374 protein-coding genes, 1 tRNA gene, 1 other RNA gene, 4 pseudogenes and 2 riboswitches are annotated in these 404,165 nt (G+C 62.9%); of the genes and pseudogenes, 163 read left to right on the forward strand and 217 right to left on the reverse strand.

The window, feature by feature from the left end; all coding sequences use genetic code 11:
• The 8 genes and pseudogenes from R3F42_07860 to R3F42_07895 all read right to left on the reverse strand — a co-directional run.
• The coding region (locus R3F42_07860) for a succinylglutamate desuccinylase/aspartoacylase family protein (GenBank protein ID MEZ5541944.1) at positions 1 to 354 on the reverse strand (354 nt) is incomplete at its 3' end.
• Between the two features lie 115 nt (positions 355 to 469).
• Positions 470 to 1,906 (reverse strand): glutamate-cysteine ligase family protein, encoded by a 1,437-nt coding sequence (locus tag R3F42_07865; protein ID MEZ5541945.1) that lies wholly within the window; start codon positions 1,904 to 1,906, stop codon positions 470 to 472.
• Positions 1,907 to 1,943: 37 nt separating this feature from the next.
• A complete protein-coding gene (locus R3F42_07870) occupies positions 1,944 to 2,627 on the reverse strand; it encodes a nucleotidyltransferase family protein (GenBank protein MEZ5541946.1) in 684 nt (227 codons plus the stop codon).
• A gap of 11 nt (positions 2,628 to 2,638) precedes the next feature.
• Positions 2,639 to 3,637, reverse strand: a pseudogene (gene hemH / locus R3F42_07875) (ferrochelatase).
• A gap of 7 nt (positions 3,638 to 3,644) precedes the next feature.
• Positions 3,645 to 4,031 (reverse strand): hypothetical protein, encoded by a 387-nt coding sequence (locus R3F42_07880; protein ID MEZ5541947.1) that lies wholly within the window; start codon positions 4,029 to 4,031, stop codon positions 3,645 to 3,647.
• Between the two features lie 92 nt (positions 4,032 to 4,123).
• Positions 4,124 to 4,423 carry a hypothetical protein gene (locus R3F42_07885; GenBank protein MEZ5541948.1) on the reverse strand — a complete coding sequence of 100 codons (300 nt, stop codon included), beginning with the start codon at positions 4,421 to 4,423 and terminating at the stop codon, positions 4,124 to 4,126.
• Complete coding sequence (locus R3F42_07890; protein MEZ5541949.1) at positions 4,416 to 5,027, reverse strand: DUF2238 domain-containing protein; 612 nt, start codon at positions 5,025 to 5,027, stop codon at positions 4,416 to 4,418. The genes R3F42_07885 and R3F42_07890 overlap by 8 nt, the downstream gene beginning before the upstream one ends.
• Before the next feature lie 71 nt (positions 5,028 to 5,098).
• The gene (locus tag R3F42_07895; GenBank protein ID MEZ5541950.1) at positions 5,099 to 5,743 is read right to left on the reverse strand and encodes an alkylmercury lyase family protein; all 645 of its coding nucleotides are present in this window, start codon (positions 5,741 to 5,743) and stop codon (positions 5,099 to 5,101) included.
• Between the two features lie 364 nt (positions 5,744 to 6,107).
• Between R3F42_07895 and R3F42_07900 the strand changes: the two genes are divergently transcribed.
• Positions 6,108 to 6,362: a hypothetical protein gene (locus R3F42_07900; GenBank protein ID MEZ5541951.1), complete on the forward strand. Its 255-nt coding sequence runs from the start codon at positions 6,108 to 6,110 to the stop codon at positions 6,360 to 6,362.
• A gap of 123 nt (positions 6,363 to 6,485) precedes the next feature.
• On the opposite strand, the gene R3F42_07905 is transcribed toward R3F42_07900, so the two are convergent.
• From R3F42_07905 to R3F42_07990, 18 genes are all read right to left on the reverse strand, one after another.
• A complete protein-coding gene (locus tag R3F42_07905; protein MEZ5541952.1) occupies positions 6,486 to 7,229 on the reverse strand; it encodes a SprT family zinc-dependent metalloprotease in 744 nt (247 codons plus the stop codon).
• Between the two features lie 5 nt (positions 7,230 to 7,234).
• Positions 7,235 to 7,765 (reverse strand): hypothetical protein, encoded by a 531-nt coding sequence (locus tag R3F42_07910; protein MEZ5541953.1) that lies wholly within the window; start codon positions 7,763 to 7,765, stop codon positions 7,235 to 7,237.
• A gap of 164 nt (positions 7,766 to 7,929) precedes the next feature.
• Positions 7,930 to 9,111, reverse strand: a complete 1,182-nt coding sequence (gene nhaA / locus R3F42_07915) for a Na+/H+ antiporter NhaA (GenBank protein MEZ5541954.1) — start codon at positions 9,109 to 9,111, stop codon at positions 7,930 to 7,932.
• Between the two features lie 105 nt (positions 9,112 to 9,216).
• On the reverse strand, positions 9,217 to 9,798 hold the full coding sequence (locus tag R3F42_07920; GenBank protein MEZ5541955.1) for a hypothetical protein: 582 nt from the start codon (positions 9,796 to 9,798) through the stop codon (positions 9,217 to 9,219).
• A 50-nt stretch (positions 9,799 to 9,848) separates the two neighbouring features.
• Positions 9,849 to 10,220 (reverse strand): DUF202 domain-containing protein, encoded by a 372-nt coding sequence (locus R3F42_07925; GenBank protein MEZ5541956.1) that lies wholly within the window; start codon positions 10,218 to 10,220, stop codon positions 9,849 to 9,851.
• A 156-nt stretch (positions 10,221 to 10,376) separates the two neighbouring features.
• Positions 10,377 to 10,781 (reverse strand): hypothetical protein, encoded by a 405-nt coding sequence (locus R3F42_07930; protein ID MEZ5541957.1) that lies wholly within the window; start codon positions 10,779 to 10,781, stop codon positions 10,377 to 10,379.
• 597 nt (positions 10,782 to 11,378) lie between these two features.
• Positions 11,379 to 11,723: a cupin domain-containing protein gene (locus R3F42_07935; GenBank protein MEZ5541958.1), complete on the reverse strand. Its 345-nt coding sequence runs from the start codon at positions 11,721 to 11,723 to the stop codon at positions 11,379 to 11,381.
• A gap of 71 nt (positions 11,724 to 11,794) precedes the next feature.
• Positions 11,795 to 12,454 carry a hypothetical protein gene (locus tag R3F42_07940; GenBank protein ID MEZ5541959.1) on the reverse strand — a complete coding sequence of 220 codons (660 nt, stop codon included), beginning with the start codon at positions 12,452 to 12,454 and terminating at the stop codon, positions 11,795 to 11,797.
• A gap of 52 nt (positions 12,455 to 12,506) precedes the next feature.
• Complete coding sequence (locus R3F42_07945) at positions 12,507 to 12,905, reverse strand: hypothetical protein (GenBank protein ID MEZ5541960.1); 399 nt, start codon at positions 12,903 to 12,905, stop codon at positions 12,507 to 12,509.
• 42 nt (positions 12,906 to 12,947) lie between these two features.
• Entirely contained in the window at positions 12,948 to 13,586 is a 639-nt protein-coding gene (locus R3F42_07950) for a dihydrofolate reductase family protein (protein MEZ5541961.1), read from the reverse strand.
• Positions 13,587 to 13,686: 100 nt separating this feature from the next.
• On the reverse strand, positions 13,687 to 14,106 hold the full coding sequence (locus R3F42_07955; GenBank protein MEZ5541962.1) for an ester cyclase: 420 nt from the start codon (positions 14,104 to 14,106) through the stop codon (positions 13,687 to 13,689).
• A gap of 107 nt (positions 14,107 to 14,213) precedes the next feature.
• Positions 14,214 to 14,576 carry an EthD domain-containing protein gene (locus R3F42_07960; protein MEZ5541963.1) on the reverse strand — a complete coding sequence of 121 codons (363 nt, stop codon included), beginning with the start codon at positions 14,574 to 14,576 and terminating at the stop codon, positions 14,214 to 14,216.
• Positions 14,577 to 14,774: 198 nt separating this feature from the next.
• Positions 14,775 to 15,308 carry a sterol desaturase family protein gene (locus tag R3F42_07965; GenBank protein MEZ5541964.1) on the reverse strand — a complete coding sequence of 178 codons (534 nt, stop codon included), beginning with the start codon at positions 15,306 to 15,308 and terminating at the stop codon, positions 14,775 to 14,777.
• 287 nt (positions 15,309 to 15,595) lie between these two features.
• Positions 15,596 to 15,907 (reverse strand): hypothetical protein, encoded by a 312-nt coding sequence (locus tag R3F42_07970; protein ID MEZ5541965.1) that lies wholly within the window; start codon positions 15,905 to 15,907, stop codon positions 15,596 to 15,598.
• Positions 15,908 to 16,281: 374 nt separating this feature from the next.
• Positions 16,282 to 16,551 (reverse strand): hypothetical protein, encoded by a 270-nt coding sequence (locus R3F42_07975; GenBank protein MEZ5541966.1) that lies wholly within the window; start codon positions 16,549 to 16,551, stop codon positions 16,282 to 16,284.
• A gap of 114 nt (positions 16,552 to 16,665) precedes the next feature.
• Positions 16,666 to 17,664, reverse strand: a complete 999-nt coding sequence (locus R3F42_07980) for a phosphotransferase (GenBank protein ID MEZ5541967.1) — start codon at positions 17,662 to 17,664, stop codon at positions 16,666 to 16,668.
• Positions 17,665 to 18,110: 446 nt separating this feature from the next.
• Positions 18,111 to 21,263, reverse strand: a complete 3,153-nt coding sequence (locus R3F42_07985; GenBank protein MEZ5541968.1) for an efflux RND transporter permease subunit — start codon at positions 21,261 to 21,263, stop codon at positions 18,111 to 18,113.
• Between the two features lie 16 nt (positions 21,264 to 21,279).
• Entirely contained in the window at positions 21,280 to 22,437 is a 1,158-nt protein-coding gene (locus R3F42_07990; protein MEZ5541969.1) for an efflux RND transporter periplasmic adaptor subunit, read from the reverse strand.
• 182 nt (positions 22,438 to 22,619) lie between these two features.
• On the opposite strand from R3F42_07990, the gene lptD reads away from it, so the two are divergent.
• Genes lptD through dmeF form a run of 4 tightly spaced genes read left to right on the forward strand, consistent with a single transcriptional unit; the run spans position 22,620 to position 28,465 of the window.
• On the forward strand, positions 22,620 to 25,091 hold the full coding sequence (lptD, locus tag R3F42_07995; GenBank protein MEZ5541970.1) for an LPS assembly protein LptD: 2,472 nt from the start codon (positions 22,620 to 22,622) through the stop codon (positions 25,089 to 25,091).
• 23 nt (positions 25,092 to 25,114) lie between these two features.
• Positions 25,115 to 26,437 (forward strand): peptidylprolyl isomerase, encoded by a 1,323-nt coding sequence (locus R3F42_08000; GenBank protein MEZ5541971.1) that lies wholly within the window; start codon positions 25,115 to 25,117, stop codon positions 26,435 to 26,437.
• Positions 26,438 to 26,448: 11 nt separating this feature from the next.
• Complete coding sequence (gene pdxA / locus R3F42_08005; GenBank protein MEZ5541972.1) at positions 26,449 to 27,468, forward strand: 4-hydroxythreonine-4-phosphate dehydrogenase PdxA; 1,020 nt, start codon at positions 26,449 to 26,451, stop codon at positions 27,466 to 27,468.
• A 22-nt stretch (positions 27,469 to 27,490) separates the two neighbouring features.
• Positions 27,491 to 28,465, forward strand: coding sequence for a CDF family Co(II)/Ni(II) efflux transporter DmeF (dmeF, locus tag R3F42_08010; protein MEZ5541973.1), 975 nt, complete (start codon positions 27,491 to 27,493; stop codon positions 28,463 to 28,465).
• A 19-nt stretch (positions 28,466 to 28,484) separates the two neighbouring features.
• On the opposite strand, the gene R3F42_08015 is transcribed toward dmeF, so the two are convergent.
• A complete protein-coding gene (locus tag R3F42_08015; protein ID MEZ5541974.1) occupies positions 28,485 to 28,904 on the reverse strand; it encodes a hypothetical protein in 420 nt (139 codons plus the stop codon).
• 117 nt (positions 28,905 to 29,021) lie between these two features.
• Entirely contained in the window at positions 29,022 to 31,358 is a 2,337-nt protein-coding gene (locus R3F42_08020; GenBank protein ID MEZ5541975.1) for a response regulator, read from the reverse strand.
• A gap of 925 nt (positions 31,359 to 32,283) precedes the next feature.
• Here R3F42_08020 and R3F42_08025 point away from each other — a divergent pair.
• Positions 32,284 to 35,163: a PAS domain S-box protein gene (locus R3F42_08025; protein MEZ5541976.1), complete on the forward strand. Its 2,880-nt coding sequence runs from the start codon at positions 32,284 to 32,286 to the stop codon at positions 35,161 to 35,163.
• Positions 35,164 to 35,253: 90 nt separating this feature from the next.
• On the opposite strand, the gene R3F42_08030 is transcribed toward R3F42_08025, so the two are convergent.
• Together R3F42_08030 and R3F42_08035 are read right to left on the reverse strand one after the other, a co-directional pair.
• Positions 35,254 to 35,691, reverse strand: coding sequence for a secondary thiamine-phosphate synthase enzyme YjbQ (locus R3F42_08030; protein MEZ5541977.1), 438 nt, complete (start codon positions 35,689 to 35,691; stop codon positions 35,254 to 35,256).
• Between the two features lie 97 nt (positions 35,692 to 35,788).
• Positions 35,789 to 36,964: a ketose-bisphosphate aldolase gene (locus R3F42_08035; GenBank protein MEZ5541978.1), complete on the reverse strand. Its 1,176-nt coding sequence runs from the start codon at positions 36,962 to 36,964 to the stop codon at positions 35,789 to 35,791.
• A gap of 426 nt (positions 36,965 to 37,390) precedes the next feature.
• On the opposite strand from R3F42_08035, the gene rsmA reads away from it, so the two are divergent.
• Positions 37,391 to 38,173 (forward strand): 16S rRNA (adenine(1518)-N(6)/adenine(1519)-N(6))-dimethyltransferase RsmA, encoded by a 783-nt coding sequence (gene rsmA, locus R3F42_08040; GenBank protein MEZ5541979.1) that lies wholly within the window; start codon positions 37,391 to 37,393, stop codon positions 38,171 to 38,173.
• 39 nt (positions 38,174 to 38,212) lie between these two features.
• Here rsmA and R3F42_08045 read toward each other — a convergent pair whose 3' ends face one another.
• Entirely contained in the window at positions 38,213 to 38,527 is a 315-nt protein-coding gene (locus R3F42_08045; protein MEZ5541980.1) for a hypothetical protein, read from the reverse strand.
• A gap of 395 nt (positions 38,528 to 38,922) precedes the next feature.
• Between R3F42_08045 and apaG the strand changes: the two genes are divergently transcribed.
• Both apaG and R3F42_08055 read left to right on the forward strand, forming a co-directional pair.
• Positions 38,923 to 39,306 (forward strand): Co2+/Mg2+ efflux protein ApaG, encoded by a 384-nt coding sequence (gene apaG / locus R3F42_08050; protein ID MEZ5541981.1) that lies wholly within the window; start codon positions 38,923 to 38,925, stop codon positions 39,304 to 39,306.
• Between the two features lie 8 nt (positions 39,307 to 39,314).
• Complete coding sequence (locus R3F42_08055) at positions 39,315 to 40,139, forward strand: symmetrical bis(5'-nucleosyl)-tetraphosphatase (protein ID MEZ5541982.1); 825 nt, start codon at positions 39,315 to 39,317, stop codon at positions 40,137 to 40,139.
• A gap of 30 nt (positions 40,140 to 40,169) precedes the next feature.
• Here R3F42_08055 and folA read toward each other — a convergent pair whose 3' ends face one another.
• From folA to R3F42_08080, 5 genes are all read right to left on the reverse strand, one after another.
• Positions 40,170 to 40,661 (reverse strand): type 3 dihydrofolate reductase, encoded by a 492-nt coding sequence (folA, locus tag R3F42_08060; GenBank protein MEZ5541983.1) that lies wholly within the window; start codon positions 40,659 to 40,661, stop codon positions 40,170 to 40,172.
• 14 nt (positions 40,662 to 40,675) lie between these two features.
• A complete protein-coding gene (locus tag R3F42_08065; protein ID MEZ5541984.1) occupies positions 40,676 to 41,470 on the reverse strand; it encodes a thymidylate synthase in 795 nt (264 codons plus the stop codon).
• A gap of 79 nt (positions 41,471 to 41,549) precedes the next feature.
• On the reverse strand, positions 41,550 to 42,347 hold the full coding sequence (gene lgt / locus R3F42_08070; protein MEZ5541985.1) for a prolipoprotein diacylglyceryl transferase: 798 nt from the start codon (positions 42,345 to 42,347) through the stop codon (positions 41,550 to 41,552).
• Positions 42,348 to 42,370: 23 nt separating this feature from the next.
• Positions 42,371 to 43,567 (reverse strand): class I SAM-dependent rRNA methyltransferase, encoded by a 1,197-nt coding sequence (locus R3F42_08075; protein MEZ5541986.1) that lies wholly within the window; start codon positions 43,565 to 43,567, stop codon positions 42,371 to 42,373.
• 32 nt (positions 43,568 to 43,599) lie between these two features.
• A complete protein-coding gene (locus R3F42_08080) occupies positions 43,600 to 45,237 on the reverse strand; it encodes a glycosyltransferase family 39 protein (GenBank protein MEZ5541987.1) in 1,638 nt (545 codons plus the stop codon).
• Between the two features lie 396 nt (positions 45,238 to 45,633).
• Between R3F42_08080 and R3F42_08085 the strand changes: the two genes are divergently transcribed.
• From R3F42_08085 to R3F42_08110, 6 genes are all read left to right on the forward strand, one after another.
• Positions 45,634 to 47,724 (forward strand): thioredoxin domain-containing protein, encoded by a 2,091-nt coding sequence (locus R3F42_08085; protein MEZ5541988.1) that lies wholly within the window; start codon positions 45,634 to 45,636, stop codon positions 47,722 to 47,724.
• A 77-nt stretch (positions 47,725 to 47,801) separates the two neighbouring features.
• Positions 47,802 to 48,227, forward strand: a complete 426-nt coding sequence (locus R3F42_08090; GenBank protein ID MEZ5541989.1) for a hypothetical protein — start codon at positions 47,802 to 47,804, stop codon at positions 48,225 to 48,227.
• 448 nt (positions 48,228 to 48,675) lie between these two features.
• A complete protein-coding gene (locus R3F42_08095; GenBank protein ID MEZ5541990.1) occupies positions 48,676 to 49,344 on the forward strand; it encodes a response regulator transcription factor in 669 nt (222 codons plus the stop codon).
• A gap of 125 nt (positions 49,345 to 49,469) precedes the next feature.
• Positions 49,470 to 51,566, forward strand: a complete 2,097-nt coding sequence (locus R3F42_08100; GenBank protein MEZ5541991.1) for a TonB-dependent receptor — start codon at positions 49,470 to 49,472, stop codon at positions 51,564 to 51,566.
• A 22-nt stretch (positions 51,567 to 51,588) separates the two neighbouring features.
• Positions 51,589 to 52,569, forward strand: a complete 981-nt coding sequence (locus R3F42_08105) for an ABC transporter substrate binding protein (GenBank protein MEZ5541992.1) — start codon at positions 51,589 to 51,591, stop codon at positions 52,567 to 52,569.
• Positions 52,566 to 55,328: an ATP-binding protein gene (locus R3F42_08110; GenBank protein ID MEZ5541993.1), complete on the forward strand. Its 2,763-nt coding sequence runs from the start codon at positions 52,566 to 52,568 to the stop codon at positions 55,326 to 55,328. The genes R3F42_08105 and R3F42_08110 overlap by 4 nt, the downstream gene beginning before the upstream one ends.
• 337 nt (positions 55,329 to 55,665) lie before the next feature.
• Here the strand turns inward: R3F42_08110 and R3F42_08115 are convergent, their stop codons facing one another.
• The 10 genes from R3F42_08115 to R3F42_08160 all read right to left on the reverse strand — a co-directional run bounded on the left by R3F42_08115 (position 55,666) and on the right by R3F42_08160 (position 66,714).
• Positions 55,666 to 56,604 carry a carbohydrate kinase family protein gene (locus R3F42_08115; protein MEZ5541994.1) on the reverse strand — a complete coding sequence of 313 codons (939 nt, stop codon included), beginning with the start codon at positions 56,602 to 56,604 and terminating at the stop codon, positions 55,666 to 55,668.
• Between the two features lie 274 nt (positions 56,605 to 56,878).
• Positions 56,879 to 58,351 (reverse strand): aminomethyl-transferring glycine dehydrogenase subunit GcvPB, encoded by a 1,473-nt coding sequence (gene gcvPB / locus R3F42_08120; GenBank protein MEZ5541995.1) that lies wholly within the window; start codon positions 58,349 to 58,351, stop codon positions 56,879 to 56,881.
• Between the two features lie 82 nt (positions 58,352 to 58,433).
• The gene (tpx, locus tag R3F42_08125; protein ID MEZ5541996.1) at positions 58,434 to 58,934 is read right to left on the reverse strand and encodes a thiol peroxidase; all 501 of its coding nucleotides are present in this window, start codon (positions 58,932 to 58,934) and stop codon (positions 58,434 to 58,436) included.
• Positions 58,935 to 58,979: 45 nt separating this feature from the next.
• Positions 58,980 to 60,380, reverse strand: coding sequence for an aminomethyl-transferring glycine dehydrogenase subunit GcvPA (gcvPA, locus tag R3F42_08130; GenBank protein ID MEZ5541997.1), 1,401 nt, complete (start codon positions 60,378 to 60,380; stop codon positions 58,980 to 58,982).
• A 53-nt stretch (positions 60,381 to 60,433) separates the two neighbouring features.
• Positions 60,434 to 60,829, reverse strand: a complete 396-nt coding sequence (gene gcvH / locus R3F42_08135) for a glycine cleavage system protein GcvH (protein MEZ5541998.1) — start codon at positions 60,827 to 60,829, stop codon at positions 60,434 to 60,436.
• A gap of 44 nt (positions 60,830 to 60,873) precedes the next feature.
• Complete coding sequence (gene gcvT, locus R3F42_08140) at positions 60,874 to 61,962, reverse strand: glycine cleavage system aminomethyltransferase GcvT (GenBank protein MEZ5541999.1); 1,089 nt, start codon at positions 61,960 to 61,962, stop codon at positions 60,874 to 60,876.
• Positions 61,963 to 62,036: 74 nt separating this feature from the next.
• A riboswitch (glycine riboswitch) is annotated at positions 62,037 to 62,128 on the reverse strand.
• 3 nt (positions 62,129 to 62,131) lie between these two features.
• Positions 62,132 to 62,227, reverse strand: a riboswitch (glycine riboswitch).
• A gap of 108 nt (positions 62,228 to 62,335) precedes the next feature.
• Complete coding sequence (locus tag R3F42_08145) at positions 62,336 to 63,574, reverse strand: UbiH/UbiF/VisC/COQ6 family ubiquinone biosynthesis hydroxylase (GenBank protein MEZ5542000.1); 1,239 nt, start codon at positions 63,572 to 63,574, stop codon at positions 62,336 to 62,338.
• Positions 63,571 to 64,788 (reverse strand): 2-octaprenyl-6-methoxyphenyl hydroxylase, encoded by a 1,218-nt coding sequence (gene ubiH / locus R3F42_08150; protein MEZ5542001.1) that lies wholly within the window; start codon positions 64,786 to 64,788, stop codon positions 63,571 to 63,573. Before ubiH ends, R3F42_08145 begins: the two co-directional genes overlap by 4 nt.
• Before the next feature lie 21 nt (positions 64,789 to 64,809).
• Positions 64,810 to 66,135 carry a Xaa-Pro aminopeptidase gene (gene pepP / locus R3F42_08155; GenBank protein ID MEZ5542002.1) on the reverse strand — a complete coding sequence of 442 codons (1,326 nt, stop codon included), beginning with the start codon at positions 66,133 to 66,135 and terminating at the stop codon, positions 64,810 to 64,812.
• A gap of 12 nt (positions 66,136 to 66,147) precedes the next feature.
• Positions 66,148 to 66,714 (reverse strand): UPF0149 family protein, encoded by a 567-nt coding sequence (locus R3F42_08160; GenBank protein ID MEZ5542003.1) that lies wholly within the window; start codon positions 66,712 to 66,714, stop codon positions 66,148 to 66,150.
• 140 nt (positions 66,715 to 66,854) lie between these two features.
• Here R3F42_08160 and R3F42_08165 point away from each other — a divergent pair, with 140 nt between their 5' ends.
• The 6 genes from R3F42_08165 to R3F42_08190 all read left to right on the forward strand — a co-directional run bounded on the left by R3F42_08165 (position 66,855) and on the right by R3F42_08190 (position 69,714).
• Complete coding sequence (locus tag R3F42_08165; protein MEZ5542004.1) at positions 66,855 to 67,088, forward strand: TIGR02449 family protein; 234 nt, start codon at positions 66,855 to 66,857, stop codon at positions 67,086 to 67,088.
• Positions 67,085 to 67,396: a cell division protein ZapA gene (locus tag R3F42_08170; protein MEZ5542005.1), complete on the forward strand. Its 312-nt coding sequence runs from the start codon at positions 67,085 to 67,087 to the stop codon at positions 67,394 to 67,396. The genes R3F42_08165 and R3F42_08170 overlap by 4 nt, the downstream gene beginning before the upstream one ends.
• Before the next feature lie 32 nt (positions 67,397 to 67,428).
• A non-coding RNA gene (gene ssrS, locus R3F42_08175) (6S RNA) lies at positions 67,429 to 67,609 on the forward strand.
• Positions 67,610 to 67,661: 52 nt separating this feature from the next.
• Positions 67,662 to 68,249 (forward strand): 5-formyltetrahydrofolate cyclo-ligase, encoded by a 588-nt coding sequence (locus R3F42_08180; GenBank protein ID MEZ5542006.1) that lies wholly within the window; start codon positions 67,662 to 67,664, stop codon positions 68,247 to 68,249.
• Between the two features lie 67 nt (positions 68,250 to 68,316).
• Positions 68,317 to 68,784, forward strand: coding sequence for an EVE domain-containing protein (locus R3F42_08185; GenBank protein ID MEZ5542007.1), 468 nt, complete (start codon positions 68,317 to 68,319; stop codon positions 68,782 to 68,784).
• A 639-nt stretch (positions 68,785 to 69,423) separates the two neighbouring features.
• Positions 69,424 to 69,714, forward strand: a complete 291-nt coding sequence (locus R3F42_08190) for a hypothetical protein (GenBank protein MEZ5542008.1) — start codon at positions 69,424 to 69,426, stop codon at positions 69,712 to 69,714.
• Positions 69,715 to 70,085: 371 nt separating this feature from the next.
• Here the strand turns inward: R3F42_08190 and ilvA are convergent, their stop codons facing one another.
• Complete coding sequence (gene ilvA, locus R3F42_08195) at positions 70,086 to 71,804, reverse strand: threonine ammonia-lyase, biosynthetic (protein ID MEZ5542009.1); 1,719 nt, start codon at positions 71,802 to 71,804, stop codon at positions 70,086 to 70,088.
• Between ilvA and rpiA the strand changes: the two genes are divergently transcribed.
• Positions 71,728 to 72,381 carry a ribose-5-phosphate isomerase RpiA gene (gene rpiA / locus R3F42_08200; GenBank protein ID MEZ5542010.1) on the forward strand — a complete coding sequence of 218 codons (654 nt, stop codon included), beginning with the start codon at positions 71,728 to 71,730 and terminating at the stop codon, positions 72,379 to 72,381. The two genes, ilvA and rpiA, sit on opposite strands and share 77 nt — an antisense overlap.
• Positions 72,382 to 72,655: 274 nt before the next feature.
• Here the strand turns inward: rpiA and R3F42_08205 are convergent, their stop codons facing one another.
• The 6 genes from R3F42_08205 to R3F42_08230 all read right to left on the reverse strand — a co-directional run bounded on the left by R3F42_08205 (position 72,656) and on the right by R3F42_08230 (position 77,395).
• Entirely contained in the window at positions 72,656 to 73,693 is a 1,038-nt protein-coding gene (locus tag R3F42_08205; GenBank protein ID MEZ5542011.1) for a porin, read from the reverse strand.
• 301 nt (positions 73,694 to 73,994) lie between these two features.
• Positions 73,995 to 75,038, reverse strand: coding sequence for a porin (locus R3F42_08210; protein MEZ5542012.1), 1,044 nt, complete (start codon positions 75,036 to 75,038; stop codon positions 73,995 to 73,997).
• A gap of 697 nt (positions 75,039 to 75,735) precedes the next feature.
• Positions 75,736 to 75,809, reverse strand: a tRNA-Gln gene (locus R3F42_08215).
• 15 nt (positions 75,810 to 75,824) lie between these two features.
• The gene (gene rpsI, locus R3F42_08220) at positions 75,825 to 76,214 is read right to left on the reverse strand and encodes a 30S ribosomal protein S9 (GenBank protein ID MEZ5542013.1); all 390 of its coding nucleotides are present in this window, start codon (positions 76,212 to 76,214) and stop codon (positions 75,825 to 75,827) included.
• Between the two features lie 57 nt (positions 76,215 to 76,271).
• The gene (gene rplM, locus R3F42_08225; protein MEZ5542014.1) at positions 76,272 to 76,700 is read right to left on the reverse strand and encodes a 50S ribosomal protein L13; all 429 of its coding nucleotides are present in this window, start codon (positions 76,698 to 76,700) and stop codon (positions 76,272 to 76,274) included.
• A 386-nt stretch (positions 76,701 to 77,086) separates the two neighbouring features.
• A complete protein-coding gene (locus R3F42_08230; protein MEZ5542015.1) occupies positions 77,087 to 77,395 on the reverse strand; it encodes a (2Fe-2S) ferredoxin domain-containing protein in 309 nt (102 codons plus the stop codon).
• 84 nt (positions 77,396 to 77,479) lie between these two features.
• Between R3F42_08230 and coq7 the strand changes: the two genes are divergently transcribed.
• Positions 77,480 to 78,124: a 2-polyprenyl-3-methyl-6-methoxy-1,4-benzoquinone monooxygenase gene (gene coq7, locus R3F42_08235; GenBank protein ID MEZ5542016.1), complete on the forward strand. Its 645-nt coding sequence runs from the start codon at positions 77,480 to 77,482 to the stop codon at positions 78,122 to 78,124.
• A gap of 44 nt (positions 78,125 to 78,168) precedes the next feature.
• On the opposite strand, the gene speD is transcribed toward coq7, so the two are convergent.
• On the reverse strand, positions 78,169 to 78,969 hold the full coding sequence (gene speD, locus R3F42_08240; GenBank protein ID MEZ5542017.1) for an adenosylmethionine decarboxylase: 801 nt from the start codon (positions 78,967 to 78,969) through the stop codon (positions 78,169 to 78,171).
• Between the two features lie 226 nt (positions 78,970 to 79,195).
• Positions 79,196 to 79,621 (reverse strand): OsmC family protein, encoded by a 426-nt coding sequence (locus R3F42_08245; protein ID MEZ5542018.1) that lies wholly within the window; start codon positions 79,619 to 79,621, stop codon positions 79,196 to 79,198.
• A 106-nt stretch (positions 79,622 to 79,727) separates the two neighbouring features.
• Between R3F42_08245 and crp the strand changes: the two genes are divergently transcribed.
• Positions 79,728 to 80,393: a cAMP-activated global transcriptional regulator CRP gene (crp, locus tag R3F42_08250; protein MEZ5542019.1), complete on the forward strand. Its 666-nt coding sequence runs from the start codon at positions 79,728 to 79,730 to the stop codon at positions 80,391 to 80,393.
• Between the two features lie 191 nt (positions 80,394 to 80,584).
• Here crp and trpC read toward each other — a convergent pair whose 3' ends face one another.
• The 6 genes from trpC to rpe form a co-directional block, all read right to left on the reverse strand.
• Positions 80,585 to 81,385 carry an indole-3-glycerol phosphate synthase TrpC gene (gene trpC / locus R3F42_08255; protein MEZ5542020.1) on the reverse strand — a complete coding sequence of 267 codons (801 nt, stop codon included), beginning with the start codon at positions 81,383 to 81,385 and terminating at the stop codon, positions 80,585 to 80,587.
• Between the two features lie 2 nt (positions 81,386 to 81,387).
• On the reverse strand, positions 81,388 to 82,404 hold the full coding sequence (gene trpD, locus R3F42_08260) for an anthranilate phosphoribosyltransferase (GenBank protein ID MEZ5542021.1): 1,017 nt from the start codon (positions 82,402 to 82,404) through the stop codon (positions 81,388 to 81,390).
• A 29-nt stretch (positions 82,405 to 82,433) separates the two neighbouring features.
• Positions 82,434 to 83,012 (reverse strand): aminodeoxychorismate/anthranilate synthase component II, encoded by a 579-nt coding sequence (locus R3F42_08265; protein ID MEZ5542022.1) that lies wholly within the window; start codon positions 83,010 to 83,012, stop codon positions 82,434 to 82,436.
• 80 nt (positions 83,013 to 83,092) lie between these two features.
• Positions 83,093 to 84,580, reverse strand: a complete 1,488-nt coding sequence (gene trpE, locus R3F42_08270) for an anthranilate synthase component I (GenBank protein ID MEZ5542023.1) — start codon at positions 84,578 to 84,580, stop codon at positions 83,093 to 83,095.
• A gap of 118 nt (positions 84,581 to 84,698) precedes the next feature.
• Entirely contained in the window at positions 84,699 to 85,373 is a 675-nt protein-coding gene (locus tag R3F42_08275) for a phosphoglycolate phosphatase (GenBank protein ID MEZ5542024.1), read from the reverse strand.
• Between the two features lie 12 nt (positions 85,374 to 85,385).
• Positions 85,386 to 86,060: a ribulose-phosphate 3-epimerase gene (gene rpe, locus R3F42_08280; protein ID MEZ5542025.1), complete on the reverse strand. Its 675-nt coding sequence runs from the start codon at positions 86,058 to 86,060 to the stop codon at positions 85,386 to 85,388.
• Positions 86,061 to 86,576: 516 nt separating this feature from the next.
• Between rpe and R3F42_08285 the strand changes: the two genes are divergently transcribed.
• Both R3F42_08285 and R3F42_08290 read left to right on the forward strand, forming a co-directional pair.
• Entirely contained in the window at positions 86,577 to 86,858 is a 282-nt protein-coding gene (locus R3F42_08285) for a DUF6763 family protein (protein ID MEZ5542026.1), read from the forward strand.
• Between the two features lie 79 nt (positions 86,859 to 86,937).
• The gene (locus R3F42_08290) at positions 86,938 to 87,132 is read left to right on the forward strand and encodes a hypothetical protein (protein MEZ5542027.1); all 195 of its coding nucleotides are present in this window, start codon (positions 86,938 to 86,940) and stop codon (positions 87,130 to 87,132) included.
• Positions 87,133 to 87,141: 9 nt separating this feature from the next.
• Here the strand turns inward: R3F42_08290 and R3F42_08295 are convergent, their stop codons facing one another.
• From R3F42_08295 to R3F42_08310, 4 genes are all read right to left on the reverse strand, one after another.
• A complete protein-coding gene (locus tag R3F42_08295; GenBank protein MEZ5542028.1) occupies positions 87,142 to 88,044 on the reverse strand; it encodes a bile acid:sodium symporter family protein in 903 nt (300 codons plus the stop codon).
• The gene (locus tag R3F42_08300; GenBank protein MEZ5542029.1) at positions 88,041 to 88,358 is read right to left on the reverse strand and encodes a Rieske 2Fe-2S domain-containing protein; all 318 of its coding nucleotides are present in this window, start codon (positions 88,356 to 88,358) and stop codon (positions 88,041 to 88,043) included. The genes R3F42_08295 and R3F42_08300 overlap by 4 nt, the downstream gene beginning before the upstream one ends.
• 129 nt (positions 88,359 to 88,487) lie before the next feature.
• Positions 88,488 to 91,298, reverse strand: coding sequence for an SUMF1/EgtB/PvdO family nonheme iron enzyme (locus tag R3F42_08305; GenBank protein MEZ5542030.1), 2,811 nt, complete (start codon positions 91,296 to 91,298; stop codon positions 88,488 to 88,490).
• Positions 91,279 to 93,075, reverse strand: a complete 1,797-nt coding sequence (locus R3F42_08310; protein MEZ5542031.1) for a cyclic nucleotide-binding domain-containing protein — start codon at positions 93,073 to 93,075, stop codon at positions 91,279 to 91,281. The genes R3F42_08305 and R3F42_08310 overlap by 20 nt, the downstream gene beginning before the upstream one ends.
• Positions 93,076 to 93,704: 629 nt before the next feature.
• On the opposite strand from R3F42_08310, the gene R3F42_08315 reads away from it, so the two are divergent.
• Positions 93,705 to 94,055 (forward strand): HU family DNA-binding protein, encoded by a 351-nt coding sequence (locus R3F42_08315; GenBank protein MEZ5542032.1) that lies wholly within the window; start codon positions 93,705 to 93,707, stop codon positions 94,053 to 94,055.
• A 58-nt stretch (positions 94,056 to 94,113) separates the two neighbouring features.
• On the opposite strand, the gene R3F42_08320 is transcribed toward R3F42_08315, so the two are convergent.
• Together R3F42_08320 and hspQ are read right to left on the reverse strand one after the other, a co-directional pair.
• Positions 94,114 to 94,566: a TerB family tellurite resistance protein gene (locus R3F42_08320; GenBank protein MEZ5542033.1), complete on the reverse strand. Its 453-nt coding sequence runs from the start codon at positions 94,564 to 94,566 to the stop codon at positions 94,114 to 94,116.
• Between the two features lie 60 nt (positions 94,567 to 94,626).
• A complete protein-coding gene (gene hspQ / locus R3F42_08325; protein ID MEZ5542034.1) occupies positions 94,627 to 94,938 on the reverse strand; it encodes a heat shock protein HspQ in 312 nt (103 codons plus the stop codon).
• A 121-nt stretch (positions 94,939 to 95,059) separates the two neighbouring features.
• Here hspQ and R3F42_08330 point away from each other — a divergent pair, with 121 nt between their 5' ends.
• A complete protein-coding gene (locus tag R3F42_08330) occupies positions 95,060 to 95,545 on the forward strand; it encodes an FKBP-type peptidyl-prolyl cis-trans isomerase (protein ID MEZ5542035.1) in 486 nt (161 codons plus the stop codon).
• Here the strand turns inward: R3F42_08330 and R3F42_08335 are convergent.
• The 3 genes from R3F42_08335 to R3F42_08345 all read right to left on the reverse strand — a co-directional run bounded on the left by R3F42_08335 (position 95,542) and on the right by R3F42_08345 (position 97,948).
• Positions 95,542 to 96,234, reverse strand: a complete 693-nt coding sequence (locus R3F42_08335) for a general secretion pathway protein GspB (GenBank protein ID MEZ5542036.1) — start codon at positions 96,232 to 96,234, stop codon at positions 95,542 to 95,544. The genes R3F42_08330 and R3F42_08335 overlap by 4 nt on opposite strands.
• Before the next feature lie 2 nt (positions 96,235 to 96,236).
• The gene (locus R3F42_08340) at positions 96,237 to 96,848 is read right to left on the reverse strand and encodes a peptidoglycan-binding domain-containing protein (GenBank protein MEZ5542037.1); all 612 of its coding nucleotides are present in this window, start codon (positions 96,846 to 96,848) and stop codon (positions 96,237 to 96,239) included.
• A 140-nt stretch (positions 96,849 to 96,988) separates the two neighbouring features.
• On the reverse strand, positions 96,989 to 97,948 hold the full coding sequence (locus R3F42_08345) for an AAA family ATPase (protein MEZ5542038.1): 960 nt from the start codon (positions 97,946 to 97,948) through the stop codon (positions 96,989 to 96,991).
• Positions 97,949 to 98,712: 764 nt separating this feature from the next.
• Between R3F42_08345 and R3F42_08350 the strand changes: the two genes are divergently transcribed.
• The 7 genes from R3F42_08350 to R3F42_08380 all read left to right on the forward strand — a co-directional run bounded on the left by R3F42_08350 (position 98,713) and on the right by R3F42_08380 (position 105,187).
• Positions 98,713 to 99,261 (forward strand): GspH/FimT family pseudopilin, encoded by a 549-nt coding sequence (locus tag R3F42_08350; GenBank protein ID MEZ5542039.1) that lies wholly within the window; start codon positions 98,713 to 98,715, stop codon positions 99,259 to 99,261.
• 8 nt (positions 99,262 to 99,269) lie between these two features.
• On the forward strand, positions 99,270 to 99,758 hold the full coding sequence (pilV, locus tag R3F42_08355) for a type IV pilus modification protein PilV (protein MEZ5542040.1): 489 nt from the start codon (positions 99,270 to 99,272) through the stop codon (positions 99,756 to 99,758).
• Positions 99,759 to 99,770: 12 nt separating this feature from the next.
• The gene (locus R3F42_08360) at positions 99,771 to 100,487 is read left to right on the forward strand and encodes a PilW family protein (protein MEZ5542041.1); all 717 of its coding nucleotides are present in this window, start codon (positions 99,771 to 99,773) and stop codon (positions 100,485 to 100,487) included.
• A 5-nt stretch (positions 100,488 to 100,492) separates the two neighbouring features.
• A complete protein-coding gene (locus tag R3F42_08365) occupies positions 100,493 to 100,984 on the forward strand; it encodes a PilX N-terminal domain-containing pilus assembly protein (protein MEZ5542042.1) in 492 nt (163 codons plus the stop codon).
• 99 nt (positions 100,985 to 101,083) lie between these two features.
• Positions 101,084 to 101,422, forward strand: coding sequence for a hypothetical protein (locus R3F42_08370; protein MEZ5542043.1), 339 nt, complete (start codon positions 101,084 to 101,086; stop codon positions 101,420 to 101,422).
• A 17-nt stretch (positions 101,423 to 101,439) separates the two neighbouring features.
• A complete protein-coding gene (locus R3F42_08375; GenBank protein ID MEZ5542044.1) occupies positions 101,440 to 104,766 on the forward strand; it encodes a PilC/PilY family type IV pilus protein in 3,327 nt (1,108 codons plus the stop codon).
• A 16-nt stretch (positions 104,767 to 104,782) separates the two neighbouring features.
• On the forward strand, positions 104,783 to 105,187 hold the full coding sequence (locus R3F42_08380) for a type IV pilin protein (GenBank protein ID MEZ5542045.1): 405 nt from the start codon (positions 104,783 to 104,785) through the stop codon (positions 105,185 to 105,187).
• 62 nt (positions 105,188 to 105,249) lie between these two features.
• Here the strand turns inward: R3F42_08380 and R3F42_08385 are convergent, their stop codons facing one another.
• The 12 genes from R3F42_08385 to R3F42_08440 form a co-directional block, all read right to left on the reverse strand.
• Entirely contained in the window at positions 105,250 to 105,480 is a 231-nt protein-coding gene (locus R3F42_08385; GenBank protein ID MEZ5542046.1) for a hypothetical protein, read from the reverse strand.
• Between the two features lie 287 nt (positions 105,481 to 105,767).
• The gene (locus tag R3F42_08390) at positions 105,768 to 106,469 is read right to left on the reverse strand and encodes an NrdJb (protein ID MEZ5542047.1); all 702 of its coding nucleotides are present in this window, start codon (positions 106,467 to 106,469) and stop codon (positions 105,768 to 105,770) included.
• 59 nt (positions 106,470 to 106,528) lie between these two features.
• Positions 106,529 to 108,682 carry an adenosylcobalamin-dependent ribonucleoside-diphosphate reductase gene (locus R3F42_08395; GenBank protein MEZ5542048.1) on the reverse strand — a complete coding sequence of 718 codons (2,154 nt, stop codon included), beginning with the start codon at positions 108,680 to 108,682 and terminating at the stop codon, positions 106,529 to 106,531.
• 349 nt (positions 108,683 to 109,031) lie between these two features.
• Positions 109,032 to 109,775, reverse strand: a complete 744-nt coding sequence (locus tag R3F42_08400; GenBank protein MEZ5542049.1) for a sulfite exporter TauE/SafE family protein — start codon at positions 109,773 to 109,775, stop codon at positions 109,032 to 109,034.
• A 213-nt stretch (positions 109,776 to 109,988) separates the two neighbouring features.
• Entirely contained in the window at positions 109,989 to 110,498 is a 510-nt protein-coding gene (locus tag R3F42_08405; GenBank protein MEZ5542050.1) for a FixH family protein, read from the reverse strand.
• 5 nt (positions 110,499 to 110,503) lie between these two features.
• Positions 110,504 to 111,919, reverse strand: coding sequence for a cytochrome c oxidase accessory protein CcoG (ccoG, locus tag R3F42_08410; protein MEZ5542051.1), 1,416 nt, complete (start codon positions 111,917 to 111,919; stop codon positions 110,504 to 110,506).
• A gap of 9 nt (positions 111,920 to 111,928) precedes the next feature.
• The gene (locus tag R3F42_08415; GenBank protein MEZ5542052.1) at positions 111,929 to 112,201 is read right to left on the reverse strand and encodes a hypothetical protein; all 273 of its coding nucleotides are present in this window, start codon (positions 112,199 to 112,201) and stop codon (positions 111,929 to 111,931) included.
• Positions 112,202 to 112,238: 37 nt separating this feature from the next.
• Positions 112,239 to 113,150 carry a cytochrome-c oxidase, cbb3-type subunit III gene (ccoP, locus tag R3F42_08420; protein ID MEZ5542053.1) on the reverse strand — a complete coding sequence of 304 codons (912 nt, stop codon included), beginning with the start codon at positions 113,148 to 113,150 and terminating at the stop codon, positions 112,239 to 112,241.
• On the reverse strand, positions 113,143 to 113,328 hold the full coding sequence (locus R3F42_08425) for a cbb3-type cytochrome c oxidase subunit 3 (protein MEZ5542054.1): 186 nt from the start codon (positions 113,326 to 113,328) through the stop codon (positions 113,143 to 113,145). Before R3F42_08425 ends, ccoP begins: the two co-directional genes overlap by 8 nt.
• A gap of 5 nt (positions 113,329 to 113,333) precedes the next feature.
• Positions 113,334 to 113,948 (reverse strand): cytochrome-c oxidase, cbb3-type subunit II, encoded by a 615-nt coding sequence (gene ccoO / locus R3F42_08430; protein MEZ5542055.1) that lies wholly within the window; start codon positions 113,946 to 113,948, stop codon positions 113,334 to 113,336.
• A gap of 10 nt (positions 113,949 to 113,958) precedes the next feature.
• Positions 113,959 to 115,380 (reverse strand): cytochrome-c oxidase, cbb3-type subunit I, encoded by a 1,422-nt coding sequence (ccoN, locus tag R3F42_08435; protein MEZ5542056.1) that lies wholly within the window; start codon positions 115,378 to 115,380, stop codon positions 113,959 to 113,961.
• A 348-nt stretch (positions 115,381 to 115,728) separates the two neighbouring features.
• Positions 115,729 to 116,382: an OmpW family outer membrane protein gene (locus tag R3F42_08440; GenBank protein MEZ5542057.1), complete on the reverse strand. Its 654-nt coding sequence runs from the start codon at positions 116,380 to 116,382 to the stop codon at positions 115,729 to 115,731.
• Positions 116,383 to 116,607: 225 nt separating this feature from the next.
• Here R3F42_08440 and R3F42_08445 point away from each other — a divergent pair, with 225 nt between their 5' ends.
• Together R3F42_08445 and ccoS are read left to right on the forward strand one after the other, a co-directional pair.
• Positions 116,608 to 119,100, forward strand: coding sequence for a heavy metal translocating P-type ATPase (locus tag R3F42_08445; protein MEZ5542058.1), 2,493 nt, complete (start codon positions 116,608 to 116,610; stop codon positions 119,098 to 119,100).
• A gap of 3 nt (positions 119,101 to 119,103) precedes the next feature.
• Positions 119,104 to 119,319, forward strand: a complete 216-nt coding sequence (ccoS, locus tag R3F42_08450; GenBank protein MEZ5542059.1) for a cbb3-type cytochrome oxidase assembly protein CcoS — start codon at positions 119,104 to 119,106, stop codon at positions 119,317 to 119,319.
• A gap of 462 nt (positions 119,320 to 119,781) precedes the next feature.
• Here ccoS and R3F42_08455 read toward each other — a convergent pair whose 3' ends face one another.
• From R3F42_08455 to R3F42_08465, 3 genes are all read right to left on the reverse strand, one after another.
• Positions 119,782 to 120,099: a rhodanese-like domain-containing protein gene (locus R3F42_08455; GenBank protein MEZ5542060.1), complete on the reverse strand. Its 318-nt coding sequence runs from the start codon at positions 120,097 to 120,099 to the stop codon at positions 119,782 to 119,784.
• On the reverse strand, positions 120,096 to 120,275 hold the full coding sequence (locus R3F42_08460) for a hypothetical protein (protein ID MEZ5542061.1): 180 nt from the start codon (positions 120,273 to 120,275) through the stop codon (positions 120,096 to 120,098). The genes R3F42_08455 and R3F42_08460 overlap by 4 nt, the downstream gene beginning before the upstream one ends.
• 254 nt (positions 120,276 to 120,529) lie before the next feature.
• Positions 120,530 to 120,670: a hypothetical protein gene (locus R3F42_08465; protein MEZ5542062.1), complete on the reverse strand. Its 141-nt coding sequence runs from the start codon at positions 120,668 to 120,670 to the stop codon at positions 120,530 to 120,532.
• Positions 120,671 to 120,996: 326 nt separating this feature from the next.
• On the opposite strand from R3F42_08465, the gene R3F42_08470 reads away from it, so the two are divergent.
• The 4 genes from R3F42_08470 to R3F42_08485 all read left to right on the forward strand — a co-directional run bounded on the left by R3F42_08470 (position 120,997) and on the right by R3F42_08485 (position 125,770).
• Positions 120,997 to 121,833 carry a hypothetical protein gene (locus R3F42_08470; GenBank protein MEZ5542063.1) on the forward strand — a complete coding sequence of 279 codons (837 nt, stop codon included), beginning with the start codon at positions 120,997 to 120,999 and terminating at the stop codon, positions 121,831 to 121,833.
• A 16-nt stretch (positions 121,834 to 121,849) separates the two neighbouring features.
• A complete protein-coding gene (locus R3F42_08475) occupies positions 121,850 to 122,692 on the forward strand; it encodes a CBS domain-containing protein (GenBank protein MEZ5542064.1) in 843 nt (280 codons plus the stop codon).
• Positions 122,689 to 123,996 carry a magnesium transporter gene (gene mgtE / locus R3F42_08480; GenBank protein ID MEZ5542065.1) on the forward strand — a complete coding sequence of 436 codons (1,308 nt, stop codon included), beginning with the start codon at positions 122,689 to 122,691 and terminating at the stop codon, positions 123,994 to 123,996. The genes R3F42_08475 and mgtE overlap by 4 nt, the downstream gene beginning before the upstream one ends.
• A gap of 73 nt (positions 123,997 to 124,069) precedes the next feature.
• A complete protein-coding gene (locus R3F42_08485; protein MEZ5542066.1) occupies positions 124,070 to 125,770 on the forward strand; it encodes a hypothetical protein in 1,701 nt (566 codons plus the stop codon).
• A 66-nt stretch (positions 125,771 to 125,836) separates the two neighbouring features.
• Here the strand turns inward: R3F42_08485 and R3F42_08490 are convergent, their stop codons facing one another.
• Positions 125,837 to 128,842, reverse strand: coding sequence for a hypothetical protein (locus R3F42_08490; protein MEZ5542067.1), 3,006 nt, complete (start codon positions 128,840 to 128,842; stop codon positions 125,837 to 125,839).
• Between the two features lie 448 nt (positions 128,843 to 129,290).
• On the opposite strand from R3F42_08490, the gene R3F42_08495 reads away from it, so the two are divergent.
• A complete protein-coding gene (locus R3F42_08495) occupies positions 129,291 to 130,016 on the forward strand; it encodes a hypothetical protein (protein MEZ5542068.1) in 726 nt (241 codons plus the stop codon).
• A gap of 113 nt (positions 130,017 to 130,129) precedes the next feature.
• Here R3F42_08495 and R3F42_08500 read toward each other — a convergent pair whose 3' ends face one another.
• Entirely contained in the window at positions 130,130 to 130,453 is a 324-nt protein-coding gene (locus tag R3F42_08500) for a DUF2892 domain-containing protein (protein MEZ5542069.1), read from the reverse strand.
• Positions 130,454 to 130,470: 17 nt separating this feature from the next.
• Here R3F42_08500 and R3F42_08505 point away from each other — a divergent pair, with 17 nt between their 5' ends.
• Positions 130,471 to 131,979 carry a glycosyltransferase family 39 protein gene (locus R3F42_08505; GenBank protein MEZ5542070.1) on the forward strand — a complete coding sequence of 503 codons (1,509 nt, stop codon included), beginning with the start codon at positions 130,471 to 130,473 and terminating at the stop codon, positions 131,977 to 131,979.
• A 14-nt stretch (positions 131,980 to 131,993) separates the two neighbouring features.
• Here the strand turns inward: R3F42_08505 and R3F42_08510 are convergent, their stop codons facing one another.
• The 4 genes from R3F42_08510 to R3F42_08525 all read right to left on the reverse strand — a co-directional run bounded on the left by R3F42_08510 (position 131,994) and on the right by R3F42_08525 (position 135,632).
• Positions 131,994 to 132,644 carry an SPOR domain-containing protein gene (locus tag R3F42_08510; protein ID MEZ5542071.1) on the reverse strand — a complete coding sequence of 217 codons (651 nt, stop codon included), beginning with the start codon at positions 132,642 to 132,644 and terminating at the stop codon, positions 131,994 to 131,996.
• Positions 132,641 to 133,939, reverse strand: a complete 1,299-nt coding sequence (locus R3F42_08515) for an SEL1-like repeat protein (GenBank protein ID MEZ5542072.1) — start codon at positions 133,937 to 133,939, stop codon at positions 132,641 to 132,643. The genes R3F42_08510 and R3F42_08515 overlap by 4 nt, the downstream gene beginning before the upstream one ends.
• Positions 133,940 to 134,074: 135 nt before the next feature.
• Positions 134,075 to 134,383: a hypothetical protein gene (locus R3F42_08520; protein ID MEZ5542073.1), complete on the reverse strand. Its 309-nt coding sequence runs from the start codon at positions 134,381 to 134,383 to the stop codon at positions 134,075 to 134,077.
• Between the two features lie 385 nt (positions 134,384 to 134,768).
• Entirely contained in the window at positions 134,769 to 135,632 is an 864-nt protein-coding gene (locus R3F42_08525) for a hypothetical protein (protein ID MEZ5542074.1), read from the reverse strand.
• A 611-nt stretch (positions 135,633 to 136,243) separates the two neighbouring features.
• On the opposite strand from R3F42_08525, the gene R3F42_08530 reads away from it, so the two are divergent.
• From R3F42_08530 to R3F42_08540, 3 genes are all read left to right on the forward strand, one after another.
• The gene (locus R3F42_08530; GenBank protein MEZ5542075.1) at positions 136,244 to 136,702 is read left to right on the forward strand and encodes a hypothetical protein; all 459 of its coding nucleotides are present in this window, start codon (positions 136,244 to 136,246) and stop codon (positions 136,700 to 136,702) included.
• Positions 136,703 to 136,759: 57 nt separating this feature from the next.
• Positions 136,760 to 137,596, forward strand: a complete 837-nt coding sequence (locus R3F42_08535) for a CpsD/CapB family tyrosine-protein kinase (protein MEZ5542076.1) — start codon at positions 136,760 to 136,762, stop codon at positions 137,594 to 137,596.
• Between the two features lie 904 nt (positions 137,597 to 138,500).
• Positions 138,501 to 138,833 carry a hypothetical protein gene (locus tag R3F42_08540; GenBank protein ID MEZ5542077.1) on the forward strand — a complete coding sequence of 111 codons (333 nt, stop codon included), beginning with the start codon at positions 138,501 to 138,503 and terminating at the stop codon, positions 138,831 to 138,833.
• Positions 138,834 to 139,866: 1,033 nt separating this feature from the next.
• On the opposite strand, the gene R3F42_08545 is transcribed toward R3F42_08540, so the two are convergent.
• From R3F42_08545 to R3F42_08555, 3 genes are all read right to left on the reverse strand, one after another.
• On the reverse strand, positions 139,867 to 140,001 hold the full coding sequence (locus R3F42_08545; protein MEZ5542078.1) for a DUF2238 domain-containing protein: 135 nt from the start codon (positions 139,999 to 140,001) through the stop codon (positions 139,867 to 139,869).
• The gene (locus R3F42_08550) at positions 139,998 to 140,426 is read right to left on the reverse strand and encodes a DUF2238 domain-containing protein (protein MEZ5542079.1); all 429 of its coding nucleotides are present in this window, start codon (positions 140,424 to 140,426) and stop codon (positions 139,998 to 140,000) included. The genes R3F42_08545 and R3F42_08550 overlap by 4 nt, the downstream gene beginning before the upstream one ends.
• A gap of 450 nt (positions 140,427 to 140,876) precedes the next feature.
• A complete protein-coding gene (locus tag R3F42_08555) occupies positions 140,877 to 142,769 on the reverse strand; it encodes an ATP-binding protein (protein ID MEZ5542080.1) in 1,893 nt (630 codons plus the stop codon).
• 458 nt (positions 142,770 to 143,227) lie between these two features.
• Here R3F42_08555 and R3F42_08560 point away from each other — a divergent pair, with 458 nt between their 5' ends.
• From R3F42_08560 to R3F42_08570, 3 genes are all read left to right on the forward strand, one after another.
• The gene (locus R3F42_08560; protein ID MEZ5542081.1) at positions 143,228 to 143,539 is read left to right on the forward strand and encodes a hypothetical protein; all 312 of its coding nucleotides are present in this window, start codon (positions 143,228 to 143,230) and stop codon (positions 143,537 to 143,539) included.
• Between the two features lie 220 nt (positions 143,540 to 143,759).
• The gene (locus R3F42_08565; GenBank protein MEZ5542082.1) at positions 143,760 to 144,179 is read left to right on the forward strand and encodes a hypothetical protein; all 420 of its coding nucleotides are present in this window, start codon (positions 143,760 to 143,762) and stop codon (positions 144,177 to 144,179) included.
• Positions 144,180 to 144,284: 105 nt separating this feature from the next.
• Entirely contained in the window at positions 144,285 to 145,031 is a 747-nt protein-coding gene (locus R3F42_08570) for a hypothetical protein (GenBank protein ID MEZ5542083.1), read from the forward strand.
• A gap of 51 nt (positions 145,032 to 145,082) precedes the next feature.
• On the opposite strand, the gene R3F42_08575 is transcribed toward R3F42_08570, so the two are convergent.
• Positions 145,083 to 145,799 (reverse strand): SIMPL domain-containing protein, encoded by a 717-nt coding sequence (locus tag R3F42_08575; protein MEZ5542084.1) that lies wholly within the window; start codon positions 145,797 to 145,799, stop codon positions 145,083 to 145,085.
• Positions 145,800 to 145,877: 78 nt separating this feature from the next.
• On the opposite strand from R3F42_08575, the gene R3F42_08580 reads away from it, so the two are divergent.
• Positions 145,878 to 146,672 (forward strand): DUF2189 domain-containing protein, encoded by a 795-nt coding sequence (locus tag R3F42_08580; GenBank protein ID MEZ5542085.1) that lies wholly within the window; start codon positions 145,878 to 145,880, stop codon positions 146,670 to 146,672.
• A gap of 41 nt (positions 146,673 to 146,713) precedes the next feature.
• Here the strand turns inward: R3F42_08580 and R3F42_08585 are convergent, their stop codons facing one another.
• Positions 146,714 to 146,998: a hypothetical protein gene (locus tag R3F42_08585; protein ID MEZ5542086.1), complete on the reverse strand. Its 285-nt coding sequence runs from the start codon at positions 146,996 to 146,998 to the stop codon at positions 146,714 to 146,716.
• A 137-nt stretch (positions 146,999 to 147,135) separates the two neighbouring features.
• Here R3F42_08585 and R3F42_08590 point away from each other — a divergent pair, with 137 nt between their 5' ends.
• Both R3F42_08590 and R3F42_08595 read left to right on the forward strand, forming a co-directional pair.
• Positions 147,136 to 148,020, forward strand: a complete 885-nt coding sequence (locus R3F42_08590; GenBank protein ID MEZ5542087.1) for an SPFH domain-containing protein — start codon at positions 147,136 to 147,138, stop codon at positions 148,018 to 148,020.
• Between the two features lie 560 nt (positions 148,021 to 148,580).
• A complete protein-coding gene (locus R3F42_08595) occupies positions 148,581 to 149,498 on the forward strand; it encodes a crotonase/enoyl-CoA hydratase family protein (GenBank protein MEZ5542088.1) in 918 nt (305 codons plus the stop codon).
• A 180-nt stretch (positions 149,499 to 149,678) separates the two neighbouring features.
• On the opposite strand, the gene R3F42_08600 is transcribed toward R3F42_08595, so the two are convergent.
• A complete protein-coding gene (locus tag R3F42_08600) occupies positions 149,679 to 152,171 on the reverse strand; it encodes a response regulator (GenBank protein ID MEZ5542089.1) in 2,493 nt (830 codons plus the stop codon).
• A 445-nt stretch (positions 152,172 to 152,616) separates the two neighbouring features.
• Between R3F42_08600 and R3F42_08605 the strand changes: the two genes are divergently transcribed.
• From R3F42_08605 to R3F42_08620, 4 genes are all read left to right on the forward strand, one after another.
• A complete protein-coding gene (locus tag R3F42_08605; protein ID MEZ5542090.1) occupies positions 152,617 to 152,871 on the forward strand; it encodes a hypothetical protein in 255 nt (84 codons plus the stop codon).
• A gap of 658 nt (positions 152,872 to 153,529) precedes the next feature.
• Positions 153,530 to 155,008: a YdiU family protein gene (locus R3F42_08610; protein ID MEZ5542091.1), complete on the forward strand. Its 1,479-nt coding sequence runs from the start codon at positions 153,530 to 153,532 to the stop codon at positions 155,006 to 155,008.
• A 109-nt stretch (positions 155,009 to 155,117) separates the two neighbouring features.
• Positions 155,118 to 155,516, forward strand: coding sequence for a hypothetical protein (locus R3F42_08615; GenBank protein ID MEZ5542092.1), 399 nt, complete (start codon positions 155,118 to 155,120; stop codon positions 155,514 to 155,516).
• A gap of 211 nt (positions 155,517 to 155,727) precedes the next feature.
• Positions 155,728 to 156,390, forward strand: a complete 663-nt coding sequence (locus R3F42_08620; GenBank protein MEZ5542093.1) for a class I SAM-dependent methyltransferase — start codon at positions 155,728 to 155,730, stop codon at positions 156,388 to 156,390.
• 40 nt (positions 156,391 to 156,430) lie between these two features.
• On the opposite strand, the gene R3F42_08625 is transcribed toward R3F42_08620, so the two are convergent.
• Positions 156,431 to 156,553, reverse strand: coding sequence for a hypothetical protein (locus tag R3F42_08625; protein MEZ5542094.1), 123 nt, complete (start codon positions 156,551 to 156,553; stop codon positions 156,431 to 156,433).
• Positions 156,554 to 156,756: 203 nt separating this feature from the next.
• Between R3F42_08625 and R3F42_08630 the strand changes: the two genes are divergently transcribed.
• Complete coding sequence (locus R3F42_08630) at positions 156,757 to 157,197, forward strand: VOC family protein (protein ID MEZ5542095.1); 441 nt, start codon at positions 156,757 to 156,759, stop codon at positions 157,195 to 157,197.
• Positions 157,198 to 157,675: 478 nt separating this feature from the next.
• Here the strand turns inward: R3F42_08630 and R3F42_08635 are convergent, their stop codons facing one another.
• A complete protein-coding gene (locus tag R3F42_08635; protein MEZ5542096.1) occupies positions 157,676 to 158,089 on the reverse strand; it encodes an MAPEG family protein in 414 nt (137 codons plus the stop codon).
• 38 nt (positions 158,090 to 158,127) lie between these two features.
• Positions 158,128 to 158,733 carry a glutathione S-transferase family protein gene (locus R3F42_08640; GenBank protein ID MEZ5542097.1) on the reverse strand — a complete coding sequence of 202 codons (606 nt, stop codon included), beginning with the start codon at positions 158,731 to 158,733 and terminating at the stop codon, positions 158,128 to 158,130.
• 111 nt (positions 158,734 to 158,844) lie between these two features.
• Between R3F42_08640 and R3F42_08645 the strand changes: the two genes are divergently transcribed.
• From R3F42_08645 to R3F42_08660, 4 genes are all read left to right on the forward strand, one after another.
• Positions 158,845 to 159,219, forward strand: a complete 375-nt coding sequence (locus R3F42_08645; protein MEZ5542098.1) for a helix-turn-helix domain-containing protein — start codon at positions 158,845 to 158,847, stop codon at positions 159,217 to 159,219.
• A 97-nt stretch (positions 159,220 to 159,316) separates the two neighbouring features.
• Complete coding sequence (locus R3F42_08650; protein MEZ5542099.1) at positions 159,317 to 159,964, forward strand: hypothetical protein; 648 nt, start codon at positions 159,317 to 159,319, stop codon at positions 159,962 to 159,964.
• Positions 159,965 to 160,030: 66 nt separating this feature from the next.
• Positions 160,031 to 160,534: a hypothetical protein gene (locus tag R3F42_08655; GenBank protein ID MEZ5542100.1), complete on the forward strand. Its 504-nt coding sequence runs from the start codon at positions 160,031 to 160,033 to the stop codon at positions 160,532 to 160,534.
• A 22-nt stretch (positions 160,535 to 160,556) separates the two neighbouring features.
• Positions 160,557 to 161,243 carry a transglycosylase SLT domain-containing protein gene (locus tag R3F42_08660; protein MEZ5542101.1) on the forward strand — a complete coding sequence of 229 codons (687 nt, stop codon included), beginning with the start codon at positions 160,557 to 160,559 and terminating at the stop codon, positions 161,241 to 161,243.
• 87 nt (positions 161,244 to 161,330) lie between these two features.
• On the opposite strand, the gene R3F42_08665 is transcribed toward R3F42_08660, so the two are convergent.
• Positions 161,331 to 162,119 (reverse strand): zinc-dependent peptidase, encoded by a 789-nt coding sequence (locus R3F42_08665; protein ID MEZ5542102.1) that lies wholly within the window; start codon positions 162,117 to 162,119, stop codon positions 161,331 to 161,333.
• A 515-nt stretch (positions 162,120 to 162,634) separates the two neighbouring features.
• Entirely contained in the window at positions 162,635 to 163,732 is a 1,098-nt protein-coding gene (locus R3F42_08670) for a PA0069 family radical SAM protein (GenBank protein MEZ5542103.1), read from the reverse strand.
• Between the two features lie 146 nt (positions 163,733 to 163,878).
• On the opposite strand from R3F42_08670, the gene R3F42_08675 reads away from it, so the two are divergent.
• The gene (locus tag R3F42_08675; GenBank protein MEZ5542104.1) at positions 163,879 to 164,199 is read left to right on the forward strand and encodes a hypothetical protein; all 321 of its coding nucleotides are present in this window, start codon (positions 163,879 to 163,881) and stop codon (positions 164,197 to 164,199) included.
• 19 nt (positions 164,200 to 164,218) lie between these two features.
• On the opposite strand, the gene R3F42_08680 is transcribed toward R3F42_08675, so the two are convergent.
• Both R3F42_08680 and R3F42_08685 read right to left on the reverse strand, forming a co-directional pair.
• Positions 164,219 to 166,072 carry a hybrid sensor histidine kinase/response regulator gene (locus tag R3F42_08680; protein ID MEZ5542105.1) on the reverse strand — a complete coding sequence of 618 codons (1,854 nt, stop codon included), beginning with the start codon at positions 166,070 to 166,072 and terminating at the stop codon, positions 164,219 to 164,221.
• 249 nt (positions 166,073 to 166,321) lie between these two features.
• Entirely contained in the window at positions 166,322 to 166,792 is a 471-nt protein-coding gene (locus R3F42_08685) for an OsmC family protein (GenBank protein MEZ5542106.1), read from the reverse strand.
• A gap of 393 nt (positions 166,793 to 167,185) precedes the next feature.
• On the opposite strand from R3F42_08685, the gene R3F42_08690 reads away from it, so the two are divergent.
• Both R3F42_08690 and R3F42_08695 read left to right on the forward strand, forming a co-directional pair.
• Entirely contained in the window at positions 167,186 to 168,316 is a 1,131-nt protein-coding gene (locus R3F42_08690; GenBank protein MEZ5542107.1) for an ATP-dependent 6-phosphofructokinase, read from the forward strand.
• A 492-nt stretch (positions 168,317 to 168,808) separates the two neighbouring features.
• Positions 168,809 to 170,089 (forward strand): DEAD/DEAH box helicase, encoded by a 1,281-nt coding sequence (locus tag R3F42_08695; GenBank protein ID MEZ5542108.1) that lies wholly within the window; start codon positions 168,809 to 168,811, stop codon positions 170,087 to 170,089.
• Positions 170,090 to 170,219: 130 nt separating this feature from the next.
• On the opposite strand, the gene R3F42_08700 is transcribed toward R3F42_08695, so the two are convergent.
• The 3 genes from R3F42_08700 to R3F42_08710 all read right to left on the reverse strand — a co-directional run bounded on the left by R3F42_08700 (position 170,220) and on the right by R3F42_08710 (position 172,760).
• The gene (locus R3F42_08700; GenBank protein ID MEZ5542109.1) at positions 170,220 to 170,747 is read right to left on the reverse strand and encodes a ferritin; all 528 of its coding nucleotides are present in this window, start codon (positions 170,745 to 170,747) and stop codon (positions 170,220 to 170,222) included.
• A gap of 265 nt (positions 170,748 to 171,012) precedes the next feature.
• Entirely contained in the window at positions 171,013 to 171,918 is a 906-nt protein-coding gene (locus tag R3F42_08705; protein ID MEZ5542110.1) for a polysaccharide deacetylase family protein, read from the reverse strand.
• A complete protein-coding gene (locus R3F42_08710; protein MEZ5542111.1) occupies positions 171,918 to 172,760 on the reverse strand; it encodes a GNAT family N-acetyltransferase in 843 nt (280 codons plus the stop codon). Before R3F42_08710 ends, R3F42_08705 begins: the two co-directional genes overlap by 1 nt.
• 569 nt (positions 172,761 to 173,329) lie before the next feature.
• On the opposite strand from R3F42_08710, the gene R3F42_08715 reads away from it, so the two are divergent.
• Both R3F42_08715 and R3F42_08720 read left to right on the forward strand, forming a co-directional pair.
• Positions 173,330 to 173,803, forward strand: a complete 474-nt coding sequence (locus tag R3F42_08715; GenBank protein MEZ5542112.1) for a ribulose bisphosphate carboxylase small subunit — start codon at positions 173,330 to 173,332, stop codon at positions 173,801 to 173,803.
• 325 nt (positions 173,804 to 174,128) lie between these two features.
• On the forward strand, positions 174,129 to 174,860 hold the full coding sequence (locus tag R3F42_08720; protein ID MEZ5542113.1) for a glutamine amidotransferase: 732 nt from the start codon (positions 174,129 to 174,131) through the stop codon (positions 174,858 to 174,860).
• Positions 174,861 to 175,063: 203 nt separating this feature from the next.
• Here R3F42_08720 and R3F42_08725 read toward each other — a convergent pair whose 3' ends face one another.
• Genes R3F42_08725 through R3F42_08735 form a run of 3 tightly spaced genes read right to left on the reverse strand, consistent with a single transcriptional unit; the run spans position 175,064 to position 178,162 of the window.
• Positions 175,064 to 175,597 carry a ferritin family protein gene (locus R3F42_08725; GenBank protein MEZ5542114.1) on the reverse strand — a complete coding sequence of 178 codons (534 nt, stop codon included), beginning with the start codon at positions 175,595 to 175,597 and terminating at the stop codon, positions 175,064 to 175,066.
• The gene (locus tag R3F42_08730; protein ID MEZ5542115.1) at positions 175,594 to 176,433 is read right to left on the reverse strand and encodes a 2-oxoacid:ferredoxin oxidoreductase subunit beta; all 840 of its coding nucleotides are present in this window, start codon (positions 176,431 to 176,433) and stop codon (positions 175,594 to 175,596) included. The genes R3F42_08725 and R3F42_08730 overlap by 4 nt, the downstream gene beginning before the upstream one ends.
• 1 nt (position 176,434) lies before the next feature.
• Positions 176,435 to 178,162, reverse strand: a complete 1,728-nt coding sequence (locus R3F42_08735) for a 2-oxoacid:acceptor oxidoreductase subunit alpha (GenBank protein MEZ5542116.1) — start codon at positions 178,160 to 178,162, stop codon at positions 176,435 to 176,437.
• A gap of 207 nt (positions 178,163 to 178,369) precedes the next feature.
• Here R3F42_08735 and R3F42_08740 point away from each other — a divergent pair, with 207 nt between their 5' ends.
• Together R3F42_08740 and R3F42_08745 are read left to right on the forward strand one after the other, a co-directional pair.
• Positions 178,370 to 179,065 (forward strand): hypothetical protein, encoded by a 696-nt coding sequence (locus R3F42_08740; GenBank protein MEZ5542117.1) that lies wholly within the window; start codon positions 178,370 to 178,372, stop codon positions 179,063 to 179,065.
• 340 nt (positions 179,066 to 179,405) lie between these two features.
• Positions 179,406 to 181,139 (forward strand): ATP-binding protein, encoded by a 1,734-nt coding sequence (locus tag R3F42_08745; GenBank protein ID MEZ5542118.1) that lies wholly within the window; start codon positions 179,406 to 179,408, stop codon positions 181,137 to 181,139.
• Between the two features lie 260 nt (positions 181,140 to 181,399).
• Here R3F42_08745 and R3F42_08750 read toward each other — a convergent pair whose 3' ends face one another.
• Together R3F42_08750 and R3F42_08755 are read right to left on the reverse strand one after the other, a co-directional pair.
• Positions 181,400 to 181,795: a hypothetical protein gene (locus tag R3F42_08750; protein MEZ5542119.1), complete on the reverse strand. Its 396-nt coding sequence runs from the start codon at positions 181,793 to 181,795 to the stop codon at positions 181,400 to 181,402.
• Positions 181,796 to 182,016: 221 nt separating this feature from the next.
• A complete protein-coding gene (locus R3F42_08755; GenBank protein ID MEZ5542120.1) occupies positions 182,017 to 182,784 on the reverse strand; it encodes an isoprenylcysteine carboxylmethyltransferase family protein in 768 nt (255 codons plus the stop codon).
• A gap of 161 nt (positions 182,785 to 182,945) precedes the next feature.
• On the opposite strand from R3F42_08755, the gene R3F42_08760 reads away from it, so the two are divergent.
• The 4 genes from R3F42_08760 (at position 182,946) to R3F42_08775 (ending at position 187,706) form a co-directional block, all read left to right on the forward strand.
• On the forward strand, positions 182,946 to 183,629 hold the full coding sequence (locus R3F42_08760; protein ID MEZ5542121.1) for a helix-turn-helix domain-containing protein: 684 nt from the start codon (positions 182,946 to 182,948) through the stop codon (positions 183,627 to 183,629).
• Between the two features lie 82 nt (positions 183,630 to 183,711).
• On the forward strand, positions 183,712 to 184,599 hold the full coding sequence (locus tag R3F42_08765; protein ID MEZ5542122.1) for an EamA family transporter: 888 nt from the start codon (positions 183,712 to 183,714) through the stop codon (positions 184,597 to 184,599).
• A gap of 341 nt (positions 184,600 to 184,940) precedes the next feature.
• Positions 184,941 to 187,169, forward strand: coding sequence for a catalase/peroxidase HPI (gene katG / locus R3F42_08770; GenBank protein MEZ5542123.1), 2,229 nt, complete (start codon positions 184,941 to 184,943; stop codon positions 187,167 to 187,169).
• 258 nt (positions 187,170 to 187,427) lie between these two features.
• Entirely contained in the window at positions 187,428 to 187,706 is a 279-nt protein-coding gene (locus R3F42_08775; GenBank protein ID MEZ5542124.1) for a hypothetical protein, read from the forward strand.
• 137 nt (positions 187,707 to 187,843) lie between these two features.
• On the opposite strand, the gene R3F42_08780 is transcribed toward R3F42_08775, so the two are convergent.
• Entirely contained in the window at positions 187,844 to 189,259 is a 1,416-nt protein-coding gene (locus R3F42_08780; protein ID MEZ5542125.1) for a hypothetical protein, read from the reverse strand.
• A 538-nt stretch (positions 189,260 to 189,797) separates the two neighbouring features.
• Between R3F42_08780 and R3F42_08785 the strand changes: the two genes are divergently transcribed.
• Entirely contained in the window at positions 189,798 to 190,718 is a 921-nt protein-coding gene (locus R3F42_08785; protein ID MEZ5542126.1) for a tetratricopeptide repeat protein, read from the forward strand.
• A 4-nt stretch (positions 190,719 to 190,722) separates the two neighbouring features.
• Here the strand turns inward: R3F42_08785 and R3F42_08790 are convergent, their stop codons facing one another.
• The gene (locus tag R3F42_08790; GenBank protein ID MEZ5542127.1) at positions 190,723 to 191,391 is read right to left on the reverse strand and encodes a DUF599 domain-containing protein; all 669 of its coding nucleotides are present in this window, start codon (positions 191,389 to 191,391) and stop codon (positions 190,723 to 190,725) included.
• 330 nt (positions 191,392 to 191,721) lie between these two features.
• Here R3F42_08790 and R3F42_08795 point away from each other — a divergent pair, with 330 nt between their 5' ends.
• Positions 191,722 to 192,369, forward strand: coding sequence for a glutathione S-transferase (locus R3F42_08795; protein ID MEZ5542128.1), 648 nt, complete (start codon positions 191,722 to 191,724; stop codon positions 192,367 to 192,369).
• Between the two features lie 531 nt (positions 192,370 to 192,900).
• Here R3F42_08795 and R3F42_08800 read toward each other — a convergent pair.
• Genes R3F42_08800 through R3F42_08810 form a run of 3 tightly spaced genes read right to left on the reverse strand, consistent with a single transcriptional unit; the run spans position 192,901 to position 196,081 of the window.
• The gene (locus R3F42_08800) at positions 192,901 to 194,607 is read right to left on the reverse strand and encodes a metallophosphoesterase (GenBank protein MEZ5542129.1); all 1,707 of its coding nucleotides are present in this window, start codon (positions 194,605 to 194,607) and stop codon (positions 192,901 to 192,903) included.
• Complete coding sequence (locus R3F42_08805; protein ID MEZ5542130.1) at positions 194,508 to 195,230, reverse strand: hypothetical protein; 723 nt, start codon at positions 195,228 to 195,230, stop codon at positions 194,508 to 194,510. The genes R3F42_08800 and R3F42_08805 overlap by 100 nt, the downstream gene beginning before the upstream one ends.
• A complete protein-coding gene (locus R3F42_08810) occupies positions 195,227 to 196,081 on the reverse strand; it encodes a tetratricopeptide repeat protein (protein ID MEZ5542131.1) in 855 nt (284 codons plus the stop codon). The genes R3F42_08805 and R3F42_08810 overlap by 4 nt, the downstream gene beginning before the upstream one ends.
• 60 nt (positions 196,082 to 196,141) lie before the next feature.
• On the opposite strand from R3F42_08810, the gene hrpB reads away from it, so the two are divergent.
• Together hrpB and R3F42_08820 are read left to right on the forward strand one after the other, a co-directional pair.
• Positions 196,142 to 198,730 carry an ATP-dependent helicase HrpB gene (hrpB, locus tag R3F42_08815; protein ID MEZ5542132.1) on the forward strand — a complete coding sequence of 863 codons (2,589 nt, stop codon included), beginning with the start codon at positions 196,142 to 196,144 and terminating at the stop codon, positions 198,728 to 198,730.
• Between the two features lie 444 nt (positions 198,731 to 199,174).
• The gene (locus tag R3F42_08820) at positions 199,175 to 200,188 is read left to right on the forward strand and encodes a glutamine synthetase beta-grasp domain-containing protein (GenBank protein ID MEZ5542133.1); all 1,014 of its coding nucleotides are present in this window, start codon (positions 199,175 to 199,177) and stop codon (positions 200,186 to 200,188) included.
• A gap of 82 nt (positions 200,189 to 200,270) precedes the next feature.
• Here R3F42_08820 and R3F42_08825 read toward each other — a convergent pair whose 3' ends face one another.
• Positions 200,271 to 201,245 (reverse strand): serine/threonine-protein kinase, encoded by a 975-nt coding sequence (locus tag R3F42_08825; protein ID MEZ5542134.1) that lies wholly within the window; start codon positions 201,243 to 201,245, stop codon positions 200,271 to 200,273.
• 605 nt (positions 201,246 to 201,850) lie between these two features.
• On the opposite strand from R3F42_08825, the gene R3F42_08830 reads away from it, so the two are divergent.
• Positions 201,851 to 202,945: a peptidase M42 gene (locus tag R3F42_08830; GenBank protein MEZ5542135.1), complete on the forward strand. Its 1,095-nt coding sequence runs from the start codon at positions 201,851 to 201,853 to the stop codon at positions 202,943 to 202,945.
• A 263-nt stretch (positions 202,946 to 203,208) separates the two neighbouring features.
• Positions 203,209 to 203,808, forward strand: coding sequence for a hypothetical protein (locus tag R3F42_08835; GenBank protein ID MEZ5542136.1), 600 nt, complete (start codon positions 203,209 to 203,211; stop codon positions 203,806 to 203,808).
• Between the two features lie 64 nt (positions 203,809 to 203,872).
• Here the strand turns inward: R3F42_08835 and R3F42_08840 are convergent, their stop codons facing one another.
• From R3F42_08840 to R3F42_08865, 6 genes are all read right to left on the reverse strand, one after another.
• The gene (locus R3F42_08840) at positions 203,873 to 204,232 is read right to left on the reverse strand and encodes a hypothetical protein (protein MEZ5542137.1); all 360 of its coding nucleotides are present in this window, start codon (positions 204,230 to 204,232) and stop codon (positions 203,873 to 203,875) included.
• Positions 204,233 to 204,269: 37 nt separating this feature from the next.
• On the reverse strand, positions 204,270 to 204,521 hold the full coding sequence (locus tag R3F42_08845) for a hypothetical protein (protein MEZ5542138.1): 252 nt from the start codon (positions 204,519 to 204,521) through the stop codon (positions 204,270 to 204,272).
• Positions 204,522 to 204,553: 32 nt separating this feature from the next.
• Positions 204,554 to 204,676, reverse strand: a complete 123-nt coding sequence (locus tag R3F42_08850) for a hypothetical protein (GenBank protein MEZ5542139.1) — start codon at positions 204,674 to 204,676, stop codon at positions 204,554 to 204,556.
• Positions 204,677 to 205,014: 338 nt separating this feature from the next.
• Positions 205,015 to 205,335: a hypothetical protein gene (locus tag R3F42_08855; protein ID MEZ5542140.1), complete on the reverse strand. Its 321-nt coding sequence runs from the start codon at positions 205,333 to 205,335 to the stop codon at positions 205,015 to 205,017.
• Positions 205,336 to 205,698: 363 nt separating this feature from the next.
• Positions 205,699 to 207,576, reverse strand: a complete 1,878-nt coding sequence (locus R3F42_08860) for a potassium transporter Kup (protein ID MEZ5542141.1) — start codon at positions 207,574 to 207,576, stop codon at positions 205,699 to 205,701.
• A gap of 58 nt (positions 207,577 to 207,634) precedes the next feature.
• Positions 207,635 to 208,093 (reverse strand): YaiI/YqxD family protein, encoded by a 459-nt coding sequence (locus R3F42_08865; protein MEZ5542142.1) that lies wholly within the window; start codon positions 208,091 to 208,093, stop codon positions 207,635 to 207,637.
• Positions 208,094 to 208,442: 349 nt separating this feature from the next.
• Here R3F42_08865 and R3F42_08870 point away from each other — a divergent pair, with 349 nt between their 5' ends.
• Positions 208,443 to 208,994, forward strand: a complete 552-nt coding sequence (locus R3F42_08870; protein MEZ5542143.1) for a glycine zipper 2TM domain-containing protein — start codon at positions 208,443 to 208,445, stop codon at positions 208,992 to 208,994.
• Positions 208,995 to 209,095: 101 nt separating this feature from the next.
• Here the strand turns inward: R3F42_08870 and R3F42_08875 are convergent, their stop codons facing one another.
• Both R3F42_08875 and R3F42_08880 read right to left on the reverse strand, forming a co-directional pair.
• Entirely contained in the window at positions 209,096 to 209,629 is a 534-nt protein-coding gene (locus tag R3F42_08875) for a hypothetical protein (protein MEZ5542144.1), read from the reverse strand.
• Between the two features lie 731 nt (positions 209,630 to 210,360).
• On the reverse strand, positions 210,361 to 211,257 hold the full coding sequence (locus R3F42_08880) for a serine hydrolase (GenBank protein MEZ5542145.1): 897 nt from the start codon (positions 211,255 to 211,257) through the stop codon (positions 210,361 to 210,363).
• Positions 211,258 to 211,668: 411 nt separating this feature from the next.
• On the opposite strand from R3F42_08880, the gene glgC reads away from it, so the two are divergent.
• Together glgC and R3F42_08890 are read left to right on the forward strand one after the other, a co-directional pair.
• Positions 211,669 to 212,943 (forward strand): glucose-1-phosphate adenylyltransferase, encoded by a 1,275-nt coding sequence (gene glgC / locus R3F42_08885; GenBank protein MEZ5542146.1) that lies wholly within the window; start codon positions 211,669 to 211,671, stop codon positions 212,941 to 212,943.
• Positions 212,944 to 213,182: 239 nt separating this feature from the next.
• Positions 213,183 to 214,730, forward strand: coding sequence for a cation:proton antiporter family protein (locus R3F42_08890; protein MEZ5542147.1), 1,548 nt, complete (start codon positions 213,183 to 213,185; stop codon positions 214,728 to 214,730).
• Between the two features lie 80 nt (positions 214,731 to 214,810).
• On the opposite strand, the gene R3F42_08895 is transcribed toward R3F42_08890, so the two are convergent.
• The 3 genes from R3F42_08895 to R3F42_08905 form a co-directional block, all read right to left on the reverse strand.
• Positions 214,811 to 215,254, reverse strand: a complete 444-nt coding sequence (locus R3F42_08895; protein ID MEZ5542148.1) for a hypothetical protein — start codon at positions 215,252 to 215,254, stop codon at positions 214,811 to 214,813.
• A 183-nt stretch (positions 215,255 to 215,437) separates the two neighbouring features.
• Entirely contained in the window at positions 215,438 to 217,336 is a 1,899-nt protein-coding gene (locus tag R3F42_08900) for an ATP-binding cassette domain-containing protein (GenBank protein ID MEZ5542149.1), read from the reverse strand.
• A 34-nt stretch (positions 217,337 to 217,370) separates the two neighbouring features.
• The gene (locus R3F42_08905) at positions 217,371 to 218,693 is read right to left on the reverse strand and encodes a hypothetical protein (protein ID MEZ5542150.1); all 1,323 of its coding nucleotides are present in this window, start codon (positions 218,691 to 218,693) and stop codon (positions 217,371 to 217,373) included.
• Between the two features lie 629 nt (positions 218,694 to 219,322).
• On the opposite strand from R3F42_08905, the gene R3F42_08910 reads away from it, so the two are divergent.
• Positions 219,323 to 221,407: a SulP family inorganic anion transporter gene (locus R3F42_08910; protein MEZ5542151.1), complete on the forward strand. Its 2,085-nt coding sequence runs from the start codon at positions 219,323 to 219,325 to the stop codon at positions 221,405 to 221,407.
• A gap of 54 nt (positions 221,408 to 221,461) precedes the next feature.
• Here the strand turns inward: R3F42_08910 and R3F42_08915 are convergent, their stop codons facing one another.
• The gene (locus tag R3F42_08915) at positions 221,462 to 222,340 is read right to left on the reverse strand and encodes an EcsC family protein (GenBank protein ID MEZ5542152.1); all 879 of its coding nucleotides are present in this window, start codon (positions 222,338 to 222,340) and stop codon (positions 221,462 to 221,464) included.
• A 107-nt stretch (positions 222,341 to 222,447) separates the two neighbouring features.
• Here R3F42_08915 and R3F42_08920 point away from each other — a divergent pair, with 107 nt between their 5' ends.
• Both R3F42_08920 and R3F42_08925 read left to right on the forward strand, forming a co-directional pair.
• Complete coding sequence (locus R3F42_08920; GenBank protein MEZ5542153.1) at positions 222,448 to 224,253, forward strand: DEAD/DEAH box helicase; 1,806 nt, start codon at positions 222,448 to 222,450, stop codon at positions 224,251 to 224,253.
• Between the two features lie 104 nt (positions 224,254 to 224,357).
• Entirely contained in the window at positions 224,358 to 224,480 is a 123-nt protein-coding gene (locus tag R3F42_08925) for a hypothetical protein (protein MEZ5542154.1), read from the forward strand.
• Here the strand turns inward: R3F42_08925 and R3F42_08930 are convergent.
• Positions 224,467 to 226,596 (reverse strand): hypothetical protein, encoded by a 2,130-nt coding sequence (locus tag R3F42_08930; GenBank protein MEZ5542155.1) that lies wholly within the window; start codon positions 226,594 to 226,596, stop codon positions 224,467 to 224,469. The genes R3F42_08925 and R3F42_08930 overlap by 14 nt on opposite strands.
• Positions 226,597 to 227,367: 771 nt before the next feature.
• Between R3F42_08930 and R3F42_08935 the strand changes: the two genes are divergently transcribed.
• Positions 227,368 to 227,880: a YqgE/AlgH family protein gene (locus R3F42_08935; GenBank protein MEZ5542156.1), complete on the forward strand. Its 513-nt coding sequence runs from the start codon at positions 227,368 to 227,370 to the stop codon at positions 227,878 to 227,880.
• A gap of 83 nt (positions 227,881 to 227,963) precedes the next feature.
• Here R3F42_08935 and R3F42_08940 read toward each other — a convergent pair whose 3' ends face one another.
• From R3F42_08940 to R3F42_08955, 4 genes are all read right to left on the reverse strand, one after another.
• A complete protein-coding gene (locus tag R3F42_08940) occupies positions 227,964 to 229,079 on the reverse strand; it encodes a hypothetical protein (GenBank protein ID MEZ5542157.1) in 1,116 nt (371 codons plus the stop codon).
• 184 nt (positions 229,080 to 229,263) lie between these two features.
• Entirely contained in the window at positions 229,264 to 229,932 is a 669-nt protein-coding gene (locus tag R3F42_08945) for a PDZ domain-containing protein (GenBank protein ID MEZ5542158.1), read from the reverse strand.
• Between the two features lie 57 nt (positions 229,933 to 229,989).
• Positions 229,990 to 230,511 carry a hypothetical protein gene (locus R3F42_08950; GenBank protein ID MEZ5542159.1) on the reverse strand — a complete coding sequence of 174 codons (522 nt, stop codon included), beginning with the start codon at positions 230,509 to 230,511 and terminating at the stop codon, positions 229,990 to 229,992.
• A gap of 58 nt (positions 230,512 to 230,569) precedes the next feature.
• The gene (locus R3F42_08955; GenBank protein MEZ5542160.1) at positions 230,570 to 231,292 is read right to left on the reverse strand and encodes a transposase; all 723 of its coding nucleotides are present in this window, start codon (positions 231,290 to 231,292) and stop codon (positions 230,570 to 230,572) included.
• A 279-nt stretch (positions 231,293 to 231,571) separates the two neighbouring features.
• Here R3F42_08955 and R3F42_08960 point away from each other — a divergent pair, with 279 nt between their 5' ends.
• The gene (locus R3F42_08960) at positions 231,572 to 232,570 is read left to right on the forward strand and encodes a hypothetical protein (protein MEZ5542161.1); all 999 of its coding nucleotides are present in this window, start codon (positions 231,572 to 231,574) and stop codon (positions 232,568 to 232,570) included.
• A gap of 642 nt (positions 232,571 to 233,212) precedes the next feature.
• On the opposite strand, the gene R3F42_08965 is transcribed toward R3F42_08960, so the two are convergent.
• The 4 genes from R3F42_08965 to R3F42_08980 all read right to left on the reverse strand — a co-directional run bounded on the left by R3F42_08965 (position 233,213) and on the right by R3F42_08980 (position 234,907).
• On the reverse strand, positions 233,213 to 233,848 hold the full coding sequence (locus tag R3F42_08965; protein ID MEZ5542162.1) for a trimeric intracellular cation channel family protein: 636 nt from the start codon (positions 233,846 to 233,848) through the stop codon (positions 233,213 to 233,215).
• 80 nt (positions 233,849 to 233,928) lie between these two features.
• Positions 233,929 to 234,270 carry a zinc ribbon domain-containing protein YjdM gene (locus R3F42_08970; protein MEZ5542163.1) on the reverse strand — a complete coding sequence of 114 codons (342 nt, stop codon included), beginning with the start codon at positions 234,268 to 234,270 and terminating at the stop codon, positions 233,929 to 233,931.
• A 62-nt stretch (positions 234,271 to 234,332) separates the two neighbouring features.
• On the reverse strand, positions 234,333 to 234,662 hold the full coding sequence (locus R3F42_08975) for a TraR/DksA family transcriptional regulator (protein MEZ5542164.1): 330 nt from the start codon (positions 234,660 to 234,662) through the stop codon (positions 234,333 to 234,335).
• A gap of 2 nt (positions 234,663 to 234,664) precedes the next feature.
• The gene (locus R3F42_08980) at positions 234,665 to 234,907 is read right to left on the reverse strand and encodes a DUF465 domain-containing protein (GenBank protein MEZ5542165.1); all 243 of its coding nucleotides are present in this window, start codon (positions 234,905 to 234,907) and stop codon (positions 234,665 to 234,667) included.
• Positions 234,908 to 235,115: 208 nt separating this feature from the next.
• Between R3F42_08980 and R3F42_08985 the strand changes: the two genes are divergently transcribed.
• Entirely contained in the window at positions 235,116 to 235,787 is a 672-nt protein-coding gene (locus R3F42_08985; protein MEZ5542166.1) for a hypothetical protein, read from the forward strand.
• A 128-nt stretch (positions 235,788 to 235,915) separates the two neighbouring features.
• Here the strand turns inward: R3F42_08985 and R3F42_08990 are convergent, their stop codons facing one another.
• The 7 genes from R3F42_08990 to R3F42_09020 form a co-directional block, all read right to left on the reverse strand.
• The gene (locus R3F42_08990; GenBank protein ID MEZ5542167.1) at positions 235,916 to 236,473 is read right to left on the reverse strand and encodes a heme-binding protein; all 558 of its coding nucleotides are present in this window, start codon (positions 236,471 to 236,473) and stop codon (positions 235,916 to 235,918) included.
• 322 nt (positions 236,474 to 236,795) lie between these two features.
• The gene (locus R3F42_08995; GenBank protein MEZ5542168.1) at positions 236,796 to 237,407 is read right to left on the reverse strand and encodes a hypothetical protein; all 612 of its coding nucleotides are present in this window, start codon (positions 237,405 to 237,407) and stop codon (positions 236,796 to 236,798) included.
• 788 nt (positions 237,408 to 238,195) lie between these two features.
• Positions 238,196 to 238,843 (reverse strand): hypothetical protein, encoded by a 648-nt coding sequence (locus R3F42_09000; protein ID MEZ5542169.1) that lies wholly within the window; start codon positions 238,841 to 238,843, stop codon positions 238,196 to 238,198.
• Between the two features lie 195 nt (positions 238,844 to 239,038).
• Positions 239,039 to 239,611 carry a hypothetical protein gene (locus tag R3F42_09005; GenBank protein MEZ5542170.1) on the reverse strand — a complete coding sequence of 191 codons (573 nt, stop codon included), beginning with the start codon at positions 239,609 to 239,611 and terminating at the stop codon, positions 239,039 to 239,041.
• 157 nt (positions 239,612 to 239,768) lie between these two features.
• Complete coding sequence (locus R3F42_09010) at positions 239,769 to 240,548, reverse strand: hypothetical protein (GenBank protein ID MEZ5542171.1); 780 nt, start codon at positions 240,546 to 240,548, stop codon at positions 239,769 to 239,771.
• Positions 240,499 to 241,851, reverse strand: coding sequence for a hypothetical protein (locus tag R3F42_09015; protein ID MEZ5542172.1), 1,353 nt, complete (start codon positions 241,849 to 241,851; stop codon positions 240,499 to 240,501). The genes R3F42_09010 and R3F42_09015 overlap by 50 nt, the downstream gene beginning before the upstream one ends.
• Positions 241,852 to 241,970: 119 nt before the next feature.
• Positions 241,971 to 242,783: a CbbQ/NirQ/NorQ/GpvN family protein gene (locus tag R3F42_09020; protein MEZ5542173.1), complete on the reverse strand. Its 813-nt coding sequence runs from the start codon at positions 242,781 to 242,783 to the stop codon at positions 241,971 to 241,973.
• Between the two features lie 695 nt (positions 242,784 to 243,478).
• Between R3F42_09020 and R3F42_09025 the strand changes: the two genes are divergently transcribed.
• From R3F42_09025 to R3F42_09055, 7 genes are all read left to right on the forward strand, one after another.
• Positions 243,479 to 244,765, forward strand: coding sequence for an FAD-dependent oxidoreductase (locus tag R3F42_09025; GenBank protein ID MEZ5542174.1), 1,287 nt, complete (start codon positions 243,479 to 243,481; stop codon positions 244,763 to 244,765).
• Between the two features lie 2 nt (positions 244,766 to 244,767).
• Positions 244,768 to 246,987, forward strand: coding sequence for a hydrogenase iron-sulfur subunit (locus R3F42_09030; protein MEZ5542175.1), 2,220 nt, complete (start codon positions 244,768 to 244,770; stop codon positions 246,985 to 246,987).
• A gap of 188 nt (positions 246,988 to 247,175) precedes the next feature.
• Positions 247,176 to 247,802 (forward strand): 4Fe-4S dicluster domain-containing protein, encoded by a 627-nt coding sequence (locus R3F42_09035; GenBank protein MEZ5542176.1) that lies wholly within the window; start codon positions 247,176 to 247,178, stop codon positions 247,800 to 247,802.
• A gap of 11 nt (positions 247,803 to 247,813) precedes the next feature.
• Positions 247,814 to 248,713 carry a CoB--CoM heterodisulfide reductase iron-sulfur subunit B family protein gene (locus R3F42_09040; protein MEZ5542177.1) on the forward strand — a complete coding sequence of 300 codons (900 nt, stop codon included), beginning with the start codon at positions 247,814 to 247,816 and terminating at the stop codon, positions 248,711 to 248,713.
• 183 nt (positions 248,714 to 248,896) lie between these two features.
• Positions 248,897 to 249,358 (forward strand): DUF4124 domain-containing protein, encoded by a 462-nt coding sequence (locus tag R3F42_09045; GenBank protein ID MEZ5542178.1) that lies wholly within the window; start codon positions 248,897 to 248,899, stop codon positions 249,356 to 249,358.
• 195 nt (positions 249,359 to 249,553) lie between these two features.
• Positions 249,554 to 249,787: a DUF350 domain-containing protein gene (locus R3F42_09050; protein MEZ5542179.1), complete on the forward strand. Its 234-nt coding sequence runs from the start codon at positions 249,554 to 249,556 to the stop codon at positions 249,785 to 249,787.
• Positions 249,788 to 249,789: 2 nt separating this feature from the next.
• Complete coding sequence (locus R3F42_09055; GenBank protein ID MEZ5542180.1) at positions 249,790 to 250,338, forward strand: transglycosylase SLT domain-containing protein; 549 nt, start codon at positions 249,790 to 249,792, stop codon at positions 250,336 to 250,338.
• Positions 250,339 to 250,363: 25 nt separating this feature from the next.
• Here R3F42_09055 and R3F42_09060 read toward each other — a convergent pair whose 3' ends face one another.
• On the reverse strand, positions 250,364 to 251,068 hold the full coding sequence (locus R3F42_09060) for a DUF3108 domain-containing protein (GenBank protein ID MEZ5542181.1): 705 nt from the start codon (positions 251,066 to 251,068) through the stop codon (positions 250,364 to 250,366).
• Between the two features lie 278 nt (positions 251,069 to 251,346).
• Here R3F42_09060 and R3F42_09065 point away from each other — a divergent pair, with 278 nt between their 5' ends.
• From R3F42_09065 to R3F42_09075, 3 genes are all read left to right on the forward strand, one after another.
• Positions 251,347 to 251,556 (forward strand): hypothetical protein, encoded by a 210-nt coding sequence (locus tag R3F42_09065; GenBank protein MEZ5542182.1) that lies wholly within the window; start codon positions 251,347 to 251,349, stop codon positions 251,554 to 251,556.
• Positions 251,557 to 251,661: 105 nt separating this feature from the next.
• Complete coding sequence (locus R3F42_09070) at positions 251,662 to 252,540, forward strand: HDOD domain-containing protein (protein ID MEZ5542183.1); 879 nt, start codon at positions 251,662 to 251,664, stop codon at positions 252,538 to 252,540.
• A gap of 110 nt (positions 252,541 to 252,650) precedes the next feature.
• The gene (locus R3F42_09075; GenBank protein ID MEZ5542184.1) at positions 252,651 to 253,706 is read left to right on the forward strand and encodes a 3-deoxy-7-phosphoheptulonate synthase; all 1,056 of its coding nucleotides are present in this window, start codon (positions 252,651 to 252,653) and stop codon (positions 253,704 to 253,706) included.
• A 486-nt stretch (positions 253,707 to 254,192) separates the two neighbouring features.
• Here the strand turns inward: R3F42_09075 and R3F42_09080 are convergent, their stop codons facing one another.
• From R3F42_09080 to R3F42_09090, 3 genes are all read right to left on the reverse strand, one after another.
• Complete coding sequence (locus tag R3F42_09080) at positions 254,193 to 255,530, reverse strand: serine hydrolase (GenBank protein MEZ5542185.1); 1,338 nt, start codon at positions 255,528 to 255,530, stop codon at positions 254,193 to 254,195.
• A gap of 468 nt (positions 255,531 to 255,998) precedes the next feature.
• Positions 255,999 to 256,679, reverse strand: coding sequence for a MalM family protein (locus tag R3F42_09085; GenBank protein ID MEZ5542186.1), 681 nt, complete (start codon positions 256,677 to 256,679; stop codon positions 255,999 to 256,001).
• 390 nt (positions 256,680 to 257,069) lie between these two features.
• Positions 257,070 to 258,446, reverse strand: coding sequence for an L-serine ammonia-lyase (locus tag R3F42_09090; GenBank protein ID MEZ5542187.1), 1,377 nt, complete (start codon positions 258,444 to 258,446; stop codon positions 257,070 to 257,072).
• Positions 258,447 to 258,509: 63 nt separating this feature from the next.
• Between R3F42_09090 and mtgA the strand changes: the two genes are divergently transcribed.
• From mtgA to R3F42_09130, 8 genes are all read left to right on the forward strand, one after another.
• The gene (mtgA, locus tag R3F42_09095) at positions 258,510 to 259,289 is read left to right on the forward strand and encodes a monofunctional biosynthetic peptidoglycan transglycosylase (GenBank protein ID MEZ5542188.1); all 780 of its coding nucleotides are present in this window, start codon (positions 258,510 to 258,512) and stop codon (positions 259,287 to 259,289) included.
• A gap of 120 nt (positions 259,290 to 259,409) precedes the next feature.
• The gene (locus R3F42_09100; protein ID MEZ5542189.1) at positions 259,410 to 260,336 is read left to right on the forward strand and encodes an SPFH domain-containing protein; all 927 of its coding nucleotides are present in this window, start codon (positions 259,410 to 259,412) and stop codon (positions 260,334 to 260,336) included.
• Complete coding sequence (locus tag R3F42_09105; protein MEZ5542190.1) at positions 260,336 to 260,788, forward strand: NfeD family protein; 453 nt, start codon at positions 260,336 to 260,338, stop codon at positions 260,786 to 260,788. Before R3F42_09100 ends, R3F42_09105 begins: the two co-directional genes overlap by 1 nt.
• Positions 260,789 to 260,921: 133 nt before the next feature.
• Positions 260,922 to 262,352 carry a cyclic nucleotide-binding domain-containing protein gene (locus R3F42_09110; protein ID MEZ5542191.1) on the forward strand — a complete coding sequence of 477 codons (1,431 nt, stop codon included), beginning with the start codon at positions 260,922 to 260,924 and terminating at the stop codon, positions 262,350 to 262,352.
• A 123-nt stretch (positions 262,353 to 262,475) separates the two neighbouring features.
• Complete coding sequence (locus R3F42_09115; GenBank protein ID MEZ5542192.1) at positions 262,476 to 262,874, forward strand: hypothetical protein; 399 nt, start codon at positions 262,476 to 262,478, stop codon at positions 262,872 to 262,874.
• Positions 262,875 to 262,928: 54 nt separating this feature from the next.
• On the forward strand, positions 262,929 to 263,708 hold the full coding sequence (djlA, locus tag R3F42_09120) for a co-chaperone DjlA (protein MEZ5542193.1): 780 nt from the start codon (positions 262,929 to 262,931) through the stop codon (positions 263,706 to 263,708).
• Positions 263,709 to 263,779: 71 nt separating this feature from the next.
• Positions 263,780 to 264,799, forward strand: a complete 1,020-nt coding sequence (locus R3F42_09125) for a serine/threonine protein kinase (GenBank protein ID MEZ5542194.1) — start codon at positions 263,780 to 263,782, stop codon at positions 264,797 to 264,799.
• 19 nt (positions 264,800 to 264,818) lie between these two features.
• On the forward strand, positions 264,819 to 265,181 hold the full coding sequence (locus R3F42_09130) for a DUF1304 domain-containing protein (protein MEZ5542195.1): 363 nt from the start codon (positions 264,819 to 264,821) through the stop codon (positions 265,179 to 265,181).
• Positions 265,182 to 265,199: 18 nt separating this feature from the next.
• On the opposite strand, the gene R3F42_09135 is transcribed toward R3F42_09130, so the two are convergent.
• From R3F42_09135 to R3F42_09170, 8 genes are all read right to left on the reverse strand, one after another.
• Positions 265,200 to 268,019 carry an EAL domain-containing protein gene (locus tag R3F42_09135; protein MEZ5542196.1) on the reverse strand — a complete coding sequence of 940 codons (2,820 nt, stop codon included), beginning with the start codon at positions 268,017 to 268,019 and terminating at the stop codon, positions 265,200 to 265,202.
• A 257-nt stretch (positions 268,020 to 268,276) separates the two neighbouring features.
• Positions 268,277 to 268,936, reverse strand: coding sequence for a hypothetical protein (locus tag R3F42_09140; GenBank protein MEZ5542197.1), 660 nt, complete (start codon positions 268,934 to 268,936; stop codon positions 268,277 to 268,279).
• A gap of 138 nt (positions 268,937 to 269,074) precedes the next feature.
• Positions 269,075 to 270,139 carry a class II fructose-bisphosphate aldolase gene (gene fba, locus R3F42_09145; GenBank protein ID MEZ5542198.1) on the reverse strand — a complete coding sequence of 355 codons (1,065 nt, stop codon included), beginning with the start codon at positions 270,137 to 270,139 and terminating at the stop codon, positions 269,075 to 269,077.
• A 107-nt stretch (positions 270,140 to 270,246) separates the two neighbouring features.
• Positions 270,247 to 271,692: a pyruvate kinase gene (pyk, locus tag R3F42_09150; GenBank protein MEZ5542199.1), complete on the reverse strand. Its 1,446-nt coding sequence runs from the start codon at positions 271,690 to 271,692 to the stop codon at positions 270,247 to 270,249.
• A 39-nt stretch (positions 271,693 to 271,731) separates the two neighbouring features.
• The gene (locus R3F42_09155; protein ID MEZ5542200.1) at positions 271,732 to 272,916 is read right to left on the reverse strand and encodes a phosphoglycerate kinase; all 1,185 of its coding nucleotides are present in this window, start codon (positions 272,914 to 272,916) and stop codon (positions 271,732 to 271,734) included.
• A 117-nt stretch (positions 272,917 to 273,033) separates the two neighbouring features.
• On the reverse strand, positions 273,034 to 274,035 hold the full coding sequence (gene gap / locus R3F42_09160; protein ID MEZ5542201.1) for a type I glyceraldehyde-3-phosphate dehydrogenase: 1,002 nt from the start codon (positions 274,033 to 274,035) through the stop codon (positions 273,034 to 273,036).
• Between the two features lie 66 nt (positions 274,036 to 274,101).
• Positions 274,102 to 276,090: a transketolase gene (tkt, locus tag R3F42_09165; protein ID MEZ5542202.1), complete on the reverse strand. Its 1,989-nt coding sequence runs from the start codon at positions 276,088 to 276,090 to the stop codon at positions 274,102 to 274,104.
• A gap of 328 nt (positions 276,091 to 276,418) precedes the next feature.
• Positions 276,419 to 276,991: a thioredoxin family protein gene (locus tag R3F42_09170; GenBank protein ID MEZ5542203.1), complete on the reverse strand. Its 573-nt coding sequence runs from the start codon at positions 276,989 to 276,991 to the stop codon at positions 276,419 to 276,421.
• 114 nt (positions 276,992 to 277,105) lie between these two features.
• Between R3F42_09170 and metK the strand changes: the two genes are divergently transcribed.
• The 3 genes from metK (at position 277,106) to metF (ending at position 280,658) form a co-directional block, all read left to right on the forward strand.
• Positions 277,106 to 278,272 (forward strand): methionine adenosyltransferase, encoded by a 1,167-nt coding sequence (gene metK, locus R3F42_09175; protein ID MEZ5542204.1) that lies wholly within the window; start codon positions 277,106 to 277,108, stop codon positions 278,270 to 278,272.
• Positions 278,273 to 278,297: 25 nt separating this feature from the next.
• Complete coding sequence (ahcY, locus tag R3F42_09180; protein ID MEZ5542205.1) at positions 278,298 to 279,716, forward strand: adenosylhomocysteinase; 1,419 nt, start codon at positions 278,298 to 278,300, stop codon at positions 279,714 to 279,716.
• Positions 279,717 to 279,809: 93 nt separating this feature from the next.
• Positions 279,810 to 280,658, forward strand: a complete 849-nt coding sequence (metF, locus tag R3F42_09185; protein MEZ5542206.1) for a methylenetetrahydrofolate reductase [NAD(P)H] — start codon at positions 279,810 to 279,812, stop codon at positions 280,656 to 280,658.
• Between the two features lie 96 nt (positions 280,659 to 280,754).
• Here the strand turns inward: metF and R3F42_09190 are convergent, their stop codons facing one another.
• The gene (locus tag R3F42_09190) at positions 280,755 to 281,072 is read right to left on the reverse strand and encodes a hypothetical protein (GenBank protein ID MEZ5542207.1); all 318 of its coding nucleotides are present in this window, start codon (positions 281,070 to 281,072) and stop codon (positions 280,755 to 280,757) included.
• A 322-nt stretch (positions 281,073 to 281,394) separates the two neighbouring features.
• Here R3F42_09190 and R3F42_09195 point away from each other — a divergent pair, with 322 nt between their 5' ends.
• From R3F42_09195 to R3F42_09205, 3 genes are all read left to right on the forward strand, one after another.
• Positions 281,395 to 282,165 carry a hypothetical protein gene (locus R3F42_09195; protein MEZ5542208.1) on the forward strand — a complete coding sequence of 257 codons (771 nt, stop codon included), beginning with the start codon at positions 281,395 to 281,397 and terminating at the stop codon, positions 282,163 to 282,165.
• Positions 282,166 to 282,347: 182 nt separating this feature from the next.
• On the forward strand, positions 282,348 to 283,697 hold the full coding sequence (locus R3F42_09200) for an adenosylmethionine--8-amino-7-oxononanoate transaminase (GenBank protein ID MEZ5542209.1): 1,350 nt from the start codon (positions 282,348 to 282,350) through the stop codon (positions 283,695 to 283,697).
• Between the two features lie 3 nt (positions 283,698 to 283,700).
• Positions 283,701 to 284,435 carry a 16S rRNA (uracil(1498)-N(3))-methyltransferase gene (locus tag R3F42_09205; GenBank protein ID MEZ5542210.1) on the forward strand — a complete coding sequence of 245 codons (735 nt, stop codon included), beginning with the start codon at positions 283,701 to 283,703 and terminating at the stop codon, positions 284,433 to 284,435.
• On the opposite strand, the gene R3F42_09210 is transcribed toward R3F42_09205, so the two are convergent.
• From R3F42_09210 to R3F42_09235, 6 genes are all read right to left on the reverse strand, one after another.
• Positions 284,436 to 284,900, reverse strand: coding sequence for a chemotaxis protein CheW (locus R3F42_09210; GenBank protein MEZ5542211.1), 465 nt, complete (start codon positions 284,898 to 284,900; stop codon positions 284,436 to 284,438).
• 23 nt (positions 284,901 to 284,923) lie between these two features.
• A complete protein-coding gene (locus R3F42_09215; protein ID MEZ5542212.1) occupies positions 284,924 to 291,307 on the reverse strand; it encodes an Hpt domain-containing protein in 6,384 nt (2,127 codons plus the stop codon).
• 132 nt (positions 291,308 to 291,439) lie between these two features.
• Positions 291,440 to 293,452: a methyl-accepting chemotaxis protein gene (locus tag R3F42_09220; protein ID MEZ5542213.1), complete on the reverse strand. Its 2,013-nt coding sequence runs from the start codon at positions 293,450 to 293,452 to the stop codon at positions 291,440 to 291,442.
• Between the two features lie 69 nt (positions 293,453 to 293,521).
• Positions 293,522 to 294,070 carry a chemotaxis protein CheW gene (locus tag R3F42_09225; GenBank protein MEZ5542214.1) on the reverse strand — a complete coding sequence of 183 codons (549 nt, stop codon included), beginning with the start codon at positions 294,068 to 294,070 and terminating at the stop codon, positions 293,522 to 293,524.
• 2 nt (positions 294,071 to 294,072) lie between these two features.
• Positions 294,073 to 294,438, reverse strand: a complete 366-nt coding sequence (locus R3F42_09230; GenBank protein ID MEZ5542215.1) for a response regulator — start codon at positions 294,436 to 294,438, stop codon at positions 294,073 to 294,075.
• Between the two features lie 42 nt (positions 294,439 to 294,480).
• The gene (locus R3F42_09235; GenBank protein MEZ5542216.1) at positions 294,481 to 294,909 is read right to left on the reverse strand and encodes a response regulator; all 429 of its coding nucleotides are present in this window, start codon (positions 294,907 to 294,909) and stop codon (positions 294,481 to 294,483) included.
• 250 nt (positions 294,910 to 295,159) lie between these two features.
• Between R3F42_09235 and gshB the strand changes: the two genes are divergently transcribed.
• From gshB to R3F42_09250, 3 genes are read left to right on the forward strand one after another with little or no spacing between them, the layout of a single operon-like run.
• A complete protein-coding gene (gene gshB, locus R3F42_09240) occupies positions 295,160 to 296,116 on the forward strand; it encodes a glutathione synthase (GenBank protein MEZ5542217.1) in 957 nt (318 codons plus the stop codon).
• Complete coding sequence (locus R3F42_09245; protein MEZ5542218.1) at positions 296,113 to 297,144, forward strand: FAD:protein FMN transferase; 1,032 nt, start codon at positions 296,113 to 296,115, stop codon at positions 297,142 to 297,144. Before gshB ends, R3F42_09245 begins: the two co-directional genes overlap by 4 nt.
• A 60-nt stretch (positions 297,145 to 297,204) precedes the next feature.
• Complete coding sequence (locus R3F42_09250) at positions 297,205 to 298,131, forward strand: patatin-like phospholipase family protein (GenBank protein ID MEZ5542219.1); 927 nt, start codon at positions 297,205 to 297,207, stop codon at positions 298,129 to 298,131.
• 68 nt (positions 298,132 to 298,199) lie between these two features.
• Here the strand turns inward: R3F42_09250 and R3F42_09255 are convergent, their stop codons facing one another.
• Together R3F42_09255 and R3F42_09260 are read right to left on the reverse strand one after the other, a co-directional pair.
• Positions 298,200 to 298,946 (reverse strand): rhodanese-like domain-containing protein, encoded by a 747-nt coding sequence (locus R3F42_09255; protein MEZ5542220.1) that lies wholly within the window; start codon positions 298,944 to 298,946, stop codon positions 298,200 to 298,202.
• 43 nt (positions 298,947 to 298,989) lie between these two features.
• Positions 298,990 to 299,385 (reverse strand): hypothetical protein, encoded by a 396-nt coding sequence (locus R3F42_09260; protein ID MEZ5542221.1) that lies wholly within the window; start codon positions 299,383 to 299,385, stop codon positions 298,990 to 298,992.
• Between the two features lie 275 nt (positions 299,386 to 299,660).
• Here R3F42_09260 and R3F42_09265 point away from each other — a divergent pair, with 275 nt between their 5' ends.
• The 10 genes from R3F42_09265 to R3F42_09310 all read left to right on the forward strand — a co-directional run bounded on the left by R3F42_09265 (position 299,661) and on the right by R3F42_09310 (position 308,121).
• Positions 299,661 to 300,047 carry a DUF4124 domain-containing protein gene (locus R3F42_09265; GenBank protein ID MEZ5542222.1) on the forward strand — a complete coding sequence of 129 codons (387 nt, stop codon included), beginning with the start codon at positions 299,661 to 299,663 and terminating at the stop codon, positions 300,045 to 300,047.
• Between the two features lie 113 nt (positions 300,048 to 300,160).
• Positions 300,161 to 301,015, forward strand: a complete 855-nt coding sequence (locus R3F42_09270) for an energy transducer TonB (GenBank protein MEZ5542223.1) — start codon at positions 300,161 to 300,163, stop codon at positions 301,013 to 301,015.
• A 72-nt stretch (positions 301,016 to 301,087) separates the two neighbouring features.
• Positions 301,088 to 301,651, forward strand: a complete 564-nt coding sequence (locus R3F42_09275; GenBank protein MEZ5542224.1) for a YqgE/AlgH family protein — start codon at positions 301,088 to 301,090, stop codon at positions 301,649 to 301,651.
• Positions 301,644 to 302,108 (forward strand): Holliday junction resolvase RuvX, encoded by a 465-nt coding sequence (gene ruvX / locus R3F42_09280; protein ID MEZ5542225.1) that lies wholly within the window; start codon positions 301,644 to 301,646, stop codon positions 302,106 to 302,108. The genes R3F42_09275 and ruvX overlap by 8 nt, the downstream gene beginning before the upstream one ends.
• Positions 302,105 to 302,611, forward strand: coding sequence for a bifunctional pyr operon transcriptional regulator/uracil phosphoribosyltransferase PyrR (gene pyrR, locus R3F42_09285; protein ID MEZ5542226.1), 507 nt, complete (start codon positions 302,105 to 302,107; stop codon positions 302,609 to 302,611). The genes ruvX and pyrR overlap by 4 nt, the downstream gene beginning before the upstream one ends.
• The gene (locus R3F42_09290) at positions 302,608 to 303,582 is read left to right on the forward strand and encodes an aspartate carbamoyltransferase catalytic subunit (protein ID MEZ5542227.1); all 975 of its coding nucleotides are present in this window, start codon (positions 302,608 to 302,610) and stop codon (positions 303,580 to 303,582) included. The genes pyrR and R3F42_09290 overlap by 4 nt, the downstream gene beginning before the upstream one ends.
• Positions 303,575 to 304,891 (forward strand): dihydroorotase, encoded by a 1,317-nt coding sequence (locus R3F42_09295; protein MEZ5542228.1) that lies wholly within the window; start codon positions 303,575 to 303,577, stop codon positions 304,889 to 304,891. The genes R3F42_09290 and R3F42_09295 overlap by 8 nt, the downstream gene beginning before the upstream one ends.
• A gap of 130 nt (positions 304,892 to 305,021) precedes the next feature.
• Complete coding sequence (locus R3F42_09300) at positions 305,022 to 306,224, forward strand: efflux RND transporter periplasmic adaptor subunit (GenBank protein ID MEZ5542229.1); 1,203 nt, start codon at positions 305,022 to 305,024, stop codon at positions 306,222 to 306,224.
• Positions 306,225 to 306,248: 24 nt separating this feature from the next.
• Positions 306,249 to 306,905, forward strand: coding sequence for an ABC transporter ATP-binding protein (locus R3F42_09305; GenBank protein MEZ5542230.1), 657 nt, complete (start codon positions 306,249 to 306,251; stop codon positions 306,903 to 306,905).
• Between the two features lies 1 nt (position 306,906).
• Positions 306,907 to 308,121 (forward strand): ABC transporter permease, encoded by a 1,215-nt coding sequence (locus R3F42_09310; protein ID MEZ5542231.1) that lies wholly within the window; start codon positions 306,907 to 306,909, stop codon positions 308,119 to 308,121.
• A gap of 32 nt (positions 308,122 to 308,153) precedes the next feature.
• Here R3F42_09310 and R3F42_09315 read toward each other — a convergent pair whose 3' ends face one another.
• The 5 genes from R3F42_09315 to R3F42_09335 all read right to left on the reverse strand — a co-directional run bounded on the left by R3F42_09315 (position 308,154) and on the right by R3F42_09335 (position 312,895).
• A complete protein-coding gene (locus tag R3F42_09315) occupies positions 308,154 to 308,363 on the reverse strand; it encodes a hypothetical protein (GenBank protein ID MEZ5542232.1) in 210 nt (69 codons plus the stop codon).
• Positions 308,364 to 308,684: 321 nt separating this feature from the next.
• On the reverse strand, positions 308,685 to 309,263 hold the full coding sequence (gene rsmD, locus R3F42_09320) for a 16S rRNA (guanine(966)-N(2))-methyltransferase RsmD (protein ID MEZ5542233.1): 579 nt from the start codon (positions 309,261 to 309,263) through the stop codon (positions 308,685 to 308,687).
• Positions 309,264 to 309,353: 90 nt separating this feature from the next.
• Positions 309,354 to 310,004: a hypothetical protein gene (locus R3F42_09325; GenBank protein ID MEZ5542234.1), complete on the reverse strand. Its 651-nt coding sequence runs from the start codon at positions 310,002 to 310,004 to the stop codon at positions 309,354 to 309,356.
• 190 nt (positions 310,005 to 310,194) lie between these two features.
• Positions 310,195 to 311,538, reverse strand: coding sequence for a pitrilysin family protein (locus tag R3F42_09330; GenBank protein MEZ5542235.1), 1,344 nt, complete (start codon positions 311,536 to 311,538; stop codon positions 310,195 to 310,197).
• Positions 311,528 to 312,895 carry a pitrilysin family protein gene (locus R3F42_09335; GenBank protein ID MEZ5542236.1) on the reverse strand — a complete coding sequence of 456 codons (1,368 nt, stop codon included), beginning with the start codon at positions 312,893 to 312,895 and terminating at the stop codon, positions 311,528 to 311,530. Before R3F42_09335 ends, R3F42_09330 begins: the two co-directional genes overlap by 11 nt.
• Positions 312,896 to 312,991: 96 nt before the next feature.
• On the opposite strand from R3F42_09335, the gene ftsY reads away from it, so the two are divergent.
• From ftsY to R3F42_09370, 7 genes are all read left to right on the forward strand, one after another.
• A complete protein-coding gene (ftsY, locus tag R3F42_09340; protein ID MEZ5542237.1) occupies positions 312,992 to 313,972 on the forward strand; it encodes a signal recognition particle-docking protein FtsY in 981 nt (326 codons plus the stop codon).
• Positions 313,973 to 313,999: 27 nt separating this feature from the next.
• Entirely contained in the window at positions 314,000 to 314,671 is a 672-nt protein-coding gene (gene ftsE / locus R3F42_09345) for a cell division ATP-binding protein FtsE (GenBank protein ID MEZ5542238.1), read from the forward strand.
• Positions 314,668 to 315,651, forward strand: coding sequence for a permease-like cell division protein FtsX (gene ftsX, locus R3F42_09350; protein ID MEZ5542239.1), 984 nt, complete (start codon positions 314,668 to 314,670; stop codon positions 315,649 to 315,651). Before ftsE ends, ftsX begins: the two co-directional genes overlap by 4 nt.
• 141 nt (positions 315,652 to 315,792) lie before the next feature.
• Positions 315,793 to 316,659 (forward strand): RNA polymerase sigma factor RpoH, encoded by an 867-nt coding sequence (rpoH, locus tag R3F42_09355; protein MEZ5542240.1) that lies wholly within the window; start codon positions 315,793 to 315,795, stop codon positions 316,657 to 316,659.
• Between the two features lie 119 nt (positions 316,660 to 316,778).
• The gene (locus R3F42_09360; GenBank protein ID MEZ5542241.1) at positions 316,779 to 318,380 is read left to right on the forward strand and encodes a phosphoethanolamine--lipid A transferase; all 1,602 of its coding nucleotides are present in this window, start codon (positions 316,779 to 316,781) and stop codon (positions 318,378 to 318,380) included.
• Between the two features lie 91 nt (positions 318,381 to 318,471).
• Positions 318,472 to 319,896 carry a deoxyribodipyrimidine photo-lyase gene (locus tag R3F42_09365; GenBank protein ID MEZ5542242.1) on the forward strand — a complete coding sequence of 475 codons (1,425 nt, stop codon included), beginning with the start codon at positions 318,472 to 318,474 and terminating at the stop codon, positions 319,894 to 319,896.
• Between the two features lie 77 nt (positions 319,897 to 319,973).
• On the forward strand, positions 319,974 to 320,924 hold the full coding sequence (locus R3F42_09370; GenBank protein MEZ5542243.1) for a DUF523 and DUF1722 domain-containing protein: 951 nt from the start codon (positions 319,974 to 319,976) through the stop codon (positions 320,922 to 320,924).
• Here R3F42_09370 and R3F42_09375 read toward each other — a convergent pair.
• The 10 genes from R3F42_09375 to R3F42_09420 form a co-directional block, all read right to left on the reverse strand.
• Positions 320,921 to 321,562: a hypothetical protein gene (locus tag R3F42_09375; protein ID MEZ5542244.1), complete on the reverse strand. Its 642-nt coding sequence runs from the start codon at positions 321,560 to 321,562 to the stop codon at positions 320,921 to 320,923. The two genes, R3F42_09370 and R3F42_09375, sit on opposite strands and share 4 nt — an antisense overlap.
• 2 nt (positions 321,563 to 321,564) lie before the next feature.
• Positions 321,565 to 322,002 (reverse strand): hypothetical protein, encoded by a 438-nt coding sequence (locus R3F42_09380; protein MEZ5542245.1) that lies wholly within the window; start codon positions 322,000 to 322,002, stop codon positions 321,565 to 321,567.
• A 262-nt stretch (positions 322,003 to 322,264) separates the two neighbouring features.
• Positions 322,265 to 322,414, reverse strand: a complete 150-nt coding sequence (locus tag R3F42_09385; protein ID MEZ5542246.1) for a hypothetical protein — start codon at positions 322,412 to 322,414, stop codon at positions 322,265 to 322,267.
• Positions 322,415 to 322,701: 287 nt separating this feature from the next.
• Positions 322,702 to 323,583 (reverse strand): hypothetical protein, encoded by an 882-nt coding sequence (locus R3F42_09390; protein ID MEZ5542247.1) that lies wholly within the window; start codon positions 323,581 to 323,583, stop codon positions 322,702 to 322,704.
• Between the two features lie 83 nt (positions 323,584 to 323,666).
• Positions 323,667 to 324,050: a c-type cytochrome domain-containing protein gene (locus R3F42_09395; GenBank protein MEZ5542248.1), complete on the reverse strand. Its 384-nt coding sequence runs from the start codon at positions 324,048 to 324,050 to the stop codon at positions 323,667 to 323,669.
• Positions 324,051 to 324,145: 95 nt separating this feature from the next.
• The gene (locus R3F42_09400) at positions 324,146 to 324,568 is read right to left on the reverse strand and encodes a GFA family protein (GenBank protein MEZ5542249.1); all 423 of its coding nucleotides are present in this window, start codon (positions 324,566 to 324,568) and stop codon (positions 324,146 to 324,148) included.
• A gap of 52 nt (positions 324,569 to 324,620) precedes the next feature.
• The gene (gene corA / locus R3F42_09405; protein ID MEZ5542250.1) at positions 324,621 to 325,685 is read right to left on the reverse strand and encodes a magnesium/cobalt transporter CorA; all 1,065 of its coding nucleotides are present in this window, start codon (positions 325,683 to 325,685) and stop codon (positions 324,621 to 324,623) included.
• Positions 325,686 to 325,838: 153 nt separating this feature from the next.
• Positions 325,839 to 326,711 carry a heme o synthase gene (gene cyoE, locus R3F42_09410; protein ID MEZ5542251.1) on the reverse strand — a complete coding sequence of 291 codons (873 nt, stop codon included), beginning with the start codon at positions 326,709 to 326,711 and terminating at the stop codon, positions 325,839 to 325,841.
• Positions 326,712 to 326,720: 9 nt separating this feature from the next.
• Entirely contained in the window at positions 326,721 to 327,377 is a 657-nt protein-coding gene (locus R3F42_09415) for a hypothetical protein (GenBank protein MEZ5542252.1), read from the reverse strand.
• Positions 327,361 to 328,119 (reverse strand): SURF1 family protein, encoded by a 759-nt coding sequence (locus R3F42_09420; protein MEZ5542253.1) that lies wholly within the window; start codon positions 328,117 to 328,119, stop codon positions 327,361 to 327,363. Before R3F42_09420 ends, R3F42_09415 begins: the two co-directional genes overlap by 17 nt.
• A gap of 56 nt (positions 328,120 to 328,175) precedes the next feature.
• On the opposite strand from R3F42_09420, the gene R3F42_09425 reads away from it, so the two are divergent.
• On the forward strand, positions 328,176 to 328,391 hold the full coding sequence (locus tag R3F42_09425) for a twin transmembrane helix small protein (protein MEZ5542254.1): 216 nt from the start codon (positions 328,176 to 328,178) through the stop codon (positions 328,389 to 328,391).
• A gap of 203 nt (positions 328,392 to 328,594) precedes the next feature.
• Here R3F42_09425 and R3F42_09430 read toward each other — a convergent pair whose 3' ends face one another.
• The 10 genes and pseudogenes from R3F42_09430 to bioB form a co-directional block, all read right to left on the reverse strand.
• Complete coding sequence (locus tag R3F42_09430; protein MEZ5542255.1) at positions 328,595 to 329,458, reverse strand: cytochrome c oxidase subunit 3; 864 nt, start codon at positions 329,456 to 329,458, stop codon at positions 328,595 to 328,597.
• 110 nt (positions 329,459 to 329,568) lie between these two features.
• Positions 329,569 to 330,156, reverse strand: coding sequence for a cytochrome c oxidase assembly protein (locus tag R3F42_09435; protein MEZ5542256.1), 588 nt, complete (start codon positions 330,154 to 330,156; stop codon positions 329,569 to 329,571).
• 184 nt (positions 330,157 to 330,340) lie between these two features.
• Positions 330,341 to 331,915: a cytochrome c oxidase subunit I gene (gene ctaD / locus R3F42_09440; protein MEZ5542257.1), complete on the reverse strand. Its 1,575-nt coding sequence runs from the start codon at positions 331,913 to 331,915 to the stop codon at positions 330,341 to 330,343.
• Positions 331,916 to 331,949: 34 nt separating this feature from the next.
• A pseudogene (gene coxB / locus R3F42_09445) lies at positions 331,950 to 333,079 on the reverse strand (cytochrome c oxidase subunit II).
• 60 nt (positions 333,080 to 333,139) lie between these two features.
• Complete coding sequence (locus R3F42_09450) at positions 333,140 to 333,634, reverse strand: DUF2244 domain-containing protein (protein ID MEZ5542258.1); 495 nt, start codon at positions 333,632 to 333,634, stop codon at positions 333,140 to 333,142.
• A gap of 157 nt (positions 333,635 to 333,791) precedes the next feature.
• Positions 333,792 to 334,472, reverse strand: coding sequence for a dethiobiotin synthase (gene bioD, locus R3F42_09455; protein ID MEZ5542259.1), 681 nt, complete (start codon positions 334,470 to 334,472; stop codon positions 333,792 to 333,794).
• The gene (gene bioC / locus R3F42_09460) at positions 334,465 to 335,355 is read right to left on the reverse strand and encodes a malonyl-ACP O-methyltransferase BioC (GenBank protein MEZ5542260.1); all 891 of its coding nucleotides are present in this window, start codon (positions 335,353 to 335,355) and stop codon (positions 334,465 to 334,467) included. The genes bioD and bioC overlap by 8 nt, the downstream gene beginning before the upstream one ends.
• On the reverse strand, positions 335,348 to 336,139 hold the full coding sequence (gene bioH, locus R3F42_09465; GenBank protein MEZ5542261.1) for a pimeloyl-ACP methyl ester esterase BioH: 792 nt from the start codon (positions 336,137 to 336,139) through the stop codon (positions 335,348 to 335,350). Before bioH ends, bioC begins: the two co-directional genes overlap by 8 nt.
• Positions 336,136 to 337,311, reverse strand: a complete 1,176-nt coding sequence (bioF, locus tag R3F42_09470) for an 8-amino-7-oxononanoate synthase (protein MEZ5542262.1) — start codon at positions 337,309 to 337,311, stop codon at positions 336,136 to 336,138. Before bioF ends, bioH begins: the two co-directional genes overlap by 4 nt.
• A gap of 367 nt (positions 337,312 to 337,678) precedes the next feature.
• Positions 337,679 to 338,677, reverse strand: coding sequence for a biotin synthase BioB (gene bioB / locus R3F42_09475; GenBank protein MEZ5542263.1), 999 nt, complete (start codon positions 338,675 to 338,677; stop codon positions 337,679 to 337,681).
• 76 nt (positions 338,678 to 338,753) lie between these two features.
• Here bioB and R3F42_09480 point away from each other — a divergent pair, with 76 nt between their 5' ends.
• Positions 338,754 to 339,467 (forward strand): ComF family protein, encoded by a 714-nt coding sequence (locus R3F42_09480; GenBank protein MEZ5542264.1) that lies wholly within the window; start codon positions 338,754 to 338,756, stop codon positions 339,465 to 339,467.
• On the opposite strand, the gene ubiA is transcribed toward R3F42_09480, so the two are convergent.
• From ubiA to R3F42_09525, 9 genes are all read right to left on the reverse strand, one after another.
• A complete protein-coding gene (gene ubiA / locus R3F42_09485; protein ID MEZ5542265.1) occupies positions 339,452 to 340,309 on the reverse strand; it encodes a 4-hydroxybenzoate octaprenyltransferase in 858 nt (285 codons plus the stop codon). The two genes, R3F42_09480 and ubiA, sit on opposite strands and share 16 nt — an antisense overlap.
• Before the next feature lie 29 nt (positions 340,310 to 340,338).
• Complete coding sequence (locus R3F42_09490; GenBank protein MEZ5542266.1) at positions 340,339 to 340,914, reverse strand: chorismate lyase; 576 nt, start codon at positions 340,912 to 340,914, stop codon at positions 340,339 to 340,341.
• A gap of 305 nt (positions 340,915 to 341,219) precedes the next feature.
• A complete protein-coding gene (recG, locus tag R3F42_09495) occupies positions 341,220 to 343,331 on the reverse strand; it encodes an ATP-dependent DNA helicase RecG (GenBank protein ID MEZ5542267.1) in 2,112 nt (703 codons plus the stop codon).
• Between the two features lie 38 nt (positions 343,332 to 343,369).
• Entirely contained in the window at positions 343,370 to 343,783 is a 414-nt protein-coding gene (locus R3F42_09500) for a RidA family protein (GenBank protein ID MEZ5542268.1), read from the reverse strand.
• A gap of 327 nt (positions 343,784 to 344,110) precedes the next feature.
• On the reverse strand, positions 344,111 to 346,270 hold the full coding sequence (spoT, locus tag R3F42_09505) for a bifunctional GTP diphosphokinase/guanosine-3',5'-bis pyrophosphate 3'-pyrophosphohydrolase (protein ID MEZ5542269.1): 2,160 nt from the start codon (positions 346,268 to 346,270) through the stop codon (positions 344,111 to 344,113).
• A gap of 164 nt (positions 346,271 to 346,434) precedes the next feature.
• A complete protein-coding gene (rpoZ, locus tag R3F42_09510) occupies positions 346,435 to 346,752 on the reverse strand; it encodes a DNA-directed RNA polymerase subunit omega (GenBank protein MEZ5542270.1) in 318 nt (105 codons plus the stop codon).
• 57 nt (positions 346,753 to 346,809) lie between these two features.
• Positions 346,810 to 347,448, reverse strand: a complete 639-nt coding sequence (gene gmk, locus R3F42_09515; GenBank protein MEZ5542271.1) for a guanylate kinase — start codon at positions 347,446 to 347,448, stop codon at positions 346,810 to 346,812.
• 5 nt (positions 347,449 to 347,453) lie between these two features.
• Positions 347,454 to 348,308 carry a YicC/YloC family endoribonuclease gene (locus R3F42_09520; GenBank protein MEZ5542272.1) on the reverse strand — a complete coding sequence of 285 codons (855 nt, stop codon included), beginning with the start codon at positions 348,306 to 348,308 and terminating at the stop codon, positions 347,454 to 347,456.
• A gap of 156 nt (positions 348,309 to 348,464) precedes the next feature.
• Positions 348,465 to 348,773 carry a hypothetical protein gene (locus R3F42_09525; protein ID MEZ5542273.1) on the reverse strand — a complete coding sequence of 103 codons (309 nt, stop codon included), beginning with the start codon at positions 348,771 to 348,773 and terminating at the stop codon, positions 348,465 to 348,467.
• A gap of 310 nt (positions 348,774 to 349,083) precedes the next feature.
• Here R3F42_09525 and rph point away from each other — a divergent pair, with 310 nt between their 5' ends.
• From rph to R3F42_09580, 11 genes are all read left to right on the forward strand, one after another.
• Positions 349,084 to 349,803: a ribonuclease PH gene (gene rph, locus R3F42_09530; protein ID MEZ5542274.1), complete on the forward strand. Its 720-nt coding sequence runs from the start codon at positions 349,084 to 349,086 to the stop codon at positions 349,801 to 349,803.
• A gap of 46 nt (positions 349,804 to 349,849) precedes the next feature.
• Positions 349,850 to 350,446, forward strand: coding sequence for an XTP/dITP diphosphatase (locus R3F42_09535; GenBank protein MEZ5542275.1), 597 nt, complete (start codon positions 349,850 to 349,852; stop codon positions 350,444 to 350,446).
• A 335-nt stretch (positions 350,447 to 350,781) separates the two neighbouring features.
• The gene (gene hemW / locus R3F42_09540; protein MEZ5542276.1) at positions 350,782 to 351,966 is read left to right on the forward strand and encodes a radical SAM family heme chaperone HemW; all 1,185 of its coding nucleotides are present in this window, start codon (positions 350,782 to 350,784) and stop codon (positions 351,964 to 351,966) included.
• Positions 351,950 to 352,132 (forward strand): CPXCG motif-containing cysteine-rich protein, encoded by a 183-nt coding sequence (locus tag R3F42_09545; protein MEZ5542277.1) that lies wholly within the window; start codon positions 351,950 to 351,952, stop codon positions 352,130 to 352,132. The genes hemW and R3F42_09545 overlap by 17 nt, the downstream gene beginning before the upstream one ends.
• Positions 352,125 to 352,373 (forward strand): transcriptional antiterminator, Rof, encoded by a 249-nt coding sequence (locus tag R3F42_09550; protein ID MEZ5542278.1) that lies wholly within the window; start codon positions 352,125 to 352,127, stop codon positions 352,371 to 352,373. The genes R3F42_09545 and R3F42_09550 overlap by 8 nt, the downstream gene beginning before the upstream one ends.
• A 45-nt stretch (positions 352,374 to 352,418) precedes the next feature.
• A complete protein-coding gene (locus R3F42_09555; protein MEZ5542279.1) occupies positions 352,419 to 353,891 on the forward strand; it encodes an AAA family ATPase in 1,473 nt (490 codons plus the stop codon).
• Between the two features lie 233 nt (positions 353,892 to 354,124).
• Positions 354,125 to 354,481 (forward strand): DUF3135 domain-containing protein, encoded by a 357-nt coding sequence (locus tag R3F42_09560; GenBank protein ID MEZ5542280.1) that lies wholly within the window; start codon positions 354,125 to 354,127, stop codon positions 354,479 to 354,481.
• A 72-nt stretch (positions 354,482 to 354,553) separates the two neighbouring features.
• On the forward strand, positions 354,554 to 354,757 hold the full coding sequence (rpmE, locus tag R3F42_09565) for a 50S ribosomal protein L31 (GenBank protein ID MEZ5542281.1): 204 nt from the start codon (positions 354,554 to 354,556) through the stop codon (positions 354,755 to 354,757).
• Positions 354,758 to 354,882: 125 nt separating this feature from the next.
• Entirely contained in the window at positions 354,883 to 355,587 is a 705-nt protein-coding gene (locus R3F42_09570) for a thermonuclease family protein (GenBank protein MEZ5542282.1), read from the forward strand.
• The gene (locus tag R3F42_09575) at positions 355,577 to 357,061 is read left to right on the forward strand and encodes a M48 family metalloprotease (GenBank protein ID MEZ5542283.1); all 1,485 of its coding nucleotides are present in this window, start codon (positions 355,577 to 355,579) and stop codon (positions 357,059 to 357,061) included. Before R3F42_09570 ends, R3F42_09575 begins: the two co-directional genes overlap by 11 nt.
• A 77-nt stretch (positions 357,062 to 357,138) precedes the next feature.
• On the forward strand, positions 357,139 to 358,059 hold the full coding sequence (locus R3F42_09580) for a malate dehydrogenase (GenBank protein ID MEZ5542284.1): 921 nt from the start codon (positions 357,139 to 357,141) through the stop codon (positions 358,057 to 358,059).
• Positions 358,060 to 358,093: 34 nt separating this feature from the next.
• On the opposite strand, the gene R3F42_09585 is transcribed toward R3F42_09580, so the two are convergent.
• Positions 358,094 to 360,490: a penicillin-binding protein 1A gene (locus R3F42_09585; protein MEZ5542285.1), complete on the reverse strand. Its 2,397-nt coding sequence runs from the start codon at positions 360,488 to 360,490 to the stop codon at positions 358,094 to 358,096.
• 303 nt (positions 360,491 to 360,793) lie between these two features.
• Between R3F42_09585 and R3F42_09590 the strand changes: the two genes are divergently transcribed.
• The 12 genes from R3F42_09590 (at position 360,794) to hemE (ending at position 376,897) form a co-directional block, all read left to right on the forward strand.
• Positions 360,794 to 361,864 carry a pilus assembly protein PilM gene (locus R3F42_09590; protein MEZ5542286.1) on the forward strand — a complete coding sequence of 357 codons (1,071 nt, stop codon included), beginning with the start codon at positions 360,794 to 360,796 and terminating at the stop codon, positions 361,862 to 361,864.
• Position 361,865: 1 nt separating this feature from the next.
• Positions 361,866 to 362,450 carry a PilN domain-containing protein gene (locus R3F42_09595; GenBank protein MEZ5542287.1) on the forward strand — a complete coding sequence of 195 codons (585 nt, stop codon included), beginning with the start codon at positions 361,866 to 361,868 and terminating at the stop codon, positions 362,448 to 362,450.
• Between the two features lie 6 nt (positions 362,451 to 362,456).
• On the forward strand, positions 362,457 to 363,095 hold the full coding sequence (pilO, locus tag R3F42_09600; GenBank protein ID MEZ5542288.1) for a type 4a pilus biogenesis protein PilO: 639 nt from the start codon (positions 362,457 to 362,459) through the stop codon (positions 363,093 to 363,095).
• Positions 363,092 to 363,637, forward strand: coding sequence for a pilus assembly protein PilP (locus R3F42_09605; GenBank protein MEZ5542289.1), 546 nt, complete (start codon positions 363,092 to 363,094; stop codon positions 363,635 to 363,637). The genes pilO and R3F42_09605 overlap by 4 nt, the downstream gene beginning before the upstream one ends.
• Before the next feature lie 111 nt (positions 363,638 to 363,748).
• Complete coding sequence (gene pilQ, locus R3F42_09610; GenBank protein ID MEZ5542290.1) at positions 363,749 to 365,794, forward strand: type IV pilus secretin PilQ; 2,046 nt, start codon at positions 363,749 to 363,751, stop codon at positions 365,792 to 365,794.
• A 57-nt stretch (positions 365,795 to 365,851) separates the two neighbouring features.
• Positions 365,852 to 366,364 carry a shikimate kinase AroK gene (gene aroK / locus R3F42_09615; protein ID MEZ5542291.1) on the forward strand — a complete coding sequence of 171 codons (513 nt, stop codon included), beginning with the start codon at positions 365,852 to 365,854 and terminating at the stop codon, positions 366,362 to 366,364.
• Positions 366,365 to 366,433: 69 nt separating this feature from the next.
• On the forward strand, positions 366,434 to 367,513 hold the full coding sequence (gene aroB / locus R3F42_09620; protein MEZ5542292.1) for a 3-dehydroquinate synthase: 1,080 nt from the start codon (positions 366,434 to 366,436) through the stop codon (positions 367,511 to 367,513).
• A gap of 6 nt (positions 367,514 to 367,519) precedes the next feature.
• Positions 367,520 to 368,686, forward strand: coding sequence for a deoxyguanosinetriphosphate triphosphohydrolase (locus R3F42_09625; GenBank protein ID MEZ5542293.1), 1,167 nt, complete (start codon positions 367,520 to 367,522; stop codon positions 368,684 to 368,686).
• Positions 368,687 to 368,854: 168 nt separating this feature from the next.
• On the forward strand, positions 368,855 to 369,115 hold the full coding sequence (locus R3F42_09630) for a WGR domain-containing protein (GenBank protein MEZ5542294.1): 261 nt from the start codon (positions 368,855 to 368,857) through the stop codon (positions 369,113 to 369,115).
• A gap of 168 nt (positions 369,116 to 369,283) precedes the next feature.
• Positions 369,284 to 373,924, forward strand: a complete 4,641-nt coding sequence (gene gltB / locus R3F42_09635; protein MEZ5542295.1) for a glutamate synthase large subunit — start codon at positions 369,284 to 369,286, stop codon at positions 373,922 to 373,924.
• A 2-nt stretch (positions 373,925 to 373,926) separates the two neighbouring features.
• Positions 373,927 to 375,378, forward strand: coding sequence for a glutamate synthase subunit beta (locus tag R3F42_09640; protein MEZ5542296.1), 1,452 nt, complete (start codon positions 373,927 to 373,929; stop codon positions 375,376 to 375,378).
• Between the two features lie 454 nt (positions 375,379 to 375,832).
• On the forward strand, positions 375,833 to 376,897 hold the full coding sequence (gene hemE / locus R3F42_09645; GenBank protein MEZ5542297.1) for a uroporphyrinogen decarboxylase: 1,065 nt from the start codon (positions 375,833 to 375,835) through the stop codon (positions 376,895 to 376,897).
• Between the two features lie 34 nt (positions 376,898 to 376,931).
• Here the strand turns inward: hemE and R3F42_09650 are convergent, their stop codons facing one another.
• Both R3F42_09650 and R3F42_09655 read right to left on the reverse strand, forming a co-directional pair.
• Positions 376,932 to 377,630 carry a response regulator gene (locus R3F42_09650; GenBank protein ID MEZ5542298.1) on the reverse strand — a complete coding sequence of 233 codons (699 nt, stop codon included), beginning with the start codon at positions 377,628 to 377,630 and terminating at the stop codon, positions 376,932 to 376,934.
• Positions 377,627 to 379,099, reverse strand: a complete 1,473-nt coding sequence (locus tag R3F42_09655) for a DUF4118 domain-containing protein (protein ID MEZ5542299.1) — start codon at positions 379,097 to 379,099, stop codon at positions 377,627 to 377,629. The genes R3F42_09650 and R3F42_09655 overlap by 4 nt, the downstream gene beginning before the upstream one ends.
• A 319-nt stretch (positions 379,100 to 379,418) precedes the next feature.
• Here R3F42_09655 and R3F42_09660 point away from each other — a divergent pair, with 319 nt between their 5' ends.
• A complete protein-coding gene (locus R3F42_09660; protein MEZ5542300.1) occupies positions 379,419 to 380,864 on the forward strand; it encodes a TrkH family potassium uptake protein in 1,446 nt (481 codons plus the stop codon).
• Between the two features lie 25 nt (positions 380,865 to 380,889).
• Positions 380,890 to 382,263, forward strand: coding sequence for a Trk system potassium transporter TrkA (gene trkA, locus R3F42_09665; GenBank protein MEZ5542301.1), 1,374 nt, complete (start codon positions 380,890 to 380,892; stop codon positions 382,261 to 382,263).
• Between the two features lie 90 nt (positions 382,264 to 382,353).
• Here the strand turns inward: trkA and R3F42_09670 are convergent, their stop codons facing one another.
• From R3F42_09670 to R3F42_09680, 3 genes are all read right to left on the reverse strand, one after another.
• A complete protein-coding gene (locus R3F42_09670) occupies positions 382,354 to 384,225 on the reverse strand; it encodes a potassium transporter Kup (GenBank protein ID MEZ5542302.1) in 1,872 nt (623 codons plus the stop codon).
• Between the two features lie 243 nt (positions 384,226 to 384,468).
• The gene (locus R3F42_09675; GenBank protein ID MEZ5542303.1) at positions 384,469 to 385,617 is read right to left on the reverse strand and encodes a M20/M25/M40 family metallo-hydrolase; all 1,149 of its coding nucleotides are present in this window, start codon (positions 385,615 to 385,617) and stop codon (positions 384,469 to 384,471) included.
• Positions 385,610 to 386,143, reverse strand: a complete 534-nt coding sequence (locus R3F42_09680) for a GNAT family N-acetyltransferase (protein ID MEZ5542304.1) — start codon at positions 386,141 to 386,143, stop codon at positions 385,610 to 385,612. The genes R3F42_09675 and R3F42_09680 overlap by 8 nt, the downstream gene beginning before the upstream one ends.
• 121 nt (positions 386,144 to 386,264) lie before the next feature.
• On the opposite strand from R3F42_09680, the gene R3F42_09685 reads away from it, so the two are divergent.
• Complete coding sequence (locus tag R3F42_09685; GenBank protein ID MEZ5542305.1) at positions 386,265 to 388,061, forward strand: LTA synthase family protein; 1,797 nt, start codon at positions 386,265 to 386,267, stop codon at positions 388,059 to 388,061.
• A 34-nt stretch (positions 388,062 to 388,095) separates the two neighbouring features.
• On the opposite strand, the gene R3F42_09690 is transcribed toward R3F42_09685, so the two are convergent.
• Positions 388,096 to 388,413 carry a sel1 repeat family protein gene (locus tag R3F42_09690; GenBank protein ID MEZ5542306.1) on the reverse strand — a complete coding sequence of 106 codons (318 nt, stop codon included), beginning with the start codon at positions 388,411 to 388,413 and terminating at the stop codon, positions 388,096 to 388,098.
• 68 nt (positions 388,414 to 388,481) lie between these two features.
• Entirely contained in the window at positions 388,482 to 389,705 is a 1,224-nt protein-coding gene (locus R3F42_09695) for an Npt1/Npt2 family nucleotide transporter (protein MEZ5542307.1), read from the reverse strand.
• A 105-nt stretch (positions 389,706 to 389,810) separates the two neighbouring features.
• On the opposite strand from R3F42_09695, the gene R3F42_09700 reads away from it, so the two are divergent.
• Entirely contained in the window at positions 389,811 to 390,728 is a 918-nt protein-coding gene (locus R3F42_09700; protein MEZ5542308.1) for a serine hydrolase, read from the forward strand.
• On the opposite strand, the gene R3F42_09705 is transcribed toward R3F42_09700, so the two are convergent.
• The 8 genes and pseudogenes from R3F42_09705 to R3F42_09740 form a co-directional block, all read right to left on the reverse strand.
• Positions 390,670 to 391,950 (reverse strand): serine hydrolase, encoded by a 1,281-nt coding sequence (locus R3F42_09705; GenBank protein MEZ5542309.1) that lies wholly within the window; start codon positions 391,948 to 391,950, stop codon positions 390,670 to 390,672. The genes R3F42_09700 and R3F42_09705 overlap by 59 nt on opposite strands.
• A gap of 28 nt (positions 391,951 to 391,978) precedes the next feature.
• Positions 391,979 to 394,963, reverse strand: a complete 2,985-nt coding sequence (locus R3F42_09710) for a PEP/pyruvate-binding domain-containing protein (protein MEZ5542310.1) — start codon at positions 394,961 to 394,963, stop codon at positions 391,979 to 391,981.
• Positions 394,964 to 395,222: 259 nt separating this feature from the next.
• Positions 395,223 to 395,996: a DUF2007 domain-containing protein gene (locus R3F42_09715; GenBank protein ID MEZ5542311.1), complete on the reverse strand. Its 774-nt coding sequence runs from the start codon at positions 395,994 to 395,996 to the stop codon at positions 395,223 to 395,225.
• A gap of 22 nt (positions 395,997 to 396,018) precedes the next feature.
• Positions 396,019 to 397,596 carry a GNAT family N-acetyltransferase gene (locus R3F42_09720; protein ID MEZ5542312.1) on the reverse strand — a complete coding sequence of 526 codons (1,578 nt, stop codon included), beginning with the start codon at positions 397,594 to 397,596 and terminating at the stop codon, positions 396,019 to 396,021.
• Positions 397,597 to 397,736: 140 nt separating this feature from the next.
• The gene (locus tag R3F42_09725; GenBank protein ID MEZ5542313.1) at positions 397,737 to 398,615 is read right to left on the reverse strand and encodes a fructosamine kinase family protein; all 879 of its coding nucleotides are present in this window, start codon (positions 398,613 to 398,615) and stop codon (positions 397,737 to 397,739) included.
• Between the two features lie 207 nt (positions 398,616 to 398,822).
• Positions 398,823 to 399,125 carry a hypothetical protein gene (locus R3F42_09730; protein ID MEZ5542314.1) on the reverse strand — a complete coding sequence of 101 codons (303 nt, stop codon included), beginning with the start codon at positions 399,123 to 399,125 and terminating at the stop codon, positions 398,823 to 398,825.
• Between the two features lie 208 nt (positions 399,126 to 399,333).
• Positions 399,334 to 399,717, reverse strand: a pseudogene (locus R3F42_09735) (hypothetical protein).
• Between the two features lie 5 nt (positions 399,718 to 399,722).
• Positions 399,723 to 400,321: pseudogene (locus tag R3F42_09740) on the reverse strand (HNH endonuclease).
• 205 nt (positions 400,322 to 400,526) lie between these two features.
• Here R3F42_09740 and R3F42_09745 point away from each other — a divergent pair.
• The 3 genes from R3F42_09745 to R3F42_09755 all read left to right on the forward strand — a co-directional run.
• The gene (locus tag R3F42_09745) at positions 400,527 to 402,452 is read left to right on the forward strand and encodes an NAD(P)-binding protein (protein MEZ5542315.1); all 1,926 of its coding nucleotides are present in this window, start codon (positions 400,527 to 400,529) and stop codon (positions 402,450 to 402,452) included.
• A gap of 378 nt (positions 402,453 to 402,830) precedes the next feature.
• On the forward strand, positions 402,831 to 403,964 hold the full coding sequence (locus R3F42_09750) for a Re/Si-specific NAD(P)(+) transhydrogenase subunit alpha (protein ID MEZ5542316.1): 1,134 nt from the start codon (positions 402,831 to 402,833) through the stop codon (positions 403,962 to 403,964).
• Positions 403,961 to 404,165 (forward strand): proton-translocating transhydrogenase family protein (locus R3F42_09755; GenBank protein ID MEZ5542317.1); only part of this gene is annotated, 205 nt, incomplete at its 3' end. The genes R3F42_09750 and R3F42_09755, both read left to right, overlap by 4 nt.

Raw genomic sequence — 404,165 nt, forward strand, 5'->3', positions numbered from 1 at the left:
GACCACCTGCTGCATCATCACCGCCTCCGGCACCTCCGGCGTGAGCGTACCGGGCCAGACACGGTTGTAGTCGGGCTGGCCATCGAGCCGGCGCAGGCCCTGACTGGCGGCCGCGACATTGCCGATGAACAGCGACAGTGCGCGCGGCAGCCCGCCGGCGGCGTATTTCTGCAGCAGCGACTGCACCGCGTAGAAACCGGTGCTCTCGTTGCCGTGCAGCAGGACGCTGACGAACAGCGGTTCGGGATGCCGCCCGGGCAGGTGCAGCAGGGTCGGCGCGCCGAGCAGCGCCTGCAGCCCCTCGACCCGGGCCTCCAGCAGGCCGGCAGGCAGGGCCTGGATTTCGTTCAGCATGTGGTGATTCCGATGTTGCGCGGTGAACGTCAATTGCAGCAGCAATCGGCGCCTGCCGCAACCCTGCCCGGTTTACTCCCCGCCCCCCCGCGCCCGGGATGTCACGGGACAGCCGCTAGACGTCGGGCCATTCATGCACCGCGTTGCCGCTGTCCTGGTGCGCCCGGTAGGCCTGGGTCATGGCCTGCAGGTCGCGCCCGCAGCGCTCGGCACTGGCGCGCTGCCAGGCGGCACCGGTGCGGCCGCTCGCCACGCGCGCCGCGATGATACCCAGGTACCGCTCGATCTCGGCAGCGTCGATCTCGAGCCGCTGCAGGCCGGCGCGCGCCATGGGCAGCAACTCCCCGCTGACCAGCGCCTGCAGCGAGCCGCGGGCACCGTCGAACCACTGCACCTGCGCCTCCAGACCGCGCTGGGCGGCGGCGTAGAAATTGTCGCGCGCGAGCGCGAACGGCAGTCGCTGCTCGGGCGGTGTTGCCGCCGTCAGCAGCGTCTGCATGAGACCGTTGAAGAATGCCGCGTTGGCGATCATGTCGACGATGGTCGGGCCGGCCGGTATCACGCGGTGCTCGATCCGCAGATGCGGCATGCCGTCGTAGTCGAAGCCGATCAGGGGCCGGTTCCAGCGCCAGATGGTACCGTTGTGCAGGCGCACATGCGCCATCTGTTCGAGTCCGTCCCGGTAGTGTATCGGCAGCATGACCGGGTAGTGCTGCGCGTTCTCGCTGAAGCATTCCATGAGCGATTCGCGCGCGTAACCGGATCCGAAGGTCACGCGCCGCAGCGGGCCGTGGCTGGCCCCGGCCAGTCCGCCGACCGCCACCGACTGTTCGAACAGTGGCACGCGGGTTTCCTCCCAGAGCGCGTGGCCGAACAGGAACGGCGAGTTCGCGCACACCGCCACCAGCGGCGCCGCAGCGATGATACTCGCGTTGTAGGCGCGCACCGCGTGCTGCGGACGCACCTTCAGGTGCAGCTGGAACGAGGTGGTCGCGGCCTCCATCATCACGCTGTGATGCACGGCCTTCAGGTGCTCGCGGCCGTTGATGTCGAGGCGCAGCGGTTCGCCCCCGCGCAGGCGCAGCACCTGCTCGTTGAGGGCGCGGTAGCGCTTGAGGTCGGACATGTTCTCCGGGCACAGCTCGCTTTCCTGCACCGTCGGCAGGATGCCGATCATGACCAGGCCGGCGCCGAGTTCCTGCGCGACGCGCCGGCACTGCTGCCAGGTCGCGCCGAGACTGGCCTCGAAACGGCTGAACGCGGCGCCCCACAAATGCTGCGGATGGTCGTTGAGCTCGACGTTGAAGCGCGCCAGTTCGGGCACCACCATGGGATTGCCGAGACGCTTGAGAAAGACCTCGTTGACCGGTGCGGGCCGGCCGCCGGCGTCGACCAGCCAGGCCTCGAGCTCGAAGCCGCCCATGCGGTCGCGCGCGGAGAAGTTGCCCGCGCGGAACCACTCGGCGAGCAGCGCCGTCTCCGCCTGCAGGCGTTCGTCGAATGCCGCGAAATCCGCGGCATCGAACTGGATGACCTCGATCTCCTGACCCATGTGCGGTTAGCGGCGCCGGGCGGAGCCGGCTTGATCGTCACTCATGCGCCGTCGACTGGCGCCGGCCGACCAGCGCGTTGAGGGTCTCGAGCCGCTGCGGGGTCCCGATGTCGTACCACTGGCCGCTGTAGTGTTCGCCCGTGACCAGGCCCGCGTCCATGGCCCGGCGCAGCAGCGGAGCCAGCGGGAAGGCGCCCGGCGTGCAGTCCTCGAACAGCGCCGGCCGGTAGACACCGATGCCGCTGAAGGTCAGCATGGCGCTACCGTGCTGCCCGATGCGACCGTCTGCGAGCGCGAAGTCCCCGGCCGGGTGCTGCGGCGGGTTGTCCACCAGGACCAGGTGCGCGAGCCCGGTTAGCCCGTGCGGCAGGCGCGCGAAATCGAAGTCGGTCCAGACATCGGCGTTGACCACCACGAACGGCGCCGGCCCCAGCAGCGGCAGCGCCTTGAATATCCCGCCGCCGGTTTCCAGCGCCCCACCGGTCTCGGCCGAGTACGTGATGCCGACGCCGTAGCGGCTGCCGTCGCCCAGCGCCGCCAGGATCTGCGCGCCGAGGTGGGCGTGGTTGACCACCAGCTCGACGATACCGGCGCGCGCCAGGGCGCGGATGTGATGCTCGATCAGGGACTGCCCGCCGACACGCAGCAGCGCCTTGGGCGTGGCGTCGGTCAGCGGCCGCATGCGCTCGCCGCGGCCGGCCGCGAGGATCATCGCCTTCATGGCCTGGCTCAGGGCAGCCAGCCCTGCAGGTGCTGTCCGACCAGTTGCGCCAGGAAGTCGATGTGCGCGGGGCGGTCGTTGAGGCAGGGGATGTAACGGTATTCGGCGCCGCCGGCCTCCAGGAAGACGTCGCGGTTTTCCAGCGCGATCTCCTCCAGCGTCTCCAGGCAGTCGGCACTGAAGCCGGGGCACAGCACCTGCACGCGCTTCACGCCCTGCTTGCCCAGCATCTCCAGCGTCTGGTCGGTGTAGGGCTTGAGCCAGTCCTTCGGCCCGAGCCGCGACTGGAAGCTGAACTGCCACTGTCCCGATTCGAGCCCCAGCGCCTGCGCCAGCCGCAGCGCGGTCAGCTCGCACTGGCAGGGGTAGGGATCCCCCTTGTCGGCGTATTCCTGCGGAATGCCGTGGAACGACAGCAGCAGCTTGTCCGGCACGCCGTGCTCGGCCTGGAACTCGCGCACGCTCCCGGCCAGGGCCGCGATGTAGGCGGGGTGCGCATGGTAGTCGCCGATGAAGCGCAGTTCCGGTACCGCGCGCCAGCGCTGCAGTTCCTTGGTCACGGCATCGAAGATCGCCGCCCCCGAGGTCGCCGAGTACTGCGGATAGAGCGGCAGCACCAGCACGCGCCGCACGCCCGCCGCGCGCAGTTCGGCCAGGCCGGCGGGGATCGAGGGATTGCCGTAGCACATGGCGAGCGCGACCCGGACCGGCACGCCCAGGCGCGCGTCCAGCGCCTGTTGCAGCGCCGCATGCTGACGGCGCGAGATCACCAGCAGCGGCGAACCCGCGTCGGTCCAGACCTTCGCGTAGGCGCGCGCAGAGCGCCGCGGCCGGGTGTTGAGGATGATCAGGTTCAGCACCGCCCACCACAGCGGCCGGGGCAGCTCGACCACGCGCGGATCCCACAGGAACTGCTTCAGGTAGCGGCGCACGTCGCGCGGCGCCGGCGAGTCGGGGGTGCCGAGGTTGGCCAGCAGTACGCCGAGCTCGGCCTGGTCCGGGTTCTGCATGCGCGAATCACTCCTGCCTGTTCAGTGCCTGTTCCAGCGTGGCCGCCGTGACCGGCAGCGGCAGCACGGCATGCAGCGGGAACAATGCCGCCAGCCGCTCCACGTACTGCAGTTCGTTGCGCGCCACCAGCACGATGATACGGGCATCCGGTGAATATTTCTGCAGGCTGTACAGGAACACGTCGAGAGTGCTGACGTTCACCCCGGCGTAGTTGTTGCCGGAGCCGTACATGAATTCCGCCACCACCACCGCCGGCGCCGTCGCCTTGAGCGCGCCGATGGCCTTGCGCATGGAACCGAAGCGCAGCTCGCTGTAGCCCAGGCGGGCGTACAGTGCCGACCAGTCGCGGTGCGCGGGCGATTCGATGATCGAGTACAGGACCGGCGCTGCCATGGCGGGGAGTATATCCGACTCCCGCGCACCGGATCCCCGCGCCGGTGCGGCCACCGGCGCCGCCGGCCCGGATGTGCGGACGCGGTCCGCTGCTACAGCGCCGCGCCCGCCGGCCAGATCTGCATGCCGAGCCAGAGGAAACCGCACGCCAGCACGCCGCAGCCGAGCACCGACAGCAGCAGCACCGGCTGCATGCCATGCGCGAGCAGCCGGTTGATGCCGACACCGGCACCGATCGCGGTCAGGAAGAAGCCGAATTCGGCGACGATCAGCAGCGTCAGCACCGGAAAGCGGTAGGCCTCGGCGGGGCCCAGCGCCCCGGCACCGATCAGGCCGAACGCGACCAGCAGCCCCAGGCCCAGGGCCAGCCAGGGAAACGGCAGCTCAGTCATACGCCGCGCCCCGCGCGAAGACACGCAACTGGCGATCGTGGAAGCGGCCCAGCGTCAGCAGGGAGAGCAGCGCGCCGGTCAGCGCCCAGGCCATGTCGGACTGCGTGTCCCAGACGTAGCCCTGGGTCCCGAGGAACGACTCCGCCGCCTCCGCCGACAGCAGCGCGACCCACCACTCGACCAGTTCGTAGAACGCGCTGAATGCCAGGCAGAAGCAGACCACCAGGAAATTCAGCCAGGCGCGGCCGCGCACCACGTCCTTGCGCAGCAGGATCTCGCGTGCGAGCAGCGCCGGCACGAAACCCTGGGCGAAATGGCCGAGCTTGTCGTAATTGTTGCGGCCGAGTTCGAATACCGTGCTGATCCAGTCGAACAGCGGCACCTTCGCGTAGGTGTAATGGCCGCCCGCCATGAGAATGACGCAGTGCCCGAGAATCAGCGCGTAGGCCAGCCCGGTCAGCGGGAAGCGGCGCCGGGTCAGCAGCAGGATACCGACGCCGATCAGCGCGGGGACGACTTCCAGGAACCAGGTGTAGTAATCCGCCGGCCGGATGGCCGACCAGACCAGCACCAGGGTGTAGACGGAAAGCCAGGGTAGCGACATGACGGGACGGACGTGGGGTGACGCCGCAACTGTAAGCCAGCACACCGGCGGCTGACAAGCCGCCGGTGTGCCTATCCCAGCAGGGGACGGAAGAACGCCGCGCCGAACGCCACCGCATCGGGCAGGTCGAAGATGCTGATGTGATCCGGATCCTCCGCGCGCCAGGCCGCGGCCGTCGCACCATCCCGCAGGAACACCATCTCCAGGCACAGGCTTTGCGCCGCGCAGCCGGAGGTGGCCTGCCAGCGAATCCCGAGCCAGGGCGCGGGCGGCTGCGCCGTCAGCACGTCCGCGCCGCGCATGTGGATCGCGATAGCCTGGCCGCTGACGTGGCAGCGCGAGTCGATACGGGTCTCGACCCCGAACATGGGCGCGACCGAGAGCGCATCCAGCGCGCACATGGCATGCACGGTATGCCCCCCGACCTGCACCCGGTGCACGCGCGCCTCGGTTGTGAACGGATAGGCGCCCGTGACCCCGCCGCCCGCCGTGTCCAGCACGACGAGATCGTCCCCGGCCAGGCGCGCGAGCGCGGCATCCACGTCCCCGATGTCGGGCCGGGCCGCGATCTCGGCGCGTGTGGGCGGCAACCCGCGTTCGGCGAACCCGCGCAGGATGTCCCGGTGCAGGGACTGCAGCGCCGGCGCGAGCGCGGTCTGGTGTGCCGCCAGCGGCAGCAGGCTGTTCAGTTGTGCGAGTGCGGTGGTCACGCTCATGGCTACGCCTGCCGGTGGTTGACGGGATGGAAGCGGCAGAATACAGCAGCGTTACACAATATGCTAATTAGCTAATAATTCAATTCATACAGAATGATAGGTGACCGATAAGGGCGTGTCGGCCAAGGCGTCACCGATAGGAGACAGCGGCGCGCAGGCAGATGCCGGCAAATCCCGGCGCAGCGGACCCGGGCTGTCACCTGGCTACGACAGGGGTCTCGCCAGCAACATCGCAACCGGCGCGGTCGCTGTGGAAGTTTTACAGGCATCTCACGCAGTTAACATACTGCGGCGCAGTTGGCCCGGTCCTTGCTTTTACCCGGACGCGCACCCAGCGAGATCACGACCGTCACAGGAGCCAGGCATGAATCGACACGCCATCGCCGCGGCCTGCATCGCCTGGACCAGCTGCGCCGGCAGTGGCCACGCGCTCGGTGCGCTGCGTTTCAGCGATCTGGACGTGAACCGCGACAATGCCCTGACCCGGGCCGAGGCCGGCCTGCTGCCCGAGGTTACCGCGCGCTGGGACCAGTTGGATCGCGACGGTGACGGCCGGCTCAATCGCGGCGAGTACGCCGCCTGCAGTAGGCCCGCGCCGGCCGCGGGCCAGCGGGACTGAGCCGTCGGATTTACCTCCCTACCATTGAACATGGACTCAATGGCGCGTGCTTCCCCTGCACGCATTCCAACACGGAGGTCCTCGGGGTGACGGTCGTTGACAGCCGTCACCCCTTTTTTTTGCTCACCCCCGCTGCGGCAGACGATCGAGCAGCGCCCGCCGCGTGCGCCAGTCGGGCAGGAAGCGGTCCATCAGGGCATGGAAGCGCGCGTTGTGCAGCCGCTCCAGCAGGTGCATCAGCTCGTGCACCACGACATATTCCAGGCATGCGGGCGCGGCCCTGGCCAGTTCCAGGTTCAGCCAGATGCGACGCGCGCGCGGATTGCAGCTGCCCCAGCGCGTCCGCATGCGCTTCACGCCGAATGCCTGCACCTGCACGCCCAGCCGCGCCTGGTGCCGGTCGATCAGGTCCGGCAACGCCGCCTTGAGATAGCCGCGATACCAGTCCTCGAGGACGGCGCGGCGTTCGTCGCGGGTACTGCCCGCGCGCATGTGCAGCACCAGGGCGTCGGCGTCGCATTCGACCCGCTCCGGCCCGTTCGCCTCCGCGACCCCGAGGCGGTAGGGCCGTCCCGCGAACCAGTGGTGTTCTCCGGTCTGGTAGTCGCTGGCGGGCACGTCGTGCGCGAGGGTCAGCCGGGCCCGGTGCCGGCGGATCCACGCCAGCCGCTCGTTCAGGAATGCCTGGATCGCCGCCGGCGCCAGCAGCACGGGCGCCGCCAGCCTGACCCGGCCATGCGGCGGCCGGACACTGAGCCGCAGCGTCCGGATGTCCTTGCGGACCAGCTCGACCTCGATATCGTCCGCCAGCAGCAGGCGGGTGGGCTGTGCCGCGCGGCCACCCCGAGTGCGCTGCGGTGCCGGCACCGCCCTCAGTCCTGCGGCGCCTTCAGCTTGCAGTCCGGAAACAGGCCGGGATCGCTGTCGACACCCTGGCAGCGGCTGCTGGTATAGGTGGTCAGGCTGCGGCTGCTGCTGTCTTCGCGCTCCTGCGCCTCCATCTGCAGCAGCTGCCGGGCGAGGTCGCAGGGTTCCGTATTGGCACACTCGTCCTTGCGCCCGCAGACGCGGCGCACCAGCTTCTCGCAGGGCGAAAAGCCGACGATTTGCTCGACCTGCCAGTGCTCCCCTTCCTCGGCAGCGGGCGCCTGCCGCGCGCCCAGCTCGGTTACGTTGGGGACGACCACACCCTGGCGGATGATGAGGATGGAGCCGTCGTCCATGCGGTGGGTCCCGTCCCAGAGCGGGGCCGAGACGCCGTTGCGGGTGACGGTGGCGCGGTTGGTGCCCGGATCCACGGTCACCGTCCCCCCGCCCGGCATGCCGTAGGTGCCGTCGGCGGCGTGCACGGCGGCGGTTGGCAGGAACGAAAGGAGCGCGAACAGCAGTGTGAGGTATTTCATGGGCGTGTGAACCATGCAGGAATGATCAGACATGACTATAGTCGGCCCGGCGCCGTCCCGGTACCCCGCCGACCGCATGGCGGCACCATCGCATGATCTGCCCGCTCCGCCCATGATCCGGGTCAAGCCGGCGCCGGAATCCCCTGCCGGCATCCAGGCGCCGGTCAGCCCTGCCCGGGCGCCGCGGGCGGGGCATAGCGCAGGATCGCGTAACCGACCAGCGCCGAGATCACCGAGCCGGCCAGGATGCCGAGCCGGTCGTCGACGGCGATGCCCGTGCCGCCCTGCTCGAACGCCAGCGAGCTGATGAACAGGCTCATGGTGAACCCGATGCCGCACAGCGCCGCCACCCCGTACAGCTGCAGCCAGCCGGCGCCCGCCGGCAGCCGGGCGATACCGGCCCTGATGGCCAGCCAGGACAGGCCGAAGACGCCGAGCTGCTTGCCGAGGAAGAGGCCGGCCGTGATGCCGAGCGGCACCGGGTGCAGCAGCGCGTCCAGCGTCAGCATCTCGAACGAGATCCCCGCGTTCGCGAACGCGAACAGCGGCAGGATGCCGTACACCACGGTCGGGTGCAGGTCGTGCTCCAGCTGCTGCAGCTGGGTGTGCTGCGCGCCGGCCTCGCGCGCATTGGGTATGAACAGCGCGGTCAGGACACCGGCCAGGGTCGCATGCACCCCCGACTTGAGTACGGCCGCCCACAGCACCAGGCCGACCAGGAGATAGGGAACCAGCGCGAGCACCCCGCGGCGGTTGAGCAGGAACAGCACGGCCAGCGCCGCCACGGCGACCAGCAGCGAGCTCACCGACAGGTTGTCGGTGTAGAACAGCGCGATGATCACGATGGCGCCGAGGTCGTCGACGATGGCCAGCGTCATCAGGAACAGCTTGAGCGTGCGCGGCACGCGCGAGCCGAGCACCGCGAGCACCCCGAGCGCGAAGGCGATATCGGTGGCCGCCGGGATGGCCCAGCCCTTCATGGCCGCCGCATCGCCCCAGTTCATCGCCGCGTAGATGGCGGCGGGCACGGCCATGCCGCCGACCGCCGCGATCATGGGCAGCACCACGCGGGCGGGCTCGGACAGCTCGCCGTCGAGGATCTCGCGCTTCACTTCCAGGCAGATCAGGAAGAAGAAGATCGCCCGCAGGCCGTCGTTGATCCACAGCAGCAGCGGCTTGGCGATCTCGAAGGCGCCGACGCGGATCTCCACCGGGGTGTTCAGCAGGGCGTCGTAGAGTGAGCTGGCCGGTGAATTCACCACCACCATGGCCAGTATCGCGGCCAGCAGCAGCAGGATGCCGCTGGCGGCCTCGAGCCGGAGAAACTCGGTCAGTGCCTTGAGCATGAGGATGTTCCCGATCCTGTGGGTTGCCGGAGTGCAGGCACCGATGATAGAGGATCCACGCGCGCGAGGCGAACCGCGGGCACGGTGCAGGCCGTGCGCATACTGCTAGCGGCCGCCCGCCATCCGCCGCCAGGCGGTCAGCGCGATCAGCAGCAGGCAGGCCACCCCGATGACGGCCGGATACAGCACCGTCGTCAGCGAGTAGCGTTCCAGCGCCAGGATGACGAGGCCGTTGCGGAGCGCGAACAGCGCGAAGAAGGTGAGCGACTCACTGCCGGGCTGAACGTAGGCCTTGCGCACCGTCGGCCCGAAGCCGAGCACATCGACCAGCGTGAGCACGGCGACGGCCCAGAGCGGATCGGCGGTCAGGTACCACAGCGGCAGGGCCGCGAGCGCCGCGCCGAAGAACAGCCGGTCGGCCACGGTGATCGTGACATCGGCGCGCCTGATCCAGGCCAGCAGCGCGATCTGCAGCGTGACGATGCCCGACACCCCGATCGGCCAGACGCCGATACCCCCGCCGCCCGCCAGTTGCGCGAGAAAGACCAGACACGTGGTGATGCCCCAGATGAGCCACGAGAACACATGCGGCCGGGTCGTGCCCGCGAGGATCGAGCGGATGTAGGGGAAGAACGCGATCAGGGTCAGCGCGATGGCGACGGCACTGAGCGTTCCCCGGACTGACACGGTCGCGCCGCCGTCAGCGCGGCGTCCGGCCGGCCCGCAGCGGGCGGCGCTCAGACAAAACCGCGGACCAGGTAGATGCCCAGCACGATCCCCAGGACCCCGACCAGCAGGTTCACGATCATGCCGACCCTGAGCTGGTACCCCGCCGGGATCTCGGCCGGCCGCAGCGTCTGCAGCACCTTGCGGTGCTGCCAGGAGGAAAACAGCGCGATGACCGCGGCCAGCAGCACGAATGCCACCCCGACGAAAAAGGAGAAGTGGCGCTGGAACTGCCGGATGTCCTCGTGCCCGAGGATGACGAGAAACAGGCCGAAGCGCTCGACCAGGAATCCGAACGCCATCAACGAGACACTGGTCCGGTTCCATGCCAGCAGCGTCCGCTCCGCCGCGAACAGCACCCTGGGATCATTCAGGCTCGACATACCGTGTATTCCTGCGCCCGGCGCGAACCGACCGCACCGCGCCATCAACCTGCCTGTCGGCAGCGACGCCTCGGGATGCCGGCGACCTGCCACCTCGGCACACCCTAACACGGCAGCACCGGATGATACATGCCCGCCCGGCCCCGGCGAGCTGCTTCAAACGCAGCCGCGCAGTCGTGCCGCCAGCCCCGGGGAAAGGAACGTGGTGACCAGCACGGCGGGCCAGAGATTGCAGCCCCGGAAGATGTATGCGCCGAGCAGATCCGCCCACGTCCTGTGCAGCACGAGATACCCGAAGCCGATCTCGAACGCCAGCGTCAGCAACAGCCAGAACAGACCGACCCGCAACCATTGGGCGGCGCTCAACGCGCCGTACCCGGGCGCGGCAAGCCACGCCACGAGGAATATGCCGACCCCGAGCATGACCCCGCTGCCGACCAGGCCGGCGCAAGCGCCGAGGACCGGCACGAGCAGTCGCTCCCTGAGCAGGCCGTTCAGGATGGCCAGCACGAGGATGGCCAGCCACAGCGACGCGGCCCTTGCCCAGACCGATGGCTTCATATCAGGCCCGCCCTCGTATGGGCTGGAGCGTGTTCATTGCCCGAGCTACGGCAGCCGTCACCGTGGCTGGCACCGCCGACAGGGATCTGGCAGCCGATGACCGGCCCTGGATGGCGCGCATGTGCGCAGCGCAGCCGCAGGCCCGGCTGGGCGTGCCGCCGGGTGAGACGTCTGTGAATACTCCACCGGCTAGAGCCGGTGGCTTCAGGTTTCGGCTGAAAGCCGGATCGATCGGCCACCCGGCCGATTGCCCCGACATACAACTCCGCTGGCATTCCACGCTCCCCGTGCACCGCACTTGCCCATACGCCTGTATGAAGGTCCCGTCATTGCGGCGCAGGCCGCAATCCAGATCTCCTCATGGAGCAGTCTCTCTGGCTGCCGGCATACGCCGGCATGACGATTTGCCGCCTGAAGGCGGGGGGGTTACTGATCCCCTATTAGAGACGCTAAACGCAGCGGCTGCAGTGAGGGGCGACGTGCGCACAACCGTGTCCATGGCATGCGCAGCTGGCCGCGGCACACCCGGCGCCCGGATGGGCGCAGCGAACGGCCTGCGCATTGCTCGCCTGATTGCGCCGCATTCCGGGCTTGGGCTTACGCTTGCCTGACGATGTCCACCGAGATCTCCACCGCTGGCACGTCGCCCCTGTTCTCAAGCCAGTGCACGGTGTTCCTGTCCTCGGGCCAACCCACGCCCGGCCCGTAATCCGTAGCGACGCCATTGCGATGATCGGTGATCGTGCCTTGCAGTATGTAAACGACACCCGGCCTGTCAACATGATCGTGCAGCGGGCCGAAGACACCGCCAGGCTCGATGGTGACCAGCCGCATCCGGAGTTGGCGCCCTGCCATGCCCTCGATCTCCGGTCCGAGATCAACCGTTTCAAGCAATTTCACCGTAACACCTTGCGTTTCAGGCACCGGTTGCTCGTTTTGCATAGTGATCACCTCTCCATCGTTCCAGGGCCTGACGTGACCGCAAACCGGCGCGATGCTGGCGGCGCGTCTTGTCAGTGCGCGTCATTGAGCATTCTTACGGAATCTGCCGCTTCCTGAAGCGGCGCCAGGGCGTTGTCGCTGAAGCCCAGCAACGGGCGCCATGGCCCGCCAGTCGGACCGATATTGACAATGGTCGTGCCGCCCTTGCTGGTCAGGTAAGTCGTGCAGCGACGCAGGTTTTCCGACTCCTCCTTGCTGACGTCCGGCCAACGGCTCATTTCCGAATACTCGCCATTCTGCGCGAGACGGAAATAGCGGGCCTCCTGACAATTCTGATTCTCTGCCGGGCATCCCCGCAGCATGAAAATCAGGTCATCGTCGGCCAACAAGCGCGGAGAAATGGCAAACCGGGTCGTGTCTTCCTCCCATCTGCTTGGCGCCGGCATGGAGACGATGCGCTGCAGCGCGCCGGTATCGGTCCAGTACAAATAGATCTCTCCCACCATGTCTTGGACTTTGGGCACGCCGCGGCCCCAGCCGCCCATCCCTGCCAGCCAGGGATAGCGCAGCTGATATCGGGTTACGCCAATCGCCACCCGATCACATTCCGGCCCTGCGCTATCCCCGGTGATGCGGGTATTCAGCTCGCCCGACGGCGCGCATCCCGCCACCTGGAGCGACAGAACAAGCAGCAAGGCCAAATGCCTATTCAAATGCATGGCATCCGCCATAAGCACATGCGCGCCTGCTGACCAGCCGACTCCTGATGGCATTTTGTATGTCTCATTGCCCAGTCCTCCTCACGATGCTTGCGATTTCGGCCGGGATATCCCTCCCGTAACCGTACCTCCAGTCCGGCAGGGGCGCGAGCAAGAGCGCAAGCCAACCCTGCATAGAGGTTACCGTGAATACCGTCAAACGCCTTGATGTATCCGCCGCCATTGAGTCAGGTATCGCAACCACATAGGTATCAACACAGTGCGCCGGGATGATGCCGATGCTCAACACATAAAGCATCGGTTCGAAACACTGAAATCCTTCCGGAGAGTCGTTTTCCCTTGTCACGACAATGGCGACATCCGGACCAGGGGGATCGTAACCCGCATCGTCCCCGGGCGCGATCCGATACGTGGCGCATCCCGCCAAAACCGCAATCATCAAAATTGCAAGCAGCGCTTTCACAAGGAACGATCCCGCCCGTTGCAACCGGTCGTCAGGCCGCGCTTACGCACGCACGTAGCGCAAGTGTGTAGCATCTGGAGTATTGATCACCCTGTCGATTCGGAACTGCGGCAAGGCCTCGTGCAGGTTCTCGAACAACCGCCTGCCACTGCCAAAGACCACTGGAGCCAGGGCCATTTCCAGCTCGTCGACGACGCCCCCGTTCAAATACTGCTGTATCACATCCGCACCGCCCGAGATGCGAATGTCGCGGCCGCCGGCAGACTCCCGCGCCGACTCAAGGGCACGCTCAGCGCCGTCGTTGCAGAAGTAAAACGTCGTCCCACCCGGACGCACCCATGGCACGCGCTGCTCATGGGTGAGCACGTACACAGGCGTGTGAAACGGGGCTTCCTCTGGCCAACTACGCTCGCCTTGCTCGAACATTCGCTTGCCCATGATGCAGGCACCGCTACGTTCCATGGTGGCACGGAGCATATCGTTGACCGGACCGGTCTCTCCGCCCGCGCCAAACCCGAGGTTCTCGCGGAAGTATTGCTGTTTAAGGATCCAGCTCATCAGCGCACCCCATTTGGCACCCCAGTTTTTATACTCGGGCCTATCCCAATTCTCGATGGTCATTCCATCCGGTGCCATGCAGCCGTCAAGACTAAGCCCGATGTTCACGAATACCTTGCTCATGATTCCATTCTCACGAATCCGGATATCAGCCTAAAGTTGAAGCTGTGCGGTACAAATAAAGCGTAGCGTAGTTTGCGCCCGAGCTCACGCGGCGCCGGAGTCACACATTCGGCGGCGGAACCGCTCCCAACTGCATCATGAGTCCCAGCGTGTCCATAATGATGCGGGTATCCTTGATTTTCCCGCCTTGGAAGCGGTCAATCACCATACCCCAGACCGCGACAGGGCGATCCGTGGCAGGCACGCCGAGAAACGCCCCACGATGTGTTCCTGTCCACTCGAACCGTGACAGGACCTTGTCACCTTCGGCAATCTGCTCGTGGACCGTCCAATGCATGTCGGGAAACGCGGCTCTCAGTCCCCGCACCACGTCCTTCAACCCCTCCAGGCCCGGACCCTGGCCAGGAAACGGAACCTGCTCCACCATGTCCTCCCAGAAGAACTGCCCAGCCGCATCGACATTCCCCTGGTTCAGAACTTCTTCTATGAATCGGCGGACCACGTTGCTGTTACTCTGCATGTTATCTGCCTTCTACTGGATCGTTCAGTGATGAGTATTAGCCGTCTAACCTGAAAGCCAGGCGCACCTGCGAAGCAGGCGTCAGCCAAGGTTTATTTGTTGGCTACTTAAAACTCACGCTCTTCAACAATAAATGCTGAGGATTTTGAATGATCTATAAAATTACCCTCGTCTTCCAATAATGCGGCGCCGAATTTCTGTCCTTCAGGAGAGCTCATACCTTCCATAAGCGTCTCTTCTGACTCAAACCACACCTCAGCAACACCATCATATTCAGGCTGCATCCCTCTGGACGTTCTGAGTCCTTCATTCAATGGAGTATCCAATGTGTGTGACTGAACATACTTTTTTGCGCCCATCGCGCCGGCAATGCTCATAAAGAATGGGCCATGCTTATTCATCCAGTAATCTTTGAATTCCGCGCGAGTCATATTTGGATGTCGTGTTATGCACATGATGAATTTAATCACTTTCTACCCCCTCTTCATTCTACTTACTTTGGGTAACTCGGGTGTCTCACGTATCGCTGCTTGTTGGCGAGCGTATAGCGGTCATAGTTCCGTTTCTTTGTCTGCCCCATTCCCTATACCCTCCAGTTGAACGGTTTTCCACTGTCCACTGAAGTGGTGCCAGCTCAGTCCGCCTGGGGCGATTTGTCATACGCAGCATTACTCATAAACATCTTTAAAGAGCAGCATCTCCGCCAACCGCTCCTCATTCCTACCAGGAAATCCACAACGCGGAGAAAAATCGGTTGTGTCCTTGTAAGTTCCAAATATTCGATCCCAGACAGGAATATCACTGAAATTATATTTATGAACGTCTAATTGGTGATGTATTGAGTGTAATTCGGGCGTCTGGACAAAATAACGAAGCCATTTAGGTGACTTGTAATTACCGTGATAGAAGAATTCACCTGTTGCCGCAAAAAAGTTGTACCAGAAGCTGGCCATTAATGAGCAGCCGAGTAACGGGAATATTATTGCAGCACTTAAAAATGCCCCGGTCGCTATTTCAACAGGATGCTTATAAAAAGAGGTAAGGATTTCGATCCTAGACGCTGAATGGTGTATTTGATGGAAAATTTGCCAGAATCCGTTGGCGTGCCTCAGCCTATGCCACCAGTAGAATACAAATGTGCCGACAAACCATGCCACGAAACCTTCAAGAAATGGATTATTCCATACCGCGAAATTGAACACCGACTCTGTACCATAGATGTCATGCCACAGCCGGCCCAAGCCCAGAGTTATTCCAAGCTGGATTATGTTTATTAGGATAGAACGCTTGTACCAGCCCCTAGATCTCGGTAGTTTTCGACCGGGCCTCGCTCTTTCCAATAAAAAAAATGCAGCAGTTGCGCCTGCCGTCATGAACGTCGGAAGTGTGATTGTGCTCAAACCCATAAGCTACGCATTACGTTTGAACTCTGCCGCCGCCGACGGAGCGCCAGCGACGGAGGTGGTCGGCAGGAGTGAAGTGTTAGGCCTCATTCCACAGTTGAGTTAGTAAAACTCACGCCTTCTGTTTCAGGTTGTGGCGGCCCCGCCAATCCACTTGGCTTAAAAATACGCAAGACTACCAACCCAATAAGAATGGCCACCATTGAATAAATAAGTAGCTTGATAATATCGCCTCTGATCTCAGATTCTAATCCACCAGTACCAGTTGCTAAAAAGACCAATGAAAGCCCAAAGAAAATCAAAATTACAACTGCTGCACCAAAAATAGTTTGAATTTCGTCTGTCATTATTTTAACAGCAGAGGCCCACCCAGTAGGTGTTGTCGGAGCATCAGACATTATTCTGTGCCTCCTGACCCTTTTGCACGTCATGAGCAGAAGGCTGCTTCGCTTGACCGATCAACCCCAGCACTAAGCTTCTTATATTCTGGGCCTCCCCCCCAAACTCAAATGCACAACTGTCAAAACTACTGTCCTTTAGCAGGAAATTACCTCGCGTTACCACTATTCGACATCTAAAGAATTTGCATCTGACGTATTCGTTACCATCGAGAACGACCGTCGTGCCCTCGAAATTACAATCTTGAAAATGTGCCATATTTTTTCTCTATGAGGCCTAACTACTATTTGACGGAGTGGGTAAACCTGCCAACAATTGGCAGATCTGTATGTCTAATTTCTGTATATAGCATTCTTGTATGCATATCCAGAAACTAGAAAGCAAAATCCTCGTCCAGGATCCGTTGCTCCAGACCCAGCTCCAGCACCTTGCCATAGGGCAGGTTCCAGGCCATCCGTTCCGGATTCCAGTAGCCACCGGCCTGCTTGACCAGGTCCCGCAGCTCGCGCTCGCCGCAGCCGAGACGGAAATAGACCCGGCGTTGCGCGGGTATCCGCACCCCGGGCAGCCAGTCCTTTTCCTCGACAATGAGTTCGATGGTCTTGTAACGCTTGCAGCGCGCCTTGTCGTAGCGGTAGCGCACGCACACCAGCTGCTCGCCTATTCCCGCAGCAGCTGCCGGGTACCGTTCATGCCGGGTTTCAGCGTTGCCTTGACCTCCATGTTACCGGCACGCCCTCCCTGTGCGGCCTTCCTGCTAGCCGGCGGCTGCCGGCAGTCGCGCCAGCACCTCGTTTTCGACGAATGCGCACAGCGGCACAAGCTCGGGATAGCGGCTGCCCGTGTCGGTGATATACCCGAGCGTGCGCGGGATATCGCCGAGATAGCCCGGCTTGCCGTCGCGGTGGTAGAGGCGCGCGAAAATGCCGCTGGCCTTGAGATGGCGTTGCACGCCCATGAGATCGAACCAGCGCAGGAACTGCGCCGGGTCTTCGTGTTCCTCGCGCAGGATGCCGGTCTGCAGCGCCAGCGCCTGGTAGCCCAGCGCCCACTCCTCCACCCGCGCCCGCGGCCAGGCGATGTAGCAGTCACGCAGCAGCGACACCAGGTCGTAGGTGACCGGCCCGCAGACCGCGTCCTGGAAATCGAGGATGCCGGGGTTGTTGCGCGCCGTCACCATCAGGTTGCGCGAGTGGTAGTCGCGGTGCACGAACACCTGCGGCTGCGCCAGCGCGTTCTCGACCAGCAGCGCAAAGGCGGCATCGAGCAGCGCGTGCTGCGCCGCGTCCAGTTCGATGCCGAGATGCCGGCCCGCCAGCCAGTCGCGGAACAGCTCCATCTCGCGCAGCAGCAGCGCGCGGTCGTAGGGTGGGAGGTTGCCGCAGGCGCAGGTCTGCAGGGTGGCCAGCGCACCGAGGGCGTCGCCGTACAGGCGCTCCACGCTGGCCTCGCCGAGCGCCCCCAGGTATGGCCTGCTGCCCAGGTCCGACAGCAGCAGGAAGCCCTGCGCCAGATCCTCGTCCAGCACCTCGGGCGCGTTCAGGCCGGCATCGACCAGCTGCCGCGCCACCTGGATGAACGGCCGCGAGTCTTCCTTGTCCGGCGGTGCGTCCATGACGATGAAGCTCGCGCCGTCGTGCAGCACGCGGAAATAGCGCCGGAAGCTGGCGTCGCTGGAGGCCGGCGCCAGGGTGTAGTCGGTGAATTCGAGTTCGTTTTCCAGCCAGCGTTTCAGCGCTTCGAGGCGTTGGGGCACGGGTTACCTGCCTGTATAGGGGTGATTTTGCGGCAAAAGATACCGCGTATTTGGCAATGGCGCCACGCTCACCGTGACCGTCATTCCCGCGAAGGCGGAAATGACATGGAATGTAAATTGGCACTGGCAATGCATCACGCCTGTCAGGCATTTCATACGGCGGCCGTGAGACAAACCGGAATCAGGCTTGCGCCGTATATAAAGCTGGCGGACGCAGTCTGCTGCTGCAGCGTTTCCAATGCCATGGACCAACCAGCAATACCCAGTGCCGTCTGCGCCCTCTGTGCTCTCTGTGGCAGTCTTTTGCTTTCTTCGCGCCTTTGCGTCTTTCGGCAACCGCTCCCTGCGTTGCTCTCGGCTCGGGCATCCTGCTTCGCTCTCACGGGCCCATCCATGGACCCGTACCGCCTACATCCCTGTAGTCGTGCGCGAGACCGGGTTTCCTGTTACGCCTCGGTCTTCGGGAACAGCGCCCGGTAGCGCGCGCAGCTCCAGTCGCGCAGGTCGTCGACGATCAGGTAGAAGCTGGGGATGGCGATCAGCACCACGGCGGTGGCGCACAACAGGCCGAAGCCGAGGCTCACGGCCATGGGCGAGAGAAAGGCAGTCTGGCCGGTGGCGAAGAAGATCAGCGGCGAGATCCCGAGGAAGGTGGTGATGCTGGTGAGCAGGATCGGGCGGATGCGCACGCGGCCGGCCTGCACCATGGCCTCGATCCGGTCCAGGCCTTCCGCGCGCAGGCGCTTGGCGAAGTCGATCAGGATGAGCGAGTCGTTCACCACGATGCCGGTCAGCGCGAGGAAGCCGATCGCGGACAGGAACTGCGTGTTGTAACCGAACAGCAGGTGGCCGAGCACGACGCCGATGGCGCCGAAGGGAATGGCGATCATCACCACCAGCGGATCGAGCAGCGAGCGGAACAGCGCGGCGAGGATGAAGAAGATGATGGCCGCCGAGATCAGCAGCGCATCCTTCATGCCGCTGAACGATTCGCTGGCGTCCTTCTTCTCGCCCAGGAACAGCAGCTCGTAGCCGGGCAGGCGCCGGTCGATGTCGCCGAATGCCTTGCGGACCAGCTCGGTGACCTCCAGCGGCGTGGTCACGCTGTCGTCGACGTCGGCGGTGACGATGCCGAGGCGGCGCGTGTCGCGCCGGCTGATGGTGTTCATGCCCCGCCCCGTGCCGATGTCGGCGACGTCGCCCAGGTACACCAGCCGGCCGTCGGCCAGCACCAGCGGCAGCTCGGCCAGGTCGCTGGCATGGCGGATGGCCTCCGGATAGATCACGCGCACCGGCACGCGCTGGTTGCCGCGCGTGACGTGCACGGCCTCGACGCCGAGGAAGCCGGTGCGCACGGCATCGGCCAGGTCGCTCTGCTTCAGGCCCAGCTCGCGGCCGCGCGCGTTGAGCGAGTAGCGGTATTCCAGCTTGCCGGTCTCCAGGTTCTGGCGCACGTCGTGCACCCCGGGCAGACGCTCCAGGTAGTCGACCATGCGCGTGGCCTCGTCGCGCAGCACGCGCACGTCGCGCCCGGCCACGCCGACCTCGATGTCGGCGCCGGCGGGGCCGCCCTGCGGGCGCTGGATGGACATGCGCTGGATGCCGGCCACCGTCGCGAGTTTGTCGCGCAGCTCGTTGATGATCGCCTCGGTCGGACGCGCGCGGCTGCCCGACGCCGAGAAGTCGAGGCTGACCAGCGGCGAGATGTAGCGCTCGATGACGCCCTCGGGCTTGGCCTTCTGCAGGTCCACCACCAGCTGGATGTAGTGACTGCCGATCTGGAAGCGGTTGAAGTCGATGAAGCTGACGCCGACGTTGGTCAGCAGCGTCTTGAGATCCCGTTCGTCCAGCGTGGTCAGGATCACCTGCTCCATGCGGCTCGCCAGCCGCGCGGTGTCCTCCAGGCTGTAGGTCTGCGGCGCCTCGGCGTTGATGAAGAACTGGCCGACGTCGACGTCGTCGAACAACTGGAACGGGATGCGCGTGGCCGCGAAAATGAGCGTCACGACCAGCAGTCCGCTGCTGAACAGGGCGACGAAATAGCGGTTGTCCAGCGTCCAGCGCAGCCAGCCGATGTAGCGCTCCAGCAGCTGGCTCCAGTCGACGACGCGCTCGCCGGACTGGCGCGCCCGCCTGCCCGCGTGCAGCAGCTCGGCGGCGTGCGAGGGCAGCACCCCGAACGCCTCCCACAGCGAGCCGAGCAGCGCCGCACTGACCACCACCGGGATCACCGCGATGAACTCACCCATCACCCCCTTGATGGAGAACATGGGCATGAACGCGGCCACGGTGGTGGCGGTGCTGGCGATCACCGGCCACAGCACCTCGCCGGCCCCCACCCGCGCGGCCTCGTGCGCCGGCCTGCCCTGCTCCATGTGCCGGTACATGTTCTCGGTCACGATGATGGCGTCGTCGACGATCAGCCCGAGCGCGATCAGGAACGCGAACAGCGACACCATGTTGATGGTGTAGCCGAGGTAATACAGCGCCACCACGGCGACCAGGAACGACACCGGGATGCCCATGGCGGTGATCAGCGCCACACGGAAGTTCAGGAACAGGTACAGCGACAGCAGCACCAGCACCAGGCCGACCAGCCCGGAGGACTTGACCAGGTTGAGACGGTTCTTGACGTACACCGAGAGATCGTTGAACAGGCCGACCTGGATGGTCGGCGGCAGCTCGCCGCGCAGCGTGTCGGCGAACGCGTACACGGCATCGGCCACGTCGATGGTGGAGGCGTCGACCGTCTTGGTCACGGTGAGATTGACCGAGGGACGCCCGTTGAAGCGGCCGAGCGTGCGCGCCTCTTCCAGGCGCAGCCGGATGCCCGCGATCTCGCCGAGCCGCAGCTGGCCGCCGCTGGCGTTGCTGCGCACCGCGATGGCACCGATCTCCTCCGGCTGCGGCGCCACGCCCTTGCCGCGCAGCAGGATATCGCCTTCGCGCGCCTTCAGCGAACCGCCCGGCAGGTCGCGCAGGTTGCCGCGCACCGCGGCCAGCACCTCGGCGAGCGCGACCCCGCGCGCGGCGAGCTCGAAGGGATTCACCTCCACCCAGATCTCCCACTCGCGGTCCCCGGCGGCGCCGACGCTGGCGACACCGGGCAGTTTCGCCATGCGCTCCTGCACGCGCTCGGCCTGTTCGTACAGATAGCCGCGCGACACGTCGCCGTACAGGCTCAGACTGATCACCGGGAAGCGCGCCTTCACCCGCACCAGTTCCGGTTCCTCCGCCTCTGCCGGCAGGTCGGTCACCTGGTCGAGCGCGGTCTGCGCGTCGCGCATGTACTGGTCGACGTCGGTGCCGGACTTGAGCTTGATCAGGATCGCGGCCGCCCCCTCGCTGCTGGTCGAGGTGAGTTCGTCGATCTCGGGCATGCCCTCGAACTCCTCCTCGATGGGGATGGTGACCTGCCGTTCCACCTCTTCCGGCGAGGCGCCCTCGAACACGACGCTGATACTGACCGCGTCGAGTTCCACGGTCGGGAACATCTCCTGCGGCATGGCGCGCCAGGCCAGCACCCCGAGGATCACCACGATGCCGAGCAGCAGGTTGGTGACCAGCGGGTTGTTGATGGAATACCGGATCAGCGACATCGCGGCGCTGCGTGCCTCAGGACGCCGTGCGCGGCTGGCGCTCGACGCTCACGCGCTGGCCGTCGCTGAGCGCCGCGACGTCGCGCACCACGATCAGCGCATCCCGGTCGATGCCGCGCCGGATCTCCTGCCAGGCGCCGACCCGGTGACCGGGCACGACCGCGACCCGCTCCAGGGTGTCGCCATTGAGCCGGAACACGAAGCTCTGTCCTTCGTCGTACAGCACGGCCGTGGCCGGCACCGCCACCACCTGCTGCAGGGGCTGCAACGGCAGCCGCACCTGCGCGACCTGTCCGGGGCGGGCGGGTCCGGCGGCGAGGCGCACGCGCAGTGCGTGCGTGAACGTGACCGGGTCCGGGTCCAGCTGCAGGGAATGCACCGTGCCGGGCAGGGTCGCGCCGTCGACCTGCACCTCGACCGGCTGCCCCTGGCCGAGCGCGGCCGCCACCTCGCCGCGCACCTCGACATACAGGTCGAGGCTGGCGGCATCGACCAGGTCGACGACCGCCTGGCTCGGGGTGACGTAGTCGCCGGCCTGGGCCTCGACCCGGTTCACGGTCCCGGCGAACGGCGCCCGCAGCTCGGTGCGCGCCAGGTTGCGGGCGGCACGATTGCGCGCCGCCTCCTTCAGGGCGAGCCGGGCATCCGCTGTGGCCGTGCTGGCCTTGAGCTGGGCGACCTCGGATTCCAGCCGGATCAGCTGGATGCGCACCTCGTCCAGGTGCGATTTGGAGACCAGCGCATCCGCGCCGAGCTGTTCCAGCCGCTTGAGATCGTTGTCCTGCAGCGCCTGGTTACGGCGCGCCAGCACCAGCAGCTCGCGGTCGCGCTCGATGTGGCGGCGCTCCTGCGCGAGCTGGGCCTCGGCCTCGGCCAGTGCGTCCGCGTAGTCGCCCGCCGTCAGGGCCAGCAGCAGCTCACCCGCCGTCACCGCCTGGCCGGGCTCGACCGCGCGCGCGGCCACCTGTCCCGCCAGCTCGAAGTGCAGCGCCGCCTGCCGCGCGGGCTCCAGCCGCCCGCTCACCGTCGCCACGGGCTGCAGGTCGTGCAGACCGACCGCAGCGACGGACACGCGCGTGGGCAAGGCCTCGCGCAGCTCGGCCTCCTGTTCCGGCGCGGTCAGCAGGAGCAGGGCGGCGAGCGCGGCCAGGCCCAGCAAAAGCATGCGCTGCATGGGTGACTTGATTGCTAACACACTGATTATAAATTAATTGAAAGTAACGCCATTCTATGCGATTTTACCTCGCGTCTGCCATCCGGCCGGCCGCCGATTCCAGGATCACGTTAGCTCTGTTCAATGCGCCCCAGCCCGTCGCGATTCCGCCCTTCCTGCCCGACCGCCCGGATACCCGCCGCATGAACCGGCTGCCCGCACTCTCCCTGCTCACGCTCACGCTGCTGACAGCACAGCAATCGCCGGCGGCGACAGGCTGGGACTGCCGGCAGCAGGCGGACGGCACCTGGGATTGCGACGCCGGCACGACCCCGCCGGCGGCAGCGGACGCACAAACCGCGCCGGAGCGCAGCGATGCGCCGGTGGCAGCGGACGCACAAACCGCACCGGAACGCAGCAGCGCGCCGGTGACGGCGCCGGCCGAAACGGCAGCCGCTGCCGACGCCCAGGCAACGGCCCCGGCACCCGTGGCAACCCCAGCCGCGCCGGCGGCGGCCGCCGCAACGGGCGGCAAACCGGACCGCTGGGCATTGTGTCCGCCGATCATGCCGGAAGCCTGGACGGGCGTCAGTCCGACCGCCGCCACGACCGGAATTGTCGACCTGGAAGCGGACACCGCGGCCGCGAGTGCCGACCGCGTGATCACCCTGAGCGGCGACGCGGTGATCCGCTACGACGATCGCCAGCTGCAGGCCAGCGACATCATCTACCGGCAGGATGCCGGCGAGGTCGAGGCCAGCGGCGGCATCCGCTACGCGGGGCCCGACCTGGTGGCGAGCGGCGAGTCCGCGCTGCTGCAGACCGGCGCCCAGCGCGGCACCCTGCGCGGGATCACCTACGCCCTGCCGCGGCAGCACGCGCGCGGCGGCGCCAGCCTGCTCACCCTGGAGGGTGCCGGGCGGCTGCGCCTGGAGCAGGCCTCCTACACCACCTGCGCCCCCGGCAACCGCGACTGGCTGCTGTCGGCCGGCGAGGTCGACATCGATCACAATGAGGGGACCGTGACCGCCCGCAACGCGCGGCTGACGTTCAAGCAGGTGCCGATCCTGTACACCCCCTATATCAGTTACCCGCTGGACGACCGGCGCAAGAGCGGGCTGCTGTTCCCCAAGATCGGCACGACCGACCAGACCGGCATCGACATCAGCGTGCCCTGGTACTGGAACATCGCGCCGGATCGCGACGCCACCATCACCCCGCGCATCATGAGCAACCGCGGCACCATGCTGGCCGGCGAATTCCGCTTCCTCACCCCGCACAGCAACGGCACCCTGAACGCGGAATACCTGCCCTCGGACAGCCAGTTCAACAATGAAGACCGGCGTTACGTCAGCCTCTACCACTACGCCAATCCGCAGCCGCGGCTGGAGACCTTCATCCAGGCCGGCGATGTCTCCGACCCGTTCTACTTCGGCGACCTCGGCAGCACCCTGGTGGCCTCCAGCCAGACCAGCCTGGAGCGCACCGCGCACGCCATCTGGCACGGCAGCGGCTGGAACCTGGGGCTGACCGTGCAGGACTTCCAGAACCTGGACACCACGCTGGCATCGGTCGACCAGCCCTACCGGCAACTGCCGCAGATCGTCTACGAACTGGTCCCCGCCCGGCGCTTCCTGGGCCTGCGCAGCTCGGTGCTGGCGGAACTCAACTACTTCACCCACAGCGACGAGACCCTGGTCAACGGGACCCGGCTCGATATCCAGCCGCGCCTGAGCCTGCCGCTGCGCCGCGCCGGCTGGTACGTGGAACCGGCGCTGAGCGTGCGCCACACCCGCTACGCCCTGGACAACGTCGGCCCCGGTCTGGACGACAGCCCGACCCGCACCACGCCGGTCTACAGCCTGGACGCCGGCAGCTTTTTCGAGCGCAACGGCAGCTGGGGCGACAAACCCTACATCCAGACGCTGGAGCCGCGCCTGTATTACCTCTACGTCCCGGAGCGCAGCCAGAACGACCTGCCGGTGTTCGACACCGGCAACTACGATTTCAATTTCTGGACCCTGTTCCGCGACAACCGCTTCAACGGACCGGACCGCATGGGCGATGCCAACCAGCTGGCGCTGGCGCTGACCTCGCGCTTCCTCGATCCGGCCAGCGGCCGGCAGCTGCTCGGCATGAGCCTGGGTTCGCTGTTCTATTTCCGCGACCGTACCGTGACCCTGCCGGGCGACACCGCCGACCTGACCTCGAGTTCGGACATCATCGGCGAGCTGTCGCTGGCGTTGACCCGCCACTGGACGGCCCGTGGCGAGGTGCTCTGGAATCCGCACGAATCCCGCACCGAGCGCAGCAACTACCACCTGCAGTACCGTCTCGACCAGCGCCGGCTCATCAACCTGGGCTACCGCTTCCGCGATGCCATCCAGGAACAGACCGACGTTTCCTTCCTCTGGCCGCTCGGGCAGTCCTGGCACCTGGTCGGCCGCTGGTACTACGATCTCACGGCGAGTGAAACTATCGAGACGCTCGGCGGTCTGGGTTACGAGCGCTGCTGCTGGGGTGTGCAGCTGCTGGCCCGCAACTACATCAACAACGACGGCAGCACGCGCACCAACGCCGTGTTCCTGCAGCTGGAATTCAAGGGGCTGGGCAAGCTCGGCACCAGCGTCGATGACGCGCTCGAACGTGGTATTCTTGGCTACCAGGCCGACTGAACGCAGCACCCGAACCGACACCTATGAAACATCACCTCATCACGGCGCTCCTGCTGTCGCTCGCCCTCGGCAGCGCCGGCCTGCACGCCGCCGACAGCACCGAACCGACGCCCGGCGCCGGCGAGTCCCTGCTGAACCGCATCGTCGCCGTCGTCAACGACGGCATCATCGTCTCCAGCGAGCTGGACCAGGCCATGGCGAACGTCAGCGCCCAGCTGCAGGGCAAGGGCACCCCGCTGCCGCCCCGCGACGTGCTGGAGAAGCAGGTGCTGGAACGGCTGGTGGTTGAAAAGCTGCAACTGCAGCTGGCCGAGACCAACGGCATGACCATCGACGACAGCGCGCTGAACAACGAGGTGCAGGATCTCGCCCGCCGCAACGGCATCTCGGTGGCCGAATTCCGCGCCGTGCTCGAACGTGACGGTTTCAGCTACGCCGCCTTCCGCGAGGATCTGCGCCGCCAGCTGCTCATCCAGGAACTGCGCCGGCAGATGGTCGGCAACCGCATCCGCGTGACGGACCAGGAGATCGACAACCTGCTGGCCGCGCTCAAGGCCAGCGGCACGGGCGATGTGGAGTACCATCTGGCGCACATCCTCGTCGCGATTCCGGAGGCCGCCAGCCCGGAGCAGGTGCAGGCCGCGGAACGCAAGGCCACGGACATCCTCGGGCGCCTGCGCGCGGGTGCCGATTTCACGCAGACCGCCATCGCCGAGTCGGACGCCCAGACCGCGCTGGAAGGCGGCGATATCGGCTGGCGCAGTCTCGGCCAGATGCCGGAACTGTTCATCGAGCCGCTCAAGGACATGCACACGGGAGACATCTCGACCCTGATCCGCAGCCCCGGCGGTTTCCATATCATCAAGCTGCTCGAGAAGCGCGGCGACGAACGCCACATCATGCGCCAGACCCACGTCCGCCAGATCCTGCTCAAGGAAGACGACCTGCACAGCGACACGGACAACGCAGACCGCATCCGGCAGCTGGAGCTGCGTCTGCGCGGCGGCGAGGATTTCGCGACGCTGGCGCGCTCCCATTCGCAGGACACGCTCACGGCGGCCAAGGGTGGCGATCTCGGCTGGCTCGGACCGGGCGACACCATCCCGGAGTTCGAGAGCGTCATGAACGGGCTCGCGCCGGGCGAGATCAGCGCGCCGCTCCATACCCGTTACGGCTGGCACCTGATCCAGGTACTGGAATACCGCGACCGCGATGACACGGTAGAGTTCGAGCGCAACCGCGCAAAGAACCTGATCCGCTCGCGCAAGTACGACGAGGAACTGGTGCTCTGGCTGCGGCGCCTGCGCGACGAGGCCTACGTGGAGTTCCGCCTCACCGAGAGCTGACGCCCCTCCCCTTGTCCGGCACCGTCCTCCGCATTGCTGTCACGCCCGGCGAACCGGCCGGCATCGGCGCCGACCTGTGCCTGCTGGCGCAGCCGCACCTGCCCGCGGACATCGAGCCGGTCTATATCTGCGATCCCGCGCTGCTCGAGGACCGCGCCGCCCGGCTCGGGCTGCCGGCGCGCATCCACCGTTTCGACCCGGCAGCGGCCCCGCGCCCGGCCACCCCCGGCACGTTCTGCGTGGCCGAGGTCGCCCTGCACGCGCCCGTGAGCTGCGGGGTCGCCGCTCCCGGCAATGCCCGCTACGTGCTCGACACGCTGGATCGCGCGGTGGCCGGCTGCCGGGACGGGCAGTTCGCCGCCCTGGTGACGGGGCCGGTGCACAAGGCCGTGATCAACGACGCCGGCATCCCCTTCAGCGGCCACACCGAGTATCTCGCGGCACGGACCGGGTGCGCGGAGGTCGTCATGCTGCTCACCGCCGGCAGTCTGCGCGTGGCCCTGGTGACCACCCATGTGCCGCTGGCGGCGGTCAGCGGCCTGATCACCCGCGCGCGGCTGCGGCGGGCGCTGCACATCCTGCACCACGACCTGCGCACGCGCTTCGGCATCGCGCGGCCGCGCATCCGGGTATGCGGGCTCAACCCGCACGCCGGCGAGGGCGGCCATCTCGGCCGCGAGGAGATCGAGACCATCATCCCGGTCATGGACGAACTGCGCGCCGCGGGCATGGACCTGGCCGGCCCGCTGCCCGCCGACACGGCGTTCACGCCGGCGGGCATCGCGGCCGGTGACGCCTTCCTGACCATGTACCATGACCAGGGGCTGCCGGTGCTCAAGCACGTCGGCTTCGGCCGCGCGGTCAACATCACGCTGGGACTGCCGCTCATCCGCACCTCGGTCGATCACGGTACCGCGCTGGAGCTGGCCGGCACCGGCCACGCCGATACCGGCAGCCTGCTGGCCGCCGTGCGCTGCGCGGCGGACATGGCCCGCCGCGCGGCCGGCGCAACGGATGCGGACGATGCCTGAGCACGGCCAGCCGCCGCGGGAACTGCACGGCCACACGCTGCAGCAGCTGCAGCACCGGCACGATTTCTCGGTGCACGACAGCCGGGCCGAGCGGCGCACCTACCTGGTGTTGCTGCTCACCGCGCTGACCATGGTGGTCGAGATCGCCGCCGGCAGCCTGTTCGGCTCGATGGCGCTGCTGGCGGACGGCTGGCACATGGGCACACACGTCGCCGCCTTCATGATCACCGTGTTCGCCTACCGCCACGCGCGCCGGCACGCCGACAATCCCGACTACTCCTTCGGCACCGGCAAGGTCAGCGTCCTGGGCGGCTACACCAGCGCGATCGTGCTGGTGGTGGTGGCGCTGCTCATGCTGCTGGAATCGGTACAGCGCCTGTTCCTGCCGCAGGCCATCCACTTCAACGAGGCCATCATGGTCGCCGCGATCGGTCTGCTGGTGAACGTCGTCAGCGCCCTGCTGCTGAAGGACGGCCATACCCATGCGCCCGCGGCGGAGCCCGACCACGAGCACGAGCACGCGCACCGGCATCATCACGACCACAACCTGCGTGCCGCCTACCTGCACGTGCTGGCCGACGCGCTGACCTCCGTGCTGGCGATCACGGCCCTGCTCTGCGGCAAGTATCTTGACTGGAACTGGCTGGATCCGGTGATGGGCGCGGTGGGTGCGTGCATCATCGCACGCTGGTCATACGGTCTGCTGGCGCAGACCGGTCCGATCCTGCTCGATGCCAGCATCGACAGCGGGCGCCAGCAGGCCATTCGCAGCGCCATCGAACACGACGCCGACAACCGGATCGCCGACATGCACGTGTGGAAGGTCGGCGCCAACGACTACGCGGCGATCATCGCGCTGGTGACGCACGTTCCACGCCCGGCGGAACATTACCGGCAGCTGCTCGCCGGTTTCGCGTGGCTGTCCCATGTCACCATCGAGGTCAACGCGTGCGTGGACGCGCCGTGCGCGCTCCCCGGTCCCGGTCCGCACACCTGAGGGCGCAGCGCGCGGGCGCTCAGTAACTGCCGGGAACGATGCCGTGGCGGCTCAGCCAGTCGCTGTCCAGCTGCCAGCGCACCTGGCCGGCCTTGCCCGTCTCCAGCACCCGAGCGCGGGCGCGCTCCTGCAGGCGCGCCATTTCCAGCTGTGCCTGCTGCAGCGCGGGATCGTCATCCGCCAGCGGCGCCAGCGCCGGGAACAGCAGACCCAGCGCCCGCACGGCAGGAAACTCGGCGCTGCGCGGCGTACCCATGACGGCGACGCCGTGCTCGAGCGCCAGCACCCGGAAGCGGTAGGGATAGGCGGCCAGCGCGGGGTCTGCCTCGAGCACCGCGTTCAGCGCCGCCACCTCCGGGTTCTCGTAGAGGACCCAGCACAGCAGCGCCAGTACCACGGCACCGAGCAAGAGACTGTAGTTGCGCGTGAACCTGTCCATGGGAGCCCCTGTCCGCCGTTGCCGCGACCGGGAGCGGTCGTGGGCACGGCATTGCGCATTGTCCCGGTGTTCCCCGGCTGCTGTCCAGCGGCCGGAACCGGCTCGCGGCGGTGCGCATCAGCCCTGCGCGCGCCGGGCGTCGGCGCGATCCCCGAGCCAGCGCGCGAGGACGGCATACAGGTCTTCCGTACCGAAGGGCTTGCTCAGGTAATCGTCCATGCCGGCATCCTGGCACTGATCCTGGATCCCCTTCTGCACGTCCGCCGTGAGTGCGATGATCGGCGTACGCGCACGGCCGGATGCCGCCTCCCGCGCACGGATCGCGCCAGCCGCATCGAAACCGTCCATGACCGGCATGTGGCAGTCCATCAGGATCATGCTGTAGTCGGTCGCGGCTTCGTGTGCGAGCGCCTCCTGCCCGTTCATGGCCACATCGACCGTGAAACCGAGCACCTCCAGCATGGAAATCGCGACGGTCTGGTTGACGAGATTGTCCTCGGCCAGCAGGATGCGCCGGCCCTGGCCCAATTCCGCCGCCCCCCCGGCCGCTGCCGGGGCGTCCAGTCCGGCCGCCAGCGCAAGCAGCCGCTCCTGCAGCTGCGCGAACGGCGCGGGCTTGCTCAGATAGGCATCGATACCCGCCGCACGCAGGGCCGCATCCTCCCTGTCCTCGGGGTGCGCGGAAAACATGAGCAGGCGAATCGCCGCGATGCGCGCATCGGCGCGGATGGCGCGTGCCAGCGCGAAACCGTCCATTCCCGGCAGCTTGCGGTCGATGATCGCCAACGCGAAGGGCCGGCCGCTGGCGCCGGCCGCCTGCAGCAGCTGCAGGGCCATGGCGGCACTGCCCGCAGCGTCTGCTTCCATCCCCCACTCCGACAGCTTGCGCAGCAGCAGGCTGCGGGTCGGTGCGTTGTCGTCAACCACCAGGACGCGCAACCCGGCGAGCCCGGTCATGTCCGCCTGCCGCTCCGACGCGGCGAGATCACGTGCCAGGCGCACGGTAAAGTGGAAGGTCGAACCCAGCCCCGGCTGACTCTGCACGCCGATCTCACCGCCCATCAGCTCCACCAGCTGGCTGCTGATCGCCAGCCCCAGCCCGGTGCCGCCGTATCTGCGGGTATTCGAACCGTCCACCTGGGTGAAGGCATCGAAGATGCGCGCCTGCAGGGCCGGATCGATCCCCACGCCGGTATCCTGCACCTCGAATCGCAGCAACACACCGGCAGCGTTCTCCTCCTGCACCCGGACCCGCACCGTGATGCTGCCCTGTTCGGTGAATTTGACGGCGTTGCCGACCAGGTTCAGCAGCACCTGGCGCAGGCGCAGCTCGTCGCCGATCAGCCGCAGTTGCCGCGCCGCAGGGAGATCCGCGAGTAGCGCCACCTGCTGTGCGCGCGCCTGCTCCGCGACCACCTGCAGCACGCTCTCGATGATCTCGTCGAGTAGGAACGCGGCACGCTCCAGCTTCAGCTTGTTCGCCTCGATGCGGGAAAAATCCAGGATGTTGTTGATCACGCCCAGCAGGATCTGGCCGGAACTGTGCGCGGTCTGGGCATACTGCCGCTGCCGCTGCGACAGCTCGGTGCCGAGCAGCAACTCGGTCATTCCCAGCACACCGTTCATCGGGGTACGGATCTCGTGGCTCATGGTGGCCAGGAACTCGCTCTTGGCACGGTTCCCCGCCTCGGCTGCGAGCTTGGCATGGTTCAGCTCGGCGGTGCGCGCCTGCACCTCGGCCTCCAGGTTCTGCCGGTGCCGCTCCAGTGCCTGCTGCGCCTGCCTGCGCTCGGCCACCTCGTGTTCCAGGCTCGCATTCAGGTGTTCGGCCTTGCGCTTCTCTTCGGTGAGATTGACGGCCAGTTCCTGGTTCTCGAACTGCAGCTCGAGGCTCTTCACCAGGGTATCGTGCAGATTTTGCACCGCGCGCAGCATGAGCAGGGTGTAGATACCCAGACCGAGGCCGAGCAGCATGTGCTTGCTGTCGCCCTGCAGCACCATCAGGCCGATGAGCACCCCCATGGGCGGCAGGCTGTACAGCCGCATCGCGACCGGGAAGGAGATCATCACCGGTACCGATCCCGAAATGACACCGACCACCAGCAGGACTATCAGCATGCGGATCCAGATATCCTCGCTGAACCCGATGACGACCAGGAACGTCCAGCCCACGCCCAGCAGCACGGTGGCCGCGATGTAGTACCGCGCCCAGAACCGCGCGCGCTGGTTAGCGTCCAGACTCCTGCCATGCCAGGCCAGCAAGCCCGCGCGCAGTGCCACCACCGACACCATGTAGCCATACCAGCCGATCACCTGCCAGGGCGGTATCGCGCCCCAGAGGATGAAGAACGAGACGCTGCAGGCGACCACTATCGTCACGTTGGACAGCGCGCCGTTCGCATACAGCAGTTGCGTGCGTCTGATGTCAACCTGGTGCTGTATGTTGCTGTTCATGCTTATAACCCTAAGGCCGTTCACTGCGCCGCCCCAAGCCCGGAGAGGAGACAGGCCTGCAGCGCAGCGCGGTCTTGTGCCTGCCGGTTTCACCGCGGTGGCATGGATGGCGCCGCGTAGCCGTACCGGCAGTCAGCCGTGACGCGGCGTTCTGTACCGGTACGATCCGGTTGGGAAGTAACTCATGAACTGCCTGCCGCGCGGCCTGCACGGAACGCCGGGAACCGGCAACCGCCTGCAAAGAGGCCTGCCGCGCAATGCGAGCCAGAGCGGGCCGGCGCCCTGTTCCAGGCAGCCTGATCATCTGGGCAACTTCCATTTCACCCGGGAGTGTCTGCAACCATTGATTGATCGTCACCTGCGCCTAACTTCTTGAACGGGAATCACATCCACGTCTGCATACCGGCGTGGACAGGGGCCTGCGCGCACCGGCCGCCGCCATATATTGCCCGCGAACGGGCAGCTAATATGGCGTAATAGCTCAAGATTACTCGCAGCAGGTCCGATGCCAGTCTGCCGAGCCAGGCGACAGCGAATCAGGGATGACCGCATGCATGCGATCGACACGCCCCTGGGCATGAGAGCAATACAACCGCAGCACATGCCAATCAGGGTGGCGGCTGTGGCCCGGCGCTCGACCTTGCGCCCTGCCGGCGAATTACCCAGTGCGGGCGCGGGATTGCGCGGCCGCAGGAAAATATCCGGCACTGCGCGGTACACTTCCCTTGCGGCACCCAGGCACCGGCGCGAACGGAATCGCCTGGCGCCCGACCGCCCTGCATGCAGACGGTTAGTTGCCGCGTGTCATGCGCGACCGACGTCGTCCGCGCCAAGGGTGCCTGTGTCCGGTTGCTGCATTCGGCAGCTGCAGCCGGCCTGTGACCCGTGACGCCACCCTGACATGGATACCGAGGGGGAGAACCTGATGGAACGCGAACATGTGCTGTCAGTGCTGTATGACCTGGCCCTGACGATCGGCGGAGAAACCCGGATCGACGCACTGTTCGGCAAGGCGCTGCAACGCCTCCTCTATCACACCGCGTTCCCGGCCGGCCTGGTCCTCACTGACATACAGCACACCGGCGCTGCCGCCTGCGGCCGCATCGTGAGCGTGAGCGGCGATCATCGGCTGAAGCAGCGTGTTGGACAGGTGATCGCACTCGACCCGGTGCTTGCCGGCGACACGATCGAGCTACTCGATGCGGACACGTTGTCCGCCGACCTCAACGACAATGGGCAGTATCGCCACGGCCTGAAACTCCCGGTTGACGGGGCCACCCTCATCCTGCTGCTGGCGGTGCAGCCGACCGCGCACAGCCTGCCTCTGGCACAGACCTTCAGACCGGTACTGGAAAATCTTTCCAGGTCCATCATGCTCTGCCGCAGCGGCGGACTGCACACCCGCGCGCCGGAGCAAGATCGGGACCGGGCGCGCTCGGAGCTGGCCGCCGAACTCGCGCATTCCGAGCATGCCAGGACCCTGCTACGCAGCCTGAACGATACCATTCCCGATCTGGTATGGTTGAAGGATCCGGACGGCATCTATCTCGCCTGCAACCGCGCATTCGAAGGACTCTACGGCGTCCCGGAAACAAGCCTGCTCGGACACAGCGACTATGACTTCGTCAGCCGGGAACTTGCTGATTTCTTTCGCGCGAACGACCGCGCCGCGCTCGCGGCCGGCAGCCCGAGCGTGAACGAGGAATGGCTCACCTTCGCAGCCACCGGCTACCGCGGCCTGTTCGAAACCATCAAGACACCGCTCAAGACGGAGGCAGGCAAGGTGCTCGGCGTCCTCGGCATCGCCCGCGACATTACCGCGCGCAAGGCTGCAGAGGACGCCCTGCGTGCGAGCGAGGAACGCTTCGAGCTGGCTATGCGCGCGGCCAATGACGGGCTGTGGGACTGGGACATGCAGTCAGGTGCCGTGTATTACTCACCGCGCTGGAAATCCATGCTCGGCTATGCCGATGACGAACTGGAAAACGCATTCAGCACATGGGAGCGGCTGGTCGATGCCGATGACCGGCAGCGGACACTGGCAATGATCGAGCACTGCATCGCCAGCATATCCGAGGGGTTCGTCACCGAATTCCGCATGCGCCACAGGCAGGGACACTGGGTACACATACTGTCACGCGCAATCATGGTGCGCGATTCCGCGGGCAAGCCGCTGCGTATGGTCGGTACCCACGTGGATATCTCCGAACGCAAGGCAGCGGAACAGGCCGTGGTAGAGAAGGAGAAGGCCGAGGCGGCAGACCAGGCCAAGAGCCAGTTCCTTGCCAACATGAGCCATGAAATTCGCACGCCACTCAATGGGGTACTCGGCTTGGCGAAAATGGGCGAGCGCGGGGTCACTCCGGAAATGGCGCTCGAACTGTTCCGCAAGATCGGCATCGCCGGCAAGCACCTGCTGCATGTCGTCAACGACATACTCGACTTCTCCAAGATCGATGCGGGCAAACTCACCGTGGAAAAGCACCCCTTCCTCCTGGTGAACTCGGTGCACAATGCAGCGAACCTGGTGCGGAATCAGGCGGAGGACAAGCATCTGTCGCTGGCGCTGCACCTGGAAGACGGGCTGCCGGAGTGGGTTGAAGGCGATGCCCTGCGCCTGGAGCAGATCCTGGCCAACCTGCTCTCCAATGCCGTGAAATTCACCAACCATGGAAGGATCACCCTGGCGGTGAGTACCGCGCATGAGCGCCTGCTGTTCCGGGTCACCGACACGGGTATCGGCATGACGGAATCACAGCTGAGCCGTCTGTTCAAACCGTTCGAACAGGCGGATAACTCCACCTCCAGACGTTTCGGCGGCAGCGGTCTGGGCCTTGCCATCAGTTACAGTCTGGCCAGACTCATGGGCGGCGCTCTGCAGGCCGGCAGCCAGCCTGGCGCAGGCAGCGAATTCACCCTGTCCCTGCCGCTGATACCCACACACGGGGTTGTCGAACAGGACAGCCCCATCCACGTTCATGCAGGCGCCCGCCTGCAGGGATTGCGCCTGCTGGCTGCCGAGGATGTCGAAATCAACCGGCTGGTGCTGGCGGAAATGCTGGAGCGCGAAGGTGCGTCGGTAAGTTTCGCCGAGAACGGCTGCAAGGCATTGGCTGCGCTCAAGGACCGTGGCGCATCCGGCTTCGACGCCATCCTGATGGACGTGCAGATGCCGGATATGGATGGCTACGAGGCAACCCGGCAGATACGGTTGCTGGCGCCGGCACTGCCGGTGATCGGACTGACTGCACATGCCCTGGCAGAAGAGCGCGAGAAATGCTTTGCCTCGGGCATGGCCGACCACGTAAGCAAGCCGTTCGACGAGGATCAGCTTATCGCCACCCTGCTGCGGCACGTGCCACGCCCGTCCGCCAGCGGCAGCGGCGTCGCAGATCAGAATGCCGCTTGCGACCTGCCACCCCCGTTCTCGCCGGTCACCATGATCGACTGGGAAACACTGGCGCTACGGTTCAACAACAACCATGCCATGCTCGACAAGATCATCGCAGCCGCATGCAGGACGCTGGCGGGCTCCCCGCAGGAGCTGCGGCAGGCCGCCTGCGCGCGCGACCCCGCCGCGCTCAGCCGGATTGCCCATGGGTTGAAGAGCGTGACGGGAAACCTTGCGGCCATGCACCTCTCCGAACTGGCCGCGCAGATTGAGATCAGCGCACGCGATCGCAGTGATGACGCCGGCGTGCTGGCTGACACGCTAGCCGATCAGATCGAGCTGCTCCTCGGCGAGCTGACACGGCGGCAGCAGGCGGCCACGGGCCAGCCGTCCCGCAACAGCGGCAGTTCATGATGCCATGCAGGTGACAAGCGTGGATGCCGCCCGCCGGCCGTTCATTCCGCCGCGGGATCAGGAAAGTGTACGCCGCCCCCGGGTACGCGCCTAGGCGCCATAGACCGACACGCGCACCTGGCGCTGGCGCGGCCCGTCCAGCTCGTACAGCAGCACCGACTGATAGCGGCCCAGCACGAGTTCACCGGCTGCGAGCGCTATGACCTCCGAGCTTCCCAGCAGCATGGCCGCCAGGTGCGAGTGGGCATTCTCCGGTTCATCGGGCGGGCAGTCACGCAGCGCAATATCGTTATGCAGATACTTGTCGGCAGGCGGAATCAACCGGCCGAGGAAGGCCTTCACATCCTCCAGCAGGCGTGCTTCGTACTCATTGATACCGATGGCGGTGGTGCTGTGCTGGGACGTGACGGTTACAAAGCCGTCCTGTATGCCCGAGGCGCGCACCGCCGCCCGCAGGTCGGGCATGAGATCGTGCACGGCAATGCCCGCCCCGCTGGCAACCTCGATGGTACTGGCATGAATTTTCATAGCGCACATCCACGTTGACTGCGCAGGCCGCAGCGCAAGGCTGCTGACCGCGGGATTCGGCGGCATCGTAGCCGCCGGCAACGCCGTGAAGCGCCGCTCAATACTCCAGATAATCGATACTGATCCGGTCGCCCGCAACGGGTCGGAACAGACGGTTGGCGAAGTCCGCATGATCGGGGTGTTCGCGATAGCTGTCGATCACCTTTTCATGCACGAATTCGATCAGCCAGCTGAAGCGGTATTTTGCATCATTCCGAACCGCCTTGCCGGTTATGACCCGGCGCACGCCCGGTATTCGGCTCAACACCCGCTTGCCTTCTTGCATCATGGCCGCAATTTCGGCTTCGTCCCCGCCATCCACGTTGTAGATGATGACGTGATGCACCGGCCGCCAGGCTGCGGCAACGGCAAGTACCGCATCGGCCTGGCCTGCCGAACCCCACAGATCCATGCAGCGTTCGATCTCGGCACGCATGGCGTCCTGGATACCGTCGACGATCCCCGTATAGCCACGGCGTGCGTCAGCAGCCGCATTGTCACGCATGCGCGCGCCGGCGGCATCGGCCAGCGCGGTGTAATAGTTGATCTTGCTGACACCGTTCGCGATCAGCTGCCGGAACTGATCATCCGACAGTCCCGTGCCGCCATGGATGACCAGCGGGATCTGCAAGCGTTCGTTGATCGCGCGCAGGCGTTCAAAATCGAGCACCGGCACACCCTGCATGCGGCCGTGCACGGTCCCAATCGAAACAGCGAGAAAGTCCACACCGGTCTCCTGCACATAGGCAGCCGCCTCTTCCACCGAGGTGTAAACCACAGCACCGGGATGCTTCTCTGCATCCTCACCCTCCACACCGGCCACGTAGCCCAGCTCACCCTCGACCGGCACGCCGCAGGCATGCGCCATGTTCACGATCTGTCGCGTGCGGCTGACATTCATGGCAAAGGCCTCGTGGGAGGCGTCCACCATGACGCCGGTGCAGCCGAGATTTATCGCCCGCACCGCCGAGTCGAGGGAGGCGCCGTGATCCAGGTGAATGGCCACGGGTATCCTGCTGCGCCTGGCCGCCGCCTCGCACGCCGCCATGGCCAACTCGAAGTCGTAGTACTCGAAATGCGATTCCGCCAGCGAGAGGATTACCGGTGCGCGCCGGGACTCGGCGGCCGCGATGATCGCCTCGAGGAAATCCAGGCTTACCAGGTCGAAACCTCCCACGGCATAACCGTTTCGGTAAGCGTGTTGCAGCATATCGCGCATAGTTACCAGCGGCATAAGCGATTACCCTTTGCTATGGAACCGGGAAGATGCAGGTAACCCGAAGGATAGGGATTCCGGCGGCCATGTAAATGAATGAGGTATCGTCAGCATGAAATCGGTGTATCCAGCCGCGGCACCGGGCAGCCGTGCCGGCAGTAACACGGCAGCGTGGCTGCAGCATGGCGCCCGGGCGCCCGGCAACTGCCGGATTTCCACGGCGAAACAATGACAAGTAGCCGATCCGGCAGCATCGGTCAAATCAGGACACCGCGCCGGTTGATGACATGCAACGGCAACAGCTTGCCCGGAAACATCACCGATGCGATCCTCGCTGCAAGCCGGGATCGTACCCTGCACGCCACTGCAGCGGATCTGCCCGGATCATCGCATCCAAATCCTGCGCAAACAAATCGTAAGTACTGATAAATAGTGGACAAACCCTTGACCCACCGTCCCCGGAAACGCTTTGGCCAGAATTTCCTGCACGATCCCGGCATCATCGCAAAGATCCTCACGGCAATCGCCCCGCAGCCGGGCGAGCGGCTGGTAGAGATCGGGCCGGGACAGGGCGCGATCACCCTGCCCCTGCTCCAGGCCGCCGGCAGTCTCACGGTCATCGAAATCGATCGCGACCTGATCGAACCGCTCCGTACGCGCTGCCGCACGGCAGGCGAACTCACGATTCACAACACGGATGCGCTGCGCTTTGACTTCTGCAGCCTGGCCGACGCTGCCGGCCTGAGGATAATCGGCAATCTGCCCTACAACATCTCCACGCCGCTGCTGTTTCATCTGCTTGACCAGAGCCGCTGCATCCATGACATGCATTTCATGCTGCAGCGGGAAGTCGTGGAGCGCATGGCCGCCAGTCCCGGCAGTGGCCAGTACGGCCGTTTGAGCGTGATGCTGCAGTATCGTTGCCAGGTCTGTCCGCTGTTCACCATCGGTCCCGGCGCCTTCACACCGGCGCCGAAGGTGGAGTCGGCCTTCGTGCGGCTGCTGCCCTACGCGCAGGCACCGGTGGCGGTCAGCGATCCAGCGCTGTTCGCCAGGCTGGTGCAGCAGGCCTTCGCCCAGCGCCGCAAGACCCTGCGCAATACCCTGCGCGGACTGCTCGAGGCGGAGGCGATTCGTGCGGTGGGTATCGATCCCGCCGCGCGTGCGGAAACGCTGGATCTGAGCGACTTTGCGGCACTGGCGAACCGTGCCGCAGAGGAAACGTGAGCGGGGTCGGAACGGCCGGCGCAAGGCACCGGCCCGGTATCATTTCAGCGGCAGACGCACCGACAGGTGTATCCCGCTGTTGCTGCCATCCGGCCGGTCGGCATGCACCGCAGTGTAGGCATCCGCGGTGTTGGTCGGCGCCAGGAAGGTCATATGCAGATCGGCCCGGTTACCAATCGGGGCCAGCCGGATGTCGCCATCGAGCAACTGGGAAAAGTAACCCTTCTCGGTGCGACCGTCCGCTCCCCGGGCGATGCCCGGCAGCGCAACCACCGGCAGCAAGGACACCAGAAGCAGAATATTTTTCATGCGGAACATGTGGTTACGGTTCATCATGGCTGCCTCTGTGCTCATCGGTGGTACCCGGGTCGGGAGCAGGCCCCGCGCACCGGACAACCTCATAATGACCAAACCGTGACCGCCAAAACGTGATGTGTTTCACAAATTTCGCCCATGTGTCGCAGACCGGCGACGGATGCGCCTGCGGACGTTTTTTTCTCTATATTTTACATATGGTTATATGCGCATATCCGGAGAGTCGTATTTTTGACGTATCATCCCGTCTTGCCGCGCGGTCGCGGTGGTGACCGCTGCTGCCGGCGGGCAAACCGATACTTCTCCTGGCGGGCGCGCCGATATATATATGTGTGAAGCTGAACGATCGGACAGGCTGTCAAATCAGCAGACGGTTTTTTGTCACACAGGACGCGGATGCGTATCCTAACGCCATTCACACGGGACGGCAGACCATGAGCAGCGAGCAACCTCACAACATCACGATTGAAGTCGAGACGGATTACATCGAAGGCCAGTCCGAGCCGGAGAAGGATCGCTACGTGTTCTCCTATACCATCACGATCCGTAACGAGGGCGAGGTACCGGCACAACTGCTCTCGCGGCACTGGATCATCACCGACGCCAACGGCAACACCCAGGAAGTCCGCGGCGAAGGCGTGGTCGGCGAGCAGCCGCACCTGAACCCGGGCGAAGGTTTCCAGTACACCAGCGGCACCATGATCTCCACCCCCGTGGGCAGCATGCGCGGTGAGTACCAGATGGTCGCCGAGAACGGCGACGAGTTTGATGCGATCATTCCGCCATTCACCCTGGCGATACCGCGCACCCTGCACTGACGCTTGTCGTGGCCGTCTATGCCGTAGGTGACATCCAGGGCTGTTTCGACGAATTGCAGGCGCTGCTCGAGCAGCTGCATTTCGATCCGGCCGCCGATCAGCTCTGGCTGGTCGGCGACTTGGTGAACCGCGGCCCGAAATCCCTGGAAACGCTGCGTTTCGTGCGCGCACTCGGAGCGGCCGCCATCTGCGTGCTCGGCAATCACGATCTGCACCTGATCGCGGCGAGTCACGGCCGCCCGCTGGGCCGGGGTGGCCACACGCTGGATGCCGTGCTTGCAGCCCCCGACCGCGACGATCTCGTCGACTGGCTGCGCCGGCGCCCCCTGCTGCATCACGACGCCGCAATCGGATACACCATGGTGCATGCCGGACTGGCACCGCAATGGGACCTTACCCTGGCACAGCGCTGCGCGCGCGAGGTCGAAGCGGCGCTGCAGGGTCCGCAGCTCTTGAAATTCATCGAGCACATGTACGGCAACAGGCCCAGCCGCTGGACGGAGGATCTGCAGGGCTGGGACCGACTGCGCTTCTGTGTGAACTGTTTCACCCGCATGCGCTACTGCGATGCCGGGGGCAAGCTCGATTTCCACGCCAAGGGTCCGCCGGGCAGCCAGCCGGCGGGACTGTTGCCCTGGTTCGACCTTCCCCGCGCCAGCCGCGATCTCAGGGTCGTGTTCGGTCACTGGTCGACGCTGGGCCGGGTCGATGCGCCGGGGGTCTACCCGTTGGACACCGGTTGCCTCTGGGGTGGCGCGATGACGGCACTGCGCCTGGACGGCGAACCGCGCTGGTTCAACCTGAAATGTGCCGGCCAGCGTAAGCCGGGTTGAGGCGGCCGCGATGATGCGGCGCGCCGGAGGTCAAGGCGCGATCCGCTCCAGTGTGATGAAATGCAGACCATGGGCATTCTTGTCGTCCGGTGCATGATCGCTGCGCGCCACCTCGCGCCACTCTGCCGGATCCAGCTCCGGAAACCAGGCATCGCCCGGAAACTCGCCGTCCACCTGCGTGATATAGAGCCGGTCCGCCCGGGGCAGCAGTTGGCGGTACAGTTGCGCCCCCCCGATGAGCATGACCTCTGCATACCCCGCCGCCGCAGCCAGCGCCTCGGATACGGAATGCACGACCACACAACCGGCCGCAGTGAAGGAGCGATCGCGGGTGATGACGATATTGGCCCGTCCCGGCAACGGCCGCCCGATGGATTCCCAGGTCCTGCGCCCCATCACAATCGGCTTGCCCATGGTGATCTCCCTGAAATGCCGCAGATCCGCCGGCAGGTGCCAGGGCAGGCGGTTTTCATGACCGATGACACGGTTGGCATCCATGGCCACGATGATCGACAACTGCATGATCGGGGCCTGCCTCAGACGGCGACCGGTGCCTTGATGTGCGGATGGGGATCGTAATCCTGCAGCTCGAAATCATCGAACGTGAAGGCGAACAGGTCCTGCACAGCGGGATTCAGGCGCATGACCGGGAGCGCGCGCGGGCTGCGCGACAACTGCAAGTCGGCCTGTTCCAGGTGGTTCAGGTAGAGGTGGGCATCGCCAAAGGTATGCACGAAATCACCGGCCTCCAGACCGGTTACCTGCGCCATCATCTGCAGCAGCAGGGCATAGGAGGCGATATTGAACGGGACGCCGAGGAAGATGTCGGCGCTGCGCTGGTAGAGCTGGCATGACAGGCGGCCCGAGGCGACGTAGAACTGGAAGAAGGCGTGACACGGCGGCAGCGCCATGCTGTCGATAGCGGCGACGTTCCAGGCACTGACGATGATACGCCGCGAATCCGGGTTATGCCTGATCTGGTCGATCACCTGGCTGATCTGGTCGATGTGACGACCATCCGCCGTCGGCCAACTGCGCCACTGGTAGCCATAGACGGGACCCAGCTCGCCCGAGGCATCGGCCCACTCGTCCCAGATGGTCACGTTGTTCTCGTGCAGGTAGCGGATGTTGGTGTCTCCCCGCAGAAACCACAGCAGCTCGTGAATAATGGACCGCAGGTGCAGCTTCTTGGTCGTCACCAGCGGGAATCCTGCTGCGAGGTCGAAGCGCATCTGGTAACCGAACACGCTGAGCGTACCGGTGCCGGTGCGGTCTTCCTTGCGCACCCCGTGGTCACGCACGTGGCGCATCAGATCGAGATACTGTTTCATGACAATGCGGGTGTGGTCCGGTTACTCGTGAGCCAATGATACACCGCCGGCCAGGGCAGTGCCCGCGCAGCAGGGCTGCTCACCAGCTGACCTGGCCATCGGTACGGCGCATGGCATACCAGTAGAACGCCAGGCCGATGATGATCATCGGCAGCGAGAGCAGATGCCCCATCGTCACCCAGCCGAACGCCAGGTAGCCGATGTGCGCATCGGGCATGCGCACGAATTCCACCGCGAAGCGGAACGCGCCGTAGCAGATCAGGTAGAGTCCGGAAACAGCCATGGTGGGTCGCGGCTTGCGCGAGTACAGCCAGAGGATCGTGAACAGCAGCACGCCTTCCAGCAGTAGTTCGTAGAGCATCGACGGATGTCGCGGCTGCGCATCGACAAAGGGAAAGACCATGCCCCACGGCAGGTCGGTAGGCCGCCCCCACAACTCGCCGTTGATGAAATTGCCCAGGCGCCCTGCTCCCAGGCCGATCGGCACCAGCGGCGCGATGTAGTCCGTGACCCGGAAAAAGGTACGCCCGGTATGGCGCGCGTACAGCCACATGGCGACGAAAACGCCCAGCATCCCGCCGTGGTAGGACATCCCCCCCTGCCAGATCCGGAACAGCACCAGCGGGTCGGCCAGGAAACCGCTGAAATTGTAGATCAGCGTGTAGCCGATGCGGCCGCCCAGCACGATACCCAGCGCGATATAAAACAGCAGGTCGGCCATCTCCGCGGCGCGCCATTCGGTCCCCGGCCGCCGGGTACGCACGACACCCAGCCACCAGCCGGCGATGAATCCGATCAGGTACATGAGGCCGTACCAGTGCACCTCCAGCGGACCGACGGCGACAGCAACAGGATCGATGTGCGGATATGTCAGCATAAATTGGCCCGTCGCGCGGCCGCTCAGGTCGGCACGCGGCAGAAAAAGGTCTTGAGATAGGCGGTCTCGGCTATCGCCGGGTGCACCGGGTGGTCCATGCACTGAAAGCCGCGCTCCACGATCTGCAGCTGGCGTGACTGGCGTACGGCGGACTGCAGCAGGATACCCTGCAGGCGCTGCTCCGTGAGCAGCATGGAGCAGGAGCATGATATCAGGATGCCGCCCGGGGCCAACAGCTCGAACGCCAGCAGATTCAACCGTGCATAACCCTGTTCGCCGCTGCGGATATCGCGCCGGCGCTTGATGAACGCGGGTGGATCGACGATCACCACATCGAACTGGCGGCGCTCGGCACGCAGTTCCTGCATGATCTCGAAGGCATCGCCCGCCCGGGTCGTGACCCTGTCCTGCAGACCGTTGGCATGTGCGGAATGCGTCAGGGCGGCGAGCGCGGGCTGCGAGGAGTCGACACAGCAGACCTCGGCGGCACCCGCCCTGGCCGCCTGCAGCCCCCAGGCGCCGACATAGCTGAACACGTCGAGCACGCGCTTGCCGCTCGCGTATTTGTGCAGCGCCAGCCGGTTGCTGCGCTGGTCGTAGAACCAGCCGGTCTTCTGGCCGGCACCCAGCGGCACCTCGAAACGCACCCCGCCTTCCTCGACCTGAATCAGGTCCGGCACTTCGCCCAGCACGATGTTATCGCGGCCGAGCCCTTCGAGTTCGCGCACCGGGATGTCATTGCGCAACAGGATGCCGGCAGGCTGGAACATCCGCTGCAGCACTTCGATGATCTCGTCGCGGGCACGCTCCATCCCGGCCGTGGTGATCTGCAACACGAAAATGTCCGCATAGCGGTCGATCACCAGACCCGGCACACCGTCGCTCTCGCCGAAGACGAGTCGGTAGTAGGGTTGGCCGAACAGCGCGGAGCGCAGTTGCAGCGCACTGCGCAGGCGTCGCTCGAGCAAGGCCGCGTTGACGACGGCCCCGGGCCGCCGGCTCAGCAGGCGGGCACAGATCAGCGACTGCGGGTTGACATAGGCGGTGCCCAGCAGCTTGCCCGCTGCGGACTGAACCACGACAGGCTCACCGGCCTCGAAATCCCCGAGCGGGGTCCGCTCGGTATCGACCTCGTTGCTGTAGATCCACAGATGACCGGCGCGCAGACGCCGGTCTTCGTCCTTCTTCAGCACGAGCAGGGGCAACCTGATCTGGTTCATCCGGTGATCATCACACGTTAGGGTTGCTGGCATCAGGGCAGCAGGCCGGGATCCGCGAGCACCTGGCGGCCGGTGTGGATGGCAAGGTACCCGCTTTGATAGGGCTGGGCAAATGGCGCGGCAGGGGCCGTCTCCGGCAGCACCCGCCCGGTACTGACCAGGTAGCCGTCAGGGTGCTGCCGCGCCCAGTCCAGCGCCTGCGCGGACCCGACATATTCGAGGGTCCCGGTGAGGCGACCGTAAAAGCCGAACTGGCCGTGGTAGCGGTCCAGCACCACCACCGGCTGCCCGGCCGCCTGGGCGGCGGCAATGAAGCGGCTCGCCGCTTGCAGGTCATAAGCCGGCGCACCGACCCTGATTACACCGATCTCGATGATCGCCACTGCCAGCACGGACAGCAGCGCCAGCCGCGGCGCTTGCCGCAGCGGCGGTAGCGGCGGCAGGAGCAGCCATACCCCGGCCACGACGACCAGCAGCACGCCCCATAGCGGCTGTATCGCATGCAACCACGCGGCGGTATGGATAAAGCGCGGCAGTAAGGCTACGGCCATGCCCAGCACGGCCAGCAGCACGGCCGGCAACCAGGGCCGCGGCGTCACCGCGTGCGCAGGGAGGCGTACGAGCAGGCGCGACACCAGCAGGGCGAACGCGGGCAGGATCGGCAGCAGGTACTTGACCTGCTTGCCGCTGACCAGACTCAGCAGCAGAAATACCGTAATCAGCCAGGTTGCGCACAGGCGCAGCCCCCTGTCGTTGTGTGACCAGGCCTGCGGCAGCCCCCGCCAGAACCAGGGCAGCAGTATCCACGGAGCGAACAGGAACGCCAGCCACGGCAGATACCACCAGAACGGATGGGCATGGGCGAACGAGGTCACGATCCGGTCCGCTGTCTGCCCCCACAGGATCGCCGCCCGGTACTCGGCGCCACCCGCCGCGGCGGCCGGCAGCGCCCAGGCCAGGGCCATCAGGGCACCGGTCGCCACAGCGGCCAGCACGCCGAGATACCAGGCCGGCCAGCCGCGCGGCGGTCGTGCGGGCATCCATGCCGGCGCCAGCAACGCCACCGGCAGCACGTGCACCAGGATGACCGGACCCTTGGCCAGCACACCCAGGCCGATGCCCAGCCCGGCAAGCAACCAGCCCCCGGCCGGTGCCTCTGCCGCCCGTACGATACCCAGCATGGCCAGCACGGTACACAGCGCCAGCAACACATCCATCTGCACCCAGACGAAGAACCCTGTCAGGAATACGCAGGCGAACAGCACCCACGGTGCCAGCGCGGCGACCTGCCGCTCTTGCGGCCACAGCCGCCGTGCCAGCGCCGCCGCTGCCCCCAGCAGCAACAGCGTGAGCAGGGGGGTAACCAGCCGTACCCACCATTCGCTGACACCGAACAGCCACCAGCCGGCGTGCATGAGCCAAAAGAACAGCGGCGGCTTGTGACTGTACGGCGCACCGTTCAGATACGGCACGAGAAAATCGCCGCGCGCCCACATCTCCCACGCCACCGCGGCGTAACGGGTTTCATCGACGGGTATGAGCGGCCGCGTCAGCAGGCCGGCGAGCGTGGCCAGCAGCCAGAGCAGCAGCAGCGCAGCCCATGACTTGCGCGGATCCAGATACCACGCGCCGGCTGCGCCAGGCTGGCGCACTTCAGCAACGGACGACAAGGAAGCCAACCCGTAATACACCGTCGCGAATGATCTCCGACCGGCAATGACGGCGGAACCTGGTGCGCAGCCGGCTGCCCAGCGGCACGGAGACGAAACGCAGCGCTAGGGCGCTGCGGCGGTACCCGGGTTCCCGCGCTCGGGTGGCGCTGCCGCCGACCGGCGCCGGCATGAGAGCGTTGCCGGCCAGCCCCTGTCTGGTGTGACGCCTCAGCGTCATTGCGGGCCGACCCGGCCACCTGGCGCCGCGCTACTGCGCGCCTCACTGCAGGTGCGATTGTCGGTACTCGGATACACTTGATTTCCTTACAAGATATAGGTGAGGTGGGCAGCTGTCACGCGACACCCGGCGGCGCATCGACTATAGTACAACGCCCCGCTGGTGAATTCAGCCGCATGAGTCAGAGCGCCGACTATACCAACCACCTCGCCGGTGAAACCAGTCCCTACCTGCTGCAACACGCGCGCAATCCGGTCGACTGGCATCCATGGGGCGCGGCGGCGCTCGAAAAGGCGCGTCGCGAACGCAAGCCCATCCTGCTGTCGATCGGTTATTCCGCCTGTCACTGGTGCCACGTCATGGCCCATGAGTCGTTCGAGGATCCGGCAACCGCCGCGCAGATGAACGCACAGTTCGTAAACGTGAAGGTCGACCGCGAGGAACGCCCCGACCTCGACAAGATTTACCAGACGGCCCACTCGCTGCTGAACCGGCGACCCGGCGGCTGGCCGTTGACGGTCTTCCTCACCGCTGACGACCAGACACCCTTCTTCGCCGGCACCTACTTTCCGGCCGCGCCACGTCACGGACTGCCCGCATTCCGCGAGGTGCTGCAGCGTATCACCGATTACCTCGCAACCCATCCCGACCAGATTCAGGCACAGAACCGGTCACTGATCGAGGCGCTGCATGCGCTGCGCGACAGTCCGGTTGCCAGTGACATCCATACCCTGCCGCTGGACAGTGCCCGCCAACTGCTGGAACAGACATTCGACGAACAGCACGGGGGTTTCGGTGCGGCGCCGAAATTCCCGCACCCGACCAGCCTGGAATATCTGCTGCGTCATTGGGCCGGCAGCCGCGGCACAGGGGCGGAACCGGACCGGCGCGCCCTGCACATGGTGACCTTCACCCTGGACCGGATGGCGCAAGGCGGCGTGTTCGACCAGGTGGGCGGCGGCTTCTGCCGCTACTCGGTCGACGGGCAATGGCTGATCCCGCACTTCGAGAAGATGCTCTATGACAACGGCGCACTGCTCGCGCTCTACGCCGAGGCCTGGGCGGCAACGCGCGATCCGCTCTACGAACGGGTCTGCCGGCAGACCGCCGACTGGGTGTTACGCGAGATGCAGGACGCGGCGGGAGGCTATTGCTCCAGCCTCGATGCCGACTCCGAAGGCGAGGAAGGCCGTTACTACGTCTGGACACCGGACGAGGTGCGCACACTGCTGGCAGCCGGCGATTATCAATTGTGCGCACGCCACTTCGGACTGGACGGCGCGGCAAACTTCGCAGGCCGCTGGCACCTGTCCGTCCACCGCACGGTTGCCGAGCTGGCAGCGGAATACAACCGGGATGCGAGCGCGGTTGCAGCCGCCATCGAACAGGCACGCACACGGCTGCTGGAGGCCCGCCGGCACCGCATCGGGCCGGGGCGTGACGATAAGGTGCTCACCGCCTGGAATGGCCTCATGATCCGGGGCATGGCGGTCGCCGCTCGCCACCTGGACGAACCGGCATGGGCCGCGTCGGCGCAGCACGCACTCGATTTCATCAGGACCCGGCTGTGGCACGACGGGCGCCTGCTGGCCACCTGGAAGGACGGTCGCGCCCGGTTCAACGCCTACCTGGATGACTACGTTTACCTGATCGACGCCATCCTGGAACTGCAGCAGGTGCGCTGGCGCGACGGGGAGCTGGACTTCGCCCTGGCACTGGCCGAGGTCGTACTCGCGCGTTTTCGCGATCCCGCCGGCGGCTTTTATTTCACCTCCGATGACCATGAACAGCTCCTCGAGCGCCCGCGTGTCGACCATGACGAGGCCACACCCGCAGGTAACGGCATCGCTGCCAAGGTGTTCGGACGTCTCGGCCGGCTGCTCGCTGAACCACGCTACCTGCAGGCCGCGGAAGACACGCTCAGACACGCCTGGTCCGGCATGGAATCGATGCCGCACGTGCATGCCAGCCTGCTGGTCGCGCTGGAGGAACTGCTGCTGGGACAACAGTGCGTCATCATCCGCGGACAGGGCGCGCCACTGGAGACCTGGCGCAGGCTGGCCGCCAGTGATTACGGTCCGCGCCGCTTGACTCTGGCTCTACCCGATCACGCACAGTCCTTGCCGGATGCGCTGGCAGCGCGCGCGCCGACGCCGGGACAGACGACGGCCTATGTCTGCAGCGGCACTGCCTGCAGCCCGCCGGTCACCGACCGGCAGGCGTTCGCAAATCTGCTGGCGGCACCAGCGGGATTGATGGCCCCGTAACCGCGGACAACAACGGCTGCGCCACGGAGCCATGGCCTGCCTGCACCGAACACGAACCACCGACCGGAGATCACTGCATGAGCGATACCACCAACATACTGCAACTGCCCGGCGCGGCGCTGGCAGCCATCGAACGGGAGGACGACAGTTTCATCCTGCACTTTTCCCGCCTGTACCTGCTACAGGAAATGGAAGGCGCATTCGAAGACTCGTTGTGGACACAGGCGCTCGATATCGTCATCCGCGGCGCCACGCTGGACGGCAGCCTGCCGGATTGCCCCTGCGTGATCCAGGGTGGCGACCTGACCGATAACATCTACACCTACCGTGACCATGCGCCGCTACCGATCAGATGGCGTGGTGCGGTGGGTTGCAGGCTTTTCGTCAGCGGCACCCGGGACGCCTTCGGTCTGCAGGGAACGGCTATGGAGGCGCGGCAGATCGACCATCCGCGTTACATCAAACACATCAAAAAAGACTGGCACATTTCCCAGGAATTATGAGTCCGCTTGGGCAACAACAGCGACACAAGGTGCTGCAGCCGGCGCACCCGATACCGACTTCACACCAGCCGCGTAACTGGCCCTCCCGCATATCCGCCCGCCCCGGCACGGGCTTCCCGCGACAGGCGGCACGTGCACCCTTGCCAGCGCCAGCGCTTGAAGGGACGTCGGCACAAATACCCGCCGCGGACAGCCGCGTAACACCTTGCGCTGTTACCCGCATGCCGGGCAGCGACAATCCGTTACCACGAAAGTATGCGCAGCAGGCCGGCGCATAATACAAGTGTACTAGTACTTTGGTACTGCTTTTGCGCGCGGAGTTGCCGCCACACCCGTGCGTCTTGCGACCAGTCAATAAAGATGCTGATTTATAGGCATAATATATTGCTACTCGCCAAGGACTGGCGATAATCGAACAGAGAAAACAACAGGGACGTCCGGGGAACGCGTGAAAGATAGTCTCAAAATCCTGATTGCCGATGATCACAGCCTGGTGCGCGAAGGGCTCAAGCTCGCCCTCGCCGGGCTGCCGACGCCCTCCGTGCCGGTCGAGGCGGCATCCGCCGCAGAAGTACACACCGCCTTGGCGGCGCACGCTGACGTCGACCTGATCGTGCTGGATTTGCAAATGCCGGACGTCAACGAACTCGATCTGCTGACGGAACTCTGCAATATGCGCCCCGACATCCCGGTCGTGGTCGTATCCGCCAATGAGGACTGCCGCATCATGCAGCGCGCCATCGAACACGGCGCAGCCGGCTTCATCCCCAAGAGCGTCGCCAATGGCGTGCTGGTCAGCGCGCTGCAGCTGGTGCTGTCCGGGGGAGTCTACATACCCTCCGAACTGTTCGGCACAGGTGAAGCGGAATCGGTCCTGCGTACCGGCATCCACACCCCTGGTGCGCCGGTCACGCGCGACACCTTCACGACCCGGCAGCTGGATGTCCTGGAGCTGATGGCTGGCGGACACTCGAACAAATCCATCGCCAACCAGCTCGGACTCTCCGAACATACCATCAAGATCCATATCTCTGCCATACTCAGGATTTTGGACGTCAATAATCGTACCGAGGCGGCCATCGCCTGCAGAAAACTCGGACTGTTTGAGACACGCTGAACAAACAGCCAAACCGACGCGACAAGCTGCAGACCGGACCGCCCCGTGCAAATAACGGGGGATGCGACTGCATCCCTGATAACAGGCATATGCCGACCACAGGGAGCCTACACGTGATCCAAACCATGACTAGCCTGCGCCACGGCACCCTTGCCGCTCTGATGCTGCAGCTGGCCGCCACGCCGGCACTGGCAGCGACCGCCGCCGACAGCGCCCCCCTGGCACTGGCGGCGCTCGAGACAGAGGACGATTTTACCGGCGCCATCGACACGGTCATCTCGGCCACCCGTATACGCCAGCCACTGACCGAGTCGCCCGCCTCGATCACCATCATCGACCGGGAGACCATCATCGCCTCCGGCGCCCTGGAGATCGCGGATGTCCTGCGCCTGGTACCCGGTATCCAGGTGTCCTATCCCCAGGGCAACCAGCTGGCCGTCACCTACCATGGCTTCGGTGATGCCTTCCCGCGCAGCATGCAGGTACTGATCGACGGGCGTTCGATCTACCAGCCCTCGTTCGCGGACGTGGACTGGGTGTTCCTCGGCATCGTGCCGGAAGACATCGAACGCATCGAGGTCATCCGGGGCCCGAACAGCCCGCTGTACGGCGCGAACGCCGTTTCGGGCGTCATCAACATCATCACCCGCATGCCCTGGCAGGACCGGGGCACGACTGCCCGGGTCACGGCCGGCGATCTGAATACCCGCCACGGCATGCTCCGGTATGCAGGGAAGCAGGACAAACTCGATTACCGCGTCACCCTCGACTACCAGGAGGACACCGGTCTGCCGGGCGACCTCAACTCGACCAACGACGGCCGCCGCCTGGGCGGACTTTCGCTGCGCGGGGTATGGAACCCGCGGCCGAGCGACGAATTCGATTTTCAGCTCGGTTACGCCGCCGGCGACCTCGGTGCCGGCGCCGAGCCGCAGAACGAACCGCCGCCGCACGACAAGCAGGTATCCAGCGGCTACGGGCTGGTGAGTTGGCGCCGCGCCACCGCGGACGAAGCCGAACTGCGCTGGCAGTTCTATCACAACAACTACAACTCCGACGACGACTACCGCGACCTGATCTGGCACGCCTACAGTTCGGTGAACCTGCCACTGACAGATGCACAGATACAGGCGCTGCTCGGCACGGGTCCGAACGAATCGGCGGATTTCGGACTGTTCGACTACCGCGGCCAGCGTTACGACACCGAACTGCAGTACACCTCGCCGCAACGGGGCAAACTGCGCGGCATCGTCGGCGCCGGACTCCGGATCAACCGGCTGAAATCCGAGGTACTGACGAACCGGAACGACTGGATCGACGAATGGAGCGAACGCGTGTTCGCCAATGTGAGTTACCGCGCCACCGACCAGCTGTTGCTGAACGCCGGAGCGATGGCGGAAAACAGCGATGAATTCGGCGCCTACCTGTCGCCGCGTATCGCAGCGAACTGGCTGTTCAGCCCGCAACAGTCCGTGCGTCTGAGCTACACCCGCGCCAAGCGCAATCCGTCACTGGTCGAAAGCCATTTCAACAATGTCTACGAACTGGATGACGGCAGACCCTACCTGATCGATTTCATATCCGGCAACCCTGGCGCGGAAACCCTGAGTGCGCTGGAACTCGGCTATACCGGCTACTGGCTGGAGAACCGCCTGCTGGTCGATGCCAAGCTGTTCCGTGAAAAGACCACGGACCGCATCCACTTCGTCTCCGACCCGACCATCCAGCAGCCGATCCCGGCGATTCAGGGTCTGTTCACGGCATCGAGCCTGATCAACGAGGGCTATATCAGTACCGGCGGCGGCGAACTGCAGCTGAAATACCAGACCGGGCCACGCGATTTCATCTCCGCCCAGCTCGCGGTCCTCGACACGGATTTCGTCGAGGCCGAACAGATCAACCCGCCGGTTCAAGGCTTCTTCATCTACGATATCGCTCCGCACTATACGGCGAGCCTGCTGGCGAGCAAGTCGCTGCCGCACGGTTTCGAGGCCAGCATCGCCGGCTACCACCTGTCCCAGCTGATCTGGCTCGGCGACGGCGACCGACTCGAGGATTACAAGCGGGTCGACCTGAGGCTGGCACGGCGCTGGCGCAGCAGCGATGCAAACCTGATGCTGGAGGCAATCGTACAGAATCTCGGCAACGCTTATTACACCTTCCGTGACGAGAACGTTTTCGATACCCGGGCCTTCCTGCGCCTGACGGTCGAATTCAGATAAGCCACTGGCAACGGCGGGTCGCATGGTCAGGGCTTTCCGGTTGGGTCACAGGAGTGCGCACGGCAGCAGCCGGTGGTGCGCGCTGCTGGCCGCTGCCCTGCTGTTCGCAGGGCAGCCCTGCGCCCGCGCCACCGGGGTGCTGGTCGTCGCCAGCAGCAGCGCCGACCTCTACAGCCGCTTCATCGAGCGCTTCACCGCTGACCTCGCCGCGGCGCCAGGCGGCACGCCGGCAATCGATGTCAGCGTCGATTATCTCGACGCGGCAGCGATCACGGACGCGCAGCTCAAGGCCGCGGATATGATCGTCACCATCGGGACGAGCGCGGCGCGGGAGATTGCAGCGCACGCGCACACGGCACCCGTACTTTATACCATCCTGCCGGAAAGCGTTTATCGGACACTGCCGGACGCAGCGGCTGGCTGCGCAAGGCAATCCGCCATCTACATCGATCAGCCACTCGCCCGCCAGGCAGCCCTGGCAAGACTGATGTTCCCCGCGGCTGCCAGCTACGGCTTGCTGCTGGGTCCGACGTCGGATCAGCGCCGGGCCGAAGTCGAGGCACTGACAGCAAACAGCGACCGCAGGATCATCGCCAGATCCACCGGCCCCGAACCGAACATCTCCGTGGCCGCGAACGGATTGCTCCATGAAGCGGACTTGCTGCTCGCGGTCAACGATCCGCTCGTACTCAACCGCGAAAATGCGAAATGGCTGCTGTACTCGGCGTACCAGCGCAGACTGCCGGTGATCGGCTTCTCGCAGGCCTACGTCAAGGCCGGCGCTGCCGGCGCGGTCTACTCGGAACCCGAACAGATGGCCCGGCAGGCCGCCGAGATCGTGCTGGAGCGTGCCGGCAGGCCCGGCAAGTGCATGCCGGCGGCTGCGTTCCCGGCCTACTTCAGCATCGCCGTTAACCAGTCGGTCTGCAGCTCCCTGGGCGGCAGCGTCTGCGACGAGCAGCGCCTGGACGAGCGCATGATCAATGAAGGGTCCCGACCATGATGCGCATGATCAGAAACCTCGGCATCGGGCAGCGCATCCTGCTGTCCTTCACCATTCCCATGCTGCTGGTCATCCTGACGCTCGGGTACCGTATCACCAGCGGTTACATGACGGACGCCAGGAATGCGCTAGAGGCGCGGGGCGCACACATGGCGCGGCAGCTGGCGGCCCTGTGCGAATTCGGGCTGTATGCCCAGGATCCCGCCGAGCTGCAACGACAGCTGGACTCCGTTGCCCGCGAGGAGGACGTGGTGACGGCCAGCGTCAGCGATGCCAACGGCCGAGTCCTGGCCCGATCCGGCACAGCGGAGCTGCCCGACGCTCCTCAGCAGTCCGCGACCTTCAGGGCCATCGTCATGCGAACCGGCGTCAGCATCTCGGATTTCGAGGCTGAAACCGCCGCCGCCACGGTGCACAGCCCGGAGAATCCCGAACTTGGCCAGGTCACGCTGACGCTTTCCACCACCGGGCTGCTGGAGAACCTGCGCAACACCTTCATCTCCGGCAGCATACTCACCTTCACCGGACTGCTGGCCACCTTCCTGCTGGCATATCTCGTCGCCCGCAGCGTCTCCGCACCGATCAGGCATCTCACCGGTATTGTCGGCAAACTGACGGGAGGAGATCTCGCTGCGCGCAGCCGGCAGGGATCGCCGGGCGAACTCGGCAGCCTGGAAGCAGGCATCAACCAGATGGCGAACACGCTGCAGCATGCACAGGGCAAGCTGGCACGGGAGATCGAGGATGCCACCGCCGCGTTGCAACATACGGTGACTGAACTGGAGCACAGGAATATCGAACTCAATCACGCACGCGACGAGGCGGTACGCGCCGCGGCCGCGAAGACCGACTTCCTCGCCCGCATGAGCCACGAGATCCGCACGCCGCTGAGCGCCATCATCGGATTCAACGAGCTGCTTGGCAAGACGCGCCTGACGGAAAACCAGCAGGAGTATTCGCGCACCATCAACCAGGCCGCCGCCCAGTTGCTGCAGGTTATCGAGGACATCCTGGGGTATTCACGCCTCGAGTCGGGGGCGGTAAAGCTGGAACTGTCGAAATTCAACCTGCACGACTGCCTCGAGAATGTCGTCAGCATGCTGAGTGCCACCGCGCACGAGAAACAGCTGGAACTGGTCCTCTACATCCACTCGGATGTGCCCCGCTTCATCATCAGCGACCAGAACCGGATCAGCCAGGTGCTCACCAATCTCGCCGCCAATGCCATCAAGTTCACAGAGACAGGCCATGTCATCGTCGAGATTTCCGTGCCCAACCCGGAACCGGATGACGTAACCATCATGTTCGCCGTCACCGATACCGGCATCGGCATGAACGAAACCCAACTCGGCCAGATTTTTTCGCCATTCTACCAGGCTGATGATACTGCCAGCCGCAGACACGGCGGCACCGGCCTCGGACTCTCGATCAGCAAGCAGCTGGTGGAACAGCTGGGCGGCGCCATCCAGGTCAGCAGTAAGCAGGGTACAGGCTCGGTATTCAGTTTCACATTGAATTCGCCGCGGATCGATCAGGACGGTAACGTGCCGGCGAAGATACTCGCCGGCAAGACGATCTGTGTTTTCGACCGCAACCCGTTTTCGCTGCGTGCCTTGCGCAACCGCTTTTTCACCTGGGGCGCCACTGTTTTCAACACCTCGGATCCCGACCGCTTGCAGGAGATGCTGGCAACACTCGGCACGGGCGCCAACCCCTGCGACCTCGTGGTGGCGGGCATCGGCGGCGCCGAATTCGAGCGCAGCAACTGCGCCGGGCTGTGCCGGACCTACGCGCTGGCGGTACCGGTCCCGCGCCTGTTCCTGGTCAGCGCCGAGCTCGAAGACCCCGCCACGGACAGCAACTGCCGGGAGCACTGCCGCATCCTGTCCAAGCCGGTCAGGAGCGATCTGCTGCTGCGTACGGTCCGGACCCTGATCATGCTGCCCGATGAAGCGGGCACATCCATTATCGGCGCCACGCCCGGCCAGCCGGCCCAGGAAGCCCGGCCGGCCAGTGCAGGTCTGGAAGTCCTGGTGGTCGAGGACAACCACTTCAACCAGGAGCTGTTAAGCCAGATACTGGCTGAACTCGGCGTCAGGGCCACGCTTGCGGCCAACGGCAGCGAAGCCTGTGCGGTAGCCGACGTGCACCGCTTCGATATCATTTTTATGGATATCCATATGCCGGTGATGGGGGGGCTGGAAGCCGCACGCTACATCCGGCAGGGCATCAACCGTGACACGCCGATCATCGCACTCACAGCCGATGTGTTCACCGACCAGAATCATGCCCTCGCCAGCGCCGGCATCGACGACTGCCTGCTCAAACCGGTCTCCGCAACGCGCCTGACCGGGATGCTGGATACGTGGGGCCGACCCGGTGCGCGTGCGGCAGCGTCCGCCGGCACGGCAACCCTGTCGGCCGGCATGGCACAGGCAGCCACAGCGGCTGGCAGCGGCTTACCGCCCGAATTTCACCAGCGTCTGCATCGCGAACTGGTCGCCCGGCTGCAGGCCCTGCGACTGGCGCATGCCGCGGGCGACGAAGCGGCGATACGGGACCACGTGCACCAGCTCAAAGGCATTGTGGATTTCTTCCAGCTCGTAGACTTCCATGAAGCATTCAGACTGCTGCAAACGGCATTGCAGTCCCGTCAGGCGGCAGCCGCCGAGACGGCCATCGACAGGCTACAGGCAGTGCTGGCAGAAACATCACCCGAAACGGGGGAATGGCGACAGGAACGGGAACGCCAGCCGTGACGACCGCCTTTCCGGGCCATTTTCCCTGTCCTTGCCGTGCGACACGGCTCAGGGCCTGCGGCGGCAGGCATGGCGCAAACACCGTCACCCCGGGCGCCCGCGGTAGATGAGAACGCATGGCAAGCGCGCGGCTGATCTGGGCCGCGCGGCGCGCATTGCGGGCAACTGTACGATGCGCGGGTGATTACGAGACCGGCGCTAATACCAATGTACTAGGCTGGCTGTACTATATGCGCGGCACTGCAATCATGCCAAGATAGGGTCATCGTGTGGTGCGATTCAGGAAGACTTATCCGCCAAGGATGGCGGTCTTTTCTCCCACACCCGCCGCTTGTCGCTAGACTCCCAGCTCGAATCCGAAATCGTTGCGGAACCGCTTGCGGAATTCATCCGGCGTGAAGCGATGATTCTGGGTACCGTGCTGCTCGATCTTGATGGCACCCAGCAGCGCCGCGATCCTGCCGGTGGTCTCCCAGTCCAGCTTGCGCATCAGTCCGTACAGGAGACCGCCCCGGAACGCATCGCCACAACCGGTCGGATCCCGCACCTGCCGCGCCTGGGCTGGCGGGATGTCGATACGCTGGTCGCGGGTATAGATGTGCGCACCCTCCGCTCCCAGGGTAACTATCAGCCCATCGACCCGTTCCGCGATCTCGTGAGGCGTCATGCCCGTACGCTCCTGCAGCAGCGATGACTCGTAGTCATTGACGCACACCCAGGTTGCCAGTTCGATGAACCTGCGCAGATCCTCGCCGCCGAACAGCGGCAGTCCCTGCCCGGGATCGAAGATGAAGGGAATGCCGGCCGCGGCGAACTGCTCCGCGTGCTCGATCATGGCCTGGCGGCCATCGGGTGATACCATGCCGATGCTGATGCCACCTGCGGCACCGACCGCGTTGCAGTGCGCCTCGTCCATCGCCCCCGGATGGAACGCCGTGATCTGGTTGTCGTCCATGTCTGTCGTAATGAAGGCCTGCGCCGTGTAAAAGCCTTCCAGGGCGACGACATGCGCCCGGTTGATGCCGTTGAAATCCAGCCACTCGGCGTACGGACCGAAGTCCATTCCCACGGCGCCCATCGGTATCGGCTCGCCGCCGAGCAGCTTCAGGTTATAGGCGATGTTGCCGGCACAGCCACCGAACTCGCGACGCATCTCCGGAACATGGAAGGCAACGTTCAGGATATGTACCTTATCCGGTAGGATGTGATTCCTGAACCTGTCCCTGAACACCATGATCGTGTCGTAGGCAAACGAACCGCAGATCAGAGCTGACATTGCTGTTTCCTGTATCGCTGCATGAAGAATTCGGCTGCTATCAGCCATGCGGGCCGCTGACGAACCTCGCGCAAAGAGGCGCAGGCGCCACACGCCGCTGCACTGGCGGTGTGCAGCACGCGTGTTCCGGAAATCCCGGCGCCGCCCCGCTACCGGTGCTGCGCGTCGAGCGGGCAGCCGCCGCAGACGGCAACCGCGTCTGCCTGCACATTTCTGTAACACCACCGTGCCTGAGCCGCGCGGGCGCGCCGCGGCGGCAGCTCTGGCACCGGCGCTATGCGGTTACCGTCCCCGCTAGCGCTGCCGGACGCCAGGCCAGATCGAGCTGCTTGGCGGCACGGACCTCGTCGAGCCGGCGTACCGGCTGGGTGTGCGGGGCCTCGCGCAGAAGATCCGGGCTGCTCTCCGCCTCCTGCTGGATCCGGATCATCGCATCCACGAAACCGTCCAGTTCCTCCCTGGTCTCGGTCTCGGTCGGTTCGATCAGCAGGCATTCCGGGACCAGCAGCGGGAAATAGGTCGTCGGCGCGTGGAAATTATAGTCAAGCAGGCGCTTGGCGAAGTCCATGGCGCTGATGCCCAGCGTCTTCTCCTGCCGCTTCAGGGTAACGATGAACTCGTGGGTCGCGCGTCGACCGGGGAAGGCGACATCGAAACCGGCCGCAACCAGCCTTGCCATCAGGTAGTTTGCGTTCAGTGTCGCGTAGTCGGCCACCCGATGCATGCCCTCGCGCCCGAGCATGCGCGCGTAGATGAATGCGCGCATCAGCACGCCGGCGTTGCCCATGAACGCAGACAGCCGACCGATGCTCTGCGGGCGGGTCTCTTCGGTGATGAGATAATACTCGTCACCGTCGTAACCCACGACCGGTACCGGCAGGAACGGTTCCAGGCGCTTGCTCACGCCCACCGGTCCGGCGCCCGGCCCGCCACCGCCGTGCGGCGTGGAAAAGGTCTTGTGCAGGTTCATGTGAATGACGTCGAAACCCATGTCCCCCGGCCGCACCTTGCCGAGAATCGCATTCAGATTGGCACCGTCGTAGTACAGCAATCCGCCGGCCTCGTGGATGAGGGTGGCGATTTCCTTGATGCGGCGCTCGAACACACCGAGCGTGGAGGGATTGGTCAGCATGATACCGGCGGTCTGCGGCCCCACCGCGGCGCGCAGCGCCTCCAGGTCGACGTCGCCCTGGCGATCGGTCGGGATCTCGCGCACCTTGTAACCGCACATCACCGCAGTGGCCGGATTGGTACCATGTGCCGCATCGGGCACGAGGATCTCGGTACGCGCGCTGTCGCCGCGTGCGTCGTGATAGGCACGGATCATGGCCACGCCCGCGAACTCGCCCTGGGCACCCGCCGCCGGTGACAGCGATACTGCCGGCATGCCGGTGACTTCCCGCAGCATTTCCTGCAGCTCATGCATGCACGCGAGAAACCCCTGCCCCATCGAATCCGGTGCCAGCGGGTGGCGCGCGAGGAAGCCCGGCAGCATGGCCAGCCGGTTACAGGCACGCGGGTTGTACTTCATGGTGCAGGAACCCAAGGGGTAGAACTGGGTATCAATCGAGAAATTCTTCTGCGACAGGCGCGTATAGTGACGCACCACCTGCATCTCCGAGACTGCCGGCAGCAAAGGCGGCTCCGTGCGCAGCAGGGCGGCCGGAATATCCGCGGCATCGGCAGCCTGATGCGGCGCCTGCGCCAGGGCACGGCGGCCAGGGCGGGAGTGTTCGAATATCAGCATAGCCATTCTTTCCAAAATGTCAGGTGCGGGCACGCCCGCGAAACTTGCAGCCGGCAGTGATCAGCCACCGGCATCCCCGGCGCTAGCGCAGTGCCGCCAGCGCCGCCTCGTAATCCGGCTCGTCGGCGATTTCAGGCACCAGCTGGGTATAGCGCACCACCCCCGCGCCATCCACCACCACGATGGCGCGCGCGGTAATACCGGCCAGCGGTCCGTCGGTGATCAGCACGCCGTAATCGCGGGCAAAGTCACGCGAACGCATCATGGACAGCGGGACCACGTTCTCCAGCCCCTCGGCGCCGCAGAAGCGCCCCTGTGCGAACGGCAGGTCGGAGGATATGATCAGTACCACGGCATCATGATGCACCGCGGCATGGGCGTTGAACTTGATGGTGGATGTGGCACAGGTCGGCGTGTCGAGGCTGGGCACGATATTCATGATAACCATTTTGCCCTTGTAGTCGGCGAGCCGTACATCGTTCAGCTTGCCGTCGACCAGGTGGAAGTTCGGCGCCTTGCTGCCGGTCGCCGGCAGTTCGCCGTTGGTATGACAGGCGTTTCCGTTCAGGGTTACTGTCGCCATGACTTACCTCCGCTGTTCTCGTGTGAATGAACCCGGTGCCGGCGCTCAGGCCAGCTTCGGCTGTACCGGGCACCCGGCCACCGTCTGCGCCGCGATGGCACGGTTCAGGTGATCGGTATAGGTTGCGATGTCGGCTGCGCTGCGCACTTCGGTGGCGCAAACCAGCAGGGCATCGCCCAGTTCCGGATAGTCGCGGGTGAGGACGTAACCGGGCAAGATGTTGTGCGCGTGCAGCGCACGCACGATACCGTCAACTGGCAACGCCAGGCGCAGCGGCACCTCGTGGAAATACGGCCGATCGAACACCGGCTGCACCGCCTCGTTCGCGGTCAGTGCGGCTACCAGCGCACGGGTGTTTTCGTGGCAGGCAAGCGCGACACGGCGCAACCCTTCCGCCCCGAGCAAGGACATGTAGATGGTCGCCGCCGTTACCAGCAGGCCCTGGTTGGTGCAGATGTTCGAGGTCGCCTTGGATCGGCGGATGTGCTGCTCGCGCGCCTGCAAAGTCAGGGTGAAGCCTGCGCGCCCGTCACGGTCGAGCGTGCGACCGACGATGCGTCCCGGCATCTGCCGCACCAGATCCAGTTTGCAGCACATGTAGCCGAAATACGGACCGCCACTCATGAGCGGCACACCCAGCGGCTGGCCTTCACCGCAGGCGATATCCGCGCCTGCGCCACCCCAGCGCCCCGGCGGCTTGAGCAGCGCCAATGACGTCGGGTTGGCCACGCCGACCACCAGCGCACCCTGGGCATGGGCCCAGTCGGTCAGCGCGTCGACATCCTCCAGGATGCCGAAGAAGTTCGGCTGCTGGATGACCAGCGCGGCGATATCCTGACCCGCGTAGGGTTCCAGCGCCTCGAGCAGCGTGTTACCGCCCTGCGGGCAGTACGGCAACTCGACGAGCTCGATGCCCTGGTTCTTCACAATGGTGCGTGCGGTCTTGCGATAGTGGGGATGCACCGTCTTCGGGACCAGCACCCGGTGGGATTTCGATTTGCGGTTGGCGCGGATCGCCATCAGCACCGCTTCGGCCAGGCCCGAGGCGCCATCGTAGAGCGAGGCATTCGACACATCCAGGCCGGTCAGGCCGGTCATCATGGTCTGGTATTCGTAGATCAGCTGCAGCGTGCCCTGGCTGGCCTCAGCCTGATAGGGCGTGTAGGCGCTGTAGAACTCGCCGCGCGTCGTGATCTCCCAGACCGCGGCCGGCACGTGGTGATCGTAGGCTCCCGCACCGAGAAAACACAACGGCCGGCCGTCCCGCTCGGCGCGCTCGAGCATCAGTCGCGATATCTCCTGCTCGTTCATCCCCACCGGGATTCCGGACAGCTTGCCGGTACGCAGGTTGGCGGGGATTTCGTCAAACAGGCTTTCGATGTCGCCGACGCCTATGGCGGCCAGCATGTCCTGCACATCGGATTCGGTATGGGGGATGAAAGGCATGGTCGTATCGGTTCCGGGTATTCTTACGCAACAGGGATTAGCGCCGGCGTCGTTCAGTGCGCCTCCGCCTCGATAAACGCGCTGTAGGCCTCGCTGTCCATCAACAGGTCGAGGTCGGCAGCGTTGGTGGGCCGTATCCGGAACAGCCAGCCAGCGCCGTAGGCGTCCTGGTTGACCGTTTCGGGGCTGTCGGCCAGCGCCCCGTTGGACTCGATGACTTCGCCAGACAGCGGGGCGTAGACATCGGAGGCCGCCTTGACCGACTCGACCACGGCACAGGCATCACCCGCGCATACCGTCTGGCCGGCTTCCGGAACCTCGATGTAGACCATGTCACCGAGCTGGTCCTGGGCATTGTCGGAGATCCCGACGGTCACGCTGCCATCGTCGTTGTGACGCGCCCACTCGTGCGACTTCGTGTACTTCAGTTCAACCGGGATGTTGCTCATGTTCGCCTCGCTGTGCATTCAGGTAGCGTTGAAATGGAATTGGATTACAGCGCGATCTGGGCCTTGCCGTTCCTGACGAAGGGCGGTTTGACGATACGCGCCTGCAGCATTTTGCCCCGCACCTCGACCTGACAGGTGGCACCGGTGTCGCGGGGAACGCGCGCGAAGGCGATGGCACGCTGCAGCGTCGGCGAGAAGCTGCCGCTGGTGATCTCGCCATCGCCCTGGCCGGTTATCACCTTCTGATGATTGCGCAACACGCCCTTGTCTTCCAGCAGCAGTCCGACCAGTTTCTGCTGCACGCCGGCGGCACGCTGCGCCTCAAGCGCCTGGCGCCCGATGAAATCCCGTTCCGCCGGCTCCCAGGCCACGGTCCATGCCAGCGCCGACTCCAGCGGGCTGACCGATTCGTCCATGTCCGAGCCGTACAGGTTCATGCCGGCCTCCAGACGCAGGGTGTCACGGGCACCGAGCCCGGTCGGACGCACGCCGGCGGCACGCAGCCGGCTCCAGAACCCGGCGGCCTCCTCGGCCGGCAGGACTATCTCGAAACCGTCCTCGCCGGTGTAACCGGTACGGGCGATGAACCAGTCGCCGTCGAAGACGCCGAAGAACGGCTGCAGCGCGGCGGCGGCGGCGCGGACCGTTTCGTGCAGCAGCGGCAGGGTCTTGCTCCGGGCATTCGGGCCCTGAATGGCGATCATTGCCAGCTCCGGACGCTCGGTCACCGTCACGCTGAAATCCACCGATTGCTGTTCCAGCCAGGCCAGGTCCTTGGCACGCGTACCGGCGTTGACCACCATGCGGAAAAAGTCGTCGCGGATGAAGTACACAATCAGATCGTCGATCACCCCGCCCTGCTCGTTCAGCATGCAGCTGTACATCGCCTTGCCGCTGTCCTGAAGGCGGTCGACGTTGTTGGCCAGCAGGTAACGCAGGAATTCACGGGTGCGCGGCCCGGTGAGGTCGACCACGGTCATGTGCGATACATCGAACATGCCGGCATCTGCGCGCACGTTGTTGTGCTCCTCGATCTGCGAGCCGTAATTGATCGGCATCTGCCAACCGGCGAAATCGACTATCTTGCCGCCGTCTACGATATGCTCGTCATACAATGGCGTTCGGTTTGGCATAAATGTCTTCCCAACAGTTAACTGGCACCGCGACGAACAAAAAAAAGGCGACGGCAGATTCCTGTCCGTCGCCCCTCTGTCCGGTGACCTGAGAGTGTAGGTGAACCGTGCAGGAACACGCTCACCCGTCCCCTTCGGTGGGTCGTGAGTCGACCGCTCTCCAGAGTCAACTTCTGCTACAGTCCTTTTGCCTGAGCGTTTCCTGGCGTGTTGCGCCTTCGGCGGTGCAGGCCTCTGCGGCCGCACTCTCTCCCGCAGCAGAGTTACGTCGTGGCGCCACTATACTCCTGCCGGAGCCCGAGTTCCAGATTCCCCCCACCCGGAGTGCGCGAGGCAAAACCGGCGCACATACACATATATATAGGAGCATCGTTCAGTTCGGTGTCCGCAAGACGGGCAGTCCCCGCGCCAGCGCCGGCAGGTCCCCCGCCAGCCCCATGGCATGGCGCATGAACAGCTGCCGTACCGGACCGGCATGATTGACGGCATCCAGACCGCGGCTGCGCACCTGACCGAGCATCGGATTGGCGTTACTGAACAGGCGGTTAATGCCATCCATCGCGGCCATCATCAGCTGGTTGTCGGCGCGCCGCCAGCGCTCGAAGCGGCGCAGGGTGTGCAGCGCGCCGGGATCCCGTCCCTGGTGCAGCGCATCCAGAATCACCTCGGCCAGCGCCGCCGCATCCAGCAGACCGAGGTTCACACCCTGCCCGGCCAGTGGGTGGATGGCATGCGCGGCATCGCCGATCAGGGCCGCTCGCCCGATGACATAGCGCTCGGCGTGCTGGCGCCGCAACGGCCATGCCGTGCGCGGCCCCGATTCGATGATATCGCCCAGCCGGTGTTCGAAGGCGGCTGCGAGCTGCGCGTGAAAGTCTACCGGATCGGCCTCGAGCATACGCCCGGTCGCGGCGGCCGACTGCGTCCAGACGATCGAGCACCAGCCGTCGGCCATGGGCAGAAACGCCAGCGGCCCGCCCGGGAGAAAGCGCTGCCACGCGGTATTACGGTGCGCCAGCGCGGTACGCACCGGCGCAACCAGCGCGCTCTGGCGGTAATCGAGAGCGTGCACGCCGATCCCCAGCATGCCGCGCACCGGCGAAGCGGCGCCGTCCGCTGCCACCACGACACTGGCGGCGATCTCACGACCGTCGTCGAGCACTGCCACACCGGCGCTGCTGCCTGCCTGCACGGACTGGCAGGCGGCAGGACAGAAAACGCTGACCGACGGCAGCGCATGCAGCCGTTCCCACAGCGCAGCGACGATATGGTGCGGGGCCAGGATATAGCCCAGACAGGGCTCCGCGAGTTCGGCGCAATCGAAATGCAGGGTACCGTTGCCGACGGCATCCCAGACTTCCATGTCGGTGAAGGCGCAGCATTCATGCGCCGTGATGCCTGCCCAGACCTCCAGGGCGCGGAAGATGCGCTCGGAGGCGCGCGAGACGGCGTACATGCGCGCATCGGAGACCGGTTGCGGCTCCCGCGGCTCGACCACGGCCACACGCACCCCGGCCATGCCCAGCGCGCAGGCCGCGGCACTGCCCACGATGCCTGCGCCAACGACGATGACATCGAACCGCTGCGACCCCGAACCGGCGTCGCGCTTCACAATGGCAACCCGCGCGCCAACCGCGGCACGCGCCCGGAACGTCCCATGGTCAGCCGCGTCAGCAGCCGCTTTGCCGGCGGCAACAGGTCCAGCGCCACCATGCCGGCACTGCGGGCGGCTGCCAGGCCCGGCAGCGGCAAGGTGAACAGGCGCGCCAACCCGTCGGTAAACACGGTGACGCTGGCATGGTCACGACGGCGCCAGTCGGCGTAACGCGCCAGCACCGCGTCCGCGCCCGGGTCGGCACCGGCACGCACGGCATCGACGATCACCTCGGCGAGCACCGCAACATCGCGAGCACCGAGATTGAAGCCCTGCCCGGCGATGGGATGCAGGGTGTGCACCGCATTTCCCACCAGCGCCAGCCGCGCTGCAACCGTTTGCCGCGCACTGAGCAGGCGCAGGGGCCAGGCCTGGCGCGTGCCGACACGCACAAAGCGCCCCAGGCGCTGGCCGAAGCGCGCCTGCAACTGTTCGAGGAATGCGGCATCGTCCAGTGCCAGCACGGCTTCGGTCTGATCGCTTGCCACGGTCCACACCACGGCACAACGACCTTCCGACTGCGGCAGCAGGGCCAGTGGACCGCTGTCCGTGAAACGCTCGTAGGCAATGTTGTCGTGTGGCAGCTGGGCCGTGACATTGGTGATGATCGCGGTCTGACCGTAATCGGTCTGCAGCGCGGCGATGCCGGCCTGCTCGCGCAGCACCGAATCCGCACCGTCAGCCGCCACCAGCAACCGTGCCGCCACCGTCTGCGCACCGTCCGCCCCCTCGATTGCAACGCGGACACGGTCCGTGACCGCTGCCGCGCCGACCACCCGGGCGGGACAGACGCGCTCGACATCGTCCAGGCGTGCAACCGCCCCGGCCAGTACCTGACCGATGACACGTGCAGGCACGACGTAACCGATGGCCGGCAATCCCTCCTCGCCACGGTCCATGCGGACGGCGCCGAAATGACCCCGGTCCGAGACGTGGATGCGGTGAATGGGGGTGGCCGCGGCTTCGATCTCGGCCCATACACCGAGGCCGTCGAAAATACGCCGGGTCCCGTAGGCCAGCGCGATGGCGCGGTCGTCGTAGCCGGGTTCCTCGCGCCGCTCCCGGGGCACGGCCTCCACCGACATGATGCGCAGCCCCTGGCCCGACAGCGCACATGCCAGACATGCGCCGACCATGCCGCCGCCAGCGATGATGATGTCAGCTTCCTGCATCCCGCACCCGACCCGGCCCGTTCACGCCACCGAGCGCGCGGCCAGCATCAGCGCCTCGATGTCGGCCACCTGCTTCGGCGCCGCTGCCGTGAGCACCTCGTGGCCTGCGCGGGTCACCAGCACGTCGTCCTCGATGCGGATGCCGATGTTCCACCACTTCTTCGCCACCCCCTTGCTGCCGGCCGGGATGTACAACCCTGGTTCGACCGTCAGCACCATGCCCGGCTCCAGCACGCGCCACTCGTCGCCCACCTTGTAGTCACCGACATCGTGCACGTCCATGCCCAGCCAGTGACCGGTACGGTGCATATAGAAGCGGCGGTAGGCCTCGGTGCGGATCAGTTCGGACGGCTTGCCCTTGAGGATGCCCAGCCGCACCAGGCCGCGGGTCAGCGCCTTGACCGCGGCTTCATGCGGCGCATTCCAGTGGTTGCCCGGCCGAACCTGCTCGATGGCCGCGAGCTGGGCGGCCAGCACCACTTCATATAGCGCACGCTGCGGCGTGGTGAACCTGCCGTTTACCGGGAAGGTCCGGGTGACATCCGCGGCATAGCAGTCGTATTCGGCACCGGCATCGATCAGCAGCAGATCACCGTCCTGCAGCGCCGCACTGTTGTGCGTGTAGTGCAGGATGCAGCCGTTGGCGCCAGCGCCGACGATGCTGGGATAGGCAGGCACCATACCCGCCTGCCGGAACGCATGCAGCAGTTCCGCCTCGACCTGGTACTCGTACTGGCCCGGGATTGCCGCCTGCATCGCGCGGCGATGGGCGGCGCAGGTGACCTTTGCCGCCGTGCGCATGGCGCGCACCTCGGCCGGGCTCTTGTACAGACGCATGTCGTGCAACAGGTGCTCGAGGGCAATGAACTTGTCCGGCGTGCGCGCGCCGCGGCGGCTGCCCTGCCGGATGCGGTTGACCCATTCCAGCACGCTCTTGTCGAATTCCGGCCGCGATCCCATGGTGTAGAACACCTGTTCGCTGTCCTCGAGCAGGCCGGGCAGGATGTCGTCGATGTCGCCGATCGGAAAGGCATCGTCGGCGCCGTATTCGCTGACCGCCCCTTCGGTGCCGGCCCGGCGTCCGGTCCAGGTCTCGCTTTCGGGATCGCGCTCACGGCAGAACAGCAGGTACTCGCCGTGGCTGCGGCGTGGGACGAGCACGGCTACGGCATCCGGCTCGTTGAATCCGGTCAGGTAATAAAAATCGCTGTCCGCCCGGAACGGGTACTCGACATCCCGATTCCGCACCTGCTCGGAAGAAGTCGGGATGATGGCGATCGAGTCCTTGCCCATCATGCGCATGAGCTGCTTGCGGCGCCTGCTATATTCCTTGCGGGGGATCATCATCGCACTGCCCGCCTACTGGAGTCGCGCCGATGCCGGTAGCGGCTGCTGCAGCTCTCCGTGCAGGAGCAGCACACTGATCCTGACGTACTCTGTGATCTCCGCGTAGGCGATCTCATCATCCTCGTCCAGCGGCTCCGCGCTGAAGCCGGCACGGGATATCTCGTAAAAGTCATGCATCACCTCGCGCACGGTAGCGGGCAACCCGGCGTGCTCCCTGATACCGCCCAGGGCCAACCCATAGAGAAAGCTGCCGCACCAGTCACCCAGCGCCCGGGTCCGCACCGGTAGCGCCACTTCGTCGGACGGCAGCAGCAGGCCGAACCCGAACTCAGTGTCATTCAGCTCACCGAGGACTCCGTTGTGCAACTCGTCAAGCAGCTCGTTACAGGCCTGCGCCGACGCGCTCTGGGTGTTGCCTGCGCCCAGCAGATGGCTACGCCAGCCGCTGTCCTGCGCGCTCCCGCCGGCCACCAGCAGGCCGCAGAGCAGTCCGTGCGCCTCGGCCGCGTTGCTGGGTGCACCGGCCGCCCGCAAACTTCCGTCCAGCTCCGCATAACTGCATGTCGCCGCTTCGTTCACCTGTCGCCTCCGCGCCCACGCTGGGCATTCAACACACTATCGTGCTGATTATCGCACAATTACTGTCACGTCCACGCCCGGCCCGGCTGACGCGGCGGCGCCGTATTGACCATGCCTGGCGGGAGCACTATATTGGCCGCATGAATAGCAAAGCCGATCATCCGAGCATAGAACAGGAACTCGTGCGTCTGGAAGGCCAGGTCGAGCAGTTGCTCGACGTCGTGGAGCGACTGACGCGGGAAAACCGCTCACTGCGCAACCAGCAGGAATCGCTCACCATGGAACGTGCCGGCCTGCTGGAAAAGCATGACCAGGTACGCCACCGCGTCGATGCCATCGTGACCCGGTTGAAATCGTTGGAGACCGGGATATGAGCCGCGAGGCAGTCAAGATCACGATTCTGGACAAGGAGTACATCGTTGCCTGTCCGGATGGCGAAGAGGAAGCGCTGCGGGCATCGGCCAGATACCTGAGCGAGAAGATGAAGGAGATTCGGGCCGGCGGCAAGGTGGTCGGTATCGATCGCATCGCGGTCATGGCCGGACTGAATATCGCCCACGATGCCATCGACCTCGGCATCGACGGGACAGACCTGTCGCGCACGGCCGGCGCCCGCCTCAACAGGCTGAACAACAGAATCGAAGAAGCGCTGGCGAAGTTGCGTCAGCCGGAGCTGAATTAGAACGGCATGGCCGTTGACCCGTTGGTTTCGGGCATCCCCTGCTGTGTTCGATAGTCGCTGAGATCCCCTTGAGCCTAATCACCATCTCAGGGGACTCATGCTGGTGCCGGTGTGCACATCCGCCAAGCGCGGAGAGCCTGAGGCATCACTGCCGTCCCCCTCTTGAACCTTTGGTTCAAGGGCAACAGCGACACCGGCACGAGCGGAGGATGCCCCCCTTATATTATTGCTAGCCTCCCCCACCCCGCGCCCATCCGGGAACACCATGCCTGACTACCGCGCGCTACGACAGGATATCCGCGCCCGACGCAGGTCCATCCCCCCGGCCGAGGCCAGACACCGCGCCGCGCAGTTGGCCCATGCCGTGCGGCGAGACCGGCTGACCCTGACCTGCCGGCACATAGCCGCTTATCTTGCCGCCGACGGCGAACTGGATCCGCATCCCCTGATCGAAAGCCTGTGGTCGCTGGGCAAGCGCGTCTATCTCCCAGTACTCGTGCCATTCACCCGCAACCGGCTCTGGTTTGCACGCTACACACCCGCCAGCCGCCTCGTGCACAACCGCTACGGCATCCCCGAACCCGATCGGGCGGAACTCGTCAGGCCCGCTGCTCTGGACCTGGTGCTGACCCCACTCGTGGCATTCGATGACAGCGGACACCGCATCGGGATGGGCGGCGGGTTCTACGATCGCACCTTCGCATTCCTGCAGGCACGCAGCCACTGGCGCAAACCGCTGCTATTGGGCATCGCCTATGCTTTCCAGCAGCAACCGCACATCACCGCTGCACCCTGGGATGTACCGCTCGACGCAGTCGCGACTGAGACAGGAGTACGGCATTTCCGGCCGTAACGCAGCGATCCGGCAGCCTGTCTTGCAGCAGACTGTATCTTTTTAACAACACCAGGCAGGAGTTCTCATGCACCACTGGCTGATGAAATCAGAACCGGACGTGTTCGGCATCGACGATCTCAAGCGGATGCCGAACCGAACGGACAAATGGGAAGGGGTGCGCAATTATCAGGTACGCAACATGATGCGCGATGACATGCAGCCGGGTGACCTGGCCTTCTTCTATCATTCGAACTGCAAGGAGCCCGGCATCGTCGGCATCATGAAGATCGTCCGCGGCGGCTATCCGGACCACACGGCCTTCGATCCGAGGGCGAAATATTTCGACCCCAAGAGCGATCCCGGCAGCCCGCGCTGGTACATGGTGGACGTGCGGTTCGTGCGGAAGCTCAAGCGCATCATCACGCTCGCGGAGTTGAAAACCCACGCCGCATTGTCCGACCTCCCGCTACTCCGGCGCGGCAATCGATTGTCTGTCATGCCGCTCGATGCAGCGCAGTGGAACTACATCCTCACACTCGAGTCGTCACGGTAAGCGCCGCTTTCAGGCCTCCGTCGGCAGCGTCAGAAAGTGTCGGAATTTTTCACAAACAGGTGTGGAAACAAAAGTCAATAGATCCTATCTTATTGTTTTTACATTTGATATCCAGGGCTCGGCAAGAATCCCGCACGATGCGCGACGATCCTTTCCAGCAACCGAGTGTTAACTATACCGACCGCAGGTGACGCAATGCGTCACCCCGGCGGACCGCCCCGCAGACGCCGCGCGCGCACCCCCGCAAGCACGCCGACAGCACCTTCGCGACGCGCGCAACAACCGCTGCAGCAGCACATGCACATCTGCATCGTGCAGTGCACGCAACGATGACATGCACTGCACGCATGCTCATCGTGACCATGCAAACATCATGAACAAAGTGACGCGCACTGTGCGTGCAAGACACTGCACGATACGACACACAATTGCATCTCGCAGGTCTATACAAGCAAAAAATTCAAGCATGTCGCAAACATGCCGAAACACTTGCTCGATTGAGTTTGTTTTTGAGATGCAGCATCGTTGCATGATGAAACAAGCAACAATCAACGCAACATTTCCAATAACAAAAAACTGGTATTTTGTAATCGTTTGTTTATACTCGGCTTGGGCAATTTAATGTAATGGAGGTTTGTTATGGCTACAAAGAAGAAGGCTGCAACCAAGAAGAAGGTTGCAACGAAGCGTAAGGCTGCACCGAAGCGTAAGGCCGCTCCGAAGCGCAAGGCTGCTACCAAGAAGAAGGCAGCACCGAAGCGGAAGAAGGCCGCTCCGAAGCGCAAGAAGGCAGCCGCGAAGAAGAAGGCTGCTCCGAAGCGGAAGAAGGCCGCTCCGAAGCGCAAGAAGGCAGCTGCGAAGAAGAAGGCTGCTCCGAAGCGGAAGAAGGCCGCTCCGAAGCGCAAGAAGGCCACTCGCAAGAAAGCCTAAGTGCGGCACGTTTGCATGGAACCCGCCTGGCGGGTTCCAGCAAACACCAAAAAGCCCGGGATTCCCGGGCTTTTTTTATTTCGATGCCACGCATGCACACGCGGAGCACAACCTTGACACCAGTCACCCGGACACCAGCGGGCCCTGCATACTGGTAAGTGCAAGACCTGCGGCATCACTCCGGCTTCGTCGCACCCGGGCGCAATGAACGCACGGCAGCCTGCATCACACCGAGGGGGTCACTTGAGATGCATCCTGCAGCGCGAGCCGGATTGACCACCAGCAGGCCGCCATGGAATGTTGCTGCGAGAACAGACAACAGCGCAGCGCGCCTTCCAGCCAGCGCGGCCGAAGGTCGGCCCGCAGCAGGGTCAGTCGTTGCCGAGAAAGAGTTTGTACGCCGGACAGTTCGTCTCTTCCCAGTAAACATAGCCGAGCTTCTCGAGCGAATCCCGGAAATCCTTGCGACTCTCCCTCGGCACCTGTATGCCCACCAGCACCCGACCGTAATCCGCACCGTGATTGCGATAATGGAACAGACTGATGTTCCAGCGCCTGCCCATGGAAGAGAGGAACTGCAACAGGGCACCGGGACGCTCCGGGAACTGAAAGCGAAACAGCAGCTCGTTTTTCAATCCCGGCACACGACCGCCCACCATGTGGCGCACGTGCAGCTTGGCGATTTCGCTGTCGGTCAGGTCCTCAACCGGGTAGCCCTGCGCACGCAGCTCGGCTACCAGGGCATGACGCTCACTATCACCGTCCTGCAGCTGGACCCCCGCAAAGACGTGGGCCTGGCGCGGATCGGCAAAACGGTAGTTGAATTCCGTGATGCCACGCTTACCGATCGCCCGGCAGAAGCGCCGGAAGCTGCCCGGCTGCTCCGGAATCGTGACTGCCAGGAGGGCCTCGCGCTGCTCGCCGATCTGGGCCCGCTCGGCAACGTGCCGCAAACGGTCGAAGTTGATATTGGAACCGCTGTTGATAGCGACCATGGCGACGTCATTGACACCATTGACCTCGATGTACTTCTTGATACCCGCGACCGCGAGCGCCCCGGCCGGCTCGACCACAGCGCGGCAGTCGTCGAAGATGTCCTTCATGGCCGCACAGATCTCGTCGGTAGTCACGGTCATGACCTCGTCCACATACTTGCGCGCAATGCGGAACGGTTCCTTGCCCGCCTGCCGCACCGCGACACCGTCCGCGAAGATGCCGACCTGGGGCAGCTTGATCCTACGACCGTGCTGCAATGCCTGGAACAGGCACGGCGCTTCGTCCGGCTCGACACCGATAATCCGGGTTTCGGGACGCAGCGCCTTGACCGCCAGTGCGATGCCGGCGATCAGGCCGCCACCACCGACCGGCACGAAGACGGCATGCAGCGGGGACTGGTGCTGGCGCAGCACCTCCAGTCCGATGGTTCCCTGTCCCGCGATCACCTCGGGATCGTCATAGGGGTGGATGAAGACCATGCCCTTCTCGCGGGCGTGTTGCGCGGCGAACTGGTAGGCTTCGTCGTAGGTGTCGCCAACCAGCTTGATGTGTGCGCCGTAGTCGCGGACCGATTCCACCTTGATACTCGGCGTGGTGCGGGGCATCACGATCAGCGCCCTGATATCCAGGCGCCGCGCCGCCAGGGCCACGCCCTGGGCATGATTTCCGGCTGAGGCGGCGATCACCCCGCGCGCGCGTTCCGACTCAGGCAACGCGGTGATCTTGTTGTAAGCGCCGCGCAGCTTGAAGGAATGCACCGGCTGCAGCTCCTCGCGCTTCATCCAGATCCGGTTGCCGCAGCGGCGCGAGAGCCGCTCGGCGAACTCCAGCGGGGATTCCACGGCGACGTCGTAGACCCGGGCATTGCGTATCATGTGCAGGTAGCGATCAAGCATGCCGTGTACAGTAGCAGGTCGTTTGCGGCTTGCCCAGAGACCGCCGGATGCCGGGCGGCGCCAATGACATCGTCGCACGGCGCGGGTATTATCAAAGGCAATCCCGATCTGGAGCACCCTCATGACACAGGACGAAATGAAGAAAATGGCGGCCGCAGCGGCGCTCGAGTATGTCGTGCCCGGCACCATCATCGGCATCGGAACCGGCTCGACCGCCAATCACTTTATCGATCACCTCGCCGGCATCAAGCACAAGATCGACGGCACGGTGGCCAGCTCCAAGGCCAGCGCCGAACGGCTCGCCGCACACGGCATTCCGGTTCTGGATCTGAACGCCGCCGGAGAACTATCCATCTACGTTGACGGTGCGGATGAATCCAATCACCACCTGCAACTGATCAAGGGCGGCGGTGGCGCGCTGACACGCGAGAAGATCGTCGCAGCATGTGCCGAGAAATTTGTCTGCATCGCCGACGGCAGCAAGCTGGTCGACGTGCTCGGCTCCTTCCCGCTGCCGGTAGAAGTCATCCCCATGGCACGCAGCATGGTCGCCCGCGAGCTCGTCAAGCGCGGCGGCCAGCCGGTCTGGCGCGAAGGCTTTGTCACCGATAACGGCAACGACATCCTGGATGTGCACAACCTGCGCATCATGGAACCTGCCAGGCTGGAACAGGATCTCAACAATATACCCGGCGTTGTGACCAACGGTCTGTTCGCGCTGCGTCCGGCCGATGTCCTGCTGCTGGGCACGCCGGACGGCATCAAGCAGCTGTAGGGGCGGACTGCTGCCGCGCCTGTTCTGGCCCGGAAGCTCGCGCCGGTACAGCGCGCCGACTACATTCGCTCAACCGACACCCCCTACGCACCTGCGGGTAGCTCTAGGTGCGGACTGACTCCGCGCAAGACGGGCATTCCGGTTCGCGCAAATGAAATGCTCCTGCCACAATGCATCCCGCCTGCAGCAGAGGCGCATATTCAAGTTCGGTTATGCGCAGGCAAAAAAAGGGGCCTTCCGGCCCCTTTTTTTGCTGCAACCGCGGAGGTGGCACTCAGAACTTGTGCTTGATACCGAATGCGGTCATGTCGTCCTCGCCACGTCCGGTCGGCACGCCACTGCAAGCGGAAAGCGCCGCGCCCGCCGTTCCGGCATCGCAATCAACCTGGCTGTGACCGACGTACACCATGGTGTTCTTGCTGAAGTTGTGGCTTACCGCCAGCGTCCAGGCCGTGTAGTCGGCACCGTTGTCGTCGTTGTCACCCTTGCCGTATCCGAGATAGGCGTCGAACCCGAGCAGGCTGACCGTACCGGCCAGATGCCAGATCGTGACATCGTCGTTCCAGGTCGATGAGTCATCAACATGCTCGTATTGCCCCATCACCCCGAACATGCCCATGGTGTACTTGCCGCCGGCCTTCCAGCCGGCCTTCATGGCGGGACCGCTCTGGTCATTATTCTCCCAGTCTGCGAATACCAGCATCCCGCCGTTCTCGTAACTGGCGCCGATACCGTAAGGATTGCTGTCCTCACCGTCGCCCTCGTTCGAGTCCAGGGTATAGTGCGCGACCAGCTTGATACCGCTGTAGTCGGCACTGTCAAAGCGGAAGGTGTTGGTGGCGCGACCCTGCAACTCCTCGCCGGCGCCGCTGTGCAGTGCGGACTGCAGGCCGCGATCACGACCCTGCAGCGCGGTGCGATACAGCGGATCGATCATCGCGCCGTGCGACTTGTAGCCGGTGGAGATGGTACCGACGCGCAGCTTGCCCAGCGCCTCGCTGGACAGACCCACCCACTGGTCGCGATCGAGCAGTGAGTTGGTGCCGGAGCTCGCCTGGTTGCGGTTGAAGATGTCGTACTGCCAGTCCAGCATGAAGATGGCCTTGAGGCCGTTGCCGAGGTCCTCGCTGCCCTTGAAGCCGATGGAGCAGGTGGTGCACCTGAAATTGATGTCATCCGTGCCCCCGTCCTGGTCCAAGCCGAGCACGCTCGCATCGATATGACCAAACAGGGAAACATCAGCCGCAGCCACCGACACGCCGGCAGCCAGCACCACGCCGACCGCAGCCGGCAGCATTCTCTTGTTCATCATGACTCCCCTCCACCGCTGGGCGCAGCAAGCGCCGCTGGTTTGAATGAAATACCTTATGGCCGGGCAATTTATCGCATTCGACCCGGCCAATGCAACATTTTTTCTACAGCTGTTGGATATTTACAACATGGCGCATTCCGGCCGCCAAGGCGCTGTCTTCGTCCGGAATCTTCACCGACAGAATCCCGGCCTGAGCGCATGCCACGCCGCCCGACCCGGCACCGCGCAAGCAACGGCAACCATGCAATCCAAAAAAACGGGGCCCGCAGGCCCCGTTCATTGCTCGGATCGATACCGCCGATCAGAACTTGTGCTTCATGCCAACCGTGAAGTGCTGACGCTCGACACCGGTCGGGTCGTCTTCGTTCTTGTTGACGTAACCGGCGTAGGCCAGCGTGTTCTTGCTCATGCTGTGAACGCCAACCAGCTCCCAGGCGTCATAGCCGGAATCGAACGACGGGTTGTTGTCGTCGTCGCCCTGGCCATAAGCGGCATAGACGGTGTTGCTGCCGAAGGTGGCGGAACCGCCAACCATCCAGACATCGGCGCCGTTAATGGTGTTGTTGGAAACAAAACCATTCTCGGACTGGCTGATCAGACCGCCGTCGGACTCGTACTGGGCGAAGACAGCGAAGTTGTTCATGCTGTACTTGCCGCCGACCTTCCAGGCATCGTCATCGCCGCCGCGGCCGTTGGTGAGGTAGTCAGCGAACACCAGGATGCCGCCGTTCTCGTAGCTACCGCCGACGCCCCAAGGATTGTTGTCTTCGCCGTCACCCTCGTTGGAGTCGACCGTGTACGTGACAACCGCCTTGAAGCCGCTGTAGTCCGGGCTGTCCCAACGGAAGGTGTTGGTGGCACGACCCTGGCCTTCCTCGCCGGCACCGCTGTGCAGGCTGGACTGGATGCCGTGGTCACGCATCTGGGCAACCGTGCGGTAGCCCGGGTCCAGCATGGCACCGTGCGACTTGTAGCCGGTGGAGATGGTGCCGACGCGGACCTTGCCGAAGCCGCCGGCCAGACCGACCCACTGGTCACGATCCAGCACCGAGTTGGTGCCGCTGCTGGCCTGGTTGCGGTTGTTGATGTCGTACTGGAAGTCGAGCGAGAAGATCGCGCTCAGACCGTTGCCCAGGTCCTCGCTGCCCTTGAAACCGATGGAGCAGGTGGTGCAGACCAGGTTGGTGTCCTTGCCGTCAAAGCCCGGGGTAGCAGTGTTCGGGCTGACGTCGGAATACAGCAGGGCCTCGTCGATGTGACCGAAGATGGCAACGTCGGCAGCGGCAGCCGTCATACCACCGGCCAGCGCAGCACCGATCATCGTCGGCAGAATTTTCTTGATCATGATATTCCCCTTAACAAAGTTAAAGTTGAATGGTTAAAAATCGTGGGTGTTGTCATTGCACGGGCGCACTTTACAACAACCAAATGCAGAAATGCAACATGTATTTTCAAAAAAACTACACATGTTGCGATTATGTAGCATGCATGCAACAAACCATGCCCTCTGATACACCACTGAAATCATGCGAATATTTCATTTACGCATGCGGATCCGGCTATCTCTCGGTAGCCGATGCGCATCAAACATGGATATATGTTGTAGAAAGTATACAGGCTATACCATATATATAGGGGTAACAGTCGGATATTGGCCAAGACATGAGCGCCGCCCGACACATCAGGCCGCGGCGGCGGGGTATAACGCCAACGCCACCCTTCCGATGGCATCCGCCCCCTGCCGCTCGCGCGTGCGCCTCGAACGCCACGCAACAACTAAATACAGCGCCCCGCCGCCACGACACTCGCCGCAGGTACACCCAGCAACCGCAATCAGCCGCAGCGCGGACTGCAGACCCCGGTCGCACACGTTGATGAGCGCCACTATCGTTGCCACCATTGCGCACGCATCGAAAACGAGCACGGCTTTCCCGTGACGACACCGACCTGATTGAGGGCCACACCCTGCCCGGCAAGCCTGACACCCATCAAACTGCCGCACCCGGAAAAACGAAAGGACCCTTGCGGGTCCTTTCGTTTTATGGCTGGCGGACTAGGATTCGAACCTAGATTAGAGGAGTCAGAGTCCTCTGTCCTGCCGTTAGACGATCCGCCATCAAGCGGGCACGCGTTAACGCTTGGAGTACTGCGGCGCACGACGCGCCTTGTGCAGACCGACCTTCTTACGCTCGACCTGACGTGCATCGCGCGTAACGAAGCCGGCACGACGCAGCGGCGAACGCAGCTCGTTGTCGTATTCCATCAGGGCACGGGTGATGCCATGCCGGATAGCGCCGGCCTGTCCGCTCATCCCGCCACCCCTGACAGTGACCTGGATGTCGAAGCTGTCGGTCATATTGGTCGTTTCCAGCGGCTGCCGCACGACCATGCGCGCGGTTTCACGACCGAAATACTGGTCGAGCGGACGGTTGTTCACGGTGATACCGCCACTGCCCTTGCGCAGAAACACGCGCGCTGTGGAGGTCTTGCGTCGTCCGGTACTGTAGTAGGTTTCGCTCATGCTGGTATTCCTGTTACGCGGCGGCCACCGGCCACTCTGAAAAAAATCCTGGTTGCGTTAAAAGTCGAGCGCCTTCGGCTGTTGCGCCGCATGCTTGTGGTCGGGTCCGCTGTACACCTTCAGCTTGCGATACATGGCCCGACCCAGCGCGTTCTTCGGCAACATGCCCTTGACGGCAATCTCGATCACACGGCCCGGCGCACGCTCCTGCATCTTGGCAAAACTGGCCGACTTCAGATTACCGATGTAACCGGTATGGTGGTGATACATCTTGTCGGTGAACTTGCGACCGGTGACGTGCACCTGGTCGGCATTCACCACGATGATGTAATCGCCGGTATCGACATGCGGGGTGTAGATGGGCTTATGCTTGCCGCGCAGGCGCCGAGCGACCTCGCTCGCCAAGCGTCCAAGGGTTTTCCCCTTTGCATCAATAACATACCAGTCACGATTCACTTCGTTCGGTTTTGCTGTAAATGTGTTCATGAGTCTTGCTCTGGACCGCGTAAATCAAAGAGCGGGGATGTTACAAAAATCGGCATGAACATACAAGCAAGGCGGACCAGGCACGGGCCGCGCCCTGACAGGCTGTACACAAAAAAAAGCGCGGCTTGGGAGCCGCGCTAGAGAAACCTCCTTGGGGGGAGGTGGAGGAGCGCTGACCGGCCGAAATAGGGGGGGCAGGCCAATCAGCGTGTAAGTATTTTCTAATATACCGTTAAGGCTGTCAAGCGACATTCTGTCGCACCCCCCCGGCGCTGAAAGAAAGCACATAACTGAATGATAGATATTGTTTTTACAGAGCCGGCAGGGGAAGTGCCACACCCTTTGCAGGCTGCCCGCACAGCAGGCGATGCGCGCCAGGCACTGGGCTAGATCAGCAAACGCTCGACAATACGACCGTTGACGAGATGTTCCTGGATGATTTCGTCGATATCCTCGCGGTCCAGGTAGGTGTACCAGACGGCCTCTGGATAGATCACCAGGACCGGGCCCTCGGCGCACCGGTCCAGACATCCCGCAGTATTGATACGCACCCCGCCCGGCCCGGCCAGCCCGAGTTCCTTGCTGCGCTGCTTGGCGTAATCTCGCAGCGCCTGCGCATCGTGCCGCTGACAACAGGCACTGCCGTCCGCGCGGAGGTTGGTGCAGAAAAAGACGTGATAACGATAGTAGGACATGCCACGAACAATACCGTGTCCCTGCCGACACGGGAAGCCATGCCACCCGGGACAGGCGGCGCGCGTCATGCTATGTTGGTGCGCATGATGCAGCGCCGACTCACCCTTGTCGATGAGATCATCCTCCAGGCAGACCAGGCACTACGGACCGTGTTCGGAGAACCGCAGGGTTCCGGACGGGCGGACCCGGCCGAATCGGCCCAGGCGGGGGAACTCACGACGGTGGAACAGGCCGAATGCCTGGGCCTGATGCGTGTGAATCATGCCGGCGAGGTATGCGCCCAGGCGCTGTATCAGGGGCAGGCCCTGACCGCCCGCGGCCGCGCAACGCGCGACCAGCTACAGCAGGCAGCGCTGGAGGAGAACGACCATCTGGCCTGGTGCAGCCGGCGCATCCACGAGCTCGGCGGCCGCACCAGCCTGCTCAATCCCCTGTGGTACGCGGGTTCCCTCGCGATCGGCGCATGCTCCGGACTACTGGGCGACAGGTGGAGCCTGGGTTTTCTGGCGGAAACCGAGCAACAGGTCGTCAGGCATCTCGAAGGTCACCTGCAGCGCCTGCCCGAGCATGATGGAAAGTCACGCGCCATCGTGGAGCAGATGAAAGTCGACGAAGGCAAGCACCGTGACACGGCCATCAGCGCCGGCGGAACCCGCCTGCCGACACCGGTCAAACGTATGATGACGCTGACATCACGGATTATGACGACGCTGGCCTATCGTATTTAGAACCCGGCCAGCTATCCGGGCCGGGCGCGCACCCGCCAACCGCGCTAGCGCCCCCTGCCGCGCACGTTCCTGCCGTAGTAGATCTCGAGCATTTCCTTATTGACGCGGGCCCTGATCTGGCGTTTCTCGGCGGTGCTCAGATCTTCCTTGGCATCGCCGAACAGGTAGTTCTCCAGATCGAAGTCCTTCAGGCGCATCTTGGTATGAAAGATGTTTTCCTGATAGACGTTCACGTCGATCAACTGGTAGCGCTCGAGCGTGTCTTTCGAAAGGTAGTTCTGGATCGAGTCGATCTTGTGGTCAATGAAATGCTTGCGCCCGCGCATGTCGCGGGTGAAACCGCGCACGCGGTAATCGAGAATCACGATATCGGATTCGAAGCTGTGGATCAGGTAATTGAGTGCCTTCAGCGGCGAAATCCGGCCGCAGGTAGAGACATCGATGTCGGCACGAAAGGTACTGATGCCGTTGTCCGGATGACTCTCAGGATAGGTATGCACCGTGATATGGCTCTTGTCGAGATGCGACACCACCGACTCCGGCAGCGGCCCCGGCGACTCGGTATTCGACAGCTGCTCGGAAGTGACCGGCTCTTCCGAGATCAGCATCGTGACACTGGCACCCTGCGGATCGTAGTCCTGGCGTGCGATGTTCAGGATATTGGCACCGATGATATCCGCCACATCCGAGAGTATGTCGGTCAGGCGGTCTGCATTGTAGGCTTCGTCGATGTACTCGATGTATTCACGACGCTGTTTGCGGGTACGTGCGTAACAGATGTCGTAGATGTAGAAACTGAGCGTCTTGCTCAGATTATTAAACCCGTGCAGCTTGAGTTTACGCATTGGTCTGGCTTCGCTTAGGTTTTGGCAAATCAGCGCTCGGCGGGTGTTGGTCGGCCTGGACTAAGAAATGCCGGATGCGACGGCGGTGGTCGCGCACCGGCATGGCGCATCCAGGAAGGGGGCATTATCGCAACATTGCACGGTTTTAGAAACACTCCAGGCCCGGAGCCGGACCGGATCACCGGCGACGGGATCATGCAGGCCAACAGCCACTGTCGGACAGACCTCAGGCTGGCGCTGCCGCACGGACCTCGTAGTCGTGACTGATCTCGGCCACCTTGCCCAGCATGATCGAGGCTGAGCAGTATTTCTCGGCCGACAGCTCGACAGCGCGGGCAACCTGCTTTTCCGGCAACTCGTGACCGGTTACCACGAAGTGCACGTGTATGCGGGTAAATACCTTGGGTTCGCTGGCCGCGCGCTCGGCCTCAAGTTCGACCACGCAGTCCGTTACCGGCTGCCGGGCCTTTTTCAGGATATGCACCACATCGTAGGCCGTACAGCCACCCATGCCGAGCAGCAGCATTTCCATGGGCCGGATGCCCAGATCACGCCCCCCGCCTTCGGGCGGCCCGTCCATGACCACGGCGTGGCCGCTGCCGGATTCCCCTACGAAGGTTGCCGCCTCCACCCATTTAACCCGTGCCTTCATGCCCGCAACCCAGCCTGAAAAATGGGAAGCCTATCACAGAACCCGCCCCGATTATCAGCTGCTGAAAATGCCTAAAGGTGGCGCCGCCCGGCCCGATATAGAGTCCATGCAAACACTTACTCTTCCCTACGTAGACGACGATATCCTCCCCGGCCGGGCAGGCAACCCGTGCGTGGAGCGATTCCTGGAACATTGCCATCGGCGCAAGTACCCGAGCAAGAGCGTAATCATCTACGCCGGGGATCAGCCGGACGTCCTTTACTATATCGTCAAGGGCTCGGTCAGCGTGCTGATCGAGGATGAGGACGGCCACGAAATCGTGCTGGCATACATTAATGCCGGCGGATTCTTCGGGGAAATGGGTCTGTTCGGCGAGCATGTCAACCGCAGCGCCTGGATCAGGACCCGCAGCGAATGCGAAGTGGCCGAAATCAGCTATGCCCGCTTCCGCTCCCTGGCAAGGGAAGATCCGGATATCCTGCTGGAGCTGACTGCCCAGCTGGCTACCCGCCTGCGCAAAACCAGCCGCAAGGTCAGCAACCTGGCATTCCTGGATGTTACCGGCCGCATAGCCCACACCCTGCTGGAACTGTGCAAGGAACCGGATGCCATGACCCATCCCGACGGGATGCAGATCAAGGTGACCCGTCAGGAACTGGGACGTATCGTCGGCTGTTCACGCGAAATGGCCGGACGCGTCCTGAAAGCCCTCAGCGAACAAGGTCATATCTCTGTCAAGGGGAAGACCGTCGTGGTATTCGGCACCCGCTAGTGCCGGCGCCGGCCTCGTAAAACCGCGCTTACCTCGCCGACGTTCGCGCGACACATGGCTGCCTTGTGCGCGCCGCCCTCCACGCACGAACGCATGGCACGCCCGCACTGATTTGCTGCAAAGGCGCGTAGCACTACAGTGCTTGCGCACCCCGTTGGGCAATGCAATTGGGTAAGAGACCGGCCCCGGTCTCACGAACCGAACAGCTCGGCCAGTTTCGCACCCGGATCCGCCGCCTTCATGAAGGCCTCTCCGACCAGGAAGGCATGCACCCCCCTCGAACGCATCAGCGCGACATGGGCCGGCGTGTGGATGCCGCTTTCGGTTACCACGATCCGGTTATCCGTGATCCTGTCCAGGAACCCGAGCGTGACGTCCAGGCTTGTTTCGAATGAACGCAGGTCGCGATTGTTGATGCCGATCATCGGTGCGGGAATGGCAAGCCCCCGTTCCAGCTCTTCCTCGTCGTGCACCTCGATCAGGGCGTCCATACCAAGGTTCACCGCCAACTGGTACAGCTCCTTGAGCATGGCATCATTCAATGCAGCAACGATCAGCAGGATGCAATCTGCACCCAGCACGCGCGCCTCATACACCTGGTAGGGGTCAATCACGAAATCCTTGCGCAGTACCGGCAGGGCGCAGGACGCCCGCGCCTGCTGCAGGTAGCTGTCATCGCCCCTGAAGAAATCGATGTCGGTCAACACGGACAGGCAGGCTGCGCCCGCGCGCGCGTAGCTGCCGGCGATTGCGGTCGGATCGAAATCCTCGCGCAGGATGCCGCGACTGGGGGACGCCTTCTTGATCTCGGCGATGACCGCGGGCCGGCCAGCGGCGATCTTCGCCTGCAGGGCGTTTACGAACCCGCGCGGGGGATCGGCATCGGCGACCCGCGCGCCAAGCTCCTGCAGGCTGACGCTGCGATTGCGGGCATCGACCTCCTCGACCTTGCGGGCAAGAATGCGCTTGAGGATATCCGGGGTATCGCGCATGTTCAGACCGCGTTCGATACCTGCACCAGGGCTTCGAAGGTTTGCTGCGCCTTGCCGCTGTCGATGGTTTCTCCCGCCAGCCTGACACCATCCCCAAGCGTGTCGGCAAGTCCTGCCGCGTAGATCGCGGCACCGGCATTCAACAGCACGATATCGCGCGCCGACCCCAGCTCGCCCGCGAATACACGTCTGATCATGGCCAGGCTTTCCCGGGCATCGCTCACCGCAAGCTCCGACAGATCTGCACACTGCATGCCGAAATCTGCCGGCGACACAGAATAAACGGTGATCTCGTCATCCTTGAGTTCCGCGATCCGCGTCGGCCCGGCGATGCTGATCTCGTCCAGCCCATCCTCCGCATGCACGACCAGCACATGCTCGCTGCCCAGCTGCTTGAGGACGCGAGCAAGCGGCTCGACCCACAACGGGCTGAAAACGCCCAGGACCTGGTTCGGAGCGCCGGCCGGATTGGTCAGCGGGCCCAGCAGGTTGAACAGGGTGCGCACACGCATCTCGCGACGTGGTCCGATCGCGTGCTTCATGGCGCCATGGTGCTGCGGCGCGAACAGAAATCCCACCCCGACCCTGTCGATACACGCCGCCACCTGCTCCGGACCGAGATCGAGCTTGACACCGGCCGCTTCCAGTACGTCCGCGCTACCGGAGCTGCTTGATACTGATCGGTTACCGTGCTTGGCCACGCGCCCGCCCGCGGCAGCCGTCACGATGGCGCTGGCCGTTGAGATGTTGAATGTGCTGGCGCCATCGCCGCCGGTACCGCAGGTGTCGACCAGATGCGGCCCGCCGACATGCACATGGGTCGCCAGTTCGCGCATGACCCTGGCCGCAGCAGCAATCTCGGTGACGGTCTCGCCCTTCATGCGCAGGCCCACCAGGAAGCCGCCGATCTGTGCCGGCGTGGCCTGGCCAGTCATGATCAGGCGCATGACCTCCTCCATCTCCTGGCTGCTGAGATCGCGGTGCTCTATCACGGCGGTAATCGCTTGTGGCAGGTCCATCGTACTGGTCCGTCGGTCAGTTTCGTCGCTTACATGGTCAGGAAGTTACGCAACAGTTCATGACCGCATCCTGTGAGTATCGATTCCGGATGGAACTGCACACCCTCAACAGCCATGGTCTTGTGGCGCACGCCCATGATCTCGTCCATACCCACCTTCGGGTCCTCAGTCCAGGCGGTAATTTCCAGGCAATCCGGTAAAGAAGCCTTTTCTATGACCAGGGAGTGGTAACGCGTTGCCTCGAACGGCTGTGGCAAGCCATGGAAAACACCGACATCGCTATGGTGAATCATGGACGTCTTGCCATGCATGATGGAGCGGGCATGCACTATCCGGCCACCGAATGCCTGCCCGATACTCTGGTGCCCGAGGCATACCCCCAGAATCGGTATCCGCCCGGCAAAGGTTTTGATCGTATCGATGGATATCCCGGCTTCGTTCGGCGTGCACGGTCCGGGCGAGATCACGATCCGTTCCGGCGCAAGCGTCTCGATCTGCTTGATCGAGATCTGGTCATTTCGATGCACGACGACGTCCGCACCCAGTTCACCCAGGTACTGCACCAGGTTATAGGTGAAGGAATCATAATTGTCGATCATGAGGAGCATAGACACATTATCCCTGCTGTGGCAGTACCGGAGCAACACGGCCGCCGCCCCGGCCTGGCACGGCACAAGGGCGGCTCCGGCTATTGGGATCCTGTCAGGCCACCCGAGGCCAGCGCCACCGCCCGGAAGATCGCGCGCCCCTTGTTCATGGTCTCTTCCCATTCGTTCGCCGGCACCGAGTCGGCGACGATACCGGCACCGGCCTGGATATGCAGGGTGCCGGCTTTGATAATGGCCGTTCTTATGGCGATGGCCGTGTCCATATTGCCGGACCAGGACAGGTAACCGACAGCCCCGGCATACACGCCGCGCTTGACCGGTTCCAGCTCGTCGATGATTTCCATGGCGCGGATCTTCGGGGCACCGCTGACCGTGCCGGCCGGAAAAGTGGCACGCAGCACATCCATGGTGTCCAGACCCTCCCGCAGCTGCCCGACGACGTTGGAAACAATATGCATGACATGTGAATAGCGCTCGATCACCATCCGTTCCGTCACTCTCACGCTGCCGACGGCACTGACACGCCCGACGTCATTCCGCCCCAGATCGATAAGCATGAGGTGCTCCGCAAGCTCCTTGGGGTCTTCCAGCAAATCCCGCTCCAGCGTTAGATCCTCAGCCGCATCATCACCGCGCGGACGGGTACCCGCGATCGGCCGCACGGTTACCTGGCCTGCCTCGACGTGCACGAGTATCTCCGGCGAAGAACCCACGATATGGAAATCACCCAGATCCAGGTAGTACATGTAAGGCGAGGGGTTAAGCCTGCGCAGTGCGCGGTAAAGATCGAGCGGCGCCGCACTGAACGGAATCGACATACGCTGAGACAACACCACCTGCATGGCATCACCATCGACGATGTACTCCTTGATCCGTCGAACTGCGGACTCGAAACCATCGCGGGTGAAACCTGAGACGAAATCGCTTTCACTGACACTGGCAGCGGCGGCCGCCCCCGGGCTGTAAGCCGGGGCTGCCTCATGCAGACGAGCAACAAGCGCGTCCAGGCGCGCCTGCCCCGCTGCCAGCGCCTGCGGCTGAGCCGGATCCACATGCACGATCAGCTGCAAGGTGCCGGCCAGATTGTCGAACACCAGCAGTTCGTCTGAAACCATCAGCAGGATATCCGGACAGCCGATCGTATCCGGATTGCTGCAGACCGCCAGGCGCGGCTCTATATAGCGCACCGTGTCATAACCGAAGTAGCCTACGAGCCCACCTGTGAAACGCGGCAGACCCGGCAATTCCGGGACTCGGTATCGTGCACGGAAAGCTGCCAACCACGCCAGGGGATCCGTCGCGGTTGCCGTCTCGGTCACCACGCCATCCTTCAGGACAGTGATGTCGTGGCCGGCCACGCGCAGCACCGTGGAGCATGGCAGCCCGATTATTGAATAGCGCCCCCATTTCTCGCCGCCGTGCACAGACTCGAAAAGATAGGAATACGGTCCACACGCCAGCTTGACGAAGGTACTGAGCGGCGTATCGAGGTCGGCAAGCACCTCGCGCGTAACTGGTATCCGGTTGTATCCCTGGTCGACCAGGGCCTTGAATTGATCAGGCGTCATCACACTCACCTTTGAGATTTTCCGATTGCATATGGTTCCCGCAGCAGGCAGACGCACGCCAGCGCCCGCCGGGGCCATACTGCATCGAAAATATCTCTCCAGTGAAATGCATACCCAATCAGGCTGCCGCCTCGAGCAACGGGCAGATCTCCGTCAGTGAATCGATCACCGCATCCGGGCCGGCTTCCCGGATATCCACACCGTGGTTGTAGCCATAGCTCATGCACACGACCTGGAATCCGGCCGCCCGTGCAGCGGCAACATCGCTGACAGAATCACCGATCATCAATGCATCCCGCGGCCGGCATCCGAAATATGTCGCGGCGTGCAAGAGTGGCTCCGGATCGGGCTTTTTCTTCGTCAGGGTGTCACCGCTGATGACGATAGCAAAATCGCCAAAGACACCCAGATCCTTCAACAGCGGCTCCGTGAACTGTGCCGCCTTATTGGTAACGCAGCCCAGCTTGTAGCCTGCAGACTTGAGCAGGTCGATGCCTTCCCGCACTCCCGGGTAGAGCCGGGAACGCTTCGAGGTGTTTTCCGCATAGAGCTCGAGAAACATGGGATAGGCACTCTGGAATTCGGCTTCATCCGGCTCCCCGTCGAGTTGCCCGACCAGCGCCCGCCGCACCAGACGTTCGACCCCGTTTCCAACCCAGTCGCGCACCCTCGCCTCTCCCCAGGCAGGACGGCCCAGCCGGCCCATCATGGCATCCACGCAGAACGCGAGATCCGGCACGCTGTCGACCAGCGTCCCGTCCACGTCAATCAGGATCATCTTGGGTTTGCGCATCCGGATTCCGAACTAGGCGACTGCTTTTGCAATCTCCGCACGCATCGCGTCGATGGTTGCCTTGTAGTCCGCCGCACCGAAGATAGCGGATCCAGCGACGAACGTATCTGCGCCAGCTGCGGCAATCGCACCGATATTGTCAACCTTCACGCCACCGTCGATTTCCAGCCGGATGTCACATCCGCTCTCGTCGATAATCCGCCGCGCCTCGCGCAGCTTATCGAGCGCCGCCGGGATAAAGCTCTGTCCGCCGAAACCAGGGTTGACTGACATCAGCAGAATCATATCCACCTTGTCGATGACGTACTTGAGGTAATCCAGCGGGGTCGCCGGGTTGAATACCAGACCCGACTTGCAACCGCTGTCACGTATCAGAGACAGCGACCGGTCGACGTGTTCGCTTGCCTCGGGATGAAAGGTGATATAAGTGGCGCCAGCCTTGGCAAAATCGGGAATGATCCTGTCAACCGGCTTGACCATTAGATGGACGTCGATATCCGCGGTGACACCATGCTTGCGCAACGCCTCGCATACCAGCGGACCAATGGTAAGGTTGGGCACGTAGTGGTTATCCATGACATCAAAATGCACGATATCGGCACCGGCATCGAGCACATTGGTCACTTCCTCGCCCAGGCGGGCGAAGTCAGCTGACAGGATGGATGGAGCAATCTTGTAATCGGCCATGCTGTAATCCTCACGAATTTTGCGCCCGAAACCACGGGGTTGCCTGTAAAGCGAACGCGCACTTTACCCCATCAACCGCGTATTTTCAGCACCCGTGCAGCCGCAACGGGACGCGCAAAAACCGCTGCGGCACGCAACATGCCTGTCCCGGCGCGACCACAACAAAACAATTGTTTGATTTTAAATAATATTATAGTGGCCGCAAGCCGCATGGCCGGCCGCAGGCGCAGCATGACGCTATCCCGGGGAAGCGGCGTCCACGGTCCATACTGAGGCAGCCACGCCACATTGCGTCCTGGCGGCATGCGGCAGCAGGACCGCTACCCGCGCAAGAGCGCAAACGGGTAGCTCTGCTACGCGCTGAAACTGCAGATTTTCCGTCACCCGCCATTCCAGCCTGTTGCACTTGCCATTCCGGCTGGCAAGTCTTATAAAGAAAAAAACGACTGCGCATTTCGAGCCTTGATCCAATCTAAAATAACCCGCACAACCGAGATAAAGCTACGAGGTACCGCGATGAGCTTTGAACCACGTATCGGCGACTGGTACCAGGCCATCAACGGCGACAAATTCGAGATCGTCGCCCTGGACGAGGACGAAGCAACACTGGAGATCCAGCACTATGACGGCGCGGTCGAGGAAATCGATTTTGACACCTGGGAAGAGATGGAATTGATCAGCATCGAACCTCCCGAAGACTGGTCCGGATCGTACGATCTGGAGCGCGACGACTACGGTGTAGACCTGGAACTCACAGGCCCCACCGAACACATGAACCCCTTCGACGAACTCGACTGACACTAACCCCCGCCTACTCCCTCAACTGTAACCTGCCCGTGCCGATACCCCTGTTACCTGCAGTAACAGGAGGAACAGCATGGCGATCATTTACGACCTTATCAGCGGCAAGGTCATTTCCGAGCAAGAGGCTGCCGCGGCCAACCGGGATTACCGGCACGAAACTGCAAGCTCTGCCAGCCTGCAGCCCATCGAGAGCCCGCGCTGTCCGGAAGAAGAAAACCCCTGTGACGCCTATATGGTACTGTTGCAGCGGCTGTTGAAGGATCTTTGAACCTGCCTGTCACGGGCTTCGCCGACCCCACCATGCGGCCAATAGTGAGCCACTGAGATTGTGCCAGACGCTGAACAGTGCCCCTGGCAGCGCAGCCGCAGCCGAGAAATACTTGACGGCCAGCGCCACAGCCAGACCCGAATTCTGCATTCCCACCTCGATGGCGAGCGTCCGGCATTCACGCTCATCGCGCCCCAGCCAGCGCGGCAACCAGTAACCTCCCAGCAGCCCAACAGCGTTATGCAATACCACGGCGGCGACTACGCCGCCGTTCAGCTGCGCCAGTTGAGCGTGATTGAGCGCAATGATTATCGCGATGATTAGCACGATCGCGAGGACGGACACCGTTCGAAACAGGTGTTTCAGCAGGGCGAGCTGACGCCGCAGCACATGGTTGCAGAGTACGCCCAGCACCACAGGAACGATGATTATCTGCAGGATACTCAACAGCATTTCGAATACCGGAACAGGAACGCGCTGGCCGGCATACAACAAGGTCAGCAACGGCGTCGCCAGTACGGCCAGCAGCGTGGTCAGCACGGTCAGGGTAATCGAGAGTGCCACGTCGCCATTGGCGAGATAGCATATGACATTCGAAGCCGTGCCTCCGGGGCTACACCCGACCAGCACGACACCAACCAGCAACTGGGGCGGCATGCCCAGACTCAGCGCGAGCACCCAGCCAGTCAACGGCATCAGCAGGAATTGCAGTAGAACCCCGAGTACTACAACTGGTGGGCGCTGCATTACTGTCACAAAACGATGACCGGACAGGGTTATCCCCATGCCGAACATGACCAGTCCGAGCAGCGGCGCTATCGCCGGCTTCAATTGCGCGAACCAGTGCGGCTGGAGCAGTGCCGCCATCGTACCGAGCAGCGCCCACAGCGGGAACAGCGCAGTGACGTTCATGCGCGTCCGGCCAGTTGCAACCGGGCACAAAATTCACGCTGCTGGATAAAGACCGATTCCCCATCCATATATAGCGGCAGCAGCAGCAATGCCTGCCCGACGCATGGGCCGGCGATGCACTGGCCGTCATGCAGATTGAACAACGCCGCATGCATTGAACACTGGATGAGATCGCGGTCCGGGCTCAGAAACTGGTCCGGCATCCAGTCGAGAGGCGCCCCGGTATGGGGGCAACTGTTGAGGTATCCGAACACCCCGGCGACCGAACGCACCAGGAAGACATCGTGCAACCGGCCAGCGCAGGAAACAGACATACCGCGACTGCCCGGCACGTCGATAGCGTCAATTCGGCAAAGGAATATCCGGTCACCTGTATCCTGCATGATCGCAGACTACGACTGCCTGCGCCATTGTCAATAACAGCGGCGCAGTTTGCTGCTGACTCAGTTCTCCCGGACCACCCGGAAGCCGAGGTTGTCCAGCCTGGTGTCCTGGTCCAGTTGTCCCCGCTTCGCACTACGCAGGGTATCCAGCGGGCTGGTGTAGCCCCCGCCACGCACTACACGCTGACTGCAGTGCGGACTCAGCCAGGCAGATCCGTCCTGCGGCGCACCATCGTAGCTTTCGTGGTAACAGTCCTCTACCCATTCCTGCACATTACCTGCCAAATCATGCAGCCCGTAGGCATTGGCCGGGAACTGCCCGACCGGCGCGGTGCTTGCACCGTCCCACTGGCTGCCGCAGTTATGGCAATTCGCCCAAACACCGTCGGTAGCCTCGGCATCTTCCGCCGCCATCCACCAGTACAGCCAGTAACTTCCGCCGCGCGCAGCATATTCCCACTCGGCCTCAGTGGGCAGACGATAGACATGACCGGTCTGATCAGTCAGCCAGTCGGCATAATCCCGGGCGTCACTCCAGGACACATTCACGACCGGCCGCTCGTCCCGCCCCCAGGTCTCGTCGAAAGGCAGCCGCCGCCCTGTAGCCCTGGCAAATCTGTCATACTCTGCGAACGTGACCTCGTACTTGCCGATGGCGAAACCGGGCAACTTCACCAAGTGCCGCGGTCCTTCCTCGAAATTCAGCGAGTTTCCATAACTACCCATGAAATAACCGGCCACCGCCAGCTCCACCATTTCCGGCCCCGCCCCCCCGTTCTTGAGCGCATCGCTGAAATCCCGCAGCACGGCCTGCCGAGCGGGACGAGCGCGCATCTGGGTGTCTGCGTGCTCAATAGAGGACGGGACTGCGTTCCGATCCGCTGGGCTAGCAGCCGTTGCAGCGCGATCCGGCGACGGTCCGGCTGTCACGGCTTGCCGCCCGGATTTCAGCCCGGCATCAGAGACGGACTGCGGTGACATCGACTGCTGCCGTGTATCCGGCGCGACGACAGGCTGAGGCGTGACCTGCACCGGCGGTGTCACCCCCGGCCGCACTGCGCCTGCACCGCCTACGGCGGCAGCCTGATCAGGATGCGGTGTCGCCGGCTGCTGTGCGTGCGTGCTCGAGGCTGTCGTATCCCGGCCCGCCTGCTGGCTACCCAGCAGCCACCAACCCGCGACCACAATCATCACGGCGACAACCGCCCCAATCAGACCACCTAGCCAACCTGAAAATCGTCTTTGACCACGGCCACTGCCCGGCTCGAACACCCGTTCAGTCGCTGGCGCGTCGTAGCCGGCAGGACCGCTCGCCGGCCGCACCTCCCGAGGTAAGGCAATCACTCGATCCGGCGGCGCAGCCACTTCGTCAAGCGCCGGAATATGCAGCGGAGCTTGCATCGCCGAACCGCTCTCGAGCTGAGCCAGCAGTACATCACGCTCACCAAGCAGTCTGTCGCGCGCCGCCTCCGCCTCCGCCCGCAAGCGAACCGCTATTTCTACATTCCTGCGTGCCTCTTCTAGCTGCCTGCGCAGCTGCACCGCATCCTCCACCTGACCGGGCGCGGCGACATTCATCAAACTGCGAGTGACTTCCAGCTCTCCGCGCAGCGTGTTGATCTTTTCATGCAGTACACTCTGTTCTTCCAGCGCATTGTCCCTCTCCCTGGTCAGGCCGCGCAATTGCGACTCGAGTTGCTTGATTGCGGTTTCCGCCTGACGATACTGCTCTTCCAGCAGTTTTATATCAGCCTGATGGCGCTCTCTCTCCTGATGCCTGAACACGACCATCTCGGCATGCGCCTGCTGTAATTCCTGCTGGACCCGGCCAAGCTGTTCCTCGGTAGCCGCATGCGCCTCAAGCACACCCTGCAGTCGGCCGCGCTCCTCAGTACGCACTGCTGACACGGCCTCTTCGATGACGTCGGACTGTTTGCCGAAATTGACCTCGTGCTCGGTCGCCACCGCAGCGAGCTGCTCCTTGAGCTCGCGCTGGCGTGCTGCCATCTGCGCACGCTCTTCCGCCCGCGCCTGACGTTCAGCATGCAGTTCATCGCGCAGGTTATCCAGGTCTCCCTGGGCTCTGGCACGAGATTTCTGATAGTCACGCGAGGTCTGTTCCAGTTGCTTCCGCAACCGGTCAATCTGACCCTGCATTTCCTTTTCTATATCATTCTTGCGCTTGAGATCTTCATGCGACTTCCTGGTCGTGTCCTGGTAGTCACCCTCGATCCCTCTAATGCGCTCCTCGCCCTGCTCGACGAGCTGCTTTAGGCCCGCAATCTGCTGGCGAGACACTTCGAGCTCCTCGCGCAGCACCTCAAGATCAAGATCTTTCTTGCTGCTTTCGATGCGCAGGCCTTCCAGCTGGGTTTCCCGCGCCTGTGATTCAGCCTGGATAACCGCGAGTCGCTCCTGCCCCTGTTCCAGCAAATCCTGCATGGCCGCAACCCGCTGCTCGGCATCCGCATCACGGTCCCGGAGTTGTTGACGCAGCGTCTCGACCACCACTTGATGCTCGCCATCCCCGCCCGGTTCATGCCGGCTGCTGGTGGAATCGGCGTCTTCGTCTACGGCAGTCGCAGCCGGCGACTCGATCACGATGTCCTCGACGGCGCTATCGTTTGCCGTGACTGCCGCCGTCAATGCATGACGCAACTGGGCTACTTCGTCCTGCAGGGACGAGGATATGGTAAGCAGTGAATTTCTCTCTGCCTCAAGGGATTCAAGTTGGTCGGCTTGAATCGAGAGCAGCGACTGCAGCTGTTCTACCTGCTCGTGCGAGGACAGCCCCGCCTCCCCCGTGTCGGGGTCGGAATCGTCTAGCGATCCTGCACCTGCCTGCAATTCACTATTCGAGGCCACCGCCATCCCCCGGTCCTGCATGCGACAGGTTTTCAGCCATCCTGGACATCGAGTCATGCATGGCTTCGAGACTTTGAGTCACGGCCTGCATTTGCATATCGACACCCTGCTTCTCGTTTGCAACGGACAGCAATATTTCACGTAACCGTCTGTTTTCTGATGCCTCGCGAGCCAGCATGATCTGCAGTCGATCCGTAGCTGCGGGTGATGCCCCGGCATCCAGCAGGTCAGGCATTGCAGCACCGGCACGCACATCTGCCGATTCGAATGCCGTAACCCGCGCCAGGGCTTCATCGAGTTGGCTGCGCATCTGCAGGAACTGGACCTCGGATTGCTCCTGCTCGTTGCACAGTTCCTTACGCAGTGACTCACACTCATCTCGCAGCCTGCCGACCGTCTTGCTTAGCCTGTGCGACTGCATCTTCTCCTGTTCGAGTTCTTCCGAAATGGACTGCATCTGTTGCGCATGCTTCTCGCGCAGCGAAACCAGGTGCAGCTCGGACTGCCGCTTGCCTTCCTCCAGCATGGAAATGCGGCTGTACAGATCCGCCAGTTTGCCACCGGATTCCGCCAGTTCCTCACGCGCCAGGTCCAGTTGTTGCTCCACCCGTCGCCTTAGCTCACGCTCCCGCTCGACCTCGGCCTGGAGGACGGCAGCTGCGGCGCCGGCGTACGACTCGTGCGACAACTCTTCCGATTCCCGCCCGTCTGCAACCGCCAGGTCACCCTGCATCGCCTGTTGTCCAGTCATACCACCACTGAGTACGCACACGTCGAAGCCGCGATGACTGAGCACGAATGCGGCCGAATCGCTGCGGCTGCCGGAGTCGCAGCAAATCACGTACTTGGCGTTATAAACCAGTTCCGGCATTTCGCCGCGCAGCAAAGGCAGCGGGATGTTCACGCTATCCTCGAATGCACTGCGTGCGTATTCCTCCGGCGTACGCACATCTAGCCAAACCGCACCCTGATTGACCAGTCGCACTGCCTCGTCGTAGTTTACGTATTTCACCAACTGGGTTTTCAGCAGATCGACAAAATCCTGCTTGGCCAGACACATGAGTATGCCGTCGGTAAGCATCGTGACCGATGCGTTACGCGTACATGCGGATACCAGCGCTTCCTCGCCGAAGGAATCACCGTTTGCCAATTCAGCAAGCTTCTCTTCCGGCGCACCGGGTTCCCTGCGGCGCGTTACCACACAACGCCCCTCATGGATGGTATAGAAGTGCTCACCCTCACTGCCCTGCGCAATAATGACGTCGTCTTTGCAAACCTCGATTTGTTTAAATTTCATCAGGAGTAACTGCAACAGCGAGGGCGGCAACTTAACGAAAGCCTTGGACTGCTGCAGCATCCGCGTCATCCAGTCATTGCTTTCGACAGAACCTATCTCTACCACCTCCGTCATGCTCGACGGATCCCAGGAGAGAAAGACATCCAGCAAACCGGTGTCGATCCTGGCAACAACCGACCGACTCACGGTGCGCGCAGAAAATTGGCGCGGCTGCAGATTGGATATCGGATTCAGACTTTGCTCGGTGCCGGCATGAATCTCTGTCACCACCTTGCGTGCCCCGTCCACCAGACTGACACTACCTTCCAGCAGGTAGAACGTCTGATTGTCCCTGTCACCCTTGCGGAACAGGTACTGTCCGGCCTTTACGGTCTCGATGACGATCTTCTCTGATAATTCTGCGAACCGCTCCTCAGTGAGCGCATTCAACGGCACCAGATCATGCAGTCGTTTCTTGTTCTCAATGATTTTCTCGGCAGCGCGCATATTCACCCGTAGTAAGCAACGTTCGGTTCAGTGTCACCCGACGGAGAGGGTTCTCCACGGCAAGATATTGCATTCACCGTATCGGCGACCGAGGACTGTTATTAAGGAATTCTCCCGGTATTGCGGCTGTTCCCGGCACACCGCAGGTGTGAGTTTGCACAGCACCATCATCCTGGCGAGACTCCGATGCGAAAAGCTTGAAGGCCATCACAGAATGCGGACCTTTCCAGCCGTAGCGAGGCTTTCAGGCACACACAGCAATCGGGAGGATGAGGTGACTCGTGCCACCTTGTTGCACACTATCGAGCCAACGCGAATCCATCGCGGGAGGCGACGCCAGGCCGCGGCAATACCAGATCACAGATCGCTAACCGCCATGCAACCGCCCGACCGGGTGTTGCCGAAAGAGACTTGCAGGCCGGCGAAATCGAGCGCCGAACCGACCCGAAGTCTTGACCTGTAAACATGGATGAGGCCCGCACACTGGAAATCACGGGGCGCCGTGCGTGTACACGCCACCAAGTACTGCAAAAAAAGGCATTTTATGTGACAAAAGTCTTTAACATTTCAGTTATTGTGCTATCTTACGCGTGCTGTTACTTCCATCATCCAACGAGGAGCTACATCGAATGGCAAAAAAGAAAGCGACGGCCAAGAAAAAGACAGCTACCAAGGCTGCTGCAAAGCCAACGACCAAGTCTGAAACGCTTAACTATATTGCTGACAAGACCGGCCTCACCAAGAAGGACGTGGGCGCCGTATTTGATAACCTCGCAGTCCTCATGAAACGCGACCTCAAGCGCGGCCCGGGCATCTACACCGTACCTGGCCTGATGAAGGTCAAGGTAGTGCGCAAGCCGGCCACCAAGGCACGCAAGGGCGTCAACCCGTTCACCGGTGAAGAGATGATGTTCAAGGCAAAGCCGGCAAGGAATGTCGTCAAGGTCCTGCCGCTAAAAAACTTGAAGGAAATGGTATAAAAAACAGGATATTACGGGGCTGCAGCGCAGCCCCGCATCTTTTCCGGGCGCCCCGGCATCAGTCATCCTGAAATCTGATCTTGCCGCGAATGAACTGACTGTGCGGAACATATAGAAGATCAGCCACCTTGCGCACGAGATGTTCTTCGTATTCATGAATTCTGCCGTCGAGGAACGTCAGTTCCCATAGACGGTGCACTATCTCCACCCGGTCCTCCATACTGCATTCGCTGGTGATGAGCCGGGTGAATGGATACAGCGAGGTTGCGCTGCCGGTCTGCCGCTCCGCTTCCAGGTAGATACCGCGAGCCTCCTGCGGGGACACAGCGTAGATCTCCTCAACGATATGCTTGATCCGCCTCCGCTCCGCTTCGGTGACGTCGTCATCTGCTGCCGCCACCTCCAGTAGCAGCGCCGCAGTGGCAATCCGCAGGGCCCGCTCCGCATCCTGATCAGTGTCCCTATTCGACGCGAGGCGCCGCCTGAGCAATGTCTGAATCGAACTGAGCATCAGCTGATTATAGACTCATCGTCACCTGGACCGGTCGTTTCGTTGTTCCGGCATATCCCGCTAGTTGATATGCCGGACGGACTGGTACTGCCCACTCTCGAACCGCTTGAAAAATTCTCCCAGCATGGGGTGATTGATGGGTTCATTACTGTCATCAACCTGGAGATTACGCTCGGCTACGTAGGTTTCGCGCCCCGAATCGTGCACCAGGACCCGGTACCATGGCTCATCCTTGGGCGGCCTGGAATGCGCCATAGCCTGATACCATTCCTCCCGACCGTTGAACTCGGGATCCACATCCACCACTACGCCGCGGTAATCAAACAGGCGGTGATGGATGCATTGTCCGATAGCGTATTTGGCGAGTTTCATCATCTCGGCGATCCTGTATCCACCCTCTCCCGTTGCGACAGCCGCGTCACAGGCAAGTTCGCCATCTCCCGGGCAGCCCCCCTATAATGAACAGGAGGGCCTCTCGGCAGAAGGATTTTTTGTGGATAATATTCATACTGTTAAGACTGGCATGGTGGTGACCATCCAATACTCTCTGACCAACGCGGACGGCATCGTAATCCGCACGGCAGACGCCCGGCCGATCAGTTACCTGCACGGCAGCGGAACACTGCCCCGCAAGCTGGAACAGCGCCTAGAAACGTGCGGCATAGGCGACGTGATACGTGCCCGCCTGCTCCCCGATGATGCCTTCGGCAAGCGCGACCTCGACCTGGTTTGCGATCTCCCGCTAGATACCTTCCCTCCCGGCGAGGCCATCGAGCCAGGCGGCAAGATCCTCGGCCATGATGAGGACAACAAAGAAATCCTGTTCTCCGTTACCGCGGTCAGGGATGGCAGGGTGTTTCTTGATGGCAATCACCCCCTGGCTGGCCAGACGCTGGTGTTCGAGGTCGAGATCCAGGGAATCCGTAGCGCGACCCAGGATGAGCTGCAGAGCGGCCGGGCGATCGGTACCGAAAGCTAGCGGTCGACCCTGAAGCGCCGGCCCTGAAAGAAGAGCTCGATACTGCCGGGATTGATCTTTTCCAGCACGGCCCCGCTGGCCAGCGTATCGCCTTCCCGGTATTTCGCCAGGTCGATCAACACGAAACGCCGGGCAGGCTCATCCGCGTAGACATGAACATCGATATGCGGCAGGGCGAAACCGCCGCGGAACTCGAGGGGAAGTTCGCTCCACTCGGGCAGAGTGCCATCGCCACCACTGCCGCTGGAAAGCGGTGTTGGTGCCTGGACCACCTGCGGGCTTGGGGCCGGCGCAACCTCCGTTGCCGGAGTCGCGACCTGTGGCTGCGGACGCGCAGCCGGTGCCGGCGCGGGCGGCTTGACCCGAGGCCGCATCTCGCGCGGCGGTTCCCGTTCCGGCCTGGCCAGACGCTGCAGTGGTTCGGTGTCCGACGGGATCGCCGCCACCGGCGGGCGATCCGACGGTGTCATGCTGACCGGAGCGGAATCATCCGCAACCTCGGCGGTATCATGGCTGAACAGATACGCGAGCAGCCCGGCATTCGCCAGCAACAGCGCAGCAGCAAGCCATGGCCAGTAGCCGGTACGGCGGTGGTTCCGCTCCCCCCAGTGCGCCGCATCCAGGTCCGGCACCTCGCCCAGATTGCGCTCGCGATCCGCCTTTTTGAGTGCTTCGAGGATGTATGACATGGCTAATCCGTGTGTGCCGCCATCAGTACCGGCACACCCTCTCTTCCCGCACTGGTATTGAGCTGGATCAGGGTATTCTTGCCGACGATGCCGTCCGCGATAAGTCCCCGACTGCGCTGGAAATCAAGCACCTGCTTCTGCAGTGCAAAATCGAACACATTGACATCGGTGGCCGGTATCTGGACACCCTGCACACGCTCCAGCTGTTCCCGCAGCCATTTCACATCCGGACCCATATCACCCATCCTGAGATAAAGCCTGCCTCCGGGTGTCGCCTGCAGGAGCAGGGAATAATCCCCATACCAGTAAGGCTCTACCTGCGTGATAGAGGTTCGGTACAGTGCCTCGCCCAACACCAGTTCCAGTCGTGAACCTTCCATATGCCGGAGGTATACCGGCACCCGGCTGCCATCCGGAGCAACCAGCCGCAACACTGCCGGACGATTGAACTTGCGCAGGCTGTTCCAGTTGCCCTGCTCCTCGAGACAGAGTAGACCGTACTGTAGCGCATAATCGCAGAAATCCGGCTTCACGTTCTCGGGCAGGTCCACAGCCCAGGCTGCGAACAGCTCTTTCCAGGCTGCCCGGTACCAGGTACCGTCCGCTGCTGCCAACAGGGTAGCCAGGGTTGCCGCCGGCGCAGACGAGTCACTTACCGCGCCATTTGTATCCGTCGCTAGCGATGCTGTATTCCTCTCAGCCGGTTGCAGGTTAGCAATCGCAAGTTGGGACGCCAGTTCGATGCTTTCCGGTGTCATCTCCACCGGTCCGCAGCCGGTGTCAGCGCGGGATCACCCGCATCAGGCCAGGGCAGGTAGCGCCAGAGCGCGACCGCAAGTACCGCCAGCAAGGCTGCGCCGGCCAGGGCAGGCAACCACCGGCGGCCACCTGCCACAGCCCCGGTCTCCTCAGCCAGCACCTCGCGCGCTGCCTTGCGCACAATCCTGGCATCGACTTGCGATTTACCTTCCACATACGCGCCTAGCAATGACCTGTCACACAGGACGTTGATCAGACGGGGAATTCCGCCTGAAAGAGCATGGATTCTGTCGACCGCGCGCTTGTCAAACAGGACACCGGACACACCGCAGATCTGCAGTCGGTGCTGGATGTAGGCTTCCGCCTCGGCGCGCGAGATGGGTTCGAGGTGATAGCGCGCCGTGACACGCTGGGCCAGCTGCCGCATATCCTCGCGAGCCAGCAGCTTGCGTAGCTCGGGTTGCCCGATAAGGATGATCTGCAACAGCTTCTGGGTCGCTGTCTCCAGATTGGTCAGCAGCCGTACTTGCTCCAGCACGTCGGCTGAGAGGTTCTGTGCCTCATCGATGATCAGGACCGTACGCCGCCCACGCGCAAAGGCATCCAGCAGATAGTGATTGAGGATGTCGACGAGCTGCTTGATGCTGTCGCAGTCCGCTGGATAACCGATGCCGAGTTCGTCACAGACCGTGGCGATCAGTTCGAGGGCCGTCACCTTGGGATTCAGCACCATGGCAATATCGACATCATCGGGGACCTGTTCCAGCAGACACCGGCATATCGTGGTCTTACCCGTGCCCACCTCGCCGGTCAGCTGGACGAAACCGCCGCCTTCGCCGAGGCCGTACAACAAGTGCGCGAGCGCTTCGCGATGCCGGGCGCTCATGTAGAGGAAGCGCGGATCGGGCGTTATGGCGAAGGGCCGCTCGCTGAGATCAAAATGCTTGAGATACATGGTTCATAGCGGTCAGGAACGGGAACTACCGACCCGAAGTGCCGTGAGCAACGCGGTCAACAGGCCTTCCGACTGGTGCCGGATCCACCCGGGAGGCATCGCGCACGGCTAAAGTCGATGAAACTCAATAATATCCTCTCTCTGCCATCGCTTGCGACTGTAATCTTGCCCCGCCGCCCTATCCGCATCCCTACCTGTGGCTATATAGCCCGTTCAACCGTTGGACCGCACCGTCCAGTGAATCTCGCCCGCCCGATGCCAGCATCTGCCGTCTCACGGCGTCGATTTCATGACAACCACTGGCACGACACTTCCGCAACGACGATGCGACAGTGTGCGGACACGCGCCGCGTCCCGACATAATCAGACAACCAGCTGAATACTATCGATTTCCGCAGAACCGTGCCGAGCGCGATCGCGCACTGCCCACCAACGTACGAACGATGCTGTGTACGTGATCCACCTGGCAGCTGACGCGCCACTCGGCACGGCTGCTATGGCACGGCTCGTGAGCACAAGAGATCGGCAACCCGCCCAATCACGGCAGCCGCACGGCAGCGCCGGCTAAAGCGCAGGGACAACACTGCCGATACAGCCGGGACGCGGCGCCGGGCAAAGTCTGCGACGGTCCTGCTTTATCATACGTCATTGTTTTATTTATAATTATCATTGACATTTCGCCGACAGGCTGATTTGATTGGGCTACACGGCATATGGCTTGGAAACGGCCGCCGACCGGGGACTGGAGCAGGGACGGAGTAGTTATGCTGCATAGCGGTAACCGCAATCAGGCAGGACTCACCCTCATCGAACTGATGATCACACTGGTCGTCGGATCACTCTTGCTGGTCATCGCCGTACCGAGCTTCATGTCCTTCCAAAAAGACAACCGCCGGATCACGCAGTTGAACGAACTGGTCAGCGGCTTGAATCTGGCCCGCAGCGAGGCAGTAAAGAGCAACGCCGTGGTTGCCCTGTGCCCCAGTTCGGATCAGGTATCCTGCTCCGGCGTTATCTACGACAACGGCTGGGTCGTGTTCCTCAACACCGACGGGGACAGCCCCCCGGTAGTGGACGGCGGGGAGACCATTCTCCGCGCGCATACCGGCACCAGCAGTGGCGCGACCCTGCGCGCCAGTGGCATCACGACCGGTCTCAACTTCCTGGCGACTGGTCGTCCGAATACCGGCGGCGACATCACTTACTGCGATGACCGTGGTGCAGACAAGGCACGCGCCGTCATAGTCAGCATCGCGGGTATTATCAGGACCAGTGAATTACACGCCGACGGATCAGCACTGAGCTGCCCGTGAGATCTGCCATGCACATATCCAGACGACAAAGCGGCTTTTCCCTGCTCGAGGTGCTGATCGCGATCATCGTGCTGTCGATCGGCCTGCTCGGACATTCCAAGATACAGGCGCTTGGAGTACGCGCCGGCACCGATGCCCACCTGCGTACCGAGGCAACCTTTCTTGCCAACGACATGATCGAACGCATGCGGTCCAACCGCCCGTCCGTCGCCAGCAATTACTATGCCGGCATCAACTATGGCAGCATCGACTGCACCGGCGCGCCGGCCAAGATCTGCAGCGAGGGTACCGCCGGTGCGGCGGCCGTCTGCACCTCGGCCGAAATGGCCGACGAAGACGCCTTCAATTGGACCTGCGACGTCACGGCCTCGTTGCCCGGCGGTAGTGTCGCCGTCACCTCGGCCGCCGGCGTCTTTACCGTCGCGGTCAACTGGAACGGTCTCGACGAAGACGGCAACGTGCAGCCAAAAACCGTAACCACAACCCTGATCCCCTAGGACCGGGCAGCCATGACGCGACAGCAAGGATTCACACTGGTAGAGATGATGATCGCGATCGTGATCGGCCTGCTGCTGATCGCCGGGACACTCAGCGTGTTCCTGAGCAGCAAGCAGGGCTATCGCATGGCCAGTGGCCTGTCGCTGATGCAGGCGACCGGCCGCGCCACGCTCGATCTGCTGGCACGGGAGATCATGATATCCGGCTTCCCGCAGGAAGCGGTCATCGACACCTTCGACTCCGACCTGACCTCAGACGGCGGCGGCAGCGCCAGCGACACCTTCACCGTACATTACCGCAGCACGACCGACTGTGTCGGCAATGCCACCCCCGTGTATGCGGATGGCCAGCAATACGCCAAAAACCAGTTTTTCGTGCAGGGCGGCAACCTGATGTGCTGGCCGCGCGCGGAGGATGACACCGCGATCGGCGCCAACGCAAGCACGGTCGTCGCCGGAATCGACAACCTGCAGATTCTGTACGGAGAGGATACCGTTGCGGACGGCGACCCGACGGCGACGCGATACGTGACCGCCGGTAACGTCAGCAACTGGGCGAACGTCGTCAGCGCCCGGATCGGTATCGTGGTGAATTCCCAGGACACTATCGCGACCACCGACGATACCGCCACCTTCTCACTCATCGGCCAGTCCGCCGCTGCTGCGGGCGGCGATCGCCTGCGGCGCCGCGCCTACAGCACGACCGTCGTGATCAGGAACAGGATGTAGTCATCATGAACAGAGCAACCCGTAACGCCGCGCGCCTGCACCCGCCCGCACGCAAATCCCAAACTGGCGCCGCACTGTTCATCGGCCTGGTCATGCTGGTCGTCATCGCAATCATCGGGGTCAGCGGTGTACGTTCGGTCGTCATGGAGAAGAACATGGCGACCAACAGCGAATACCACATGATGGTATTCCAGGCCGCGGAAACCGCCATCGAGGGCACGCTCGCCGACAACTCCGCCTTTGTCGACGCGATCAACACACCAACCAGCGGTACCTGGCCCACGCGCAGCTATAGCATGACACACGGCTACACGGCCCAGTCGGTGACCAGCAGCGCAACCATCGCGGTCGGCACCCCCACCGTACCGATCGGGTACTCAATTGGCCAGTTCGTGACCTATCCCTTCACCATTACCGGAGACGGCGCCATCGCATCCATCAATGCGCGGACACCCATCCAGACCGCGAGCAAGATCGCGCCGTACCTCACACCCTAGGTGACAGCGTAAAACCGTGACGGGAAGCACAATTTCTTCATATTCCGGACAGTAAACTCGATATTGCCTGTGCGCCGCATTGCCGCAAGGAGAATCACCATGAAATTCCAAAAATTATTGAGCCTTGCCACGGCACTGCTATGCAGCCCGGGCCTGTATGCGGAACTGATTCCATTACAGAAATCCATCGAAGCCAGCGATATCAGTATCAAGATGACGAACGGCGGCAACGGTTACGTACTGGCGCGCGAGTGTGATAGCTGTCCGTATCAGCGACTGGACATCGACAGCAAGACAGTCATCAGGATCAACGGCAAACCCGTTCGTCCCACTAAAGCGATCGAGAAACAGTGGCCAGGCGGGACCGTCACCTTCGACCTCAATACCACGCACGCCGCAAAGATTTCGCTCCAGGTCGTGGATCAGCCGCAGAATTAATGAAGAGGGAACCGGTTATGTTTACCTTCACCACCAAGTCTCGGGCATTGCTGCTGACATTTCTACTGGCACAGGCGACCGGACTCCCGCTCAAGGCAGACGATACCGAGGTCTATCTCGGCGACCTGGCGTTCTCGACCAATATCAGGCCGAACGTCCTCTTCATCCTCGACACCTCTGGCAGTATGGGTGATTCACTGACCGTCACGACCGGCACCTATGACCCCGCTACGACCTACAGCGGCTCGTGCAGTTCCAGCCGGGTTTACTGGAATAACAGCGGCAACCCGCCATCATGCTCGACGGACAATTATTTCGATACCACTTCCAATGTCTGCAACGATTCAGCTACCGCCTTGTCCGCCGGCGGTACCGGCATCTACATCGGCCGGCTGGCACGTTACCGCATCAGGGCCAACCGCGAGGACCGCTGGAGTTCGCTGAATAACAACGATCACAGCAGCATCGTGGAATGCGAGGCCGACTACGGCGTACATGGCAACGGTGTCTCGAGCGATGCCTACCCGGCCGACGAGAATGACGGTGGACCTTATAACCCGGCCGCCGCGACTCCGCCGTTCAACTGGAATACGACCGGCGACTCCTACACCCTGTATTCCGCCAATTACCTGAATTGGTACTATTCACCCGGTACCACCACGACCATGACAAAGCTGGAGATCGTCCAGGACGTGCTCGTGAACCTGGTCAATAGCGTATCCGGCATCAACGGTGCTTTGATGCGCTTCGACAACCGGAGCGGCAATTCAAATCAGGGGGGATATTTCCTCCTGCCCATGCAGGCGATCGACAGCAGTTCGAGAGCGACCTTCGAGTCCACGATCAACGCCCTGACAGACGGTGGCAATACCCCGCTGGCAGAGACCCTGTACGAAGCCGCGCGTTACTACCGCGGTGAAGGCGTGAAGTTCGGCAACAGCACCTCGCCGGGCACCAACGTCGCCGGAGTACTCGACCCGGCTGACGCGACCAACTCCACGTACCTGAGTCCGATTGAATATCAATGCCAGCAGAACTTCATCGTGCTGCTGACCGACGGTGAGCCGACATCAGATAACAACGCCGACACGGATATCCAGAACCTGCCTGGACTGACCACCCTCGCGGGCAGCTGCAATTTCAACAGTGGCGACGATTGCTTGGACGAGCTGGCTCACTACCTGCACGGCGTGGACCAGATACCGGATGCGACCATGGACGACGACCAGACCGTGGCCACCTACACCATCGGCTTCACGACCAATCAACAGCTGCTGCAGGATACAGCCACCAAGGGCGGTGGCAAGTACAAGACGGCAGACAGCGCCCAGGAACTGTCCACGGCCTTTAACCAGATCCTGTCGGACATCCTTTCTGTCAACACCACCTTCGTGGCCCCGGCGGTGCCGGTCAATGCATTCAACCGACTCACCCACCGCGATGAGCTGTATTTCGCCCTGTTCCGTCCGGAGAAATTCCCGCAATGGCCGGGCAACCTGAAGCGTTACAAGCTGACGGATACCGGCATCGTGGATTCCACTTCCCCCAATGCCTTACCCGCGGTCGATCCCGCCACCGGATTCTTCGCCAAGGGAACCACGAGTTTCTGGACCTCGGGCGCCGACGCACCGGATGGGGATAATGTGAGCAAGGGCGGTGCTGCCGCGGAGCTGACGCTCACGCGCAATATGTATACCTATACGGGTGCCAGCGCGCCAGCCGATATCGATCTCAGTGCCAGCGATTATGTTTTCAACGAATCGAACGCACTGGTTACCAAGACGATGCTGGGGGATAGTGGCATGTCGGATGCCCATCGCACCGAGCTGATGCAGTGGGCGCGGGGTATCGACGTATTCGATTCTGACGAAGACGGCGACACCACGGATGCCAGGCGGCAGATGGGTGACCCGCTCCACAGCAACCCGGTCGCGGTGAATTACGGTGGCACGAACACCAATCCTGATATCACGATATTCCTGGCGACCAACGAAGGCCTGCTGCATGCCATCGACACCACGGATGGCAGTGAACAGTTTTCCTTTATCCCGCAGGAGCTGTTGCCGAACTTCGAAATCATGTACAGCAACAACGGCGCTGATAGCCACCCTTACGGCCTGGATGGTCCGCTGACCGCCTGGATCAACGACGCCAACAACAACGGGGTCGTGGAAGACAGCAGCGGCAACACGGAAAGCGGTGAATTTGTCTACCTTTACATGGGTATGCGCCGCGGCGGCAACAACTACTACGCGCTCGATGTCACCGACCGTTCTGCACCTGTACTGAAATGGATAATCCAGGGCGGCCAGGGTGACTTTACCCATCTCGCCCAGACCTGGTCGAAGATGGAACTCGCCGCGATCAAGAGCAGCGGCAACAAGCGCCAGGTGCTGATCTTCGGCGGCGGCTATGATGTCAACCAGGATGACAATACCGGCATCGATTCCGAAGGCGATGCCATCTACATGATCGACGCGGACACCGGTGCCAGGCTCTGGTGGGCCGGCAAGAGCGGCTCGGGCGCGAACCTGACCAGTGCCGACATGAAATACGGCATACCGGCTCCGGTCATGACCGGCGATATCAATGCCGACGGCTTTACCGACATCATGTTCGCCGTGGACATGGGTGGCCAGGTCTGGCGCTTCGATTTCAACAACAGCGGCAGCAACACGACCATAGCGGGCGGCGTGGTTGCCAAGCTGGCCGGCAACGGCAGCGACGAACATCGCCGCTTCTACGTCAAGCCTGACGTCTCGCTGATCAAGATCAATGGCGTGGCCTACTATGCCGTGGCTATCGGTTCGGGCTACCGTGCCCATCCCTTGAACACGGCCACCCAGGACCGTTTCCACATGCTGTTCTTCCCCGACGTCTACACGCCGCCGGCGAACTACAACAGCCCGCTCGACGAAGACGACCTGCTCGATGTCACGAGCGACCTGACGCCGGATCTGTCTTCCAGTCATGGCTGGCGCATCGACCTGGATGCCGGAGAAAAGGTCCTGGCGAACTCGCTGACCGTGGACGGTACGGTCTATTTCACGACCTACAAACCGGATGCGAATGTCGCGAATTCCTGCGCTCCCAGCCAGGGCGTCGGGCGCCTGTATATCATCAATGCCTACGATGCCCGGCCGATCAAGAATCTCGACGGCGTAGGCAGTCTTGACAGCCTCACGGTAACGGACCGGTACAAGACGCTGACACGGGGCGGTATCCAGCCCGAGCCGCGTCTGATCTTCACCGATTCCGACTACCCGATCCTGGTCGTCGGACCACAGGTGATCGATGAAATCGACCTGCTGAACCCACTCAAACGCACCTCCTGGACCGACTGACGGGGATGACAGGGAAATGAAGCGACAGCAGGGGTTCACGTTGATCGAGCTGATGGTCGTGTTGGTGGTCCTCGCCATCCTCACGGCCATCGCCTATCCGAGCTACACCAACCAGGTGATCAAGTCGCGCCGCGCCGACGGTATCGCCGCGCTCAATCGTGCTGCAATGATCATGGAATCCTGCCGCTCGGATAATGCGAGCTACGTCGGTTGCGAGGCAGGTGTGGCCGCTAACTCCGAAGACGGTTTCTATGCGATTGCCGCACCGGTTTCAGCGACAGCGACCGCGTACTCGTTCGAGGCGACCCCCCAGGGCGTGCAGGTCAATGATGCGCTGTGCACGAAGCTGACGCTCAACTCGGCGGGCACCCGTGGGTATACTGGCGACGCCCCGGACGCGGACACCTGTTGGGGACAGTAGCAACTGCTCAATAGCGCCGTCGGAGCGTAGGGGTCAGCCACCCCTGCATGGATATCGTGGAACTAGAAATCGCGCGCGGCGCCGCCATGCTGGCGGTCGACCACCGGTGAATGCAGCACCATGTCCATGCCGCGCCAGCTGGCCATATCAACCGACTGCCTTCGGCCGCTGATATCTTCCAGGATGATGCGTGTATGCCGACCCGATGAAAACACGATCGCACGGACCTGAATCAGCTGGCCGGCCAGATTGCTGTACCAGTAACCGGGAATCGGTTTTTGCTGGAGAAACATCCCCGCCTCCTTCGCCCGAAACTGTTCTTGTTCTCGGACTGTTATTGTTCTTGCACCTGCTGGCATTCTACACCCTAACTGCCATGACAATGTTATAGCTGTGAGGGATGCCTGCGGCAATCGGCCTTAGGTACTAACGTCATCCAACACTGCGCACGCAGGCCGTCATTCGCATATTTTCTTTTTAAAACAAAACATTACCCGATTACAGCCGAGCGCGACCCGGCCCCAGACTCGCAGACGTGCCGGCTGCCGGTCCCGCCGGACTACCGGCGTCGAGCATCAGCTTATCCGCACTTCGACTCGCCACAGTTCAGACAGGTCAGGCAGCCGTCGAGCTGGATCGCAGCCTTGGTGTGGCACTTGCCGCACAGCTGCGCACCCTCCGGGAAATCGCCGGCATCGGTGGCTTCTTCCGCACCCTTGGCGGCCTCGTACTGGGCGCGCTTCTCGGCGACCAGCTTCTGCTGATGCTCGTCGAGGCCGTCATCCTTGAGCAGACCGATCATGCGCATGTGGCACTCGATCGCGTCCCCGATCTCGGCCACCAGTGAGGGCATATACTTGCCACCTTTCTTGAAGTAGCCGCCGCGCGGATCGAACACCGAACGCAATTCCTCCACCAGGAAGGTCACGTCCCCGCCCTTGCGGAACACTGCGGAAATAATCCGGGTCAGCGCCACGATCCACTGGAAGTGGTCCATGTTCTTCGAGTTGATGAAGATCTCGAAGGGACGACGCAGTTCGTTATCGGTGCCATGATTGAGCACGATGTCGTTGATGGTGACATACAACGCGTGCTCGGAGAGCGGCGTCTTGACCTTGTAGGTCGAACCGATCAGCATCTCCGGACGTTCCAGCTTCTCGTGCAGGTGCACGATGTTGTCTTCGCGCGGAGCCTCCGCTGCGGCGACCTTTGCCAGCTGCTGCGGCTCGTCACGATCACCGACCTTGTAACCCACAATCTTCTTTTCGATTCGAATAGCCATGCTCTACTCCTGAAACTCTCCGGTTACCGGGTCGCTACGTGGATCATCGATGCCGCCGGCTAGAACTTGCCGTAGTAGCCTTCCTTCAGCGCATCGTACAGATTCGCGGCGGTATGGATCTCGCCGTCGTATTCGACCTCCTCGTTGCCCTTCAGACTGACCTTGCTACCGTCGTCCAGAGTGAATTCGTAGACGGTGTTCTCCAGGTCCTTACCCTTGACCAGCACGCCCTGGAACGCCTCCGGGTTGAAGCGGAAGGTGGTGCAACCCTTCAGGCCCTGCTTGTAGGCATACAGGTAGATGCCCTTGAAATCCTCGTAGGGATAATCGGTCGGGACGTTTGCGGTCTTGGAAATGGAGGAATCCACCCACTTCTGCGCCGCCGCCTGGATGTCCACGTGCTGCTTCGGCGTCACGTTGTCCGCGGCGATGAAATAGTCCGGCAGGGTATCGCCCTCGCCGTCTGACCCGGGATTGGCATTCGGATTCACCAGCTCGCGATAGGCAAGCAGCTCGAAGGAAAACACATCGACCTTTTCCTTGGTCTTGCGTCCTTCACGGATCACGTTGCGGAAATAATGGTGCGCAAAGCTGGGCTCGATACCGTTGCTGGCGTTGTTGGCCAGCGACAGCGAGATGGTACCGGTCGGCGCGATCGAGCTGTGATGGGTAAAGCGCGCACCGGTTTCGGCCAACTGCTCTGCCAGCGCGGGATCCAAGCCGGCAATACGCTGCATATAGCGGCTGTAACGCGCATGCAGGACCTTGCCCTTAACAGTGTCGCCGGGCAGATAACCGTCGCGGCGCATCTCCGGGCGCTTGCGCAGCATCTCCTCGGTGACGGTGAAATCCTCGTCCATGATCGGTGCCGCCCCCTTTTCCAGCGCGAGTTCCAGCGCCACCTGCCAGCCGGTCAGGGCCAGCTCGCGGCTGACGCGCTCGGTGAATTCCACCGAGTCCTTCTCGCCGTATTTCATGCGCAGCATGGTGACAGTGGATCCAAGCCCCAGGAATCCCATCCCGTGGCGGCGCTTGCGATGGATCTCGTCGCGCTGGCCAGCCAGCGGCAGACCGTTGATCTCGACCACGTTGTCGAGCATGCGGGTGAAGACCGCGACCACCTTGCGGAATTCCTTCCAGTCGAATTCGGCGCGCCGGGTAAACGGGTTGCGCACGAACTTGGTCAGGTTGATCGAACCCAGCAGGCAGGAGCCGTACGGCGGCAGCGGCTGCTCGCCACAGGGATTGGTGGCGCGTATGTTCTCGCAAAACCAGTTGTTGTTCATCTCGTTGACCTTGTCGATCAGGATGAAACCCGGCTCGGCAAAATCGTAGGTCGAACTCATGATCATGTCCCACAGCCGCTGCGCCGGGACGGTCCGGTATACCCTGCAGGCCACCAGGCCGGCATTGTTGGTGATGTAGTCACCCTTGTACGGCCATTCGCGCCAGATCACCTGCTCGGGATCGTTCAGGTCGATACCCGCTTCCTGTTCCTTGCGACTGATCGGGAATGCCAGCTTCCAGTCCGCCTCGTTCTGTACCGCGTCCATGAACTCGGTGGTGATGAGCAGGGAGAGGTTGAACTGGCGCAGCCGGCCGTCCTCGCGCTTGGCACGGATGAAATCCAGCACATCCGGGTGCCCGACGTCGAAGGTGGCCATCTGTGCCCCACGCCGCCCGCCGGCCGAGGAGACGGTGAAACACATCTTGTCGTAGATGTCCATGAACGACAGGGGACCGGAGGTATAGGCACCGGCACCGGACACATAGGCACCCCGCGGACGCAGGGTGGAGAACTCGTAACCGATACCGCAACCGGCCTTCAGCGTCAGGCCGGCCTCGTGCACCTTCTCCAGGATATCGTTCATGGAGTCCATCACCGTGCCGGATACCGTGCAGTTGATGGTGGAGGTGGCGGGTTTGTGCTCCTGTGCGCCGGCATTGGAGGTGATGCGGCCGGCGGGAATCGCGCCATGACGCAGCGCCCAGAGGAATTCGCGATACCAGGCCTCGCGTGCTTCGGGCGTGGTCTCGACATCGGCGAGGGCACGGGCGACGCGCTGGTAGGTGGCATCGATAGTCTCGTCGACCGGCATGCCGTCCTTGGTCTTCAGGCAGTATTTCTTTTCCCAGATATCCTGTGATGCCGGCTGCAGCGGGATCTCGGTAACGCCGGTCGGGACTGCTTCGAGGTGTGCCATGGTGGTCATCGGTCCTGTTGTCCTCCCTCTGTTGTTACATTTTTGTACAGGAAAATGCTTCCTGCCGCCTTACTGTCGGCCTTGAGCCGAGACGGGGTTGTGTGCTGCCAACACAATATATTGGGTCGGGAGGGGTGAGATTATTCAGCCTGACACAGCCTGTCAAGGACATTTTGTTTTAGATATTATTATGTTTTATTTCAATTATTTATAGTGAATTTCAGGGCGACGAAATGACGACGCTCCGGGGCGGGATTATTCAACAGCTAAACACAATATATTGTGTTTCTTATATACAGAGACAGAGTCGCCCCGCCCGCCACATGGGCAGTTGCTAACCACATTACGGGACTGCGCGCTATTCGGGATGCAGGTGGTGATGCTGGCCCGCGGGTTCGGCCGGGGGGTGCGAATGATGCCCATGCCTGCCGGGAATAGCAAGCAGCATCACGACCCCCATCAGGATGACCAGGATGCCGGCCGCCTTGCGCACCCGCGCATCCCGCACCCAGCGGCCCAGCGAGCCGAAGGCAATCCCGATGGCCAGCATCGTCGGCAGGGTACCGACTCCGAAGGCAAGCATGATCGCCCCACCCTCTGGGCCAGACCCGCTGGCCAGTGCCAGCGTAAGCACCGAGTAGACCATGCCACAGGGCAGCCATCCCCAGACCAGACCGAGCAACAGTGCCTGACCGGAATGACGCACCGGGATGAAACGGCGGCCGAGCGGTTCGATACGGCGCCAGAGATGCGCGCCCAGACGCTCCGTCCATTGCAGGATCTGCCACCAACCGCCCAGATACAACCCGAGCAGGATCATGATGATGGCGGCGACGACTCCACCTACGGGAAACCCCCCGGTCAGGCCCATCGTCGTGGCTTGCTGCCCCAGGAGGCCGGCCAGCAGACCGGCTACACCGTAGCTGACGACGCGGCCAATGTTATAGGCCAGCTGGGCCGCGAACAGGCGACGCCGCGAGTTGCGCAGGTCACCGGATAGCCCCGAGGTCAGGGCGCCGACTATGCCGCCGCACATCCCGATACAATGCGTGCCGCCGAGCAGGCCAACGAGAGCGGCAGCACCCAGGGTTTCTATGTTCATGCAAATCTTTGCGCGGAAGGAATGGAATTCACGGGTCTGGCGGGATCATCATGGCACGCACGATTACCCGTCACGCGTCATTCTGACCAGCCGGTCGATCCGTGTCGAGGTGCGATTGCGGGACATATTGTCGCAGCTGCGGTCGACGCGGCGTTCTGATAAGCAAAGGCGGGCCGATAGGTCACGCCGCCGACCCTGCCGGCGATGTCTGCGTCAGCCAGCCGGCACCAGCAGCAAGGGCTGGGTCTGCGGGACCTGCAGGGTACCGGACAGGCGCCAGTCATCCGCCTCCAGCTGGATATACCAGTGCCCTTCCGCCGGTGGTTCGATCGTACCCTGGTAACTGCCGGCGCCCGTGTGCCGGAGTCGCACGGCCTGGTCATGGCCGGCACGGGTTGGATGCAACAGCGACAGGCTAACGGTTTCTGGCCAGTTGCCATTGATGGCAGACAACTGCAACCGCAGGGTGTTGCCCTGATACAGCACCAGGTTGGCGCTCAGACCGTAACGCCGCGCCGCATCGTCACGCGCCAGGTCCTGATTGATGGCCTTGCCGCGCTCATAGTAATCATCCACCACCAGCCCGTCACTGGTCGTGACGGCGAGGTAGATGGTGATCATGCCTCCCACCACGGCTGTCAGCGGCAGCGCTATCAGCAACCATACCCAGGGTTCCTGGTACCAACGTCTGCGCCGCCGCTCCTGATCCGCCATGGCGTACATAGCGACTAGCGCGGCCCCAGGAAGCGCGCTGTCTCGGTTGCGGTCAGCGCCGGGGCATCATCTGCCACGAGACTGAACTCGATCACGCTGCTGCGCGCCTTCAGCGCAGCCTCGTCGGCTTGCAACCGTACCGGCAGCTCCAGCACATCGCCCGATGCCACGCGGATTTCCGGCAGGTCCATGCGCAGCTGCAGCCCCGGGATACCGCTGACGCTCAGGGTATAGCGATGCGCGGCACCATCCATGTTAAGCACCTTGAGGGTATAGACGTTCTCGATCAGGCCGGCGCTCGTTTCCCGGTACAGCTGGTTGCGATCCCTGATGACGTCCAGCCCCAGCGAGATGCGTTGACTGAAGGACCAGACGAACAGGCCCATGATGGCAAGCAGTATCATGGCGTAGATGACAATGCGCGGCCGGAGTATATGCGACGCTTTGCCGTGCATGGCATTTTCCGTGGTATAGCGGATCAGGCCCTTTTCGTAGCCCATCTTTTCCATCACGTCATCGCAGGCATCGATACAGGCCGAACAGGCGATGCATTCGTACTGCAGCCCATCGCGGATATCGATACCGGTCGGGCATACCTGCACGCACATGGTGCAGTCGATGCAATCGCCCAGACCCAGCGCCCGCGGATCGGCGCTGCGCTTGCGCGATCCGCGCGGCTCGCCGCGCTCGGGTATGTACGAGACGATCAGGGTGTCCTTGTCGAACATGGCGCTCTGGAAACGCGCGTACGGGCACATGTACTTGCAGACCTGCTCACGCATGAAGCCCGCATTGCCATAGGTCGCGAAGCTGTAAAAGATGACCCAGAACGTTTCCCACGGGCCAAGACTGAACGTCAGCAGCCGCTGCCCGAGCTCGATGATGGGAGTGAAATAACCGACGAAGGTAAAGCCGGTCCAACCGGCAAACAGGATCCATAGTACTTGCTTGGTGGCCTTGATGCGGAACTTGCGGGCGTTCATCGCCTGCGCGTCGAGCTTCTGCTGCCGGGCCCGATCACCTTCGACCTTACGTTCGATCCACAGGAAAGCCTCGGTCCACACTGTCTGCGGGCAGGCGTAACCGCACCATACGCGCCCTGCAATGGCGGTCACGAAGAACAGCGACAGTCCGGCGATGATCAGCAATGCGGCGAGGTAGATGAAATCCTGCGGCCACAGGGTGAGGAAAAAGATGTAAAACTTGCGCGCCGGCAGGTCCAGCAGCAGGGCCTGATGCCCATCCCAGCGCAGCCATGGCGTAACGTAATAGATACCCAGCAGGCTCAGCACGCCAAGCACGCGCAGACGCGCGAACAAACCGTGCACCTCGCGCGGATAGATCTTCGCCGCCTTGGCGTACAGGGATTTTTCGACCTGCTCGTCGGCGCCGCCCGTCGTTACGGGTCTTTTCTGTTCAACCTCAGCCATGGGCTTGGACTACTGACCCCGGTTGTCCTTGTCTTGCCGCATGCAGTTGGTGATTGCGAAATACAGCGTACCGATACCGGAGATGGTCGAGATCAGCCAGAAAAACAGAAAACCGATGGAGTAGATGCCGAGCCTGCTGACCTCGGTATCCTCGCCAAACGGATACAGGTCAGCCGGGTCAAACGCTGAGAAGAACAGCCCCGTGGCCACGATGGCCACGAGGAAGGACGGCCACAGCACAGCAATACACTTCTGGGTTTTGGGTATTTGCTGTTGTGCCATGGCCGTCGCCCTGCCATCCGGATCGTTTGGCTATACGCTATTCAGCAGACTGACCTGCCGACAGGCTGTAGACATAAGCCGCGAGCAGATGCGCTTTCTCCTCGCCCAGGAATTCGCGGTGTGCCGGCATCTGGCCATTGCGACCCTTGGCAATGGTCTCCATTACAGCAGTCTTGCTGCCACCGTACAACCAGACATCGTCTGTGAGATTAGGTGCGCCCAGGGCCTGATTACCCTTGCCGTCCATACCGTGACAGGCTACGCACAGCTGTTGGAACTTCTCCTGGCCTCGACCGGCAGCGGCCGGATCGGCCTCCTTGCCGCTCAGGCTGAACACGTAGGCAGCCACGTCCGCCACGCCAGCCTCGCCGCCCAGCGCCTGTTCCCAGGCCGGCATCACACCGTTGCGACCGTTGAGAATGGAAGCTTCGATGGCTTGCGGCGTACCGCCGTAGAGCCAGTCGTTATCGCGCAGGTTCGGGAAACCGCGTGCACCGCGCGCGTCCGAACCGTGGCATACGGCACAGTAGCTTACGAACATGCGCTCGCCCATGCGGCGTGCCTCGGGATCGGCAGCCACAGCCATCAGGTCCATACCCGCATATTTCTTAAACAAGGGACCGTACTCGGCATCCGCCTTGTCCATCTCGCTCTGGTACTGGCCGGTCGAGGACCAGCCCAGGAAGCCCTTGAAGGAACCGAGGCCGGGATAGAGCGCGAGGTAGCCAATGGCGAAAAAGAGCGTGATGTAGAACAGCATCAGCCACCAGCGCGGCAGCGGGTTGTTCAGCTCCTGCAAGTCCTCGTCCCAGACGTGCCCGGTCGGCTTGCCGATATCTTCGCCAGGCGCGGTGGACAGCCAGCGCACCAGCCAGAAACAGGCCAGAATCGACACGACTGTCAGGATAATGATGTAGATGTTCCAGAAGCCGCTTGTGAAATCAGCCATGGGAATTCTCCTTGGAATATTTATCTGCCGGCGTCATCCCGTCGTCTTCGTCGAACGGGATGTTTGCCGCCTCTTCAAACTGTTTCTTCCGCTTGCCGCTCCAGGCCCAGACGACGATGCCGACGAACACCACCAGCGCCACCACCGTCCAGATCTCATGCAACAGCGTCTGACTCACGAACGTTATCTCCGGGTCTTGACCGCCGTACCCAGGCCCTGCAGGTAGGCGATGATGGCGTCCATCTCGGTCTTACCCTCAAGCGCCTTGGGCGCGCTTGCGATCTGCTCGTCCGTGTACGGAGCGCCCAGCAAGCGCAGCACTTCCATCTTCTTCTGAATGGTAGAGGCGTCGGCAGGATTCTTCTCCAGCCACGGGTAACCCGGCATGATCGATTCCGGCACCACGTCGCGTGGGTTCGTCAGATGCACGCGATGCCAGTCGTCACTGTAACGGCCGCCGACGCGATGCAGATCAGGCCCGGTACGTTTGGATCCCCACTGGAACGGATGGTCGTACACGTATTCACCTGCGACCGAATAGTGGCCATAGCGCTCGGTCTCGGCACGGAACGGCCGGATCATCTGCGAGTGGCAGACGTAGCAGCCTTCCCGGACGTAGATATCGCGACCCGTCAGCCGCAGCGGCGAGTAGGGCTCCAGCCCCGCCACCGCCTCGGTCGTCGATTTCTGGAAGAACAGCGGCACGATCTCGACCAGACCACCCACGGAAACCACCAGGATGATCAGAATCATCATCACGCCGATATTTTTTTCTATCTTGTCATGTCCTGTAGCCATGATCGTCTCCTTAGTGAGCTTCGGCTGGTGCCGGGATGCTGCCAACAGCAGGCTTGGCGCCCGCGATGGTCTTCAGGATATTCCAGGCCATTACCAGCGTACCGAACAGGAACAGCGCACCGCCCAGGAAGCGGACGATGAAGTACGGGTGCATGGCCTGGACCGACTCGACAAAGCTGTAGGTCAGAGTGCCATCCGCGTTGGTCGCACGCCACATCAGTCCCTGCATGATGCCCGCCACCCACATGGAAGCGATGTAGAGCACGATGCCGATGGTCGAGGTCCAGAAGTGCACTTCCACCAGCTTCAGGCTATAGAGCTCACGGTTGAACAGCCGCGGAATCAGGTAGTACAGGCTGCCCATGGACACCAGCGCCACCCAGCCCAGCGCGCCGGAATGCACGTGACCGATGGTCCAGTCGGTATAGTGCGACAGCGCGTTCACCGTCTTGATGGACATCATCGGGCCTTCGAAGGTGGACATGCCGTAGAAGGAAATCGAGACGATCAGCAGTCGCAGTACCGGGTCGGTACGCAGTTTCTCCCATGCGCCCGACAGCGTCATGATGCCATTGATCATACCGCCCCAGCTTGGCGCCAGCAGGATCAGCGACATGAGCATGCCCAGCGACTGCGCCCAGTCCGGCAGCGCCGTGTAGTGCAGGTGATGCGGGCCAGCCCACATGTAGGTGAAGATCAGCGCCCAGAAATGCACCACCGAGAGCCGGTAGGAGTACACCGGCCGCCCCGCCTGCTTGGGCACAAAGTAATACATCATGCCGAGGAAGCCTGCCGTCAGGAAGAAGCCCACGGCGTTGTGTCCGTACCACCACTGCACCATGGCGTCCTGGACGCCGGCGTAGGCCGAGTAGGATTTCGTGAGTGAAACCGGCACGGCGGCGCTGTTGACGATGTGCAGGATCGCGATGGTGATGATGAAGGCACCGTAGAACCAGTTGGCAACGTAGATGTGCTCGACACGGCGCTTAACGATCGTGCCGAAGAACACGATCGCGTAGGCGACCCACACGGCTGCGATCAGCAGATCGATCGGCCACTCGAGTTCAGCATATTCCTTGCTGGTGGTGATGCCGAGCGGCAGGGTTACGGCCGCCAGTACAATGATCAGCTGCCAGCCCCAGAAGGTGAAGGCTGCGAGGCCGTCGCTGATCAGCCGCGCGTGACAGGTGCGCTGTACGACGTAATAGGAGGTGGCAAACAGCGCGGAGCCGCCGAAGGCGAAGATTACGGCATTGGTATGCAACGGCCGCAACCGGCTGAAGGTCAGCCAGGGCAAATCGAAGTTGAGTACCGGCCATGCCAGCTGGGCGGCGATAAACACCCCGACCAGCATACCGACGATGCCCCAGATGATGGCCATGATGGCGAACTGCCTGACCACCGTGTAGTTGTACGTTTGCTGATCGGTCATGCCGACCTCCCTGTTTCAGATTGTTAATACCGTTACCGAATTTTTCAGCCCCGCAAACCGGGACGCTTATCCTGCCGAACCGGCGCTCCGTTACGCCGCATACCGGACTAACCGGAGTGACGGCACAAGGACGTTGGCAGCGACGCCGGGCTACGCGATGCAGACTGTCTGCCGTGCCTTGCTCACCCGCGAAACGAGACCCATTCGCGTTTGCAGCCAGCGCACTGACCCGGGCCCCGTCCCGGCACCGCCATGTCTCCCTTACTTCTTGATTGTGTGCAGCTTTCGCTGCACACAATCGGGGCGTCAGTATCCTTCAGACCGGATGCTGATTCAAGCCGTTTGCTGTCAGAACTTTTTGCCTACGCTGACCATGACCGCCCAAGGATCGATCGATACGGTATGGGTACCATCCAGCGGGGCGCCGGCACCGCTGATCTTCGCATCGGTGTCGATGTCCATGTAGAAGACCTGCGCACCGACCAGCCAGTTGTTCTGCAGCTCGTAGTCAACGCCGAGCTCGCCGGCCAAACCCCAGGAACTGCCCAGGTCGAGATCGGTTCCGGTCAGCGCACCCTTGGTCTTGGTATCGAAGAAGGTCGTGTAATTAACACCGATACCGGCATAGGGATGCAGGTTGGAGCCGGTATCGAAGTGATACTGCAGCGTGACGGTGGGCGGCAGCTGCTTGGTTTCCGCAACCGTACCTGCGGCTGCGAGATCGTCCTTGCCGTTGATATCGTGTTTGAAGGGCCAGGCACCGAGCACGCCCACACCAATATTATTGGTAGCCATGTAGGTCAGGGACACACCGAGACTCCAGGCATCATCGGCTTCAACCTTGCCGGCCGGCGTGGTACCTGCGGCCGGGTATACCGTACCATCACCAGTTGGCATGACACCGGCAGCACCCGCCCGCACCACGACATCACCGGCCTGCCAGGCCTGGGCGGACGTCGCTATCAGGGTGGTCAGCAGCGTTACTGCGAGACGCGTCTTCATCGTTTTTCTCCTGTCATTCAGATTCTGAATCCCCACGCCTGCAGCAGCCGGCGCAAGGTAATAAAACTGGAATGCGGAGGGTATTATTTGTCAGGTCAAAATCAGGCCGCGTTGATCCATATCAACTCATTAGAAAATTATAATAAGGTTTCATACTGAACCGGCCACCGGCTTGTCGATATCCCAGTCATAACGATATAATTATTCTACTTTTCATATAGTTAAATGAATACACAGACAACACGGCCGACACCGGCGCCTGCCGAACCACCACAACCTGCGACAGCTACAGCTGCGACCAGCTGCTTTCACTGCGGCCTGCCGGTAACGCCGGGACTCGGACTAACGGTTCACGTCAACGGCCGCGACGAACCCATGTGCTGCCCCGGCTGCCAGGCCGTGGCACAGGCGATCATCGACGCCGGCCATGCCGATTTTTACCGTCACCGCACACAGGTTTCCAACACCGGCGCAGCGTTGGTGCCGGAGTTCATCCAGCAGACCCGGATCTATGACCATCCCGAGATCCAGAAGACCTTCGTGCGCACGACCGCTGCGCATGAACAGGAGGCGGCACTCATACTCGAAGGCATCGTCTGCGCCGCCTGTGTCTGGCTGAACGAACGTCACGTGAGTCGCCTGCCCGGTGTGCTCGACGTACAGATCAACTACGCCACCCACCGTGCACGCATTCGCTGGAATGATGAGCAAATCAAGCTGAGCGAGATCCTGCAGGCAATCCATAACATCGGCTACACCGCGCACCCCTATGATCCCGCGCAGCAACAGCTCGCGCGCGAGCGCGAACGTCGCAGCCAGCTCAAACGCATTGGCATTGCCGGCGTCCTGGGCATGCAGGTCATGATGCTGTCGATCACGCTATATATCGGCGGCTGGTCGGGCATGGAAGACGAATACAGACGCTTCTTCCGCTGGGTCGGGCTACTGCTGAGCACACCGGTACTGCTGTATTCGGGCGCCCCCTTTCTGCGTGGTGCGTGGCGCGACTTGCGCAATCACAGCGTCGGCATGGATGTGCCGGTCGCGCTCGGCATGCTCGTCGCCTTCGGCGGCAGCATCCACGCCACGCTCAGCGGCCAGGGCGAAGTCTATTTCGACTCGGTCGTGATGTTCATATTCTTCCTGCTGGTCAGCCGCTACTTCGAGCTGATGGCGCGTAAACGCGGCGCAGAGATCGCCGAGAACCTGTCCCAGGCCCTGCCCGCGATGGCCACCCGGCTGCAGGTAACGGATGCCGGCGAAACGCAGGAGATCATTCCGGCCGGCGACCTGCAGCCGGGCGACCGGGTTCTGATCAAGCCGGGTGCAGCGGTCCCGGCGGATGGCACGGTCGAGACGGGCAGCTCCGGTGTCAGCGAGGCCTTGCTCAGCGGCGAGAGCACACCACTGACCAAACATGTCGGCGACCGCCTGATCGGCGGCAGCATCAACATGGAAAGCCCGCTCGTGATGCGCGTGGACAAGACCGGCCTCGATACCGTGCTTGCCGAGATCACCCGACTGCTGGAAAGCGCCCAACAGGAAAAGCCGGCGCTCACCCAGCTGGCCGACCGCGCGGCCGCCTGGTTCGTCGTAGGCGTGCTGCTGCTGGCGGCGGTGACCGGAATCTACTGGTGGCTGCAGGCACCGGCGCACTGGCTGCCGGTACTGGTTGCGGTACTGGTGGTTACCTGTCCGTGCGCGCTTTCGCTCGCCACGCCCACCGCCATCAGTGCCGCCACCGGCACACTGCTTGCGCGCGGCCTGCTGACCACCGGTCGCGCGCGCCTGGAAACCCTCGCGCGCGCGACCCATGTCGTGTTCGACAAGACCGGCACCCTCACTGTCGGCGCGCCGGCCATCGTCGCTATTGAGCGTCATTCCGGGCTCGATGAGGCCGAGCTGCTGCGGATTGCCGCAGCGCTGGAACTTCACTCGGAGCATGCGGCGGCCCGTGCAATCTGCGCCCGTGCCAGCGCGACACCGTATCAGGCGCGCGCCGTCACCAACCACCCCGGCGCCGGCATCAGCGGCGAGGTGCACGGCCGCACCTGGTACATCGGCAACGCGGGATTTATCGCGGAACACTGCGCGGGGGCAGGTGACATGGCGGCGCCGGCCGTAGCGGATGCCACGCATATCCTGCTGGCAGACGCGGAACAGGAGCACGCACGATTCTCACTCCGCGACGAATTGCGCGCCGATGCCGCGAGCGCGATCCGCGAACTGCGACAGGATGGCACCAAGGTTATCCTGATGAGCGGGGACAATGCGGCTTCGGTACAGGCGATTGCCACGGCACTCGGCATCGACAACCATTGCGCCGAAATGAAACCGGCCGACAAGCTGCGTGAGGTCCAGCGATTGCAGCAGCAGGGCGCAGTGGTGGTCATGGTCGGTGACGGCATCAACGATGCTCCAGTACTCGGCGCGGCAGATGTCTCCATCGCCATGCAGGCTGCCGCGCAGCTCAGCCAGGCCAGCGCAGACATGATTCTGCTATCAAACCGGCTGCAAGGCCTGTCCCGGGGGCTGCGACTGGCACGGCGCACGCTGGGCATTATCCGCCAGAACCTGGCCTGGGCGATCGGCTACAATCTGGTCGCCCTGCCTGCGGCAGCCATGGGATATGTCGCGCCATGGATGGCTGCCATCGGCATGTCATCCAGTTCGCTGCTGGTGGTACTCAACGCCCTGCGCCTGACGCGCGGAAGGTAAACCATGGAAATCATCTACCTGCTCATCCCGTTGTCCATCGTCCTGATCGCAGTGATTGCCTGGGTCTTTACCTGGGCCATCCGCTCGGGCCAGTTCGACGATCTTGAGGGTCCGGCACATCGCATCATCATGGACGATGACTCGCCACGGCCGGAATCCGACACAGATCCGGCACACGCCCACGACAAGGAGACAACTGCCTCTCAGGACCAGAAATAACGGATGAGATATACGACGCGCGCGGGACTGCGGTCTGCTCAGCAGCCGCCATGAAAGGTGGCGCTACAGCACCTGCGTGGTGGGGGAATTCCATTGAGTTTCGGCCTCGAGCACACCTGATACCGCTGCGGCAGAGCCCCGCGGCGCGGTTGCTGCCGCCGATTGGTCGCGAAGCCGACGCAACCCGGACCCCGTGCCAGAGTATCGTGATCACGCCCAAACACCCGGCGCCCACATCCCTCGCCGCTCCCGCACTTCCCCGTGCTGCGCGTCACTCGGACATCGTTGGCAATTGCCCCAGCGTTGCCCTACCTCCCGCATCCCTCAGTCGCGTCCCGCGCCGCGGGAGGCAGGTACAGGTGAGACCGCAGCGCGGTCGAGAGACTGGCCTGGGCCATGCCGGGCGCGGCCAGGCACAGCTTTCGCGTAGCTACGCAGTTAGTGCGGGATTATGAGGTCCAGTCAGATGTCCGACTGATCCCGGTCGTCGAGATGATAGATACGGGAAAAACCCTGCCCCGCCAGCAAGCGCGCAGCGCGTACGCAGGCCACTGGTGTCGCGCCGTAGAGAATGACCGGTTCGCGTCTGTTGAGATGACCTGCGTCGTAACCCAAGGCGTCGGCCGGCAGATTCAGCGCCCCGGGCAGCGTACCGCGCCGGAATTCGGCCGGCGGTCGAATGTCCACCAACTGCCCACCTTCCGCCAGCAACTTCCGGGCGGTCTGTACGGGAAGGACTTCACCGCCCGCGAGTATCAACGTGCGCAGTGCGAGTTTCATGATTCGCCTCCCTTGCCGACGGTCGCCGACTCCTCGGCGTCCTGCGCCGCAACCACATGCCGCTGCCACTGCATGGCCGCCACCGTGCAGACCTTTACCATGCAAAAGCGCACGAACACGGCGAGCATGACGATGAACACCACGAATGCAGTAATCGTAAGGCTGTCGATGTGCATGTTAGACCTCCCGCAACCCCGTTAAGAAAAGATAATATTTATATTAGAATTTAATTATATTTTGTCAATATCGGATTTCCGCCGCCCGATCGACAAGAACTTAATCTTCTCTTATTAATCATTATGATAAGAACATTGCGCCCGCTCGGCTGCAGTGGATGCCGGCCATCGAGACAGCGCTCCTTACCCGCTACCGGCGCATCGCGCCGGTAGCGGGTGCCACGCATGCCGGGTGCAGGGTGGCCGCCGCCGTATCAGCACAGTCCGTCCTGTACAGCCGTTTCATCCTCGCGCAACGGTCCGCCACACTGGCCGAACATGCAGAAACGCACGAAGAGGACGAACTCGAACGCAAAGATCACCAGGGCGGTGATCGTCAGGTTGTCGATATACACATCACACCTCCTTTTCCGGAGGTCTTATAGCATATTAGAATTTTATTAAAGTATGATGAATATCAACTTTCCGAATGCTGCACCAACCCGATGCACCATAGACGCCAACCCGTTCGCGGTTGCGGCGACAGAGCAAACTTAACGCCGGATCCCGCGGCAACCATCCCGTTGCCAGCGACGATCGCCCGCAGGTCACCGCACACGTGCGGCCGTTCCGCGCTTGCCTGCCTGCAGCTGAGGACACTGCATAATGGCTGTGAACTTGCTATCAGCCAACCACCGATCCGGTTGCGGCTGGCGTGACTTGCACCCTATGATTGCCCATCATGGAAAATCAGAACACGATCCTGGAACTCCAGGAATGGACCGCCACACTCACCGAGTCCGTCAAGCGTGTAGCCATCCAGATTCTCGATTTTCTGCCCTCCATACTGGGCGCACTCGTGCTCCTGCTCGCCGGCTGGGCGGTGGCACGGCTGCTGCGATACACAACGGAGAAGATCACCGAAAAGACCCTGCTGCGGCTGGCGCATTCCCGACCGCTGGACACGCGCATCAAGCAGCCACAGTCCTACAGCGCCGCACCACGCATCGCCAGCCGCATCGTCTTCTGGGTGGTCATGCTCTTTTTCATACTCGCTGCAGCAGAAGTGCTGGATCTGAAGGTGATCTCGGGCCTGCTCGGGGGTATCACCGCTTATCTGCCACGCCTGCTGGCCGGACTCCTGATCCTATTCATCGGCCTCTGGTTCGGCGAGGCGTCGCGGGCCGTGATAACGCGCAGCAGCAACAGGGCCGGTATCGAGCACGGGGAAACCCTCGGCCGCCTCAGCCAGGCACTCGTTCTGCTGATCGTATTCACCATCGCCGCCGGACAGGTCGGTATCGATAACACGGTACTGATCGCCCTGGTGGCGACCGTATGCGGCATGTTGCTGGCAGCCCTGGCCCTCGCCTTTGCCATCGGCGCCGGAACGACGATCGCCAACATGCTGGCCGCGCAAACGATCGCCCAGACCTACCATACCGGCGACCTGGTCCGGATCGGCGAACTCCAGGGCAAGATAGTGCGTATCACGCGCACCGGCCTCATCCTGAGACGGCGGAGGGACAGGCACTGGTGCCGGCCAAGCAGTTCAGCGAACGGGAGTCGATCAATCTGACCGGTTCCGGCAGCACATGAACCCGTATTCGCGCCTGAGCGCTGCAGCCCTGAAATGGCAGCCCGCAACCGCCGCTCGCGTACTCGAGAAATTCCCCGCCGGCAGCGTCGCGCGCTTTCTCGCTGCCGCAAACACGACCACGGCCGCCACGATCGTGGGACATTTCACCCCGGCGTTCGCTGCGGACTGCCTGGCGACAATCGAGACCCCGCTGGCGGACCGGGTGCTGGAGCGGCTCACGCCCGATTACCAGCTGATGCTGCTGCGCCAGCTGACTCAGGACGACCGGGCGGCCTTGCTGGGCAGGCTGGAACCCGGGCTCGCAGCCACGCTCACGCGCCTGCTGCCCTATCCCGAAGGGACTGCTGGCGCGATCATGGAGGCGCCACTGGCCAGCATCCCCGAGGACATGACGGTGCGGGATGCCATCAAGCGCATCAAGCGCATCCGCCGTGGCACGAAGTCCTATCTCTACGCCACCAGCAGCACGGGACGCCTGACTGGCGTCATGACCCTGCATGAACTGCTCAATTCGCTGCCGACCAGTCCCGTGCGCGACATCATGGACCGGCATGTCGCCTGCATTTCGCCCCTGCTCCCGCTCGAGGCCGTGCTCGACAGCCCGTACTGGCAGGATTATCACGCACTGCCGGTCACGGACACAGACAACATCCTGCTCGGCATCATCCGGCAGAAGCACCTGCGTCGGCTGCAGGAGCAGCTCCAGCATGGAATCAGCCTCGAGGCCGGCATCAATAGCCTGCTGACGCTGGGTGAACTATTCGCCACGACGACGCTGCCGTTGCTATCCGCGCTGATCAGCACGACGAGCGCCACCGACCGGCGCAGAACACCATGACCGATCTGCGCGCTATTTCGCATGCCCTGACGGATGCCTTCATCGACGACTTCCCGCAGGAAGCAACCGAGGTACTGGAAGCGGCGCCTGCGGGTGAAATCGCCCAATTGCTGCAGTCGGTTGCGTCCGAACGCGGCGCCCGCATCCTGGGCCGCATCTCCACAGCACTGGCCGCGACCGTGCTGGAGGAACTGAAGGCAGAGACCGTCAGACGCATATTGGCCGCCATGGATCCGGTCGCGGCAGCCCTGCTGCTCGGCAGCCTCGAGCCTGCGAGCCGCGAGGCGCGACTGGCCGTGCTGGATGCCGGCCTCGCCCGCGAACTGCGCGACCTGATGTCATACCCGCAGGCCAGTGCCGGCAGGCTGATGCAGCCGCGCGCAGCCAGTTTCCCGATGCGCCTGACCGTCAAGCAGGCGCTGCAGCGCTTGCGCAGGTTCGCCGTACGCGACTCCGCCGTACTGGTCGTAACGGACGACAGCGGCAGGCTGGTCGGCCTGGTGGACCTCGTCGACCTCGTGCATGCTGACCCGACCGCGCGACTCGAGAGCATCATACGAATTGACCGGCCGGTATGCGTCAACGCCCTGACTCCGCGCGAGGAGATCGTCGACCTGTTCTCGCGTCACCGGCTCCGGCTGCTGCCGGTCACCGACCTCGATAACCGGCTGCTGGGCATCATCCGGCAATCCACGGTGATCAAGGCCGCGCAGGAGGAAGCCGCCGCCGATCTGCAGGCCATGGTCGGCGTCAGCCGCGACGAGCGCGCCCTGTCACCTCCCCTGCACGCCATGCGCAAGCGCCTGCCCTGGCTCAATATCAACCTGCTCACGGCCTTTCTCGCCGCCGCGGTGGTCGGCCTCTTCGAGGACACCATCGGGCGCTTCACAGCGCTCGCCGTACTGCTGCCAGTCGTCGCCGGGCAGTCCGGCAATACCGGCGCCCAGGCCCTGGCGGTTATCATGCGCGGACTCGCGCTGCGCGAGATTCGGATCACACACTGGCAACGCGTCCTGCTCAAGGAAATGCTGGCCGGACTGCTGAACGGTGTCGCGATCGCCGTGGTAACCGGCCTCGGCGTCCTGCTGTGGAGCCATTCCCCGGGCCTGTCTGCCGTCATCGCCGTGGCCATGGTGATCTCGATGATGCTAGCGGGCCTGTCCGGCGCAGCGATCCCGCTGGTGCTGACCCGGCTCGGCCAGGACCCGGCACAATCGGCCTCGATCATTCTCACGACCCTTACCGACGTCGTCGGTTTTTTCAGTTTTCTCGGCCTGGCTACGCTCTTCTCCAGTTTGTTGTAAAGTAGGCAGCGGTCCCAAACGCACCGGGGCGTGACCCGTGCGCGACCGCCCAATCGAAACCAGCATGAATCACTTGCACAGATCCTTTGTCAGTACCATCACCCGGTGCCTGCTGCTGTGCCTGCTGATCACCGGCCCAGCGCCTGCGCAGCTCGCGCAGGAAGCCCCGTCGCAGACGGTTATCGGCGACAGCAAACAGCAGGCGGCTGTCGACAACCTGGTCACCATTCAGGCATCCATCGATGCCAAGCGCAACACGCTGCGCGACCTCAAAGAACAACTCAAACGGGTCGAGGAAACCGCCGACCGGCAAGACCTCGAGCAGCGTATTGAGCATTTGCGGAACGAGATAGCCGAGCTGCAACAATCCTTCGAGCACATCGCACTCGGCGGCGTCAACCTGTCCCTGCTGGCCGAACAGCCGGAACAGCGGATCGACTGGCGCGAGGAAGTCGAACAGATCAGTCGCCCGTTGCTGTCGACGCTCAAGGAACTGACGGCGAAGCCGCGCCAGATCGACAGCCTCAGCAGAGAGATCGAGCGCCGTGAGAACCAGCTGAAAATCATAGACAAGGCAGTGGAATCCATCCGAACCTTCAGCGCCCATGACCTGCCGGCTGCGGCAGCCGGTCCGTTGCAGCAGTTGCAGACCACCTGGGAGCAGCGCCGGGAAGACACGCAACGCGCTCTGGATATCTCCCGCTTCAAGCTCGACAGCATAAAGACCGAGGGTGTCTCCTGGCGCAGGGCCGTGTGGGAAGCGCTGACGGAATTCCTGCACGGACGCGGTCTGACCCTGGCCCTGGCCGTCACCGTCAGCCTGGTTATCTGGCTGCTCGCCAGGGGTCTGCGCTCACTCTATTTGAAATGGCTGTACCGCAGCCCCCGCGACAGCGGCGTCAAGCGTGCACCGCTGATCCTCTACAGCTACCGGCTGGCAACCGCGGTGCTCATGGTGCTGGCCACGCTGGTGGTCTTTTATGCGCGTGGCGACCTGCTGTTCCTGACACTGGCGATCGTTGCACTGGTCGGCGTCGCCCTCGCCCTGCGCCAGACGCTGCCGCGCTATGCCGCCGAGATACGGTTGCTGCTCGGCGTCGGCCCGGTGCGGGAAAAGGAACGCCTGGTTCTCGATGGCGTCCCGCTGCTGGTCGAATCGCTCAGCGTCTACTCCGTCCTGCGCAACCCGGCCCTAGACGGCGTCGTGCGACTCCCGCTGCACATGATGAACAACTACACCTCTCGACCCGCCGGCCAGGAACCCTGGTTTCCGTGCCAGCCGGGTGATTACATCCAGTTTGCCGGTGGCAGCATCGGCAGGGTACTGCAGCAGAGCATCGAGCTGATCGAGCTCAGCGTGCTGGACAGCCTGGTGCAATATCGCACTGCTGATTTCATCGGCCAGAACGTCCGCAACCTGTCACGCGGCGAATTCGGAATCGCCACGACTTTTGGCATCGACTACCAGCATCAAGCCATCTGCCTCGACATCGTGCCGGAACGCTTCCGCAGCGCAATCGGCGAACGCTTCATTGCGGCCGGACTCGGCACCGAGCTGCGCAGCGTCACGGTCGAATTCAAGGCCGCCGGCGCCAGCTCGCTGGACTACCAGATCTACGTGGTGCTTGCAGGCTCCGCTGCCGGCGCCTACTTCAGGGCGCAGCGCCTGATGCAGCAAGCCTGCGTGGATGCGTGCAACCGCGCGGGCTGGGTGATCCCGTTCCCGCAGCTGACCGTGCACACGGAAGCAACAACGACAGCTCCGTCCGCGTGATCGCGTGCAGGGCAGGTGCTTGGCCACGGCCCGGTGGGCTTTGGCATAGCTCCATCGCCCACCGGTTCAGGTCGTCAACCGACGGTAGATATCGGAGACCTTGAGCGGCAGCTTGCGCACCTCGTCGACCACCGCATAGTTCGCCGCGCCGTACATGTGCGGCAGGTAATCACGCGCTTCGCTGTCGATGGTGATACAGAAGGAATGAATTCCCATGCGCCTGGCCTCGATCAGTGCCTGGCGCGTATCCTCGATACCATAAGCACCGCGGTAGCTGTCGTAGTCATCCGGCTTGCCATCGGACAGCGTGATAAGCAGCTTGGTGCGCGCCTCCACCCGATCGAGCAGCTGGCAGAGGTGACGTATGGTCACGCCCATGCGCGTATAATCCTTGGGGCGGATGCCGCTGATGCGCCCGCGCACCTCGTCGCCGTAGGCCTCGTCGAAACGTTTGACGCGATAAACCTCGCAGCGTTTGCGGGTCATGCCGGAGAAGCCGTAGATAGCGTAACGGTCACCGAGCGTTTCCAGTGCCTCGCACAGCAGTACCAGCGCCTCGCGCTCGGCGTCGTTGATCCAGCCTTTAGTGGAACCGCTCATGTCCACCATGAACATCACCGCGATGTCACGTTCCAGCTTGTGCATCTTGGTGAACAGCCGCTCGCTTAGCTCCATGCCCATGGTGGTGTCGGCATAGGCCTCGACCAGGGCGTCGATGTCTACATTGTCGCCATAGGGCTGCTTCTTGAGCAGCTTGTCCTCGCCGCGCAAAGCCTCGAAGGTGCGGCGGAGGTGCGCAGCCAGTCCGCGGTACTTCACCAGGGTGTCGCGCACGAAGCCGGCATCGGCCGGGCTGACTTCCAGCTCGCGCAGCACCGCCCAGTTCTTGCGGTAGTTCTGGCGCTCGTAATCCCATTCGTTGTAGAGAAACGCGCCTTCCTCGTGGTAGGTCCCCTTCCACACGTCATCGGCGCTTTGCGCCCCGGGCGCTGCAGCTTCATAGGCGCCGTCACCGGCAGCATACAGGTAATCCTCCGGGATCTCGCCGAGATCCTGGAGGATAGAGGCCATCGTGCCCCGCACGTGCTCGGGCGGGGCGATCGGTTTGCCGTCGAGCTGCAATTCGAAGGCAAAGCCGTCTGGATGTTCGCTGGACTCGACTGTTTTCAGCTCGAATGGGAGGCGTCGTGGCTGCCCATCCTGCGCTGCCGGCTCGTCCGCCACTTGCCCCGCGTCCTGCAGTTCCTGCGCCAGGCGCAACAGGTGCAGGCGGAAGGCCTGACGATCGCTGTCAATTCGCGCGCGGCGTACCTGTAAGACCGTATCGGGACACAGCACACCCTGGTACATGACCGGTTCGGGCAACGGTGCATCGAACAGCTGCTGCAACCACTGCAGTGTATCCTCGACCCGCGCCTCCGGCTGATCCAGTGCGGCGGCTGCCGCGTGCCAGTCGGCGGCGAGCCCGGCCATGCTGTCTTCCCGGAAGCGCACGAGCTGCCGATGCTGGCCCGGCAGCATACGGCGGATGCATGCATCCAGACGCAGGGTTTCCAGGAAGTGGAAGCATTGCATGGCCCGCTCGCCGTCGGCATAGCGACCGAACACCTCGGCCAGGTCGATGCGCCAGGTACCGAACCAGGTCTGCGCCCAGAGGTGCACGACATGTGCCTTGTACAGCTGGAAGTTGTCCTCGCGCTCCGGGTATCGCACCATGCTCGCGGTCAGATACAGTGTTTCGGTATCGGTGTAACACCGCTCACCGCACTCGATCTTTAGACGTCGTCCGCTCAGGCCGTGCACGAAATTCTCCAGCACATTCACAACGTCGTCGAATGCCACACCGGTCTTACGTGCACGGTACTCGCGCGCGAAGCGCTCCACATCCCGGAATGCGGCCACCGCCGGATGCAGACCGCGCGTGTCGTAGATATCCATGCATGCCAGCAGCCAGGCCTCAACGCCGGCCAGGTCCAGCAGGCGCAATGCCGGCGCCACATGCGCGACAAAATTCAGTGCCATCCCGGCGCTGGTGCGCGCCACCACACTCACCCAATGCAGCACGAAATCTTGTTGCTCGCGCGTGAATCCGGCCAATGCCCGCGCCGGCTCTTCGGCCGCACCCAGAGAAATCATGTGAATGTCGAGCCGTTCCTCGAGCTGTGCCGCAGTCAGCGGCAGACCGCTGGTCTGCAGGAACTCGGTGGCATCGTACCAGCGTGCAGCAACACCGGCCGGCAGTACGCGTCCGCCCGCGGTCCGGGTACCGAGGTGCAGCGGCTCGATGGTACAGCCGGGGAGCGCCTCACGCAGCAACTGGCCGAGGCCTTCCGCCTTCCAGGTGATGGCGCCGCCGTCGGTCGACAGCCAAACCCCCAATGCCTGTTTCGACAGCAAGCGGGGCAGGTATTTGACCAGCTTTGCCATGTCGACCTCGCGATCCCACATCTGGCCGCGCGGTCCATGGCCGATGGGCGGCACCGGCAGTATCACCATTTCGAAACGCGCCTTGCCGCGCAGCAGATGCTCGACATGGTCCATCACATCGTCGTGCACGTATTCGATATTGCTCGACCCGGCCTGCAGTCGCGCCAGCGCGAGCATATCGGTGCTGGCATCGACATGTACAACACTCGCGCCGGCCGCCAGCGCCTGCGCCGAGACATACCCGTTACCTGCAAACAGGTTAAGCACCCGGATTTCATCGAGGTCGTAGCAGCCCTCGATACGCTGACGCACCCAGCGTGCACAGGAAATGTCGCGCCCATGGAGGCCGATGTGCCCCCTCCGACCCGGTCTGCATATCACTTCGAGGCCGTCGACCCGCGCCGTCCATTCGCGCGGCAGCCCGCCGCGGGTTGGCTGCCAGTGTCCCTGCACACCCAGGTCAGCCACGTAGATCCAGTCTGCATTCCAGTAAGGATCCATGGGTGCACCGGTCGCCAACCGATCAGGGCTGTCCACCAGGAACTCACCCCAGCGTTCAAGCCTGCGGCCGCCGCCGAAGTCGACGAGCTCATAGTCATCGACCGGTGTCGTGGCGAAAGCATCGCGCGTGTCGGATTCCGACACTGTAGGCAGTTGAACCATGAATCAGGATGTTAGCAGATCATCCCGGAGATGGATTAAACTAAGCCGCACACCGACACGAAAACACTGTAAAAACATGGATATCCCATGGACGCGCATGGTTACTGCACAAGGTTGCGGCCATCGTAGATCGCGCATGCCACATGACTTCACCCGCGGCAGGCGCTACGCTATGCCCCATTTGCAGGGATAGCCAGGACACCATCCGATGCGCCCGTACGGAACCCTATTGATGTTGTTGCTTGCCGCAGGTCCGGGCAACGCAGCTGACGCGCAGCCGGGGCAGGCGCCCGAATACCCGAATGCCCTGACCACCGTGCGTGATGCCCGCGATCTGGAACACAGCGCCCTGACACCCCCGCCGGAGGACCTGTACCGTCACGCCATCAGCGGCAGCGCACGTGACAAGGGTCTGTTCCTAGATAATCTCATGCTGGCACTGAACACCTATGGCAAGCCTGGCGCGGAGAATGGCAACTACCTGCAGGACTTCGCTGCGCTGTATACCACCCTGGCGGCCCTACTGCAGGATAGCAACGGATTTGTCGCTGAACCTGCCACCGCAGTGACCAAAGTACTGGCGCTCATGCAGGGTACCGGCGGCATCAAACCGGTGTCCGAATCCGCAGCGGTCAAGGGCGCCCTGGAGAAAATCATCGGCGGCAGCAGTAACGACGTGGTACGTGGCCGCGCCATCGACGCCTGGGTACAGATGTATCCGCCGGATGACGCGATGATGGGCTCTTTGGAGCAGATCCTCCAGGGCGATATGATCCAGTATCCGGCGTCGCACGCTGCAGCATTCCGGGCCTACGGTATTTACCGGCGCCGATACAACTACGAATTGCCGAAATCCACGGCGGCTACCGCCAAACACCTGCTGGAACATCCATCACAGGACGTGCGTGTGAAGGCCGAGTATGCGCTGGCGGAAATAAGTGGCGCCGCGGCTCTTCCGACTCTGATCACGCAACTTGAGCACACGGCTGCCGGCAGCGAAAGCCGGGTGCTGACCGCCTTGATCCTGCGCCTCGACAACAGCCAGGACACACTCGACAAGCTCAACCGTATCGGAACGCAGAACCGGGTATCCGCAGCGCTGCCCGCGAATGACGATCACACTGACTCAAGCAACACAGATCAGCGGCGACACTGACCCCCGGCTGACTACAGCCACAATTGGCATGCTGACCTCTCCGCTCGTCCTGCGCACCGCTCCGGCGGCGGCACGGTGCGGCCGCGCTGGATTATGAGACGGGTTCTAGCCTCTTACTGACGCAGGCTCTCGAGCGCCAGCTCTGCCTCAGTCTTCATACCGAACTTTTTCATCAGCCAGCTTGGAGGACAAAAGCCGGTGAAAGAGCTCTGCAGGCAGTTGAAACCGATGAACAGCGTCACCCAGGTCCAGTAGGGATGATGAAACAAGGCCAGCAGCGAGGTCACCATGACCATGATGCCGCCGAAGGCGAACAAGGTGCGCTCAACAGACATGAATTTCCCTCCATTTCGGTCGCGGCCGCGCGGAATTTCGTGGTGAATTCTAGTATAGTGAGCAATCTGCTCTCGTTCATCGATTTTTTGTTTTGTCGGCACCAGCAACTCATCACACTATGCCGGATTCACCCGGCGATCATGCGCAAGCCGGTCCATCATACGGGCTGGTGCTGGCGCTGCTGATACTGCTCGCGCTCGCCTTCCAGGGCAGCCGCCCGTTGTATGAGCCCGACGAGGGACGTTATACCGATGTGGCACTGCAAATGCTCGACAGCGGTAACTGGTGGCTGCCCAAGCTGCATCCGGAACAGACCCATTTCACCAAGCCGCCGCTGACCTACTGGAGCATCGCCGTCAGCCTGAGGGTGTTCGGGCGCAACGCTTGGGCGGCGCGCCTGCCGCACGCACTGGCATTTATCGGTACGGGGCTACTGGTGTTCGGTATCGCCAGAACACTGCAGCAGCCTGCTCCCGGCATTGCCGCGGCGATGTGGGCAACTTCGTTGGCACCGTTCGTTGCATCCAACCTGGCCACCACGGACACCCTGCTAGTGCTGTTCGAAACCGCAGCAATGGCCGCGTTTCTGCGCGCACTCACCGGCACAACGCCGCGCACTCAACAGCGCTCCCTGGTCCTGATGTGGCTCGCCTTCGGACTTGCCTTCCTGACCAAGGGTCCGCCCGGTCTGCTCCCGCTGCTGGTCATACTGACCTGGACGGTGTGGCAACAGCCATCGCTGCTGCGACGCCTGTTCGTCCCATGGGGTCTGTTGCTGTTCGCGATTACCGGTCTTGGCTGGTATGCGGGGGTCATCATCGGCAACGCCGGCCTGCTAGATTACTTTCTGCGCTACGAATTCGTCGACAGGATATTCACCGACGTCCATGCCCGCAATCCAGCGTGGCACGCGATCATCACCGTATACGGCGCCACGCTGCTTCTAGGCACCCTGCCCTGGCTGCCGCTAACGCTACTGGCCCGGCGCGCACACCGGCCACATCCACCGGTGAGGGCAATGACAAGGCTGCTGTGGCTCTGGCTGTTATTGCCGCTCGGCGTTTTCTGCCTTGCCCAATCCAGGCTGCCACTCTACGTGCTGCCGCTGTTCGTTCCGATCAGTCTGCTCGGCGCACCGGCACTTGCGGGGCTGCTCATGCGCAGGTCCCGGCTGGCCATTGCCGGAACCGGCGTCTGGGTTGCCGGCCTCATCATGCTCAAGGCCGCCGGTAGCTTTATTTCTCCGCCACAGGACGCACTCGCCCTGAGCCATGAGATCCGGCCATTGTTCGCCAGGATGATCACACCGCCCGATGAAATTGCCTTTCTCGGCACCCGGCCTGCCTATGGTCTGCGGTTCTATCTGGGCCTGCCGATCGAGGATGTGGCCCTGCGGGACAGCAATGCCGGCGGCGCCACGCATACCAGGCCCGGCGTCTGCACGGAGACACTCGAGGGCGATCATCCGCTGTGGCTGCTGCCGGCGCGGCTCGTTGCCGAGTTTACTGCCGTCAGTGCAGCGTGCGGCTACCGGGCACGTGACCTGGAACAGCCGATCCGCGACTGGGAGTCATTCGAGCTCATCGCCATACCGAGGTCCCCGCCAGCGGCCGCTGGCCCGCGCTGACGCCAGCAACGGCATCAGCGACGCGTCACCCAGGTCTCGCCCAGGCCCAGTCGGGCACGGAGGTCCCCGGCCTGTTCACTGGCGCTGCGATAGGAATCGAATCCCGAGACGCGCAGGCGATAGACGGTACTGCCGTTGACCTCGGCCGAGACCTGCTCTGCGATCACCCCCTGCGATTTGAATTCAGCCAGTTTACTGGCGGCGTAGCTGCTGCTGTTGTATGAGGCCAGGTTGATGACCCAGGCACCGAGCCCCATGGCCTGCTGTGCCGGTGCCGACGCATGCTGCTGCTCCGGTGTCCACGCTGGCTCTGCCGCAGCCGGCGGTGCCGGCTTCATTGCCTGGGCAGGCGCCAGCTGCCGCGTATATCCCGCCAGCACGATGCCCGGCCTGACCGGTTGGTATCCGGCCGCTGCCGGTTCGGCAGGAAGCGCGGTTACCGTGCCGGATTGCATTGCCTCGATGCGCTGCGCCAGCAGCTGCACGCCCGCCTCAAGCGCCTGCAGGCGCTGCTCGTACGAAGCATTGCTGCCGGCAAGCGGCAGTATCGGCGCGTCCGCATCGGACCTTGCCGGTCCGCCGGTGCTGCAGCCACCCAGCAGCGTTCCGACCAGCATCACCGCGACCGGCACCAAGCCCGGCTGCTCGCCCGTATTCCGCTTCATGGCTCCACCACCCCCTGCGCGACCGTTTCATCACGCCCGAACCAGCGGCCAAACCAGGCATGCATATCGTCTGCCGCCCCCGTCCCGCCCGACGCCTCATCAATCGCCTGTGCTGGCTCGCCATCGCTGCCGAGCAGCACCGGGACAGCGCTTCCTGCCCGCCCTGACCGTGCGTGCGCGCGGTCCCATTGCCGCGCCAGCCGCTGCGCCTCTGCCAGCTGCACGTCGTTGAGCTGTCCTGCGAGCTTGTCACGGTTGCGGACAGCGTTCTCGTTGCCACGGGCGGCTGCCAGGTTGAACCACTTGTGCGCCAACACGAAGTCCTGAGGGACGCCATTGCCGCTGACATAGAGATTGCCAAGATTGTTCTGCGCTCGCGGCTCACCAAGCTCCGCCGCTGCGCGGTACCAGCGCGCCGCCGCGTTATAGTCACGCGCCACACCGAAGCCCTCGCGGTAAATGAGACCCAGGTGGTACTGGGCACGGGGGTGGCCCTGCATGGCTGCAGCCTGCAGCCATCGCAGTGCCTGCACCGGATCCTGCGCGATGCGTTCACCGGTACGGTAGAGCATACCCAGGTAATACTGCGCATCGGCATCGTTCTGCTGCGCCGCCTGCGTCAGCCAGGCTACGGCCTCGCCCGCGTCCGCATCCAGTTCCTTGCCGTTCAGGTACATGAGGCCGAGCTGGCGCTGGGCCGGTGCATGGCCCTGCCCGGCCGCCGCGCGGTACAGCGCTACGGCCTGCCGTACAGATGCCGCATCGCTCTCATCTTGCTGCAGGTAGTGTTCCGCCAGGACAAACTGCGCAGGCGCCAGCCCCTGCCCGGACGCCGCCCGCAGCAGACGCACCATTTCCGCGTCATTTCCAGCGGAGACGCGCCGGGCTCGATAGAGCAGAGCCAGGTTCAACTGGGCTGCAGCATGCCCTGCCGCCGCCGCCATACGGTACCACTCCGCGGCACGCGCATCATCGCGGGGCACATCGCGACCCTGCGCCAGGAGATAACCGAGACAAAACCAGGCATCCGGATTGTTCTGCGCGGCGGCACGCTGCAGCCAGTCACGCGCGGCCGGTGGGTCGCGCAGCCGGCCCTGTCCGTCCAGCAGCATGATTGCCGTGTTGTATTGCGCGGCTGCATCGCCGGCTTCGGCCAGCGCCTGCCACTGCGCCAGGGCAGAGACATAATCACCCTGCTGCCACGCCTGTCCGGCCTGTTCCCAGTCGGAGTATGCGCCGCCGCTACCCAGCAACAACCCGACGCCCGTGATTGTCAGCGCACGCAGCAGATGCATGGCCGCAGCAGTTCCTCCCTGAGTGATGGCCGTATTCTACGCGCACCACCGGGAATTGAAAGTTGCACTAACGGCACAGCCGGCGACTGGCGATCACAGCCGCTGGCACTGCGGGGAACAATCGCGTGACGGGAATTACCAGGCTTTGCGGTATTCGAGCAGGACCATCCGGTCATTGCTGGTGGTGTCACGCAGCACAACCCCGACGGTCTTGTTATCGGTGAGATTGTAACGCTGGTCGGTTGCAGCAAGGGCGACGGCCGCGCCCACCACACTCACCGCCTGGCCATAGGTGCCTGCCGCGCCTGCCAGGCGGTCAGTATAGAGCTCCAGCTGCTGCCTGACGATATCCCGATTACGCTGCACGGTCCGGAAATAGGTATCGGATGGCATCGCTGCGCTGGTTTGCTGCCAGTGCGACGACTCCGTCGCCATTGCATGCATGGACCGCCTGTCCACTTCATCCGCAAACGCGGCCGTAGCACAGAGCAGGGTGCAAAGCGTGCAAACGAAGGTGTTGCGCATCGCCGATCCTCCATTCCGATGAAAACCTGCAGCTGGGCGGATCGTACCATGCCACGCGCTGCGGGTTGACCCCAGCTTAACGCAGCCACGGACCCGAACAATTGAACCTAAGTCGCATATTCGGAAAAAATATTTTAATTATTTGATTTATATGTATTTATTATGCATACGCCCCATGGTCCTGTCGTTTGACAGGGCCTATTGAGCACGGACTGACGGTCAAAAGCGTGCCGGGCGTCTCGCCCGGCAGGCGCCACCGAGCAGCGTACCCGCGCGGCACTCGCTGCCCGGTGGCAGGGGTCGTTCAATCGCTGCCGGAGGAAACCACCTCCCATGAGCCATCTGGATTGCGGCAGGCGGTACCATAAGCCTGTTCACTCCGGCCACCGATTGAAACCTGGTGCTGGAACTCACGGCAATAGCGACCACCGCTGGTTGTCCCTTCCCGGGTGGCGACCACATAGCCCCGTGCACCACCATCCTCCCAGTAAATCCGTTCTCCTATCGGCGCCGTGGTGGCACTGATCTGTGCCGCTTCGTGCTCACGCTGCTGCACCTCGTTCAGGTAATCCAGGAGTCCGAGCGTGATCGCGGTAAATGCCAGCCACTTGTAGGCATCATCGTCACGACGATAATGCGCATAACCCGGATACCAATGGCCGAAAGGACGCACGATCACCACATCACGATACCAGCGCACCCGGTCGTGCGGAATCGCACGCGGCTTGCCCCGGTAGATGATCCGCGGCGGCGACCTGTGATTGTCACGGTCGTAGTGATAATCGCGTTCGTAATGGCGGTCACCGGAACGATACCCGGGCGGATAGAGGTGGTCCCACGGCTTGGGGTCGTAACCCTCACGACTACGCTGCTCGGTGTAACTCCAGCGGTCCCTGTTCTGCTCCCGCTGAACATTACGATCCCGTTGCTCATCACCGCCCCTGGGGCGGCTGCGCTCATCACGGTCACTACGTTCCTCCCGTCCGCGCTTGCTGTCGCGGTCACCGCGGTCGTCGCGCCCGCCCCATTCGCGCCTGTCGCCGTCCCGGTCACCGTACCTGCCGCCTGGCGGATCGGCCAGGACCGGCGCCGACAGCGCGGCGACCAGCACGCTCGCGGCCAGTCCGGTAGTGCAGAGACGTTTTACCCAATTCGGGTTTGTTTTCATATCTGTAACCTCTTGACTGTTTGAAATAAGCCGGCATTGCCCGCCGGGAAAGCTTGCCGTCATTGGCTCCGGCAGATTATAGCCTTGGCCCGGCATCACTGCCTGCTAGCCGTTAACGCCCGACCCCGCCAGTTGGTTAACAGCCTTGCGCGGACTTTTTTGCGCCCCAGTCCGGACAGCACATTCTGTGCCGGGTCACGCCGTCACAGTCACTGCCGCACCGCACACGGATCACTGCAGTCATCGACACCGTGAACAAGATTCGCTCACAGCCGCACGATAGGCGATATAAACATGACAGCAACACCACGAACTCCGCCGTCTCAATGCATTAAGCGAATTCAATCACATTGAACGCACGCGATGCATTAATTGCAACAGGTATCTCATCGCGACAGTGACAACTATCCACGCAGGCAGCAACTCTGCCCGTTACTGTACTTCCCACGCTGGTCGCCATGAGCCGGCCACGCGTTGCGACAGTTACCCGTAGTCATTGGCGCCTGTCGGTACGGATTCGCCACGGCAACAGCAGCAAAGCCTGACGACCCGATACATGAATTGTTGCAACATCAACACCAGGGACAGGCCAACCTGTCAGGAGATATGCGATGAAGGTCAAACACTACATGCAGTTTGTGATCGGTATAACAGTGATTCTGCTGGGCATGTCCGGCGCCAGGGCAGCCAGTGTCGTTTATGAAGACTTCGGTGTGGTAACGGATGATACCGTATTCTCCACGCCGTTCGAGGTCACCACCCCCGGGACTTACCGGGCCGAACTGGTGGACTTCGAATTCTCCGCACCGTTCGACATCCTGGCGCTCGCCGTGACTCAGGGCATTACACCACTCGGCTTCGGCTTTGATACCGGCGCCTTTACCTTCAACGTCTCCACGCCTGGCACCCTGTATGCTCACCTGGCAGCCATACCGCTGGCGGGCCAGATCGGAACCTATGCGCTCCAGATCAAGGCTATCCCGATACCGCCGGCCGGACTGCTGCTGTTCTCGGGACTGATAGGCCTCGCCGTCGTCGGCCGTCGCGACAGTCGCGTGAAATCCGCTTAAGCGTACAACCGTCGCGCCGTTATTGTCAGTCAATGAAGTGATTAAGGAGAGGGACTCGTGCAACTACCGACTCATGCCGCGACTGCACTCTGGCCAGTGGATACGCAAGGGCTGTATGACTCGCCTGCGGAACCACCGCCAGCCTGGCTTTCGCGGCTCGATGTTGGCCATGCTCAGCCAGTCATGCTCGATCCTGGTCTGCTGCAGGAAAACCGCATCCTGCTCGGGAACACGCCTGGGCCGTTTGCGGAATCCTTCCACCTGTTGCGCACCCGGCTGCTGCACACCTTCAGGGAAAACGGCTGGAACAGCCTGGCTGTCACCAGTCCGCGCAGCGGTACGGGCAAGACGCTCACCTCCATCAATCTGGCCATCAGCATGGCCAGGCTCATTGGCCAATCGGTGCTGCTGGTGGATACGAATCTGCGCCAACCCGGGCTCCTGGCGCAACTGGGACTCGAGGAAGGCTGGGGACTGCGCGACTACCTCACCGACGACATGCCGGTGAATAACCTGCTCGTCCGACCAGACCTCTTCGAAGACCTGGCGATACTGCCCAGCGGTGAAGCACTGGAGGATTGTGTCGGGATACTCGGTTCACTGCGCATGCACCAGCTCATGCAGGAACTGAGATCGCGATCCGGCAATCTCGTCGTCATCCTCGATCTACCGCCCATCCTGGAATCCGGTGATGCCATAACGCTTGCGAGCGAGGCCGACGCTGCCCTGCTGGTCGTAGAGGATGGCGTGACATCACAACAGGACGTCACCCAGGCAGTGGAACTCCTACGCGGCACCGAGCTTGCCGGCACCGTACTGAACAAAGCGCCCGGAATCCCACTGGTGGCCGACAAGCGCACGCTGCGCGGCAGACTCTTTCCCAGGGCTGCCTGAAGCGACGGACGGGTAAATTGTTGCGGCCACTGCAGGGAGTAGCAGGCTCCCTGCAGCACGGCTGGCCGAGATGTATCCGCAGCGCTGGCGGCTCGGCAATATCCGGCAACAGAATCCCTCCCGGCTCGGATCCGCAGTAACGGGCCCGCATGTCACGCTGTTCGCGCCATTCTCGGCACGCATCGTAGCAGTGCATACATGATTGCTGCGCACCAATGCCGTGCCTGCTGGCTCCACCCCCCACCCCGCTGCTGCCCCCCAGATCCCAGAAAAATAAAAACTTGGCTGAAACGGCTGGCTGGCATGCAAATTGCCAGATAATAGTTGGCAGACGCACGAGCCGGCACGAGCTCGCCGGATGTGCGCTCCGGGATCAGCCGGACGCCAGCAGTATCCCGCCGCGCAGCGGGAATGCGCCGCGACGGGATGGGTTGCCGACACTACCACCCTGGAGACAGGAGGCCTGTCGATGATACGGACTATCTACTCATCCATCTGTGGGGCATTGATCTTCATAGCCGCCCTGATCCCAGCCGCAATCCTCATACTGGACAAGGCCGGGATCTGATTGCTGCAGGCCGGCAGGGCGACCACGAATCCACGGCTACCCGAGACCGCGCGAAGGGGCACGCGCGGTCGGACTGCCGGTCATTGCCACCAGCGCTGCACTTGCTTAACACCCGGCCGTACACGCACGCAGCGCCGAACGAGGCTGCATGTACCTGCGCCAACCACGCCGGCAGCGGGCCGTGACAGCCAACGATGGCTTGATTGCGGTTTGTCAACACAAGTCGCGCCTGCCGCTGCTAGACTCCCGCAGACGCAACGACGCCCGCCCTGTGGTTGCAATGCCACGCGGCGTCCGAATCCACAACCGCCGTCCACCCTTGCATTTGCCTGCGATATGGAACAGCTGATCACCGCGGCAGTCCGCCTTTTTTGGATCTGGGGTGCATTGTCGATCTGGCCGACACTCAGGTTCGTTGCCCGCATCCCGGGTGGCAAGCTGCGCGTCCTGCACTGGCTATTCTGGTTGCAGCTGTTCTGGCTTGCCGTTTGCCACATCGGCGCCCACCTTGTCTTTCAAACCGCCGGGGCCAGCTGGCTCGACAACTCCCATTACCTTGTCATCATCGGCACGGTATCCTGGCTCGCCGTCATACTCGCTCTGCTGGGCCTGAGCTTCCGCTGCAGGCAGGCTGCTCCCGGCAATCATGGCCGGGATGCCGGCACCTGATCGAATCGTCGCGGCACACCCATACTTTTCCAGGCAAAAAAAACACCCCGCCACGACTGTGTACGAGGTGTGAATGTGGCTTATCGGAAAATCCTTATTATCTGCGCCACTGGACTACCACGGTAACGTGATCCGCACCCTGCGTACATTGTCCCTAGGTACCAGCACATTCGGGAATCTGGTATGAGCCTGTCTCACAATTCCAAGCAAGTGGTATAGCTGATCGAAATCCGGCATTGCACAAGGCGCGAACATTGACCATGAGCGCGGCCGCCCGGAATCTTGATATTGGCTTTGACAACCGCGCAACCGCCCGGCAGTACCTGTATCAACTCACGCAGGGCCCGCGCAGCGCGCAATACGACAGTGCAAATAAAACACCCCGCTGCATCCTTGCGCGGGGTGTGCAGTGGCAATTTCGGAGGAGGAGGAAAGATGTGCCACTGGTAAACAGAGTAGCGCCGCCCGCATTGTGCGCCTATTGTCCTTTGGTACACCCACGCCATGGGCACTGAAATGGGAACGGAAAAGAAAACACCCCGTCACATCCATGCGCGGGGTGCTTAAAGTGGCATTATCGGAGGAGGATTATTATCTGCGCCACTGCCTGAAAACGATAATGTCGACTCGCATCCGCGTAAATCGTCCTTTGGTACCATGATGCATGCAAATCACCCTGGCGCGGTCTAGCGGAATTCACATACCTGGCAAGTCAGCGCCTGCGATTCCGTACAACCGCGACCGCCGCCATCATGCCTGCTGATGTTCTGCAGCAAACGCCGGATGCCTGCAGCTATACCGTAACGCTTTCAGGCCGCGCAGGGGTGTCGTACCGCCCAAAAGAAAACACCCCGTCACATCCATGCGCGGGGTGCTCAAAGTGGCTTTATCGGAGGAGGATTGTTTTATGCGCCACTGATTAACAGCATAGCCTTGGCATGATGCCGGGTATATCGGCCTTTGGTACCAGCAGCCGGCATGGAACCGTTCCCGCGCATAATCAGTACGGCAGAACAGGCCCCATACTCAGCAGCTACCTTTCCGACACGGCCGTCACCAGCATGGCGACGATCGCACCAGCGAACGCGAGAAACGTATCTCGTTGTGCATCCCATTCATCACCCTGAGTACCCAGATAGGCCGCACCGAGATCCGGGCTCACGATCATTGCGACCACACCCTCCATGACTTCATAAATCCACTGAACGCCAGCACCAGGACCACGGTCATGAAGTAAGACCAGCCCGACCTGATGCCGGTGACGCGCAGCAGCCACTCACGCAACGGATAGGCAATGAGCAGACCGAAGGCCAGATGCACGATGCGGTCATAATGATTGCGCGACAGTACCAGCACGTCCTGCAACCAGAACCCGAGCGGCACCTCGGCATAGGTATAGTGCGCACCGATCAGATGTAAACTCATGAAGCACGTGAACAAGAAATAGGATAACGATGAAAACCTGAACCGCCGGTACGTAGCCAGCAGCAATCCGACATAGAAAAACACCAGCAGGTTCTCCAGCAACCAGTCGCGGCGGTTGAAAGGTTCGTACGCCATGGCCAGCCATAGCAGCAGCAACCAGGCCGCCATGACTAAAACCGGGCCATGCCGTGATGGCACATGCTCGGACACAATTCCCCCCGGCAAACTTTGCCTGCTGGCCAGGCATGCAACCTGCGCAGCTCAAGAATATACTATCCATCGGAACCCGGCCGCTGGCAACCACACCGCATCGCGCCGGCCGTTGCGCAGATCAGCGAACACGTGGTCTGCCGCATAACCGGCCAGACCATAGAGCCACGACCGGATCCAGCATCGCAAACCGCTGCGGCTCCGGCCAGAACCGTGTCCGGCGTCCCGTCGTACGCGGCAATCGCACAGCGCGTAACGCACTCGGTGACAGCTCCGCATTATCCGGGTATGCGCGCGCTGCTGTACAGCAAGCTCGGGGAAGGCGCGACACCGCGGCAAGCTATTTGAGGCAGATTCCGGCATGCTGTGCTAGCGGCGACCATCGAGCACCCTCGGCCAACAGCGGGCTTACCTGGCCAGCACGCCCCTGGCCGCGGGTGATGACGCCGCAGCATTGCGGTCGACTGCGGCATACAACTGCTCCGGCAGGATGGGCTTGGTCAAGTAATCATCCATGCCGGCGTTGAAGCACGCCTCCCTGTCGTCGAGCATGGCGTTGGCGGTAAGCGCAACGACTGGCAGATGTCGATGCTGCAAGCGTGCCGCCAGATCACGGGACAGTTGCTCCGGCAGAACGGTCTGCTCCACGACACCACGCTCCGCCGTCCTGATGACATGGCACGCTGTGACGCCATCCATGTCAGGCATTTGTACATCCATCAGTACCAGATCGTAATCCCGGTCCGCGACTGCCCGCAGCGCCTCGATCCCGTTCAGCGCCTCCTCCACGCGATGCTGCCGGTCCTCGAGCAGAGTCCTGATGATGAAGCGGTTGAAATCGTTATCCTCGACCAGCAAAACACGCAATGATCGTGCGCGCCTGGCCGGGGCCTGGACGATCCGCTGCTGCTCCTGCCGCAGGCCGCCGGCCTGCAGCGCAGCCGTGAAATAAAAGGTCGCCCCCTGCCCTTCCGCGCTGCTCAGCCAGATCCTGCCGCCCATGAGCTCGACCAGTTGCCTGCTGATGGCAAGGCCCAGTCCGCTGCCACCGTGCTTCCGCGTGGTCGAGACATCCGCCTGGGTGAAGTGATCGAAAATCAGCGCTTGCTTGTCGGTCGGTATGCCGGCCCCGGTATCGGCCACGGTAAACAGCAGAACCATATCGCCATGCATTGCGGCGGGGGTATCGGTGGCTGCCGTCACCGCGATGCGCACATGACCCTGATCCGTGAACTTGATCGCATTGCTCACCAGATTGAACAACACTTGCCGCAGACGCACCTCATCACCGCTCACGAATTCCGGCAGGTCTGCCGGCACATCCTCCAGACACAGCTCGATCCCCTTTTGCCTGGCCAGGGGTTCCAGGGTTGCCTGGATGGCTTGCAGGAAGCCTGGCAGTTGGAACGAGACACGCTCGAGCCGCAACTGACCAGCCTCGATTTTGGAGAGGTCGAGGATATTGTTCAGCAATGTCAGCAGACTGTCGGCTGCGGCCCGCAATGCCCCGACCAGCTGTGCCTGCCGGCCATCCAGCCGAGTTGCCTGTACCAGGTGGCTGAGTCCGATGATCGCGTTCATCGGCGTGCGAATCTCGTGGCTCATGTTGGCCAGGAAGAATCCCTTCGCCTCGCTCGCCGCCCTTGCCTCCCGGGTCGACCGCGTAAGCCGGGTCACGAGCGCCTCGTTGGTAAAACGCAGGGTGAGGTTGTGCCGCAGGATGCGATGATTTTGCCAACCCGCCCAGAGCATGAAGGCAAGACCGGTCACCATGACGGCACTCAGCTCCTGGGACGGCTCCCCAGGCACGGCTCTCATGTTCCAGGCGATCATCAGCGCAACGGGTAGCGGAGTGACATAACCGATCAGCGCGGCATAGTTCATGACCAGGATATTCACGCCAATCATGACCACACCCATCGCGGTCACGTAGACAACGGACTGGGTATAGGCGCTCGCGAGCGCACCGGGCAACAGCGCCAAGGCGGCCCAGACCAGGCCCAGCAACCAGGTCAGCATGATGTACCACCGCGCGAGAACAGCATGCCCCGAAGCAGGGTCAGCCACCCGGCGATAACGCGCAGCGACGATCAGCCGTGCGCTGGACAGGCACAGCAGCACCACCGCCCAGGCAAGCAGATACGCATGTGGAACGTGCGGCCACAACAGCAATACCAGCAGGGATGCAGCGAGGGGGATGATGATGCCGGTACCCCGGGCGGTCTCGACCAGCAGCCGGTTCAGTTCTGCAGCGACTTTGCCGGCAATCGGCACGTCCTTGTCTGACTCGCTCTCGAACATAACTGAGACTGCCTTTACCTGCGTCCCGCCTGGAGTGCACTGCAACCAGCGCTCGCCTGGCAGGCCTGTATCGTCGACGACCCTCATCTCGGCGCACCACACTACCGGAGCGCTCGGACCCCTGGTACCGCAACCTGCTACCGATGAGATGCTGGCCTTCTAAAACAAGATGTTACTGAATCCCAACCCAGAGCCCCCAAACGTCTCATCCAGGCACACGAGGATCAGAGCCCGTTACTGTACCGCCCGTATACAACTACTACGAATGAACTACTACATCAGTAGACGGTTATGATCGCGACCAGCGCGTCAGAATACTGACATAAACTTTACCGGCTGTACAAGGACGCATCTCCGTATCGGCCACAGATCAAGCGTACTGCGACACGACCGGTCCGACATACGGGAGATACAGATTACGGCTAGAACCAGCAAACCCATCCGCGACAGACAGCGCCGTGACCAGCGGCCGCGCGCTCGCCCCCAGTCTGTTTGCCACCGCCGTTGCGGCCGAACTCGTCACCGACAGCAACCTCGTCATCAACAGAATCGGATCCCATGAGGGCAATATCTTCTATATCACGACCTTCAGCGGATTTTCCCAACCCTGCCAGTATGACACTGCCTACTACGCGACCGACAACCCGGACTGCGGTAACCTCTTCCAGATCGCATTGCTGGCAAAATCCCGTCGCCTGGTTTCGAGAATCGACTACGACTACTATCCGGTAAACTTCCTCTGCAAGATCAAATTGCTCGAGACGAAATAACCCGATGCGACCCGGCCCGTACCCGAACGCGCCGGCCTGAACTATCATCAATTTGGCCCGGGCGATACCATAACCGGCGAGCTGTACATACCCCGCACGGTACGGGCGGTTTGACACAGTCCCAACCCCTCCAGGAATGCGTGATACCCACGCGGGCGGTGCTGCCGTGAAGACATGCGCTATTTTGCTGGCCGGCATTGCGTTGAGCGCGTGCCAGTCTATGGCGACCAACGACCCTGACTCCATCTGGTTCCGCCTGCCATCCGGTACCCGCCTGGTGCTGAACCGGCCACTGACCATCCCCGCGAACAGTGCGCATGTCATGTTACAGCACGGCATCGCGCTCCCGGGGGCAAACAGCACCGAAGTCGCCTGCCGCTTCTCGGTCAGGGAGCTCGGACCACGCACCATCCAGCCGGACACCTTCCTGATCACCGGCTACAGCAGCCAGCAGGAATGGGAGCATTACCCGCACACGAAGCGCTACTACAAGACCATCCGTCTGCGGTCCGAACGCCAGCCCGGCGTACTTCCGCTGGTTTGCGAATACTTCGACTGGCCGCTCTACGGACGTCCGGTCACCCAGACCCAGATCGAGGCGGCACTTGGCGGGTATTTCAGCTTTCTGCCACCGGAATGAGCCTGCAGCCGTCGCGGCAGTTCGAAGCGGCATCCGCGATGCGGTCAACCCGGTGCGCGTTCGGTCGATAACGCTCAGTGCCCTGCGCCCCGAACACTACCCGTCATGCATCGTCCGAACCCGCTCAAGCAAATCAACCGGCTGGTGTTCTATGTCAGCCTGGTCCTGCTGGCGGTCTCCTGCTGGCACCGCAACGACTTCCCCGCGACGCTGACGCCGCTACCGGCCATCCTCGAACCACCGCTCCAGCAGGCCGTTCACGCCCGCCCCTTCCGGGTGACGCATAACGGCGCCGAGTACCGGATCGAGCCGCGCTATCGCTACGACCTCCATGGCCTGGTCGTGTCCTATGCCCACCATGACGGCAACTACAGCCTGCACCGCCTGTGGAACGATCACATCAATATCGCCGATGTCTGCGTGGTCTGGGGCGAGAATACCGATGGCGCGGATCTCAACCGTATCAACTTCTGGAATGGCAAATTCACCTGCAATTTCGAAACCCGCGACACCGGCACCTGGGAACGCTTTCGGCTGGACCAGGTCTCCAACAACCACCTGCTGACAACCGACACCCGGCTGCGGCAACGGGTCGACCGGCTGCGTATCGGCGACCAGATCCACATCCGGGGCTGGCTGGTACGCTACAGCAATGACACGGGCTTCTCCCGCGACACCAGTACCACCCGCACCGACAGCGGCAACGGGGCCTGCGAAACGATTTACCTGGAGGATTTCGAGATCCTGAGATCGCTCGACAATGGCTGGCGCAGCTGGCTCATGCTCGCGTTGACCGGGGTGATTTGCAGCAGCCTGCTGTGGTTGGTCGCCGTGGCACGTGGCCGGTTCTGACAATCCGCGCCGGCAGGCTGGCAGACAGGTCCATCGGCCGCCCCCCGATGGTCAGTCGGACAGGTAATATTCCACCGTGGAGACCACCCGCACCTTCTTAATGTGTGGGTTGTTCTGGTCGCGGTCCGTGATGCTGAACTGGCCCTGGGAGGCGCGCCTGATCTTGCCGAGGGTGCTGTTCGAGTCAGCCGCGAATTTCTCCGCGACCTCGCGCGCCTGACGTGTCGCCTCCTCGATCATGGCCGGCTTGACCGCATTCAGGCCGGTGACCAGGTATTCGGTCTGGGCCTGGTAATTCGCACCGCTGAACACGATACCCTGCTTGCCCAGTTCGGACAGGCGGGTCATTAGCGCACGCGCGGTCGCGATCTTGCCCGAATAGACGGTCACCGTCTGCGCCGCCGTATAACGGAACTCGGGCCTGTTGTCGCCGTACTGCTGCGCCGACTTGTCGGTGATGGTGGGCGCGGCCACGGTAATCTCACCGGCTTCGAAGCCGTTGGCCTCGAGAAACGACCTGATCCGGTCGGTGCTGGTCTCGATGGCATCGTACAGCCCGGCGAGGTCGTTACCGGCCGCGGTGAACTGGATCGGCCAGATCACGATATCGGCGCCCACCTCACGCTCCGACAAACCTTTGACGGTAACGCTGCGTTCATGCGCCTTGAAGTCGGTCAGGGCGTTTCCCAGCAGATATCCCAGCCCCAGCAGACCGGCGACCAGGGACAGTCCGAGGATGAAGGCAGGCGCCGAGTTTCGGTTATGCATGGACAAATCCTCGAGTCCGGGTATGCTTACAGCACATATAACCAGAAAACGTGTTCAGACACCACGCGGATGCGGCACATGAACACCGAAGAATCCATCTCCGGGACCGATGCGGAACAACCACTGCCCTTCGTGGCCAGGTCGCGTACCGTCGCGCCCTCGGCCCCGTGGGTCTGGCTGCGCGCGGGTTATGCGGACATGCGCCGCGCGCCCGGCATTTCGCTGACCTACGGGCTGGCCATGACCGTGCTGAGCGCCCTGATTGCCTATGTCACCTGGAAGTTCGGCACGCTCGGCCTCTACTTCGGCCTGGCGACCGGCTTCCTGCTGGTCGGCCCGGTGCTGGCCCTGGGTCTCTATTCCTTCAGCTGTCAGCTGGAACAGGGCAGGCACCCGGTGCTCGGCTACTGCATGCGCGAAGGCAGTGGCCACATGAAGGACATCCTGATCTTCTCCTTCGTGCTGCTGATCGTGTTTCTGATCTGGGCACGCGCCGCGACGGCGCTCTATATCTTCTTCCCGGAACAGGCCGAACACAGCTTCACGGACCTGGCCATGTTCCTCGGCATCGGTTCCGCGATCGGCGCGGTGTTTTCCACCCTGGTTTTCACCATCAGCGCCTTTTCCCTGCCCATGATCATGGATCGCAAGACCGACGCGATCACGGCCGTGATCACCAGTGTCAATGCAGTACTGCGCAACAAGCTGACCATGCTGGTGTGGGCCTGCATCATCGTCACCTGCGTGGCGCTCGGCTTCGCCACCGGCCTGCTCGGCTTCATCGTACTGCTGCCGCTGATCGGCCACGCCACCTGGCATGCCTACCGCGACACCATCGATGCCAGCGACTGGCCCGAGAACGATAAATACTGATCGCAGCCGGCCGCCGGGCTTCGGGGCCGTGCGGCGGAATGCTATTCGCCAACTATCCGCCTGCCGCTGCTGGACAGCCCGACCAGGCCCAGCACGCCAGCGCTGAACAGCCACAGCGTCGCAGACAGCGGCACTTGCTGGATATAGCAGCGGCGGTCGTCCGAGCAGTCATCGAAGAAATCCGCATACGACAGGAGCAGACCCCGGAACTCCGCGGGATCGAAGGCTGCGAAACCGGCGGCGGCATCGTCGTGCAAGCCCGCCAGATTGAGCCTGACGTTGCAGCCGCACTCGATGCGGGTAAAGACACCGCCCAGTATGGCCATATCGCGCGCTCACCCGGCACCCGTAACGCACTGACTCCCGGCTGGTTCAGAAATTGCGGCGCAGGCCGATCAGCAGTCTTTGACAACGGTATTCGCCGCCCCGACAGCAACGACACAGCGGGGCCCCGGGATCTGACATGAAATCACCAGTTTTCTCACGGGAGGTACGGGTCATGCGTTCCGCAACGACGGTAGTGTTCACCCTGCTGGCACTGGCCCTGCTCGCCTCAACCATCGTCCTGATCGAGTCGGGTAACGTCGGGGTGCGCAAAACCCTGGGCAAGGTCGACCCCGACGAGGTCACGCCCGGCCTGAACTTCCGGTTGCCGCTGGTGACGCAGGTTTCCGAATTCGTCGGCAAGGAGATTGCCATTGATCTTGCCGATCTCACGCCCAAGGCGGCCGACAATCTCTCCCTGCGCGACATGGATGTCACCGTCTTCTACCGTGCGGAGAGCAACCGCATCGCGGACCTGTATATCAAGTACGCCAACGCGCATGTACACGACTGGGAATCCGACAGCTATTTCCCGGCCTACCAGCTGGTATACCGCGAGGCCCGGCGCGCCGCCTATGAAACGGTCGCAGAAATCGATTCCCTCTCCATGCACAAGAAGCGTGACCAGATCGCGGTCTCCATCAAGGAACGCCTGCAGGAAACACTGGACAGCAATGATCCCGGGGTCTTCAAGGTCACCCGCGTGGTCATACGCTCGGTCCTGACCGATCCGTCCATCGAGGAATCCATCCGCGAGGCGGTCGCCAATCAGAAACGGCTCGAGGCGAAGCAGGTGATGGTCGAGATCGAACGCAAGAATGCCGAGATTGAGGCCATCCGCGCCGAAGGCATCGCCAGGGCCAACGACATCATCAACAAGACCCTCACCACCGAGTACCTGCAGCACGAGCTCAACCTGACCCTGCAGAAATTCGCCGAGACCGGCGCCAACACCATCGTGGTGCCGGCGAACATGCAGGGCTTCGACATGATCCTGCCGACCGACAGGCTGTCGCAGCGCTGAACACGACTTGTGCGGGCGGCCTGTCCGGCCGACCTCTCGCTGGCAACACCAGTCATATAACCGCACGAATCCCCGGCACGTACGGGACAGCACCTCCACCAACCCCGCGCATCAGCATACGGCCCGCATTCCGCGCTGCTTGCCGACAGTGCAACAGCGGATCCCACCCGGCGTCGATGCATCGGCACAGACCCGCCTGACGCCGCGGCAGCAGCTGCGGCGACGCCTGCCCTTCGTCTCATATCCCATCGCGCCTGCGCGGCCTGCCAGTATGGCAGTGTGCAGCGGCGGTTGTTCAACCGGATAAACAGGTTACGGAAAACCGAGCCGGTAGCCGCGACGATTGCAGCATTTTTCTGACGCCGTTTTGCCGGTGGCGTCCGCGGCCAGCCGGATTAATATCGCAGTCGTGGTTTCACGCATCACGGAGGAGACACGACAGTGACGGGACCACCGCTCCGAACAGGCGTCCCACCCGGACACTCGGCAGGCATGCTGCGCTGCGCCCAAGGCGGGCGACGCCGTCGGAACCCCAACATCTCGACAAGGAGTAACAGACAATGACAGCCATACAACAAGCCCTACCACAGCTGCAAGACGATATCACCCTTCCCTGTTATTCGACGCTGGAGATCCAGTACGATGGCGAACAGCGCCTCGCCTGGTATCGCATGGACGTGCGGCCGCGCCTGTGCTGCACGCCGACGCTCATCGGCGAGATGCAACAATGGTACGACGCGCTCACCAGCTCAGCGCAGCTTGCAGACGTCAGATATATCGCACTGGCATCCGCAGTACCGGGCGTATTCAACCTCGGCGGCGACCTGAATCTGTTTCTCGATCTCATCCGCAACGGGGACAGGCATGGTCTGCAGTATTATGCGACCTCCTGCATCGACACACTGTACCGGCACTACACACACCTCGACCGGGATATCACCACTATCACACTCGTGCAGGGTGATGCCCTCGGCGGCGGTATGGAGTTCGCGCTCTCGAGCGATGTACTGGTCGCCGAACGCAGCGCGAAGATGGGCATGCCGGAAATTCTGTTCAACCTCTTTCCCGGCATGGGAGCCTACAGCTTTCTCTCGCGCAAGGTCGGTGAAGTCCAGGCCGAGCGGATGATCCTGGGCGGCTGCCTCTACAGCGCCGAGCAACTCTACGAGATGGGGATCGTTCACGTGCTGGCCGAGGATGGCCAGGGCGAACAGGCCGTTCTCGACTATGTTCGCAAGGAGGAACGCGCCGCGAACGGCTACCGCTCGTTCCGGCGCGCCAAAGCGCATTGCAACCCGGTAAGCTATGCAGAACTGGAAGCCATCACCACGGCATGGGTCGATGCAGCCCTGCGCCTGGAAGAACACAACCTGCGCATGATGGAACGTCTCGTCAGCCGTCAATCCGCCAGATCAGGCCGCAACCGGGAACCGACCCGGCTCAGGGGTGTCGTGACGGAACGGCGTCAATTGCAGTGAAACCGCGCCAACGCCGGAAGGCGGCAACGGCGCGGCTGCACCGGGCATGTCGGCGTGGTGGGGATACGGGCAATCTTCCCACCGCGCCGGCCGGACGCAGCCGCGCGGCAGCATGCAACCGGCTGTGCAGTCAACTGCACAGCATGGTCTGCAGTGCCGCGCTCGGCAATGCATCGTGCACTAGTGCCGGGTCTGCTGGAGGTAGAGTTCCAGTTCCTCGCGCGCACCGCGAAACAGTGTCCCGAGGCGTGCCGCATAGTCCGCCATGCGGGTATGATCCAGCACCTGGCGCTGCTGCTCCGCCTCGATGCAGATTTGCGCAATGGCATTCACCCCTACCGTGGCCGCACTGCCCTTGAAGGCGTGCACTATCTTCAGAAACGCGTCCTGGTCGTTGGACGTGGAGACTTCCTGCAGCGCGGCCAGGCGCTTTTCCCCTTCGCCGATGAACTGCCGCAACACACGCTGGAGAAAATCAGGACGTGCGGCATCCCGTTCCAGGTTGGATAACGATAGTGTGTCGATATAACGCCAGGCTGTCCGGGCCGCGGGAAACGGCTGGACTTCAGCCTGACTGCCAACGGGTGCGAGCGCCGGCCGCAGCAGGCGATCGATGGCTTCAACCAGACGCCTGGCATCGACCGGCTTGGTCAGGTAATCGTTGGCACCGGCCTGCCGGCACTCCTCGATCGTACCCGGCAGGGCATTTGCCGAAAGCATGATGACCGGCAGGTTCATCTCGGTATCCATGAAGTGGTAGGCCTTGAGCACGTCCAGGCCGGAGATCTTCGGCATGTTCATATCCAGGATCACGAGGTCGTAATCGGCATCACTGTCGGTGAGTATATCCAGCGCCTCTTCGCCATCCGCCGCGATATCCACCCGGTGCCCGGCACGCTCCAGGATTGCCCTGAGGACACTCTGGTTCACTTCGTTGTCCTCCGCCACGAGGATGCGGGCGCTGTGCGCCTGTTCGCGTTTGCGCAGATAATCCGCCAGCGTGGCGACTCCCTGCGACAGCTGCCGCTCGGCGCAGACCTCGTGCACCGCATTGAACAGGAGTGACTCGTTGAGCGGCGTATACAGCACCGCAGAATAATCCGCTCTGAGCAGCGCGCGCATATCGTCCGACCGGTGCCGCGAGTCGACCAGGATCAGCGACAGTTCGGCGAGCGCGGCATCCTCCCTGATGGAAGCGGCGAATTGCGCAGCATCCATACTCAGCAGTTCGCGCTCGACGATGAGGGAACTGAAGGGCTTGGCCTGTTCGCACGCGGTAACGAGCCGCGAGAATACCTGCGCGGTACCCTTGACCGCCTCGTACTCCACCCGCCATCGCTGCAGATACCTTTCCACGTCCGGGGCAACCGCGTCACCCAGGAACATGAGAACATGCATGTTGGAAAAGCTATCTTGCGCCAGGGTCTCCTTGCAGACCGCGGGCTGGCGCTCAAAAGGTAGATCGAACCAGAACGCCGATCCCTCCCCCGGCGTGCTCTCCAACCCGATGCTGCCACCCATGAGGCTTACGAGCTCCTTGGATATCGCCGTCCCGAGTCCGGTACCGCCGTATTTGCGGGTGACAGAGGCGTCGGCCTGGACAAAACGGCCGAAGATCTTCTGCTGATCCGCCGCCGACAGACCGATACCGGTATCGATCACCTTGAACCGGATCCAGATGCGCTCGTCCCGGGCATGCGCCAGGCGATGCACCAGGACACTGACACTGCCCCGCTCGGTGAACTTGACTGCATTGCTGAGCAGGTTCATGAGCACCTGCTGCAAATGCAACTCGTCGCCCAGCAGCCTAAACGGCAGCTCCGGGTCAATGTGACAGGTAAGCACGAGCTCTTTCTTGCGGGATTGCGACTCGAAGATACCGACGGTGCCGTTGACCAGGGTATGCAGGTCGAACGGGACGGATTCGCTGACCAGCTTGCCGGCCTCGATCTTGGAAATATCGAGGATGTCCTCGATCAGCGCCAGCAGGGTCTGTCCCGAGGTCTGGATAGCGCTGGTGTACTCCTGCTGTTCACTGTTGAGCGGCGTCGTGGTGAGCAGGTCGCTCATGCCGATGATCCCGTTCAGGGGCGTGCGCAACTCATGGCTCATCTTCGCGAGGAAGCGGGACTTGGCATCGTTGGCCTCTTGCGCCACACGGATCGCCTGGTGCAGCCTGCGGGTCAGCGCCGCCATGTACAGCGGCACCAGTGCCAGCGCAATCAGGAGACCGAAGCCGAACCAGAGATGCTGCGACCAGAAGGGTGAGAACACCAGCACGGTGGTCAGACCCGCCGCGGCGAACAGCGTGCTCAGCAGCAGATATCTCTCGCCATAGCGAAATCCATTGCCGACGACGACCCACAGGTACAGGGCAATCAGCGGCGTGCCACCGGCACCCGCCAGGGCAAGGCCGTAGGACGCCCCCGCCATGTCACCGATCATACCCAGCACCCGCCGGGGGACATTCCGGGCCGGTGACAGCAGTATCCAGGTGAAGATGCACGCCGACAGCGCCAGATAAGCGCCGGCAAGCCGCGTAACAGCCTCCAGCGGAGTCGATAGAAAATAGAGGAAGATCAGACTCATAATGACGACTCGGATCAGCGCCTGCTCGTGCTCGCTGTCCGATCGTCCACGCAGACGATTCCGGGCCCATTCGATCCAGTTCATTTGGAAGCCTTTAGGCGTGTTCCTGGAAAAAGTCCAGCAGGATGAGAATAGTAAATGGGCCGGGCACATTTTTCAGTCAGAAAATGTACGTACGCCAGGCAGTGCCTGAATCACGCCATGATTAGAACTATCGAGCTAGTACATTTGTACTATGTATGACCATGCTGCGAACGCATCGCGATCTCCTGACCAGCGGGAACAGCGACACCATACCCAGGTTAAGACGATCCGGCGCCGGCTCACACAACGACCACCCGGAGCACCCGCCCGGACCCGGATCACGACATCGCAGCCGGGTTGCACCAGCCACCGGTCAAAGTGTCATGTACCGATACGCAACGTGGCTACCTAACTCACACGTCTTCGGCCCTGCCAGCAGGATAGTGGCCGGGGACCGGAAGTATTATGATGTTTGCGCCTGCACAGGAATCAGGGACGTCTCACCATGCGCAAAATGTACGCCATCGCATATGCCGGCGCGGCTGTATTGCTCTTTGGCTGCGAACAGCAGCACACACCCGATCTCGACCCCGAGGTGGGCATCGCCTGTTTCGAAGCGCATCGTTTCACGCTGACGCCGGGAACCCAGTACGAGGGCATCGACAGGCTCACCAGCGAGGCTGTCAGGATCAAGATCATGGACGGCGTGCGCGTAGCCACCATAGAGTGCCCGCTGAATCCGGACGGGACATTGCGGTAACGGGCACAGTCCCGGGATCACGGCTGCCCGTGGCAGACGTGCCTGCGCCACGGCAAGCCGAACAGCCCGCACGCGGCGCCTGATCCGGCATGCTACAGTATTCGCAGGTGCGCTTTTGTCCAGTCAGCCCATTGCGATAGCCGATGCCATAGCGACAGCCAAGCACTGGATGATGCGGCCTTCCATGGAGCAATGTTCTTGCCGTGGATTGCTTACGTTCTCGCCGGCATACCACATCTTGTGCCCAAGCTGGAATTGCTGGTATGTATTGGTTCTTTCCGGCCTTTATAGGCGGCTTCATTTCCGGATGGCTGGTCTGGTCAATTCGAGTTCCCAAATGGATGATATGGGCATATCCCCGAATCCAGGACCTAGCGGCGCTCAAGGCAGCAGCGATTGTCGAGCAAATCCTGTGGCCCGACGGTAGCTTGTTCAATCGAACTTTGATCTTATCGCGTTGAGAGCGCGAACAATTGGCCCAAATTGAGCGCGGTGCACTTTGATAGACCAAACGCCTGGCAAGCAGTTTCAGGGGAACATCTGGCCTGCGCAGCAGTCCATATGCCTCTGAACTGCTGCGTTTGGAAGCATGGGGTGTCGCACATGCTCTGCTGCAACCGGGCAATGCAGCGGTGACCGCAACCGGATCCTCGCAAGCGTGAAACCGATCCCCTTCAACAATACCTATCTGGACCTGGGCGAGGATTTCTACGTCCGCTCCCCGCCCACGGCCGTGGCGGATCCTGCGCTGGTCATATTCAACCACGAACTGGGCACCGCGCTCGGACTGACCGGTACCGGCCTGGACACGCCGGAGGGTGCCGCCATCTTCGCCGGCAACCGTATCCCGGCTGGCGCCGCGCCGCTGGCCATGGCCTATGCCGGCCACCAGTTCGGGCAGTTCGTACCGCAACTCGGCGACGGCCGCGCCCTGCTGCTGGGTCAGGTCACGGCACCAGATGGCACGCAGCACGACATCCATTTGAAAGGCACTGGTCGCACGGCGTTTTCGCGCGGCGGCGACGGGCGTGCCGCGCTGGGGCCGGTCCTGCGCGAATACCTGGTCAGCGAGGCCATGGCCAGGCTCGGCGTGCCGACCACGCGCGCGCTGGCCGCGGTGACCACGGGCGAGCAGGTCGCCCGGCAGGAATGGCTGCCCGGCGGCGTCATCACCCGCACCGCCCGCAGCTTCGTGCGTGTCGGCACCTTCGAGTATTTCGCAGCGCGCGACAACCAGAACGCCGTCACCCGGCTCGCCGATTACGTCATCGAGCGGGACTACCCTGACTGCCGCGAGGCGGACAATCCCTATCTCGCCCTGCTGGCAGCCGTCACCCGGCGGCAGGCCGCGCTGATCGCGCGCTGGATGCAGGTCGGCTTCATCCACGGCGTGATGAATACCGACAACATGTCCATCGCCGGCGAGACCATCGACTATGGCCCGTGCGCTTTCATGGACCATTACGCCCATGACCGGGTATACAGTTCGATCGACCGCTTCGGACGCTATGCCTACAACAACCAGCCGAACATCGGCCTGTGGAACCTCACCCGCCTGGCGGAAACGCTGCTGCCGCTGCTGGCCGACAGCCCCGATGCCGCGGTCGAGATGGCACAGGCGACCCTGAACGCCTATGCCGGTCTGTACGCGCACGAGTGGCTGCAGGGCATGCGTGCGAAAATCGGGCTGCGCAGTGCACAGGAGGATGACCGGACACTGATCGAGGATCTGCTCGATTGCATGGCCGGGAACCGGGCGGATTTCACACTCACGTTCCATTACCTGTCGGGACTGCCGCTGGACACGGCGGCGCAGGACACCGATGCACGCGCATTGTTCGCGGAACCGGCGGCCTTCGACCGCTGGGCGCGCGGCTGGCGCGCGCGGCTGCGCGGCGAGGGCAGCGGCGATAGCAGCCGGCAGGTCGCGATGCAGCAGGTCAATCCCGTGTACATCCCCCGCAATCACCGCATCGAGGCAGCCATCCGCGCGGCGGAGGATCGCGGCGATTTCTCCACCTTCAGGGAGCTGCACGCGGTGCTGCAGCAGCCGTACCTGCGACAATCCGGGGCAGACGCCTACCTGCTGCCACCCGCACCTGATGAAGTCGTTACGCAGACGTTCTGCGGGACGTGACCCGCGCCGGCAGCCACGCTGTCCCGCCTCCGCGCCCCGGCGCCGGCTGCTATACTCGTCTGGCAACCGTCGCTGCCATAGCTGACTCAACAAGGTGGAGGATTACAGCATGATCACACGTTCCGGCAGCCAGGCATGCGCGTTCGGGCTCGCGCTGCTGGCCAGTATCGCCGCGTTACCCGCCCGCTCCGCCGCGCCTGTCGAAAGCGAAGTGATCCGCAGCAAACCTGGCCTGCATGAACTGGTCAGGCGCGTGCTGGATGACCCGCACCGGGATTTTTCCAGTGTGCGCGGCCCCGACGACTGCGAGGACGAAGCGCTCTATCTCGGTACCAAGCAGGTGCTGGGTGACTACATAGCGGACCCGTCCGGCCAGCGCCCGATGTTGCGAGAGTACCTGCTTTCCGACAAGGCGCAGTGCAGCTGCACCCGGGCCGTCATCGGCAAGGATTTCGACATCCTGGTCGAGGATGTGGACCTGAACCTGCCGGAGTTACCCTGCTTCTGACCGCACCCGGGTCGGCACCGGCCGCCTAGCCGCCGGCCCACCCGATCCGGACCGTGCCCGGGTAGCTGCTGCCCCGTCTTAAGCCGCGTTGCAGATGAGTACCAGCTAGGCATCCCTGGGTCAGCACAGCCGCGTCAATACCGCGTACGCAGCTGCCCGTGCGTGCGCATGATTGCTTCCCCGACGGGTTTTGCCTAGTCTGGCATACGCCATGTCCAACAAGACCTTCACCCTGCCCGATACCCTGTACCGTTATCTGCTCGACGTCTCGCTGCGTGACGATCCGCTGCGCGAACGGCTGCGCCGGGAGACCGCGACGGACGCAATGGCACAGATGCAGAGCGCGCCGGAACAGGGTCAGTTCATGGCGCTGCTGGTCAGGCTCATCCGGGCGCGCAAGGCGCTGGAGATTGGCGTCTACACCGGCTACAGCGCCCTCTGCGTCGCCAGCGCCCTGCCCGCCGACGGCAGACTGGTGGCCTGCGATATCAATGCGAGCTGGACAGCGGTCGCGCAGCGCTACTGGCAGGAAGCCGGGGTGGACGGCAAGATCGAACTGCGCCTGGCGCCCGCACTGGAAACGCTGGACGCGCTGATCGCAAACGGGGAATCGGGCAGCTTCGATTTCGCGTTCATCGATGCCGACAAGGAGAATTACGCGGGTTACTACGAGCGCGCGCTGACGCTGCTGCGGCCCGGCGGCCTGATTGCCGTCGACAACACGCTCTGGTCCGGCCAGGTTGCCGATCCGGCATTCCAGGATACGGAAACCTGCGCGATCCGTGCATTCAACGAGTCGCTCCACCGCGACGAGCGTGTGGATATCAGCCTGATCCCCATCGCCGACGGACTGACGCTTGCACGGAAACGCTAGCGGGTTCCGCAGCCGTGGCTGCGGTACACTACCGGGATTGTCAGTACAGCAACAGGACCGCCATGGCGGCGATAATGACCAGAACAGCAGCCTCGACGAGTATGCCCCTGGTCGGAATCCGGGCGGGATGTTTGATCTCGTTGCGGGCGGAATCAAGGTTCATCGATGGTCTCCGTGCTGCACAGCCCTGTATATCGACCCCATGCCGGTACGCTTGACTCCGGGCCGGCAGCGCTCCCGCCAGGCGGTCACGACGCGTCCGCGCCTGTCCGCCGGTCAGGAGTGATCGTGACAGCCGGCTCCGGTTAACATCAGTACACCCCGACAAACCGCTGTCCGGCCGGCCGCAGCGCCGGGAGTCATCCGATGGATCCGAGACTACCGCCTTTTCATCTTGCCATCCCGGTACACGACCTGGGTGCCGCGCGCGCCTTCTATGGCGGCCTGCTGGGCTGTCCGGAGGGTCGCAGCGCAGCGCGCTGGGTCGATTTCAATCTCTTTGGACACCAGCTGGTCTGTCACCTCACGGCGGTGCTCAGCGGCAGCGACGTCGGTAAACATCACCACAACCCGGTGGACAGCCATGATGTACCAGTACCGCACTTCGGCGTAGTGCTCGACCGACCTGCCTGGGACGCCCTGGCCGCACGGCTACAGGCCGCCGGTCTGCAGTTCCTGATCGAGCCGCATGTCCGGTTTCGTGGACAGGCGGGCGAACAGGCCACGATGTTCTTGCTCGATCCGAGCGGTAATGCGCTCGAATTCAAGGCCTTCGACGACGTCGCCGCGGGATTGTTCGCGACCTGAGACACGCACGCACAGCGGCCGACCGCCGTCGGCAGCGCACACCGCGCTCTGCAAGCCCGCAGGCGCTATCCATCTACCAGGGCGCACCCGATGACACCCCGCCTCTGCCTGCGCCGCCGTGGCCCGGAGGCATCGTATCAAACACCTACGATGCGACGATCAGGCCGATAATCACGCCGGTGATCAACGCGAAGAAGGCAATCGTCAGTATCCCCAGCAATACACCGTCGCCGTCGCCGTGTTCTTGAGAATGTCTGCTACCCATACCGCAAGCCCCCGCCACACCATCAAGTATAGATGCCATGATGCAGAGAAATGCGCACAAAGCTTGGGCAAATCGGCATGCGCCGCAATCGCCTTGGCAGCAGGCGGATCACTGCACGTCCCGTGCACCCCGGCAGCGGAACCGGAGGCGGCGCCGGCCGGCCGGCAGAGAGACAGACAGACGCGGATGCTACGGGCGGCGCCGGCGCCGTATTCAGACGAGTCCGAGCAGCGCCAGTGCGAGCGTGACCTGTGCCGCCACCCCCGTGGCGAACGTCAGCACGCGCAGCACCGGCAGACCCAGGGTGAACACGATGTAATGTCCCAGCCGCGCGAGAAAATACACCATGCAGGCGACCACCGTTGCCCGGCTGCTGATGCCCGCCACCTGGAGCGCAAGCACCAGGGGCGCGAAGATCACGAGGTTTTCCACGGCATTGAGATGTGCACGCATCATGCGGTCCGCCCAGCGGACGCGGGTGGCGGTTTCACCCTGCGGATCCCACAGGGCGGTCAGCGGGCCCTGCTCCGCCAGGCGGTTGAGGATGTAGGGTAACCACATCAGCCCGGTCATCAGGGTCGTCAGCGTCAGCCAGTACAGTTCAGGGGCAAGCGGATGTGTTTGCATATCGAGGTGCTCCGGGTCGAGGGATGAGCGGGATGGTCTCAGTGCTGCGGTTTGCGCGGATACGCCGGACGCTGCTGCAGGCGTGCAAGGTAGTTGCGCAGCGCGGGGTAAGGCGCCAGCTGCTCGGGAAACCAGGCCAGGATGTAACCGGTCATGATGTCGGCGGCGCTGAAGCGGTCTTCCACCAGGTAATCCCGGCCCTGCAGCGCCTGCTCCAGCACACCCAGTGCCTGGCCGTAGCGCTGCTCCGCAAACGGGATGATCGCCCTGACTGCCAGCCGCTCCGGCAGTATCCTGCCATGCAGCATCATTTCCCAGGCGGGGCCCTCGAGCGTGGTGGCTGCGAAATACATCCACTGGTCGAAGGCGCGCCGACCCGGCCGGTCCGGCGCCGGCGCCAGGTCGCTGCCGGGCCCGGATTCGGCCAGCCATTGCACGATCGCGCCGCTTTCGATCATCACCTCGCCGTCGATCTCCAGTGCCGGCAGCTGCCCCAGCGGATGGATGGCGAGGTAGTCCGGTTGCTGCCCTTCCCCCCGGAACAGATCGATCGTCTGCAGCCGGTAGGGCAAGCCCAGCTCGTCGAGTATCCAGCGGACCCGCTCGGCACGGCTGCCGGACAGGTAATAGAGTGTCAGCTTCATTGCATCCCCCAGTAACTTTTATTTTGAAAGTAACTAGACTAGGACAGTGACTTCATAATTGCAAGTAAGTGTTATACTCATTTCTATCAACCCGATAGCGAATGACACCCGATGAACGACCGCAAGCGTTCAGCCTGCCCAGTGGCCTGTACCCTGGATCTGCTGGGGGACAAATGGACCCTGCTCGTGATACGCGACCTGCTGCTGGGCCGGCATACCTACAAGGAACTGCAGGCGGCACCGGAACGGATCCCCAGCAATATCCTGGCGAACCGGCTCAAGCGGCTGGAGCGCGAAGGCATCCTCAGCAAGACGCTGTACCAGGAACGACCGCCCCGCTACGCCTATCATCTGACCGCCAAGGGGCTGGACCTGGGGCCGGTGTTGCAGGCCATGCTGACCTGGGGCAGCACCCACGTGCCCGGCACCATGAGCAGGGAGGAGGTGCAGGCGCTGTTCGCGCGGCAGGGCCGGGATCTCGCCTGACCGGATTGCGCCGTCGCACCAGGCGACGCCCCGGTGTCTGTACGCAGGCACCATATTTTGTATTATTGCCGGCAGCACAGAGGGGGACTGCCGAATCATGCATGCCAGCGCCAGTTGTCGCTACAGCTTCCTCCGGCTGCTGCTGGCGCACTGCCTGTTCCTGACCGCACTGCCGCTCTGCCACGCTGCCGACACACCCGGCCCGACGCTCGCGGATGTCGACACGATCACCATCCTGCCGGTCGCCTTCCCTGCCGGCCAGACCGCCGCGGACAGGTCGGAAAACCTCGACAGCCTGTACGGCACGCTCGACGACTACATCTACAAGGCACTGCTGCGGAAACTGGCGCTGAAAGGCTACGTGCTCGACCGCCCCAGACAGTGGTCCGTTCCCGCCGACTGGTCGGTAGAAACGCTGCAGCAGCTGACGCCACAGGCACTCGCAGCGCTCGCACCGGCTTCCGCCAGCTATGTCGCATACCTGTTCGTCGAACAGGTCGATTCATCCTACGAAGTGGTGCACTCGGCCGGCTACGCGACGGTCTCGGCCATGATACTGCAGCGCGAGAGCGGCGCCGTCGTCTGGCAGCGCGGCGGCACCGGCTCGCATTCAGAGCACATCCTGCAGATTTTCAATCCGCTCAGCGGGCCCATCGGCATGCTGCTAACACCGGACAAGCATGCCGCCATCGAGGACGCATTCGGAAAACTCTTCGCCGAGCTGCCGGAACATAACTACGACTGACCCACGACTCGACTTTGGGGGGGAATGATGACAGCACGTGGATACCGCCACACGGCCCGTCTTCTGTTGGCAGGAATTGCCATCGCCGTTGCCGCCTGCAGCATCAAGACCGAGGGGCTGATACCCGACCGTCCGGTCGCGGTGACACGCCAGATCGACAAGACCGTCAGAGTGATGGAGGTCGCGGGCGGACACGCCTCGAAGTTCGGCCGCGAGGCCTATATCACCAACACGCAGTACCAGGAGGCGTTGTACCGGACACTGGCCGATTCGCTCCTCTTCTCCCGCGTGGTCGACTCCGGTGACGCGGACTGGAATCTGCACAGCGAAATCATCACCATCACCACGGAGGCCGGCATCAGCCCCACCTACGCGATCGTGGTGCAATACTGGCTCGTCGACCCGCGCACCGGCGAGGAGATCTGGCGTAAGGGCATCAACACGCGCCACCACGTGGAGTGGAACGAAGCCGTGGCCGGCGGTACGCGCGTTATCATGGCGGTCGAGGGCGCAACCAAAAAGAATCTGACGCAACTCGTGCAGGCTCTGGCAAGCGCCAACCTGCCCTAGCCCGCGCAAGGGAGGCCGGAACATGGATGCACGGCAACGGCGAAGACGGCGCAGCGGGACGCGAGCCCGCCGCCTGCGCCGGCGTATCCGCAGATACCGCCTGCTCGGCTTCTCCGTGGCCGCGCTGCTGGCCGGAACCGCCCTCTGGTCCTGCTCCACCAGCCCGCCGCACAACCTGCACGACAGCTGCGATATCTTCGACGACAAGGGTGGCTGGTACAAGGACGCCAAGCGTGCCTACCAGCGCTGGGGTGTACCGATCCACGTGCAACTCGCGATCATCTACCAGGAATCAAAATTCGTGGACGACGCCAAGCCGCCGCGCGACTATCTGCTGTGGGTCATCCCCTGGGGACGCGTGTCCTCCGCCTACGGCTACGCCCAGGCCAAGGACGAAACCTGGAACTGGTACCGGAAGAAATCCGGCAACCGTTTCGCGGACCGTGACGACTTCGCCGATGCCGTCGATTTCATCGCCTGGTACGGCAATATGAGCCACGCCATGCTGGGTATTTCCAAATGGGACGCCTACCACCAGTACCTAGCCTATCACGAGGGTCAGGGCGGCTACAAGCGCAGGACCTACAACAGCAAGCCCTGGCTGCTGCAGGTTGCCCGCCAGGTGGACAGCCGCGCCAAGGAATATCACACCCAGCTGGCACGCTGCGAAGACGATCTCGACAGCAGCTGGAGCCTGTGGCCGTTCTGAGGGCGGAGCAGCGCAGCCAGCGGCTGCCCGCACCTGCGGCAAGGTGCACTGCACTGACCGGTGACAGCGCGTGGCGGTGACTACCGCTCACTCGCGACCGCCCTGATCGCGCAGCAGGCGCGCTGCCGGATCCTGCCGGTAGTACTGCACCAGTTGCGCGTACACGGCCGGATAGGCGGCATGCAGCAGCTGCGGGGCCTCGAAGAAGTATTCACTGAACACGGCGAAGCACTCGGCGGGCGATTCGGCCGCATAGGCGTCGAGCGGCGTATCGAGGTCATGCGCGAGGCGTCGGTGCATATCCTCGTAGGCACGGGTGAAGGCGGCGGTCCAGTCAGCCATCGACATATCGCGATGCAAGGGCGGAAACCCGTTCACCCTGCCGTTGCGCATGTCCAACTTGTGCGCGCACTCGTGGATCACCACGTTGTAGCCTTCCCCGGCGGACTGCGCATGTACGTCGGCCAGCGAGATCACGAGCGGGCCGCGCTCCCATGCCTCCCCCGCGCGCAGGTCGCGCCCGCTGTGCACGAGGCCCGTTTCGTCCTCTTCCTCGAATTCGACGATGAATTCGTCCGGGTAGACGATCACGGTGGCCCATTCGTCGTAGAGCCCGAACCCGAGATTCAGGACCGGCAGGCAGGCACTGACCGCGATGAGCAACCGGTCCGATGGCGCCACCGCGCCGCCAGCGGCCGCCTCGAACACCTTTTCATGCAGGAACAGGGTCACCAGCCGGCGCAGCCGTTCCCGCTCCGCATGGTTCAGGCCACGACAGGCAGGCACGTACCCAAGCATGGCGCCGAAGTCGACTCCGGAAACCAGGTGCTCACCCAGGTAGCGTTCGCGCCGCCAGCGCTTAAACCAGGCGAGCATGGCACCACTTCACGACCCGGCACCACCGGATACACATGAGACAACGCTCCCCCCGCATGACCGAGCCGCAGGGCGGCGGCATAGGTCTGTCATCAGACTACCCCACCCTGTTCAGCACGGTGGCACGGGCTGCGCCACAGTCCGCGCCGCACCATGCCTGCCACGGGCGCAGCTGCCCGGCTGTTGCGCAATCGTCGCAACCGCACTCAAGTCGGCGGACCGCCGGCCGATGATGGCTTGTCTGGAAATGTGGGGGGACATTTCTGTGATCAGGAATATCTGCGCAGGTGTCTGTGCCGGCATGATGCTCATCATGGCGGCAACACCGGTCGTCATACTCTTCGTCGAACACGCCATCTTCTAGGCGAACGGGCGGGTGCATGTCCCGCACGCGCGCGTGGCGCATAGACCTGGAGCACCGCGCGCCGGGGCTGCTCCCTGCGCGCCGCCGCAAGACAGCGGAAAGCGCGCACCACCGGAACGCCTGCCGTGCATCATCCCGGCGCCGGCGCTCCTCAGAACAGCGCCTGCTGCGCTGCTGCGCCAGGCCGCCTGAAGTGCCGGGTCTCGAGCGCCGGCAGCGCTTGGAATCCCAGGCGCTTCCGCGCCAACGCAAAACGCCGGGCCAGCATGTCCGCATAAGCGCCGCCACCGGTCATCCGGGTGCCGAAGCGGGCAGCGTAGAGCTTGCCGCCATGCGCCTCGGACATGCGCCGGAACACGTGCTGCGCCATGCCCGGCCGGTACGCCTCCAGCCACTCCCGGAACAGATCCTTGATTTCATGGGGCATGCGCAACAGTACATAACCGGCATCCTGCGCACCGGCCTCCCGCGCCGTCCCGAGCAGGGTTTCGAGTTCGCCGTCCGTAAGTACCGGGATCAGCGGCGCGACGAGGACGCTGACCGGTACCCCGGCCGCTGCCAGGGTGCGCATGGTCTGCAGGCGACGCTGCGGTGTGGCGGCGCGCGGTTCCATGCTGCGCGCGAGTTCGCCCTGCAGGGTGGTGAGGGAGACGGCAACCTGAACCAGCCCCTTCTGCGCCATCGCCGCCAGGAGCTCGATATCCCGCTCGATCAGGGCCGACTTGGTCACCACCGAGCAGGGATGGTCGCAGTCGTGCAGAACCTGCAGCAGCTGCCGGGTGATCCGCAGCCGTCGCTCGACCGGTTGCCAGCCGTCGGTATTGATGCCGAGCGCGATGGGTCGACAGCGATAGCCGGGGCGCGCCAGTTCCGCCGCCAGCAGTCTGCCGGCGTCGGGCTTGCAGAACAGGCGTGTTTCGAAATCCAGGCCGGGCGACAGTCCCAGCCAGGCATGCGAGGGGCGGGCGAAACAGTAGACACAGCCATGCTCGCAGCCGCGATACGGATTGACCGACAGCTCGAAGGGGACATCCGGCGAGGTATTGCGCGTAATGAGCGTGCGTGCCGTATCCCGGCACACACGCGTGCGGTTCGCTGCGGCGGATTCGGTCTCTTCCGCACGCCACCAGCCGTCATCGACCGGCACCTGCCGGCAGGTTTCGAAGCGCGAGGCGTGATTGCTGAGCGCACCGCGCCCCTTCCCTGCCCGAAACGGTATCTCGTCCTCCACCGCATGCTCCGTGTGCAACAGCCAAGAACCGGTGTACAGTAGCACAGCGCGCCAGGACTGGTATCCCGACGCCGCAGCAAGGAATACGTCAATCAGCGCGCCGCGGCACATCCTCCCGGCTTGCGCCCGGATGAACCGCCGCCGTCAGCACAGGTGAAACCACGATGAGAGCGCAACCGGGACCCGGAGTCGCCGCCCTGTTACTCGCCCTGCTCGGGCATGGCACTCACGCCGCGGGCATCGATCTGGACTGCGAGACCCGGTCACGGCAGACGCTCGAACGTCTGGATGCCGCGGGCCTGCTGAACCGGGACGAACCCGACCGGCAGCGGGCGCTCGCCGTCATCCTGGAACAGTGCCGCGGCACCGAGGCCACGGCCCGGCAGCAGCACGAGACCGGCAAGCAGGAGGCGCTCGACAATTGGTTCTTCGAGCAGCATACCGAGAAGGAAGGGAACAGGCGCCTGCAGCGGCTGAAGCGCTGAGCTCGACCCGCCGGGTCGTTCAACACGCCGACTGGACGGCCTGCGACAGCTGCCTGTTGATCAAGGCCAGCAGTTCGTCCGCGGCAACCGGTTTGCGGATCACCTCGAGGCGATCCTGCCTGGCCTCCTGCTGTATCCGCGGGGAGATATCGCCGGTGAGGATGATGCCGGGGATCGCGGCCTGCGTGAGTTCCCGCACGCCGCGCATCACGTCGATCCCGGACCGGTTCATGGGCAAGCGGTAATCGGCGATAACCAGATCCGGCACGACCGCAAGCGCCTGACACTGCCGGTATGCCTCCTCGATATCCGCCGCGGCATGGACTCGGAAATCGTAGAGTTCCAGCATGTCGCGCATGGCCTCGCGTACTGCCCGCTCATCCTCGACCAGCAGGATAGTCGCTTCCCGGTGGTCGTTACCGACCAGCTTGCCCGCGTTGCCTGCCTGCAGCGCCCGCACCGGCGTGGTACCGCGCGGGACCTCCACGGCAAACAGGGAACCCTTGCCCGGGATGGACCGCACGTCGACATGATGCCCCAGGAACCGGGCCGAACGCGCGACGATCGCGAGCCCCAGCCCCCAGCCCTTGCTGCGGTCCCGGGCGGGATTGTCGAGTTGATAGAATTCCTCGAAGATCCTCTCGATCTGCTCGCGCGGGATACCGATGCCCGTATCCCAGACCTCGATGCGCAAATGCCCGCCCCGACGCCGGCATCCCAGCAGGACTCTGCCGTGTCGCGTATAGCGGATGGCGTTGGCGAGCAGATTGCGGATCATATGCTCCAGCAGTACGGGATCGCTGCGGATAACGGCGCCCGAAGATACCACGCGCAGCTCCAACCCGCTGTTGCTGGCATGGTTCATGAAGTCCAGCCGCAGCCGGTCCAGGAGCTCCGCAATCGGAAATTCCCTGACATCGGGCGCGACTACGCCACTGTCGAGCTTGCTCACATCGAGCAACGCATCCAGCAGGCTTGCCATCACGCTGATCGTGTCGCGCAATTCCTGCACGGCCCTGGCACGGGTCGGTTCCCCGTCGGCCTGCGCGAGCACCGCTGTCAGGAACGAGATCGTCTGCAGGGGCTGACGCAGATCGTGACTCGCGGCGACCAGGAAACGCGACTTGGCCGCGTTCGCCTCGGTAAGATCGGCCGTGCGCTCGGCGACGCGGCGTTCGAGCTGCGCGTTCAGCTTCTCGATGCGCGCCTTTTCGGTATCCAGGTGGGCGATGAGTTCGCTGTTCTGGAACTGCAGCAGCAGGCTGCGCCTGACCGTCGCATGCATCCGCAGCGCGTTCAGTGACAGGAAGGCGAGAAACAGGAACATGGCGCCGGAGATGGTCGCCTCGGTCTTGTTCCCCGCGATCAGCATATAAGAAGCCGCAGGGACCAGCGCGGGAAGCGAGAACGAGAAGAAGGCACCCTTGACGGCGGCGAGGGATGCGACCGATCCGGCGGTCAGGCCGCAAACCCAGAGCACCGCGATCCCGATATGGAGGGTCGAGCCGCGGGGCGCGAGCAAGAGGATTACCGCATCCCAGACGATGCCGGATACCAGCGCACCGGCAATGAACCAGGCCAGCCAGTAACCGGATTGCTGCAGTCTTGCGCGTGACTGCCGGTACCTGTGCACCAGGAGGCCGCGCGAGAGCGTGGTGAGGGTGAGCACTGCGAGCCAGCCGCTCAACACCGGTGCGGGCGTGACCGACCACAGTAAGGTAGCCAGTATCAGCGCGGCGACGACGGATGCGGTCAGCGCAATGGGCAACTGGTCATACAGGACCTCGACCTGCTGCGCGCGCAGCCTGCCCGCCGCGCCAACCGACGCCGGGCGCGGACCATCTTCGCCTGCAGTGACGTGGCTGCTCTGCATCAGCTGATCCTGCATGAATAATCAGGATATTAGCACTGAACGCCGGGGCGCGCCCGCATGGACGCAGGCGCCAGTCGGCACGGCAAACAGCGAGCGCCGACAAACAGTAATACGGCTTCCCCGCTTGTGCATAACCGTGGCAAACGCGCGTTCCGGCAACGGCGACCGCGCGTCCCCGTCACGTCCGGGATACGCGTGAACGGGCGATGCATCGCCCGCAAGGCGCACGGCATGCCTGCAGGTACGCCGTCACGCGTGCCCGTCTTCCACGTGCAGCACCGTGCCTGTCTCGTCCACTACGCGTACGCCGACGGGAATGCCGTCACGCACGGCCTGGGTCACGACGCAGTAGTCCTCGAACAGGCTGAAGCAGCGCGCCAGGCGCGCGCGGTCCGCGGGAAGGCCGGCGAGTGTCAGGTCAACGTCGATACCCATCAGGCGCAGGCGACCCTGTGCGTTGCGGCCGACGCTGCCGGTCACCGTGGCGCTGATTCCGCCCGGCGCCTGGTGACTTTTCTGCAGGCAGAACAGCAGGCTCGCACTCAGGCAATTGGCGACACCGGCGGCGATCAGGCGCGCGGCGTTGGGTCCGGCCTGGCCGCCGAGCGGGGCTGGCTCGTCGAGCAGCAGGTCGGGGACATCGGGCCAGTCGAACCGGACCCTGAACTCGAAGTTCTCCACCTGTTCGAGGTGGAGCGTGAACTGACGGATTTCGGACATGGCGGCAGGTATCCTCGGCTTGATGGAGTCAATGCTGGGTTGCGGCCGATTATAGGGACAATTTCCGGCTGCCGGTGCCGTGCCAACCGGCAGGCAAGGGCCGGGCAGGCGGCCGCGCTCCGGTAAAATGACCGGGACAGGCGCCGAAACAAGCGGTATGCAAGGCTCAAATCCGGCCGATCTAACCGTTTCCGGCGTCCCGAAGCCGGTTCCGGTAGGATATATTGCTGACGTTGCACAGCAGCCACAGTACCGGCCACCGGGCTGCTGCAGCACCGCCCGGGCGTCGATCTACACGCCCTGATCGGGTAGGGTATCAGATTGAAGCCATAGACCCAGCGCTGTCTCCGGCCACTACACCATCCCTTCCCCGGACGACAACGGGAGCAGAACATGAGCAAACATATCGGCATCCTCACCGCGGGCGGCGACAGCCCCGGCCTCAACGCCGCGATCAGGGGCGTCGCCAGGGCGGCCCTGAAGGAATACGACATGCAGGTGATCGGCTTCCGCGACGGTTTCCGCGGCCTGGTGGAGAACCGTACCGTGCGCCTGGAAAGCAATTCGCTGGCCGGTATCCTCACCGTCGGCGGCACCATACTCGGCACCAGCCGCGACAAGCCGCACAAGATGAAGGTGGGCGGGAAGGTACAGGACATGACCGATGTCATCGTCGAGAACTATCACGCCAACCACCTGGATGCGCTGGTCTGTCTCGGCGGCGGCGGCACCCAGAAGAACGCGTTGCAGCTGAAGCAGAAAGGCCTCAACGTGGTCACCCTGCCCAAGACGATCGACAACGATGTCTACGGCACCGACGTCACCTTCGGGTTCGATACCGCGCTGGGCATCGCCACCGACGCCATCGACCGCCTGCACAGCACCGCGCACAGCCACCACCGGATCATCGTGGTCGAGATCATGGGCCACCGCGCCGGCTGGCTCGCACTGGGGGCGGGTATCGCCGGCGGCGCCGACGTGATCCTGCTGCCCGAGATTCCCTACGACATCGACAGCATCGCCGAGGCAGTCCTGCGCCGCCGGAAGAGCGGCAGGAACTTCAGCATTGTCGCCGTCGCCGAGGGCGCGATGTCACTGGAAGAAGCAGGGGAAATGCGCGCCGCCCGGCAGCAACTCGAGGCGGCCGTCGACAGCGACGACAAGAAGTCGCGCAAGTTGGTCAAGGACAAGATCCGCAAGATGGAGGCCGGGCGCGGCGATCATGCCCTGAAGCTGGCTCACCAGCTCGAGAAGCGCACCGGGCTGGAAAGCCGCCCGACCATCCTCGGCTATCTGCAGCGCGGCGGCACGCCGTCGGCGGCCGACCGGCTGTTGGCCACCCGCCTCGGCACCGCCTGTGCCGATATGATCCATGCAGGTATCAGCGGTGTGATGGTGGCCGCCCGCGGCGAAGGTGTCGAGGCCATGCCGCTGGAGGAGGTGGCAGGCCGCAAGAAACTGGTGCCGCTGGATCATCCCTGGTTGGTGAGTGCGCGCCGGGTCGGCACGAGCCTGGGAGACTGACCGCAGGCAACCAACCACCGGCTGTTGCATTCCGCACCGGGACCATCAGGAGGCCGCCACGGCATGCCGGCAGTGCGCACGGCCCATGCCGGCCAACCAGGACTCACCGGTGCAGCCTTGGCGCAGGCACTTCTGTTCGTGCACCCATCCGAATGCACCCATTCCAACGACACCGGCATAGGGGCGCACACGCAGTGCAACCCGTACCGGGTGCGGCTCCTTGTCATGCCCGGTCGAGTCTGCGGCTGTCACCAGACCTGCAGTCGGCACGCAGCGGCCGACCGGACCGCGCCAGGCGCAAGGCCGTGAAATTGTGGCGTACCCCCTATAAATCCGGACTGTTTCCTGTATAGTGTGCCGCATATCCCGTGCACTTCGGTCTGCATGGAGATCCCCGCGGCAACCCATCCGGATCGCCTCGTTCAATTAACCGCATTCTGCCTGGACCGTCCCGTCTCCACAGCCGCAGGCCGATTCAGGAGTCATTCACGCATGTCATTCAATACGCTCGGCCTGTCGGCCGAACTGCTGCGCGCGGTCGCCGACCAGGGCTATCAGGAAGCCACGCCGGTACAATGTGCCGCCATCCCCGTCATCCTGGAGGGTCGCGACATTCTAGCCGGGGCGCAGACCGGGACCGGCAAGACCGCCGGCTTCACGCTGCCGCTGCTGCAGCGCCTCAATGCGAATCCGCAGCGTGGCAGGCAACGCCGGCCGGTGCGCGCGTTGATCCTGGTCCCCACCCGCGAACTGGCTGCGCAGGTGGGCGACAGCGTGAGCACCTACGGCAGATACCTGCCGCTGACTTCAGCCGTCATCTTCGGCGGTGTCGGCATCAATCCCCAGATCCAGATGCTGGCGCGTGGCGTGGATATCGTGGTAGCGACGCCGGGCCGCCTGCTCGATCTCGTGTCGCAACAGGCGCTCGATCTGTCCGCTATCGAGATCCTGGTGCTGGACGAGGCCGACCGCATGCTGGACATGGGTTTCATACGCGATATCCGCAGGATCATCGGCCTGCTGCCGCAGCGGCGCCAGAATCTGCTGTTCTCCGCCACCTACTCCAGCGAGATCCGGAAACTCGCGGACTCGCTGCTGGTCAGCCCCGCGCTGATCGAGGTGGCCCGTCGCAATACGGCGGCCGAACTCGTTTCACAGGTCGTGCATCCGGTGGAACAGCAGCGCAAGCGCGAACTGCTGTCGTTCATGATCGGGTCCCAGAATTGGCGCCAGGTCCTGGTATTCACCCGCACCAAGCACGGCGCCAACCGCCTGTCGAAACAACTGGAGCAGGACGGCATCAGCAGCGCGGCGATACACGGCAACAAGAGCCAGAGCGCACGCACCCGGGCACTGGCGGAATTCAAGCGCGGTGCGGTACGGGTGCTGGTCGCCACCGACATCGCCGCCCGCGGCCTGGACATCGACCTGCTGCCGCACGTGGTGAATTACGAATTGCCACACGTGCCGGAAGACTACGTGCATCGCATCGGTCGTACCGGCCGCGCCGGCAACGAAGGTTGCGCCGTATCGCTGGTATGCCACGAGGAACACCCGCTGCTGGCCGGTATAGAACGCCTGCTCAGGCGCGAGCTGCCGAAGGTGGTGATCCCGGGTTATGAAATCAGCGCCGATCGGCGCGCTGCTCCGACACCGGAGCGCGCCGCCGGCAGGGCCGCGCCGGCCGGCACTGCGCGGCAGGCCCCGCGCCAGCACCGCAACACCGCGGCGGCTGGCGGGGAACGCAAACGCCGGCAGCGTTCACGCACATAACGCCATCGGGCCGGACAGTGCATGACCGCTACGCAGCCGGCCACAGCGCGCTCAGGCGGGAAGCTGGGTTGCGCTTGCGCTGACCCGGGCGGAACGGCATAGGCGGCGTGGACTCACCCGCCACGTCGCGTCACGTCCCGGCAGTGGCAGCCTGCCCCTGCCCCATCTGCCTGGCGAGCGTGGCCAGTTCGTTGTCGATCATCAAGAGGCCCTGGCCCTGGTCGCCGAACAGACGCAGGCGCCCGAGGATGTCGTTCACGGTCGCCTCCTCCTCGATCTGTTCGGTAATGAACCACTGCAGGAACACGCTGGTGGCGTGATCCTTTTCCCGCAGGGCCGCATCCACCAGTTCGTTGATGGCGCCCGTGACCTCGCGTTCGTGCGCCAGTGTCTGCTCGAACATGTGCATGATGCCCGCCGGGCTGGCGGGCGGCGCAGCGATCGCGCTGAAACGGATCTCGGCATCCTGATTGATCAGGTAGCGGTAGATCTTCAGGGCATGGGCCATTTCCTCGCCGTGCTTGGCAAAGAACCAGGCCGCCGCGCCTTTGAGGTTCGCCGTCTCGGCCTGCGCCGACAGGCTCAGGTAGAAATAGGCCGAGTACATCTCACGATTGATCTGGGCGTTGAGACTGGACGCCATGTCCTTGGAAATCACTGCTACCTCCCGCCCTGCGGGCGATTGTTCCGTCCTCGCTGCGCAGGCAAGGTCGATGTGCCCCGTGCCCGCTCGCAACCGGGCCGGATGCACACGCCTCTGCGCCATGCGGAAAGCTTAACCCACACATTCTGCAGTAATCCACCCGGGAACCGGCCGGCGCGTGGGTATGCCCGCGACCGGCGCTACCCTGGACGCCATGGGGATGCCGGAAATCCGCATGTCCGTCGCCACGGCCCACCCGCTTCCCGCCGCTACGGCCGGTTCAGGCCATCCGGACGCAGGGATGTTCCGCGCGCCAGTGTCTGGCGATGTCCTCGCGCCGGCAGATCCACACCGCGTCGTGCGCCAGTATGTGATCGAGAAAGCGCGCGATCGCCCGTGCCCGCGCGGGATGTCCGCTGATGCGGCCATGCAGACCGATGCTCATCATCTTGGGGCTGTGCGCCCCCTCCAGCCATAACTGGTCGAATGCGTCCCTGAGCAGCCGGAAGAAATCCTCCCCGGAGGCGAATCCGTTGGGCAGCAGGTAGCGGGCGTCGTTGTTCACCAGCGTATACGGAATCACCAGGTGTGGCGGCGCGCCCTCCAACCAGTACGGCAGATCGTCGTTGTAGGCGTCCGAGCTGTACAGCAGTCCCGCCTGTGCGCGTACCAGGCGCCGGGTGTTCAGGCTGACCCGCCCCGTGTACCAGCCGACGGGACGCCGGCCGCAGATGCGCTCGATGGCTGCCAGCATCAGCCGGATGTGACGCTGCTCCTCGTCTGCGGACATGCCGTGATGGTCCAGCCAGCGATAGCCATGCCCGGCGATCTCGTGGCCTGCGGCGGCGAGCGCGTGGCCGATTCCGGGCGTGAGTTCCAGCGCCCGACCCGCGGCGAACGCCGTCAACGGCAGGTGGCGCTCGCGAAACAGCTGCAGCAGCCGCCATACCCCGGCGCGCGACCCGTACTCGTACATGCCCTCGACACTCGGATCGCGCTCCCGCTGCCGGGACGGGCGGCCGTAGAGTTCGTGCAGATAGGCCTCCGAGCTATCATCACCGTTCAGGACGCACGCTTCCGCACCCGCCTCTATGTTGAGCACGAACTGAACCGCGATCCGGGCGGCATTCGGCCAGCGCGGATGCGGGGGCTGGCCAGCGTAACCGGTCAGGTCGCGTTCGGACATCAGCCGAGCTCGAAGGTCGTGACGCCGAAGACGCGTTCATGTGCGAGCGCGGGGGCGGAACCAAGGTACATGCGGGCGCAGCCGAAGACCTCGTCCATACCGTGCCGCTGCACCAGCGCCATGGCTGCAGGGTTGTTTTCCGGGGCGTCGAGATACAGCGGCCCACCGGCGGCGAATTCCGCGAGGCGGGCATACAGGGCATCGGCCGCTAGTGCATCATCCGCGAACAGCGGGCCGATCTTGCAGCCTGCGCGGCAACGCCGCACCACGCCGTAGCCCGCAAGCCTGCCCTCGCGCCGGCAGGCCAGCGCCAGCGCAGCGGGCAGCGCGGTCCATGCACGCAGGAAGGCCGGGCGCGCCGCCGGGAAGCAGGTGCGGTCATACGCCGACAGCTGATCGAAGTCCACGGCCGAGAGCGGCACGATCTCCTCGTCTTGCCGTGCGGCCGCGCAATCCCCGGGTATCACGGCCCGGAAGCGCAGGTCACGATGGGAAAAGACGAAGCCGCCCCGGGCGTAGTAGGACTGCATCTCGAACACGCCGTCCAGCCCGATGGTCGCGCCCGGTTGCAGGCGCGCGAGCAGGCGGTCACGGCGGGCATGCCAGAGGGCATTGCCGAAGCCTTGACCACGGTATTCGGGCCTGACGATGAAGAAGCCCATGAAGCCGAAGGCACCTTGATAGGACGTGATGGCGCCACCGCCGATGAGCGCGCCTGCGCGCTCGGCGGCGATGAAGGCAGCGGGATCCGTGGCCCAGAACGCCGCGGCATCGTGCAGGCCGGGATTCCAGCCCTCGCGCGCGGCCCACTCGACCAGCTCATCCACTTCCGGCCTTGCCATTGCGCGTATCAGAAGGTCATCCGGCTCCGGCATCGCAGCGATCCTGCTCCCTGATTGATTGAATATGCGCCAGCTGCGCCCGGGCTGCCCTGCCCCTGGGCGGCCCCGGCGCCCGTGATCGCACGGTTCGCCATTCCATGTATATATAGAACATTTGCAATGAGAATGAAGCGGAATGACGGACAAGTGTTATCCGTAGACCGGATCAATCGAGCCTGGTCTATCGTTTGCCGTGTTCTGCACCGGATTCCGAATAGGTTTGTAGCGTGATCCGGTCCGCGTGCTCTCCGCATCGACATCACTCTATGAGACGCAACCGGGTCTATCACCAGAAACAATGAGTAATCCAGCTCGGCCGTCTGCATAATCGGTGCACTGATGACCCATCCTGCCGACAACCGCAGGGCGGGTTGCTGCAGCAGACAGGGGGATCGTAAACCACTGGCCGACCATTTGGACGCGGATCAGGATCACGCCTGCCACAGGGCCTGACCGGAACGGACACGGCCAGCGGTTTCAGCCAGCGACCGTAAACACAGCGAATGCAGGGATTGGAGAGGACACAACATATGAGCGCAACCGCACAGTCAATTCCACTGCACCTCGACCTGCCTGAACTGGCGAAACTGCGCTCACTCATCGAGAGCGGTTTCACCCATGACTGGCTACTGCGGATCGAGCACGCCGGCCGCTGCAACGCACCTGGCAGCAGCTGGCAGGAATGGGGTCAGCCGGCCTTTGCGATCACCGATGCCACCTCGGTGGTAACAGACGTGGCTGATTGTCATGTGCAGCACCCCACCCATGCCATCCGCTTACGGGCGGAGAAGCTGAATCCCCGGACGCAGATGCTTTACTGCATTTTCGACGCCGCCAAAACCGTGTCTCCCAGATTGCAGGTGGTACCGGCACCCGTTGCCGGCATGGCGCCGGCCAACGACTGGCTGGACACGTTCGCTGCCGGCATGACGGCCATCGGCAGCAGAAGCTGGCTGGTCGCGGCCATCTTAGGCCTACTGCTGTCCTCCGTCCTCATTTACTGACACCGTCATGATCTGACGGCCAGGAAAAATCCGTACCACACCCCGACTCGGATTTTTCCGTAGCGCAGACAGGGGGTGGACCACACATCAGACAAGCTCCGCCCCCGTGGTCTACCCTCTGTTCTTTTAGGTTCACAGCAGCGGCATCGATCCCGACCGAGTTGCGTACGCGCACGCGCTGACCGTGCGCTGCACCGACGCGAACCCCATCGAGCAGGAGTGGGTCAGATACCGGGCGGGCAAGCCGGTGGAATCCACCACGTTCGAACTGCACCGGGTCAAACAGATGTGATACAAAATAGGACCCATGCCCCCCAGAAAACCCGTGCTGATTCTGCAACTGCGGCCGGAGGACATCACGTCCGACAGCGAATACGCCTGCATCCTGAAATACGGCGGTCTGCGGGCCGATGATACCTGCAGGCTGCGCATCGAGCGGCACGGCATTCCCGCCGGCCTGGACCTGGAAGGCTATTGCGCGGTCATCGTGGGCGGCAGTCCGTTCGATATCAGCACGCCGGCCGAACGGAAATCCGCCATCCAGCTCAAGATCGAAGTCGACTTCGACCGGCTGCTGGCACAGGTCGTCAGCCGCGACTTTCCCTTCCTCGGCGCCTGCTCCGGCAACGGCCTGCTCGGCAACCACCTGGGCACCCGCGTCTCCACGCGCTACGGCGAGGCGGTGGGTTGCGTCACCCTCGACGTTACCGAGGCCGGCAAAGAGGACAAGCTGTTGCGCGGCCTTCCCGACCGGATTGACGTTCTGCTCGGCCACAAGGAGGCTGTGGATACCCTGCCCGCGGGCGCGGTGCTACTGATGACCGGCTCCGACTGCCCGGTGCAGATGTTTCGCGTCGGCGCGAACGTGTATGCCACGCAGTTCCACCCGGAAGGGGATGCGGAGGAATTCGTTTTGCGGATCGATACCTACCGCAATCATGGCTACTTCGAACCGCACGAGGCGGAGGAACTGAAGCGGCGGGTCAGCCTGCGGCCCACCCCGTATGCCCAGGAGATTCTCCGGCGCTTTGTCGCAAGCTATTGCCGCACACACTGACCGCGGCAACGATCGTCGGCGCATGGCCGCGGATCTCGACACCGCATGGCTGGCGACGGCCCGGTACCGGGCCAGCTCAACTTCGCGCACGAGCGGAGCCCACAATACCGCAGCAGGGATTACTCAGACCCGCGAACGACAACATGCCCCGAACCGCCGTCAAGCCGTGACCGCAACGAACCGCAGCGCCGGCGGCACCCCGATCATCCCTCCGGCATGTTGGGCGGGTCGAGGTCTTCCAGGGGGGGGTCGTTCGATACCTCGTCACGCTCTATCCAGGCCAGCAGCAGTTCGACGTGGCCCTGCTCCTCGCCGGCCATTGCGGCGGCCAGCCGGCGGACTTCCGCATCGGGTGATTCGCGCGCAATCCAGGCATAGAAGTCCCGGCCACGGATTTCGTTGTGCACCGCGACATCCAGCGCCTGGCGCAACGACATGAGGTAATGGACCATTTCACTGAAGCAGTCCCCGCCCTCGGGGTAATCGGGACAGTTCCAGTTGAATTCCCAGGGCGCGATGTCGGGCAGCGCGAGACCGCTGCACAGCGACCGCACCTCGTCCGCGTGCTTCATGCTGTAATGCATCAGTTTGCGGAACAGCACCGCGACCTCGGCGTTGTGATGCACCTCCATGACATCTGCCAGCATCTCGTAGCGCTCCGCGGACTCGTCTTCCATCGCCTGCGCATGCGCGAGGAACTCCGGCAGCGAGTCGATCATCCTGGTGCCGCCGGTCATACCCTGAAGCCCGCCTCGATGCCGGACAGGTCACCCGTGCCGCCAGGCACCGGCCGCCATACCGGCAGCTGTTCGGCGTAGAGTATGCCGGTACCCTTGCCGTCGTCCTGCTGGATCAGGTGCGCCGCTTCGGCGGCGGTGACGGTCGTTTCGATGCGGCAGGCATGCACCTGCTGCTTCCACGCCTTGTGCTCGGGGCGAAAGGTCGGACAGGGGCTCAGCACATGCAGGAACGAAAACCCCTGGTGCCGGATGGCCTCCACCAGCAGCCGGGTGAGCTCGATGGGATCGCCGGAAAATCCGCGCGCGATGAAGCTCGCGCCCGAGGCCAGCGCGATACCGGCCGGACGGAAGCGCGGCACCCCGGTGCCGTGGGGCGTGAGCTTGCTCCGGGTCCAGTCCGGCGCCGTGGTCGGCGAGGCCTGACCCTTGGTCATGCCGTACACCTCGTTGTCCATCGCGATGTAGGTCATGTCCATGTTGCGCCGGCAGGCATGCAGGAAATGGTTGCCGCCGATGGAGAAGCCGTCGCCATCGCCGCCCGCGACCAGCACGGTAAGGTCGGGCCGCGCCGCCTTCAGGCCCGCAGCCACGGCCAGGGCGCGGCCGTGGACCCCGTGGAAGCCATAACTGTCGACATAGGCCGGCAGGCGCGAGGAGCAACCGATACCCGAGATCAGCGCCACCTCCTCCCGGCGCAGCCGCAGGTAGGCCAACGCCTTGGTGACGGCGGCGAGTACAGCGAAATGTCCGCAGCCCGGACACCATACGGGCTTGAGCGCCGACTTGTAGTCCCTGGCCTTGAGGACGGCAGCTGTTGCTGTGGCAGTGGTCATGTCAGTTCTCCGCGTCGAGGGCTGTGATGATAGCGCCGGGCCGCAGCGGCAGAGGCCCGGCATGACAGTAGCGCCGCGCATGGGCAGGCAGGGCATCGAGTGATTTGAGATAACGGAAGCACTGCCCGCTCTGGTTCTGTTCCACCACCAGCAGGGTTTCGGCGCCGGCAAGCGCGGCGCGCAACGCTTCGACCTGCAGGGGCGCGAGCAGGCGCAGCGCGATCACCCGGGTCGGACGGCCGGCGGCGGTAAGGCGCGCGGCCGCCTCGAACACCGCACCGGCGCTCGACCCCCAGGTCAGCAGGCAGACCGCACCGGTGCCGCGCTGCACTGCCCAGTGCTCGCCGTAATCGAAATCCGTCAGCTTGCGCAGGCGCTTCTCCAGCTGTTCTGCATGGTCGTGTGGCAGACTGGACGGTGTGCCCAGGGCGTTGTGCTCGAGACCGTCGCCGGTGTACATGCCCGCGGGCGTGCCGGGGATCGCCATCGGCGATATGCCATCCGCGGTGATGCGGTAACGCCGGTATGCTGCGCCGGGTGTCCCCGCTGTCACCCGCTGCAGTTCCCCCGCGCAGTGTTCGGGCGGATCGACCACGCCGCGCGCCTGGCCGAGCAACTGGTCGCTGAGCACGATGGCGACCGTCTGCAGGTGCTCGGCTAGCTGCACCGCCCACTGCGTCGTGAACGCGCAGTCGCGGATATCCAGCGCGGCCAGCACCAGGTGCGGGGCGTCGCCGTGGAAGCCGTACAACGCGATATTGAGATCCGCCTGCTCGGACTTGGTCGGTATGCCGGTGGACGGGCCGCCGCGCATCACGTTCACCACCACCACCGGGGTCTCGCTGGCGATGGCCAGTCCCAGGCCTTCGCTCATCAGGCTCAGACCCGGCCCCGACGTGGCCGTCAGCGCGGGCACACCGCCGAAGGACGCGCCGATGATCATGTTCACCGAGGCGAGTTCATCCTCTGCCTGCAGCAGCGCACCGCCGGCCTGCTCCAGCCGTGGCGCCAGCCATTCCAGCATCTCGCTCGCCGGGGTGATGGGATAGGCCGCCACCAAGCGCACGCCGGCGCGGATCGCACCCAGCCCGCTGGCCTCGTTGCCGCTGATGTTCCAGCGTTCCGGCGCGCCGTCGACGCTGTCGGCCGCGGGCAGCACGGTCTCGCCGCCGGCAAAGGCGGCGCGCACGCAGGTCAGTGCGGCCTGCACCACGTCCGCGCCTTTGTGCCGCAGCACCTTGCGCACGGCGGTCTCGATGACAGCCAGCGGCAGACCGGCGACGGCGGCGGTGGCACCGAGCGCCGCCATGTTCACACGCCCGCCAGCGACCGCATCGGCATACTGCCGGAACGGGATCTCGAGTACCCGGGCGCCGCAGGCAGCGAGACCTTCCGGTACCGGCCCGAGCGCGGGATCGGTCAGGATGACGCTGTCCCGGCCCAGCGGAATCTCGTCGAGAAAACGGTTGATGTTGTTCCAGTCCAATCCCACCAGGACATCGAACATGTCACCCATGCAGGTAACCGGCCGCGCGGCATAGCGCAGCATGGCGGCGGATTCGCCGCCGCGGATCTGCGGCCCGGCCGAGCGGGTCATCAGCCCGTAATGCCCGGCTGCCGCCACGGCCGCCAGCAGGATCTGGCCCGCCGTCAACGCACCGCTGCCGCCGGAACCGGTGATCGCGATCGCGCGGGCCTGTCCGCCGCTGTCCGCTATCGATGTTTGCATGGATTTACCGGTCGGTGGATTGGCGTGTTTAGCATTATCACGGGCAGTAACGGCAGGGGAACTGGCCACTGCGTTAGATCCTAGAACATTAGACGCGGCCTGTCCGCAGTTATTCGGGCTGCCGCCCGCCGGCGGCGGCATTGTCTAACTCGCCGGACCTTGTCTGCGTGGTTCAAATCCCGGGCAATCCTTGCCGATACCGCGCGTATGAGCACACTGACTGACCACGGCACCACCCGACCTGCCACGACGCCGGCTTCCCGGACACAGACACTGCCGCTGCCCCTGCGCCTTGCGAATGCGCTGCCCGACGCGGTGACGGCAGGCATTTTTCTTTCCGCCTGGATCGCGCCGTTCGCATGGCGTGCGACCCTGGTGTCGGAGCTGATGCTGGTGATGCTGGTCGAATTCATCCTGATTCATGCCGCCCCGTTCCTGGGTGGTGTCGTACTGGCTGACGGCGAGCCCCTGCGCCAGCGCCTCAGGCTGTTTGCAGGCCTGACCGTCCTCTACAGTGTCTTCATCGCTGGCTTCGCGCTGCCTTTCAAGTCGTGGTGGCCGGTACTCGCGTTCACCTGGCTGGCCGGCGCCAAGCTGGTCCTGCTGCTCGGCGGCAGGCAACACGGCACGCATGACCGGCAACGCATGCGCGGCTATTGGGGTGCATCCGTAGGGTTCTATCTACTGGCGGTACTGGCCACGTTGTTCCTGCCCGTACCGGAATTCGGCATCACCCGGCATGGCGCCGCCTACGGTATCCCGGGCAGCGGCGCATGGGTCAGCCATCCCCATACCGTGATCTCGGCGGGCTGCCTGTACTTCGGACTCCTGGCCCTCACCAAGATGCTGGAACGACCGGCATGGTGGCGCGCCAGCGGACCGGGGACTGCGGAGACGGCCTGAGGGCGGCTCGCTGGCGGGAGCGCCTGCCTGCCGCTGCGGCATCCCCCGTCTCATCCCATGGGCCGGATGCGGGCAAACGCCACACCGCACTGGCGCAGCACTGGCCTTCCGTATCCGGCAGGATCATGCACCGATGCCTCCGGTAGCACTGTTCTGCCGCGCGCCCCGGCACCCTGCGGCAGCACGCCGCCGGATGATTGCACGCCCGCCCGTTTCCGCAGCTGCCGGAGCAGTTGTACACGAACAGCCTTTACCGGATGATTGCCATGACGGCGGCCTGCCGGACCCAGGGAGTCTGACCGCTTTGCTGTCACGGCTACCGTCCGCCACCGGGAGAGTTATGCAGTTCTCAGCGTCCACACAGCAGCAGGTCGACCGCGATCTGAATCACAGAACCCGGCCAGGCATCGTCGTGTATTTCCTGGCGTGGCTGTGTGTCGTCATTCTTTCCGATGTCGCGGAATTCAACCCCGTGCTGGTGTACGCCACGGGTGCGTACCTGTTCGCGCTGGTGTTCATTCGATACGCGCTGTACCGGCTGTTCGACCGCCTGTATGCGGCGAACCCGGCGCGCTGGCGCGCGCTGTTCCTCGCAGGCATCATCCTCACGGCATTGCCCTGGAGTCTGTTCTCCGCCTGGTGCATCGTCCACTTCGGCCACAGCTTCGAGTCCGCCATCATCCTGGTATCTGTCACGATGTTCTGCGCCGGCAGCATTTACGGCTTCGCCCCGAGCCAGTCCCTGCTCAGGCTGTATACCCTGATCGTGGCAGGACCCTCCGTGCTCGTGCTGCTCTGGATGCAGACCACCGCCTCGGTGTCGCTGGCCGTCTTCGACATGATATTCGTCATTGTACTGCTCGGTGTCGGCAGGAATGCATCCCTCGACTACATGACGCACCTGCACGCCGAGGCGCTGGAGCGGGCCACGGCACGCGCCGAACTGGCCAACAAGGTGAAGGGCGAGTTCCTCGCCAACATGAGCCATGAGATCCGCACGCCACTGAACGCGGTGCTGGGCATAGCACGGATTGGGCAGCAGAAGTATCCGGGGCACGAATCGAGGCAACAGTTCGATCAGATCCTGGCATCGGGCAGGTTACTCAGCAGGCTGATCAACGATATTCTCGAGCTGTCCCGGATAGATGCCGGGAAGATCAGTATCGAAAGGCAGCCATTCTCGCTCCACGTCATGCTCGATGCGACCCTGGACATGGTGCGCCAGGCCGCAGGCGACAAGGGCCTCGACCTGCAGCTGGTCAAGTCAGGCAGTCTGCCCGACTGGGTCAACGGCGACGCCCTGCGCCTGCAGCAGGTGCTCGTGAACCTGCTCACGAATGCCATCAAGTTCACCCACCGCGGCGCGGTGACGCTGGAAGTCGCGCCTGGCGACGACGCGATAGCATTCCGGGTCGTCGATACCGGGATCGGCATGACACCGGAGCAGCTTGCCCGCGTGTTCGAGCCGTTCGAGCAGGGCGACAGCTCCACGACACGTCTGTACGGCGGCACCGGGCTGGGCCTGACCATCAGTCGCGGCCTTGTCGAACACATGGGCGGCAAGATGGTCGCGCACAGCAGCCCGGGGAGCGGGAGCACGTTCCTGATCACCGTGCCCCTTGCCGCAACCGCGGCTCCGTGCCGGCCGGAAGCGGTCGTCGTCAGGGCTGACAGCGCGCCGGTCCTGGAAGGCCTGCGCGTGCTCGTTGCCGATGACGACGAGGTCAATCGCATCGTGATCGAGCACCTGCTCGAATCTGAAGGCGCGCAAGTCAGTTTCGCCGAGAACGGCCAGCAGGTCATGGACATCATTACGCGGGACAAAGACTTCGATGTCGTTCTGATGGATATCCAGATGCCGGTGATGGATGGCTATGCGGCCACGCGCCGGGTCAAGCTGATGGAGCCGGGCCTGCCTGTCATCGGGCTGACCGCGCATGCGCTGGCGGAGGACCGGGAAAAATGCCTGGCCGCCGGCATGTCCGACCATGTGACCAAGCCGGTGGACACGGTCCAATTGACCGCGGCGATCCTGGCACAGGTCAGGGCCGGCGCCATGAACGACGACCGATGATTGCCGCGCTGGGCAGCCGCTCCCCGCGCGGTATCGCACGGTGACACCTGCCTTATCCCGGCGGGCTGCACTCATCACCGGTCAAGCCAGGGTGCGGCGACGCACGACCTGGGTCCGGGGCCAGCCATCGGAGCTTCGACGCGCGCAACGCCGACACAACGAATACGGCAACGGACCTGCCGGGGGGGCGGGAACGGGGATGCAGCGCTAGCGCGCCGGATACCCCCGGTACCAGCTAACCGCGCCCCGACCCGGCACCGCTAAAAAGCCACGGAGCGGGTGACCGCCTCGCCGGCCATCTGCAGCGTCAGGTCGATAGAGCCGGTCGGTTGCGGGCTCGTCGTGGCGTCCCGGGTCGCGCTGGCATCCCCCTGTGCATCGGTTACAACGGTAAAGGGAAACAGCCAGGGGTACTGGACCGTCAATTCGGCACCTTCGACGGGCGCCCCGTTGCAGGTGACATTGACGGACACGGTCACGTGCCAGCGAAAAGCCATGCCTTCGATGCCGACGGTCGGGTTCATTACCACATCCTTCGCCTGGCATTCCGCGGCTGCCACGGTTACGGCAGGCGTGGCATCGTCATTGTCGTTGCCGCTACACGCAACGACAACCGGCGACAACATGCAAACGAAACAGAGGGTACGAAGCTTCATGCCAACCTCTCGCACGGCGGTAGAATGGACCTTGCCCGGCAACACACTCCCACATGCTACCAATGACTGCCCGTAATGCAAGAACATCGGCAGCAGACCGCGCCCTGCCGGGACGCACCCGGCAGCTTCCGCAGTTCGCCGGGGGGAAGGCCGGGATCGGATGCCGCCGATCCGTCTGCGTGCTGACGCAGCGATCGGGTCCGACCCCGCCGGATGCGCGGCTATACGCCGGAAGATGCGGTACGCCCTGTGGTGGACCGCCGGGCGGGAAGCCGCGGCAGGAAGCGGCCGGTCTCGCGCCGGTACCGCAGATAGCGCTGTCCGAATGACCGTATCAGATCCTGCTCTTCATGGTAGACACCGACCAGGATATACGCCGACATGCCGAGTGCAAACAGCAGGTGCCCCGCAGTCATCACCGGCGTGAACCAGATACCGACGAACACACCGGTCATGATGGGATGGCGAATATAGCGGTACAGTGCGGCGGTCTTGAACGGCAGGTGCGTGTACTCACGCCCGCGAAAATACAGCCATGCCTGACGCAGGCCGAACAGGTCGAAATGGTTGATCAGGCACGTGGCATACAGCACCAGCACCCAGCCCAGGATACCGCTGCCCAGCAGGATGTTGTGCAATACCGGACTATCGGCCTGCCAGAGCACCGTGGGCAGCGGCTGCCACAACAGGCAGAGCGTGAAGGTCACCACGGCCGTGGCCAGCATGAAGGTGCTGCGTTCGGCGGCCCGCGGCAGCAGGCGGGTGAGCCAGCCCTTGAAACCGGGGCGCGCCATGATGCTGTGCTGCAGACCAAACAGCAGGATCAGCCCCAGATCAGCCACCACGGCTGCGATCGTACTGCCCGCCGCGCCCGAGTCTATCGATACCGGCACGAAGAGATTGAACAGGAATGCAATCAGGTACAGCAGGGCTGCCACACCGAGTGCATAGTTGACCACGCTGTAGACAAGAACGCCGAGTCGTTTCATTTGCATTACCCCCAGATATGTCGTGTTGCAGCGAACCTACGCTGCCTGGGATAAATCTAGCCACCGTCCCGGCGGCCCTCCACTCCGGATGCCGTAGTATCCTGCTACACTTTCTGTAGCAAACCACTACATTGCGTAGCTCGCCCCGGAGGGCCCGGCGCATGGAATACGGACAGTTCTGCCCGATTGCCAAGGCCACTGAAATCCTTGGCGAAAAATGGACCATCCTGATCATCCGGGAACTGTTGATGGGCGGCCGCCGCTTCAACGAGCTGCAGCGCGGTCTGAGCCTGATTTCGCCGACCATCCTGTCGCGCCGGCTGGATGCACTGGTGGACCACGGACTGGTGATCCGGAAGAAGATCCCGGGACAGAAAGGCTTCGAATATTTCCCCACCGATTCCTGCCGGGAGCTGCAGCCGATTATCCTCGCCCTCGGCGAGTGGGGCATGCGCTGGGCGCAGCACAACCTCGGTGAGGACGATTACGATGTGGAACTGCTGATGCTGTACCTCAAGCGCAGCATCGTGCCGGACCGGCTGGTCGGCGACGAAACCGTGGTGCGGTTCCACTTCACGGACGCCGAGCAGTATCCGGACTGGTGGATCGTCGCCAAGGGAACCGACGTCGATCTCTGCATCAAGGATCCCGGCAAGGACATCGATGTCTATTTCACCACGGATATCCGGACCATGGTCGATATCTGGATGGGCAAATCCACCTATCGCGCCGCCGTGCGCGACGGCGCCCTGAAACTGGTCGGCAGCACGGTCCTGACCCGCAATGTCACCCGCTGGATGAGCAACAGCCTGTTCGCCGGTCTGCCTGCCGCCAGCGAGATCTGACCGCTGCAGCGGGCCGCCGGATCGCATGCCCGGATGACGGCAGTAAACTGTTCCCAAAATCCATACTTCACGGACAACCCCATTGCTTCTGGAACCCTGGATCTGGGCTGCACTCGCCAGCATGCTGCTCTACGTGGTCAAGGTGATGAGCGTCAGGATCTACTGCCGCGACCTGGACGCGAACGCACTCGTGTTCTATTCACGCGCCTTTCCCGCCATCGCGCTGGTGCTGCCGGCGTATTACTCGGATTTCGTCATCACCGATCCGGTCCGGTTCTGGGGCGCTGCCGTGCTGGCGACGCTGCTCACGATCGGCGCCAGCACGCTGTACATCAGAGCCCTGCAGCAGGGCATGCTGGCAATAGTCGCGCCGGTGCAGGCCAGCATTCCGGTATTCATGATCCTGACGACGCTGCTGCTGTACCGGGAGGCGCCGGGCCCCGCGGAGTCGGGCCTGATACTGGTCGTCACCGCGTCGGTATCCGCATCGGTCTACCAGGTGTCGCGGCATGCGCCGGCAGCGTACAAGAGCCAGGTGGTGCCGATGCTGTACTCGCTCAGCGCGGCGCTGCTCTATGGAATCTCCACCGTGGTCGACCGGGTGGCGCTGCAGGCGGTGGAGAACGGTACGTTCCTGTATGTACTGGTATGGAATACGCTGACCTTGCTGCTGATCGGCAGCCACCAGGCGCGGGCGGGGAAGCTGCTGACGCCACTGACACATCGGCGGCTGCCCGTGATCGTATTCATGGCGGCGGGCCTCGGCGCAATGATCCTGCAGCAGTATGCGGTAGAATTGTCAGAGCGCATCCCCAACGCGGTGACCTACGTGAAGACGATCGTGCTGATGCACATCGGCATCGCCGCCCTGGCGGGACTGGTGTTACTGCGGGAGCGCCTATCCGTGGTATTGCTGCTCAGCAACCTGGTCACCCTGGGGGCCAGCGTCGCGCTGGTGCTCACGATCTGACGCGCCAGCGGAGGCAACAACACGTTTTCCTAATATTAGGGAACATCTGAATGATTGGGCAATGCGCGCGCAGCGCAGCAATCTCCCCTCATGAAATCAGTCGCTTGGAGATTGCTTTGTCACTGCGTCCCGCGCGAAGACAATTCGATCAGAGGGCCCCTGGGGTAATATCCATCCGCACCGGACGCACGCGTGTTAGCCAAAATCTATCGGCGTCATAGCGAATCCCGAATTGCCCGCTCCCGTCGGCGGAACTACATTCATCCTGTGTGATTTTCAACGGACCTCCGCAGTTGCTGCTGTGACGAGGCACAACATGACAAACAAGGAGTGAAACACCAATGGTCAAACGTACGTTTCCGCTAGTTGCCGCCATGGCTCTGACGTTGTCGACGGTCGCGCAGACCGGCGCCGCGAGTGACATGGGACAAGCCAAATCCAACCAGTTCTGGTGGCCGGACCGGCTGGATCTGAGTCCGCTGCGCGCGCATGACGCCAGGTCGAACCCGCTGGGCGCGGATTTCGATTACGCGAAAGCCTTCGCCAGCGTCGATATCGATGCCCTGAAGAACGACATCGCGAGTGCGATGACCACCTCGCAGGCCTGGTGGCCGGCCGACTGGGGCACCTATGCCGGTCTGTTCATCCGCATGGCATGGCACAGCGCCGGCACCTACCGCGCGGCCGATGGCCGTGGCGGCGCCGACGGCGGCCAGCAGCGTTTCGAGCCGCTGAACAGCTGGCCCGACAATGCCAATCTCGACAAGGCCCGCCGCCTGCTGTGGCCGGTCAAGAAGAAATACGGTCACAACGTGTCCTGGGCCGACCTGATGGTATTGGCCGGCAACGTCGCGCTGGAGAAGGCCGGCTTCAAGACCTTCGGCTTCGCCGGCGGCCGCGCCGACGACTGGGAAGCCGACCTGGTCTACTGGGGCCCGGAAACCAAGTGGCTGGACGACAGCAAGCGCTACAGCGGCAAGCGCGACCTGGAGAACCCGCTGGCCGCCGTGCAGATGGGGCTGATCTACGTCAACCCCGAGGGCCCGACCGGACACAAGGGCGACCCGATCGCCGCCGCGCACGACATCCGCGACACCTTCGGCCGCATGGGCATGAACGACGAAGAGACCGTCGCCCTCATCGCCGGTGGCCACACCCTGGGCAAGACACACGGTGCGCATAACCCCGCCGACTGCGTCGGCCCCGAGCCGGCCGCCGCCGATATCACCGCGCAGGGCCTGGGCTGGGCCAACAAGTGCGGCAAGGGCAACGCCGAAGACACCGTCACCAGCGGCCTCGAAGGTGCCTGGACCCCGACCCCGACCCAGTGGACCGCCGTGTTCCTGCAGAACCTGCTGAATTTCGAGTGGGAGAAGTCCGAGAGCCCGGCCGGCGCCGTCCAGTGGGTGCCCAAGGACAAGTCCCTGCACCAGCTGACACCGGACGCCCACGTCGCAGGCAAGCGCAACCCGGTCGTGATGCTTACCACCGACCTGGCGCTGCGCGAGGATCCGGCCTACCACGAGATCTCCGCGAAATTCGCGCAGGATCCGGATGCCTTCAACGACGCCTTCGCCCGTGCCTGGTTCAAGCTGACCCACCGCGACATGGGCCCGAGTGCCCGCTACGTCGGTGCCGAGGCGCCGCAGGAGTCGCTGATCTGGCAGGACCCGATCCCGGCAGTCGACCACCCGCTGATCGATGCCGGGGATGTCAAGCGCCTGAAGGCGAAGCTGCTGGACTCCGGCCTGACGGTGCCGGAACTGATCCGGACCGCCTGGTCCTCCGCCGCCAGCTTCCGCGGCACCGACATGCGCGGCGGCGCGAACGGCGCCCGCGTCCGCCTGGCACCGCAGAAGGACTGGCCCGCCAATTCGCCCAAGGAACTGGCCAAGGTCCTCAAGCGACTGGAGGGCATCCAGCAGGACTTCAACGGCAAGGCCGCCGGCGGGAAACAGGTGTCGCTGGCTGACCTGATCGTGCTCGGCGGTGCGGCGGCGATCGAGAAGGCGGCGCAGGATGCCGGCCACGCCGTCACGGTGCCGTTCACGCCGGGTCGCATGGACGCGGCACAGGATCAGACCGACGTGGCCTCCTTCGCCCTGCTGGAACCGAAGGCCGATGGCTTCCGCAACTACTACGGCGACGGCAATAGCGCCTCCCCTGCCGCCATGCTGGTCGACCGGGCCAGCATGCTGAACCTGACGGTGCCGGAAATGACCGTACTGGTCGGCGGCCTGCGGGCGTTGAACGCCAACACCGATGGCTCGGCCAACGGCGTGTTCACCGACAACCCCGGCACACTGAGCAACGACTTCTTCGTCAACCTGCTCGACATGTCGACACAGTGGCAGAAGACCGGGAAGGAAGGCATCTACCAGGGCGTGGATCGCGGCACCGGTAAAAAACGCTGGACCGCCACGCCGGTGGACCTGATCTTCGGCTCCAGCTCCGAACTGCGCGCGGTGGCCGAGTTCTATGCCGCGGACGACGCCAAGGCGAAGTTCGTGGATGACTTCGTCGCAGCCTGGACCAAGGTGATGAACCTGGGCCGCTTCGGCGCGAGCTGATCCCGCGCTCCATGCTGGTACAACGGCGGCGTGTTACACGCCGCCGTTTTTTTATATGCGGAACGAAGCAGATATCGACAACTTCTCACTCCTGGCAAATGCTTCACCCGCGTCGAGGCCGCCAGCACCACGGCAGACCAGCGCACGCCGGCCACCGGCTGCCCGGAATCAACCGGGCCTGGGGCCATTGATTTATGCCCGATTCAATTATACTAATAGGCAGTAGTGCTTCATTACCTGCTGTTGCGAGATATCGAGATGCTAAAGAGAACCGTGGTCATCGTTGCCGCCGCGGCATTGCTTGGAGGCGCAGTGCCAACCCAAATCACCCGGGCGGATGACGATATCTGGGATCTGATGGATCCCTCCTGGTGGTACGACGAAATGTTCGATGACGATGATAAAGACGATGAATGGTGGTACCGCCAACACCATCTGTACGGTCCCTACTGGGGTGTGCCCTACAACTGGTATCCGCCGGTGCGCGTGATCGTGAACCCGCCGGACACGAGTCCCGAGGTCCCCCCGCCCGAATAGCGCGTGCCGTGACAGGTATCCCGGTTTGTCACCGGCGCCTGCTACAGACGTAATGCGGCATGTGCAGCGAACGGTGCCGGCGGACATATGGTTGCCGCTGCCCGCAACCCTGCATCAGCACACGATCGGAGAAACTATCACATCAGCCACTGCACGACGGCATAGCGCGCGCGCCCGTTGCCGGGCGTCACCGAGTGATAGGCGGGGTCGCGGAGGAAGTCGAGAACGACCAGTCGATTGTACTCCGGCAGCACCTGGTCGATCAGAAACAGCTCGGCAGGACGGATGGCATCGTAGGTTACCAGGTCGGTAGTCAGAAGATAGCGTTCATTCAGGAACTCAAGACGCCGCTCCTTGTAGTCTTTCCAGTGGTATTCGACCGCGTCCTCCGTCACCGGCTCGGCCCTGCCGGATTCGGCCCAGAGCTGCAGGATCGCGCCATCCTCCTCCTTCCACTGCCTGTTGAGATAGAAGAGCGCCGCAAGCGCCACGGCAGACTTTCTTTTTGTCCTGTCCGTGTGTATCCAGAAGCCCTTGCTGTCCGGGTCGTGCTTGCGCAGCTTGACACTGGTATTACCCGCACCGATCTCGAGGGTGGTCCCGGTATAGGACGCCAGCAGCCTGTGCCAGGGCTCGTGGTAGAACAGTTCGGCGCCCAGCGACTCATCCATTTTGGCCTTGGCCCAGCTGGAATCGTAGGGCAAGCCTGGATCATCCGTCTCGAATTCCAGCTGCAGGTGCTGTTCGAGATAGGCCGCCAGCATGGCTTCATTGAAGAAGTCATCGAGCACGGCAAATTTGAAGAATGGCTTGCTCCTGCTGGCTGCGCGGATACGCTCGATCACAGCCGGATCAAGATAATGCGGATTGACCCATTTTTTCAGGATCGGATCGTCAGCAAAGCGGTCATCGCGCGCAAGGTGATGATTCATGGCTGGGTCGACCGACGCGACTGCAGCATGTATACGTGACTGCGCTGGCCGTGGCGGCGCGGCGCCAGAGCCGTCATCGAAGAATACGAAATCGACGATTTCGGCAACGTGTTTTTGCGGATTCAGGGTCAGGTCATCGTATTTCACCCACAGCACCGCTGGCGCGTACTGCTGCAGAAAGCTGTTGCGTCTCTCGATCAGCCACTCGATACGCCGACGCGTCTCTTCCCTGTCGGCAGCGGGCCATTTCCGCAAGTAACTGCTGACACAGGCCTCTGTATCTCTGTCAGTGCAGATTATCCTGTAGTCCCTGCCGGTCAAGACCGGCGCCGTATCGGCGACCGCCTCCAGGATGGCGGGCTCCTTGATACCCCAGAGACCGTAGTGCGTGAAGCGCTGCTCGATGAACCCATGGATCTGCTGCAACACTGCAGGATCCTGGCGGTAGCGGTACAGCAGCTGGCGGAACTCGGCATCCTCAAAGTGCCCCTTCGGGTTGGCCGCGGTTGCCGGGACCAAACGCTCCCCCATCATGACGCCGAGGTGATGCAGTATCCCGGCTACCGCGCTGGAGCCGCTGCCATAAACACCCAACACTATGATGGAACGTGAATTTTTCATATCGCACTCTGGTCTGGAAGCAACGGGCCTGGATACATTTTCTTACAGGCGATCCGTGAGTCAACCACTACCCTGCCGACTGTCGCCGGTCGAACCCCCAGTACAACGCCCTTGGCGGACACGACACCGCTATCACCCCGCACGACCGCCTGCCGCCGTTGGCGAGGATGGCATCTCACGCGGACCCACCCAGGGGAAGTTACGCAGCGCCCGCCTGCACCAGGCAGACATCGAAAACATCCGCAACAACACCGGCAAACCGGCCGGGAACGACCGGTTCTGGCAAGGGATCGCAGCCACCCTGCCGACCCGGCCGGGCCATGGAAAACGCGGATGGCCAGGCAGGACGGGCGACCTAATGCTGTTTCAGGACGCCTGGAATCCGGCCTGATTCGTATCCGCCCCCCGCCTTTTCGTGCATGCGTATTACGCCGGCGCTGCGTGCAGAACAAACTGAATGATACGGTGTCAATAGCAGTTCCGGGGAACACGTGCCGGCCGCGCAGCGGCATTGATGCCATCACAGGAACTTATCGACATGAGACAATTACCGAATATCGCCCTTGCGGGCATACTGCTCGCGGCACTCGCAACGGCTTCCTACGCGATGACCGCGGAGGAGGCTGGCATGGTGGCGACCGCCGCAGAACGGGGCGACGATGGTTCCCAGGTCCTGCTGGCGCTGATGTATCAGCATGGCGAGGGCGGCTACCGGAAGGATGCAGCGCTGGCGGCGCACTGGTTCGAGCTGGCCGCAACCCAGGGCAATGCCTACGCGCAGAAGATGCTGGGCGATATCTATGCAGCAGGCATGGGCGTGCCCAGGAATCCCAGGCTCGCGGCCGACTGGCGCGAAAAGGCGGCGAAACGCGGCAACGTCGACGCGCAGTGCTTGCTGGGAAAGATGTACCTGTACGGCGAGGGCGTCGACAAGGACCAGGGCAAGGCCGAACAGTGGCTCAACCGGGCCGCCGACGAGGGCAACAGCGAGGCCCAGTACCTGCTCGGCAAACTGCACTACAACTACAGCAGCAGCGCCGAGGAGCGCGCGGTTGCCGGCAACCTGCTGGCAAGATCCGCGACACAGGGGTATGCGGACGCCATCCATTTCCTGCATTTCATGGAAAAGCTTGGATACAACGCGGAAGAAGAATACTTCCACGGTTCACCGCACATCAGGAAACTGGCCGAGGATGGCGACCCGGAGGCGCAATATCAGCTGGCAATTCGCTATGAAAGCGGCGTCGGCGTGAAGCGCGATTACCCGCAGGCGCTGCACTGGTTTACCCTGGCCGCCAACAGCGGTCATCTCATGGCGATGAAAAGCCTTGCCGACATCTACGCCCGCGGTCTCGATGGCGTCGATGCGGACAAGGCGCGCGCTGCGCACTGGAGCGACAGGGTCAGGCAGGCCGAGACAGCCGTGCAGCAGGCATCCCCGGCAACGGCGCCGGAATGAAGCGCTAGCGGGTTGCCCGGTCGAACATGTTGAGCGTGAACAGCAGGCCGAACGTTGCCACGATCATGAAGACGGGTCCGAACAGCCAGAACACCAGCGGCACCAGGGTGTAATAGGCACGCATGCCGACACTGTATAATCTGCCCGCACGGTTGAGATGGTGCGCGACGAATTCCGCGGTCAGTATCGGGTGCTCCACATGCGCCGGCACATACAGCATGAAGCCGACGTGATTGTAGGTGCGTATCGACATCGCGAAGGCAAAGAAGGCGACGAACAGGTCGATCAGGATCGCCAGCAATTTGATTGTCCAGATCTGGGCGTTGACCGCACCGACGAAATTGAGGCTGTGCCAGATCGTACCGAGTTTCTCGCCCTGTTCGCTCAGCGTCAGCACGCCGACGATCAGCAATATCGCGGTAGAGGCCAGGAAGGTCGCGGCCATCGTTGAATTCCGCAGGGTCTGTACCGCCGTGATGACTTCGTGCCGGGCGATAATCTGCTTGACCCATTCGGTACGCGCGATCCGGTTGATCGACTGCACGGAATAGTAGGGGTTGCGCCTGACCCGCAGGTGCAGATAGAGCTGGTAACTCCCCAACAGGAACACGCAGAACGCCAGCGCGGCGAGGTCATTGCCGAGCAGGGATACGATATGGTCCGGAATAGTCATACGCTGCGTTGCATGGATGCTGGTGGATTGCCCGGAAGCGGCTGCAGCTGGGTATTCTAGACCAATCCGGCTGATGGCGCGCAGCAACCCGCGGCAAATATCGGGATATTCCGCAGCAACAGCGGCGCCGACACCAACGCAGCCACACCCTGCCGGCCACCCAGCCCGCCGCTGGCAGACGCATGGCACATAGCCCGGCCGGGTGCGGGCCGGTCCGGGGCATAGGCGCCCGGCACCCGACAATCCGGATGCCGCGACCAGGTACCGCGGCAGGATTCCGGATTATCCACTAGACTTTTCCCTCACCAGCCCCCAGTAGAGGATACCGGCATGCACCCATTCACCTCCCTGCGCCTGCGTTACCTGGAATTCCCCGGCCGGGCCCAGGCGATCCGCGACACGCTGCGCATCGGCCGCATCGACTTCGTCGACGAGCACCTGAGTTATGAACGCTTCTGCGCTTGCCGCGCGGCCGGCGAGTTTCCGTTCGGCGGCATACCCGTGCTGGTGATCGAGACACAGGATGGCACGCAATGCGTGGCGCAAAGCAACGCGATCCTGCGGTTTGCCGGGCGACTGGCCGGCCTGTACCCGCTGGACGACCCGCTTGCCGCACTGAAGGTCGACGAGGCACTGGGTGTGGGCGAGGACATCAATTGCCTGCTGGGACCCAGCCTGCACGAGCAGGATGCGGAGAAAAAAATGGCGCTGCGCAAGGTACTGGCGGAAGAGACCCTGCCATACTGGATGGGTTGCCTGGAACGGTTGCTGCTTGCGAACGGCGGCACCGGCTTCATCGCGGGCGCCACCCTGACCATCGCCGATCTCAAGCTGTACTGGATCATCGACTGGCTGACGCTGGGTATTCTCGACGGCATTCCCAAGACCCTGGTGGACGACCTGATCCAGGTGGGGGACTGGCGCAGGAACATCAACGCGGTGCGCGCAGCGCGCCTGCCTGAAAGTACCGGTCATTGAAATAGCGACCGGGTGACACCGCGGCTGGCGGACGTGCCCCGGTCCGGCGCCATGCGCCACGAATCGACGAGGCAACATCCGCCAGGATCAGGCCGGGTATCCGGATGAATGGCTTGCGCGGACCGGCGGCATCATTCAACCGGACAGGACAATGTGCAACAATGGCCGGGTAATCGCGGCCCAATCCTGTTCTTAACCTGTCTTGCTGATTCACCCCAAAATGAACGAAAACGACGCACAGAAAAAATTCCTCATCGGCATCGCCATCAAGATTCTTATCGTGGTTGGCATCGGGACCGCGATCGCCACATGGCATCTCAGCCAACTCTGACGCCAGCACCGGAGTGCGGACATCGGCACCCGGGAATCAAAGTCATCAAACGCCCTTGCTCCGACACGATATTGGTGGACCCATCGCGTCCGACCCAATCGAATCGCTTAATGTCTGCAGAACCGGGCCGCGGAACTCGCGGCAGGCCGATGTAATCTACCGGCTGCAAATATATCCGGCACCGATATGGCAAACAGCGATCAGAATCCAAGCAGCTGCAGCAGGATCAACAAATCTGACATATCCACCGCACCGTCCGGACTACCGACCGGATAGACGTCGCCGTGCAGCAGTTCGACCGGACCCGGCGCCAGCCCTCCGGAAACCAGCCGCAGCATCACGACCAGATCGCCGGTATTCAGGTTGCCATCCGGTGCGCCCAGGGGCGCGAGATCGCCATCCGCCGCGTTGGGCACGAGCGGTGCCGGATCGATACCGTCATTCAGCCCGTCACCGTCGGTATCGACCGACAACGGATTCAGGTCGCTGCCCGGGGTGTAGGCAGGGTCATTGTCGTAGTTGACCTCGAAGAAATCGGACAGTGAATCCCCGTCCGTGTCGACCAGCAGGGGATCGGTGTTGATGGCCTGCTCGAACGCATCGGTCAGCCCGTCGCCATCGTCGTCGACATCACAGGCATCACCCTCGCCATCGCCATCGGTATCCGTTTGCGCGGGATTGGACAGCAGCGGGCAATTGTCGGGCGCCTTCAGAATGGTGAAGTGATCGCTGACCACGCCATCGTCCCGCAGGAAAGTGGCGTCGAGCCGGTTGCCGTTGACGTCCAGCACCAGCGAACCCAGCTGGTTGAGCGAGGCATGCACCATCACCGGATGGTCGAGCGTGCCGCCGCCGAGCAGGCCGGAGCTGCCGGCGGTGATGTAGACCGCACCCTGGTAGGGGTTGGCCTCGTCGTATACGGCCTTGTAGGCGCCGTCGCCATCGGTGCGGCCGTCGCCGGCATCGATCTGCATGGCGGCAGTCAGGGTATCCGATGTTCCGTAATGGCCTTCCAAGAGAAAGGAACGTTCATAGGAGTGGCTGTGGCCCGACAGCACCAGGTCGACACCCGCCGCCTCCAGGATCGGGAGGGCATTCTCCCGCATCTCGATCAACTGGATCTCGGTATCCGAGTCGTGACTGCCCTTGGTGTAGGGCGGGTGATGCCAGAAGGCGATGATCCAGTCTTGCGCGGTGGCCGCGACGTCCGCCTGCAACCATGACATCATCGCCCCCGTGGGCGCGCGGCTGGTCTCGTGGGATTCCAGCGAGATGAAGTGGATATTGCCGTAATCGAAGGCGTAGTAAGCCTCCGTACCCGAGGCGAGGCCGCCGGCCTCGCCCGCGGTCGGCAAGGTGAAACTGTCGTAGTATGGTCCGGTCTGGGTCGCCGAATCCGCGCTGACGCCGTCGTGGTTGCCGAGGGTGGGCCACAGGACCGACTTGCGCAGCATGTCCGGATAGGTATCGAAGACGGCCGCCTGGTATTCGCGGTCGGTTCCCGCATTGTAGGCATTGTCTCCCAGCATCAGCCAGAGATCGGTGTGCGTGGTACCGGTAAGCGCGTTATAGGCGTCCCTGACCGCGCGCGCATCGGCGTTGGCCGTGCCGGAATCGCCGAGCACCCAGATGCGCGTCGGTTTTGCGGTGCCGGACACGGGTGAGGTGAGGAAGAAGTGATCGGCATCGTCTCCGGCGAGGATGACGGCGGAACTGCCGACGGCGTAGTAATAGGTGGTGTCGGCACTCAGCCCGGTGAGCCGGACCTCATGCTCGGTCGTCAGGGTTGCGTCCGTCACGGTGGCGGTCAGGCTGCCCGGCGCCGTGCCGTAGCTGACCCGGCTGTCGCTGGCGGTGGCCGTGCGCCAGCGGATGACGACGCTGGCGGGCGCCCCATTTGCAGATATGGCCCGCGGGTGACGGCTTCGTTGATGGCGAGGCGGGGCACCACGACCAGATCCGAGGACGTATTGAAGCGGTTGTAGACGCCGATGGCCAGCGTGTTGGTGCCGTCGTGCAACGCGGGCAGCGCGGCGGCGGTAATGTCCTGCAGGGGATGGTAGACCGGTGCTGCGCTGTTGCTGGATTCGTGCGCCGCCGGCACCGTGTTCCAGTCCGGGTCGCCGGGGGGCAGCTCGCCGGAACGGTATACCTCGATTCCGTTGATCCAGGCGACGTAACCGTCATCGTAGTCCGCGCCCAGTGTCACGCTGTTCACCGCCGTGACATCCGCGATGCCGAAAGTCGCGCGCGTATAGATCGACGAGGTACCGACCGGCACGCTGGTCTGCAACAGGCCGGTGACGCCGCCGGTGCCGCTTTCGTAGCCGATGCCATACGCGCCGGTCGACCAGCCGCTGGCATCGAATCCGGCCGCGGTCCAGGCGTTGCCCAGCCCCGGGTCGCTGCCGTTGGCGAGGTAGTTGAGCGCAGCGCCTGCCGCGACGAGCACATCCGCGACCGTGTTGACGGCATGCAGGAACAGCACGACAAAAACGGCACAGGCCGGGACCGTCCGCATGAATTTCATGGCGATACCCGTTGCTCCAGTGTCGCCAGCCGGGTGCGGATGCCCGCTTCCAGGGACTGTACCAGCCGCGAGTGCCGGCGCTGCAGCGGCAGCTCGGCAATCGCGGCTTGCGCGGCGAGCAGGTCGTCACGGGCTGCCGCGAAGCGCTCGGCCTGCAGCAGGATGTCGGCGCGTTTCACCAGCAGCGACTCGCTGCGCTGCGCACTGGCCAGCATGCCGTCCAGGCGGGCAAGGGCGGCGTCGGTCCGGCCGAGCCGCGCCTCCAGCTCTGCGGCATACAGCACCAGCGTCGGCACCGGACCGAGTACGGCGATGCCGTCCTCGAGACCGCGCAAGGCCGCTTCGAGATGCATCTTGCCCGCTGCCTCGTAGCTGCGCGCGCGCTCCAGGTAATACTCGGGCAAGGGTTTGCGTGGCGGCGCGAACTGCAGAATGGCGCGCGTGTAATCCGCCGCGGCCGCCAGCGGCCTGCCGGTCGCGCGCAGGATTCCGGCACGCGCGACCAGGGCGCGCACCGCTCCCGGCCGCAGCGCCAGCGCCTGGTCCAGATGGCGCAGCGCATTGCCGTACTCGCCCTGGTCGGCATAGACACGACCCAGGCCGGTCTCGGCCTGCCCGGCATCCGCCCCCTGTTCCAGCGCGGCATGGAAATCCGCGAGCGCCGCATCCCGGTCGCCGTGGACACGGTAAGCCTCGCCGCGCTGCAGGTAGAGCGATGCGTCAACCGGGTTGGCGCGAATCAGTACGCTGAGCCGGTCGATCTCCTCGTGCAGGCCGGCGTGAGCGAAGGCGCGATACGGCAAGGTCAGCAGCAGCAGAATCAGGCGAGTTTTCGGTGATAACCAGGGCATAATGCAAGTATAACGGTGTCAGAGCACATTTTTTCCTCATAGGGATTCAGCATTTCCGGCATGATCCGTCTCCCGATCGAACAGGTCATCCCCGACATCCGGCAGGCACTCGGGAGCGGCAACCGCCTGGTGCTGGTGGCGCCGCCCGGGGCCGGCAAGACCACGCGGGTGCCACTGGCGCTGCTGGACGAGCCCTGGCTGGCCGGGCGGATGATCATCATGCTCGAGCCGCGCCGCCTCGCCGCCCGCACTGCCGCGGCGCGCATGGCGGCGACGCTCGGCGAAAATACCGGCGCGACCGTGGGTTACCGGATTCGTGCCGAAAGCGCGAGCAGCGCACGCACGCGTATCCTGGTGGTGACTGAGGGTATCCTGACCCGGATGCTGCAGGCCGATCCCGAACTCGCCGCGGCCGCCCTGGTGATCTTCGACGAATTCCACGAACGCAACCTGCATGCCGATCTGGCGCTGGCCTTCTGCCTGCAATCGCAGGAACTGCTGCGCCCGGATCTGAAGCTGCTGGTGATGTCAGCGACCCTCGACGCGGCGGGCGTAGCGCGCCTGCTCGGCGACGCGCCGGTGGTGACCAGCGCGGGGCAAAGCTTTCCGGTCGAGACGGCATTTCTGCCGGACAGGGCGCCCCTGCCCGAACCCGGCCGCATCAGTGCGGCGGTGCTGCACCGGCTCGAACGGGTGCTGGCGGAGGAATCCGGCAGCGTGCTCGTGTTCCTGCCCGGGGTGCGCGAGATCCGGCAGGTCGAGCACGCGCTCGGCGCACTGCAACTCGCACAGACAGATAACGCACCGATCGTGGCACCACTCTACGGCGACCTCTCGCGCGAGCAGCAGGACCGGGCGCTACAACCCTGCGCGACCGGCCGGCGCAAGGTCGTGCTGGCCACCAACATCGCCGAGACCAGCCTGACCATCGAGGGCATTGCCATCGTCATCGACAGCGGCCTCGAACGCCAGGCCCGCTTCGACCCTGGCGCGGGCATGAACCGGCTCGAGACCGTGTTCATCTCCCGGGACTCGGCAGACCAGCGCAGCGGACGCGCGGGCCGGCTGGGACCGGGCAAATGCTACCGCCTCTGGACCCCGGCGCAACAACAGCGCATGGCACGCCACGGCATACCCGAAATCCTGCGCAGCGATCTCGCACCGCTGGCACTGGAACTCGCCAACTGGGGCGTGCGCGAAACCGGTGAACTGCACTGGCTGGACCCGCCCAATGCCGGCGCGCTTGCGCAGGCACGCGAACTGCTGCAGGCACTCGGCGCCATCGACGAGCGGTTCGGCATCAACGTCCACGGCCGGCAACTGCTGGAGACCGGCGCACACCCCCGGCTCGCGCATATGATGATCCGCGCCGCACAGGCCGGTCACGGCTTCGCTGCCTGCCTGCTGGCCGCGTTGTTGACCGAACGGGACATCCTTGCCGCCAGCGGCGCGCGTAGCGCCGACGTCGCGCCCCGGCTCGCCCTGCTGCAAGCGTTCCGGCAGGATGCGGGCGCGGCGACGGCCGCCGGCGTCAACCGCCAGCAATGCCGGCGGGTGTTGCGCGCGGCCGAGGACTTCCACCGCCGCATCCGGCGTCATGAACAGCCAGCCGGCGCGGAGGCGATCACCGCGCACGACCTGCCCGGCGTGCTGCTGGCCTGGGCCTACCCCGAGCGTATCGGCCGTTCCCGTCATGCCGCCGGCAACCGCTACCTGCTGCGCAGTGGCAAGGGCGCCTACCTGGACGAGGGCGAGGCCCTGGCAAGCGCGGAGTTCATCGTCGCCGCCGACCTGGACGGCCGGGCGCGCGAGGCCCGCATCTATCTCGCCGCGGAAATCACGCTGCAGCAGATCGAAGCGCACCTCAACGGCGACATCACCCGGGACACCCATGTCAGCTGGAATGCACAGACCCAAAGCGTCGATGCCGTCACCCGGACCTGCCTCGGCGCCATCGTGCTGGAGCAGCAGCCGGCCGTCGACATCGGCCGCGCCGCCGTGCATGCCGCGCTCATCAAAGGCATCCGCCAGTGCGGCCTCGACTGCCTGCCGTGGGACAAGCGCGCGCAGACGCTGCGTCAGCGGATACAGTTCCTCCGCCTGCAACGGCAATCCGGTGCAATCACCGAGCCGGAACTCGCCACGCTCAACCTGCCCGACCTGTCCGACACGGTGCTGCTGGACCACCTCGAGGACTGGCTGCAGCCGTATCTCGATGCGCACAACAGCATCCGGAAGCTGCAGGCGCTCGACCTGCACGCCATCCTGTCCGGACATTTAAGCCATGCGCAGCAACAGGCACTGGAGCGGCTGGCGCCGACACACGTCGCCGTGCCAAGCGGTTCGCGCATCGCCATCGATTACAGCGACGCGGACCAGCCCGTGCTCGCGGTGCGCCTGCAGGAGCTGTTCGGCCTGCAACAGACGCCCGCCATCATCAACGGCAGGTTCAAACTGCTGCTGCACCTGCTCTCGCCGGGCTACAAGCCGATGCAGGTCACGCAGGACCTGGCCAGCTTCTGGAAGACGGCCTACTTCGAGGTCCGGAAGGAACTGCGCGGCCGCTACAAGAAACACCACTGGCCGGAAGACCCGCTCACGGCACCGGCCACCAGCCGCGCGAAGCGGCGGGGAGAAACTTCAAAGTAAGGGGTCAGCACTGACCTTCCCGCAGCCAGGCGGCAAGCGTCGCGCCGCCCGGCGCGACGGTTTTCATGCAGGTCACCGGGGTCTGACCTTGATTCTCGGTGCTGGGCACAGCTTTTGCATCACTAATGCCAGCCAGCGTGACCTGCTCCCCGAAAATGCAAGCCACGTCAGGCAGTAAGCAAGCAAGGGAATGATAGGCAATCAGCCGGTATGCACCAATAATGTGCGCACAGCGGGTTTTGGACCAAATTGCGCTTCATTATGGTGCATACACGACCCTGGTACCGGCATGTCTGTCCCGGACCAGGCGGCGAGCGGCCCGTCAGACCCCGTGGCGGTACTCGAGTTTGGCCGGACGCCGTGACGTTGTCGTGCGCCCCGAAGCGTTTCGACTGGTTGGGCCCCGGCCTGCAAACAGACCCATAAATTCGGAGCTAAATGCATATGAAGAGTAAGTTGGAATATATCTGGCTCGACGGTTACAAGCCGACCCAGAGCCTGCGCAGTAAAACCATGGTCCGCAAAAATTTCAGTGGCAAGCTCGAAGACTGCCCCATGTGGGTGTTTGACGGCAGCTCCACCGAGCAGGCGGAAGGCAACGCCTCCGACTGCCTGCTGAAACCGACCATGGTCATTCCCGATCCGGGTCGCAAGAACTCCTACCTGGTCATGACCGAGGTGCTCAATGCCGACGGCAGCGCGCACGTCAGCAACGGCCGCGCCACGATCAATGACGATGACGATGATTTCTGGTTCGGTTTCGAGCAGGAGTATTTCCTGTGGGACCCGAAGACCAACCTGCCGCCGGGCTTTCCTCCCGGTGGTTTCCCGCCGCCCCAGGGGCCTTACTACTGCTCGGTCGGCGCACGCAACGCCTACTGCCGCGACCTGATCGAGGAGCACCTGGACATGTGCCTGGAAGCCGGCCTCAACGTGGAAGGCATCAACGCCGAGGTGGCCGCGGGTCAGTGGGAATTCCAGATCTTCGCCAAGAGCGCCGCGCGCGCCGGTGACGAGATCTGGCTGGCACGCTACCTGCTCGAGCGCACCGCCGAGAAGTACGACCTTGCGGTCGACTGGCATCCGAAGCCGCTTGGCGATACCGACTGGAACGGCTCCGGCATGCACGCCAACTTTTCCAACGGCCTCATGCGCGAATCCGGCGACGAAACCGTGTTCACCAAGATCTGCGAGGAGTTCGGCCGCAACATACTCCGCCACATCTCGGTTTACGGCGCGCACAACGAGCAGCGTCTGACCGGCAAGCACGAAACCCAGGCCATCGACCAGTTCAGCTACGGTGTCTCGGACCGCGGCGCCTCCATCCGCATCCCGGTGTCCACCGTGGAAGACGGCTGGAAGGGCCGGCTGGAGGACCGTCGCCCGGCCTCCAACGCGGATCCGTACAAAGTGGCCGCGGCCATCATCAAGACGACCAAGGAAGCACTGGCAAAGTAACGCCGTTTTGCTGTCGGCAACTCAACCGGAGCGGGAACACCGCTCCGGTTTTTTTTGCCTTGCGGCGACCGGATGCAGCGGATCAGCGTCTGCCGCCGAGCAGGTCCTCGGTCCAGTCTTCCTGCAGGATGCGGACGAATTCATCCATGCTCGGCCGCCGCCCCGGGTCCTTGCGCAGGCAGCGCATGACCAGCTCCTCCAGGACCCGCGGCACCGGATACTTGCTGATCCTGGAGGGCTTCGCCGCCCGCTCGTTTTCCACTGCCTCGATGATTTCGTAGGCGTGCTCGCCGCTGAACGGGACCTTGCCGCTCAGCAGCTCGTACAGCACCGTGCCCAGGCTGTAGACATCGGTGGCGAAACTGATGTCGGGGTCGCGCCGGATCTGCTCCGGTGACATGTAGCACAACGTGCCCTGCAGCTTGCCGTGCCCGGTCATGGACTTGTTGGTGCCGGCAGCGCTGCCGCCCATCTCCGCCTCGTCCTCAACCTCGGTGGAGCCGTCCTTGCGCCACACCTTGGCCAGCCCCCAGTCCAGCAACAACACCTCGCCGTAAGGTCCCACCAGGATGTTCTCGGGCTTGATGTCGCGGTGCGCGACGCCATGGGCCTGCGCATAGCTCAGCGCATGACCGATCTGCTCGATGACCTCGACCAGCTGCGTCAGGTCGTAGCGCTCCCGGTAACCCATGATCTCGCGCAGGGTGTAGCCGTGAACCAGTTTCATCGTGAAATAATATTTGCCTTCGCGGTCGCGGCCTATTTCATAGGTGGGCACGGTATTGGGGTGTTGCATCAGGGCCGAGACTCGCGCCTCCCGCAGCAGACGGCGCTGCTCGATCGGGTTGTCGGTGAATTCGGCGCGCAGCGACTTGTATGCGACCACCCGCGACAGGTGCATGTCCTTGACCGACTGGATCAGCGATTTACCGCCCGTGGCGATGGTGGCGAGAAACAGGTAACGCGTATTGGGATTCAGGACCTCCGGCAGAGCACGGTCCGTCTCCTCGAGAAAGATGTCGCTGTAATCCTTGGGGGGCTGCTGGAACGTGAGCATGGCTGGATCTTGTCTTCGGCTCCGTTGCGGTGGAATTAGGGGTCCATTCGGCAGGGGAATGGAGCCGGTCCGTTGCGCAGTCGTCAGCAACGCTGTTGTGGCCCGTCCCGCCGGACCCCTGCTGCCGGGACCGGGCGTGTGCACGGCCCCGTTTGCACCGGGACGCTGCGAATCGATCCACGTAGAGGATAACAGGAGCGGCTGCGGATCACACCAAACGCCCGGGGCGCGCTGTGATGTCTGCATGACGGCAATCACCCGGAACTGCGGCGGCTTGAGGGTGACGGTCCCGCCCTGGTGGAGACGGCAGTCCGCATCTCTTCCGGCCCCGTGCGAGATATAGCGCCATGCCCGCGGCGGGTACAGGCACCAAACGCAGCAGCCGGCGTACCGATCCGGTCCACGGCGCCGGCTGCCCGCACCGCCCTGGTGCAAAAACCGCGGCCGCGGCACAATCCGGGCCGGGCTGATTGCCACCGCCGCCCGCAGCCGCGCGCCCGCCCTGACAAGGCGGTCTTCCCTGCGCGCACATGGAATGCTACTTGCTTGGTTTACCTGCCGGGCCACCCCTCGCGGTGCCGGTTAAACCTGAGGTCCTTGCCGCCATGTCCAGCGAACCCTTCGAACCCGCCCCGGATGCCGGCCTGGCGCATCCGGCCGGCCACGATCGTGGCCTGCACGAGTTTCTCGATATCCTCAAGCCCCTGATCCGGGAACCCTCGGTCGTCGGCAACGAGCAATCCTTCTTCCGTGTCCTGCGCCGCGAGCTGGAGGAAGTGGGCGTCCGCGTGCAGCACTTCCACGGTGTGCTGGTCGCCCAGGGCAAGCAGCCCGACGATCTGTATCTGTCGGCCCATATCGATCGCCATGGCCTGCTGTGTACCGGCCCGAACGAGTTCGAGTACGCCGCCTTCATCGCCGGCAACCAGGGCGAAAACATGGATGACTCGGTCTCGGCCTACATGGTGGGACAGATCAAGAACCGCTTCCAGGGGCAGCGGGTACAGGCCCACCTGCCCTACACGGGCACCTATCTCGGCCAGGGCAGGATCACCGGTTCCTATGTCTGCCCGCGGCGCAAGAACCTGATCTTCGAGGTCGACGGGCTGGACTTCCTGCAGCCGGGCACACCGGTGTCGTTTCTGGACCGGCTGAAGCTGGAGCATGGCCTGATCTCCTGCCAGCTCGACAATGTCGTCAGCGCCGCGCTGATCATCTACCTGTTCCGCAACGGCTACCAGGGAACGGGCCTGTTCACGGCACAGGAGGAATGCGGCCGCAGCTGGCGTTACGCGTTGTCCTGGTTTCAGCGCCAGGAGATCCTCACCCAGCGCCTGGTGGTACTGGACACGAGTCCCTATGCGACACGCGCGGATGCGGATGCGCAGCAGATCACCTTGCGGAAAAAGGACGCCAACGGCGATTTCTCCGTGGCGATGACCCGGGAGCTGGCCGAGCGCTGCGAACGGCTGGGACTGTCCTACAGCTACAAGGACGAATACATCGAACAGCAGAACCGCACCCGCACGCGCCCCTATCCTCTGGGACGCACCGAGCTGGGACGCATCGCCGCCGCCACCGACGGCCGGATCAATGGCTCCACCCTGCAGATTCCGACCACCGACTACCATACCGCGAGCGAGACCGCATCGCTCGCTGCGGTCGCGGCGATGCTCAGGCTGCTGGCGACCTACGTCTGACCGGACGCATAAACGGTGTCAGAGCACAAGAAGCAAGGTGACAGCGCATTCAGACCTGTATTTCTTCAGCGCAGATGTGTGCTGACATCTGTATCGGCAGGCGTCCGATGACCGGACCGGCAATACCACGATAATGATGAGGTAATCGTCAGGTAGTCCCGGCGGGGACGCCTGATGATGTCGCAAACAATCCTGCACCGACAGCGATCGGACAGGTCTATACTCCGTAAAAACAACGACCAACCATCTCGGGGGAATTGTGTATGAACAGAAATATATTCGGTATCGGATCTAGCATGCTGGTCGCCTTTCTGTCCGTCGGCTGCTCTTCAGGTCCATCCGGCGATTACGGTGGTGATGACTGCGGACTGTTTGACAAACTGTCGTTCCGCGACAATGGGAAAGTTTATATCAGCATGAAAATGTTCGGCATGCAGATGGGCGAAACAGCAGGAGACTACACCGTTGATGATGAGAAGGTGCTTGTAACTGCCAACAATCAGACAACCGTCTTTACACTCAACGACGACGGCGATCTCGAGGGCTCGATGCTCGGAGATAAGATCATCTGCCGCAAGGGTGCCAGCGGCGGCGACAACAAGGCAGGCAAGCAGGATGACGGGCAACCGACCTTCCTGACGGCGACTTATGGCGGTATCGCATGCATGCTCGACAGCATGTCCTTCAGCAAGGATGGCAAGGTCGACATGGTGGTGGACAGTGAGCACCAGATGGGCACCTACAACATGCGGGGAGATCAGGTGACGATCAATGGCGAAGGTGGTTCGGTCACATTGACGTTGTCCGGCGATAACCTCGTGGGCACCATCGAAGGTCAGAAAACGCTGTGTTCGCGCATGTAACCGGCGGCAAATTGCCGCTTGACTGACAGACTTGCCGGTGGCTATGGGCCACCGGCCCATATTATCAGCTCTTCCGAAGGCAGCGGATAGCGGCATCGATCACGTAGGCCAGCGACTCACCGCGCAGACTGTCGTATGCAGCCAGCAACAGCGCCGGAAAATCGTCCGGCTTTGCACCTTCGAAGGCAGCGAAGAACGGACGCTGGTCCTTGTTGGACGCGGCCCGGTACAGCTCCAGACCCAGGTCCGTGTAGCCGGCCCTGAAGGCCTGCGTAGCCGCAAGTTCAGCATAATAACCACGATCACGGGATTGGGCACCCTGTGCATCCAGTGCTTCACCTTTGGCAAACAGATCCCGCAGCGCCGGCTCGGCCGCGCTTCTCTCATTGCGCGAGATTGCGGCCCCGGCCTGCAGTTCGACCATACGCAGTTGGCGGGTTGGGTTGCCGAGCAGATGGAACTTATCCGCGAAGGTTTGTGCTGACTTGATATCCCCGGCTGCCGCCGCTGGTGCGAAAACCCTGACTGGCGAACGGCATGAGGCACTCTGCGGTCGGCCTGGCATAGCAGTCTGCGCGTTCCGCCAGCCGGTCAATCTCGCCCTTCATGGCAGTCTGCGACAGGCCGTCGACGGAACGTCCAGCGGCGAGGGCAATGCCGACCTGCGTCTTGTCGAATTTCGTGCCAATGTCGGCAAGATCTTCGAGGGCCACCTGCCAGACCTTCAGGCGCTTCTCCGGATCGGTTACGGCGAGCGCCGAAACCAGTCGGCCTTTACCTCGGTGAGTGCCTTCTGCGCATCCTGCTCGGGATCCGAACAGCCTGCGAGCAGGGTTCCCGCTGCCAAGAGAATGAATAGCACCTTCATGATGCGTTGCCTCCGGGAATCGAACATTACCATTGCAATGAACGGGCGGTAATCGAAGACAACAGGCAGCCTCGTGAACTGAATCTAGCACAGGAACTCCGTGATTCAATGGTGTCAGACTCAGCTGATCGGACGATTTTCGGACAGCACGGCGACCTCTGCCCGCTCCTCTTTGCACCCAGATTCAACTAGATTGAGCATATCCTTCCCGTTAATCTCCGGGGCGACGGGAAGTAACAAGACACTGTTTGTCACACCGCGGGAGGACCCATGGGACGAACGTCAAAAGCCAATGCGAGGGTTTATCAGAGCAGCGTTTGCCCTGAAACGCTCATTGCCTATTTACTGCTGCAGGCTGTCGCCGGTAGGACAGGCGCGATCACGTCGTAGGCTGGTGTAGCGACACCTGTCACCTGCACCTTGGCAGACACCCGCCCGTACTGGCAATCGGTCAGTGACGCGCGGCACTGACCCTGACTGCATGAAGCAATAAATTTTTCACTCTTGTTAATACCACACACGTTGCCGTTGTAACGGCACTGTTTACCCGTCGTGATCCAGTAGCGGACGGTATTGGATGAGTCCTTCCAGGTGATGCCATAGTTGTAGGTCTGCACTCCTGTGTTACACATGGGCGATTCTGCGAGTTTCAACGCCAATGACTTATCCAGCCGATAGCCGCATAGGACGCGGTGACGCTGAGCAGACCAATGAGCAACAACAGGCTGATATTGATATTTCTGATCATGGAACTATCTCCTGAAATCCGATCCAGTCGAGCACCTCTCCATACCCGTGGACTTGCTGGTACGGTCACCTGACACACTCATCATATTCGCTGCTAGAACGCAACCAGAATAGATTCTGACCAAGCAAACTGCAGCAGGCGCTTGATTCCAAGCGCGTGAAAGGTTACGCGGATGTGGTACGTCGCGCCTGTCACCCCGAGGTCGCCTGATTACATCGCGATCACGGCCTGTCCGTACAGAGGCAATCGGTCTTCCGTCCTCTCCGTTTCCGGCTTACAGCCAGACCTGCAGTCCCAGCTCCAGCACACGGCCTTCCGGCAGGTGATAATAAGCAGTGGCACTTCCGGCATTACGAGCGAGCCACACGAACAGTCGCTCTTGCCAATACGGCAAGCCTGGCACATCACGCCGTGCAATCAGCGTTTCACGCGCCAACAGGTAGACAACGGAGTCGATATCGACCTGTATGCCCGTATGATCACAGAGTTTGAGTGCCACTGGAATATTCGGGGGCTGTGAAAATCCGTAGGTCACGCGTATGCGGAATATACCCTGCCCGAGACTTTCGTATTGAAGACGCTCACTAGCCGTCACATGCGGCCGGTCAGCGGTAAGCACGGTAAGCAAGATCACGCGCTCATGCAGTACCTGGGTGCATGCCATATGGTGCAGCAGCGCCGGCGGCACGAAGGCGCCGACATCGCTGGTGAGCACGACCGCCGTACCCGGCACTCGGTATGGCGGCTCGGCTTCGATCTGCGCCAGGAAGTTTTCCTGCGTGGTAGAGCGGTCCGCCAACCGCCACGCCAGCAGTCTGCGCCCGGCACGCCAGGTCTGCATCAATACGAAGATGCATCCGGCAACCAGCAGCGCATACCAGCCGCCGTCCGGGATCTTCGCCAGATTCGCTGCGAGAAACGCACCGTCCACGATCAGGAACAGCAGGCCAAGCCCGGCCAGCACGGCTAGCCGCCAGCCGTAGCGCCGTGCGACTGCGACAGCCAGCAGCGTGGTTATGACCATATCCATCGATACTGCCACACCGTAGGCGGAAGCCAACTCATCGGAGGTGCCAAAACCGACCACTACTGCCAGACAGGCCCCCATCAGCAACCAGTTAACCAACGGCAGGTAAACCTGGCCGGACGACTCAGCCTGAGGGAACAGTACCCGCATGCGCGGCAACTGACCCAGGTGGATGGCCTGCCGGGTCAGCGAGAACGTACCGCTGATCACGGCCTGCGAGGCAATGATCGTCGCGACTGTTGCCAATATCACGAGCGGCACGACCGCCCAGTCCGGCGCCAGATGGAAAAAAGGCGCCTGGATGGTTTCGGGCTGCTGCATCACCAGCGCCGCCTGCCCCAGATAGTTCAGCACCAACGCAGGAAACACGATCATCAGCCAGGCGTAGCGGATTGGCGCAATACCGAAATGACCAAGATCAGCGTACAGGGCCTCACCGCCCGTCACAACGAGAAACACGGCACCCAGTGTCAGGAATGCAGTATCGCCATGATGTTGCAGAAATGTCACGGCATACCAGGGATTGAACGCCACCAGTACGGCGGGTTGCAGCATGATGCCGCGCAGACCGAGCACGGCGAGCACCACGAACCAAACGAGCATCATGGGACCGAATAATCGACCGATTCGGCCGGTACCATAGCGCTGCACGGCAAACAGGCCGACCAAAATGAGCAACGTCAAGGGCACTACATAATGGGACAGCGCTGGCAGCGCCACATGCAGGCCTTCGACCGCACTCAGCACCGATATCGCCGGTGTTATCGTGCCATCACCGTAAAGCAGGCATGCACCGAACAGGCCCAGCAGCATCAGCCTGTAGCGCGCCTCGCGCGGCGTACTGTGCCATGGGTTGAGCAGCGCGACCAGCGCGATAATGCCGCCCTCGCCCTGGTTGTCGGCACGCAGCACGAACATCAGGTACTTGATCGAGATGACCAGCACCAGCGCCCACAGGATCAGCGACAACGTGCCCAGCAGGCTGGCGGCCTCGAGCGCAGGTGAGCCATTGCCGGCAAAGCTTTCGCGCAGCGCGTACAACGGACTGGTACCTATGTCGCCGAACACCACACCGAGTGCACCGATCAGGGCGGGGCGCAGCTGGGAATCCGTCATGTCAGCCATGTCTGCGCTGCTCACCCTTGCTAATATGCAAAACAGGTGTCAGAGCACATCGTCCACTCTAACGCGCCGCATTCGCGTGACGCGTCAGCAGCCGGTCCAGGTGATCGGCAAACTGCTTGCGCTCCGCCTGGCTGAGTGCCGGCGGCCCGCCGCTGTGTATGCCGCTGGCGCGCAGCGTGTCCATGAAATCGCGGATGTTGAGCCGCTCCCGGATGTTGTCGGCACAGTACAGCTCACCACGCGGGCTGAGCGCATGGCCGCCTTTACCGATCACCTCGGCCGCCAGCGGAATGTCGGAGGTGATCACCAGATCCCCACGCTGTACGCGTTTAACGATCTCGTTGTCTGCCACGTCAAAACCGGACGCGACCTGCAGCATCCGGATATTGCGCGCTGGGGGCACCCGAACCGCCTGGTTGGCGACCAGCGTCAGCTGCAGACCGGTACGCTCGGCTGCGCGAAACAGGATGTCCCTGATCATAACGGGACAGGCGTCAGCATCGACCCAGATGTTCATGGCAGAAAATAGGTGTCCGAGCACATGTCCTGCGTATATTAACTCTGACACCTTCTTAATGCCGCGTCTCCGGCCGGAGACAGGCAGAGGCTTTGTCCTTCAGGCGGTTAGCCACTCCCCGGCGGATAGCGTCGTAATCCGGCAACAGGCGGCGCCATTTTTCTGCACCGGAATCCTGCTGACAGCCAGTCGCACGATGGCAAGCCGCTGAAGTTAAAAGACCTAACTGGGCTTGGCAAGGGAATTGCTCGGTCCTGTTGTGAGCCGGAAACGCCCGGCGTCTGCGCATGCGCATGCGCATGCGCAGGACGATTATCTTTCACCCCATTCTGTTGCCAGAGGAAATCCAGTGAACAAATCAACACTCACGGGAGTCGTTGCCGGCGTGATCATCGCGACGGCCGGCGGCACCATCGCCGGTTACAACATGCTCTCCGGCGAGGAGCCGGCATTTGCCGAAGTCCTCGATGTCAAAGAGGTCAAGACGACGGTGCAGGTGCCGCGCGAAGTCTGCGAGGACGTGGCGGTCAACCGGCAAAGGCCGGCACAGGACCAGCATAAGGTGGTGGGCACCGTGGCCGGCGCAGTACTCGGTGGTGTGCTGGGCAATCAGCTCGGCGGCGGCAGCGGCAGGAAACTGGCGACTGTTGCGGGTGCCGTGGCCGGCGGTTATGCCGGCAACAAGGTGCAGGAAAATATGCAGGCGAACAGCACCTACACGACGACCGAAAACCGCTGCCACACCCAGATCGACTACCGGGAGGAAGTGGCCGGCTACGATGTCAGCTACCGGATCGGAGACAAGCTTGGCACCACCCGCATGGACCGCGCGCCCGGCGCGCGTATTCCGGTCGAGGACGGCAAGCTGGTACTGACCGAGAGCGGAGACACCGTCCGCTGACACGCCGGTGTCGATCGACGATCAGGGCCAGAGCGCAATTTCCGCTTTGCTGCTGCACTGCTGCGCTCTGACCCGTCTCGCGCGGGATGCGAGCTGGCCTTTCATTGCTGACGAAACGAGCCGGTGAACTCTGCCACCTCCACGCCATCCGCGCTCACGATGGAACGGATATTCAGGTAACTGGCAGAGGAGAGGTCGAGCACCACGTTTTCAGCCATTTCCTTGCCCTCCTGCTGCCAGTTTAAACTGGCCAGCAGGGTGTCAGGATTTCTCCACTTGACCAGGTGGTCATGCGTTTCCCCGGCGTTGCTCACTGCGTACCAGTGTCCCGTACCGGTAACGGGGTCAACGCCGAACAGGTCGGTCTCGGACAGCACCAGATTACCGCCCTGATCACGTCCGTCCATGCGGCACAGCACGGCCCGACCGTCGGAAACCTTTTCGCACTCCAGACGCAGCGTGAGCGGAGTCTGCCGGCCCTTGTCGCTCGTGCCGCCCTCCCCCAACCAGTTTCCGACCAGGCCGAAAAACGCCGTCGCTGACGGTGTCGGGGAAGCTGCGGCCGTACTCGCCAGAGACAGGCCGACCAGCAGCGCAAGAACGCCAACGGCGAACGGCCGGGAAGCAGGAAACATGGCTCTCTCCGGAGCAATCCGGGGCCGGCGGAATACCGGCCGCGCGGGGCACGGTATTCGTACACCGGCAGCAGCGGCGTGTAAAGAGATTGCGGGGACGGCGGCGGTATTTCATACGACCTTCCCCGCCCCATCCAACCGGGCCGCGCAGGCAACGCGAGTCAGATAGTCGTCGCTGCGCCCGTCGCCCAAAGGCCGTCAGTCAAAACCGCAAACTCAGCCGGGTGGGCAGGATGTTCATCGCCTCCGCCCCTTCGTTCGCGCTGCGCTGGGATTAGGATTTAAAACAGTGCATGTTCCACGATCAGGATGACCGGCGGCGTCAAGGCCGCCACCAGCATCAATACGGCACAAACTGAAATCAATACCGTCCGCACCATGAGTAACCTCCCGGCACGCCAACTTTTGATGACCACAGTGCCAACCACAGTCAGTCTTGCATTGGACGCGGTATGAACAGGTATAGTTCACGGGAGGCCGGATTGCACATGAATAATGCTGCCACGAGGCGATCCTGTAGAATCAGGTGTCGGAACACATTTCCTGCTTATATTAGAACCTATCTCAAAATTGGTATAAGTATTCTTACATCGTCATGCCCGCGCAGGCGGGCATCCAGAAAACCCGCGCAATACTGGATTCCGGCCTGCGCCGGAATGACGAAAAACATGGCCGCCGCAGGATCTTCCAATTTTAAGATAGGTTCTAGTAAGAAATGTGCTCTGACACCCTTACGGATTACTGCCCTCGATCCACTTGCGCAGCCGGTTGGAGTCGCCGAAGGGTGTCAGCTTGCCGAAGGAGTTGAGCAGCACGATGGTGAGCGGCTGATCGTCGATCTCGGCCTGCATCACGAGGCAGCGCCCGGACTCGTTGATGTAACCGGTCTTGCTGAGCTGGATGTCCCAGCTCCCCTTCCTCACCAGCGGATTGGTGTTGTTGAACACGAGATCACCGCGGCCCTTGTAGGGCCGGACCCTGGCCGAACGGGTGGTGGTGGCTTGACGGATCAGCGGGTAGGTCATGGCAGCGCGCACCATCCTGGCCGTGTCGCGGGCGGAGGCCACATTGCCGGGATCGAGTCCGGCCGGATCCTTGAAATGACTGGTCTGCATACCGAGCGCAGCCGCCTTTCTGTTCATGGCCTCGACGAATGCCGCCTTGCCCTCCGGCCATGAGCTGGCAAGGGCGCTGGCAGCCCGGTTTTCGGATGACATCAATGCCAGTTGCAGCAGCTGTTTGCGCGTCAGTACCGCGCCCGACTGCAGCCGCGAACCGGTCAACTGGATCAGATCCCGGTCATCCTTGGTGATGGTGATCTTTTCCTGCAAATCGAGGCCGCTGTCCAGGATGACCATCGCCGTCATCAGCTTGGTGATCGAGGCGATGGGACGCGGTTCGCTCTCGTGCCGGGAATAGACTTCCGCGCCATTCCGATCCAGCACCAGCACCGCGTCCGACTTGAGCTGCAGTTTCTTCGGGTTCAGCGTGCGCCAGCGCGCCGCCGTGGCTGCCTGCGCGCTGCTGCCGGCCTGCAGTTCCGCGAGCTGCACAGTGCCATCCGCTGCCAGCGCCGGCCCCGCGGATATGATCAGTGACAGACAGCCGGATACGAGAAGTCGCTTCATGGTCAACAGGGTCCTCGGCCGAGGGGCGCTTTGAGTGAGGCTGGATTGGGCGCCAATGATACAGGGGGCGGTAGCGGGATTCACCTCCCCTGCGCCACTCCGCCCCCATTCGGGGCAGCAGCGGATGGAGGGTTTAACCGCATTCACTCCAGCCATCACCCGGCACCCGGTTCAGAGTCACAATTTCGTAACCTATCTCAAAATCCCGGTTTGCTTTGCAGCAACATCCGGCGTCATTCCCGCGTAGGCAGTAATCCAGCGTGTACCCGCGTTCCGGCTGCCCGCCCGCGCAGGCATGACGGTCCATAGCAACTCGCCCTGTCATGAGACAGGTTCCAGTCAGTATACTGTCCCCGGCATTCTCCCATGTTGCAACATAGCGAAACCTTCAACGATTAGCGGACTCTGTGCATGTACGACACTAACCCTCAACGTTTCGTCAGCTTGCTGACACGCAAGACACTTGCGTTGGTATTGGCGGGTGGCCGCGGTTCCCGGCTGCATGAGCTGACAGCCTGGCGCGCCAAACCTGCGGTATTTTTTGGCGGGAAGTTTCGCATCATCGATTTTGCACTGTCGAATGCGATCAACTCGGGTATCCGCCGCGTAGGCGTACTGACCCAGTACAAGGCGCACTCGCTCGTCCGGCATATCGGCGAGGGCTGGGGCGGATTCAAGCGGGTACTGCGCGAATTCGTCGAAGTGCTCCCGGCCTCGCAGCGCATCGATACCGACTGGTACCGGGGCACTGCCGACGCAATCTACCAGAACCTGGACATTATCAATACGCATAACCCGGAGTTCGTCCTGATCCTCTCCGGCGATCACGTGTACAAGATGGACTACGGCACCATGCTGGCCTTTCACAGCGAACAACATGCCGATCTCACGATCCTGTGCATCGAACTTCCCATCAGCGAGGCTGCCGGCACCTTCGGAGTTATCGAGGTGGATGAAAGCGGCCGGGTGATCGGTTTCGAGGAAAAACCGGCGCATCCAAAGCCCATACCTGGCCAGCCGGGCAGGTGCATGGCCTCCATGGGCAACTACGTGTTCAATGCCGACATACTGTGCGACCGGTTGATCAGCGATGCCGGCGACAGCGCGTCCAATCACGACTTCGGCCATGACATCATTCCGAAGCTCATCACGACGCACAGGGTGTTTGCATTTCCGTTCCGCGACCCGGCAACCGGCAAGCAGGCCTACTGGCGGGATGTCGGCACCCTGGATGCCTACTGGGAAGCGAACATGGAGCTGCTTGGTATCACGCCCGAACTGGATCTCTATGACAAGGAATGGCCGATACTGACCGACCAGCCCCAGCTGCCGTCGGCCAAGTTCGTACACAACGTCGAAGATCGCCGCGGCATGGCGGTTGATTCGATCGTCTCCGGCGGCTGCATCATATCCGGCGCCAAACTGGATCGGGCGCTGCTGTTTTCCAATGTCAGGGTCCACTCCTATGCCCATGTCGAGCAGACCGTGGTGATGCCCGACGTGAACATCGGACGCAATGCGCACATATACCGCACGATTATCGACCGCGGCTGCGATATCCCGGAAAACGTGACCATCGGCGCAAACCACGACGAGGATCGGCAGCGCGGCTTCCGCGTGACAGACAAGGGGATCGTACTGGTGACACCGGACATGCTGAAGCAATCAACCCATTCGATTCGCTAGCGATGATTGGTGTCAAAGCGCAATTCCCGCTTCTATTATTGAGAATTACATAAATGGTTGACAATATTTGCCGTCATTCCGGCCATGCGAGCTTGGCGAGCGCGAGCCGGAATCCAGAGAATATAGTGCATATCTGGATTCCCGCCTGCGCGGGAATGACGGTAGTAAACAGTTTGACTGTCACTCATATATGCAAGCCTCAATAGCGCGCAACGCGCCCAGACACCGTTGGTGACGCTATGATGACCGTCTCGATCTGGCTGGTATTCGCCTTCTCGCTCGGGCTGTTGATGCGCCTGATCGGCCTGCCGCCGCTGGTGGGCTACCTCGCGGCGGGCTTTGCGCTCAGTTTCAATGGCTACGGTACCAGCCACCTGCTGGAGGAAGTGGCGCATGCGGGCGTGCTGTTGCTGCTGTTCGGTGTCGGACTCAAGCTGCGCCTGAAGAGCATGCTGCGCGCCGAGGTGCTCGCGGGTTCGCTGCTGCACATGGTGATTACCGCGGCTGTGTTCATGTTGCTGCTGCTCCGGTTCAGCGCGCTCGACCTGCATATGATCCTGGTGATCGCACTGGCCCTGTCGTTTTCCAGTACCGTGGTCGCGGCCAAGGTGCTGGAAAGCAAGCGGGAATTGCGCGCCTTCCATGGCCGTGTCGCCATCGGCATCCTGATCATCCAGGACCTGGTGGCGGTGGCGATCCTGAGCGCACTCGGCGGCCATGCCCCCTCACCATGGGCCGCGGCCCTGCTCGGTCTGCTGTTGGTGCGGCCACTGCTGTACAAACTGCTCGACCTGTCGGGTCATGGCGAACTGGTCATTCTCTATGGCCTGATGCTGGCCCTGGTGTTCGGTGGCAAGGCGTTCGAGGTCGTGGGGCTCAGTTCCGAGCTGGGCGCCCTGCTGCTCGGCGTGATCCTTGCCGGGCACGCGCGTGCCAAGCAGCTGGCCAATGCCTTGTGGGGGTTGAAGGAGCTGCTGCTGGTCGGCTTTTTCCTGCAGATCGGGCTGTACGGGACGCCCACCTGGTCGCTGCTGGAGCAGGCCGCGCTGCTGAACCTGGCACTCCCCTTCAAGGCATTGCTGTTCTTCGGCGTGCTGCTGCTGTTCCGCCTGCGTGCACGCAGCGCCTTTCTTGCCGGTATTTCGCTGGCGAGTTTCAGCGAATTCGGCCTGATCGTCGCGAGTCTCGGCGTCAAGCAGGGGATGCTCGGCGAGGAATGGCTGGTGCTGCTGGCCCTTGCCGTCGCACTGTCGTTTGCCCTGTCGGCGCCGCTGAACCGCCATGCGCACGAAATCTACGAGTATTTCGAGTCGTTCCTGCAGCGCTTCGAGACCCGCCGGCGCCATCCCGACGACGAGCCGGTATCGCTGGGCAATTCGCATGTGGTGATCATGGGCATGGGCCGCGTCGGCACCGGTGCATACGACGAGTTCAAGGCGCAGGGGCACCTGACCGTGGGGCTCGACTCCGACCCGGGCAAGGCGGAGAAGCATCGCAAGGCGGGGCGCCGGGTGCTGTACGCCGATGCCGAGGACCCCGGCTTCTGGAGCCACCTCGACCTGCACGGGGTGGAGACCGTGGTGCTGACCATGCCGGAGACGGAGGCCAAGGTGATCGCCACGCGCCAGTTACGCAAGCGCGGATTCACCGGCCTGATCAGCGCGACCGTCTATTACGCCGAGGATGTCGAGCCCTTGAACCGCGCGGGCGCGGACCTGGTGTATGACTATCACGACGGCATCGGCGTCGGCCTCGCGCGGCTTTCACTCGAGCGGCGCGCGAATTAGGGTGTCAGAGCACAGTTTTCCCGGATTATTAAGCAGAAAACGTGCCCTGACACCTTATTAACACGCCATCCCCGTGGCATTCATTTCTGATCTGCCAGCCTCCAGCGGTAGTGCGCCGCCCGCTCGCCACGTATAAAGCGAACGGCATCGACGGTGTCGATGACAATCGAAACCAGATTGGTGATGAACAGCAGGGCGAGCCATTTTGCCATGCCCGGTGCACGCGTGATCGTGTCGATATGCGTCGCCATCCAGGCAAACATCGGCACCCACAGGACATGGGTCGTACCGAGGATGCGCGTGAAGCCAATGTACCGATAGATGAGCGCCTGGGCTGAAACTGCGATCACTGTCACCGCCAGAACGACCTGCGCCTCGATATGCGTGATAAACAGCAGACAAGCAGCATTGACGACCAAGAGCCACATGCCCCACAACCGCGGAACCGGGCGGAATCGCAACAAGACTACACCGAACAACTCCATCATTTGTGTCAGAAAGCGGATCATATTCACCTCCAGCATGGCATGCCAATTCGTACATGCGAGCCTAGCATAGGGCCGGTCCGGCCAACTGGATACTGCGCAACCCGGAGCAATCCACTACGCATTGCGTAGTTGACCAGGCTAGCGCAGCAGGCGCAGGGTAATGCGGGTGACAGAACTCACTTGCCGCTCACATCGGAGAAAAATGTCTTCTGACTCCTATTATTCCGACTGTCGCGCTTCCAGTTCTTCGCTGGCCGCCAGCCAGTCACTCTCCAGGGCTGCAATCTTCCGGTCGACGTCTGTCTTCTCGCGCAGCAGTTCATTCAACCGGGCCTTGTTCTCCACGCTATAGACTGCGGAATCTGCGAGGCACTGCTCGAGTTCATGCTGGCGTGCGTGCAGGCGTGCGAGCGCGACTTCCGCCCGTGTGACTTTTTCGCGCAGCGGCTGCAATAGCCGGCGCTGTTCGGCCTCCTGGCGCTTTTGTTCCTTGCGCGTGACCGCGCTGTTCGGGCCGGCAGTGGTGACGGGCGCAACCCGCTGCTCGCGGTTCTGCGCGATCAGCCATTGCGGGTAATCATCCAGGCTGTCCGGAAATTCCTCCACCCGCCCGGCATGGACCAGCACCAGCCGGTCGCAGGTCACGCGCAGCAGATGGCGGTCGTGCGAGACCAGCATCATGGCACCGGCGAAGTCCTGCAGTGCCGTGGCCAGCGCCTGGCGCATTTCCAGGTCCAGGTGGTTGGTGGGCTCATCGAGCAACAGCAGGTTCGGCCGCTGATAGACCAGCAGCGCCAGCACCAGCCGTGATTTCTCCCCGCCCGAAAACGGACCGGTCGGCGCCAGCGCCTGGTCGGCGGGAAAGCCGAAGCCGCCCAGATAATCGCGCAGATCCTGCTCGCGCGCCTGCGGATCGATGCGCAGCAGGTGCACCAGCGGCGAGGCCTGCGCGTCGAGCTGCTCGACCTGGTGCTGGGCGAAATAGCCGATCCTAAGGTCCTGCGCCGGCTCGCGCGCGCCCTCCTGCGGTTCGATCACGCCGGCCAGCAGCTTGATCAGCGTGGACTTGCCGGCACCGTTCGGCCCCAGCAGGCCGATGCGTTCGCCCGGGGAGAGGCTGAGCTCGACGCCGCCGATGACGGTGGTGTCGCCGTAGCCGGCGACCACCGCGCGCAGGCGCAGCAGGGGATCCGGCAATTTGTGCGGCTCGCGCAGGCTGAAGCGGAACGGCGAGTCCACGTGCGCCGGGGCGATCAGCTCCATGCGCTGCAGGGCCTTCAGGCGGCTCTGGGCCTGGCGCGCCTTGGTGGCCTTGGCACGGAAGCGCTCGACAAAGGCATGCATGTGCGCGATCTCGCGCTGCTGTTTCTCGTATTGCGCCTGCTGGCCGGCCAGCATCTCCGCGCGCCGGCGCTCGAACGCCGAGTAGTTGCCGCTGTAGAGCGTGAGTCGCGCGCGCTCGATGTGGGCAATATGGCCGACCACGCGGTCGAGGAAATCCCGGTCGTGCGAGATCAGCAGCAGCGTGCCCGGATAGGCGCACAGCCAGTTTTCCAGCCAGATGACGGCATCAAGGTCCAGGTGGTTGGTGGGCTCGTCCAGCAGCAGCAGGTCCGAGCGGCACATGAGCGCGCGCGCGAGGTTCAGCCGCATGCGCCAGCCGCCCGAGAATGCGCTGACCGGACGCGCCTCGTCGGCGCTGCTGAAACCCAGGCCGTGCAGCAGCTGCGCGGCGCGGCTGCGTGCCGTGTAGCCGCCGATGGCATCGAACTGCGCGTGCAGCGAGCCGAGCGTCTCGCCATCGTGCCGGGCTTCCGCATCATTGAGCGCGGCCTCGACCGCACGCAGCCCCGCGTCGCCATCGAGCACGTACTCGATGGCCGCACGCGCCCCGGCCGGCATCTCCTGCGCCACGTGGGCGATCACCCAGTCGGCAGGATACCGGCACGCGCCGGCATCGGCATGCAGTTCGTCGCGGATCAGGGCGAACAGGCTCGACTTGCCGGTGCCGTTCGTGCCGGTGACGCCGACCTTCCATCCCGGATGGATCTGCAGGGTGGCGTGTTCGAACAGCAGCCGCGGCCCGCGGCGCAGGGCAAGATCGTCGAATTGCAGCATGGGGTCAGGTGTCAGCGCGCATTTTCTGCTGATATTAACCGGAAATGTGCGCTGACACCCTGTTATCGCGGAAACGCGCGATCAGGCGACCCCGCAGATCGGCCATGTCCATATGGTAGATGTCCTGTGGAAACAGGAACTCCGCCACCCCGGAATCGAAGATGCGCCGCACCTCGTATTCGTCATGCGAGACGCCGTGCCGGTAGTGGTAATCGAGGTACGACTGGTTGGTATGGATGATGAACTCCACCCGCGTATCGCCCAGCCGTGCAAAGAACTTCATCATCGGGGTATCGCGGCTGCTTCCGGCAGACCCGGCGGCGTAGCCGCCGCCGTCCAGGGTGTCGGAGATGTCCTCGAGCGTCATCAGCACCCCGGAGCGCACGGCCGCCTTGGTCAGGTGTTCGACGAAGCGGTTGACCTCGGCGCGCCCGTCCAGCACCGCCATCAGCCCGAGTTCGTCGTCCACCGCGACTGCCGGATTCTTTTCGTTCTTGCGCAACAGTTTCAGCACCTTGGCGGCCGGGACCTTCTTCCGCACCGAGACGTAGACGGGGATATCCTTGGCACCCGGACGGAACAGGCGGCGCTTGACGAAGGTAAGATGCTGATCGGGCCGCAACGTCAATCCGCTGACCTTGTCCATGTCGATCACCTGCACGCCGATGCAACGGTAGTCGGTCGGATCATGCTCGCTGAGCAGATAGGCCGATCGATGCTCCCCGATGCGCAGTTGCGGGCTCCACACATAGTCGTTGAGAAACCGCAGAAAGCCCGAAAAGCGCGATTCGATATCGGTCTCGCGCTCGCGTTGATCGATCGCCCCGGCAAGGTTCATCAGTACCAGCTTGCGTTTGGCCTCGAACCGCACCTTCTTGTGGTAGCGGTCATCGAAGACGATCAGCAGCAGATCGACCGGGTCCATGGTCGTGGCGATTTCGTTGCTGATCTCGAATTGCGGCGCATAGGGCGTGAGCACCTTGTCGCGCAGGTAATCGATGACCTCGTCGGCGGTGGCCGCGAACTCGTGCAGCTTGGTCTGGATCTGGTGGATCTCGACCTCGATATTGAACAGGCGCGCTATCAGCCGGTGTGCCTGCTCGCGGCAGGCCCGTTTCTGCCGCTCATCGGTCAACAGCCGCTGGATCGCGGCGAAATCGCGCACCTGCAGCAGGTTGAAGATCTGGCTGCGAACCGCGCGGTACTTGGTGGTCTGCACCTGGTCGGCCAGCAGGCGCCTGACCCATTCACGGTGCGGCCTGGAAAACGGCCGGTCGAGCGACACGCTCTCTTCCACTGCAAAGGGGCCATCCTGCTTCATGGCGGCAAAAATGGATTGATCGCTGAGTACACTCACGGATACCGCCTCTGCCAAGGGCTACGCGCCAGACAAGATCTTTAAAATGAGGTCAGCGCAGGATATCCGCGAATCGCGGCGACTGCCGTTCTCTGACCCCTGATTTAACGGCTATATTAGAGAAAAATGTGCTCCGACCCCTATTACAGAATAATCCTTACAAATCAGCGCACTGATCGGGAATGACCGGGACCCGCCGGGCAGCACCGGGCAGGTCTGCCGACACGGCGTATCCACCTGCAGATGGCGCAACCCAGTGTTGAGAGCCGGGATGAAGCCTTCCCGATGGAGTGGACTGGCAGCTAGGCGGCACCGGGCTGGTCGGATTCGCCAGCAGGGGACGGAGTCGCAGGCACCGCCCGGGCGGGCACCGACTTGCGCATACAGCAAAACAACGGGGCTGCACATGCCTGCCGTCGGCATGGCCGCCTGACGACCTGTCCGGTCAGCGGGACCTAACCGCAAACAGTCAGCCCCCGCCACCGGAGTCTCCCGATCACCTATCGACAGCCGGTGATAGGTGGCATCGGGATAATCGATTAGTTTTTAGCCATTCTCACCCGCAAACTGCAGGTGGCTATCCATGATGCCGCAATCTGCATGCCGCGGCGCCAGACGATCCACCTGGTATGAATTCATTCTGGACGACACTTTTTCCATTTATCCGATGGTTCCCGCTGACGCGCGCAAGCCTGCGCGCCGACCTCATGGCGGGCATCACCGTTGCGCTGGTGCTGGTGCCGCAAAGCATGGCCTACGCATCACTGGCGGGCCTGCCGGTCGTCTACGGCTTGTACGCTTCATTCGTGCCGGTGATCGTCGCCGCGATGTGGGGCGTATCGAGCCAGTTGCACACCGGTCCGGTCGCCATGCTGTCACTGATGTCTGCCGCCGCCCTGCTTCCGTTTGCAGCACCCGGCTCACCGGCATTTATCGAGCTGTCACTGATGCTCGCCCTGATGGTGGGCGTATTGAGGCTGGCGCTCGGCGTATTCAAGCTCGGCGCGATCGTCAACCTGCTGTCGAGCCCGGTCATCGTCGGCTTTACCAATGCCGCCGCCTTGATCATCGGCCTGTCGCAGCTCAACAAGGTGATCGGGGTACCGTTTCCGCGCTCGGATTCCTACCTTGCCGACCTGTGGCGGGTGATCGAGCAGATAGCGCACCTGCACTGGCCGACGGTGGCGTTTGCTGCCGGTGCCTGGCTGGTCATCGCCGGCTTGCGCCGCATATCGCAAACCCTGCCTGGCGTGCTGATAGCGGTGGCGGTCTCGACCGTGCTCAGCGCACTGATCGGCTATGACGACAAGACCGAACTCGCGGCCAGCCAGGCTCGCGAAGGCCGCTTCCAGGGCGAGATCGAATTTTACCTGCAGAACCAGGCGCGTAGCGCCGATCTGACGAACGAAACAGCCAGGCTCAACCAGAAAATCGGCGAGCTGGAGGCGGCGGGCGGGCTGGAAAACATCAGTACCGCAAACCGGCTGAAGTCGCAGGTTGCCATCAACGAATATCAGCTCCAGATCATCAAGCGCGAGAACAACCGCGAGCAGGTCGCGCTGCATTCGCTTGCCTTCCGCCGGGTCTTGCCGGAAGACGGCAGCGCCGTACTGTACCCGCGCGGGCAGGTGCCGGCAGGTCTGCAGGACGATGGCAAGACCTGGCGCTTCGACAGAATCGCCAACGGCCGGCTGGTGTTCACGGCGGGCGGCGCCGTGGTCGGCTCGATTCCGCAGGGCCTGCCGAGTTTCAATGTGCCGACGATACACTGGGGGCTGATGCTGAGCCTGCTGCCGTCGGCACTGGTGATGGCGCTGATCGGTTTCATGGAGGCCACGTCCATATCGAAGGCGATCGCAACCAATACCGGGCAGCGGGTGGACACCAGCAAGGAACTGATCGGCCAGGGCCTTGGCAATATCGCGGGCAGCTTCTTCGGTTCCTACACGGTGAGCGGTTCATTTTCGCGCTCGGCGGTGGCGGCGCGGTCGGGCGCACAGACCGGACTGTATGCCATCATCAGCGCACTGGCCGTGGTGCTGGTACTGCTCTTCTTCACCGAGTATCTCTATCACCTGCCGCAGGCGGTACTGGCAGTCATCGTCATGATGGCCGTGTTCAGCCTGATCCGCATCGACCCGTTGATTCATGCCTGGCGCATAGACCGCATCGGCGCGCTGACGGGCGTCATCACCTTTTTTGCCACGCTGCTGCTGGCCCCGGCCATAGCCAACGGCATCCTGATCGGGATCTTCCTCACCATCACCCACTTCCTGATCAAGACGATGAAGCCGCGCGCGGAGGTCGTCAGCCGCAAACCCGACGGCACCCTGGGCGGGGTACTGGCCAATCAGCTGCAGCCGATCAGCGAATATTTCGTGCCGGTACGCTTTGACGGCTCGCTCACCTTCGTCAACGTGGCCTATTTCGAAGACATGATCCTCGAGGCGCTGGCCGATTTCCCGAAGTGCAGGACCATCCTGGTGGTGGGCAGCGGCATCAATGATATCGATGCGTCGGGCGAGGAGAAGGTCCGCGATCTGGCCGACCGGTTACGGGCAGTTAACGTATCCCTGGTGTTCAGCGGCCTGAAGAACCAGGTGAAAACCGTCTTCCTGCGCTCCGGACTGCTGCAGGAGCTTGGCGAGACCGCCTTCTACTCGAACAAGGAGCAGGCGCTCGGCGCCCTGATCGAGCAGTACCGAACCGGCTAGGGCACCAGAGCTAATTTTAGGATAAGCAGAAAAAGCTCCTGGCACCTGTTGTACTTATCCAAATCGCTCGGCACTCCATGTCTCCCATACGCGCTGGTATGCAGCACGCAAGGACTCGTTCCCATGCGCGCGTTCAAGGCGTCGTATTGTGAAATGTGCCTTTGCGATGGATTGGAAGTGATCCGTAAACAGGACATTGAGCACTGAGCCACCCACCGCCCCGATCACAGGCATCGATTGCGCGGCAATCTTCTGGGTAAGTGGCGCACCAAACTGTATTGCGATGCGGTCTACTAGTTGCGCGATCGCGGGAGCGCTTTTGTCCGCAATACCACGCGTCGCGATGTAACGCACGGCTTCCGATGAAGAGGTTCGGAGCGCGTCGCGAAGCCTGAAGTAGCGGGAAACACCTGGCATAGGCGCTACATCACCACCGAGCGCCAGCACCTCCAGACAGGCAAGCCGGGCTTCTGTTTGAGTTAAGTCTTCGCCTTCCCGGCTGGCAATCGCGGCGATTGACCGCAGCATGATCGTAATGGATATCGGCAGTTCGGCGAGCAGCGCACCGGCACCAAAAAAACCACCCACCGCACCGCTCAGACCCGCGGCAAACCTGTGGGCGGCGCTCGACAGCGAGCTGGTGCTGGTGACCGCCAGCGACGATATTGCGAGATCGAACGCCACGCTGATTGCCTTGCGGCTCCCTCGATACACCACATCCATCCATGATTCAGGCAGCAAACGCAGGATGGTTTCGATGGGCGCACCCACGAGCGCCGACAGTTTCGCCGCGAAGCTTGTCGTTTCGAGTACGATCATCGCCTCGCGCAAGGCATGCTGGTCAGAGGGCGGCCAAATATCAACGGTGCCTGCGCACATCATTTCCCAATACAGCTTCAGCGGCTTCCTCAAAAAGGAGGAAAACAGTACCATACTAAGTTGTCAGAGCACATTTTCTGTTTACATTCGGGAGCAATGCGCGCTGACACCAATTGCTGGCCCCGGCTTTCCGCACCTTTCCGCATTCCCAGGTACTACACATGACCACCGACACGGTAACCGCGTTCAGGCAACTGGCACTGAGCGCCCCCATTCTCCAGGTACTGGACGAGGTGGGCTATGAAAACCCCACGCCGATCCAGGCGCAGACGATCCCGCTGCTGCTGTCCGGCCGCGACCTGGTGGGCCAGGCACAGACCGGCACCGGCAAGACCGCCGCCTTCGCCCTGCCGGTCCTGAACGGGCTCGACCTGGCGCGGCCGGCACCGCAGGCGCTGGTGCTGGCGCCGACCCGCGAACTGGCCATCCAGGTGGCCGAGGCGTTCCAGAAATATGCCAGTCACATGCCGGGCTTTCACGTCCTGCCGATCTACGGCGGACAGGACTACCGCACCCAGATCCGCGCCCTGCAGCGCGGGGTGCACGTCGTGGTAGGCACACCCGGGCGCGTGATGGACCACATGCGCCGCGGCACCCTCACACTCGACGCACTGCGCACGCTGGTGCTGGACGAAGGCGACGAGATGCTGCGCATGGGGTTCATCGATGACGTGGAATGGATACTCGAACAGACGCCGCCGCAACGGCAGGTCGCCCTGTTCTCGGCCACCATGCCGCAGCAGATCCGCCACATCGCCACACGCCACCTGAAAGATCCCGCGCAGATAACCGTCAAGGTGCTGACCACCACGGCCGAGACCATCCGCCAGCGCTACTGGATGGTCAGCGGCGTGCACAAACTGGACGCGCTCACCCGCATTCTCGAGGCCGAGCCCTTCGATGCCATGCTGGTGTTCGTGCGCACCAAGACAGCGACCGCCGAGCTCGCGGAAAGACTGGAGGCACGCGGCTATGCCGCGGCTGCGCTCAATGGCGACATCCCGCAGGCCCAGCGCGAGCGCACCATCGAGCAGCTGAAGAACGGCAGGCTGGATATCCTCGTCGCGACCGACGTCGCCGCGCGCGGCCTGGACGTGCCGCGCATCAGCCATGTCGTGAACTACGATATTCCCTACGACACCGAGGCCTACGTGCACCGTATCGGGCGCACCGGCCGCGCCGGCCGTGCCGGTGATGCGATCCTGTTCGTCGCGCCGCGCGAAAAGCGCATGCTGGGCGCCATCGAAAAGGCCACCCGCAAGCGGATCGAGCTCATGGAGCTGCCATCAACCGAACGCATCAACGACCAGCGCATCGCCCGCTTCAAGCAGCGCATCACCGACACACTGGCCACCGGGGAGTCTGGACCATTCATAGAGTTGATCGAGCAGTATCAGGAGGAGCACAACATCCCGGCCCTGGAGATTGCCGCCGCCCTCGCCCGCTTGCTGCAGGGCGATAAGCCCCTGCTGCTGCAGGGCAAGCCGGACACCGCCGCGCCCGAGAACACCGCCGATCGCAGGCCGAGCAAGCGCGCTGACACGCGCACGCCGGATCATGCCCCGCAAGAGCGGAAGCCGCGCAGGGAGAAAACCCGCCCTGCAGCACCGCCGGAAGCCGACATGGAACGATTCCGCATCGAGGTGGGCCATGACCACAACGTCAAGCCCGCGAACATCGTGGGCGCGATTGCCGGCGAAACCGGCCTCGACAGCAAGTTCATCGGTCGCATCGACATTCACGCTGACTACAGCCTGGTCGACCTGCCCAAGGGCATGCCCCGGGACATTTTCAACACGCTGAAAAAGGTCTGGGTGTCCGGCCAGCAATTGCGCATCACCCGCATGGACCAGCGCGACCAGCCAGGGTCTCCGAGAGCCAGAGACAGCAAGCCCAGGCCACCCATGAAAGGCGGGAGCAAAAGCAAGGGCAAAAGCAGCGACAGCAGGAAGGCGCGCAAGAAATAGACTGTCAGGCCCTTTTTATTACAAAACAAGCATCAGCTGCGCCCTGGCGCCTGTTGTTGTTCTAGAACCTATCTCAAAATTGGTACAAGCATTCTTACATTGTCATGCCCGCGCAGGCGGGCATCCAGAAAACCCGCAAAACACTGGATTCCGGCCTGCGCCGGAATGACGAGAAAATGGCCGCCGCAGGATTTTCCATTTTTGAGATAGGTTCTAATAAAATGTGATTCTCGATGAGACGCTTTGCTGTCCCATTTCTGTATAGCTATGGTCCAGATCGAACTCAAAGCGCGGATCGACAGTACGAACCTGTACCTGCAAGCGGTCAATACTGGTTTCGATCAGGAAATCACCGAAAATGGAGTCGCTTACATTCACAGCAGTTACGCTGTCATAATAGGTGACAGCATCCGCGGAACTGGCATCATAATTCAGCGTGTAGCCCAGGCCGCCCGCGGTTATGTCAAGCGCGGTATTTACTTTGTTGAATAAGAGGTAATAAATCCCTTCCAGCTCCACCACCAGGTTCCGGTTGTTATCGACATAGAATTCTGCATAGGTGGGCACCGGAAGATCCGGAACGTCAGGGCCAGCTTTCAGGTTCCTGTATGAACCTGCATCAAATCTTACTATCAATCGATCGCCAGCAGCCTCAACGCCCACACATTGAATGCTACCGGCATCGAAATCCGGCGTTATCAGGCCAAAATCATCCCCCCAGAGCGCGCCATCCAGTCTGCGGCCGTCAATGACAGGCGTCATACCCCAGTAGTGACCATCCACAGCACCATCATCACAATCAATCTCGACATGAAGATTGTGGTTGGCGTGTGCAGTGGCGATGTAATTGTTGCCTACCTGAACCTTCTCAAAGCCGGTTTGAACTGGAGGATCGACCGGGGGGATGTAAGCGCACCTGAAGGATTGCCGCTCGCTTCTGTCTATCGTCGTATTCCATCCGTTCATGGCAAATATACCGGTAGCCCCTAAATCCGGATCAAATACACTGCCTCCTCTTGCAATAACTGGGTAGCCGTAGCCACCTGCATCAAGCAACCCCTTCCCAAGGCCACCATAATTTCCCGAGTTCAAACTGGTGTAATCCCCCATCGGCCCGAATTGCGCTTTTGCATTCCTGGCGGCTGCAGTGGTTCCACCCTTCAAGGCATGCGCCATGGCGTGGGAGAGATCCGTTACCTGCGAGAAGAATGCTTCAACCCCAAAATCGGCATCGGGATTGGTATCCCTTACCCATTCCTCTGCATTCCCGGAAAAATCCCATATGACCGCACCGTTTGACAGGGCATGGGTTCGTTTCCGTATGTTCCAGCCCCCTGGGCAACTGTCATCCGCTCCCGGATTCAATGCTTGCCCGGTGCCAACACAGCCCGCACTGTCGTCAGTTGCGGCAGCCAGGGTTTGATTCAGCAGTTGTTCGGAATGCCCCTGGTTGATTTGATTGGCGTCCGTACCGATCGATCCGCTCGATGTTCCTCCGATAACATTTTCCGCCCAGTTCGTGTTCACCATTTCTATATTGCGGGCAATGGTCTGCCATTGGTCGTTTGAGATTAAGTCATAACCGGCACCCAACGACTGACAGGCCTCCAAGGCGCCGGCAGGGCCTGCATTTGCGGCGTCTCCTCGGCTGATATAAGTCCATGGCTGTCCCTGGGCCAGACTTATCGCCTTGAAACTGGACTGGTTGACACCGCCATACTGCGCGCTCCAGTCATGCAGCGCGTTGTTGTCTGCATTGCCATCCAGCTCCAGCACACCGTTGTACAGCAACTTGGCTTCGTATTTCATGACGCAAAAATCTGTGCCGCCATAAGCATGGTCATGCACGACCGGAATATAGCCGATAGGGCAAGTGAGGCTGACGATTGCAGTAGCGCCCCCGGCAAAACCTGCGTCGGCACCAGCCCCATTGGACGCGCTACCGGCGGATATAGCGATTGCGACGGTTCCATCGCCGACACAATGGCTGACGCTCACGATGGGTGAAGCGGTATCACCATTGGTGATGGCGACCGGAGCATCACAGACGACACTTCCGGTCGTAATAATCATTACCTTGTCTTGAGTTAAATGAATACTGTCGGCGCCGGCATAAGTGACAGTAAAGACAAAAGTCGTGTTTTGGTCCCCGGTCGCGACAGCGGGAGCACCGACACTGACCATTGGAACCGCAGGATCCTCAACAGCAGCGATCACTGAATCAACCGCGGGGGGACGTGGGGATGCCTTTTCAACAAACTCGGCATTACAGGCTATCAGCAGCTGGCAAATGGAACAGCTGAGTGAGAACCGTAGAATTCGGTTGATTTTCGTATGGTCCATAATCCACCTCAATCGAACAAGTCAGGAATCCCTGTCTCGACTTGTGGACATACCGGAATACTGCCGACGGACTCTAGCGATCTGAACGGCTTTGGTGGCGTAGCCCCCCTGGCTATGCCTGCATCACAATTCTATGTGTCGACGTGATTGCTGATTGGTGAAGACATCACATGTACGGCAATCGATCCTTACTGATGCTGCGTACTGAGACCTGGTGAATACTGTGGTCTGAATCCCGTTAGCGGAATGCGCGACTGATTCACAGCGCATTCCAGATGCAGGTCACAAAACGGTCGTCCCAGACTCAGCGCAACGCAACGCAATCACGTAAGCAAATAACGGACCAAAAATGAATTTACTTTAGCCACAGGGAGTTGTGAGTTTCCTGGGAGTTGCTGCCGCAGCATGGAATGTTGCTACCTGGCGACAGACATGCGCTGTATCTTCGTTAACCAACTGGTATGACTCGTATGACGCCCGTCGTGAAACGGAAACACCTACCTGTCATTTCCTGTCAACAAATCAGTAAAAACGCAGTAAAGCCCGACAGTGATACGGTGTCAGCGCGCATCTTCAGCTCGTATCGAGGAGCAAATGTGCTTTCACACCTGTTGTTCTAAAATCATTCCCGTGAGGAAGATTTCGCTGCTGCCGGTACTCGCATTCTGCCTTGCACAGCTGCTGGCGGGACTTCCGCTCGCCGGGGCGGCGATATCACCGCCTGCGTTATCGGGCAGGTCACCGCAGCAACACCCCGAACCCGCACCAGGCATGCTCCTCGTTGCAAGGCGCGGATTTACGAGCCCTTTCTTCTATCACACCGTGATATTCCTGTTGCACCACGACGCGGAATCGAGCTTCGGCGTGATCATCAACCAGCCACGCAGGAAGCGCTTATCCGAGGTTGTGGATGGCGTGGAGGGCTCCTGGCTGCAGGACCTGCCCGTGTATCACGGCGGGCCAGTGGATGCCTATAAGATGTTGATCCTGTTGCGCACATCCAAACCGCCACTCCTGACCGAACCGGTAACGGACGACCTTCATTTCTCCAGCTACCCGCTACTGCTGCACGATCTGGCCCTGCGGAAGGAAGCGGGGATCACCCTGCGCTGCTATTCCGGGCTTGCCAGTTGGTCGCCCGGCCAGCTCGAGGACGAGCTCAGGAAGGGTTACTGGCATCTCATGCAGGCGGAACCAGGGATAGTATTCCAGGAGGGAACGGAGAACCTGTGGGAAACACTGATCGACCGGCTAGAAACAGTAGTTCCCATCAAGATCGAATGACTGGCTTGGCAGGTGTCAGAGCACGTTTCCTGCTGATATTAGAGAAGAATGCACCCTGACTCCTGTTGCGTTTCGCCCGATGACTACGGCTGCGAATAGGCCCGCCATAGCTGCAGGTGAAATGCACCGAGTCCGCACACGAACAGCGCAAACATCGCCATTGCGCCGAGTACGGGCACGAGCTGGAGCAGCAGGATGACTGCCAGGGCAATGGCGAACGAGACCGCGCGCAGACCCTTGCCGGCGGCATCAGCCCTGCCCGCCAGCCGCAACCCGGCATCGCCCAGGAAGATCACTCCGCTCAGGAAACCGAGCAACAGCGATATCAGGTAGCCGGCAAGCAGCGGCAGCGCCACCAGCGCTCCGATCACGGTAATGAACAGCAGCAGGATGATAAAGGGCGCGGCGAAGAGTACGGCCACACCGACACCCACCGCCTTGAGCGGCGTACGCCGCAGCACATCGATTCCCCCCAGGCTGAATACCGGGAACATCAGGTTGTAAGCGATCGCCGCCACCAACACGGTGAAAAGGATTACGACGCCCGCGCCCTTCCCTTCCGGTTCCTTGTACGGTAACGGTTTTGAAATCGTATCGCCCGCAATGCGGGCGCCGTCGGCGATAACCGGCTTGCTGTTGCTGCGGTAGACCAGGTCCCCTTCGATCACGGCGCCATCCAGGATCCGGATGTCCTCGGCCATGATCTCCACGTCCTTGCCGACCTTGCCGGAAACGATCACGCTCTGCCCGGCCACCTTGAGCTCACCTGAGACATTGCCGGCCATGTTGACCTCTCGTCCCGCCAGCCATGCCCAGCCGCCGATGGTTGCGGCAGGCGCAATGTCGATGGTCTCTCCCGCCGCCACCACGTGGCCTGCAACCGACCCCGACAGCGTGACGGCGCGCCCTGCGGCACGGATATCATCCCCTACCTGCGCACGAATCGCGACGGTCTCACCCGCCGCAAGGATATCGCCCCCAACCGCCTGGTCGATGCTGACGAACTGCCCGGCCGCGACCACGTCGCCCTGGGCCGCGGCCATCACCTCCACGCGGCGGCCGGCCACATAGAGGTCATCCTCGATGGTGCCGCGCTTGATCACCACCTCGCCCGCCTCCTGCGCAAGCAGCAACGGACCCGCCGTTACCATGCATAGCAGGACAACAACCTTCCAGAGCAACCGGCGAGTGATCTTCACGCTCTCTCCTCGTACATAACTCCATCGCGGGATGTTACAGGTGACGGACTGACTTCAGACAAGGCATACCTGAGCATACAAATAAGTCGTCACAGCACATTTTCCGTTCATATTAGAGAAAATGCGTTGTGACACCCATCGTTCCTGCAGTCAGACAGATGATCAGGGAAACGCGGCCTGCCCCCTATTGTTCCAGCGCAACCGTAACGGACCGGGGCGGCCCCTCCTCCATGGACCAGACTCCCAGTTCGACGTCGTGCCCGACGTTGTGCTGCAGCAAGGCGCTCATCGCGGCGCTGTCCGTCACGGCTTCCCCGTTGAGCCTGAACACGAGGTCACCGGGCCGGATACCGGCGGCAAAAGCGGGACTGTCCGGGACGACGGTCTGAATGATGACGGCGTGTTCTGTTTTCTGCGCCAGCTCAAGCGCCTTGCGCGCCTCTTCCGGCAACTGGTCGGTAAAATAGGCGCCGAACACGAATTGCCGTGGCCGCGCCCAGAGCGTCGCCAGGTAGTAGGGCGGGCTGAAGTAATTCAGCACCACGCTGGCGCCGTACTTGTCTGCAAGCGCCTGCGCCCCGGAGTCGCCGAATGACTGCAGCTGCGGACTGATCATGTTGGAATAGCCGATCATGACATAGCCATTGCGGTACATGTCACGTTCGGCCGCTGCCATGGCCGCGTAACTGTCCAGCCTGCGGTACTCGGGATCGCCCTTGCTGGCCTGGAAGCCCCCGCTGGTCACATCATGCAATGGCGTGTACGCCCAGTTGTAATGGAGTGACTGGTACGATGCACAACCTGTCCACAACGCAGCCAACAGCAGCACGCAGACTCGCTTTGCAGTGATCATGCCATCCCCGCGTCAGACCGGTTCATTAGTCATAGCCGGCATCGGGCTGGGGTACGCCTACTTGGGCACTTTCGAATCAAGACGCCGGTACTCCGAGCGTGCCCAGCCATGACTGAATCTCGTCTGACTGAAAAACAGTTCTCCCACCTCCCTGGCCTGATCCGGTGACGGACTGTAGCCGATGCCATCGACTGGAACCGTCGGTGTTTTGCCGGAAACCGGCATCTGTGGCGTCTGGTCGAGCGCCTCGAGCTCTGCCTGGCGGCGCCCGGATGCCGCGCTCTCCTGTGCCGCACGCTGCGACAGGTAGTAGGCATCCAGCTCGGTCTGCATGGCCATGCGCTGGTTCTGGATATCGGCCTGTGCCTGTACCATCCCCGAGTACGAAGTGACGACACCCTGGGCGGCATTGACAGCCCGGTTCGCCGCGGCCAGGCGCCGCGCGAGGTCGACCGGTGGTTGCGTGGCCCAGGGGGCGATGCTGTACCAGGTCTCCGGCAGCGTGCCGGCAGGCTCGCCGGCCATGACGCCGTGCACAAGCGTAATAGTGGATAACAGGAAAACAGCGACCTGTTTCATAGCCCACCCCCTGACACTGCAGGATAGTCCACAATCAGGGAACAGTAAATCAATGGGGTCAGACTCGATTGATTTTTCGCCACTGCCGGAAGCGAGCGGACTTTCTGTCCCCGCCCCGCAATTTTGGCGCCGCCTGACGCATGAGAAGGTCCTCGATTTCCACCCTGAACCGGTCATCGCCCAGAACCCATGCCTTGTTGGTCGCCTCACGAATGGCAGCTATGGCAACCGCCTCCAGGGCATCCCCGAACAGCCGGCGGTAGGCCCGACACCGCTGCTCCGCTGATTCAGCCAGTTGCAGGTAGAGAGGATGCGGGGTGACCAACACGTCCGGCTCACCCAGTGCGTTGCAGCGATGGCTCGACCAGCGATACGCCTCCGGCCGGTCGACCATGCCGGCCCGTAACGGATTCGATTCGATATAGCGGTAACAGGTCAAAAGATACGGCTCCGTGTCCAGCAAGGCCGCCTTGTAACGGCCTTCCCATAACGTGCCGCTACGACGATAGCGGTAATTGAAATACTGCACATACCGGCGACCCAGCGACTGCATGACCCTGCCGATCCCCGCCTTGCAATCAGGCGTCATCAACAGGTGCACATGGTTGGTCATCAGGACATAGGCATGGACATGACAGGCAAACTGCTCGCATGCATCCCTCAACGTGTCCAGATAAAACCGGCAGTCCGCCGCATCGGCAAATAGGACATGCCGGTTGTTCCCGCGCTGGATCACATGCTGGGGATGTCCAGGCAGATGAAAACGCGGCTGACGCGCCACGGCGCACCTCCTGCACCCGCAAACGACGGGCTACAGCAAGCACGCTAACGTAAGCGGCAAGGAAAATCAGTCAGACGCTGGCCATTTGACGAATCAATCGAGTCTGACCCCATTGATCCTGCACCAGCAAGCAGCACTGCAGCATTTTAGTGCGATCGGTCCATCTGCATATTCAGGGCTGCACTAAAACGATACGTTCCCTGATCCAATAAGTTAGCTTGCTTTCGAATGCGCGAATTCTAAAATGTCCACTCTCTAACAGCAGAACAGGATCGGGCCATGCCCCCACACAGCGTCGAAAATGCATGCATTCACATCAGTGGCAACAGCGGTTATTCAAGGCACGGTGACACTATCTCACTCTATGCCGAGCGTATCGATAACCTGAATAACTCCGGCATTACCAGTGGCAACCTCGCCTTGCAACTCTGGGGATGCCAGGGTCCCTATAACGGTGGCGCCCTGACAGGATGGAAACTGGCCGAGCTGAACCTGGGTACACTGCAAGCGAATCACTTTATCGCACCAGTCCGGTCTGACGTGCCTGCCAACTTTCCTGAACACGGTGATTATGCGATCGCGCTGGTAATAGCAGAGTGGGATGGAGAAGATTTTAACCTTATCCATGATTTTCAGAACTATGCCAATCGCGATGTCTTCCTGCATCCATGCCTTGAAGGCCGGGTGAGTTACCGTGTTACTGCCGACGGTCACCTCGCCGTCGAGGTTGAGCGGATCCACAACCCGCGAGAACCGGAAAATGTGAGCGGCACCCTGTCACTCGAGTTGTGGGCGCTGTCCGAGCCATATCATGGGGGAGTATTTTCCGGTCATGCAGTGGCCGGGATTACCCTTGAGACCCTCCAAGGGGGCACAAGCTGGTCTAACTGCGCGCATAAGCTTGCAATTGCGCCGCCACCGCCTGGCACCTACGCACTGGTACTGATGTTAAGGGAGTGGACCGGCAACGGCTACGTTACACGCGACTATTTCAACTTCAACGGTCGAGAGACGTTTCCACTCGCCATTTCACCCCGCCCTTCAGGTGTAGCCGCGCGCACGAATAGCGTGCCCGAGGTGGCTCGGAAACCCGCATCATCGCAAAAAGCGGTAACTACAGTATCCATCACCGGGAGCAAGCCGCCGTCACAGGCAGGTGCGGAACGGACAGCGACGACACGGAAAGCAGAAGACAGTATGGTAGCTGTGCGAATTGCTGAGCTTATGGGTTATGCCAGGCGGGTATTGGAGAAAATAAGACAGCAGCTATCGTCTTAATCAATGGGGTCAGACTCGATTGATTAGACGTGATATTGACGAATCAATCGAGTCTGACCCCATTGATTCGCAGGTAAAAATAACCGGCAGCAACCAGGCCCGACAGGACGATGACAGCTATCACTTTTCTTGCTACGCGCCTGAACTCGACAGCCGCCGCCGCCTTGAACCGGGCATTGAGCGCGGAGTCCCGGGCAAGTAACCGCTCGACGTGTTCCTTTTGCGTCCTTCAGGCCAAGCCCCGTGTCCTCACGGACATATTTTATCGCGTCGATGAGCCGCCCTCTTTCCAGTGCAAAGAGGGCGAGCGACGAAACCTCGGGAGTAACCGATTTGCTCCAGAACCCGTCACACCTGAACTTTGCCCTGGATTTCTCAGGTAGCCGTCGATCGCGTCCTTCGCCTCTTTCAGCCCGAGCCCGGTCTGCTCCCGGACAACCTTGACCGCCTCGACGATCTCACCACGCCGGGCATGCTCCAGCGCCTGTTCAGGGATGTTTGCTGTGCCCGGCTTCAACAATGTGTTCTCCTAAAAGGGTTCGGATACATATTACACAATCAACAACCAATAGGGTCAGACTCCTTTGATCTGACGCTGCTTTGACGAATCAATCGAGTCTGACCCTATTGAATTTTGTTCTTTCAGGTCTTGAAGCGAAACCGTGGCAGGCAGATGTTGTAGCGGATCGCCAGCAGTCGCGCCATGAAGATGCCAACCCCGGCGACAATCGCCGCAGGCGTGATATCCATGCCGAAGTAAATCAGCGCAATAAAGATCAGGGAGCCGCCCCAGGACACCGTTGCGTACAGCGGACTGAGGAAGACGACCGGAGGCTCGCCGCATAACACATCGCGGAAGATGCCACCCATGATACCCGTCATCACGCCCATGAAACTGGCGATCAGCGGGGGAGCACCCACCATCAGCGATACCAGAGTGCCAGCGATAGCGAAGGTTGCCAGGCCGGCCGCATCGGCGACCAGGAAGAGTTTTGGCGGTACGGTCAGCAGCCGCGCGGTAATGAACATGGCGATGGCACTGCCGAGCGAGACGACGAAAAACATCTGGTCGCGGATCCAGAACACATCGCGATCAAGCAGCATATCGCGCAGCGACCCGCCACCCAGCCCGGTCGCAATGGCGATAATGATGACACCGAACAGGTCGAATTGCATGAAGCCGGCCTTGAGCACACCGGAGGCCGACGAGACAACTACCGCGAGCAGCGTTATCCAGTACAGGGTTTCCAGCATGGCCGGTGTGGGGACGAGCGTCATGGCGGGATTTAGTATACTCCGCCCTAAATCAGAAAGGGGGCGGATCCATTTTATAGAATTTGTATCCGACCCCATTTATTTCAGGACTTCCTCACAAATTCTGACTTCAATTTCATTGCACCAAATCCGTCGATCTTGCAGTCGATATTGTGATCCCCCTCGACCAGGCGGATATTCCTGACCTTCGTCCCGACCTTGAGCACCGAGGATGCTCCCTTGACCTTGAGATCCTTGACGACGGTGACCGTGTCACCATCCTGCAGCTCGTTGCCATTGGCATCACGAACGACAGGTCCGTCGTCTGCGCTTTCCACCAACGCATCCTTTGGCCATTCGTGCGCGCACTCCGGGCAAACGAACAAAGGCCCGTCCTCATAGGTGTACACAGATCCACACTGCGGACACTTCGGCAACTCACTCATACATAAGAAATGGGTCGGATACAATTCATAGGATTTGTATCCGACCCCGCTCTAGTTGACACCTATTGTTCCGCACATGCGATGCAAAGCGTGGAATACGGCACGGCCTCCAAACGACCCGCCGCAATCTCCTCGCCGCAACGCACACAGGAGCCGTAGCTGCCTCCCTCGATGCGTGCGAGCGCGGCATCGATCAGGCCCACCTGCACCCGGGCCTCATCGTCCAGCGCCGCCAGGACCGAGTCGTTCTCTCGCTGGGTGGCCTGTTCGGCAAAGTCCTTCTCGACTGCCTGCTCCCGGTGATGCAGATCGCCGTCCAGCGCCGCGATGCGCCGCGTATAGCCATCGCGCAACGCCAGCAGCTTCTGCCTTGCCTGTTCGGTATCCACCATGATCAGCCCTCACTGACGATCATCTGATAGAGATCGTCCTTGTGCTGCAGCCGCCTGAGCTTGAGCCCCTCCAGGTATTCATCGGAAGGCGTCTCGACACCCTCCTCAATTCGGCGGATCTCGTGGTCGAGGTCGTGGTACTCATTAAACAGGCGAGCAAAATGCTCATCGCTCAGCTTCAGCACATGAATGCGTTCGCGGTGTTCCGGAAATTCGTGGAGCAGATCGTGTTTTTCACCCAGCATGCGGTTTCCTTTTGATAGCCATAACAGAGATAACTACTTAATTTCATACACCTGCAAACGAGGAGAAGTCTTGATGCAGCGCAACAAAATGCGCATCCTGCCCCAATAATCGATGGCAATAATCGATGGGGTCAGACTCGATTGATCTGACACATCCTTGACGAATCAATCGAGTCTGACCCTATTGATTCTGGCATCATCTTCACGCATGAACCCCTGGACGCTACTCGACACCGCCCCCGTGCCCGGCAAGGACGGCACATTGCAGCTGTACCGGCGCAATGACGAGTTCTCGATCAAGCTCTCCGGTGGTGGTGAGCTGATGAACAGCCGTGTACATGGCTCCGAGGATGCGCTCGCGGAACAGACCTGCGCCAGACTGGCGGACCGTGCAGGCGCACGCGTACTGATCGGGGGGCTGGGCATGGGATTCACACTGGCTGCGGCATTGCGCCAGCTGGGTGACCAGGCACAGGTCAGGGTGGCCGAGCTGGTACCGGGCGTGATCGAGTGGAACCGTGGCGAACTCGGCGCCTGCGCCGGTCATCCACTGCGCGATCCCCGCGTCACCATCCTGGGCTGTGACGTGGCCAGAGTGCTGCGCGAGGCAGAAAAGGACTACGATGCCATTCTGCTGGATGTCGACAACGGCCCCGAGGGACTGACCCGCAAGGAGAATGACTGGCTTTACCACATGGACGGGCTGACTGCTGCCTGTGCGGCACTGCGCCCGCAGGGTGTACTGGCGGTGTGGTCAGCCGGGCCGGATACAGACTTTACGCAGCGACTGCGCAAGGCCGGGTTTGCGGTGGAGGAAGTCCGCGTAGCCGCACATGGCAGGAAGGGAGCCCGGCATGTGATCTGGCTTGCCAGTGCCTGAAGGTCCACGAACAATACAGGTTAAGCGCATGCTGAAGATGTAAACAGAAGCTCACCCCAAGGGACGGCCGCGCGCTAAAGACAGCCCCGAATATTAGAGAAAATGTGCTCTGACACCCATTATTTCATTTATCTGCCGATCTCAATCATCACTTCGTTGCGCCGCAGGAACGGCAAGGTCCAGGGCGGATTATAAAACGCATAAATCTGTTCGGAGACAGGCTGGAGTCCATTTTCCCGAATGAACGCCCCCAGCTCTTTGGTCTGCTTTTCAAGCTTCTCTTGCCTTGGAAGCCCGGTAAAACGGATAACCGCAAATCGCTTTCCATCGACCTGTTTAAGGAGAACGTCCGCGTTGTTTGGCTTGGGTAGAGTTTCCAGCGTATAGCTTGAGGGCATAACAAAGCGCACCAGCCAGACCCCATCGCTGCCTTGCTGGGTAACAGGAGCCGTCATGGCGATCATTTCTCCCGGCTCCTGAAGCACAGGCGCGGTCATTGCCACCTTCTGAGACGAGATATTATTGCCGAAAATATAATCCGCTATCATCCGAAAGCCATCCCTGATAGCTGCCGCACGGTCACCGGACACGGTGACTTCGGCAACGATCATTGGTGCATAGTCGCGGATTTCGACGGCTCCATGCCGCTCAATGACATCGTATTTCGCTTGCTCGACGTTACTCACGATTGGCCCCCACGCTACGGCAGCGACCGCCGCAAGCACCACTATTCCTGCCAATAACCATATGATCCGCGTTTTACTCATTGTTATATTAAAACATGGGTTAGAGGGCAATTTTAGAAGTTGGGGGTAGGCGAGGCCTGCTTGATTCTTCGTATGTTATCAAGGAACAACAGGGTCAGACTCCTTTGATTTGACGTTACATTGACGAATCAATAGAGTCTGACCCCATTGATTCCATTGATTCATTACGTCGTAAAATGTATCCGACCCCTTTTATTGCGGATTCCATCGCTTCCATTTTCCTCTCCTCCTGAATTTGTGATTATTTTTTGACCGGTACAAATACAGATAATATTTTCTGCTTGGTATTTATCCGGTCAGCATACACACACGACTCTCCGCAGCTACCAGCCGGGAAAATACGTAGTATCCGCCCGCATCTGCGACTGTAATTTTTATTCTCTGCAAGAATATCGCCTGTTTTCTTTTCGTAATACCAATATCTTGATTGAGATATGCTTAAGATATTCGAGTATGGCTTCCAACCGGTCCGCTCTTTTCCATAATCAGTGAGCACGTCAAGATTTAGCGTCCCATCCACCCTATTTAGCGACGGAATAATTTTAGATTCTGTGAATTTGATAAATCTTGGATCTCCATCCTCATCCCAGTACTCATCGGGTAACTCAACTGTGCGGTATACCTTGAATCCACCCTGTGTACTGCATAAATATTTTAGGTATATCCTTCCCGCAATCTCATCAGCCAATGGCAAAAAGAGCAGGACAAGAAATGCAATCAACCCAGTTAGAAATCTACTACCTCGCCTGGATGACCGCTTTGGTATCGCGAAAGCTATCAGTAGAGCTATCGGCACCCAAAGAAGGAGTAATAATGGCCCCGCCAATACATACAAACCCAGTAACTCATTCATGTGTATGATCCACGATGCTTGTAAAAGTGCTTATACTTTTACGGGAAATCCGACTAAAATAAAATTACCGGGTTGAAAAGGGGTCGGATACATTTTCTGACTGTGTTACCCGGAATCTACCGACAGCCATCCAAACCTCATGACGTCATTGTGATAACTCCTGTATCCGGAGTTGACACATGCCACGTCCCAGGCGCCTGAATATTCCGGACATCCCCCAGCACATAACCCAGCGCGGAAATAACTAATCAATGGGGTCAGACTCCTTTGATTTGACGTTACATTGACGAATCAATCGAGTCTGACCCCATTGATCGCGCTATGGGAAGGGCGCTTCAAATCATCACCGGTCGACACCAACCCAAAAAAGGGGCCGGATACATTTAATAGAGATTGTATCCAACCCCTTTTTGTTTTGAAGGAAGATCGAAAAATCCCTATCGATCAGGCTAGGACAAGGACAACGCGACAGGCCAAGAAAAACCGAAAAATAATACCAACTGGAAATATGCTTCCGACCCCTTTTATTGCCAGTATAAAGGAGACGGAAGGATTAAATTTCAGCGCAGTAAATTTAAATTCACCTTTTTATAAATTTATATACTCCGCCCCCTTTTATTCCGCTATTGATTCCCAGTGATTCCCAGTAAATTCATATTCTCCGTTCCCTTTGTTCCTTGTGTAAGCCAGGGCGATTCATTCCGACCCCTAGCTTCCTGGCGCATCAAGAACGGAGAAACACTCAGACACTGGTCATTTGACGAACCAATCGAGTCTGACCCCATTGCTTATTGATAATGCCCCATAAATTTTAAAAAACGCTCCCACCCACCGAAGGATTTAACAGCCAAATTGAACTCGTCTGCATCCCATACACCCATTTCAAATATGGATGGCGGCCTATTGAGTTCGGTCTTTCTAGCTAAATACTCTTCCATCAGAAGACCCACCGAAAGTTTTTCATCGCCCAATAATTGCGCATGTTTCTTTACTAAATTTTTTTGCTTAGGTTTCTTTGTGATTGGCTTTGGCTCACCGAGCCGCTCAAGGAACGCACGATAACCACCAAATCTCTTATGCCAAATTCGCTGGCCATACTTGCCGTAATTTCCGAGTTCGACAAGTGTAGGCACCCGCCCCAGTTTATCTTTTACTGCAAAATACGAATCTACAAGCTGGGAATCGCGAATTGCCATGACTTTTGATATATAAAATCTTTTTCTAATTATTTTATTACATTCAGAGTCAAGCGACTTGATCTCTTCCTTTGAAAGAAGCTTTCGCAGGGGAGGACCTTCAGAAACGTAGTACTCACTAATTTTTGATTGATATTCAGGATGAAGCAAACAGAATACCCTGTCTTCATACATCCACTCTCGTGTAGTCTCTTCTAGAAATGGCTCGATAGTAGATTTATTTGCCTTCGCAAATCTCATAGTTTCTCTCAAGCAAGAAGCAGATGCTAAAAACCTTGCTGCCGCTAGGCGGCCAGATATATGTATTTCTTGTATAACAACAGTTTTATCCGGGTATAGACCACTTTTTATAATCAATAATCAATGGGGTCAGACTCCTTTGATCTGACGCACCCTTGACGAATCAATCGTGTCTGACCCCATTGATTTCCATAATCAGCATATTCCAGATAGTGTGCGATACTCCCGATTCAACTCACCGTACTCTTTAGCTACTAGTTCTTCAAAACCCTTTGGATACCCATTATCTGTAATTTCATCTGAAGGTTCATTCAGGTGAGTCCACATATTGTGCAAACAATTTCCGTGTGATTCATGATCTAAGAATGCATCAATAATCTCGTTTAGATCCGGCGTTTCAGCATAGTACCTTTTCTGATTAAGAAGCCTTACTACATCAGAATTGATGCGCATAAAGTATTGGGTATGAAAAAAATCCCATATTTTGCTGTGCTCAATACCATTTCTTGTCCTTGAAAATTGGCTTGTGTCCACATGAAGCAAGCCATCTTCGCCTTCCTTGGTTGGTAACTTTTGGCGCGCGATGTCAAAGATTTCTTGTGAATATCTTAGGTAACCCAACAAAGGGCCGTAAAACTCATCAATTTGATTTTTCCTATACTGCGCCATATTGTTCTTGGCTGTTTCTTCTGATGCTCTCTTCCAGCCCAGATAGGTCACGATGGCCGTGAAAAATCCACCGATCAACGCACCGATCAAGCCGTCCATCAACATAGTCCTCGCGAATGAATCATGGAGTCAGACTCCTTTGATGAGACGTGAAATTGACTAATCAATCGAGTCTGACCCTAGTGATTTCTCTCACCGTACATTTTCCCAAATATAACCAGAAAATATGCTCTGACACCTATTGTTGGTCTTTTCTTCATTTTGATTTCTTCTTAGTCTTCTCCACCCCAGAGATATAATTCCTCGTATATGTATCCAACAGGTGATTCAACATTCTGTCAGGTGCATCGTGCTTTTGAGGACTTCTTAATTTTGACAAAACACTACACAGGTGCTTTCCTGACAGCTTTACAATCAACACACCATGGCGATTGTACATCTCTAGCATCCAATCAAGTTCTTTTCCTTTTCTCAAATTTACATCATTATCTCGCGTGATAATGAAGCCTATTCTCCCGTAATCTCCAGTCAGATACGAGAGCATTTGTCTATACTCGTCACCACTCAACCCCTGATAGTTTTTCACTTCAAAAATTACCTGCCGCGCACCATAATCCTCTTGAATACGGCGCCAAGCAGGTGATTCGCTAAGATTCGTAGCAACAACATCGCGACGTTGAGTAGCTTCTTTATTTGGATGTAATTCAATGTTGCGCAACACACCGGCAAAAATTATCTTGACAGCCTTGTGGCACCATTCTTCAAAATCTCTAAACCCATCTTTACCTTCGGGAATAAGAGCCAGATTTGATATTAACTGACCTATACTTTTAATCCTCTGCTCCGGTGTTTCAGATGCAATTTCTATATCGTATTCATCATAAATATCTTCCGCCTCGTCGGGATCTAAACTATTGCGCGTTGCATTTAAGGCCATCCAATAACAAGGATGTATCAATATGCGCCCGGTATCCTCAAATTCTTTGCTAGGATCCCTGCCATCGTGACAAAAATACAAAGTTTGATGTTGCATCATCAAAAACGCCAATTAAGCCTACTCGATACAAATCCCTCAAGACATCGATGGGGCTTTGCATGATTGCTAGCTGCTGCTGAATTTTTTGATCATATGTGTCTTGATTCAATATTTCTCGGAACAACGAAGAGGCCTCCGAGACTTGCATTTCCGGATTCTTGTTCGATAGCGCAGAAACAAATAGCGACAACCCTGGAAATATTGCTGAATATTCTTTTTCTAGGTCATCTAATCTGTTTTTTGAAATACCCTTCGCAGTTGCCTCTATATCGTCTCCGATGATCTGCTCCCTTTCCTGCTTTCCAGCAACGCGAAATGCTTCGTTTAAAAGAATTAGTAGATCACGAGGTCTATACAACGTAAGTCTAAGACAAGTTCTGAATCCTTCTCTTCCTTTCAAATCTCTAGCCGCACAGCTATCCCATATGCGGACTGTATTCTCTTGATCAAGACCAAATGCAACCTTCAATCTATTTGCAACCAAATTGAATAGCCCATACTCATCCCAATGCAGTCGAAGAGTTTGTCCTTCGATATTTCTCGAAAAATCTGGATCAGATTTCGAAACAGCACGAAAAATATTATCTCGAAGGAATACCAAAGTGCGAATATTTTGAAATTTTGTATTCACATCAATAACCGCGTGCACTAATCCATCGATCAAGCCTATACCAGTCTCATCCGGCTCGTATCCCTCATCTAATCGATCAATGAGCACATACAGACGAAAATTAGTTGCATCAAGCACCGATTGAATGGCTTCCTCAACCTCCCCAATCTCAAGATTTCTAGCCAAATCGCTTATACGCTCTTCTGGCGATACTGAAGCATTAACAACTTTACGAAGCTTTTCTTTAAGTTTTGAGCAAAACCCATATCGGTCATTTTTCCAATCAACAAGGTGTTTATCCAGAACCTGAGAACCATCAGCGTTTTGGTATTTATATCGCCGCGATAGAGCTTCCGCGGCTTCTATAAGCAATGCATATCGCCAAGCGATCCGCGAACCAGCCCGAACCAATTTAAATTCTTCGCCAAAAAGCTTGATTAGTGGCCGAATACCAATGATTTGATCTTCATTAGCAGCCAAATTGAGAACTAAAGTCTTTTGCGCCTTCTTCCAATGCGTATCTAATCTAGATGCAAGCGCACTCTTACCAGTGCCACGGCGCCCAACCACAACAGTGCGATCTGCGGACTCGATTAGAGTTCGATAGTCTGGAGTTTCATAGAAAGCAATCTTGAGCATCTCACCATCTGCTTCAGCACGAACATCCCCAAGTATGTTTGCTCTTAAAGCCATCCCTGCACTCCCTCAGATCGAAGCGTGTTTAGTAAAACCTCAATACATGACAATATTTAGTTACAACACGGAAATCATAATTTCCACAATGCAAGAAAAATCAAATAACCAAAATTGCATCAAAAAACCGCCGCCCCCAACTCATGCACCGCAGTCAGCATCTCCGCATCATCCGTCAACGCCTCCGCAATACAACTCCGACACGCAACAACAGGATTCACCCCCGTCGTAATCAGCTTCGCCGCATGCACCAGCAGGCGCGTGCTCGCGCCCTCCTCCAGCCCGCTGCCTTTCAGGTTGCGCGTCATCTGCGCGAACTTGATGAGCTGCTCGGCGGTGTCCTGCCCGATGCCGGTCTCGTTGACCAGGATCTTCGCCTCCAGCTGCGGTGAGGGGTAGTCGAACTCCAGCGCCACGAAGCGCTGGCGGGTGGACTGCTTGAGGTCCTTGAGCACGCTCTGGTAGCCGGGGTTGTAGGAGATGGCCAGGCAGAACTCGGGGCCGGCCTCGATCACCTCGCCGAGTTTTTCCATGGGCAGCACGCGGCGGTCGTCGGCAAGCGGGTGGATGACCACGGTGGTGTCCTTGCGTGCCTCGACGATCTCGTCGAGGTAGCAGATCGCGCCCGAGCGCACGGCGCGGGCCAGCGGCCCGTCCACCCACACGGTCTCGCCGCCGGTGACCAGGTAACGCCCGACCAGGTCGGAGGCGGTCAGGTCGTCGTGGCAGGACACGGTGATCAGCGGGCGCTTCAGGCGCCAGGCCATGTGCTCCATGAAGCGTGTCTTGCCGCAGCCGGTCGGGCCCTTGAGCAGGACGGGGAGCTGGTTCTTGTAGGCGGCGTCGAAGACGGTGATCTCGTCGCCGACCGGCTCGTAGTAGGGTTCCTGCTCGACGAAATATTCTTCGGGTTTGAGGGTACGGACGGTCACTTTGACTCCTCGGGTTTGTTGCTAGCAGCTGTCTGGATGGTGCCACATTCCGCCGGACCGGAACACATTCGAGCACGCCATGAACGCGTTAACTTCATGATTTTGAATTTCTTGCCGGTTTCGCCCCGCCGGGGCGAGGTACTTTTCTTTGCTCCGCCAAAGAAAAGTACCCAAAAGAAAGGCGGCCCCGGAGGCTTGCCTGGATCGTCATCTGCGATGACGATCCACGTTCCCTGCGCTTCTCGCCGGTTCGGGCGCTCGCCGAACTCGCAGCATTTGCTGCGCTTTCGCTAGCAAATCCAGCTCGACATGGCGGCTCGCTCGATCCCGAACCGGCTGCGATGCTCGGCTGCGCCTGACGGGCATAAATCGCCATAATATTGACGATCTGATTTGCCCTGTGTCCTCGGCGCCCACTGTGGCGGTTTATCTTGGCACCTTCGCGCCCTGGCGCGAGCCGGATCTACCCGGCCTATACCTTATATATTGTTTCTATTTCTGCATCGCAAAATTCGATGCAACTCACCACCTTGTATATATGGCGCCGCCCTGGCAGACGCGGTAAGGTTGCAGCCCTGATTTTTCCGCCCCGCTCATCCGCGCGCATCCCAGCGCCCGCCACCGGGACGGACGCAAGATATCTGAAAGAATTCATGTAGTTACTAGCGCCCCGGGCGTTTACTGGAGGGATATCAATGTCGGATGTAATCGCAACCAACCAGACCATTCTGGTGGTGGGAGGCGGCATCAGCGGCGTCACCGCCGCCATCGAGGCCGCCGAGTGCGGCAAGCAGGTGATCCTCGTGGAGAAGAACCCGTCCCTCGGCGGCCGGGTGAGCCAGCTCTACAAGTACTTCCCCAAGCTGTGCTTCCCGTCCTGCGGCATGGAGATCAACCTGCGCCGGACCAAGGCCAACCGCAACCTCACCGTGCTGACCATGACGGAAGTCTCCGCGGTCAGCGGCGCGACCGGCAACTACAGCGTCACGCTGAAGACCCGCCCGCGCTACGTCAACAGCAACTGCACCGCCTGCGGCGAATGCGAGAAGGCGGTCTCCGCCGAGTTCGACAGCGAATACGACTACGGCATGAAGAAGCGCAAGGGCGCCTACCTGCCGTTCAACATGGCCTACCCGCAGCACTACGTGCTCGATCCGCGCATCATCGGCACCGACGACGCGCAGAAGGCGAAGGATGCCTGCAAGTACGGCGCAATCGACCTGGACATGGCCGAGAGCGAGACCACGCTGACCGTCGGCGCCATCATCTGGGCCACCGGCTGGCAGCCGTACGATGCCGACAAGATCCAGCCTTACGGCCACGACCGCTATGACAACGTCATCACCAGCGTGGAGTTCGAGCGCATGCTCGACCCGTTCGGCCCGACCGGCGGCAAGATCGTGCGCCCGTCCGACGGCAAGGAGGCGAAGGACGTCGCCTTCATCCAGTGCGCCGGCTCGCGCGACCGCAACCACCTCAAGCACTGCTCGCGCATCTGCTGCATGGCCACGCTGAAGCAGACCACCTACCTGCGCGAGAAGTACGCCGACGACTTCAAGGCCAGCGTGTACTACATCGACATCCGCGCCATCGACCGCATCGACGACTTCTACCAGAACGTCCAGGCCGATCCGAACGTCACCTTCATCAAGTCCAAGGTCGCCTCGATCACCGAGGACAAGTCCACCGGCAACCCGATCCTCAACGGCGTGAACACCGAGGGCTACCACCGCTACAGCAACCCGCACGACCTGGTCGTGCTGGCGGTCGGCATGGAGCCGAGCGTGGCGAAGGGCGACTTCCCGATCCAGGTCGTGGTGAACGACAACGGCTTCATCGAGGCGGATGAGTCCAACGGCGGCATCTTCGCGGCGGGCTGTTCCAGCGACGCGCTGGATGTGAACCGCGCGGTACAGAGCGCAACGGCAAGTGCATTACGGGCGATCCAGGTCGTGAACCGGGTCGCCAGAGCGGAGGGCTGAACATGGCAGACGAAATCAAGACTGGCGCCTACATCTGCAAGGGCTGCGGCCTGGGCGAGCGGCTCGACTGCAGCCAGCTGGCGCAGATCGCCAAGAGCGAGGGCAAGGCCAACGTCGTGCGCGAGCACGACTTCCTGTGCAACGCCGAAGGCGTGGCCATGATCCAGAACGACATCGACAGCGAGGGCGTCAACAAGGTCGTGATCGCGGCCTGCTCGCGACGCGCCAAGAACGATGCGTTCGGCTTCCAGAACGTCGCCATCAGCCGCGCCAACCTGCGCGAGGGCGTGATCTGGGCCCGCCCGGACACCGACGAGGCGCGTGACCTGACCCAGGAGATGGCCGCGGACTACGTGCGCATGGGTTGCAACGAGGTCAAGTACATGAAGCTCCCGCAGCGCAACGAGGCGGCGGCCAGCAACGACAACCTCCTGGTCGTCGGCGGCGGCGTGGTCGGCATGACCGCGGCCATCGAGGCGGCGAAGGCCGGCTACCCGGTCACCCTCGTCGAGAAGAGCGGCGTACTGGGCGGCGGTGCCCACGATGAATACAAGCGCATCCCCGAGCGCATGCCCTATGCCGACCCGGAAGACACCGGCGTGGCGGCGATGGTCGCGGCGATCGAGGCGGACAGCAACATCACCGTGCACCTGAACAGCACCATCACCAAGACCAGCGGCGCCCCGGGCCGATTCTCGGCGGACATCTCCACCGAAAGCGGTTCCACCAGCACCGGCAACTTCGGCGCCATCATCATGGCCACGGGCGCGCGCAACTATGACGCGAACCAGCTGCCGGAGCTCGGCTACGGCAAGACCCCGGACGTGGTCGACCAGGCCGGCCTGGAGAAGCTGGCGCTGGCGGCCAACGGCGGCCCGATCAAGCGCCCGTCCGACGGCAAGGAAGTACAAAGCGTCGTGTTCGTGCAGTGCGCCGGCCAGCGTTCCACCCAGGAAGGCCACCTGCCCTACTGCTCCGGCCACTGCTGCCTGACCTCGATCAAGCAGGCTATGTACTTCAAGGACCAGAACCCGGCGATCGACACCAACGTCATCTACACGGACCTGCGTACCCCGGGCGCCGGCGGCGAGGATTTCTACCGCAGCGGCCAGCAGAAGGGCGTCACCTTCACCAAGGGCAAGGTAGCCGAGGTCAGCGCCGGTCCGAACGGCCCGACCGTGAAGTTCCAGGACCTGATCCTCAACCAGGAAGTGAACAGCAGCGTCGATCTCGTCGTGCTGGCCACCGGCATGATCCCGAATTCGGGCGTGGACATCGAGCAGGTCCCGCAGGACGAGCCGGGCCAGTTCACGGTCAACGCGGAATCCATCCTCAACATGACCTACCGCCAGGGCAAGGACCTGCCGCACCTGAAGTACGGCTTCAACGACTCGCACTTCATCTGCTTCCCCTACGAGACGCGCCGCACCGGCATCTATTCCGCCGGCCCGGTGCGCCGGCCGATGGACATGCTGCAGGCCAAGGAAGACGCCACCGGCGCCACGCTGAAGGCCATCCAGGCGCTGGAGAACGCCAAGCTCGGCCGCGCCGCGCACCCGCGTTCCGGTGACCTGTCCTTCCCGAGCTTCCGCAAGGAAGGCTGCACGCAGTGCAAGCGCTGCACGGTGGAGTGCCCGTTCGGCGCCATCGACGAGGACGAGAACCGCTACCCGCAGTTCAACGAGGCGCGCTGCCGCCGCTGCGGCACCTGCATGGGCGCCTGCCCGGTGCGCGTGATCAGCTTCGAGAACTACTCGGTCGAGACCGTCGGCCAGCAGCTGAAGAACATAGAGATCCCGGACGAGTTCGAGGAGAAACCGCGCATCCTGGTGCTGGCCTGCGAGAACGACGCCTACCCGGCGCTCGACATGGCCGCACAGAACGGCAACCACTACTCGCCGTTCGCGCGCGTCATCCCGGTGCGCTGCCTGGGCAGCGTCAACACCATCTGGGTGACGGATGCGCTCAACAGCGGCTACGACGGCATCGTGCTGATGGGCTGCCAGAAGGGCGAGAACTACCAGTGCCACTTCGTGAAGGGCTCCGAGATCGCGCACATCCGCATGAGCAAGATCGACGACACGCTGCAGTCGCTCAACCTCGAGAAGGAGCGCGTCGCCACCTACGAGATCGCGATCACCGACATCGAGCGCGCGCCCAGGCTGATCAACGAGATGGCCGAGACCGTCGAGAAGGTCGGCATGAGCCCGTTCAAGTTCTGATTGGTCAAGCGAATGATGACTTTTCTTGAAACCAGCATGGAATATCAGGTTCCCCCGTCATTCCGGCGCCAGCCGGAATCCATGCGGCGGGACATCTGGATCCCGGCCTGCGCCGGGATGACGAACAATTCATCTGTGTCCAGGGTTGCAGGTTTGCACCCTGAATCCAGACTTAAAGGGGTGCCCGCATGAGTGACGTAAACCAGCAAATGGTCGAACAGTACCGCAACAATTTTCTCCGCGAAGTCGAGGAGAACGTCGAGGAAGGCGAATGGGTGAAGATGTGCATGCAGTGCGGCGTGTGCTCCGGCTCCTGCCCGCTCGGCCCGCACTGGGATCATCCGCCGCAGGAGCTGTTCATGATGATCCGCGCCGGCAAGCGCCAGGAAGTGCTGGAGTCCACCTCCATGTGGATGTGCACCTCCTGCTACAACTGCATCGTGCGCTGCCCGCGCGAGCTGCCGATCACGCACATCATGCACGGCCTGGCCCATTACGCGAAGCGCTTAGGGATAGCCCCGAAGAACCAGCCGACCCACAAGTTCGCGCAGAAGTTCTGGAACAACCTGACCAAGACCGGCCGCGTCAACGAGCTCAAGCTGGGCCTGGCCCTGTACTTCATGAACGGCATCGGCGAGGGCATCAAGACCTCGCTGAAGATGAAGGACGTCGGCCTGGGCATGATGATGACCAAGCGGCTCAGCCCGATGGAGCTGATCGGCGGTCACAAGTGCAAGGACACGAGCGGCCTGCACAAGATCCTGAAGAAGGCCGAAGAACTGGAGGCCGCCCGGATTCCCGTGGCCGGCAAGTGAGGTAAAGCGCAATGGCAAAGAAATCCTATTCCTTCTACCCCGGCTGTTCCTCGCAGAAGGCGGCCTCGGCCTCCAACTACATGGTGTCCGTCAACAGCATGTGCGACACGCTGGACATCGAGCTGAACGAGATCCCGGACTGGAACTGCTGTTCCGCCTCCATCGGCTACGCCGGCGGCGGCGAGCTGCCGCGCCTGGCGCTGTCCGCGCGCAACATGGCGATCAGCGAACAGGCCAATCCCGGCCAGGACATCGTCGCCACCTGCGCCGCCTGCTGGCTCGCCACCAAGGAGACCCAGGAGCGCCTGCACAGCGACAGCAAGCTGATGGCGGAGACCAACCAGGCGCTGGCCGAGGCCGGCCTGAACGTGAAGGCCGACCAGAAGGTGCGCCACATGGTCGAGGTGCTGATCGAGGACTTCGGCTACGACGAACTCGGCAAGCACGTGAAGAAGCCGCTGGCAGGCATGAAGATCGCCGGCTACGTCGGCTGCCAGACCAACCGCCCGTTCGGCATCGACGGCGAATCCTACGAGAACCCGAAGTACCTGGACAAGCTGGTCGAGACCATGGGCGCCGAGCCGGTCGAGAAGTATGACAAGAAGGTGTCCTGCTGCGGCGGCGCGCTCGCCTTCTCCGAGCCGGAGAAGAGCCAGGCGCTGATCAAGGACATCATCGAGTCGGCCTACGACGGCGGCGCGGACATGATCGTCACACCCTGCCCGGTGTGCCAGATGAACGTCGAGGTGTACCAGAACCACATCAACCAGAAGTACAAGACCAACTTCAAGATGCCGGTCGTGTACTACTCCACGCTGATGAGCGTCGCCTACGGCAAGAACGGCAAGGAAGCGGGCCTGGACGGCCAGGTGATCAAGGCCAAGAAGCTGGAAGAGATCGCCTCGAAGTAAGCTGACGCATCACGGCTGTTTTGAAAAGCCCCTCGTTGAGGGGCTTTTTTATTTGCAGGTGCGGACCCTGTCCGCGTACCGCCAGCGCGGTTGCGGCATTCGCCCCCCCATCAAGATATGTGACTCCATACCGTTATCCTTGCTCGGAACGAACACGTTTTCATCCAGCACGGAACATCGCCCATGACGTTGCTGCCGAAACCTGCCTGGCCCAGCGCGCTGCTCATGGCGGCGCTGTACCTGCTGATGCTGCCGACACCGCAGGCCGGCGAGATCCAACGCTGGACCGACGCCCAGGGCAACGTGCATTTCGGCGACCGGCCGCCGGCCGATGTGGCCGCGGAAACCGTGCGCCTGCGCGTGAACACCTACGCCGCGCCCGACATCGAGGGGTTGCAGGGCGTGTTCGACAACGGCGACCAGGTCGTGATGTACAGCGCCGCCTGGTGCGGTGTGTGCAAAAAGGCGAAGCGCTATTTCGAGGCCGAGCATATTCCCTTCACGGAGTACGATGTCGAGACCAGCGCCAGGGGGCAACGGGATTTCAAACGGCTCGGCGGGCGCGGCGTACCGATCATCCTGATCGGCGCGCAGCGCCTGAACGGCTTCACCCCGGCCAGCTTCGAGCGCATCTACCGCCGCTAGCGCAACCGCGCCGCGGGGACAGAGTTGAAATCTGTCCATTCGCTACGCCATAGCGGGGACAGACCTAACGTCTGTCCCCGACGCATCCATCACCAGATCAGACGATTCTTAAATAATAATTTCCCTGTTGGTTCCGGGGGCATATTCTGCTTATATTCCGGTAACAACCACGGCAAACACCCGGGAGGTGACGGCATGACGGATGCACTCGATCCGGTCATCATGAATCTCGTCTACGCGGCCATCGGCGGCCTCATGACGCTGGGCTTCATGTGGCTGGGCTGCACGATGTTCAACAAGATCGTCTGCGTCTTCGACATCGGCGAAGAACTGCGCAAGGGCAACCAGGCGGTCGGCCTGATGGTCATGGGCATGTTCATCGGCATCGGCATCGGTATCGGGCTGGTCATCGGCCTGGGACTGAACTGACCATGCACCCCGCAATCGCCCTGCTCCTGCTGGTCCTGGCCACCACGGCCTGGGCCGGCACCACGCAGAAGAAGAAGGTCGCGGACTGGACCGACAAGTACGACGTGCATTTCAAGAAATACACCAAGCACTACTTCGGCCCCGGCTTCGACTGGCGCTGGTTCAAGGCCCAGGCGATCGCGGAATCCGGCCTGAACCCGGGGGCAAAGAGCAAATCCGGCGCGCGCGGCATCATGCAGATCCTGCCGAGCACCTACGAGGAGATTCAGGAGGAAAACCCGCATCTGCAGGACATGGACTCGCCGCGCTGGAACATCGCCGCGGGCATCTACTACGACCGCGCCCTCTACCGCCGCTGGCAATCACCGCCGCCGGGAGACGAGCGGCTGTACTTCGCCTTCGGCAGCTACAACGCCGGCTACTCCCGCATCAGGAGCACCTTCCAGAACATCGACCCGCCGGCCAAGTCCTGGTCGCACCTCGAACCGCACGTCCCCGGCCAGACCCGCCACTACGTCCGGCGCATCCGCCGGCTCATGGAACGGACCTGAGCGCCGCGGGCGGCGCCAGTCACCCTCAGTAGCCGGAGGCCTTGGCGAGCGGACCGCTGAGCGATTCGAGGGTGGCCGTGAAGGCCACGCCATCCTCTTCGTGCACGATCTTCACCGGCAGGTAATGCAGCTTCGGCGCGCACCACATGGTCGTCACCTGGTCGGTCTTGCGCTGGATCACGACCGTGTCCAGCGTACCCAGCGGGGTCTTTACCGTCTCGTCGCCGACGTGGCGGATGTCCCAGGTGCGCAGCCCCTTGCTGCTGGCGATGCTGTAGTCCATGTCGCGCGCACCGCCCGCGAGATCGATCATCAGGCTGACCTGATAACCGCTCGGGTCGTAGGTCACCGCAGGAATCTCGAAGTGATAGACACGCTCGTCGAGCGTGCTGGTCACGCTGTCCTGCTGCCAGTCGTACTGCTGCGATACCCGGCGCGTGCGCTTGCCGTCGCGCCGGTACTCGTACGCCTGCGGCAGCACATGCGCACCGTTCAGGCGCAGGTGCGAGGTCTCGCGGATATGCTCGTTGAGCAGCAGGTTCGCCAGGCCGGTGGTGTCGGAACTGGACTGGAACACGAGCTGCCCGTCCGCGCCGTGTTCCAGCTGGCGCACCGAGCGCCCGAGCAGCATCGGTCCCTTCTTCACGACGTATTCCGCCCGGAACGCCGGCGGCGCCTCGGTCGCGTGCAGCGCATTCGTGCCGGCCATGGCCAGCAGCAGTATCAGCATCCGAATCACGGGTCTCTCCTATAGTGGGCCAGCCGCCGGCAGCGGCCTGCGGCCGCACACACCCGGAGTGGCTGTCGACACTGTATAACTAACGGGCGCGGGTGCAAGGCGTTAACGCCACCCACCGGCCGCGGGGTCTTATCCCGCCGCCCGGAATGGGGTAATATGCCGCAGTCATTCCGGGATTACACCATGAATATCAAGGCATTTTCCCAAAGTCCGCGCGAGACGGCGCACACCTGCCCGGCAGCCGGTTTCGGCCTGCCGCACTGAGGCCCATGCGCTACCGCATCGGCGAAACGGCGGACCTGCCCGCCCCCATGGCCCTGGACCAGGGCGCCTTCAGCAGTATAGCCATGCTCAGCTGCCTGATCGGGATCGGGTTTGTCTTCGCCGGCCTGCGCAGCCGCCACTACTGGCTCTCCCTCTGGGGCGGCGGGCTGGCCCTGTCCAGCATCGGCTACCTCCTCTACGTCCTGCTGCGCTGACGCACCCGGGTTCAGATCGCCACCGGCCCAGCCGATACGGACAGGTATGCCGCAGCTGCGTCCGGGCAGCCAGGGAAGACCAAGCAACCAGGGATCGGTGAAATCATGAACAATCAGAGTGCTGCCTTCGCGTTCGTCAAGACACTGGGCCAGGAACTGTCCCACCAGGAATTCGATATCCCGCCCTTCCCCGACATCGCCATCAAGATCCGCGATGCCATGAGCAACCCCAACGTCAACATCGACATGATCAGCCGCATCATCATGGCCGACCCGGTGCTCACCAGCCGGCTGATCCGCATGGCCAACTCGGCGCTGCTGCGCCGCGGCACCATCGAGATCACCGATCTGAAGACCGCGGTGGGCCGCATCGGCCTGGAGCTGGTCCGCAACACGGTGGTGTCGATGGCGATGGACAACACCTTCAAGGCGCCGGCGGGCAGTATCCTGCATGAGCGCATCGACGAGGTGCGCCGGCACAGCTCGCACGTCGCGGCGCTCGCCTACATCCTCGCCAAGCGCCAGCCCGGATTCGAGAACCCGGACGACGCGATGCTGGCCGGGCTGCTGCACGACATCGGCAAGTTCTACATCCTCAACCGCGTGCAGGACTTCCCGGCGCTGTTCGACGATCCGGAGCAGCTGGAAGAGCTGGTGGCCAGCTGGCACACCGGCGTGGGCCGCGCGATCGTCGAATCCTGGGGCTTTCCGCAGCATATCGCCGAGGCCGTGGACGAGCACGAGGCGCTGGAACGCAATCATTTCACCTCGCCCGATGTGGCCGACGTGGTGCTGGTCGCGAACCTGGTCGAGAACGTGAAGGACCTGCCCGAGGACGCGATGCCCGATTTCGAGGACATCCCGGCCTGCAAGCGCATGCGCATGCGCCACGACACCATGCGCAAGATCCTCGAAGAGTTCGCCGAGGAGATCGCCTCCATGGAGCAGGCCCTGGGGGGCTATAACCCCAGATCTTCTGCCTGATTGCGGGCCGGCCCCCGCCACTTTGCGGCCGCCGGATACGGCCGCGGGCTGCACACTCTGGTATGATCTGCCCGCGAACCGATTCGCCGGCCGCCAGGGCCGGGCAGACCATGACCGACCACCGTATCGAAGACATCAACATCGGCGCCGTCAGGCGGCTGATCACACCGGATGAGCTGAAACGCCGGCTGCCGAACACGGCCGCCGTGGTGGACTCCGTCATCAGCAATCGCGCCGTCGTGCGCGACATCCTCGACCGCAAGGACCCGCGCCAGCTGATCGTGGTGGGACCCTGCTCCATCCACGACCCGGCGGCTGCCCTCGACTACGGCAGGCGGCTGCGGGCACTGGCCGACGCGGTCAGCGAGACTTTGTTCCTGGTCATGCGCGTCTACTTCGAGAAACCGCGCAGCACCATCGGCTGGAAGGGCCTGATCAACGATCCGCACATGAACGGCTCGTTCGAGATCGCGGAAGGCCTGCAGATCGCGCGCGGCCTGCTGCTGGAGCTCGCCGCACTGGGACTGCCGCTGGCGACCGAGGCGCTCGATCCCATCTCGCCGCAGTACATACAAGACCTGATCTCCTGGTCGGCGATCGGCGCCCGTACCACCGAATCGCAGACCCACCGCGTGATGTCCAGCGGCCTGTCCTGCGCGGTCGGTTTCAAGAACGGCACCGACGGCAGCTTCACCGTCGCGATCAATGCCCTGAAGTCGGTGAGCCACCCGCACATCTTTCTCGGCATCGACTCCGGGGGGCACGTGGCCACTGTCGAGACCACCGGCAACGCCTACGGCCACATCGTGCTGCGGGGCGGCAACGGCCAGCCCAATTACGACGAGGACAGCATCGCGCGCTGCGAGCTGGCACTGGCCGCCGCCGGCGTGTGCCCCTACATCATGGTCGACTGCAGCCACGACAACTCGCAGAAGAACGCGGACCTGCAACCCGGCGTGGCCGAGGAGATCACGCGGCAGATCCTCGCCGGCAACCGCTCCATCATCGGCCTGATGATGGAGAGCAACATCAATGCCGGCAACCAGCCCATCCCCGAGGATCATGCCGAGCTCAAGTACGGCGTCTCGGTCACCGACGCCTGCATCGACTGGGACACCACCGAGCGCACCCTGCTGGAAATGCACCGCCGCCTCATGGCCGGCTGAAAATCAGCCTCGCGCCAAGCCGCAGGGCGGATGCCGAATGCATTCGGCCTACACCGCTGTGCGTTTCGTCCTACCTAAGACCTCCAGACGCGGGCATATCGGTGCTTAACCAGAAACGGAGAATCCGCTAGCGGGGTCACCTGTACTGCATGGATCGTCCAACTCAGTCATACCCGCATACGATGTACAAGGATGTACGCGAGCGGCCACTCGGACATCCCTGTTCATCGTCGCGAGAGGGCAGGATGCCCGTAGCGAGCAGGCAATACACTTATCCAAATTTCAGTAGGATCTGAGGCGGCCACATTCGGACCATCACCAAATTCGGATAAATCCGCAGAGCGGAGCTCCTGCACTTCCTAATCCGGCCAGTCCCGGCCATTCACGAACAAGAACATTGGAAAATGCGGAATCTCATCGGCCAAGCCCAGCGGAGGCAATGAAGCGTAGTGGAACAGGCCTTAAGTTAAGCCCTGTGCGCACAGGCTATTGCGCCCGTGACTCTTTCATCAAATATGCAGCCACCGCTTGATAGGCTGGCAGCGAGGTTGGGTCAATCTGCACGTTCCCGGCCGTGGGAAAAGACGCGAACCGCACGATAACCATCTCGGCGGTTGGGTCTACATAAATAGTTTGCCCATGAACGCCACGCGCAGCAAATGCGCCATGCTCATTATGGAATACCCACCACATGCTACGGTAACTGCCGCCTTCTAGAATCTTGTAGCCAGCCCGGGCAAATGCCTGCTTATCACCACCGGCGCGGATATTCACCACAACCTGTTTCGGGAACAACCGCTGCCCATTTATCTCGCCACCGTTAAGCATCAGAAGCCCGATACGCCCGAGGTCGCGCATGCCAGCAGATAGCCCTCCGCCCGCAAAAGGAGCTCCCTTGGCATCCACGGTCATATAGCCATCCTGTTCCGCGCCCATCCTGCTCCAGATACGCTCCGACAACAGCTGCGCAATGTCCTTGCCCGTGACCCGCGATATGATCCAGCCGAGCGCGTCGGAATTGATCGTTCTATAGCCGAACGCCTCGCCATGGTTTCCGTATTGCCTTACGGTTTGCAGGTACTCGAAATAGCCGTTTGGACCTTCATAGCCGGCCGGTTTTGGTAGCGGGCTTGCCGCCCTTGAATATATCCATATGTCAGCATTTGGATCGGAGTAGTCCTCGCTGAAGTCCACAGCTGTAGTCATATCCATGACCTGGCGCACAGTAGCATTACCGAACGCACTATCCTTTAACTCCGGGAGGATCGTGGAGACCTTTGCCTTATCGTCAAGCAGCCCCTCGACCACCAGTATTTCGGCCAGGAGACCCGTGATGGACTTGGTCATCGACATGGCAGCGTGCTTACCCATCTCATCGAGACAGCCCGAATATTTCTCATAGACGACACGACCTTTATGAAGAACCAAAATGCCGTCCGAATAATTCGCAGACAATGATTCTTTCCATGTCATCGGCCTTCCACCACCCAGTGGTGTGAAACTCACCGCGTCGATACCTGCATCAAGCGCGTATTCCAGAGCAGCCGGTGGTCCGATGCCTCTACCCACTTGCTTTGTGGGCATCAGCTCGCGAATATGACAAACCGTCCAGCGCAATTTCGGGAAACTGAAGAAATCAGATTCAGGCTGCATGATCAGCTTCCCAGGCGGCGGGGGAAAACCAAGCATCCATTTCAACAGCCTTGGGTCGGATTCCTCGGCACTCAGGTAGGAACCGGATGACGCATTGGTTTGTGCGGACAGGCCTGCCAGAGCCAGGATAGCGGTAAGCAGAGAGAGTGAATGACAGATTGAGCGCTTCATAATGTCACCCTCATTACGGTTATTGGATTAATCTGTTCCAAATCGCGAACAGTTGCATTAGCGAGCACCCCGCCTGGTTATCCATTTACAGCCAGACCTCGTTATATCACTCGAATTGCCAGCTATTCAACGAGCTTGTTACATATCTGTTGTTTTGCCCATTGAGCAGATCGAGACCTCGCTCATGCATGCCAATTGAGAGAATATTCGGCGGGGAGCGTCCGGCCATCGGTAAAACGCCGAGGGTCCGCTCTGGGTCGTACCCGGAAGTTGCTGCATTTCTCTACCTGAACTCATAGGGGGATCATATACCGGCCTGGTAAACTCATATCCGGTTAATCGGGGAAGACCGGGAACGCCGCAGAAAAGGGAATTCCCTTCTCTCGGCTGGCAGCCCCGAGCACAACCAAAAGAAGACGCTTGTTGCGGTTAGCACAGAAACAGGCAGTTCCGGGTGAAGCCGCCTTACTACTGCTTACACTTTTCTACCGACTCAATCCATATGGTCAGCTTACCAACAGGCGAGTGAGGGATTTGCTTTAACTCTTTACCCGTTGGTATATATCCGAACACGCCAGCGCTCGGAATGACCACTGGCATACCGCTCCATGCCAATTCTGGTGTTTGCAAATGCAGCAGTTCCTCTGTTGTCATGATTACCAGAAATCGCTCATCTCGGTTCTTTTCACACACCTCGATTGAACCCGATAATTTTCTCAAGTATCCCCAGGTCTCTGTCAAGCCCGCCCTGCGTACTGCAAAAAGCCCCTTGCCACTGGATCTAATAATATTATGGCTTTCATCAAGGGTCAGAATATGTGGATAGAATACGTATGACGTGCTTACATTATCCCCTACAAAGAGACTTTCTATGACAATCCGGTAAGGTCCGCTGAAAGGGGGAAGCTCGAATGCGGTAAAGTAACTTTTTCCTGAATCGAAGTTAAACGCGGGGGAAGCAGTATTCAATTCGATTTTCTCCTTGCGTTCAACCGCAAGCATGCGAAATGGCAAATCCGCCATGGATTCGCAGCACGGCTCTGCCGATTCGAATGGTCTTATTGCTTCCTTGTAGGGAGTGGCGCATGCGGCAATTACGAAAGTACTCGCCGCAAGCGCAACCCGGACAAGCCTCTTGCGCCTATTCATTTCCGTAACATCTCCACACAAAGGTAGCATTTAAACATTGTTTCGATTAGCAGTTGTTTATATCGAAAACACCGCAATGACCGGAGTGTTTCGCTCATACCGACTCAGCGGGCGCAAACATATGCGGCGGCTGAAGGATTGGCTTGGGGCAAAATCCCGGCTTTCAGCATGACGCTGTCACGCCCGATCAAATCGGATCATGTGATAAAGCACGGCGGAACCGCTGCGTATTCTGCCCTACGTTCTCTATGCGTGTTGAGAAACAGGGAACCGGCATACGATTGCGGTAAGAAGTTCATGGAATCGTTACCGTGGTCACTCACCCCAAGACATCGCGTCCTCTGCGTATCTCTGCGAACTCGGCGTCTCTGCCCGAGCTGAGTCTTCACCTCAGCACTCGATCACGTTCACCGCGAGTCCGCCGCGGGCGGTTTCCTTGTACTTGGTCTTCATGTCGGCGCCGGTCTCGCGCATGGTCTTGATGACCTTGTCGAGCGAGACGAAGTGCGTGCCGTCGCCGCGCAGGGCCATACGCGAGGCGTTGATCGCCTTTACCGCGCCCATGGCGTTGCGCTCGATGCAGGGCACCTGCACCAGGCCGCCGACAGGGTCGCAGGTCAGGCCGAGGTTGTGTTCCATGGCGATCTCGGCGGCGTTCTCCACCTGCTGCGGCGTGCCGCCGGTGACCTCGGTCAGTGCCGCGGCGGCCATCGAGCAGGCCGAGCCGACCTCGCCCTGGCAGCCGACCTCGGCGCCGGAGATGGAGGCGTTCTCCTTGTACAGGATGCCGATGGCACCGGCCGTGAGCAGGAAGCGCACGACGGCGTCCTCGCTGTAACCGGAACAGAACTTCCAGAAATAATGCAGCACCGCCGGCACGATGCCGGCCGCGCCGTTGGTCGGCGCGGTGACCACGCGGCCGCCGGCGGCGTTTTCCTCGTTCACCGCCAGCGCGAACAGGTTGACCCAGTCCATGGTGCCGAGCGGCACCTGGTGCAGCTGTTCCCGCTCGCCCAGCAGCTGCCGGTGCAGGCGCGCGGCGCGGCGCTTGACCTTGAGCCCGCCGGGCAGCACGCCCTCGGTGCGGCAGCCGCGTTCGACGCAGTTCTGCATCACCGACCAGATATGCAGCAGCCCGGCGCGGATGTCGGCATCGCTGCGCCAGGCGCGTTCGTTGCGGAGCATGATCTCGCTGATGGACACGCCCTGCTCGTCGCAGTGCGCGAGCAGCTCCGCGCCGGTGGTGAACGGAAACGGCAGTACCGTGGCGTCCGCCACGATGCGGTCCTCGCCGGCAGCGGTCTCGTTGACCACGAAACCGCCGCCGACCGAGTAGTAGGTGCGCGCGTACAGGCTGTTGCCTGCCGCGTCATAGGCATGAAACTTCATGCCGTTGGGGTGGAACGGCAGCACCTTCTGCCGGTAGAACTGGAGGTCCTGCTGCACGTCGAATTCCAGCTCCCGCTCACCCGCCAGCCGGAGCCGGCCGGAGGACGCCACCTGCGCCAGGCGCGGGGATGCTGTCGGTGTCGACACGCTCGGGCTCGTCCCCTCCAGCCCGAGGATGACCGCCTTGTCGGTGCCGTGTCCCTTGCCGGTCGCGCCCAGTGAACCGTACAGTTCCACCCTGACCCGCGCCAGATCGGTGCCCGGTTTGCGCTCCAGCAGGCCACGTGCAAACATGCCGGCGGCACGCATGGGGCCGACGGTGTGCGAACTCGAGGGGCCGATACCGACCTTGAACAGGTCAAAGACACTGATTGCCATGAAATTACCCTGGATGCCGGCCGGTCATGCGCAGACGCGCGGCCAGCAGCCGGCCTGACCTGCATGACACAATACCGCAAAACCCGTGGCGCACATAGCGCGCGTGCAGGCAGGCGCGGGCAGCACGGCAAGTCCCGCCGCCGGCAGCCGCGTCAGCGCGGGCGCGGCGAACACCTGCGGCGGATACTGCTGTGGAGCGCGGCCGCGTTCCTGTTGCTCAGCCTCGTACCGGTGCTCGCGCTGCGCTGGCTGCCCCCGCCCACCTCGGCGGTCATGCTGGCCCGCACCCTGAGCGGGGAACGGCAACAGGACTACCGCTGGGTCGACCTCGAGCAAATCTCCGCGGACGCGGCGCTCGCAGTGGTCGCCGCCGAGGACCAGAAGTTTCCCGCGCACTTCGGCTTCGACCTGGACGCCATCCGCACGGCCGTCAACGACCGCGCCCGCGGCGCGCGCCTGCGCGGGGCCAGCACGCTGACCCAGCAGGTGGCGCGCAACCTGTTCCTGTGGCAGGGCCGCAGTTTCGTGCGCAAGGGGCTGGAGGCCTGGCTGACACTGCTGCTGGAGGCGCTCTGGCCCAAGCACCGCATCCTGGAGGTCTATCTCAACATCGCGGAAACCGGCACCGGCCTGTTCGGCATCGAGGCGGCGGCGCAACGCTACTTCGGGATACCCGCATACGCGCTCGGCCCTGCGCAGGCCGCCCTGATCGCGGCCGTGCTGCCGAACCCGCACCGCTTCCACGTCGACCGCCCCTCGGCGTATGTCCTGGAGCGGCGCGATCACATCCTCGGGCAGATGGAACTGCTCGGCGGGACCGGGTATCTGCGCGGCATACTGTGACGGCCGCGGCGCCGGGGTTGTCGGGACGCGGCTCGCTGCGGGGCGCGAAAAATGTATCCGGCCCGGTTTTCCCTTACAATCGCCGCACGCTCTCACTTCGACATTGCCAGGGGACGGGATATGGACGGTTTTTCCAGCTTTACACTAATCATACTGGCCCTGGCCGTGGTCACGGTCATGATGGGGATCAAGACCGTGCCGCAGGGCTATGAGTGGACGGTCGAGCGCTTCGGCCGCTACCGCAAGACGCTGCGCCCGGGACTGAACCTGATCGTCCCCTACATCGACCGCGTCGGACACAAGCTCAACATGATGGAGAGCGTATTCGACATCAACAGCCAGGAGGTGATCACCAAGGACAACGCCATGGTGAAGGCCGATGGCGTGGTGTTCTTCCAGATCCTGGACGCCGCCAAGGCGGCCTACGAAGTGAACGGGCTGGAGCGCGCGATCATGAACCTCACCATGACCAACATCCGTACCGTGATGGGCGGCATGGACCTCGACGAACTGCTCTCGCAGCGCGACAACATCAACGCCAAGCTGCTGCACGTGGTGGATGCCGCCACCACGCCCTGGGGCATCAAGGTCACCCGCATCGAGATCAAGGACATCCAGCCGCCCAAGGACCTGATCGAAGCCATGGCACGCCAGATGAAGGCCGAGCGCGAGAAGCGCGCCGTGATCCTCGAGGCCGAGGGCGAACGGCAATCCGAGATCCTGCGCGCTGAGGGTGAGAAACGCTCCGCGATTCTGGAGGCCGAGGGCCGCCGCGAAGCCGCGTTCCGCGACGCCGAGGCACGCGAGCGCGCGGCCGAAGCGGAAGCCAAGGCCACGGCCATGGTGTCCGAGGCCATCGCCAAGGGCGACATCAACGCCATCAACTACTTCATCGCCCAGAACTACGTCAGCGCACTGAAGGACATCGGCGCGGCACCCAACCAGAAACTGGTGCTGCTGCCGCTGGAGGCCGCCAGCGTCATCGGTTCGCTGGCCGGCATCGCCGAGGTGGCGAAGTCCGCCTTCGCCCGGGAGGGCACGGCGTGATGGAGGACTGGCTGGCGCGGGTGGATTACTGGCACTGGTGGATCCTGGCCGGCATCATGCTGCTGATCGAGGTCCTGGCGCCGAGCTTCTACTTCCTCTGGCTGGCGGTGGCCGCGGCCGTGGTCGGATTCGTCATGCTGCTGGTACCCGATCTGGGCTGGCAATACCAGGTCATCATCTTCTCCAGCCTGTCGGTCGTCAGCATCGCCCTGTTCCGGCGCTATCAGCGCGACAACCCGGCGTACACCGACCAGCCCACGCTGAACCGGCGCGGGGAGCAGTACATCGGCCGCACCTTCACCCTGCAGGAACCGATCAGCAACCGCGTGGGCGTGCTGCGCGTCGACGACACCACCTGGCGCATCAGCGGCGACGACCTGCCGGCCGGCACCCGCGTCGTCGTCACCGGCGTCGACGGGGTGATCCTGAAGGTCGAGCGGCTGGCCGACTGAAACCAGAATAATTTGAACCAGTTCATATAGTTGGGAAATTCCGTCCGCGGTGCAGGGCCGCTGCTCCATATATCAGTGGTCGTGCCGATAAGATCGGTGCAGTCATCCATTCGATCAAACTGGCGGACACCACATGGCATCACCGGACCGGAACAAGAAAAACGTCGGCGGCAAGGAAATCCTGCGCGATCTGATCCCGCTCAACGCACTGACCGAGGAGCGCTTCCGCGAACTCGCCACCAGCCTGACCATCACGGACGTGAATGCCGGCAGCTACCTGTTCGGTGAGGGCGACACCGACAACCGCTCGATCTACCTGCTCGACGGCGTCGTCAACTTCATCGACCGCAGCGGCAAGGTCACCGGCGTGGTCAGCGCCGGCACCGATCCGGCCCGCTACCCGCTGGCCAACCGCCAGCCACGCATCATCACCGCGCGCGCCGCGACCAAATCGGTCATCGCCTCGATCGATTCCACCCTGCTCGACGTCATGCTGACCATCGACCAGTCCACCGAGACCGGCGCGGTCAAGATCAGCGAGCGCAACGAGCAGGACTGGATGTCGCGCATGCTGCAGTCGGAAGCGTTCTCGCGCCTGCCGCCGGCGGAAATCCAGCGCCTCATCCGGGCACTGGAACCGGTCACCTACAATGCCGGCGACAAGGTGATCCGCCAGGGCGACGACGGCGACTATTTCTACATCATCCGCGAGGGCAGCTGCTCGGTGACGCGCCTGGCTTCGGGCAAGGGCTGGGACGTGCCGCTGGCCGAACTCAAGGCCGGCGACAGTTTCGGCGAGGACGCGCTGGTCTCCGATGCCAAGCGCAATGCCACGGTCACCATGCTCTCCGACGGCTGGCTGATGCGGCTGTCGAAGCATTATTTCCTCGACATACTCAAGAAGCAGCTGGTGCATTACGTCAGCTACGACATGGCGCAGGCGGCGATCCAGAGCGGTGATCGCTGGCTGGACGTGCGCCTGCCCGAGGAACACCAGAACAACGCGCTCGCCAACAGCCTGAACATCCCGCTGGCCGCGATCCGCAACAACTATTCCAAGCTGGACAAGGGCAGGAAATACATCGTCTACTGCGATACCGGGCGCCGCAGCGCGGCCGCCGCCTTCCTGCTGAGCCAGCGCGGTTTCGAAGTCTCGGTCCTGGAAGGCGGTCTGAACCAGGGCGTACCCGACCCGGTTCAGGCGGCAGCACCCGCTCCGGCAGCGGCACCCAAACCCGCCGCGACCCAGCGTGCCCCGGCAGCACCGGTTGCGGCAAAACCCGCCGCGTCCGCCCCGCCGGCGCCCGCGAAGAAGGCTGCGGCGACCGCCACCAAGACGGCGGCCGGCCAGTCCGCGCCGGCAGCGTCCGGTGCCGGCACACAGCTGGTCGAAAAGGTGCAGCGGGAACTCGGCATCCTGCGCGGCGAACTCGAGCACTACGCGGCCAGGGCGCGCCAGATGGAACAGGCCTATCTGGAGGAACGCAAGGCCCGCGAGCAGCTCATGAGCCACGTCGATAATCTGCTGGCACGCCTGAAACCGGCGCCCGCCGCCAAGAAGTAACCCGCGGCGCGGCACCACCCGCGCCCCGACACCCGCGGCAGTGACTTGCGCCGCGGGGCACACCGCCCCGGGCAGTCGGCTATAATGCCCCGGTTCGCGGTAACACAGCCGGCGGGTAACCCCATGCGCATACTACTCCTGGTAATCATCGCCGCCCTCGCAGTGGGCGGGTGCTCCAGCATCGACAGCCGGAAGAAATCCTCGACGTTCGAAACCGCCGTGTTCCATTACAGCAAGGCGATTCGCTGGAGCGAATTCGGACTCGCCGACGGCATGCGCCGGCTCGAACCGGGGGCACACGCCGCGCAGTCGCCGGAGCAGCTCGAGCACATCAAGGTCACGTCCTACGAAACGATCAGCACGAACAACGTCAGCGACAACGAGGTCCGGGTGACGGTCAGGATCGTCTACTATCACGATGACGGCATGAAACTGAACACGCTGCTCGACAACCAGATCTGGATATATGACACCGACCGCAGCACGTGGCATATCACGACGCCACTCCCGCTGTTCCGGTAGTCGCAACGCTGCCCGCATGACCGCTGTCACGCCTTCCGCCCGGACGCCGGCCTGATGGCCTGGTGGGGCACACTGCTGGGCGGCACCCTGGGCTTCATGTTCGGCGGCCCGCTGGGTGCGCTGCTGGGTGCGGCACTGGGCCGGAACTTCGACCGGGGGATCATCCATACCGACCGGCATGCCGGACCCGCACCGGGCCAGCAGGAACGCGTGCAGGCAGCCTTCTTCACCGCCACCTTCTCCGTCATGGGGCATATCGCCAAGGCGGACGGCAGGGTGACGCCAGATGAAATCAGCGCGACGGAGTCGATCATGGCCCGGATGCAGCTGAACCCGGCGCAGCGCAAGGCCGCTATCGAGCTGTTCCAGGCCGGCAAGCGCCCCGGCTTCGAGCTGCATGGAATACTGGCCCAGTTCCGCGAGGAGTGCCAGCGCCGCCATAACCTGCTGCAGGTGTTCATGGAGATACAGATCGCGACGGCCATGGCGGACGGCACGATCCATCCGGCCGAACGGCGGATCATCCTGGACATCGGCGCGGCGCTGGGCTTCAGCCGGGCGGAGCTCGAGCACCTGTTCGGCATGGAGCACGGCGCCCGGCCCGGTGCGCCCCGCATCCAGCCTGTCGCCCAGGCCTACGAGGTGCTCGGTATCGGCCAGTCGGCTACGGACGCCGAGGTCAAGCGCGCCTACCGCAGGCTCATGAACCAGCACCATCCCGACAAACTGATCGCCAAGGGGCTGCCCGAGGAAATGATCCGCATCGCGACGGAAAAGACCCAGCAGATCAAGCAGGCCTACGAACGGATCAAGTCCGACCGGGGCATGAGATAGCCCCTCGTCTCCCGCTTCCCCGCGGCGTCTGTCATTGACCGCGGGTTTGCCTGTGCTAGCCTAGCGGCACCATGTCGCATCGTAATCCAGACGGCGCAGCAGCCGACGCCCCGCCCGAGCGCACGGACTACTCCGGCCTTACCCCGGATATCATCCTCAATGCGGTCGACGGTTGCGGTTTTCGCACCGACGGCCGGCTGCTCGCCCTGAACAGCTACGAAAACCGCGTCTACCAGGTAGGCATCGAGGACAGCACGCCGCTGATCGCCAAGTTCTACCGGCCCTGCCGCTGGAGCGACGCGGCCATCCTGGAGGAACACGGCTTCGCCCGCGAGCTGGCCGACGCGGAAATCCCGGCCATCGCCCCGCTGCAGGTTGCCGGCGCGACGCTGCTCGAATACGCCGGCTTCCGGTTCGCGCTCTACCCGCGCCAGGGCGGACACTGGCCGGAGCTCAACAGCAGCGGCGAACGTGCGTGGGTCGGCCGCCTCATCGCCCGCCTGCACGCCGTCGGCGCCACCCGACCCTTCAGGCACCGGCCACGCCTGGATGCCGAGCACTTCGGCCACGCGTCCTGCCGCTTCCTGCTCGAACACGGATTCCTGCCGGCACATGTCGAGACCGCCTACCGCACGCTCACCGAGGACCTGTTGCGGCAGGTCGACCTGATCGAGCGCAACGCCGGCGCGGTCGCCGCGATTCGCCTGCATGGCGACTGCCATCCCGGCAACATCCTCTGGTCGCACCAGGGTCCGCACTTCGTGGATCTCGACGATTGTCGGACCGGGCCGGCCATTCAGGACCTGTGGATGCTGCTGTCCGGCGAGCGGCACGAGATGCAGGGACAGCTGCTCGACATCCTGGAGGGGTATGAACAGTTTCGCGAATTCGATACGCGCGAGCTGTCGCTGATCGAACCGCTGCGCACCCTGCGCATCATCCATTACGCCGCCTGGCTGGCGCAACGCTGGGATGATCCGGCCTTCCCCCGCGCGTTCCCCTGGTTCAACACGCAGCGCTACTGGGAGGAACATGTGCTGGCGCTGCGTGAGCAGGCCGCGGCCATGTCCGAGCCGCCGCTGGTGATTTGAGGCGCGGGCGAGTCGGCGCATGGACAACATGACACGCCTTGCGATCCTGCTGGTCGCCACGCTGCACCTGCTCTTCCTGGTGCTGGAGATGCTGCTCTGGAACACGACGCTGGGCCGCCGCATCTTCCGCATGTCGCGCGCCCGGGCGGAGCAGACGACGGTGCTGGCGGCCAACCAGGGTCTCTACAACGGATTCCTTGCCGCCGGGTTGCTGTGGGGCCTGTCTGATCCCGCCCCGCACCACGATATGATCGTCTTCCTGCTGTGCTGCGTGATCGCCGCCGGCGTCTTCGGCGCGGTCACCGCCAATCGCGCGATACTGTGGATCCAGGCGCTGCCCGGCGTCGTTGCCCTGGGACTGGTGCTGCGCTCCGGCGCCTAGGCGGGATGCGGCACCGGGTCAGGCCGAGTGCCGGCTGCGCTCGGCGAGCTCGGCGAGCGGTACGGGTTTCGCGATCGCATAACCCTGCGCATAGTCGACGCCCATGGCAGTCAGCATCTCGATGATGCGCTCGTTCTCGACGAATTCGGCGATGGTGCGGATACCGATCACGCGGCCCAGCTCGTGGATGGCACTGACCATGGCATGGCTGACTTCGTCGGTATCCATCTCGCGCACGAACTCGCCGTCGATCTTGAGATAGTCGACCGGCAGGTTCTTCAGATATGCGAACGAACTCAAGCCGCTGCCGAAATCGTCCAGCGAGAAGCGGCATCCCAGCTGCTTGAGTTCGCGGATGAAACCCGTCGCCGCGGACAGGTTGGCAACCGCCGCCGTTTCGGTGATCTCGAAGCACAATGCCTCCGGCGGGACCCGGTAGGTCATGATGGCGCCCTTGATGTGACCGAGGAACTTGGCGTCGGAGATCGAGAAGCCGGAGAGATTGATCGACATGGTATCCGGCTGCGGCGTGCCGTTGCTGATCTGCTCCGCGAACCAGGCCAGGCTATTGGTGACGACCCAGCGGTCGATGCTCGTTATCAGGTGATAGCGCTCTGCCGCGGGCATGAACTTGTCGGGCGTGATCAGCTCCCCCGACTCGCCGCGCATCCTGATCAGGATCTCGAAGTGCAGCTCCGAGCCGGCATGCGGCGCGAGCGGGACGATCCGCTGGAAGTACAACTCCAGCCGGTCCGATTCCACGGCCTCCGCGATCTTCGATACCCAGTTCATCTCGTCCTGCCGGCGTCTCAGCTCGGCGTCCTCGGACTGGAAGATGTGGTAACGGTTGCCGCCCCGGTCCTTTGCGGCATGGCAGGCCAGGTCGGCCTCGCTCATGATCGCGGTGGAGCCGCTGCAACCCTGCTTGATCTGCGCCACACCGATGCTGGCGCTGATCTCGAATATGCGCCCGCCGCTGGCGAAGCGCAGCGAGTCGATCGCGACGAGGATGTCTTCCATCAGGCGCGCTGCGCTGACCAGTGAACAGTTGACCAGCAGCACGCCGAACTCGTCGCCGCCGAGCCGGGCAATGATGTCGGATTCGCGCACGCTGCCCTGGAGCAGGGCAGCCAGGCGCTGCAGCAGCTCGTCGCCCGACTCGTGCGAAACGGTGTCGTTGATGATCTTCAGCTGGTCGATGTCGAGGATGCAGACGACATGACTCTCGCGTGAACTGTGCACCCGGACAATGGCGTCCTCCAGATGCGATTCGAAGGCGGCACGATTCCACAGGCCCGTCAGCGCATCATGGGTAGCCTGGTACGACACCGTGTGCTCGAGGTAGCGCGCCTTGGTGACGTCGTGGAACACGAGAATGGCGCCGAGGGCTGTGCCGGGATCGTTGAGGATCGGAGACACGGAGAAGCGGATGGAGAGGCGCTCGCCGTCGCTCCGCACGATGAGGTAGTCGCCTTCTGACTTCACCGTCTGCCCCGTGCGCAAACACAGGCTGACCGGATCCTGCACCGTGTCCCGGTCATCCTCCCGGTACAGCCGGAATACACGCCCCAGGGAGAGCCCGCGCGCAATCGAGCACTCCCAGCCGGTCAGCGTCTCGGCACTCGGATTCAGGTATTCGATCTGGCCATTGAGGTCGGTCGTGATCACTGCATCGGCGATGGAATGCAAGGTGACCTGTGCCCGCTCCTTTTCCTGCTGCAGCTCGAACTCGGAATACTTGCGTTCGGTGATATCCAGCAGATAACCGTAGAAGTGGGTGATCTGCCCCTCGTCGTTGCGCACGGGAATGGTATAGTCGTACACCCAGCGCACCACGCCATCGGCACCGATGATGCGGTAATCCAGCGTCACCGCCTCGTGGCCGTCGCGGCCGGCGAAGATCTCGGACTCCTGGACCCGCATCAGATCCCCGGTATGGATCAGGTCGCGGTAGTTGATACCCTGCTTCATCAGCTCGTCGGCTTCGTAGCCGAACTGGGAAACCGCGTGCGACACGTATTCGATGGGCCAACCCTCGGTAGCCGACCAGCGGAACACCACGACCGGGCCGTTGGTGAACAGCCGCTGCTCGATGAGCAATGACTTCTCCGCGCTCTTGCGTACCGCGACCTCGCGGGACAGGGTGTTGTTGGCTGCCGTCATCTCGTCCAGCAGACTGCTGTTTTCCTGCCGCAACTGCAGCAGGTTGACCGCATTGTGATTGTAGTTCCGCGCGATCATGAGCAGGGCGCCCGCGAACAGCATGAGCATCAGGCCCAGGTTGCTCTGCAGCTTGCTGCTGTAGACCAGCATGGACTGCGCCGGAATGAGGATCGCGGGCACCATGAAGGCGGCATAGATTGACAGGTTCACCGCGTAGGACGAGATGGCCCCGGCCAGAATGCCGGCCAGGCACATCAGGGTCAGGGTCTGGTACTCCACCGGCCAGGTAAAGCTGTAGATCAGCCCGATACAGCCCCAGGTGATGCCGGCGATGAAGGTGCCGGCAAAGAACAGCAGGCTCCAGCGCGATCCCAGCCGGCTTTCCCGGCTCGCCTGCCGATAGCGCATGACCAGCAGCACCCGGAGCACGGTCTGGACTAACTGCGCACCCAGCCACAACAGCAGGTGGGCGTGATGCGCGACCGGCCACAGACTGCCGGTGACCAGCAGGGACAGCATGAAGGCGACCCCGATGGCGACCGGCGCCTGGGTATAGATCAGCTCGAGCTGCTGCGCCTCGATTTCGGTATCGAAGACGTTGATATCGGCGGAGCCGTCGGCATCCACTTCTGCGACATCACCGTCCTGCGCGAGGTGTATATGCCGTTCAGCCATGACGCATGCCGCCCGCCTGCCCGGACATGACTGCGCCGGCAGCGCCGGCCTCGTCCGCTGCAGCCAGGATAATCGCTTGATTTTGCATACATGTTTTATCGGAATCTCGGCCGCGAAGTTGAGCATCCGGCAGGTGCCATCGACCGGCCGCCGCGGCGCCGGGACGGGGCCCGCGATGGCCGCCACAGCAGACTGATTTCAAACGACTTATTGAGCATCGGCTGCCGCAGGCAGCGGGCTGGGATTGGCGGCGGATTTCAGGGTGTGGCGGGAGCGCGGTTGAGACGGCCGGCGACGCGGGTCACCCCGTCCAGCAGTCCGCGCCGCGCCTGGCAGCCGGTGGTGATGTCGATGGTGATGCCGTTGACCTTTCGATCCGCCGCTGCATCGGGGACGTCTCTGACCAACAGCCCCGACTGCCCGCGATAGACGCGGTAGCGCCGGCCCTCGCTCATCGCGGCGTAGACCGAACTGCCGTACAGGGTGTCCACCGGTGAGAATGCGCCGCTGTAGCGGGCGAGCACGGCAGGCAGGTCGACCCGCTCGGCAGCATGCAGCGCGTAGGCCTGATGCTGGCCGGTATTCTCCGCGTCGACCGCCGCATAGCGTCCGCCGAGTCGCTCGATCCGGTACATGGCATCGAAACCGAGCAGGTTGGCCCAGGGCCGCCATTTCAGGAACTGGGCATCGAGCCGCCACTGGTCGCCATACAGCAGGAACTGCTGCGCGTCGCAGAAATCACCCCAGGCGATGCTGGCCTCGAACTGCTGCGGCCCGATCTGCCTGAAACTCAGCTCGGCGATCGGCGCCTCGGCGGTCAGCCGGTGATAGGTATAAAGATTCGAGGCCAGCAGCAAGGCCAGCGCCAGGACGCCGAGCAACAGGCCCGTAAACGGGAGCAGCAGAATTCGCTTCATGACAGGGCCGATTATAACCGGCCCGGGCCCGGGACATGTTAACCGGTTAACATCCCGCGCCTGCCGGGGCGGAAAAACTACGCATCCGCAAAGAAAAAAGGCGGCAACCGCCGCCTTTTTCCGACCACCTGCCGGCGTCTAGTTGACGCGCGGATCCAGCTCGCCCGCAGCGTAACGCTTGTACATGTCTTCCAGGTTGATCACCTTGATACGTGACGCATTGCCGGCAGTGCCGAATGCCTCGTAACGGGCGCGGCAGATCTCCTTCATGGCCTTGGTCGCGGCCTTCAGGTATTTGCGCGGATCGAAGTCTGCCGGATGCTCGTTGAGGTAGCGGCGGATGGCGCCGGTTGAGGCCATGCGCAGATCGGTGTCGATGTTGACCTTGCGCACGCCGTGCTTGATGCCTTCCTGGATTTCCTCGACCGGCACGCCGTAGGTCTCGCCCATGGCACCGCCGTTCTCGTTGATGATCTTCAGCCAGTCCTGCGGCACCGACGAGGAACCGTGCATCACCAGGTGCGTGTCCGGGATACGGGCATGGATCTCCTTGATGCGGTCGATGGCAAGGATGTCGCCGGTCGGCGGGCGGGTGAACTTGTAGGCGCCGTGGCTGGTGCCGATGGCGATGGCCAGCGCGTCCACCTTGGTATCCTCGACGAAGCGCGCGGCCTCTTCGGGGTCGGTCAGCAGCTGCGAGTGGTCCAGCACGCCCTCGGCGCCGGAACCGTCTTCCTCGCCCATCATGCCGGTCTCCAGGGAACCCAGGCAGCCCAGCTCGCCTTCCACGGAAACACCGCAGGCATGCGCCATGGCGACGGTACGCGCGGTAACCTCCGCATTGTACTCATAGCTCATCGGCGTCTTCATGTCCTCGCCCAGCGAGCCGTCCATCATCACCGAGCTGAAACCGAGCTGGATCGAGCGCTGGCATACGGCCGGCGACGCGCCGTGGTCCTGGTGCACGCAAACGGGGATATGCGGCCACTGTTCGACGGCGGCCTGAATCAGGTGGCGCAGGAACGGTGCGCCCGCGTAGGAACGCGCGCCGGCAGAGGCCTGGCAGATCACCGGGCTGTCGGTTTCGTCGGCAGCCTCCATGATGGCATGCATCTGCTCCATGTTGTTTACATTGAAAGCCGGACAGCCGTAGCCGTGTTCGGCAGCGTGGTCCAGCAACTGGCGTAACGAAATAATGGCCATTGTCTTCTCCTCAAACCCACCTGGTTATCTGTCTAGTTGAAAAACATCTGCTGACTGCTTCAGTCAGTCACCGTCATGCCGGAGACGATCAGTGCCGCCGGCGCAAGCTACTGCTCCATGATCTCGTGTTCACCGACCTTGATGATTTTCATCGCATTGGTACCGCCGTGCACACCCATCAGGTCGCCTTTGGTGATGATGACCATGTCGCCATCGCGAACCGCGCCGCGGCGCACCAGTTCGTCGATGGCCTCCTTGTTGACCGTGGCATGATCGGGGGTGGTGACGTCAAAGCTGACCGGGTAGACACCGCGGTACAGCGTCACCTTGCGCCGCGTCTCCACGTGCCGGGTCATGGCGAAGATCGGGATACCGGAGCTGATACGCGACATCCACAACGGCGTGGCACCGGACTCGGTCAGTGCCGCGATCGCCTTCACTCCCAGGCTGTTGGCAGTATACATCGTGGCCTTGGCGATCGCCTCGTCGGCGCGCTTGAAGCGCATGTTCATGCGTCGTTCCGCCGCCGTGGTGATGCGCTGGCGCTCGGCACCGGCGCAGATGCGGTCCATGGCCTCGATCACCTTGGCCGGATATCGGCCGGCGGCCGTCTCGGCCGAGAGCATCACGGCATCGGTACCGTCGATCACCGCATTGGCGACATCGAACACCTCGGCGCGAGTCGGCATCGGGCTTTCCACCATGGACTGCATCATCTGCGTGGCCGTGATAACGACCCGGTCCATGGAACGCGCAACGGAAATGATTCGCTTCTGCACCGCCGGCAGCTCGGCATCACCGATCTCGACCCCGAGATCGCCGCGCGCGATCATCACGACGTCGGCGGCCTTCACGATCTCCTCGAGTGCGTCCAGCGCCTCGGCGCGTTCGATCTTGGCCACGATCCCGCCATGGCCCCCGGCCGCACGCAGTAACTCGCGCGCCTCGTGGATATCGTCGGCGGTGCGGGGAAACGAAACCGCCACGTAATCCGCACCCATCTCCGCGGCGAACCTGATGTCGGCCCGGTCCTTGTCGGTCAGCGACCTGGCGGACAGGCCGCCGCCGAGACGATTGATGCCCTTGCTGTTGCTGAGATAACCGCCGACCACGACGCGGCAGCGCACCTCGGCCTCGACCACATCCTCGACCCACAGCTCGATCATGCCATCGTCCAGCAGCAGGGTATCACCCCGCGCCACGTCCCCCGGCAGACCCTTGTAGGTGACGCCCACACGCTCAGCGCTGCCCGCATCCGCCGGCAGCGCCGCATCGAGGATGAAGCGGTCGTCCTTCTCCAGCAGGATCCGGCCCTCGCTGAACCGCTCGATACGGATCTTCGGGCCCTGCAGGTCGGCAAGCACGCCCACCTGATGGCCATAGGCACGCGCGCGGTTGCGCACCGTTTCCGCGCGGCGCTGGTGTTCCTCGTGGGAACCATGCGAGAAGTTCACCCTGACCACGTCCATGCCCGCACGGATCATGTCGTCGAGGACATTGTCCTTGTCCGTGGCCGGGCCCAGCGTGGCGACAATCTTGGTACGTCTTGGCATATATGCGAGTCCGGAACCTTCTGGCCTGGCAGGTGGCTGCTATTTCTGACTCGCCCGCTCTTCCAGCATGGCGACCGCTGGCAGCGTCTTGCCTTCGAGGTACTCGAGGAAGGCGCCGCCGGCCGTCGAGATATAGGACACCTTGTCATAGATGTTGTATTTCTGGATGGCGGCGATGGTGTCACCGCCACCGGCCAGGCTGAAGCCGTCGGCGTTGGCGATCGCCATGGACACCGTCTTCGTTCCCTCGCCGAACTGGTCGAATTCGAACACGCCGACCGGCCCGTTCCAGATGATGGTGCCGGCCTTGCTGATGATCTCGGCGAGTTCCTGCGCGGACTTGGGACCGATGTCGAAGATCATGTCGTCGTCCTCGACGGCATCCGCGCTCTTCAGCACTGCCGGCTCGTTCTCGTCGAACTGCTTGCCGCAGACCACGTCGACGGCAATCGGGATGTTCGCGCCGCGCGCCTTCATTTTCTCAATCAGCGCCTGTGCGGTGGGAACCAGGTCCGCCTCGCACAGCGACTTGCCCACGTTCTTGCCTACGGCCTTGAGGAAAGTATTGGCGATGCCGCCGCCGACGACCAGCTGGTCGACCTTGTCGGACAGCGCCTCGAGCACGGTCAGCTTGGTGGAAACCTTGGATCCGCCAACGATCGCCACCATGGGACGGGCCGGGTTGGCCAGCGCCTTGGCCAGGGCCTCGAGCTCTTGTGTAAGCAGCAGCCCGGCACAGGCGGTCGGCGCAAATTTGCCGGCGCCATGGGTCGAGGCCTGGGCGCGGTGCGCGGTGCCGAAGGCGTCCATCACGAATACGTCACACAGGGCGGCATATTGCTTCGCCAGTGTCTCGTCGTCTTTCTTCTCGCCGGCGTTGAAGCGCACGTTCTCGAACAGCACGACCTCGCCGTTGGCGACCTGCGGAGCGGTATCGAGGTAGTTCTTGACCAGGCGCACCGGCTTGCCGAGCTTGGCCGACATGTCGTCGGCGATCGGCTGCATCGAGTTCTCCTCGTCGACCTGGCCTTCCACCGGACGGCCGCGATGGGACATCACCATGACCTTGGCGCCTGCCTTCATGCAGTGCTCGATAGTCGGCATGGAGGCCGTGATACGCGCATCGGAAGTCACCTTGCCGTCTTTCACCGGCACGTTCAGATCGGCGCGGATCAGCACGCGCTTGCCTGCCAGAGCGAGGTCGGTCAGCTTGATGAAGGACATGATTGATCTCCTGGTTAACTGTTCTGAAAGATCTCAGGTCAAGGCGGGCCTTGCCTGAAACCGCTCGGTAAGACCGCCAGCCGCCGGCCGTTGCGGCCGGCGGCTGAGGGCTGTCGACTACCCGGCGACGTGCTTCACCATGCGCAGCATGTTGCAGGTGTAGCCGTACTCGTTGTCGTACCAGGCCACGATCTTGACGAAGGTCGGATCCAGCTGGATACCGGCCTCGGCGTCGAAGATGGACGGGGTGCCGCGACCGCGGAAGTCAGTGGAGACCACCTTCTCGTCGGTGTAGGCGAGCACGCCGGCCAGGTCGCCGGACTGCGCGGCGGCCTTCATCGCCGCGCAGATGTCCTCGTACTTGGCGGGCTTGTTCAGTTCGACGGTCAGGTCGACCACGGACACGTCGGAGGTCGGCACGCGGAAGGCCATACCGGTCAGCTTGCCGTTCAGCTCGGGCAGCACCTTGCCCACGGCCTTGGCGGCACCGGTGGAGGACGGGATGATGTTCTCGAGGATACCGCGGCCGCCGCGCCAGTCCTTCATGGAGGGACCGTCGACGGTCTTCTGGGTTGCGGTGGCGGCGTGCACGGTGGTCATCAGGCCGCGCTTGATGCCCCAGTTGTCATGCAGCACCTTGGAAACCGGCGCCAGGCAGTTGGTGGTGCAGGAGGCGGCGGAAACGATGGCCTGTCCGGCGTAGGTCTTGTGATTCACACCGTAGACGAACATCGGCGTGGCGTCCTTGGACGGCGCGCTCTGCACGACCTTCTTGGCACCCGCGGCGATGTGCTTCTGGCAGGTTTCCTCGGTCAGGAAGAAGCCGGTGCACTCGATGACCAGGTCGGCGCCGATCTCGTTCCACTTCAGGTTTGCCGGATCGCGTTCGGCGGTCAGGCGGATCTTCTTGCCCTTGACGATCATGGTATTACCGTCGACGGAGATGTCGCCCGGGAAGTTACCGTGCACGGAGTCGTACTTCAGCATATAGGCCAGGTACTCGGGGTCGAGCAGATCGTTGATGCCGACCACTTCGATTTCCGGAAAGTCCTTCGAGATAGCGCGGAAGGCCATACGGCCGATGCGGCCGAAGCCATTGATACCGACTTTAATCGTCATAATCGTTCTCCTGCGTGTTATTTAAAATTAAGTTCGCCCCAGCGCGGGGCGACGAAAACGTATCCCTCAGAGGACGCTCTTGACGGCATTCACGACATTCTCAACCGTGAAGCCGAACTCCTTGAACAGCACCTTGTCAGGCGCGGATTCGCCGAAGCGGTCGATGCCGACCACCTTGCCGTTCAACCCGACGTACTTGTACCAACCCTGGGTCACGGCGGCCTCGACGGCCACGCGCGCGGTCACCGCGGACGGCAGCACCGATTCGCGGTAGGCGGCGTCCTGCGCGTCGAAGGCGGAGGTCGACGGCATGGACACGACACGGATCTTCCGGTCGGCGAGCTGTTCGGCAGCACCCATGGCCAGCGCCACCTCGGAGCCGGTCGCGATGATGATCGCCTCCGGCGTGCCGGCGCAGTCCTTGAGGATGTAGCCGCCACGGCTGATGGCATCGATCTGATCCTGGGTGCGCTGCTGGAACGGCAGCGCCTGGCGCGAGAAGATCAGACAGCTCGGACCCGTCTTGCGCTCGACGGCCAGTTTCCACGCCACCGCGCTCTCGACCGTGTCGCAGGGACGCCAGAGCGACATGTTGGGAATCATGCGCAGGGTCGGAATCTGCTCGACAGCCTGATGGGTCGGGCCGTCCTCGCCGAGACCGATGGAATCGTGCGAGTAGACGAAGATGCTCGGCACCTTCATGAGCGCTGCCATGCGCAGGGCGTTGCGCGCGTATTCCGAGAACATCAGGAAGGTCGCGCCGAACGGGATGAATCCGCCGTGCAGGGCGATGCCGTTCATGATGGCGGACATGCCGAACTCGCGCACGCCGTAGTTGACGTAATTGGCATCGGGCTTGGCGGCGCGCATCGGCTTGTAACCCGACCACTCGGTCAGGTTGGAACACCCCAGGTCGGCGGAACCGCCGAAGATTTCCGGCAGCAGCGGCGCATAGCCCTCGATGGAATTCAGCGAGGCCTTGCGGGTGGCCACGGTCTCGGCCTTGGCGTTCACTGCGGCAACGAACTCGGCGGATTTCCTGTCCCAGTCCGCCGGCAGCTCGCCGGCCATGCGGCGCGCGTACTCGGCGGCCAGCTCCGGATGCGCGGTCTTGTAGGCGGCGAAGCGTGCATTCCAGTCGGATTCGGCCTGCGCACCTTTGCCTTTCGCATCCCAGGCGGCGTAGACATCCGCGGGCACGACGAACGGCGCGTGATCCCAGCCCAGTTCCTTGCGCGTCAGCGCGATCTCGTCCTCACCCAGCGGTGCACCGTGGCAGTCGTGACTGCCGGCCTTGTTCGGTGAACCGTAGCCGATGATGGTCTTGCAGCAGATCAGCGACGGCTTGCCGGCCTCGGCGCGCGCGGCGTCGATGGCCTTCTGGATCGAAGCCGGATCGTGGCCGTCGACACCCCGAACCACGTGCCAGCCGTAGGACTCGAAGCGCTTCGGCGTATCGTCGGTGAACCAGCCCTCGACGTGACCGTCGATGGAGATGCCGTTGTCGTCCCAGAAGGCGATCAACTTGCCCAGTCCCAGCGTGCCGGCCAGCGAGCAGGCCTCGTGCGAGATGCCTTCCATCATGCAGCCGTCGCCCAGGAACACCCAGGTGTTGTGATTCACGATCTCGTGGCCGTCGCGGTTGAATTCAGCTGCCAGCGCGCGCTCGGCGATGGCCATGCCGACGGCATTGGTGATGCCCTGCCCCAGCGGTCCCGTGGTCGTTTCCACGCCCGGCGCATAGCCGTATTCCGGATGTCCCGGGGTCTTGGAGTGCAGCTGACGGAAATTCTTCAGGTCATCGATGGACATGTCATAACCGGTCAGATGCAGCAGGGAATAGATCAGCATCGACCCATGGCCGTTCGAGAGCACGAAACGGTCGCGGTCGGACCACTTCGGGTTGGACGGGTTGTGCTTCAGGTTGTCGTTCCAGAGCACCTCGGCGATATCCGCCATGCCCATGGGCGCGCCAGGATGACCGGACTTGGCTTTTTGCACGGCATCCATGCTGAGGGCGCGGATGGCGTTGGCAAGGTCTTTACGCTGAGCCATTGTTTTCTCCTGTTCTGAATTGAAATCCTGTCGACGTTGTCGCCGTGTCACTGCCGGTCTCTGTCCGGCGCTGCGCGCCGCGGGCGCGCGTCGGGTTCAGCGACAAAAAAAGCCTCCAGTGCCGGTTCAGTTGCACTGAGGCAATGATTCGTGTCGTTTTCGCAGGCCTTGTCGGATCGAGCTTCCCGCCGGCCGTCGGGCACCTGCCTGTAGGCAAGGCGCGTTATTTTCCCCTAGTTTCTCCGCAACGGCAATAGCAGCACCCGCTGACCGGCGCCGCATAGGACGATTGTTTATCGCTGTATAACAATAACTTATTTGATCCAGATCAACTCCCGGCGGCCTCGTCCTCGCGCCACTTGATCGAGCAGCCCACGCTCGGGACCTGATCCTCTGGACCCTGCCCGGTCTCGGCCACGCGGCGCATGGCCTCGAACAGGTCGCGCCGCACCCCGGGCGGTGCCGGCTGCTTCCCGCTGGCATCGAGCCGCCCCCGGTACTGCAATTTCAACTCGCTGTTATAACCGAAGAAATCCGGAGTACACACGGCACCGTAGGCGCGCGCTACCTGCTGGGTCTCGTCCATCAGATAGGGAAACGGAAAGGCATATTCCGCGGCGACAGCACGCATGTTCTCGAAACTGTCCTCTGGGTACTGCCGCGGGTCATTGGACATGATGGCGACGCTGTGGACGCCCAGGGTACGCAGCTCGCGCGTATCACGCACCAGCCGCTCGCGGACGGCCTGGACAAACGGGCAGTGATTGCAGATAAACATGACCAGCAGCCCACGCGGGCCACGGCATTCAGCCAGCGTCCAGATCTTCCCGTCCGTTCCAGGCAGCGCAAAATCGACGGCTGGCAGACCGAATTCGCAAACCGGTGTTTCCGTACGTGCCAAGGCCCTGTCCTCCTGCTGCCGATTGGCCGTACTCTATGCAACCGGGCGACTGATGAAAATATCACCAACGTAAGGTAAACTTGCCCGTTCCCCGCCCCAGGTAAACATCAAATTATGACTAATTTTCATATATTTACGTCAGAATCTGTGTCCGAGGGACATCCGGACAAGGTTGCCGACCAGATTTCCGATGCCGTTCTGGACGGAATTCTCGAACAGGACCCGCGCGCGCGCGTCGCCGTTGAGACCCTGGTGAAGACCGGTATGGTCCTGATTGCAGGGGAAGTCACCACCTCGGCGTGGGTGGACCTGGAGTCGGTGGTGCGCAACACCGTGCGCAATATCGGCTACAACAGCTCGGATATCGGTTTTGACTGGGAATCCTGCGCGGTGCTGAATGCGATCGGCAAGCAGTCACCCGACATCGCCATGGGCGTGGACGAGACCGACGACCACGAACAGGGTGCCGGCGACCAGGGCCTGATGTTCGGTTACGCCACCAACGAAACGGACGTGCTCATGCCGGCGCCGATCACCTACGCGCACCGCCTGGTGGAGCGCCAGGCCGAAGTGCGCAAGAACGGCACGCTGCCGTGGCTGCGTCCGGACGCCAAGAGCCAGCTGACCTTTCGCTATGAAAACGACCGCCCGGTCGGGGTCGAGGCCGTGGTGCTGTCGACCCAGCACGATCCGGAGATCAGCCTGAAGGCCATCCGCGAGGCGGTCATGGACGAGATCATCAAGCCGGTGATCCCGGCGCAGTGGCTCGACCGCTGCCGGCAGGAGCACATCCATATAAACCCGACCGGCCGTTTCGTCATCGGCGGGCCGATGGGCGACTGCGGCCTGACCGGGCGCAAGATCATCGTCGATACCTATGGCGGCATGGCCCGGCATGGTGGCGGTGCCTTTTCCGGCAAGGACCCGAGCAAGGTGGACCGTTCAGCTGCCTATGCCGCACGCTATGTCGCCAAGAACGTCGTCGCCGCCGGTTTGGCCGAGCGCTGCGAGATCCAGGTATCCTATGCCATCGGTGTCGCCGAACCGACATCCATCAGCGTCAATACCTTCGGCACCGGCAAGGTGGGCGAGGATCGCCTGGTGACTCTGATCCGCGAGCACTTCGACTTGCGCCCCCGCGGGATGGTGAAGATGCTGGACCTGCTCCGCCCCGGCTACCGGCACACCGCCGCCTATGGCCACTTCGGCCGTACGGGCGATCGTTTTACCTGGGAAAACACCGACCTGGCCGACACCCTGCGTGACGCGGCCGGTCGTTAACGCACAGACCTCGAGAGGCACCGAAATGAGCACACAGCCCGCCAGAAAGGACGCACCCGATTTCAAGGTGGCCGATATCGGCCTTGCCGGCTGGGGCCGCAAGGAGATCGCCATTGCGGAAACCGAGATGCCCGGCCTGATGGCACTGCGCGAGAAATACGGCACCGAGAAACCGCTCAAGGGCGCACGTATCGCCGGCAGCCTGCACATGACCATCCAGACCGCCGTGCTGATCGAGACCCTGATCAAGCTGGGCGCCGATGTGCGCTGGGCATCGTGCAATATCTTCTCCACCCAGGATCACGCCGCAGCCGCCATCGCCGAGCGCGGCATACCGGTCTACGCCTTCAAGGGCGAATCGCTCGACGACTACTGGGCGTTCACGCACCGGATTATGGAATGGACCGACGGCGGGACACCGAACATGATCCTTGACGACGGCGGCGACGCCACGCTGCTGGTCATGCTGGGCAGGAAGGCGGAGCAGGACCCGGCCATCCTCGACAAGCCGAGCAGCGAGGAAGAGGTGTCACTGTTCAAGAGCATCAAGTCGCGGCTGGCCAGCCAGCCCGGCTGGTACTCGCGCATCCACGACAACATCCGCGGCGTGACCGAGGAGACCACCACCGGCGTGCATCGCCTCTACCAGATGCAGGACCGTGGCGAGCTGCCCTTCCCCGCCATCAACGTGAACGACTCGGTCACCAAGAGCAAATTCGACAACCTGTACGGCTGCCGCGAATCCCTGGTCGACGGCATCAAGCGCGCAACCGACGTGATGATCGCCGGCAAGATCGCCGTCGTAATCGGATACGGCGACGTGGGCAAGGGTTGCGCACAGTCATTGAAGGGACTCGGCTGCACCGTATGGATCACCGAAATCGACCCGATCTGCGCCCTGCAGGCGGCGATGGAAGGCTATCGCGTGGTCACCATGGAGGAAGCCGCCGACAAGGCCAACATCTTCGTCACGGCAACCGGCAACTATCATGTGATCAACCACGACCACATGCTGAAGATGCGTGATCAGGCTATCGTCTGCAACATCGGACATTTCGACAACGAGATCGACGTCGCCAGCATGAAGAAGTACCCCTGGGACAACATCAAGCCGCAAGTCGACCACATCAGCCTGCCGAGCGGGAATCGCATCATCCTGCTGGCGGAAGGCCGGCTGGTCAATCTCGGCTGTGCCACCGGTCATCCGAGCTTCGTCATGTCGAACAGCTTCACCAACCAGGTGCTCGCACAGATGGAATTGTGGAACCGGGGCGACAGTTACGAAAACCGGGTCTACACGCTGCCCAAGAAACTGGACGAGGAAGTGGCCCGCCTGCACCTGTCGAAGATCGGCGCCAACCTGACCCGGCTTACCCAGCAGCAGGCCGACTACATCGGCGTGCCGATGGATGGGCCCTACAAACCGGAATACTATCGTTACTGACCGTTCCCCGCCGCCGTTCCCGCCGCCGCGGGAACGGCATGCGCGGGAGTTCACGCCGCGGTCCGGCAGTGCAGTGAGCAGTCCATTCACGCCATGGATACCGACAACGCCACGATCAGCTTCGAATTCTTTCCGCCCAAGACCGCGGAGGGGATAGCGAAACTCGAAACCGCCTGCCTGCGGCTCGCCGCGCTTCGCCCGGGCTTTTTCTCGGTCACCTTCGGCGCCGCCGGATCAACCCGCGATCGCACGTACGACACCGTTATCGGCATCCAGGCGAAGTCCGGCGTCGAAACGGCGCCGCATCTGTCCTGCGTCTGTTCGACGCGCGATAATATAAGTGAGATGCTGCAGGGTTACATGGACCGCGGGATCCGGCACATCGTCGCCCTGCGTGGCGACATGCCCTCCGGGATGGTCGAGGCTGGGGAATTCCGCTATGCCAATGAACTGGTCGCGTTTATCCGCACCACTACCGGCGATCACTTCCATATCGAGGTTGCCGCCTATCCGGAGTATCACCCGCAGGCAACCAGCCCCGACCGGGATCTGGCCAACTTCAAGCGCAAGGTGGACGCCGGCGCAGACAGCGCCATCACGCAGTACTTCTACAATGCGGACGCCTATCTGAATTTCGTGGAACGCTGCCGCAATAACGGCATTCAGATCCCGATCGTACCGGGTATCATGCCGATCACGAACTACTTCCAGCTGATCCGCTTTTCCGATGTGTGCGGTGCGGAAATACCGCGCTGGATCCGCAAGCGCCTGGAATGCTACGGCGAGGACCTCGGCTCGATCCGTGCTTTCGGGGAGGAAGTCGTGACCGGACTGTGCGAACGGCTGCTGGCCCACGGTGCCCCGGGGCTGCACTTCTATACCCTCAACCGCGCGGAACCGGCGCTGGCGATCTGCAACAACCTGGGCATCGGCAAGCGCTAGCGCAGCTGCTACCCGCGCGCCTTGCCGGAGTGGCTCTGACAGGAGTGCGCGACGGGAACCGTTCTGCCGCGCTCCCGTCGGTTCAGTTACCTGCGCTTATTCCGGCGCCTTCGGAGCCGGCTTGGAATCGCCGCTCGAGGGATTGACCACGATCGTGCTGGGATGCCCGCCGTAGGGACCCCAACCGCCATATGGTCCGCCCCAGCCGTAGGGGCCGCCACCATAGCCATACGGTCCGCCCCAGCCATAAGGTCCATAACCATAGCCGCCATAGCGCCCGTAATAACGATCATGATCGTCATCGTCGAACCATTTACCCGGGTTCATCATATTGCCGAAATTGAAGGCGTGCGCGGCATTCATTCCCAGGGCAAGGGCCGCAGCGGCGGATAGCATAATTGTTTTGCGCTTCACTGTACCTTTACCTCCATTATCCTTTAAAATCATATAATTAAAATAAACCCGCGGCGAGCGCCGCCGGGCTGGATCACTCAGGCCTGCATCAATAAGAGCATATGTAATTTATGCTTTACCTGACCTATATCAAACCAGCCTTACGGATAATTGGTCATAACATGAAATACGTATACCGCCTTACCCGTCGATTTACAATTATTTACTGTATATATTAACAATTAGGTTCAAATATAACGCCGCCGCCGGCCCAACAGTCTGGCGGAGCGATCGCCGCCGTCCCGCCACGGGATACGGCATCAACCACATAACAGGGGGAACAATGAAAAGGTTGCTTGCGCTGCTGTTGTTAGGCCTGCCGGCACTCGGGTCGGCCGAGGATTACCAGTCCACCTTGCTGGTCCAGACGGGTACGCTGCGTGAGAGCGATCTGATCGTGCGCACCGTCACGGACCTGGAAAGCAACAAGATCTGCCTGGCTTTTTATATCAGGACGATGGGCACCAGCCCGGTCATGAGTTGCTACGATACCCAGGGCGGCTTCCGCTCCCAGGTCAGCCAGACCGGCCACTTCAAGAACGGCAAGCTGGTCGTGCGCAAGATCAAGGACAAGCTCAACAACGTCTCCTGCCTAGTCGCCTACGTCAGCGCCGAGGGTACCTCGCCGGCCATCAACTGCTACCGCAGCAGCCCGAAGGCGAAGGACGAGATCCAGCGCACCGGCCGGCTGCGCGAGGGTGACCTGGAAATCGAGCGCATACTCGACGCCGACAGCACGAAGACCTGCTTGATCGCCTATGTCAGCGTCGGCAGCGCCAATCCGACGCTGACATGCTATGACAGCATCAGCAACGGCAAGGGCGCGATGTCGCAATCAGCTTACCTGCGCGAAGGCGACCTGGTCGTCAGGAAGATCCTGGACGAGGCCAACCGCAAGGAATGTCTGGTGTCCTACGTCAGTACTGAGGGTACTTCGCCGTATATTCACTGCTTCGACCGGCCGCTCGGACTTGATGCACCGGCAGCCGCGGCAGCCCCGGTCGCCAGTCCGCCGCCACCAGCCCGGCCAGCCGGACTCACCCCGCAGCCCTGAGTCATAGACCGCGGCACCGCCCGGGTCCGGGCGGTGCCGCAGGCCGCAACAACCGTACACCGGTGCATACACGCGGCCTGCCGGTGGCAGCCTGCGAGCGGGATATGATCACGCCCGCCGGCACATACCGAATGCACAGTGCCACAATGGCCAATCCCCGCGCTTTTCAGTATCTTCACGGGATGTCGAATGCCGACCTGTCCCGCCGCGACCTTGCCGTACTGTGGCATCCCTGCACGCAGATGAAGGATCACGAATGGCTACCGCTGATCCCGATACGATCCGGACAGGGCGCCTGGCTCGAGGACTTCGACGGCAGGCGCTATCTCGACGCAATCAGTTCCTGGTGGGTCAACCTGTTCGGCCACAGCAACCCCCATATCAACGCCGCGCTCAACACCCAGCTGGAAACACTGGAGCATGTACTGCTGGCAGGCTTCACGCACGAAGCCGTCGTTGAGCTGTCGGAAAAACTAGTAGCGATCGCACCGCCGGGGCTGACGCGCTGCTTTTATGCCGACAACGGTTCCTCGGCCATCGAGGTCGCGCTCAAGATGAGCTTTCACGCGTGGCGCAACCAGGGGCATAGGGGAAAAACCAAGTTCGTCACGCTCAGCAACAGCTATCATGGCGAAACACTGGGCGCACTCGCGGTCGGCAACGTTGAACTGTACAAACATACCTACGCACCGCTGCTGATGGAGACCATCAGCGTAACATCGCCCGATTGCTATCACCGGGCACCGGGAGAAAACTGGCGCGACTACACAATACGTCGATTTGCCGACATGGAAGCGGTACTCGAGCGTCATGCACACGAGGTCTGTGCCGTAATCATCGAGCCGCTGGTACAGTGCGCCGGCAACATGCGCATGCACGACCCGGTCTACCTGGAACTGCTGCGCAGTGCCTGCGATCGCTACGGCGTACACCTCATCGCAGACGAAATCGCCGTGGGCTTCGGCCGTACCGGCACCATGTTCGCCTGTGAACAGGCCGCGATAACACCGGACTTTCTCTGCCTTTCCAAAGGTCTGACGGGCGGATACCTGCCGCTGTCAGTGGTCCTGACGGGCAGCAGCATCTACGAATGCTTCTACGACGACTACAGCAGCTTGTCCGCGTTTCTCCATTCCCACAGCTACACCGGCAACCCACTCGGCTGCCGGGCGGCGCTCGCGACACTCGAGCTGTTTGAATCCGGCAATGCCATCGAACACAACCGACTGCTGGCTGCGGCCATGCGCACGGCCGCGGCCCCGCTCGAGGATCACCCCAATGTCGGCGAAGTGCGGCAAACCGGTATGATCCTCGCCATCGAGATGGTCCGCGACAAAGCCAGCCGGGAACCCTATCCATGGCAGGAACGGCGCGGTCTGCGCGTATACCAGCACGCCCTGCAGCAAGGTGTCCTGCTGAGGCCGCTCGGCAATGTCGTCTACTTCATGCCACCTTATGTGATCACACCGGAGGAAATCGGTCTCATGGCCGAGGTGGCAGGCGCCGGTATCGAAGTGGCCACCCGGTCCTGAGCCATGGGTGATACGCGTCTGCTCGTGCAGCAGCAATTCTCGGACGGAGACAGGATCACCGTCGAGGGGCAACAGGCGCATCACCTGCTGCATGTACTGCGCCTGCGCACGGGTGCCGCGCTCAGGGTGTTCGACGGCTGCGGGCATGAACACCACGCCCGACTCACCGACAGCGGGCGCGCCCGGGTCACGCTGGACATCGGCAAGGCCATTCCTGGCGCGCGCGAGTCGGCCCTGCGCCTAGACCTCGCGCAGGGTATCGCGCGGCATGACCGCATGGACCTGATACTGCAGAAAGCGGTTGAACTTGGGGTAAGCAACATACAGCCGCTCTGGCTGCAACGCAGCCAGTCACGTCTCAGTGGCGAGCGGCTGGAGAAACGGATACTGCACTGGCAAGGAATCATCAACAGCGCATGTGAACAATGCGGGCGCAATATACTGCCGCAACTGCACCCACCGCTCGATCTCGCCCAGTGGCTGCACAGTTCGCCGCAAGCGGCCATGAAGCTTCTGTTACAGCCGGATAGCGCGTCAACACTCACCCAGCTCAGCAGACCGGACGGCGCGATAGTCCTGCTTGCGGGTCCCGAGGGTGGACTGGACGGCGACGAACAGGCGCTCGCGTCTGCTGCCGGCTTTACCGGCATCCGTCTCGGTCCGCGCATACTGCGTACCGAGACAGCGGCGCTGGCCGCGATCGCAGGGTTACAGACGCTGTGGGGTGACTTCCGCTGATCAGGCCGCCCTGGAGAGCTGCTCCTCGAGCAGCGTCTGCAGGTAATCGAGATCCGGTATCACGGCCTCTTCGTTGCCGATCCGGACCAGGCATTTCAGCCCGGCATCTTCCAGCGGGTGGAATTCGCTGGCAGTGTCATTCGCGAACTGGATCAGACCCGGCAAGCCGGCCGTTATGAGCGCATAATTGCGCACTGCGCTCCCCGGGTGCACCGAGTTGAGAATCATCAGCCTGGAGAAGACAGGATTGGACGGCGCCCCGATACCGACCAGGGCTTCCAGCGACATCACGGGGATATCCTGGTCCCGCCAGCGCACTGTACCCAGGTACCAGTCGGGAGTATCGGCAGTGGACCTTGGCGTCCGATAGCTGCCGATCTCGGCAACCGCCACGTTCGGCAGCAGCAGGTTCAGCTTCCGCAACGGGACCCAGAGGCTGCGTATCTTTTCCTGTGTACCTTCCATCGCTATTTCCTCCGGTGGTCCCGTCACCCGCCGACCGCGAGTGTGTTGACACCGATGATCTTGTTGATCGAAGCCAGCAGCTCGGACTCCTGATACGGCTTGCCGAGGTACTCGTTGACGCCTATCTCGAAGGCGCGTTCGCGATGCTTGTCGCCGGTGCGCGAAGTGATCATGATGATCGGCACATGCTTGAGTCGCTCGTCGTTACGCATGTGCGTCGCCAGCTCGAACCCGTCCATACGCGGCATCTCGATATCGAGCAACATCATGTCGGGGACGATCTCCTGCAGCTGCCCCATCGCGTCGACACCGTCCTTCGCCGTGAGGACCCGATAGCCACTGCGCTCCAGCAGGCGGCTGGTGACCTTGCGTACGGTGATAGAATCGTCGACTACCATGATTACCAGGCGGCTATCGTCCTGCGTACCGGCCGGACGCAACGGTTCCTGTTCGCGGACCTTCATGCGCGAGACGGCGAACATATCCAGGATCATGACCACCCGGCCGTCGCCGAGGATGGTTGCACCGGTAATGCCGTCGACCATGCTGAGCTGTGCACCCAACGGCTTTATCACCACTTCCCTGCTGCCGAGCAATGAATCTATCTGGACCCCGATACGCTTTTCACCAACCCTGACCAGCAGTACCGGTATCTGGTTGCCGGCATTTTCCAGGTCGTTGCGATTGATTCCGAGCAGCGAGCCGAGATGCATCAGCTGGTAGCTATGGCCAGCATAGCCGAACTCCTGGGTTGCATCCGCATAGCAGGACTGCAGCTGTTCGGCGCTTGCCGTAACGACGCCCTCGATACTGCTCATCGGCACGCAGAAGATCTGGTCTCCGGCCGTGATCAGCAGCGCCTGATTGATGGCGAGCGTATAGGGTAGGCGAATGGTGAACAGCGATCCCCTGCCAGTCTCGGAATCGATATGCAGTGAACCGCCGAGCTGCTTGACCTCGCTGTTTACGACATCCATGCCAACGCCGCGCCCGGATATCTGGGTCACCTCGCTCGCCGTACTGAATCCCGTTTGCAGCACAAACTGCATGACGTCGCTGTCCGGCAGGTCCACACCCCGATCCATCAGCCCGCGTTCGATGGCACGCTTCCTGATGGCATCGATATCGAGTCCCGCACCGTCATCGCTGATACGCAACACGATTTCGTTGCCTTCACGGCTCAGCTCAATCGTGATACTGCCGGCATCCCGTTTGCCGGCATGCCGGCGCTGCCCGGGACTCTCGATGCCATGGGCTACCGCATTGCGCAGCATATGCTCGAGTGGCGCCACGATGCGCTCGATAACCGCACGGTCCATCTCGCCCTCGGCGCCGCGCAGATGCAGATCGACTTTCTTGTTGAGTTGCCGCGCCGACTGCCGCACGATCCTGCGCAGGCGCGGTGCCAGCCCGGCGAACGGGATCATGCGGGTGCGGATCAGCGCTTCCTGGAGATCGGTGCTGACACGAGACTGCTGCAACAACAGCGTTTCAGAGTCACGCGTGGTCATATCCATCAGCGCCTGCAGGCTGCGCAGGTCACTGATACTTTCTATCAGGGATCGTGACAGCTGCTGCAGTTTCGAGTATCGGTCCAGCTCCAGCGGATCGAAATCCTGGTTAGTGTTCTCCGCTTCCTGCTCGTAACGGAACAGGATCTGCGCCTCGGTTTCAATTTCAAGCTGGCGCAGCTGGTCGCGCAGGCGGCTGATCGTCTGGTCGAGTTCGGTGAGGTTGAAGCGGAAGTTACTGATCTGCTGTTCCATGCGGGCGCGATAGATATTGATCTCGCCCGCGTTGTTGACGAGGTTATCCAGCACTTCTGCCTGCACCCTGACCAATTCACCGCGTGCACGCCCTTCCTTGCGCCGCTCGACAGGCACGGGCTGCGCGGACATGGCCTGCGCCATGTGGCCGGTGTCTGATGTACTATCCGCTTCATCGTCATCATGCTGATCCTGCCAGGCACCATGATCATAGTCTGACCCGGCGTGCTCGGTCTGCACGTGATCGGAAAGTGTATCCTCGAATGCCCGCTCGCCTGCGCGTACAAACCCGGCCGCCGGCGGTCCCTCACGGGATGTCCCGACAGTGCTGTCATTGTCAGGCAATGTCTCCGCCTCGCCGCGCTTGAATGCCTCAAGCCTCGCCTCCAGGTCCGCGGCCGCATCGATGTGGCTGCGGGACCTGACCTTCTCCAGCATCTCCGCGAGTCGGTCGTGCGATTCCTGCAGCAGGCCGAACAGGCCATCGTTGGCCGGCACCACGTTGTCCGCAACGAGCGTTAGCAGGGATTCCAGCGCATGACTCAGATCCCCGATGGCGGTGATATCCACCATGCGGGCGCCACCCTTCAAGGTATGCAGAAGTCGCTGGAAGTCCGCCATTTGTTCGCGGTCATCCGGCGATTCTGACCAGTTGCGCAACGCGGTTTCACTGCTGTCTACGATCTCCGTAGCTTCCTCAACAAAGATCTCGTAGAGCTCCTGGTCCATGTCCGCGTAGATGTCGGCACCCGGCATCTCCACGCTCGTCGCCGCCCGGACATCTTCCTGCACTGCGACGGTTTCGTCACGCGCATCTGCCGCGGTTGCTACCAGCCCATCGCCACCTGCCTCTTCTTCTGTTGCAAGCGGCGCGGCAGCAGCGGACGATTCCTGCATGTCGTCGAAGGCAGCGCTTTCCGTGTGCCCGTCGGATTGCGCCAGATCCAGGTATTCGTCTCCGGCCGCAAGTTCTGGCGCCTGATCCTGGCTTGCCGTGCCGGCAACGGATTCGGCCGCCGGCGCTTCGGGCAACGGCAGCGCCGCCGCGGGTAGCTCCGGTATGTCGTCGAAGGCATCCGCTTCTGCCTCCCCATCGGTGTGCGCCAGAGCCTCGTACTCGATTGCGGCCGCGCGTTCCTCCGCCAGCTCCCGGCCTTCTACATCTGCATCGGCTACTGACGCCGGCGCCTCGGCCACCGGCTGTGCCGCCGCGGGCAGCTCCGGTATGTCGTCGAAGGCAACCGTTTCCACCTGCCCGTCGGTGTCGGTCAGCGCATCGAACTCGGTTGCGGCCGCAAGCTCCAGCGCCAGATCCTCGCCTTCCATGCCGGCAACAGAATCTGCCGCCGGCACTTCGATCGGGAGCCCGGCGATCCGCTCGACCAGTCCGGCGACCACTTCCGCGTCATAGCCCCGATCCGGCAGGCGCAGCAATTGTTCCTGCATTTCCCTGACGCAGTCTTCCAGCACGCAGACGGCTTGCGGTCCAGCCGGACGGTTTTCCTCGTAGAGCGTACCGAAATATTCGTACAGCGCCGCAGCCACCCGCCCTATTCCGGGCACGCTGGCTGACTCACTGATACCGGACAGTGTATGCAAGGCACGATACTGCGCCTCGGCGATCATCCCGCTCGCAGCCGTCTCCGGAATACCCGCAGTCAGCGCATCAAGATGTTCGCGACATTCATTGGTGTAGAGGTCCAGTAGAACGGCATCATCATCTGCTTCGGTATCAGTGGCGGACACGTCTGCCGCCAGGCTCTCGACTACCGGCACGTCGCCTGCCGGTTCCCACGCCGCATGCACGGCAGGCATTGCCGACAGCTCGTCCGCTTTGCGCATCAGTGCATCTATATCAGCATCCGGCGCGATACCGTCCTGTATCTGGCGCAGCAATCCGGCAACGGCCCCCGGCACCTGGGATAACAGCGTATACAGCGATCCGCCCGGACTGACCGTGCCTTCTATCACCTTGTTCAGCATGGTTTCCATCGAACATGCGAATTCACCCGCACGCATGGCACCCGCCATACGCCCGCTACCCTTCAGGGTATGCAGGCTGCGCCTGATATCGGCAAGCAACTCGTCGTCTTCCGGATTCTGGATCCATTCCGGTATCTTCAGCGAGAGCGTGGTGAGTTCCTCGGCGGCCTCTTCCAGGAAGATTTCGACGATCTCCTCGTCTGCGCCCTGCTTCAGCACCGGCAGGGCCGAATCAGCCGCTGCTTCCTCAAACCGTTCTGGGACAGCCGCATCCGGCCAGGCAGCTGCAGGCGCGGCTGCATCCTGCAGCTGCTCCGCCTCCTGTACAGGTGCGGGTGCCGCTGCAATATCTGCCGCGGCCGCCGGCACCGGCCCGGCTGCCTGACTGAGTGCCTTCGCCTTGCGACCCAGGGCATTGATATCGCGCAGCAATATGGTATCGGGATTGCTTACCTGCGCCACAAGGTCCTTGAGTGCCGGAGTCGCCTCTCCGACCAGCTCGAGCACGTCCGCGCTGGTGGGCACCACGCCCTCGAGCAACCTGTTCAGCAGGTTTTCGTACGCCCAGGCCAACTCGCCTGCCGCCATGGCACCGATCATGCGACCACTGCCCTTGATGGTGTGGAAGGCACGGCGGATTTCCGCGAGCATATCCCGGTCATCCGGATTCGCAATCCAGGCAGGTATGTCGACGGTGAGCCTGTCCAGGACCTCGCCGGCTTCCTCTATGAAGATCTCGACGATCTCACTGTCGGCGTCCGGTGCCACCACCTGCAGATTGCCGATGCCGGGCTGGCCATCCATTGCGGTGTGCTCCGGATCCGTCGCGACCGCCAGGGCAGCGGGCTCTGCCGGTGCAGGCTCCGATCCGCCTGCAGACGGTACTGCCGCGTGGTCCGCCGTGACCGGGCGATCATCTTCCTGCACCGTCTCGGCCGCCGACGTTACCGCGGACACATCGGCTGCCTGATCTGCCGACTGCACCTGATCGGTTACCGCGTATCCGAGCCGTTCGAGGCTTTCCATCGCGACGCCGATCGCGCGTTCTCCGTACCTGTGATTCTCGCCAAGTTCCTCGACGCAGTACTCGATGCTGCAGATCGCATCCGCCAGGTTGTCGAGTTCCGGCTCCTGCAGCTGTCGCTGCTTGGTCAGCAACTCACCTGCAATAAACTCGCGAACCCGCCCCGCCGCAGCCGCCAGGCGTTCTTCGCCGACCAGTTCGAGACCACCACAGATCTTGTTCAGTAATACAGGAACCTGCGCCAGCCGGGAGAAATCACCTGATCCTTGCAGAAATTCGTTGATGGCGTCCTTGGCCGCCCCGATATCGGTGATCACGGCATTAATCACAGCCTGCTGGCCCTGGCGCAGGACTGCCTCGCCACGGTCCTCCACCGCATCAGCGCCGGACGAGAGCGCGCCGATATCGGCAAGGGCGTCCTCGACAGCCACCAGGGTGTTGGCCAGGTCCGTGAAATCCGGGCTGTCAGCGTCCCGCCCGTCTTCTACCGCCTGGCGCAGCTGCCGTTCCTCATCCGCCAGCCGTTTGCCCAGCCTGTCCATTCCGATCATGTCAAGGGTGTTGCCGAGTGCATGCAGGCTGTCGGCGACCGTTACCAACGTACCCGCATCATCGTGTGCACCACGCACCAGACCATCGACCTGGTCCTTGATACGATCGACCGATTCGCGCGCGGTCGAAGACACTGTCAGCAGGAGTTCGTCGCCAATATCGGGCAGTTCCGCGGCTGACGGTGACTCACCCGCCTGCGCGGTGATGCCGACCGTGGAACGAATCTCGTTGACGCGCCGCGACTCCGTCGATACTGCTGCCACCTGCAACAGCAGGTTGGTCAGCAGATCCTCGCTCAGGGCATCGCCGAATACCGCTTCTCCGGAATCCATCAGTCGCTTGATCTGCCGGTCGAGCTGGCCGAACAGGCGCTTGACCACGGGGCTGGCCCCGATGGCGCCGTCACGCAGCAGTTCGGCCACGCCAGCAGCCACCCACCACATGCGGGCGGCGGCTTCCGTACGCGATTGCTGCTGCAGGTGTTCCATGACTTCGACCAGCATTTGCAATCCGTGATTCGTGGTACTGTCTCGATACCATTCCAGCAAACCGCTCTGAAAGCGCACACGTGCCGCACGCGCCAGTCCGACCACATCCTGCTCGCCCTGCTGCACGGCGCCAGGATCGAATTCCGCGGCCGGCATGCTGGCCGTCAGGTCCGGCGAGAATACCGCATCCGCTTGCAGCAACGGCTGCCCGCGACTCGTGCGCATACTGTTGATAAGCGGAAACAGCTGGCGCGGATTTTCGCGCCTGCCGGAACGCAGGTTGGAGAGGTATTCCGGCAGCTCGAGAAAGCCCTGCATCAGCTGTTCCAGCAGAGAGTCGCGATCAACGACGGAATCCAGCAACAGGTCGGCTATTGCCTCCTCCATCTCGCACGCCAGCATGTCGGCACCCTTGATGCTGACCATCTGCAGCGGTCCACGCGCTTCGTGTAGATGCGCAGCACAACCCTGCAGCAATTCCTTGCGCTGGTCCCGCTCGGCATACTCCTCGAGTTCCACACGTGCCTGCTTCAGGCTTACACCCACTTCCTGACGGATCCAGCTCAGGGCGTTGTAATCTATTGCTTCACGCATAATTGTTCCTTAGCAAGCCACGTTCAATATCCGCACACGCGCGCAGCCGACTGCGCCGGCCTGCATGCCAGCCTGTGTTCTGCTGCTGCATTGCGGATATCGCCAACAGTCCCGCTTCCGCTCCCGACCGTATTACTGCGGCAGCTTGAAGCCCGCCACCGACTTGTCGAGATCCTGGGCAAGACGCGCCAGGTTGCCGATGGAACGCGACGTCTGCTCAGCACCCGCGGTAGCCTGTGTGGTCAATTCCTGAATGCCGTTCATCGTTGTCGAGAGCTGGACCGCGGCATTTGCCTGCTGCCGCGCCTCTACCGACATTTCCTTAATCAGTCCGGCCAACTGGTCCGACACGCTCTCGATTTCCTCCAGCGCCCCGCCGGCATCCTCGGCGATCTGGGCACCATTGACCACGCCCGAGGTGCTCTTCTCCATAGAAATCACCGCCTCGTTGGTGTCGGCCTGAATCGTCTTGACGAGCGCCTCGATCTGCTTGGTGGCATTCGCAGAACGTTCTGCAAGGCGTTGCACCTCGTCCGCGACCACTGCGAAGCCGCGCCCGGCCTCACCGGCCATTGCTGCCTGAATCGACGCATTCAACGCCAGGATGTTGGTCTGCTCGGCGATATCGTTGATCAGTTCCACGATGTCGCCGATCTCCTGCGAGCTTTCGCCAAGACGCTTGATGCGTTTCGATGTCTCCTGGATATGTTCGCGGATCGTATCCATGCCGGACATCGTCCTTTTCACCGCGTCGCCGCCTTTCTTGGCGATCTCCACAGATCGCATGGCGACCTTGGACGACTCATCGGCATTGCTGGATACCGCCTCCATTGATTCCGACATTTCCCTGATGCTTTTGCTCGCAACGGTGATATCCTGCGACTGCTGCTTGCTGGCCGCGGCCAGCTTGTTGGCGATCTCCTCGGTTTCTGACACCGACGATGACAGCGCAGTGGACGTGTCATTGATGGTCTTGACCAGGCCGCGCAGCGAGTCAATGGTGACATTGATGGAATCCGCGATGGCTCCGGTGAAGTCCTCGGTCACGGTGGTATGCACAGTGAGATCCCCCGACGCCAGGTCGCCCATTTCGTCGAGCAGCTGCATGATTGCCTGCTGGTTGTGGGAATTCTCGTCCTCGATCATGTGACTGCGGGACCGCTGGGTGCGCAGCACCTCGAAGCCCATGAACAGCAGCATGCACAGCGCAACCGCGCCCAGGAAATAGGCCAGCTCGTTGCTGATCAGCCGGTTGCCCTGTACCGATTCGAGCACATCCTTGAGGTTGTAAGAACTGTTGAACAGCGCCTCACTCTGCTTGGAAAAGTCTGCCGCCGCCGTCTGGATGGCAACGAGCTCCTCGGCATTCTCGACGATGGACCCGGCGTTATCGCTGATCCTGCTGAATAGCAGCGCGATCTGTTGCAGCTTGTCCTGCAGGGTCTTGCCGCGCAGCTGGCTGATACCACCGGTTCCGCGCATGAATCCGTCCAGCACGCGGCCGAACTCCTTGGTATCCGCGGCAAACAGCAGTGCCGAAGCCTCCGTATTCTTGCCCGTCATAACCCCGTTGAGACTGTTCATGATGCGCTGCCCGAGTACGGCCTGCTGGCTCGCCAGTCGCACCTGCTCGGCATCCGCACCGCTCTTGACCAGGGTGTCAGCGATGTCCTGCGTATGCTCCATAAGCTGCGGCATGACCTCGTTCATCAGATTGGCGGCTTCTGCCATAGCCATGATGAGGAACTGACCGTCCAGCACGGCGTCGATGCTGTAGCGGAATCCGCTCCAGATGTTGTGCAGATCGGTAAGCGCAACGCTCTCGGGCGCCTCGCTGTCTCCCAGTTTGCCGCCGTAGTCTGCGATCTGATGCTCTATGATTTCCGAGAATCTCTGCTTGGACTTCGACATGTTCTCGAACGCCTGGGTATCACCCGTCGTGGCGGCAAGCGCATACTTGGCGAGACGCTCAGACAGCACCAGCTGTTCGCTGACATCTGCCAGGCGCAGCTGGTCCTGTTCCGCCTGCTTGCCAACCTGAACGAATGTCCAGACCATGGCCCATACCGCAGCGAGCAGCAGCATGGTCAGCACCTTCATTCTGGTACTAGCTCCAAACATTCTCATGTCAAACACCTTTTTCATGGTCCGTCTCCTGACCGGTTAGTCCAGATAGCAAATATGCCCGATACCGTTTTCGTCGCAGTTCCGCCGCTACACAGCGGTCTGCAGGAACTGCGGTGCCTCGGCCAGCGCGAACAGGCTGAATATCGCCCAGATCTGATCGCCCCTGCGATATCCTCTCTGTATATAAGGTCGCAGGTAGTCATCTACACCCGCATCCTCCATGCAGTATTCATCTTCGGTGAAATGCTTGAGGCCAAGCACCTCATCCACGACCAGTCCCGAATACAGACCGTCGTGATCGATAACCAGCACCCGAGTACGGCCGGTAATTTCGGTCACACGGCCGTTCAGGTAGCCGTTCATGTCTATTACAGGCAGCAGGTTGCCGCGCACATTGGCAATGCCGCGTACCCACGGCTGGGTAAGAGGTATAATCGATAACTCCGGGAGCTCCAGGATCTCGACGACCTCCCCCAGCTTCGACACCAGGTAGTTGTCGCCGAGTCGGTAGGCGATACCCGACCATACGATGGCGTTCTCGACCTGCCGCTCCATGCCTGCGGCGCTGGCACGGCACAGCTCCTCGATCTCCCTGAGCAGGGATGCCGGATCGACCGATACCTTGACTGCATCCATGGTCAGGCAACCAGCGCCTGGTTGATCAGGCTCAGCAAGGTGTTTTCCTTGACCGGCTTGGTCAGATAGTCGCGGGCGCCCTGGCGCATCCCCCACACCCGGTCGACCTGCTGGTCCTTGCGGGTCACGATGATGACCGGTATGCCCGAGGTTTCGGGATCAGAGGTAAGCTCACGGGTGGCCTGGAATCCGTTGAGGCCGGGCATTACCACGTCCATAAGAATCAGGTCAGGCTTCTCGCGTCGCGCTACCTCGATACCCTCGTTAGCATCCGTGGCAAGCACCGTGCTGAAGCCGTTTTTCTCAAGCATCTTCTTGAGCACATGGGCATCAGTGGGTGAATCATCAATAATCATTATTCGGGTCATCGATATTGCCTCATGGAAAAATCAACATGAACTGACTGGTTCCTAACCTGTCTTACCGCAATGCTGCTCAATGGCACCCAGCAGTTCTTCGCGTGTGAACGGCTTGGTTATGTAATGATCCGAACCGACCACGCGTCCGCGCGCGCGATCGAACAGTCCGTCCTTGCTGGATAGCATCACCACCGGTGTATGGCGGAAAACCTTGTGGTGCTTGATCAGGGCACAGGTCTGGTAGCCATCCAGGCGCGGCATCATGATGTCGAGGAAAATCAGGTCGGGCTTGTGGTCGGCGACCATGCTGAGCGCCTCGAAACCGTCGGTGGCTACGATCACCTCGAAGCCCTCTTTACGCAGCAGGGTTTCCGCAGTACGGCGGATGGTCTTGCTGTCGTCGATCACCATGATCTTGATACCGCGGGCACTCCCCGCGCCAGGCGCGGCCGAAGGGTCGGTCGCACCGGTTTCGAGCATTTCATCTGCCGGTATGCTACTCATGCATGATGACCTCTATCTGTATGTTTCATATGACGTTTGTTTGATACCCGGCAATCTCGCCGTACCCCATGCCGGCGTTTCCGGCGGGCCAACTGCTCCCGGTACCGCGATTTAATTTAGTATTGGCCTTCGGATACAACGGTTTATCGTCAAGGTACTGGCAAACTTTACGCAGCCGCCAGGCACGTCCGGCAGGGTGCTGCAAGCGTTAGAAAACAGGACATTTATGGCCATAAAACTCGGCGTAGTCATGGATCCGATCGGGACCATCAGCTACAAGAAGGACAGTACGCTGGCAATGCTGCAGGCGGCGCAGCGGCGCGGCTGGGAGCTCCATTACATGGAGCAGGACGACCTGTTTCTGGAGGACAGCCAGTGTCATGCACGCATGACCCGGCTCGAGGTACATGCCGATCCGCGGAACTGGTTCACGCTGGGACCGCCCCGCACCGGCCCCGTCGCAGAGCTGGACGTGGTGCTGATGCGCAAGGACCCCCCGCTCGACATGGAATACCTGTACACCACCTACCTGCTGGAGCGTGCCGAGGCGGATGGCGTACTCCTGGTCAATCGACCGGGTGCCATTCGCGACGCGAATGAAAAGCTGTTCACCGCATGGTTCCCGCAGTGCTGCGCCCCCATGCGGGTCAGCAGGCGGCAACGGGTACTGGAGGAATTCCTGCACCGGCACGAAGACATCATCGTCAAGCCGCTGAACGCCATGGGTGGCAGCATGGTCTTCCGGGTACGCAGCAGCGACCCCAACCGCGGCGTCATCCTGGAAACCATCACCGACAACGGTCGCCGCACCGCGATGGCGCAGCGTTTCATACCCGAGATCGTTGCCGGCGACAAACGCATCCTGCTCATCGACGGAGAACCCTTCCCGCACGCACTGGCACGCATTCCAGCAGCCGGCGAGACCCGCGGAAACCTTGCAGCCGGTGCGACCGGCGTGGGAATCGACCTGAGCGAACGTGACCGCTGGATCTGCAGCCAGGTGGGACCGAACCTGCGCGAGCGTGGCCTGCTGTTCGTCGGTCTCGACGTCATCGGCGATTACCTGACGGAGATCAACGTCACCAGCCCGACCTGCATCCGCGAGCTCGATGCGCAATACGGCAGCAATATCGCGGACCAGTTGCTGGATGCCATCGCACAGCGACTGGGACATGCAGCATGATTAGACTGGCGGCCATCCTGCTGCTGTCGCTGCTGGCTGCGTGCGACAGTACGGAGGAAACCATATATCACGACCAGTTCATCGCATTCGGCACGCTGATCGAGCTATCGATATCAGGGATCAGCACCGAACGCGGTGCCCGCGTTGCCGGCGAGATTGAACGGCAGTTCCAGCGCTGGCACCGGGACTGGCATGCCTGGGAGCCGGGACTGCTGACGCAGACCAACGCCCAACTGGCAACCCTGCAGCCATTCACCCTCGACCCGGCGCTGCGCCCCCTGGTGACGGAGGCGAACCGCCTGTCGCGCCTCAGCGATGGCCTGTTCAACCCCGTGCTCGGCAAGCTCATTGCTATTTGGGGTTTCCAGGGCAATCCTCTGCCCGCCGGGGTACAACCCGATCCTGCGGCCATCAAGCACTGGCTGGCGAACGCGCCGACGGTCGAAGACATCGACATCGAAGGATCGCGCATCGTCAGTCACAACCCCCAGGCTGCATATGACCTGGGCGGCTTTGCCAAGGGCTATGCCGTCGATCGCGTGATCGAACTGCTGCGGGGTCAGGGCATCGAGAATGCCATCATCAATGCGGGCGGCGACTTGCGCGCGATCGGCACGCATGGCAACCGGCCCTGGCGCATCGGCATCCGCCATCCGCGGCGGGAGGGAATACTGGCCAGCATCGACAGCAGCGGCGATACCAGCATCTTCACCTCGGGCGATTACGAACGGTTGTTCGAGGTAGACGGTCAGCGCTTTCACCATATCCTCGACCCCCGCACCGGCTATCCCGCACGCGGGACCAGCGCGGTCACTGTCGTCTACAGCAGCGGCGCTGTCGCCGATGCCGCGGCCACGGCACTGTTCGTGGCCGGACCGCATGACTGGCTGAGGATCGCACGGCAGATGGGCATTGACCGCGCCATGCTGGTCGACAGCGACGGCGCCATACACATGACACCGGCCATGCAGGCGATTACCCGGCTCGCGCCGGATGTCGATGCCGAGGTATTGATCAGCGGCGAATAAGGATAACCGGTGCCGGCCCGCATGCCCTCCGCTGCACGGGCCGCCATCGCGGGAGGCGCGATGCACAAAGCGAATATCAAGGAATCAAAGCCCAGGATCGGCCTGGCACTCGGCAGCGGATCATCGCGCGGCTGGTCACACATCGGCATTATCGATGCATTGGCCGGTCTCGATGTCGCACCCGATATCGTTTGCGGCACATCCATAGGCGCCCTGGTCGGCGCGTCCTACCTCGCCGGCAACCTGTCCAGATTGGACGCATGGGTTCGCTCGCTCACCCGCATCGAAACCGCCAAGTTTCTCGAGATCAGCCCCGGCTTCAATGGCTTTGTCAACACCAAGCGGCTGCACGGATTCCTGAATGAGCACGTAGCCAGGGACGATGCCATGATTGAAGACTTCCACAAGCAGTACGCGGCCGTTTCGACGGATCTGGCATCGGGCAGAGAGGTCTGGTTCACCCGCGGTCCGCTCATCGAAGCCGTATGGGCGTCGATATCACTGCCCGGCCTGTTCCCCGCCATCAACAACGGCGGCAGGTGGCTGGTTGACGGCGGCCTGGTCAACCCGGTGCCGGTTTCGGTCTGCAGGGCGCTGGGGGCTGAGATCGTCATTGCGGTCAACCTCAACGGCGGTATAGCGGGAAAACACTTCGAACATGCCAGGAAGCAGACAGGCCAGAAGAACAAGGTCACCGACATGGTTTCCGATCTGGTCAGGGAATATACCGGCAATCTGTTCAACTCCGACAAGGAGGACGAACAGCCGCCGGGTCTGTTCGATGCCATCGCCGGCTCCGTGAACATCGCCCAGGACCGCATCACCCGCAGCCGCATGGCCGGAGATCCACCCGATATCGTGCTGTCTCCGCGGCTGGCCCACATCGGCCTGCTCGAATTCCATCGCGCCGGCGAAACCATCGAGGAAGGTCAGAACTGCGTCAGACGGATGGAATCGGAGATACGCCATCTGCTCGAGATGACATGAATTCCGACACCCCGAATGCAAGCGGGGGCGCGACTGCGCCCCCGCAAGTCAGGTTCACGATGTCGGTGTCACTTGAGTGCGACCGACTTCTCTGCTTCCGGCACAACCACGGTCAGCCCGAGTATCCGCCACATCTGCATGCCGCCACGGTAGTAGTAAAGCTTCTCCGACGGGAACCCGTGCGCGAGCAGGGCCTTGATTGCCCGCGGTGACTGACCGCACCAGGGCCCATTGCACCACAATACGAGGTCCTTCGCATTGGAGAAATCCCAGGTATCCGACTTGGCATTCGCACCGAACAGACCGAAGGGCGCCATCGCCCGCTCGAACCTGCGTGTCATGGCACCGACTTCTCCACGCCGCACGCCGCCTACCCGTTCCAGGGCAGCAACCGTTTCCGCATCGCCGTCATCGCCTTCGAATACCGTGAACGGAATATTGATCGAGCCTGGTATCGTACCTTTCTCGTGCCAGGAGGGAGTACGCGCATCAATGAGCAAACCGGTGCCCGTCGGCAGCTGGCGTTCCATGAAACGGAATATCTCTGCCTCGCCGACGGTGGTAACGCCCGGCGCAACCTTCATCGGCTGGATGCAGAACGGGGGACACTTGCGCGAGGTCTTGGCAAAGCCGTCGTTGAGCATGTTCTCCTGGTCCTGGATACGCTCGATTCGTACCGACTTGCCCTCGTGCTTGACTTCCAGATACGGCAGGTAATCGGTCAGCATGACATCGACTGCCTGCACAACCCCTGGCAGCAGGACTGCCGCCGAGAGGAGCGCGGTTGCAAACACACCGGCCATTCGCTTCATCATTGTCACCATCCCTCTGTTCATGTCCCGACCCGGACTGCCACCATCAGCGGGTGGATAGCAGCCTGACGATCTGTTCGCGCACATTCGCGGTCCGGTTGTCATCCTGGTAAGCCCGGTATACGGTCTTGCGCTGTTCACCATTCAACTTGTCATACAGGAACCAGGTACCGGAGAAATTGGCATTGAGCTCACGCTCGAACTCCTCGAATCCCATGGCCGGCCTGATAGTCTGGTTGTCCTGGACGCTCCTGACCTTTTTGACACTGCGCGCGGCGGGAACCGCGACATTGGTCGAGTCCGTTTGTCCGCCGGTGTCGTTCGCCTCGGCCTCCAGAATGCTGAGATAATCGTCGGCCGCTCCGGCCGGCACCGCCAGAGACAGCATCATGCCGGCCAGGCAGGCCAGACCTCGTTTGCCAATTCCACTCACTATCAGCATCCCGACCTGCCGGTACAGATCCGGCCGATTTCCGCTTCCCGGCGCGCAGCGGCAGCGTCCGGTGCATGTAGAAATATTGCGTTCTGTGTCGGACTGTTATCGACCACCCAACCCCGTTCTTTACCTGCCGATGCGGTCAAAACCGACGCCGGAAACGGCCCTGGACTGCAGCACGAAACAGCCCCGGGGACTAGGCTGGATTGCGCTTGGAAGGGGGTAGCGACGCGATGACAACAGCACATATAATCATCATTAAATCCGCGTGTTATGGTTGCATGTCGATCTGCGCGGCCCTGTTGGCACTCGGTTGCATGCCGGCCGCGGCAGAAACGATACACCGCTGGACGGATGCCGGTGGCGTCACCCATTACAGCGACAGGCCACCCGACCGGCACGCAGCCGATCACAGCACGCTGCACGCGGCGCCTGCCCCGGAGTCGACAGCGCTCGGGCTGCGCCCGGAAGAACGGGCAGCGCTGCAGCGCATTGATCGGCGGCGCATCCGGCAGCGACATGAGGCAGAGCGCGAGCGCGAGCGCAGTGACCGCGGCATCGCCCAACAGCGTCGCGCCTGCCGGGAGCATCGCGCCCGGCAGGACGGACGCGGTTACCATCCTGCACGCCGGGTCGATGCTATCTTCCTGCGCCGCAATTGCTGGTAACATGGGCGGACGACGCCACCGGCACCCGCCCGGAGCTACCGTGCCCGGGTCCGCACCGGCGGCAGCGCTGCAAGCGGTATAATGGTCCGCGCATCGAACCCACGAAAGTAGACATGACGGACATCGACGCACCCCTCATTACCGAGTCGGCCGTAACCACTACGGACCGTTTCGCGCTCACCCTGTTCTTCGCGCTGGCGATTCACGCCATCATCATCCTGGGCATCACCTTCGGCCTGCATGACGAACCTCCGCCGGCAAACATGCTTCCTACGCTTGATATCACCGTCTCCAACCGCAACACGCCGCCGCCCGAGGAAGCCGACTACCTGGCGCAGACCAGCCAGGACGGCGGTGGCAACGTCAGCGAAAAGATCAAGCCGGTACTGGCCGTGCCGGAACAGGCCCCCGCGGTCAGGCCGCAGCAACCGCAACAGTCCCCGACGCAGGTCGTGACCGCGCCCGCAGCCGACATCCAGGTGCACCAGGACAAAACCGACAGCCCCGCTGAGGAAAAGCCCGACCTCACTGCCACGGAGCTGATCGAACGCAGCATGGAAATGGTCAATCTCAGCGAACAGCTCAGCGAAACCATGCAGGCCTATGCCAAGCGGCCCAAGCAGATATTCGTCTCGGCACGGACCCAGGAGTTCAGATACGCGAATTACATGGCGGAATGGGTCAGTAAGGTCGAGCGGGTGGGAAACCTGAACTACCCCGATGAAGCACGCCGGACCGGGATCTCCGGCAAGCTTATGCTGGACGTGGCACTCAATGCCGATGGAACCGTGCGCGATATCAGGATCCTGCGTCCATCCGGCTATGCCGTAATCGACGAGGCGGCCATCCGGATCGTAAACCTCGCCGCACCGTTCGCGCCGTTCCCGCCGGAGATCCGCAAAAACGCCGATATCCTGCATATCACACGAACCTGGGAGTTCTCGACCGACCGCCTGCAGAGTCACTGAGACCGGGCGCTGATCCCGGCGCCCGGCAGCCAAGGCTTGAAGGCGACCGGTACTCTGCCCGATACTATATACATGACTTATCCAGGCTCATTGAGTAATCACTTCCTGATCGCCATGCCGACGCTGGAAGACCCGAATTTCCATCACACCACGACCTATATCTGCGAACACGACGAGAACGGCGCACTGGGCGTGGTCATCAACCGCCCGCTGGACATCCAGCTGGGCGAGATTCTCCTGCACATGGATATCCACACCGATGACATCGGTGTCGCATCGCAACCGGTGTACATGGGCGGCCCGGTGCAGAGCGATCGCGGTTTCGTGCTGCATCAGCCACCTGGCGACTGGGAGGCAACCCTCAAGGTCACGGACGAAGTCGGCATCACCTCTTCACGCGACATCCTCGCCGCCATCGCCGCGGGCAAGGGGCCGCACAACGCCCTCGTGACCCTCGGCTACGCCGGCTGGGGCGCCGGCCAGCTGGAACAGGAGCTGGCTGCCAATACCTGGCTGAGCGGGCCTGCCAGCATGGACATCGTCTTCCGCACGCCACCCGAACGCCGCTGGCTGGCGGCCGCCGCGCTGATCGGCGTCGATCTGCACCTGCTGAGCAGCGAACCGGGACATGCCTGAGCCGTTGCGCACGAGCAGCCATAACCAGCACCGCGGCGATCGGCTGAAATTGCAGACCCTGCTCGGATTCGACTACGGCCGCCGGCGCATCGGCATCGCGGTTGGCCAGGAGGTCACCCGGACCGCAACCGCGCTGTGCACCGTCCTGTCGAACAACGGCGCGCCGGACTGGGGACGCCTTGCCGAACTGATTGCCGAGTGGCAGCCGCAGGCGCTGGTCGTCGGGTTGCCCTATCACGCCGATGGCAGCGATTCCGAGATGACCAGGGCTGCGCGCAGTTTCGCGCGCCAGCTGGAACAGCGGTTCGAACTCCCTGTGCATACCATGGACGAGCGCCTCAGCTCGCGCAGCGCGGCCGCACTACAGCAGCGCAGCGCACCTGCCGCGGCGGCCGGCAAGGACGCCATCGCCGCCAGGATCATTCTGCAGGATTGGCTGGACACGGAGCAGGCATGACGGATTTCGACGACATACCCGCCATCCTCGACGAAATGGCGACAGCACTCAGGCACCTGATCGAGCAAACCGGACGTGCCGATGTCGCGATAGTAGGCATACACACCGGGGGAGTATGGGTCGCCAATCAGCTGCAGCAACGGCTTGGCCTCACCGGCACACCAGGCAGCCTCGACATCTCGTTCTACCGCGACGATTTCACGCGTATCGGCATGAACCCGGTGGTTAAACCATCGCAGTTGCCGTTCAGCATCGACGACCGTCACATCATCCTGGTCGATGACGTCCTGCACACCGGACGCACGATCCGTGCCGCACTCAACGAGTTGTTCGACTACGGCCGACCGGCATCCATCATACTGGCAACCCTGATCGATCGGGGTGGCCGCGAACTGCCCATTGCCGCGGATGTCGTCGGCCGCCGCGTTACACTCCAGCCCGGCGAGCAAATCAAGCTGACCGGGCCAGCGCCGCTGCAGCTGGTAATCAGACGCAGCGCATGAACACGCGTGACCTGCAAATCGACAGCACGGGCAGGCTGCGCCATTTTCTCACCATCAGCGGTCTGAATAGGCAGCTGCTGACCGAGATTCTGGACACCGCGGAATCATTCGCCGGCGTCACCGAGCAGACCGTCAAGAAGGTTCCGCTGCTGCGCGGCAAGACCATCGTCAACCTGTTCTTCGAGGCCAGCACCCGCACCCGCACCACGTTCGAGCTCGCGGCCAAGCGCCTGTCCGCCGACGTGCTCAACATCAACATCACGCAGTCCAGCGCGGTGAAAGGTGAAACACTGCTCGACACCCTGCGCAACATCGAGGCGATGCACGTCGACATGTTCGTGGTGCGGCACGCCGACAGCGGCGCCGCGCACTTCATTGCCCGCAACGTGGCCCCGCACACCAGCGTCATCAATGCAGGCGACGGCCGGCACTCGCACCCGACCCAGGCCATGCTGGACATGTTCACCATCCGTCGCGTCAAGGGTCCCGACTTCGGTCGGCTGCGCGTCGCCATCGTCGGCGACATCCTGCACTCGCGCGTGGCGCGCTCGCAGATCCACGCCCTGAACCTGCTCAACACCGGCGAAGTGCGCATCGTTGCGCCACGCACGCTGATCCCGGCCCACGCCGAATCGCTGGGGGTACGTGTGTTTCACGACCTGCGCGCGGGCATCCAGGACGTCGACGTGATCATGATGCTGCGCCTGCAGCACGAACGCATGAAGGGTGCGCTCCTGCCCAGCGAGCACGAATACTACGAGCTGTTCGGACTGACCGAGAAAAAGCTGGCAAACGCAAGCCCCGACGTCACGGTGATGCATCCGGGGCCGATCAACCGCGGCGTGGAAATGGACTCCGAGGTCGCCGACGGCCCGCGTTCGGTCATCCTGGAACAGGTCACGCACGGCATTGCCGTGCGCATGGCAGTGATGTCCATGGCCATGCAGCGGCGGCCGGAGGCCCATGCCTGACATGTCGCCCGTCAACCGCAACAAGCAGCTCAGCTTCCACATCCGCGGCGGCCGCGTCATCGACCCGGCAAACGATATCGATGCCGCTGGCGATGTGTTTGTCACACGGGGCAGGATCGCCGGCCTCGGCGAACCGCCCGCCGGCTTTACGGCCGATGTCACGCTCGAGGCCGGCGGCTGCGTCGTGTGCCCGGGCCTGGTCGATCTCAGCGCGCGGATGCGCGAACCCGGCCATGAGCACAAGGCCACCATCGCCACGGAAACCCGGGCCGCGGCCAGTGGCGGCATCACCACGCTGTGCTGCCCGCCCGACACCAATCCGGTCATCGACACGCCGGCCGTCGCGGAGCTGATCCGCCTGCGCGCCAGCGAGAGCGGCAAGGCCCGCATCGTGACGCTGGGAGCGCTGACACGCGGCCTGAGCGGCGAGCAGCTCAGCGAGATGGCCGCCCTGCGCAAGGCCGGCTGCGCGGGCGTCAGTAACGCGCTGCGGCCACTCGCCAACAACCTGGTGCTGCGCCGAGCGCTGGAGTACGCCGCCACCTTCGACCTGACCGTGTTCCTGTACGCCAGCGACCACTGGCTGGCCAACGATGGCTGCGCACACGAAGGCCGCGTGGCGACCCGGCTCGGCCTTCCCGGCATACCCGAGGCCGCAGAGACCGCTGCTGTGGCCCATACGCTGGCACTGATCGTGGAAACCGGTGTGCGCGCGCACTTCTGCCGCCTGACGACGGGCCGGGCCGCCCGCATGATCGCACGCGCGCGCTTCGACGGACTGCCGGTAACCGCCGACGTCGCGATACCCTATCTGTTCCTGTCGGAGAACGATCTCAGCGAATTCGACAGCCAGTGCCATGTCCTGCCGCCGTTGCGCACGGTGGAAGATCGCCAGCAGCTGCGCGACGCGTTGCACAGCGGCACCTTCCAGGCCATCTGCTCGGACCACCAGCCGCACGAGCCGGATGCGAAGATGGGCCCGTTCCCGGCGACCGAGCCGGGCATCTCGGGGCTGGACACACTGCTGCCGCTGGCGCTGCGGCTGGTGGAGGAACGCATTCTCACCCTGCCGCAGCTGATCCAGCGGCTCACCTGCGGACCGGCGCGTATACTCGGCCTGCCGGCCGGCACCTTGACCGTGGGGGCCGCGGCCGATATCTGCATCTTCGATCCCGAGCATACCTGGTTACTGAATGCCCGCAGCATGCGCAGCCAGGGGCACAACACCCCTTTTGCGGGCTGGGAAATGAAGGGACGCACCGTACACACCCTGCTGGGCGGCCGGCTGGTATATTCACTGGCGACCTGATTCCGGACGGCAAGTCCGCGAGCATGACCCGCCAGTCCCGGGGAATACCCGCGCTGAACTTCCGGGGCCGATACCGTTCTGATAACGCGGACCTGCCCGCCACCCCGGGATCGACGAGATTGAAAAATCCATGAATCGTGCCGTAGCGAAGACCCATCAACGCAAGTGGCTGCTGTGGCTACCGCTGTTGCTGCTTGCGGCCGGCGCGGGCTATCTGCTGCTGCCACGGCAGCAGGACGAGGCGCAGCCGGCCTGGAGCACGACACCGGTAACCCGCGGAGACCTGGTGGCCACGGTCTCCGCCACCGGGACGCTCAACCCGCTGATCACCGTACAGGTGGGCAGCCAGGTATCCGGCACCATCCAGTCGCTCGAAGCCGACTTCAACTCCCCGGTACATGCCGGCGACATCATCGCCCGCATCGAGCCCTCGCTGTTCCGGGCCAAGCTGGCGGAGGCCGAGGCCGACCTGAAGAATGCCCAGGCCCTGCGCGACAAGGCGGCGATCGCGGTCAGGGAGAAGCGCCGCAATCTCGAGCGTATCAAGGGTCTGCAGGAACGCAAGCTGGTGTCGGACAGCGATATCGACACGGCTCAGTTCGCGCTCGACAGCGCCGTCGTCGAATTGCGCGAGAAGGAGGCGGCGGTGGCCAAGGCCGACGCCACGCTCGATCACGAACGTTTCAATCTCGACAACACCATCATCCGGGCACCGATCGACGGCGTCGTCATCTCGCGCAGTGTCGACGTTGGCCAGACCGTGGCCGCCAGTCTGCAGGCGCCCACACTGTTCACCATCGCCCGTGACCTGACCCGGATGCAGATAGAAACCGACGTGGACGAGGCCTACATAGGCCAGGTCAAGGCAGGTCAGCCGGTAAACTTCAGCGTGTTCGCCTGGCCTGAGCGGGAATTCCACGGCGAGCTGGTACAGGTACGGCTGGAACCCAAGGTCGAAGCCGGTGTGGTGAAATACAACTGCGTCATCCAGGTCGACAACAAGGATCTCGCGCTCAAGCCCGGCATGACCGCCACCGTGTCGATCGAGGTTGACCGCCGGAGCGATGTCCTCAAGGTCGCGAACGAGGCATTGCGTTTCGTGCCCGAGCTGCCGGCAACCGAACTGGCGCGCCTGCGGCGGGAGCTTGCCAGCGGTGAATCCATGGTGTGGATACCGTCGGCCTCCGGGCTGGAACCCCGCAAGGTCAGCACCGGCTTGGCTGGAGAGAAGGAAACCGAGATCAGCGGCACGGGCATTACCGAGGGCTTGTCCGCGGCCATCCCCGTGCGCAAGGATGCCGGCGGCCGCTTCCGCGGCATCAGCCTGTTCTGAGACATGACCGGCCCCGTTATTCAAATGGCCGGCGTGCACAAGACCTACGCCATGGATGGCGTCCAGGTACACGCGCTGCGCGGCGTCGACCTGGCGGTCGGCGCGGGCGAATATGTCGCCATCATGGGCACCTCCGGCTCCGGCAAGTCGACGCTGATGAACATCATGGGCTGCCTGGATCTACCCGACAGCGGCAGCTACCGACTCAACGGCGAGGATGTCACCCGCCTCGATGCGGACCAGCTCGCGACGATCCGCAACCGGTCCATCGGTTTCGTATTCCAGAACTTCAACCTGCTGGCACGGACCAGCGCCCTGGACAACGTGGAGATGCCGCTGGTCTACGCCGGCATCGACCGGCAGACGCGGCACGCCCGCGCCCGCACCATGCTGGAACGCATGGGGCTGGCCGACCGCACCGGCCACCTGCCAAGCCAGCTTTCCGGCGGCCAGCAGCAACGGGTCGCGCTGGCACGGGCCTTGGTCACGGAACCTGCCCTGCTGCTCGCTGACGAGCCTACCGGCAACCTCGACAGTACGACCAGCAGTGAAATACTCGCCATCCTCGATGCGCTGAATAACCGTGACGGGGTGACCATTGTGCTGATCACGCATGAAGCCGATGTCGCCGCCCGCGCCCGGCGCCAGCTGATCATGCACGACGGCCGGCTGCAGGACTGAGATGATCTGGTCCACGGCATTTTCCCTGGCGCTGCGTTCGCTCTGGCGTAACAAGGTCAGGGCGATGCTCACCGCGCTGGGCGTCATCATCGGCGTGGGCTCGGTAATCGCCATGCTGGCTGTCGGCGCCGGCGCACAGCAGCGCATCGCCAGCCAGCTGGAAAGTATGGGCAGCTCCAGCCTGACGGTGCGCTCGGGCAGTGTGACCCGTGGCGGCGTGCGCACCGGTACCGGCACGACGACCACGCTGACCGCGGCAGACGCGGAGGCCATCGCCGGGCTGCCGAACGTCACCGGCGCTGTCCCAAGCGTGCGTGGCAGCGCCCAGGCACGCTACAGTGGCAGCAACTGGGGCACCGCGATCGAGGGCGTCACGCCTGACTTCGTGACAGTGCGGAACTGGCCGCTGGCCGAGGGTGAATTCTTCAGTGCGCGCCAGTTGCAGGCGGCCGACCACGTGTGCGTGCTCGGGCAGACGGTGGCGCGCGAGCTGTTCGGCCTGGTCAGCCCGGTGGGCAAGACGATTGTCATCAAGGGGCTGGCCTGCCGTGTACTGGGCGTGCTGACAGGGAAAGGCGCGAGTGCGCACGGCACGGATCAGGACGATACCATCGTTGCACCGCTGACTACCGTGCAGCGCAAGCTGCTGGGTATCGACTATGTCCACACCATCGAGATTCAGACGGCAGGCGCGGAAGCAGCCAGCGCGGCCTATACCGAGGTCAAGCGCCTGCTGCGCCTACGACACCGCCTGCAGTCCGGCCAGGACGATGACTTCCGCATCTTCAACCGGGCCGAGCTGGCGCAAACCGCTGCAACCAGCGCCAGCGTGTTCACCTGGCTTCTCGGCTCGATAGCGTCGGTATCCCTGCTGGTGGGCGGCATCGGCATCATGAACATCATGCTGGTCTCGGTCACCGAACGCACCCGCGAGATCGGCATCCGCATGGCGCTGGGCGCACGCCGCCGCGACATACTCTGGCAATTCCTGCTGGAAGCACTGGTACTCAGCGGTGCCGGCGGGCTGCTGGGCGTGCTGTTCGGGGTCGTCACGGCGCTTACCCTGGGCCAGTTGTCTCAGTTTCAGATCGACATCAAACCCTGGTCCGTGATACTGGCCTTTTCCTTCGCTGCCGTCATCGGCATATTCTTCGGACTACACCCGGCACGCAAGGCCTCGCGTCTGCAGCCGATCGAAGCGTTACGCTACGAGTAGCAGCCTCCCGAAGTGCGGTCTGTGAGCGGCGCTCAGTGGCAGCACAGCGGGCAGATATTGATACGCAGCTTTTCCATCCTGCTGCAAACCCGGGCACGGATCCTGTCAAGACAGGCCAGCAGCGTACCGTACAGGAATTGCGCGCGGGCTGCCTGTGCCCGGCGCAGCATCTGATCGTAGGCTGCCCACGGGAACCGTTGCATGTCGCTGTAAGCTGTATCCATGTCGTGGTGATTTTCCATTGCCGGGTTTCCTGATCGTTCGAATGCGATTCTCACACGCGATGCTGCCGGCAGCAACCCGACAGTAACGCAGCCGCTGCTATCAGGCAATGCCAAGGGGGAAAAAGTACACGAAGGTATAGCACAGCACGTGCCACCGTATTCGCTGGCGCAGGAACAGCGATGGTGCATGCGCGCACCGCACAGGTGCGGCTGACAGCATGCCACCGTACACGCTACGGCCAGCCAACCTTACCGCTGCAACAGCACGCCCGCATCACACCGTGCCGCGGCATGTTTGCATGGAAACATGCCGGCATGCAGGCCGGCAGCGCAGCCGGCTCAGGTTGCCGCTGCAGCGCTGCGCCGTATCAACCGGTAACTGACCTGCCCGGCGCAGCGTTCGCGATACGGCAGCCAGTTGGCAGGCAAGTCGGGCTGCGTGTCCTTTGCCGTTTCCAGGTACACCCATGCGTCGTTCGTCAACCAGCCCCGGCTCTCGAGCAGCCGGATGCACTCGGGCAGCAAACCGGCACGGAACGGCGGATCGACGAACACGATATCGAAAGGACGCGGCGCCGCGGCCAACCATAGCAGCGCATCGGCCTCGATCACCTCGATCTGCCCGCCGCCCAGCCGATCGATCTGCTCGCGCAGCATGCGCACGGCGCGCGTATCGCGCTCGATCAGCACGCACCGACCCGCACCGCGTGATGCCGCTTCGATCCCCAGGGCGCCGCTGCCGGCAAACAGGTCGAGACAGGCGGCGCCGTGAATGACCGGCGCCAACCAGTTGAACAGCGTTTCGCGCACGCGGTCGGGGGTCGGACGCAGCCCCGGCAGCGGCACGAATGCCAGCTTGCGCCCACGCCAGCTGCCGCCAATGATCCGGAGCTGGCTGAATGATGACCGTGTCGCCATGTCTGCGATCATCCATGAAGTCGGCAACGGCGTCGAGCGCCGCCGCAGCGGGCGGAGCACGGACCACTGCGCACTCCGCCCGCCACACGCTCAGCTACGGCGCCTGGCTATACCGACAAGACCGGCGCAACCGGACAGAAACAGCGCCAGCGCCGGCGGCACCGGCACGGTGCTGGCCGGTACCAGACCGGGAGTCGGCAGCTCGAGTCCGAAAAAGTCGACACTGTTGTCATTGCTGTCAAGACGCACATCCACCCGCGCCAGGCTCCAGCCGGCAGCCACATCCGGCGCCGCAGCGCCCTCGCCGGCGAAGCTGGCCGCCGTGAAGTCACCGTAACCTAGCGCGTCCACGATACCGTTGACATCGCGCAGCACAATCGAGTCCGGCCCGTTCTGGAACTCGACATCCAGCACGAGATCGACGTTGGCCACCAGGCTGGAGCCGTCACCGCTGTCATCTCCGATCACGAAAACGCCGTCGGCGGGGAATACGCCGCTCAGTTCGGCTGACTTGTAGACACCGCCATCCGTACCGTTCACGCCCTCGAGCGTCAACCCCGTGAGCGGGCTGCCCGGCACGCCGTACAGTTCGACGAAGACATTGCCGCGGTCGGTGCCGGCGGCGTCGTAGAGCACTTCCGAGATGACGGTTGCGGCCGGCGTACCCGCCGCCAGCGTGGACGTTGCTATCGCGATTGCAGCCTGCGCCAGGCGCGGCAGGCCGGTATTGTGCAGTTTCATGAGCCCCTCCAGTGTTTGTCAGATCGAGTGCGTTCCCGCACCGGTTGGCTGCAGGCATCCCTGCCCGGTCCCGTTTCGGATGTTCCGGGTTGCAGCCTAGTGGGCTCGATGTGGCAGTGGCAGCGGGCACACGCAGCACGGCCTGTCAGCAACAACTGACAGGCCGTGTCCGTGAACGGTTAAGGGGGGGTCAGCTTTCGCCGCCGACGATCACCGTGGCCATGGTATCCGGCTGCACGCGGCGCCTGAAGGCATCCATGATCTGTGCACGGGTTACGGCCTCGATCTTCGCGTTGAAGGTATCCAGGTAGTCGAGCGGCAGGTCGTAGAAGCCGATGACCACCAGATAGCTGAGGATCTTGGCATTGCTGTCGATCTGCAGCGGAAAACCGCCGGTGAGATTCTTCTTAGCGTCGACCAGTTCCGCATCGGTCGGGCCTTCTTCGACGAACTTCTGCAGGGTCTCGCGCATGACCTCCAGTGCCGCATCGGTTTGGTCGTTGCGTGTCTGCAGCGACAGCAGGAACGGCCCGTCCTGCTCCATGGGACTGAAATAGCTGCCGACGCTGTAGGACAGGCCGCGCTTCTCGCGCACCTCCTCGCTCAGCCGCGATACCAGGCCGCTGCCACCCAGGATGTGATTGCCGAGATAGAGCGGAAAATAGTCCGGATCGCCACGGTGCATGCCCGGCGCCCCCACCCGCACGGTGGTCTGGACGGATGGATGATAGATGCGCTCGCTGCTGGCCTTTTCCAGGCGCGGCACCGCGGGCAGCTGCGCGGCACGTTCCCCGGCAAGCAGGCGTGCGGCGAGCTGCCCGGCCAGCTGCTCTGCCGCCGCACGGTCGATGTCACCCACAATGGCCAGCACGGCATTGCGGGCGACGTAGTAGCGCGCGTGGAACGCCCGGATATCCGCCAGCGTCAGCGCCTTGATGCTTGCCTCGGTGCCGCTCTCGCGCAGGGCGTACGGATGATCGTGATAGATCGCCTCGAAATGCGCATATTCGGCAACGGTAGCGGGCGATTGTTCGTCCGCACGCAGCGAGACCAGCGTCCGCTCGCGCTCGCGCTCGAAATCGCGCTTGTTGAAATCCGGCTTGCCGAGGATGTCGCCGAGGAGCGCCAGCGCCGGCTGCAGGTACTCCGGATCACTCAGGCTGCGCAGGCTCACCCAGGCCATGTCGCGCGCCGAACCCGTCTCGAGCTCTGCCCCCAGCGCATCGATCCGGCTCGCCAGCTCATCGGCGCTGAGTCCGGCCGCGCCGGTATCCAGCAGGGTGCTGGTCATATGCGCGACGCCGGAATGCGCACCGTCGCGCGCACTGCCCGCGGCGAAAGTGATGTTCAGGTCGATCATCGGCAGTTCCGGCGCATACACGTAATAGACGCGCAGGCCGTTGTCCGTCACCCAGTGCTGGATCGGCGGAATGGCCTGTGCCGGCAGCGCCGGCAGGAGCAGCGCCAGCCACAGCAGACGGCCCAGGAGGCAGCGCGACAGGCCGCCCGTGCGGTATGCGTGTTCAGTGAACATGGCTATCCTCCGGCAGGGCCGCAGCCCGTTTGTGTTCGGCATCCATGGGCAACGGGACCAGTTCAGCCACGGTCAGGTTCCGGTCCACCAGGTATTTGGTGGCCACCGCCCGTACCTGTTCGGCGGTGACCGCCTTGATACGTGCGACGTAGTCGTCCGCCACGCGCCAGTCGAGGCCGACCGCTTCGAGCTGGCCGATCTTCATGGCCTGATAGAAGGCGGAATCCTGCTCGTAGACCGCGCTGGCGACGACCCTGGCCTTGACGCGCGCCAGCTCTGCATCGGACACCGGCTGCTCCTGCAGGCGCTTGACCTGGTCGAGCAGGGCCTGCATCACCTCGGCGACGCTGTGCTTGCCGCCCGGCGTGCCATCGAGCAGGAACAGGTCTTGCTGGCGGCTGTACAGGTCGTAACCGGCGCCGGCGCTGGCGGCGACCTGGCTGCCGCGCACCAGCTCCGTGGACAGGCGTGCACTGTCGCCGCCGTCCAGGATGCTGGACAGTACCTCGAGCGCATAGGGTTCCTGCACGTCCGCCGCCGTCTTCAGCACCGGCACCTTGTAGCCCATGATGACGTACGGGACCTCGGCCGGCGCCTCGACGCGGATCGAGCGGCGCCCCGGCTGATCCGGCTCAACCCGCGGCTTGGACTGCGCGATGGCCTCCGGCTTGAGCGGACCGAAGTACTGCTTGGCCAGGGCGAGCACCGCATCCGGCTGCACGTCACCCACCACCACCACGATGGCGTTGTTGGGTGCATACCAGCTGCGATACCAGCCCTGCAGGTCGGCCAGCGTGAGATTCTCCAGGTCGTTCATCCAGCCGATGGTCGGCGTGCGGTAGGAACTGGCGGTAAACGCCGTTGCCATGAACTGCTCGTGGGTGAGCGCAGTGGGCTTGTCCTCCGTGCGCATCCGCCGCTCTTCCATTACCACGTTGATTTCCTTCTGGAATTCCTTCTCCAGCAGGTGCAGCTTGCGCATCCGGTCCGCCTCCAGCTCGAAACTGACCGGCAGGCGGGTGCGCTCCAGGCGCTGGAAATACGCGGTATAGTCCTGACTGGTGAAGGCGTTCTCCTGGCCGCCGTTGGCGGCGATGATGCGCGAGAACTCCCCGGGCGGGTGGTTGTCGGTGCCCTTGAACATCATGTGTTCCAGCACGTGCGAAACCCCGGTGATCCCGTCGCTCTCGTAACTGGCACCGACGCGGTACCAGACCTGCGACACCACGACCGGGGCGCGGTGATCCTCCTTGACGATGAGTTTCAGCCCGTTGTCGAGCTGGTATTCATGGACGCCGCCACCCGCCGACACCAGCGGACCGAACAGGCCCAGGACGATTGCAAGCACACTGCGCATTCGATTTCTCCCCAATTGCGATGGTTACCCCGGGAGGTACAGGATGATAGGATATCCGGCCGGAGAATACCCGCTTCCTGAAAGACAACAGAACCGATGCCAGGTTTCCTGAAATCCCGAACTTCGAGCGAATCGGAAAAACCTGCCAAGCAGGGCGTATTCGCGCGTCTGCGCGCCGGCCTGTCACGCACGCGCCAGAGCCTGGCCGAGGGCGTCACCGGCCTGGTACGCGGCAGCCGCAAGATCGACCGGGATCTGCTCGAGGAAATCGAGACCACACTGCTGGTCGCGGATGTGGGCATGGAGGCCACGCGCGAGATCATAGACAATCTCACCGATCTCATCGCGCTCGGGCAGGTGACCGACGCCGATTCGCTGATGGCGGCCCTGCGCGACCGCATGCAGGCCATCCTGCAGCCCTGCAGTCTCCCGCTGACGCTCCCGGCCGACCAGCGCCCGTTCGTGATACTGATGGTCGGCATCAACGGCGCCGGCAAGACCACGACTATCGGCAAACTGGCGCACCGTTTCCAGCAGCAGGGCAAGCAGGTGATGCTGGCCGCCGGCGATACCTTCCGTGCCGCCGCGGTGGAGCAGCTGCAGACCTGGGGCGAACGCAACAACGTACCGGTGATCGCCCAGGACCAGGGCGCGGATGCCGCCTCCGTCATCTTCGATGCGCTGCAGTCGGCTCGCGCGCGCAATATTGATGTGCTGATCGCCGACACCGCCGGGCGCCTGCATACCCAGTCGAACCTGATGGAAGAGCTGAAGAAGATCAAGCGCGTGATGGCCAAGCTCGACCCGGCGGCGCCGCAGGAGGTGATGCTGGTGGTCGACGCCGGCACCGGCCAGAACGCGCTCAACCAGGCGCGCGAATTCAACGAGGCGGTCGGCCTCACCGGCATCACGCTCACCAAGCTCGATGGCACCGCCAAGGGCGGCATCATCTTCGCCATCGCACGCAAGACCGGCATCCCGATCCGCTTCGTCGGCGTCGGCGAAGGTATCGAAAACCTGCGCGAATTCGATGCCGCCGAGTTCGTGGAGGCCCTGTTCGCGAGCGGCGCCGACTAGCCGCCGCGGACAGGCGACCGTCAGGGCATGATCCGTTTCACCAACGTCAGCAAACGCTACCCCGGCGGGTTCGAGGCGCTCAGCAACATCAGCTTGCACATGGAACCCGGCTCGATGGCGTTCCTGACCGGCCATTCCGGCGCCGGCAAAAGCACCCTGCTCAAGCTCATCGCGCTGATCGAGCGCGGCACGCGCGGCCAGATCTTCCTGGACGGGGAAAACGTCACCGCTGTCAGCAGTCGCCGCATCCCCTACATCCGCCGCAAGATCGGCTTCATCTTTCAGGACCACCACCTGCTGTTCGACCGCACCGTGTTCGACAACGTCGCGCTGCCGTTGGTCATTGCCGGCTACCGGCACCAGGAGATCGGCCGGCGTGTGCGGGCCGCGCTCGACAAGCTCGGCCTGCTCAGCAAGGAGCGGCTGTACCCGATCACGCTCTCGGGTGGTGAGCAGCAGCGTGTCGGCATCGCGCGTGCGGTGGTCAACAAACCCATGCTGCTGCTGGCCGACGAACCCACCGGCAATCTCGATCCCGACCTGTCGCGCGAGATCATGCAGCTGTTCTGCCTGTTCAACGACGTGGGCGTGACGGTACTGGTCGCCAGCCACGATATTCCGCTGATCCGCTCGCTCGACTACCCGGTCCTGTCGCTGGAGCACGGCCGGCTGGTGCAGCACGCGGAAGCCTGCGCATGATCGGACGCCCCGGTAAGCGGCGCGGCTCCGCCCGGGTCAGCAAACGCCCGCCGCGCATCGTGCACCCGCGCGTCTGGCTGCAGCGGCATGCCCAGGTCGCACTGGAGAGCCTGGGTCGTCTCTACCGCAACCTGCTGCCCGCGGCCATGACGGCAGCGGTGATCGGCATTGCCCTGGCGCTGCCGGCCGGACTCTACCTGCTGCTGGACAACCTGCACCGCCTGAGCGGCAGCTGGGATGGCCAGGCCAGCATTTCGGTGTTTCTCAAGAGCGAGGTGCCGGCAGCGCAGACCGAGGGTCTGGCGACGCGGATTCGGGCCTGGCCGGAGGTCGCCGGTCTCAAATTGATAACGCCGGCGCAGGCACTGGAGGAATTCAGCGCACGCGCCGGCCTGGCCGACGCGCTCGCGACTCTGGACGAGAATCCGCTGCCCGCCGTGCTGGTGGTGACCCCGCGCCGGGAATACACCGCACCGGAGGCAGCCGCATCCCTGCAGCAAAAGCTCCGCAGCCTGCCCGAGGTGGACCTGGCCCAACTCGATCTGGAGTGGGTGCAACGGCTGACCGCGATGATCGACATCGCGCGCCGCGGCATCGTGGTCATCGGCTCCCTGCTGGCACTGGCCGTCCTGCTGGTAATCGGCAATACCATCCGGCTGGAAATCCAGAACCGCCGCGCCGAAATCGTGGTCATCAAGCTGATCGGCGCGACCAATGCCTTCGTGCGCCGCCCGTTCCTGTACAGCGGGCTGTGGTACGGACTGCTCGGCGGACTGCTCGCCTGGCTGCTGGTGACGGGCGGTTTCTGGCTGCTGGCCGGCCCGATCGCGCGGCTGGCAGGCCTCTACCACAGCGACTTCGCGCTCGACACCTTGCCGCTGCTGTCGCTCGGCGCGCTGCTAGCCGGCGGGACCCTGCTTGGCCTGCTGGGTTCCTGGCTGGCCGTCGGACGCCACCTCAGCACCATCGAACCGAGCTGAACCTCCCGGCGGGCCAGATCCGCGGCCGGCTCAAGCACCGGGATATGCAGCCGACGCAATTGCAACTTTTCCGCGAATTGGCACTCTATAGGCAAGAGTGCTAACATCACAAGAGCCATTGCGAGGAACCGGATACAACCCATGACGAACGATTTGGTTGTTAAAAATCAATCACTTGCGATACCGCTACCGACCGGCAGCCTGGATCAATATATTCATGCCGCGATGAGCATCCCCGTGCTCAGCGCCGAGGAAGAGCGTGAACTGGCCGTGCGCCTGCACGACCAGAACGACCTGGAGGCCGCGCGCAGACTCGTGATGTCACACCTGCGTTTCGTCATCAGGATCGCGCGTGGCTACAGCGGCTACGGACTCGCGCTCGGCGACCTGATCCAGGAAGGCAACATCGGCCTGATGAAGGCGGTCAAGCGTTTCGATCCCGCCCAGGGCGTGCGGCTGGTATCCTTTGCCGTGCACTGGATTCGCGCCGAGATGCATGAATTCATCCTGCGCAACTGGCGGATCGTTAAGGTCGCCACCACCAAGGCGCAGCGCAAGCTGTTCTTCAACCTGCGCAGCAAGAAGCAGCGTCTCGGCTGGATGAACCGGGATGAGGTTGCTGCGGTGGCAGCGGACCTCGGCGTCAAGCCGGAAACGGTCCTGGAAATGGAGTCCCGCCTCAGCGGCCAGGACATCGGCTTCGATCCCCTCGGCGGCGACGATGACGATGACGGCTGCTACGCACCCGCGGCCTACCTCGCGAGCCCCGCCAGCGATCCGGCCCTGCTGCTGGAGCATGCGGACTGGAGCGCGACCAAGGCAGACGGCCTGGCCACAGCGCTCGACACGCTCGACGCGCGCAGCCGCGAGATCCTGGAAGCGCGCTGGCTTGCGGAAGACAAGGCCACGCTGCACGAACTCGCCGCGCGTTTCGACGTCTCGGCAGAGCGCATCCGGCAGCTGGAAAAGAATGCCCTGGGCAAGCTGAAACAGGCCCTGCAGGACTGAGCCCCTTTAAGCGGGTGTTAAGCCGCCCCGGCCAACATTTAGCGGACGCCACGGCCCTGCGGGGCCGTTGCCGTTACTGCGATACCTGACGAAGCGAACCGCCACAGGAAGCGGAACACGTGCATACAACATGGCTTAATCTGCTGGTCACCTCATTCCTGGTGCTGTTCACCAATCAAGCGTTTTTCAAAAACGTTGCCGCCGCCTATCCCGACACGCCGCAAACCTTTGTCTTCATTACCTCGCTCGGCATCCTGCTGGCAGGCTTCATTCTGCTCCTGCTGACGCTGCTCTCCTGGCGGCCTATCACCCGGGCGCTGCTGATCGCGGTGCTGCTGCTGGCGTCCGTGACCGCCTACTTCATGGACAGCTACAACGTGGTCATCGACACCGGCATGATACGCAATATCATGCAGACCGATATCCGGGAGAGCCTCGACCTGTTCGATGTCCGACTGCTGGTCTACGTGCTGCTGCTGGGCCTGCTGCCGGCCCTGTTTGTGCTGCGCGCGCCGCTCAAGGTCCGGCCGCTGCGCCATGAACTGCTGGCGAAACTCAAGGTCACCGGGATCGTGGCGCTGATCATCACCTCGCAGCTGCTGCTGTTCGGCAAGGCCTACGCCTCCTTCTTCCGCGAACACAAACCCCTGCGCTATTACAGCAACCCGCTGACCGGCATCTGGTCTACCGGCAAGTACCTCGCGGAAAGCGGCGCTGCAGAACCGCTGGTGGTCGCGGCGCTGGGCACGGACGCGGTCAACCATACCCTGGATGGACAGCGGGAACTGGTCGTGCTCGTGGTGGGCGAGACCGCGCGCGCCGACCGCTTTTCACTGAACGGCTATACCCGCGAGACCAACCCGCTGCTGTCGCGTGAAGACGTAATCAGCCTGCCGAATATGCAGGCATGCGGGACGTCCACCGCGGTATCGGTCCCCTGCCTGTTTTCCGGGCTGGGCCGTGACGGCTATTCGGATGACCGCGCGCGCCGCCGGGAAAATCTGCTCGACGTGCTCGCGCATGCCGGCGTGCACGTGCTCTGGCGTGACAACAATGCCGGCTCGAAAGGGGTCGCGGACCGGGTCGACTACCAGGATTTCAGCAGTCCGGAGTACAACCCGGTCTGTGACGAGGAATGCCGCGACGAGGGCATGCTGGCCGGGTTGCAGGATTACATCGACAGCACCGGGAAGGGTGACGTGTTTATCGTCCTGCACCAGATGGGCAATCACGGCCCGGCCTACTACAAGCGCTATCCACCGGAATTCGAGCACTTCGCGCCGGTATGCCGGACCAACCAGCTGGAAGAATGCAGTCAGGAGGAAATCGACAACGCATACGACAACGCGATCCTCTATACGGACTATTTCCTGTCCGAGGTCATCGACCTGCTGCGCCGGAACGACGGGCATTTCCAGACCGCGCTGATGTATGTCAGCGATCACGGGGAATCGCTCGGCGAGCACGGAATCTACCTGCATGGTCTGCCCTGGCTCATGGCACCGGACAATCAGAAGCAGGTCGCGGCGCTGTTCTGGTTCGGAGCCGATTTCAAGCGCATCGACGTTGCCGCGCTGCGGCGCGCCAGCGCCGCTGACTGGAGCCATGACAACGTGTTCCATACCGTGCTGGGGCTGCTGGATATCGAGACCGCGGTTTACGAGCCCGAACTGGATATCACCCGCACGGCGCAGGCCGAACGCCAGCTGACACGCAACTGACCCCTGCCGCCGCACGCCGCCCTCCGCATTGTGATCGGCCGGCCATGCCCTTAACATCGGCTGCACCTGCAACAGCACGCGGAGACTGCCGGTGACGCAACACCGTGCCATCGTGTGGTTCCGGGAAGACCTGCGTCTGCACGACAACCCGGCCCTGAACCACGCCTGCACCAACTACGACGGGATCATCCCGTGCTATCTGTACCAGCCGGAAGAAGCCGGAGCCTGGCGCGAGGGCGCGGCCAGCCGGTGGTGGCTGCATCACAGCCTGGCGGCACTCGACGCCGGGCTGCGTGCCCGCGGCAGCAACCTGCTCATCCGCCGCGGTGCATCCAGTCTCGACTGCCTGCGCGACCTGGCCCGGGAAACTCGCGCCACGGCGGTGTTCTGGAACCGCCTGTATACCCCGCATGCCACCGCCCGCGACCGCCATATCAAGGCGCGGCTGCGCGAGGCCGGGTTGACGGTCAGCAGTTTCCGGGGCTCGTTGCTGTTCGAGCCACACGAGGTACTCAAGCAGGATGCCTCACCCTACCGTGTATTCACCGCCTGGTGGCGGCGCTGCCAGGCGCTGGGCTTGTACCAACCGGAAGTGACCGCGCCCGCCGTCGTCTCCACGCCGGCGGGACTCACCGGCGCCGCCCTGGAGGCGCTCGACCTGCTGCCGCGCCTGCGCTGGGACACGGGCCTGCACGAGTGCTGGACACCCGGCGAGACCGCAGCGCATGATCGGCTCGACCGTTTCCTGGAGGACGCCGTCGCGGAGTATGCACACCTGCGCGACTACCCGGCAACGGCAGGAACCAGCCGGCTGTCGCCGCACCTGCACTTCGGTGAACTCAGCCCGCGCAGCCTTGTGAACCGGGCACTGCAGCTGACCGCCGATCCCGGCTGTACGGCATTGCGTCCCGCACTCGACCGCCTGCTGACCGAAGTCGGCTGGCGTGATTTCGCCGCGCACGTCCTGCATCACTTCCCGGATACGACCGACACGGCACTGGATCCGCGGTTCCGGCGCTTCCCCTGGCGGCGCGACTATCACGCCGACCTCGGGCGCTGGCAGCAGGGCATGACCGGAATCCCCGTCATCGATGCCGGCATGCGTGAACTCTGGCATTGCGGCTGGATGCACAACCGCGTCCGCATGCTGGTGGCATCGTTCCTGACCAAGAACCTGCTGATCCCCTGGCAGGAAGGCGCGCGCTGGTTCTGGGATACGCTGGTGGACGCCGACCTCGCCAGCAACACGCTGGGCTGGCAGTGGGTTGCCGGCTGCGGCACGGATGCCGCGCCCTACTTCCGCATCTTCAACCCGGTGACCCAGGGCAAAAAGTTCGATCCGGCGGGGGAATACGTGCGCCGCTGGATACCCGAGCTGGTAGCGCTGGATGCCCGGCACATCCACGAACCCTGGCGGGTGGGCGGGGCACCGGAGTATCCGGAACCGATGGCCGATCCCGGACGCACGCGGGCGCGGGCGCTCGATGCGTTCCGGTCGCTCAGCGGCGCGCCCTGACGGGCAAGCGTACACGGCGCCGCAGCGGGCGGAAATATCTCAACCTGCACCACGACGATTCACGTTAAGCTAACCACATGACGGACAAGATCACCAGGATCCCGGTCGGCATCAGCAGCTGCCTGCTCGGCGAGCACGTGCGCTTCGACGGCGGGCACAAATACGACCGTTACATCAACCGGCAACTGTCCGACTTCCTCGAGTTCCGGCCATACTGCCCGGAGGTTGCCATCGGCCTGGGCATACCGCGCGCCCCGATCCGGCTGGTACACACCGGCAGCGGCATCCGCGTCCGGGGGGTGAAGGACGCCACGTTCGATGTCACCGACCGCCTTGCCGCCTGCGGCGTGGCCGCGGCCCGCAACATGGGCGAGCTGTGCGGTTATATCTTCAAGGCGCGCTCGCCCAGCTGCGGCATGGCACGCGTGAAAACGTACCACGAAACCGGCCTGCCCGGCCGCTCGGACGGCACCGGCGTCTTCGCGCAGGCCGTTATGAGCGCTTATCCCAACCTGCCCTGCGAGGAAGAGGGCCGTCTGAACGACCCGGACCTGCGCGACAACTTCATCGAACGCGTGTTCACCCGTTACCGCTGGCTGCAGCTGCAGCGGACCGGCCTCACACCCGCGCGGCTGGTCGAATTCCACACCCGCCAGAAGCTGAGCGTGATGGCGCACAACCAGGCTGCCTACCGGCGGCTCGGCCAGCTGGTGGCCACAGCGGGCCGCAAGGGATTCGGCACCTTGTGCGCGCACTATGAGACTGAGCTGATGTCAGCGCTGCAACGCCTCGCGACGCGCCGGTCGCACAGCAACGTGCTGCAGCATCTGCAGGGATACTTCAGCAAACAGCTCGCGCCGGCCGACCGCGCCGAATTGAGCGAGCTGATCGACCACTACCGGGTCGGGCTCGTGCCACTGGCGGCACCGCTGACTCTGATCCGGCATCACCTGCGTCACCACCCCAACGAGTGGGCGCTGCAACAGACCTATCTTGACCCCTACCCGCGCGAGCTGATGCCGGCCTAGCCCCGGTAACGCGTGATATGGCGCGCGAACAGGAAGAACAGCAGCATGGCCGCTGCCTGGATGAGGTGATACAGCACATTGTGATCCAGCCAGACCGGATGCAGCGTCAGGCCCGACTGCTGCACAGCGGCGGCGGCAACGGCCAGCACCAGACCCGAGATACCGGGAAAGATCCAGAAGTGCCCGGTATCGATGAAACGCCAGAGCAGTAACAGCAGCAGGAACAGGGTGGCGGGCAGGTAATACAGCACGGCGACCAGGAACCGCGTGTCGACAAACAGCACCACGGCAACATACAGCACGAACAGCAGTGACGCCAGCACGGCAATGGCGCGCGTCAGCCAGCTTTCGTCGAGCAGACCGGCGCCGATGAACCACGTTGACAGACCGGTCAGGCCGATGGCCAGCAGAGTGACGGACCAGACCAGTGCATCCAGCGCCGGATGACGGTGCTCCAGGAAGCCATGCGAGATGCCCCCGGCAAGTGCCGCGAGCGCGAGTGACAGGAAGAAGACGACGAACCAGACCTGCAGGTGCGCGAACACGGCGCGTCCGCGCCATAACAGCGCTGCGAATACCGTGCTTTCGATAAACAGGGCAAAGTCGGTCAGGCTGACCGCCGGTTGCGCGATCACCACGCCTAGTCCAGCGCCCTGAGTACCTGCAGGGTCGACTCGCGGGCGCGGTCGATCCCGGAGATGATCACCTCCGCGCCGGACTCGTCGTTGCCCAGATCCTGCCAGTGAGCGCTCCAGGTCGCCAGCAGTTCGTCGGCCATGCCGGTCATCGGCGTGCCGATGACCTGTGCGAGATCACGCACGGTCAGGATGTAGGCCCAGCCGGTGCGCGGATTCCCCTGCTCGGCATCCCGGTCGTAGTGGCTGTGGAACACGAGCCGCTGCAGCTCGCCGAGCTTGAGCAGGACCTCGAACGCAGCCTGGCGCTGGTTGCGGTTGGCTTCAGTCTGCTCGTTGCGCCAGGTGTTGTACCCCAGGCTGGAGAGTGCGACAGCCAGACTGACCAGCGCCACCGCGTTGCGTCGCAACTGCTCGATTATGCCGCCGTGCTCCGTCGCCACCCTGCACTCCCTCCCAAATGGCTTGACCCCGGTCGCGGCGGGCGGATTCCGGCTGCAGATCCCGCCGCCGCAAGCGTCGTGTGCAGCCGATGCTACCCGAGCGGAGCGCAGCAAGACCAGCATCCGTCACACCAAGCGTGACGTTCATGGCGCAAACCGCCCGCACCGGTCCGGGATACTGGGAAGGAGTCCGTACCAGTACGGCCAGCCGGCGCTTGCCGGCAGCGGTACGGATGGCGCAGCAGCAAGGCGTGGCTTCCGCCTAGCTGGGGCCGAGCCGCTTCATCCAGGTCAGGCAGGCCAGCAGCATGAACAGCATGCCGATATTGTAGCTGAGCGAGGAGGCGACATTGCACATCATGCAGAGACCGCCGATGGCATAGAGGAAAGGGAGGACCTTATGCAGGGTCATAGCACCCTCCTGAAACGTATATCCTTGTTATCGTGTGTCTGGTTATTGTTCCAGCGCCCCCGCAAACATCCCTGTCGGCAGGTTTCCTGAAAATCAGTCAGGCAACGCGGCCATCCGCGAACGGCACGCTTCGTACAGCCTGAAAATCACTATATCAAGCAGATGCTACCGGAAACATTGTGGAAAATACGTACACTGCCCGCGACTGCGTCATACCCACGCCTGAAGACGCCCGGGCGCTTCCGGGAGGCGGGGGCCGGGTGTGAACCGGCGTGCATCGACACCGGTTAGGGATGCCGGCTCTCGAGCAGCAGGCCGAGGAGCAAGACGGCCTTTGCCGTGGCATGGAAATCACTGCGCAGGCGCCGATGCACCAGTCCGGCGCTGGTGAATCCGAGCACGCTGTCGTCCGGCAGGCGCAGGACCGGCTGGACATCCCCCCAGCCACCGTCGCTCAGCTGTGCAGCGAGGATGCGCCGGATCCAGGCCGGTCTGACGCGCTCGAACGCGCCGGAGTCGAGCAGCACGAGCACGCGCAGGATATAGGCATCATCGACGCGCGGGTCCCGGCTCAGCCAGGTCACCGTGTCATCCTGCAACTGCCCAAGGAGCGCCGCAGTCCGGTCACGGTCGCCGCAGCCGTTGCGCTGCACCAGCCGCACCCCGAGCAGCTGGAAGGCGTTGCATTGCGGTTCACGGATGGGCGCGCTGCAGAAATCCGGCCGCAGCTGGGCCGTTACCTCCGGCGCTCGCCCCCAGCCGGCATCGCAGGTCAGGCCGTACAGCAGCAGATAATCGTAGGCCGGCAGGCCGGGCAGCCTGCCTGGCGGCGGCAGTTGCACGCTCGCGGTGTCGTCGAACATGCCGGACCAGACCGCGAAGGTGGGCTGGCTGCGCAGGTACGGCGCGTGCAGTCGATAAAAGGCCAGCAGCCGCGGACTACCCGCATGCGCCGCTGCCTGCCTGATCATCCACCACAACTGCGGATGCCGGTAGTCCCCGCCCGGGCTCATGTGAGTCTCGAGCCAGCCGGTCGCCCGCTCGAGGCGCGCCGCGAGCTCGGCCCGTGGCGGCGGCGGGACATCGCGGTTGTTGCGCCACAGCGCCCATGCATAGGCGGCGATGATCGCCACCAGGACCAGTGCCGCCAGCAGCGACAGCCTGCGCATGGTGTTAACTGTATGAATTCACTGAATTCGCGCGCACGCGCCTGCCCCCGAACAGCGGCGCGGGAGTGCGGCCCATGATGGCATCAGTTGTCAGCGGCACCCGCGTCGATCCACTGCCGGATAGTCTCGATCTCCCCGTCAGGGAGCGGCGCCTTGCCGTGCGGCATGGTGACAGTCAGGTGTTCCTTGCCGGTCAGCAGGATATAGAGCGAGCTGGTGCGGGCGGACCCCGGATGTACTACCGGGCCGTAATTGCTGCCCTGCATGACCGATTCATAGGTGTCCACCTGAAATCCGGTGGCCGTGGCGCCCGCACCGCCCGGCAGGTGGCATTCGGCACAATGCTTCTGCAGGATGGGATTCACGTCCGCCGCGAAGGACACATCGCGCGCACCGGCGCCGCCGCAGGCCGCCAGGACCGCCGCCGTGGCGAGCAACAGTACGGGCTTTATGGGGCGTGTATGCATGGTCGTTTCCGTCAGGCTGCCGTCTGCCGGCAGTTTATCACGCCTGTCCAGGAGCGATGCAGCAATTGCCGCGACATCCGCGCAGACAGGCCCGATCACCCCTTGCCGGGGTATTCCGGGTACACCGGCAGGCCGTCCCCGCCGCACGACCAGTGCGCGCGCGAGTCCCAGAAGATGCGCGCCTGCGGCACCATCGGCGGCTCGACGTCCAGCGAGCCCGCGGGCACCAGCACACCGTTGAGTTCGGGCACCACGCGTGGCATCGGACTGCCGCATTGCGGACAGAAACAGTTGCGGAACCGCTCCGCCTCGGGAACCTTGTAGCTGGCCAGCAACTCGCCGCCCGCGCTCCATTCGAGACTGTCTACGGGGCTGACCAGAAGATTACTGGCATGTCCGGTGCCGGTCGCCTTGCGGCAGCGCGAACAGTGACAGTGATAGAAACGCACCGCCTCGCCCCGCAGGGTATAGCGCAGGGTGCCGCACAGACAGCTGCCTTTGGCATCGATACGTGTCATACGTCCGTTATAATCCGTGTGTCCCCAAAAGGGAAGCACGGAGCGGTTGCCGCTACAGCCATTTCCTGCGCCGGAAGAAGGCCAGCAGCAACACGGCAATCACCAGGCACGCCAGCCACAGCAGCGGATACGACCATTTCCAGCCCAGCTCCGGCATGAAGCGGAAGTTCATGCCGTAAATGCCGGTCAGGAATGTCAGCGGTATGAAGATGGTGGCAAACACCGTGAGCACCTTCATGATCTCGTTCATGCGGTTGCTGATGGTGGAATTGTAGATATCGAGCAGGCCGGTCATTATGTCGCGATAGGTATCGATGGCATCGGTCGCACGCAGCACGTGATCCTGGATATCGCGGAAGTAGATATGCGTATCATCTGCGATCAGCTGCGAATCGCTGCGCAGGATGCCGTTGAGCAGTTCGCGCAGCGGCGACGCCGAACGGCGGATGAAGATCAGCTCGCGGCGGATGCGCTGGATGGTCGCCAGCGTCTCGACCCCCGGGTTCGACAGCAGGTCGTTCTCCACGATTTCCACGATGCCATCGAGATAGTCCTGCAGGGCCAGGTAGTGATCGACCACCGCGTCGAGGATGGTGTAGGCCAGATAATCCGCGCCCCGGGCCCTGAAACGACCCTTGTGATTGCGTAGGCGGACCATGATCGGATCGAAGAAATCGTCCTGCTTTTCCTTGAACGTGAAGACGAAATCCTCGAGGATCAGGATACTCACCTGTTCGTAGTTGACCGATACGCCGTCCGCAGCCGGGTAGATCACCTTGAACACTAGGAACAGGTAGTCGTCGTACTGCTCGAATTTGGGCCGCTGCTGGGTGTTCAGGATGTCCTCGAGCACCAGCGGATGGATATCGAATTCCCTGCCGATGGCCTCGATCATCACCACATTGATCAGCCCTTCGACATTGACCCAGGTCACCGAATCGGTGTCGCGGTAGCGCACGATATCCTCGACACGGCGTGCCTCGGTCTCGGTGGTGCGTTCACGGGTGTAGTCGACAACCGTGATCCGGGTCTCGGTGGCCAGCACCTCGCCGACGTGGATCAGCGTGCCTGGCGGCAGGCCGGCCTTGCTGGATATGCTGCCTGCGGATTCGCTCATGGTAGTTCCCCAACTATCGATACCAGGGGACAGACCACGCCTTGCCGCTGCCGGGCTGTGCTGTTATGACAGGCGGGCGTCGCCACGCGGTCGGTTCCTGCAGCAGATTATATTATTGACAGGCCACGGACGTGGCAATTTCAGCTGCGCGCCTCAGCCCAGCAGCGGCAGGTAGTGGTCGACCAGCAGGATGGCGAACATCGCCATCAGATACCAGATGGAATAGCCGAAGGTCTTCATGGCCACATCCCGCCCCTGCATGAGCTGTATGGCATAGCGCAGGAATACGGCGCCCAACAGCAACGCCCCGGCCAGGTAGAAATAGCCACTCATGTGCGTGGCAAAGGGCAGCACGCTGACCACCAGCAACATGATGGTGTAGAGCAGGATCTGCAGGCGGGTGAACGGAATGCCGTGCGTCACAGGCAGCATGGGGATATCGACCTTGGCATACTCGTCGCGCCGGTGGATGGCCAGTGCCCAGAAGTGCGGTGGTGTCCAGACAAAAATGATCAGAAACAGCAACAGTGCATGCGGATCGACCGTATCCGTGAGCGCGGCCCAGCCCAGTACCGGCGGCGCGGCGCCGGCGGCGCCGCCGATGACGATGTTCTGCGGGGTGGCACGCTTGAGGTACATGGTATAGACGATGGCGTAACCGACCAGCGAGACGAAGGTCAGTACCGCGGTCAGGACGTTGATACAGACTGCCAGAATCACCATCGAGAGCATGCCGAGCAAGGCTGCGAACACCAGGGCCTGGCGCTCGCTGACCTCGCCCTGCGGCAGCGGCCGGCGGTGGGTGCGTGCCATCTTCGCGTCCTCGCGCGCATCGAGCACGTGGTTGATCGCCGCGGCCGCCGCCGCGGCCATGCCGATGCCGAGGTTACCCAGCAGCAGGACGTCCCACGGCACCATGCCCGGTGGCACGGTAGCGAGGAACATGCCGACCATCGCGGTGAACACGATCAGTGCCACGACCTTCAGCTTGCATAGGCCCAGGTAACTTTTAAGCCGCTTGATCATCGGCGTGCTTCAGCCTATCCGCGAGTATTTCAGCAGCTTCTGCAGGTCTTTGAGCATGCCCGAGGGATCGGCATCCGGACCGTAGTACATCATGAGATTGCCCAGCGGGTCGATGAAATAGATGCGCTCCGCGCCCTCCATCGTGGCGCCGTCGATGTCGAAGAACGGCGCAATCTGACCGGCCTGCGCGGCGCTGATCGGCGTCACGGCCAGGTCCCGGTAATCCTGCTGCAGCATACCGTCGAGCTGCGGCGGTACCGCGTCGCCCTGCAACAGGTACAGCGTCTGTACCCGTTTCATGTTCTCGTTCTGTGCGATACGGATCTGGCGCATCTTGTACAGGTTGCCGCGGCAGGTCTCGCCGCAGTCGGCGCCACCGATGTAGAGCAGCGTCCACTTGCCCTGCAGGAAATCGTTCAACGGCTGCGCACCTGCCGCCAGCTCCGCCGGCAGCGTCAGCGGGCGCGCTGGATGCACCAGGCTGCCTCTGTTGGTCATGCCTTCCGGACGCCACCCGCCGTCACCGCTGTGGTGCATCACCCAGGCGACGAAGGCCGGCGCCAGGAAAATCAGTCCGAGCACCACGAATGCCTGGCGCGAAGTGAGAAAACCGCGTTGCCACCGCCGCGCACGGGCGACGTGCTTCCTGTCAGCTTGCTGTTTCATTGCCATCCGTACCGTCTTTGTCGATGCGTCGTGTATTCACGCCGATATAGATTGCGGCCAGCACCAGCGCCAGGGTCAGCCATTGCAGGGCATAGGCCCGGTGCTTGTCGGGTGTCACACCATATACCGGCTGCCAGTCACGGCGGAAACCGTGCGCGTCCGCGCTGTCCAGCAGCAGGAACACCGGCTGCAGCGGGTAGCCCAGCAGGCTGGCGCAGTGTGCCAGCTCCGGCTGCTGCACCACCCGGGGCCAGCCCGTCTGTTCCTCCTCGGCGTCCGACAGCCGGAAGATCTTCTCCGGCGGCAGCTTGATCGTGGCATGGACCCGGACTTCAGCGGTGCTGCCCGGCAGCGCCGGCAGCACGCTGCGGTCCGGACTGGCCGGCACCCAGCCGCGGTTAACCAGCACTGCGGCACCGCCGGCAACCGGCTGCAGCGGGGTCAGCACCTCGTAGCCCGGATGCCCCTGCCACATGCGGTTGTCCAGCAGCAGCTGGTGGTCGAGATCATAATGTCCACTGATCACTACTCGCCGGTACTGGTCATCCGGCGCAAACGGCTGCAGCGTTGCCAGCTCCACCGGCGCCAGGGCAGCGCGCGCGGCATTGGCGTCGATCAGACCCTGCTTCCATTCGGCACGCTGCAGCTGCCAGACCCCCAGACCGACCAGCAGCGGCAGGAGCGCCAGCGTGGCCAGCGTCGGCCAGAGACCGGGGCGGAAGCGGTAATGGCCGAATCTCACCGCTGCTCCCGATTTGCTATAATGCCCGGCAGCGTCGTCAATCCCGGATTCCCGCCATGGTTACCAAAATCATCATCGTCCTGTTCCTGTTCACCATTCTGGGCAGCCTGTTCAGCGGTCTGTTCTACCTCGTCAAGGACAAGGGCACCTCCGAACGCACCGTGCGTGCACTCACCGTACGCATCAGCCTGTCGGTACTGCTGTTCGTGCTGCTGATGATCGGCTATGCCACCGGCATCCTGCAACCGCACGGGGTTGTGCCTGCGGGTTGACGGTACCGTTGCATACGCGCATTCCTGCGCCCCCGCACAGCCGGCTGCGATGCAACGCGATATTGCGTTTGCCTCGGTAGCTACGCTGCACCTGCACCCGTAGGGACGGACTCCATCCGCGACCAGCATCCAGTCGCCGCCACAACCCCGCAACAAAAAGGGCGCTGCAAGCAGCGCCCTTTTGCAGGCCCGCTCGCGCGCGCCTAGGCCAGCCAGTACACGAACACGAACAGTCCCAGCCAGACCACGTCGACGAAGTGCCAGTACCAGGCCACCGCTTCGAAGGCGAAGTGATGCTCTGCGCTGAAGTGCCCTTTCATGCTGCGCAACAGGATCACCAGCAGCATCGTCGCGCCCAGCGTGACATGCAGGCCATGGAATCCGGTCAGCATGAAGAAGGTCGTGCCATAGATACCGCTTTTCAGGGTCAGGTTCAGCTCGGAATAGGCATGATGGTATTCATACGCCTGCAGCCCGAGGAACAGGAAGCCGAGTGCAACGGTGGCCATCAGCCCCAGGATCAGCTGGGTGCGATCGTTCTTCTTCAGGCCCCAGTGTGCCCAGGTGACGGTCACGCCTGACGACAGCAGGATCATGGTGTTGATTGCGGGAATGCCCCAGGCATGCATCATCTCGAACGCACCGCCGACGTTGCCGGGACCGTTGGTCGGCCAGGTGGCATCGAATCCCTTCCACAGCAGCTCGTTGGTCATGGCGTTGTTGCCGCCACCGCCAAGCCACGGTATCGCGTACATGCGCGCATAGAACAGTGCGCCGAAGAAGGCCGCGAAGAACATCACCTCGGAGAAGATGAACCAGCCCATGCTCCAGCGGAATGACATGTCGACCTGCGCATTGTATTTCCCGCTGACACTCTCGCCGATTACGGTTCCGAACCAACCGAACAGCATGAGAATAAGCACGGCCGCGCCGGCCGCCATGATCAGCCAGGTTCCGCCATGCAGGAAATTGGCGAATCCGAACAACAGCAGGAACATGCCCACGGAGCCGACGATGGGCCAGTGGCTGGGTTCCGGCAGGTAGTAACCCCCTTTGGTCGCTGACATTGGTAACTCCCTCTCTAGTACAAGTTGTTAACTTTTCTGGTGTCGGGGCGTAACGCCCGGCCCACCTCTGATCTGTACACACGCAACCGGATGGCACAGGCCATCCGCGACTACATGATGGTATCGAGCTTGCCCTGTTCCATCGAAACGGTCTCCGCCGGTTTCGCATCCTGCGCCGGAAAGAAGGTGTACGAGAGTGAAACCCGCACCACCTTGTCCGGCAGCGCCGGATCGACCACGAACCGGATGGGCATCTCCTTCGCCTCGCCTGCCGCGAGCGTCTGCTGAGTGAAGCAGAAACACTCGGTCTTGTTGAAATACTTCGCTGCCTGGCCCGGGGCCAAACTCGGCACCGCCTGGCCGACGATCGCATGGTCGGCGGTATTGCGCGCGAAATAATGCACTTCGGTCACTTCGCCCGGATGCACCTTGACACTGTGCACGAGCGGCCGGAATTCCCATGGCAGGTCGCTGTTCGCACGGCCGAGAAACTCCACCGTCACCAGCCGCCCCGCATCGACTTCCGACGACAGCGAGCGCTCCAGCTCGATCCGACCGGTTTTGCCGTTCAGACCCGTGATGTCGCAGAACACATCGTATAGCGGCACCAGTGCGAAGCCGAAACCGAACATCAGCATGGCAACGATGCCAAGCTTTCTGACGGTGCGGCGGTTGGCCTGGTTGCGGGTGTCTTCCATCACGCGCTCAGTTCGACAAGGCAAAGAAGCTGGCCACGAAAAAACCCAGCGCAATCAGCACGAGCACGATGACGGTTAGCGTCAGGCGTGTATTGGAATGCTGCGTCGTATTGCCTTGCTGCGTCATTTCATTCGCTCTGCAGACAGCGCGGGTGCACGGGGCTGCGCCCGTGCACCCGGCCGGTTACTTGACTTCCGGTGCCGTCTCGAAGGTGTGGTACGGCGCCGGGGACGGTACCGTCCACTCCAGGCCGTGCGCACCTTCCCAGACCTGGCCGGTGGCCTTCGCGCCGCCCTTGATGGTCTTGATCACGATGAACAGGAAGAACACCTGGGCGAGGCCGAAAGCGAACCCGCCGATACTGGAGACCATGTTCCAGTCCGCGAACTGCAGCGAGTAGTCCGGGATGCGGCGCGGCATGCCGGCCAGCCCGATGAAGTGCTGCGGGAAGAACAGCACGTTCACGGAGATCACGGACCACCAGAAGTGGATCTTGCCGAGACGCTCGTCGATCATGTGACCGGTCCATTTCGGCGCCCAGTAGTAGAAGGCGGCGATGATCGCGAACAGCGCGCCGGTCACCAGCACGTAGTGGAAGTGTGCCACGATGAAGTAGGTGTCGTGGTACTGCATGTCGGCCGGCGCCACGCCCATCATCAGGCCGGTGAAACCGCCGATGGTGAACAGGAACACGAACGCGATCGCCCACAGCATCGGGGTCTCGAAGGTCATGGAGCCGCGCCACATGGTAGCGGTCCAGTTGAACACCTTCACCGCGGTCGGCACCGCGATCATGACGGTGGCGTACATGAAGTACAGCTCACCGGCGACCGGCATGCCCGTGGTGAACATGTGGTGTGCGTATACGATGAAGGACAGGAAGGCGATCGAGGCGGTCGCGTACACCATGGAGCTGTAACCGAACAGCTTCTTGCGGGCGAAGGTCGGGATGATCTCGGAGATCACGCCGAACGCCGGCAGGATCATGATGTACACCTCGGGATGGCCGAAGAACCAGAACACGTGCTGGAACAGCACCGGATCACCGCCGCCGGCCGCGCTGAAGAAGCTGGTGCCGAAATTGCGGTCGGTGAGCATCATGGTGACGGCGCCGGCCAGCACCGGCATCACGGCGATCAGCAGGAACGCGGTGATGAACCAGGTCCACACGAACAGCGGCATCTTCATCAGCGTCATGCCCGGGGCGCGCATGTTGAGCACGGCGGCGATGATGTTGATGGAACCCATGATGGAGGAGAAGCCCAGCATGTGCACCGCGAAGATGAAGAAGTCGGTGCTCTTCGGGGCGAAGGTGGTGGACAGCGGCGCGTAGAAGGTCCAGCCGAAGGCCGGACCGCCGCCTTCCATGAACAGCGTGGAAACCAGCATGGTGCCCGCGAACGGCAGGATCCAGAAGCTCCAGTTGTTCATGCGCGGCAGCGCCATGTCGGGAGCGCCGATCATCATCGGGATCTGCCAGTTGGCCAGGCCGACCATGGCCGGCATGATGGCGCCGAACACCATGATCAGTCCATGCATGGTGGTCATGGTGTTGAAGAATTGCGGTTCAACGAACTGCATGCCGGGCTGGAACAGCTCGGCACGGATCACCATGGCCATCGCGCCGCCGATCAGCAGCATGATGAAGGAGAACCACAGGTACAGGGTACCAATGTCCTTGTGGTTGGTGGTGGTGATCCAGCGCATCAGGCCGCTGGGTGCACCGTGGTGATGTGCGTCGTGTGTCGTTGCGCTCATTTGTAATTACCTCTGGTTATATCCCTGAATGCTTTTAGCGTGCAGCCGCGATATCTGACGGCTGGACCATGTCGCCCTTGTTATTGCCAAAGCCATTACGCTCGAACGTGATCACGGCCGCGAGCTCGGCGTCCCCCAGCTGCTGGCCGAAGGCCTGCATGGCGGTACCGGCCTTGCCGTGGATGACGATGTTCATGTGACCGGCGACATCACCGGTGGCGATGGCGCTGCCGGCGATGGCCGGGAACACGCCCGGGCTTGCCGGTGGGCCTGGTGGCAGGCCGCACAGGTGGTGCTGTAGACCTGCTCGCCCTTGGCCATCAGCTCGTCCATGGTCCAGGTCTTGCCGGCTGCCTCGGCCGCAGCGGCCTTGGCACCTTTCTGCTCGGCAACCCAGGCATCGTAATCCTCCTGGGTCTTGGCAACCAGCACGATGGGCATGAAGCCATGATCCTTGCCGCACAGCTCCGCACACTTGCCGCGGTACAGGCCCGGCTCCTTGAGCTCGGTCCAGGCATCGTTGATGAATCCGGGAATCGCATCCTGCTTCCAGCCGAGATCGGGTACCCACCAAGAGTGGATCACGTCGTTGGAGGTGATCAGGAAACGGATCTTCTTGTTGATCGGCACCACGATCGGGTTGTCGACCTCCAGCAGGTAGTGCTCACCCTTGGCGGCGGCGCCCTCGATCTGATCGCGCGGGGTGGTGAGCGTACTGAAAAAGCTGATGTCCTCGTCCAGGTAGTCGTATTTCCACTTCCACTGGTAACCCGTGACCTGGATCGACATATCGGAGTCGCGGGTGTCCTCGAGGGCCAGCAGGGTCTTGGTGGCCGGCACGGCCATGCCGACCAGGATCAGGAACGGGATGGTGGTCCAGATGATCTCCACGGTGGTGCTCTCGTGGAATGTCGCGGGGACGGCGCCCTTGGACTTGCGGTGATTCATGATGGAGTAGATCAGCACGGCGAACACGCCCAGACAGACCACCACGCAGATCCAGAAAATCAGCATGTGCAGGTTGTAGACCTTGTGGCTGATTTCGGTGACCCCTTGCCGGAGATTCAGCGTATCGGAAAAGCCGGCAAAGGCATTGCCCGCCGACAGCAGGATGGCCGCGCCCCAGAGACCGCACAGGGTGCGTCTTAGTGTGTTAGCAAACATGCATTACTCTCCCTAAGACCAAGTTATCGATATTTCTAAAATCACACGCACCGGCAGCGGCTAGTGTTGCCGCCAGCAATCCTCGCGGATCGCGCCCTGCAGCTCCAGCGCCAGGCTTTGCCGGTCCATCTCGTTCAGGAAGCGGCCGATCTCCACCCGGCGCCCCTGGAATGCCACGGACAACCGGCTCGGGTACCAGGCATGCGGTGCACGCTCCATGATCACCCGGGCCCAGGCGCGCGGGCATTCCCAACGCTGCTCGGGCTTGGTACGCCCCTTCTCCACCATCAGCCGTTCATCGCTCAGGGTTACGACCTCGCGTATCTGGCTGCGCGCATGACACAGCCAGAAGGCAGCTCCCAGCACGAGGACTTCCAGCCCCGCGAACGGCAGCACCGGCCAGTAGCCGTGAATTGCGAAAACTATCCCGATTCCGAGCAGGCAGGTGGTGATAACCGCATAGATCCATAACGCCCCGTGCCACGACAGGGACTGGTTCGGCCGAATTACCCAGTGACAGTCTCGACCCGAGGGATCAATAACCCGTTCAACCACTACCGTTTATTTTGTGGAATCGCTGCCGGGATCAACCGGCGCAACCGGCGCCGCGCTTGCCTGCCGCCCGGTCATGCACAATTTCACCTGCAAAAAAGTGAACGCATTTTAGATGAGACCGCGGACGGATTCAATTGACTGAGTCCGACCTGCGTTATCATTTCGGTTGCAGTTCAAGGACGTCAGCCACGCCCCTGGCGTCGGGCACTGCGAGCGGAGGTACCACGCCAAGCAGGGGCACGGCCAACAATGATCTCAAAGTATTGATGTTTTCATCACGGGCATCGGGCAATGGCGGCAGGCAATTGGCCACCCAGCCCGCCAGCGTCAGGCCGTCCCGCCGGATCGCCTCGGCACTGAGCAACGCGTGATTCAGACAACCGAGACGGATGCCCACCACCAGAATGACGTCCAGCCCGAGTTCGGCCGCGAGGTCCGCCACGGTTTCGCGCTCGGTCAAAGGTACCCGCCAGCCGCCCACGCCCTCGACGACGACGCAGTCCGCCCGGACCGCTAATTCGTCAAAGTATTGACAAATTAGCGGTAGCGAGATCGTCACGCCATCGCGCCGGGCAGCGAGATGCGGCGCGATCGGCGCCGCCAGGGCCACCGGATTGACCTGCGCATAGGTCAGCGGCATCGAAGCCTGCTGCTGCAACTGCACGGCATCGGCATTGCGCAACCCCGCAGGCGCACGCTCACAGCCCGAGGCCACCGGCTTCATACCCGCCACCAGGCGCCCGCGGTCCTGCAGATACTGCATCAGACCGAGCGTGACCACGGTCTTGCCCACGCCGGTGTCGGTACCCGTTACGAAGAAGCCGCCTCCCTCAGTCATGCCGGCGCCCACTCCCGGGCACGCCCAGACTGGTCAACGGGACAGCGCTGGCGGCCCCATGCGTGCGCTTGTTCTGCGGCGACCAGGCGTGGCCATAGACCACCTCGTAGCTCGCCGGCAGGACACCGTCGACGCGGAAACGCTCGTAGGCCGCGGCAAAGGCCTGCCAGCGGCGCCGTCCCGTCAGGCCACGCGCGCGTCCCTGTGTCACGTTGTGCGCACCGATCCGCTTCAGATCCTGCAGCAGCTGCGGCAACTCGCGGTATGTGACGGTGATGCGCTCCGCATCCATCACCGGCTCGGCCCACTGTGCGCGCACCAGACTGTCACCGATATCGTGCAGATCGATGAAGCGGTTGACGTGCGTGAAACCGTCGGCTGCTTCCCAGCTCGCGCGCAGCTCCATCAGCGTATCCGGTCCAAAAGTGGTGAACATCAGCAGCCCGCCCGGCGCCAGTACGCGGCGCAGCTCGCCGAAGGTGGACTCCAGGTCCGTGCACCACTGCAGCATCAGATTGGAGAAGATGAAATCGAAACTGTCGTCGGCGAAGGGCAGCCGTTCGCCGTCGGCACACACGCACAGCGGACGACGGCGCCAGCCACCGCGCCCCTGCGCCCTGGCCAGCATCGCCTGCGCGATATCCAGCGCGACCACATGAGCGCCACGGTAACGTTGCAGCAGGGCGGCACTGAAACGGCCGGTGCCGGCCCCGAGATCGAGTACGCGCCGCGGCTGCAGCCGGATGAAGTCCATGCGCTCCAGCAACCGCTCGCCGATCTCGTACTGCAGTTGCGCGGCGCCGTCATAGGTCTCGGCCGCGCCTTCGAACGCGCGCCGCATCTGCTGTTTGTCCGGCAGGATGCGCAGATCCAGATCAGGCATGGCGTTCACCCGCACCCGACCGGGCCGGCAGGAAGGCCCGCAGCGCGTCGGCGACCGTCTCCGGCGCAGCGATGAACGGTGCGTGCCCGGCCGTGTCGATCGTGATCAGTCGCGCCCCCGGCAGCAGCGCTGCCGTGGCCTGCCCGGCCACCGGCGGCACCAGGGTGTCGCGGCCGCCCATCACCAGCAGGGATCGGCAGTGCAGGTGCCGGGCCGCACTGCGCAGGTCCGTACCACGCAGCACAGCCAGACCGGCGCGCAAGCCTTCCGGCCGCGGCCGCCCCCGTGCCAGCAGCGTCGCCCGCAACTGCCTGAGTACCGTGCCGGCGTTCGCGCTGCCGCGCACCTGCAGGGCGAGAAAGCGATTCAGCGTATGCACGTAGTCCCGCTCCAGTTCTGCGGCGAAGCCTTCCAGCAGCTGCGGCAACATCGCGCTTTGCCAGTCCGGCCGCCGCACGAAGCAGGGAGAACTGGCGATACATACCAGCGCCGTCGCACGTGCCGGCTGTGCGAGCGCCGCTCCCAGCGCGACCAGGCCGCCCAGCGACCAGCCGACCCACACGGCGTGCAACGGCGCCGCGGCGAGTACTGACGCGACCATTTCATCCAGGCTCTGCTCGCCCGACCAGGCACTGTGACCGTGCCCGGGCAGATCGATGCGGGTGACGCGAAAGTCTGGTTCCAGCAGCGGTACGAGGCCATCCCACACACCGCTGTGCAGACCCCAGCCATGCAGCAGCACCAGCGCGGGCCCCTGGCCGGAGGTTTCGCTGTGGAGTGTCATTGGATGTTCTCTGTGTACGCTCTGACAGGTATCTGATCCAGCGCGTCCAGCAGCCGGTCCACGTGGTCCTCGGTGTGCGCGGCTGAGAAGGTGATGCGCAGCCGCGCCGTGCCCGCCGGCACCGTCGGCGGACGAATGGCGGTAACCAGGATGTCGCGCGCGCGCAGGTCCGCGCTGAGGTCCAGTGCCGCCGCGGCCGCCCCCACCAGCAGCGGCTGGATCGGGGTCGCCGAGTCCGCCAGGCGCAGGCCGAGTTGCGCGGCGCCGGCCCGGAAACGCGCCACGAGCCGCTGCAACCGCTCACGCCGCCATGCGTCCGCACGGACTCGTACGAGCGCCGCCAGGGTGGCGCAGGCCAGGGCCGGCGGCGGTGCGGTGGTATAAATATAAGTACGCGCCTGCTGGATCAGGGTCTCGACCAGGTCTTCACCGCCGGCCACGAAGGCACCGAAGGTGCCGAATGCCTTGCCGAGTGTCCCCATCAGCACCGGCACCTGCGACAGGTCCAGCCCGGCAGCCTGCAGCGAACCGCGCCCTTCGCTGCCGAGGACGCCGAGCCCGTGCGCGTCATCGACCATGAACCAAGCCCCGTGTGCTGCACTGACGGCGGCCAGTTGCGCCAGCGGCGCGATATCGCCATCCATGCTGAACACACCGTCGGTCGCCACCAGGCGCTCGCCTGGCGGGGCAGCCGCCAGCCGCATCTCGAGATCGCCGGTCTCCGCATGCCGGTAGCGCAGCAGTTTTGCCCCGGCAAGCCGCGCACCGTCCAGCAAGGATGCATGGTTGGCGCGATCCTCGAATGCCCGGTCACCACGACCGAGCAATGCGGTCATCACCCCGAGGTTGGCCATATAGCCGGTCGAGAACAGCAGCGCGCGCGGTCGCCCGGTGAACTCAGCAAGCGCCTCTTCCAGGTGGTGATGGGCACGCGTGTGTCCGCTCACGAGATGTGCGGCACCGCTGCCGGCGCCGTAATCGTCCAGACCGGCGTGAAAGGCCGCCACGACCTCGGGATGATTTGCCAGCCCGAGATAGTCATTGCTGCAAAACGACAACACCCGCCTGCCGGCGATAACGGGTTCCACACCCTGCGCGCCATCGAGCGTCTCACGCCGACGGTAAAGACGGTCTTGCCGACGTTGCGCAAGTTGTACGGCCAGGGATTTCATTGCATCCAGGGACGGCCACCCCGTCGCGGCAGCAACCGGGATATTGGGGTTTGCCTTAACAAGGGGGCCCGGCGGAAGCCGTCAATAAGCTATTGTTAATCATAAAAATTAAATTTCTATAAAATGGAGAGAACTCTAATTATGTGGCTTTGCCCGCCTCATTCACGCAGATCGGCGGTTGGCGGCCGGCGCGCGCCACATCCGGGCAGACAGCCCCAATGACGCCTGGCTGGCTGGGTCCTGCATCGCCCCATCGCCTGCTTGCATGGTCGCTGGCGCCATCAGAGTTGATAACTTCATGATCTGAATATATAAGTTGAGATTCTAAAGTTTTAGTGCCCTGTAAATATAGGCATTTATAAATAATTTATCCGTTTGTGCAACAACCTGCCGGGTGCAGTCCCAGCTGCGCGAACAGGGCATCATCACGCACGGTATCCGGATTGCCGGTGGTGAGCAGTTTCTCGCCGTAGAAGATGGAATTGGCTCCGGCGAAGAAACACAGTGCCTGCAGCTCGTCGCTCATCTCCCCGCGTCCGGCCGAAAGCCGCACATACGAGGCTGGCATGAGGATGCGAGCGACCGCGATCGTGCACACGAATTCCAGCGGCGCGAGGTCCGGCTCCGCGCCCAGCGGCGTGCCTGCCACCTTGACCAGCCGGTTGATCGGCACGCTGCCCGGGTGTTCAGGCAGGTTGGCGAGTTCGCACAGCATGGACACGCGGTCGGCGCGCGTCTCGCCCAGGCCGACGATTCCGCCGCAGCAGACGTTGATACCGGCCGCGCGCACATGCGCCAGCGTCTCCAGCCGGTCATCATAGGTTCGCGTGGTGATGATCTCGCCGTAGAATTCGGGCGAGGTGTCGAGATTGTGATTGTAGTAGTCCAGCCCGGCCTGTTTCAGCGCACCGGCCTGCTCCGCGTCCAGCATGCCAAGCGTGGCGCAGGTTTCCAGTCCTTCGGCACGCACGCGCCCGACCATTTCCAGCACGCGTTCGAAATTCCTGCCCCTCGGGTTGCGCCAGGCCGCCCCCATGCAGAAACGCGACGCGCCCGCCGCCTTTGCCCGTTTCGCGGCCGCCACGACGTCTTCGACGTCCAGCAGGCGCTCGTGCTGCAGGCCGGTCTGATTATGCACGCTCTGTGAACAGTAGCTGCAGTCCTCCGGACAACCGCCGGTCTTGATGCTGAGCAGGGTACTGACCTGGATCGCATTGGCATCGAAGTGCGCGCGGTGCACGCGATGCGCCTGGTACAGCAGGTCGTTGAAGGGCAGCTCGAACAAGGCGGCCACCTCGGCGCGCGACCAGTCATTGCGGACATCGGTAGCGGAATCCTCCGCTCGACAGGCAGTTGGCTTGTGCATAATTTTCAACATGATGCGATTGGAAACGGGGGATGACTATGGATCCGCAGCAAGCACCTGTCAACCGGAAAACGGTATGAAGGTTGACCACTGGGCGGGCCGGTTGCTGGATCTGCTGTTGCCGCCGCGCTGCCGGCTCTGCGGCGATCCGGCCGCGGCTGCAAGCCGTTTGTGTGCGCCCTGCGAACAGGAACTGCCCTGGCTCAACGGCGCTTGCGCGCGCTGCGCGCGACCCGGCCCGGAAACGCTGCGCTGTGGAGTCTGCCAGCGCCGGCCGCCCGCCTTCGATCGCACCACCGCCCTGCTGCAATACCGGCCGCCGGTCGATTACCTGTTGAAACGGCTTAAATTCTCCGGCGAGCTCGCGATCGCCCCGCTACTGGCAGGGCTGTTGGCCGAACGCATCGCAGTCCGTACCGCGCCGCTGCCGGCGCTGCTGATACCGGTACCCCTGCATCGATCCCGCGTGCGTGAACGGGGCTACAACCAGGCTGGCCTGCTGGCGCGTTGTCTGGGACAGCAGCTGGCGCTGCCGGTGGCTGCGCGTCTGTGTGCCCGCCGGCGCGCGACCCGGCCGCAATCCCTGCTCAACCCCGCCGACCGGCAGCGCAACCTGCGCCGCGCCTTCGCCGTCCGCGCTCCGCTACCGGCCACGCATCTGGCCATCGTCGACGACATCATGACCACGGGTCATACGGCCGGTGCGCTGGCGCGGGCACTGAAACGGGCCGGTGCCGGCGAGGTCGAGGTCTGGGTTATCGCACGCGCGGCCGTTCAGACGGCCACGTAGTCGACCAGGATGCCGAGAAATACCATCAGCCCGAACCAGTTGTTGTTCAGAAAGGCACGGAAACAGTCATCGCGTTCGCGAAAACGGATCAGGCGCTGCTGGTAGACGAAGAGCGCGCCGCCGAGTGCGACGCCGCAGTAGTAGATCATGCCCAGGCCGGCCTGAAAACCGATCATGATCAGACAGATCAGCACCATAGCCTGCAGGATGCCGATGATCAAGCGATCGGAATCGCCGAACAGGATGGCGGTGGACTTGAGTCCGAGCGCAATGTCGTCCTGCCGGTCGACCATGGCATACATCGTGTCGTAGACCGTGGCCCACAGCACCGTGGCGGTGAACATCAGCCATCCCACCTGTGGCACGCCGCCCGACTGTGCGGCAAACGCCATCGGCACCGCCCAGCCGAAGGCGGCGCCGAGCACCACCTGCGGCAGGTGCGTCACGCGCTTCATGAAAGGATAGATTATGGCCAGCAGTACACCGCCCAGCGACAGCACGATCGTGAGCGTGTTGAGCATGAGCACCAACCCGAACGCGGTCAGACAGAGTACGCCGAACAGCAGCAGCGCCGCCCGCACGGAGATGCGCCCGGTCGTCAACGGGCGTTCGCTGGTGCGCGACACATAACGGTCGAAGTCGCGGTCTGCATAGTCATTGATGATGCAGCCGGCCGAGCGCATCAACACCACCCCGAGCACGAAGATGACCACGATGTGGATATCGGGCGACCCCCGCCCCGCCACCAGCAGCGCCCACAGCGCTGGCCACAGCAGCAGCAAGATCCCGATCGGCTTATCCAGCCGCATCAGGGCAATGTAGTCGCGCAACCGACCTTGCATCGTCTCCTCTTCGGTCCAGTACGCCGCCGCTAGCGGCTCCGCCAGGTCCGCCGCGCCGCATGCGCTGCCGGGAACGCGGGCAGGAACACCTCGCTCACCAGCAGTGGCTTGCGGGCAATGGTGAACACCGAGCGTCGCCCCCAGATCGCCGCCGGGCGCGTGCGCAGGTGCGCGGTAGCCGCAGTATACAGCGCCTGCCCCGGCTCGATGCAGGCCAACTCGACCACGCCACGATGCATGCCCGGATCGGCGAACAGTACCGCACCCAGCGGGCGCGTGCCGAGATGCGCAAGCCGCTTGAGCCGCCCGCGCAGCGAACGCAGCGGAATCACGGTCCTGGCATAGACCCATGGCTCGCCCCCGCACTGCAGCAGCACCTGGCGGATCAGCGCATGACTGCCGCGGCGCATGCCGAGCGCCTCAACCTCGCTGCGCGCCGGCCGGCCGCGCTGCAGGGCGACCAGGCGCACCTTGAACCGGCCCGGACACAGCTGCTGCAGGCGCAGCGTGAGCGACTCGGGATCGAGCAACCAGGCGCAGAGTGCCTGCGGAATCGCCGCACGGCAATAGCGTTCATGAGGTTGCCAGCGGCTGTCGAGGGTCATGTGCGCGAGGTCCGGGATAGGCCGTGTCGATCACGGCGCGGGATTATCGCACGATTCGTGTTAAATGGTACGGCTGGGGACTCCGGCGGGCGTATAACCCAACTCGCGCAAAGACGCAAAATTAATCCTGCGCGCAGTGATGCAGAGTCCGCCGACAAACGTAAGGCATATTGACGCCCGAGCATGGTTGCGAAGGTCAATCAGCCTATTCCCGCAATAAAGTGGGTTGGAGGCAAAACGATACTCTGCGTAAGACTGGCGTTTGAATAGCTTGGCGAGATTGCGTCTTTGCATGAGACAATTTTTCAGACTTCGCCGAAATCCACCGCCTGCCCCAGCCACCGCCGGATCAGGGGGGTGATGTTCTCCGGGCGCGTGGCATGCAGCGCACCGGCAGCCGCCTCCACCGCCTCCAGCAGCGACTCGTCGCGCAGCAGATCGGCGATATGGAATTGCATCTCTCCGGTCTGACGCGTGCCGAGCACCTCGCCCGGGCCGCGCAGCTCCAGATCACGGCGCGCAATCTCGAAACCGTCGCCGGTCTCGCGCAGCACGATGAGCCGCTCGCGCGCATTTACCGACAGCGGCGCCTGGTACAGCAGCACGCAGCTGCTGTGACGGCTGCCGCGCCCTACGCGTCCGCGCAACTGGTGCAGCTGCGCCAGGCCGAGCCGTTCCGGGTTCTCGATGATCATCAGTGACGCATTCGGGACATCCACGCCGACCTCGATCACGGTAGTGGCCACCAGCAGGTCCACCTCACCGCGCTTGAAGGCACCCATCACCGACTCCTTCTCCAGCGACTTCATACGGCCGTGCACCAGGGCGATGCGCAGTTCCGGCAGGGCCGCGGTCAGCATTGCGTGCGTATTCTCGGCCGCCTGGCACTGCAGCGCTTCGGACTCCTCGATCAGCGTGCACACCCAGTAGGCCTGCTGCCCCTCGCCGCAGGCCTTGCGCACGGAACGGATCACCTCTTCACGGCGGTCCTGGGCGATTGCCACCGTCTTGACCGGTGCCCGCCCGGGGGGCAATGCATCGATGACGGAAGTATCGAGATCGGCGTACACCGTCATCGCCAGTGTGCGCGGAATGGGCGTCGCCGTCATCACCAATTGATGCGGGCGCTGCCCGCCGCTGCGGCCTTTGTCGCGCAGAGCCAGGCGCTGATGCACACCGAAGCGGTGCTGCTCGTCGATGATGACCAGGCCGAGACGCGCGAACTCGACTTCGGCCTGGAACAGTGCATGAGTACCGATCGCCACCGCCGCCCCGCCGCCGGCGATCGCCGCGAGCGCGGTGGCGCGCGCCTTGCCCTTGAGCCTGCCGGCGTGCCAGACGACCTCGAGCCCAAGCGGTGCGAGCCAGTCGTGGAAGCTCCTGAAATGTTGCTCCGCCAGCAGCTCGGTCGGCGCCATCAGCGCGACCTGATAACCGGCCTCGACCGCCGCCAGCGCCGCGCAGGCGGCCACCACGGTCTTGCCGGAACCGACGTCGCCCTGCACCAGCCGCGCCATGGGATGGGCACGCGCCAGGTCGGCATTTATTTCGCCTATGACCCGGTTCTGCGCGGTCGTCAGCGCGAACGGCAGGGCCTCGATAAATCGTTGCACCAGCACCTGCCCACCCGCCATTACCGGCGCGGCTGCACGCTGCGCCCGCTCGCGCAGGCGGCGCAGGCTCAGATGATGGGCCAGCAGCTCCTCGAACGCGAGCCGCTGCTGCGCCGGATGATTGCCGCGCGCCAGCAAGTCGAGATCCGCGTCCGGCGGCGGGCGGTGCACGTAGCGCAGCGCTGCCGGTAAGGTGGTCATGCGAAACTGGCTCACCAGCTCCGCGGGCAGCAGGTCGACCAGGCCACGCGCCGCCCTGCCCTCCAGGTACAGCAACGCCTGCTCCGTGACCGCGCGCAGGGTGAGCTGATGCACGCCCTCGGTGGACGGATAGATCGGCGTGAGATGCCCCGCGCCGTCATAACTTTCGTGCGCGGCAACAAACTGATACTCGGGATGAATCAGCTCCGCCGTCGCCGCGCCGCTGCGCACCTCGCCGAAGCAGCGCACCAGCCGCCCGCGGGCGAAATTCGCCTGCTGCTGCGCGTTAAAATGGAAGAAGCGCAGCGTCATCGCCCCGGTCCCGTCGCTGATGCGCACCAGCAGTGAACGGCGCCGGGCGAATTTCACCTCCGCCAGTTCGACCTCGCCCTGCACCACCACGTGCTCACCGACCCGCACCGCCCCCAGCGGCACGATCCGCGTGCGATCCTCGTAGCGCAGCGGCAGATGAAACAGCACATCCTGCACGGTGCGAATACCGAGGCGGTCGAGCCTGCCCGCTACCCGCGGCCCCACGCCCTTGAGGGCCGTGACCGGCAGGGAAGCGAGCTGGCCCGTGGATGTGTCAGTTGCGAGACTCAAATGCACATATGTCGTGGAATAGCGGGAGACATCCCGTGCTACTGATCCAGGTAATCCTTCCCGTCGAATGTATCCAGCTCCATCACCGCATCCATCTCCACCTGCGCCCCCTTCGGCAACGCGGCCACCCCTACCGCCGCACGAGCGGGATAGGGTTCGCTGAAGTACTCGGCCATGATCTCGTTGACCAGCGCGAAGTGGCCGAGGTCCGGGAGGAAGACATTGAGCTTGGCGACGTCGGCGAGCGTGCCGCCGGCGGCCACGGCCACGGCGGCGAGGTTGTCGAAGACGCGCCGGATCTGCGCGGCCATGTCGCCCTCGACCAGCTGCATGGTGGCGGGGTCAAGCGGGATCTGCCCCGACAGGTAGACGGTGCTGCCGCAGCGGACGGCCTGCGAATAGGTGCCGATGGCCTGCGGCGCACGGTCGGTCTGGATAATCGTTCGGCTCATGGTGGTTCCCTTGTGTTACATGAAGTCTGGATCGGGCTCCCGATACTCGTATTTGCGAGCAAAGCGAAGCGATCTAAAATTGATTATGCGAAGCCGGTGGAGATTGCTTCATCACCCTGTTTCTCGCAACGACCGGTTTCGGTGCGGCGCAGCAATGTCCGCGACTGTCCCCGTGCGCTTGCATGGTCAATACAATCGCGGACGCGGTCCGCTCCTACAGGCAATCCCTGTACCAAGGCACAGCTGAAATCTCTCCGGGTACTCTGCGCCCTCTACGGCCAAGGCTTTACTTTGCGTCCTTGTGCGAGCTGACTGCTCTAGCGACACTCAGTTGCGCGTACGGGTAATGCGCGTCACCGACGGGATGTTGCGCACATTGCGCATCACCCGGGCCAAGTGCTGGCGATTGCGCACCGTGAGTCGGAATTTGAGCACGTTGGTAAGGCCGTCACCTGCCTCGAACTCGACATTTTCGATGTTCGAGTCGGCATCGCCTATCACCTTGGCCACAGTGGCCAGCATGCCGCGCCGATCAGCCACTTCCACGCTCACATCGACCGGAAACTCCTCGTTGATCCCCGGCTCCCACTGCACCTCCAGACAGCTTTCGGCCGGGTACTTGCGCTCGGTAATATTGCGGCAGCTCTGGGTATGGATCATCATGCCGCGCCCGCTCGTGATCACGCCGACGACCGGATCACCCGGGATCGGCCGGCAACATTTCGAGAAGCGCGTCACCATACCCTCGGTGCCGCGAATAACGAGCGGCGGCATGACCGCCATATCGCCACGGGAGGTGCGGCTACGCTCGTCACCCGGCAGCAGGGCGCGCGCCACCAGCACGGAGGGTCGCCTGCCCATACCGATCTCGACCAGCAGATCTTCCGGCAACTTCAGGTGATATTCCTTCAGCAGCGACTGTACGCGTTCCGAGGACACCTCAGCAGCGGATGAACCGAAAACCCCCAGCGCACGATCCAGCATGCGCCTGCCCAGACTGATCGCCTCCTCCCGCTTCAGGTTTTTCTGGTAGTGGCGGATGCTGGAACGCGCCTTGGCGGAAGCCACGAAGCTGAGCCAGGCAGGACTCGGACGGCCGCCCGGCGTGGTAATGATCTCCACCGTCTGGCCGCTGCGCAGGGTGGTGCGCAGCGGGACGTCCTGCCGATCCACCCGGGCGCCGATACAGGTATTGCCGATGTCCGTGTGCACGGCGTAGGCGAAATCCACCACGGTAGCGCCGTGCGGCAGCTTCATGATCTCGCCGGTAGGCGTGAAAACGTAGATCGCGTCGGGGAACAGGTCGAGCTTGACGTTCTCCAGGAATTCCAGCGAGTTGCCGGCATGTTTCTGCATCTCGAGCAGTTCACGCAACCACTCGCGCGCGCCGGCGTGCATCTGGTCGAGGTTCTGGTCGCTGGATTTGTATACCCAGTGTGCCGCCACACCGCTCTCGGCGACCTTGTCCATTTCCTCGGTACGGATCTGGACCTCGATGGGAATGCCGTAGGGTCCGAACAGGATGGTATGCAGCGACTGGTAACCGTTGGCCTTGGGAATGGCGATGTAGTCCTTGAACTTGCCCGGCACCGGTTTGTAGAGATTGTGCACCACGCCGAGCGCACGGTAACAGGTGTCCACCTTGTCCACCACGATGCGGAAGGCGTAAACATCGTAGGTCTCCTCGAACGACAGGGTCTTGTCGCGGATCTTCTTGTATAGGCTGTAGAGGTGCTTCTCACGGCTCAGGATGCGCCCCTCCAGGTCTTCCTGCTGCATGCGCCGCTTGATGGCGGTCTCGATCTTGATCAGCACTTCCTTGCGGTGGCCGCGCGCCGCACGCACGGCCTTTTCCAGCACCTTGTAGCGCAGCGGATAGAGCGCCGCGAAGCCGAGGTCCTCCAGCTCCACGCGCAGGGCGTTGATGCCGAGACGATTGGCGATCGGTGCATAGATATCCAGCGTCTCGCGCGCGATGCGGCGGCGCTTGTCCGGACGCATGACGCCGAGCGTGCGCATGTTGTGCAGCCGGTCCGCGAGCTTTACCAGGATGACACGGATGTCGCGCACCATGGCGAGGATCATCTTGCGGAAGTTTTCCGCCTGCGCCTCGGCCGAACTCTCGAACTCGATCTGGGTCAGCTTGCTCACACCGTCGACCAGTTCGGCGACATCGCTGCCAAATTCGCTGGCGATCTGCTCCTTGGCGGTAGGGGTGTCCTCGATGACGTCGTGGAGGATGGCGGCGATGATGGACTTGTGGTCGAGGCGCAGCTCGGCGAGGATGCGGGCGGCGGCAATGGGGTGGTAGATATAGGGTTCGCCGGAAAGTCGGGTCTGGCCGTCATGCGCCTCCGCGCCAAACAGGTAGGCGCGGTAAACCTCCTGAACCTGCGCCGGTTCCAGGTAGGATTCCAGCATCTTGCACAGGTCGCTGATCAGAAAACGCGATGTCTGATCAGTGAGGGTTTCCGCTCTGCTTGCCATAGGATTACCGGCGGACCGCGCGCCGCACGGCCCGCGAGGGTTGACAGTCAGGCCAACTATAACGCCAATGCGCACACAGGCACATACCGCCGCGGCGACAGCGGCCGGGCTCCGGCAGATTCAGGCTGAGCGCACCCGGCCCGTGCGGGCGGGGCGGCACGGGATTAGAATTCAGTGTCTTCCGCAGGGGGGGCAGCAGGCGGCGGCATCTCGGCACCGGCGGTCGCCTCGGCCAGGATCTCCAGATCCTCGGCGTCGAGCTTTTCTTCGAACAGCGGCTCGGGTTTTTCGTCGAGCAGCGCCGGCCCGATCAGTCCCTCGGCGATCTCGCGCAGCGCGACGATGGTCGGCTTGTCGTTTTCCCACGGCACCAGCGGCATGACGCCGTTCGCCAGCTGGCGGGCCCGTTTGGTGGCCAGCAGTACCAGCTGGAAGCGGTTATCCACTTTGTCGAGACAATCTTCTACCGTAACGCGTGCCATGTTGCTCTCCGTGTCTCCGCCGGACCGCGGCGGGATGGGCGTGGGAGTTTAACCGAATCAGGCATCCGGTGCCAGCAGGGACGCCAGCAATCCGGCATGGCGCCGTGCCTGGGGCGACAGCTGCAGGCGCCGAGCGCGGACGATGGCGGCAAGCTCGTCACGTGCCTGTGCGAAAACATCGTTGATTATGAGGTAGTCATATTCCGCGTAGTGCGACATCTCGCTGACCGCGTCACGCATGCGGCGCGCGATCACCGCATCATCGTCCTGTCCCCGCGCCGCCAGCCTCGACGCCAGCGCGGCGCGCGAGGGCGGCAGGATGAAGATGCTGACCGTACCCGGCACCTGCGAGCGCACCGCACGGGCGCCCTGCCAATCGATCTCGAGGATCACGTCCAGCCCGGCGGCCAGCTGTGACTCCACGGCGCTGCGCGAGGTACCGTAGAAATTGTCGAACACCTGTGCGTGCTCCAGGAAGTCCCCCGCCGCGATCTGCGCCTGGAATCGCGCCACGTCGGTGAAGTGGTACTCGCGCCCGTCCACCTCGCCCGGTCGTGGTGCCCGCGTGGTATGCGAAACCGACAGCGCCAGCCCCGCGCCGGAGGTTTCCAGCAATGCCTTCACCAGGCTCGACTTGCCGGCACCCGAGGGGGCGGAAATGATGTAGAGGGTTCCGGTTACGTGAGCGTCGGCCATTGCGGTTACTCGATGTTCTGGATCTGCTCGCGCATCTGCTCGATCAGCACCTTGAGCTCGACCGAGACATTGGTGGTGGCGACCACGACCGATTTCGATCCGAGGGTGTTGGCCTCGCGGTTCAGCTCCTGCATCAGGAAATCGAGCCGCCGCCCGACCGGCTCGTCGCTGTCCAGCACCCGGCGCACCTCGCCGAGATGGCTGCCCAGCCGGTCCAGCTCCTCGTCCACATCGATCTTCTGCAGCTGCAGCACCAGCTCCTGTTCGAGCCGGCCCGGGTCCACCGGCACCTCCAGTTCGGCCAGGCGCTGCTCCAGCCGGCGGCGCAACCCGGCGCGGATTTCCGGTAACAGCGTGCGTACATGCTCGACCTGGTCCGCCATCGCGCTGCAACGCGCCAGCAGCAGGCCGCGGATCTGCTCACCCTCGCGCGCACGCGCGCTGACGAGTTCCTCCAGGGTTTCTTCCAGCAAAGCCAGGGCGCCGTTGATCAGCGGCGTCGTATCGACAGCCTGTTCACGCACCACGCCCGGCCAGCGCAGCAACTCCAGGGGATGCAACGGCGCGGCTGCCGGCAGGCGCCCGGTAACGGCCCGGCACGCGTCCAGCAGCCGTTCCAGATTGCCGGTATCGATATCGAATGCGATATCGCCACTCACGACAGGCTTGTAACGGCAGATGCAGTCGACCTTGCCGCGGCCGAGCCGGGCGTTGATGCGTTCACGCACCCCCGCTTCCAGCGCCCGCAGCTCTTCCGGCAGGCGCAGGCCGATTTCCAGATAGCGGTGATTGACCGAGCGCAGCTCCCAGCTCACACTTCCCGCGGCGAGTTCGGCCTCGCGGCGGGCGAAGGCTGTCATGCTGCGAATCATGGAATCTCCGGGATGCGGTTGCCTGGAAGGCGCTAATGGTAAGCGATCGGCCCGCGGTTGCAACGTCGGACTGGCGCCGGCCCTGAAACGGCAAAGCCGCCGCAACCCTGCCGGCTGCAGCGGCTCCGGTGTACCTGCCAGCGTTTAGATATCGCCGAGCGGCCTGACGAAGGTGTATTTCACCGGTTTCATGACCAGGTGGTCGGCGGCCTCGCCGACGTTGCCCCCGAGCGCACTGAACGGCAGCGAGACGACAAACGCGGTCACCCCGACCGCCGTGCCGATCAGCATCACCGGACGCAGCATGAACAGATCCGCAAGCATGGCGCCACCGCTGGGTTCGTCGTCAGCGGCAAAAGAACCCGCTGCCGCCGTAGGCACGGACGCCAGCTGGGTGACCGCCAGCAGGGCAGCAAGGACAGCGCCGGCGAGTTTCCTGTTTGAATGATGCATATTCCTGAATCTCCATGTGAGCGATCCGTGCGGGATCCTAAGCAGTACGCGCAGGCGATAGATCGACCGACCGACCGCCAACCTTTATAGTACGGGGACGGCGCCACGCCAAACTGCGATACGCATCCCTCCCGGGGAGACTGCGGCAGCCGCCCTGCGGAACATAATACAAAGGCAACCGCCATTCAACATCAAAGAGTTATAAGCACCACACCCCCTATCGACAGGCACATCCCTCCCGCCCTGACGCTGCGCCAGCGACACGGTATCGCGCTATACTGCGCCCCGGCCTAAAACACAGGATCACGCCATGCGCCCCAGCAGCAGAGCACCGGACGAGATGCGCCACGTCCGCATCACCCGCAACTACACCAAGCATGCCGAAGGATCCGTGCTCGTCGAGTTCGGCGATACGCGCGTGCTGTGCAATGCCACCGTGGAAGACCGCATCCCCGGCTTCCTGCGCGGCAAGGGCGAAGGCTGGGTGACGGCTGAATACGGCATGCTGCCGCGCTCCACCAGCAGCCGCATGGGCCGCGAGGCCGCGCGCGGCCGCCAGGGCGGGCGCACGCTCGAGATACAACGACTGATCGGACGTTCGCTGCGCGCTGTCGTGGACATGAAGGCGCTGGGCGAACGGAGCATCACCATCGACTGCGATGTCATCCAGGCCGACGGCGGCACCCGCACCGCCAGCATCACCGGCGGCTATGTCGCGCTCGCCGATGCGATCAACGGTCTCCTGGCACGGGGCGAACTCGCGCGCAGTCCGCTCACCGGCCGGGTTGCCTCGGTATCGGTCGGCATCTACCAGGGCACCCCCGTGCTCGACCTGGACTATCCGGAAGACTGCAATGCCGAAACCGACATGAACGTGGTCATGAACGATGCCGGCGACTTCATTGAGATCCAGGGTACCGCCGAGGGCCATGCCTTCAGCATGAACGAGCTGAGCACGCTCCTCGCGCTGGCACAGAAAGGCATCAACGAACTGCTGGAGAGCCAGCAGGCCGCGCTCGGACAGCCCTGACATACCTGCTGGCACGATCACGGCAGCGCGAACAGGAACCCGCAAGGTGAAAGAACTCGTACTCGCCAGCAGCAATCCCGGCAAGGTCCGCGAAATCAACCAGTTGCTTTCAGGCATCGACCTCCATGTCCGACCGCAGGGTGAATTCGGCGTCACCGACATCGAGGAAACCGGGCTCACCTTCGTCGAGAACGCCATCCTCAAGGCACGCAATGCCGCAAGCCACACCGGACTGCCGGCAATCGCCGATGACTCGGGTCTGGAGGTCGACGCCCTCAACGGGGCACCCGGCATCTACTCGGCGCGCTATGCCGGACACGGCGCCGGCGACCGGGCCAACATCGAAAAACTGCTCGAGGCCCTGCAGGGTGTTCCGGATGCGCAACGCACGGCACGCTTCCAGTGCCTGATCGTCTATATGCGCCACGCCGGCGACCCCACGCCGCTGATCTGCCAGGGCACCTGGGAGGGGCGCATCCTGCCAGCGCCGCGCGGCGAGCAGGGCTTCGGCTACGATCCGGTGTTCTTCGTACCGACACACGACTGCGCTTCCGCCGAACTGGAACCGGAAGCGAAGAATGCGCTGAGCCACCGTGGGCAGGCCTTGCGGAAGCTGGTGGCTGCGCTGCAGGAACACAGGTAATACAAACCCGTTTCCCAACCTGTCGAACATAGCCTCGAGAATGCATTGTGCTTTCGCCCTGTCGGGCACGGGACTCTCTCGTGCGCGCCCAAGAGAAAGTATCCAATGAGAAGGGCACCCGGCAGCCCAGCGCAGATGACGTACCGGCAAACCTTCGAACCACCTGTCTTTTGATGCTGTATGGGCAGTCCATCCCTGGACTTCGCCCAGCGGGCCAGCCTGCGGCTGTCCCCATTCGCTCCCGGCGAATTGGTCTTTGGCGGCGCAATGAAAAGTACCTCGCCCGACAGGGCGGAGAAGAACTATCATTAGGCTGAGCCATATAAGAAACAGCCGTGTTCAACTTCACCAGTACCCCGCCGCTGTCCCTCTACATCCACATCCCGTGGTGCGTGCGCAAGTGCCCGTACTGCGATTTCAATTCGCACGAGGTACGCGAAGACATCCCGGAACGGGAATACATCGATGCCCTGCTGGCCGATCTCGAGCAGGAGCTGCCGGCGGTCTGGGGCCGGCCGGTGGAGAGCGTGTTCATCGGAGGCGGAACCCCCAGCCTGTTCACACCGGAGGGGATCGACCGGCTGCTAGGCGCAATACGCGCACGGCTGACCCTGCAGCCCAACGCCGAAATCACCCTGGAGGCCAATCCCGGCACCGTCGACCGGGCTCACTTCGACGGATACCGTGCAGCCGGTATCAACCGCCTGTCGATCGGCATCCAGAGTTTCCAGACCGGGCTGCTCGAGGCCATCGGACGCATCCATGACCGGCGCACAGCAATCCGGGCCGCCGAGTCCGCACATGCCGCCGGTTTCGCCAACTTCAATCTCGACCTCATGTTCGGGTTGCCGGGCCAGTCCCTGCAGCAAGCGCTGGCTGACCTGCGCATCGCCATGGATCTCGAACCAACGCACCTCTCCTGGTATGAACTGACGATCGAACCCAACACCCGGTTTTACCGGCATCCGCCGCAATTGCCGGACGAGGAATCACTCTGGGACTGCCAGAGCGCCGGTCTTGCGCTGCTGGCCGGCCGCGGTTTCGATCGCTACGAGATATCCGCCTATGCACGCGGTGACAGACAATGCCGGCACAATCTCAATTACTGGCGCTTCGGCGACTACCTTGGCATAGGTGCCGGCGCGCACGGCAAACTGACGGACCCCGCACACCAGGTCATCCGGCGCAGCGCGAAGCTGCGTCATCCCGAGGGCTATCTGGCTGCGCGTAAGGACGGCAACTTCCGCAGCATGGAGCGCACACTCGCGCCGGTGGATGTCACACTGGAATTCATGATGAACGCATTACGCCTGACGCATGGATTCACTGCGGCGGAATTCACTGCCCGCACCGGACTGCCCAGCGCAAGGCTGGAACCGGGCCTGGGCAGGGCCATCGTGGCAGGCCTGATCGATACAGCGGACGCGTGCTGGACGGCCACGGAAACGGGTCAACGGTACCTCAATGACCTGCTACAGTACTGGCTGGCCGAGGAGAACGCGAATGCTGGTTCCGATTGACTGTCCCTACTGCGGACAGTGCTACACTGCCGTCGTCGAGACCCTCGACGGCTGCCAGGACTACATCGAGGATTGCCCTGTCTGCTGCCGGCCGATCGAGCTGCACGTCGAGACCGGCGACAACGGTGAACTGCTGGCACTGCATGCAAGACGCGACGATGACTGACTACATACCAATAGACTGCGCCATACACAGCGACTATGAACTCGCGATCATGCGTCGACGGCAACTGCGCCTGACCTGGCGTGGCGAGGACAGCGTCATCCATATCAAGACCGTCACGCCAACCGACCTGCGCACCTGCAATCACGAAGAATTCATCGATGTGACCGACGTGGAAGGCACCACCTATAGCATTCGCCTCGACCGTATCCAGAAGCACGAAATCCTGCAGCCCGGCGACTGAATGGACGATAGTAATCCCGACCGGCAACCTGACCGTAGCTGAAGAATGGACGACCCGCACGATCTCGAATTGCTGCTGCACTCGCGCGTGCCGCTGATCACGATCGAAACCCGCGACGAGAAGCGGGTGACGCAGCTGTTTGCCAGCCTCGCGCTGCGCCTGGGCGTGCCGGTCATGGCATGGTCCGCCACCAGCGGCCTGCAGCGCGTGGATCTCGAGCTCGCCCCGCAGCAACATGCCAGTGACCCGCAGCAGGCGCTTGGCCAGATCAAGTCCACCCGCACGCCTACCATCTATCTGCTGCTCGATTTCCATCCCTACCTTGAGGACGCCTATAACGTACGGCTGCTCAAGGAAATCGCGCTCGACTATCACGAGTTGCGCCACACGCTGGTCTTCGTCAGCCACGAGTTCAGGCTGCCGGCAGAACTCGACGGCCTGGCGGCACAGTTTTCCCTGTCGCTGCCGGATCGCGATGAGTTGGAGAGGCTGATCCGCGAAGAGGCCGCACACTGGACCCAGGTCAACCCCGGCCGCCAGGTCAGAACCGACCGCAAGACCCTGGACCTTATCATCGGCCAGCTGCGCGGCCTGACCACCGGCGACGCGCGGCGCATCATCCGCAGCATCATCTTCGATGATGGTGCCATCCGGGAGAACGACCTGGACCGGGTGACGCGCGCCCGCTACCGCCTGATCGAGGCCAACGGCGCGCTCAGCTGCGAATTCGACACGGCGGATTTCGCCGCCGTCGGCGGCCTGCATAACCTCAAGCGCTGGCTGCAACGCCGTCGCGTCGCCTTTCTGGACGGGGCGACCGGTCCGGACCAGCCGCGGGGCATCCTGCTGGTCGGTGTACAGGGCGGCGGCAAGAGCCTTGCCGCCAAGGCGGTGGCCGGCATGTGGTCGCTGCCGCTGCTGCGGCTGGACTTCGGGACGCTATTTAACAAGTACTTTGGTGAAACGGAACGCAACCTGCGCGAGGCGCTGCGCGCGGCGGAAGCCATGGCCCCGTGCGTGCTGTGGATCGACGAAATCGAAAAGGCGCTCGCTGCGGGCGATACCGACAGCGGCACCTCCCGCCGCATCCTGGGCAGCCTGCTGACCTGGATGGCGGAGCGCAAGGCCGCGGTCTTTATCGTAGCCACCGCCAATGCCATCGACGAATTGCCGCCGGAACTGGTACGCAAGGGCCGCCTGGATGAAATCTTCTTCGTGGACCTGCCGGATGCCGCCACGCGCGCCGAGATATTCGCCATTCATCTGCGCAAGCGTGACCACAAACCGCTGGATTTCGACCTCCAGACACTGGCCGGGCTCAGCGATGGCTACTCCGGGGCCGAGATCGAGCAGGCCATCGTGGCGGCAAGCTATCTCGCCCGGGAACAGCGCGCGACCCTGGATACGGCACACATCAGTCACGAACTCCAGCAGACCCGCCCGCTGTCGCAGATCATGACGGAAAAGATCGCCCGGCTGCGGCAGTGGGCCAGAGACCGCACCGTCCCGGCCAACTAGGTTAGCGTTGCGATCAAGCCACAGCTTGGTTGCGCCAAGGATTTGCGTCATCTGGCCTGTTTTATTATCCACCAGCTTATCCACAAGCCGGCGCCAGCTAAGCCACTGATGTTAGCTTGATAAAGCCCCAGTCCCGCCAGTTTTTCGGCACGGCCTGTGGATTTTTATGCTAGGATGGGCTGCACGCCGGAAAAAACAACAAAAGCCGCCCCAGCGGCAGGAAGGAGGCCGTCATGCATGACCTTCCCGACAGCCAGTCATTCGATTTCGATGCCTGGGCAAAACTGTTCGTAAAAGACCCTGAAGAATTCGAAAAACAAAGACTTATCGCCATCGAGCAGCTGATCCAGCAAGCACCGCCACACAAGCAGCAGCGGCTGCGCTGCCTGCAATGGAAACTGGACCAGGTGCGGCGCATCGCGCCCAATCCGCTGGCGGCTAGCCTGCGTATGAACGAGCTGCTGTGGGAGAGTCTAGCCGGCCCGGACGGCCTGATCGAACGCCTGAACCGACCGCGCCCGCAGCGCCAGCCCCCGCGGCGCGCCCGGGTCCTGCCGTTTCCGGCCGGCTTGTCGCAACCACAGGATTAACGTATTATTCCCGGCCTTTTCACGGTCCCGGTCGTCGCTTTCCGGTAGCCGTTACATACGTTCGAGGTAGTCATGAAAACCGAAACCCATCCGGCATACGATGCCGTCAAGGTCACCTGCAGCTGCGGCGAGACCTTCGAAACCCGGTCCACCGCGGGCAACGACCTGAACATCGAAGTCTGCTCCAAGTGCCATCCGTTCTATACCGGCAAGCAGAAGATGGTCGACACCGGCGGCCGGGTAGACAAGTTCCGCCAGCGTTACGGGAACAACTGACCGCAGGGCGAATGCGACCGGGTTCGTATCGCACAGGGGCGCCCGCCTTGGCCGCCCCTGTTTTGTTTATACTGCTCTCAGCCTGCCTGGCGGACACCACGGTGCCCGCGCAGGAATGCCCGGCCGTGCGTATCGACGAACGCGCCCGGGTCAGCTACGTATTCGATGGCGACACGGTCAGACTCGCAGATGGCAGACGCCTGCGGCTGATCGGCATCGATACACCCGAACTCGCCCGCGCCGACGAGACGGATGAGCCGCTGGCGCGGGTAGCGCGCACCCGGCTGCAGGAACTGCTCACCGCCGGCGCAAACGAGCTGCAGCTGCAGTTCGATAGCCAGCGCACCGACCACTACGGCCGGCTGCTGGCACATGCCTATCTCAACAACGGCGACAACGTGGCCGTGCAACTGCTACGGCAGGGCCTGGCCACCGCGCTGGTCGTACCGCCGAACACCCGGGAAGCGGACTGTTACGACGCCATTGAACACGCCGCACGGGCTGAACGCCGGGGACTGTGGGCACTGCCCCGCTACCGCCCCCAGAACAGTACCGAATTGCCACCCGACGCCACGGGATTTCACATTGTGCGCGGACGGATCACCGCCGTGCGCACCCCGTCCGGCAGTACCTGGCTCGACCTGGAAGGGCCGTTAAGCCTGCACATCGGCGGCAGGGATCGCGCGCATTTCGCAGCGGGTTACCTGGAAGGACTGGCTGGACAGGAAGTCGAGGTACGTGGCTGGATCAGAACGGAGCGGAACGGCCTGCGCATGAATATCCGCCACCCCGCAGCCCTGACCGGATTGACGCAAGCCGATGGCGGCTGAGCTGCGCGTGGCCGACTTCCCGGTATTCCGCAGGCTGCTGCCTGTTATCGCGCTGATCGCACAACTGGCAGCCTGCGCCACTAACCCGGTGACCGGGGGATCGGATCTAGTACTGATGTCCGAAGCGCAGGAGATCAGCCTGGGCCGCAAATACAGTGCGGAAATAACCAAGGAAATCCCGGCATACGAAGACCCGGCGCTCGCCCGCCTGGTACAGACGGTCGGTGACAAGGTCGCGGCCAGCAGCCATCGGCCGGACCTGATCTACCGCTTTACCGTTCTGGATACTCCGACGGTGAATGCCTTCGCCCTGCCCGGTGGTTATATCTACATCACTCGCGGCCTGCTCGCCTACCTCAACTCCGAGGCCGAACTCGCTGCGGTACTGGGCCACGAGATCGGCCATGTCACCGCACGTCACAGCGTGCGCCAGCACAGTACGGCGACAGTTGCGGGGATACTCGGCACCGTGGTTGCCGCCGCCACCGGTATCCAGGGCGCAGACACACTCACCAACCTTGCCGGCACCGCCATCGTCCGCGGCTACGGCCGCGAGCATGAACTGGAAGCAGATCGACTGGGCGCGGAGTATCTGGCGAAGAGCGGTTACGATCCCCATGGGATGCTCAATGTTGTGGGTGTTCTCAAGAATCAGGAAGCTTTCGATAAGCTGGTAGCCGAGAAGGAAGGCCGCGAACCCAGCGCCTACCACGGGCTGTTCGCAACCCATCCGGACAACGACACGCGCTTCCAGGAAGTAGTCAGGGCCGCGGCGGGATTGCACAGCGGGGCTGCAGCGACGGCAGACCGCGCAGCCTTCCTGCAGGCCATCGCTGGGCTGACTTTCGGTGAACGAGACGAGGACGGGGTGGTCAGAAAGCAACACTACTACCACAAGACGCTGGATTTCTCCCTGACCTTCCCGGACAACTGGCGTATCGACAACCGGGCGGATCGGGTGCTCGCCCGTTCCGCCGACAATGACGGCCTCATCCAGGTGACGGTGACCGACCTCAACAAGCGCATCACGCCCGCGGCATTCATGTCCGAACGCCTACAGCTGGAAAACATGCAGCACGGCGAATCGTTCCGGGTCGGTGACTACGCTGGCTACACCGCGATTGCCGATGGCGGGACTCCCTACGGTGAACGTCCGGTGCGTTATGTCGTGATATTCCGGGATACCCGCGCGTGGATCATCGCGGGTGCCGCCAAGGAGCGGCGCGAGTCACGCCGCTATGACGCAGACATTTTGGCAACCGCACGCAGTTTTCACGCACTGAGCGCGGCGGAACGGCCGCTGGCCACGGCGCATCATCTTGCGCTTATCCGTACAGCGCCGGGCAGCCGCTATGCAGATCTGGCAAAAGACTCGCCACTGGCGAATTTTCCCGAACAGCAGTTGCGCCTGCTGAACAACCAGTACCCCACCGGCGAGCCGGATGCCGGCAGCCTGCTGAAAATTGTTCGCTAGCAGCGGGGCCTATATACTCCAGTTCCTGCATAAACATACCGATAAACCGGCAAACCGCCGCAAGTTAGGGACACGCGATGAACAAGATCACCATCATTGGCGCCGGCCGCGTGGGAGAATCAACGGCACAGATACTGGCGACACGGGACATGTGTCGTGAGGTGGTACTGCTCGATATACGCGACGGCGCTGCCGCCGGGGCGGCACTGGATATCCGGCAGTCAGCCGCACTGCACCGCTTCGACTGCAGGGTTACCGGTGGCGCCAGTCCTGACCTGATGGCCGGCTCGGACCTGGTCATCATCACGGCCGGATCACCGCGCAAGCCCGGCATGTCACGCAGCGATGTCCTGGAGGTAAATCGCTCTGTTATCAACGATATCCTCGACCAGGTTTTGGAGTTCGCGCCTGACTGCCTGCTGCTCATGGTCACCAACCCCGTCGACGTCCTCACCTGGCATGCCTGGAAACGTACCGGTTGGGAACGGCACCGGGTCTTCGGTCAGGCCGGCGTGCTGGATGCCGCACGCATGGCCAGCTTCATGGCGGAGCAGACTGGTATTTCGGTGCGAGACATACACACCATGGTCATCGGCGGCCATGGTGATGCCATGGTGCCACTGACCCGCTTCAGCACCATCAACGGCCTGCCGGTGCATGCGTTCGTCGACGCCAAGACCATCGAGTACATCAACGAGAAGACCCGGCATGGGGGTGCCGAGGTGCTGGAAATGCGTCAACACAGCAGCGCCTACAATGCCCCGGCAGCGGCTATCGCCACCATGGTGGACGCCATCCGCAGCAACCGCGATCGGCTACTGCCCTGCGTCTGCATACTGGATGGTGAATACGGACACCGCAATATTCCGGCAGGCGTGCCGGCCATATTGGGACGCGAAGGCATCAAGCGCGTGGTAGAGCTGCCACTCGATGAGGAAGAATCCGTCGGCTTCCAGCATTCGGTCGATAGCATCCTCGAGGATTTACAGCACATCTGATGCCGGTGCAGCCGGATGCAGGACCACGCCCGGCCTAGAACAGCTGGTCGGTTATGCTCTCCCCCGCACCTGCGGCACCAGTCGCCATAGACTGACTGGTCTTGGTCGGCACGTTTTCCTCCATGAAGGTTTCGAAAATGGCATCGCGCTGGCCGCTCGCGGCCAGCAGGCCGGTCGCCGGATCGATGCGTACAGTCACCAGCCCCTCCGGTGGCTCCTGCCTGCGCTCTTCGACACCCTGCAGCGCATAGGCCATATAGTCTATCCACATAGGCAATGCAGAACGCCCGCCGGTTTCGCCCCTGCCAAGCGGTTCAAGCCGATCGTAGCCGACCCAGGCCGTTGCGACTACCGCATGATTGAAACCGGAGAACCAGCCATCCATCTGGTCGTTCGTTGTTCCCGTCTTGCCGGCAAGATCGGAGCGACCCAGCACGCGCGCACGGGTGCCGGTGCCACGCTGGATGACATCGCGCATCATCGAGGTCATCAGCCAAACATTGCGCGGCGACAATGTCTGCTGCGCCGGCAGTGGCGGCTCCTCTGCATCCGCCGGGATACCATGATCGTCCGTCGCAAGCTCCGGCTGCTGCGGCTGTGCCGCCTCGCCCGCGGCAGTCAGCGCTTGCTCCGGCTGTTCGCATTCATGGCACACCACCTCGGGACGCGCGCGGAATATCAAGGTGCCGTTGGCATCGCGGATTTCCTTGATGAGGTAAGGTGTCACCAGGTAGCCGCCGTTGGCAAGCACGGCATAGGCCCGAGCCATCTGCAGCGGGGAAACCGAGGCGCTGCCGAGCGCCAGCGTCAGATCACGCGGCAACTGGTCGGCGGAAAATCCGAATCGCTCTGCATACTCCGCGGCATAGGAGGCGCCGATCGCACGCAGGATCCGGATGGAAACCAAGTTCCTGGATCGGTACAGGGCCTCGCGCAATCGCGTTGGACCGTAAAACTGACCGCTGTAGTTTTCCGGACGCCAGGTGGACTCAAGCTTGGGATCATCGAACACCACCGGGGCATCATTGATAATGCTCGCCGGTGTGAAGCCCTTCTCCAGCGCTGCCGAGTAGATGATTGGCTTGAAACTGGACCCGGGCTGCCGCCTGGCCTGGATGACGCGGTTGAACTTGCTGATATTGAAGTCGAAACCACCGACGAGCGCGAGTATGGCGCCATCATCCGGCTGCAGCGCAACGAGCGCGCCCTCGAGACCCGGCAACTGGGACAGTTCGTAGCGCCCCTCATTCACTTCACGCAAGCGGATGACATCCCCCGGCGTCACGACATCAGCAGCCCGCTTCGGTTCCGGCCCCATGCTGTTCGCACTGCGGTAGGCACGCGCCCAGGACAACGCCTCCCAGTCGAGCGTCAGATTTTCGCCGTCCGCCAGCAGCGCGGTGGCCGACTGTTCGCCGACATCCGTTACCAGGGCAGGGCGCAGCCCACCCACGACCGTGTAGTCCTCCAGTAACGCGGGCCAGTCGGTCTGGGGCATGGCGGCCAGATCCAGATGCGCTTCCGGACCGTGATAACCGTGACGCTTGCTGTAATCCAACAGGGCATTCCGCAGCGCCAGGTTGGCGGCCTCCTGGTGCCCGGCATCGATGGTGGTAACCACCTCGAAGCCCGAGGTATACGCCGCCGCATCGAAGCGGTTGACCATTTCGCCACGCACCATTTCCGCGACATACGGGGCGCTGGCCTCCGCGTCCACGGTGTGCAGCGAGGCATTGTCCTCCTCGGCGACGGCCGCCGCATGCGTCGCCCTGTCGATGTAGCCGAGTTGCAGCATCCGCCCCAGGATGTAGTTACGCCGATCGAGCGCGGCGCGCGGATCGGTGATCGGGTTTACCCGTGACGGCGCCTTGGGCAGGGCTGCGATCATGGCCATGCGGGCCAGGCTGAGTTCACCGATACTCTGGCCATAATATACCTGAGCAGCCGCTTCCACGCCGTAAGCGCGGTGACCGAGATAGATCTTGTTGAAGTAGAGCTCGAGTATTTCCTGCTTGCTGAGCGAATCCTCGATCCGGAATGCCAGCAAGATCTCGGTCAGCTTGCGCAGATAGGTCTTCTCGCTGGAGAGGAAGAAGTTGCGTGCCACCTGCATGGTGATGGTACTGCCGCCCTGGCGCTTCTTGCCGGTACGTGCCAGTTCCACGCCTGCGCGCAGCAACCCCGGCAGGTCTACACCCGCATGTTCGAAGAAATGATCGTCTTCAGCCGCCAGAAACGCCTTCACCAGCAGCGGCGGTACGTTGTCAATACTGATCGGCGTTCGGCGTTTCTCGCCGAACTCGGCCAGCAGCTTGTGATCGTGGGTATAGACCCGCAGAGGCTCCTGCAGACGCACATCCTTCAGCGCCTCGATCGAAGGCAGCTGGGGCTCGATCCGAATATAGATGACTGCGGCAACGATCGCCGTCAAAAAAATGCCTGTCAGCAGAAGTGAGAGCAGGTACAGCCCTGCACGGCGAAAGTTCATTTTGCGAGATGGAAACCTGTGATCGGGTTCAAGGATTACACCGGAATGGAATCATAGATTACAAATTATCTGGCGCGCTGCCTATTTTTACTAAACAAAAGCAGTGTGCGTCCGATAAGCAGTCTGGTAAGTAGCTCTGTCGAGCGAATCGTTTAATTACACATTAGTTGACAATCAGTTGGCAATGTCCTCTAATGCGGCGAACTACCTGTGCTGTACAACAGCTGGTAACTAAAGGGAAATATTGTGCTATTCGCGCAACTATTTAAGCGGACCAAACCACCCCTCATCGGTCTGGACATCAGCTCCACTGCGGTCAAACTGCTGGAACTGAGTCGGAGCGGAACCCGCTACCGGGTAGAAAGCTACGCCGTTGAGCCCCTGCCACCCAATTCCGTCGTCGAAAAGAATATTACCGACGTAGATGCCGTTGGTGAAGCAGTGCGTCGCGCCGTCAAGCGCTCCGGCACCCGCACCATGCATGCGGCGGTCGCCATCGCCGGCTCCTCGACCATCACCAAGGTCATTCCGATGCCGGCCGGCCTGAGCGAGGATGACCTGGAGAGCCAGATCAACCTCGAGGCTGACCAGTACGTGCCCTACCCGCTGGAAGAGGTCAACCTCGATTTTGAGGTGCTCGGTCCTTCGGAAAAAAGTCCGGAGATGGTGGATGTACTCCTGGCAGCCTGCCGCAGCGAAAACGTCGACATCCGCAATGCAGCCGTCGAAACCGGTGGCCTGACCACGCAGATCATGGATGTTGAATCATTCGCCAGTGAAAATGCCTTCGCCCTGCTGGCCGATCAGCTACCCGACCAGGGCGTCGGCAAGACGGTTGCCGTCATCGATGTGGGCGCCACCATGACGACGCTCAACGTCATGCATAATCTGAAAAGTGTCTACACCCGGGACACGGTGTTTGGTGGCAAGCAGCTTACCGAGGAAATCATGCGCCGTTACGGCCTCTCCTACGAGGAAGCCGGCATGGCCAAGCGTCAGGGCGGGCTCCCGGAGAGCTATCTGACCGACGTGCTCGAACCGTTCAAGCAGGCCATGACCCAGCAGGCCAGCCGGTCGCTGCAGTTCTTCTATTCGTCCAGCCCGCACAGCAAGGTCGATCACATCGTGCTGGCTGGCGGCAGCGCATCCATACCGGGTATGGACGAAATGATCCAGGAAAAGCTGGGGGTCGAAACGACTATAGCAAACCCGTTCGCATCCATGTCTCTGTCGGCACGGGTGAAACCGCAAGCACTGAGCAATGACGCACCCGCTCTGCTGATCGCCTGCGGCCTGGCACTCAGGAGCTTTGACTGATATGGCACATATCAACCTGCTACCCTGGCGCGAAGAGCGCAACAAGCAGAAGCAGCGTGAATTCGCCTTTATTGCCGGCGGCAGTGTCGTTCTGGCCGCACTGGTGGTGCTGCTTTCCCATATCCATATCGATGGCAAGATCGTCAACCAGAACCAGCGCAATACCTTCCTGAAGAACGAGATCAGCGCACTGGACAAGCGCATCGGCCGCATCAAGGAACTCGAGTCCCTCAAGGAAGACCTGCTGGCACGCATGAACGTCATCCAGGAGCTGCAGAGCAGCCGCCCTGAGAGTGTGCATCTCATGGATGAGCTGGTCAGGACGATACCAGAGGGTGTCTACCTCAATACATTCAACCAGAAATCCCGCAATGTCGAAATGACCGGTGTGGCACAGTCAAATGCCCGAGTCTCTGACTACATGCGCAACATCGACAGCTCCGAATGGCTGGCCGATCCGCGACTCGGTCTGATCAAGACCACCGAGCAGAACCGTCGTCGCGTTGCAAATTTCACCCTCAAAGGCAGCCAGAAGGCCCACAACGCCAACGACCAGCAGGAAGCCGACACTGGCGACGCGGGGTAATCATCTATGGATCTCAACGAACTTGACCTGACCAACGTTGCACGCTGGCCCGCCACGGCACAGGCTGTTGTTATCGCGCTGCTGATGGCATGCGTCATATTCCTGGGGTACTGGTTTCATACCAAGGACCAGCTTGCGATCCTGGCAGATGTCGAAAAGCAGGAGCAGGACCTGAAACAGGTATTCGAGAAGAAGGCTAAGCAGGCGGTCAACCTCGAAGCCTACGAAAAGCAGCTGGAGGAAATGCGCGAATCCTTCGGTGCCATGCTGCGCCAGCTCCCCAATGAAACCGAGGTGGCCGACCTGCTGGTGGATGTCTCCCAGACCGGCCTGGCCAGCGGACTCGAGTTCGAGCTGTTTCAGCCGGGCTCGGAAAATCCGCGCGAATTCTATGCAGAGCTGCCGATCAACATCCGGGTCATCGGCAACTATCATGAATTCGGCGACTTCATCAGTGGCGTGGCAGCACTGCCGCGCATCGTCACCCTGCACAACATCAGCATTTCGCGGCGTGACAGTAACAGCAGCATGCTCGCCATGAATCTGACTGCAAAGACCTATCGTTATCTCGAGGAAAGCGAGCGCGATGATGAGCCGCAGCAGACAGTCAAGAAGAAAGGCAACAAGAAGGGGGCGAAAAAATGAAAGCCGCCTTTAACATCAGCATCAGCCGCATCCTTGCCTTGACCGCTGTGGCTGTCGCCGTCAGCGGCTGTTCGGGCGATCCGACCGCAGACCTGAACGAGTACGCCAAAAAGGTTAAAAGCCAGCAGGTCTCCCGCATCGAGCCGCTGCCGGAATTCAGGCCATACGAGTCGTTTACGTACGCGGCAACCGATCTGCGCGATCCGTTTACAGTTCCGACCTTCACCAACCAGCAGGCGCTGGCGCTGCCTACGGCCACTAACGGCATCAAGCCTGATTTTGACCGTCCGCGCGAACCACTCGAGGAATTTCCGCTCGACAGCCTGCGCATGGTGGGAACACTGGAGCAAAAGGAAACCAACTGGGCCCTGATCAACGACACGGACGGCACCATCCACCGTGTGCAAGCCGGCAACTATGCCGGGCAGAATTACGGCAAGATCACACGCGTAACGGAATTTGAAGTCGAACTGACCGAGATCGTTCCAGACGGGATCGGGGGCTGGATGGAGCGCCAGGCCACGATCGCAATAAGTGAATAAACCCACAGGGTGACAGCAATGATCGGAAATATTTCTAGCCGTTTGCCAACAAGGGAGCTATCAATGGTGCAAACAGGTAAATGCCTGGGTAGGAAGCTATGGCGACGCCTGATGGCTGCTGCATGCCTTGTCCTCGGTGGGATCAGCGCCGTCCATGCGGCGGGCAATACCCTGCAATCCGTCGATTTTGCCAGCCTGCCTGGTAACAAGGCGCAGATCACTCTTAATATGAGCCAGCCGGCAGCGACGCCGCTCAGCTTCACCATAGACAATCCTGCCCGGATCGCCCTGGATTTCGCCGACACCGCCAACGGCCTCGCCAGCCGCACCCAGAATGTCGGTATCGGCATGGTAGACAGCATGACCGTCGTGGAGGCGAAAGGCCGCACCCGCGTGGTAGTGAATCTGATCGACATGGTCCCGTACGAGGCCCATGCCGATGGCAACAAGGTCGTTTTGACCGTACAGAATGCCGGTCGCGAGTTATCCGAGGCCGAATCCGTCGCCGCGCATGCAGTCGGCGGCAGCAGCGGCAACACGATCAGCAACATCGACTTCCGCCGCGGCACCGGCGGCGAGGGACGTGTCATCATTACCTTGTCGGATCCGTCCATCCCGGTCGACATGCGCCAGGAAAGCGGCAACGTGGTCGTGGATTTCTATCGTGCCCAGCTGCCGCACGAGCTGGAGCGCCGTCTCGACGTGCTGGATTTCGCCACTCCGGTCAAGACCATCGATACCTTCACGAAGGGTGATAACGTTCACATGGTGATCACCCCGATGGGTAACTATGACTACATCGCCTATCAGGCAGATGACCAGTTCACCATCGAGGTTCGGCAGCTGACCAAGAAGGAAGTGGAAGAGAAGAAGAAGGACGAGTTCGGTTACTCCGGCGAGCGTCTTTCGCTCAACTTCCAGGACATCGAAGTCCGCTCGGTGCTGCAGCTCATCGCTGATTTCACCGGCATCAACGTCGTGGTCAGCGATACCGTAAATGGCAGCCTGACCCTGCGCCTCAAGAACGTCCCCTGGGACCAGGCGCTGGATATCATCCTCAAGACCAAGGGCCTTGCCATGCGTCAGACCGGCAACGTGATGCTGGTCGCACCGAGCGAGGAAATCGCGGCCCGCGAAAAGCTGGAGCTGGAATCCCAGAAGCAGATCCAGGAACTCGAGCCGCTGTACTCCGAGTATATCCAGATCAACTATGCCAAGGCATCCGACATCACCACCCTGCTCAAGAGCGGTGACACCACACTGATGTCGGATCGCGGTATGGCAACGGTGGACGAACGCACCAATACGCTGCTGGTGCAGGACACGGCTGCGAAGCTGGCCGAGATCCGCAAGCTGATTGCACAGCTGGATATCCCGGTACGCCAGGTACTCATCGAGTCCCGCATCGTGCTGGCCAACAATGACTTCACCAGGGAACTCGGCGTGCAGTTCGGCGTCGCCAAGCGCACAACCTATAACACCGACCACCTGGCGGTCATCGGCGGCACGCAGGAGAACGGCTTCGAGGTGACCGGACCGCAAACCGGATTCAACCCCGGCGACGATACTGAAGGCTTGCTCGTCGACCTGCCGATCTCGACTCCCGGCAGCTCCATCGGCCTGGCCATAGGCAAGCTCGGCAGTCATCTGCTGCAGCTGGAACTGAGCGCACTCGAATCGGAAGGCAAGGGTGAAGTCATTTCCAGCCCGCGCGTGCTGACCTCCAACCAGAAGGCCGCCTTCATCGAAACCGGTACCGAGATTCCGTACCAGGAAGCCTCATCCAGCGGCGCGACCTCCACCTCCTTCAAGAAGGCGGTGCTGCGCCTAGAGGCAACGCCGCAGATCACACCGGATGACCGCATCATCATGGATCTGCTGATCAACAAGGATGCGGTGGGCGAGATCACGGTGAATAACGTGCCGACCATCGACACCAACGAGATCTCCACCCAGGTCCTGGTCGACAATGGCGAGACCCTGGTGCTGGGCGGTATCTACGAAGAGACCAATACCCACGCTGTCACGCGCACCCCCTTCTTCGGCGAACTGCCTGTCATCGACTGGCTGTTCAAGCGCACCATCAAGGAACATGACAAGCAGGAACTGCTGATCTTCGTGACGCCCAAGATCGTCAAGGAAGATTTCCGTCTCTGAAGCCCGGCGGCTGGCAGTGCTTGCCAGCCGCGCGGTTATCTGGCATACCTGCCCGGCATGAAAATGCCGGGCAATTTATTTCTGATCGGGCCCATGGGGGCGGGAAAATCCACCATCGGGCGCCAGCTGTCGAAACAACTCGGCATGCCCTTCCATGACAGCGACCAGGTTATCGAGCAGCGCACCGGTGTCGATATCCCGCTGATTTTCGAACTCGAAGGCGAGGCCGGCTTCCGCAGGCGCGAGCGTGCGGTCATCGACGAACTGACCCGTCTCGACGGCATCATCCTGGCCACCGGCGGCGGTGCCATCCTGGCCTCCGACAACCGCGAGCACCTCGCCAGCCGGGGCAAGGTGATTTACCTGCATGCCTCGGTCAGCCAGCAGCTCAAGCGCACCGGCAAGGACCGTAACCGCCCCCTGCTGCAGACCGCGAATCCCCGCAAAAAACTCGAGGAGCTGATGGCAATCCGCGAGCCGCTGTACCGGGAATGCGCCGATATCGTGATTGATACCGACGGGATGCGGGTTGCTGACGTGGTCAGGCAGATCGTCAAATACCTCGGGTAAACAGTATATTTTTGCGCACTCGCGGCAATTTTCGCTATGCTGGGCGCGTCGTTGAGAAATTGACATACCATGCAAACACTCACTGTCGAGCTCGGAACACGCAGTTATCCCATCCATATCGGCCAGGGACTGCTGGCTGACCCGTCACTGCTGGCGCCGCACATCCCCGGTCGCCAGGTGATGGTAGTCAGCAACGAAACCGTCGCACCCCTGTATCTGGACGCGGTGCGCACACTGCTCGCCGGACATGACACGGCAACCGTCATTCTGCCGGACGGCGAACAGTACAAAACCCTGGACACGCTCAATATCATCTTTACCGGCCTGCTCCAGCATCGATTCAACCGCGGCTGCACCCTGATCGCGCTCGGTGGCGGCGTGGTAGGCGACATCACCGGCTTCGCTGCCGCCAGTTACCAGCGTGGCGTGTCCTTCATCCAGATACCGACCACGCTGCTCGCACAGGTGGATTCGTCGGTCGGTGGCAAGACCGGCGTGAATCACCCGCTGGGCAAGAACATGATCGGCGCGTTTCACCAGCCGCGCTGCGTCCTGATCGACACCAACACGCTGGACACGCTCGATGACCGCCAGTTGAGCGCCGGGCTTGCGGAAGTGATCAAGTACGGATTGATTCACGATGCCGGGTTCTTCAGCTGGCTGGAGCAGAATATCGACCTGCTCCGGTCGCGCGACAAGCAGGCGCTGGCGCATGCCATCCAGCGCTCCTGTGCGATCAAGGCGGAGATCGTCGCCGCCGACGAACGCGAGCGCGGAAACCGGGCCCTGCTGAACCTGGGTCACACCTTCGGCCATGCGATCGAAACCGGCACGGGTTATGGAACATGGCTGCATGGCGAAGCGGTTGCCACGGGCATGCTGATGGCCGCCGATCTCTCGGCGCGCCACGGCTGGCTGGCGCAGTCCGACGTCGAACGTACTGCCATGCTTCTGCGCAGGGCCGGACTGCCGATCGCGCCGCCCGCGGAGATGACCGTACGGCAGTTCCTGGACCTCATGGCCGTCGACAAGAAGGCGGTCGACAGCGGCCTGCGCCTGATCCTGCTCAAGGCCATCGGCAGCGCGGTGGTCAGCGCCGACTACCGACCCGAGCTGCTGAGCGCGACGCTCGGCAGCGCCGCCGCCTGATTCCCGATGAACGCGGCCACCGGCAGGGACCTGCACCTGGCACGCTACGCGGCCACGTCGGAGACCTCCCGCGGACGCCGCTACCAGGAACCCTCCCCGGCCTACCGTAGCGAATACCAGCGCGACCGCGACCGCATCATTCACTCGGCCGCCTTCCGACGCCTCGAATACAAGACCCAGGTATTCGTCAACCATGAGGGCGACCTGTTCCGCACCCGCCTGACCCATTCCATCGAGGTCGCCCAGGTCGCCCGATCCATCGCCCGCGCCCTGCGCCTGAACGAGGACCTCACTGAAGGCATCGCACTGGCCCACGACCTGGGTCATACCCCGTTCGGACATGCTGGACAGGATGCTCTCAACGCCTGCATGCAGGCCTATGGCGGTTTCGAGCATAACCTGCAGTCGCTGCGCGTGGTCGATGAACTCGAGGAGCGCTATGCCGAATTTCCCGGCCTCAATCTGACCTTCGAAACCCGCGAGGGCATACTCAAGCACTGTTCGCGCAAGAATGCGGAGGCACTGGGCGATCTGGGGCAGCGTTTCCTCCAGCGCCGGCAGCCGTCGCTCGAGGCGCAACTGACCAATCTGGCCGACGAAATCGCCTACAACAGCCATGACGTGGATGACGGCCTGCGCTCCGGCCTGATCGATGTCGGGGCGCTCTCGGAAGTTGCCCTGTTCAGCGAGCAGTACGATACCGTACGCAGCCGCTATCCCCGACTCTCCGCGCGCCGCACCATACATGAAGTGGTCCGGCGCCTGATCGGATGTCAGGTGATCGACCTGGTCGAAACCAGCACGGCACGGTTGACCGAGGCAGCACCGGAGGATATCGAGGCGGTGCGCGAACGTGACGAAGCCCTGATCAGCTTCAGCACCGCGATGCAGGAAAAAAATCTCGAACTCAAGCGCTTCCTGCGCACCCGCCTCTACCGGCACTACCGGGTACACCGCATGACGTCCAAGGCTGCCCGGACGCTCACCGCCTTGTTCGAGGCCTTCCTCGAGGACCCGCGCCTGCTGCCCGACGACGCCTTGCGCCATGCGGAATCCCTAGCTGCCGCGAATGGCGAGAACGGGCGGGCCCGCGCGGTGGCGGATTACATCGCCGGCATGACCGATCGCTACGCCATCGCCGAATACGACCGGGTGTTCAACCCGGCGATATAGCATTTACCATCCGCCACAGCGGGCAGCGCGCACAAGCGAACATCACAGCCAGGACACGGCGCGGACGCCTGCAAACAATAATCGCCCTGAGGCCCGAGCAACTACTCAACCATATGAATAGCATAGCTATTTTCTGCATACTCTGTGCCCGCTGCGGCAATTGAGCGAATGCCTAGACACATGCGTATCTACATGCAAATCCCGCCGCAGGACGACAAGCCGCCGCGCTTCTATCACCTGCACCTGCAGGAAGACCTGCTGGAGGGCTGGTCGCTGATCCGGGAATGGGGCTATCAGGGGGCGCGTGGCCGGATGGTGCGGGAGCATTTCCCGGATCGCGCTAGCGCCGAGACCGCACTGCTGCGGGTACGCGATGAGCAGCTCCGGCGCGGCTATCGCGTGGTCTTCATGCAGACCCAGCCGGAATAGCGCGCAGCCCACCACATACCCCTGTTACACAAGGGGAAAAGCAGCCCCCAAATTGAACCACCGGCCCTGCGGCGCTATACTGTTCGGCCTTTTGCGCGGGCGCTTGGCAGCCCGGATGACGCAAGCTCGGCCTTGTTATAAGCTGTTGTTTAAAAAGAAGGTAGATCAATGAAGTACGGCATGCTGCCCCCACGACAAGGACTCTACGACCCGGCCAATGAGCACGACGCCTGTGGCGTCGGATTCGTCGCCAACGTCAAGGGCCGCAAGAGCCATGAGATCATTCGCCAGGGTCTACGCATCCTCGAGAATCTGACTCACCGCGGTGCAGTCGGCGCAGACCCGCTGGCTGGCGATGGCGCCGGTATCTTGATGCAGGTCCCGGACGTGTTCCTGCGCGCGGAATGCAACCGGCTCGGCATCGCCCTGCCGGGCGCCGGTGAATACGGTGTCGGCATGCTGTTCCTGCCACAGCAGGAGGCAACCCGCCGGTACTGCGAAGCGCTGATCGAGCAAACCATCGCCGAAGAAGGCCAGACCCTGCTGGGCTGGCGCGACGTGCCGGTGCACAGCGAGGGTCTGGGTGCCAGCGTCAGGCGCGTCGAGCCGGTAATCCGCCAGGTGTTCATTGGCAGGGGCGCTGCGTCAGCCGACGGTGATGCCTTCGAGCGCAAGCTGTTCATCATCCGCAAGCGTGTCGAAAACACCATCCGTGACTCGGGCCGGGATGGATGCGACTGCTTTTATGTGCCTTCGTTGTCAGCACGCACCCTTTGTTATAAGGGCATGCTGCTAGCCAACCAGGTCGGAACCTATTATGCCGATCTGAACGATGAACGCATGATCTCGGCGCTGGCCCTGGTGCACCAGCGTTTTTCCACCAATACCTTTCCGTCCTGGGATCTGGCACACCCGTTCCGGATGATCGCCCACAACGGCGAAATCAATACCCTGCGCGGGAACATCAACTGGATGAATGCCCGGCGCCACTCCATGGCCTCGGAACTGTTCGGCAATGACCTGCAAAAGCTCTGGCCGTTGATCGCGGAAGGCCAGTCCGATTCCGCCTGCTTCGACAATGCGCTGGAATTGCTGGTCAACGGCGGCTATTCCCTGGCGCACGCCATGATGCTGCTGATCCCGGAGGCATGGGCCGGCAATCCACTGATGGACGAACAACGCCGTGCCTTCTACGAATACCATGCCGCACTGATGGAACCCTGGGACGGACCCGCGGCGGTGGCATTCACCGACGGTCGCCAGATCGGTGCCACGCTGGATCGCAACGGTCTGCGCCCGGCGCGTTATCTGATCACCGACGATGACCTGGTGGTGATGGCCTCGGAGATGGGTGTACTGGACATTCCGCAGGAGCGCATCGTCAAGAAATGGCGCCTGCAACCCGGCAAGATGTTGCTTATCGACCTGGAGCAGGGCCGCATCATAGACGACGCGGAACTCAAGCACACCCTCGCCGGCAACCGCCCCTACCAGGACTGGCTGGACAGGACCCAGATCCGTCTCAGGGATCTGCCCGGCCAGGTCAGCCCCATGACACCCGACCACAGCACCCTGCTCGACCAGCAGCAGGCCTTCGGTTATACCCAGGAAGACGTCAAGTTCCTGATGATGCCGATGGCGGTGACAGGTCAGGAGGCGGTCGGCTCCATGGGGGCCGACAATCCGATCGCCGTGCTGTCCAGCAAGCCGAAACCCCTGGCGAACTACTTCAAGCAGAACTTCGCCCAGGTCACCAACCCGCCGATCGACCCGATCCGCGAGGAACTGGTGATGTCGCTGGTCTCGCTGATCGGTCCGCGTCCGAACCTGCTCGACCTGGCGTCGGCCGGCGAGCACATGCGCCTGGAGGTCAGCCAGCCGATCCTGACAAACACCGACCTGGAACGCATGCGTCACATCGAGGAGCACACGGGTGGGGCCTTCCGCACCCAAACCCTCGACATCTGCTATCCGGCTAGCGCCGGCGCAGCCGGCATGGAAGGCGCGCTGGCGGCCGTCTGCCAGCAGGCAGAGCAGGCGGTGAAAGACGGATACAACATCCTGATCCTGTCCGACCGTCACGTCGACAGCGACCATATCGCGATTCCCGCCCTGCTGGCCACGGCGAGTGTCCATCACCACCTGGTGGACGCCGGCCTGCGTACCGAGGCCGGTCTGGTCTTGGAGACCGGCGCCGCACGCGAGGTGCACCAGTTCGCCACGCTGGCCGGCTATGGCGCCGAGGCCATCAACCCGTACCTGGCGTTCGAGACACTCGAGGCGATGCGCACGCAGCTGCCCGGCAGCCTGGATTCCGAAACGGTCAAGAAGCGCTATATCAAGGCCATCGGCAAGGGCCTGCTCAAGGTCATGTCCAAGATGGGCATATCGACCTACCAGTCCTACTGCGGCGCCCAGATTTTCGATGCGGTGGGACTGAACAGCAGCTTCGTGGAGAAGTATTTCACCGGCACGGCCACCACCATCGAGGGCATCGGCCTGGACGAGGTGGCCGAGGAAGCCGTGCGCTGGCACCGCGATGCCTACGGCGACAACCCGATCTATCGCAACAGTCTGGATGTCGGCGGCGACTACGCCTTCCGCGTGCGCGGCGAGGACCACATGTGGACGCCGGACACCATTGCCAAGTTGCAGCATTCCACGCGCGCCAACGACGCGAAAACCTACCGGGAATTCGCCGACCTGGTCAACGAGCAGAACGAGCGCCTGATGAACCTGCGCGGGCTGTTCGAGCTGAAGTTCTCCGATAGCCCGGTACCGCTGGAAGAAGTCGAGCCGGCAAAGGAAATCGTCAAGCGCTTCGCGACCGGCGCCATGTCGTTCGGTTCGATCTCCTACGAGGCGCACTCGACGCTGGCGATCGCCATGAACCGCATCGGCGGCAAATCCAATACCGGCGAAGGCGGCGAGCTGGCCGAACGCTTCAAACCGCTGCCGAACGGCGACTCCGCGCGTTCCGCCATCAAGCAGGTGGCCTCGGGGCGTTTTGGCGTGACCACCGAGTACCTGGTCAATGCCGATGTCATCCAGATCAAGATGGCGCAGGGCGCGAAGCCCGGCGAGGGCGGGCAGTTGCCCGGCCACAAGGTCGACGCCACCATCGCCAAGGTGCGCCACTCCACCCCGGGCGTCGGCCTGATCTCACCGCCGCCGCACCATGACATCTACTCCATCGAGGATCTGGCGCAACTGATCCACGACCTGAAAAACGCCAACCCGCAGGCTGATATCAGCGTGAAGCTGGTGGCTGAGGTCGGTGTCGGCACGGTCGCTGCCGGTGTGTCCAAGGCACATGCCGACCACGTAACCATCGCCGGCTACGACGGTGGCACCGGTGCCAGCCCGCTGACCTCGATCAAGCATGCCGGCTCGCCCTGGGAAATCGGTCTGGCCGAGACCCATCAGACCCTGGTGCTGAACAACCTGCGCTCGCGCATTGCCGTGCAGGTCGATGGCGGCATGCGCACCGGGCGCGACGTGGTCATCGGCGCGCTGCTCGGTGCCGACGAGTTCGGTTTCGCCACTGCCCCGCTGATCGTCGAGGGCTGTGTCATGATGCGCAAGTGCCATCTCAACACCTGCCCGGTCGGTGTCGCCACCCAGGATCCCGAGTTGCGCCGGCGCTTCACCGGCAAGCCGGAACACGTGGTCAATTACTTCTTCTTCATCGCCGAGGAAATCCGCGGGCTGATGGCAAAACTCGGCTACCGGAAATTCGACGACATGATCGGCCAGTCGCAGCATATCAACATGCGCCGCGCCATCAATCACTGGAAGGCGCGCGGCCTGGACTACTCCCGCATCCTGCACAAACCGGCGGCTGCGCCGGGCGTAGCGGTGTATCACTGCGCAACACAGGATCATGGCCTGGACAAGGCGCTCGATAACCGCCTCATCGAACTGGCCCGGCCGGCGCTGGAGCAGCAGCAACCGGTGCAGATCGAGCTGCCTGTCAGGAACACCAATCGCACGGTCGGTGCCATGCTCTCCGGGGAGGTGGCGAAGCGCTATGGTCACGCCGGGCTGCCGGAGGACACCATCAGCATCACGCTGCGGGGGATTGCCGGTCAGAGCTTCGGCGCTTTCGTGGCGCGCGGCGTGAGTATCACGCTGATCGGTGAAGGCAACGACTATGTCGGCAAGGGCCTGTCCGGCGGGCGGCTGGTGGTGTATCCACCGGCGGAGGCACCGATCGTCGCCGAGGAGAACATCATCGTCGGCAATACCGTGCTGTATGGCGCGATCAGTGGCGAGTGCTATCTCCGCGGCGTGGCCGGCGAGCGCTTCGCAGTGCGCAATTCCGGCGCCATTGCCGTAGTGGAAGGTGTCGGCGATCACGGCTGTGAGTACATGACCGGCGGCATCGTGGTGGTACTGGGTGAATCCGGGCGCAATTTCGCCGCCGGCATGAGCGGCGGCGTCGCCTACGTGCTCGACGAATCCGGCGATTTCGAGCAGCGCTGCAACCTCGCCATGGTCGAGCTCGAACCGATACCGGCCGAGGACGCGGCCCTGGAGACGATCGATCATCAGGGCGGCGACCTCGAGTCGCACGGACTGGTCGAATTCGACCGCGACATGACGCGCTATGACGCGCAGCGCCTGAATCGCCTGATCCAGCGGCACGTGCACTATACCGACAGTGAGCGTGGCCGGCGGATACTGGAACACTGGAATGATTACCTACCGAAATTCATCAAGGTCATGCCGGTCGACTACCGGCGCGCGCTGCAGGAAATGCAGGCTACCCAACAAACCGCCGGCCAGGCAGCCGGCAGGGGTCACTGAACATGGGTAAGCCCACCGGTTTCCTGGAGTACCAGCGCCATGACCGCAGTTACGCACCGGCCGCCGATCGCGTGCAGCATTACCGCGAGTTCGTCATTCCGCTGGCCGACGAGGAACTCAAGGTGCAGGGGGCACGCTGCATGGACTGCGGCATACCGTTCTGCCACCAGGGCTGCCCGGTCAACAACATCATCCCGGACTGGAATGACCTGGTCTACCGCGGCCAGTGGCAGGAAGCGCTCGCCGTCCTGCAGTCGACCAACAACTTTCCCGAATTCACCGGTCGTATCTGTCCGGCACCGTGCGAGGAGGCCTGCACCCTCAACATCGAGGATATCCCGGTCACCATCAAGACCATCGAGTGCGCCATCGTCGACAAGGGCTGGGAGCAGAACTGGATCCAGCCACAGCCGGCCGCGCACCGTACCGGAAAAAAGGTTGCCGTCGTCGGCTCCGGGCCCGCAGGAATGGCCTGCGCCCAGCAGCTGGCACGCGCCGGCCACGGCGTCGAGGTGTTCGAAAAACATGACCGTATCGGCGGCCTGCTGCGATACGGTATCCCGGATTTCAAGCTGGAGAAGCACATCATCGACCGCCGCCTCGCGCAGATGGAGGCGGAAGGCGTCACCTTCCACGTCAACACGCACATCGGCGTAACCACACCGGCCAGCGAACTGCTCGAGCGCTTCGATGCCGTCGCGCTGACCGGCGGTTCGGAGCAACCGCGCGATCTCGAGGTCCCGGGACGCGAACTGGACGGCGTACACTTCGCGATGACCTTCCTGCCCCAGCAGAACAGGCGCAATGCCGGCGATGCCATCGAGCCGGCCGTGGCGCTGAGCGCCAAGGACAAGCATGTCATCGTCATCGGCGGCGGCGATACCGGATCGGACTGCATCGGCACCTCGTTTCGCCAGGGCGCACTGTCCGTGACCCAGCTGGAGATCCTGCCCAGGCCCCCGGAAAGACCCGACAAGGGCCTGACCTGGCCGGAATGGCCCAACAAGCTGCGCACCTCGAGTTCACAAAACGAGGGCGCCGTGCGCGACTGGTCGGTCGCGACCAAGTCCATCGATGGACAGGACGGCAAGGTCAGCGCCATCAACTGTGTCCGCGTGGACTGGACCAAGGACGCTGCCGGACGCTGGCAGATGCAGGAGATCTCCGGCAGCGAATTCCAGCTCAAGGCCGATATGGTCCTGCTGGCCATGGGTTTCGTGCACCCGGTGCACGACGGCATGCTCAAGGAGCTGGGCGTCGAACTTGACCCGCGTGGCAACGTTCAGGGCGGCACCGAAGGCGAGCACGCCTACCGCACCTCAATTGACAAGGTATTCGCCGCCGGCGACATGCGCCGCGGCCAGTCGCTCGTGGTCTGGGCAATCCGCGAGGGACGCCAGTGCGCGCGCGCCATCGATGAATATTTGATGGGCAGTTCGGAGTTACCACGCTAAGCAGCTGCTTCGCCCCTGCCGGGGCGAGGTACTTTCTCTTGCGTGCCCAAGAGAAAGTACCCAAAGAGAAGGGCACCCGCTGCCAGTGCCGGGTTGTACTACAAGGCCGCTACGCTGCCTTGCCCTGCGTTCCTCGCCCGACCGGGGGCGCGCGCAACTCGGAGCCGGGGCGGAATAGCCATCCCGCCCTGGCTTGCCTCGGACAGGGCGCGCGCCTTATACCCGGTCTGGCTGCGGTACTCGGCACGGCCGACGGGGCCCGGGGTTGCCGCAGCAAACCCCGTTAGGCGCCGGCGAGCAGCGCAGGGCACCCGGTATGTCAGCGCAGATGACCTACCGGGCAAGCCTGCGGGGCCGCCTTTCTTTTCGGTACCTTTCTTTGGTGGCGCAAAGAAAAGTACCTTGCCCCGGCAGGGGCGAAAAAACGATCAATGCCATGGGCGAATGAAACAGAATGCAAACTCTTCAAAATGACCGTTTCCTCCGCGCACTGCTGCGCGAGCCCGTCGACGTCACGCCGGTGTGGATGATGCGCCAGGCCGGCCGCTACCTGCCTGAATATCGCAGGGTACGCCAGCAGGCAGGCAGCTTCATGGCGCTGTGCACCAACCCGGAGCTCGCCTGCGAAGTCACCATCCAGCCACTCGATCGCTACCCGCTCGATGCCGCCATCCTGTTCTCCGACATCCTCACCGTCCCGGATGCCATGGGTCTCGGACTGTATTTCGAGGAAGGCGAAGGACCGCGCTTTCACCGGCCGGTACGCAGCGCGGCGGATATCGCGGCACTCGCCCGCCCCGACCCGGAAGACGAACTGCGCTATGTCATGGATGCGGTGCGCCTGATCCGGCGCACACTCGCCGGCCGCGTGCCGCTCATCGGTTTTTCCGGCAGCCCCTGGACCCTGGCAACCTACATGGTCGAGGGCAGCTCCACCAAGACCTATTCGCAGGTCAAGGGCATGCTCTATGGCGCACCGCAGCTGATGCACCGACTGCTCGATACCATCGCCGGCGCCGTCACCGACTACCTCAACGCCCAGATTGCCGCCGGCGCACAGGCAGTCATGATCTTCGATACCTGGGGTGGTGTCCTCACCCCGGATGATTACCGCGACTTCTCGCTGCGCTATATGCAGCAGATCCTGGACGGGCTGACGCGCGAGGCCGATGGCCGCAGGGTACCTGCCATCCTGTTCACCAAGGGTGGCGCCCAATGGCTGGAGGCAATGGCCGCCACCGGTGCGGACGCCCTCGGTCTGGACTGGACTGCAGATATCGCCCGGGCGCGGCAGCAGGTCGGTGATCGCGTGGCGCTGCAGGGCAATCTCGATCCCGCCGTGCTATACGCAGCCCCGGAGGTCATCCGCGACCGTGTCGCCGGCGTGCTCGCCGCATTCGGCCACGGCTCCGGCCACGTGTTCAACCTCGGGCACGGCATCAACCCGGATGTCGACCCGGAGCATGCCGGCGCACTGATCAGCGCCGTGCACGAACTGAGCGCGCAGTACCACCGCTAGTTCCGCCCTACAACAGCGCCTCGCCAGCTACCTTTCAAGCTGCCGGCAAGGCCAGGCGGTATCCCACGCCCTGCACGGTGGCGATGAAACGCGGCTGGCCCGGGTCGTCACCCAGCTTCTGCCGCAACTGGCCGACCAGGACCCGCAGGTAATGGATCTCGTCGCGGTGTGTTTCCCCCCACACCTCGCGCAGTATCTGCTGATGGGTGAGCAGACGACCGCGCGAGGCGACCAGCAGGCGCAGCAAATCGTATTCCTTGCGTGACAGGTGCACACGCTGGCCATCGACCCGCACATCGCGTTGCGCCAGGTCTACCCGCAGCCCCTGCGACTCGAACACGTTCGGCGCAGCGGCCGTCTCCTCGTGACCGCGCAGCACGACACGGATGCGCGCCATCAGCTCGCTGATTCCGAAAGGCTTCGTCACATAGTCATTCGCTCCGGCGTCCAGAGCCTGCACCTTTTCCTCTTCCGCGGCACGCACCGACAGCACGATCACGGGCGTCTGGGACCATTCGCGCAGGCGCTGGATGAACTGCTGCCCATCCATGTCCGGCAGGCCGAGATCGAGAATTACGAGTTGCGGCTGCAGCACAGCACATTGCTCCAGGCCGTCCGCACCGCAGCGCGCCTCGTGCACGCTGTAGCCATGCGCCTCGAGGCTGATGCGCAGGAACTTGCGGATCTGCGCCTCGTCCTCGACCAGGAGGATCGTGCCGCCCGCAGCGCTCATGTCACAGCTTCCGCTTCCGGCCGCACCACCGGCAGCACGATGCGCATGCAGGTACCACGGCCATGCCTGCCGTCATGCGCTGTAACCGTACCGCCGTGTGCAGCCACCATGCCGCGGCAGATTGCCAAACCGAGCCCGGTTCCCTGCAGTTGTCCGCGATCCCCCTGGCGCATGGTGTAGAACATATCAAAGATCCTTTCCCGCTCTTGCGGGGGAATTCCCGGGCCGTCATCGCAGAGCGCGATCTGGATCTGTGTGTCAGTCGCTGTGGCGGTGATCGCGAGGCGGCCCTCCGGTGGAGAGAACCGCGCGGCATTGTCGAGCAGATTGACCAGCGCCTGTTCGATGAGGACACCGTGCACCCACAGCAGGGGTACGCCTTCGTCTATCGTGACATCGACCGGCAGGTCTTTCAGGACATCCCGCAGCCGGGTCACGGCACTGGCGACGATATCGTGCAGGTCCACCCATTCCCGGCGCAGACTCAGGCCGCCATGCCCGAGACGCGTCATGTCGAGCAGGTTCTGGATATGGCGATCCAGGCGCTGCGCCTCCTCCACCACGGTTGCCAGCAATTCCCTGCGATTCTCCTCGCTGAAAGCGGCGCCGTATTCGAGCAGGCTGGTGGTGGAGCCGATGATCGACGCCAGTGGCGTGCGTAGATCGTGCGAAATCGATGACAGCAATGCCGAGCGTAACTGCTCCGTTTCGGAGACCAACCGGATCTGTTCGAGATCCGTCACGAGGCGGGTCCGGTCCAGCGCGACGGCAGCCTGGTCGCATAGGCTGCTGGCCAGCTCGCGCTGCTCGCCATCGAGCACGCCGGCGATGACCACCCTGCCGGCCGGCTCGCGCTGGGTATCCAGGCGCTGGATCTGCCAGGAATCCACCACGCCGGGCCCGGCATCCCGGCCAGCCCAGGCAGCATCGATCACCGCCTGCCGTAACGGCGCTGCGCCACCCGCCCGGGCCGCGACCACCGGCTGCCCCTCGGGATCGGCCACGAGCACCGCGACCGGCAGCTGCAGTGACTGGGCCAGGTGGTCGGCCAGCGCCTCCAGCACACTGGATGCACCCGCCGCAGAGGACATGCGCCGGCCGAACTCGTAGAGGTTCGAGATGCGCCCGAGCGAGGAACGCCGTGACGCCACTTCCTGGTGCATACGCGCCGCGAGGTTCCCGGTAATGGCGGCCATCAGGAGGAAAAACGCCAGCGTCGCCAGATCGCCGTCGCTCGCCACCGTCAGCGTATGATAGGGCGAGGTAAACAGGTAGTTGTACGCGAGAAAACTGAGCAGGCCTGCCAGCAACGCCGGTCCGGGCCCGGTACGCGCCGCCACGATGACCACACCGGTCAGAAACAGCAGTGACAGGCTGGCATGCGGCATGAGACGATGCAGCGGATATGCCAGTGCTATGGTTACAGCCACCACCCCGACCGCGACGGCGTAGGCTAACCGCGGGGGCAACGGGGAAAACCTGTCCTGAATCCGGGTCTTTTGCGGCATGACGATCGATTTCCGGTGCATTTCCCGTGCGAGGGCGCATTATGCCGCCGCGGGAGGGGAGGCGTCGAAAATAAAAAAAGTATAAAGTTTTTATACTCTTTTTATGTGACCCCGATGACCGCGATACCGATAATTTTTCCCGGGCGCCGCGCTGCCCGTCTGCACGCCGTACCGAACCGGCCAGGCCGCCATGCGCCCGGAGGCGAAAGTGCCGGCGATATCCGGGTTAGCGGACTGCCGACCACTGTGACTGTTACCACGCAATGAAGTTTCCTTCCCGATGCACTGGCGCGCAATAACCCGTCTCTTCGGTATCCTGCTCATGCTCTACAGCCTGGGCTTTCTGCCCTCGCTCGTGCTCTCGCTGGTGTATGCCGACGGTCAGTGGACGCTGTTCGGCGCTTCCCTGCTGATCACGATCGCTGCCGGCGCCGCGCTGTGGCTGCCCAACATCGACCAGCACAGTGAACTGTCAGTACGCGATGGTTTCCTGTTCGTCACCCTGTTCTGGGCTTTGCTCGGCGTCGTCGGCTCTCTGCCTTTCATCCTTGGCCTGCATCTCGGCATCACCGATGCCATCTTCGAGTCCATCTCCGGCTTCACCACGACCGGCGCCACCGTCATCGTCGGGCTCGACAGGCTGCCGCCGTCCATCCTGTATCATCGCCAGCAGATCCAGTGGCTGGGCGGCATGGGTATCATCGTTCTCGCCGTCGCGATCCTCCCGCTACTCGGAGTCGGCGGTATGCAGCTGTACCGGGCCGAGGCATCGGGCGTGTCCAAGCAGGAAAAGATCACGCCGCGTATCGCGGAAACGGCGCGTGTGCTGTGGGTAATCTATTTCACGCTGACCCTGGCGTGCGCGCTCGCCTTCTGGATCGCCGGCATGGAACTCTTCGACGCCGTGGGCCATGCCTTCGCCACCGTTTCCACCGGCGGCTTCTCGACGCACGACGCCAGCATCGGCTACTACGACAGCCCGCTCATCGAGTTCATCGCCATCGTGTTCATGCTCGCCGGGGGGGTGAATTTCGCCATCCATTTCCTGGCCTGGCGGCATCTCTCGCTGCGGCCATACGGCACCGACCCCGAGGTGCGCGGCTACGGCTTGATCTTCCTGCTCTCGACGCTGTTCGTGGCCGCAAGCCTGTACTGGGCAGGCGCCTATAACGGCGGCTGGCAGGCCCTGCGCCAGGCTGCCTTCCAGGTTGCATCGATACTCACCAGCACCGGCTTCGGTACCGTCACCTTCGCCGCCTGGCCACTGCATATTCCCCTGATCCTGGTCATTCTTTCATTCACGGGCGGCTGCGCCGGCTCCACCGCCGGCGGCATCAAGATCCTGCGCATCATGCTGCTGGCGAAGCTCGGCCTGCGCCAGCTGTTCCAGTTGGCGCATCCCCAGTCGGTGTCGCTGGTCAAGCTGGGCAATCGCCCGGTATCGGAGGATGTGGTGTTCTCGGTCTGGGGATTCTATGTCCTCTACATTGTCACCGCGCTGCTGCTGACTGTCGCCATGATGGCCGCCGGACTCAATCTCGAATCCGCCTTCGGCGCGGTCGTAGCCACGCTCAACCTGCTCGGCCCCGGCCTGGGAGAGGTCGCCAGCAATTTCGCCTCGGTCAGCCCCGTGATCAAGTGGCTGGGCATCTTCGGCATGCTGGTGGGACGACTGGAAGTCTTCACCCTGCTGATCCTGTTCCTCCCTGCCTTCTGGCGGCACTAGACAACCGGATGTGTAGGTAACACGCATGAAAATCATCATCCTCGGGGCCGGCCAGGTCGGTAGCACCGTAGCCCACGCCCTGGCCGGTGAGGCCAACGACATCACGGTTGTGGACCAACATCCGCACCTGCTCAACGCGCTGCAGGAACGCTGCGACATCCGCACCGTGACGGGCCAGGCCTCGCATCCCGACGTGCTGCGACTTGCCGGAATCGAGGATGCGGACATGGTCCTGGCCGTCACCAACAGCGACGAAATCAACATGATCGCATGCCAGGTCGCGCATTCCCTGTTCCATACCCCGCTGCGGCTGGCGCGGGTACGTTCACGGGAATACCTCAACCACCCGCGCCTGTTCTCGCCGGACGCAGTGCCGATCAACTACATCATCAGCCCCGAGCAGCTGGTGACCACGTTCATCCAGCACCTGATCGATTCACCCGGCGTACTCCAGATCCTGGATTTCGCGGAGGGCAAGGCGCAGCTCGTGGCCGTGCAGGCCCATCACGGCGGCGCGCTGATCGGGCAGGAGCTCAGCAATCTACCGGGCAAGATGCCAGGCGTGGAAACCCGTGTCGTGGCCGTGTTCCGGCACGACCGGCCGATCACCCCGGAGGGCGGCACGGTGATCGAGGACGGCGACGAGATCTTCTTCCTCGCCGCACCGCGCGATATCCCGCGCGTGGTCGCGGCATTCCGCCGCTCGGACCGGCCCAACCGGCGCATCATCATCGCCGGCGGCGGCAACATCGGTTTGCGCCTGGCGCAGACCATCGAGCGCGACTACCACGTCAAGCTCATCGAGTGCGATCCAGCACGCTGCCGCGAACTGGCCGGCGCGTTGCACCGGACCATCGTCCTGCACGGCGACGCGGCGGATCAGGAGCTGATGAAACAGGAGGACATCGAGGACACGGATCTGTTCTGCGCCGTCACCAACGACGACGAGGCGAACATCCTCTCCGCCATGCTGGCCCGGCGGCTCGGGGCGCGCAAGGTCGTGTCCATCATCAACCGCTCGAGCTATGTCGATCTCGCCCAGGGTACGGCCGTGGATATCGCCCTCTCGCCGGCGCAGGTGACCATCGGCGCGCTGCTAGCCCATATCCGGCGCGGTGACGTGGTGGCGGTACACGCGCTGCGCCGCGGTGCCGCCGAGGCCATCGAGGTCATTGCCCACGGCGATCGCGAGACATCCCGCGTCGTCGGTCAGCCGGTCGGCGAGCTGCCGCTCCCGGCAGGCACCATGGTCGGCGCAATCGTGCGGGCCGACCGGCTGCTGTTCCCGCACCGGGATACCGTCATCGAGTCACAGGATCATGTCATCCTGTTCCTCGCCGACAAGCGCAGGATCGGCGAGGTCGAGCGCCTGTTCCAGGTATCGATTACCTTTCTTTGAATGCATACTCATGCCGTGTCGAGGTCGACAGGTCCACCCCTGTCCATGCCGGGCCCTACCGGCAAGTTGCATGCATGATAGCTGACATCGTCAGATCTCTATCTGGGTACCGAGTTCCACTACTCGGTTGGCCGGAATACGGAAATAGGTCATAGGGCTCGCGGCACTGCGCGCCATGGCGACGAAAATGCGTTCACGCCAGATCGCCATGACCTCGCCGCGGCGGGGAATCAGGTTCTCGCGGCTGTAGAAAAAGGTCGTATCCATGATGTCGAAGCTGCCGCCACACTGGCAACTCTCCAGTACGCGGGGGATATCGATGTCGTCCATGAAACCATAATTGACGATGACACGGTAGAATGCCGGTCCGAGATCTTTCACCTCTGTACGCTCGTCTTCGGTGAGGAAGGGGACATCGGTGATGCGCACGTTCAGCACGACCACACGCGCATGTATCACCTTGTTGTGCTTCAGGTTGTGCAGCAAGGCGGGAGGTGTGTTCTGCGGATCCGCGGTCATGAACACGGCCGTGCCCGGTACGCGCATGGGCGGATAGGAGAGCAGGCTGGGCAGAAATCCCACCAGCGGTATTCCGCCCTGCTGCAGGCAGGCCATGACGATCTCGCGCCCGCGTTTCCAGGTGACTAGCAGCGTGAATACCACCGCCGCTACCGCCAGTGGAAACCAGCCGCCCTCCGGAATCTTCACCGCATTGGCAGCGAAAAAAGCCAGATCGATGCTCAGGAATGCCGCCATGCCCAGCAGCGTTACGGGCATGCCCAGTCGCCAGCGTGCGCGTAGCACCACAAAAACGAGGATAGTGTCAATCGCGAATGTACCGGTCACGGCAATGCCATATGCCGCTGCCAGGTTGCTGGAAGCGCGGAAACCCAGCACCAGCAGAGCAATCCCGCCCAATAGCAGCCAGTTCACCATCGGGACATAGATCTGGCCGCGCTCCCGCACGGAAGTATGGCGAATGATCATGCGCGGTGCGTAGCCCATCTGGATGACCTGACGCGTCACCGAAAACGCACCGGTAATAACTGCCTGAGAGGCAATCACGGCGGCCACCGTAGCCAGTGCGATCATGGGATACAGCGCCCACTCGGGTGCCAGCAGATAAAACGGATTCCGCACCGCCGCCGGGTCGGACAGCATCAGCGCGCCCTGCCCGAAATAGTTCAGCAGCAACGCGGGCAGCACATAACAGAACCATATCAGCTGGATAGGTTTGCGGCCGAAATGCCCCATATCGGCGTACAGGGCTTCGGCACCGGTAATGGCGAGCACCACTGCCCCCAGCACCAGGATACCAGCGATACCGTGCGCACTGAAAAATTCAATGGCATACCGCGGATTGATAGCCCATATCACGTAAGGGTGTTCGAGGATACTGAACAGCCCAAGCACGCCCAGCACACCGAACCACACCAGCATCACCGGCCCGAACAGCCGGCCGATTGCGGCCGTTCCATGCTGCTGAAGCAAGAACAGGCCGCCGAGAATCCCGAGTGCCAGCGGTATCACAAACGGGTGCAGGACAGGTGCACCAACCTCCAGACCCTCGATGGCTGACAGCACGGAGATAGCCGGCGTAATAAGGCTATCGCCAAAGAACAGCGCAGCGCCGACAAAGCCCAGGATTATCAGAATTCGGCGCCGTGCCTGGCGAGGAGCCAGCTTTTGCGCCAGCGTCAGGAGAGCCAGGATACCGCCCTCGCCCTTGTTGTCGGCTCGCATCATGATGCCGACATATTTCAGCGAGACGACCAGCATCAGTGACCAGAACACCAGCGAAAGGATACCGAGCACATTGACTTGGCTCAGTACCAAGTGGTGCCCGCCGAACACCTCCTTCATGGTGTAGAGCGGGCTGGTACCGATATCACCGAACACAACTCCTGCTGCGCCAAGTGCTAGGGCCGGGGTCGATGATTTTGTTGTGTCCGCTCGCCGCATGCCGACTGCACCCTAGCCAGTCATTTGCTAGTGCCCGCTACGGTTACAGGATACAACAAAGGCCACGAATCCCGGCACAGCGAAGCACCAGCAGGATACCGGCACAGATAGGCAACATTGACCGCAACACGGATTCAGCAGCCCAAATGCAGGCAAGACTGTCCTGACTGTTCAACTCTGGCAGGCACGGACGACCGCCAAACCCGGCGTGAAAATGTGATTCCTCCCGGTAGGTTACCCTGCTCAGGCCACGCAGGCGGCGTGGATGAGCGCGGCGTAGAGGCGCGCCGCCGCGCCGGTCTCCTGTAGCGAGACGTGCTCGTGGCGTGTGTGCGCCACCTCGAGCCGCCCTGGACCGCAGATGACCGGTACCGATCCCTTCTGGTGAAACAGGCTGCCGTCGGAGTGCGAACGGAACGCCGCCGGCTCCCATGCCAGCCCCGCGGCGTGGAAGGCCCGACGCAGCGGAACGAGCAGCGGATCGTCCGGCGCATTGGCGTAGCCGGTCGCCCAGTACAGGTTCTCGAACTGCAGATCGCAGCGCGGATGCGTTTCCTGCGCGCGTTGCCGGGCCTGCTCGATCAGGCGGTCGATGACCGTGTTGTCGACGCCGGGCGGGGCATGGATGTCGATCGCCGCCTCGCATTCCTGCGCCACCATGAACAGCCCGGCGCCGCCGCGGATCTCGCGCGGGCTGATGGTCAGCCCGTACTCGGCCTCGCCACCGGCCTCCATGATGTGCTGCATCCACGCCAGCATGGCGTGGATGGCGCTGGCGCCCATCTCCGGCAGCGCGGCATGCGCGCGCGCGCCCTGCACGGTCATGCGGCATTCATAGTAGCCGTAGTGATCCACGCACGGCACCAGGCCGGTGGGCTCGCCGATGACGGTAAGCGGCGCGGTGCGCCAATCGAGCAGCGCCTCGGAACCGTCCCCGTATTCCTCCTCGCCGACCACCAGCGCCACAATGAGGCCGCGCCGTAGCTCCGCGCCTGCCTTGACCACCGCGATCACCGCCTCGACGATGGCGGCGCAACCCGATTTCATATCCGCCGTGCCGAGCCCGTGCAGGATATCGCCCTCGCGGTGCAGGCGCTGCTCCTCTTCGTCGATGAGTGGCACGGTATCGACATGACCTACCCACATCAACGCGACAGGCTGCGGCCCGAGCTCGATGATCAGGTTGGCGCGGGTATCGCCGGCCGGACCGCTGCCGGGCGGGAGCGGCTGGCGCATGTAGCGCACCCCGCACTCATTGAGGCGCGCGGCGAACACCTGCATGGCCGCCTCCTCGGCATAGGAGGGGCTGTACTGCTCGACGGCATCGGTCAGCAGCTGCTCGAGCCGGTCGTCGTCGATGCTCGCAAGGATTTGCTGGAGGCCTTCAGTCATCCGTCTTCCTGCTGCGGCGAGTCTGCTTCATCCCACGCAGTCGCTGGTAGTCCGGGTGATAGGTCAGGTTCTTGCTGAGGTAGACATGCCGGTCCTCGTGCAGGAAATCATGCTTGCGGAACAGCTTGATCGCCGGCTTGTTGTCGGCGTCGGTATCCACGATCATCATGCGCGCCCCGGCACGGATGAAGGCCTCGGTAATGGCGTCGATGAGCTGGCTGGCGACACCGCTGCGCTTGAGTCCGGGATCGACCGCCAGCCAGGTGAGATAGCCGTAACTCCAGGCACTGTTGCGCTTGTCGATGAGCGAGCCGAGCGCAAAACCCGCCAGCCGCTCCTCGAACTCCGCGACCAGGCAGAACTCGCCGTCGGAATGGAACAGCCCGGTGGCCTCGTATTCGTCCCAGGTGCGGTACAGGCTGGGCCACTTGTCGGCCGTGAACACGGACTCGCCCAGCGCGTACACCGCCGGCAGGTCCTCCAGCTCCATCTCGCGCACCTCGACGCTCTTGTAGGCAGCATTCATGGCAACTCACGCAGGTGGTTGGTATCGGGAAAGTATACCCGCATTCATGTGGTTACGGCGCAAAAAGCAGCCGCTGGATTCCGCTGAAATGCCTGGGTATCCTATGGGACCTCGATTTCACTTGCCAGCTCCGCCATGCCCGATCGCCGTATCCTGCGCCCACCTGCTGCTGCCAGTCCTGTCGACTGCGCTGTTCTACGCGCTGTTCTACCGTCGCGGCTTTGGGATTCGATGTCCACATCGTGGCCACGTGATCCCGCGCGACTATCTGCTCAATCTGGCGCTGGCCTACGCGCTCAGCGCGCTGTCACGGCGGCTCTGGGTATTTCTCCTGCTGCAGGGTCTGTTGATGGCGCTGCTGTATATCGGCAATGCCGTCAAGATCAGCTTCTTCGGCGGACCGATCATGCCGGACGACCTGTACGCCCTGCGCACGCTGCTGCTGCTGCTGGAAGGCTGGCAGTTCTATCTGGCGGCGCTGCCCCTGGTCGGCATTGTCAGCCTGCTCATCTTCAACTTCAGCCTGCGCAACTGGAACTCGTGGCTGGCGCTGGCCCTGCTGCTCCTGCTCGGTGTCACGCTGGTCTATCAGCCGCGCAATATCATCGCACCGCTCGACCGCTATGTGGGCAACGTGGTATGGGACCAGCGCAGCAACTACCTCCAGCGCGGCGCCATTCTCTATACACTGATGGAAGGCGCGCGCTATTTCGCCGACCGTGTCCCGCCGCCCGACCGCGAGGCGGTACGTGCCGCCAGTGCCCGGCTGCTGGCCGGACTGCCCGAGCACACGGCGCCGGCCGCGGAATTCAGGCAGCGAAACGTGCACATCATCCTGCTCGAGTCGTTCTGGGATCCGTCCGCACTCACGGCTGGACATTATTCGCGCGACCCGCTGCCACGGAATTTCCGCAAGCTCTGGGAGCAGGCGGGCAACAGCCACATCCTGTCGCCGGTGTTCGGCGGCTACACCGCCAACGCCGAGTTCGAGGCCCTGTGCGGGTTCCCGGTACTCAAGGACGCGGTCAAGTTCGAACGCGACCTGAAGAATGACGCCCCCTGCCTGCCGCGCATCCTGGCGGAGCACGGCTACGCCACCATCGCCTCGCATCCCAACGTGCCGGTGTTCTGGAACCGCGTCAACGCCTACCGCCGCCTCGGCTTCGGGACCTATTGGTCGCTGGACGACTTCGAGCAGGTAGACATGGTGCGCAACTTCATGAGCGACGCCTCACTGTATCGCCAGGTCCTGGAGAAGATCGGCCCCTGGCTCGACTCGGGCAAGCCGCTGCTGGATTACATCGTCACCTACTTCGGCCACTGGGATTATCCGCTGCGCGGTGAACGCACGCGCGTTATCGAGGACAGCTCAAAGGTGCCCGAGGTCGGCAGCTACGCCAACACCGCCTACTACAAGGCCAAGGAACTGATAGAGTTCCTCGGGATACTGCGCGCCCGTGACCCGGATGCACTGATCGTGATCTTCGGTGATCACCCGCCCTACCTCGGGCAGAACTTCGCCGGCTATGTCGAATCCGGCGTACTCGCGGACAACCGCAGCAAGTTCACCCCTGCAATGTTCGGCGCCTACAATGCCGCGCCGCTGATCGTCATCGACGGTCAACGCGGTGCGCAGCAACTTGGCACACTGTCACTCTACGAACTGCCGGCGCACCTCCTGCGCCTGCTGCACCTCGACTACACCGGTCCGCTGGAACTGACCGCGCCACGCAGTGCCATGCACGTACGTCCCATTCCCGGGCTGCAGTACCTGGTGAGCGGTGATGGCGGACAGGTCGTCGTCTGCAAGGCACCGCCATGGCAGGATGAATGCGCCGCAAGCGCAGCCTGGCTGCAGGACGTGGTCACCGTCGCCGACGACTTGTTCGTCGGCGCGCAATTCGCCCTGCAGAAATAGTGTCGGCGCCTGGCCGCGGCCGGCGCGGCCAGGCTCAATCGTCCGATTTCACCAGCCGCAGGGCGGCACCGCTGCGCAGGCGCACGGCAGCCTCGTATTCCGCGTCTGTCATCTGGCTGCCGACGATGTTGCGCAGCAGTTCCGCATCCCGGTCGCCCTGTTCCACCGCCCTTGACAGCCAGTAGTGGGCCCGCGCCAGGTCGATGGGTACACCGCGACCTTCCGCATAGATCATGCCGAGCGCATACTGCGCATCCACCTCGCCACGCTCTGCCGCCTCCAGCACCGGCGGCACCTTGGACGGATCGTTGCGCAGCAGGATAAGGTCCTTCAGATAGTTGTTGTCGCTCATGTCTGCAATCAGCCAGGATACTTCCTGCCATGCATTTTACGCCGCACGGCGCGTGCGCGCGAACGCTGCTAAGCAGCTGTTCGCGTGGTCAAAACCCGGGCCAGCACCTGGCGGTACTCGGCCCCGAGACGCAGCAGCGTCAGTAGCCAGACCAGGCACACGGCCACCACCAGCCAGCCGAGCTCACCGGCGCCGATGCGCCATGGCAGCCACTGTGTCAGCAGCAGGATCAGCACCGATCCCAACACCTTGAACAGGCGATAGCCGAACATGTCGATCCAGGCCTTGGCCTGGAAGATGAGCACCGGCTCGATCGGTATGTACAGCAGTTCCTTCGAGGCCCGGTTGATGGAATAGGACAGGCCGCGGTCGGAGATCTTGAGAAACGCGCCGGCCTGGAGTGTGGCCTGCGTCATGTACCAGAAGCTGCCGGCCAGCACAGCCAGCGGTTGGGCGAACAGGCCGCCGAGCGCTCCCAGCCAGCGATGCACCAGCGGCGTGACCAGCAGGTTGATGCCGATGGCGACGGTGCTGAGCACACTGAAGAAGCCGCCCAGGTAAGCGGTTCGCGCCTCGCGGTCGGCGATGCTGTCCTCCACCACTTTCATGAACTGGAACTCCACCAGCGGCTCGACCATCTGCGCCAGCAACAGGATCAGTGCGATCAGAAACAGGTACCGGTGCCTGAGGATGTCACGCCAGTGGCCGCTCGCGAGCCCGCCGTGGTTGCGGACACCGGGATGCTCGGCATACAACCCGAACCGCCCCATCAATAGGGTCAGCGCCGCCAGCACCCCGATGATCGCCGCAGCGACCAGCAACAGGTCGGTCGTGTCGAGCTGCATGCGGGCGATGAACAGATTCGACATGGCGCCACCGGCCACGCCACCCAGCAGCCCGCCGGTAGCGATCAGGCCATACCAGCGTTTGCCGGCACGGGTGTCGTAGATCGTGTTGGTCAGGCTCCAGAACTGCTCGACCAGGATCACGCTCAGCATGTCGACGAAGATATAGAAGGCGAAGGCCTGCACGAATCCGCCCCGGTTGAGTTGCAGATAAAACAGCAGCAGGCAGGTGATGATCACTGCACAGGTACCGAGCACCACGTGGATCCGCGCATGACGCGCCACGAGACGGTGATAGAGACTGATGATCAGGCCCAGTGCGACCGCGGTGGCGATCCAGACGTAGGGCAGCTTGTCACTGCCCAGCGCGGTGATGAACAGCGAGCGGCTGGCCGGTTTGAGGTGATACAGGGCCGCAATAATTAGGAAGAAATTTGTGAACAACATCACAATACGGCCGATATGCTTAGTGCGAGAATCTGGCATGAGCATTGCTTTAAATTTGTGATCGGTTACCATGTAGCAGTTTTGCTTGTGATAGGGAGGACGCCTATGCTGTCGGGCACACTGAAAGCTGTCGCGCTGTCTCTGGGATTAATCTTTACAGTTCAAGCATTTTCAGCACAACTCACCTATCCGACCCTGCGCGAAGCCAAAAGTGCGACGCTGCAGACCCAACTCGAGAAGCGCCTCAAAAGACTGAATCTTGACGCTGCTGTGCGCAAGGGCGATCTCGCCGTTGCCCTCGTCGATGTGACCGATCCCCAGCACCCGCAGCTCGCCCAGGTCAACGGCGATGAAATGATGTATGCCGCGAGTCTGCCGAAGATCGCCATCCTGCTGGCGGCATGCGAGCGTATTCATGAGGGCAAGATGCAGCTCGACGATGAGACCCGTCAGCTCATGACCGACATGATCCGCTATTCCTCGAATAGCGCGGCCACGAGCCTCATCCAGAAGGTGGGGCGCAAGTATATCAATACGGTTCTGCGCTCGCCGAAATATCGTCTTTACGACACCAAGTACAACGGCGGCCTGTGGGTCGGCAAGGAATACGCGCAGGGCGTGGCCTATGAACGCGATCCCCTGCACCATCTTTCGCACGGCGCCACCGCCATCCAGGTCGCGCGCTTCTACTATCTGATGGAGACCGGACGCCTGGTATCCCCGGAACTGTCGCGGGAGATGAAGACCATCATGGGCGAACCCGGCATCAATCACAAATTCGTGAAAGGGCTGCTGAGCAGCTTTCCGGATGCGCAGATCTATCGCAAGTCGGGGAGCTGGCGCAACTGGCATGCCGACAGCGCCATCGTGGAACATGCCGGTCGCACCTACATCGCCGTCGCGCTGGCGGAAAGCCCGCAGGGTGGCGACTGGCTGAAGAATCTGATCTGCGAACTCGACGGCATCATTCTGCACCAGCCGCTGCGGACCGCAAGCCTTGCAACAGCCGGTGCACACGAGTAGCGAAGGTCTGATGCGCCACCGCTGAATTCTTCTTCAGCACGTTTGAAGTCAGCGTGACCATGTAGTAGAGCCGCGGCTCACCCGCAGGCGCCTCGACGATGACCACCGAGTTCATCAGGTTGTCGCGATTGCCCATGTACTTCTTGCACACGAAGCCCTCCTCCGCCTTGCAGCGGTAGAGCGATCCCGACTTGAAGTACAGAGCCGCTTCGTTCAGCGCCGGCGACGAGGCATAGCGGATCCGGCGCTGGGTCATGTAAAGCAGCCGCTTGATCTGCAGGCTCGACCAGGCATCGACCAGTTGCCCCTGCTCCAGCAGCAGTAGGTAGTGCATCAGCTCGCGCGTGGTGCAGATGCTGTTGGTACCCGGCACGCGGCGCTTACCTTCGGCGGTGAAGAAACTGCCCTGGCGCAGGTTCTCGACGTCGAGACCGTTGCGCGTTACCGGTTCCAGCAGGCTCTCCAGCAGCAGCTCGCTCTGCGCCTTGCGCGGGGTGTCGCGCCAGAATGCCTCTTCCTGCTCGGCCGAGACCGGATAGGCGGTCCCGAAGTGGCGCAACAGCAGCAGCTGCTTGATCACCGTGCTTGCGGCCGCATTGGAACTCGCCGACAGCATCCAGTCCAGATAGCTCCACAGATTCGCGGTGTCGCCGACGCGCAACTCCCGCCGCGGCATGCGGTTGAGCTCCGGCTTCCAGAACGGCACGTCGTGATGGTCGGTGCGGATAAAGGCGTCGGCAGTGACCTGGGTCTCCCTCAGCACGCGCTGGCGCGCCGCGAAATCTCCCGGGTAGATATCGGCCAGTGCCTGGAACACCGCCAGCGCCACCATCAGCTTGCCGACACTGCCCGGATTGCGTCGTGCCTGCGCATTGTGTTCGGCGTAGACAGGGTGATCCGGATCGCTGAGGTCGAGCACGCTGACACTGTAATATTTCGCCTCGCTGCCAAGCAGGCCGACGATCTTGCGGGTCAGGTCGGGATCCGGATCGGGCCAGCGGAAGTTCTGGTGTTGCAGCAGACGCAGCTGAACCTGCGCAGTGTCCAGCAACGCGCCCGGCTGCAACCGGTTACCGGCCACCTTGCCCTCCCGCGCGAGCCGGTAGCCCTCGAGCCTGGCGATACCAGTCTCGGGGAAGCCGTCGATGGGATAAGCCGGCACCGCACCCGTAGCAGCGGCCAGCAGCGCCGCGACCAGCCAGCGCCCCGCCCAATTATGCATACGCCGTCCTGTCATCCGTCACCTCCGCTCAAGGCATCCCGTCCGCAGTATCGCGCGCCGGCGTCGGCACTTGCAGCAGATCGACGACGGCCTGCTTGCTGCGCGTGCCGCTACGGTCGATGTCGATCAGATACTGGCTGCGCAGCGCACGCTGGCTCTCCACGAACGGGCGGATCTGGAACAGCGCAAGGTGACCGTCCCGGAAGCCGAACTCGATATCGGCCGGTGGTGCCGCCCCGCCTGGCATGGCGGGCAGCGGGAAGCGCCGCTCGATATCGTCGGCGAGTGTCCGCAGCTGCATCAGCTCGCCCGCCTCCAGCACCTGTGCCCGGCCGCTGGCCGGCACCTTGCGCATGCCGCCTGCGGGCACCGGTTCGGCGCGCAGCGGCGCCGTAGCCTGCGCGAGGAGCCGCACCGCGCCGGTGCTGCGCCGGACCCGCAGTTCCTCGGCCGCCTGCCCTTCCACCGCGCCGCCGACGCCTTCATTGACCGCGATCGACAGCCACTGGCGATCGCCGCTATCCACGTCCGCCGTAACGAGCACACCGGATTTCTCCGAGGCAAAGGTCTTGAGCAGCAGTACGGCGGGATACACATGCTCCGGTTGTTCCATATGCGCCTGGCGCCACGCGTAGGCACGCTCCGTGAATGGCGAGGCCCATACCTTCTGGATCGCGCGCACGACGGCATCGAAACCGACCACGTTGGGCAGGGTGAGGTTGAGGCCGGCGCCGCTGAAGCCTGGCAGGTCCTCGACGTTGGTATCGCTGCGCACGAACACGCCGACGTGGTCGGCATCGCCAAACGCGTTGTCCATTGCCGTGCGCAGCGCGGAGCGGAACTCCGCCCCCGGCTCCGCATCCACCAGCCATTGCCGCAGGCGCTCCAGGACGGCGCCGGTCGCAGCCTGGCGCTGCGTGCCTTCCGGCAGCGTGCGCAGTCGCGCATACTCCGCGCGCAGCCATTCGAAGACCGGGGGACCGCCCGCCTCCAGCGGCTGATCGAGCAGCGCACGGAATACCCCGAACGGAATGACCACGCCGGGATTCACGGCATCGGGATAGTAATGGCGCAGCTCGCCGAGGTTGGCGGCCTTGGGCCCGACGATACGGCCCGAATCGCTGGCGCGGATGTCTTCCAGCGACAGCGGCTGGGTCCGTGCAAGATCGAGCTTCTGCAGATCCGGCCGTATCACCACGCCGGCATCGGGATCGTCGCGTCCGAAAATCCGGTCCCAGTGCGGCCCATCGGCGGTGATCTGCACCGTCCCCTGCGGACTGACCGCAAGGACGATGCGCGCGCCGATGTGCGGTTTGAGCTGCTCGACCACCCGCTCATCCACCACGACGTTGGGAATACCGAGATTGCGCGCCAGCAGCTGCACGTGTGACAGCGAACTGCCCTCGCCGCGGGTGAGGATGCCGGCAATAGGTGGCAGTTCCGGCGTGGTCGACGGCAACAGGTAGATGCCGTCCCGCCGGAAATCCTCGCCCGGACCCGGCGCGGCCAGCAGCGCCCCGCGGCGCAGACCCGGATTGAGCGCACGCAGGCCGCCGCTGAGCCGGCGTTCGAACAGGTACTGCCGCGTCCCTGCCAGCTGCTCTGCATCCTGCAGCAGCACGTCAGCGATTCGGGTATAGGCCAGCAGCGGACTGCCGCGCAACCGGTCCGGCACAAAATGCGCGGCCAGCGGCGTGATATCCAGCCAGTGTTCGATGGTCGGGCCGAACTGGAATTCCAGGGCGCGCTGCGCCCACTGCGGCACGCGCATCAGATACTGCAACGTAGCGTGGTATTCATCGATGTCCTGCTGGTCATCCGCGATCAGCGGTTCGAGCCGCGCATCCGCCGCCTGCCATTCCCGTTCGGAGAGCAGTCCGCTGGCATACAGGGCGCCCAACAGGCTGCGCAGCCAGCTCAGGCGCGTGTGCCGGTCGGCAGCGGCTTGCTGTTCGATCAGCTGATTGGCAACCGCATAGACCTCCTGTTCCAGGGCGATATTCGCCTGCAGCAGGCGCAGCTGGTTGGGCGGACTGAGCTTGTCCCCGTTCCAGATCATGTGCCGCAGTGTCTGGGCGGCGGCGGCGGCACGGTCCAGCCGTGCCTGCAGGTCCGGTGCGCGCTGCAGCTCGGAGATAACATGATCCAGGGTCGCCGCAATCGGCCTGCTGCCCTTTTCTGACCGCAGTGCCTCGAGCTGCAGCATGGCGGTGCGCGGTGCATACAGCGTATCCAGTTCTGCGGCCAGGCGCCGGTACTTGGCCGCCAGCTCGGGCAGGCCGTCCCCTGCCGCATAGTCACGCACGCGCTGCGGGTCGCTGGCATCCGGCAGGCCGTGCAGCTTGACGCGGAGCGACTGGAAACCGGGATCGGCCTCGGCGATCTCGATGGCCAGCTGGCGCACGGTGGCGGCAACCGGCGGCTCCGCGCCCACCGGCAACAGGCGCGCGGCCTCGCGCAGCAGCAGGAATCGCGCCGGATCCTGCCAGTCCGGATCCTGCACCATGGCCAGCAGCAGCAGGCGCGCCGCCGCCCGCTCGTCCTCGACCTGCAGGGCACCGCGGTAAAAGCGCGCCTGGCGGAATACCCAGCCGTCGTCGATGAGTATCAGGAACTGTTCCAGCAACACCTGCCGCAGCTCGTCGAGCTGCGGGTAGGCACCGATGAACTTGAAGGTGTTGAGATCGGTGAGCAGGTTGGCGATGAGATAACCCTGCTCGCGTATGTTGTGCGTTTGCGCATTCCATTCGCCGTGCTGCACCCCGCCACCGTGCTCACTGCAAGCGCCTTCCTTTGGCGGCAGGATAGTGCCATCCAGACAGAACCAGCGGATGCGCGCGAACGGTCCGCGCGCGGCGTTCTTCATCCCGTCGATCCATTCGCGCATCTGCTGCAGGTCGAGCCGGACTGGCTCAGCGCCCGCGAGTGGTGCCGCCAACAGGGACAGCAGCAGCGCGAACAGCGCTGCCTGCGGACGTAAGTGGGGGCGTGATTGCAGCTGCATGTTCGGCATGGTCAGGTTCGCGCCACTGCGGTTGCTGACAGTGGGTGTATCGCGTGGGGAATCGGGTGCTATCGGTCGCTGGAGCGGTCGGGTCTGGTCGGGTTATTGCAGTACGAATAACACTTTAGCGGGTTGTGCCACACTCATGCAAACCGCGCCTGCGCGGCGGACGGCGAGACCCCGCGAGCGTCCGGGACCGCCTCGCGTTCTGCAGGCCAGCCTCATGATTGGCAAGACAATTCCGGCTCTGGCCCGCAGACGCGCCGGGTCACCGCAATTCGCCGAAGTAGTCGTAGACATGGTTCACATCATAGTTGCCATCGCCATCCGCGTCATATTCGGCGGCGACCAGCTTGCCCCGATGAAACAGCTGGCGGGCACCGCGCCGGTCGGCACCCGCGCCGCTGATGACGAGTTCCGCGAGTCTGCCGTAGCGGTAGATGGAGCGGTGATCGACATGTCCGTCCTGGTCGAGATCCGCCTCGCCGGCGGCCAACTCGCCGTCGACGTAGCTGTAGCGCGCCTCGAACACGCCGTCGAAATCGTCATCGTACTCCGCCGCCTTCTCCAGTCCACGGCGGTCGTAGTACTTGATGGCATCGGCGGCGCCATCGAGATTGCGGTCGGATTCCGTCCGGCTCAACCTGTTGTCCCGGTAGAACCGGCGCACGTCCAGCACCCCGTCGCCGTCGGTATCGACGCCGCCCTCGGTCACCGGGCTATGGTATGCCCAGAACATCATGCCGCCGCCGGCAATGCAGCCCAGGAGAAATCCCGTCAGACCGGCTGACGACTTGCGTGCGGGCACCGTTTCGCCCGTTACCTGCGTGGCTTCCCATGCCGCGATGACCTGCCGCGCGCGCACCGCATCCGCATCGTCCACCATGACCCGCACCAGATTGAGCGCCTGCAGCTCCCCCACCGCGCCCGGCAGGTATTCGCCGTCCACTCTCCCGCCGATCCCCTGCTGTTCGAGCAGGTTCAGCACCATGTACGCATCGAGCGCGGTCGGCGCCTCATAGACGCTTTGCATGCCTGCCATCACTGTTCCGGTTCGCCGGCATTCACTCGCCCTTCCAGAACACATGGTAAAGGTCGTGGCGGCGGTCACGCAGGTTTTTTACCGTGCCGCTGTTGCGGGCATCGAGCAGTGTCGCCGGTCGCAGATCGGCGATCGCTACCATTTCCGTGTTCGGCGTGGTATCGGCCGCGACGCCGTCGCGCGCAAACGGCAGGTCGCAGGGCGTAAGTATGCAGCTCTGAGCATACTGGATATCCATGTTCTCCACATTGGGAAGATTGCCGCAGTTGCCGGCCATCACGACGTACACCTGGTTTTCCACCGCGCGCGCCTGACAGCAATAGCGCACGCGCAGGTAGCTCTGGCGCTCGTCGGTACAGAACGGCACGAACAGGATCTGCGCGCCCTGGTCGGTGAGGTGGCGCGCAAGCTCCGGAAATTCCGCGTCGTAGCAGATCAGCACCCCGATCGGTCCGCAATCGGTCTGAATCACGTCCAGCTCGCTGCCGCCCTCGATGTTCCACCACCATGACTCGTTCGGTGTGGGGTGGATCTTGGCCTGGCGGTAGACGGCGCCGTCACGCAGGAACACGTAGGCGATGTTTTCCACGCGACCGTTGGGCATGTGCGTCGGATGCGAACCGCCGATGATGTTGATATTGTAGCGCAGCGCGAGATCGCGCATGGCCTCGGTATATTGCGGTGTATACCGGGTCAGCGCCTCGATGGCCTGCACCGGCGTGAGCTTCTGCGATTCCATGGACAGCAGCTGGAGCGTGAACATCTCGGGAAACACGACGAAGTCGCCCCTGTAGTCGGCGACCACGTCGACGAAGTAGCGCACGATATCAATGAACTCCTCGAACGACTGCACGCGCCGCTGCTTGTACTGCACCGCGCCGACCCGGATACTGTCGGGCAGTCGTTCGCCATAGCGCTTTTCCGGCGCGGCCGTTTCCTGCACCGGCACCTTGGGATTGCGCCACACCATGTGTATGCCGTAACCCAGCGACTGCCGGTCCGCGTCCAGGTAGTGCGGGATGATGCCGATGACCTCGAAGCCGTTGCGCAACTGGAAGGACAGCACCGGGTCGCGCAGTTTCTTGTTGCGGACCGCGTCCACATAGCCTTCGACCGAACCGAAGCGCTTGATGCGCTGCGCCAGCGTGGGCAACCGGCCCGCGAACACGATACCCCTGAGACCGAGGTCCTGCGCCAGCCGCTTGCGGGCGTTGTACAGGCGCTGCCCGATACGGTAGCCACGGAAGTCCGGATCGACACACACCTCCATGCCGTAGAGCCATTCGCCGTGCGGATCGTGCGTTGAGGCATAGCCGTTGCCGGTGATCTCGCCCCAGGTGTGCGGCTTCATGCAGTCCTGCTCGCGTACCCGCAGTGTTGCGCAGTACCCCACGATCCGTTCACCCGCGGAGACCACGAACTGGCCGGTAGGGAAATGGTTTAGCTGGCCGGTCAGCATCGGTTCGGAATGGCCGTACATGCCGGTGTCGCGGTATACGCGCGCGGTCAACGCGGCGATCTGCGGTATGTCCTCACGCCGGGCATTGCGCACCGCGAGCTGCAGTTTCGGATTGGCGAGCGGGTTGTCTTGCTTGCTCATGGTGACACGGTCCTGTGGAAGCGGTTTTCATACGTTAGTGAACCGGTTCGGGCTTTACAAGCGCGGTCTGCACCCGGCGCCGCCAGCAGCCATCTCATGGTTCCGTGCGGTCGCGATCGCCGAGAATCTTGAGATAGGTGCTAGTGCAATACGGCCAGCAGTTGGTCGATCATGCCCTCTGCCTGGCCGCGATAGCCGCCACCGAACAGGTTGAGATGATTGAGTATGTGGTAGAGGTTGTACAGCGTCTTGCGCTCGGCATAGCCAGCATCCAGCGGCCAGGCTGCCTCATAGGCGGTGTAGAACGCGCCGCCGAAACCGCCGAACAGTTCGGTCATCGCGATATCGGTCTCGCGGTCGCCGTAATAAACCGCCGGATCGAAGATCGCCGGTTCGCCGGCCTGCGTGTAGGCATGATTGCCGCCCCAGAGGTCGCCATGCAGCAGCGACGCCACCGGCGTATAGCCGTCGAACAGTGCGTGGAAGCGCGCCAGCAGCAACTCGCCCCGCGCCTGCAGCCGGCCGCCATGCCCGTGCTGTGCCGCCAGCTCGAGCTGGAAACGCAGACGCTGTTCACGCCAGAACGCGACCCAGTCGTCGCCGGGCATATTGCGCTGGGGCGTCGATCCGATGGTATTGTCGCGTTCCCAGCCGTAACGGTCGTGGGTGATGCGATGCATGGCGGCCAGGCCCGCGCCCAGCGCCCGCGCGTCGCCGCGCCCGCCCAGCGGCAGGTATTCCAGCACCAGCCAGGCCGAGCGCGTATCGCTGCCGTGGCAGACCGGCTCCGGGATCCGCAGCGCCCGGCACTGGCGCAGCGCCGCCAGACCCGCCGCCTCGGCGGCGAACATGTGCGCCTGGCGCGCACTGTTGAGCTTCACGAAATAATCGGTCGTGCCGTAGCGGATCCGGCTCGCCGCGTTGATGCAGCCGCCGCCGATGGCGCCCTGCTGCTCGAGCCGCGCCTCGACGCCGGTCGCCGCGGCGATGTCCCGCGCGATGTTCTCCCAAAGCGACATCTATCACTACCCAGCTGAAATCATCCGGAGTAAGAATCATACCGAAATACCTGGCGCGCGCAAGACTCGCGGATGCGGTCCGCTCCTACAGGTGGCGGTCACTCATGCCGCTCGTCACATGGCCGGAGACTGCGGCAACTCCTGCTGCGCTTCCTGCCGGGGGTATGATTCGATTTCCTGGCGCCTTTGCCTCTTTGCGCGACAGCGTCATCCCAGCGTCCGCACCAGCCGTGCCGCGGTCGTGCGGCCGAGGCCGAGCGCCGCGCAAGCCGCCGTGACGGATTCCGCATCCACCCGGCGCCGTGCGACGTCGCCCACGCCGGCCCTGAGCCCGGGGTCGATGGCGACACCGGTCAGCGCGCGCGCCAGCAGCGCCGTGTCGCGGTGTTCCTCCAGCAGGCGCTGCACCCGCGCGGCACCACGCAGCGGCAGTGCCGCGACACGTCCCAGGTTGTCGAAGAGCGCATCCAGCGTACCGAACGCATCGAGCAGCGCGGCGGCGGTCTGCACCGATCCCCGGCACGCCGGGGATGTTGTCCACCGCATCGCCGGTCAGGGCCAGCCAGTCCGCGACCTGTTCCGCATCCACCCCCAGCCAGTCGCGCACGGCAGCGTGAGGATGCCGGCGATCGCGCGCGTAATCCCAGAGCACATCCCCCGGCGCGAGCACCTGGGCGAGATCCTTGTCTGCACTCAGGATGACCGCGGCGAAGCCGCGCGGACGCAGTCGCATTGCCAGCGTGGCGATCAGGTCGTCGGCCTCGAAACGGGCGCTGGAGTACGCCGCGATACCGAGCGCCTCCACCAGCGTGCGGCAGTAGCCGAACTGCTGTTTCAGCTCCGCGGGCGGCGACTCGCGGTTGGCCTTGTAGGGCGGATAGATCTCGTTGCGGAACGAGGTGGTGAGCGATTCATCGAACACCACCGCCAGGTGCTGCGGTGTTGCCTGCTCGAGCACACCGCCGAGGAAACCGGCGAAGCCGTGCAGTGCGTTGATCGGTTCGCCGGCCGCATTGGCCAGCGTGACGGGCAGTGAATGGTAGGCGCGAAAGACGTAGATACTGGCGTCGACCAGGTAGACGCAGCGCCGCTCGCCGGTCACCGCGCTCAGCCGTTGCGTGCCAGACGCTCGTGCAGCGGACTGCTGCGCGGAAAGTGCGCGCGCAGGAACTCCATCTGGTCGGCCAGCACGCGCCGCCCCTGCAGGTAGATGTACTCGGCGTGGGTCGGCGTGAACGGCACGGCCAGCAACTGCAGGCCGGCCTGCTCGGGCGTGCGCCCGGCCTTGTGGTTGTTGCAGCGCCGGCAGGCCGTGACCACGTTGGTCCAGGTATCCTGGCCGCCCTGGATGACCGGCGTCACGTGATCGCGCGACAGGTCGCGCTCGGGGAAGGCCTCGCCGCAGTACAGGCACAGGCTGGAATCGCGCCGGAACAGCGCCGGATTGTTGAGCGGAGGCACGTAGGCCGCGCGCAGCTTGAGCAGCTCGCGGTTGCGGCCGTGGGTGGCAATGATGGAATTGACCTCGATGACGCTCTGCCTGCCGGTGCGGGCCGAAATACCGCCCCTTACCCGGTACAGCAGGGTACCGCAGGTGTAGGCCACCTGTTCGAGGTGATAGAGCCGCACCGCGTCCGGTAGCCGATCCACTCCAGCGGCATCCCGGAGACATCGGTGCGCAGCACCTGATGCGAGAAATCAACCATGCCACTACCCCGCAGACAGTCCGGCAATACCCCCCGGCGCCTGCAAACCCTTGGACTGGTATTTTTTTGACTGGCCGGAAGCCTAGCATGTTCAATCTAACCGCACCAGACTGGGGCGCATGCCACCCGGGATCGGTTTTACTGCACTGGCCGTTCCAGTAATATGACTGCCCGCGAATAATCACTACGGGGGCAGATCACCACCATGGCCGAGAAGCTGACCTTCCGCCGTTTCAACGACGACGACCATACCTGGAAGCGCTGGAGCGAGGACATCTTCAACGAGGATACGTCCTACAAGTGCCCCACCTACGTTCACCGCACCCCGCCCTGCCAGGGCAGCTGCCCCTCCGGCGAGGATATCCGCGGCTGGCTGCAGATCGTGCGCGGCATCGAAAAACCGCCGGCCGGCGTGCCCTGGCAGGAATACGCCTTCCGCCGCTCCACGGATGCCAACCCCTTCCCGGCCATCATGGGCCGGGTCTGTCCGGCACCCTGCCAGGAAGGCTGCAACCGCAACGAGGTGGAGGACTTCGTCGGCATCAACTCGGTCGAGCAGTTCATCGGCGACCACGCCCTGGCCGCGCAGCTGACCTTTGCGCGCCCGGCCCGGGAATCCGGCAAAAAGGTCGCCATCGTCGGCGGCGGCGTGGCCGGGCTGGCGGCCGCCTACCAGTTGCGCCGGCTCGGGCACGGCGCCACCATCTTCGACGAACGCGCCGAGCTGGGTGGCATGACCCGCTACGGCATACCGGGCTACCGCATGCCGCGCGATGTGATGGACGGCGAGATCCGGCGCATCCTCGACATGGGCGTGGCAACGCGCATGAATACCCGCATCGGCCGCGACATCAGTTTCGAGGCACTGGAGGCAGAGTACGACGCCATCCTGCTGGCCATCGGCGCCCAGCAGGGCCGCACCCTCGACATCCCAGGCGGCGAGGCGCCCAACTGCGTGAGCGGCGTGGCCTTCCTGGCCGCGTTCAACGAAGGCCGCATGCAGCACACCGCGAAAAAGGTGGTGGTCATCGGTGGTGGCGACACCGCCATGGACGTCGTCTCGGTGGCGCGCCGCCTCGGCCATATCAAGACCCCGCACGAGAACGACCGTCCGGAGGCCGTGATCCGCAACCATACCGCGCACGACGTCGCCGCCACCGCCAGCCGCGAGGGTTCCGAGGTCCTGCTGATCTACCGCCGTCCGCTCGAGAGCATGCCGGCGGCCGAACACGAACGCATCACGGCGAAAAAGGAAGGTATCGAACTGCGCGGCAACCTGGCACCCAAGGCACTCGTGCTCGGCCCGGACGGGCGCGCCACGGCACTGCGCGTGATCGAGGTCGACTGGAGCAGCGGCAAGATGGTCGAGCAGGAAGGCTCGGAATTTGACATCGAGTGCGACCTGGTCGTACCGGCCGTGGGCCAGTCCGGCGACATGAGCGGACTGGAACGGTTCGACAATGGCCGCGGCCTGATCGATGCCGACGCCTTTTTCCAGTTGCCGGACAAGCCCGGCTACTTTGCCTGCGGCGATATCGTTCGTCCGCACCTGCTGACCACCGCCATCGGCCAGGCCGCCGTGACGGCGGACAGCATCGACCGCTACCTGCGCCACGCCGAAAGCGGCCGCCGCCCCAAGGTTGATGTGCATCACTTCAACCTGCTGGAGAAGCTGCGCGAAACCAGTATGGCGCCGGCGGAATACCCGCACACCCAGGAGTGGGGTACGGACAACGCGGCCTTTGCCGTGCACAACTACGAGGACCGCTCGCAAAGCGAGATCATCTCGCACGAGATGCTCTATCTCGGACACTTCCCCTACACCCCGCGCCACCAGCGGGTCGAGACCGGGGTCGGTGCCGACGAGGTGCTCGGCCACTTCGAGGAACGCTTCCGCGGCCTCGAGGAGCCGCAGGCGCAGGCCGAAGCGGAACGCTGCATGAGCTGCGGCATGTGCTTCGAATGCGACAACTGCGTGATCTACTGCCCGCAGGATGCCGTCCAGCGCACCCCCAGGGAGCACGCCACCATGGGCCGCTACGTCTACACCGACTACAGCCGCTGCATCGGCTGCCACATCTGCGCCGAGGTCTGCCCGACGGGCTACATCAACATGGGCATGGGCGCCTGACCCGGGCATGGCAAAGGGCCGGATACAATTTTCCCGGAGCGCGGTATCCGGCCCCACTGTTGCCGCGCACGCCCGCGTCCGCGGACCCAGGGTTTCCCGCCCGGACGGGATGGGGTCTTAAAGTAATTGCGCCCGGCGTCGATACACTCATCCGCGCGCCCGGTGTAAGTAATCACTTGATATTACTGCAGTCTGCCCGCGCAAACCGGTGCGAAAAATTGTGAAGCAACGCACTTTTCTTTGCGCCATAATTGGGTTAATATTCCCAAATCCTGCCAGGACGACGCCTGAGCGCGACCGCCCGGGCAGGACCTGAACAACCTGACAACCTGTACTTGCCCCGGGCCGTAGGCACGACAAGTCGCATCGGAGATCGCTATGCCGATACGTATTGCCGTGCCCCACGAAATCACTCCCGGTGAGCGCCGCGTCGCGCTCGTCCCCTCCGTCGCCGAACAGCTCGCCAAGCAGGGCGTGCAGATCAGTCTGCAGGCCGGTGCCGGCAGCGCGGCGTATTACCGCGACCATGACTACACCGCGGTGGAGATCGTCCACGACCGGGCCGCCCTGCTCGGCTCTGCCGACATCGTCCTGACGGTCGATCCGCTGGTGCCGGAGGACGTGGCCCTGCTGCGCGAGGGCGCCATGGTTATCGGATTCCTGCATCCGCACGAGTACGACGACCGCATCCGCGCCCTGCGCGACCGCAACATCACCGGCTTTGCGATGGAACTGGTCCCGCGCATCTCGCGCGCCCAGAACATGGACGCGCTGTCCTCGCAGGCCTCGATCGGCGGTTACAAGGCCGCGCTGATGGCGGCGAACCGCACCGCGCGCTTCTTCCCCATGCTGACCACTGCCGCCGGCACCATCCGGCCGGCCAAGGTGCTGATCATCGGCGTCGGCGTGGCCGGCCTGCAGGCGATCGCCACGGCCAAGCGGCTCGGCGCCATGGTCGAGGCCTACGACGTGCGCCCGGAAACGCGCGAGCAGGTCGAATCGCTCGGCGCCAAGTTCGTCGACGTGAAGGTCAGCGCGGTCGGCGCAGGCGGCTACGCCCGCGAACTCACCGCGGAAGAAAAGGCGCAGGAGATGGAGATCCTGGCCGAGCACGTCGCGCAGGCCGATGCCATCATCTCGACCGCCGGCGTACCCGGCCGGCCGGCGCCGAAGATCATCACCACCGCGATGGTCGAGCAGATGAAGCCCGGCGCGGTGATCATCGACCTGGCCGCCTACAGCGGCGGCAACTGCGAACTGACCATTCCGGGCGAATCCTTCGGTCATGAGCTGGTCATGATCTACGGCCCGCTCAATGTGCCCGCGATGATGCCGGTCCATGCCAGCGAAATGTACGCCAAGAACCTCTACAACTTCCTGTCGCTGATTGTCCACGACGGGGAGATCAAGCCTGATTGGGAAGACGAGATCGTCGCGGCCAGCGTGCTGACCCGCGACGGGAAGATCCAGCACGAACTCACCCGGCAGCGGGTCGAAGGAGGCCAGGCATGATCGCCGGAATGACTGCACTCTACATCTTCATGCTCGCGGCCTTCACCGGCTACGAGATCATCAGCCGGGTCCCGGTCATCCTGCACACCCCGCTCATGTCCGGCTCCAACTTCGTGCACGGCATCGTGCTGGTCGGCGCCATGGTCGCCATGGGACACGCCCACACCCCGCTCGAGCAGGTCATCGGCTTTCTCGGCGTGA

The organism is Pseudomonadota bacterium, assembly GCA_041395565.1.
Taxonomy (GTDB): Bacteria; Pseudomonadota; Gammaproteobacteria; order UBA9214; family UBA9214; genus UBA9214.

Excerpts from the sequence above, each read along its gene's own strand:
- R3F42_09580 (MEZ5542284.1), top strand. The coding sequence starts at position 357,139 with ATGAACAAGATCACCATCATTGGCGCCGGCCGCGTGGGAGAATCAACG.
- R3F42_09675 (MEZ5542303.1), bottom strand. The coding sequence starts at position 385,617 with ATGACTGAAGGCCTCCAGCAAATCCTTGCGAGCATCGACGACGACCGG.
- R3F42_08945 (MEZ5542158.1), bottom strand. The coding sequence starts at position 229,932 with ATGATCACTGCAAAGCGAGTCTGCGTGCTGCTGTTGGCTGCGTTGTGG.
- rpiA (MEZ5542010.1), top strand. The coding sequence starts at position 71,728 with ATGACACAGGACGAAATGAAGAAAATGGCGGCCGCAGCGGCGCTCGAG.
- R3F42_08315 (MEZ5542032.1), top strand. The coding sequence starts at position 93,705 with ATGGCAAAAAAGAAAGCGACGGCCAAGAAAAAGACAGCTACCAAGGCT.
- R3F42_08570 (MEZ5542083.1), top strand. The coding sequence starts at position 144,285 with ATGCATCGTCCGAACCCGCTCAAGCAAATCAACCGGCTGGTGTTCTAT.
- R3F42_08595 (MEZ5542088.1), top strand. The coding sequence starts at position 148,581 with ATGACAGCCATACAACAAGCCCTACCACAGCTGCAAGACGATATCACC.
- R3F42_08300 (MEZ5542029.1), bottom strand. The coding sequence starts at position 88,358 with ATGTCTGTTTCCTGCGCTGGCCGGTTGCACGATGTCTTCCTGGTGCGT.
- R3F42_08860 (MEZ5542141.1), bottom strand. The coding sequence starts at position 207,576 with ATGGCTGACATGACGGATTCCCAGCTGCGCCCCGCCCTGATCGGTGCA.
- ccoS (MEZ5542059.1), top strand. The coding sequence starts at position 119,104 with ATGGAAATCATCTACCTGCTCATCCCGTTGTCCATCGTCCTGATCGCA.
- R3F42_08285 (MEZ5542026.1), top strand. The coding sequence starts at position 86,577 with ATGAGCTTTGAACCACGTATCGGCGACTGGTACCAGGCCATCAACGGC.
- ilvA (MEZ5542009.1), bottom strand. The coding sequence starts at position 71,804 with ATGCCGATGATGGTGCCGGGCACGACATACTCGAGCGCCGCTGCGGCC.
- folA (MEZ5541983.1), bottom strand. The coding sequence starts at position 40,661 with ATGCAGTTGTCGATCATCGTGGCCATGGATGCCAACCGTGTCATCGGT.
- R3F42_09575 (MEZ5542283.1), top strand. The coding sequence starts at position 355,577 with ATGGCGGCTGAGCTGCGCGTGGCCGACTTCCCGGTATTCCGCAGGCTG.
- ruvX (MEZ5542225.1), top strand. The coding sequence starts at position 301,644 with ATGCCTGAGCCGTTGCGCACGAGCAGCCATAACCAGCACCGCGGCGAT.
- R3F42_09230 (MEZ5542215.1), bottom strand. The coding sequence starts at position 294,438 with ATGACCCGAATAATGATTATTGATGATTCACCCACTGATGCCCATGTG.
- R3F42_08935 (MEZ5542156.1), top strand. The coding sequence starts at position 227,368 with ATGCTCCTCGTTGCAAGGCGCGGATTTACGAGCCCTTTCTTCTATCAC.
- R3F42_09140 (MEZ5542197.1), bottom strand. The coding sequence starts at position 268,936 with ATGAAGCGAATTCTGCTGCTCCCGTTTACGGGCCTGTTGCTCGGCGTC.
- R3F42_09710 (MEZ5542310.1), bottom strand. The coding sequence starts at position 394,963 with ATGCCGAACATGCAGCTGCAATCACGCCCCCACTTACGTCCGCAGGCA.
- R3F42_09305 (MEZ5542230.1), top strand. The coding sequence starts at position 306,249 with ATGGCCGGCGTGCACAAGACCTACGCCATGGATGGCGTCCAGGTACAC.
- R3F42_08370 (MEZ5542043.1), top strand. The coding sequence starts at position 101,084 with ATGAAATTCCAAAAATTATTGAGCCTTGCCACGGCACTGCTATGCAGC.
- R3F42_08830 (MEZ5542135.1), top strand. The coding sequence starts at position 201,851 with ATGTCCAGCGAACCCTTCGAACCCGCCCCGGATGCCGGCCTGGCGCAT.
- R3F42_08335 (MEZ5542036.1), bottom strand. The coding sequence starts at position 96,234 with ATGTCATACATCCTCGAAGCACTCAAAAAGGCGGATCGCGAGCGCAAT.
- R3F42_08970 (MEZ5542163.1), bottom strand. The coding sequence starts at position 234,270 with ATGAGTGAGTTGCCGAAGTGTCCGCAGTGTGGATCTGTGTACACCTAT.
- R3F42_09125 (MEZ5542194.1), top strand. The coding sequence starts at position 263,780 with ATGTCGCATCGTAATCCAGACGGCGCAGCAGCCGACGCCCCGCCCGAG.
- ubiA (MEZ5542265.1), bottom strand. The coding sequence starts at position 340,309 with ATGCAAGGTCGGTTGCGCGACTACATTGCCCTGATGCGGCTGGATAAG.
- R3F42_08495 (MEZ5542068.1), top strand. The coding sequence starts at position 129,291 with ATGCTGGCACTGAACACCTATGGCAAGCCTGGCGCGGAGAATGGCAAC.
- R3F42_09310 (MEZ5542231.1), top strand. The coding sequence starts at position 306,907 with ATGATCTGGTCCACGGCATTTTCCCTGGCGCTGCGTTCGCTCTGGCGT.
- R3F42_09690 (MEZ5542306.1), bottom strand. The coding sequence starts at position 388,413 with ATGAGCGACAACAACTATCTGAAGGACCTTATCCTGCTGCGCAACGAT.
- R3F42_09210 (MEZ5542211.1), bottom strand. The coding sequence starts at position 284,900 with ATGGAAGGTACACAGGAAAAGATACGCAGCCTCTGGGTCCCGTTGCGG.
- R3F42_08980 (MEZ5542165.1), bottom strand. The coding sequence starts at position 234,907 with ATGCTGGGTGAAAAACACGATCTGCTCCACGAATTTCCGGAACACCGC.
- lptD (MEZ5541970.1), top strand. The coding sequence starts at position 22,620 with ATGAACCGGCTGCCCGCACTCTCCCTGCTCACGCTCACGCTGCTGACA.
- R3F42_09270 (MEZ5542223.1), top strand. The coding sequence starts at position 300,161 with ATGACGGACATCGACGCACCCCTCATTACCGAGTCGGCCGTAACCACT.
- R3F42_09110 (MEZ5542191.1), top strand. The coding sequence starts at position 260,922 with ATGGCATCACCGGACCGGAACAAGAAAAACGTCGGCGGCAAGGAAATC.
- R3F42_09605 (MEZ5542289.1), top strand. The coding sequence starts at position 363,092 with ATGAAAGCCGCCTTTAACATCAGCATCAGCCGCATCCTTGCCTTGACC.
- R3F42_07890 (MEZ5541949.1), bottom strand. The coding sequence starts at position 5,027 with ATGTCGCTACCCTGGCTTTCCGTCTACACCCTGGTGCTGGTCTGGTCG.
- R3F42_08345 (MEZ5542038.1), bottom strand. The coding sequence starts at position 97,948 with ATGTATCTCAAGCATTTTGATCTCAGCGAGCGGCCCTTCGCCATAACG.
- ftsY (MEZ5542237.1), top strand. The coding sequence starts at position 312,992 with ATGCCAGGTTTCCTGAAATCCCGAACTTCGAGCGAATCGGAAAAACCT.
- R3F42_09250 (MEZ5542219.1), top strand. The coding sequence starts at position 297,205 with ATGCACAAAGCGAATATCAAGGAATCAAAGCCCAGGATCGGCCTGGCA.
- R3F42_08550 (MEZ5542079.1), bottom strand. The coding sequence starts at position 140,426 with ATGGCGGCCTGGTTGCTGCTGCTATGGCTGGCCATGGCGTACGAACCT.
- R3F42_09015 (MEZ5542172.1), bottom strand. The coding sequence starts at position 241,851 with ATGGCTTTAAGAGCAAACATACTTGGGGATGTTCGTGCTGAAGCAGAT.
- R3F42_09255 (MEZ5542220.1), bottom strand. The coding sequence starts at position 298,946 with ATGATGAAGCGAATGGCCGGTGTGTTTGCAACCGCGCTCCTCTCGGCG.
- R3F42_09295 (MEZ5542228.1), top strand. The coding sequence starts at position 303,575 with ATGCCTGACATGTCGCCCGTCAACCGCAACAAGCAGCTCAGCTTCCAC.
- R3F42_09335 (MEZ5542236.1), bottom strand. The coding sequence starts at position 312,895 with ATGCGCAGTGTGCTTGCAATCGTCCTGGGCCTGTTCGGTCCGCTGGTG.
- R3F42_07880 (MEZ5541947.1), bottom strand. The coding sequence starts at position 4,031 with ATGGCAGCGCCGGTCCTGTACTCGATCATCGAATCGCCCGCGCACCGC.
- R3F42_08525 (MEZ5542074.1), bottom strand. The coding sequence starts at position 135,632 with ATGAAAACAAACCCGAATTGGGTAAAACGTCTCTGCACTACCGGACTG.
- bioF (MEZ5542262.1), bottom strand. The coding sequence starts at position 337,311 with ATGAAATCCCTGGCCGTACAACTTGCGCAACGTCGGCAAGACCGTCTT.
- R3F42_09105 (MEZ5542190.1), top strand. The coding sequence starts at position 260,336 with ATGGAGGACTGGCTGGCGCGGGTGGATTACTGGCACTGGTGGATCCTG.
- R3F42_09005 (MEZ5542170.1), bottom strand. The coding sequence starts at position 239,611 with ATGGACGGCTTGATCGGTGCGTTGATCGGTGGATTTTTCACGGCCATC.
- R3F42_08890 (MEZ5542147.1), top strand. The coding sequence starts at position 213,183 with ATGATGACCGTCTCGATCTGGCTGGTATTCGCCTTCTCGCTCGGGCTG.
- R3F42_08265 (MEZ5542022.1), bottom strand. The coding sequence starts at position 83,012 with ATGCTCCTCATGATCGACAATTATGATTCCTTCACCTATAACCTGGTG.
- R3F42_08985 (MEZ5542166.1), top strand. The coding sequence starts at position 235,116 with ATGAACCCCTGGACGCTACTCGACACCGCCCCCGTGCCCGGCAAGGAC.
- R3F42_07900 (MEZ5541951.1), top strand. The coding sequence starts at position 6,108 with ATGAATCGACACGCCATCGCCGCGGCCTGCATCGCCTGGACCAGCTGC.
- R3F42_09660 (MEZ5542300.1), top strand. The coding sequence starts at position 379,419 with ATGCACTGGCGCGCAATAACCCGTCTCTTCGGTATCCTGCTCATGCTC.
- R3F42_08785 (MEZ5542126.1), top strand. The coding sequence starts at position 189,798 with ATGAGACAATTACCGAATATCGCCCTTGCGGGCATACTGCTCGCGGCA.
- R3F42_08245 (MEZ5542018.1), bottom strand. The coding sequence starts at position 79,621 with ATGAAGGCACGGGTTAAATGGGTGGAGGCGGCAACCTTCGTAGGGGAA.
- R3F42_08630 (MEZ5542095.1), top strand. The coding sequence starts at position 156,757 with ATGGATCCGAGACTACCGCCTTTTCATCTTGCCATCCCGGTACACGAC.
- R3F42_07940 (MEZ5541959.1), bottom strand. The coding sequence starts at position 12,454 with ATGGCGGATGCCATGCATTTGAATAGGCATTTGGCCTTGCTGCTTGTT.
- R3F42_07895 (MEZ5541950.1), bottom strand. The coding sequence starts at position 5,743 with ATGAGCGTGACCACCGCACTCGCACAACTGAACAGCCTGCTGCCGCTG.
- R3F42_09200 (MEZ5542209.1), top strand. The coding sequence starts at position 282,348 with ATGTCGAATGCCGACCTGTCCCGCCGCGACCTTGCCGTACTGTGGCAT.
- R3F42_08615 (MEZ5542092.1), top strand. The coding sequence starts at position 155,118 with ATGATCACACGTTCCGGCAGCCAGGCATGCGCGTTCGGGCTCGCGCTG.
- trpD (MEZ5542021.1), bottom strand. The coding sequence starts at position 82,404 with ATGGACCTGCCACAAGCGATTACCGCCGTGATAGAGCACCGCGATCTC.
- R3F42_09715 (MEZ5542311.1), bottom strand. The coding sequence starts at position 395,996 with ATGGCAGGCATGCAAAGCGTCTATGAGGCGCCGACCGCGCTCGATGCG.
- R3F42_09330 (MEZ5542235.1), bottom strand. The coding sequence starts at position 311,538 with ATGTTCACTGAACACGCATACCGCACGGGCGGCCTGTCGCGCTGCCTC.
- R3F42_09245 (MEZ5542218.1), top strand. The coding sequence starts at position 296,113 with ATGATTAGACTGGCGGCCATCCTGCTGCTGTCGCTGCTGGCTGCGTGC.
- R3F42_09545 (MEZ5542277.1), top strand. The coding sequence starts at position 351,950 with ATGCTGGTTCCGATTGACTGTCCCTACTGCGGACAGTGCTACACTGCC.
- R3F42_09625 (MEZ5542293.1), top strand. The coding sequence starts at position 367,520 with ATGAACGCGGCCACCGGCAGGGACCTGCACCTGGCACGCTACGCGGCC.
- R3F42_08810 (MEZ5542131.1), bottom strand. The coding sequence starts at position 196,081 with ATGCCCTGGTTATCACCGAAAACTCGCCTGATTCTGCTGCTGCTGACC.
- R3F42_07950 (MEZ5541961.1), bottom strand. The coding sequence starts at position 13,586 with ATGAGCAAGGTATTCGTGAACATCGGGCTTAGTCTTGACGGCTGCATG.
- coq7 (MEZ5542016.1), top strand. The coding sequence starts at position 77,480 with ATGATGCAGCGCCGACTCACCCTTGTCGATGAGATCATCCTCCAGGCA.
- R3F42_09325 (MEZ5542234.1), bottom strand. The coding sequence starts at position 310,004 with ATGAAACTGCACAATACCGGCCTGCCGCGCCTGGCGCAGGCTGCAATC.
- ccoO (MEZ5542055.1), bottom strand. The coding sequence starts at position 113,948 with ATGGCTACAGGACATGACAAGATAGAAAAAAATATCGGCGTGATGATG.
- R3F42_09010 (MEZ5542171.1), bottom strand. The coding sequence starts at position 240,548 with ATGATGCAACATCAAACTTTGTATTTTTGTCACGATGGCAGGGATCCT.
- rpe (MEZ5542025.1), bottom strand. The coding sequence starts at position 86,060 with ATGGCCGATTACAAGATTGCTCCATCCATCCTGTCAGCTGACTTCGCC.
- R3F42_07930 (MEZ5541957.1), bottom strand. The coding sequence starts at position 10,781 with ATGAAGCCATCGGTCTGGGCAAGGGCCGCGTCGCTGTGGCTGGCCATC.
- R3F42_09235 (MEZ5542216.1), bottom strand. The coding sequence starts at position 294,909 with ATGCTCGAAACCGGTGCGACCGACCCTTCGGCCGCGCCTGGCGCGGGG.
- R3F42_08850 (MEZ5542139.1), bottom strand. The coding sequence starts at position 204,676 with ATGAAGGTGCTATTCATTCTCTTGGCAGCGGGAACCCTGCTCGCAGGC.
- R3F42_08755 (MEZ5542120.1), bottom strand. The coding sequence starts at position 182,784 with ATGAAACGACTCGGCGTTCTTGTCTACAGCGTGGTCAACTATGCACTC.
- R3F42_09525 (MEZ5542273.1), bottom strand. The coding sequence starts at position 348,773 with ATGCATCATTCAAACAGGAAACTCGCCGGCGCTGTCCTTGCTGCCCTG.
- R3F42_07910 (MEZ5541953.1), bottom strand. The coding sequence starts at position 7,765 with ATGAAATACCTCACACTGCTGTTCGCGCTCCTTTCGTTCCTGCCAACC.
- R3F42_08635 (MEZ5542096.1), bottom strand. The coding sequence starts at position 158,089 with ATGCAAACACATCCGCTTGCCCCTGAACTGTACTGGCTGACGCTGACG.
- R3F42_08650 (MEZ5542099.1), top strand. The coding sequence starts at position 159,317 with ATGCATGCCAGCGCCAGTTGTCGCTACAGCTTCCTCCGGCTGCTGCTG.
- R3F42_08665 (MEZ5542102.1), bottom strand. The coding sequence starts at position 162,119 with ATGCTCGCCTGGTTTAAGCGCTGGCGGCGCGAACGCTACCTGGGTGAG.
- R3F42_08740 (MEZ5542117.1), top strand. The coding sequence starts at position 178,370 with ATGAGCACACTGACTGACCACGGCACCACCCGACCTGCCACGACGCCG.
- R3F42_08540 (MEZ5542077.1), top strand. The coding sequence starts at position 138,501 with ATGGAACAGCTGATCACCGCGGCAGTCCGCCTTTTTTGGATCTGGGGT.
- R3F42_09370 (MEZ5542243.1), top strand. The coding sequence starts at position 319,974 with ATGACGGACAAGATCACCAGGATCCCGGTCGGCATCAGCAGCTGCCTG.
- gcvT (MEZ5541999.1), bottom strand. The coding sequence starts at position 61,962 with ATGCCAAACCGAACGCCATTGTATGACGAGCATATCGTAGACGGCGGC.
- R3F42_08025 (MEZ5541976.1), top strand. The coding sequence starts at position 32,284 with ATGGAACGCGAACATGTGCTGTCAGTGCTGTATGACCTGGCCCTGACG.
- R3F42_07970 (MEZ5541965.1), bottom strand. The coding sequence starts at position 15,907 with ATGTCTGATGCTCCGACAACACCTACTGGGTGGGCCTCTGCTGTTAAA.
- R3F42_09520 (MEZ5542272.1), bottom strand. The coding sequence starts at position 348,308 with ATGACAGCCTTCGCCCGCCGCGAGGCCGAACTCGCCGCGGGAAGTGTG.
- ahcY (MEZ5542205.1), top strand. The coding sequence starts at position 278,298 with ATGAGCACACAGCCCGCCAGAAAGGACGCACCCGATTTCAAGGTGGCC.
- R3F42_09135 (MEZ5542196.1), bottom strand. The coding sequence starts at position 268,019 with ATGGCTGAACGGCATATACACCTCGCGCAGGACGGTGATGTCGCAGAA.
- R3F42_09745 (MEZ5542315.1), top strand. The coding sequence starts at position 400,527 with ATGGCCGAGAAGCTGACCTTCCGCCGTTTCAACGACGACGACCATACC.
- R3F42_09415 (MEZ5542252.1), bottom strand. The coding sequence starts at position 327,377 with ATGAAACAGCAAGCTGACAGGAAGCACGTCGCCCGTGCGCGGCGGTGG.
- R3F42_07990 (MEZ5541969.1), bottom strand. The coding sequence starts at position 22,437 with ATGCAGCGCATGCTTTTGCTGGGCCTGGCCGCGCTCGCCGCCCTGCTC.
- rph (MEZ5542274.1), top strand. The coding sequence starts at position 349,084 with ATGCGCCCCAGCAGCAGAGCACCGGACGAGATGCGCCACGTCCGCATC.
- R3F42_09555 (MEZ5542279.1), top strand. The coding sequence starts at position 352,419 with ATGGACGACCCGCACGATCTCGAATTGCTGCTGCACTCGCGCGTGCCG.
- R3F42_08290 (MEZ5542027.1), top strand. The coding sequence starts at position 86,938 with ATGGCGATCATTTACGACCTTATCAGCGGCAAGGTCATTTCCGAGCAA.
- R3F42_09315 (MEZ5542232.1), bottom strand. The coding sequence starts at position 308,363 with ATGGAAAATCACCACGACATGGATACAGCTTACAGCGACATGCAACGG.
- R3F42_08660 (MEZ5542101.1), top strand. The coding sequence starts at position 160,557 with ATGGATGCACGGCAACGGCGAAGACGGCGCAGCGGGACGCGAGCCCGC.
- R3F42_08545 (MEZ5542078.1), bottom strand. The coding sequence starts at position 140,001 with ATGATCGTGAGCCCGGATCTCGGTGCGGCCTATCTGGGTACTCAGGGT.
- R3F42_08825 (MEZ5542134.1), bottom strand. The coding sequence starts at position 201,245 with ATGCTCACGTTCCAGCAGCCCCCCAAGGATTACAGCGACATCTTTCTC.
- R3F42_08170 (MEZ5542005.1), top strand. The coding sequence starts at position 67,085 with ATGAGCCGCGAGGCAGTCAAGATCACGATTCTGGACAAGGAGTACATC.
- R3F42_08625 (MEZ5542094.1), bottom strand. The coding sequence starts at position 156,553 with ATGAACCTTGATTCCGCCCGCAACGAGATCAAACATCCCGCCCGGATT.
- R3F42_07955 (MEZ5541962.1), bottom strand. The coding sequence starts at position 14,106 with ATGCAGAGTAACAGCAACGTGGTCCGCCGATTCATAGAAGAAGTTCTG.
- R3F42_09040 (MEZ5542177.1), top strand. The coding sequence starts at position 247,814 with ATGGCAAAGAAATCCTATTCCTTCTACCCCGGCTGTTCCTCGCAGAAG.
- R3F42_08900 (MEZ5542149.1), bottom strand. The coding sequence starts at position 217,336 with ATGCTGCAATTCGACGATCTTGCCCTGCGCCGCGGGCCGCGGCTGCTG.
- R3F42_09130 (MEZ5542195.1), top strand. The coding sequence starts at position 264,819 with ATGGACAACATGACACGCCTTGCGATCCTGCTGGTCGCCACGCTGCAC.
- R3F42_08895 (MEZ5542148.1), bottom strand. The coding sequence starts at position 215,254 with ATGCTGGAGGTGAATATGATCCGCTTTCTGACACAAATGATGGAGTTG.
- R3F42_08875 (MEZ5542144.1), bottom strand. The coding sequence starts at position 209,629 with ATGTTTCCTGCTTCCCGGCCGTTCGCCGTTGGCGTTCTTGCGCTGCTG.
- R3F42_09055 (MEZ5542180.1), top strand. The coding sequence starts at position 249,790 with ATGCACCCCGCAATCGCCCTGCTCCTGCTGGTCCTGGCCACCACGGCC.
- R3F42_08725 (MEZ5542114.1), bottom strand. The coding sequence starts at position 175,597 with ATGACCGGCGGCACCAGGATGATCGACTCGCTGCCGGAGTTCCTCGCG.
- R3F42_07985 (MEZ5541968.1), bottom strand. The coding sequence starts at position 21,263 with ATGTCGCTGATCCGGTATTCCATCAACAACCCGCTGGTCACCAACCTG.
- R3F42_08745 (MEZ5542118.1), top strand. The coding sequence starts at position 179,406 with ATGCAGTTCTCAGCGTCCACACAGCAGCAGGTCGACCGCGATCTGAAT.
- ctaD (MEZ5542257.1), bottom strand. The coding sequence starts at position 331,915 with ATGAGCGCAACGACACACGACGCACATCACCACGGTGCACCCAGCGGC.
- gcvPA (MEZ5541997.1), bottom strand. The coding sequence starts at position 60,380 with ATGCCTTTCATCCCCCATACCGAATCCGATGTGCAGGACATGCTGGCC.
- R3F42_09290 (MEZ5542227.1), top strand. The coding sequence starts at position 302,608 with ATGAACACGCGTGACCTGCAAATCGACAGCACGGGCAGGCTGCGCCAT.
- rpoH (MEZ5542240.1), top strand. The coding sequence starts at position 315,793 with ATGACGAACGATTTGGTTGTTAAAAATCAATCACTTGCGATACCGCTA.
- R3F42_09385 (MEZ5542246.1), bottom strand. The coding sequence starts at position 322,414 with ATGACCCTGCATAAGGTCCTCCCTTTCCTCTATGCCATCGGCGGTCTC.
- R3F42_09670 (MEZ5542302.1), bottom strand. The coding sequence starts at position 384,225 with ATGCGGCGAGCGGACACAACAAAATCATCGACCCCGGCCCTAGCACTT.
- R3F42_09000 (MEZ5542169.1), bottom strand. The coding sequence starts at position 238,843 with ATGAGATTTGCGAAGGCAAATAAATCTACTATCGAGCCATTTCTAGAA.
- spoT (MEZ5542269.1), bottom strand. The coding sequence starts at position 346,270 with ATGGCAAGCAGAGCGGAAACCCTCACTGATCAGACATCGCGTTTTCTG.
- rplM (MEZ5542014.1), bottom strand. The coding sequence starts at position 76,700 with ATGAACACATTTACAGCAAAACCGAACGAAGTGAATCGTGACTGGTAT.
- hrpB (MEZ5542132.1), top strand. The coding sequence starts at position 196,142 with ATGATCCGTCTCCCGATCGAACAGGTCATCCCCGACATCCGGCAGGCA.
- gmk (MEZ5542271.1), bottom strand. The coding sequence starts at position 347,448 with ATGGCCGACGCTCACGTAACCGGAACCCTCTACATCATTTCCGCCCCC.
- lgt (MEZ5541985.1), bottom strand. The coding sequence starts at position 42,347 with ATGCTGACATATCCGCACATCGATCCTGTTGCTGTCGCCGTCGGTCCG.
- R3F42_08190 (MEZ5542008.1), top strand. The coding sequence starts at position 69,424 with ATGGCTACAAAGAAGAAGGCTGCAACCAAGAAGAAGGTTGCAACGAAG.
- R3F42_09700 (MEZ5542308.1), top strand. The coding sequence starts at position 389,811 with ATGCTGTCGGGCACACTGAAAGCTGTCGCGCTGTCTCTGGGATTAATC.
- R3F42_09490 (MEZ5542266.1), bottom strand. The coding sequence starts at position 340,914 with ATGACCCTCGACAGCCGCTGGCAACCTCATGAACGCTATTGCCGTGCG.
- R3F42_07925 (MEZ5541956.1), bottom strand. The coding sequence starts at position 10,220 with ATGTCGAGCCTGAATGATCCCAGGGTGCTGTTCGCGGCGGAGCGGACG.
- R3F42_08805 (MEZ5542130.1), bottom strand. The coding sequence starts at position 195,230 with ATGAAATTCATGCGGACGGTCCCGGCCTGTGCCGTTTTTGTCGTGCTG.
- R3F42_08375 (MEZ5542044.1), top strand. The coding sequence starts at position 101,440 with ATGTTTACCTTCACCACCAAGTCTCGGGCATTGCTGCTGACATTTCTA.
- R3F42_09220 (MEZ5542213.1), bottom strand. The coding sequence starts at position 293,452 with ATGAAAAAGGTGTTTGACATGAGAATGTTTGGAGCTAGTACCAGAATG.
- R3F42_08675 (MEZ5542104.1), top strand. The coding sequence starts at position 163,879 with ATGAGAGCGCAACCGGGACCCGGAGTCGCCGCCCTGTTACTCGCCCTG.
- R3F42_09640 (MEZ5542296.1), top strand. The coding sequence starts at position 373,927 with ATGGGTAAGCCCACCGGTTTCCTGGAGTACCAGCGCCATGACCGCAGT.
- R3F42_08100 (MEZ5541991.1), top strand. The coding sequence starts at position 49,470 with ATGACTAGCCTGCGCCACGGCACCCTTGCCGCTCTGATGCTGCAGCTG.
- R3F42_08090 (MEZ5541989.1), top strand. The coding sequence starts at position 47,802 with ATGAGCGATACCACCAACATACTGCAACTGCCCGGCGCGGCGCTGGCA.
- R3F42_09115 (MEZ5542192.1), top strand. The coding sequence starts at position 262,476 with ATGCGCATACTACTCCTGGTAATCATCGCCGCCCTCGCAGTGGGCGGG.
- corA (MEZ5542250.1), bottom strand. The coding sequence starts at position 325,685 with ATGAGCGAATCCGCAGGCAGCATATCCAGCAAGGCCGGCCTGCCGCCA.
- R3F42_09215 (MEZ5542212.1), bottom strand. The coding sequence starts at position 291,307 with ATGCGTGAAGCAATAGATTACAACGCCCTGAGCTGGATCCGTCAGGAA.
- R3F42_08575 (MEZ5542084.1), bottom strand. The coding sequence starts at position 145,799 with ATGCATAACCGAAACTCGGCGCCTGCCTTCATCCTCGGACTGTCCCTG.
- R3F42_07865 (MEZ5541945.1), bottom strand. The coding sequence starts at position 1,906 with ATGGGTCAGGAGATCGAGGTCATCCAGTTCGATGCCGCGGATTTCGCG.
- rpsI (MEZ5542013.1), bottom strand. The coding sequence starts at position 76,214 with ATGAGCGAAACCTACTACAGTACCGGACGACGCAAGACCTCCACAGCG.
- R3F42_08415 (MEZ5542052.1), bottom strand. The coding sequence starts at position 112,201 with ATGGCACAACAGCAAATACCCAAAACCCAGAAGTGTATTGCTGTGCTG.
- R3F42_09680 (MEZ5542304.1), bottom strand. The coding sequence starts at position 386,143 with ATGAATGCTGCCTACAAGAGCGTCGAGGTGCGCGAGATGGAGCTGGAG.
- R3F42_09725 (MEZ5542313.1), bottom strand. The coding sequence starts at position 398,615 with ATGTCGCTTTGGGAGAACATCGCGCGGGACATCGCCGCGGCGACCGGC.
- R3F42_08440 (MEZ5542057.1), bottom strand. The coding sequence starts at position 116,382 with ATGAAGACGCGTCTCGCAGTAACGCTGCTGACCACCCTGATAGCGACG.
- R3F42_08695 (MEZ5542108.1), top strand. The coding sequence starts at position 168,809 with ATGTCATTCAATACGCTCGGCCTGTCGGCCGAACTGCTGCGCGCGGTC.
- bioH (MEZ5542261.1), bottom strand. The coding sequence starts at position 336,139 with ATGACACTCCACAGCGAAACCTCCGGCCAGGGGCCCGCGCTGGTGCTG.
- R3F42_08930 (MEZ5542155.1), bottom strand. The coding sequence starts at position 226,596 with ATGGACCATACGAAAATCAACCGAATTCTACGGTTCTCACTCAGCTGT.
- R3F42_08710 (MEZ5542111.1), bottom strand. The coding sequence starts at position 172,760 with ATGGCAAGGCCGGAAGTGGATGAGCTGGTCGAGTGGGCCGCGCGCGAG.
- R3F42_08515 (MEZ5542072.1), bottom strand. The coding sequence starts at position 133,939 with ATGCATCTGCTGCGTGCGCTGACAATCACGGGCGTCGGGTTGTTGCTG.
- R3F42_09075 (MEZ5542184.1), top strand. The coding sequence starts at position 252,651 with ATGACCGACCACCGTATCGAAGACATCAACATCGGCGCCGTCAGGCGG.
- R3F42_08605 (MEZ5542090.1), top strand. The coding sequence starts at position 152,617 with ATGCGCAAAATGTACGCCATCGCATATGCCGGCGCGGCTGTATTGCTC.
- R3F42_08475 (MEZ5542064.1), top strand. The coding sequence starts at position 121,850 with ATGAACCCGTATTCGCGCCTGAGCGCTGCAGCCCTGAAATGGCAGCCC.
- gshB (MEZ5542217.1), top strand. The coding sequence starts at position 295,160 with ATGGCCATAAAACTCGGCGTAGTCATGGATCCGATCGGGACCATCAGC.
- R3F42_08790 (MEZ5542127.1), bottom strand. The coding sequence starts at position 191,391 with ATGACTATTCCGGACCATATCGTATCCCTGCTCGGCAATGACCTCGCC.
- katG (MEZ5542123.1), top strand. The coding sequence starts at position 184,941 with ATGGTCAAACGTACGTTTCCGCTAGTTGCCGCCATGGCTCTGACGTTG.
- R3F42_08880 (MEZ5542145.1), bottom strand. The coding sequence starts at position 211,257 with ATGAAGCGACTTCTCGTATCCGGCTGTCTGTCACTGATCATATCCGCG.
- R3F42_08110 (MEZ5541993.1), top strand. The coding sequence starts at position 52,566 with ATGATGCGCATGATCAGAAACCTCGGCATCGGGCAGCGCATCCTGCTG.
- R3F42_07870 (MEZ5541946.1), bottom strand. The coding sequence starts at position 2,627 with ATGAAGGCGATGATCCTCGCGGCCGGCCGCGGCGAGCGCATGCGGCCG.
- rpoZ (MEZ5542270.1), bottom strand. The coding sequence starts at position 346,752 with ATGGCACGCGTTACGGTAGAAGATTGTCTCGACAAAGTGGATAACCGC.
- R3F42_09500 (MEZ5542268.1), bottom strand. The coding sequence starts at position 343,783 with ATGAGCCGAACGATTATCCAGACCGACCGTGCGCCGCAGGCCATCGGC.
- rsmD (MEZ5542233.1), bottom strand. The coding sequence starts at position 309,263 with ATGGCGACACGGTCATCATTCAGCCAGCTCCGGATCATTGGCGGCAGC.
- R3F42_08620 (MEZ5542093.1), top strand. The coding sequence starts at position 155,728 with ATGTCCAACAAGACCTTCACCCTGCCCGATACCCTGTACCGTTATCTG.
- R3F42_09750 (MEZ5542316.1), top strand. The coding sequence starts at position 402,831 with ATGCCGATACGTATTGCCGTGCCCCACGAAATCACTCCCGGTGAGCGC.
- R3F42_08530 (MEZ5542075.1), top strand. The coding sequence starts at position 136,244 with ATGAAGGTCAAACACTACATGCAGTTTGTGATCGGTATAACAGTGATT.
- R3F42_08185 (MEZ5542007.1), top strand. The coding sequence starts at position 68,317 with ATGCACCACTGGCTGATGAAATCAGAACCGGACGTGTTCGGCATCGAC.
- R3F42_08565 (MEZ5542082.1), top strand. The coding sequence starts at position 143,760 with ATGGCGACCAACGACCCTGACTCCATCTGGTTCCGCCTGCCATCCGGT.
- R3F42_08115 (MEZ5541994.1), bottom strand. The coding sequence starts at position 56,604 with ATGTCAGCTCTGATCTGCGGTTCGTTTGCCTACGACACGATCATGGTG.
- pyk (MEZ5542199.1), bottom strand. The coding sequence starts at position 271,692 with ATGCCAAGACGTACCAAGATTGTCGCCACGCTGGGCCCGGCCACGGAC.
- R3F42_08600 (MEZ5542089.1), bottom strand. The coding sequence starts at position 152,171 with ATGAACTGGATCGAATGGGCCCGGAATCGTCTGCGTGGACGATCGGAC.
- R3F42_08230 (MEZ5542015.1), bottom strand. The coding sequence starts at position 77,395 with ATGTCCTACTATCGTTATCACGTCTTTTTCTGCACCAACCTCCGCGCG.
- R3F42_08380 (MEZ5542045.1), top strand. The coding sequence starts at position 104,783 with ATGAAGCGACAGCAGGGGTTCACGTTGATCGAGCTGATGGTCGTGTTG.
- R3F42_08180 (MEZ5542006.1), top strand. The coding sequence starts at position 67,662 with ATGCCTGACTACCGCGCGCTACGACAGGATATCCGCGCCCGACGCAGG.
- R3F42_07935 (MEZ5541958.1), bottom strand. The coding sequence starts at position 11,723 with ATGCAAAACGAGCAACCGGTGCCTGAAACGCAAGGTGTTACGGTGAAA.
- R3F42_09630 (MEZ5542294.1), top strand. The coding sequence starts at position 368,855 with ATGCCTAGACACATGCGTATCTACATGCAAATCCCGCCGCAGGACGAC.
- R3F42_08820 (MEZ5542133.1), top strand. The coding sequence starts at position 199,175 with ATGAAGAGTAAGTTGGAATATATCTGGCTCGACGGTTACAAGCCGACC.
- R3F42_08085 (MEZ5541988.1), top strand. The coding sequence starts at position 45,634 with ATGAGTCAGAGCGCCGACTATACCAACCACCTCGCCGGTGAAACCAGT.
- pyrR (MEZ5542226.1), top strand. The coding sequence starts at position 302,105 with ATGACGGATTTCGACGACATACCCGCCATCCTCGACGAAATGGCGACA.
- R3F42_08960 (MEZ5542161.1), top strand. The coding sequence starts at position 231,572 with ATGCCCCCACACAGCGTCGAAAATGCATGCATTCACATCAGTGGCAAC.
- R3F42_09100 (MEZ5542189.1), top strand. The coding sequence starts at position 259,410 with ATGGACGGTTTTTCCAGCTTTACACTAATCATACTGGCCCTGGCCGTG.
- R3F42_08390 (MEZ5542047.1), bottom strand. The coding sequence starts at position 106,469 with ATGGCTATTCGAATCGAAAAGAAGATTGTGGGTTACAAGGTCGGTGAT.
- R3F42_09400 (MEZ5542249.1), bottom strand. The coding sequence starts at position 324,568 with ATGACACGTATCGATGCCAAAGGCAGCTGTCTGTGCGGCACCCTGCGC.
- R3F42_08295 (MEZ5542028.1), bottom strand. The coding sequence starts at position 88,044 with ATGAACGTCACTGCGCTGTTCCCGCTGTGGGCGCTGCTCGGTACGATG.
- djlA (MEZ5542193.1), top strand. The coding sequence starts at position 262,929 with ATGGCCTGGTGGGGCACACTGCTGGGCGGCACCCTGGGCTTCATGTTC.
- R3F42_08305 (MEZ5542030.1), bottom strand. The coding sequence starts at position 91,298 with ATGGCGGTGGCCTCGAATAGTGAATTGCAGGCAGGTGCAGGATCGCTA.
- R3F42_08835 (MEZ5542136.1), top strand. The coding sequence starts at position 203,209 with ATGAACAGAAATATATTCGGTATCGGATCTAGCATGCTGGTCGCCTTT.
- R3F42_08975 (MEZ5542164.1), bottom strand. The coding sequence starts at position 234,662 with ATGGTGGATACCGAACAGGCAAGGCAGAAGCTGCTGGCGTTGCGCGAT.
- R3F42_09650 (MEZ5542298.1), bottom strand. The coding sequence starts at position 377,630 with ATGAGCGCTGCGGGCGGCACGATCCTCCTGGTCGAGGACGAGGCGCAG.
- R3F42_08405 (MEZ5542050.1), bottom strand. The coding sequence starts at position 110,498 with ATGTACGCCATGGCGGATCAGGAGCGGCGGCGCAGACGTTGGTACCAG.
- rpmE (MEZ5542281.1), top strand. The coding sequence starts at position 354,554 with ATGAAAACCGAAACCCATCCGGCATACGATGCCGTCAAGGTCACCTGC.
- fba (MEZ5542198.1), bottom strand. The coding sequence starts at position 270,139 with ATGGCCATTATTTCGTTACGCCAGTTGCTGGACCACGCTGCCGAACAC.
- R3F42_08275 (MEZ5542024.1), bottom strand. The coding sequence starts at position 85,373 with ATGCGCAAACCCAAGATGATCCTGATTGACGTGGACGGGACGCTGGTC.
- bioB (MEZ5542263.1), bottom strand. The coding sequence starts at position 338,677 with ATGCACAAGCCAACTGCCTGTCGAGCGGAGGATTCCGCTACCGATGTC.
- R3F42_09025 (MEZ5542174.1), top strand. The coding sequence starts at position 243,479 with ATGTCGGATGTAATCGCAACCAACCAGACCATTCTGGTGGTGGGAGGC.
- R3F42_08350 (MEZ5542039.1), top strand. The coding sequence starts at position 98,713 with ATGCTGCATAGCGGTAACCGCAATCAGGCAGGACTCACCCTCATCGAA.
- R3F42_09080 (MEZ5542185.1), bottom strand. The coding sequence starts at position 255,530 with ATGAAGCGCTCAATCTGTCATTCACTCTCTCTGCTTACCGCTATCCTG.
- glgC (MEZ5542146.1), top strand. The coding sequence starts at position 211,669 with ATGTACGACACTAACCCTCAACGTTTCGTCAGCTTGCTGACACGCAAG.
- R3F42_08580 (MEZ5542085.1), top strand. The coding sequence starts at position 145,878 with ATGAACACCGAAGAATCCATCTCCGGGACCGATGCGGAACAACCACTG.
- mgtE (MEZ5542065.1), top strand. The coding sequence starts at position 122,689 with ATGACCGATCTGCGCGCTATTTCGCATGCCCTGACGGATGCCTTCATC.
- R3F42_09265 (MEZ5542222.1), top strand. The coding sequence starts at position 299,661 with ATGTCGATCTGCGCGGCCCTGTTGGCACTCGGTTGCATGCCGGCCGCG.
- R3F42_09195 (MEZ5542208.1), top strand. The coding sequence starts at position 281,395 with ATGAAAAGGTTGCTTGCGCTGCTGTTGTTAGGCCTGCCGGCACTCGGG.
- pepP (MEZ5542002.1), bottom strand. The coding sequence starts at position 66,135 with ATGATGATCCCCCGCAAGGAATATAGCAGGCGCCGCAAGCAGCTCATG.
- R3F42_08760 (MEZ5542121.1), top strand. The coding sequence starts at position 182,946 with ATGGAATACGGACAGTTCTGCCCGATTGCCAAGGCCACTGAAATCCTT.
- tkt (MEZ5542202.1), bottom strand. The coding sequence starts at position 276,090 with ATGGCTCAGCGTAAAGACCTTGCCAACGCCATCCGCGCCCTCAGCATG.
- R3F42_08685 (MEZ5542106.1), bottom strand. The coding sequence starts at position 166,792 with ATGTCCGAAATCCGTCAGTTCACGCTCCACCTCGAACAGGTGGAGAAC.
- nhaA (MEZ5541954.1), bottom strand. The coding sequence starts at position 9,111 with ATGCTCAAGGCACTGACCGAGTTTCTCCGGCTCGAGGCCGCCAGCGGC.
- R3F42_08105 (MEZ5541992.1), top strand. The coding sequence starts at position 51,589 with ATGGTCAGGGCTTTCCGGTTGGGTCACAGGAGTGCGCACGGCAGCAGC.
- crp (MEZ5542019.1), top strand. The coding sequence starts at position 79,728 with ATGCAAACACTTACTCTTCCCTACGTAGACGACGATATCCTCCCCGGC.
- R3F42_08925 (MEZ5542154.1), top strand. The coding sequence starts at position 224,358 with ATGCCCGCGCAGGCGGGCATCCAGAAAACCCGCAAAACACTGGATTCC.
- ccoN (MEZ5542056.1), bottom strand. The coding sequence starts at position 115,380 with ATGACCGATCAGCAAACGTACAACTACACGGTGGTCAGGCAGTTCGCC.
- aroB (MEZ5542292.1), top strand. The coding sequence starts at position 366,434 with ATGCAAACACTCACTGTCGAGCTCGGAACACGCAGTTATCCCATCCAT.
- metF (MEZ5542206.1), top strand. The coding sequence starts at position 279,810 with ATGGATACCGACAACGCCACGATCAGCTTCGAATTCTTTCCGCCCAAG.
- bioC (MEZ5542260.1), bottom strand. The coding sequence starts at position 335,355 with ATGCCTGATCTGGATCTGCGCATCCTGCCGGACAAACAGCAGATGCGG.
- hspQ (MEZ5542034.1), bottom strand. The coding sequence starts at position 94,938 with ATGAAACTCGCCAAATACGCTATCGGACAATGCATCCATCACCGCCTG.
- R3F42_09225 (MEZ5542214.1), bottom strand. The coding sequence starts at position 294,070 with ATGGATGCAGTCAAGGTATCGGTCGATCCGGCATCCCTGCTCAGGGAG.
- ccoP (MEZ5542053.1), bottom strand. The coding sequence starts at position 113,150 with ATGGCTGATTTCACAAGCGGCTTCTGGAACATCTACATCATTATCCTG.
- R3F42_08000 (MEZ5541971.1), top strand. The coding sequence starts at position 25,115 with ATGAAACATCACCTCATCACGGCGCTCCTGCTGTCGCTCGCCCTCGGC.
- R3F42_09085 (MEZ5542186.1), bottom strand. The coding sequence starts at position 256,679 with ATGAATAGGCGCAAGAGGCTTGTCCGGGTTGCGCTTGCGGCGAGTACT.
- R3F42_09275 (MEZ5542224.1), top strand. The coding sequence starts at position 301,088 with ATGACTTATCCAGGCTCATTGAGTAATCACTTCCTGATCGCCATGCCG.
- R3F42_08995 (MEZ5542168.1), bottom strand. The coding sequence starts at position 237,407 with ATGAATGAGTTACTGGGTTTGTATGTATTGGCGGGGCCATTATTACTC.
- R3F42_09560 (MEZ5542280.1), top strand. The coding sequence starts at position 354,125 with ATGCATGACCTTCCCGACAGCCAGTCATTCGATTTCGATGCCTGGGCA.
- R3F42_08505 (MEZ5542070.1), top strand. The coding sequence starts at position 130,471 with ATGCCGGATTCACCCGGCGATCATGCGCAAGCCGGTCCATCATACGGG.
- R3F42_08015 (MEZ5541974.1), bottom strand. The coding sequence starts at position 28,904 with ATGGACAGGTTCACGCGCAACTACAGTCTCTTGCTCGGTGCCGTGGTA.
- R3F42_07885 (MEZ5541948.1), bottom strand. The coding sequence starts at position 4,423 with ATGACTGAGCTGCCGTTTCCCTGGCTGGCCCTGGGCCTGGGGCTGCTG.
- R3F42_08210 (MEZ5542012.1), bottom strand. The coding sequence starts at position 75,038 with ATGATCAAGAAAATTCTGCCGACGATGATCGGTGCTGCGCTGGCCGGT.
- speD (MEZ5542017.1), bottom strand. The coding sequence starts at position 78,969 with ATGCGTAAACTCAAGCTGCACGGGTTTAATAATCTGAGCAAGACGCTC.
- mtgA (MEZ5542188.1), top strand. The coding sequence starts at position 258,510 with ATGACACAATACCGCAAAACCCGTGGCGCACATAGCGCGCGTGCAGGC.
- R3F42_08775 (MEZ5542124.1), top strand. The coding sequence starts at position 187,428 with ATGCTAAAGAGAACCGTGGTCATCGTTGCCGCCGCGGCATTGCTTGGA.
- R3F42_08680 (MEZ5542105.1), bottom strand. The coding sequence starts at position 166,072 with ATGCAGAGCAGCCACGTCACTGCAGGCGAAGATGGTCCGCGCCCGGCG.
- R3F42_08020 (MEZ5541975.1), bottom strand. The coding sequence starts at position 31,358 with ATGAACAGCAACATACAGCACCAGGTTGACATCAGACGCACGCAACTG.
- R3F42_09155 (MEZ5542200.1), bottom strand. The coding sequence starts at position 272,916 with ATGTCCTTCATCAAGCTGACCGACCTCGCTCTGGCAGGCAAGCGCGTG.
- ccoG (MEZ5542051.1), bottom strand. The coding sequence starts at position 111,919 with ATGGCTGAGGTTGAACAGAAAAGACCCGTAACGACGGGCGGCGCCGAC.
- R3F42_09300 (MEZ5542229.1), top strand. The coding sequence starts at position 305,022 with ATGAATCGTGCCGTAGCGAAGACCCATCAACGCAAGTGGCTGCTGTGG.
- trpC (MEZ5542020.1), bottom strand. The coding sequence starts at position 81,385 with ATGCGCGATACCCCGGATATCCTCAAGCGCATTCTTGCCCGCAAGGTC.
- R3F42_09390 (MEZ5542247.1), bottom strand. The coding sequence starts at position 323,583 with ATGCGCAGGCTGTCGCTGCTGGCGGCACTGGTCCTGGTGGCGATCATC.
- R3F42_08750 (MEZ5542119.1), bottom strand. The coding sequence starts at position 181,795 with ATGAAGCTTCGTACCCTCTGTTTCGTTTGCATGTTGTCGCCGGTTGTC.
- R3F42_09705 (MEZ5542309.1), bottom strand. The coding sequence starts at position 391,950 with ATGCATAATTGGGCGGGGCGCTGGCTGGTCGCGGCGCTGCTGGCCGCT.
- R3F42_08640 (MEZ5542097.1), bottom strand. The coding sequence starts at position 158,733 with ATGAAGCTGACACTCTATTACCTGTCCGGCAGCCGTGCCGAGCGGGTC.
- pilV (MEZ5542040.1), top strand. The coding sequence starts at position 99,270 with ATGCACATATCCAGACGACAAAGCGGCTTTTCCCTGCTCGAGGTGCTG.
- R3F42_08705 (MEZ5542110.1), bottom strand. The coding sequence starts at position 171,918 with ATGTCCGAACGCGACCTGACCGGTTACGCTGGCCAGCCCCCGCATCCG.
- R3F42_08590 (MEZ5542087.1), top strand. The coding sequence starts at position 147,136 with ATGAAATCACCAGTTTTCTCACGGGAGGTACGGGTCATGCGTTCCGCA.
- R3F42_08735 (MEZ5542116.1), bottom strand. The coding sequence starts at position 178,162 with ATGCAAACATCGATAGCGGACAGCGGCGGACAGGCCCGCGCGATCGCG.
- metK (MEZ5542204.1), top strand. The coding sequence starts at position 277,106 with ATGACTAATTTTCATATATTTACGTCAGAATCTGTGTCCGAGGGACAT.
- ftsX (MEZ5542239.1), top strand. The coding sequence starts at position 314,668 with ATGATCGGACGCCCCGGTAAGCGGCGCGGCTCCGCCCGGGTCAGCAAA.
- R3F42_08395 (MEZ5542048.1), bottom strand. The coding sequence starts at position 108,682 with ATGACCACCATGGCACACCTCGAAGCAGTCCCGACCGGCGTTACCGAG.
- R3F42_09260 (MEZ5542221.1), bottom strand. The coding sequence starts at position 299,385 with ATGCTGATAGTGAGTGGAATTGGCAAACGAGGTCTGGCCTGCCTGGCC.
- R3F42_09045 (MEZ5542178.1), top strand. The coding sequence starts at position 248,897 with ATGACGTTGCTGCCGAAACCTGCCTGGCCCAGCGCGCTGCTCATGGCG.
- R3F42_09050 (MEZ5542179.1), top strand. The coding sequence starts at position 249,554 with ATGACGGATGCACTCGATCCGGTCATCATGAATCTCGTCTACGCGGCC.
- trpE (MEZ5542023.1), bottom strand. The coding sequence starts at position 84,580 with ATGACGCCTGATCAATTCAAGGCCCTGGTCGACCAGGGATACAACCGG.
- R3F42_08795 (MEZ5542128.1), top strand. The coding sequence starts at position 191,722 with ATGCACCCATTCACCTCCCTGCGCCTGCGTTACCTGGAATTCCCCGGC.
- R3F42_09090 (MEZ5542187.1), bottom strand. The coding sequence starts at position 258,446 with ATGGCAATCAGTGTCTTTGACCTGTTCAAGGTCGGTATCGGCCCCTCG.
- R3F42_08690 (MEZ5542107.1), top strand. The coding sequence starts at position 167,186 with ATGAGCAAACATATCGGCATCCTCACCGCGGGCGGCGACAGCCCCGGC.
- cyoE (MEZ5542251.1), bottom strand. The coding sequence starts at position 326,711 with ATGATCAAGCGGCTTAAAAGTTACCTGGGCCTATGCAAGCTGAAGGTC.
- R3F42_08645 (MEZ5542098.1), top strand. The coding sequence starts at position 158,845 with ATGAACGACCGCAAGCGTTCAGCCTGCCCAGTGGCCTGTACCCTGGAT.
- R3F42_09480 (MEZ5542264.1), top strand. The coding sequence starts at position 338,754 with ATGAAGGTTGACCACTGGGCGGGCCGGTTGCTGGATCTGCTGTTGCCG.
- R3F42_08205 (MEZ5542011.1), bottom strand. The coding sequence starts at position 73,693 with ATGATGAACAAGAGAATGCTGCCGGCTGCGGTCGGCGTGGTGCTGGCT.
- R3F42_09425 (MEZ5542254.1), top strand. The coding sequence starts at position 328,176 with ATGGTTACCAAAATCATCATCGTCCTGTTCCTGTTCACCATTCTGGGC.
- pilQ (MEZ5542290.1), top strand. The coding sequence starts at position 363,749 with ATGGCTGCTGCATGCCTTGTCCTCGGTGGGATCAGCGCCGTCCATGCG.
- R3F42_08045 (MEZ5541980.1), bottom strand. The coding sequence starts at position 38,527 with ATGAGCACAGAGGCAGCCATGATGAACCGTAACCACATGTTCCGCATG.
- R3F42_09550 (MEZ5542278.1), top strand. The coding sequence starts at position 352,125 with ATGACTGACTACATACCAATAGACTGCGCCATACACAGCGACTATGAA.
- R3F42_09695 (MEZ5542307.1), bottom strand. The coding sequence starts at position 389,705 with ATGTTGTTCACAAATTTCTTCCTAATTATTGCGGCCCTGTATCACCTC.
- trkA (MEZ5542301.1), top strand. The coding sequence starts at position 380,890 with ATGAAAATCATCATCCTCGGGGCCGGCCAGGTCGGTAGCACCGTAGCC.
- R3F42_08365 (MEZ5542042.1), top strand. The coding sequence starts at position 100,493 with ATGAACAGAGCAACCCGTAACGCCGCGCGCCTGCACCCGCCCGCACGC.
- R3F42_08865 (MEZ5542142.1), bottom strand. The coding sequence starts at position 208,093 with ATGAACATCTGGGTCGATGCTGACGCCTGTCCCGTTATGATCAGGGAC.
- R3F42_09205 (MEZ5542210.1), top strand. The coding sequence starts at position 283,701 with ATGGGTGATACGCGTCTGCTCGTGCAGCAGCAATTCTCGGACGGAGAC.
- aroK (MEZ5542291.1), top strand. The coding sequence starts at position 365,852 with ATGAAAATGCCGGGCAATTTATTTCTGATCGGGCCCATGGGGGCGGGA.
- R3F42_09395 (MEZ5542248.1), bottom strand. The coding sequence starts at position 324,050 with ATGCATACACGCCCCATAAAGCCCGTACTGTTGCTCGCCACGGCGGCG.
- gltB (MEZ5542295.1), top strand. The coding sequence starts at position 369,284 with ATGAAGTACGGCATGCTGCCCCCACGACAAGGACTCTACGACCCGGCC.
- R3F42_08400 (MEZ5542049.1), bottom strand. The coding sequence starts at position 109,775 with ATGAACATAGAAACCCTGGGTGCTGCCGCTCTCGTTGGCCTGCTCGGC.
- R3F42_08030 (MEZ5541977.1), bottom strand. The coding sequence starts at position 35,691 with ATGAAAATTCATGCCAGTACCATCGAGGTTGCCAGCGGGGCGGGCATT.
- R3F42_08165 (MEZ5542004.1), top strand. The coding sequence starts at position 66,855 with ATGAATAGCAAAGCCGATCATCCGAGCATAGAACAGGAACTCGTGCGT.
- R3F42_08920 (MEZ5542153.1), top strand. The coding sequence starts at position 222,448 with ATGACCACCGACACGGTAACCGCGTTCAGGCAACTGGCACTGAGCGCC.
- gcvPB (MEZ5541995.1), bottom strand. The coding sequence starts at position 58,351 with ATGCTGATATTCGAACACTCCCGCCCTGGCCGCCGTGCCCTGGCGCAG.
- R3F42_08075 (MEZ5541986.1), bottom strand. The coding sequence starts at position 43,567 with ATGAACCAGATCAGGTTGCCCCTGCTCGTGCTGAAGAAGGACGAAGAC.
- R3F42_08320 (MEZ5542033.1), bottom strand. The coding sequence starts at position 94,566 with ATGCTCAGTTCGATTCAGACATTGCTCAGGCGGCGCCTCGCGTCGAAT.
- R3F42_08310 (MEZ5542031.1), bottom strand. The coding sequence starts at position 93,075 with ATGCGCGCTGCCGAGAAAATCATTGAGAACAAGAAACGACTGCATGAT.
- R3F42_08730 (MEZ5542115.1), bottom strand. The coding sequence starts at position 176,433 with ATGACCACTGCCACAGCAACAGCTGCCGTCCTCAAGGCCAGGGACTAC.
- R3F42_08965 (MEZ5542162.1), bottom strand. The coding sequence starts at position 233,848 with ATGACGCTCGTCCCCACACCGGCCATGCTGGAAACCCTGTACTGGATA.
- R3F42_09070 (MEZ5542183.1), top strand. The coding sequence starts at position 251,662 with ATGAACAATCAGAGTGCTGCCTTCGCGTTCGTCAAGACACTGGGCCAG.
- R3F42_08510 (MEZ5542071.1), bottom strand. The coding sequence starts at position 132,644 with ATGAAGCGGAATACGGGCGAGCAGCCGGGCTTGGTGCCGGTCGCGGTG.
- R3F42_08910 (MEZ5542151.1), top strand. The coding sequence starts at position 219,323 with ATGAATTCATTCTGGACGACACTTTTTCCATTTATCCGATGGTTCCCG.
- ubiH (MEZ5542001.1), bottom strand. The coding sequence starts at position 64,788 with ATGCAGGAAGCTGACATCATCATCGCTGGCGGCGGCATGGTCGGCGCA.
- gap (MEZ5542201.1), bottom strand. The coding sequence starts at position 274,035 with ATGACGATTAAAGTCGGTATCAATGGCTTCGGCCGCATCGGCCGTATG.
- R3F42_08715 (MEZ5542112.1), top strand. The coding sequence starts at position 173,330 with ATGAGCGCAACCGCACAGTCAATTCCACTGCACCTCGACCTGCCTGAA.
- R3F42_09060 (MEZ5542181.1), bottom strand. The coding sequence starts at position 251,068 with ATGCTGATACTGCTGCTGGCCATGGCCGGCACGAATGCGCTGCACGCG.
- R3F42_08065 (MEZ5541984.1), bottom strand. The coding sequence starts at position 41,470 with ATGAAACAGTATCTCGATCTGATGCGCCACGTGCGTGACCACGGGGTG.
- R3F42_08585 (MEZ5542086.1), bottom strand. The coding sequence starts at position 146,998 with ATGGCCATACTGGGCGGTGTCTTTACCCGCATCGAGTGCGGCTGCAAC.
- gcvH (MEZ5541998.1), bottom strand. The coding sequence starts at position 60,829 with ATGAGCAACATCCCGGTTGAACTGAAGTACACGAAGTCGCACGAGTGG.
- ftsE (MEZ5542238.1), top strand. The coding sequence starts at position 314,000 with ATGATCCGTTTCACCAACGTCAGCAAACGCTACCCCGGCGGGTTCGAG.
- R3F42_09435 (MEZ5542256.1), bottom strand. The coding sequence starts at position 330,156 with ATGGAAGACACCCGCAACCAGGCCAACCGCCGCACCGTCAGAAAGCTT.
- R3F42_09595 (MEZ5542287.1), top strand. The coding sequence starts at position 361,866 with ATGGCACATATCAACCTGCTACCCTGGCGCGAAGAGCGCAACAAGCAG.
- bioD (MEZ5542259.1), bottom strand. The coding sequence starts at position 334,472 with ATGACTGAGGGAGGCGGCTTCTTCGTAACGGGTACCGACACCGGCGTG.
- pilO (MEZ5542288.1), top strand. The coding sequence starts at position 362,457 with ATGGATCTCAACGAACTTGACCTGACCAACGTTGCACGCTGGCCCGCC.
- R3F42_08385 (MEZ5542046.1), bottom strand. The coding sequence starts at position 105,480 with ATGTTTCTCCAGCAAAAACCGATTCCCGGTTACTGGTACAGCAATCTG.
- R3F42_09430 (MEZ5542255.1), bottom strand. The coding sequence starts at position 329,458 with ATGTCAGCGACCAAAGGGGGTTACTACCTGCCGGAACCCAGCCACTGG.
- R3F42_08840 (MEZ5542137.1), bottom strand. The coding sequence starts at position 204,232 with ATGGTCGAACTGCAGGCCGGGGCCGCAATCTCGCGCAATGAGAGAAGC.
- R3F42_08780 (MEZ5542125.1), bottom strand. The coding sequence starts at position 189,259 with ATGAAAAATTCACGTTCCATCATAGTGTTGGGTGTTTATGGCAGCGGC.
- apaG (MEZ5541981.1), top strand. The coding sequence starts at position 38,923 with ATGAGCAGCGAGCAACCTCACAACATCACGATTGAAGTCGAGACGGAT.
- R3F42_09030 (MEZ5542175.1), top strand. The coding sequence starts at position 244,768 with ATGGCAGACGAAATCAAGACTGGCGCCTACATCTGCAAGGGCTGCGGC.
- R3F42_08455 (MEZ5542060.1), bottom strand. The coding sequence starts at position 120,099 with ATGAAACTCGCACTGCGCACGTTGATACTCGCGGGCGGTGAAGTCCTT.
- R3F42_09720 (MEZ5542312.1), bottom strand. The coding sequence starts at position 397,596 with ATGAGCAAGCAAGACAACCCGCTCGCCAATCCGAAACTGCAGCTCGCG.
- R3F42_09035 (MEZ5542176.1), top strand. The coding sequence starts at position 247,176 with ATGAGTGACGTAAACCAGCAAATGGTCGAACAGTACCGCAACAATTTT.
- hemE (MEZ5542297.1), top strand. The coding sequence starts at position 375,833 with ATGCAAACTCTTCAAAATGACCGTTTCCTCCGCGCACTGCTGCGCGAG.
- R3F42_09065 (MEZ5542182.1), top strand. The coding sequence starts at position 251,347 with ATGCGCTACCGCATCGGCGAAACGGCGGACCTGCCCGCCCCCATGGCC.
- R3F42_08520 (MEZ5542073.1), bottom strand. The coding sequence starts at position 134,383 with ATGCATGCAATGGCGACGGAGTCGTCGCACTGGCAGCAAACCAGCGCA.
- R3F42_08460 (MEZ5542061.1), bottom strand. The coding sequence starts at position 120,275 with ATGCACATCGACAGCCTTACGATTACTGCATTCGTGGTGTTCATCGTC.
- R3F42_08445 (MEZ5542058.1), top strand. The coding sequence starts at position 116,608 with ATGAATACACAGACAACACGGCCGACACCGGCGCCTGCCGAACCACCA.
- tpx (MEZ5541996.1), bottom strand. The coding sequence starts at position 58,934 with ATGGCGACAGTAACCCTGAACGGAAACGCCTGTCATACCAACGGCGAA.
- R3F42_08555 (MEZ5542080.1), bottom strand. The coding sequence starts at position 142,769 with ATGTTCGAGAGCGAGTCAGACAAGGACGTGCCGATTGCCGGCAAAGTC.
- R3F42_08915 (MEZ5542152.1), bottom strand. The coding sequence starts at position 222,340 with ATGGTACTGTTTTCCTCCTTTTTGAGGAAGCCGCTGAAGCTGTATTGG.
- R3F42_08360 (MEZ5542041.1), top strand. The coding sequence starts at position 99,771 with ATGACGCGACAGCAAGGATTCACACTGGTAGAGATGATGATCGCGATC.
- R3F42_08470 (MEZ5542063.1), top strand. The coding sequence starts at position 120,997 with ATGGAAAATCAGAACACGATCCTGGAACTCCAGGAATGGACCGCCACA.
- R3F42_08950 (MEZ5542159.1), bottom strand. The coding sequence starts at position 230,511 with ATGAAACAGGTCGCTGTTTTCCTGTTATCCACTATTACGCTTGTGCAC.
- R3F42_08035 (MEZ5541978.1), bottom strand. The coding sequence starts at position 36,964 with ATGCCGCTGGTAACTATGCGCGATATGCTGCAACACGCTTACCGAAAC.